Source organism: Myxococcales bacterium, from assembly GCA_016703425.1.
GTDB lineage: Bacteria > Myxococcota_A > Polyangia > Polyangiales > Polyangiaceae > JADJCA01.
Window position 1 is genome coordinate 1 of the sequence record JADJCA010000002.1, and the last position, 461,373, is coordinate 461,373.

Consider the following 461,373-nt stretch of genomic DNA (forward strand, 5'->3'; position numbering starts at 1 on the left):
CTCGGACAAACGACTGAAGCCGCTTCGTTCGCGCTGCTAGATCGAGAAGGCGCTGGCCCTCCTGAACTCGCCCGCCGACGTCGTGGAACATGCGTTCGAACTCAGCGACGAACATATCGAACGGCTCCTGGAGAGCCTCATCGAGCGCCCGTCGAAATTCCGTTACCGCGGCTTCGTGTCGGCGCAGACCTTCCGCGCCGCCCAAGTGGCGAGGCACCAAGGCCAGCTCACCCAACCGGACATTGTCGAACGACTGCTCGCGCTGGCGCAGTACCCCTTCGAGCTCGCCGACCAGGAGGCGCATGTCCGTCTCGTAGAGCGCCGTGTTCTCCTCGCACGTGGCGAGAACGTCTTCCTCGCTCGCAGCAACTTGCCGATAGGGGGAGGTTTGCGCGACCGTCGCGAATGCGCCCGGCTCCAGAGCAACAAACACGCTCCCGCCGTAGGCTTGATGCATCTGGTCGAAGCGCCCGCGGATCTCGCGCGCTTGATGGACGAGTGGCAAGAGCGCCACGAATAGGGCAACGTACGCGTCACGAATCTTCGCGCGAGACTCCTCGCCCGTCAGAAGCTCGCCGAGAATCTCTAGGTTCTTGTCGCGAATGCTCGACAAGGTGAGTCGGTTCGCTGCGGTCTCGGACGTGGTGTAGAGCTGCGCGTAGACCCGCTCGCTCGCCACGATGGTGAGGAAGGCCTCGAAGCTGGCGCGAGCGTAGTGGCCTTGTTTGGCGCCCTCGTGCATGTCGACGAAGCAGCGAAGCGCCATGTTCTCGCGCGCCTCCCGCTCCTCGCGCTCTAGCTGTGCGGCCCACTGCTGCTCCGCGACATGCAGCTGCTGGAGCTGAACGTCGAGCTGCTGATGCTGCATCTCCAGCTGTTGCCGCGCGACCTGCAGCTGATGCAATTGCGCATGCAGCTGCATCCGGGCGAGCTCGTTGGCTTGCGCCTGCATGGCGCGAAGTTGGTTGAGGATCTCGGTCTGCCGTCGCTGGGCTGCGAGGACTTGCTGTTGCGTCGCCTCGATGTGACGAATGGACGCCAGCGTCGCCCGCTGCACCTTGAGGCCTTCTGCAAAGCCTCTGTCCAGGCTGGTGAGCGCAGAGCCGATGCGCCCCATGTAGCGACTGATGTCGCCCATCGCCCCGGCCGCCGCCGCGCCGGAGGACGCGGCGCGCTTCTGCGCCCATGCGCCGCGCTCGGCAGCTTGAGCGAGCTGCTCCGTGGCTTGGGCCGTTCGTTGCATCGGACACCAGGCGGAGCCGTGCGGTTGTCCACAGTGGAAGCAGCGGTAGCTCATTGCTCCTCGCTCGCGCGGCCAGCGCCCGCGAGGACGCACCGACCATCATGCGCGCCGTCGCAGCAGTCCCGTCGCTCGGTTCGCCCATGGCGTCGACCGGCATTCGCATCGCCCCCCTCCCCTCGTCGGCTCCGCGCTCAGTCGCACGGAGATCGCGACGAGTCTCGCTCTCGAGCGTGCGGACTGCAACGACGGATTCCTCGGGTACCTCGCTGAGTGCCACTCGCGTAGGAGCGGGTGCGAGTTTTCTACTACCTAGGTAGTAGGAAAGGCTTTTCGCACCTGGGATCGCGAGGCGCGGGAGGCGGAACTTGCGACTGCTTCGACGACACCGGGCTAGCCTCGCTCGCGTCTGCGTTCGTCGGCCCTGCGCCGGACGAGGAAGACGAGGGGGGAACCGATGCGCGCACTTTCCGTGAAGCAGCCGTGGGCGGAGCTCATCGCGGCCGGCAAGAAGAAGATCGAATACCGCACGTGGTCCGTTGACCTCCGCGGCGAGGTACTCATCGTCGCAAGCAAGAGCCGCAACGACGACGAAGTGCGCGCGCGGCGGCTCGACCCGGCCGCGCTGCTCTACGGCAAGGCCATGTGCGTCGTCGACCTCGTGAAGGTGACCGGCGAGCCGGGCGACTACGAGTGGCACCTCAAGAACCCTCGTCGCGTCGCGCCGGTCGACGTTACGGGGTACGCCTCGCTCTACACGGTGCCCGACGAGCGCATCCGGTTCGTGAAGTCGAAGGGAGCGGCGGCGAAGGCCCGGGGCGGCGGTGCAAAGAAGAAGGCGGTCAAGAAGGCAGCTTCTCGTTAGCCGGTCGGACCTTCGATGCCCCTCACCGAGGACAACGTTACGCACTGCTTCACTGGTCCTACGCGAACCTCGCGATGGCCCACGCGGCGGTCACGCAAGGCGCGACGGCGTACTCAGCTGGGCACTACGCCATCCGCAGCAAGTTCAACGCGGGCCTGCGCAGCGGGTCGATCAACGTCCGTCCGCTCGCGGACGATGAGCGCCTCAAGCTCGTTCTGCCACAGGCTTGCGCCTATTGCGGCGCGGGCAAGCCGCTGGCCGCGGATCACATCGTGCCACGGCATCGCGGCGGCGAAGATGTTGGCGACAACCTCATCTGGGCATGCCGAAGCTGCAACAGCTCCAAGGCCACCACGGACCTGCTCGCTTGGTATGAACGCCGAGCCTGTTTCCGCCGCTGCTCTTGCTTCGCCGCTACCTGAAGCTCGCGCTCCAGCTCTGCGAGGCGCGCTCGCTCATGAATGTGCCCGTCGAGACTGTCGCTGCGCTCGATCCCAGGGCTTGAGATGGAGGTGTGGCGCGCGCCCAAGAAGTTCCCCCCGCCCGCGGCGCTCAAGATGTGGGTCGTTTGGTAGCGGTGAGCCCGGCGCACGCCGTCGCCGTCCGGCGCGATGCCGGCATGTTCGCTGCGAAGGCGCGCCCGCTCGCGAGCGTGCATCGGCACGACGCGCATGAACTCGGACCAGCCCTTTGCCTCGCTGCTGGGTCCGCGATCGCCGTTCCAGGGCAGCACGACGCCGTAGACGAGCAGCGGCACGCGTGGGCCTTCGATGAGCGCGGGCACGGCGCGGTTCGGATCTTCGACGGGCAGCGGCCGCGTGATGGGTAGCCGTGACCAGACCGTCGTCCAGCGGCCTCGCCCACCCCATGCCGGTTGGCCGTTTCTCGAGCACACGCCCGGGCCGGGGAGCAGGAAACGCGGCCGTGGAACACCTGGCCCTAAGCCTTGTGGGCGCAGGCCCTCATGGTCGAGACTTCCTTTCATGCCCGACCGAGAATTTCTCGCCAATCCCCGCGCGATTCGCAAGCCCTCCGCGAGGCGCTGGCGGAAGCGGGCTCGCTCGACATGGCGGTCGCATTCGTTGGGAAAGACTGGCAAGACATTCTTGGGGGCTTTCGCGGCCGCGTTCGCCTCGTCTGCTGGCTGTCGAGCACGAATACGAATCCGTATGCAGTCGAGGACATGCTCGCCCGCCGCTCATTCTCCGTCCGGCAACTGGATGCCATGCATGCGAAAGGTCTACCTAGCGCACAGCAACAGGAGCCGCAATCGTCGCTCCGCAAACCTGTCGACGAGCGCGCTGAGCGACGAAGAAGCAAGCGGTCAGTTCGAAACAGCGATGCGGTGAAGCGTCGAGCTACTTTCAAGGTGATCTCCGCGTGGTTCGAGGACCTCTGGCGAGACGCGCACCGATTGCGAGTCGAGATATCGCGACCGCCAAGTCCGCTGGCACGCGTCGCGCCAAGGTCGGGCAGTTCGCGGCGGAGGATTGTTGCAAAGCCCGTCGGCCTTTCACCTACCTGGCGTGCTTCATCCAAGATTCTCCGGATCGCGGGCCGTGTTCGCACCGAGGACCCACGAGCCATTCTCGTAAGGACCGCCTGGCATTCTTCTCTCAGCTCACACCATCACGTATGACCGGACACTCGAGGGCGTGATCGACGAGGTGGCCAAGTGGACCGGGCACCGAGGTGCCTTCCTGCCCGCGCTCAGAGTGCCGCTCAGGTCATCCGCAACACGTTCGAATACGCCTTTGACGAGAACGTTGACCTCGTAGAGCGACTGGAACAGTTGGCGCCTGGAGGCGCACACAAGCTGGACGGCTTCGGCGTTAATGCATGGACCCTTGTGCTCCACTGGCGCAACCCCCATGACTGCGTGCCCCTGAACGCACAAACGCTCGCGTTTCTCCGCGCGGCGAAGCTTGCGCCACTCGTTGGGCGCACGGTAAGCCCCGCCAGCTTCAGGCGATGGCGCTCGGTTGCGCGGGAGCTCCAATGGCGCCTGCGCCTACCTTCGCTTGCTCATGTCGATTTGTTGGTTTGGCGGTTCGCTAGCAACAGCTGAGGGCCGTCGGCCTGCTCATTCCCCGGCGCCATCGGCGGCGAGAGCCCGTTGCCACCGCGCGCCGGACTCGGCCCGGTCTTTCGAATGCGGCTACCCAGGCACCCAGGTCGTCTCGAGCTTCGACATGCGCGGGTTGCTCTCAGAGTCTCGCGTGCTCGTACAGTCCGCGGTCTCCGTTGCGGTCGACCGAGCGCGACGTGCCTTAGTCCGCCGTCGTCGACGCGACCGAGATGGCCACCTCGTTCCGATTCGCCGCCGCCCGACTTCACCAGGATTCCGGGCGATCCCAGCGCCTAGTCGCGGTCAACGGATTGCTTGTTGATGACGGCATTTGACTTGATGAGAACTTGTTCCATCTGATGCCGAAGAGCAGGGTCGGTAACCTCGATGTACGCCGCGACTGACAATAGGCGCCTTGAACCAGAACTTGTCCTCGTGATTGGCGACACGGGTCTTGATGTTCTGTGCCTTGCCTACGAGATCGGCCGGTCGCTCACATCGTAGAAGACGTAGACGCCCGGACATGTGGGCGATCCTGCTTTTCGTGGGGTCGAAGTCAGTAAGTGCGCCCAGCCCCTCGATGGCTTGTTCTTCCTTTGCCTCATCTCCGGACTTCGTCGGGACCTGCGTCTTCAGCGCCTTTTTCCAAACGCTTTCGCGTCCCTTCCCGCGGGTTAGAACTGCGTGACCAGACTCAAGATTGTAGATTTGCACGACAGACACCCTGGACGCCTCAGACAGCTCGATCGCCGAGAGGTCTGCCTTCTCGCAAGCACGCAGCCAAGTTCGAAGATCTGCGCGCTTGCTCAGGGCAGCCGAGTCATCGTCTCCGGTCGCCCCGGTTCGTGCGGGTTTGTAGAACTTCCCGAGGATCTTCTCGAGCTTCTTCAGATCCTCCGCGTCCGGCTGGCTTCGACCCTTCTCCCAGTTGCTGATCATCGGCTGGGACACCCCGACCTTCACCGCAATGTCTGCTTGATTGAGCCCTTGCGCCAGTCGGGCGCGTTTCAGCCTTGTCCCCAGCCGCATCGCCATATTCAGTCTCCCCTCGCAAGACACGCGCGACTGGTGACTGCGGACCGCCCGCAACCGCCACCGGCGACGAGTCGTCGCGAGCCTACTACGGCTCGGTCAGCTAGACTCGGAACTTCAGGGCGAGACCGGACGCCCCGGCCCCAATGCGTGCGCCCCCTGCCACGCACGCACCCGGCTTTATTGAGTTCGACAGCCCCGTCGTCGTCTGAGACGCTCGCCCGTTCGGTCGGTCGCGTTCTGGCGCGTCGGCCGCCGCTGTCCCTCCGACTCTGGCGGCGAATCCGCCAACCCCGTCAGATCCCGCGCCGCCCTGCGTCTTAGTCCCTCGTGCTCCATCCCTCTGCCCTCGATGCGCTTCACCGCTTCCTCGCGGACCCGAGCGGCCCCGCAGCGGCGGGCGCCGGCTCTTCTGGCGGTTCGCCCAGCGCGGCTCCCCTGCCCTCGCGCACCATCCTCGTCCCAACGGAGGCCCACGCGCACGCCCTACGACGCGTCATCAGCGCCTCGGCGCCGCGCGGCCTCATCGGTACCCGCTTCGCTCGGCCCGAGGCGCTCGCCCTTGAGCTCCTTCAGCGTGAAGGCGTCGACTTCACGCCCGGCGAAGAAGCGCACCGCGCCACGCGGCTCCTCGCGCTCTTTCACGAGCGGCGGCTCGGTCTCCGCTACTTCGAGGCGGCGCTCCTCGCCGATGTGCCCGGGTGGGACGTCGCGTTCGCGCGCACGCTCACCGAGCTCGAGGCCGCGGCCTTCACCCCCAACGCGCTCGAAGACCTCGCGGCGAGCCCCCTGCCCGCGGAGGCGCCTTCGCGCGCGGCCGATCGCTTGCACGATCTCGCGCTCATCTGGCGCGCGCTCGACGAACGGGCCGCTCGGTCCTTCACGCCGGCGCGGATGCTCGTGGAGGCCGCCGCGCTCAGCACGCGTGAGCCCGCGGCGTGGCCGGAGCTCGGCCCTACCCTCGCCTTCGTAACCGGGCACGAGACCGCCGCGCGCGCCCGCTTTCTTCGCGCCATCCCGCGCGTAACGCTCGCCCTCGTCCCGTCGCGTCCGCGCCGCCACGCGCACCACGAGCGCTTGGCGCTGCTCTTTCCCGAGCTCGCCGCCGCGGCGGCGACCAGCGCGCCCGCCTCCGGGGCGCCGTCGACACGCTCGACCGTCACCGAGCTCGAGCTCCTGTCGCAATTTCTCTTCGAGTCGCCCGACGTGCTCTCCGCCCCTTCGCGGCCGCGAAGCCGCGGCCCCGACGGCACCGTGCACTTCGAGCATCACGGCGGCGTGGCCGACGAGCTCGAGGCCGCCGCCCAGTGGGTGCACCGCGAGGTGCTCGAGCACAAGACCCCGCTCTCCGAGCTCGCCATCCTCGCGCCGCGCCTCGAGCCTTGGGCGGCGCTCGTCCGCGATCGCCTCGCCACCTTGCCGTGGCCGGACGACGCGGGCGGCGACGCCGCAGACGGGCCCCCTGTCGTCGTCCTCGGCGGCGTGCCCGTCGCGCGCACGAGCGCGGGCGCGCGCCTTCGCGCCCTGCTCGCGGCGCTCTCGCGGTTCCTCCCCATCGACGCGCTCTCGGCGCTCGTGCCCGCCCTCCGCGCCGAAGGCCTCGAGGGCCGTAGCCGCCTCGGACGAAGCCAAGCGATGAAGCTCATCGCCGGTCTCGGCACCGTCGGCGGCGCCGATGCCGCGCCGGAGGCCGCCCTCGAGTGGCTCCCTCGGATGCAGACTCAATCGGCCGCCCTCGAGCGTGAGCTCGCCACCGCGCGCGACGACGACGAAGATCGCGAATACGCGCTCCGCGACGCACGCACGCGCGCCCTGCACCTGCGCGCCATCACGCCGTCGATGACGGCGCTGCACGAGCTGGCCCGCGCGATCGTCGATAAACAGAGCCTCGTCGCGCTCTGGCCGCGCCTCGCCGAGTTCGTGCGCGAGCACCTCGTCTTGCCCGCGCCCCACGGCCCCATCCTCTTGGCGGCGCTCGAGGACGCGGCCACGAGCCTCCTCGCGACCGACGCCGGTCGCTCCGTCGGCGGGGCCACAGCGCTCGGCCTGCTCGGAGAAGCGCTCGAAGGCGCGCGCGCGCGCGCGAGCGCCGCGCGCTTCGGAGAGCCCGCCATCACCCTCACGACGGTGCGCCGCGCCGCGGGCCTCTCGTTTCGCGCGGTCCGCGTCGTGGGCCTCGTCGAGGGCGCGCTCCCTTCGCCGGGCCGCGAAGATCCCGTGCTGCCTGACGCCCTGCGCGCGTGGCTGCCCGGCGTGCCCCGCCTCGGCGAGCGCGCCCCCGCCGACCTCGCGAGCCTCGTCCACGTCCTCGAAGCGACCACCGAGCGCGTCACGCTCTCCGCCTCGTCCGTCGACGAAGAAGGCACGCACCGCGAGCTGTCGCCGGTCTTCACCGAGGCCGGCGTGGCCCTCGCGAGGCCGGGCCGCGATCGCCGCGCCCCGCCTGTGGAGGTGCCGGGCGTGCGCGCGCTCGCCGAGCGCTACTTCACGCCGAGCCGCGAGGACGCGGTCGCCTTCGACCTCCAGCATCCCCTGCGCGAGGCATCCTGGCAGGCTCTCGCCGCCAGCGTCGCGCGCCTGGCGCCAGCCCACTGGCAAGGGCCGACCGCCGTGGGCCTCGAGCGCCTGCTCGCGCTGCTCGACCCAACGCGCGCGCCCGACGCCCTCGATGGCGTGTTCCCCAAGCGCGGCGCGTTCCCCGTGCTCCCGGGCCTCTCGCCGGAGCGCCCCATCTCGCCGACGCGCCTCGGCCGCGTCCTCGGATGCCCCCAGGCGTTCTTCCTGTCGGACGTCTTGGGCTTCCGCGAGGCCGCCGAGCTCCCCGACGGCGACGCCATCGATTCGCTGGCCTACGGCTCGCTCTTCCACAAGCTCGCGGAGGACTTCTACCGCACCCACGGCGAGAGCTTCGTCGCAAAGAAGGGCACGCTCGAGGCGCACCTCGCGACCGCCGAGGCGCTCACCGACGCGCTCTTCACGGAGTTCGTGGACGGCTATCCGCTGGGGGGCGCGCTCGTGCGCGAGGCCGAGCGCGCACGCCTCCAGCGCGACGTGGCGGAGCTGCTCCAATACGATTGGGGCTCTGACGCCCGCGCCTTCGTGAGCGTGGAGCAAGCCTTCGGCAACGACGCGCCCGTGCGCCTCGAGACCTCCAAGGCGGAGCGCGCATTGTTCGTGCAAGGGCAGATCGATCGGCTCGATAGCGTGGGCACCAAGCTCTTCGTGCGCGATCTCAAGACCGGCAAGCCGAAGCTCCGGAGCTCCAAGGGCGCAGGCGACTTCGACCCGGCCGTCGATCTTCAGCTCGGCGTCTATGCGCTCGTCGCCGAGCAGCTCGCGCGCTCGTGGAAGGTCTCGGCGCGGGGCGGCGTCGAGAGCGCGTACGTCTACCCCAAAGGCAACCCTCAGAAGGAGCGGCGCTACAGCGCAGACGAGACCAAGGCGCTCATGACGCTCACGCGCCAGTGGCTCGAGGTGGCGCGCTCGCTCCTCGAAGCGAGGGCACTTCCCCGAACGCCCGACCCGGCCGGCTGCACCTATTGCGCGTTCGCGGTGTCGTGTCATCGAGAGCAGAGCGGCCGCTCGAGGGAGGTGCTCACGCTCGAGCCGCGCACGAAGCCCTACGCGCGCTTCGTTGGGGAGGAGGAGGCGTGATGAGCACCTCGGATCAAGCCGCCCGCGAGCTCGCCGTTCGCTCTCGCAAGAACCTCGTCATCGACGCCGGCGCCGGCACCGGAAAGACGACCACCCTCGTGGCGCGCCTCGTCGAGCGCATCGCGCCGGAGGACGACGGCCCCGCGCTCTCGCTGGACCGCATCGCGGCGATCACCTTCACCCGCCGCGCCGCCGGCGAGCTCAAGCTGCGCGTGCGCGAGTCGATTCTGCGAGCGCTCGGCACAACGTCGCTCAGCGCCACGCGAAGGGCGCGCCTCTTGGAGGCGCTCGGCAAGCTCGACTCCGCGCACCTCGGCACGATCCACTCGTTCGCGGATCGACTGCTGCGGCTCCGCCCCGCGGAAGCGAAGCTCAGCCCGAGCTACAACATCGCGGAAGACGCGGGCGCGCTCGTCCGCGAGGCCTACGAGCGGATGCTTCGCCTGGCGCAAGACGGACACCTGGGCAAGAGCCTGGCCGGCGCCGGTCACCCGACAGAGTTGGTGACACTCGCCGACCGCGCGACGGCGGCCTTCGCGGATGCGCTTCGGTGCGGCGTCCGCGCCCGCGAGCCCGACTACGACTTTGCCCCGCCGAGCCTCGAGGAGCTGTACGCGAGGCTGCTCGAGTGCCGCGATCGCGCGCTGCCCACGCTGCAGACGCTGCCCACGCCGCCCACCTTGGCCGAGCCCACCTTCGACCGCGCGCGGCTCGACGCTGCTGCACGACTCGCGAGAGCGTGCCTCACGCCGGTCGGGCCCGATGACGACGGCGCGCGCGTCTTGCTTCGCTTGGGCCGGAGCCTCGCGGCCATTGACCCTGAGCGCTCGTCGACGCTCCTCGACGTGCTCGACGCGGTGCGCCGCGTGGACGAGCTCGGGCCGAAGAAGAGCTTCGCTCGGGGGAGCTCCGGCGTCGCTGCGCTCAAGGCCCTCAAGGACAAGGGCCCCGCGAAGGATCGCCCCTCGCTCCTCGAGCAACTCGTCGCGCCCATCCACGAGTGGATGGCGAAGCGGCTCGTGAGCCTCTGGCCCGTCGCCGTGACGCTCTACGAGGAGACGAAGCGGCGAAACCAGGCGCTCGACGCCATCGATCTCCTGCTCAAGCTCCGCGATCTGTTGCGCGATGAGCTCACGGTCCGCGGCGAATACCAGAAGCTCTTCGACCACCTCTTCGTCGACGAGTTCCAGGACACCGATCCGCTCCAGGCCGAGGTCCTCCTTTATCTGTGCGAGCAGGGGCCGCGCGCCAAGAGTGTGGACGCCGTGGTGCTCACGCCGGGGAAGCTGACCATCGTGGGGGATCCCAAGCAGTCGATCTATCGCTTCCGGCGCGCCGACATCGGCATGTACGAGCGCGTGCGGAGCCAAATCATGGCCGGCGACCACGACGCCGTCGAGCTCCGCGCAAACTTCCGCAGCGAGCCGAGGCTCCTTCAGTGGCTGAACCACCGCATGGCCGCCGTGCTCGGTGAGCACAAGACCGAGACCTTCGACCCGGCGACGGGCCAAGCCTACTTTCGCGCGCTCGGGCCGGACGCAGCAAGGGCGAAGGCGACGACGTCGTGCACCTCTTGCCCCTCGAGGACCTCGCCGGACTCGCAGGACGGCGCCGACGCCGTCCGCGAGCTGGAGGCGGAGGCGCTGGCGGCCTACGTGCGCGGGCTCGTGGACAAGAGCGAGCTGACGGTCGTCGACGCCGACACGCGCGAGGCGAGGCCGGTGCGCACGAGCGACATCGCCGTCCTGGCGCGCGCGACGACGTCGCTGAAGATCCTGTTCGCGGCGTTCGACCGCGCCGACGTGCCCTATGCGCCAGCGGGCGGGCGACTCTTCTTGAGCGAGCCGGTGCACCAGCAGTTTCTTCTGGGGCTCCGCGCCGTCAGCGACACGGACGACGGCGGCGCGCTGGCGGCGCTGCTCCGGCCGCCGTTCTTCGCCATCGATCCGTGGGATCTTTGGCAGGCCAAGGCCAAGCAGCAGGCCCTCGAGGGCGTCGACCTCGAGGCCGCCGCGCGCGCCGAGGAAGCCGCCGCGTGGGTGATGGAGCTGCGACGGGAGCGTGGGAGGCGGAGCTTCGGCGACACGGCGCGTCGCCTGCTCGACGAGACGGGCTTCGCGCGGGCGGTCGCCCTGGGCCCGAACGGCGCGCAGCGCGTGCGCCACCTCCGGGAGCTCATCTTCGCCCTCGAGCGCGTGGGTGACGCGGAGAAGCTCGACTTCGACGGCGTCGTGATGCGCGCGCGCGAGTGGGTCGACGCGCCGGTCGGCTTGGATCCCGCGCCGCCGGTGGGCAGCGACGCAGTGCGCATCCTCACGGTGCATCAAGCGAAGGGCCTCGAGTTTCCCGTCGTCATCTTGTGGGACGCGGCGGGCGAGCTCGCGCGCGGCCCGCGCGGCAGCGCCTTCGAGCTCGAGGAGCCGTCGGGCGCGTGGAGCATGTCGCTGTCGCGGCTTCACTGGGACGAGCCGGCGGGGAGCGGTCTCAAGGCGCGCGCGGAGGAGATGGCGGCCCACGAGCGCCGGCGGCTGCTCTACGTGGCAGCGACGCGCGCCCGCGACTTGCTCGTGCTCCCCGTTCGCACAGGCGGGAAGTTCTCGGACGCGGACAAGTACGCGCACGCGCTCTTGGCGGCGCCAGCGCTCGCGGGCAAGGCGGCGAATGGCGTGCGGCTCCTCGAGCCGTACCGCGAGGGACGCGGCGCCGCGTGGTCGAAGCCTGCGGTCGCGATGAACCGTCCCCCGAAGCTCGCCAAGGGCGCAGCCGAGCGCGAGCGCGCCGCGTGGGAGGAGGCGCTTCGCGAGTCGATGCGACCGCGGCTCGAGCCGACGTCCGTGACGAGCGAAGCGCACCGAGCCGACGGCCACGCGCCAAAGGGCGAGTTGGCCGCGACAGGCGCCGACGCCGAGAGGGGTGGAGCTCACGCACGCGCCTCGCGAGGCCACGGCGCTCGGGGCGGAGGCGGGCGGGGTCGATGGAGCGGACGGCGGTGATTGCGGAGACGGGGGTGAGCCCGGCGCGCAAACGTGGGCGCGGGCGAAGAAGCAGGGCCGCCACGGCGCGGCGTTCGGATCGCTGGTGCATGCGGCCATTGGGCTGGTGTTGACGCGCGGCCTCGACGCGAAGGAGAGCGTTCGTCGCGTCGCGCGCGCGCTGGCGGTGGGCCCCGCGGTGCCGCTCGACGAAGCGGCGAAGGACGTGGAGCGAGCGTTCGCGGCGCTGCGCAGCGAAGGTGTCCTGCCGGGAGTGCGCGCGAACGGCGGGCCCGGCAGGCCGGCGGGGCCGACGTGGGGCCGGCGCGGTGCCGACGCCGGTGCCGGTGCCGATGGAACCGCGAGCGAGGGAGATGTCGCGCTCCGCCTCGAGTACCCGTTCGCCGAGGCGAGCGCCGATGGCGCAAAGCTGGTCGTGGGCTACGTGGATCTCGTGGCGAGCGGGGCGGACGGGGCGCTCACCGTCATCGACTTCAAGACCGATCGCGCGCCGACACGCAGCGCCCGCGAGGAGTACCCGGCGTACGTGAAGCAGGTCCGCCAGTACGCGGCGGTACTGGCGCGAGGCGGAGAGGGCCGCCCCGCGACGCGGGCGGGGTTGCTGTTTACGGAGACGGGGCGCGTGGAGTGGTGTGAGGAGGGTTGAGGAGCGTCACCCCTCCGCGAAGACCTCCGCAACCGTAGCTGCGGTGACGGCCTTGCGAATCCACCGTGTCAGCAACGCGTCGTCCGTGCACCCGGCGATCGTCTCTTGCTCCGCGGCCGAAACGGCGAGGCCGCGAGCGTCGAGGATCGCAAGCAGTGAAGCGACGCGGCCCTCCGCGCGGCCCTCCTCGCGGCCCTCCTCACGCCCTTTGGCCCGGTGCTTCTTGGCGAAATCGCTTTGAAACTCGTACTTGCGGATGTCCATCTGCTCCTCCAGTGCTGCCTTCGCCGCGCGCCCCAGTACTTCGTAGATGACGTCGGAATATAGCACCCCGGAGTCGCTCGCCAACGTCGCGACGGCCGCGAGCGCGGGCACGGCGAGCCGCATCGGGTCCGGTTCGCGGCCGTGCGCCAACACCGAGAGCACCGCCAACTCGGGGGCGCGTTTGGCCTCCTCCTCGTCGGTGACATAGGGAATCGCGCTCGGGCCGAGCACGAAGGGTGCAAACGTGAAGCTTGGCCCCCAACTCCACCGGCTTGGCGCACCACTTCGCCATCGCCTCCGTGGGCGCCACCACGAGCACGCAGACCGGACACTTCAGTCGCGCTCGCAACGTCGACGCGTAGACCGGCCACGAGTAGCGCTTCCCCACGTCGCGCTTGAACTGCACCTCCACAACGATGCCCAGCACGGGCCGCTCCGCCCGCTCGAGCACCACCACCAGATCCGCCCGGTATTGCGTCGGCGTGATCTGCGTCAGATCGGCCGAATCCGTCCGTAGGCGCGTGCCCGACGGCACGGCGACGCCCAGGAGTCGCAAGACCTCGGCCGCCAGCGGAGGGCGCGTCTGGAACAGCGAGACGAGCACCTCATGCCGACGGAACGAACTCATGCGAGGTCTATCGGCAGAGGCCCTCGATAAGTTGCGTCCCCTCCGCGCGTCCCCTCCCCGCGTGCCCCTTCCCAAGTCGGCCCCGCCTCGTGAACCATCCCGGTTTCGCTCATGGGTCAACGCTCCAGCACGGCCACCGTCGTCGCCATCGTCCAAGCGTTCCTCGAAGAGCGCAGCTGGAAGCAAGCCTCGCTCGCGCGCCGCATCGAGATCGCCGTGCCGGCGCTACGCAAGCGCCTCGAAGAGCTCCAGGCCTACGGGTTCCCGCTCGAGCGCGAGGAAGACCACCCGCACGTCTGGTGGAGCGTGCCCAAGAGCTGGTTCCCCGGCGCCGTCGTCTTCAAGGACGCGGAGGTCGGCGAGCTCTTGCGCCTCGCGCGGCTGCCCAAGAGTCGCTCGCGCGATCAGGTCCTCGAGTCGATCTTGCGGCAGCTGCCGGCGCGCGGCGACATGGCCGCGCTCGTCGGGACGGCCATCGTGCCACCTGACGCGAGCGGCCCGTCGGAGCGCTACCAGTCGGTCCTCGAGGACGCGGCCGCGCAGCGCATCGCCGTGCGCGTCCGCTACTTCAGCGCGGGGCGCGGCGCAGAGGGCGCCCGGCACCTCTCGGTGCACCGCGTCGTGATCGGGCCGCCGGCTCGCATCATCGCGACGTGCCACCGCTCCGGCACGCTCAAGTGGTTCCGCATCGACAACGTCTTTGAGGCTCGACTCGACGAGCACGAGCCCTTTCGCCCCGCGGCGCCGGCCGACGTCGCGACGTTTCACGACGCGAGCCTCGACGGCTTTCACCAAGACGGGCCCTGCCGAGGTCTTGTCGTTCTTCGTTCGCGATCCGGAGGCGCGCTGGGTCGCGCGCAATCTCTTGCCGGGCATGCGGCACGAAGAGACCGACGGCGGCATCCGCGTCACCGCCGAGACGACGGCCATCTTGCAAGTGGCCCGGTACCTCGCAGGGCTCGGCGAGGCCGCGCGACCTGAGAGCCCCAGGCTCGCCTCGTGCGTGCTCGCCCTCGCCGAGGGCACGCTTCGGAGCGCGCGCGCGCGCGCCAACGACTGACGAGGCGTCGGCCAGGCGCACGCGCTCGCGCAACCAGCCGCGCGCCCGCTCGAGCGCCTTGTCGACGCGCGCCCGCACGCGACGCTGGCTGGCCACGCAAGAGCGCTCCTCCGGTCCAAGCTCCGCCGCCACCAACTCGGCGATGGCTCGCCCCTCGAGGTAGACGGCCGACAGCGGCTCGCGGACGCGGCGCGGCGCCGCAGCCACGAGGGCCCGAACAGCGGCGAGCTGCTCATGCAGACGGCGCGCCTCTTCATCGCGAAGGAGGAGCGCCTCGGGATTTTCGACGCCGCCGCTACCCTGGCCCTCGCCTTCGCCTTCCTCGTCCAGCACCTCGAGGGGCACCGCGGCGCGGCCGCGTTGGCGGCGTAGCGCGTCGATGGCGCGGTGCTTCGCGGCGCGGCGCACGTAGGCCGCCTCGCGCCCGTCAGCCACGGCGCCGCCTTCGATACTGGCGACCAGCTCGAGGAGCACGTCGTGAGCCAGATCTTCGGCGGCCTCAAGCGGCAGGCGCATGCGCGCCAGGCTGTTGAGAGCGACGGCGCGCACGCCGCCAGCGTGTTCCGGGCGCTCTCACGCTCCGTCGTGGCGTTGCGAAGGGTACGTGCAGCAGCGGTCGTCGAGGCACCAAGCGACATGGAGTTCCCTTTCTGGGGTGACGCGTTGACGGCGAGAGCGGCTCGGCAAGATCGGGCCGGGGAGACAAGACCGGGGGAGACGGAGCCGCGAGGCGACGACACTATGGGGAGGCGCGACGCCGAAACGGCTCGCGCGATTAGGAGCCACTGGACGAATGGCCACCGCGAGGAGCTTGCCGCGCGCGCCGAAACTGGCGAGCCGTGTTGTCAGAAGAGAGACGAAGCACCGACATCGATGCAAGGAGCCCCGATGTCCAAACAACACACGATGATCTTCACAGCCCCCGCGAGCGCGAGCCCTGGCTGGCAGACCTTTCGGGTAAAAACAGGGTCGAGCACGTATCACGTCGCCTTCGGGCCCCTCGGCTCGCGGCGCGTCGCCGTCCTGCGCGGCGACTCGCACGGCAACGTCATCCACGAGATCGACGGCGATCCTCGCGTGGGCGAGGCGAGCCTCTTCGGCGTTTCGCCAGGAGAGTGGGTCGGCAAGCCGCTCCTCGTCGGCGGCGTGATCACCTCAGCGGTGGTCTCCGTGGCCACCGAAGACGATCCCGAGGTGCTCTCGCGCGTCCCGACGTGGCTCACCCTGCCAAGCACCTCGGCGCCCACGCCCGTGTTCGAGAGCGCGCCGCGGCTCATCGCGCAGCCCGTCGCGCAGCCCGTCGCGCCGCCCCTCGCTGGCGCCGAGCTCTACGTGTCGCTCGTCGAGGCAGCGGGGCGGCGCCTGCGCGCCGTCGCCGACGCCGACGACTTGGTCGAAGCGTTCGCGGCGAGGCCCGAGCTGAGAGAAGCGCTCCGGCGACGAGCTCGCCGCGTGTTTGCTCACGGTGAAGGGCATCGCTCGGCGCATGGGGTGAACGTCGAAGTCCCGGGGGAGAGCCATGTTGCCTAGTTCCACGAGACGCGCACTGTCGGATCGACGTTCCACGTGCTGATTCGCATGAGTTCGCGTGAGGGCGTACCCGCGGATCGCCCTCGGCGCCTTCTGTCTCTGGCTTCTGGCTTGGGCTTCTGGCCTCGACTTCTGCCCGCGTGACCGGTTGACTGCTAGGAAGCTGGTGGCCGCTGCAGCGTCCGCCCTTCTCCATGCCTCTCTCCTTCCTCCACATCGCCGCCTCCCCACCATGGCCGGCGGGCACGTTCGGAAGGCGCTCGGCGAGCTAGGGCGAGACGACGAGGTCGTGGACTTGCGGGATGGGCTGCAGGTCGGCCCTCTGGCCGACGTCGACCGCGGCGCGAAGCAACGCGACGCGTGGTGGCAGATGCTCAGCGCGGGCGTTCCCGCTTGGCAGACGTTCTCAGAGGAGACGTCGCTCGATGACTTCGGCGCTATGGGCGAGGCCCGCGCAGACCCGCGGCCCGTCGTCGTGTGGCACGGCCCGGACCCGGCCGAGCACTTGGTGATGCTCCGCACCTGCTTCCACTTTGCGAGCACACCCGAGGCGCGCGTTCGAGGTTCACATGGGCGGCGGCGGTCCGCGCCGTGCGCTGCCCTCGTTCTATCGCTCCGTCGCGCTCTCCGGCGGCGAGGTGATGGGAGCCTGGCAACACCGGCGTCGGATCCACGATGTTCATGCGCGCGCGGCGCTGGCAACGAATCGTCGCGCATCCCGGCTGCCCTACGTGACCTGCGCCAGGCCGCATCGTCCTTCTCGCTGTCGATGTGCACGATGCGAGGCCTCCGCGCGGCCTGCGTCGATTGGACCGGGAGTACGCGCGTCCTTGGGCTCGTGCTGGCTGACCTGCCCGTTGGCGATCTCTTTCTCATCTGGCGAGTCCGCCGACTGCTCGAGGCCGGCCTCCTCGAGGGGCGGGGCACGAACGAGAAGCTCGGCTTGCCCGGAGAGCTTCGCTCGGGGGGCTAGTCGGGGGATAGGACGACTCCAGCGGTCGACCTCGACCTTCACCCTTCCGCGAAGACCTCCGCAACCGTCGCTGCCGTTGCCGCCTTGCGAATCCAACGCGTGAGGAGCGCCGCGTCGGTGCAAGCGGCGACCGCTGCTTGCTCCGCCTCGGAAACGGAGAGACCGCGCGCCTCCAGAATCGCCAGCAGGGCCGCGACGCGCCCCTCCTCGCGCCCCTCCGCCCGGTGCTTCTTCGCGAACTCGCTTTTGAACTCGTACTTTCGGATGTCCATCAGCTTCTCCAGGGCAGCCTTCACCCTTCGGCGAAGACCTCGGCGACGGTAGCGGCCGTTGCCGCCTTGCGAATCCAACGCGTGAGGAGGGTTGCGTCGGTGCAAGCGGCGATCGCTTCTTGCTCCGCCTCGGAAACGGAGAGACCGCGCGCCTCCAGAATCGCCAGCAGGGCCCCGACGCGCGCCCCCCTCCTCCTGGCGGCCCTCCGCCCGGTGCTTCTTCGCGAACTCGCTCTTGAACTCGTAGTTCCGGATGTCCATCAGCTTCTCCAGGGCAGCCTTCGCGGCGGGGCTTAGCGCTTCTTCTATGACTTCGGAATATAGCATCGCAAAGTCGCTCGCCAACGTGGCGACCGCCTCCAGCGCGGGTGCCGCGATGCGCTCTGCGTTGGGCTCGTGGCCATGGGCCAAGACCGACAGCACCGCCAGCTCGGGCGCGCGCCTCGCCTGCACCTCGTCGGTGACATACGGAATCGCGCTTGGCCCTAAGACCACTGGCGCAAACGTGAAGTTCGGCCCCAGGTCGAGAGGCTGCCGGCACCACTTCGCCAAGGCCTCCGTGGGGACCACGACGAGCACGCAGACGGGGCACTCAAGGCGCGCCCGCAACGTCGCCGCGTAGACCGGCCACGAGTAACGCTTCCTCGAATCCCAATCGAGCTGCACCTCGACGACGACGCCTAGTACGGACGCGCCATTCTCGAGCACCACCACGAGATCGGCTCGGTAGGCCGTCGGCGCCAGCTCCGTCAGATCCGCGGAGTCGGTGCGCGCCGCTCGATGCGCGGGCACCTCCACACCGAGCACCCGCAGCAGCTCCGCCGCCAGCAGAGGGCGCGTCTGGAACAGCGAGAGCAGCACCTCGTGCTCGAAGGAGACCATGCAGGACTCTTCGGCCGGACCGCGGGAGAAGTTGCGTCGCCCATGACGAAGAAGACGGAGAGGCCGAGAGGAGGCTGAGCCTGAGCGAGAAGGCTGAGGCTGGAGCCAGAAGCGATCCCCTCGGGCGCTCGGAGTCCTTCGCCGCCCGGCCGCCACCACCGCACGCTCACCCGATCCCCGGGAGTTCCGGACCATCGAGAAAGTCTCACCGCTGGTGAGACAATTGCCGTGGACGCACCATCTCATCATCCTCAGCCAGGCAAAGCCGCCTGAGACCCGCGAGTTCTACGTGCTCGCGGCGGTCAAGGGGAGGTGGAAGAAGCGCGAACTCGAACGGCAGATCCAGTCCGGCGCAGTCTTACGGAGCGCGCCGCTGCCAAGAAAGTGTCGCCGGCGGTGACACAACTTCATCCGACCGCGATGGACGAGCTGAAGAACGGCGGCCTCCGAATGCCCGTCCTCGCTCGCCCTCCAGCGCGCGCTTTGCGCAACCTCGGGCGCTTCTACGCAGAGTTCTCGAAGCCTCGCGCAGCAGGGCGCCAAGGCACGGAGCCAATGACGACGAAGGTGGAGCTTTCCCCTCCCCCCACCTCGTTTTACCCTCGCTCTCCGTGCCCTCTCCGCGCGTGCCCTTCCTGAGCGACACCTCGAACGAGACCGCGGACGACGCGCCGCACATGCGCGAGGCGCCGCGGCCGGCGCCGGGGCTTCTCCTCGTGTGGTCCGTCGATGCGCCGCAGCATCGGCCCTCGCCCATCGGCGGCGGCACGGCGCCCTGTGAGATCGGGCGCTCGTCGGCCGCGCTCATCGAGTTTCCCAACGACCCGGCGATGTCGCGCCTCCACTGCGACGTGCAAGTCGAGGGCGACGCGCTCATCATTCGCGATCGCGGCGGGCGCAATGGCACGTACCTCAACGGCGCGCGCATCCACGGCACGGTGCGCACGCCCCTCGCAGAGCGCGGCGTCTTGCGCGCCGGGAGCTGCCTCGTTCTCATCGAGCCCGATCTGCATCGCGTCGGCTGGCAGTCGGGTCCCTTTCAGCCAAACCTCCGCTCGACGCTCCTCGAAGACGGCATCGTCATCGGTCCCGCCATGGCGCGCATTCGCGCCGAGGTCGCCGATGCCGCACGGCGCGGCTTCACGCTCTTCGTGCAAGCCGAGACGGGCGCGGGCAAAGAGATCATCGCCTCGCACTACGCCGCCGAGAGCGGGCGCCCGCACATCAAGCGCCGCAACTGCGCCAACTTCCGGGCGACCTCGCCGAGGCCGGGCTCTTCGGCGCCGTCCGCGGCGCTGTACACGGGCGCGCACCGCGATCGGGCCGGCGCCTTCGAGGAAGCCCACCGCGGCGTGCTCTTCCTAGACGAGCTCGCCGAGCTGCCGCTCGAGGTGCAACCGAAGCTCCTGCGCGTCCTCGAAGAGCGCACCATCCGGCCCGTCGGCGGCGACGAGAAGCCCATCGACGTGGCCCTCGTTTGCGCCACGCACGCCGATCTCGAGAAGGCCGGGAGGCAGGGGCGCTTCCGCGCCGATCTTTGGTACCGCCTCGCCCAACACCCGGTGACGTTGCCGCCGCTCCGCGAGCGACGCGAAGAGCTCCCGTACCTGGTGCACCTGTTCTTGGAAGAGTTCGAGGGCGAGCCGCCCGTGTCCGTCCGCTTCATGGAGGCGTGCCTGCGCGGCCCGTGGCGCGGCAACGTGCGCGAAGAGCGCCGTCGTGAAAGACGCGACGGCGAACGTGCGCGAGGGGTCCCCTCTCGCTCGAACCCACGGCCGCGCTCCTGAGGCGTACCGGCGAGCCGACGGGGAGCGCGCGTCAGCGCCGCCAGTGGGAGTTGCGGCAACGGAGCGCGGTGCGCGCTCGTCGGGTGCGCCCTCGGGTGCACCATCGGGTGCGCCCCCGCCGCGGCTCGCGCGTTCGTCGAAGCTTGAAGAGCGCCGCCGCGCGCTGAAGAGCGCGATGCTGACGTGCGACAACAACATCGCCGCCGCCGCGCGGGCGATTGGGATCCCCCGTCGAGCGGCGTACGGCTCAGCGCGGACGCTGGGAAGAGGGAGAAGAGGGTGGTCGCCGCGGCCTCAGCCGCGACCGCGACCCCGACCCCGACCCCGACTTCGACCCCGACCGACCCCGACCCTCGACCTCGACCTCGACCTCGAACATTACTGGACGGAGTCCACGCAGTGGACGGAGTCCAGTCATGTCGACGGGTCCGTAGGACCCAGTCCTCGACCTCGACCTCGACCTCGACCTCGACCTCGACCGACCTGGACCCGACCCGCCTCGACCCGACTCGCCTCGACCGCGCCGACGATCCTGCGGCCTTAACCGACGGACTTTCCGCCCGCTCGGCGGCGCGGTACGGTTCACCGGTGCACCACGTCCTTCCGTTCGTTCTGCCGTCGCGCTCTTCGCCTTCGTGGCCTGTGGCAGCGCCGACGACACGACGCGCACCGAGGACGCGAGCGACGCTGGCGCGACAGACCGAGGCGCGACCGACGCGACGTCGACGTCCTCTCCGGTGGAGTCCGATGCGGCGACAACGGATGGCGGACGCGACGCGGCGACCGCGAGCGATGCGACGACGCCGGACGGGACGCACCGCTCGACGGAGGCGCCGACGGAGGCGCCCTCGCGAGTGACGCAAGTGACGCGGGCGCCGCTGACGCAGCCGACGCTCCGCTCGAGCCGGCAACCACCGTGCGCTTCGTGGCCCTGGGCGATCAAGGCAAGGGCTGCGCGTCCGCGACCGACGGGCAGTGCAAGGTCGCCGCGGCCATGGAAGCCAAGTGCGCGGCGAGCGGCTGCGACTTCGGCGTCCTCCTCGGCGACAACATCTACCAAGCCGGCGCCCCCACGGCGAACGACCCCATCTTCCAGACCATCTTCGAGCAGCCGTACGCGAACCTGGCGTTTCCCTTCTACGTCGCCCTTGGCAACCACGATTGCGGGGGCGACGGCGCCGGCACCAACTTCGGGCGCTGCGAGAGCGAGATCGGCTACACGCAGCTCTCGCAGAAGTGGAAGCTGCCCGCCCGCCACTACCACCAGAAATTCGGCGGGCGCACGCTCGAGCTCTTCGTCGCCGACACGAACGCGTCGATGGTTGGCGCCGCCAGCTCGGTGCTCGTGGAGGACGCGCCGCTCTTCGAGGCGCAAGACAACGCGCAGCGCGCCGATCTCGCGAAGTGGATGGCGGCGTCGACGGCGGCGTGGAAAATCGCCATGGGGCACCACCCCAAGATCTCCAACGGTCCCCACGGCAACGCCGGCAAGTACGACTGCAAGGAGGTCCTTGGCTCGTGCGTCGCACCGCCCGCGCCCATCAACGGCAAGGGCGTCGAGCGCTTCTTGAACGACGTCGTCTGCGGCAAGGTCGACCTCTACCTCTCGGGCCACGATCACAGCCGGCAGTGGCCTCTCGACACCTGCAACGGCACCGAGCTCATCGTCTCCGGCGGCGGCGCCTCGACCGACTCGCTGCCGCGAAGCAACCCCATGCACTTCGCGAAGGCGACCCTCGGCTTTGTCTACGTCGTCGTGGAAGAGAAGACGCTCACCGCCGAGTTCATCGACGAGAGCGGCAACGTCGAGTTCTCGCGCACGCTCACGAAGCCCTGACGCGAGGGGCGCCGAGCCTCGGCATCACGTGGGCGATGCGACTCGCCGCGGGCGACGACCCCCTGTGGGCCTGGGGCACCAGAGGCCGATCCGGCAATGAGCTGCCGCAGCCGCGCGCGTGCGGTTCCCCTGCGCTTGCGGCGGCTGCACACGCACGGTCCATATCGGACCTCGGCGGGTCGGTCTGCGGCGGCTGGGCACGAAGATCGTGCCTCCCTCGGCCGGTCCTTCATTGGCGCGGCGGCTGCAAACGCCGTGGGTACGTGAGGAGGCACTCGTGAAGATCGACCGAAAGCTGCTGCCCGATTCGACTGCGCGTCGCCGCACCGAGAGCCTACGACCGCCCCAGGTCTTGCGTGGCCTCGGAAAGGCCCGGCGGCTCGCCATGCTTCTGGCCCCACGAGGCCGAGTTCTCTTCGCCCCGGTTGCGCTGCTCACGCTCCTCTTGGGATGCAGCTCCAATGACTCTTTCGACTCGAACCAAGGTGCAGTAGGCGCCGGCTCCGCGGAGGTTCCAGCACCGCGCCCGTTGCCGAGTCCGCAACCGTGCGTGCTCGGCGCGGTCCGCCAATGTGCCGTGCCCCACGCGGGTGTCGGGATCTGCGCGTCGGGCACCGAGACCTGCGTTCCCGCAACCGCAAGCGACTCAACGCGCACCGCGTGGGGCCAGTGCCTCGGCGCGACGGTTGCGCGCGCCGAGGTCTGTAACGGCCTCGATGACGACTGCGACGGCGAGGTCGACGAGGGCATCGAGTGTCGCCGCGACGGTGGCACCGACTAGATCTGACTAGATCTTGGCGCAGCCGTTGTGGCGGCATTCCAAGCGGGGCTCTGCGGAAGTCTTTGAGCCATCCGACTCATCTTTCCGGTCCGAGAAACGGGGAGAGCCAGAACCCTTGCGCCGAGGTCTTGGCTCACACGGGAACCATGTCGACACAACCTGTCCGAGCGCCTCCCGTAGCGAGACCTCGAGAGTCCGAGGAAGCGCAGACCCGCGACGCGAACAGCACGATGCTCACTGGCGCGGGCATCGGCGTCTTGGGCGCCGTATCGGCAATCATCGGCGGGGCCGTGTGCCCGCTCTGCGTGGTCGCGGCGCCCGCGCTCATTGGGATGGGTGCCTACCGCCGTTGGCGCGTGAGCACGACGCGCCGTCGGGAGACGAAGCCCCCTGCGTGACTCTCGGACGCGAGACGGACGCTGCGCCTCGCTCTTCAGCGCGTGCGGCCCGAGAAACCCGAGTTGAAGTAGCGGTTCAAGTCGGACACGGGAACCGGCTGGGGATGCTCTCGACCCCAGGGGTTGCTTAGCACCGCGTAGTCGCGACCGTCCGGGTGCCGAAGGACGCTTGCGACTTGGTAGGCGTGCCCGGGCACGAGCCCCGCGCCTTCGAACGCCTGCCGCGTGGCAGGATCCATCGCTTGGAGTTGGCGGTCGCTCATGGTGCCGAGCACCGCGGCTCCACCGTTTTGGTAGTCCGTGATGGCGGCGGTCGGATCGTTGTAACCCCGTGCGTCGGCCCCAAGGCGCTCCATCGCGTAGGCGGGGTTCCCGCCGGGTTGGCCAGGGTGGTAGAGGAGCGAGGTCGCGTTGTAGACGGCCTGGAGCTGCGGGTCCGACGTGGTGGCGCCAGCGAGGCCTGGCTCTTGGCTGCGATCGCCGCCCGTGCTGATGCGCCCGTCGTGCGTGTAGACGTGGTTCGGCTGACCGTCGGGATTCAGCGTCGTGACGCCCCAGATGCCGTCGCGACGCGTGGGTTGCGCGAGCCCGAGCACACCGTCGGGATCGCGCGCCGTCAGGGCGTTGATGCCAGCGACGTTGAAGCAGTCGCCGCGCGTGCCTTGGAACAGCTCGGGCGGGCTGGCGAGATCGCGGTAGTTCTGCGCAATGTCGGCTTGGTAGTTGAACCGATCGAGCTCGGAGAACGTGGACGGCGCCGGGGGCGTCCCGAGATCAGCGGCCGTCGGCGGAGCAAGCGGCGCATCGGGGAGCGGGAGCGCGCGGAGGGCCGCCTCTGGATCAACCGGAGCGGCGGTCGGGACGGCATCGGGTGCATCGGCGCGCGGCGGTACATCGTCGAACGCCTGCACGGGCGGGAACTCGGGACCCGCGGGCGCCGCGGCCGGCGCCCCCGTGTCGAGCGCAGGGTTGGCCCCGAACGCCCCAACGCCGGGATCCTGAGCGGCGTCTGGCGTTGCCTCAGGTGCGGTGTAGTTCGGAACTTCGTCGACGGGAGCGTTGTACGGCTCGACCGGCGCCGCCGGCGCCTCCGGCGCTTCCTGTGCGGGCTCCGGAGCGACGTCCATCACCGGCTCGCCGCCCCCGTCGCCACCACCACCGCCGTCGTCGTCGGCACCCCGCAAACGATGTCGAGATTGAGAGCCTGGAGCGAGCCGAACAGCATATCCACACTGGAGCACGCTGTGTGCCAGAGCGGAAACCTGCGTTCTCCCTGTATTTTCGAAGGGTGGCCAGGCTCGTGCGTCTCGGCAATGCGACGCATGGGCATGGCCAAGGCTCTGGGCTGATGTAGGCAGAGCGGTTCCGGTGCGCGGCACGGGAGGGCGCCGTGACGGCACGCGGACTAAGCCAACGGCGGAGCGAGGACGGGACCGAGGCTCTTTGGGGAATGCGCCGTCGCACCGAAGCTCGCTGAGGCCCGAACCGCCCACAGTCCTTCCCGATCGGCGATCTCGATCTGGGAGCGCGCGGCAGATGAACCCAAGATGAAGCGCCTTAAGGGACTTGGCGCGCCTCGTGCCTCTGCCCCGATCATGCTGCGCCATCGCGTCTTCGCCGGGACCGCCCCCCTCCTTCTCCTCGCGCTCGGTGCTTGCGCACCGGCCGCCGCCGAGGACGTCGACGACACCGAGGATGCGATCACCCACTCGGAGGCCGCGGCCCAACACGAGTTCTCGGCGCTGCTCTTCAAGGACGACCAGCGGTCAGTCACGAATGCGACCAGTGCGCTCGGCGTTGCGTCTTGGGCCGGCTACACGATCAGCGACAAGCGGTTCCTTGGCGTGGGCCTCTTCGCTAGCGACGCGGCTGGACAGGTACGTTACGCACTGCTGCTGAACGCCCGCCGCGCAGCCGACGGCAAAGCGGATGTCGCCGTGCTCGAAGTCGACAAGGCCGGGAACCGCAGCCCAAAGATCACCCCAGCCACGTACTCCGCGCTCCTCGGAGACCTCGAACACCTGCAGCGTTCTCTTCGGAGCGCTTCCGACGTCCCCCGAACGGCAGGGCAGCGTTGCGCGGCGGGGCTGACCGTTGCGGTGGCCGGTGCGCTCATCGCCGGCGGTGCCGCGGCCATCGCAGGTTGGGGTGCGGTGACCGGGTGGGCCGCGCTCGGGGCCGAGGGGAGCTCGGTTCTGGCCGTCTTCGAGGCCACCGGACTCGGAGCGAACGCCATCACGTTCGCGACCATCGCCGGCGGAGCGATCGTCGCGACCTATCAGGAGTCGAAGGAAGACATCGCGCAGTGCACGAAGTGAGCGTGGCTCCCGCGCGCTGGACGATCAACGCCCGCGCGCGCACAATGTCGGCGCGATGACCTCGAAACTGTCGACCCCCACGGCGCGCGCCCAGCTCGTCGCTGAGTTTGCGGCGCTCGGCGTGCGCCCCGGCGACGCCATCATGATGCACACGAGCATGCGCGCCATCGGCCCCGTCGAGGGCGGCGCCGCCGGGGTCATCGATGCGCTGTGCGCCGCCGTCGGTCCGACGGGCACGCTCTTGATGGTGCTCGGCGCGGACGAGGACGCGCCCTTCGATGCCCTCCGCACCCCTGTCGACACCAGCGACATGGGCATCCTCGCGGAGGTGTTCCGCACGTACCCGGGCGTCCTCGTCAACGACCATCCGGCAGACCGCTTCGCGGCCATCGGAGCCGACGCGCAGCACTTGCTCGAACCGGTGCCGCTTCACGACTACCACGGGCCCGGGTCGGTGCTTGACCGCCTCACGGCGCTTGGGGGTCGCGTGCTTCGTTTGGGAGCGAACCCGGACACCGTCACGCTGACGCACTATGCCGAGTACCTCGCCGATGTCCCCAACAAGGTGCGCGTCCGAAGGCGGTACGTTCGCGCCGACGTCGGCGAGCTCTGGATCGAGAGCCTTGATGACACAGACGGCATCGCGACGTGGGAGCACGGCGACTACTTCCCGCAGATCTTCTTGGACTACCGGGCCTCGGGCGGCGTTCGCGTCGGTCCCGTGGGTCGCTGCGAGGCGGAGCTGTTCGAAGCGCCCGCGTTCGTGGCCTTTGCGGTCGACTGGATGAATGCTCACCTGCCCCGCTGAATTCGCACGCGGTCCAGCGGCGTGCCTGCCTCGCAGCGGCAATCGTCTGTCAGCGGCGGCAAGCGATCGTCACGGGTTGGAACGGGGCTGCTTCGAACAGTTCGGCCCAAACACCGGCAAGTTGACCACTCTCACTTCGTAGGCCTCGGTGGCACCGCAGCTGCAACTGTCGCTCGCATGCTGAAGACGAAGCTCCGCACCACTCCAACGCGTCCTCTCCCGTCCCGCCTCGAAGAGTTGACGGAGGCCGAGGCGCTGGACGCGACCGGTGGCGACGACTTTGGCTTCGACTTCGGGTTCGACTTTGGCTCCGACACGTTTGGGTCAAGCGGGGGCTACGATCCCTTCGCGTCATTCGATCTGTTCGGTGCCGGCGGCGACCCATCGAACCTTGGTGGCTTCGACTTCGGCGCTGCAGGTACCGACTACGGCGCGTACGTCGAGGGGACCGGCTACGGCTATCCCGACGGCTACCAATACGTGAATCCCGTGGACTCCTTCGACACGGGCGGCACCTTGGACATGGGAACCATCGGCGTCGTCGTATCCCTCGACCCAGGGGGGAACGTGGTGACCTTCGACCCGAACGCTGGCGATGGCTGGACCTTGCCCACCAACGACGGGGCCGGCGCGGATGCGGCGTCGAGCGCCGAGGACGCGGGAGCCGCCGGAGCCTCGTCCCCGACGGACGCAGGCGGCACCTCGACCGAGACCGGCGCCGAAACCAACCCGGCCTCGACACCCACTGTCACAACTCATGACGATGGCAGCACCTCAAGCAGCGATGGCTCGTCGACGCCGAGCCCCATCGATACGGCAGTGATCGAGGATCCGGCAAACGAGGCCATTCGCGCGATGGTGCCGGAGAACGTGTATGGCGGCGATCAACACGGAGCGCCGATTGACGTCGACACGACCGGCGTCGTGACCGCTCAGATGTCGGAGGACGAGGCCGCAGCACAAGACCGGGACCTGCGGCTCAACTATCGCGACAGCGCGAGTCCCAACGAGATCTACCAAGGAAGCGGCCCCACGGGAGGCGCTGACACGGTATCGATCGGCAACTGTGCGACGGTCTCTGTCACCAACAGCATCCTCGCGCAACCGGGTGGTGCCGACTACATCGCGAGCCTCATGACCTCGAACGAGGACGGGTCGTACACGTTCCGGCTCGTAGGCGCCGACGGGCAACCCCAGAACGTGACGGTGTGGGCTGGGCACGATTCGTTTGCCTGGAGCCCCAACGGCCCCGCCGACCCGGCGGTGCTGTTCACCACGGCCATCGCCTACCAGCAAGGTCAGGTGCCGTCGATCGTGGAGAGCAACCCCGCGACGGTCGAGGAGGCGCTCGCGGGGCGCTGGCCCGACGCCATCATGACGGCCGCAGGGTTGGTCGACGTCAACCGAGCCGATGGCAACGCAGCGACGGGCGCTGTGCGCGTGCTCGACGGGGCGATCCCGTCGGCGCCCACGCTGGGCCCCCATGCGTATTCGGCCCTTGATCCATCCTCATCCCCAGCGAACGCAGTCAACCCTTGGGGCTACCAACACGGCCTCTCCGACGCGCCCGGCGGCGTGCGCCTGAGTTTCGGGGGCGAACTCCCCGCTGCGCCGGCTCCCCCGCCGGACGCGCCCACGGATCCGGTGGTGGACCCGTGGTCGGGTCTGTCCGGTGGCGGGGGCTGAGCCTCGGGTAGCCGCGACTTGGAGGTACGCGAACGGGGGGGGGGGCCGGGGCCGGGGGGGGCGGGGGGGGGCGGGGGGGCGCCGGGGGGGGGCGGGCCGGGGGGGGCGGGGGGGGGGGGCCGCGGGGGGGGGGCGCGGCGCGCGGCCCGGGCGGGGGGGGGGGGGGGGGGGGCGGGGGCGGGGGGGGGGGGGGGGGGGGGGGGGGGGGGGGGGGGGGGGCGGGGGGGGGGGAAAACGGGGGGGGGGGGGTGGGGGGGGGGGGGCGGGGGGAGAGGGGGGGGGGGAGGGTGGGGGGGCGGGGGGGGGGCGGGGGGGGGGGGGGGGGGGGGGAAGCGGGGAGGGGGGGGGCGGGGGGGGGGGGGGGTGGGTGGGGGGGGGGGGGCCGAGACTCGCGAGGAACCGCTCGACGGCAAAGCGGATGGTGAAGTGAGCCGCGTACCCCGTCTGCTTCAAACCGCGACACGTTGCGCGTCGCGCGCACGTAGTGGGAGTCGTCCACGTCGAGGGTCACCGTCACGGTCTTCTTGCGGGTCGGCAGCGATCGCCCATCGGCAAGACTATCCGCCCGCGCCGTGTGCCGCAGCGTTCACTTGCGACGCATGCCCACCACATCGCCGTTCGCGTTCACCCACGCGAGGCCTGCGTCATCGGCGACGAGCTGCGAGGGCGCCACCTGCCCCTGCGCGATCGTGACGACCGGACCGCCACCCTTCGCGACGCGCGCGATGGTTCCGTCCGCCGCGTTTGCCCAGTAGACGTAGCCAGAGTCGATGGCCACCGACGACGGACCGGACTGCCCGCTCGCGAGGACGAGCGGCGCACCGGCGCTCGCCCCCTTGTCGATCGCGAGCACGTTGCCGGAGTCGACGACCCAGTAGAGGCGGGAGGCGTCGAGCACGAGGCCGCGGACACCGACCTGCGCGCCCGCGACGACGTCGATGACGGACGGGGAGCCGGCCTTCGCCATCCTCGAGACCTGGCTGCCTTGGAGGAAGTACAGGCTCGACGCGTCGGCGACGGGGAACGTCACCACGCTCGGCTCAAGCTTGACGGCCGGTGCCGACAGATCGGTCGGGATGGAGGCGATGCCTGTCGAGGAGGCGAGGTAGAGCGTCGCGCCGTAGGCGACGCCAGAGGCCCACTTGCCGACACCGGACGACTCCGTCGAGACGACATTGAACGTCGCCCCCGTCTTGGCGGCCGTGCAGACGCTGTGCTCCCCGGTGATGCAGCTCCAGAAGACGCCACCCGGCGTCAGCACGAGGCCGATCCCGTCGTTCAACACCGCTCCCGCGTAGACCGTGAGCGCCGAGCCCTGCGTGCCAGCGGGCCTTCGGGTCGCGCGCGCAATGGCGGCGCTGGCCTTCGCGGTGTTCATCCAGACGACGTCGTCGGCGTCGAGAGCGAGCGACCTCGGAGAAAACTGTGCGGGTGCGAGCACGACGGGCAGCTCGAACAACGGAGCCTGCGGGGCAGCGTCCGTCGCCCCGTCGTCGGGCGAGCCGATCGGCCCGCCGTCGGCGTCCGCAATCGAGACAGCGTCATGGCCTGCCTCAGCGCCCACCGCGCTGCCCGCGTCGCTGGTCGCGCTCCCGCCCGAGAGGCCGGAGACGGACGTCGACAGAAAGCATCCACCGGATATCGCGAGCGTCACGAATGGGTGAAGCCTGAGGATCAGTCGTGAGAAGGCTTCCATCACGCGACCGCCGTAGTGTAGCGCGCGGCCGACCGGCGCACCAAGCGCCACGGCGAGGCGCATCACCACTCCGTCGTGCGAGTGTGGACGTGACGTGCGCATCCACGCCGGGCGGCTGCCATGGTCGCGAGCACCGCAGCGGTGTGCCTCGCCAGGCCGTCGCCCCGGCGCGTGAACATCGGACCTGACGCTCTCGTCGCCACCACAAGCGCGCTGGCGACGTGCGCGGCGCTTCGGCATCATGGCGGCCATGGCAAAAGCGACGAAGCAACGCCCCAAAGACGTGCCCGAATCCGCGGTCTGGTCCGAGAGCGACAACGAGTGGGTCTGCGCCACGCTCGACGCCAAAGGAAGAAAGCAGGGGCTCGTCCGCTACTTTCGTCCCGACGGAACGCTGTGCTGCGAGACCGAGCACGTCGATGGCACGCCGCACGGAGCGTTCACGCGCTACCACGAGACCGGCGAGGTCTCGCGCAAGGGGACCCTCGAGCGCGGGGCGCTGGTCGGGCTCGACACGGCTTACCCGGCCACCCAGGGCCTCACGACCGAGCTTTGCTTTCCGCAGCGAGCCGCGAAGAACGTCCATCGCTACGAACAGAACTGGGAGCGCGGCGTGCTCGTGCGCCGTCTGTTCCTCGATAGGAAGGGCCGCCCGATTTACCCCGACGGTGTCCCCTACCCGCCGCGGCCGAAGGGCGTGCCCGAAGCGGCGCTGCCGGAGAACGACACGTGGCAGTCGGGTGCCGTCGACGGCAAGGGCGTGAAGCTCGGTACGTGGATCACGTTCGACAAGGCCGGCGCGCTCCTCCACGAGGACGACTACGAAGGCGGGAGCGTGCTGCGCCGCACGCGCCCCGCAAAGCTCAAAGACCGTCGCGTCGCCTTCGAGCGGGGCCCTTGGCTCGGCGGCGATTGGTCGGGGCCCGTCGCGCTCCTCGACGCGAAGCGCAAGGTGCTCCGCACCGTCGACCCGACGGGCGCCGACGACGTCAAGGATCCGAAGCTCGCCGCCTGGGCCAAGCGCGTCCGCGCCGTCGACTGGAGCAAGCTCGCGAGCGCGTACGGTCCGGCGACGAGGGTCGGCATCCACCTGCTCACGCTGGGTTGCTCCGAAGCCGCCGCATCACGCGCCGATGCCTTGGACGAGCTGTGGAACCGCACATGCCATCAAGGCTCGATCTACACGGCGAGCGTGAGCGTGATCGTCCCGCTCGTCGAACTCTGCTGGCTCCGGCCCGATGCGATGCGCCAGCCGATCCTGGCTTTGGTGTTCGCCATCGCCTCCTTGCCGGCGCCGGCTTACGACGGCGCTCAGAAGCGCGCGAAGAAGCAGGCGAAGTCGAACGACGGCCCCGTCGAGCTCGCGTGCGTCAAGGCGCTCACGCTTGCTGCGAAACCCATCGTGGCCGGCTTCGATTCGCTCTCGGACGAGGAGGCGGCGACGGCGATTTCGTGCCTCGCCGGTTGTTTCGGTGACGCCAAGGTAGCCGCGCTCCTCAGAAAGCTCGCGAGCCCCAAGAACGAGAAGCTCGCGCTTCGCGGCGCCGCCATCGTGGCCCTGGGCAACCTGAGCGTCGCGTCCAAGGAGCTCGACGTCCCCGTGAAGGCCGCGCTCGACGACGACGATGTGGCGATCCGCGTCGCCGCCGTCATGGGGCGCGCCCTCGGTCACCATCGGCCCGGCAAGCGCGAGGTCGAGATCATCCTCGCGGCGCTGGGCGGCGGCGAGCCGGTGCGAAAGACCTTCGCCACCCTGCCCTTCGTCGAAGACACGCTCGAGGTCGAGCTCGCGCAGCTCATCGCCATCGCCAGCACCGCGTCCAAGAAGGCTCGCGGGCAGGTCATGGACGCTCTTCTCGCGGCGCTGCCCGCACATCAGCGCTTCCGAGCGGTGCCGATCGTGGAGGCCGGACTGCGCCTGCACTTCGATCACGAGGACGCGGTCGAACGACCGAGCCCTGAAGCCAAGGCGTTCGTTCGCGCCATCGTCGACAAGGACGATCTGTGGATGAGCGGAAAGAAGGAGGTCCGCCTCGTCGACCTGGCGACGGTGCTGGACGACGCGGGACTGCCGAGCGACCGCAAGGCGCTCGCGAAGTGGGCTGGGAAGAAGCCTTGAGGCACGGATGGGCCCTGTGCACGTCGTCAGCGGCGCGGCAGGGACGCGCGCCGCCGCTCCGCCGCCACCGCGACCTGCAGCAGCACCCCGACCTTCTTTCGAAGCGTGACGTTGTCGGCGTCGTCGGGCGGCCCGAGCTTCCCTTCCGCGAGCGCGTCGAGCAGCCGCTGCGCCTCCTTCACGGTGAAGGGGACGCCAACCATCTCGGTAGCCGTGATCCGAGCCATCGCCGCGAGGGTGGGCCCCGGCCTCGGGCACGTCAATCCCCAAGCGAAGAGGTCGTCGACTAGCTGCCCCGGTTTGGTTGTCGCGAGCACGATACGTGGCGCACGGACCTCACGGTCACAGTTCAATTCTCGCCGGCCTCGGCGCTCAGCGAGACGCGGCGCGAACCTCGTCGATGAGCCTGCGGAGGGCGAACGCCAAGCTCGACGAGTCGGACACGCCAACGCTTATCGAGACGTCAGGCATCTCGGCGGCCATGGAGCCGAGCGCGTCGTAGACGGCGCGCGGCGCCTCGGTCTCGATGGTGACGCTCACGCCCTGGCGCCAGGTCGGCCCCGCCTCGCACTTCAGCGTGAACGTTTGCCCACCAAGCGCGGCCCGAAGACGCGGTTCGAGCGACCGTTCGACGTCCGCCGCTTGGACGATCGCCGGGGGCGGCGCGCGCTTGCCCTTCGTGCGAGGCGGAGCGTCGCGCCAGAGCTGCGCGTGGACGCGCACCCTGGTCGCGAGGAGCGGATGAACGCTCGCGCCGCTCCGGTAGCCAAGCACCGCGAGGCGCTTCTTTCCGCCCTCGGCGATGACGGAGTTCTGGACGCGCGAGGCGCTCGCCTCGGCCGCGATGGTGCGGGCAAACTCCGCGGCTCCTGCGGCACGCTCCTCGGGCGTCTGCGCCCAAAACGCGAACGTCATCCGCGAGGTCTCGCTCAATCGGTCGCCCAGCCGCTGCGCTTCGCGCGTGAGCGTCGCCGCGTCGACAGGCGCAAAGAAGATCTCGAGTGCCAGCGCCGCACCGCGCGCGACAGCGCGAAGCTGCGCGACCGTTTCGGCCAACGTGTCACCGGCGGGGACGGCGCCCAAGACGAGCTCGCCGTGAGGTAGAGCGATCGCGGCATCGGACAGGGCGCCCTTCGCCGTTACCGCCGCAAGGAGGGCGTCGACGTCGTCGGGGCGCGCGCGGATCACGAAGAGCACCGTGGGCTTGTCGTGAAGGTGAATCCCGCCGCCGAGCACGTGCGCCCCACGCTTCCATGCGAGCGCGCGAAGCTCGGGAAACGCGTCGTCCGCGGCCGAGGTCGCCGCAAAGACCGAGCGACCGGCGACGAGCATCTCCCGCGGCGACTCCGCGTATTCGATGGCCGGCGTCGCGACGCGCTCCCGCGCGAAGAGCTCGCGCCACGCCGCCGAATACCCTTCGTCGGCGACGAAGCCAGGGAGCAACTCGGCGAGGTACTTCTCGGCGTCTTCCGCCGTCTCGAAGCGCGCCACCATGATGCACTCGCCGCTGTTGTTGCCCGAAAACGACTGCCAAACGCGCACGCTCGCGGCGCGCGGTCCGACGCCGCCATCCATTGGGGCGGCAACAGCGCGCGCGCACCCATCGCGCGCGGACGCCTGCGCGAGCGCATCCCGCTCTCGGCTCCAGACGCGCAGCACGTCGGCGGCGCTCTCGATGGGAAACGACGCGTCTTGAAACGAACAGCTCTGGACGCGGCGATCAGGCGTGATGGACACGAAATCGCGACCGGCACCACAATCTCCGCTGTCGTCGGCGCCCGCGAACAGCCTCGGCACCAGAACGCGAGAGCCAAGGCAGACCGAGAGCCGCACCGGGAGCGGACTGCCTTCGATGATTCGACCAAGCTGCGATTCGCCGGCGGAGGAGAGCCGCCGCGCCGGGCCGGCGCCCACGTACGACAAGAGCGAGACGTCATGCGCGCCAAGCGCCGCGAGCTCATCGAGCTTGCGAGGCAGCATCGCCAACGCGTCATCGTCGACGAGAACGTTGGCTCCCCAACGCGTGATGGCGCGCGAGTGGACGGCGCGCGCGAGGGTCACGCCGGCCGCGCGCCAGTCGACTTCGTCGTAGAGCGACAGGCGCACCATGCCGAGCGCTCCGCGGAGGGCCGCCCAATCGACGTCGCCAAGGAGCGTACCGTTGGTCGTGACGTGAAGCGCGAGCGGTGTCGTGTCGCGAAGCCGAACCAGAAGGTCCGTGAACCCTCGAAACGCGAAGGGCTCGCCCCCGCCAAAGGCGACCTCGAGGGTGCCGGCGGCGGAGAGCCCCGCGAGGACGTCGTGGGCCGAGTCCACCGACCACTCGCTGGGACGACCAACGTCTCGCGAACAAAACGTGCAGCGGAGGTTGCACCGGTTCGTGATCCCAAACATCACGACCCGCGGGGCTTGGCGGCGAAACGCGCGCGTGACCGTGCTCTCTACGCGAACGTGAGTCCCCGTCGCCGGCTGAAAGAACAGCGCGGCCCCATCGAGCGTGTGCTCGCGAAAGCGGTGTTGATGCACCGACGCAGCGTACTGTTTGCGCGATCGACGCCGAGGTGATCTTCACCGGGACGGATGAACGAGTCGGAACTCTTCACGCGAAGGCTCGCGCGATCCAGCCCCTGGATCGACGCCCGCCAGGCGAGACAGTGAGACAATTTTCGCGGGCCGGAGCGAAGCTTCCGCTATCGGTGAACGCCAGTTCTCCTCCGACTGTAGCGCTCCAACGCCGTGGAAGGAGCGGCCTCGCCGGGCGAGCGGCACGATGACTGCTAGAGGGGCGACCATGAGCAACCTCTCCCCGATTTCAGAAAGCGACTTGGCCATCACGGTAGGTGGCGAGGACGGCGGTTGCGGAGACGGCGCGTGCGGGATGGGGGACGGCGCCGCGGGGGACGGCGCCATGGGGGTCGTGGGTGACATCGGAAGCATCGGTCTCGACGCATCGTCGATCGATGGCTCGTCGATCGACTGCGGCTCCTGGGGCGACAGCGGAATCGGCGCCGGCGGCGCGCTCTAGGCGGGCAAGCGGTGAACGATCTGGCAAGCGCCGCGTCGCCTCCGAATGCGTTCGGGAAACGCCCCTGCCGCGGCGCGCCCCTCGACCTCGCGCCGGGCACCCAAAAACTGAAACGGGCTGAGCGCCGAAGCACTCAACCCGTCAGTCGTTCCGTCGCTATTTGTAGGCACGGTCGGGCTTGAACCGACGACCCCTACCGTGTCAAGGTAGTGCTCTACCACTGAGCTACGCGCCTAAATAAGAAGGAACGTCGGAGTACCCTTCGCCGAACGGCGTGTCAAGCGTCTGCTCCCAGGCCCCTCCTGGCGCGCGCCGTTAGGGCCGCCTCGCGGCGACGCCGTTCGCCTGGCGAGCCGCGTGCGATAGCCTTCTCCGTGCGCTCCCACGTTCGCGGGGCGAGCCACGGCGGAGATCCTTTTGCAATCGCGGTACGACGAAAAAGAAGCCTCTCGTGTTCGCATCGAGCTGACGTCTCGCGTGGGGGGCCGGCCCATCACCGAGACCCTCGCGGACCGGGTTCACACCTCGCGGCTCATCGGCGCCGACCCGGCCCTTGTCCTGCACGGCGGCGGCAACACCTCCGCGAAGGGCCACGAGGTCGACGGCTTCGGCGACCGCATCGCGGTCCTCTACATCAAAGGCTCTGGCTCCGATCTCGCCACGGTGGGCCCCGAGGGCTTGCCTACGGTACGCCTCGACCCCTTGCGAAAGCTCCGCGCCCTTGCCGTCCTCACCGATGAGCAGATGGTCGCTGAGCTACGCCTCGCCCTCCTCGACCCGAACGCGCCCACGCCGAGCATCGAGACCCTGCTCCACGCTTTTCTGCCGGGCACCTTCATCGATCACTCGCACGCCGACGCGGTCCTCACGCTCGTCGACCAGCCCAACGCCGAGGAGCTCTGCCGCTCGTTCTTCGGCCCTGGCCTCGTCTGGGTGCCCTACGTGAAGCCGGGCTTCGAGCTCGCGAAGCGAACCGCCGACGCCTTCGACGCGAAGCTCGCCGAAGGCGTGACGCCGACCGTGATCCTCCTCGAGAAACACGGCGTGTTCACCTTCGGTGACACGGCGAAGGCGAGCTACCTTGCGATGATCGACGCCGTCACGTGCGCCGAACGCGCCATCGCCGACAGCCGCCGCACCTCGGCGCTCACGGAGCCGCGCCCCGCGCCGGTGCAGCTCCACGATCTGCTCCCTCGCCTCCGCGGCGTCCTCGCGCGCGCCGCGCACGATCCCTCCGAACGAGGCCCCATCCTCACGGTCCGCGGCCCCGACTCGGTGCTCGCCTTCCTCGAGCGGCGCGACGCCAAGAAGCTCGTGGCCATCGGATGCGCCACGCCCGATCACGTCATCCGCACGAAACCTTGGCCGCTCTTCATCGAGAACCCGGACTACGCCGATCTCGACCGCCTGGCGGAGCGCGTGGCGGAAGAGGTACGCGGCTACGCGAAACGCTACGAAGCGTACGTCGACGAGATGTCGGCGAAGAGCGGCGTCGCCGTGAAGCGCCTCGATCCGTGGCCTCGCGTCATTCTTCTCCCGGGGGTTGGCATCGTCGCCGTAGGGCGCACGCTCCGCGACGCCGACGCGGTCGCCGACGTGTACGAACACACGGCCGCCATCATCGCCGACGCCGACGACATCGGCCGCTACGAGCCGGTGAGCCACGAACGGCTCTTCGAGCTCGAGTATTGGAGCCTCGAGCAGGCGAAGATCAAGAAGACGACGCGCGCTCCCCTCGACGGCTGCGTCGCGCTCGTCACCGGCGCCGCCGCCGGCATCGGTCGCGCCACCGCGTCGCGACTCCTCGATCTGGGCGCCCACGTGGGCCTCGTCGACATGGCGCCAGCGCCGCTCATGGTGGCCCACGACACGCTCGGCAAGGGTCGACGGTCTCACCTCTTGCCATTCGTGTGCGACGTCACGCGGCCGGAGAAGATCGACGCGGCGGTGCAAGCGTTGGTCGCCGCCTTCGGTGGCCTCGATCTCGTCGTCTCCAACGCCGGCAACGCACCCGAGGGCGCGCTCGACCAAGCCGATGGGGCGCGGGCGCTGGAGCGCTCGCTCACGACGAACCTCCTCTCGCACAACCACGTGGCGCGCGCGGCGGTGAGCGTCATGCGCGCGCAACAGACGGGCGGGTGCCTCCTCTACAACGCGAGCAAGGCGTCCTTTGCACCGGGCCCGAATTTCGGCCCGTACGCGGTGGCGAAGGCAGGCCTTGTGGCGCTGATGCGACAACATGCCATCGACCTCGGCGCCGAGGGCATTCGCGCCAACGCCGTCAACGCCGACCGCATTCGCACGGGGCTCTTCGGCGGCGGCGTCCTCGAGTCGCGCGCCGCGGCACGCGGTCTGTCGCCTGACGAGTATTTCAAGAACAACCTGCTGCACCGCGAAGTGACGTCTGACGACGTGGCCGATGCGTTCGCGTACCTCGCCAGCGCCCGCTCCACCACGGGCTGCGTCATCACCGTCGACGGCGGAAACCCCGCCGCGTTTCCGCGATGACGCTAGGGCCGAGTGGTCCGCGGCGTCGCACGGTCACGCGGACGACGCTTCGAGGAGCCGCACTTGCGTCGATGACCGCAGGCATCGCCGCCTGCCAGTGGTTGGTCTCGCTCTCCGGCGACCCCCTCGCATCCGTCCCCCTCGACGAAGCGGGCGCCGACGTTTCGGACGCGCCCGACGCGGCAACGCCCGACGCAGGCACTTTCTGCGGACGCGAAGTGGCCCCACGACCGCCCACGACACCGCAAGGGCCGAGCGCCTCTCAACACGTCGTGCTCCGACGCGTCAACCCGTTCCTCGATGCTGGCCGAGGCTTCGACCTCGACTGCGTGAACACGCAATGTGGCGCGCCAGCGGGAACGCCGGAGACCTCACTCTCCTGCGTTCCACGGGCCGGCGGGCAGTGCCAAGACGTGATCGATGACGTGGGCGGCATCGACAACCAGGTCGTTGCCCTCGGCGCGCGGCGGGCCGCGCGACTCGACCAGACCAGGTACCACGAGTTCGTCGACACCGGCCAAGCCGGCATCGTCATCGCGCTGCTCGGCTACTCCGGCGAGGCCGACGACTCCGACGTGAGCGTAGCCATCTTCCCAACCGGTGGCTCTCTCGAGAACAACCGCTGCGAGAACCTCGCCGACGCCAGCGTTGGTGCCCCGAGGGAGCCTCGCTTCAACGGTTGCGACGTCTATTGGGGTGATCCCGATCATGTGAACTCCTTTGGTCTGCCGATCAAGACGTCTCCCGGCTACGTCCGTGGCTATACCCTCGTTGTCCGCGGTCCGGTCCCCGGTTGGGCGTATTACGGCTCGCGCCCCGTCGCCGTGGAGGGGCAGATCCTCGAGGCCGTGCTCTCGCGCGTCGACGTGCCCGACGGCGGCGGCGCGCTGCGATTCACCATGCGAGGAACCTTCGCTGGGCGTGTTGCGCCGGACGAAATCCTACGGGTCTTCGGCGAGCAGAAGAACGCCGACGGCGGCGACAATCGCCCGCTCTGTTTGCAGTCGTCGTGGGACCTCATTCGCCAGGTCGTTTGCATGAATGTCGACCTTCCGGCCCTCGGGGCGAAGGCGACCGACCCGTGCAGCGCGCTGTCGTTCCAGTTCGACTTCGAGGGTGCGCCGATCCTCCTGAGCACGAACAGCACAGCGGCCAAGGTGAGCCCGTCACTCTGCTTGTTCGACGGCGGTGCGCTCGACGCATCGACCTTCACCTGCCCGTAAGTGCCCCCGCCAACGGCGAATCCGCCTCGCCGATACGGCCTCGAACGAGGCGAACCCACCCGACGAGCGTCGCGGCGGACGTGGGGGCCGTCTCCGCGTCTTCGAGCCGCAAGGTCTCGCCACTGGCCAGCTCCAGCGTGAGCCTCGCCGCGGCCCGTTGACCAACCGACCGCCATTCGACGGCGCAGTCTGTCAACTCGGTCCAGCTGATGCGCCGTCGCGCACGACGCCGCTGAAGCAGTAGGCCTTCGCCATCCACGGTAAGGCAAACGCGATTCGTTACCACGACGTGCACCGCGACGAGCAACGCCGCCGCCTTGAGCAACGCCGCCACCACGGCGGCGGCGCCCCAAGTCCCGCGGAGCACCACAACGAGCGCGAGCGGAAGAAAGCCAATTAGCATGACCACTCGGCGCGATCTCTTCCGCAACTCGAGAGAGGCGGCCACCATCCCCTTCGTTGGGATTGCGAGCGATGGCTTCGACTCTAGGACGGTCCGGAGTGCCTCACACCGCTCCGCGAGTCTCGTGAGCTCCGAGGCAGAGTGGCTTGCCACCGGTGCGGCCACCAGCATCGGTGCCTCCTTCTCTTCGGCGGCGTCGCGCAAATCGCGGAACGCTTGGCGCGCGCGCATCAACGCCGCGTGGTGCTCCGAGCGGACCATCGGGGCCAGTGTGACCCACGTTTCGCGTCGTGCCGCCTGCGGAAGGCCTCGTCGCGATTTACTTCTGCACGCCTGCGCCCGCCCTCAGAACCGCACAGTCACTTCCGCGCGCACGCCCGAGTAAGCCGGGAAAACCGCGTGTTGCAAATCGACGCCCGCTAGGTCTCACTCTCGCTCACCGATGCGCGCGCGAATGAGCCGAACCCACCCGACGAGCGTCGCGTCGGACGCGGGGGCCGACTCCGCGTAGTCCAGTCGCAAGGTCTCGCCATCGGTGAGCTGCAGCGTGAGGGTCGCGGAGGCAACTTGACCGAGAGTGCGCCATTCGATGCCGCAGTCTGTCAGTTCTTCGAAGCGCACACGCCGAAGCGATCGAGGTTGCTTCAGAAGTAGGCCTTCGCCATCCACCGTGATGCGAACCCCGCGCGTCGCGACGACGAACACCGCCACAAACATCGCCATGATCATGACGACGGCACCCCAAACCCCGCTGCGGAGCGCGACGCCGATGGTGAGCGGAAAACCGCATATCACGACCATGGGAGGTGGTCCCTTGCGTGAAAACTCGAGCGAGCGCCCCAGCAGGCCATCCTTCGGGACTGGGAGCGACGGCGTCGACTCGAGAAGCGTCCGGAGCGCCTCGCACCGCTCCGCGATCCTCGTGAGCTCCGTTGCAGACGCCGACTTCGTCGGGGCAGCCACCCGCATGGGGGTCACCTTCTCCTCCGCCGCGTCGCGCAACCCGCGAAAGGCGAGGCGCGCGCGGGCCAACGCGGCGTCGTGGTCGGACCGGTACATGCGGAATGAGTCTGCCACACGTCGATTCGTGCCGGTCCACCGCCCGTCCACTGCAGTGGCGCTCACCGCGAGCTTCCCTCGTCAACCGCCGCCCGAGCACATGCGTGGTCCCGCGGCGTTGGACAAACAGATGCCCGTCGGACTGCAGCCAAACACGCACTCGTCGGGCGATCGGCACGGCGCGCCGCCGGGCTTCTTCGCGACGCATGCCCACGCGCCATCGCAATAGGCGCCCTCGGCGCACTGCTGCGTGGGACACGATGCCCCGAGCAAAGGGAGCAGCGTGCAGGTCTCGGAGCCCGGGTGACAGTACATCCCGGAGCCGCAGCCACCGAAAACAAACACATCAGAGGCCCGACACGCGTCGCCGGGAGCGCCGCGTGACCGACATCGCTCCGTTAGAGGATCACAGTAGAGCCCCTCCGCCGAGCAGTCGCGGTAGTGGGCGCCCGGGTCGGCGGCCGCCTCGAAGGGCAAACACCGGTCGCTTGTCAGCGTCGCATCGAAGCGAACGCAGACACCTTCAAGGTCGGACCCTGACGACCTGCACCGCGCCCCCGGCGAGCACTCCGCGTCGGCGCGACAGGGGTCTCCGGCCGGTCGCATGCCCACGAGGACTCCGTCGCACGCGCGGTGGTCCAGCTTCGCCTCGCCCGTCCCACAGGTTGACCATGCCGACGCGAAGGCGTCGATGCATCGGCGCGCACGGCGAGCGTCGTAGCGGGCGCCGGGCAAAGCTAGGATCTCCGCGACTCGCGCCGAATTCGCCTGCGCCGCGGCGTGTTCGCATCGCTCGTGCAGCCCAGCGAGGCCGTTCGTACGGCAGCAGGGCGCGATGGCCGCACAGATGCGGTTGGCGAAGAGTTCCCCAAACGCCTCCGCAGGCACCAGCTCTTCGCTTCCGTCGGCGCCATCGGGAGCGATCGCACCTCCGCACGCCACAAGAACGAGTGCGGCGACCGCAAGAGCCCCGAGCAACCGCTTCATCGTTGCTTTGGACGTGCTGCAACCGGCACGCGCCAGGCGTCACGTCCGAATTTACGCTCAGAACGCAAATCGGTCGCCCAGCCCACCGAGGAGCAAGCCTACGCCCCCGCCTGCGCCCGCCCTCAGAACCGCACAGTCACTTCCGCGCGCATGCCCGAGTACGCCGGGAAGATGCGGCACACGCCGCTCACGCACTTGAGACCGCCGCGCTGTTGACCGCCGAAGAGCTTCACGTTGGAGTCGCCGGTGAAGCGATAGAGCAGGCCGCCGTTGAAATACGTCGTCGGTTGGCCCACGAGCGTCGTGTACTCGAAGCCCTGGGTGATGACCCACTTGGGCACGATCTTGAGCGCCGCGTAGTTCTCACCTTGGAACCAAGGCTCTTCGCCGCCGGCGACCGAGTCGACGTTCTGGTTCTCTTCGCGCCTGAGGCGATGTTTGCCCGTGATCTCGAAGGAGAAGGGCCCCGACAGGTGTTTGGTGAACGTGTAGTTGCCGTAGAACTCTCGGTAGAAGAGCTCGCCGGTGACGCGTTCGTCGTTGCGCGCCCCGAGCTGCGCGAAGAGGTGCGACTTGTCGTCGTCGAACTTGAGCTCGGCGCCGGCGAAGCCGTCGACGACGCGGTTGTGCGTGTTGTCGGCCACGGCCGCCGTCGTGACGGTGCGACCGCGGTCGTCGCAGCCGCCGCCGGGCACCTCGCTCTTGGTGAAGTAATACGCGCCCGAGCCGTAGACCAAGACGTCGTGCGTCACGCGCACGTCGCTGCGAAGCCGCCCGCCGTCGACGCACGCGTTCAGAAATCCGAACATCGCGTCTTGCGTGATGAGCTCGGTGGTCGGCGGCGCCGAATAGACCACGGTGCTGAAGGCCGAGGCGCGTGAGACGTTCACGCCCCCCGCGAGCGGGAAGAAGTTTCGGTAGCTCTTCATCTCGAGCAGGTTCGTCACGGGCCCGAGGTCGACGTTGAGCGCGCCGTAGAGTGCGTTGCCCTGGTTGTTCCGCTCGAGGGGAGCGTCGTCGCGGACGCGGCGTTGCACGGCACCTTCGACGTAGAGCTTCGTCGTGCCGCCCAACATGCGGGGAATCTCGAGCGACTGACTGGCGACGTCGACCTCGCTCGACTGGAGCACGGGGCCGTTGCCCGACGGCAAGGACGAGAGCCAAAGCGCTGTGTCGCTGGGCGCGCAGGAGCCAATGGGTGCGTCGAAGGTGTTGTCGTTGACGCGGCCTTGCGCGTCGTACGAATAAGGCGCGCAGCGCGTGAGCCTGACGGCGCGCGTGCCGAGCACGACGGGCAAGCCGCGGCCCGCTTCGATCTGCGCGCCGACGAGCCGGTCCGAGCCGAAGAGCGGCTGCGCACCGCGCGCATCGCCTTCGACGGGGCGAGGCAGAAACAACGCGCGCCCCGTCGCCTCGTCGACGCGCGACGGATTCGCGATGCCGGCGACGAGCGTCAGCGCGAAGGGGTCGGCCTGCCAAGCGACCTTCGCGCCGCGCACCGTGTTGTCGGCGCCCAGCTCGTCGATCTTCCGCATCGACAAGACGAGTCCGCGACCGAACTGCACATACGCGTCGCCGGCCGTGATCTCGAGCCCCGGCGCCTTGTACGTGACCCAAAGCTTCGCCGGGTAGATCGTGTTCGGAAACCGCGACGTGCCGTCGCGCCTGAGCCGCGTCGTCTCGGCGGCGCGGGCGTCTTCGCGATCGGCCGCCGTGGGCGCGTCGGCGCCAACGCTGTCGGGCAGCGGGCGATCTTCTGGCTTGAGCCAGTAGACCGACGAATCGAGGCGCGTGCCCAGCGTGAAGCGCTTGTACGAAAGGGCCGCGTTCAAGCGGTTGATGAACGCGCCGTAACCTTGGTCCTCAAACTTTTCGCTGTCGCGCGCGTCGAAGCGCTGCCCCACGATCGCCGTCTCGGTGACCTCGAGGCGAACGGGGGCGCCATCGGCCTTGGCGATATCGACGGCCCACGCCGGCTGGCTCACGGCCCCGACGATGACGGACGCGAGAGCGGTAGTGAATCCGAACCGGCGCATGTCGACCTCGTGCGCAGAACGCTGCGCAGGCCGGCGACCTTACTTGGCAGCGGCAGAGGCGTCGAGCAGTTCGCGCACGTGCTTTTCGAGCGTCACTTCGTCGCCCGAGTTGTACCCCTCGTGAACCCGCGAGAGCTGCCCCGACTTTGAGATGAGCACCGAGAGCGGCGCTGACTTCTTCGGGTTGTAGATGCTCGCGATGCTCGAGTCCTCGTCGAGCACGACGGGGAACGTCATGCCGTTGCGCTTCGCGAAGGAGGGAACCTCAGCGACCGTCTCGGGGCCGTCCATCGAGATGGCGAGCACGACGAAGCCCTTGTCCTTGTGCGCGTCGTAGATGCGCCGAAGGTGCGGCATCTCGGCCTTGCACGGCTCGCAATACGTCGACCAGAAATCGAGGAGCACGACCTTTTTGCCCAAGTAGTCGCTCAGGCGAACGGTCTTGCCGTCGATGTCGCGGCCCGTGAAGTCCTGCGCCGACGTCGTCTGTGTCGACGAAGGCGACGCCGGCCCCGTGCCCGAACCGCCCGCGCCACCGCATCCGATGACCGCGGCGAGAGCCAGCGCGCCGAGCGCCGCCGAGTAGGGCGCGCTCACTGGCCTTGCGCGGGGTTCTGGCTGGCCCACTTGACCCACTTGTTCACGTGGGCCTCGATGTCCTGGGGCGCGCCAACGCCTGCGTAGAGGATCTCCATGCTGCGGAGGTCGACGTCGGCGTTGAAGGGCACGGCGGCGGCATCGAAGAAGCCGCCGAAGTTCTTGAGCGCGGGATCGAGCGCGTGGGGGTAGTTGGCCTTGTGCTTCTTCACCCAGCCGTCGAGGTCGAGCTGCGTGGCGCCGGTGCCTTGGCCAGGGCCGTCAGCCAGAGCCGTGAAGAAGAGCACGCCCTTGGAGGCGAGGTCCGGGACCTTGGTGACGATCTCCTTCGTCTCCTCGTTGCACGGGCCGCACCACACCGACGACACGGTGATGTGGAGGATGCGGTAGGGCTCACCGGCTGCGTTCTTGTTGCGGAGCTCGGGATCGAAGAAGTCCGCGAGGGAGATCTGCTCCACGGTCGCCGAGCCCGGCGTAATGAGGGCGCCCGGCGTGGTCTTGTACCCGCGGAACTTGAAGTTCTTCATGATGTTGCCCGCGACGCTGCCGCTGCGAGCATTGGTGCCCAGGTTGGCCGTCGGGTACGCGACGCCGTAGGGGTTCTTGTCGCCGACCTCTTGGGTCGTGGTGCCGGTGCCGGCAGTGCCCTGTCCACTGGGAGCCGACGACTCCGAAGACGAGCAACCCACGGCTGAAACAATAAGTGCGGCGAGCGCGGCGCGAAGCATCATGGTGTTCCCTCGAGGAGGCGGAGGTTAGTCCCCGGCCCGGGGACGTCAAGCGTCCCAAACGGCCTGCTGATTTGTAGCACGCCGGCGTCGCCTTGGCCCGGGCCTCGAATCGAACGAGCACTATCAAAATGCAGCGAATTTTGGCCGGCCCCATCCGGACCGGAGCGGAGCGCGGGCGCCGCGCTCGCGTCTCGTCCGAGGCACAAGCGCCAGACCGGGCCAGCGGCCCCTCTTGTGGCTCACTTCTCATGTCGCGTGCCGAGAGAAGTGCTAGGGAAGCAGCCGCATCTCCTTATGAAGGGCTTCGCCATGGTCTCTGTTTTGCGTCCTCGGTCGTCTCGCTCGCTTCGCACGTTCGTCGGGGCGGCCCTCGCGCCGGCGGTCCGGCTGGCCATGGCGCTGGCCCTGCCGATCGTCGTGGCATGTTCGTCCGACAAGCCCGCCGATGGGCCCTGCCAGGACTCGCAATGCCTCGCCGGCAACAAGTGTGTCGACGACGGCACCAGCCTCGCCTGCCGCTTGACCTGCAAGACGCAGACGGAGTGCCCACCGAAGTTCCACTGCGTGGCGACGGCCAAAGGCGACGTCACCTATTGCACCGCAGACCAAGGCTACTCGGCGGGCATCACCCCAAAGCCAAAGGGCCAATGGGGCACGCACTGCGATCCGGTCCTCGACGAGAAGAAGAAGCCGCAACCGAGCGGTCTCGACGCCAACCCCGCCTGCGACTCGGAGCAGGGCTTCTGGTGCTACGGCGAGAACCCAACCGACGCCGCTGCATTCTGCACGCAATACGACTGCAAGAGCGACGCCGAGTGCACCGGCGGCTACTGGTGCGCGCCCATCAACCTCGAGCCCAGCATCCGTCGCGCGAACCGCTCGGTGAAAGAGACCACGACGGTGTGTTTGCCGCGTAGCTACTGCGCGCCGTGCAAGCACGACATCGACTGCCCGAGCCAAGACGGGAGCCCGCAGTATTGCGTCGCCGATGACAGCGGCACGAAGTTTTGCACGAGCGAGTGCCAGGGCGACGGCAACTGCCGCCTCGACGCGACCTGCGTAGAAGACGGCGGTCGCAACGTGTGCAAGCCGCGCGCGGGCACCTGCAAGGGCGACGGATCGTTCTGCTCACCGTGCTACGCCGACGGCGACTGCCAGGGTGACTCGGTGTGCCTCCTCGGCTCGTACTCTCGGGAGCGCTTCTGCGCTCCCAAGAGCGCGTCTCCATGCAAGGAGACGGCGAGCGGCGTCACCGCCGAGTGCCCCGCGTCGCCTAAGATCGACGGACTCGTGGGCGTCGGTTGCCAGACCACGAAAGACAACCCGGACGTCCCGAAGGACTACTGCCTCCCGTTCGTGCAATACGGCAAGGAAAAGGACAGCGCGGTGCCGGGCTGCTGGACCAAGAAGAAGTAGGGGGGCGCCTGGCGCAAGGCGGCTTGCGTGTCGCCTAGCCGGGGGCGGCGCCGGGTTCACGCAGCGAGGGCGTCGCACCTTGCGCCATCGAGAGGGCCGCTGCCGCCGCGGAGACCGCCGCCAGCGCTCGGAGCGGCGCGTCGAACGAGCCGTGCGACACGAGGAGCAGCGCGACGACCGCTGCGGGGGCGCTGTCACGGCCGCCGCGAAGGGCCGAGAGCGCCGCCGCGATCGTGAGCGGGAACGTCGCCGACAGGAGGAACGTCGCCGCCGCCGAGAGCGCGAAGGGCGCTGGCAGCCCCGATGCGTCGGCGAGCGCCGTATGCAACACGGCCTGCCAACGCTCAGCGTCGTGGTGCACACCAAGGGTGGCGCCCCAAGTGATGGCGAAGCCCAGCACGACGGCCGCGCTGGTGGTCACCTGCCCAAGGACGCCGCCTCGCGTCCCCAACCACACGACGACGGCAAGCTGCCCCAACGCCTCGAGCACGACGCCCGCCGTCGCGATGCCGCGGCTCGTCGCGTACAGGCCGCTCGACACTTGTTCGCCGGCGGCGACCGCGAGCTGCCACGCAAAGAGCCGCACGAGCGCCGCCAAGGCGAAGGCCGCGAACACGAGCCCCACTGCGCGCGTCGCGCGCTCGGAGAGCGCTCGCGTCGCCGCCACGAGCACGACGATGCTGGACACGAGCGCGATCACGATGACGGGCTGCGAAGGCAATCGCCTGACGAAGGCCGGCGCAACGAGCGCGATGGTGACCATGACGCCGGCGATGGTCACGCCGCGCAGCCCCCTCAGCGGGTGCTCGCGCCGGAGGAGCTGCGCCGAGGCCACGGCCGATAGCGACGCGAGCAAGAGCGCGAGGCCGTACGACGTCGTCGCAGCGACGACCTGCCACAAGACGACGGCGTGATCGCCGGCGTTGCCTCGAAGCCCTGGCGCGACGATGCGCGCGATGGGCAACGTGAGCGCAGCCCACACGGCCGAGGCGCGTAGAAAGAAAAGGGCCGGGTTGGACTCGCCGTCAGTCGTCATGAGCGCGGGCGTCGAAACATACCCGGTCGTTCGGCCGAGCACGCGAGCAATGTGACGTGCCGCTAGCCTCGCTTGAGCGCCCCACGTGCCGGCCGCGGCAAGCGGCCCTGCCGCGTGTCGAAGGGGCTCGCCGGGGGAAGCTCGCGCTCCTTGGTGGGCGGCACCGGACCGCGCGGCGGCGCCTGCTCCGGCGGCGGCGCGCCCGCCGGGACGTTGAGAATGAAGGGCCGCGCGTTCATCGTCGAGCACGCAAACACTTCGTCGCGATGGAACTCCCAGTGCAGGTACACGCGCCCATCGGGCGAGAGGATTGCGCTCGGCGCCGAGCCGAACGGCGACGCGCGTTGCACCGCGTCGAGGGCGGCGATGTCGAAGGCCGTCATGCCGCTCGTCTTGACGATCCCCATCTTCACGAGCTGACCTTCGCGTGAAAGGACGATCTCGAGCCGGGTGATGAGCTTGCCGTCGTTGAGCGGGTGCGTCTTGGGCAGCGCATCGAGCGAGCCGAGAAACGAATCGGCGAAGATGGGATGAATCCGGTTGTGGATCGAGTGGAGGTACGTGGCGAAGGGCGAGCGCGCGGCGTTGAGCGCTGTCTGGTTGCCGGCCTTCACCGACGACACGTAGTTCTCGATGGCGCTTCGCCAACGCTCAAAGCTCGAAGCGACCCACGAGCCGCGGTGCTCGCTCTTGCGCCGCTCGCCGTCCGCCACGCGCTCCTTGTGGAGCTGATCGTGACCGACTGTGGCGACGACGCCGTGATGGTTGAGGTTCAAGTTCACCTGCCCCGGCCCGGGCGTTCCACCGAGCCCGAGGATGGGCATCGGGCCTGTGGGGGCGCGATCGTTTTGGGCGGTGGCTTGGCCGTGGGCCGGCTGCGGCGAGAGCCCGCCGGAGGCGCCGGGCCGAATCGGATTGAAGGACCAGCCGCCCCTGTTCGCTTCGGCGACGGCATCGCTAGGAGCCACCGGGGCCGGCGCAGGCTGGGGCACGTCGCTCGCCGGCGCCGGTGAAGCGCGGCGATCGCCGCCGGAGGGCGCCGTCTTCTGCGTCGCCGTCGTGGGCGCGAGAGCGGCCATCGGGAGCTCCGTCTTCTCGACACGGAACTCGGTCCCCTTCTCGCCGGGCGCCTTGTCCTTCTCGCCGGGGCTCTCGTCGTTCTGCGCGATCTTGGTGCGATCGCTGTCGCCCATCTTCGGGTCCGAGCCGGCGCGGTTGCCGCCCGGCGTCGGGTCGGGATCGTCTTGATCGAGCGACGTCTGCGTGGCCGCCGTCTCCTCTTTGACCTTGTTCGCTTGGTCCGCGATGAAGTTCGCGTTGGGGTTGTCTTCTTGGTCCGCCTTGGACCGCTGCTTGACGGCGATGCGCTTGTCCTGAAGCGGCGGCGGTGGCGGCTGCGGCTTCGAGTCTTTCTCTTCGAGGATCTTGATGAGGCGCTTCTCTTCCTTCGCGACCTTCTTCTCCTCTTCCTTCTTCTTCTCGGCCTCGGCCTGCTCCTTCTTCTTCTTCTCGTCGAGGACGCGGATCGGATCGTCGGCGGGCTTCGACTCCTCGAGCGTCGGCGCGTCGATGCCCTCGATGACGAGCGTCTGCTCGCTGGCGCGGACGCGTTCGCGCACGACCGCGCCGAGGCGCTCCAAGGCCGAGCGGTCCACGTGAACTTTGCCCACGACGTCTCCACCGTCCGCAGCTCCCAGGTGAAGGAGGATCGCGGCGGGGAGCCAGAGCAGCAGGGGTACTTCGAAGCTGCGTCTCATCGGTAGGGTGCGGTTCGGAGCCGACTATGGAGACTAGGTCCGATGGGCTCCGTGTGCCAGCCCGGGGCGGCACGTCACGGGGGCGAAGCGAGATCCAGTTTTGTCCGTAGTTTCAGACGTCTGCGCCCCGTCCCCCACACCTTGGGACGCCGATAAGGCGCGGCCCGTGGTAGAAAGCCACCGATGGGAGGCGCGGCGGGGTTCGAAATCCGGTCTGCGGGGCCCGCCGACGAGGACGAGCTCTACGCGCTGGCTCGGCACCTCAACACGGTGAACTTGCCCAACGATCGTGACGAGATTCGTCACATCTTGGAGGTTTCCCAAAAGAGCTTCACCGGCGCCATCAAGGACGCCAAGCGCCGCGAATACGTCTTCGTCCTCGTCGACCACGAGACCAAGCGCATCGTCGGCACGTCGATGATCTTCGGACAGCTCGGTCGCCGCGACGCGCCGTACATCTACCTCGACGTCATCGACGAGGAGCGTTACTCGGCCACCCTCGACCGGCACTTCAAGCACACGACGCTCAGCATCGGTTACTCGTACAACGGTCCGACGGAAATCGGCGGCCTCGTCGTCGACCCCACGTTCCGCAAGGCGCGCCTCGGCCAGTCGATCTCGTACGTGCGGTTCTTGTTTATCCGCATGCATCGCGAGCTGTTTCGCGACGAGGTCCTCGCCGAGCTCTTGCCTCCCCTCGAACCCGACGGAACGTCGCACCTCTGGGATGCGCTGGGGCGACACTTCACGGACCTCACCTACGCCGAGGCAGACCGGCTCTCCAAGAAGAACAAGGAGTTCATCCGCAGCCTCTTCCCCGAGGGCACCATCTACGCGTCGCTCTTGCCGCGGACCGCCCAAGACGTCATTGGCAAAGTCGGCGCGCAAACCAAGGGCGTCGAGAAGATGCTCCGCCGCATCGGCTTCCGCTACGCCGAGCGTGTCGACCCCTTCGATGGCGGCCCGCACTTCACGGCCGCGACCGACGAGATCTCCCTCATCATGCGCACGCGCAAGGTCACGGTGGTGAGCGTCGTCGACGACGAACCGGTCGTCAAAGATCGCTCGCTCGTCGGCGTCGATAAGCCATCGGTGCCCTATTTTCGCGCGGTGCTCGCCGCCGTCTCGGAGAAGGACGGCGCGGCCACCGTCGACCGCGCGACGGCGGCGGAGCTGGGCATCGACGCGGGCGCCGAGGTTTGGCTCTTGCCGCTCGACTGACGTCGACAGAGGCTCGATCAGGAAGAAGCCATGCCCCCCTCGGCCCTCGTGCGCGAAGAAGTCGACATCCGGACCGTCGATGGCGAGCTGCTCCGCGCTACCGTCGTGTCGCCGGGCCAGCGTTCGCCGCGCGTCGTCGTGGTGCTGGCGCACGCGATGTTCGCGAGGCGGTCCGAGTTCGAGAAGCCTACGCCGGAGGAAGGCTGGCTCACGACGCTCGCCCTCCACGGGGCGCGCGCCATCGCCTTCGACTTTCGCGGCCACGGCGACAGCGGCAAGAGCGCGAGCAGCGGCGGCTTTTGGTCCTACGACGATCTCGTCACGCGAGACCTTCCCGCCGTTGTGGCTGCGGCTACGGCGCGAAGCGAAGGCGCCAAGGTCATCGTCGTGGGCCACTCGCTCGGCGGCCACGCGGCGCTCGCCGCCTGCGGCGCCGGGCACATGCGCGTCGACGGCCTGGTGCTCATCGCGGCGAACGTCTGGATGCCGCACCACGAGCGCTCGCTGGCCAGGCGCGTCGCCAAGCGCGCGGTCATGGAGTCCTTGCGCCTCTCGACGGCAAGGGTCGGGTATTTTCCCGCACGGACGCTCCGCCAAGGGAGCGACGACGAAGCGGCGCCCTTCATCCACGACCTGGTGCGCTTCTACGAGAGCGATCGCTGGACCAGCGGCGACGGACGGGTGGACTTCGAGGCGTCGCTGGCGACCATCGCCGCGCCGCTGCTCGCGGTGGCGAGCCAAGGCGATCGCATCGAGTGTCACCCCGAAAGCGCGCGAGCGTTTCTCTCCAACTTTGGTGGAAAGAGCGAGATGTTCATCGTCTCTGAGGGCGACGGAGGCGGCGCCGCTCCCTCGCACATGGGTCTCGTGACGAGCCCATCGGCGCGCCAAGTGCGCGACACGGTCGTGCGTTGGATCCTCGAGCGGTAACGCTCAGGCGCCGGAGAAGGCGCAGCTTTCTCCTTTTATTTCATAAACGTAGTGGCGCCTTGTCGAATTAGTCCTTGCGCAATCCCCTCAACGCGCCATATCCGGCGCTCATGGACTTTTCCGACGCAATCCGAATCCGGCCTGCCGCGTTCGTCTTCATCGCCTTGAGCTGCGGTGGCACCCGCGAGGGCAGCGCGCCGGCGGGCGGCGCAGGCGCGACCGGGGCGGCTCCTGGCGCCTTCCTCGATGGCGGCCAAAGTGGCACGGGCCCGTGTCCTGAGTGCGAGGTCACGACCTGCGCGCAGGCGGCCGCCGACAAGTCGACCATGGGGTGCGAGTTCTTGGCGGTGCCGCCCGACTCCTTGACCATCACGCGCGGGGCATGTTTTGCGGCCTTCCTCGTCAACACGGCCAACACCAACGTCGCCGTCGAGGTCGAATACGCCGGCCAGAAGCTTCAGAAGCCGGGCTTCATGGTCATGCCGAAGGGCCAAGGCGCTTCCCTCACCTACGAGCCGCTGCCGGCCTCGGGCCTGCCGCCGGGGCAGGTCGCGATGTTGTTCCTGAGTCGAAGCAACTCGACCGCCTGCCCTTCTGGCATCACACCGGCCATGTCGGTGCTGACGTCCGTTTCGCGGACCGGCAAAGGTGCCGCCTTCCGCATCAAGACAAGCGCGCCGGTCGTCGCCTACGACATCTATCCCTACGGTGGCGGGCCGAGCGCCATCACGAGCGCCACGTTGCTCCTGCCAACGGCCGCCTGGGACACGAACTACATCGCCGTCAGCGGCTACCAGAAGAGCGCCATCGTCGAGGAAGACGCTCCAACGCTGGCCATCGTGGCGGCGGAAGACGGAACCAACGTCACCATCAACCCCACGGTCGCCATCGTCGGTGGCGGCGGGGTCGACGCAGCGCCCAAGGGGGCGCCAAAGACGTATGCGCTGGCCCGTGGGCAGATATTGCAGTTTGCACAGGATCAAGAGCTGACCGGCAGCGCCATCTCTTCCGACAAGCCCATCGGGGTTTGGGGCGGGTCCATCTGCGCCACGATCAACGAGCAAGAAGGCAGCGCGTGCGACACGACGCATCAGCAGATTCCTCCCGTTCGCGCGATGGGCAACGAGTTCGCCGCCGTGCGCTATCGAAACCGCTTCGACGGCAAAGAAGAGTCGCCGCCGTGGCGTCTCGTCGGCGCCGTCGACGGGACGTCCCTCTCGTGGGAGCCGAGCGCACCACCGGGGGCGCCGACGACGCTCAAGCAGGGCCAAGTCGTCGAGTTTGCTTCGCCCGGCCCATGGGTCGTCCGCAGCCAAGATGCCGCACACCCGTTCTACCTCTCCGGCCACATGACCGGGTGGGGCGCCGTGTCGACGGCCGGCGACAACCGCGGCGATCCCGAGTTCGTGAACGTCGTGCCCACGGCGCAGTTCCTAAAGTCCTACGTCTTCTTCACCGATCCGACTTACCCCGAGACCAACCTCGTCGTCGTGCGCGCGAAAGAAGCCGACGGCTGGAAGGACGTGGCGCTCGACTGCGAGGGCCCCCTCAAGGGCTGGCAGCCGCTCGGTCCGAGCGGCAAGTACGAGTTCACGCGCGTCGATTTGATGCGAGGCAACTTCCAGAAACAAGGAAGCTGCGACAACGGCCGCCGACAGATGAAGAGCGAAGGCCCCTTCGGTCTAACCGTGTGGGGCTGGGGAAGCGCCGCTACCGGCGGCGCCTTCGGCGGCGGCCTCTTCAGCCAAGCGGTGAGTTACGCCTATCCCGCGGGCGGCAGCCTAAAGCCGATCAACGACGTCGTCGTTCCCGTCGCGGTCCCCAAGTAACGCCGAAACGCCCGGGGCCCGTCAGCAGCTTCCGTGGCCACTTGGCGCGAAGATCTTGCCGGGGTTGAGCAGGCCCTTCGGGTCGAAGACGCGCTTGATCTCACGCTGAAGGTCGATCAGCGCAGGGGTCTGCTCAAGGGGCAAGTAGTCGAGCTTCGTAACGCCGATGCCATGCTCACCGCTGATGGTGCCGCGCAACCGAACGACCTCTGTCATGAGGTCCAGCAGGGCGCCATCCACACGGACGCGCTCCTCGTCGTCGTTCCACAAGAAGTTCACGTGCAAGTTGCCGTCGCCGGCGTGACCGTAGGTGAGATGCATCACGCGATGCCGCTCACCGATCGCATCGGTCGCGCGGAGGAGCGCGCCGATCTGCGAGCGGGGAACGACCACGTCCTCGGAGAGCTTGTGGCGCGCGAGTTTCTTGGTCGCCGGTGAGAGCATGCGCCGCGCTTCCCAGAGTCGCTCTCGTTGCGCTTCGTCCTGCGCGACGAGCACATCGAGCGCAGCGGGGCCCTCGGAGAGCAATCCACCGACCTTTTCCAGCTCCCGCTCGACGCTCGCGGCGTCGCCGTCGAGTTCCACGAGCAACATGGCGTTGGCGCGCACGTCGACGGCGACCTTCTGCGCGCGCACGGCGCCGAGCGTGCGCGAATCCATGAGCTCCATGCAACGCGGCACCGCGCCGCTGGCGAGGACGCGGTTGACGGCGGCGGCGGCGGCGTGGACGTCGGCGTAGAGCGCCATGGCCGTGACGACGGCCTCCGGGGCTCGGCGCAGGCGGAGCGTGAGTTCGCTAAAGACTCCGAGCGTGCCCTCGCTGCCAACGAGGAGCGCCGTCACGTCGTAGCCGGCGACGCCCTTGATGGTTCGGCGGCCCGGCCGATGCACGTGCCCGCCCATCAAACACGCTTCGACGCCGAGGACGTATTCGCGCGTGACGCCATACTTGAAGGCCCGCGGTCCGCCAGCGTTGGCGGCCACGTTACCGCCGAGCATGCACCACTTGAGCGAATTGGGATCGGGCGGATAAAAGAGACCCTCGGCCTCGGCCGCCGCATGAAGGGCCGCCGTCATGACGCCCGGCTCAACGACGGCGACGAGATCGACGGGGTCGATCTCCTTGATGGTGTTCATGCCATGCGTCGCGAGTACGATGCCGCCGGCCACCGGCACGGCGCCGCCAACGCGGCTGCTGCCGCCGGCGCGAGGCGTGACGGGAACGTCGCACTCGGCGGCCACAGCGAGTGTGGTCGCGACGTCGCTCGCCCGGCTCGCGAAGACGACGATGTCCGGCGTGTGCGCTTCGACCTCGCTCTCGTCCGCGCCGTACGCGGCGCGACCGTCCCCCTCGGCCATCACCTTCGACTCGCCCAGGCGGCGACTCAACTCGAGGGCGGCGCGCTCCACGGAAGCGGGCGCCGGCATGCGGACCTTTGGTGCGGCGATGAGCACGGCATAAGCGTAGTCTCCGGCGCGATGAACATGAAGACTCGAATGATCCGCTCGGCGGTCCTCTGCGCTTCGCTGGCAGCCGCAGCCCTCACGACGTCGACGGCGAGGGCCCAACACCCCATGACGCTCGCTGGCGAGCGGGGTCAGCTCTCCGTCGACACGCTCGTAGGCTTGCGACTCTCGGGCTCGGGCGTCGCCTACGCGGGCCCCATCGGCTTTCTCACGAGCAGCGCGTCGGAAGACAGCGCCAACAACAACCAGACCCTCACGACGACGTCGTCGAGCCGAACGCTGTGGCTGGCGCCCTCGGCCGACTACTTCGTCATCGATCACCTCTCCGTCGGCGGCTTCATCGAGGTGGCCAACACGGCCACGAGCATCGAGACCAAAGGCGGCCCCGTCACGACGACCGTCGACCTGCCGTCAACGACCAGCTTCACGCTGATGCCGCGCGTCGGGTACCTGATCCCGATCGGCGAGCGCTTCGGCGTCTGGCCGCGCGGCGGCATCGGCTACTTCTCACGGCAAACGGTCTCCGCGAACGTAAACAACAACGCGAAGCAGACGTTCTCCGCCGTGGGCACGCAGATTCAGGTCCCGTTCCTCTTTCGCATCACCGAGACGTTCTATCTCCACGCGTCGCCCGATCTCATCTTCACCTTCGGCGGCTCGTCGTCGACGACGAACAACGCGAACACGACCGTCTCCTTCGACGCGCGAGCGTTTCAGTTCGGGCTCTTCTCGGGCCTCGGCGCGCTCATCGACCTTTAGGTGAGCGAGCCCCTCGCCGCGGCCCGTGGTAAACACGGTACGTGAGCGACTTCCGACGTTTCAACGGCACGCCCAACTACCTGACCAACGACGCCCTCGAGGCGGCCGTCAACTGCGCCCTCGTGCTCGAGCGGCCGCTGCTCGTGAAGGGCGAACCGGGGACGGGAAAGACGCTCTTGGCCGAGGCCGTCGCCGAGACCTTGGGGCTCCCCTTGATTCACTGGCCCGTGAAGTCGACGACGCGCGCCGACCACGGCCTCTACATCTACGACACGGTGCAGCGCCTCTACGACGCCCGCTTCGGTGAGGGCGACGTCAAAGACATCCGCCGGTACATCAAGCTCGGGCCCATGGGCCGCGCGTTCTCCAGCGCGCAGCGCGTCGTTCTTCTCATCGACGAAGTCGACAAGGCCGACATCGAGTTTCCCAACGACCTGCTCCACGAGCTTGATCGCATGCGCTTCGTCGTCGGCGAAACGGGCGACGAGGTTGTGGCCAAAGAGCGCCCCGTCGTCATCATTACGTCGAACAACGAGTAAGAGCTGCCCGACGCCTTCTTGCGCCGCTGCGTGTTTCACTTCATCGATTTCCCCGATCGCGACCTCATGCAGCGCATCGTTCGGGTACACCACCCGAAGATCGACAGCGAGATCGTCGACCAGGCGGTGGTCGCGTTCTACGAGCTTCGCGAGTTGCCGCGGCTGCGCAAGCGCCCCTCCACGAGCGAGCTCGTCGATTGGATCGCCGTCCTGCAACGCTCGAACGTTCACAAGGAGCGGCTCGTGAAGGAGCTCCCGTTCTTGGGCGTCCTGCTCAAGAAGGAGCAAGACGTCGAGCTCGTGAAGAGCTCGAAGAAGTGGAAGAGCTGACGCGCCTACCTAGAGGCGCGGAGGCGTTGACTTCGGGGGCGTGGACTTCGGCGGGCTCGACTTCGGCGCCACCGACGCAGGCACGGGCGTGATGGAGATCGGCGGCAACGAAATGGCAGGCGCCACCGGTGTGAGCGACGGCAACGGCGGCAGCGAAGCCCCGACGCGCGGCGGACTCGGTGAGCGTGTCGGTACCGAGCCGGGCACCGACGCAGCCCGGCTCGCCGGAGGGGTCGTGGGGTGTTGCGAGCGCGGTACCGGCACTTGGCTCGGCGTGGTGAGGGCCGCGAACATCGCCGGCTGCGAGAGCGGCCCCGCGCGCGACGGCCGACGCTCCGCCGGAAAGACGCGAGAGTAGAGCTCGAGCACAGCGTCGAGGAGGGCCGTGGCCTGTACCTCCGAAGGCGTCCGCCCCGCCAAGTTGAGGAGGCCGCGCTCGAAGGTGCCGAGCCTCGCGCGAAGCTCGCGGGACCGCGGCGACGACGGCATCGCGCCCAGGGCGTGCTTGATTTCGCGCAGCACGCGCTCCACGCGGACAATCTGAGCTTGCGGCGTCACGAGGGCATCATAACGGGCTCGACGCCCTCTGTGCACGTCCTCGCTGCAGCGGCTCGGACCGCACGTCAGCAAAACCCATCAGGGTAGCCCTATCGCGACCGCTCCACTATAGAAGCCTGCCTCCCATGACCAAGAGTGACGCCGCTGGTTCGCCTCTGTCACGCGTCAGCGACCGCGCGTTCTTCGCGTTCAACGCCGTCGTCTCGGCGGCCGCGCTCGCGCTCCTCGCTTACCTGTTGCTCATCCGCCGCGGCGCGGCTGGCCAGACTGACCTCTCCTTCATGCCGGCCGTCAACGCCACCATGAACGGCGTCGCGGCCACGTGCCTGACGCTCGGCTGGTTCGCCATCCGCGCGAAGAAGCCCCGCGTTCACAAGTTCTTGATGGTGTCAGCGTTCGCTGCATCGACGATCTTCCTCGTCGGGTACTTGGCCTACCACGCGGTGCACGGCGACACGCGCTATCAGGGGACCGGCGCGATCCGGACCGTCTATCTCGCGATCCTCGCGTCGCACGTGCTCTTGTCGATGGCCGTCGTGCCGCTGGTGCTGACGACCTTCTTCTTCGCCGCCAAAGGCGCCTTCGCGCGCCACAAGAAGGTCGCGAAAGTCACCCTGCCCATTTGGCTCTACGTGTCGGTGACGGGCGTCGTCGTGTTCTTCATGCTGCGCGGCAGCCCCACCGCAAGAGACGCCGCGGCGCCGCTTTCACCCTCACCTTCCGCCACCGCGACGGTCCGCTAGCCAAGCTACACAAAGCCAGAAACCGTCAGTGCGCGATGGGGAGGCGCTTCTTCCCGGTGCCGCCGCTGCGATCGATCTCGGGCCCTGCGTCGGCCACGTCGCCGCTCTGGGCGCGCGACTCGATGACGTCGACGAGCGCGTCGGCCACCCCCATGAAGGTGCGCGCGATGCTCGACGACGGCGCCGCCTGCACGACCGGCGTGCCCTTGTCGCCCCACTCGCGGACTTGCGACTCGATGGGCACCTGTCCCAAGAGCGGCGCCTCGGCGAAGGCCGCCACGGCTTCGCCGCCGCCCTTGCCGAAGAGCTCGTGCCTAACGCCGGCCGTGTCGATGAAGAAGCTCATGTTCTCCACGACGCCCAAAATGGGAATGTTGACCTTCTTGCACATCGACACGCTCTTGTAGACGTCGTCGGTGGCGACGTTCTGCGGCGTCGTGACGATGACGGCCCCGGTCACGGCGACGGCTTGCGAGATGGAGAGCGTCACGTCGCCGGTGCCGGGCGGCAGATCGAGCACCAGGAAATCGAGGCTGCCCCAGTTCATGTCCTTCAGGAACTGGTTGAGGGCGCCGTGGAGCATCGGACCGCGCCACACGATGGCCTGCTTCGGGTCGTCGACGAGGAAGCCGATGCTCATGAGCTTCACGCCGAAGCGCTCGAGCGGCTCGATGGTCTTGCCGTCGAGCGACACCGGGCGGCCTGACACGCCCAGCATCGTCGGGATCGACGGGCCGTAGATGTCGGCGTCGAGGAGGCCCACGCGATAGCCGGCCCGCGCCAAGGCGAGCGCAAGGTTCGTTGCCACCGTGCTCTTGCCGACGCCGCCCTTTGCCGCTCATGACCAGCACGACGTTGTGCACGTCCTTGACCGGATCGGTCGGCGCGACGACGCGCGACGGCGGCGTGTCGGCCCAGCGCACGTCGATGGCGCCGACGCCCTCGAGGCCGCTCAGCGCCTTGCGAATGGCGGCGCCCAACTCCGCGTGCGTGCCGCCCCCGAGCGCGGTGACGCTGACGTCGCTGCCGAGCACGTGCACGGCGCGGATGGCATCGGCCGGGACATGAGCCCCGAGCGTTTGGCGAACGAGTTCTTCGGTGATCGGCATGGCCGATGAGGTAGGCGCCCCCTCGAGCCGCGTCAATGTCGCGGACGCTTGAGCCGGCTAGGGCGACCTAAGACGGCGGACGGGCCCAAACCACGAGCTTCGGCTCGGTCATCTCGGCCATGGCAAACCGCACGCCCTCACGGCCGAGGCCTGAGTCGCGCATGCCCCCGTAGGGCATGTTGTCCACTCGAAAGGTCGGCACGTCGCCCACGATGAGCCCGCCGACGTGGAGCCGCTCGATGGCCGCGCTGATCCGCTCGAGCGAATCGGTAAAGATGCCGCATTGCAGACCGAAACGCGTCGCGTCGGCGAGGGCGAGCGCCTCATCCCAGGTGTCGTAGGTTTGGACCGTGAGCACGGGCCCGAAGACCTCGTCGTCGAGCACGTGAAGCCCGGCGCCGGCGCCCTTGGCGAAGCGAACGACGCTCGGCGCGAGGCGGTTTCCTTCGCGCCCGCCCGAGAGCAGGATCGTCGCGCCGTGCGTGGCGCGCGCCTCGTCGACCCACGCCGCCACGCGCACCGCGTTGGCTTCGTCGATCATCGGCCCCATCAGCGTCGCCGCGAGCATCGGATCGGCCGGCGCGAGGCGAGCCGCTCGGTCGACGAGCATGCCCACGAACCGCTCAGCGACGGCGCGATGGACGATGACCCGCTGCACCTTGATGCAAACCTGCCCCGCGTAGGCGAAGGCGCCGGTGGTGATGCGATCGGCGGCGTACTCAAGCGGCGCGTCTTCGTGGACGATGGCTGCCGCGTTGCCGCCGAGCTCGAGCGAGACGCGCTTCTTTCCGGCGATGGCGCGGAGGTGCCAGCCGGCGCGATCGCTCCCGGTGAACGACAAGACCCGGAAGCGGTCGTCTTTGACGAGGCGCTCCGCCACGGGGAGCTCGCACGGAACCACCTGGAGCGCGCCCTCGGGCGTTCCAACGTCGCGCCCTACGTCGCGAACCAACCGCACGAGCCTCAACACCGAGAGCAGGACTTACGACAACGGCTTGACCACGACCGTCGCGCCACACGCGAGCGCAGGCGCCACCTTGTGCGCCACGAGGTTGAGAGGAAAGTTGAAGGGCGTGATGGCGAGGACGGGGCCGCTCGGCACCCGATGAAATTGGCCCTGATACCCCGCCGACGCGGGCGTTACGTCGAGGGCCATCACCTCGCCGCGATCGCGCGAGACCTCTTCGCTCGCCAAGTCGAAGGTCGACGCGGCGCGCAGGACCTCGGCGCGCGCTTGCGTGATGGGCTTGCCGGCCTCGCGCGCGATGAGCTCGGCGAACGCTTTCTGCTCCGTCGTGAGGCGCTCGGCGATCTTGCGCAGGAGGTCGCGCCGAACGTAGCTCGGCAGGCGCCGCGTCAGTTCGAAGGTCTCTGCCGCATGAGCGACGGCCCGCTCCGCAACGGACTCGCCCGAAAGGGGCACCTCGGCGACGACCTTGCCCGACCAAGGCTCGCGGATGACGCCACGGGCCGCGCCGACGACGACTTCCCCACCGACGACCACTTCGAACGAGTCCATGGCCGAAGAGAAGCCCGGCCACCGAGACGACGCAAGGCCCCGGCCTGCGCGCCTTTGCACCCAAGGTTGGCTTGCGTTGGGTTGCCGGACACGTCGCCGCGGCAGCGGTGCGGCAGCGCGCTGCCATGAGCGGCAAGGGTAGGAGAAGAGCGGACGGGTAAATGCGGTGCGTCGAGGCAAGAAAGGCCGCGCGCCAAGGCAATGGCCCAGCGCGTGCCTGCCCTACCTCTCATGCAACGACCTCGCGCGTCTTGGTTTGCGTGCGCCGGGCTTCTCGCCGCCGTCGCCTGCGGCACGAGCAGCAACGAATCGTCGAACGGCGGCGCTTCAACGCTTGCCGACGGCGGCACCGATCCGCGAGGCGTCGCTTCCAACGGCGACGCCGCGGCGACCGGCGGCGGATGCGCCACCGCGGAGGCCGTCGCGGGGAAGCCTCCCGTCGACATCGTGGTGGCCGTCGACTCGTCGCCTTCGATGCAAGACGACGCACAAAACGTGCAAGCGAACCTTAACCGCCTGTCGGACACGCTCAAGAAGACGGGCCTCGACACGCGCGTCGTGCTCATCGCGCTCCATTACGAAGGGCCCGGCAACGCGACGAAGATGTGCGTGCCCCCGCCGCTGGGCGGCGCGACGTGCGGGGCCTCGAACCCTCCCCTGTTTCGCCACGTGGTCCAGACCATTGAATCGAACAACATGCTCCGCGTGATCTTGAGCAGCTACGACCACGCGCAGAGCCCTGGCGCGCCGTGGAACGATTTCTTGCGCCGCGACGCGCTCAAGGTCTTCGTGCCCGTCACCGACGACGACTCGACCCCCGGCACCAACGCCTGGGACGGCATCACCGCCAGCGAGTTCGACACATCCCTCCTCGGCAAGGGCGCCGGCAACTTCGGAACGGCCGCGAACCGGCGCTACGTGGTCTACCCCATCGTCGGCGCACCGACGTTCCCAAGCGAGGCGCCGAAGTGTGGCGACAACGCGATGAACACGGGTGCAGAATACATTGACCTAGCCAAGCGAACACAGGGCAAGTGGTTCAGCATCTGCCTCACGGACTTTGCCCCTGTCTTTGACGACGTGGCCGCCCGCGTCGCCGATCGGCTGGCCTGCGAGGTCGCGCTCCCGGCGGCGCCCGCGGGGCAGAACCTCGACCCGAGCCGCGTCAACGTGGCCCTGCTACCGAGCGCTGGCGGCCGGGAGGCGATTCCGCAGGACGCCAGCAAGCCCTGCGACGGCGGCGCCGACGGGTGGCAATACACCGCAGGCAACGCGTCGGTCGTTCTCTGCGGCAAGACCTGCGAGCGTGCACGCAGCGACCTCGGAGCGAGGATCACCGTCGAGCTGGGATGCACGACGAAGATTCGGTAGCGGCCAACGCGAGCGGGAGGACCGGCGCGAGCTTGACTCGTGGTAGCTTGCTGGCCCCATGCAGCCCCTCATTCAAGAGCTCGTCAGCAAGGCCGATCTGTCCCCCGAGCAGGCGGAAAAAGTCGCGGGGGTGATGCGCGACTTTCTTCTCGCACGGGTTCCGGAGGCGCTCCGCGGCACCGTGGAGAGCGCGCTCACGGGAGAACACATCGACGGGGCCCTCGATGCAGCGCGCTCGCTGCTTGGCGGGTTTCTCAAGTAGGGTTCCGTCTCATGTGACGCTGCGCGCCCCCAAGAGGGGCGCCGCGCTGCCCACCTACTTCGGGATGCCGCCCTTCACGGCGCAGCCGAAGAAGACCTCGACCTTCGTGCCCGGCGACTTCATCGCTTGATCGCAGCTCGCGGGGCACAAGAGGATGCGGGAGGGCGACGCGACGTTGTCGTAGTGCCAACCCTCGCCGGTGCAGGCCGCGTTGTAGGAGAGCGTCGCGCCGGCGCCCGTCTTGGGCGACTGACGGACGTTGACCTTCTGCGGGTCGATGGTTTGCCCGTTGGGCGGCAAGGGGATCTTGTAGTCGCACGTCATGGCCTGCGCCGCGATGCTGCCGAGGGCCGCCTTGAGATCCGAGGCGATCTTCGCGGGGTCCGTCGTCGAGACGAGGATCGCCGCGCCGGTGCCGCCAGCGGCGGCGATGGCGTTCAGGTTCTTGAGGTTGTCGCCCACGCCGACGACGTACGTCTTGACGCTGCCAGCGGCCGCCGCGGCGACCTTCGAGACCGACGCCACCGTGCTGCCGCATTGATTCGGCTCGCCATCCGTTACGAGGACGACGGCGGCGTTCTTCCCCGAGGCCTCCACCGACTTCGCGTAGGCGAGGGCGCCGGTGAGCGCGGGCAGCGTCGGCGTCGGCGCCTTGCTTTGGACCTTCACCCCGTTGATGGCCGACGCGAACTGTTGCGCGTTGGGGAGCTGGGTCATGGGAACCGCTGGGGCTTGGTACGCGTTGGCCGCGCACTCAGGCGAGTCGACGGCTCCCTGCGGAAAGAACTGGAGCGAGGCGCTGAGGCCCGTACTCGCCGCGTCGGTGAAGAACGATTTGAGGGCCGACGAGCTCTCCACCCACTTGTTCGCGTCAAGCATGCTGCCGGAGCGATCGAACATGAACACCAGCGACGCGGGCGAGCCTTCGCCGAGCGCCGACGACGTCGCACACGCGGACGACGGGTCGACGTCCGTGGGTGTGACGCTGCCGCCGCCGTTGGCGGCCGGATCGGCGAACGCCGCGGCGGGGCCGCCGTTGGTCGGGTCGACATCGGGCTCCACACTGCTCCCACAAGCGGCGAGCACCGAGGCGATGGAGGCAAACGCTAACGTGGACGTGCGGGGGGAGGGCATGGCGGGCACATACGCAAGCGATGGTCCAAGAGGCGCGGACGCGATGATCTCCTCCCGCCGCACGGTGGCCGAGCGCCAACGCGGCGTCACCACGACGGCTGCGGGAACGGAAAGGAGCGCCCTTGGTGCACTGACTCGCCTCGGATCGGAAGAGAGGCCTGGTGTTCACTTGATCCATCGGGGCAGCGCCGCGACATCGACGCTCGGGTAGGACGTGTGCGCGTCTTCGGCGCGCGACAGCCTGAATCCATCGCGCCCCGGCGCGGATGTAGGACGCGGCCCGATCCTCCGAAAATTCTGACAACTCCGACTGCCAACGGTCGCGGTCCACCGCTTGCTGAGTAGGAAGTCGGAGGCCGAGGACCATGCGAGAAGTGAACTTCGACGATTTGGATGGCGTGAGTGGTGGCGTCTCGCTCGGCGCGCTACCGGTCTCGCAGCAACAGCAAGAGCCCGCTGCGGGGTTTACCTTCGACCCCACGCAGCAGGGCCAGTTTCAGGGGCTCGGTCAGGGCATGTTCCCTGGCTTCGGCGGCATGGAGCACGGCGGCTTCCACGAAGGCCGCATGGCGATGCGCGAGTTCATCCACGATCCAACGTTCCAGGGCGCGCTTCAACAGTTCGAAGCGCAACACCCCGAGCTCGCGCAGGCGCTCGCGCCGCTCAACGAGGCCGGCCAGCAAGGCGGCGGCTTCCACCACCCGCTCGGCGCCGTGATGCACGACCCGAACGGACGCGCCGCGCTCAATCAGCTCCTTGGTGATCAAACGTTCCAGGCCGCCGTTCAGCAATACTCGGCGACGCACGCGGACATCGCGGGGCCGCTCCAGGGCGCCCTCGCACGCCTCGACGCGCGCCTCGACAACCCGAACTTCGGTCAAGGCTTCGGAGGGCATCACGGCTTTGGGCCTCCGGGCTTTGGGCCTCCGGGCTTTGGCCCCCCCGACTTCGGCCCGGGGGGCATGCCGCCGTTCGGTGGCGCGTTCGGAGCGCCGCAGGGTGGCCCGTCGTTCGGCTCGCCGCTTCAAGGGATCTTGGGCCAGAACGCGAGCCCGTTCGGCGGCGCGCCCGTCAACTACAGCGTGCAGGGCACACCCAACGGGTACAGCTACCAGTACACGTACGGGGCGCCCGCGGGGAGCCCGCTCGGCGCGGCGAGTCCGCTCGGTGGCGGCGCCGTCGCCGCGGGGACGTTGCCGACCTAAGAGGGACGCGCGTCGTCGCGTGCAGAGTGCACGCGGATGGTCGAAGGGGATTTGGCGAATCGAGGCGCTCGGCGACGGGCGCCTCGACGCGCTTTGTGGGGACGAGAGGAGAGGAGAGGAGAGGAGAGGAGAGGAGAGGAGAGAGAGAGGAGAGAGAGAGAAAAGGAAGAAGGCGAGGGACCAGCCCTCGCCTTCTTCGCAGTCGGTGCGAAGCGCGCCGCTCCGTTAGAAGCAGACGCGCCGCGCTCGGGTCGTCACTTGACGGCGCCGACGATCTTGACGGAGGCCTCGACCGAGGACGTCATGTCCTTGATCGCAGCGGCAGCCGCGGCGCCGGCGGCGACGAGGCAGGCGGTGCCCTTCACGTCGAGCTTGCCGGAGCCGGCGATGCTCGCGCCACCTTCGGCAACGACGCCGGTGGTGGACAAGAACGCCTGACCGCGCGCCTGAGCGACGACGATGAGCTTCGGCAGGTTGACCTTGAGGGTGTCGATGAGGGCGTTGATCTTCACGTTGCCCTGGGCGCTGGCGTTCGCGACGATCTTGAGCTCGGGCGGCGTGCACTCGGCCTTCGCGCTCGCGCTGGCGTTGCAGTTGCCTTCGCACTTCGCTTCGACCTTGCAGCCACCCTCGAGCTTGCCACCGGTGCAGGAGACGGGCTCGAAGTCAGCGTCGCACTTGCCGTCGCACTTCACGGAGGCGCCCGCTTGCGCCTTGCAGCTGCCGGAGCACTTGCCTTGGCAGGTGCCGCTGCACTTCACGCCCGGGGGCGTGACCGAGCAGGTGCCCTTGCAGGTTCCCTTGCAGGTACCGTCGGCCTGAGCGCCGCTGCCGTTGACGCCGGCCTTGGCTTCGCAGGTGCCTTCGCACTTGCCCTGGCAATCGACGCCGCCTTGCGCGGTGCAGGAGCCTTCGCAGTTGGCCTCGCAGGAGCCCTCGCACTTCACGGAGGCGCCAGCTTCCGCCGTGCAACCGCCCTTGCAGGAGATCTCGAGCGTGCCGCCCGTGCACTTCGGCGGAGTCGCCTTGATGTCGCACTTGGCGTCGCCGCTGCACTTCGCTTGGCAGTTCGCTTGCGCCGAGATCGACGCGCTGCACTGCGGCGGCGCAAACTCGATGCTGAGCGAGGCCTTGGCCGAGCCGGAGGCGCTGGCGGCGGCGTTGATGCTGGCGAGGGCCTGGTCACACCAGAACGACATGAGGGCCCCGCCCGTCTTGCCGTTGGCGCCCGGGTCGCTCGGGTTCGCACCGAGGTCGACGGCGATCGCCTGGCAGGCGTTGGTCACGTCGGTGACGGCGGCGGAGGCGGTGACGCTGAGGTCGCCGGCGGCCTGCGCGAACGCCTGGAACTGACCGTTGACGGCGACGTCGCCGGTGAACTTTGCGTCAAGCATCGCCTGACCGGGCTTGAAGTCGGTGCAGCAGAGATCACCGGCCGGGTTGGTGAGGTCGCTGCTACAGGCCGTGATGGCGGGGATGGCAACCGCCGCGCCGAGGATCGCGGCACGCTTGGCAAACGAAAAGTTCATTAGAAGTTCCTCCACAGTTGATGCGCCTCGGTGGGGGCGCCGGACGAGATAGCCAAACAAGAGAGAAGCCCAGCGACAATGGAATCGGCGACAAAGGCTCGGCTCCGTTGGACGCTAGGTTCACCCCTTCGATTCATCGTTCTTGTTTCGAACAAACCGAGGGGAGAGTCCCCCTTCAGGCGGCGCGAGACTACATGAAAGAACCGAGCCGCGAGCTATTTCTTGCGAAAGGCCCTCTGGGTCCGGCGCTTGGGCCGCGACCGCTACGACATCGGTGTCATGGCAACGCGGGGTTGCGTGGCTTTCCGGATACGCGGCACGCGCGGCGCGAGTGAGCGGCGCGCGGGGGCGCCGGGCTGCCGAACTCGATGGTGTGCATGCTAACCAATCGAGGCTCGCGCCCCCATCGCCCGCGGCGGTGCGCGGTGACCGCGGACAGGCGCGGCCGGGGGCGGCCGGCCCCGCGAGGACGACAATTAGCATGCGAACTAGTCGCCCGGCCCCCGCCTCCGCCCTCCCCCACCCCGGCCCCGGTGTCCCTGTCGCGCGGCCCAGCGTGAAAAGAGTCGTGCTAAGAAACGTGCATGCGCTTCACTTCGCTCCTTGTACTTGGATGCTTGGTGCTCGTCGCCTGCGGCGCTGACAACGACGAAGCGTCCACCACGGGCACCGCGCGACAGAGCCTCACCTTCGACGAGAGCTGCGCGAAGATGGCGGCCTGGAAGCGCTCGCCCGAGCTCAACTGCCAGACGTGCATCGCCGGCGCAAAACAAGGCTGCGAGTGCGCTCGCGAGAAGCCCTGGAACGGCAAGTGCGAAGCGGAAGCGAAGGCCCGCGCCGCCGAGACCGACTGCTCCAGTGAGCTGCTCAACTGCCTCGTGCTGTGCGTCTCCGACTGCACGTGCAAGGCGAAGTGCGTGGCCGGTCACGACGCGTGCGTGGCGAAAGAAGCGCCGCTGCAAAGCTGCCTCGCGGACATCTGCCAGAGCACCTGCGACTAGCGCCAGGCGCCTCTACGAGAGGACGGCGCGGATGGCGGCGAGCGCGGCCTGGATGCGCTCGAGGCTGACGGCGTAGCTGAGCCGCAAGTGTCCCGGCGCGCCAAAGGCCCCGCCGGGGACGCCGACGACGTGGGCCTCTTCGAGCAAGAGCATCGCGACGTCGGCGTCGGTCGTGAGCTTTCGGCCCTTCTTCTCGGTGCCAAGGAGACCGCGCACGTCGGCGAAGGCGTAGAACGCGCCTTCGGGCTTGCGGCAGCGAATGCCCGGAATGGCGTTCAAGCCGTCGACCATCGCGTCGCGACGCGCTTGGAACGACGCGCGAATCTGGGCGAGGGCGTCTTGCGGGCCCGTGAGCGCCGCGAGCGCCGCGTATTGTGCCACGGCCGTTGGGTTCGTGGTGCTCTGGCCTTGGACCATGTCGCACGCCTTCGCCACTTCCTTCGTGGCGACGAGCCAACCGATGCGCCAGCCGGTCATGGCGTAGCTCTTCGACACGCCATCGACGAGGATGAGGCGCTCGCGAAGCTCGGGCGCGAGCTTCAGCGCGGAGACGTGCTCGAAGCCGTCGTAGACGAGCTCGGAGTAGATCTCGTCGACGATGATCCAGCAATCGTGGGGCGCGAGCACGTCGAGGAGCGCCTTCATCTCGCTCGCCGAATACGCTGAGCCGCTCGGGTTCGAAGGCGTGCAGAACACGACGGCCTTGGTGCGCGGCGTCAGCGCCTTCGCGAGCGCCGCCGGCTCGATGCGGAAGCCCGTGCTCTCGTCGCTCGGCACGAAGACGGGCGTCGCGCCCATCATGCGAACCTGCTCCGGGTAGCTGACCCAATAGGGCTCGGGGATGATGACCTCGTCGCCGGCTTCGAAGAGCACGAGGGCGAGGTTCATGAGCGCGTGTTTCGCGCCCACGGTCACGACGATCTCTTCGGGCGCCGGCGCGTAGCCGCGCGTTCGCTCAATCTGCGCCGCGATGGCTTTCTTGAGGGGCGCGATGCCCGAGACGGCCGTGTACTTCGACGACTTGCCTTCGTCGATGGCGCGCTTCGCGGCCTCGAGGACGAAGGAGGGCGGCTCGAAGTCGGGCTCGCCGACGCCGAGGTTGTAAACGTCGACGCCGCGCGCGCGAAGATCCGCCGCGCGCGCATTCATCTGCAGCGTGACGCTCGGCGCGACGGCCTTCAGTCGATCAGCAAGCTTTCGTGCCATCCCCGCCCGTTGTACCAGGTTGGTGGAACCTTCGCAGGTTCCCTCGTGAGCTAACGCTCACGAGCCTCCCTCCGCGCCCTGGCAGACCAGGGGCTTCTGCTTCGGTCTGCGCCTCGCAGAAGCGGTCAGCTGCGAGGTTCGCTGGGCAAACGCTAACTCAGCTAGCTTCCTTCGGCTTGGGCGGCTCTTTGTCCTTGGCGTCGGCGGACTTCTTGTCGTCGCCGTCGCCCTCTTCTTTGAGGCCCTTTTTGAAGTTCTTGATGCCTTGCCCAAGGCCTTTGCCAATGTCGGCGATGCGCCCTGCGCCGAAGAGCAAGAGCGCAATCAGCGCGATGATAACGAGCTCTCCGGGGCCGATGTTTCCCATGGCGTTCTCCCTATGAAGTAGCAGTGGCCCTGATTCGTCGCAAGCCTACGACTAAGAGCGCCCCCAGGGCGAGCGCGGTGAGCGTCGCGACGGGCACCAAGCCGAGGAGCCAAGGGCGGTCCCCGACGCCCAGGCGATCAAGCCCTCGCAGCGCCCCAAAGCCCGCGAGGCCCGCAGTCCCAGCCAGCGAAATCGCCCACAACCGCCGATCTATCGCGAGGTTGAGGACCAGCCACGCCACGCCCCACGCGGCCACGAGCGTTGCTGCCGAAATCGACGCGGCCCGGCCCAAGGGCCCAATCGTCGCGGAAGCGACGAGCGGCGGGAGTCGTTTCAACTCGAGCTCGCCCACCTTGAGCGACGCACGGCCCATCTCAACGTTGGCGCCCGTGAGGCGAACGCTTCGGACATCAGGCGAGACGTAAAGGGACGTGGCCGTCGCGAGCGCTCCCTCCGGCCGCGGCAAAGGCATGTAGAGACGAGGCGGAACGCCCGGCGAACAGAGCCAGTGCGCCGACAAAAACGGAATGGGGATCGCGCGGGCGGCGAGCGCGCCCTCCGACTCACAGGCGGAACGACTCGCGACGACAAGATCCGCGAGGACACGGCCCGGGCGCTCGGCGTCGAGCGCCGCGGACCACGAGACGCCGAAGAGGACCGCAGCGATGGCGAGGCCTTGAAAACCGAGCTTTCCGGCCAGCTCCGCCGGCGAAGTCCCGAGCGTCTGGTAGGCGCGCGCCTCGCCCCGCTCGACGAGCGTCGCGAGCGCGAGGCTCCAGCCAACAGGCCACCCAAGGGCGATCGCGACCTCGAGCGCGAGAACCGCGACGGCCCGCGCGAAGAGCCACGCCGCGCTCGTGGGAATGTTGGGATCGATCAAGAGCGGGAGCGTGCGGACGGTGCCGCCAAGCAACGCCACCGTGGCGACCACCGCGACGGCGCCGAGAGCGGCGCGCGCGCTCCTTCGTTGGAACGTGTTGCTCATGACTGATCCGACGTTCCGTGCTTTCGGCATCGTTTCGCCTGGGGTTCGCGGTTCGTCTGGCCAGACGCTACCGGCTCCGCAGCGAATTGGGGGACAAAGGCGGCGTTCGCGCCCCCGCGAGACCCGACACGGGCGCCCAGTCCGGCGCGCTCGCGATTCTGAAAGGCGTCTCTCTATAGGATGGTGCCTTGTCCGAACGCCGTGATAGGTTCGCGCAACCTTCTTTCGTGCAGTCGAACCCTATGGAGAACGAGATGCGGCACGCACGACGCGAGTCCCGAATTTTTACCACTGCCCGCGCCACGCTGCCGCTGCTTGCGGCCTTCGCGGCCCTGACAGCGGCCTCCCCCGCCCACGCTGACGAGGTCTCGCCGACCGGCAAGGGCATCGTCGGCGGTGCGCTCCTCGGCGCTGAGATTGTGACGATCCCCATGGCCCTCGCGAACGTGCAGAGCGGCGTGGCCTACGGCGTCGGCGCCGGCCTCGGTGCCGCAGCCGGTGGCGTCGGCGGCTACTTCGTCGAGCAGAACGTCGACGACGGCCGCGTGCCCGTCTACATGCTCGCAGGCGGTCTCGCCCTCGTGATCCCGGCGGTGGTCATGGTGCTCAACGCCACGACCTACAAGCCCGTCGATGGCGTTCGCGAAGATCGCGCGCCGAGCGGTCCCCCGGCCGATCCGGGAACCGTCGGTGGCAGCGTCGTCATTGGCGCGCCGCCGGCAGGCAGCCCGCCGCCCGCGCCCGCAACGACCCCGGCCGCCCCGGCGACTCCGCCAGCCGCCGCACCGGCGACTCCGCCGACGTCGCTGCTCGATTGGTCGCGCCCGTCACTCCGGTTGGGCCTGCCCGTTCCGGAAGTGAAGCCCGTCTATTCGCTCGCGGAGCAAAAGCGCCTTGGCGTCGCCAGCGCCGGCACCGAGGTCCGGATGCCGCTCGTTCGCGTCGCGTTCTGAGAGCCAGCGCGCGCGACGCCACGCGAGAGCTTCGGCTCCGAAGGTGTGACCAATCGCGCGCGTGGGCCTCTTTCCCCCCTGGTTGGCCCTTGGTTTGGGCCAAGCTCTCCTGTTAGCCTCGAGCCTCACTTTGGGCACGTTGCAGCAAGGGCGTTCCCCGTATCGCGTCGTCAGCGGAGCTCCGGATCACGCGTGAATCAGCAGCAGCGAGTCTCTTCAGGAGGCAAACCCGTCGATCCGATGCTCGGTCGGGTCGTCGCAGGTCGGTACCGGCTCGAAGCACGAGCCGGCGAAGGTGGCATGGGCGTCGTCTATCGCGCCCGTCACGTGCTCATCGAGCGGGTCGTCGCGCTGAAGCTCATTCGGCCCGACCTGCGCGGTGAAACGCACCTTCGTGCGTGGATGCTCCGCGAGGCGCGCGCCGCCAACCGCGTCGACCACGCGCACATCATCGACATCCACGACATCGGCGAGACGGAAGAGGGCGAGCTCTACCTCGTCATGGAGTACCTCGTCGGCACGTCGCTCTCGACGGAGCTCGCGCGGGGGCCCATGCCGCTGGCGCGCAGCGTCGACATCCTCGAGCAGATGTGCGCGGCGCTCGGTCGCGCCCACGACCTCGGTGTCGTGCACCGCGACCTCAAGAGCGACAACATCCTCTTGTCGTCGCGCGGCGGTCGAAAAGACTTCGTGAAGATCCTCGACTTCGGACTCGCCCACTTGGCGATGGATCCGCGGCTCGCGCCCAAGGGCGCCGTCTTCGGAACGCCCGAGTACATGTCGCCGGAGCAAGCGCGCGGCGAAGAAGCAGGACCGCAAAGCGATCTCTACGCGCTCGGAGTCTTGTTCTTCGAGATGCTCACGGGGCAGCTCCCCTTCCGCTCGAACGATCGCGAGACGCTCCTCGAGCTGCAGCGCACCGGGCCCACGCCCAAGCCCCGCTCCATCAAGCCCGACGTGCTCCCGGCGGCGGAAGCGATCATCCTCAAGCTCCTCGACAAGGACAAGCGCAAGCGCCACCAAGACGCCCACCATCTCCATGAAGAGCTGAAGGGCCTGCAGCGCGCCATCCCGAGCACCGCGTGGGACGTGAACAGCGCGTCCGGCGAGGTCGCCGCCCCGCCGCCGCCGCCACCGCCCGAATCGCCCGGCGTGATCGAGTGGGCGAGCCGCGCCGCGCTCTTCTCGCGCATGGTGAGCCGGGCGTACCCGTCGGCCAACGCGCCGGCGGAGATCCAAGCCGCCGTCGCACAAGCGTGGGATCTCGCGTCGCGCGCCACGCGACTCGAAGGCGAAGTCGCGAGCCACACGCGCAAGCTCGAGTCGCTCGAACGACGCGGCCGCGCCCTCCGCGCCGAGATCGGCCGCAAGGTCGAGGAGCTCGCGCACGAAGAGTCGCGAGCGCTCCGCGAGGTCTCGACGGAGCAACACGAAGCCACGCGCCTCCGCGAGCTCGTGCAGCACGCGGAGCGCGCCGCGGCACAGGCCAAGAGCGCCGCCGATCAGGCCACAGCGCAGTCCGCGCCAGGGCCGGCGTTGCGAGCATCCTTCGAGCGCTCCGGTGCCGCGCAAGCGGTCCTCGAGCTGCGCAAGGAGCAGCTCCTCGAGCGCGAAGAAAAAGGCGGCGTGAAAGAAGCTCACGCACGCGATCTGCGTCGTCAGATCGACGAGCTGCGCGCGCAGCTCGCCCGCTATGCGGAGGCCCTCGAAGAGGATCTCTCGCAGGGTCGCGAGAAGGTGGCGACGCGAACGCGCGAAGGCCTCGGTTACGAGAAGGCCTTCAACGAGGCGTCGCTCTTGCTCCTCAACCACCTGAAGGGCAAGGCCGAGGTCCGCGATCTGCTCCAGGAGTTGATGGAGAACATGCACTCGCCGCCGCAGCAGACGCAGCGCACGGGCAACGAGAGCCGCGTCCCCGCCTGACGGCCGCGTAACGAGTGACGCCACCGAGGGCCGCAGCGATTCGGGCGGCGGCTCCGACGCGTCGTGCGCGAGGCGAGGCTTGGTACGGCCCCCGGCCTTTGCTACGGTGGGGCACCATGACCGAAGGCTCTCAAGACGCCCGCTTCCTCGAGCTCTTTCCCAACTGGCTGAAGTCGCTCGGTGAAGACGCGGCCATCCTCGCCGAGGTGCTGAAGAAGGACGTCCCCGAAGAGTCGCGCCGCTCGGTGGCCGGTGGCCTGAACTACATCTTCAAGTCGCTCGATCTCATCCCCGACGGCATCGACGATCTCGGCTTCATGGACGACGCCTTCGTGCTGCGCGTGGCCGCCGCGCTCGCCGTGTCGGCGCACCCCGAGTCCGACGAGGGGCGCCTCCAGCGCCTCGCGGAAGACGCCATGGTCGTTCAGGAGTTTCTCGGCGACGATTACCCGCGCCTCGAGAACTACGTGCAGAATCTCCGCAAAGGCGCGGCCCGCGGCCGCACCGTCGACGACATCGTCGGCGACGGCACCGTCCGCGACGGCTTCCTCCGCGAGGTGCAAGCGTGGTCCGAGGCCTTCGTGCCGCCCTCGTTCACGCGGGACCCAAAGACGCTCATCAAGCTGCGAGCGTTCTTGAGCGCGAAGCTCCCGTAGGTCGACAGCTACCGCGCGTTGCCCAGGAGCGCGGAGGCTTGAGCGACATCTTCCAACGAGCGCCTGGCCCGCTCCGACCGGGGCTTCCTGTGCAGGCACGCCTCGAGCACGTCGCGCGCCTCGTCGAGTCGTAGCTGCATGCGCAAGATGTGGCCGAGCTCTCGCTGCGCGCCGGACGGGTCGCCGGGCCGCCGCATGGCACCACGGAAACGACGCTCGGCCTCGTCCAAGCGACCGGACATCGCGTACGAGGTGCCCATTGCGGTATCGGCCCCGGACCTAGGGTCGACTTCAAGCTGTCGGCCGTACCAACTGATGGCCTCGTCGAAACGCCCCTGTGCGTCGCGTAGCGAGCCCCATGCGGCATAGCAGGACGCACGCGCCTTGCCCGAGTCGTCCACGCGAAGGAGCGAGGCTTCCGCTTCGCTGAAACGACGGATCGAGATCAGCATCTCCGCACGAAGGATCTTGGCCGGCTCCGAGTGGGGGTCTAGCGCATCGTAGCGATCCATGGCCACCAGTCCTGATGCGACTCGATCTGAGCGCCAGCCCTCGATGGCCGCTTTCCACGTGGCCTTCCGCGTCGTCGGACTCTGCCTTCGCGACGCCGCAAGCGCCTTTGACACGTCGGCCAAGGCCGACCGTGCTTCCGGATAGTCGGGGGTGAGTAAGAGGGCCCTCGCGAACGCCTCCCGCGCTTCCTCAAAGCGCGCCTCTGCCCGGAGTACGTAGCCGAGGTTCAAGAACGCCTCGTCCGGATCCCCGTCGCAGACCGTGGCTCTCTGGTGGCACGCCGCGGCCTCGGTGAAACGGCCAGCCAGTGCGTAGGCGCAGCCCATCATGATCCATCCGGAGGTCTCGGTCGGCCTCAAGTCCGTGGCACACCGGAGCCACTCGACCTCATCGAAGTGCCGCCGCTGTTCTCCGCGGAGAACAGCCCAGGAGCGATAGAGCACCCACTGCTGCTCCGCGGATAGGTCGTCCGTCGGCTCCGCCAGCAGGACCGCTTCCGACTCGGCGAACCGCCAGGCTTTCGAAAGAGCCCGAGCCCGGAGGAGCCGAGGAATCAGCGTCTTGTCGCCGCGGAGCAACCGCTCGCTGGCAACGAGTGCTGTGGCAATGCGACCGTCGTCGAGAGCATCGATGGTGACATCGAAGTCTTGAGAACGGGAAGGTTCGTCCGCGGTCATCATGTCGCTCGATGCCTGCCCGGCGCACTCTCGCCACCGAGAGCTACATCGTTCGCCCGACGGCGAGCCCCAGCAAGAACCCGAAGAAGAGCGCCGCCGAGACGAGGAGCGCCGCCATCCACGCGGGGACCACGCGACGCGAGCCACCGCCGTCGACGGTCACTTCGGCGATGCGATCGTGGAAGGTCACGGAGGGAGCGCTGGCGAGCGTGGAGCTCTTTCCGGCAGGCGCCGGGCCCACGGACGCGAGCAACGCCGGCGCACCGCTTAGGCCCGGGGGCGCCGCTGAAGCGCCGGGCGGCCTCAGCGAACCTTGATAGCCCGCCATGACGTGCGAGAGCGCGCCGAGCATTTCGTCCGCCGACTGGAAGCGAATGTTGCGATCCTTGGCGAGGGCCCGCGACACGAACGCCCCAAGCGACGCCAGCGACGGATCGATGCGCTCGAGCGGCTCTGGCTCGGTGGTGAGCACCGCCGTGAGCTTTGCGAACTCGTTGCTCGCGCCGAAGGCCTGACGGCCGGAGAGCATTTCGTAGAAGAGCGCGCCGCAGGCGAAGAGATCGGAGCGCGCGTCGACCTCCTTCGCGTTGCGGATTTGCTCCGGGCTCATGTACGCGGGCGTCCCGAGCAGCATCCCGGTCTGCGTGCGTGCGCCCATGCCGCCGGCGAGGTCCATGACCTTGGCGATGCCGAAATCGAGGATCTTCGCGCGCAGGCCCCCCGAGCCGCCGGGCGTCGTGTCACGCGCCAGGACGACGTTCTCGGGCTTGAGATCGCGGTGGACGATGCCCGCCGCGTGCGCCGCCGACAGGCCCGAGAGGACGCCGTGGAGCACGTTCGCCGCGTCGGGCACGGGGATCCGCGAGCCGCCCTTGAGGTACGCGGCGAGCGGCGCTCCGTCGAGGAACTCCATCACGAAAAACGGAGTCCCGTCTTCGGCCCGGCGAACATCGAAAACTTGAACGACGTTGGGATGGGCGAGGCGCTGACACGCCTTGGCCTCGTCGAGGAAGCGCTCGGTAACGGCCGCGTTGTTCACGAACTCGCGACGGAGGAGCTTTACGGCGCAGCGCGATTGGTTGTCGGTGTCCTGCGCTTCGTAGACGACGCCCATGCCACCTTCGCCGATGGGACGAAGCAGCCGGTAGCGCCGGACCAATACGGCGGAAGCGAGATCTTCCGTGTTCATGAGCCAATCGCTTGTGTACCACGCATGGGCCAAAGGGAGACATCTTGGGCGTGCGCGGTCCCCGGGCCCGAATGTAGCGCACACGCCTGGCGTTACCCGGCGCGGCGACGAGGCGAGGTCCGCGCCGCTCCCTCGACGCCTTCGAGCTGGAACTTGGGCTCCTCTGGGCACGCGGAGCCCCTCGTCCGGCTCACGGTGTCATGGGGAGCGGCGCACGCCGATGAATCAAGTAGTTGCAGTTTCCACCGAGCGTCACGACGCCGCGGTCCGACACGTGGACGCTGAGGGTATGAAACTCCCCCACGGCGGAGTGCGTCTCGATGAGTTCGAGCGACCAGTTCTTGCCCCCGTCGACGGACAGCAGAACGGCGTCCATCTTCGGGGCTGCCGCCACGACCCAACGACCGCGCACGGCGACCCTCCAAGACTGCCACCCATGAGGTACCGAAGCGGCAGCCCAGGTCTTCCCCTGATCCTCGGAGTGCATCAGCCGGTACTGGCTCGCACCACCGGAAGCGTTGTAGCGGTCGATGGCCCAAACCCTTCCGTCGTTGCCGCGGGCGAAGTCGTCGAGGTTCGCGACGGCGCGACCGCGCGCGAGTTCCGTGACGGCGATGCCGGGACACGAGACCCGGTAGACGGCGCCTAGCTCGCCTGAGCTGTGGCGAAAGGTCCGAACGAGGAAGCCATCATCGGTACCTACGACGCTCTCGATGACGAGCTCGCGCCCGTCCTTCGGACGCGGAATGGGGGCGGTTCGGAGAGCCCCTTCCCCGGGCGACCGCACGACGAGCTCATCGCCGCGGCGCACGGCGACGCACCCGTTGTCCGACGTCGCCATGGGCGCGGAGATTCCGGTGCCCAAGCTCGTTCGCGTCGCCGAGGCGCCCCCGAACTCAATCACCTCGCTGCCGCCGAAATCCACATAGACAGCATCGATGCCGCGATGAAGCGCCCGGACACCGCCCACCTCGGTCGGCCGCCCGCCAAGGGGGAACGTGGCGTTTGGCTCCGGCGCCGCGAGGCGGAAGACGCCCGCCCCGGTTCCGACCCAAAGGGCTCCGCCGGGCCCATCCGTCGCGCCCATCCACGAGGCGCAGAAGCCGCCGCCCGTGTCGATGAGCCAAGGGTGGCCGTCGTTGGGGTCGGGGCGTGCAGCCGCGCGCGAGGGCGACGACGTGCAAGCACCCGCCGCGTTGCAGGTCTTCACTTCCATCGTTTCGACGCATGCGTCGTCGTTCTGTGGGCAGACGCGGCACGCGGCGCCGGCCTTTTTTCCGGCGCATGGCGCGTACGTGTGGTCCACGCAACCAGCCGTGGCCATGACCGGGAGGGCGGCCGCAAGTACGGCGACCACCATGGCGCGCGTGAGGAGGTGCGCTCGACGCGTTGTGGCGACGGTGGCGGGGCTTGCCGGCGCCGTGGGGGGCGCGATTCGCTGCTGCTGCATGGTCGACCTCGAAGCCGTGGTGTTGGCTCAAAGGTGGCCGAGGCGCGGCGAGATTATGAAACGGGCCGATGGTGCTGGAAAAAGTCCACCTGGGATGGGGCCGCCGCGCGAAGGCCCTCGCATCGAAGGTCCGCGGCGAAGCGCCGACCTAACTCACAAGGCGGTGCATTCGAAGAGCTTCGGGAATTCGGTGCTCGGCAGGCAACGCTTGCCCAGGGCACACACGGAGCCCTTGGGATCGCAGAGCGTCGACGACGTCGCGTCGCAGCTCGACGCGCACTTCGTGAGGTTGAACGCGCCCTTTACATGCACAGCGCAACACAATACGTCCCCGAGCCCCGCGCCGGCGCAGTCGCGCTCACTCGTGCAGCCGAAGAAGTCACCGCTCTTGCACAGGTCTTTGGTGGAGCAGGCCCCGTTGGCGATGTCCGGGTCGCCGAAGGTCGTGGCGCAACACACCTCGCCGGGGGGCGTGCAAAAGGTCTTGCCGCACGTGAGCCCCGGGTAGGGCTCGGCCCCGTCGGCCCCGTCGACGACGCCCACGACCGCATCCGAAGACGCGCCGCCATCACGTGCCGCGGCGTCCACAGCGGCACGCTCGAGGAGCGTCTCGTCGACATCCACGAAACACGCCAGCAGGCCGAAGCCGAAGAGCCCTGCGCCGATGGTCCAAGAGGCCAGCCTCACGGCAGCGAGAATCTCCGCCGACGCCACCTGGGGTCAAGCGACGTCATGCGAGTTCTCGCCGTTCCCAGCGGGTTTTCGCGGCGTGCTAGCCTCGCAAGGATGCGGACGGCGACGGCCGATGTCCCTAACGCCGCGAACGCCACGGGGGCGGAGCCAACGACCGCGCTAAAGCCGGGGGCGCGCCTCGGGGCGTATGAGCTCCTGTCGCCGTTGGCCAGCGGCGGAATGGGACACGTCTGGTCGGCGCTACGACTCGGCGACTTTGGCTTCCGTCGCACCGTCGCCATCAAGGTGATGCGCGAGGAGCTCTCCGCCGACCCGGGCTTCCGCACCATGTTCCTCGACGAAGCTCGGCTAGCGTCTCGCATCTCGCACACCAACGTCGTGGAGGTCCTCGACCTCGGCGAGAGCGGCGGGGTTCTCTTCTTGGCCATGGCCCTCGTCGAGGGCGACTCCTTGGCGCACCTCATCGACGCCGCCGCCGCGCGTGGCACCGTTCGCGATGTCGCACACGAAGTGACAGCGCGCATCGGCGCCGATGTCCTTCGCGGGCTTCACGCGGCGCACTCGCTGCGGAGCGAAGCCGGCGAGCCCATCGAGTTCGTGCATCGGGACGTTTCGCCTCAGAACATCTTGGTGGGCCAGGACGGCGTGGCAAAGCTCACGGACTTCGGTGTGGCCAAGGCCGAGGGCGCCAAAGCGAGCCGTGATCTCAGCAACCGCAAGGGCAAGCTCGCGTACATGGCGCCGGAGCAATTCCGCTCCGAAGCCATCGACCGACGCGCCGATCTCTACGCGTTGGGCGTCGTCCTCTGGGAGCTTCTTGCCGGCGCACGGCTTCCGGAAGAGTTCCGTGGCGAGCGCGCCGGCCAGGGCGTCCCCCATCCGAGCATGGTTAACCCAAAGGCAAGTCGAGCCTTGGGCGACGTGATCATGCGCGCCGTCCGGGCGGACCCCGCCGATCGCTTCTCCAGCGCCGAGGAGATGGCGGACGCGCTCGAGGGCGCGGCCCACGCCGAGGGCATCGCGCTTTCGTCGAAGTCCGTGGCCGCCTGGGTAAACGGTCTCGCCAGTGAGCGAATCCTCCGGCGCCGGCACGATACGGAGGCGCAGCTCGCGCGAACGCAAGCGGGCACGGCGACGACGCTCCCGGGCGACGTCGAGCCCCGCGCCGGCAGCCCCAGGAAGGGCGCGGCCACGGCTCTTCTGGCCGCCGGGGCCGCGGCGCTCCTCTTGATAGGGCTTGGCGGGGTTGCGTGGCGTCGCGCCGCGACGAGCCGCGTCACGGAGACGGCGTCGGCGCCTTCGGCGATGGTCACCGAGGCCCCTCCGCCCGACGTCTCCATGGCCCAGACGCCGTCGTCTTCCGTGGCGCCCGCCGCGCCGCCGACGGCAAGCCATCCGCCAACTCCGACCGCTCCTCTGACCAGCGCGAGCGCGGCGCCGCGCGGGAAGACCAACGTGGCCCGCCCCCAAAGACCTTCGAAACCCAAACCCAAATACGGCAATCCCTACGAAGGAGCGCCGTGAGGGGAAGCCGCTCGCCCGCTGCGCTGCTAGTGCTTGCATTCTACACATGCATCGCCGCCCCCACCTTCGCTCAGACGCCAGGCGCGCGTGAGGCGGACTCGCGTGCCGCCGCAAGCGAGACCTTCCGTGAGGCACAGGCCGCCTTCGCGCGCCGCGACTTCGCGGCGGCGGCGGCCGCTTTCGAGCAAACGGCGCGCACGTTGCCACACGCCACGACGTGGCTCAACGCCGCGGAGGCCTGGGAAAAGCGCGGCGACTGGGTGCGCGCTGCAGAAGACTGCGATCGCGCCCTCGGTGTTCCTGACACGGCGCCGGAGATCCGCCGTGAGGCGGAGCGGCGTCTCGCCGTCGCGCTGCCACGGGTCGCAACGCTCGAGGTGCGGGGACCTCGCGGCTTCACCGCCCGAATCGACGGGAGCGCCGAAGAGGCGTTGCCCATCAAGCGACGCCTTCCTCCGGGCCCGCATCGCGTCGTCGTGACGGAGCTGCGCACGACCCGAGAGCAGACGCATCAAGTGCTCATCGACGCGGGCGCAACGCGGACCATCGAGGTGTCGCCGGAAGCCTCGCCGGCGGCGCCAAGACAAATCGAGACGACGACGCCGCCACCGCGAGAGGCGCGCTCGGTACCGACGGCGAGTTGGATCGCCTGGGGGGCCGGCGGCGCGTTGGCCGCGACGGCTGGCGTCTTGGGCGTGCAGACGCTCAATGCCAAGGCGGCCTACGAAGACGGCCCCACACAGAAGACGCTCGACACCTTCCGACGCGACCGACTGCTGACGAACACCTTTGCCGGGGGCGCTATCGTTGCGCTCGGCGTCGGCGTGGTCGTTTGGCTCGTGAGCGGCACCAACCGCTCGGACCGCGCAGGCCGTTTCGCGGCGGCACCTCTCGTAGGATTCGAGGAACCATGGCGACCGACGACGCGCTGACGGAAGCGGTACCCAAGGGGCAGGCGTCGGTGCGCGTTCGCGCCGCGACGTTGACGGTGCGGTCGGGCCCCGACGCGGGCCTTCGCGCGCGCGTCGAAGCGCCACGCTTCGTGGTGGGGAGCGGTGACGGCGCGGACCTGCGTCTCACCGACACGACGGTGTCACGAGAACACCTAACGCTCTTGTTCGACGCGGACCGCTTGATCGTGAGGGACAACGGCAGCCGCAACGGCACGGTGCTCGGCAGCTTGCGCGTGCATGAAGCAACGCTCACAGGCGACGCCACGCTCACCTTGGGCACGACGTCGTTGGCGATTCAACTCGACTCGGGCTTGAGCGATCTCGTGGTGGCCACGCGGGACCATTTCGGCGCCGCCTTGGGCGTGTCGACGGCGATGCGTCACGTCTTCGGCACCCTCGAGCGCGCCAGTGGAACCGACGTCACGATCCTCTTGGAGGGCGAGAGCGGCGTGGGAAAAGAAGTGCTCGCGCGCGGCGTCCACGACGAGTCTCCGCGCCAGGGCGGCCCCTTCATCGCCGTGGACTGCGGCGCCATTCCCGAGGGTCTCATCGAGAGCGAGCTGTTTGGTCACGCGAAGGGCGCCTTTACCGGGGCTCTTCAAGAGCGGATGGGACTCTTCGAGCAGGCCCACGGCGGCACGCTCTTCTTGGACGAGATTGGAGAGTTGCCGCTCGAGATGCAGCCGAAGCTGCTGCGCGTGCTCGAGCTTCGCACCGTCAGGCCCGTCGGTGGCCGCGACGAGAAGAAGATCGACGTCCGCGTGGTCGCGGCCACGAACCGTCACTTGGCCTCGGCCGTCGCCGACGGGACCTTCCGCAAGGATCTCTTCTATCGCTTGGCCGTTGCCCGCGTGGTCGTTCCGCCGCTCAGAGATCGCATCGACGACATCGAGCCCCTCGCGGCGATGCTCCTCCGTCGCGCCTTGGGGCGCGACGACGTAGAGCTCGCGCCGGACATCGCGGCGATGCTGCGGTCGCATCGCTGGCCCGGCAACGTGCGCGAGCTGAAAAATGTCATCGAGCGCCACGCGCTCCTCGGCGTTCGGGATCGCACGGCGCTCTTTGATGGCGACGGGCCGTTGAACCCGCTATCGGACGACGCCCTGTGGGCCATGCCGTTTCATGACGCGAAGCGTACGGTCCTCGAGGGGTTCGAGCGCACGTACCTGACCCGCGCCCTCGAGGCATCGGGCGGCGTCGTGGTGCGCGCCGTCGAGCAGACGGGCATCGCGCGACCGACATTTTACCGAATGCTCGAGCGGCTCGGGCTGCGGGCCAAAGATCCGACCGCGCCCTGAGCTCGCGGCGCGGTCCCAGCGCCAACGCTCCCCATCCGGCGATTCTCATGGGTACAGACGATTCTCACGCGTGAGACAGGGCTCTCATCGGCGAGACCCCATGCGACCAATTTAGGCCGCAATTTCAGGCACTTTTGTCGGCACGACTCTCGCTGCATCGGGTCTCGGAGGTGCCCTCATGGCTGACTCGATCTCGTTTGGAACCGACAAGCTCGCCCTCTTCGCGTTCTCGCTCTTCCTGTCGACGGGCGCGGCGGCGTGCGCCGCGCTCGGTGACGGCGCTGACGACGCCGACGGCGAGATGGCCGTCAGCCAGGACGAGGCCGAGCTGCGACGGCGAAGGCGCGACGCGGGTGCTGACGCACGGACCCCGCCAGGCGTGCGCGATGCCGGGGCCCCAGACGGATGCCGCGCCATCGCCCCCCACCGTCGACGCGTCGGTTCCGCCGCCGCCGCCGCCGCCGCCATCGGCCTCGCGGTGGATGCCAAAGCCTGGAACGTCGTGGCAATGGCAGCTCAGTGGGACGGGCAACCTCGACACCTCCTTGAACGTCGCCGCTTACGACATCGACCTCTTCGAGACGAGCCAGGCGACCATCGACACCTTGCACGCGGCGGGTCGCAAGGTGATCTGCTACTTCGACACGGCCTACGAGCCAGGTCGCCCCGACTCGGCAACGCTGGCGCCGTACCGACACAACGCGGTCAAAGGTTGGCCCGGTCAATATTGGCTCGATGTTCGTGAGCCGGTCGTCGTCAACGTGATGAAGTCGCGCATCGCGATGGCGGCGCAGCGCCACTGCGATGCCGTGGAGGCCGATGACGTCGACTCCCGCGACAACAATCCCGGCACCGGCATCACCGCCGGCGAGCAGCAGGCGTTCATCCGCACGCTGGCCGCGGAGGCCCACGCCCAGGGGATGTCGTTCGCGCTGAAGAACGACCTCGCGGACATCCCGGCGCTCTTGAACGATGTCGACTTCGCCATCAACGAGGAGTGTTTTGCTTACAACGAGTGCGATGCCCTCGTGCCGTTCATCCAAGCGGGCAAGGCCGTCTTGCAGGTCGAATACACGTCGGGCGCCCTCAGCTCGAAGAGCGGCCTCTGTGCGAGGGCCAACGCCATGAACTTCGACACACTCATCAAGCACCTGAACCTCGACGCGGCCCGATACGCCTGTCGGTAGAGCAAAAGGCAACCCGCCACGCCGTGCGCTACACTCCGCTGTCATGGCTGATCCGGCCCGCGCCGCCGCGACTTACGACGAGCTCCTCGCCCTGCCCCGTCATATCACCGGGCAGATCGTGTTCGGTGTGCTCCACGCGCACCCTCGGCCGGCCCCGAAACGTGCGCAGGCCGCGACGACACTCGGCGAAGAGCTCGGTCCTCCCTTCAAGCGAGGGCGCGGCGGCCCAGGCGGTTGGCTCATCCTGGACGAGCCAGAGCTTCACCTTGGCAATCACGTTATCGTGCCCGACCTCGCCGGCTGGCGACGGGAGCGCATGCCCGAGATGCCCGTCGATAAGGCCTACTTCACGCTGGCACCGGACTGGGTGTGCGAGGTCCTCTCGCCCAGCACGGCATCCCTCGACCGAGGCGACAAGCTCAAGGTCTACGCGTCCTTCGAAGTTCGCCACGTCTGGTTCGTCGATCCCGAGGCGCAGACGCTCGAGCTCCTCTTGCTCGATGGGAAGGGATACCGCGTGTTCGAGGTCTTCTCCGGTGAGGCGAAGATTCGCGCTGTGCCCTTCGACGCCATCGAGCTGGAGCTAGGGCTCCTCTGGGCGCGCTGAGTTCGTCGCGCTCACGCCTCACGCCTGCCGCCGAACTGCGGCCGTCGCGAGCGCCACCATAGCGGGCACAAAAGACGAACCCCGCGCTCGGCGAACCGGCGCGGGGTCTCTTCGCTTGATAGAGCTAAGCTCTAGGTCGCGGCGGTCTTCACGATCTCGGCGAAGGCCTTCGGGTCGAAGATCGCGAGGTCGCTCAAGACCTTGCGGTCGAGCCCGATGTTGGCCTTCTTGAGGCCGTGCATGAGGCGCGAGTAGCTCGTGCCGGCGGTGCGGGCGGCCGCGTTGATGCGGGTGATCCAAAGGCGGCGGAAGTCGCGTCGGCGACGGCGACGGTGGGCGTAGCCATAGACCCAGGACTTCATCACGACCTCTTTCGCGTAAGCGAAGAGGCGCGAGCGGGCGCTATGGAAGCCGGAGGCGTGCTTCAGGATGCGGTTGCGGCGGCGGCGAGCCTTAAATCCACGTTTTGCGCGGGGCATGGGAAACTCCTACGTCAGCCGTTAAGGAGGCGCTTGATGCGCTTCTCCATGGTTCCGTGAACCATGTCGTTGTTGCGGAGGCGACGAAGGCGCTTCCGGGACTTGTTGATGAGCATGTGGTTGCCACCCGCTTTGGGTCGGCGAACCCGCCCGCTTCCGGTGACCTTGAAGCGCTTCGCGGCGCTTTTGTTGGTCTTCATCTTCGGCATGACGTCTTCCTTTACCGCTCCGACAGGCCGGCAGACGCCGGTTTGAGCCTGCAAAAAGCGGGGCGCGACTTATGGCTGAGCGGGCCCGGGGTGTCAAGGGGAGGAGCAGCGCTCTCCATTTCCCTTCGTTTTGACCCAAGGTTCCGTCCTGGGACCGGCCGAGTTCCCGGCAACACGACGGCGCGTGGTCCGCGCTGGACGGACGGGCACCGCCCTCGCGCCGCGACCGTAGCCCGAAACGCAGCCGTCGGAAAAGCAACCCTTTGGTTGCGCTTCCACCCCGTCGGCGCTACTCCATACGCAACCAAGAGGTTGCCCATGGACGACGTCCCCGATCGCATCGAGAAAAGCATCTTCCTTCGCGCGCCGCCGTCGCGCGTTTGGCGCGCCGTCAGCGACGCGAGCGCCTTCGGCGCCTGGTTCGGCGTGGTCTTTGATGGCCCCTTCGTGGCGGGAGCGCCGATGCGCGGACGCATCGTCCCGACGACCGTCGACGCCGAGGTCGCGAAGCTCCAGGAGCCGCATGCGGGAAAGCCCTTCGACATCACCGTCGACCGCATCGAGCCAGAGCGGCTCTTCTCGTTTCGATGGCACCCCTTCGCCATCGACGCGGCCGTCGACTACTCAAGCGAGCCCACGACGCTCGTGACGTTCGAGCTCTCGCCGGAAGGGGGAGGTACGCGGCTCACGATCACCGAGACGGGCTTCCACGGCGTTCCGCTGGCGCGTCGCGCCGCGGCCTTCCACGCCAACGACGGCGGCTGGGCTCACCAGTCGAAGCTCATCGAGAAGTATCTCGCGCATGGCGTCTAGTGTTCGCCACAACAGCCGCGCATCAAGCGCGCAGCGGGCACCGCCAGGCGCGGTTGTACCGGTCTTCGCAGCGCTCGGCGACGAGACGCGCCTCCGCGTCGTGGCTCGCCTGACGGAAGAGGGCCCGCTTTCGATCGCCAAGCTGACGGAGGGCTCGCACCTCACGCGTCAGGCCATGACGAAACACCTGCGCGTGCTCTCCGCGGCGGGCCTGCTTCGAGGTCGACGCGAGGGCCGCGAGAACGTCTTCGAGTTCGAACCGCGAAGGCTCGCCGAGGCGCGCGGCTACCTCGCTCGCATCTCCGAACACTGGGACGCGACCCTCGAGCGGCTGCGGGCCTTCGTCGAAGACGAATAAGACCGCGCTCGCTGTTAACTCCTCTGGCTGATCAGATTGGGCGGGTCATGGTGCCGTCAATCGCAGCCCTGCTCGAGCCCGCCGCGCGTCTGAGCGGCTTTCTCCGAGCAGCAGAGGAGAGCTCATGTCGCGCGCGTTTCTGTTTGTGGTCGCCGCCTTTGGATTGTCGCTCAACACATGCAACTCGGACGAGCACACCGACGAAAGCGACACGGCCGAATCGAAACTGATGGACCTCGCCTTTTCCGACGTCGTCACATCGCTGGCATACGGCAACACGACGACGGTCGCCTCGGCCCCGACGCGACGTTATCGAGCGGTTCGCTTCGATGGCAACGTCGGCGACGCCGTCACGATCTGGGTGCGTTCTTCCAGGACGCCCGAGCGTGGCTCATCGGGCCGGACTTCAAGAAGACGCTCGCGTCCAACGACGACGCCGACGGCACAACGAAAGACGCGCGCATCTCCTTCACGCTCACCAAGACGGGCTCGCACGATCGCCTTCCGCGAGAAGCAGTCGGCCCCACCTCGTTCGAGATTTCACTCGCCGCCGCTTCGTCGCCGCCGCCGGTGCCCCCGGTACCGCCGAGCAGCAACGCCACCGACCCTTGCGTCAAGCACCCCTGGCCCATGGCGGGCGGATGCCGAGATCGGCAGGGGCGTTCCACCGCGACCGGTCCGACTTCGCCGAAGATCGCGTGGAAGGTCGAGTTGCTGAAACAGCTCCCGGTCGACCAGCTCGTGGTCGACGCTGCGGGGACGACCTATGCGACGCAGGAGTCTTTCTTGACCGCGATCGCCGCCGACGGCACGACCCGTTGGTGGCAGCTCGCCGGGGGTAGGCTTGTCGATATCGCCATCGGTGGGGACGACGCACTCTACGCCTACGAGCAAGGTCGGCGACCCACGGTGAGAGGCGCCGTCGTGGTTCATTCGTTCGTCCGGTTCGCGCCGAACAACGGCGCCCGAAGCGTCCTCTTCTCGGAGGAGGTAGGCTCCGACCGACTCCCTAGGAAGGTGACGCCGCTGGCAGATGGCTCGGTGCACTTCGGCGCCCCAGCGGAGCTCGAAGACGAAAGCGCGGTCGTCGGTGGCGTCGCGTCCGCGAAGCGCTACGCGCCGACCACGAAGGCGCTCTCGAACGCGACTGCGCTCTTCTCGCCGTCACGCCGCGCAGACGTGCCGGGCGGAGGCTGGCTGAAGTCCGATTCCAAGTACATCGCGCCAGGCAGCGGCGATCGGGACTTCTGGGTCGATCGCTACAGCGCCTCCGGCGCCCTCGTGTCCCACGCGGCGCCCTTGCAGCTTTGGGGCGTCGCGCCCGGCGGCACCGTGTGGGCCGTCACGCCCGACCCCTTCCACAACTGGGGATCGTTCGGGTGGCCAAGCGTGCTTCGGCAAGACGGAACATCAACCAAGGTCTCCACGGCACATGCACAGACCTCCCCTTTCGGCGTCGCCATCGGCGCCGACGATTCGGTCGTGTTCACCAGCACCGACACGTCGAAGCCCGCGAACCAACAGAGCTCCATTTCCAAGTACAGCAAGACCGGCACGCTCGTCTTCGAGGCCACGGTCCCCTTGGAGGGCGGCGCCATCGTCCTCGACGCTGCAAGCAACATCTACGGCGGCGGCGTGGCTTTCAGCGCATCGGGAGCGCCCCTGTGGACCTCATGGTCGACCGGGAGTTGGCTCCCCGCGCAAGATCTGATCGCGCTGGGCCCGAACCGCACACTGATGGCCACGTGGAGCCGTCCGAGCGCCTTGGGCATCGTCTACGCGCTCCGCGACACCCCTTGAGGCGTCGAGGCCGAAAGCCCGCGGAACCCCGACGGGCAGCGACGACCCAACGGCCGCCGAACCGCGTCGCGGTCTCTTTGCTCCGTTGTCACAGCGTCGACGCACGGGGCGACTAGCCTTGCAACATGGACAGCCATGGGTTTGACGAAACGTGGGCGAACGCGCCCGAGACCGATGCTCGCATCGGCGCCAGTGAGTTCTTGCGTGTCGTCGAGGAGCGCGCCACCGAGGAGGCGTTTGGCTCGGGCGAAGCTCGCCCCTCCGACGACCAAGGTTAAGAGAGGGGGCTGATCAGCGCTCTGACTCGGCGGGCCCCGAGTTTCGGCGGAGCCCCGACACGCGGACGTGTTGCTCGAGGTTGCGGAAGCGCTGGGCGAGCGCGCGAACGAGGGCGCCGCTCCAGCCTTCGAGCCCGAGCCCCTCGTTCATGGTCGCCTTGTCCAAGACGAGCACCACGACGCGGTCCATGGCCACGACGGAGGCGGCGCGCGGCTCTTCGAGGAGCAGCGCCATTTCGCCGAAGACCTCGCCGGGCTCCATCACGCTGAGCGTCTCTTCCTGACCGTCGACGGTGCGGTACGCACGGCACCGACCGTTGACGATCATGTACGCGGCGTCGCCGGGATCGCCTTCGCACATGATGACGGTGCCGGGCTCGAACAACTTGCGCGGCAAGTGGAGGCCGCCGAGCAAGAAGTCGTGGACGTCGCGCTGAAGCTCCGCGACGGTCTGGTAGCGCTCTTTCGGGTTGATGGCCGTCGCCTTCTGGATGATGGCGCGCATGCGTCGCGAGATGCCGACCTTCTGGGCGACGTCGTCGATGGGGCGAATTTCGCCCTTGAGCGCGCGCTCCAAGATGACGCGACCGTCGGGGTGATCGCCGTAGGGACGCTTGCCGCTCACCAGCTCGTAGAGCATCGCTCCGAGGCCGAAGATGTCGCAGCGCTCGTCCATGATGGTCGGGTCGCCCTTGGCCTGCTCGGGCGCCATGTAGTCCGGCGTGCCGACGGCGCCGGGCGCGTTCATCTGGGAGTTTTTGCCCGACGCCGGCTGCGTGCGCGTGAGCCGCGAGAGGCCCCAGTCCATCAGGTAGACCTGACCGAACTCGCCAACCATGAGGTTGGCGGGCTTCAAGTCGCGGTGGATGACCCCGCGGTGGTGCGCGTAGGCGACGGCGTCGCAGAGCCGGAGGAAGATCTCGAGACCCTTCGTCATGCGCTCCGGCGAGCCGACGGGATGTTTCTTGTACCAACCGTCGAGGCTGGACCCTTGCACGAGCTTCATCGTGAAGTAGGGCACGCCGTTGTCGACGGCGAGCTCGTGCACCGGGACGATGTTCGGATGCTCGAGTTGGCCTGCGATCTGCGCCTCGGCGATGAAGCCCTCGACGTGAAGCGCTCGCTGACGAGGCCCTTGTCGAGGCGCTTGAGCGCCACGTGACGGAGCAGGTTGCGATCCGTCGCAGGATGCACGTGTCCCATGCCGCCGCGGCCGAACTCCTTGTAGACGCGGAGGTGCGCCGGCGTGGGGATCTTCTCTTTCGCGCACTCGTCAGGGGTCACCTCGTGCGCCCCTCCGACGGGGATCGACTCAATGACGTAGACGGGCGGCAGCTCTTGGTCGCGGCTGGGATCGGCCATGGTTCGAGAGCGAGTCGTGCCATTTCCACGGCCCCGATGGAACAGGCACGGGCGGGCCCTGCGAAGGACCCCGGCAAGGGCCCCCCGCGTCAGGCCCACATCGGCACCCCTGGCCCCTGAAGGATCGCCAGTCCATCGCCGCCTTTGAGCGGCTGCCGCCACAACAGACGATGCTTGGTGGACGGTACGGACCGGCGCTGCCGACTTGATTTTTCCAGTATTTCCCCTGGCACTCGTGTTGCTCGCGGGCAGGCATGACTCGGCCTCCCTCGGCCCCCCTTCGGGTCCTGCTCCTCGCCGCATGGGGCGTGCTTCCGGCTGTCGGCTACGCGGCGCCCCCTTCCCCCGAGGCGCGGGCCCGACCCGAGGTGCGGGTCGAAGCGGAGATTCGCGGCGCGTTGAAGAAGGGCGACCTCGAGGCGGCGGCGGAGAAGGTTCAAAAGGCCCGCGACGCCGACCCCTCATCGGCGGCCCTCGCCCTCTTGGCGGCTCAAATCAAAACAAAGCAGGAAGAGCCCGCGGGCGCGATGCGCGCCTACCAGGACTACCTGAGGCTCGCCGGCGCGAGCGCGCCCACCAAAGAGCGCGCGGAAGCGGTGATGAAGATTCAAGACCTCTCCGTCGAGGTCGGCTCCATTGTGGTTCGCGCCAAAGCGAAGGGCGCGCGCGTGCTCGTCGACGGAACCTTCGTCGGCGTCACGCCGCTGCCCGAGCCGGTGCCCGTGATGCCCGGCAAGCACGTCCTCGCGCTCGAGGGCAGCAGCGCGAAGGCGACCGTCTCCGTGAAGGAAGAGCAATCGGTCACCGTCGAGCTCGAAGGTGCGGCGCCAGCGTCGGTCGCCACCGCCGGACCAGCAACCGCGCCCACGACCGCATCGTCGAAGAAGGGCGCCAAGGAAGCGCCCGCCAAAGAGCCTGCGAAGGAAGCGGCGAAGGAGACGCCGCAGGAGACGCCCCTCGACCGACGCCCCATCTGGAAGGAGCTGGACCCCTTCGCGCCGGAGAAGCCGGAGAAGGCTGAGGGACCGGCCGCCGCGGCCGCGGCGGCTCCCAAAGGAAGCGCCCGCGCCCGCCGGTGGCGGTGGCTCGCGAAAGCGTGTCGGCTTCGTGGCGGCCGGCGCGCTGGCCGTCGGCTCGGCGGCGACCGCCGTCTTGGCGTCGGCGGCGATCTCCGATTTCGAGTCCAAGAAGGACACGCTCGGCACGACACGCGACGAGCTCGAGAGCGCGCAAGGCAAGGCGACGCTCCTCGCGGGCGTGTCGGTGGCTCTCGGCGTGGGCGCCATCTCCGTCGTGACCATCACGCTCCTCTCGGGTCGCGGTGAGGCGAAGGCAGACGCAAGCCCGGGCACCAAGCCGGCGCCGACGCTCGGGCTCTTCATGGCGCCGTCGTTCGTGGGCGCGCGAGGGACGTTCCAATGAGCGCCCCCGCGACCCCGGCCGGGCGCGCGTTCTTGTTCGCGGCGGCGGGCCTCTTGGCAGCGTGCTCGGCGCTCTTCGAAGAGCCTGCACAGTGCAAGACCGACGAGGACTGCGGGAGGTTCGCCGGCACCGTCTGCAACACCTCGGGCATGTGCGAAGCGCCGGGGTTGGCGCGCGAAGGCTCGATCGCCCCGGCGGCGCCGGCCGGCAGCGGCGCGGCCGCACCGGCGGAAGGAACGACGCCCCCCGGCACCCCACCACCGGTCGTCGTCGAGACGTGCCCGGCGCTGGCGACGAGACCGGAAGTTGCGCTCGCGGGAGGCGCTGCGGCGACCGCCACGGACATCACCGCCGACGTCACGCTCGACTGCAACACGACGAGCCTCCTTCGCGGCACGGTGACGGTCCAAGCCGGTGCCACGTTGACGATCAAAGCCGGCACGGTGATCAAGGCGGAACAAGACGCGGCGCTCGTTATCGCGCAGGGCGCGAAGCTGGTGGTGACGGGCAACCGCGAGCAGGCGGTGATCTTCACGAGCGCGGCGGCAACGCCCGGCCCGGGACAGTGGAAAGGTGTCGCCGTCCTCGGCAAAGCGCCGCCGGCCGGAAACGTCAATGGAGTCGACTACGGCGGCGACGTCGAGGCCGACTCGTCGGGCTCACTTCAATACGTTCGCGTGGAATACGCGGCGCAGGGCCCTCTCGCTCCTTGGCGTCGGCAGCGGCACCTGGTGGACGGCGTCCAGGTGCGAAAGACCACCGATAACTGCTTCACCATCAACGGCGGCCGCGTCGACCTCAAGCACCTTGTCTGCCAATACCCGGCCGACGAGATGTTCGAGCTCAACGCCGGCTACCAAGGGCGAGCGCAGTTTCTCGTGGGACAGCGTACCCCCGACGCAAGGAGGCGGCCACCACGGGCTCCTCGTCGACAACGCGAAGCTCGTCGCGTCGAACGTCACCCTCTGCGGCGCCGATCAGGCGAATCAGGGCCGCGGGCTCATGTTGCGCAACAACGCCGCGCCGGCTCTCTCGAACGTGATCGTGCGCGGCTTTGCCGTGGGCATGGACGTCCGGGTGCCCAAGGCGCGCCCTTCGAGCTCAAGAGCTCCGTCTTCAACGGCAACACCGCGGACAACGTCGCCACCGACGAGAACTCGACCGATCCCCAGAGTCCGCTCTTCGACGACGATCAGGGCTTCAACGAACGGACGTTCTTCTCCGACGCGGCGCGCAAGAACGTCGAGACTGATCCGGGCTTCGCGTGCTTCTCCCCGACCGGTCCGAGCTTTGCGCCGCCCACGCAGCTCACCGGGGATGCGCCGCCCGCCGACGCGTTCTTCGAAGCGACGGCCGCCTACGCCGGCGCCGTGCGCGACGGGACTGGCGATTGGACGAAGGACGCGTGGCTGCGGTGGAGCGCTGACTAGCGCGCCTGAGCCGCTCCTGAGCTACGAGACGGCGCGGATGAAGTCGTCGCGCACGGCCGTGAGCGTCGCCTTGGCGCGGCTTCGCGCCGCGTCGATGGCCTCACCGGGACGGACCGTTTCGCAGACATCGAAGTAGAACTTGATCTTCGGCTTCGTGCCGCTGGGGCGCGCAATGACGCGACTTCCACCTTCGAGCTCGAAGGTGAGGACGTTGGAGGCCGGCAGCGTGAGGGGCGTCACGGTGCCAGAGCTCTGGTCGGTGCGCGTCTTCGCCTCGTAGTCGCGAAGCGCGGTCAACCCGAAGGGCCCGAGTCGCGAGGGTGCCTTCTTCCGCAGGCCGGTCATGATGGCCTTGATGGCCGCGGCGCCATCGGCGCCCTTCTTCGTGACGTTGACCTGCTCGCTCACAAACAGCCCGTATTCCCGGGCGAGCGCGTCGAGTTGGTCCAAAACGGAGCGCCCCTGTGCGCGAAGCTCGGCCACCATGTCGGCGAAGACCGTCGCCGCCGCGACACCGTCCTTGTCCCGCACGAGGGTACCGACCGTGTACCCAAGGGCTTCCTCAAAGCCGAAGACGAAGCGCGTTTGGTCCGACGCAGCGAGCGCGAGCGCCCGTGCAGCGATCCACTTGAAGCCCGTCAACGTCTCGTCGTAACGGGCGCCGAAGCGCGCCGCCATCACGGACAACATCGGCGTCGACACCACCGTCGTGATGACGAGCTGCGCGCCCATGGGAAGGCCCGCCGCCTTGGCCCGGGTGAGCAGGTGGTGCCCGAGCAGGACGCCCACCTGATTACCGGTAAGCTGCACGTATTCGCCATCTCCCCCACGCACCGCCACCGCGAGCCGGTCGGCGTCGGGGTCGTTGGCGAGGACGAGCTCGGCGCTCTCCTGTTTCGCGAGGGCGAGGGCCAGGTCCATGGCGCCTTTCTCCTCGGGGTTGGGGAACGCGACGGTCGGGAAGCGGCCATCCGGCGTCATCTGCTCCGCGACGGGGAAGACCCTCCCAAAGCCCGCTTCCGCGAGGGCCTTCGTGGTCAGCGCGCCGCCGACGCCGTGGAGCGGCGTGTAGACGATGGAGAAGTCCCGGGGGGACGTCCCGGGAGCGAGCTCACGAACCCTGTCGAGGTACGCGCGTTCGACGGCGCTGGGCACGTCGCGAACGAGGCCTAGACGGCGCGCCTCGCCGAGGTCCATCCGCGCGATGGCGTTCGGTGCGGGCGCCTTCTCGATGAGCGACTCGACCTCTTGATCGATGGGCGACACGATCTGGGACGCCGTGGGACCGTAGAGCTTGTAGCCGTTGTATTCGGGCGGGTTGTGGCTGGCCGTGACGACGACGGCGGCGGCGGCGCCGAGCTCGGCCGCGGCGAAGGCTACGAGCGGCGTCGGTTGGCAGGTGTCGAAGAGGTGCGCTCGGATGCCCATCGCCGCGAGCACCGCCGCTGTGTCTTCGGCAAAGGCGCGGCTCATGCGGCGCGCGTCGTGGCCCACGACGACGCCGTTCGCGAGCGCCTCCGGCGTCATGCGCGCCTTGAGCCACTGGCCGAGGCCGTAGGACGTCATGATGACCACGGCGCGGTTCATGCGATTCGGGCCGGCGCCGATGACGCCGCGAAGGCCTGCCGTGCCGAACTCGAGCCGCATGGCGAAGCGGTCGGCGAGCTCTGCCTCGTTGGCCTCCGCGATCAGCGCTTCGAGCTCGGCGCGGCTTTCAACGTCGGGATCGGCATCGGCCCACGCGCGAGCCTTGGCCAGGAGATCAGTGGGTAGTCTCATCGTCTGCCACCTTCGCTTTTCGCGGCGCCGATCGCAAGAACCCCCGCAAGCGGCGCTCGCGGTGTCGCGCGCCGTGCTTTTCGTGCCCGTGGCGGGCGTTCGAGCCCATAATCGCGGGCCGTGCTTCGCTACGCGCTCCGGCGAATACTCTGGGCCATCCCGGCGCTCATCGGGATCAGCCTGGTCGTGTTCCTTATCTCGACGCTCATTCCCGACGTCGGGCCAGGCACGCTCGCGGCGCGCATGGCGCTCCTCGCGAGCGATCCGGCGGCCTACGACGCGTTTACGGAGAACCGCCGAGCGCGCTCCGCGGACCTGCCGCGATTTTTGACGTCACGCCCGACGACGTCCGTTCGCGCGCCGACGCGGCCGTCAAGCACGTGATCGCCAAGGATGCGGAGGCGCCGCTCGCGGCCTACGAGCTCGGAAAGTTGGGCGGCGCGGCCTTCCCCTACATCTTGCCAAAGCTCGACAACCTGAGGCCCGACGAACGCGGGCTCGTCGCCGTGGCGCTCGCGCCGGCGGCAGAGAGGATGGGGCTCGGGGAGGCCGAGGTGCTCCGCGATCCGGCGCGCGCGGCGACCTTCTGGACCCGCTTCTGGGAGGAGCGGAGCCTCGACTTTCGCGAGCCCGCCGCGCGGCGCGTCGTCGATCGCTACCTTCGCGAGCCCACGCCCGCGCGCGAGCATGATCTCGTGGAGCTCGACACCTTCGTGGTGCCGCTGCTCGTGGCCGCGCTGCGCACGGCGACAACGACCGCGGAGCAGCGCCTTGTCGTCAATCAGCTCGCTCGCGCGGCGGGCCGTCCGAAGGCGCGCTTCCCCGACGAGGAGACTGCCCGCACGACCGCACGCGACATCGCGAACGAGTGGGAGAGCTTCTGGTTCGAGAGTCACACGTATTTCGAGCCGCTCGAGGGCGCGTCGCGCGTCGCCGCCACGATCACCGAGACGCGCTACGGCCGCTGGCTCGGCAAGACGCTGACGGGCCGCTTGGGCTTCAGCGTCCGTGACGGAAAGCCGATCCTCGAGAAGCTCATCACGCGCTCACCGATCACGGTGGGCCTCGCTGCGATGGCACTGGCGCTGGCGCTAGCGCTGGCCGTTCCCGTCGCGCTGGTGTCGGCCACGCAACGGGGACGCGCCATCGACCACGGCCTCGCCATCGGCCTCTTCGTTCTCTACTCGGCGCCGACCTTCTGGCTCGCGCAGCTCCTCTCGAACTTTGCCCCCAAGACCTCGGGAGAGCTCGTCTTGCCAGTGCTCGCGCTCGCCGCTCCCGTCACGGCGCTCACGGCCCGCTACCAGCGGGCCGCGCTCCTCGAGGTCTTGAGTCTCGAATACGTGCGAGCGGCGCGCGCGCGCGGCGCCGGGGGCCTTCGCCTGCTCTTCCTCCACGTGTTGCCCAACGCCATCGCGCCGACCTTGTCGCTGGCCGGCGTGCTCTTGCCCCAACTCTTCGGAGCGGCGTTCGTCGTTGAAGAAGTCTTCGGCCTCGAGGGACTCGGCTTCGAGTCGGTGCGCGCCGTCGAAGCGAGCGACCACGCGTGGCTCGTGGCCGTCACGATGCTCAGCGCGGTTATTTGCTCCGTGGGTCTCATCGCCAGCGATCTGGCGGCCGGCATCATCGATCCTCGCGTCCGTGAGCTGCTCCGCCGCCGCGGGAGGGCTGCATGACGACCGCCGGCACCCGCGAGCGCGTGTCGCTCCACGACGCGCGTCCGGCATACGTGCTGCCCGCGCGCGAGAGCTCGGTGCGGCGTGCCCTCGACCAGCTGCGCCGCAAGCCAGCGGCGTTCGCGGCGCTGGTGTTCCTCGCGTCGCTGATCTTCGTGTCGGTATTCGCCGAGCTCCTGGCGGCCGACCTGCCGCTCTTTGCTCGCATCGGCGGCAAGACCTTCGTCCTCCCCGCCGTCACGCGGCCGCCGGAGCTCGCGAACCAGAATTGCCAAACCCTCGAGCGGTCGCGGACGGCCGCCGACACGATGGTCTTCCCGCCGGTCCGCTACGGCGCGGAGACGCGGGCCGAAGGAGGAGCTGGCCATCTTCTCGGCACCGACGCCAAGGGACGCGACGTCTTCGCGCGGGCCGTCTACGCGACGCGCACGACGGTCACGTTGGCGCTCGCCTGCGCCCTCGCTTTCGTCTTCATCGGCACGCTCTTCGGCGCCGCCGCGGGCTTCTTTGGCGGCATCGTCGATGGCGTGCTCACACGGCTCATCGAGACGCTCACGGCCTTTCCGCCGCTGGTGCTCGTCTTGGCGATTCAGGCGATGTTGCCCAAGCCCACGCTGCTCACGATGCTCGCCGTCATCGGCCTTATCCGCTGGCCCGAGATCGCCCGCGTGGTCCGCGCCGAGATGCTCAGCGTCGTGTCGCGCGACTACGTCACGGCGGCCCGTGCCCTCGGCGCATCACCGCTCCGCATCCTGGCCTTGCACGTGGCCCCCAACGTCAAAGGGCCGGTGCTGGTCGCCGTGACGTTTGCCCTCGGGTCGGTGGTGCTCGTCGAGGCGTCGCTCTCGTTTTTGCACGTCGGCGTCCCCGAGGGCACGCCGTCGTGGGGCGCGATGCTCAGCGACGTGAGCCGCACCGGCGGCTCGCCGTGGCTCTTGATCCTTCCCGGCGTGCTCTTGTTCTCGTGCCTCGTGTCCATCAACGTGGTGGCGGAAGCGCTGCGCGACCTGCTCGATCCGAGGCTCGCCTCGGAAGCGCCGCAGAAGTGAGGGCGCGTCGCGTCGACGCGGTCAAATGCCGGCCGCGGCGTCGCAGCCCTCCGCGCAGCCGATACCCCACGCGCCAACAAACGCGATGAACACGAAAGGCAGCAGCGCGTTTCGCGCGAGCACGGGGGCGCGGTCGATGAGAATCGACAGGAGCGCTATGCCGCCGAGCAACATCCACAAGTGCCAGAGGGCGGCAAGGGGCGGCTCCTGCCGGAGGTGGCGGGCACTTGGCATGAGAACGTCTCGGAGCAAGGCCCAGACGAAGACGGGAAACACTGCGAGCGCTGCGGTGCAAACCGACTCCCGGACGCCGCGATCCTTGACCCTGCAGGCGTAGACGCCGCCCACGACCATGGCGGACGTGCTCGCCAGAAAGGCCCGCAGCTCCCAGCTCGGAATAAAACCACCGGCTCTCCTCCCTCGCCTCGCATCGCGGCCGTCGCGTGAAGCGAGGCCTGTGGCCGTAGGCAACGCCTGACGTCCAAACGGCATTCGGGTTCGAGTGAGGAATCCTCCCCGCCCTCGCCCCCTCCCCGCCCCGCCAGAGGCCGCCAGAGGTGGACACCCGGCAACCTGGTCCTTATGTTGCCAGCCCCATGATCATCGGTGGAAACGCAGGACGGCCTCCGGCGGGCGGCGGCGCGAGCAATTCGGACATCGTCAACGTCAGCGAGCGGGAATTCGAGAAAGAAGTCCTGCGCAGCCAGACGGCCGTTCTCATCGAGTTTTCGGCCGAATGGTGCCAGCCGTGCAAGGCCATCGCGCCGGAGGTCGAGGCCCTGGCCAAGGAGCTCCGCGGCAAGCTCAAGGTCGTGAAGGTCGACGTCGACAAGTCGCCGGTCATTGCTCAGCAGCTTCGCGTGCAATCGGTGCCCACGTTCATGGTCTTCGCGGAAGGCCGCATCGTGGACGCGCAGGTCGGTGCGCTGCGCAAGAAGCAGCTCAAAGACATGGTCGAGCCGTTCTTGCCGCGCGCGGAAGGCGCCATCAAGGCGCGCGAGCTCGCCGAGCTGCTGAAGGCCGGCGCCGTCGTCCCCGTGGATACGCGTGACGCGAGCGCGTACGGCCGCGCGCGCATTCCCGGCGCCAAACACCTGGACGGCACTGAGCTCGAGACCCGGCTGGCGGAGCTCTACATGATCGCGGACCGGCCGGTCCTCTATTGCCGCTCCGGCGACAAGACCAAGGAGCTTGCCGCGCGGCTGGCCGAGCAAGGCGTCCCCGTCGCGTTCGTCGAGGGCGGCTTTCTCGCGTGGGAGGCTGAGGGCCTGCCCATCGAGCGCCCCTGACGCCTCCGATTTGCGCACGCATCGGGCACGCGCGTTGCTGTCGCACGAGCCATGACGCTCCGATCGCTGTCGCAAGGCCTAGTTGCGCTCCTGCCCTTGTTCGCCCTCGCGTGCGGTGACTCTCCAGACGCTGCGAGCGCGGAGTCGCACGATCCTTTGTCGTTCAAGACCGCCGTCGAGCGCTCGCTAGCGGAGCCCATGGCCGTTCCCACCGGCACGCCCATCGGCCGGGAGCTCGACGCCGTGGCCGCCGAGAAGGTCGTCTCCATTTCGCCGAAACGCAGCGAGTCCCGCGATGGCGAGCGCGTTTGCACCACGCTCGACTACGTCGCGGCCGCTGGCCGGTGGCAGCGACTTCGATGCACGGCGCCCGCGGAGGTCGATCGCGTGGACGTCCTTAGGCTCTACCCGGCGGGGAGCCGGACCCCCACCCTCATTTACGCCGACGGCAACGGTGACGGGCGCGTGGACCGCTTCTCGGACGATGGCGAAGGCGCGAGCTTGGTCGCGCTCGAAGACGAAAACTACGACGGCCGCGTCGACCGCATGATTGAGTCGGTCGCCTCGCTTCCCGATTTTGCCTTCGACCGGTATCCCGGCTGCGAGGTCATCGGCGAGCTGGCCAACCGCATTCTCGAGGACCGAAATCGAGACGGCCGCTTCGAAACCGAATCGGTCACGGCCAAGGCCAGCACGCGCTCGTGGCTCCGCTGCTATTGAGCTCGAGCCGGACGGGCCGCGCGCTCCAAACCGTAGAAGAACGCCGCGATGACGAACCACACGCCAAGGTGTGTGGCCACGAGGGCGCCGTCGCCGAGGACCACGGCGCGAATCGCCGACGCGAACGTCGCGCGCGCCGCATCGGGCTCCGGCGGATCGATGACGAGCATCACAAAGGTGCTCAGCAGATCGGTGCCGAAGAGGACCAACCACGCGAACGCGCCGGCCCACAGGCTCGAGTCTGAGTCTCGACGTTCGTGTTCGTCGAACCGGTCCATCGCGCGATGGGTGAGCCGATGGCCAAGCGACACGAAGAGCCACGGCGAGAGGATCAGGAGCAGGAAGCCGGCCATCGCGACGCGCGGTGACTTATCGAGCCAATCGATGAGGCGAGGAACAACAGCTGCGGCGAGAACGCCGAACGCAAAGCGGCCTCCAAGCAGAAGGCCCGCGCTAAGGAGTGCGGCGGGCAGAAGGGATTTCGGTCGCTCCATGGCCCGCCGAGCATAGCGGACCGCGGCGCCTCGCGTTCTCTGCTCAGAAAGCGCCCCCCAGTGAAAAGCTCGCGGGCGAGGGCGCGGCCGTAGGGCCGCCGTCCAGGCTGGGCCGATGAAAGAGGTAGGGCACGAAGACGCCGATGGCAGCGCCCATCGCCGCACCAACGAGGACGTCGCTCAGGTAGTGCCGGTCGGCGGCGATGCGCAGCCCTCCCGTCAACGCCGCGAGCGGCAGGCCTGCGCCGAGCACCAGCGGTGCGAGCTTGGAGCCGTGCATAGCGAGAACCGTCGCGCTCGCACCCACGGAAGAAAAAGCTAGCGTCGTGTGCCCCGAATAAAACGAGAGGTTGTCGTCGACCTTCGCGAGCAGCGCGCGCTCGGCGGGACTCCGGAAGTGCGCATACGGCCGCTCCCGCGCGACGACGAACTTCGTGAGCTGATTGACCGCGAGCGAGAGCATGACCGCCTCCGAGACCACGAGGGCATCGGCGCCCACTCGCGCTTTGGAGGCCGTGTCGTCGGCGCGAGCGGCAGCGATGTTGGTCCCGAGCGCGGCCGCCGGCAGGGCTCCCGCCAAGACGGTGCTGAGCACGTGCGCCGTCTCTTGAGCCGAAGGCTTGAAGACGAGCGCGCGCCGAGCTTCGCGGTCGATGGCGTTCAACGTGTCTCGCTCACCGTCACGAGAGCAGAGCCGGCACGCGCCGGGGCCCAGGCGATCCTTCCCGAGCTCGGAGACGGCGACGGCGCCGGCCGCCGCCAGGGTGACCGTGAGATCGAGCCCGAGGTCGTACGTCAGCTCGCGATCCGCCGCGGCGGCCGGGCGCGGGCTCGCCACAACCAAGAGCACGGCAAGCCCGCCCCCCACCCAGAGGGCGCTGCACGGCTGGGCCGACCGCAACATGGCCGCATCGTAGCGCGGAGGACGATCGAGGCGACACGGGCGGCTCGTTTGCTCTACCCTTCGTCCTTCGCCAATGGTCACCGGCAAATCCAAGAGCACGAGCGATCCGCCGCGCGCCCCGCGGGCCACCGAAGGGCGCAAGGCGGCCCACGAAACGCCCGTCGATCGCGAGGCGGTGCTCGCTCACTTCCGCGAGGTCTTGATGGCGCACATGGCCAAGCAGGGCCTGCGCTCCACGGACCAGAGACGTGCCATCGTGGAAGCGTTCTTTCGTGCGCCCAACCACGTCTCCATCGAGGAGCTCTTGGCGCAGGTGCGGGCGGAACAACCGGGCGTCGGCTACGCCACCGTGTATCGCACCCTCAAGCTGCTCGCCGAGTGCGGCGTCGCGCACGAGCGCCAGTTCGGAGACGGCCTCACCCGCTACGAGCTCGCCGACGACTCAGCGCACCACGACCACCTCATTTGCGTCGAATGCGGCGACATCACGGAGTTCGAGGAGCCGAAGATCGAGGCCCTCCAAGAAGACATCGCGCGCCGCTATGGCTACGCGCTCCGCACCCACAAGCACGAGCTCTACGGCGTCTGCCCCAGCTGCCAGCAAAAGAAGTCCTGAAACGGCGACGCGGCTCGGCGGACGCGGGTCATCGCGCCGTTTCGACGGACACCGCGAGGACTCGCTTGTCGGTGACCACGTAGTCGCAGGCCACGTCGGTCGGCGTAGCGGGCACCTCCATCAGCAGTTGATACTCGAAGGCCACAACGACGGCGCTCGCCGGGGGCCGAAACCGCGGGAGCGTTCGATCGTAGTAGCCCGCGCCGTAGCCGAGGCGATGGCCCGTAGGCGCGACGGCAAGCGCGGGCACGACGACGAGGTCGAGCTCGTCGGCTTCCGGCGCGCTGACGGGGGGCTCGGAGAATCCGAACCCGGCCTCCTCCAACTCGTCGGGACTCGCAAAGCGAAACGTCATGACGCCGGTATCGGGATCGATGGCCGGATAGGCAATCTGAACACCGCGGCCGCGGAGGGTCGTGTCGAGGGGTCGGAGGTCGACCTCGTGCTTGTCTTCGATGGGCCAAAAGAGCGCGACGCGCTGCGCGTCCTTCACGACCTCGAGCGACGCGAGCCGTTCACGAATCTCTCGGGAACGCTCCTGGCACGCAGCGAGCGGCGCCGTCTTGCGCAGGCCACGCATGCGCTTTCTGAGCTCGGCCTTCACGCGCCGCGCAAGCTGCTCATCCGGTCCTTCGTTCATGATGAGAGCACCTTCGACTTCTCGGACCAGGTCATGACGATGAGCTCGGCGGCGTCGCCGCGCTTCATCGGATCGCGATTGATGTGTCTCCGCATCTGCACGGTGCGCATGGAGAGGCCGTCGTAGAGCCTGCGCGTCTCCTTCGTATCAGCGTTGGAGAGCAGCGCACGCACACCACGCGTTTTGAGGGCACGAAGCTCGGCCGACAAGCGCTGTTGTTCGGCGGGGCCAAACTTTTCGGCTGAGTAGGCGGTGAAGTCGGCGGTCTTGGACACGGGCACGTAGGGCGGGTCGAAGTAGACGAAGTCGCGGCGTGTTACGCCGGCCGTCGCCTCGGAAAAATCCGCGAGGAGAATCTCGACGCCCGCGAGAAGCTTCGACGCCTCACGCAGGTGCTCCGCATCCAAGATGGTGGGGTTCGTGTGGCGACCAAAGGGCACGTTGAACTGCCCCTTCGAGTTGACGCGCCAGAGCCCGTTGTAGCAAGTCCGGTTGAGGAACAAGAGCCGCGCCGCCCGGGCGGCGTCGCTCATCGCCTTGGGGTCTTGGGCGCGCGTCGCGTAGTAGAGCTCCCGATCGTAGCGATACGGCTGGAGCGCCTCGACGACGTCCTCGACGGAGTCGCGCACGGCGCGGTAACAGGTCACAAGCTCCGCGTTCCGGTCCGCGAGCCGTGCGTGCCGAAACTGACCGGCGCCGTCCTTGTCGCGGGTGCGTCGCGCGAGCTCGAAGAAGAGCGCGGCGCCACCGGCAAACGGCTCGACGTACGTGTCGATCGACTTCGGCACGTTCTTCAGAAGCTCGGGCAAGAGCCGCGACTTCCCGCCGGCCCACTTGACGATCGGCTTCACGGGCCGGGAGTACCCGGAAGCCGGGATCGCGGCAAGCTCGAGTGCAGCCTCTCAGCGAGCTACGCCCGCGTCGGTCGCCTCCGAAGCCTCGGCGAACGACGCACCAAGGAGGGTGGCCAGGTCCAAGGGCAGCGTCATCGCGCCGGCGTCCACCTTGCCGACAACGTCTCCCGGCGCGGCGTCGCCCTCGTGCGGCGGGGCGGCGAGCTCAAGGACGAAGTCGGAGGCTCCCGCATCGGTGCGCCACGAAACGACGTACGTGCAAGAAAACGCGGGGGCCTTGCCGGTGCCCGCGGGCAGCGATGCCGCGTGCCCGCGAGCCCGCTCGATGGCTTGCAAGAGCGCCATCACGCGCGCGCCATCGACGCGCGCACGGGCCTTGGGAGCTTCGAAGACGAAGCCCTGGTCGACGCGCACCATCGTCTCAACGAGGGTCCCGCAGCGAACCGCGACGCGCGTGACGGCCGCGGCGCGGTAACTCTCCGGCGCGAGCGCACTGACGCGCATGCCGGCCGGTGGCGCTGCGAGCGCCCGCCGCGCAGCCGCGGTGATGCGGAGCCAAGCGCCGTCGGAGAGGCGGTGAACGTACGACAAGCCGTCGTGGTCGACGACCATCACGGCCTCCTCCTCTTGATCGCTACCCGCTCGCACCATGGCAATTCGGTGCGCGGGAGTCGTGACCGCTGGCGGCGCAGCCACCAGTTCGCCGCTTGTTGCCAAGAGGCCCTTGATGAACGCCGCCGCGACGTCCGACTCGTCGGCGTCAAGCACACGGGACTCGGGGCGCCGTTCGCGGAAGCCGGCGCCGGCGCGCGCCAAGGACAGACCCGGTTCACCGCTCACCACCACCTCGGCGACCTCGTCGATGCGTAGCGAAAAGGCACGGGTGTCGCGTAGCGTCGCTTCAGCGGAGAAGACGAAGGCCTGCGCGATGACCTTCGGCACGCAGCCGATGATCCGGGCTCCGTCGCGGTCCGTCGATGCCACGACCTCGCGGTCGTCGTCGGGACACGCTCCTCCGAAGATGACGCGCGCCTCTTTGCCGTCGCGACCGCTCACCTCCAGTGACAACCAAGGCGCCGTCGGCCTCAGAGCTTCCGCCACGAAGCGCGAGGCACGCAGCTCCGGCACCGCCCGAAGCCAACCTTCGCTCAGCTCGCGGCCCACTCGCAACCCGCCCGCGCCGGACAAGCGAAACGCTCCGTCCCGGGTCCGCTCGACGGAAGCCGCGCTCGGTCCAACGATGCGCATCTTCACGATCTCGGTCGGCGGAACGGCGACGAGCGAGCGGTCGCGGTACACGTCAAACGAACGCATCAGTTCGAGCGCGAGCTCGGCCCGCACGACGACGGCGGCGCGACCGTCGAGCGCGAGGTACGCAGCACCCTCGGGGACCGGTGCGCGGGGTCCCAGAACGAACCTCTGTGGCGGAGCCCCTAAGAACGTCAACGTGCCCCGCGCCAGCGGCGCCCCCTTGGGGACGTCGTCTTTCAGCTCGCGCGCGACGGTCGCCATCTCGAGCGTCGCAAACAGTTGCTCGACGGCGGCGGCGTCCACGGCGGCCCGCTCGGGCGACGCCATCGAAAACCCGTCCTGCACGCGCTCGCGCGCCAGAACGAGCGTCGCGCCTCCGCGCTCCAACTCGAAGCGGAGGAGCTTCCCGCGATCCAACATCGGGAACGCTCGTAGCTCGGCGTCGCCACGCGGTCGCCAGCTGGAGCCCCGCCGCGCATCGAAGGCCGCAAACGCCGCGCTCGCCAGAAGGCCGGCGATGAAGAGCAGGGAGCCGATGTGTTGACGAAGCTTCACGCAGGCCCCCCTCGAGCCGCGCGGCCGCGGCGACGCGACCACGTGACAAGTGCGCCAAGGAACGCAAACGTCAGCGGGATGAGAAAGACGACGTAGCGGCGGACCTCGGCGATGGACTCAGAGGTCAAGCGGACGGCCGTCGTGACGGTGGGGCGCTCGGGGACATCAAGCACGAGGGGATTGGCCGTGAGCCACGCGATGGCGCCCTCGGCGAAGACGGCGGCTCCGTAAGCAAGCGGATCGCCTCCACCCTTGGAGGAGAGCACGCTGTGCGTGCCGACCACGACGAGGCGGGGTCCGTGATGCGCCGAGTTGGAGAGCTTGGCGCGCTCGCTCGCGGCGGCGATGAGGAGCGGGCCTGGCAAGTCCGTGGGACCTTGCACCGGGACGTCGTTCCACGCGGTCTCCTCGGTGAGGGCCGTGGGCGCGAACGCCCGATCGCTCGTCGTGAGCAGCGGCACGGGGGCGGCGGCACCCGGCTCGGTGGCGAAGCCCAAGGGCCTCACCAACTCCACCACGATCGGCGGCGGTGCGCTCTTCTCCGCGCCTTCATCGGCCAAGGGTGCCGTCACCGGATGAGCCCGTACGCCAGCCAAGAACCGTGTCCCGCGCGACTCGGGAAAGGCGAGCTTCGTCTCCCCTTCGACGACGAGCGCGCTCTCAAGCCGGAGGCCGAAGGGCGCGAGCACAACGTCGAGGCCGACCGTCGAGACGCCCGCCTTCGTTGCCGACGGCGAAATGGCGACGAGCGCGCTTCCGCCTTCAAGCAAGTAGGTACGAAGGCGCTCCGCTTCCGTCGTGGTGAAGGCGCGCCGCGGCGTGGCCACCACCACGGCGCTGCAGCCCCGGAACGGCTCGTGGGCCCCTGGCAAGGTCGTGTCGACGCGAGCCACTTCGTAGTTGTCGCGCCGGAGCACCTCGGCAAAGGCGCCCACGCCGCGCGCGCTCATGTCGTCGGCGCTTGGCTCGCCGTGCCCATCGGTGAAACACAGCCGCGTGCGCTCGCTGCGGAGCACCGACCGAATCGCTGCGGTAAGCGCGCGCTCTTCGCGAGGCCGCACGCGCCCCGCCGCCACCGAGTCAACCTCCATGAGGTCGCCTCGCTCAACGAAATGACGACGTTCGCCGCGCTCGACCACGAGCGCCACGTCATCCATCCCGTGGGCTGCGGCGCCGCCTTCAACGCTGCCGCCGTTCAGTCGAAAGCGCCGCCGCAGTTCCTCGAACTGAACGAGGTCTCGATCGGGGTCGACCACGTGCAGACGCACGAACTGGTTGTGACCACGGTACGTTTCGGCGGCGTTCCTTATGCTCTCGAAGAGCGGCTCGCCCTTGCCGAGGAGGATCCACAGCTCGACGGGCCCCGGCAACGTGCGCAGCGTCTCGAGGGTCGCCGGCGAGAGCGCGTGGCGCGTCGTCGTCGTGACGTCGAAGCGGCGGTAGTGACGCATCGCGAGCGCGTTCACGACAATGGTGAACGCGACGGCGGCCACCACGCCGGCGGCGGGCAGGAGCCGCAGTTTCGCGCTCACGACCACCTCGCGGCCTCAACGGAGCGAACAGCCCCGTAGAGCGAAACAAGGATGAGCGATGCCGCGAACACGACGCGGCGCGTGTCCACGATGCCGGCGGCAAAGTCGTTCATGGTGGCCCACGCGGACACGTGAACCGCCACGTCGTGGAGCGCCGTTCCATCCTTCGCGAAGGACTCGCCAACAAGCCCCACGAGAAAGAGGCCCAGCAGCACGAGGCCCGAGAGCGAGAGCGCCACCAGTTGGCTCGACGTGAGCGAGCTCATCAAGATTCCGACGGCGAGGTAGGTGGCGCCGACGAGGAGCGCCCCCGCGTAGGCCGATGCGGTAGCGCCGAAATCAATGGAACCGCTGCGTCCCAAGACGACGACGTAGAGCAACGTGGGGACCCACATGGCGGCGTAGGTCAAGAGGACGGCGAGGTACTTCGCGACGACGATCTCGGTCGTCGAGACGGGGCTCGTCACGAGCGCTTCGAGGGTGCCACGCGCGCGCTCCTCGGCGAAGGCGCGCATGGTGAGCGCCGGCACGAACAAGAAGAGCACCATGTAGAAGAAGACCGTGTTCCCGAAGAACGCCTGGAGAGGCGTTTGGTCGCTGAGGAGCCCGTTTTGCGCGAAGTGCTCGATGACGAGCTGAAAGTGGAGCCCCTGCGCGACGAGAAACACAACGAAGAGGACCCACGCCAGCGGCGTGACAAAGAACGAGAGCAGCTCTCGCTTGCAGATGGCGACGAGCCCGCGCACGGCCTACACGTCCCTCGAGGCTCGGGCGTCGACCGCGTCGGTCAGTTGGCCGAAGACCTCCTCGAGGCCACCTCCGGTGGCGCGAAGCTCGCGGAGCTGCGCCCCCGCCGACTGCACCCGCGCCGCGAGCTCTTCGGCGACGAGCCCCGCTTCGGCGCCTTCCCGAAGGACGCAGCGGAGCGCCACGAGCCCTTCGCCCGCGGCATTGATCTCGATGCGGGCCACGCCGGCGACGGCGCGCAAGTTCTCCGCGAGCGACGACGGACCACGCGCGAGGACCTCGACGGCCTCCGGCGAGGCCTTCGCGCGGATCGACGCCGTAGGGCCCTCCGCGAGGAGCTTTCCTTTTCCGATGACCACGACGCGATCGCACGTCGCCTCCACCTCGCTCAAGATGTGCGTCGACACGAGCACCGCGCGCTCCTTGCCGAGCGACCGGACCAAGGCGCGCATTTCGCGGATCTGGTTCGGGTCGAGGCCCGCCGTCGGCTCGTCGAGGATCAGGATCGGAGGTCGCGCGACGAGCGCGTCGGCCAGCCCCACGCGCTGGCGAGTTCCCTTCGAGAGCTCACCGACGAGGCGCTCCTTCACGTCGGCGGCCTTCACCAAGGCGAGCGCTTCTTCGACGAAGGCAGCGACGCTCTTCTTGGCCACGCCCTTAAGCTCCGCGCGGAAGCGGAGGTACTCCTCGACGCGCATCTCGGGGTAGAGCGGCACGCCCTCCGGCATGTAGCCGATGGCTCGCTTCGCGCCCCGCGGGTCGTCTTCGAGATCGACCCCCATGACGCGTACGTGGCCGCGCGTAGGGGCCAGGTATCCCGCGAGCATCCGGAGGGTGGTCGTCTTGCCGGCCCCGTTGGGTCCGAGGAACCCTACGACCTGCCGCTCCCGCACCTCAAAGGTGACGTCGTCGACGGCGGAGACGCGCCCGTAGCGCTTCTCCAGATGGCGAACCTCAAGAACGGGCTTCACACGCGGGCGCTCAGCTTCGGAGGCGCCAATTCCCGACGACAGTCTTGCCGACATCGTCGAAGGTCGGGTCGGTGACGATCAACTCGGGCCGGGCGTTCTTGCAATAGAGCACCGAGTTCTGACGAAAGACGCGACCGAAGGCCACAGCCTCATCGCGGTCCATACCGTGCACGAGCCACGACGGCTCGCGCCAGGTGCCCTCCGGTTCGTCGTCGTAGCCGACGCAGGCCTCCACGCGATAGCAGCCGAGGATGAGCAGATCGCGGAGCACGATGTGGCGCGCGTCGTTGACCTTGCGCGGCAAGAGCATCGAGCGCGGGTTGTACGCGGTGAGTACGGCAAACGAGCGACGCAAGAGATCGGGCAGCGTCATCGGATCGCTGACGACGTCGCCATCGAGGGATACGCGCAGGGGTCCGGCCTCCGTCGGGAGCTCGTAGACCGTAGCCAGATATTGGCGAAGCAGGGTCTGGTCCATGCGGCGTCGCTCATAGCACGGAACGTCAGGAGAACTCGAGTCGCGCGCCCGCGAGGCGGCCGGGCGAGCAAATTTCGACGAATGCGCTTTCGTCGTGTCGACGGAGCGATGGGGCGCGCCTCAGGCCTCGAAGCGATAGCCCACGCCGCGCACCGTTTGGAGATGCGCCGGAGCTTGCGGGTCGACTTCGAGCTTTGCGCGGAGCTGTTGCATGAAGTTGTCGACGGTACGCGGCGTGCCGTGATGGTTCGGGCCCCAGACCTCGCGGAGGATCGTCTCGCGCGACAGGACGCGCCCCTTCGCGCGAAGGAGGCAAAGGAGGATGTCGAACTCGGTGGCGGTCATCTCAACGACCTCGCCGGCGCGACGCACGACGCGCGCGGAGACGTCCACCGCGACGTCACCGAATCCGAACTGCTCGGCGCTCAGGGTGGCGCCGCCCCCTCGGCGTAGCGCGGCGCGGACGCGCGCGAGGAGCTCGGCCAGGCTGAAGGGCTTGGCCACGTAGTCCTCTGCGCCGAGCTCGAGGCCGGCGACCTTGTCCATCTCGCCGCTCTTCGCGCTCAGGATGATGATGGGCATCGTCCGCCCTTCGCGGCGGAGCGTGTCGAGCACCTCGAGGCCGTTCAATCGCGGCAGCATGACGTCGAGCACGATGAGATCAGGCGAGAGACGCCGCGCCACGTCGAGCGCCGCTTCGCCGTCCTCCGACACGATGACGCGGTAGCCCTCCTTCTCGAGGTTGATCTGAAGGCCGAGCGCGATGCTCGAGTCGTCCTCCACGACGAGAACCGTTCTTGCGGCGCCGTCGGGCGCACCGCGGAGCCTGGGCCGCGGACCCTCGCGCATGGGCCGGGTGTACGCGAAGCCCCTCGCGCGCGCAAACGTCAGAAATATTTCTGTGACCTGCGAGTTCACAGGAGCCCGCTCGAGGATGAAAAGCGATGCCTGCAGGTGGCAGGCGGGCGGCAGGTCGAACAGGCTCACGGCAATTCGATCAGCGTGCCCGGAACTCCCGTCGCTGCCCCGTGACACTTTCGGAGGAAGCGTCCAACTGCGGAGACATGCAGGTGATTTCGAGCACGCGTCGGAGACGTGAGGGAGGGGCCTTTTCCAGACAGAGTCCCACACATGAGAAACACGTTCTCGATGGCGGTGCTCTTCGCGCTCTCCGTTTCGCTCGTCGCGTGCAGCGGCGTGGGCGCGGAGGGTGAAGAGGAGCTGGGGGACGAGGCGGCGGCTCTGACGTCACGCCTCACGGCGGGAACACGAGCCGTCACGACGACGCGACTTCGCTTGCGCGAAGAGGCGTCGACGGACTCACGCATCATCCGGGTGCTCGACGCGGGCACCCAGGTCACGCTGGTCGATGGTCAGCCCGACTCGAGCTTCTACAAGGTGAAGCTCGCGAGCGGCCAACAGGGCTATTGCCACGGCGCGTACCTGACGCAAGCGGGCGGCGGGGCCACCGAGCCCGACGCCACGGACCCAGGCAGCGGCACCGGCACGGCCTTTCCGACGAGCGGCGACATCTTCCGCTCGCGAGGCACCGGCTACTATCCCGACGACTCGCCCATGGAAGGCGGCTTCGTGGACCGGCAAGGCGCGCGCCTTAGGACGCTCCAGGACTACCTCGCGGGGCGCGCCGAATACGTGTCCGTCGCCATGGACACGTCGGCGTTCCGTTACGGTCAGAAGCTCCGCATCAAGGAGTTTGAGACCCGCTACGGTCGCAACATCGAGTTCCGCGTGGTCGACACCGGGGGCGCGTTCCAGGGACGCGGTCGTTCCCGCATCGACATCTGCGTCAAGAACGCCAGCGCGTCGGTCGACGCGACGGTGAACAGCATGTTGACCATCGCCGTCGTTCGCTGATCGCTGTTCGCGCCGGTGCGCCTCACGGCGGGGGCAGCACCGAGCGGCGGCTCCCCTGGGGCAGCGGCGGAAGCACCACGATGAACTTGCTCCCGCTCCCCTTCTCACTCTCGACGATCACCTTGCCGCCGTGGGCGCGCACCGTGTGCTTCACGATGGCGAGGCCGAGACCGCTTCCTTGCTTGGTTCGTGAGAGCCGGTCGTCGATGCGATAGAACTTGTCGAAGATGCGGCGTTGCTCAGGGCGGGGAATGCCGTCGCCGTTGTCGGAGACCGCGAGCGCGACCTCGCCGCGAGCGTCGGCCGTCACCGAGAGGCGGACGCGGGGCGGGGCGCCACCGTACTTTTGCGCGTTCGACAGCAGGTTGACGATGACGTCGACGAAGGCCGCGCGGTCCACGAAGACCGGCGGGAGGTCCTTCGCGACCGAGCTCTCAAAGTCGATGTCTTGGTAGCGCAGCGGCGAAAACGCGAGGATTGCCTCGGCCACGACCTCGCCGATCTTCTCTTCACGCAGGTCGTAAAGCTTGCGCCCCGCCTCCATGCGTCCCCAATCGAGGAGCCGCTCGATGCGCTGCGAGAGACGGCTCGACTCCTGGAGGAGCATGCTGACGCACTTGTCGAGGGTGTCGGGGTCGTCGCGTGAGCGATCGATGGTCTCGGCGAAGAGGTGAATGGCCGTCAGCGGCGTTCGGAGCTCGTGACTGACCTTCGAGACGAAGTCCGCTTGCAGCTCGCTCAGATTGGCCTCGCGTCGCACGAAGACCAAGACGAGCACAACGCCGGTGCCGACGACGGCGACGAAGCTGACGACGAGGATGCCCATGACGAGGTTGATCCACGCCTTCGCGTCGCCCAGAAACATGAGGACGATGCCGAGCGAGAGCAGGAGCACCGTCGGGATGATGACGAGGTACACGAGCAGCTGGACGATGCGTCGGTAGCCGAGGCGCTGAAGGTTTGGCGACCGAGGCTTTTCCATCGACCGAGAGCTTACCCGCCGGCTCTTTCGGCGGGGAAAGGCGATTTGCCTGACGAGGCTTGCGGACCGGCGGCCGCCGTGGAATCGGACGGTGGTCTCCGGGCGTTCTTGGATCGCCCACCTCGCCATGACCACCCAGGTCCCCGCTTCCCTGCCCGCTACCGATGTCGACGGGGCCTCGAGCGGCCTCGCAGAAGCGCTCGCGCAGGTGGGGCGCGGCGAAGAGCTCTCGGAGGCGCTCGCGGAACGACTGCTCGCCTGGGTGGGCCGTCACGACTGGCAGCAGGCCGAGGGCCCCGGACCTTACGCGCGGCACGTGGTCTCTCTCGGCGACGCCGGCGAGGTGATGGTCGCCACCTGGCGCGTAGCGGCGCGCGCCCCCTGTGCTCCCCATGACCACGGCGACGCGTCGGGCGTGGTGCTCGTGGCCCGAGGCACGTTTCGCGAACGAACCTTCGTTCTCGACGCGACCGGGCTCACGCGGACGCGTGAGCGCGTCCTCGAAGAGGGCGCCGTTTTGTCGATCGGGCGCGGCGTGATCCACGACATGGCGTCGATCGGCGACGGCCCCGGCGTGACGCTTCACCTCTACGCGCCCAGCCCGGCGGCGACGCGCCTCTACGACGACGTCAAGAGGCGCACGCTTCTCGTGGGTCCTGGCAGCGGCGCGTGGCTGCCGGCCGACCAAGTGCTCGACGAGACGCCGTGGGCCGCGCCGAAGGCGACGGGTCGCGTGATTTGGATCGGCTACACCACGCTTTACCGAGACGGAGGACCCAAGTTCGCACGAGCAGCGCACACCCTCGGTCGCGAGTTGAGCGCAGACGCTCATGCGAAGGTCGTCGTGCAGGCGGTGGAGTCCAAAGCCGAGTTCGTCGCCGCCATGAGCGGCTTCCGAGAGCGCGGGGAAGCGCTCAGCGAGCTCCACTTCATCGGTCACTCGGGCCTCTACGGCCCGATGTTTCGCACCACGTCGATGCCGGAGCAGTTCAGCCCGCACGAGTGGGCAAACCTCGCGATCCCGTTCAGCCACGACGCAGCGGCGTATTTTCACTGTTGCCGCAGCGCGCGCTGGTTCGCGCCGTTCTTCGCGCGCACCTTCGGCGTGCGAGCCCACGGCTACCACCTCTACACGACGTTTTCGCGAAGGAAGGACCGGTTCCGTTGGGACCTCGCGTTCCTCCGCACGTCCAAGGACCGCGCCGCTCCGCTCTACGTGGTGGCGCTGCCGGGAAAGAAGTCCCACGGCCTGTTGGCGTCGCTCGCCAAGTATTCGCACCTCGCGCCGACGGAGAAGATGACGCGTTTCGACGCGGCGCCCGACGCTCCCGCCGAGGACCGCTCCTACGATGCCGTCGCCGACCTCTACGACGCCGCCTTCCAAGACATCGGCGTAAGGCGCGCCGAGGTCCGATGGATCGAGCGGCACCTGCCGGCGCGCGCGAGCCAAGGCGCGTCCTTGCCGCGTGTCCTCGAGCTCGGCGCCGGCAACGGGTCGCTCTTGGCGCGGCTCGCCCCGCGCATCGAGTCGGGCCTCGGCGTCGACGCTTCGGCGGGCATGGTGGAGCGTGCTCGGCGGCGCTTCGGGCGCCTCAAGAACGTTGCCTTCGAGCCGATCGCGGGCCCCTCGCTGCCTTGCGACGACCACTCGATCGACGTGGTCGTGTCGATGCTCTCGTGGCGTTACCTCGACTGGGATCCCATCATGGCGGAGATTAGGCGGGTCCTTTTGCCCGGTGGCCGCCTCTTGGTCGTCGACATGGTCGCGCTTCCGGTGCGCGCACGCGACGCCCCGCGCTTCCTAAAGACGAAGCTCGACCAGGCGCGTGTTCACGCGACGGACGCGCGATTTCGGCGCGATTTGCGGCGCCTCGTCACCCACCGCGACTGGGCCACGATGCTCAAGCACAACCCCATGCGCGCCGAACACGAGTACCGCTGGTATTTCGAGAGCCGCTTTCCCGGCCGCAAGCTCGAGCTATTGACCGTCGCCTTCGCCTCGCGCGTCGTCGCCTTCGACTCGGGTCCATTGGCACGCGACTTCGCGCTGCCCCAGAGCTACCCGTGAAGCTCGCCGTCCTCGATTGGGGCATCGGCGGCTTCGGTCTGGTGCGTGAGCTCCTCGTGCGCGAGCCGGCGATGCCGCTCGTCTATTTCTCCGACGCCGGCACCACGCCCTATGGCCTGCTCTCACGCGCGGCCCTGCGCGCGCGCCTCGGCGTCGTGGCGCGCTTTCTGCGCGACGTTGGGACGACCGACCTCGCCATCGCGTGCAACGCGGCGAGCAGCGTCCTGGGAGAAGAGCGTCTGGCACCGGATCTCGCCCTGTCCGACGTCGTCAGCTATGGCGTGGACCTCGTGCTGGCGAGCGGCGCGCGCGAGGTCGGGCTCGTCGGCGGACGCCGAACCATTCGCTCGGGAGCGCATCGGCGCGCCATCGAGGCGCGCGACGGGCGAGTGTCTCTCGCGTCGCGCGTCGCGCAGCCGCTCTCGGCCTTCGTCGAGCGCGGCGACCTCACGTCCGACGCGGTTCAGGACGCCGTATCTCGTGTCGTCGCGCCGCTCCGCCATGTCTCCGTGTTGCTCCTGGCGTGCACGCATTACCCGGCCATCGCGCCGCTCTTTCGCGAAGCGCTTCCGAAGGTCGCGCTGCTCGACCCGGCGCCCGCCATGGCCATGGCGCTCGTCTCGCGCAAGCGGCCGCGACGCGAGCTGGCGGACGCCGCCAACGTTGTCGCCCTGACGACCGGTGACCCGCGCGCCCTCGAGCGCGCTGCGCTGCGCGCCTTTCAAGTCGCGATCACGGGAGCGCGACGCGTCCCACCGGGCCTGGCGGCGAGCGCGCTTAGAGCCCCAGAGCGGCGCGCATGACCTCCACCGGTGCCGGCCTGCCGACGAAGCGTTCGAAGGCGAGCGCCGCTTGGAGCACGAGCATGCCGAGGCCGCTCTCGGCGACAAGTCCCTCCCGCGCGCGCGCGAGACGAAGGGCGTAAGCGAAGGGACGTAGACCAGATCGTAGGCGACGGCTCTTCGCGGCAAACGCTCCCACCGGACGGCGTTCGCCACGTCGTCGCCGGGCGCCGCGCCGAGCATGCCGGCGCTCGTGGCTTGGAGGACAACCTGAAAGTTGTCGGTGGAGCGCGCCTCGAGCGACTCGACGGTGACGGACGGCGAGAGCGCCAAGAGCGGCTGCGCCCGCGCGACGTCGCGCGCGCGAACGACGACGGTGCGTTCACCGCGACTCAAGAGCGCGATCACGGCGGCGCGCGCGGCGCCGCCGGCGCCGAGAACCAACGCGGGCGCGGCGGCGCTCGCGCCGAGGCGGTCCAACTCGCTCGCGAGGGCCGGCACGTCGGTGTTGTCGGCCACGACGACGCCTTGCTCGACGTAGAGCACGTTCGCCGCGCCGACGCGCAGCGCCTCTACGGTAGCGCGCCCGGCAAGCTCGAGCGCTCGAACCTTGAACGGCAAGGTCACGTTCATGCCCGCGAGCGAGCCGCCTTCGAGCTCGGCCACGAGACCTCGGAAGCCTGCGTCATCCACGAGCGCGGCGTCGTAGCGATGGGAGAGACCGAGGGCGTGGAACGCCGCGGCGAACATCGCGGGGCTTCGCGAATGACTCACGGGCTGACCCGCGACGACGAAGCGCTTCACGTCTCGCTCGCGCCAGAGCCGCCGGCGCCGCGGTCGCCGGAGCCGGGCTTGGTTGCGCTAACCGCGACGACATCGACGACGAGCCGCGCAGCCTGCGTGCGAATGAGGATGCGCTCGCCAGCTTTCACGTCGGTGGCAAGGCGAACGGCCCGTCCCTTGGACGTTTGAGCGATGGCGTAGCCGCGCGCGAGGACCTTGAGCGGGCTCAACCCATCGAGGCGGCCCGCGACCGTTTGGAGCGACGAAACGCGCCGCGCGAACGCCACGTCGAAGGCGGCACGGAGCCGTTCGGCGCCGCGCGCGAGACGCGTGCGTTCGGCCGCCAGGACCACGAGCGGATCACGGCGCTCGAGCCGCGACGCGAGACGCGCACGCTCCTCGCGACTGCGCACGAGGCGCCGCTCCGTGACCGTCGCGAGCCGCGCGCGACGGTCGTCGAGCCGCTGCTGATGCGCGGCCATCGCGAGGCGCGGATCCCCGAGGCGCGTGCGCGCGCGATGGAGCGACGCAGAGGCCGTCTCGACGCGGGCGCGAACGCTTCGAAAAAGGCGCTTTTGGAGCTGCTCGAGCATGGCGCGCTTCGCCGCTCGGTCGGGCACGACCAACTCGGCCGCCTGCGATGGTGTGGCCGCGCGCGCGTCGGCCACAAAATCGGCGAGGCTTACGTCGACCTCGTGGCCCACGGCGCTCACGACGGGAACGGGACAACGTGCGATGGCGCGGACGACGGCCTCGTCGCTAAAGGCAAGCAGGTCCTCCAGCGAGCCGCCGCCGCGGCCGATGATGATGACGTCGACCTCGGGGACCTTCTGCAACATTTGAAGGGCCCGCACGATGGAGGCGGGCGCCGTGGCGCCTTGCACCGTCGCTGGTGACAAGAGGATGCGCGCGCCGCCGCGGCGAAAGGCCACCTTGCAGATGTCGTGGATGACCGCGCCGGTGGCGCTCGTCACGACGCCGACGACGCGCGGATCGGCGGGGAGCTTTCGCTTCCTAGATGCGTCGAAGAGCCCCTCCGCCGTGAGCTTCTCCTTGAGCCGCTCGAGCGCCTCGAGGAGCGCACCCTTGCCGGCCGCTTCGACGCGATCGACGACGAACTGCAACCGTCCCCGCGGCGTCCACATCGTGGGCTTGCCGCGGAGCTTCACGCGCGAGCCGTCGACGAGCAGGCCGCGGGCGCGCGGCGTGAGGCTCGTTCGGTACATGACCATGTCGACGGAGGCGTCCTCGTCCTCGTCGCGCAGCGAAAAGTAGTGGTGGCCCTTTGGCGCGGGGCGCGCGCCGGTCACCTCACCGAAGACCCAGACGGGCATGGGCCAACCGGACTCCACGGCGCGCTTGAGGGCGCGCCCGAGGTCGCCGACGGAGAGCGCTGGATCCTTTTCGGCGGGCGCCGCCGCCTCGGGTCGCGCCGGTTCGTCGCCCAAGAGGAAGCGCGGCGGCGGCCTCGGCGGAAAGAGATCGTCGTCGTCCACGGGAGCTCCACGGTAGCGCAGTCCCACTCCCTTTTCGGGGAAAGCAGTGGTACGCGTCGAGGCGCGATGCACAAGCCGATCCGAAAAGTTCTCGTGGCCAACCGAGGCGAAATCGCCGTTCGCGTCATGCGAACGCTGCGCGAAATGGGCATCGCCTCGGTGGCGGTCTACTCGGAGGTCGACCGGGCCGCGCTCCACGTGCGGTCGGCCGACGAGGCCTTCCCCATCGGCCCCGCCGCCGCCTCCGAGAGCTACCTTCGCGTCGACAAGATCATCGACGTCGCCAAACGCGCTGGCGCCGACGCCATCCATCCCGGCTACGGGTTTCTCAGCGAGAACCCCGCGCTGCCAGAGGCCTGCGAGCGCGCCGGCATCGTCTTCATTGGTCCGCCGGCCAGCGCCATGCGCCAGATGGGCTCAAAGACCGCCGCGCGAACGCGCATGGAAGCGGCCGGCGTGCCCATCGTCCCCGGCGCCATGTGCGACACAACCGACGAGGCCATCGCCGCTGCGACGAAGATCGGCTTTCCCGTGATGCTCAAGGCCGCATCGGGTGGCGGCGGCAAGGGCATGCGCCTCGTGGAGAAGGCCGCCGACATGGCGACGGCGTGGGAGCGGGCTCGCTCAGAGGCCAAGAAGTTCTTCGGCGATGACACCGTCTACATCGAGAAGGCGATCATCAAGCCGCGGCACGTCGAGATCCAGGTACTCGGCGATCAACACGGCAAGGTGGTGCACCTCTTCGAGCGCGACTGCTCGATTCAGCGCCGCAACCAGAAGGTCGTGGAGGAGACGCCATCGCCGTCGCCCGTCGCGTCGCGCGACCTCATCGAGAAGATGGGTGCCATCGCCAAGAAGGGCGCCGAGGCCGTCGGCTACTTCTCCGCCGGGACCTTCGAGTTTCTCCTCGCCGAAGACGGCAGCTTCTACTTCCTCGAGATGAACACGCGGCTCCAGGTGGAGCACCCCGTCACGGAGCTCATCACCGGCACCGACCTCGTTCGCGAGATGATCCTCATCGCCGAGGGAGCACCGCTCTCTTTTTCCCAGGCTGATCTCGTCCCTCGCGGCGCCGCCATCGAGTGCCGCGTCTACGCGGAGGATCCTTCGAGCGGTTTTTTGCCCTCGCCGGGGACCATCGAGTCTTTGGTTGTGCCCGCCGGCCCCGGCGTCCGCGACGACGGCGGCGCCTACCCGGGCTGCACGATCTCGAGCTTCTACGATCCGCTCATCTCAAAGCTGAGCGTTTGGGCCCCCACGCGCGAGCGAGCCCTCGCGCGCATGCGGCGCGCGCTCTCCGAATACGTCGTCACTGGGATTCGAACGAACCTCTCCTTCCACGAGAAGCTCTTCTCGCATCCCGACTTCGTGCGCGGCGTCTACGACACCGGCTTCCTGGACCGCCACAAGGACGCGCTCCTCGGCTACCCGGCGGTGCCCGAAGAGTCGCGCGAGAGCGTGGCCGTGGCTGTTGCCATCGCAGCCTCGCGCCTCGAACGAGCGACCGGCGTCCGCGACGCGTCGCGCGGCGAAGAAGGCTCTCGCCTCTCGCCTTGGATCGCGCAACACCGGGCCGATCGGCTGCGCGGCTAACCAACCGGTCTAGCCAACCCGATCTAACCAACCCGGTCTAACCAACCCGATCGCTAAGCTAGGGCGGAGGCGCCGGCGCGTGGCGTCGCGTCTTCGGCACTTCGTCTTCATGGATGACGATGCGGGTGCCAGGACGCGCGTCGCCGGAGAAGACGCCGTGCCAACCTTCCGGGAGCGGCGGATCGCTCCAGAAGAAGAGAGCGCGCGCGTCGTCGGGCGCGAGGTTCACGCAACCATGGCTCCGAACGCCGCCAAAGTTGTTGTGCCAGAAGGCGCCGTGCAGCGCGAAACTTCCTTGGAAGTACATGACCCAAGGGACGTCCTCGATGGAGTAGGGCCCGTCGGCGGCGACGTCACCGTCCATGGTCGTCGTGACATGTTTCTCACGAATGCGAAACGTGCCGGTCGGCGTCGGGTGATCCTTCTCCTTGTCGACGGCGTTGCGCTTCCCCGATGAGATCAACGTCGCGAACACGGGCCGCGCGCCTTCAAAGGCCACGAGCGCTTGGCGCGTGAGGTCGACGTCGATCCACTTCTCCGCGGCAGCCAAATCGGCGGGAAGCGCCGCCTTCTTGGCGAGGCGGACGTCTGCCTCGCGCACAAAGAAGCCCTCGGTGGTGCCGAGCACGGTCACGCCGCTCAGCGTGACGCGCTCTCCCGTGAGAAGGACCGCTCGGCGCTTGGGCAACGCCTCGGCCCAGCCGAGCTTCTGCTTCGCGCGGTCGTAGACGATCTTCACGGCGACGCCGCTCGTGACGAAGGCCGCCCCGGGCTCGCCGAGCGCGGCAACCTTGGACGCGCTCGCTTCCGAGGCCGCGTCTTGAACGGCACCCTCGAGCATGGCATCGCCAAGGAGGGCGTCACCCGACGCGTCGAGAGCGCCAGCATCGAGGCTCGGCGGCGCGCCCACACCAGCCAACGAAGACGCATCGGGCAAGAGAGACCACACGCCGTGAAAGTCCGAGAGCTTCGGCTGCAGGGCGACCCGCTCAAAGGGCACCGCGAAGCCGTACGTCGTGCGCCACCACCGAGCGCCAGCCGCCTTGAAATCGCGATCGAGCGCGAGGAAGAAGCCTCGGACCATGCGACGCACGAGGACGCCTCGCCCCTTGAGCTCGCCGAGTCGCAGGTCGGCTTTGCCCGCGTCGGCGCGCAAGAACCACGGTGACGCGGACGCCGACGGCGCGGCGGCGGCGCGCGCTTCGGGCTTCGGCTTGGACTCGCTCGACTCTTCTTCCGACGAAGTCGTCGTCGTCGTCTCGCCTTCTTCGGCGGTCGGCTCCGGTGGCTTGGGCGCGAGCCACGGCTCGTACTTCTTCCGATCCTCAATCGAGAGCACACGACGATAGACCGGCGTGCCGTTGGTGAGATTGAAGCCGTATCGGTAGGGCAACCCGGCGTCGAGATCAGGCCCCTTCGGCGCGAGCTTCACGCGCGGGCTCTTGAGATCGGTCGTCACGGCTTTGCCGCAGACGAAGCCGCCCGACACGAGCTCGTACCACCCGTCGCTGCACTCCTCGTTGGGCATGACGCCGTCGAGCACGGCGGCGCGAGCGCCGTGCCTCAGGTAGCCCAAGCGCTCGGAGCCCGCGTCGCTCTCGGGCCACACCGGCTGGCTCAGGACCGAGACCACCATGTTCGCTGCGCCCACCACCGCGCCGTCGTAGGTGCCCGCGTCGAGGCGCGCGAATGCGAGGTCTCGCTCGACGCGCCGAGCATCCACAAAGGCGCCCGCTTCGAGCGCCGCATCCCCGAGAAACGTCGACGCAGGAAGCGTCGACGCCGCGTCAAAGCCGCCCTCGCGGGGCCGGTGACAAGCACCAAGCCCCACGAGCACGAGCGCCACGCCCATTGCTCCGGCGAGCCGAGCGGCGAGGCGTCCGGGGTTCAACCGCCGCCGGCAGCGTCCGTGGGTACGGCCGCGTCCACGCCAGCGTCGGCGGGAGGCGGAGGCGCCGCGGCGTCGGGTGCGCAAGTCGCCGCGCACCCTGAGTTGAGAGCGCAAAGGCCAAGAGACGTCGCTGCAGAGCCGGCGCTGAGGAGTCCGGCGCCGCAGGCGGTGAGCGCCTTGCCTTGACCGACGCACGCGAAGACGCCGATGACCGTCTCGCGGCAATCGCAGTCGGCCTGGCAGCCCTGCAGTTCCGAGGTGCAGTTGGTCTTGATGCAGCCCACACAGGCTCCAACGTTGACGCCGGAGTCCCCCGCTGCGGCGTCGGGAACTGTGAACTGCGTGATGTCGGCGTCGAGGCACTCAATGGGGGCCGCATCGGACTTGGCGTCGCCGGAGGCCTTGCCGTCGGTCGTCGCGTCACTGGAGGTCGGGGTCGCCGCCGCATCCTCCGTGTCGCCACATCCCGGGGCAGCCGTCACGATCCCGAGCAAGGACAAGGACATGGTCGAGGCGAAGGTCAGATAAAAACGTGCGCGCATGAAACCTCCAGAAGAGAAGCGCCCGGCCCCGGGTTCAACCGAACTCGTTGAACCGAAAGCGAGCGCACTCACCTTACCGGATGTCCAGCGGATGGGAAGTCGCGCGGCGCCGCTCGAAGCCCCTGCCGGGACCGGCGGGGGATGCTAGGGTTTTAAGTCCTCGCCAAACGGCGCCGAGCCAACGGGGCGCGTCCGTTCGAGTCGAAGGTTTTGGTCCCGATGAAGCCCTCCGAAAGCCTTCCCCCCGACGCGGACGCCCGGGCTCTTGGACCGGGGCTCTTGAGACCCGGGCTGTTGAGACCAGGGCTGTTGAGACCGGGGCTGCCGAACTCGGGGCACGGCGCCGCTTTTCGTTGGGCCAAGCGACCGACCTACCCAAAGACGATCGGCGGGGCCTTGCCATCGTGCTCGCCGTGCTCCTTGTTGCAGCGCTCGTCCTGCCGATCGTGACCTGGCAACGTGTGGCCTTGGCGCTCTTGTTGGGCGCCGGACTTCTGCGCGTGCTCTTGACGGCGCGACGTCGCGCCCCCGGCCTCGGCGAGGTCGTGGTCGACGACACGCGCATCGAACGTCGTGGCCGACGTGGACGCACGGTGCTCGCGATGTTTGCCGAACCCTTCGGCCTCGCGGTCTTTGCTGACCCTCGCCGCACCCGCGCGATCCTCGCCTTCACCTCGCCGGCGCAATCCCGATACCTGACGGCGCGGCTCGGCGAGGCAGAGCAGGGCGACGCGGATCGCGCCCTCTTGGCTCGGTCCGCCGCCGTGGCGGAGAGCGACGCGCTAGGCGCCCAGCTCGACGACTCAACCTTGGCCGCGCGGGATGCGGAGGCGCTCATCGCCTACGTTCAGGATCGCGCGCCCGACGCCGTGGGACGCATCGTGGTGTCGGGCGCCAACGGGGAGCCCGTCGTGCTCGATCGCCAGTCGCTCCGCGTCGGCCCACAGACCTTCGACCTCGCCGCTTCGCTCGACTGGAAGGCGTTCATGTTCCACGAGACCGTGGGCGCCATGGCGATGCTCTATCACGCGACCTGGGTGCGGCAGAACGACGCCGAGGTCGTGCTCGTCTCGCCGATGCCGCCGGAGGTCTCGTCGCTCTTCGCCGAGGGGCCCGACGAGGTGCGCTCGGTGGTGGAGCGGAGCAGCGAGATGCAGCGCGCCGTCGCGAAAGACCTCCGCGTGATGCAGGCCACCGCCGACACCCCGCCGCCCGTCGAAACGCGGGTCGCGGTCGAGCGCTTGTTCATGTTCCCGCTGCGTCGCGCGCTCGACACCGCACCGCGTGCGCGCGTCAGCATCCCGCCATTTCGCACGGGCACGCGAGAGCGAACGTCGGCGGGCCCGAAGCCAGCCTAGAGGCCCGTGAACGTGCCCATGCCCGTGGACCTGCGTGCGGTCGCTGAGCGCGCCTAGAGGTCGGCGAGTTCTTGCGCCAGACGCACCGCGTCGAAGGGCTTGTGAAAAACAGGGATACCGCTCTCGCGCGCGCGCACCATGGCGTCCGCCGCGAGGCCGCCCGAGGCCAAGGCAAAGCGCAACGCAGGAAGCCGCTGATGAAGGCGCTCGAAGAGCTCAAGGCCGGAGCCGTCGGGCAAGTGAAAATCGCACAAGACGAGCGCGACGCCGCCCCGTAGCACGCGCGCCTCCGCCTCCGAACACGAGGTGGCGATCTCCACCTCGAAACGCGGTTCAAGCGCCGCCGCGAGCGCGCGAGCGAGCGGCACCTCGTCGTCGACGATGAGCAGGAGGGATTTTGCCGTTGGCACGACGTCGCCCGGGCTCGGCGCCGCCGACTCGGTCCCGCTCGTCGCGTCCGCGGATGGATGGCTTCGAGCCCCCACGAAGGCAGCTCCCTCCACGCCGCGCGCCGCCTGACGCAGCTCGGTCAAGAGGTCCGCCATCTTGCGAACGCTGTCGCCGAGCTCCGACGCGTAGGTGCGCGCGACCTCCGTCTCCACGGTGCGAGCGAGCTGCGCCGTCGCGAGCGTGGCGTAGGCGAGAGGGTTGCCGATCTCATGAAGCACGCGCGCCGTGAGCCGCTCCACGGCCTGCGCCTCGCCGCGCGAGTCGGGCCGCGCGCTCGCCAGCTCGCCGATGCGAGCGGCGGCGGCCACGGCGTCGAGGGGAAGGTCGACGATGCGGCCCGGACCCGCAAAGTAGAGACGACCGGCGCGCGCGAGCTCGATGACGACGCGAAGTTGGCCCTCGCGCTCAGCCGCCCGCACCGACTTCAAACGCTCGATGGTGCCGGTGCCGAGGAACGTCGCGGGCGCGTCGCTGGCTTCGCCGGGCACGATCGCGTCACCCGCCGCGTCAAAGGCCGCGTGGAGCGCGAGGCCCGTCATGGACGCGATGGCGTCGGCCACGAGCCGCAGCTCCGCGCGCCGATCGTCGCTCACGGCGGCCAACTGCTCCGCCAGCAACGTCAGCCGTGGGAGGATCAAGACGCCTCGATGCGACCGCGGACCAGGGGCGCCGGCGGCGGCGCTTCGTCCCCCACGACGAAAGCGTCGCGGACACGTCCCTGGACGCGAAGCGCATCCTCCGGACGACGTACGTAGAGGCGCGCGAGCAGGTCGCCGCTGTTCACGCGGTCTCCAGGCCGGATCGGCACCGTGATGCCAACGGCCGCGTCGACGGCTTGATCGCTCCGCGTGCGTCCGGCCCCCAAGACGACCGCCGAGAGCCCGATTTCGAGCGCATCGACGGCCGTGACGACGCCGCTTCGTTGCGCCACCACGTCGTGCGTGGCGGTGGCGACGACGAGCCGCTCGGGCTCGGCGACAACGCGCGGATCGCCCCCCTGCGCTTCGATCATTCGTTCGAAGACGCGGGCCGCGCGCCCCTTGGCGATGGCGTCTTTGAGGTGAACGCGGGCGTCGCTTGTCGTCTTCGCCACGCCGCCCATGACAAGCATCTCGGCGCCGAGCACCATCGTGCATTCGACGAGATCGTCGGGGCCACGGCCGTGCAGAACGTCGATGGCCTCGCGCGTTTCGAGGGCGTTGCCGATGGCTTCACCAAGAGGGGCGTCCATGGACGTGAGCAGGGCCACCACGCGCTTGCCAGCGCGCGTGCCGACGCGGACGAGGGCATCGGCGAGCGCGCGAGCCCGCGCCTCGTCCTTCATGAAGGCGCCGCGCCCCACCTTGACGTCGAGCACGAGGCCGTCGATGCCTTCTGCGAGCTTCTTCGACAGGATCGACGCGACGATCAGCGGAATGCACTCAACGGTGGCTGTGACGTCGCGCAAGGCATAGATGCGCTTGTCAGCAGGCGCGATCTCCTTCGTCTGGCCGATCATGCACGTGCCAACATCACCGACGATGCGCGTGAAGGCCGCGACGTCGAGATCGGTCCGAAAACCGGGGATGGCCTCCAGCTTGTCGAGCGTTCCGCCGGTGTGACCGAGGCCGCGACCGCTGACCATCGGTACCGGAACGCCGCAAGCCGCCACAAGCGGCGCCAGGCAGATGGAGACCTTGTCTCCCACGCCACCGGTGGAGTGCTTGTCGACCTTGAACCCCGCGACGGAGGACAGGTCGAGCACGCGGCCCGAGTGGAGCATCGCCTCGGTGAGGGAGACCGTCTCCTCGTCGTCGAGGCCGCGGAAGTAGACGGCCATGAGCCAGGCGGCCATCTGGTAGTCGGCTAGCGTGCCGTCACCAAAGGCGGCGATGACATGAGCGATCTCGGCGGGCGAGTGCTTGAAGCCATCTCGTTTGCGGGCAATGAGCTCGACGAGCGAACGCTCCATGAGTCGGGAGAGGCTATCAGAAGCGCCGATCGAGAGTATCCTTCCGCGGTGCGACCGTCCTTGGCCACACCGGCTTGGCTCTTCCGCGTCGGCGTGATGGTCGTCTTGGCGACGGCGACCAGCGGAGCCCTGCTCGCGGCACCACCTGTATTCCTGCCGCGACCGCCCGCGGCAGCGAGACCCGACGCTCGCGCCGATGCGCACGCCGAGCCGGGGCCGCGCCCGTGCGGCACCGATGGCGGCGACGACTGTCCCCTCCAAGGATTCATGAAGCAGTCGGCGGCGCCGCCGTCGAAGGGCACCGACGCGGAGGCGCTCGCCGAAGCCTTCGACAAGATCGCGGCCTTGGCCCCCCACGTGAGCGCCTACCCCTATTGGGGATCCATCGCCAAGGACGGCGCGAACGTCGCGCGTCGAGGCCGCATCGATGCGGCCCGCGTCGCGTGCGTGTCGTGCCATGAGCAGTACCGCGCGCGCTTTCGGAAGGAGCTCCGCACGCTGGGCCTCGCCGAGCTCCCCGACGCCGGCGATCTGGAGGCGGGCAGCCCCGGCGCGAGCAAACCATGAAGCCCGCTCCGCCCTCCCGTGACACGCGTCCGCCGCCAACGCCGTCGCCGAGTCGTGCGCCGGGCGCGCTCGTGCCCGCGCGCGGCGCCCAGCTCCCGCTCGCGACGAACGCGGCGGCGACGAAGCGCGCTGGCGAGCGCGCCGGCGAGACGGCCCGACGACGAGGCCAGCGGCGTGGACGACCGAGCGGCTCCTTCACGCAACACCGAAGGCTCGACCGGCTGCGCGCGGTCTTGGAAGCCAACCCCCGCGGACTGCGCCTCGAAGAGCTCGCGGTGATGCTCCACGTGACGACGCGTTCGGTGCGGCGCTACTTGAAAGAGCTCAGCCGCCTGACGGAGCTCGAGTCCGTTCCCCTCGGCCCCGGCTCGCCGCACGAGTGGCGCATCAAGCCCAGCGAGCGCGGCCGCGCCGTCGCGTTGCGACGAACGCAAGCCTACGGCCTCCTCGCGACGCGAGGCCTCTTCGACGTGTTTCGCGGCTCGGCGCTCTTCGACGAGTTCGACATCGGCCTCGGCATGGTGGCGACGCTCGCGCAGAGGCCCACGCGAGGGCGCGCCGGCGGCGACATCCCCCTCGACCAGAAGCTCGAGGAGCGCTTCCTCTACGCGCCGTTTCCCGCTCGCTCCTACGCGGGCCGCGGCGAGCTCACCGACGAGCTGTTTCGCGCCGTCGCCGAGTGCCGCGAGACGCGATTGCGGCTCCTGGATCGCGCGGAGCCTGTCGATGTGGAGCCCTACGCGCTCGTGGCGCATCACGGCGACCTGACCTGCGTCGTGCGGGACGTCGCCTCGGGCCGCCTCGAGGTGCACGCGCTCGAGGCCATCGCCGAGGCCGTCTCCAACGAAAGGAAGCGCTTCGTCGTGCCCGCCGACTTCGATCTCAGGGCCTTCCTGCACGGCGCGTTTGGCGTTTCGGCGCCGGGCCTCGAGCACCGCATCATCGTAGAGTTCGACAAGGCGGCGGCGGCCGAGGTTCGCGCCCGCAAGTGGCACGCGTCCCAGAGGATCGCGACGGCGCCCGACGGGCGCGTGCGCCTTTCCCTTGTCTTGCCGGAGCTGGAGGCCGTGAAGCGCTGGATCCTGGGCTTCGGGCCGCGGGCGCGCGTCGTCGAACCGCCGGAGCTGGCGCGGGCCCTGGCGGCGGACCTGAAAGCAACGCTGGCGCGCTACGGGGCCTAGCGCCGTCTCCAGCGCGGCAGGGCCCGATTATTGTGCACTGCAACAATGCCGTGTGCTCGAACTTGAACGGCGCTCAAGGCCGTGGGAGAAGCAGGGCATGTCGACCGCGCTCCCGATCGTCCAACACGAGCCCATCGTCCCCAAGAAGCCGCCGGTCGACCCGTCGACGCTCAAGCATAGAGACCTCCTCCGGGGCCCATTCTGGCGGCGAATCCCAGCCTACGCCGAGGTCGACGAGAAGACCTTCCTCGATCACAACTGGCAGGCGAAGCACACGATCACCAACATTCCGAAGCTCCTGAAGGCGCTCGAAGGCCTCGTGCCCGAGACCTTCACGGAGGACGCGGCGGCGGGCTTCAAGCGCGCCCCCATGAGCGTGCGCGTGAGCCCGTACCTGATGTCGCTCATCGATTGGAGCGACCCCTACGCCGATCCGTTGCGGACGCAGTTCGTGCCCGTCGCGTCGCGTCTCTTGCCGGATCATCCGAAGCTCAACCTCGACTCGCTCCACGAGCAAGAAGACGCGCCGGTGCCGGGGCTCACGCACCGCTACGTCGACAAGGCGCTCTTTTTGCCGCTCGACACCTGCCCCGTCTATTGCCGCTTCTGCACGCGGAGCTACGCCATCGGGCTCGACACGGAGGAGGTCGAGAAGGTGCAGCTCAAGGTCAACGAAGACCGCTGGCGTCGCGCGTACCAATACATCGCGTCGCGGCCCGAGCTCGAGGACATCGTCATCTCCGGCGGCGACGCCTACCAGCTCCGCGCGCAACAAATCGAAGACATCGGGATGGCCCTGCTCGACATGCCGAACGTGCGCCGCATGCGGTTTGCCACGAAGGGCCCGGCCGTGATGCCGATGAAGATCCTCACCGACGCCCCGTGGGTCGACGCGCTCACGAAGGTCGTCGAGCGCGGCCGCAAGCTCCACAAGGAGGTCGTGCTGCACACGCACTTCAACAACCCCAACGAGATCACCGGCATCACAGAAGACGCCATGGGCGTCTTGATGGAGCGCGGCATCGTCGTTCGGAACCAGTCGGTGCTCCAGCGCCGCGTGAACGACTCGGTCGAGACGATGACGCTGCTCGTGAAGCGGCTCGGGCACGTGAACGTGCACCCGTACTACGTCTACGTGCACGACCTCGTGAAGGGCGTCGAAGACCTGAGGACCACGCTCGAGACGGGCCTTTACCTCGAGAAGCACGTGCGCGGCTCGACGGCCGGGTTTAACACGCCCACCTTCGTCGTCGATGCGCCCGGCGGCGGCGGCAAGCGCAACGCCCACTCCTACGAGTATTACGATCGCGAGACCGGCATCAGCGTCTTCACGGCGCCCTCGGTGAAGGCCGGGCAGTTCTTCCTCTACTTCGACCCGCTCGATCAGCTAAGCGAGACGATTCGCCGCCGCTGGGCCGATCCGGTGGAGCAAGAGCAGATGATCCAAGCGGCCATCGCCATGGCGCGCAAACACGTGCGCTAGAGCCCTCTGGCGAATCGGTTCGCGCTTGAGTTTCGGGCCGCCGGTGTCGCACCTTCACCTGCCTATTTGGGGGTTCGGGCGAGTCGGTGAAACCAGGAATCTTGTTCGCGCGTCCATGGTTCTTAGGCACGGGGCGGAGAACTTCCCCGCCCCGTCCTCCTTAGAACCATGAAACTTCAGGCTGCACTCTCCGGCTTCTCCTCTCCGGCGCCCCCCGCGGAGCCGGCGCGGCCCCGTCCTCAGTCGGGCGAATACCGAGCGGCGGCCCACGTCGCCGATCTCACGCTGCCGCTGACCTGGACGCGTGTATCGCTTCTGCCGGGCGCAGCGCCCGCGGCCGTCGATGGCGGCGCGCGACCCGTGACCGCGTATTGCGAGACGGTGATCCTGGAGGACGACGCGTTCGATGCGAGCGTGCACCTCGTCGACGGCGCCATCGGGTGGGTCGAGTCGAGCGCTCCGTTGCCGACGTTCCTGGAGCGCCTCGTGTATGGCGGCCTCGTGACGGCCGCCGAGATCGAGCTCGTTTCAACCTTGTGCCGCCTCGACGGCCTCAGCGTCTCCGACGCCCTCTTCCGCCTCGAGCTCGTATCGCGTACAGCGCTCAATGAGATCGTGCGCGAACACGTGAAGGAGCACGTGCGCGCGATCTTGGCCTACCGCAGCCGTGCGACCGGCAGCACAAGAGGAGCCACGCCGCGCGCCCAAGTGCGCACGACGACGACGCCGCTCGTGTTCGATCGCTCCCTCGTCGTTCCCGTCGCGTCGATCCTCGACCTCGCCGAGCGGCGCGCCTTCCGTGAGTTCGTCGGCGCCGGCGGTCCGTCGTTGCCAAGCAGCCACGACGATCTGCGCGTACCGCTCCGTCGCACGGCCCGCGTCGAGACGACGCGGGGCGCGCTCATGATGACGACGCTCGACATTTCCCTGGTGGGAGCGCGACTGCGGCCACCCTCGCTCTTGCCCGCCGGCGCCGAGCTCGTCGTCCACATTAACATCGCCGGCGAGACGCTCGAGCTGCCGGCACGCGTGGTCGACATCGAGAGCCCCGGCGGCGAGGCGCCCTTGCTCGTGGTGGCATGGCACGATCTGTCGGCGCAAGCGGAGGCTTCGCTCTCCCGGGTGCTCGGCGCGATTTATTAAACAGGCGCTTTCGGAGCGCTGAATTTGCCGTGAACGTGGCGGCGGCCACGAAAGGTGAACCGCGGGGCGTCCACGCAGCGCCCGGAGATAGCGCTTCTGCGCGGCATTTCTTGCCGAATCCGCGCGGCACGACACGTGCGTGAGAGGTCGTTCATGAATGACCTCGTCGAACTTTCCGCAAGCGACCTCGAAGTCACCACCGGTGGTCTCAACTGGGAAGGCAACCGCCTCTCCGACAACGTCGAAGACCGTCGCACGCCCATCGACACGACCGGCGAGTTTGCTCGCTACGACCGGGCCCTCGACGCGGAGATCGCGGACTACGGCTACGGGTTAAGCACGGACATCACCACGCCGGGACAGGTTCGGGCCTACGACGACATGATGGTCGCACTCGACAAGGCCAACGACGACTTCGTGTGCAGCAACCTCTTCGGCGCCGACTTTCCGCGCTACGACATCGACACGCCGGGTGAGTTCCAGCGCTGGGACAAGACCGACTCGCCAGGTGGATACGACGGCGCGCGCAACCAAGAGAGCGAGCCGGTCGCACCGGCCGACTTCAGCGTGTGGGGCGCCGACGCGAGTGACGTGCTCAATGACGGCGGCATGGAGCTCGGCGGCGGCAACTTCGCTGGCGAGACGTTTGCTGCCGAGAGCTTCGCTGGCGGTGGCGGCGGCTTCGGGGGCGGCGGCGGCGCCTCGCTCGAGACGTACGCGCAAACCGAGCAGTGTTAGCCGCCTGCTTTCGCACCTGATCCGGGCACGCGCGTCTGGAGCTTCTGAAAGTTCTCCTTGTCGCTGGCCTTCTCGTAAGCCTCGGCGAAGGTCACGCGCTTGTCGAGAACCAGGCGCTCGAGCGCCATGTCCATCGTTTGCATGCCCTGCGCTTGGCCCGCCTGCATCACGCTAGGAATCTGGAACGTCTTGCCCTCGCGAATCATCGCTGCGATGCCCGACGTGCCGAGCAAGATCTCCAGCGCCGCGACGCGGCTTTTGCCGTCAGCGGTCTTCACGAGCTGTTGGGCCACGATGCCGGCGAGGCTCTCGGCGAGCATGCCGCGCACCTGCGGCTGCTCGTCGGCGGCGAACACGTTGATGAAGCGATCGACGGTCGCCGGTGCGCTGTTCGTGTGAACGGTGGCGAAGACGAGGACGCCGAAGCTCGCGAGCTGAAGCGCGAGCTTCATGGTCTCGTTGCCCCGTAGCTCGCCGATGAGGATGACATCGGGATCCTCACGGCCGGCACTCCGAATGGCGCTCGGAAAGCTGTCGGCGTCGCGCCCGATCTCGCGGTGCGTCACCTGCGCCTTGAGCGGCTCGTGGACGAACTCCACGGGATCTTCGACGGTCAAGATGTGGCAGGGGCGCGTCTCGTTGATGTGGCGCAACATCGCGGCGAGCGTCGTCGACTTGCCGGAACCGGTGGGGCCCGTGACGAGGATCAAGCCGGCGCGGCGCTCCGCGAGCTTGCGAACGATCTCCGGGCAGCCCAGATCCTCGAGGGAGCGAATGCGCGTCGGGATCGTGCGGAACACGGCCGCGATGCCCGTCTCCTTGGTGAAGTAGTTGCAACGAAAGCGCGCCTTTTCCCCGAGCGCGTAGGCGAAGTCGAGGTCGTGCTCCGTCTCGAAGCGCTGCCGCTGGCCTGGTTCGAGGATCTCGAAGAGGAGCGACTCCATGTCATGCGCCGTGAGCCGCTCCGGGCGGAGCGGAACGAGATCGCCGCGGGCGCGGGCGAGCGGCGGATACCCCACCCCGAGGTGGAGATCGCTGGCGCCTTGCGCGAGGAGCAAGTCGAAGAGTGCGTCGATGCGAGCCAAGCGTTACCTCCCGAAGTCCGGCGACTCCGCGACGAAGCGTGCAGAATCCATAGAAATGCGACCGCCCTTGACCATGTCCATGAGCTGATCGTCGAGGCGAATGATGCCGAGCTGCTTGCCTCGCTGCTGCAAGCTCGGGATTTGAAACGTGCGGTTCTCGCGAATGAGCGCCCACAAAGGCACGTTGCCCGGGAGCATCTCCGTCGCAGCGACCATTCCGCCTTGCAGCGAGGGAATGAGGCGCTGACCGACGATGAGGCGCAGGCCGCCGGCGAGCGTCATGCGCACCTGCCCCTGGTCGGCGGGCGGGAACAGATCGATGAGGCGCTCGATAGTCTTGGCTGCGCTCGGCGTGTTCATGGTGCCGAGCACGAGGTGCCCCGTCTCGCTGGCCGTGAGGGCCATGCGCACCGTCTCGGTGTCGCGAAGCTCCCCCACGACGATGACGTCGGGGTCTTCGCGGAGCGACGCTTTGAGCGCCGTCTCAAAGGAGCGTGTATGCAAGCCGACTTGGCGCTGACTGATGAGCGCCTTCTTCGGCACGTGCACGTGCTCGATGGGATCTTCGATGGTGACGATGTGATGCGTCGACTCGCGGTTCAAGATGTCGACGAGCGCCGCCAGCGTGGTCGACTTCCCCGAGCCGGTGGGGCCCGTCAGCAGAATGAGGCCCTGATGGTGCTTGGTCGACTCGGCGATGGCGAGGGGAACGCCGAGCATCGACAGCTGGGGAATTTCCCTTGAAATGAGCCGAAAGCAGCCCTTGAGGCCGCTCCGTTGGCGCGCCACGTTGACCCGGAAGCGGCCGAGCTTCGGGTCCTCGAGTGCGAAGTCGCACGAGCCGGTGCGCTCGAGCGTCGCCACCAAAAGCGGCGGCACGATGGGCATGAGCATCGCGGAGACTTGCGCCGCCGAGAGGTAGCCGCTCTCGGCGGCGAGGGCACCGAGCATGCGGAAGGTCGCCAACCGATCGGCCACGATGTGCACGTCGGTCGCGTGCTTGCGCCGCGCCGCGGAGAGCAAGTCGAACAGCTCGCCTGGCAGGGCCACGCCAGCGGGCGGTCGCGCCGATGGAGCCCGCACCCCGAGGTCGACGGGCGCCGGGTCCGGCGCGATGGGAGAAGACACGAGGCGCCCACCTTCGAGGGACACAGCCACGTCGGCGATGCCGCCGAGCGCCGGCGGTGACGCTGACGCGCGCGAGCTTGCGCTTGCGACAGCCTCGCCGAGGCCGATGCTCGCGCCCGCGCCAATGTCTAGATCGAGCTCGAGCTCGAGCGCGCCGCCAAGCGTCGGCACCGGCGCGGCCGGCGGCGGCACGACGGAGGGCGCCGAGTGAGACGACGGGCCGACGGAGATGGCCTTCGGGGCAGCAGAGGCCGGGCCCGTCGCTGGCGACGCATCGAGCTCGAAGTCGAGCGGGCCTGGTTGACTCGCGCGTGGCTCCTCACGTTCGCGAAGCGTGAGGCGCGCTTGTACGCTCCCCCCGCGCCGCACAGCCATGATCGCGACGAGCCCCACGCCGGGCTGCCGATGGGTCCACGACGACGGCTTCTCGCTGAGCGCGCCGACGAAGGCTTCGCCACCGATGGTGGCAAGGGCGCGCACAAGCTCGGGCTCGTCGACGGCGGCCCTGTCGACAGGCACGTACGTGCCGCCCTCCTTTCGACAAGGAAGGCGACCGCTCGCGAGGGCAACCTCCGTCACGTTGGGGCGATGAAGCTCCCGGACCAAATCGACAATGGGCCTCACGTGCCTCCCAGTTAATGGAGTCCCCAGAATGGCACGGAGCCAAAGGTTGCGGCCAGCTCGCGTCAGTCGCCCGGCGGACGCGCCAAGCGCGGAGCCGGCGGTGCGCGGCCGCCCCGCTTCGTCGGACCGGTTATTGAAGTGTGAGACACCGACGCAATCGCAAAAACCTCCCGGCCCATGAACTCTTTGCGATGTGGGGAAGGCGGTGTCGTCGTCGGCACATGATGGAACCGTGGCGATTTCCTGGTCGACGGTACGACCATCTTTGAGGCATGACTCGTGCTCGCGACCGGGGGGGTTGCTGCGCCTTCTGGCGCGGGGAGAACACGAGCGAATGAAGAAGCTCCTCGTCGGGATCAGATGGGCCACGGTGGCGCTGCTCACAGCCGGGTGGTTTGCCGCGTGCGCCGACAACGGCCCTGGTGAGGGTGTCGTGAGCAGTGGAGACAGCCCCGCCCCGCGACCGACGGGCACCACGGAGCCCGGCCCGGGACCTGGGCCTGGGCCCGGCCCCGGCCCAAGCGGCGACGGCAGCGTCGTGTTGCTTCCCGACGGGGCGCCGGCTCCCACGCTCGACCGCGACCTGTCCACCCAGGGCCCCCCCGCGGAGCAGATCGATGGCGTGCTCTGCGCCAAAGACAACTCGGCCTACAACCTCATGGAGCTTGTCCCAAGCACCGCGCCCCTCGCGGTGCAAACGGCGTGGACACAAGCCAAAGCCATCACCGGAACCCACCCGGCGGCGGTCCTGCGCATCAGCGGCGCCGTGGCTGGAGCTCCCCCGACGGTGACGCTCGGAGGCGTCCACCTCGTGAGCCCTAGCGAGTACGAGTTCGACCCTGGCGCCGCTACGACCGCTCTGCTTCCCATCGACCTGACGGCTGGCGACCCGGGGCGCTTCGCCTACCAGGGCCCGGCCAATTTCGTCTTCGCGTTCTCGCGCAACTCGCTCAACGGCTTCCAACCCGACCACACCGTCATCGACGGCAAGGTCGACCAGAACTGCGACGTGTTCACGGGCAGCGTGACGCTCCGCATCCCGTCGGCCAATGCGGCGTCGCCCTTTGGGTCGACGACCGTGGGCGCGGCCTTTGGCGCTCCCAACCTCGACTTCGACGGAGACGGCAACATGGACGGCTGGACCTTCACCCTCACCGGCGTCGCCACGACGACGTCCATGAGGTTCGAGTGAAGACTGTGGTCTCGACACGCCTCGCCGCCCGAGGCCTGAGCGCGCTCATCCTCGCCTTGGGCCTGTCGGCCCTCGCCGCATGCTCCACCGACAAGCCGAATGGCGCCGAAGACACCACGGCCAGGCCGTCGGGAAGCACCGCGCAGAACTGCCAAAAGAACGACCCCGGCTGCGCGTGCGCCAACGAAGGCAAGCGCATCGCGTGCGGCAAGGTCACCAGCAAAGATCCGAGCGGCCGCGTGGTCTGTGGTCTCGGCGGTCAGGTCTGCAGCGGCGGCAAGTGGAGCGAGTGCGCCATCGACTCGTACGCGCCCGGTCACGACGGCATCGCCACGCAGGCCCTCGGCAGTCCTGGCGCTTGCAGCGACGCCTGCGATCTCTATTGCAAGGCGACGCAAGACGTCCCCGATCCGTCCGTCAATTTGCTCAACGGCGGCGGCCTCTCGCCCGACGGTGGCGGCTCAAGCGGGTCGAAGCTCGTGCTCGGCGACGCGGGCATCACGCTCCCGCAGACGAACCGCCTCCCGGATGGCGGTCCCACGCCCGAAGACCTCGCGATCCTCCTCGATGCCGGCGGCATTCCCGACACGGGCCCCGACGGCCCAGGCTTCATCTTCCACGAGCTGCTCCCCGGCGAGACGGCCCAAGATCCAGTGGCGCTGCCGCCCGGTGAAGTGCCCGGCGCCGACATCTACTTCCTCCTCGACGACACGAACTCGATGTCCGAGGAGACGACGAAACTCACGCAGGCCATCCAGGCGTCTCCCAGTTTGCTCGACGGCATCCGAAGCATCTTCAACAACCAAGCCAGCAAGGTGCAGTTCGGCTTTGGTCGCTTCGAGGAGTACAAGCAGAACCCCTACGTCCCGGGCTCGACGCCGGAGCTCCCGTTTCAGCACTTGCTCTCGATCACCGGTGACGACAAGGCGGCAGGTGCGGCCGCGCTCTGGGTGCAGACCGACGCGTACACGCCACCGATTTCGAACCGCCCCGGCGGTTCGAACCCTGAGTCGCTCAGCTCTGCGCTCTACATGATCGCCACCGGCGGCATGTCGGGAGCGAGCTACCAGGGGTTGTTCAAGGCCGTGCCGAGCACCTGCGATCCCACGAAGTGGTGGGTCTCCCCGCGCGATTGTTGGGGCGGCACACCCGTCCCGTCGGCCTCGTTCACCGCCGCCGGCGCAGCGATCCCCCTCGACTACCCGGTTGCACCGGCGATCACAGTCCCCTGCCCGGCCGTGGCAAACCCGCCCTCGGGGTACAGCCCCGGTTACCCGTGCTGGCGACCGAGCAAGACGCCGATCGTGATCGTGATGACCGACGCGCCCTCGCACAACGGGCCGAACGGTCACTACAGCTATGTGCACTCCACGGCGGCGCCGAACCCGTCGCTCCAAGGCGCGCTCATCTTTCCGAACGCCCAAGCGGCTCCGGCGGCGGTGGCCCCCAACGACGGCTCCACGTTCTCGGCCGCGGTGCCCCTCACGTTGCCGGCCTATGGGTCGGGCGCCATCTACTACGGCACCGTACCCTCGCGCGCCTCGAACTCGAGCGTCGGAAGTGGGTTGGCCTTCGACGAGGCGACGCTCACACCGCCCGGTGATCGAAAGCTCGTAGCCACCTTCCCGGGCGTCTACCCGGCGTATGCCACCGAGGGGTCGCGTCCCTATCACTCGACGCTCCGCGACTGCACGCTCAACCAGACGTACCAAACGTGCCTCGCCTACGCGAACATCGCCCCCAAGCCGCCGAACTATCGCTACGTCCCGGCCACGATCACGGATGTCGACACGGCGGAGGTCACGCGAAACTGGGTCAACGACACGCGCGCCAACTATTTGACCCTGCCCTACACCACGACGAACCTCGGAGCTCCGGTGGCTCCAGCCGCGACCTGCACGCAAACTAGCCCCAACGCCACGGGCTGCGCGGGTGCGTCATTCCCCGGCCTCGCCACCACCGTGACGGGCGCCTCCGCGTCGCTGCCCACGGCGCCCGCCGGCGTCAACGCCTTCGGCTCCGCGACGGTACCGACCATCGGTCAGCGCATCTACGCCTGCGTCGATCTCGTGTCCGATGGCCAGATCACCGTCTCGGCGCGGCTCCTCGCGAAGGTTGGCTCGGCCTCGGCGAACACGGGCGACTACACCCTCCGGTCGAATTCCATCACCAACACCACCACCACCAATTGCGTGACGCTCTACGCCACCGCGGCCAACCAGAACTTCTACTTCGCGGTCGAGCGTCAGGTGGGCGATCCCACGTTCCCGATCGTGCGCGTTCGCTACGGTATCCAGAGCCCCACGTGCGGCGGCACCCAGATTCAAAAGGCACCGTCCAACAACACGTCCGCGCCCCAGTGTTGCAACTGCGCCGCTGGGTACACGAAGGTGGGCAACTGCTGCAACGGTTCCCCGCCCGCGACGTGCCCCGCCGAGAGCTACCTTTCCGGCGGCGTGTGCTATCGCTTGGGCTGCTCGGATACGTCCTACGCCCTCTTCAACAACGGCTCGGCCACCGCTTCCCCCTACAACGCGAACCGGGGCGTGGCGCCCACTGCCACGACGGCGTGTGAGAAGTGTCCTGCGGCCGCTGTGGGCATGACCGCCGTCGGTCTCGCCTCGAACCCACCGCCGATCTCTTCCGTCGGCCACCATACGACGACGAACGCGTGCCGCTTCTGTCCGTCCACCGGAAACACGCAGTGGCACCAGGGCACGTCGACCTGCAACCAACCGTGCACCCCCGCAGCCGCGCCTGTACCGGCGGGGTACACGCAGAGCGATCTCTCCCGACACCTCTGCTACGTGCCGTGCGCGGCCGGGTTCTCGTCGTACTACGCGACCGCCGCGACGGGCGGTTGGCGCTGCTCGCAGACCGCCTGTCCCGCGAGCTATCAGGCCACCAACAACGCGCAATGTGCAGCCTCCGGCTACGGCGCCAACTGCTGTCGCGCCTACAGCTGCAACACGGCCGCCGGCGGTACGGGCGGCGGGTGCGCGTTTCCAGCGCCCCCGTCACCCGCTACCGTCCCCAACAGCGCCTACACGTGCTCGGGCGCCGATAGCACCTCGTCCTTCAACGGCTGCGTCCCGCAGTGCACGCCGGGAGCGGCGTGCAGCTACCTCGCCGCCGCGGGCTCGACGGCCTGCACGCAGGGCGCCGCCCCGGCCACCGCCACCACGCCCGCAGTGGCGGCCAACAACGCGCTGTGCCACGGCTACCCGGCTGGAACGGCGTGTGCGTCGGGGTTCACGAACACGACCGGTGGCGATGGCCGTCGGTGGGCGGAGATGATCTATCGCTTCACGGTGCCGGTGCGCGACAGCGCGAAGCCGAACACCGATCCAGCGAACCGCTACTTCTACCACTTCGCCCTCTTGAGGAATGCCCCCGGCACGGCGCTCACGAGCGATCCGAACGCGTTCCTCTACCTGAAGAGCGCCAACAACCTCTATGGCGCCGGAAACGTCGCCAGCGACGCCACCCCCCATGGCCCGGTGCTCGACTGCAACCGCGACGCAAACAAGTTCAACAAGATCGGCTCGAGCGTCGACGCCGACCGTTACGTTCGGTCCGAGATCAACTCCTACCTCTACCCGGGCGACTACTTCCTGATCGTCGACAAGCTCGGCGACTACGTCTCAGGGTCGGGCACACCGAACACTCCCGCGTACAACTACGTGCTCCAGGTCGGCACCTTCGACGACGACAACTACGCCGCCCCGAGCTTCAAGCAAACCGTGGCGGCGCTCAACGCGGCCGGCGTCAAGACCATCGGCGTTGACAGCTCAGGCGTCAGTTGCCAGCAGGCCAACACGGCCGCCATCTCGCAGTACCAGACCCGCGACTACCTCGAAGAGGTCGGTCGAGCGACGGGCTCGGTCAACGGCATCACGGGCAAGCCCTTCGTCGTCTCCATCCGGCGCGACGCCTCCGACTGCGATCCGCTCAGCGGCAGCACGAACGGGCTAAAGGACGCCGTCCAGCAAGCCGTCAGCGATCTGACCACCACGCTCCGCCAGGACATCACCATCCGCGCCGTCCCGGCGAACATGCCCATCGCGCCGCCGGTATTCGCGCCCCCGAGCGCTGCGACGGCGTTCATCCAAGACGTCGTGACGGTCGACAGCGTCGACGTTCAGAACAACTGCGGCTCGGTGTCAGCGCCGATCATCACGCCGATGGCCACGGAGCCGGCAGCGGCGGGGCTCCCCTATTCGAGCCAGAAGTTCCAGGTCTGCCTCCCGGGCACGGGGGTCACGTTCCAAGTCACCTTCGTGATGCCTGTCACGATCCCGCGCACGTCGGTGGATCAGTACTTCCGGTTCGACCTCGTCATCCTCCGAGGCCTCGGCGAAGTCTTCCGCATTCCGGTCGTCCTGAAGCTCCCGAAAATCCCTGAGGTCGGCAACTTCTTCCGCGACTACGACATGACCGGCGTTTGCCCCGGGGGCACCCTCATCGTGTGGGATCGGCTGGCTTGGGACACGGACGACCCGCTCGCGAGCGTGGTCATGCCTCAACCTACCGGCTCAAAGATCGACATCTCGGTCATCATGGGCACGAGCATGGCCGATCTCGTGACGAAGACCGGCAACGCCACCTACGAGAAGAGCATCGGCACGGCGCGGGCCTCACCCACACCGAACACCGAGGTGTCCTCATCGTTGCTGGGCCCGGCCATCAACTACCAGCGGGAGAACTTCCTCCGAGTTCACTTCCAGCTCCACCCGTCCCCACAAGGTGCGTATCCCAATAGCGCCATCTACGTCCCGACGCTCCGAAGCTGGCAGCTCTACATCTCCTGCCCCCCGACGGAATAACTAAGCTACATTGAAATCTGGGGCGCGTGCACAATGCACGTGGTCCATGACGGGAGGCCCGCGTGCGTTCGAGCAGTGTTGCGCGTCCGAATCGGTTGTTTGGTGCGGCCCTGGTGGTCACCCTTGGTACCGCGATCTTCGCGGGCTGCGGGAGCGACAACGCCGCGAAGTTCCTCGATGACGGAACGTCAGGAAACGCCGACGGCGGCGGCGCCGGCAACGGCGGTGACCAGGACGGAAGCGGCGGCAAGGGCGACGGCGCGAACGGCAACGGTGGCGACGGCTCCACCGGCAACGGCGGCGACGGCTCCACCGGCAACAGTGGCGACGGCTCCACCGGCAACGGTGGCGATGGCTCCACCGGCAACGGCGGCGACGGCTCCACTGGCAACGGCGGCGATGGCTCGGCGGGCAATGGCGACGGATCGAGCGACGGCGGCGCTTGCGTGCCGGTGCCACGTTCGAAGGCGTGCGCAGGCAGCTGCGGTCCCGCGCCCGACGGCTGCGGCGCAACGTACTTCTGCGGTGGCTGCCCGGTCGGCACGGTCTGCGACGCATTGACGCGAGCCTGCCGCGTTCCTCGCAAGACCTGCGAAGACCTCGGCGCCGACTGCGGCACCGTGCTCAACGACTGCGGCGAAGCGCAAGAGTGCGGCTCGTGCCCCGTCGGCCAAACGTGCAACCTCAACACGCGTCAGTGCCAGACGTGTCAACCGCTCGACTGCCTCGACCTTGGCGTCGGTTGCGGTGAGGTCGACAACGGCTGCGGGACGAAGATCAACTGCGGGGCGTGCGCGCCCGGTCAAGCGTGCGATGCGCTCACGCACTCGTGCAAGGCATGTGTCCCGCGCTCCTGCGCCACGGCGAAGGCCAGCGGCCTCGAATGCGGCATTGTTAGCGACAACTGCGGCGGGCTCATCGATCTCGCCACCTGCGGCGGCGTCTGCGCGGCGGGCAACGGCTGCGGCGCCGCGGGCGTGCCGAACAAGTGCGGGCCCCTCGAGACCGCACCCGAGTGCGCGCAAGCCGGGGTCCAGTGCGGCGAGGTGACCACGGCCTGCGGGAGCAAGGTCTTCTGCGGCACGTGCCCGACGGGTCAGCAGTGCAACGCCAACAACACGTGCGGCACGCCGTGCACGCCGAAGAGCTGCTCGCAGATCCTGGCCGGCCAGCCCGGCGGCACCGCATGCGGCGTCTTCGACGACGGCTGCGGTGGGCAAGCAACGTGCGCCAACTGCGCCGTGTCCCAGACCTGCAACGGCGGCGCCTGCTGCACGCCGAAGTCATGCGCGGCCGACTACCCGGGTCAGTGCGGCCAGTTCGACAACGGATGCGGCGGGCTCGTGCAGTGCAACTGCGGCCCGAACCTCTTCTGCGGCGGCGGCGGCACCGCCAACGTCTGCGGCTGCACCCCGAAGGACTGCGCGTTCTACAACGCGAACTGCGGCTCGTTCCCTGACGGCTGTGGCGGCACCCTCAAGTGCGGCAGCGGTGGCGGCATCGGCTGCTCCGCTGGTCAGGTCTGCAGCACCCTGAACAGCACGTGTTGCACCAAGAAGAGCTGCGCGGCGGACTACCCTGGCAAGTGCGGTCCCGTCTCTGACGGGTGCGGCGGACAGCTCAACTGCCCCGGCAACTGCAACTCCGGCGAGACGTGCAACCCCAACACCAACGCTTGCTGCGCGCCGAAGACCTGCGCCGACTACCCGGGCAAGTGCGGCGCGCAGTCGAACGGCTGCGGCGGCACCATCAACTGCGCCGGCAACTGCAACTCCGGCGAGACTTGCAACGCGTCCACCCAGAACACGTGCTGCGCGGCGAAGACGTGCGCCGACTACCCGGGCAAGTGCGGTCTCCAGTCGAACGGCTGCGGCGGCCTCATCCAGTGCAATGGCAACTGCGGCTCCGGCGAGACCTGCAACCCCAACAGTCTCTCCTGCTGCAACCCGACGACCTGCGCGCAGATCAGCACGCAGTTCGGAGGGACTGTGTGCGGCTCCTTCAGCAACCAGTGCGGCGGCGTCATCAACTGCGGCTGCAGCAACTCCACGGACACCTGCCGGCCGAAAGAGGGCGGCGGCTTCACCTGCTGCCAGAAGAAGGCTTGCAGCGACTTCCCCGGCAAGTGCGGCTCCGTGGCCGACGGTTGCGGCGGGATCCTCCAATGCGGCTGCACGGCGCCGAACTACTGCGGTGGCGGCGGCAAGGACGGTGAGTGCGGCTGCACCAAGCTCACCCCCAACCCGGGCACCTGCGGGAACAAGTGCGGCACCGTCTCCGACGGCTGCGGCGGCACGATGATCTGCCCCTGCTGAGGCGGCTCGTTAGCGCGACCATCTTCTACACTCCGAGTTCGAGAGGACGATGCGAACACTTCGCTGGGTTGGGATTGTGGCTTCCTTGGGTGCCGCGACGCTCGCCGCCTGCAGCGGCGACACCGCAGGCAACGACGACCCGGTCTCGCGCAAAAAGGACGCGGGGCCGGGCGACGGCGAGGTCAACGGAGACGTTCAGATCTCGCGGCCCGACGAGGATGCCGCGGTCAACGCTGACGGGCCGTCGAGCTGCGCGGCCACGTCGTCGAAAGCGAGCGTCTCCGACATCGACATGTACGTGATGCTCGACCGCTCGACGTCGATGACCACGCAGAACCGGTGGGCTGCCGTCGTGAACGCGGTGACCAACGTGGTCTACGACAAGCGGTTCTGGGGCATGGGCATGGGCGTGCAGTACTTCCCGCTCCAGGCCTTGTGCCGCGTCTCCGCCTACGCGGCGCCCGATGTCGCCATCGGCACGTTACCGGCGCCCGCGCCGGCCATCGCCAGCTCGCTCGGCAACAACGAGCCGTTCGGCGAGTCGCCGATGGTGCCAGCCCTGCTCGGCGCCGTGGAATACGCGACCCAATGGCAGAAGGACCACCCGCAACGCACCACGGTCATCGTGCTCGCGAGCGACGGCTTGCCCGACAACACGTGCCAGACCGTGGCCGACGGCGGGGTGGTTAACGACCTCGCGGGCATGATCAAGATCGCGCAAGAGGCCGCCAATGGCTCGCCGCCGGTCCGCACCTTCGTCATCGGCGTCGGCGATGAGCTGACGGGGCTGAACCAGATCGCGGCCGCCGGCGGGACTCAAGCGGCGGTCTTCGTCGACACGCAGGCAGGCGTCGAGGCCCAATTCATGGACGCCCTCAACAACGTCCGCAAGAAGGCCATCTCTTGCGACTACGTGATCCCGCCGCCCACGACCGGCAAGATCGACTACGGCAAGGTCAACGTGCAGTTCACGCCCAACAACGGCCAAGCGGCCGAGTCGTTGGTGTACGTGAAGAGCGTTCAGAACTGCGCCCTCGCGCCCAACGGCGGCGGTTGGTACTACGACGACGAAGCCAACGCGACGCGCGTGCTCCTCTGCCCCGACGCGTGCACCCGCGCGAAGGCCAGCGACAAGGGCCAGCTCGACGTGGCCTTCGGCTGCGCCACGCAAGCAGCGCCGACGATCCCTCCGCCGAAGTAGTCAGCCCGCGGTGAGCATCGCGTCAATGACGCCGCGCACCTTCTCCATCGTGAACGGCTTCATGAGGATCGGCTGGCGAACCTCCTCGATGAAGGCTCGCGACTTGCTGGTGACCGCTCCGGCGGTCACGAAGATGAAGCGCTTCGCGAGCTCCGGTTCGCGCCGCAAGACCGCCGCAAAGAGCGCGTCGCCGCCGGCGCCCGGCATCATGAGATCGCAGACAATGACGTCGTAGCCAGTGCGGCGAAGCTCACGCAACGCGGAGGGCGCACTCTCGACGCTGACGACGTCGTGCTCGACGAGCGCGCGTCGCAAGGACTGCCCAATGGCCGGCTCGTCATCAACAACGAGGACCCGCGCTCGGCGAGCCACGCCGGAGCTGGGCGGCGCCTCCTCCGGTGTGGCTTCACCGCCGCGCGGAACCAAGACACGAAACGTCGTCCCAAGACCGACCGTGCTCTCCACCTCGAGCTTGCCCCCGAGCGACGTCATGATGCCGTGACAGATGCTGAGGCCGAGGCCGGTGCCGCCCGAGGCGGCTTTGGTGGTGAAGAACGGCTCGAAGATCTGCGACAGAAGGTGCTCAGGGATCCCGGCGCCGTTGTCGGAGATCTCGGCTCCGACAAACTCGGAGCGCTCGAAGCTCCGCACCACGATGGTGCCGTTCTTGTCGCCAACCGCGTCGGCCGCGTTGTTGAGCAGGTTCACGAAGACCTGGACGAGTCGCCCTTCGTTGCCAAAGGCCGAGGGCAGCGGCCGAAGCTGCCTTACGAGACCGGCGCGATGCCGAGTGATGGCCGTGGACAAATCCATCGCCGTCTCCAGGACACCGTTGAGTGACAGGTGCCGACGCTTCTCATCGTCGGGTCGCGAAAATGTCTTGAGTGCGGCCACGATCCGCTCGACGCGGCGCGCACCCACCGACGCGTCGCTGAGCGCCTCGATGCACTCGCCGAGGGCGTCGCGACGACCGTGCTCGGCGAGCGTCGCCGTGGCGAATTCGAGGTTCGTGAGGACGTAACAGAGGGGGTTGTTGATCTCGTGAGCCACGCCGGCGGCGAGCGTCCCTAGAGCCGCCATGCGATCGGCGATCTGCACGCGACCCTCGAGCTTCCGCTTCTCGGTGACGTCGGTGTAGACGACGAGGCTGACGGCTTGCCCTTGAAACGACACGTCGTCGACGAGGTCCCGCTCGACGACGACAAACGGGCCACGGCGCGCCACCAAGTGGTACTCGCGCGCCGGCGCGCCCCAAAGCAAGTCGTCCACGGTGCACTCCGTCGCGACGAGCTCCACCATGCGCCGGCCTACGAGGTCGCTCGCCGCGTCGCAGGCGAGCAGTCGGACCGCCGTCGGGTTCGCGTAGACGATCGTGCCATCTCGCACGAGGAAGACCGCTTGCGGCAGCATCTCGATGATCCGCGAGAGCTCCGCCTCGGCGCGGCGCTTCTCGGCAAGGTCGTGTCGAAGGGTGCGGTTGCTCTCGAGCAGGTCGGCGGAGGTCAGCTCGAGCGAGCGCGTCATGGTGGCGCGGTCGAGATCGGCGGCGGCGTAGGACGCGTCCACGAGCTTGAGCAGCGCCGCCCATTCAGGCCGCAAGTTTTCCTTAGGATCGATGCCAGCACGCGAGAGCTGACGGGCGAGGAGTCTGTGCAACGGAACCTCCGGGGATGCGGGGTGAGCAGACGGGCCGCGACGCACGCGCGCGAGCCGCACCACAGTCCATAGGGCAACCCGACCGGTCAGTCGGGCGACCAGAAGCGATTTCGGAAATTTTTGTGGCAGCCTCCCCGCGCCTCTCACGCGCGGTGGCCGCTGGCCGCACACGGCTGGCCCGTCATGACGAGGTCCGCGTTGACCCTGGGTCAACGCGCACCCGCCCCTCGAGACTGGCCCCGCGACTGGCCCCGCGACTGGGCCCCCCGCGCCTGACCCCTCAGTCCTCCGCCGCGACGCCCTTCGCGTTGAGCCATTCGCGGAAGGCGTCCTTGTCGACGGCCTTCTCGAGCGCGTCCTCCCAGGACACGATCTCTTGCTCGACGAAGCGCTGCAGCGTCTCGTCCATTCCGATCATGCCGAGGCCCTTCCCTTGCGCGATGACGCCGGGGATCTGGTGCGTCTTGCCCTCGCGGATCATGGCCGAGAGGCCGCTCGTGCCGAAGAGGATCTCGATGGCGGCGATGCGGCCGCCGGCCTTCTTCGGCAGGAGCTGCTGCGCCACGACGGCCTTTAGCGTGGCCGAGAGCGTGTTGCGCACGCCCGGCTGACGCTCCGTGGGGAAGACGCCCACGAGGCGGTCGACGGTCTTGGCCGCCGAGTTGGTGTGGAGCGTGCCAAAGACCAAGATGCCCGTCTCGGCTGCCGTGAGCGCCATCGACACGGTCTCAAGGTCGCGCATCTCGCCGACGAGCACGATGTCGGGGTTCTCGCGCAGGGCCGCGCGCAAGGCCGCCGCGAAGGACTCCGCGTGGGCCCCGATCTCTCGCTGCGACACCAGCGCCGCCTTGTTCGCGTGAACGAACTCGATGGGATCTTCGATGGTGATGATGTGGCAGGGCCGCCGCTGGTTGATCTCGTTGATGATGGCCGCGAGGGACGTCGACTTTCCTGAACCCGTCGGCCCCGTCACGAGCACCAACCCCTGCTTGAACTCGACGATCTTCTCGATGGACTCAGGGAGATTCAGCTTCTTTAGCGTGACCAGCGACGCCGCGAGGTTTCGGAAGACGCCGCCCATGCCGCGCTCCTGACGGAAGAGATTCACGCGGAAGCGCGAGATGCCCGGCATCTCAAAGGCGAAGTCCACGTCGCCGGTCTCGACGTATTGCTTCCAGAGGTGCGGCGGCGTGATGGGCTCGACGAGCGTGCGGAAGTCGCCGTCGGTGAGGGCGCGATAGCGGATCGCGTCGAGCTTTCCGTTGACGCGGAACATCGGCGGACGGCCCACGGAGAGGTGCATGTCGCTGGAGTTCCAGTCGCGCATGAGACCGAAGAAGCGCGCGATGCGCGTGTCGACGTTCGTGGCCTTGGTGGTCATGCGCCACCTCCTTTCGGCTTCGTGCCGGGTGGGGCGGCGCCCTTGGCGGCGGGCGTCGCTGCCGGGGCCGCGGCCTTTGCCGCCGCTGCGCCCGCTGTCGCCGCCGCGGCAGCGGGCTTTGCGGCGGTCGCGGGCGCCGCTTGCGCTGCGGCCTTGGGGGCGGCGGCGCCAGCGGCTTGAACGCCAGCCCTCGGTGCGGCAGCGGGCGTCGCGTTGGCTTGCGCGGCCGCGGCCGAGAGATCGGCGCCGGAGGGGTTGGGCGACTCCTTCGTCGCGCCCGTTGTCGCCGCGTTGGGATCGGAGCCGGGCGCTTTCGGCGCCGCCTCGGCGCGAGCCTTCTTCTCGAAGGTGTCTTTCTTGTCGGCGAGCGCGTGGGCCGTCTCGAGCGAAAGGGTGCCAGCCGCGAGGAGCTCCTCGAGCGCGGCGTCGAGCGTGAGCATGCCTTGCTGACGACCGATCTGCATCGCGTTCGGAATCTGGAACGTCTTGCCTTCGCGAATCATCGCGCGCACGCCCGGCGTCACCTTGAGCACCTCGAAGATCGCCACGCGCGACTTGCCATCGGCGCGCGGCGCGAGCTGTTGCGAGATGATCAGCTTGAGGCTCCCAGCGAGTCCGATGCGCACCTGGTGCTGCTCGTCGGCAGGGAACGCCTCCACGAGTTTGTCGAGGGTGCCGACGGCGCCCGTCGTTTGCATCGTGCCGATGACAAGGTGGCCCGTCTCGGCAGCCAAGAGCGCGAGACGAATGGTCTCGGGGTCGCGGAGATCGCCGACGACGATGACATCGGGATCTTCGCGGAGCGCACCTCGCATGGCCGAGGCAAAGCTCTTCGAGTCGCGGCCGATCTCGCGCTGATTGACCAGCGCGCGCTTCGACGAGTGCAGGAACTCGATAGGGTCTTCGAGCGACAGCACGTGCGTTGAGCGCGTCTCGTTGAGCAGGTTGATGAGCGACGTCAGCGTCGTCGACTTGCCAGCGCCGGCGGGCCCCGTGACGAGCACGACGCCCTGGTGGTACGTGCTCAGCTCTTCGGCGGTCTTCGGGAGGCCTAGCTCCGAGAGCGTCGGCGCCATGTTCGGGATGACGCGGAAGGCGGCGCTCACGCCGCGCGCTTGTCGAAAGACGTTGGCGCGATAGCGGCCCACACCCGGGAGCGAGTAGCAGAAATCCACGTTGCCCACGCGCTCGAGGACCGGCTTTCTGACCGAGTCGAGCACCTCCTCGAGGAGAGCCGTGACGTGCGCAGCCGACAGGACGCTGGACTTGATGCGCGTCAAGACGCCGTTGAGGCGCACCACGGGAGGCTCGCCCGGCGTGATGTGGAGGTCCGACGCGCCAGCCTCGCGGGCGTAGGCCAAGAGCTTGTCGATGGGCCGCGTGAGCTGACTGCTGGAGACGGTGCCCATGGCGGCGCCGCCGCCCTTGACCTCGCGCACCGCCTCGACGGCGCGAAGGCGCACCTCCGGCGCGGCGTCGGTTTTTGCGACGTCTTCGAGGTACCCCACGATGCGCGGGTCGGTGAGGTTCTTGGCGGCGTTGACGGCAGCGCTGCGGACCTCTTGCGACGGGTCCTTCAGAAGCGAGAGGACCGTCGCGAAGGCGCTCTCGCCCCCGATAGCTCCGATGGCGTCGATGGCAGCCCACTTGCAGTCCGGATCGGGGAGCATCTTGTCGAGGTAAGGCAGCGAACGGGGATCTTTCACGCGCCCCAAGGTCTCGCAGGCCATGATGCGAACCCACCAATCGGCGTCCTGAAGCAGCTTCACGACGATGCCGACGGTGCGTGGGCCCTTGAAGTTCTCCACGAGGAGCAGGCACTGGACGCGGATGTCCGGGTCCTCGTTGCCCAAGAGGCGCATGCCTGCTTCGAGGACCGGATCGCCGAGCTCCGCGAGCGCCTTCATGACCCTTGTGTGCGGCTCACCGAGCACGCCTTTGCAGAACGTGAGGACCTCGAGGAGGAGCTCGCTCACCTGCCCCGTCGCGAAAAGCGCCTTGAGGAGCGCCCCCTGAACCTTCTCGTCGCTCGCCAAGAGGAGGCGCCCCAAGATCGCGGGGCGCATCTCTCGCGGCGCCGAGACGACGTATTTTTGGAGGTAATTGCCGGCGATCTTGCGAATCTCGGCGTCGTCATCGAGACCAAGCCGGTCGAGCAACACCTCGAAGACGTCGTTGCCCTCGAGCTTCGCGAGCGCCTCGACGGCCACACGCCGCACGCGCACTTCGCGGTCGGACGCTGCCTCGGTGACTTTTCCGCGGATGTCCTCGATGGCCCGGTTCTTCAAGAGCCGCTGCAGCGCGGCGAGGCGCGCCGGCGGCGGCCCCTCGACGAGCGCACGCTCGGCGTAGCTGTCGCTGATCTCGGCGGGGAGCGCCATGACGACCTCCCAGCACGCGCGCTTTCGCTCGGCTTGCGGCTCCTTGAGCAGTCGCTCCACGGGCTCGCGCAAGACCTCACTTTTGCCACGACCAAGCGTTCGCAAGGCGGCGCCGCGCGCGTCCGACTGGTCGACGGCCGTCGCGAGCAACGCCGCCCACGCGCCGGCGTCCGCTCGCGTGACGAACATCGTCGCCACGCGCTGTTCGATGGCGCTGTCATCGCCGGTCAAGAGCGGCATGAGCTCGACGGGCTTGACGCCCGTGTCCGAAGCAAGCGCCTCGAGGAGCTCGCGCTTCTCCGCGTCGTCCTTGAAAGACCGCTCCAGCAATCGTTGCAGCGGGGAAGCCTTGCGCCCGAGGGCGCCTTTCATCCAGTCGAGCATCTTGATCGGCAAGGATTTCACGGGCCTCGGGGTGGAGGAAAGCAACATCTCCCCGCGGCGAAGCAAACGTGGTCGCTCCGCTCACATTGGCCGCCTGAAGGAGGAGCGCGGCGCCGGCGCGTTGGGCCTACGAAGGAGGGATTTGGTAGAGTGAGATCTCTGAGCGCGAGCCCGCCCCAAGGGTGTGAGCCGCCGACAAAGTGAGGGCGATTGCTAAATCAGACCTTGGTGGCTCGTGTTCTTTCGTTGGCGTTTGTGTCCGGCGTCGCGGTAGCCGCGAGCCCGGGATGCGGTAGCTCCAGCTCAACCTTCGGCACGACCGCGGGCATCGGCGACGACGCCGGCGACGCGACGGTGGCGCCGCCCGACTTCCGCGACGGTGGACAATTGCCCGGCACCTGCGTGGACCTCGAGTACAACATCGTGTCTTGTGGCGCAGCACCGCCGACCACTGTATCGGGCACGGTCTTCGCGCCGAACGGAACCTTGCCGCTCTACAACGTCGTCGTCTACGTGCCCAACGCGCCCCTCGATCCGATCCCCGAAGGTCCGTCGTGCGATCGATGCGGCAACGTGTCCGGCTCGCCGGTGGTCTCAACGCTGACCGACACGAGCGGGAAGTTCGTGCTGAAAAACGTGCCGGTGGGCGCCAACATCCCGCTGGTCATCCAAGTCGGCAAGTGGCGAAGGCAGATCACGCTCCCGGCCGTGGAGAAGTGCGTGGACAATCCGCTCACCGACGCGAACCTCACGCGCCTCCCGAAGAACAAAGCCGAAGGGCACATCCCGAAGATCGCCGTGACCACTGGCGTCTGCGATCCGCTCGCGTGCCTCCTGCCGAAGCTCGGCCTCGACGCCGCTGAATACTCAGCCGTGGGGGGCGCGGGCCGCCTCAACCTCTTTCAAGGCGCCGGAGACACCTGCAACACCGACGCCGGTGTGACGTGCACGGGGAAGCCGGCGCCGGCCCCGACGGGAACGCAGCCAGCCACCAACCTATGGAAGGACGTCGACTCGCTCAAGAAGTACGACATGGTCGTGATGTCGTGCGAGTGCGACGAGCACAACGAGCAAAAACCCGACACCGCCAAGACCGCGCTCTACGACTACTTGAAGCTCGGCGGACGCGTCTTCGCGTCGCACTACCACTACACGTGGTTCCAAAATAGCCCCGTGGGCGCGCTGAAGAACGTCGCCGAGTGGGTCGGCCTGCCCTCGCCCGCCCAATACGGCGGCGCAGGCTTCGACGGCGTTCAGCCGCCCTTCGTGGTCGACCAGAGCTTCCCGAAGGGGCAAGCGCTCGCCCAGTGGCTCGTCAACGTCGACGCGTCAAAGACCCTCGGTGAGGTCCCCCTCAATCAGCCGAAGAGCGATGTGCTCGGGGTCAACGCGACCCTCGGCACGCGCTGGATTCACAACAAGTTCGTGTTGCCCGGCGGCGTCACCACGCCCGAGAGCACGAAGTACCTGAGCTTCAACGCGCCCGTTGGCGAGCCGGCCGACAAGCAGTGCGGCAAGGCCGTCTTCGGGGACATGCACATCGCCGAAGCCACGCTCGGCGGCTTCCCCGGCACCACGCTCCCCGACAACGGCTTCCCGGGCACGTGCCCGAAAGAGCTAACCGCCGCCGAGAAGGCCCTCGTATTTCTCTTCTTTGACCTCGCCTCGTGCGTCCAAGAAGAGAAGAAGCCGCCGTCCCCGCCTAAGTAGGCCAGCGCGCTGGGAAGCTCTCAGCTAAACGCACGCGCCGATTCGGGGGCCGGCTCCTCGAAGAGGCGGATGCGGTCGAAGCGGACCATCCAGATGGCGTCTTTGGGGGTGGCGACGGCGAGCCCACGGACGAACGTCGCCATCGCCGCCTCCACGTCGTCGAGGGTGGGAGGCGACGGCAAGACGATGACCACGATGCCGCCGTGCGTACGTGGGGCGAAGCGGACGGGGTTGGCGAAGTCGAAGTCGAGCGTCACGAGCACTCGATCGGCGGCGCCGGTGGCCTCGATGACCTTCGCGTCTCCCGCCCCTCGAAGCCCCTCCTCCGCGAGGAGCATCACATCGTGACCTGCGGCGCGGAGCACGCGGGCCGCACGCCGCCCGAGGTTTTCGTCGAGTGCGAACCTCACGACCCTACCCCTCTCGTCTCACCGCCGTCATCGAGCGGCAACTCGACGAAGCGAGCCATCTCAGCCGCGTACGCGACAGCGGCGCGCACGTCGTCCTCCGTCAGGTCGAACTCCTCGAGGACCTCCTCGATCTCGGCGCCCGTCGACAGGAGCTCCAACACCTGAGAGACCCAGACGCGGCGTCCACGAATGCACGGCCGCCCGAAACACACGCTCGGGTCGATGCTGATTCGGGCGAGCAGCTCCTCGCGTTCCATCGCGCCAGCGTAAACCCAGCGCATCGCCGGGTCGACCCCAACGAACGCATCGCTCTGCGGATCGCGGCGAAGCTCCTGGTGGCTAGCCGGCGGGGCCTCACGGAGGTGCGCGCAGGCGCCACAAGGCGTCACGAAGTTCCCGCGGGGCCGCTACACTTCCCGCGGGCCATGTCGGAGGAGCTCGAAGAGAGGCCGCTCACCGCGCGCGAGCGTTGGCAGCGGCGAGGCGTTTGGGTCGCCAAGCACAGCGTGATGCTCGCGTTCGTCTACGTCCTCATCGTGATCGCGGCGCGGTCGCTGCATCGGCGTGTCCTCTACCAGCCGCCGGAGGAACCCTCGCTGCTGGCGCTCGCGGAGGGCGCGACGATCCTCAAGGCTCAGGCGAGCGACGGTGTCGCCGTCCACGCAATTCGTTACGAAGCGCCGAACGCCGCGCGAACGCGGGCGCGGACGGTCGTCGTCTTTCATGGCAACGCCGAAACGGCAGAATCGAGCGGTGCACTGGCGCGCCTGCTGCTCAAGCGAGGCCTCTCCGTCGTGGTCCCCGAATACCGCGGCTATGGCCGCTCGCGGCCCGGCACGCCGACGGAGGACGGCCTCTACCGGGACGCCGAAGCGGTCCTCGACGCGCTCGTCAAAGAGGGCATCCCCCGCGAGCAAACCGTCCTTTGGGGGCAATCGCTCGGCGGCGGCGTCGCCGTGGAGATGGCCAAGCGGGGCCACGGCTCGCGGCTCGTCTTGGTCGCACCGTTCACGTCGACGGTGGAGCTCGCGTCGCGCATCATGCCTGTCTTGCCGGCGTCGCTTGTGATGCTCGATCGCTTCGACAACCTCGCCAAGGCTCCCCACGTCGAGGCCCCGGCGTTGATCGTTCACGGCGATCGCGACGACGTCATTCCGATGGAGCTCGGCGAGCGCCTGGCTCGGGCCTTTCCCAAGGGCCGCTTCGTGAAGATCGACGGGGGCCACCACAACGATCTCTACAAAAACGCGAGCGCCCTGACGGAGCTCTTGGGGCACGCGAGCGGAGGCTGAGCGCGGGCAAAGCCGGGCGGCAATTCGGCGAACCTCAGCCCCAGTGAGCGACGCGCGCCTGGTCTCTCAACCGACCAGCGGCGGGGCCCAGACCACCGACCAGCTCCCATCGAATCAACGCCTTGCGGCGGATCGCTCGTGCCCCAGGGTGCAGTATCCCGAGGGCTACGACCTGCGCAAATAGGGCGAAATGTAGGTTCTCGAGATGGACCACGGCGTGCACCAGCGGTCCCCATGACCTCTCGCCTGTCATGCCCGCCCCCCGCCTCTACGAAGAAAAGCCTCCTACGCGATAAGGGCGGCGCCACCGCTGTTGAGTACGCCCTCATGCTCGTCGCGATCCTCATCATCGTGGCCGGCGCGTTCAAGACGCTGGGCAACAAGGTCTCCGAGAAGGCCAACTCAGCGGCGTCGCAGCTCGAGTAGCCCCTTGAACGCGCGCCCCCGTCATCGACCTTGGCTCCACGCGGCGGCGACGACGCTCCGCGGGGCCGCGCTCGTCCTCGGCGGACTCGCCGCCGTGGGCTGCGATGACGGGCCACGCGTCGGCGAATACCCGATTCGCGTGGTGGTCCACGGCGACCCGGGCAAGGTCGTCTCGGGCGCGGCAGTTTTGCGCAATCAGAAGGAGCTTGGGGCTTCCGACCTAGCGGGCATCGCCAACGTGACGTTGCGCGGCAACGAGGGCGACTCCGTCGACGTCACCGTGCGCTGCCCCGCGGGCTACGAGTCGCCACGAAAGGCCCTCTCGGTGCGCCTCAAGAAGGGCAGCGAGTCGCAACGACTACCGGAGTATGCAGCCTCCTGCACGCCAGCGATTCGGCAGGTCGTTGTGGCCATTCGCGCCGAGTCCGGCGGCGGCATGCCGGTGACGTACCTGGGTCGCCCCGTAGGACGGACCGACGCGAGCGGCGTGGCGCACGTTCTCTTGCGCATGCACCCGGGCGATCAGTTCGAGCTGGGACTCGACACGTCGCAGTTTCCGAAGCATCGGCCGCAGAACCCGAAGGCCAGCTTCCTCGTCTCGTCGGTGGCCGACGAGGTGCAACGCTTCGACGTGCGCTTCGACGTGGAGCGCCCCAAGCCTGTGGCCCGCTTCGTCGCGGCCAGACCAACGAGGCTCTAGTACTAGGCGGATGCCGCCACAAACAAGCTGGATCGGGGAAGAGCGTCCGTGGACGCTCGGCGATCCATGTGGGGACGCGACGCAGAGACAATTCGCGGAGATGTGCGTGTGGGGGGAGAGGAAGTCGGAAACTTTCGATGGCACGCAACATGGACGGAAGGGCCTGTGGCTCACCCCTCGCAAGACCGGCTCGTTCGCGATGCCGGTGGGGCGGTGGCTGTAGAGTACACAATGATTCTGATCTTCGTTGCCCTACCGGTCGCAGCAGCCCTTGCTGCAGCCGGCGTCATCATGCTCGACGAGTATCGGCTCGCCCGGGACCTCATCCTGCTCCCGGTTCCTTGAGCGAGCCCGCGAGTGAAACCACTGCCGCCAGGGCCAACGAACCCGAAGCGACTCCTGAATCGAGAGGCGAAGCACATGAAAAAGGCGAAGCGAAGTTTGCTCCGAGATCGCGGGGGCGCGACAGCCGTCGAGTACGCGCTGATGCTCGTCGCTATCCTGATCATCGTGGCTGGCGCCTTCAAGACGTTGGGCAACAAGGTCTCCGAGAAGGCCAACAGCGCCGCGTCGCAGCTCGAGTAGCGGCGCGCTCGTACGGCGTCGGTGCGTGGGACGCGGAGCAGGCCGTCGCGCGTGATTCACAATCGCGCTCGGCGCCTTAGGCCGGCGATGCAATTCTTCTTCGCCTTCGCCTTCCTGCTCTGCGCCGCGGCGGCATTCACTGACGCGCGCAAAGGGGAAATCCCCAACGTACTGACGCTCGGCGCGCTGGCCGCCGCGCCGCTGCTGCACGCCGCGCGCGCGCTGATGCACGGCCGGAGCGCCGCCGACGCGGGCCTCTCGCTCGGCATGTCCTTGCTTGGCATCCTCGCCTGCGGCGTCGTTCCCTACTTGCTCTTCGTGAAGGGGGGCGCGCGTGGCGGCGACGTGAAGCTCTGCGCCGCCTTGGGCGCGATTCTGAAGCCGGTCATCGGCATCGAGGTCGTCTTCTACGGCTTTCTCGTGGCAGCGCTCGCCGCGCCAGTCCGCCTCGCTTACGAGGGCAAACTCCTCCGAACCCTGAAGAGCTCCTTGTTCTTGCTGCTCAACCCAATTCTTCCCAAAGAGCGCCGCGTGGCCCTCGACCCGGAGGCCATGACCTGGATTCGGATGGGGCCTGCGTTCTTCGTCGGCCTCCTCGTCACCATCGCGATGCACCTCGAGGAACTGCGGCAATGATCCCCGACGCGAACGCCCCCCCGCACCAAGCCGAGCTCTGCAAGGACGCCCGCGGCGCGGCGGCCGTCGAGTTCGTGCTGGTGATGGTCCCGGTGTTCCTTTGCTTCTTCTGCTTCCTCCAGGTCGGCAAGCTCTACATGGCGAACCTCGTCTTCCAGCACGCCGCCACGGTGGCGGCTCGCGCGGCGGCCGTCATCGTCGAGCCGTCACTCAATCCCGGAGAGAACGGCAGCGAAGACGACGTGAAGACCGTGGCCCGCCTCGCCCTCGGCGCTTGGCAGACGGCGATCCGCAACGTGGACGTGTCGGTCTCTAGCGCCGCCTCCACCAGCGATCCGAACGGGCTCGTGACGGCCAAGCTCACGGGCAAGTTTCACTGCGGCGTGGCCATGGCGGCGAGGCTGACGTGTGGCTCCGACAAGTCGATCAACCTCAAGGCCACGGCGCGGTTCCCGCTGCAAGGCGCGCGCTACCGCATGGGCTCGGGCACCAGCTCGCAGACGCCCGTCGGCGACCTCGCCGGCGCCCCGGCCAAGTCCGTCTGCGACCCCAACTCCCCCTTCGACGTGTGCAGCCGATGAGCGAAGTGGCGACGCAAAGCAAGGACCCCGAGCCGGCGCCGCTGGCCGCCGACCAACGCGGCGCTGTCGTGATTATCGGCGTCTTCGCCGCGCTCGCGCTCACCGGCTCGCTTTGGTTCATGATCGGCATCGGTGACGCCATCGCGTTCCGGGAGAACGTCCAAGAGGCGGTCGACGCCGCGTCGTTTTCGTCGGCCGTGGTGCACGCGCGAAGCATGAATTTCATCGCCGCCGTGAACCTCATCATGATCGGCGTGACGACCATCTACCTGATCCTCGCCATCATCTCCGACCTCTTCGGCGTCGCCCTCATCGCCTGCACCACGGAGGCCTTCGCCCCCTGTTCGGCGGGGACCTATGGCGCCGTGCCGAGCGCGCTCGAGACGGCCCGCGACACCACGCACGAGACGGCCGAGAACTACAAGAACGGCATCCTCCGGACGACCATCGAGACGGGCGACCGACTCCAGACGCTGGTCGCCCGAGGCGCGCCGTGGGCCGCCTCCTTCGCCGCGAATCGCGTCGGCAAGAAGTACGACAAGCAGTTCAACGCCTCGACGTTAGGCCTCTCGAACGCGCCCGCGATTAGCGGCATGGGAGGGAGCGAGGGCGGCGCGCAGGAGAACCAAGACAAGCGGCTCGGCCTGCCGGTCACGGCGAAGAAGGCCAAGGCCTTGTGCGAGCAGATCTTCGGCAGCGTGAAGCTCGGCAAACACGTCGAAAAGAACTCCGGCAACGACTTCTCGCGGGGCTTCGGCGCCGTCACCTCGGCCGTCGGGAAAGCCGCCGAAGAGGCCGGCACGGCGCGCTATTGCGGCGACGACTTCTGGGACAAAGACGGCCCCAAGGTCGTCGTCGAGAAGGCCCAAAACGGCAGCGACTACATGCAGGTCTACGGCTTCATCCTCGGCGCCAAGTTGAAGGACACGAACAAGTCTGAGAAGGCCGTCGGCGCTCTGGCCGCGACCAAGAGGCGCGTCACCGTGCGTGGCCCAAAGTCGATGATCTACCTGTCGCAAGCGGAGTTCTTCTTCGACTGCAACAGCACCTGGAAATCGTCGGCGTGCAACGAGAAGGACGGCGCCATGTACATGCCCGCGTGGAAGGTCCGCCTCCGAAGGATGCGCTCGCCGGTCGCCGGAGGCGCGCTCGCGGCGCAAGCGGTGTCGCTCCTCGCCACGGGCGCCGCGAGTCTTGCGGGGCAAGCGCTCGGCATACCTGAGCTCGACGAGGCCATCTCCGGCGTCACCGACATGGCCGACATGGGCGCGAGCCTCTCGAACCAGCTTCAGTCGTTCTTCACGGCGCCAGCCATCGAAGGGCAGTTGAAGGACATGGCGAAGGGTTACGCCAACGAATACGGCGCCGAGCTCACGGGTCAGGCCAAAGATCAGATCAAGGGCGCCATGCCCGACGACCTCAAGAACCTCCGTTTGCCAGGGTATTTTCACTAAAACCAAGCACCATCCCCATGCGCCCCCGAGACAACGCTAGAACGCGACGGATTGCGCGACGAAACGCGCGCAGCGAACGCGGCGCCGTCGCCGTCGAAGCGGCGCTCGTCTTGCCGCTGCTCGTGGTGTTTCTGGGCCTCAACGTCTTCTTTCACCGCGCCTACAAGGCCAAGATCGAAAATCGCGCGGAGGCGCGCGAGGCGGCCTTCGACGCGGCCTCCCACGGCTGCACCAAAGGCGAGACGGGCAGCGCCAAGAGCATGGAGACGGGCGCCGGCGGAACGTCGCTGGGCGACACAGCCTCGAAGAAAGGCGACGGAACGGGCAAGGCCCTCAGCTTCGATCACGGCACGGCGAGCGCGTCGAAGAGCAGCACCGTCCGTTGGCGCACCGCGTATGGCCCGTGGGAAAAGAAGCTCAAGGCCGCCGACTCGTACGTCTATTGCAACGAGCGGCCCATCGCCGGCGGCCTCAGCTCGTGGACCAAGTGGGGCATGAGCCAATGAGGCGTTGGCTTGGTCGCATGGCCGCGCTGATGCGGGCCGGAGTTGTCGTGGCGCTCATCGCCTTTGGACTCCTGGCCTTCGGCCTGCGAGCCGCGCGCGCCGACGCGGCACGAGCTGCGATGGCGCTCGGGCGCCAGGTCCTTCCGCTCCTCGCCCTCGAGACCGACAAGACCTCACTTCGCATCAATGGCCAGGACCTCTTCGTGTCGAGCGCCATCGTCGACGGCTCCGTCGAAGACGTGCTCGATCGCTTCGAGGCGCAGTGCGCGGCCGCCGGCAGCCCGCTCGCGGAGGCCTGGCGGAAGGTGGCGCACGATCGAAAGACCGAAGCAGCCGTGAGCCGGTTGCCGCGCCTCGACGTCGTCAGGCGGAGCGAGCGAGGCGAGGGTGTCGTCTTCTGCTTCGTTGGCGGGAGCACGGCCGGCGTCACCTTCGAGGCCGCGCTAGCGCGGTTCTCGAAGGAGCGCGATCTGGGCGCCCTAGGTCAGCTCCGCTACGCGTTCGCGAAACCCGCCGACGATGGCCGCGTGCGCGTCATGGCGACGTGGACGGAGGGGACCTTCAAGCTCGACGCCCAAACGGCCGGCGAAGCGGCCGGCAGCGATCCGTCGGCAGCGCCGCGACCACCTTCGTCAAGGCGGCTGCTCTCGGCCTCGCTGGTGGGAGCGCCTTATGGGATCTACGCCTACGGCACCGATGCGTCACCGGAGGCGGTGCTGCGCTTCTACGACCGCGCCATGAACGAAGCAAAGTGGGTCGCCGTGACGCCGCCCGAGCCCGCGCGCGGCCGCGCCGCCGAGCGCATCTACGTCAAAGATAACCTGCACGTCCTCGTGAGCGCGGGTCCCGACGGAAAGAGCCCCGGCGGGCCTCGAGACTCGCGCCCCACGACGCTCGTCTCGATCGGTGAGCTCGGAGCGCAAGGGGCGCAAAAATGAGCGAAAGGAGCTAACCTTTCCCGAGTTCGTCTTCCTCGACCTCCCTTGACCCCGGCTCCCTCGGAATAGCTGCCCACCATGAACCGGCGTGCCCTGCTCATCGCCCTCGTCGTCGCGGCTCTCGGGGGCCTCTTGCTCCTGCTCTACCAGCAACGCTTCGAGCGCGAAGCCTCCGGCGGCGAACGCATCAAGCTCTTGGTGGCGCTCAAACCCATCGAGCGAGGCAAGGCCCTCGCCGAGGACATGCTCGACACCCGCGACGTACCGCTCGCGTACGTGGAAGATCGGGCCATTCGGGCCGCCGACAAGTCAAAGATCCTGGGCCTGAAGCTCGGCGTGTCGCTTCAGCCGCAGCAGACTCTCATGTGGACCGACCTCGTCGGCTCCGCCGACGAGCGCCGCGACCCGGCAACGCTCATCCAGCCCGGCAACCGCGCCGTCACGATCCGCGCCGGGCGCGACGACACGAGCAGCACGGCGCTCATCAGGCCCGGCAACTACGTCGACGTGATCGCCGTTTTGCCGCAGCCGGGCCAAGCTGAGCAGAAGAGCGCCGCGGTGCTCCTCCAGCGCGTCCTCGTCGTCGCCGTCGGGAGCGAAACGTCGCCCGAGGGTTCGGAGGCGGCGCACGATCGCGCACGCAGCGAGCGCGAGTCGATGCTCACCGTGTCGGTCACGCTGTCAGAAGCGCAGTTGCTCGCGCTCGCCACGGAGAAGGGGCGCCTCATGGTGGCGCTCCGCAACCCGACGGATCAACCGCGCCCGCCGCAGCCCGACCTACCGTCGAGCACGCTCCTCAACGTCATCGAGCGAGAGCAGATCAAAGGCGTTCGCAGACCGACCGGTCCCACACGCCTCGAGGAGCAACGATGACGCGGCCGCTGCACTACGCCTTCCGTGGGCTCATGATCCTGGCGCTGCTAGCACCCGCCGTCGTCGCCGACGCGCAGCGTGGCGGCTCGAGCCGCGAAGAGCACGTCGAGGAGCTGGCGCTCGCCGTCGGAGACACGAAGACGATCTCCGCCGCCGGCGTGCGCAACTTCGCCGACCCCGTGGGCGGCATCATCGACGTCAAGACGACCGGCGACGGCACGCAGTTCGTCATCAGCGCGCGCAAGACCGGCACGACGACGCTCCTGCTCATCAAGAACGATGGCAGCAATCACACCTACGTCGTCAGCGTTTGGCCTCGAAACCCCGCGGCCGTCGAGCGCGATTTGACGGCCCTCGTCGACGGCATCGCGGGCGTCCGCGTGCGCCGCGTCGGCGGGCGCTTCTTCCTCGATGGGGGCGTCTCCACGGAGGCCGAGAAGAAGCGACTCGACGAGGTGGCGGCGAAGTTCCAGGGGCAAGTCGAGTCGCTCGTCACCGTCGGCGGCAACCTCCCCGACAAGCGAGTCCTGCTTCGTCTCGACTTCTTCTTCGTTCAATACGAGCGCACGTCGAGCTACGCCGTCGGCCTCGGCTGGCCGTCGAGCATCGGCGGCGCCGGCGTCGTGCAGAGCCGCCTCGACTTCGACCTCATCGCGAACACCACAACCACGGCGCAAGCGTCGGTCGTGAATCAACCGCTCCCCAAGCTCGACATCGGCTCCAAATACGGCTGGGCCAAGGTCCTCAAGCAGTCGACGGTCATCACGTCAAACGGCGTCGAGGCCACGTTCAACAGCGGCGGCGAACAAAACTTCGTGTCGACGTCGGGCCTTCAGGGCGCGCAAATCGTGAGGCTCCAGTTCGGCACGAACGTCACGGTCCTGCCGCGCTTCGAGGCGGTCACCAAAGAGGTCGAAATCAAGCTCGACGCCGACGTCTCCGATCTGGTGCCGTCGATCTCAGCGGCTTCGCTGCCGGGACGCACCACCACGCACTTGAACACGCTCGTGAACCTGAAGATCGGGCAGGCCCTCGTCTTGTCGGGCATCCGCACGAGGACGGAGCGAAAGGAATCGGAGGGCCTCCCGGGCCTCGCGGCCATTCCCATCATCGGCGTGCTCTTCGGCAGTCAGCGGAAGGCCTCGGAAGACGTCGAAGGCGCCGTCTTCATCATCCCCAGCGTCATCGAAACGGTGCCCAAGTCCGCCCTCGAGGTCATCAAGAACGCGCTCGGGACCTACGAAGACTTCTCGGGAAACATGGGGAGCGTGGACAGCTACAGCAAGTCGCCGCCATCGGCGAAGTGACATCGACGGAGAACGGAGAGACTGCAAGGGATCATGTCGGGGCTCGCGGCACAGGGAAGCGCTAAGGCCAACGTGCAGGTGCTCGTGCGCTCGGCCACGGCCGAACGCTTCGAGATGTTTCCCATCGGCTCGCAGGTCGTGGTGGGGCGTCACACGAGTTGTCAGCTCCGCCTCGAGAGCGACACCGTGTCGCGTCAACACGCGGTCCTTGAGCTCACGCCCGACGGGCTCCGCGTGGAGGACGTCTCGACCAACGGGACCATGGCCGGAGAGACGCTGCTACGGCGCGAGGCCGCCGTCGTGCCCTACGGCACCCCGATCTCGCTCGGTGAGTTCGTCCTCTTCGCGCGCATGACCGATCGCCCCGCCACCTCGGGGCAGGTGGTGCCCTCGGGCAATCCCGGCGGTATCTCCGGCGATGGCGGCCCTTGGGGCGGACCGAGCGCGACCACCAACATCGCTCCTATGGGAGGCGGCGGCGGCGGCGGCGGAGAGCGCCCGACGGCGCCACCGGTGCAGCCGCTCGGTGGGCCCCAACCGTTGGCGGCAGCGCCAGCGCAGTTTCCAAGCGGCTTTCCGCAACCGCCGACTCAAAACGCGTTCGTCGTGATGCCCGCCGGGAGCGGCGCTCCCGCGCCAGCGGCCGGCCCTTTGCCAGCGCCCCTGCCGGCGCCGCGACCGCCGACGGGAGCGGTCGTGACGATGCGCGAAGCGAACGCGCCGGTCTACGCGCCGCCGCCAGCGTACGTGGCGCCGCCGCAAGCCGCCGCCCGCGGTCCGGCGCCGGTGGCCCACGCCCCGCAACAGTCGTCGTCGGTACCCCTCCCGCCGGTGGGCGCTCCGCCGCGGACCGGCGCGCATCCCCTGCCGACGGGCAGCGCCGCCGTGATGCAGCGTCAGGCGTTGACGGGAGAAGCCCTCGAGCGGCGCAAGCGCGACGTCGAGCTTCGAAGGCGCATCCACAAAGTGCTCCTCGAGCACCTCGACCTCGCGACCATGGACCCGTCGAAGCTCGATGATCCGTCGATCAGGCCGCGCGTGCTAGGCGCCCTTCGCCGCATCGTCGGGAGCATCGATCCGAACGTCGCGCCGGATCTCGATCGCGACACGCTGATCGGCGAGCTGGCCGACGAGGCGCTCGGCCTGGGCCCCCTCGAACGATTCCTCTCCGACCCCGCCGTCTCGGAGATCATGGTCGTCGATCCAGAGACCATCTACATCGAGCGTGGCGGTCGGCTGGTGCTCAGCGACGCTCGCTTCACCGACGACGACCGCGTCCGCGCCGTCATCGAGCGCATCGTGACGCCCCTCGGAAGACGCATCGACGAATCGTCGCCCATCGTCGACGCGCGGCTGAAAGACGGGTCGCGCGTCAACGCCATCATCAAGCCGCTGGCGCTCCGCGGCTCGTGCATCACGATCCGAAAGTTCGCTCGTACGCCGCTCACGCTGGAGCGCCTCATCGAACTGGGCACGCTCACGCCGCCGGTGGCTCGCTTTCTCACCCGCAGCGTCATCGCCAAGAAGAACATCATCATCTCGGGCGGCACCGGCAGCGGCAAGACCACGCTCCTCAACGTGCTCTCGGGCGCCATTCCCTCGCACGAACGCATCGTAACCATCGAGGATGCGGCGGAGCTCCAGCTCAAGCAGCCGCATGTGGTGTCCCTCGAGACGCGGCCACCGAACCTTGAAGGGCGCGGCGAATACACGATCCGCGATCTCGTGAAGAACGCCCTCCGCATGCGACCGGACCGCATCGTCGTCGGCGAGTGCCGCGGTGGTGAGGCCCTCGACATGCTCCAAGCGATGAACACGGGCCACGACGGTTCGCTCACCACGACCCACGCGAACACGCCGCAGGAAGCCGCCTCGCGACTCGAGACGCTGGCCTTGATGAGCGGCCTCGACCTCCCGTCGCGGGCCATTCGCGAGCAGATCTCCGCGAGCATTCACCTCATCGTGCAGCAGTCGCGCCTCTCCGACGGCACGCGCAAGATCACCGCGGTGAGCGAGGTCATCGGTATGGACGACGAAGGCGCCGTCGAGCTGCGCCCGATCTTCGAGTTCGTCCGCACAGGTACGGGCCCGAACGGCCAGGTCGTCGGCGATTTCCGCGCGACCGGCTACCTTCCGTCATACCTCAGCGACTTCATCGTCATGGGGCTCGTCGCTCCCGGGGAGAGCTACCTGTGACGTCGCTCCTCGAGGCGCTCGAGCGCATCAATTTGCCCGCCCTCCGGGCGGCAGCCCTCGGCCTCATCGTCCTTGGCCTCTTCGCGATGACCTTCGCCATGCTCGCCGACACGAGCAGCCTCGCGTGGAAGTACTGGGGCCGGTACACGTCGGCCTTGGAGCGCAAGCTCCGCGCGCAGTTCATCTGGACGAAGGGCCGCGTCATCGCCTTGTGGCAAGTGGGAGCGCTCGTCGCGCTGGCGGCCGCCGGCGCCTTCGTCCCCGTCCCCCAACCCTACGCCATCGCGCTCGTCATCGCGGTAGGGCCATGGATCCACATCGAGCGGCAGCGCCGGGCACGGGTGGAGCTCATCGAGCGGCAGCTTGACGGGTTCATGCTCGCGCTGGCCAACGCACTAAAAACGACGCCGAGCATCGGTTCGGCGCTCGCGTCGACGATCCACATTTTGTCGGAGCCCACGCGGCAGGAGGTTGAGCTCGCCGTCAAAGAGATGAAGGTCGGCTCCACGCTCGACCAGGCGCTCATCCACATGGCCGCGCGCATTGGGAGTCGCCAGGTCGACGCCGCGCTGTCGGCCGTCCTCATCGGACGTCAGGTGGGCGGCAACTTGTCGCGTCTCTTGGAGCAAACGGCGGCCTCGCTGCGCGAGATGGGTCGCCTCGAGGGCGTGGTCCGCACGAAGACCGCCGAGGGCAAGATGCAGGTCGGATTTCTCGCCGTCTTGCCGCTCGCGCTCATCATCGCGCTGAACTTCATGTGGCCCGGCTTCTTCACGCCGCTGACCAAGTCGTTCACGGGCTACGCCATCGTTCTCGTGTGCGGTCTCCTGTGGATCTCCGCCATCTTCATCGCCCGCAAGATCCTGGACGTCGACATCTGATGCTCACCCCCGACCAAACGCTCGACCTCCTTCGCTACGGCTCCGTCTCGGTGCTCGTGTCGGCCATGGGCATCACGAGCTACCTACTCGCGGCGTCGCCGTCGCGCGGCGCCAGCGCCCTCGGCCTCCGCGGCATGCGGCGCCAGCGGGCCCTTCAGCGCGGCGGAACGTGGGCCACCGTGGAGCCCTTCGTCCGCTGGCTCGGCGTACGCGTCAGCGGCCTCGTCTCGGACCGGATGCGAAGCGCCATCGACGAGCAACTCGGCTTCGCCGGCGACCGCCTTGGCTTGGTCGCCGAGGAGTTCGTGGCCCTCACGATCCTCTCAACGGCCTTCGGCTCGGCGGCGGGCCTTGGGCTCTCGTATTGGCTCGAGCTGGGCCCCGTCGGGGTCATCTTTGGGCCCATGCTCGGAGCCGCGGCGCCTTGGCTTCACCTGAGCGGCCTCGCGACGGAGCGGCTCCGCGACATCTCGCGCGGCCTCCCGCAGACGACCGACCTCATGGCCATGGCCATGAGCGCGGGCCTGGATTTCCCCGGCGCCGTTCGGCAGGTCGTCGACAAGTCAAGCAACCCCGACGATCCCATCGTCGACGAGCTCACGGCGCTCCTCCGAACCTTGTCCATCGGCCGCACGCGAAAGGACGCGCTGCTCGAGCTGATGCGCCGCGTGCCGACGGAGGTCGTGAAGGAGTTTTGCTCGTCGATCGTTCAGGCGGAGGAGCGCGGCAACCCGGTGGCCGAGGTGCTCCAGATTCAAGCCTCGACCGCGCGCACGCGCCGCTCGGTGCGCGCGGAAGAGCTCGCCGCGCAGGCCGGCGTAAAGATCACGCTGCCGTTGATGATGGTCTTTGGATGCGTCCTCGGCCTCGTCTTGGGGCCCGCGCTCCTGAACATCGTCGAGGCCGGCCAATGACCGCGCTCTTGGTCCAGGTCCGCCACGAAAGCGGCCAGGTCGAACAGGTCGTCGTCGACGCCGACCGCATCCTCGTCGGCAGCGGGGCCCACTGCGACATCCGGCTCTCGACGGACCGCGCGGCCATCGAACACCTCACGTTCCAGGTGACCGCCGGCAGCGTCTACGTGCAAGCGCTCAGCTTCGAACCGGCGCCGACGGTCAACGGCGTGCCCTTCACGCAGGGCCCCGTGCCCAGCGGCACCGCCGTCCACATCGGCGACACGCAGCTCATCGTCTCGCTCACGGAAGCGGCGGCGACGCAGCAAAAGAAGACCCAGAGCACGAGCCCCATCTCCATCTTGGCCTTCATCGGCATTCTCTTCGGCGCGTACCTCACGTTTTTCACCGACGAGGCGCCCGTCAAAGAGAAGGCTCCCCGCGAGGCCCCCAACCTCTTCGCGGCGCCGGCCGCCACGTGCCCCCAGCAGGGGCCGCGCGAGCAGGTCCTGGCTCTTGCGCGGGAGCGCCTCGCCAGCGCCGACGCGCGACGGGAGCGACGCCCGTTCTACGTGCAAGAGGGGATCCTCGCGGTGCCGCTCTACGAACAGGCGGGGTCGTGTTTTCAGCTGGCCGCAGATTCGCGCGCCGCTGCCGACGCGGCAGCCTCTGCCGACGCGCTCAAGAAGGACATCGACCTCGACTACCGAACCCACCGGGTGCGCCTCGAGCATTTTCTCGGCGTCGCCGACTTCGTGGCCGCTCGGCGCGAGGTTCGAATCCTTCTCCAGTTCACAGAAGGCAAGCAAGACGACTACGTGGCATGGCTAAGCAACCTCGACCGCAAATTGAAGCGCAAGCTCGGGCGTCCGGCGACGTGAGCCGGCGCACGCGCACCTTCGCGACGGGCGCTCTGCTCGTCACCAGCGCTGGCCTCGTCGGCTGCGGCGCCTCCCGCGGCGAAGAGGCGCGCGCCAACGTGGAAGCCTTCGAGCACGATCAAAGGCCAGTGCGGCTCCTCGAGCTCGGCAAGGCCTTTGCGGCGCGCGGCGACCTCACTCGGGCGGAGCAATATTTTGCCGCCGCCCTGGAGGCCGGCGCCGACAGCCAGAAGGTGATCCCGCTCTTGCTCAAGGTTTGCGTGCGCGACGGTCGCTACCGGGCCGCGCTCGAACACGGCGAGGGCCACCTCAGGAAGCACCCCAAAGACTCCGCCACGCGCTTCGTCGTCGCCTCCATCCACGCGGGCATCGGCGAATCGGACCCGGCGCGGCGTCATTTGGAGCGGGTCATCGACGAACGGCCAGCGGAGGCAGAAGCGCATTGCCTTGGCCGTGCTCCTGCGCGAGTCTTTCAAGGACCCCGTGACCGCTGATCTCCATTTCCGCGAATACCTTCGTCTCGCGCCCCGCGGCGGCCACGCCGAAGAGGCGGAGGCGGGACTCCTTCGGAGCGTTCCATGAGCTCGGCGCAGATTCCCCGTGAAGTCTTCGAGGAGACGCTGTTGCAGTTCTTCGCGCCGGTGCGGCCGTTCCTTGACGATCCGACCGTCAGCGAGGTGATGATCAACGGCCCAAACCAAATCTTCATCGAACGCAAGGGTCGCATCGAGCTCACGACGGCTCGCTTCCCAAGCCGCGAGGCGCTCTTGGCGGCGCTCCGCAACCTGGCTCAGTTCGTCGGCAAACACGTCGACGACGCCCACCCGATCCTCGAAGCGCGCATGCCCGACGGCTCACGCGTAGAGGCGCTCATTCCGCCCGTCGCGCCCGACGGTCCGCACATCGCCATTCGTCGCTTCTTCAAGGAGACGCTCACCGTCGAACGACTCATCGGCTTCGGCGCGCTCACGGAGGAGGTCGCGAGCGCCCTGCACGCCATCGTGCACGCCAAGATCAACGTGCTCGTGGCGGGCGGCACCGGCAGCGGCAAGACGAGCATGCTCAACGCCCTCTCGTCGTTCATTCCCAACGGCGACCGCGTGGTGGTCATCGAAGACTCGCGGGAGCTTCAGCTCCAGCGCGAACACGTGGTCCAACTGGAGGCGCGCCCCGCCGATCCGCGCGGCCGTGGGGCCGTCTCCATCCGCGATCTCTTCCGGGCCACGCTCCGCATGCGCCCCGACCGCATCGTCGTTGGCGAAATTCGCTCCGGCGAGGCGCTCGACCTCGTGCAGGCGATGACCAGCGGCCACGGCGGCTGCATGTCGACGCTGCACGCCACCTACCCGCGCGACACGCTCACGCGGCTCGAGACCATGGCCCTCATGAGCGACATCGAGATGCCGCTCGTCGCCATGCGCATGCAAATCGGCTCCGCGGTCCAGTGCATTGTACAGGTTTCTCGTCTGCAGGATGGTTCGCGAAAGGTCACCCACGTGAGCGAGGTGCGCGGCTTCGACACGGCCACCGACAGCTACCGGCTCGCGAACATCTTCGAGCGCACCTACCTCGGCATCGGCCCCGGCGGGGAGGTCCAGAGCCAGCTCGCGGCGACGGGCGTCGTGCCGGAGTTCTTGTCGCAGCTTCACGAGCACGGCCTCGACTTGCCCGTCGGCGTCCACGAGGCGGCGAAACGGTTGGCTGCCTCGGGACGGGGGGCATGACGCGAGGCCTGCTCCTCGAAGTTCGCCTCGGCGTCGGTGCTCCGGCGTCGATCGCGCTGTTGCCGGGAACGATGCTCGATCCGACGAGCTTCGGCCGCACGGCCATGTGGCGCATCGCCGCCGAAGGCGTCCTCGACGTGCACGGCTACGTCTACTTTGATGGCGACAGCCTCTTCGTGCAGAGCGCCGACGCTCGATACCCGGTGATGGTGAATCGGCATCGCATCGGCTTGGCTTGGACCGAGGTGCGGGCCCCCAGCAGCATCCTCATTGGCCAGGCGCAGATCGACCTCATGGAGACCGACTCGTTGGCGCGCTCCGGCGCGCTCGTCGCCATCGGGGCGCCGAAGTCGGGGATGATGCCGGCGCTGCCGGCGGCGCCGGAGCCGCCGCGGGGCCCGTGGGACGCGTCGCAAGTCGCGAGCCTCGATGAGATCTCGGCGGGGCACGTCGAGGTGTCGGCTGCGCCGCGTCCAGCGGCTGGCGCGCCCTTCGCCCGCGGAGCGTTCGTGCCCGCGTCCGACGGCGAGTCCACGCGCTTCGCGCCGATCGGTGGCGGCTCACCGGTGGGCCCCGCCGCGGCACCGAGCGCGCCTCCGCCCCAGGCTCCGCCTTACAATCCCTCGCCGCCGACGGCGCCATCGTTCGCGCCGCCGGTGGCGGTGCCGCCGCCACCTCGGCCGAGCTCTCGGGGGATGCTCGATGGCGAGCCGTTGCCGCTCATCGGCACCCCTCGTGACCTCGTGTCGGCGCCGCGCGTGGCCATCCCTCCGGCGACGCCGGCGCCACCTCCGGCCCCCACGCTCTTCGAGCGAGCGAAAGCCGATTGGTACGCGACGAGTCTCCCGAAGCGCGTGCTCCTCGTGCTGTCACCCTTCGTGCTCTTGTCGTACTTCAAGCTGCTCTTCGATGACGACGGCTCGAAGACGCGCAAAGGCGACCCGGCGGCGCAAGAGTCGGCGGAGGTCGTGGCGTCGCCGCCGAAGCCCTCGGCACCGCTCGCCACGTTGCCGCCTGTTGGCACGTTTCCCGCGCCCCCCGCGACGACGACGGCGACACTGCAGACGGTCGCGCCCAGCGTCGCGCCGGTCCCCACGGCGCCAACGGCCGCGACCCCCGACCGCCGTGACAACGCCGACGCCGACACCGCCGCAACCGGTCGCGCTCCCGACGCCGGTCGCGCCGCAGGGGAAGACCCTCGAGCGCGTCGCAGCCGACGCCTATACGGAAGGCAACTTGCCCCTCGCGCTCCAGCTCTACGAGCGGCTCGCGCGGGAGAGGCCCGAAAACCCTGCCTTCGCGGAGGCCGCTCGCATCATCGCCGATCGGCTCGACGCAGGGCGTTAGCGCGAGCCACCAGCGGAGCGCGCGAAACCGTGGGCCGCCGCGGGCTCAGCGCGCTTGGACGCTGGCTCCATGAGCCGGCAGCGCACGGCTGCCTGCGGCGCCGAGATGCAAACACGCCCGCAGCACCGCGTCGCCCCACGGTGCACGCAGGAATTTCGCCCGAATTGCCCGCGTTTTGGACCTGGTGCGGCCGCTCGCCGCCTGGATCGCAAACGACGCTTTTTATGCCGCCTAGCGGCCACGGATTGCTCAAATCGGGTTCTCCTCAAGGGATCCAAGCTGGCCTCTTCCGTGCAGATTGAAGTTTTGTGCGCGCTGGAAGCTGTTCGGTCCTCCTCGCTCTGCCACTCTTGGCAGGAGTCGCCGCGACCGTCGGCTGCAGCCCGAGCGATGGCGGCGGCCCGACGACGTACCTCGGCGAGAACGCCGCGAGCGTGAATGAGGTGGATGGCGGACGCCCCGACGCCGCCGCCCCGCTGGCCCTCGCCGAGAAGCTCTACCGCGACATCGAGCCGCAGCTGGTCGCGAACTGCGGAGCCAAATGCCACGGCACCGGAGCGCTCGAAGGCGCCCCGCCGTGGATGAAGGCGCCGGCCTACGACACGATCCGCGGCTACCCGGGCATCGTGCTCGGCGACGTGTACTCGAGCAAGCTCCTGATCAAGCCGAACCACCTTGGCCTGAGCCTCCTCGACAAGTCGCTCGTCGATCTCCGCGAGAAGGTCGTCAAGTGGCTGACGGCCGAGGCGCAAGCGCTCGACGACTCAGCGTTGCCAACAACGGCGGCCTTCGCGGTCGGAGCCGGCCGAAACGACGTGGACCTCAGCGTCGCCAACAAGGCCGCGGCGGGTGCGCGGCTCCGCTTCGAAGCGGAAATCCACTCCGTCGAAGGCTCCAGCATTCTTCAACTCAAGAACGTCGAGATCGTCGGCGCCGCGGCGACCAAGCTCAAGGTCGTTCATCCGCTCTTTCTCATCGTCCCGGAGGAGAAGGACGCCCCGCTGAGGCGCGACCCGACCGATCAGTTCTCGACGGTCGATCAAACGCTCGCGCCCGCGGAGACGGCGCCGCTCGGGCCCGGCGCGGCCACCATCGTGAGCTTCCCGCCGAAGGCCCAACTGAAGGTTCGCTTCGAAAAGCTCGAGCCTCCCGCCGCGCTCGGTGCAGCACGCGCGTGCAAAGCCGCTGCCGCCTTCTCGCAGAACGCCGCCAAAGCCATCACCGACAACGGTTGCCTCGCGTGCCACGGCGGCGCCGACAAGTCCGCCGTCGGCGCCGTCGACATGTCGAAGCTCGGGACCGACGACGCGGCTGCATGCGCTCAGCTCCTCACGCGGGTCAACATGACGAACAAGAAGGACAGCCCGCTGATCCTCGCGCCGACGAGCGGGAACACCCGTAACCACGGCGGCGGCAAGAACATCCCGCCCACCTCGGACTTCGTCACGAAGATCCTGGCGTGGGCTGAGCTCGAGTGAGCCTTTCGACGGAGCATCCATGAAGAAACCCTCGGCTTGGTCTCTCGCGCTCTCGCTGCCTTTCGCCCTCGCTTGCCAGAGCGAACCGAAGGAGCTGCCCGCCTCGGAGTCGGCGCCGGCTCCGCAAGTCGACGCCGCAGCGCCCCCGGTCTCGGCGCAGGCCGCCCTCGAAGAGAAAGCCAAGAAGGAGCTCGACGCGCGCAAGCTCGACTACGGCGAGGCGCTTCGTTCGGCGGCGCTCAAGCTCGTGGGCGACCTTCCGACGTTGGCGGAGATCAAGGACGTCGAGGCGAACGGCAAGGCCAGCTACGAGAAGGCCATCGACGGCTACCTCGCGGACACGCGCTTCGCGACGCAGATGCTCCGCTTCTTCCGCGAGACCTTTCGCACCGGCGGCGACGGCAAGATGGACTTCGCGGCGCGCTTCGCGGCGATGCTGGTCGTCGAAGACAGGCCCTACACCGATCTCTTCACCGCGAAGAGCGGCACCTGCCCGACCTTCGACGCGGAAGCCGGCAAGTTCACCGCAGGCGATTGCGCGCAATCGGCGACGGCCGGCGTCCTGACCGACGCGGGCCTCATGACGCAATACTTCGGCAACATGGCGTTCCGCCGCGCTCGCTTCGTGCAAGAGACCTTCGCTTGCTCGAAGTTCCCCGCCGAGTTCAGCTCGGCGCCCATCGCGCTCGGCGGCGGCGCTTACACGAGCCCGTGGAAGATCGAGACCATCGCCGGCGGGCCCGGCTCGAAGATCGACTTCCGCGACACGGCGTCCGTCTTGTGCGCGAACTGCCACACGACGCTGAACCACCAAGCGCCGCTCTTCGCCACGTTCGACGAGCAAGGCGCGCTCACACCGTCGATTCAGGTGAAGGTCCCGGTGTCCGGAAACCCGACGGCGACGCTGACGGACTGGCTGGCGCCCGGCGAGAAGTACTATTGGCGCGCCGGCGGCGCACCGGTGGAAGACCTGACGGGGCTCGGTCAAAGAGATCGCCAAGGATCCCAACGTGTCGTTGTGCGCCACCAACCGCTTCTGGAACTACGCGCTATCGCGCGGCGACATCGTGGCGGAGCTCGCGACGATCCCTGACATCGTTACGAAAGGCCTCGCCGAGGCGTTTGCGAAGAACGGATTCAAGGTTCGTCCGCTCGTTCGCGCCGTGTTCACATCCGACGACTTCGTGAAGTTCTGAGAGGCGCCATGACAATCCGAAAGCTCTCACTGTCGTTCGCGCTACTCGCTTGGTCCTTCGCGAGCGGGTGCGCCCCAAGCCAACCCACCGATGCGCTCGGCGGCGGTCCTGTCGATCCCGGCTCGCCGAGCGCGCTCTACGAGCACCCGGGAACCGATCCCAAGTCGCAGACCGCCGTCGATCGCAAGGTCGAGGAGCAAGCCGTGGGCTCGCCAGAGGTCTACGCGCGGCTCCACGCCTGCGGCAAGATCCCGGTCCGGAGCCTCGGTAGGTTCCTCCTCTCGCGCGGCGTCTCGCCGTCTGGCGCCGCGTATCAGCTCTACGAGCAAGGCCGCATCGCCATGGGCTCGGCCAACTACGGGAGCCGGACACCGGAGACCATCATCGCGTCGACGGCCAACCTGACCAAGCAGTTCGACGTTTTGGTGACGGCGGCGCCGGAGATCTTGAAGAACGCGGGCGCGCCCACCGGCGCCTGCCCTGGCGTGGTGGTCCACGACGGAACGACCTTTACGAAAGACGGACTCGCGTGCCTCATGGGCAAGCCTGCCAAAGGTGAACACGTCTTCCTCGCGAACCAGGCGGTCAAAGACGGCGTCGCGCAAGGGCTCTCCGAAGACGACGCCAAAGCCATCGCCGTCGCGACCGTTCTCCAAGCGGCGCACACGTGCGAGTGAAGCGCGCGAAAAGCCAGAAGCCACGAAGGTCGTTTGCGAGCAACACGTACGAGCAAAGCTGAGGACACTATGGCCGACGATCGACTCAAACATTTGCGGGGCCCTTCGCGGCGGCAGTTCCTTCGCTGGTCGACGGCCGTCGGCGCGACGCTCGGACTCGAGCGCTCGCGCTTTCTTGATTGGCTGAGCGGCTCCGCCGGCGTGGCCATGGCCGACCAAGCAGCGTGCAGCTCGACGATGCGCTCGTTCCACATCGTCGCCGGCAACGGCGGCTTCGCCTGGTTCCAACTGCTCTGGCCTCACGTCGGGGTCGCGCAAGGCACCGGCGCGAATCTCGCGTTTCACGCACAAGGGCAAGCGGCGCCGGCGCTCGCCGACAAGCCGCTCGTCTACGCGCCCGAGTCTCCCTTCAAGACGCTGCCGTCGAACAAGCAGATCTCCTGCTTCATGGCCGGGGCGAACCTCGATAACGGGGCCCAGCACTCGCAGACGCCCGGCGCCTTCACGACGGAGATCAACGCGAACACCAACATGATCGCCTCCATCGCGGCGATCCAGACCGCGAACCCGACCTTGGTTCCGGTCATCGGCGTGACGCCGCTCTTCTACGGCACGGCGCCCGGCGCACCGCCGCTCGTCACCGTGGGGAGCGCCGCTGGCCTCGTCGATCTGTTCAACAGCTCGGCCTCGCAGGCGCTCCTCAAGAACCCCAAGGCAGCGGCCTTGAACGAGGCCTACTACAAGGCGTTCCTCGGTCTCAACGCCGCCGCCGGCAAGGTCACCCACGATTCGCGCTCTCGACAACGCCAAGACGGCCAACTCGCTCTTGGGGAAGAACCTCTCGGAGCGTCTTCGCCCCACGGATCAAGAGCGCGCCCTCTACGGCGTCGACGCGAGCACGCAGACGGCTCTCCTCGAGATCGCCGACAGCTTCATCGTGGGCGTGAAAGCGTTCTCGCTCGGCCTCACCTCGTGCCTAATCCTGCCGGCCTTCTTGGACGATCCGCACGCGGCCTTCGCCGACATGGCCGGGCTCGTCGCCAAGGTCAGCACGCTCGGCAAGATCTTCGACGGCCTCATCAAACACGCCGGGCAGATCCCCGATCCGTCGGGCTGCTCGCGCACGCTCGCCGACGGCATCGTCTTCACGGTCCACGGCGACACGCCCAAGGATCCGACCATTCGCGACGCTTGGCCCGACTCAACGCCGGGCAACGCCAACTGGATCTACGTCTACGGCAACGGCCTCACGAAGACCGGCTGGCACGGCGGCATCGACGCCGGCGGCAATGTGTCGGGCTTCGATCCGGAGACGGGCAACGCCGTCGCGGGTCAGGCGAGCACCGTCACCACGCGGGCCGCGGCTGCGGCTGCCGCGTACGCCGTGGCCAAGGGCGACATGCGCCGCGTCCAGGACTTCTACCGCGGCGGTCCCATCGGCGGCATCGTGAACCTGCCGATCTCGTAGCGGCAGTGCTCAGCGAAATTGCGGCGGGATGTAGTCGCAGTTGCCGACGTAACCGAGTTCCCCGAGGAGCTCGCCAACGGTGCGAGCGGAACCGAACGGTGACGGGTAGTCGGTCGACGGGAAGCCCGGACCGTCGATGCCGCCTTGCACGCTCGCGAGGGTGTCGAGGTCGAGGGTCTCAAGCTGGCTCGTCGTGGTCTTCATAGCGGGCTCCTTCGGGGTGCGGCGCTTCGTTGCACCGTGACCACACCTAGAGCAGCGACCGTGCCAGCCGCGAAGTGCGGGGAATTCGCGCAAATATGGGCCTGTACGCGTTTGGCGGCCGCCGCTTTGGGGCCAACTGGACCGGCGCGTACAAATCGAACCGCGGCGGCCAGCATCACGGCGACGAGCTCGCCAAGCTTGCCAACGTTCAAGGGAGCGTGACGTACTCGGTCTTCTTTTGCGGCCCTTCGGCCGTCACGTAGTCGACAACGAGGCTGTAGTCGCCCGGAGGAAGGTCCATGCCGGTGCCGGTGGGGTGAACGACATTGCCCGTTGCTCGACAGTCGGCCGCCTGAACCGCGCTCCTTACGGGAACCCACGCCCCATCCTTCGCCTTGCGCCATACACGGTACTGGCCCGTGGCTTGGTACGTGGTGCCGTCTTCCTTGGTGACCTTCACATGATCGACATCGAGTCGACCCATGGTGAGGTCGACGGCCTGGCCAGGCTGCACCTCGATCGGAATCACGACGTCGTTGGCGATCCATTCGTAGTGGCGAGCGCCTTCAGACGCGACAAAGGGGAACACGCGAATTGTGGTGTCCTGAGCAAGTGGAAAGCTCTTCCACTCGACGAGGCCTTCGCGCGGGCTGTTGGCTGCTTGGCCGAGCGTTTTGGCGCTGTGAAATTCCATCGGGTTCGCCGAACAATCCATCGGGATTCGCGACCTGGCGATGGACGATGAAGTTGCGGTTGTCGGTCCCGCAGCGGCGCCTCGCATCGGGCAGCTCGCGGATCGGAGCCTTGACGCGGATGGTCGCGCGTCGCTCGGGCGGCGTGATGTCGATCGTCTTGTTGCTACCCGGGGCGATCGCAAACAGTGTCTCTCCGAGGACCGGGACGTTCCAACCGATCCAATAGTCACCGGGCATGGTCACGACAGGGCTGCTGGCGCTCCTCCGAAGACCCGCGCGGGATCGCCGTAGCCCGGGTGCCACACGTCCATCCAGGGAGTGTTTCCCTGTTCGTTGACACCCGCGCGCCAAACCTGGGGTGCCGCCTGGGGTCCAAAGTCGACCGCTAGCGTTCCGGTTCCCGGCGGGGAGTATGGAGCCTCGAGCGATCCAAGCTCGTATTTCGTGGTCTGTCTTGCGACAACCTTGACGCCACACTCCTTCAGGTTGCGGAGCGGCGGGCTCGAGAGGACGAGACAGCCGGTGCCGGCGAGGAGGCGATTCGGCGCGCCGATCGTGATGAGCTTGTCGCGGTACGTCGCCGATACCTTCGACGGCACTTGCGACCAGCCGCTCGGCAGCGTCACCTCGAGGATGCCGAGGTTTTCTTCGTCCTCCGCCGAAATGCGCTTCTCAGCCGCATGGGTGCCGAGGTCCTCGGGCGGGCCGCCGGCGCAGGCGGTAGCGAGAGTAGCGTCAAGACAAGAAGTCCGTAGAGACGATCGGAGGGCATGGCAGCGTCCTTGGCGAAGGCGTTGTCGACTCCGTGTCTTCTACGGCGTGGTGCAGCAACGTTCGTCCCCGAAACCCGTAAAACGGGGACGAAAGGCGCAAAACGAGAACGCTGCCTGCTACTCCGTGCCCGCGTCCTTCGGCGGCGGCGGCAAGCCGTAGGGCGGCTGCGCGCCGCCCGAGTCGAAGGGCGAGATGCCGTAGGCGGCCTGCATGCCGCCGTCGTCCTTCGGCCCCGCGTCGGCCGGCGCGCCGTAGACCGCCTGCAGACCGCCGTCGTCTTTCACCGAGCCGTCCTGCTTCGTCGCACCGCCATCGCCGCCCTCGAGATCACCGGTGCCGCCGGCGCTGCACGCTGCCGCGAGCGTCGTCGCGAACGTAAAAAAGGCGTAGCGATCGAGGCGGCTTCGTGCGGCGGGCACGGCCCGCGCGGCGGCGTCGACGGGCACATCCGCGCTGCAAAAAGGACACGCGCCGGCGTCGCTCTGAATGTGCCGACGGCAACGCGTGCAAGGAACGAGTACGGACATGGCACCTCCTGCGGACATCAAGCTTGCCCGCTTTCGGAGACGGCGCCCAGGGCCGCGATTGGGCCTCACGCGTTTGGCACGACAAGGTGTGCCAAGGGCGCCCGCTCAGCAGCCGTTTTGGTAGTAGCTCGCGCACATCTCGGCGTCTTCCGGCGTCGCGCTGCCGTAGGTGCGGCAATACTCGTCGAGTTGCTCGCAGCTCGACGACGCGGGCGTGGCGACGCCGAGGATGCTGCAACCTCCGGCGACTTGATACGCGATGAGCATGTTCGTGCAGCGGCTCGCGTTCGTGCCGTAGCCGATGGCCAAACAGGTGGCTCGCTCGATCATGTCGGGGACGAGGGCGCAGCACTTCACCAGATCGCTGCACGCGTAGTTGGGTTGCGTCGGGGTGGGCTTGTGGCCAGCGTCGGACACGAAGGCGCCGGCGTCGATCGGTGCCGGTACCGTCGGAGGCGTCGTTGCGACGGGGAGTGCTGTCGTGGGCGGCGCGGCCGTTCCACTCTGCGAGGTGGCCGACGAGCTCTTGCAACCCCTTCGCTTTGGGGTTCTCTTCGTAGTCGGGAGCCTCGGTGGCTTGACCCGACGAACACGCGACAAGAACCAAGGGAAGAAACGCAAAAAGCGCGCGGAAGATCATGATGGGCCTGCGGGTGCACGCCTCGTGCCGCCGGCAACGTCGCGAATTGTCGTCGCGAATTGTCGACGTCGCGCCCTCGCGTGGTTCACCAATCGAGCAAAGGACGCTCAACATGAGAAACACCGCGCAATGCCCGTATCGCCGACCGCGTGCACCAATTCACCGACGCGCATTGCGCTTATGGCCCCACAGCGCCATAGTCGTCACCCGTGAGGGTCGTCGGGCGTGACGACTCGACGGCGATTCCATCCACCCCCGCGCTCAGACGGAGGGATCGATGGATCGCGCGTACCGCTGGAATACCGGCGTTCAAAAGATCGCCATGATCGGCAATCACCTGCCGCGACGCTGTGGCATCGCGACGTTCACGACCGACCTTGCCGACGCGTTGGCGAACGAGCTGGGCGGAAACGAGTGCGTCATCCTCGCCATGAACGACCCTGGCCATCGCTACGACTACCCGTCGCGCGTCGCCTTTGAGATCGGAGAGGGCGACGTCGCGTCCTACCGCCGCGCCGCCGACTTCATGAACGTCAACGGCATCGATGCCGTTTCGCTTCAACACGAGTACGGCATCTTTGGCGGAAAGGCAGGCGTCCTCTTGCTGGACCTCGTGCGCGAGCTCCGGATGCCGCTCATCACCACGCTGCACACGGTGCTGGCGACGCCCAACGCGGCGCAGCGCGCCGTCATGGATGAGCTTGCGACGCTGTCCGAGCGGATCGTGGTCATGAGCAGCAACGGCGCCGACCTCCTCCGTCGCGCTCACGGCGTCGACGCGGCGAAGATCGACGTCATCCCCACGGCATTCCCAGCGTCCCGGCCAGCAAAGGAGCAAGGAGACCCTCGGACTCGACGGCAACGACGTCATCTTGACCTTCGGCCTCCTGTCACCGGACAAGGGCATCGAGTTCGTGATCGATGCGCTTCCGGCGATCCTCGCCGTGCGTCCCAACGCGGTCTATGTCGTCCTCGGGGTCACCCACCCGCAGATCAAAGAGCGCGAAGGCGAAGCCTACCGCTTCATGCTCGAGAGCCGCGCCAAGCGGCTCGGTGTCGATGCGAACATCGTCTTTCACGATCGGTTCGTGAGCCACGACGAGCTCGTTCAGTTCCTGTCGGCGGCGGACATCTACGTCACGCCGTACTTGAACACGGAGCAGATCACGTCGGGCACGCTGGCGTACGCGCCGTCGGCTCGGCCAAGGCGGTCATCTCGACGCCTTATCGATACGCCACCGAGCTTCTGAAAGACGGTCGCGGCGTCCTCGTCCCGCCGCGAGACTCGAGCGCCATCGCTCGGGCCGCCATCGAGATCCTCTCGAACGACGCGCACCGCCGCTCGCTGGAACAGCAAGCCGGTGCCCTCGGGCGAACCATGACGTGGCCCGTCGTGGCCCGCGCCTACATCGAGAGCTTCGAGCGGGCGCGCACGGCCCACGGACACCGCCGCCGCGTCGCCTTTCGGGCGAAGACCCTGGCGAAGCGCACCGTGGACTTGCCCGAGGTGGACCTCGCCCACGTTCGGCACATGACCGACGACACAGGCATTCTCCAGCACGCGACCTTCAGCGTTCCGCGCCGCGCCGACGGCTATTGCCTCGACGACAACGCTCGCGCGCTGCTCCTGACGACGATGCTCGAAGACGCCGCCGTCGAACCGGCCCGCTCGGTGCGGGCCCTCGCTTCGCGCTACCTGGCCTTCGTCGCCCACGCCTTCAACGAGCAGACCGGGCGCTTTCGCAACTTCATGACCTACTCGCGCGAATGGGTCGACGAAGAGCCCTCGGAGGATTGCCACGGGCGCGCCTTGTGGGCCCTCGGCAGCGTGGTCGGTCGCTCGTCGGACCGCGCCATGCGCGGCCTCGCGCGTCAGCTCTGGCGCGCAGGTTTGCCGGCGGCAAAGACGCTCTCGAGCCCGCGCGCCTGGGCCTACGTCCTGCTCGGCATCGACGAGTACCAGCGCGCCTTCGAGGGCGAGAGCGAGGTCGACGCGATGATGGCCCACCTCAAGGAGCGCCTGCTGTCCGCGTTCCACGCGTCGAGCACGAGCACCTGGCCTTGGTTTGAAGCGAGCTTGACCTACTGCAACGCGCGGTTGCCGCACGCGCTCATCGTCGCGGGGGCCCGCATGCAGGACGAGGCGGCCGTCGCCACGGGGCTCCGCGCACTCGAGTGGTTGTGCTCGGTGCAAACGGTCGATGGCGTCTTCGCCCCATCGGGTCCAACGGATTCTGGGTCCGCGGTGAGAAGCGCGCCATGTTCGATCAGCAGCCGGTGGAAGTGGCGGCCACCATCTCCGCGTGCCTCGACACGCACCGGCTCACGAGCGACCGCGTTTGGGTCGCCCGGGCTCAACAGCAATTTCAGTGGTTCCTCGGGCAAAACCAGCTCGAGGCCCCGCTCTTCGATCCCGTCTCCGGCGGTTGCCGCGACGGGCTTCATGAGGACCGATTGAACGAAAACCAGGGTGCCGAGTCGACGTTGTCCTTCTTGCTGTCGCTCGTGGAGATGCACGCCGCGGCGCGCCTCGCGAGCGTACCCACGCGGCTTCATCGCCCGGCTTCGATGCCCGCCAACGCCGAGCAGGCCACTTCGTGACGGGGGCTCGCTCCTATCCGACGCTCTTCCGACGCACCGACACCAATCCGATATTGTCGGCCCGCGACTGGCCCTACCCGGCGCACACCGTCTTCAATCCCGGCGCGACGCGACTCAAAGACGGCACCACGCTGCTCTTGTGCCGCGTCGAGGATCGGCGCGGCCACTCGCACCTCTGTGCGGCGCGCTCGCAAAACGGCATCGACGGCTGGCAGATCGATCCGGAGCCGACGTTGTCGCCGAACCCCGACCTCTACCCCGAAGAGCTGTGGGGCATCGAAGACCCGCGCGTGACCTACGTCGAAGAGCTCGGAAAATACGCGGTGGCGTACACCGCCTTTAGCAAGGGTGGGCCTGGTGTCGCGCTGGCGCTGACGGAGGACTTCCACACGTTCGAGCGCTTCGGCCTCATCATGCAGCCCGACGACAAGGACGCGGCGCTCTTGCCTCGTCGCATCAACGGCAACTTTGCGCTGATCCATCGGCCGATGACCGATCTTGGCGCCCACATCTGGATTTCATTCTCGCCCGATCTCCACAACTGGGGCGGCCATAAGCTCGTGCTGATGGCCCGCGAAGGTGGCTGGTGGGACGCCAACAAGGTCGGCCTCTCGCCGCCGCTCATCGAGACGCCCCGCGGATGGCTGATGCTCTACCACGGGGTTCGCCAGACGGCGTCCGGCAGCCTCTACCGACTCGGCGCCGCGCTCTTCGCGCGGGACGAGCCCGATGTCCTCTTGGCCCGCGGGAACTCGTGGATCTTTGGCCCCGAAGCTCCCTACGAGCGCGGCGGTGATGTCCCCAACGTCGCGTTCCCTTGCGGCGTCACCGTGGGCCACGACGGCGACACCCTGCACATGTACTACGGCGCCGGGGACACGAGCATCGCGCACGCCACGGGGAGCATTCGCGAGATCCTCGCCTGGCTCGATGAGAACTCGGGCGGCTGAGCGTCGCCGCTGCTCACGACGTGAATGCGCTCATCGACGCGAACTTCCTTCAGTACGCGTTGGCGGCGCGTTGGCAGGCGCCCGGGTCGGTGATGCCCTGGACCCAGGTCTTCAGACAGTTGTAGCCGTCGTCACCGAAGGCGATGACGGGGCCGCCCTTGTGTTCAACGCCGCGCTCGCCGCCGCCGCAGCCGTGCGAGGAGAGCTTGTTGCAGGAGAGCGGCTTCGCCACGAGGAGCAAGTGGTGAAGGCACGGCGTCTCCGGCTCCCCTTTGAGCGAGCAGGTGTCCTCGGCGCGCGCCGCCACGACGCGGTTCATGACCTCCGGCTCTAGCCCCACGGCGGCGCGGTAGTTGGCCGCGACCTCCTCTTCGCTGGTGTCACCGGTCACGGGCCGCAGGCCGTTCTGATTCGGAAGCCGCAGGCCGCGCTGACCGTAGATGCGCAGCGGCCTGCCCGGTTGTCCGTGGCAATCGAGCGTGCCGCAGCGGCGCGTCAAGAACTCGCTGACGAAGTAGTCCTTGAACTGCGTGTAGCTCGGATTGAGCTCCGGCGCGCCGCCCGGCGTGAGCGGCTCCACGAGCCCGACCGCCGTCTTTCGGTCGGCGTCCGGCGGCGAGGCGCACGACACGAGCGCCGCGACGGCGCCTGCCGCGAAGGCGATGAGCGTCGTCGCTCCTCGCGGGCCTGGAGTCATTCGTTTGGTCATTTGAGGTACACCTGCCCCACCGACTGGAACGCCGTGTAGTGAACGAGCGGCCGCGCGTCGGCGGCAAAGCCCGCATCGGGCGGGTTGAAATGGCAACCGGCACACGACGGCTCGCGGCCCACGTGACTGAGCATCGGGCGGATGCCGACGTCCTGCCGATAGATGTGCACGAGGAGCGGGAACGCCGGGTCCCACTCGTTCTTGCGCACGAAGAAGTTGCCCGACGGCCCCGTCGTGGCCGTGAACGATGAGTTGTCGGCGGAGCGCATGAGGACGCTGACGTTCGCTGCGCCCTGCGGCGACCCGGCCGATTCGTAGATCGTGCCCCCGACGCTAAAGATGGAGGACGAGTTGCCGAACTCCGAGTGGCAGGTGACACACGGTTGGCCCGGGCGATGATCGGGGCCTGGCGTGCCGATCTCGGGCCCCAAGGCCGCGATGGCCTTGTCTTGCACCGGGTCGGTGCACGACACGAGCGGCACCGCGACGGGCAAGACGACACCGAGGGTGAAGAGGAGGGTGCGAGGTCGATTCATCTCAAAACTCGAAGTCCAGGGCGACGGCTCCGTAGACGGCAAAACGACTGCGAACGAACAGTGACCGGAAGTACTGCGAGTACATGGCGTCGCCGGTGAGGGTGATGCCGATTTGGTTCTCTGACTCCGGTGAGGTTAGCGCGACGCGGGCGCCGCCGCCGGCGGTGAGCGAAGCCATGGGCGAGAGCTCGCGGTCGGTCGTGCGGTAAGTCGGAAGAATCACCTGGCCATTTTGCGGCGAGATGAAGCCAGTGTACGCGAGCTCGTGAAATCCCGCGCCGGTCTGTGCGTGGAGCCGGCCATGGGGCCAAACGCGCAGCATGCGACCTAGGTCGACCATGTAGCGAAAGTCGGTGGTAGTCGCGCGCAAGAGCCAGCTATCCGAATAGAGGCGCTCTTCGATGCGCAGCGTCGCGCCGGCCGAGGGAAAACGCTTGGCGAGCCGGAACCCCAGCGCGTAGCGGTCTCGCTCCGTGGGCAACTGCTCGGTGGGTCGCATCGGCAACCGGTAGAGGTCCACGAGGTCAGCGCCGGCGCCGGAGGGCACCTTGGGCGCGATTTGATTCTGGAACGTCGGCACGTACCGATAGGGCTTCGATTGGTCGCCGCGCTCGGCGGCGAAGGTGGCCCCAACGAGCAGGACCGTCGTGGGGGACATGACGAACGTCATGCTCGCTTCGACCTCGTGGATCGCGAGCTTCTTGCTCCAGGCGTCGAAGGGGGTGTCGCTCCGACCGATGGTGTCGCTCGTGTGCGTGTAGCCGACGCGCGGGGTCGTGAGCTTGTCGTTGAGGTCGAGGGCGAGCGCGCCGCCGCCCGAGAGCGACAGGTAGTCGGGCTCGCTCGAGACGTTGCCGTAGGCCTGGGCGCCAAAGAGCCCCGGCTTGTAGCCGCCCGTCAAACCGACCACGTGCCGGCGCTCGCGATACCGCCGCGACGCCATCGACACGATGTCCGGCGACGCCGCCGTGACGAAGTCGAGCAGGTACGAGGCCCCCACGTTCCACCCTGCCGTAGGCGAGCTCACCGAGCCGCGGGCCGAAGGCGAGACCACCTGCACGTCGGTCGAGTCGGTGTAGAAAGCCGTGTCCGTACCCACGCGCACCACGAGGTTCTTCACGCGCTGCGGGAGACACTTTTCGACGTCCTCTTGGCTCTTGGCCTCCATCATGCAGCGGAGCTGACCCGCCGTGAGCACGCCTGGCGACGTCGCCTTCAGCGTGAGGCGCACCGTGACGACCTCGCCCTCTTTCGCGTCGAAGGTCTCCTCAAAGGAGAGCGGCAGGCCCATCGAGGCGCCCTCGGCGCGCACGCTGTGGCGCCCCGGGTCGATGGAGAACTTGCGCGTGAGGCTCGCGTTCGAAACGGGCCGCTCGTCGAACGTCACCTTGAGGTCGGAGACGCCAGCGGGGGGCACGAACGTCACCTTCGGCAACCGCTGAATGAGATCAATGACGCGATCGCGCGCCACCTTGATGAGCGCCTCGTCTCGTGCGCGCATGCCCTGTTGCAAAGCCTCTTGCGCGTCGCGTAGTGCGTCGAGGAGCTTGCCCGAGCGGGTCTCGCAGCCGGCCAGGTGAAGCCGCGTGCGAGGGTTCTCCTCCTTCTCGAGGGAAGCCTTGTTCTTCTTGATGCAGAGGTCCTGTTTCCCCTCCTTGGCCGCCGTCACAGCCTCGAGAGCGAGCTCGACGGCTTCGGCGTTTGAGAGCGACTGCCCTTGCGCGCGCGACGAGCGCGGCACGGCCATGAGCGCCAAGATGGCTAGCAGGCCCAGCGCCGCTCTTTTCGGAACGAAGGTCACGCGGAGGGATCGCTTAGAGAACCATCACGGGAGCACGGCCAAGGGAAGCGCCTGCACGTTGTCGGCAGGCGAGCCCGAGATGAAGGCGTTCAGTTGCACCCGCAGCCGCCACCGCCACCGCCAAGACCGCCCGAGGCCCCTTCGGACACGGCGCGGACGTGCGCGTCGAGCGCCGTCGAGACGTCTTCCGTGGTCATCGTCGGGTGGGCGAGCGTGCCGCGCTCGTAGGGCGCGACGGGCGCGCACGCGGAGGCGAGGAGAAGGAGGCCGAGCCCAAAGAGCGTAAGGGTCGAACGAGAGCGCGGCATGCCAGACTCCTTCCGCCGGCGACGAAGCAGGCGCTGAACTCGCGCGCGGCATGCGCGTGAGCCTGGGTGAGGATAACCGGCGCGCCTTCGCTTCGCCACTCCCTGAGTGGGGCACGCGCTGGATGGATCGGCGTCGATCCGGCCCCAACCCCACGACGCAGCGTCGGATTTTTGATGACCGTGGAGAGCGCCTCCCCGGATGCAAACGCCGGCGTTGCCGTCGGCGTCGGGCCCCGGGGCAAGGACGCGCTTTACCTCGGGCGACTCTCCTCCCAGAATAGGAGCATCCATGCGCGCTCTCTCCTCGTCGGTGCTCGCCGCCCTTTCCCTGGCAGCCGTCGCATCGCTCCTCGCCTGCACCGTGGAGACGACGAAATATTCGTCAGCGGAAGCGCTGAAGGGGAAGGCCGTTCCCGAGCCGCCGGGCCCTCTCACGGCGGGTGGTACGCCGGTCGGGGAGCGGACGTGCGCCCAACCGATCGCCGTCAACACGAACTGCGCTGTGAAGTGGGCCGACATCTACACGACGTACATCAAGGGCCAGTGGCGCTGCGCCGATAAGGTCTGTCACGGCACCGGCTCGCTGACGCAGCCGTCCATCTCCGACACCGATCCGGCGCTCGCGCGGCGCCAGCTCGCGGCGTACGTCCTAAAGGGTGACAAGGGCAAGGCGCCCGAGAAATTCTACATCGACCCTTGCTCGACGGAGCCCAACGTCTCGTCGATCATCTGCAACCTGCGCATCGACAACCAGGCCACCTGCGGCAACGGCATGCCCCTCTCGGGACTCAACAACGTGACGGTCACGGGGGTCACGGCAGCCGATGTCGACAAGATCAAGACGTGGCTCCAATGCGGAGCTCCGCCCTGAAGGCAGCGGCCCCGCGGGGACCTCTGCCGCGTTGACCCGCTCGGAACGCGGCCGAAGCGACGTCTCTGGCTGAGCTTGCTGGCTTGGGTGTCGCGAACTCCCCTCGACGCGGTAGGTTCGGGGCACTACCCTTCCGCGCTCAACGCATGGACGCCTTGATCACGCGGCTCGAGCGCCGTTTTGGAAAATACGCCATCACCGGCCTGCCCGTGATCATCGTGGCGGGCATGGCGCTGACGTTCGTCCTCGGCATGCTCCAGCCTGGCTACCTCAGCCTGCTCAAGCTCGATCCGCTCCGCGTCCTCGGCAAAGGTCACGCTCACTTCCCCGAGGTATGGCGCCTCGTCACGTACCTCTTCATCCCGCGCTCGCAGAGCCTCTTCTGGGGTTTCTTCGAGATTTGGTGGACGTGGATGGTCCTGTCGAACCTCGAGAACGCTTGGGGCGCCTTCAAGCTCAACGCGTATTACCTCATCGGCATGCTCTGCACGACGGCAGGCGCTCTCATCGTGGGAGGCGCCGTCGGCAACCTGTGGCTCAACCTGTCGGTGCTCTTGGCCTTCGCCACGGTGTTTCCGCAATACGAGATCTTGGTCTTCTTCGTCTTGCCGCTGCGCATGAAGTGGGTCGCGTTGATCGCTGCCGCTCCCATCGCGATCGAGTTCGCGACGGGCTCGTGGGGCGTGCGGGCAGCGATCCTCGCGGCGCTCAGCAACTACTTCCTCTTTTGCGGGGGTCTGCTGCTCGCCGCGCTTCGCGGCCGGAAGGTCGAGGTCGCGCAAGCGGCCCGTCGCGCCACCTACGAGTCCGAGAAGCGGGCTTCATCGCGCCCCGCCGCTATCCCGCGCACGTGCGCCATTTGCGGCGCCAGCGAAGCCGACGACGCCGACATCCGGGTCTGCTCGTGCGAAAAGTGCGGCGGAACGCCGCGCAACCTGTGCCTCGCGCACGCGCGCAATCACTGAGCCAGCGTCAGCACGACCTTGCCAAAGGTGTCGTTGGCTTCCGTCAAGCGGTGCGCCTCGGCCGCGTCGCAGAGCGGCATGGTAGCGCCCACGACGGGCCGAACGAGACCGCGCGCAAGGAGCGGCACGACGTGGGCCGCGAAGAGCTGACTTGCGACGATCTTCTCTTCGAGGGAGCGAGCCCGAAGCACAGTGCCCGTGAGCGAAATGCGCTTCCGAAGGACGAGGCCCAGATCCATGTCGACGCGCGCGCCACCCACGAGGCCCACGAGGACGATGCGTCCCTTGTGAGCCACGCACTCGAGATCCTCGGCGACGTAGCTGCCCCCCACGAGCTCGAGCACAAGGGCGACGCCCCGGCCCGCCGTACGCTCCCGAATCGCGTCCTTGTAGGCCGGGCCTTCCACCACGAGCGCGTCGGGAAGGCCCAGCTCGCTCCGCAGGCGCGCGGCCTTCGCAGCGGTACGCACGGTTCCGATGGGGCGAGCCCCTACGGCCCGCGCCAACTGAACCCCGGCCGTGCCGACGCCGCTGCCGGCGGCGGAGATCAAGACGTCCTCGCCGGCTGCGAGGCGACCCTGCGTCACGAGCGCGTCGAAGGCGGTGATGAAGGCCTCGGGAACGGCCGCGGCGTCGGCGAAGGAGAGCCCCGGCGGCATGGGCACTACCGTCCTCGACGGCACCACGACGAGCTCGGCGTACGTTCCGCCACCCGCAAGCCCGAAGACCTTGTCGCCGACTCGGACGTCATGGGCGCCGTCCCCGAGCGACTCGACCTCACCGGCGAATTCGAGGCCAGGAATGTCGCGGGGCGAATCCGGCGGCGCCGGATAGAGGCCGCGACGTTGGAGCAGGTCGGCCCGATTCACCGCGGTGGCGTGAACGCGGACGCGCACCTCCCCTTTGCCGGCCAGCGGCGCGTCGACGTCGCGGAGCTCCAGAACCTCGGGGCCGCCGGGGCGCGCCACCACGATCGCTTTCATGCGGTCACCTTCGCCGCGAGGGCTCGGCTCGGTCAAGCGACGCGGCCTCGGAAAGTGACGCCGGAAAGACGACGGCACGCCGTGCCACGCGACGCGCTACGCTGCTCGCTTCGAGAAGAGAGGTTTGCCGTGGCCAACGAATCGATTCGCATCACATCCATCATCCCCGCCGACCCGCCGACGCTCTTCGTCGCTTGGCTCGATGGCGCAGGCCACAGCGCCATGACAGGCTCGCCGGCGACGTCGGAGGCGCGGGTCGGGTCGGTCTTCACCGCCTGGGACGGATACATCTCGGGCAAGACCAAGCTCATCGAGCCGGGACGCCGCATTGTCCAAGCGTGGCGCACGACGGAATTTCCGAAGGGCGCAAAGGACTCGCTGCTCGAAATCGTTCTCGAGGCGGTGCCACAAGGAACGCGCGTGACGTTGGTGCACACCAACATTCCGGAAGGGCAAGGCTCGGACTACGAAGTCGGCTGGACCGAGTATTACCTGAAGCCGATGCAGAAATTCTTCAGTCAGGCCGTGAGGCAGAGCGTGGCGCCCCCGGCCGCTGCGGCCAAGATCGCAAAGAAGGCGACGCCGAGAGGCAAGGCGAAAGTGCGAGCGGCCGCCAAGACGTCGAAGAAGAAGTCATCGGTGAAGGCGAAGGCGCGCCCGGCGCCGAAGCTCGGAGCCGCGAAGAAGAAGGTGGCTCGCAAAGCCGCACCGACACCTCGCAGGCCTGCACCGAAGGGTTCCAAGAAGCGCGGTTGAGGCGATCGGCGAACTGGCGCCTACGTTTTGCTGCCTTAGCCGCGAGCGACGACGCCCTCGGCCAAGGCGCGCCGAACGGCCTCGTGGGTCAGCGCGTGGCCAGGGCTCAGCGCCACGACGCGCCCTAGCGGTGGGCCGCCGTGCAGCGCGAGATCGCCGATGAGGTCCAGCAGCTTGTGCCGCGCCGGCTCGTCGGCCGAAAACGGCCGGCCCGCGGCGAAGATCTCGTCGTCGCCGAGGACGACGACGCTCTCGGGATCGACCTTCGCGGTGAGGCCCTGCGCGAGCATCCAACCGATCTCGCGCGCCATGACGAAGGTGCGCGCCGGCGCGATGCGCTCCAAGAAGTCGCGACGCGTGCCGTCCCAACGGGCGACCCTCTCCACCCGCGGGTGAAAGGCGTCCAAGTGGACTTCGCACGCGCTCTCGTCGCTCGACGCGCGGCGCCACTCGTAGGTCGCCCGCCCAACGCTGACGACGCCATCGCGCACGACGCGAAGCTTTGGCGGCGAGGCCGGCAGCGCTAACGCCAAAAGCGCGCGGCCCCACGCGAGGGCGCCGCCATCGAGCAAGGGGAGTTCGTCGCCATCCACGTCGACCAAGAGGCCGTCGCGAATGCCGAGGGCGCCGAGCGCGGCGAAGAGGTGCTCGACGCAAGAGACAAACGGCGCGTCATCGCCGCAACGCCGCAGGACGGAGGTTCGGCCTTGTGCGCCAACGACGAGCTCCTGGAGCGCGACCTCGGTCCCGGCCACCGAGACGGCCAGCGGCCCTACGCGGCAGAGGAGTCGGACCGTGCGCGTGGCGCCGGTAAACAGGCCGACGCCTCGACACTCGGCAGCCGTATCCACGGCTTTTCGAATACCACGGTTTCCGCCCCTGCCGGCATCGCGAGCCAATCGCTCGGGGGGCGATCTTGCGCTGCCGCTCGGAGCCCAATTGCGGTAAAAATACGACCTCCAGGCGGAGATTGCTCCCGGCACGAGACGGCCGGGGAGCTGAGGAACAACCGATGGCGACAAAACGCGTGCAGCTCATCGTCCGAGGCCGAGTGACCGGGGTCTACTTCCGCGCGTCAGCGCAGCGCGAAGCGCGACGCCTCGGCATCACCGGGTGGGTGAAGAATCGCAACGATGGCTCCGTGGAGATCTTGGCGGAAGGCGAAGAGGACTCGATCAAGGAGATCGTGAGCTGGGCCCATCACGGCCCCGCGGCGGCGCGCGTCGACGGCGTCGACGTACGGTGGCGCAGTTACTCGGGCGAATTCGCCGACTTTCGCATCGAGCAGTAGCGCGGAAGCGCGGCCCCGCGGCGAGCGTTTACGATGGCGATGCGACACACCTGGCTCCTCGCCGGAGCGCTCACTCTCGCAGGGCTCATGGTCGGCCCACCGGCGGCAGCTAGCGCGGTCGACGGAGGCACCGCCGCAACCGCCGTGTCGCCCGCCCTGTCGGCGGCGTTCACGACCGGCGACGAGGCGGCGCGAGGCGGCGCGCTTCGCGAGCTCTTGCGCATCGGCTCAACGGAGGCCGTGCGCCTCGTCGTCTCGCGAGCGCCCGAGCAAACGCCCGCGCTGCGCCGCGCCATCGAAGAGGGACTCGGAAAGCTCGGCGAGCGCGCCGTACCGGCGCTGATCCTCGAGCGACGACTCGCGAGCGGCCCACCGGTGCGGCGCTTCGCGGCCACGCAGCTCGAAGCTATGGAGAAGTCGATGCCGGGCGAGGCGATCCAGGCCAAGAGCCCCGCCGTGCTCGGCGAGATCCTCCGCGCCTACGGGCTCGCGAAAGAGATGGACGCCTTGGGCGTCGTTCTATCGTTCGCCAACGCCGACCGTGAGGTCACGCGGGAAGCCGCCCGCCAGGCGCTCTACGACTACGGCAGCAACGCCACAGGAAAGCTCCGCGAAGCGTACGCAACCTTTCACAACCGTCCCGCGCCCGACGATTGGCCGCCGGACCGCATCAGTCGCGAGCTCTTTGCAGCCTTCGATCGCGATCGCCGACGCGAGATGTACGTCCTCCACGAAGAGGGCCTCGCGCACCTCGCGGCGGTCCAAACAAGCGCGACGCCTGACAACACGCGCCTCGCCAAGGCCGTCGACGCCTTCGACCGCATCCTCGCGCGAACGCCGGACTTCGAACGCCGGCGCGAAATGGTGCCGGCCTACGTACTCTTCGCCAAGTCCATCGAGGAGGCGGAGGCCGAGCGCGCCATGCTGCTCTACCAGAAGGCGAAGCAGCTGGACCCAGCGTCGCCACGCGCTCCCCAGATCGACAGCGCGCTGCTCTCGCTCGAAGCTCGCGCCCTTCGCAAGCGAGGCGTCACCGACGAGGACGCGCTTCGAAGGGCCATCGCGCTCGACCCGGCCAACACGATGGCGCACGCCGAGCTCCAGCAGATCGCCGATCGACGCGGCGAGCGAGCCTCCAAGCTCGCGCACTTCGGGTGGGCCGGCGCGGCCATTTGCGCGGGCCTCGCGCTCCTCCTGGGGCTCGTCGTCGCGCTCCGACGACGCTTCGCCTAAAGCCGCCTACCGACGCGGCGGCGCGAGCGAGCCTCCAGTCCACAACGTCCCGAGGCGAACGCGGGCCGCCGTCGTGACGGGGTTAAGGGCCGCGCGGACGAGATCCCCAGCGAGCGGGTGGGTCAGCACCGCGGCGAGCGCTCGCGGCCCCGCGGCGTCCATCTCGCGACGGAGCCCCGCGTTGGAAGCCTTGAGACTGTCGAGCGTCGCGAGAAGATCCCCCGTCACCACGAAGGCCGCGCGAAGCTCTGCCTGCGCCACGGTGCGCAGCAAGAGCTCGCCGCAGCTCGCCGCAAGCGGTGGAACACGCCCCGCAAGATCGACGAGCGCCTTCTTCTGCCGCCGCCCCACGAGGCGCGTGAGCCGTTGCGAGAACTCGCCGAGGAGCGCCTCGTCGATGCCGCGCACCGCCGCCATCGATCCCGGGGCGGCCCGCTCCGCCGTGGCCACGAGCAGCGCCGACAGCTCGTCCGCGAGGAGCTCGTCGACGTAGGGTACGGCCAAGGCCATGCGCACCATCGCGCGCGCGAGCGAGGCGACTTGCTCGGGCTCAGGCTTCGCAGCGAGCGCCGGTGGCACGCCGAGCCACAACTCGCCATCGATGGCGAGCACCCGCACGGAGGTGAGGCGCTCCGTTGAGACAACGGGCGGTGCGTCGAGGCCAAAGAGGCGCGCGAGCCACTGGGCGATCACCGGTAGCGCGTGGCTCGCCGGGAGCTTCTTCTTGGCGTTGATCTCGAGCGCCGCTGCGTCGCTTCGCACGAGCTTGGCCTCGAGGCCCGCAAGGGCGCCCGCCAGCGCCAGGAGTTCGCGCCCCTCCTCGGGAATGGCCACGCCCAAGATCCGTTCGCCTTCGCCTGGCGCGAGGACCACGCCGCGCCGTCGGGCGCGGAGTTCGACGTGGGCACCGTCGTCGAGCGCGCCGGCCACGGCGCGGAGCTCGCGCGCCACCACCGACTCGTCACGGCGACCGGCCCGGGCCAGCGCCGCCTCAAAGGAGGCGAGGAGCGCGCCTGGTTCGCGCAGCGACAAGAGCGGCGCCGCGTCCGGCGACATCATCGCGAATAGGGTCTTCGCCGCCTCTTCACCGTTGCCAAGGCCGACGAGGCCGCGGCCGAGCGCCGCGCGCGCCTCCGGCATCGACGGCTCGAGCGCGAGGGCACGCTTGAGGTGGGCGACGCCTTCCACGGCCTTACCCATGTCAACCTCGAGTGCGCCGAGGGCAGCCCACGCCGGGGCGTTGGGACGACCGAGCTGCTCGCCGCGCGCGACGAGCGCGGACAAGAGCCTCGCCTCGGCGCCCCGATCGTGCGCGGCCAAGTCGATGACGCGCGCCAATCGCGCCGCCGTCGGCGACACCGCCGTGGCTTCGATCATGTCTCGCTCGGCGCCAGCGCCGTCGCCAGACGCGGCGCGCCGTTCCGCGAGCTCCACGAGCGCCGACGCCTTTTCCTCTTCCGTAGGCGCCGCCTCGGCGAGGCGCGACAGGAGCGGCATGAGGTCCGCCGCGTTCGGGTTCGCCTCTTTGCGCAACGCGACCAAGTCTCGCAGCGCGGGAGCCGACAGCGGATCCATGTCCACGATGGTCGAGAGCGCGCGCTCCACCTCGCCCACCGCGCCCGCTTGCCGATGGATCGCCGCGAGGTCAAAGAGGGCCTTCATTCGCACCGGCGAGTCGCGACCGTCGGCGGCGAGCTTCTCCAGGACGCTCGTCGCATCGGCGCGAGCGCCGGTGGCCATCAAGAGATCCGCCAGGAGCCGCAGCGCCACGCCGTCATCGGGCTTCGATTGGACTACGCGACGAAGCGCGTCGATGGCCGTAAGGCGCGTGGTCGGCTCCTTGCCGAGCGCTTGCGCGAGCGCGGTCCCCGCCGCGGCGATGGCGTCGTGAGTGCGCGCGCGCGCGAGCACATCGGAGAGAATCGGCTCGAGACGTCCGGCTTCCCCGGCCTCGGAGCGCGCGGAGACGAGCGCCAGGATCGCCTGCACCGAGTCGGGCTCGGTGAGGAGCGACCGCTCGAGGAGCTCCGCCGCTTGAGCGAGCCGCTCGCTGCGGCCGCCGGGAGCATCCTTCGAAGCGAGCAAGAGCGCGGCGCGCCGGAGGAACCCCGCCGCGCGCGCCGTCCCATGGGATTGCTCCGCGAGGGCGACCGCGCCCTCGACGGCGGCGCGCACGTCCTCCACCGTTTCGCCGATCCACGCCGTCGCAGCCGCGGCCGCCGCCGAGGAGCGATCTTGCCGCAGCGCCAAGCGAACCTCCTTGAGCGCTTCCTTCTGACCAACGGCGCTCATGGCGCCACAGAAGAGCGAGAGACCAAGCTCGAGGAGCGACGCAAACCTGCGATGTTCATCCTTGGTCGATGCCAGGTCGCGCAGCGCGAGCGCCATCGGACCTCGGGCCCCAAGGTCTCCGTTGCGGAGCGCCGCGCCGGAGCGCTCCACGACCGCGTCAAGCGCCGCCCGGTCGTCGGGTGCGAGCGCCAGGACCAGCTCGAGGGTGCCCCGGATGTCGTGACCGACCAGCCAATCGGCGAGGCGTATTTGCTCCCAGAGCGCGCCCAGACGAGCGCTCTTGACCGAGAACGTCTCGGCCTGCGCCGACAGGACGCGCCTTAGCAGCCCCGGTTCGCCGTAACGCTCCGCAAGCACCTCAACGGTGCGAAGAGCCCACGGCGCCGGCGGGGCGAGTTCGATGAGCCGAGCCGAGAGGTCCAACGCGACTTCGCGCGCCATGTCTCGGTCTGCAAAACATTCATCGAGCGAGTGGGCGGGAAGCGCGTCGGGGTTCGTGAAGCGGCGCAGCGGCTCGGCGTCACCGTCTCGGGCGAGCCGCAGCGCGAGACGCCGCTGCCGCTCCACGAGCCAAGTCTCGCTGGGATTCTCGTCGGCCAGGCGATGGAGCGCGCCAAGCGCCGACGCGTCGCTGCTGGAACCGAACTCGGCGCGGCCCGCCGCCTTCCAAAGGACGCGCGCGCGAAGCTCACCATCGACGCCGTCGGCCAAGGCGAGGAGCCCTCGCTCCGCCTCTCGCGGGTCTTCGAGCTCGTCGAGAAGAACGACGAGCATGGCCAGGGCGCGCGACTCCTTCGCGTCGACGACGAGCGCCTGCCTCACGCACTCAATGGCCTGCGACCGCTGACCGAGTCGCGTGCGGAGCAGCTCGGCGAGGGCGAGCAGGCGGTCGACGCGCTCGCCGTCATCGGTGGCGAGCTCGATGAGTCGCCGGTGTTCGTCGGCGGCGAGGTGCCAGGTCTCGCTTCGTTCGAGGAGGCGGGCTCGCAGCGCGTGCGCATCGGGCCCCGACGACGACGACGCGAGGATCGCGTCGACGAGCTGAAGGGCACGGGTCGGGTCGCGCTCCTTGAGGAGCTCGGCGGCACGGAGCCGAAGCGCGTTCGCGTCGCCCACGTCGGCGGCGACGCCCGCTTGCTCTAGGAGTGACTCGGCGGCGCGGCCCGCGTCGCCAAGTCGGCGCGCGCAGCGCTCCACGCCGATCAACGCCACCATGCGACGCGGCGTCAGCGCGAGGATCGACTGGTATGTCGAGAGGGCCGCCGCCACGTCACCGGCGATCTCCTCGAAGAGCGTCGCGACGGACGTAAGGTGAGCCACACGTCGCTCGACGTCCGTCACGTTCTCCGCCGCATGGCGGTGCAACGCGACGCGGGCACGAACCTCGTCGAGCGTCGACTCGGGGCGCGTGCGCCGCGATAGGCGATCGAGGGCATCCAGCGCCTCGAGGCAATCGGCGCTGGCGGAGAGCGCCGTACGATAAAACTCAGCGGCTCGGTCCAGCTGCCCTTTGGTCTCGGCGAGCCGCGCCGCCATGAGAGCGCTCGCCGTTCGCTGTCCACCGTCCATGCTGGTCGCCGCGTCGTGTGCGTGAAGCTCGAGGAGACGCTCCACGTCGCCCTTCTTCTCTAGGAGCCGCGCGAGGGCCGCCGAGACGGTCACGTCGCCGGGCGCTCCGCGGCGAGCCTCCGAGAGCGAAAGAACGGCGCGGTCCACGTCCCCGAGCGACTCCTCCAGCGCAGCCAGGAGACGAAGCTCGACGCTGCGCTCGGCGGGATCTTTGATCAACGTGAGCCGCTCTCGACGTGCGCCGAGCGCTTCCACGAAATGCCCAAGCGACTCTTCGACCAACACCACTTCGTCGAGCACGATGCGCTTCTGCAAGGGTGACGTCACGGAGCGCTTCCTGGCACGCTCGAGGAGCTGCGCCGCGCGGGCTGGCTCGCGGAGCACGTGCCGCGCCGTCCCGGCGGCAAAGAGCTCCAAGGCGGCGGCGCGGTCGGGCGACCGCTCAAGCTCCGCCTCAGCGGCCAAGAGCTCGACGAGCAGCGCGCCGTCATGATGCTCCGTCGCCATATCGGTCGCGGCTCGACGGACCGGTCCAAGGCCACCATCGAGGGTGAGGGCACGGGCCATCGCGGCCCGCGCGTCGTCGGGACGCGCAAGATCGCGATCGAAGACGCGCGCGCGTTCCACCAGGAGCCACGCAGCGAGGCGGGGCTCGGGAGCGTACGCGTCGGCCATTCGAGCGAGGTGGTCGGCGAGGTGCGCCCTTGCTCCGGGAAGGTGTCGAAGCGCCGTCTCAAGCCCCTTGAGCGAAGCCGCGTGGCCCGGATGGATCTCGAGCGCGCGCTCGAAGCTGGCGCGTGCGCCGGCCCAGTCCTCCTTGGCCGAGAGCAGGCGACCTCGCTCGCCGAGGAGATCGGCCTTGGAGCGAGCCTCGTCGGTCCGTTCGAGCTCAGCGTCGAGCAGCCGCACGAGCGTCGCGATGGCGGAGAGAGCAGCGTCGCCTCCCCTCCCCCGCGCCGCCCGCGCCGCGAGCCGGCGTGAAAATGCGAAGGCGGCAGCGCTGGGGTTGGCCTTCGCCGACGCCGCCGCGAGCTCCTCCGCACGGGCGCCATCGCCGAGCGCATCGTCGACGATGGCTCGCTCCAAGAGGAGGCGCGCGCGCGCGGGCTCATCGCTCGGCTTGAGCGCCTGGGCCCGTTCCGCGAGCGCCTCATCGACGGCGGAGCGCAAGTTCGACGGCGGCGTCTTCGACAGCGTGGTGAGTCGCGTGCTCTCGCGGTCCGGGGGGACGCCGCCCGTCACGTCGCGCTCCGAAGGCTCGTCGACAGCCACCGCCATCCACGTCATCTTCTTGCCCGACTCGTCCCACGCGCGAACGATGGAGCCTCCCGCCAGCGCGGCGCTGCGCGAGGCCGGCGGCGAGAGCTCGTCGGCCAAGCGCTCCCATGGTCGGGCGGCGGCCGCAGGAAATAGCTCGCTGACGAGGGCGCCGACGACCGGCGCCGAGACGCCGCGCCCGATGGCCTTTACGGCGGCATCAAGCTCCGCGGCGAACACCTTGGCGGTCTTCGTGCGGTCTTCGGGGGCCCGCGCGAGCGCGCGGAGGAGCGCCTCGGCCAACGCGTCCGGGTAGCCGGGCACCTTGCTGCGCGGGTCGGGCACCTCGGCGCGCGCCACGCGGCGGACCGTCTCGACGTCGTCGTCGGCGCGGAAGAGACGGTCTCCCACGGAGACCTCCCAGAGCGTGACGGCGAGTGAGAAGACGTCGGAACGTCGATCGGACGGGGCTCCGGCTACCTGCTCTGGCGCGAGGTACGCGAGCTTGCCCTTGAGGATGCCGTGGGACGTCGACGCGATGCGGTCGCGGGCCTTGGCCAGGCCAAAGTCGATGAGCTTCGGGTCGCCATCGTTGGTCAAGAACACGTTGCTGGGCGTCACATCGCGGTGAACGATCTCGCGACTGGCCCCGCTCTCGTCGCGGAGCTCGTGGACGTAGTCGAGCGCCTCCGCGATGCGCGCGCCGACCCACGCGACGACCTCGAAGGGCATGGCACCGCCGCGCCTCAAAGCCTCGTCGACGACCTCGAGGAGCGTGCGCCCGCGCAGGAGTTCCATCGCCAAGAAATAGTGACCACGGTCGTGCCCGAGCCCGTGGATGGTCGCGATGTGCGCGTGCGCGAAGCGCGACGCGATGCGCGCCTCATCGAGGAACATGGCCACGAATTCCGTAGCCCCCTCGGCGCTCGCGCCGCGGCCCACGCAGAGCTCGGGCCGGAGGATCTTGAGCGCGACGAGCTTGTCGGGGTGCTCCCGAAGGCGCGCCAAGTACACCGTCGCCATGCCCCCCTGGGCGATGGGCGCGAGGACCTCGTAGGCATCCAATTCGGGCAGCGCTTCGGTGCCAGCCATGGACCGTGAAGCGTACACGCAAACGGGCAGCCTCCGCCGGCCGGCAGGCGGTCGTGGGGCGCTGGCGTCCGCTACGCGCGGAAAAGCGAGTCCGGTCGCGAATACGCGGCCAAAAAAGAAACGGGCGGAGCGCCGAAGCGCGCCGCCCGCATGTCTCAGACGGGCTTGGGCCCCTCGGGCTCAAGCCTCGGCTTTGGCAGCCGCCTCAGCCGGCCCGTCGACGAACTCGATGATCGCGAGGGGCGCGTTGTCGCCGCGGCGAAGGCCGATCTTGATGATCCGCGTGTAGCCGCCGGGGCGCTTGGCGAAACGCTTCGCGAGGTCGAGGAACACTTTCTCAACGATGTCGACGCGCTTGGGCGCGCCGCCCACCTCTGTGCGCGTCACGAAGCGCGGGAGGTACGCGCCGACGAGCCGCTGCGCGTGAAGCCGGCGAGCCTTGTCTTCGGCCGACAGCTTGTCTTGGGGCGTGTAAGCGGCCTCGCCGATGCGCTTGGCCTTGGTGATGAGCCGATCGGCGACGCGACGCAGCTCCTTGGCCTTCGCGTCGGTCGTCTCGATGCGCTCGTGGAGGATGAGGTTGGCCGCGAGGTTGCGGAACATCGCGCGGCGGCTGGAGGTGTTGCGGTCGAACTTTCGACCAATGTTCTTGTGACGCATGTCGCTTGCCTACTTCTTCACTCGGTTCTGCTTCTTTTTCGAGAACCGGCTCGCCACGAGGAGTGCCGGTGAAAGTCGGTCTTGGGTCGACTCCATACCCTCGCCGCGTAGCGTACGCGGCTAGCCGACGAGGAAGGGCAGCGCAACTCGCGGCCCTTCCCCGACGGGCAGTGACTAGTTCTGGTTCTGCTGCGCCTTCCAGCGCTCGACCATGAGAGGCCAGTTGTCGATCTTCATGCCGAGCGACAGGCCGTAGCCGGCGAGGATCTCTTTGATCTCCTTCAGCGACTTGCGGCCGAAGTTCTTCGTCTTGAGCATCTCCTGCTCGGTGCGCTGAACCAGCTCGCCGATGAGGGTGATGTTGGCGTTCTGGAGGCAGTTCGCCGAACGGACCGACAGCTCGAGCTCGTCAACGGACTTGAAGAGGTTCTCGTTGAGCGGCTCGTCGTCGGCCGCCGAGGCCTGGTACGACGCTTCGTCGGTCTCTTCGAAGTTGATGAAGATCGTGAGCTGCTCCTTGAGGATCTTCGCCGCGTAGGCGACCGCATCCTGGGGCTTCACGGCGCCGTTGGTCCAAACTTCGAACGTGAGCTTGTCGAAGTCCGTCTGCTGACCGACGCGGGCGTTGGTCACCGTGTAGTTGACCTTGCGAACGGGCGCGTAGAGCGCGTCGATGGGGATGGTCCCGATGGACATCGTCGCCGTCTTGTTGCGCTCGGCGGGGACGTAGCCGCGGCCCACGTTGATGGTGAGCTCCATCTGGATGGGGCCCTTCTTATCGAGCGTCGCGATGAGGTGATCGGGGTTGAGCACCTGAAGGCCGTCGACGAGCTGGATGTCGCGCGCGTAGACGGGCCCGGGGCCTTCCTTCTCGAGGCGGACCGTGTACGTCTTCGCGGACGCCGCCTTGAGGACGACCTCCTTGAGGTTGAGGATGATGTCGGTCACGTCTTCGACGACGTCGTTGACGGCCGTGAACTCGTGGAGCGCGCCCTCGATGCGAACGGCCGTGATGGCCGCGCCCTGGAGCGACGAGAGCAAAACGCGACGAAGCGAGTTGCCGAGGGTGATGCCGTAGCCGCGCTCGAGCGGCTCGCAGGTGAACTTGCCGTAGAACTCCGTGAGGGTCTCGGGCTCGACGTGCATCCCGCGCGGACGAATGAGGTCGCGCCAGTTACGAGTGACGATGTTCGTGTTCATGCTCTCGGTCCTTGTTTGAGTTCACGCGGCGAGCCCAGTCGTATTTCGAACCCGCTCGAAGGTCCGACCCGTCGCCTGCCCGTGCGAATCAGAGAAAGAAGAATTGTGCGCGGAGTACGTAGCCGAGGCGCGCTGCAGAGCAGCACGCCTCTCCTGCGCGCCGCGTTGTCAGCGTGAGTAGTACTCGACAACGAGCTGCTCGCGCATCGGCGGCTCGTTGAGCTCGTCGCGCACCGGGACGCCCTTGAAGACGCCGACGAAGTTCGCCTTGTCGAGCTCGACCCAGCTCATCATCGGGCGCTTCTCGACCTGAGCGAGCGAAGCGTTGATGCCGGCGATGGCGCGGCTCTGCTGACGGATCTCGATCTTGTCGCCGGCGTTCAGTTGAACGCTCGGGATGTTGACGCGCTTGCCGTTGACGAGCACGTGGTTGTGCTTGACGACCTGGCGGGCCTCGGCGCGCGTCGACGCGAAGCCGAGGCGGTGGACGACGTTGTCGAGGCGCGACTCGAGGATCTGAATCATGGCCTCGCCGGTGCGGCCCTTACGACGCGTGCCCTCGAAGTAGTACTTCTGGAACTGACGCTCGAGGATGCCGTAGATGCGGCGCATCTTCTGCTTCTCACGGAGACGGATGGCGTACTCCGAAAGCTTGATGCGGGCCTGGCCATGCTGGCCCGGCGGGTACGCGCGGCGCGTGTACGAACACTTCTCGGAGTAGCAGCGCTCACCCTTGAGGAAGAGCTTCATGCCTTCGCGGCGGCAAAGCTTGCACACCGGGCCAATGTAACGAGCCATCTGATTCGATCCTTCTCTCGATAGCCTCCCGGGGGAGGCCAAGAAAACCGGTTTACACGGCCAGAGCCGCTTCGTTCCCGGCGTGCTCCCATGATGGGAGCGGGGCGCCGGGTTCTACTCTTGTCGCTGGAAATGGCAAGAGTTACCGGCCCTAGCGCTCCCGCCGGTGGCAAGGCGGCGGCGCTCCAGAAAGCAAAAGGCCCCGCCGAGGCGAGGCCATTTACCTTTCTTTTCCTACAGTTACATCCGCTTGGTCAGCCGTTCGGGTGGCTCGGCAGCGGGGCGCGCTTCGGGTTCAAAACCAGCGAGTCTTCGAGGAGCGCCTCGATATCGTCGAACGTCGGACGGGAGGCCCGCTTGGCCGCCTGGACCATGCGGCGCGTGAGCGGCAACACCGGCTCGGCGCGGTCGCGCGCGTGCAGGATGCGCCGACTGAGGACGCCGGCGAGGAGCTGTTGGGTGAAGCTCCAGAGGATCGGCGGCAAGGCGACGATGGGCGACGCCGGGAAACACAACGCGGCGACGACGAGCGCCGTCGAGGTGCTCCGCATGCCCGTGCCGAAGACGAGGGCGATGGTCTCCTCGTTGGAGAGGCCGCGAAGCCGCGCTGCCGTGTAGCCGATGGCGAAGGCGAGGACGTTGACGAGGACCGTCAGCGGGAGCGCGATCGCGAGGAGGTGGTCGTGACTGGTGAGGTGCGGACGGAGCGCAGCCGTCGTGTCGCCGATAAACGCGAGCAGCACCATGATGCTGAGAATGGAGAGGACCGGTTCGAGGGCCGTCGCGACGCGCGGCAACAGCGAGCGGATGGAGGTGCCCACAAGAAGCGGGACGGCGAACGCGAACACCACCTGGAACCGAACTTTCGCGAGGAGCGGTGCTGACATGGCCTCGAGACCGGAGGCACCGGCGAGCCGACCTAGCATCGGCGGCACAAGGGCTACGGCAACGAGGCTCGTGATGGCGATGGTGCTGAGCGCGACGGGAACGCTACCAAGGCTCGAGCGCGTCCAGACGGCCGAGGTCGTCGCGACGGGAACGATCATCAAGAGGACGAGCCCGATGCAGATGGCGCGGAGGTCGGCTCCGCCAAGGCTCATGGTGGCGAACGCGATGCCGAGCGTGACGGCGGGCACGGCGACGTAAACCGTGACGAGGTTCGCGACGCCGGCCTTGGAGCGAAAGACGCGAACGAAATCCGCCGGGGTGCAGCGGATGGCAGCGGCGAGGATGATGACCGACAGCGCGAGGCTCGGCGCATCGTAGGTCCAGCCGGTCCCGGGCACGTGGAACGTCGCCCCGCGCGCAAACACCTTGGCGGCCAGTTGCGGCCACGAGAATGCCGAGATCATCGTCAAGACGAGGAGCAGGAGCGAATGCTCCCGAACCCAGCGATCGCCGCGACGAAGGATGCCGGCCGGCTCGGCTCTGTCGGCGCGGCTCTGGGGCGCGACGGAGAAAGCCTTGGGAGCCGTGTCGTTCTCGTTGGCGTGCATCAAATGCGAAACCTCTCTCCTCCCCCGGACCACAATTCCCGGACCACGATCCCGGTGTGCGAGCGCGTGAGTGCCACGTGGCAACGCCTCGCTGGATCCAACGAAGCAGGATCGGCACCAAACCAGGGATGTGCGCGTCCATGCGCAGTGCAGCACCTGCGCCAAGAAACCTTCGCGTGCGCTCTCGCGGGGCGCTTCAGCCGGTTTTGAGACGTGGCACCACGGTGAGGCGGCGCCACCAACGGTGCGCGCCGCCGCGACCCCGCGCCACAGCGAGCCTGATGCGTGAAGGACTCAGCGCTCGGATCGCAGGCGGCTCAGCGGCAATGCGCGCCCTGCTCCTACATCGATCCGCGCACGGCGGGGGCCGCGAACCGCTCTCCCATTGGACGCCCCATCGCCATGACCGATGGCGGCGCGCCCATCGCCGCGGCGCTGCCGTGAGGTCAGGGTCGATCCCAATACGGCTCGGGGCAGCCCGCGAAGCCGGGCAAGCTTACGGGCTCCGCCATCGAGTGCTCGCAGGTCACCACCGAATAGGCCTGGAGCGCCGTCTGGCAGGTGGCCGCATCGTCCGCCATGAAGATCCGCGCGCACGCGGTGAACTCTGCATCGCACGCGGTAACCTTGGCGCAGCAGCGTCCCAACGCTCGACACACCTCCGGGCCGATGGCCGCCGATGCGTCGGGACCGGGCGTTGCTGAGGGCCCCGCATCGCCTAAGGCGGGGCTGGGAATGAGGGGGGTCGCCACGCCTGCGTCGGTGCCGCTCGTGGCGGTTGGGGTCCCCGACGACGCGGGTGACGTGCCCTCGGTGTAGAGCTCGTTCTGGGAGGCCGCGGGCGGCTCCGCGACCTTCATCTTCGGAGGCGGAAGCTCCCCCGGCGCATCACCACAAGCCACGAGCACGAAGGCGAGAAGGACAAGAGGAGCCGAGGCATTCATGCTCTTTCGGACTCCACCTTTTGTGCCAGCGCGCCCTCGTACGGTTTAGACCTGCAGGCTCGGCGGTCACCCTCGAACGGCGTGTGGGACCGACCTCAAAAACGCCGGTTCGGCAGAAGGCAGGACGCGGCGGCTGCCGCTGGTTCCTGGGGGCCACAAGGCCGCTCGCCTCTGCAACGTGGCCAGGTACAAAAAGGAAACGGCCCGGCGCTTGTGCGACCGGGCCTCCTTCTGGCGCAGACTCTTGGCGCCGACTGGCGGAATCGGAGCTCCGCGTCAGACGCGACGGCGCTTCGGCGGACGGCAACCGTTGTGCGGCACCGGCGTCACGTCGCGAATGAGCGTCACCTTGAAGCCGGCCGTTTGGAGCGCGCGGAGAGCGCTCTCGCGCCCCGCGCCGGGGCCCTTCACGAAGACGGCGACGGAGCGCATGCCGTGCTCCATCGCACGGCGGGCAGCCTCTTCGGCCGCGAGCTGCGCCGCGAAGGGCGTGCTCTTGCGCGAGCCCTTGAAGCCGCGCGAACCGGCGCTCGACCACGAAACGGCGTTGCCGTTGATGTCCGTGATGGTGACCACGGTGTTGTTGAAGGTCGATTGAATGTGCGCGATTCCTGTCGCGACGTTCTTCTTGACCTTCTTCTTGGTGCCCTTGGCCTTGGGCGCGGTGGAGTTGGTGGCCGTTTTCGCAGTCGACATGTCGTGCTTCTCCGAAACCTAGTCAGACGAAAATCAGTGGCTCAGGCCGTGGGCTTCCGGCGCGAGAGGACACCCTTGCGCGGGCCCTTGCGGGTGCGCGAGTTGGTGTGGGTGCGCTGGCCGTGGACCGGGAGGCCCTTCCTGTGGCGGAGGCCGCGGTAGCAGCCGATGTCCATCAGGCGCTTGATGTTGGTCTGGACCTCGCGACGGAGATCGCCCTCGACGACGTAGTCCGTCTCGAGGAGATCGCGGATGCGCTTGATCTCAGACTCCGTCAGCTCCTCGGTCTTCTTCGTGGGAGCGATGCCCGCCTTGCCGCAGATCTCTTTGGCGAGCTTCTGCCCGATGCCATAGAGGTAGGGCAGCGAGTAGGCGATGTGCTTGTGCTTGGGAAGGTCGACGCCAGCAATACGAGCCATGGTGTTCCTCTGATGATCCTAGATGTCAGCCCTGGCGCTGCTTGTGCCGCGGGTTTTCACAGATGATGCGGACGACGCCCTTGCGGCGGACGACCTTGCACTTGTCACAAACTTTTTTGATGCTCGGACGAACCTTCATGATGTCTCTCGTTGCTGAACCCGATGCTCGGGTGGCTCACTTGTGGCGGTAGGTGATACGGCCGCGACTCGGATCGTAGGGGCTGACTTCAACGGTCACGCGGTCGCCGGGGAGAATGCGGATGTAGTACTGCCGCATGCGTCCGCTAATGGTGGCGAGAACGACGAGCCCGTTGTCGCATTTGACGCGGAACATGGCATTCGGCAGCGCCTCCTGCACAGCCCCGTCAAACTCGAGCTTGTCGCCTTTCGGCTCTTTTCGTTCCCGTCGTTCGCTCATCCAACACCTTTCGCCCACCGAAGCAGGCGGTCCCCCCCCGCAATGCTCATCCTTCGCTCAAGCCCGTCGCCGAAAGCACCCGACCGGTGACTTCTTCGACGCTACCCACTCCGTGAATTCGCTTAAGAAGGCCGGATCGTTGCGCATAAAACGGCAAGAGATCAGCGGTCATCTTCGAATACGTCGCGAGCCTCGTCCGGACGACCTCTTCGCGGTCGTCCGCCCGATGCTCAAGGTCGGCATCGGGAGGAGGCGGGCTATACTTCAAGTGGTAAATCTGTCCAGTCCGTTTGTCGGTACGGCGCAGCGTCGCGCGCTCGACCAGGAGGTCGTCAGGCACCTCGATGGCGACGACGTGATCGAGCGAAATACCTCGTGATGCCAGCATCTTGTCGAGGGCTTCGGCCTGCGGAACGGTGCGCGGAAAGCCGTCGAGGAGAAAGCCGGCCTTGCAGTCGTCGGCCAAGGTGCGCTCCTCGATGAGGCCGATGACGACCTCGTCGGGTACCAAGGCCCCGGCGGCCATCTTTTGGACGAGGTCTTGCGGGAGTTTCCCTGTGGCCTTCGCCTCGCGGAGCATGTCGCCCGTCGATAGCTGCGGGATACCCGCCAGCTTGCACAGAATCTTCGCCTGCGTGCCTTTGCCGGCGCCGGGCGGACCTACCAGGATGATTCTCATCCGATGTCCCTCCGGCCGCGCACGCGGCTGGCCTTGGCGCCCGCCCCCGAGAGCCCCTCGTAGTTGCGCGTGATGAGGTGCGCCTCAATCTGGCGAACGGTGTCGAGAGCAACACCGACGACGATCATGATCGACGTGCCGCCCCACTGGAAGGGCACCTTGAACGCTTGGCTCACGATCGTCGGGATCACACAGACGGCGGCCACGTAGAGGGAGCCCCCGAACGTGATTCGCGTGAGCACGAAGTCGATGTATTCGGCGGTCTGCTTGCCCTGGCGAATGCTGGGGATGAACGCCTGCTGCTTCTTGAGGTTCTCGGCAACGTCCACGGCTTGGAACGTGACGGCGGTGTAGAAGTAGCAAAAGAAGATGATGAGGCCGACGTAGAAGGTGTTGAACACCCAGTCGCCACGCGAGAGCGCATCCTGAAGGATCGTCATCCCGGGAATCTTGAAGCTCGCCAGCTGCGCGGGGAACATTAGCAGCGAGGAGGCGAAGATCGGCGGGATGGTCCCGGCCGTGTTCACCTTGAGGGGCAAGTGAGCCGTCTGTCCGCCGTAGACACGGCGGCCAACATTTCGGCGCGCGTAGTAGATGGGAATGCGCCGCTGCCCCTGCTCAAAAAAGACGATGACCGCCACCGTCGCGAGGATGATCGCGACAAACGCCGTCAGGTTGAGGGGCTGGATGTTGCCCTTGTTCGTCTGAAAGTAGTTGACCATCCCAGACGGGATGCCCTCGACGATGCCGGCGAAGATGATGAGCGAGATACCGTTGCCGATGCCCCGCTCCGTGATCTGCTCACCGAGCCACATCAAGAGGACGGTGCCGGTGGTCACGCTGAGCATCGTCATGAGGCGGAAGCCCCAGCCGGGATGCAACACGACGTCGCCGACGTTGCCCATGTCGGACAGGTCCCCGTGGCTGACGGCCTCGAGGTTCATGGCGATGAAGAACAGGCTCTGCACCATGGCCAAGCCGACGGTGCCGTAGCGCGTGTACTGGTTGATCTTCCGCGTGCCGCTCTCGCCCTCCTTGCGGAGCTCCTCGAGCGGCTTGAAGACCATCGCGAGCAGCTGCATCACGATGCTTGCGCTGATGTACGGCATGATGCCGAGCGCGAAGATCGAGAGGTTACCGAGGGCGCCGCCGCTGAACATGTTGAAGAGCCCGAGGAGCCCTCCTCCCTTGCTCACGACGGCTTGCATGACGTTCCGGTCGACGCCGGGAATCGTCACGAAGACCCCGACCCGGTAGGCCGCGAGCAGCGCCAAGGTGAACACGACCCGCTTGCGCAGCTCGGGCACCTTGCCGATGTTCGCGAAACCGGAGAGGCCGCTCATCGCAATCTCAGGACTCGCTGGCGCTGACGAAGAGCACCTTGCCGCCAGCCTTTTGGATCTTCTCCGCGGCAGCCTTCGAGAACGCGTGCGCCGTGACCGTGACAGCCTTGGTAAGCTCGCCCTGGCCAAGAATCTTGATGCGCTCGCAGGGGCCCTTGATGAGGCCGCGGTCACGCAGCGCCGTCTCGTCGACCTTCGCGCCAGCCGCGAAGGACTCGAGCTGGCCGACGTTGATCTCGGCGAGCTTCACGGGGAACGGCACCTTGAAGCCGCGCTTCGGCAAGCGTCGCGCGAGGGGCGTCTGGCCGCCTTCGAATTCGCGGCGAACGCCGTTGCGGGCGTATTGGCCCTTCTGGCCGCGGCCAGCGGTTTTGCCGAGGCCGGAACCGACACCGCGACCCTTACGGGTCTTGGGGCGCGTCGCACCGGCGGGCTTCTGGAGTTTTGACAGCGTGTCGGCCATGACTCAGACCTCTTCCACCTTCACGAGGTGAATCACCTTTTTGATCGCGCCTCGGAACGAAGGCGTGTTCTTGACGACGACCTGCGAGCCGATGCCCCGGAGGCCGAGGCCTCGCAGGGTGATGCGCATCGATTCGGAGCGACCGATGTGGCTCTTCTCTTGGGTAACGCGAAGCTCGGCCTTCATGATCAGCTACCTCCCGCGACGGCCGCGAGGTTGGTCGTGGACTTTCGGTCCGACGCCGTGAGGTCCTCGACCTGCTTGCCGCGCCGGCTCGCCACTTGCTCGAGGCTGCGGAGCGACTTGAGCGCCTTGATGGTCGCGCGGACAACGTTGTGCGGGTTCGACGTGCCGAGGCACTTGGAGAGGATGTCGTGGATGCCCGCGCTCTCGACGACGGCGCGGACAGCGCCACCGGCGATAACGCCGGTACCGGCGCTGGCGGGGCGGAGGAAGACCTTGCCGGCGCCGAAGTGACCGAGGACCTCGTGCGGAACGGTGGTTCCGTTCAGCGGGACGCGGAAGATGTTCTTGCGCGCTTGGTCGTTGCCCTTGCGAATGGCTTCGGGAACTTCGTTCGCCTTGCCGAGCCCAACGCCCACGTGCCCCGACTCATCGCCCACGACGACAAGCGCCGAGAACGAGAAGCGACGGCCGCCTTTGACGACCTTCGCGACGCGGTTGATGTGGATGATCCGCTCCTTGAGCTTTTCTTCGTCGACCTGTACGAACGCCATGATTGAGATTCCTTAGAGCGCCTCTGCGCCACCTTGCGTCCGAGCCGGGGCAACCGGCCTGGGCGCGCAGGCATTCCGTCAATTAGAACTTGAGACCTGCCTCGCGAGCCCCTTCGGCGAGGGCGCGAACGCGGCCGTGGTACATGTACCCGTTGCGGTCGAAGACAACCTTGTCGATGCCCTTCGCGAGCAGGAGCTTCGCGATGGCGGCGCCGACCTGCTTGGCGGCCTCGGCCTTGGCGACTTCAGAAGCGCCTGCCTTGAGGTCCTTCGTAAGAGTGCACGCGTGGGCCACCGTAGAACGGGCCACGTCGTCGACAACCTGGGCGTAGATGTGTTTGGCGCTGCGGAAGACCGTGAGGCGCGGACGTTCGTTCGTCCCCTCGATCTTGCGACGGATGCGGAGCTTACGCCGCTCGCGACCAACGATTCGCATTCCCATCGCTCATTCTCCTCACTTGCTGCCTTTGGCCGCTTTACCGGCCTTCTCGCGAACCTTTTCGCCCTGGAAGCGAACACCCTTGCCACCGTACGGCTCGGGGGGACGGAACCCGCGGATCTTGGCGCACGTCGCACCAAGGACTTCCTTGTCGGGACCGGAGATGTTGATGATGGTGCCCTTGGAGTCGCTAGGGATTTCCATCTTGATGCCCGCCGGCAACGTGAAGGTGACCGGGTGCGAGAAGCCGAGCGACAGGTTCAGGACCTGCCCCTTGAGCTCTGCGCGGTAACCGGTGCCAACGAGTTGCAGCGTCTTCGCATAGCCGACGCCTGCGCCTTGGATCATCGAGCCGATGAGCGCGCGAGCGAGACCCTGGAAGCGAGCGCCGTCGCGGCCGCCGATGGTCGGCTGAACCGAAACCTTAGTGGCCTCGACCTTCACGTCGACGTTCGGAGGGAGCTTGCGAGAGAGCTGGCCCTTGGGGCCCTTGATGTCGATGACGCCGTCCTTGAGAGAGACGGTGACGCCCTTCAAGATCTCGACGGGGCGCTTGCCGACGCGAGACTGGCGCAGATCAGCGATGGGAGTCGTCATGGCGTTCACCAAACCTCGCAGAGGAGCTCGCCGCCGACCTTCTGGCGACGCGCGTCCTTGTCGGTCATGACCCCGTGGCTCGTGCTCAGGATCGACACGCCGAGACCCGAGCGGACGCGCGGGATTCGGTCGTGACGAACGTAGACACGGCGGCCCGGCGTGGACACGCGACGAACGCCATCAAAGGCGCTCGACTTGTCGCGGCCGTAGCGGAGGACGATGGTCAGCGTGCGCGGTCCCTCGCCCTCGCTCACGCGGACGTCGTCCACGTAGCCCTCGGACTTGAGAACACGACCCACTTGCTCCTTGAGCTTCGAGTGGGGCATCTCCACGCGGTCGTGGCGCGCGAGCGCGCCGTTGCGAATGCGGGTCAAAAGGTCTGAAATGGGATCGGTCATCATGGCGTCACCAGCTTGCCTTGATCACGCCGAGAATCTCTCCTCGGAGCGCGAACACGCGGAGGCAGATGCGGCAAAGCTCGAACTTGCGGTAGTAGCCGCGGCCACGTCCACAGACCTTGCATCGGCTGCGGGCGCGGACCGCGAACTTCGGCGCGCGGTTCAACTTGGCGAATTGACAGGCACGTGCCATTTCGTTTCGTCCTTACTGAAGTCTCTTCGTTGGGCCTAAGGGAGTGCGTTCTTGCGTGCGTCACGCGTGTCGGAACGGCATTCCCAAGTGCTGGAGGAGCGCTCGCCCCTCTTCGTCGTTCTTTGCGGTCGTCACGAAGCTGATGTTGAGCCCCTTGATGACGTCGATTCGGTCGTAGTTGATCTCAGGGAAGATGATCTGCTCGCGAAGACCGAGGGTGTAGTTGCCCTGGCCGTCGAAGGCCTTGCGCGAGACGCCGCGGAAGTCACGCGTGCGCGGGAGCGCGAGCGTGATGAGGCGGTCGGCGAACTCCCACATGCGGGCGCTGCGGAGCGTGACCATCGCACCGATGGGGATGCCCGCGCGCAACTTGAAGCTCGCGATGGCCTTTCGGGCGCGCGTCACGACCGGCTTCTGGCCGGTGATGGCGCGGAGCTCTTCGACGGCCGCGTCGATGATCTTCGGGTTCGCCACGGCAGCGCCGAGTCCCATGTTGACGACGATCTTCTCAAGCCGCGGCACCTGCATCGGGTTCTTGAACCCGAACTGCTTGGTGAGCGCCGGAACGATCTCCTTGTGATACTTCGTAAAAAAGCGCGGCGTGACCGCTTCTGCGGTCGACGTCACGGCCGCGTGGGTCGCGCCCTCGCCGCCGTCCTTCTGCTTTTTTTCTTTCTTCGCAGCCGCCATGACTTGAGTTCCTTCTCGTCCGTCGCGTCTCAGGCGCGCGCAGGCGCCGGGATGTGCTCGCCGCTCTTGGCGACGCGGATCTTGTTGCCCTTCTCGTCTTTGCCCATGCGGACGCGAGTGCCCTTGCCGGTCTTCGGATCGACGAGCATGACCTTGCTGGCGAACATCGGCGCTTCGCGCTCGATGATGCCGCCCTGCTGAACGCGAGCGTTGGGGCGCGTGTGCCGCTTGACGAGGTTGAGCCCGCCAACGACCACCTTGCCGTCTTCTGCGAGGACGCGCGTCACGACGCCGGTCTTGCCCTTGTCTTCACCGCTGATGACGACGACGGTGTCGCCCTTACGAATGCGCGCAAGCATCACAGCACCTCCGGTGCGAGCGAGATGATCTTCATGAACTTCTTGCCGCGGAGCTCGCGAGCGACCGGCCCAAAGATGCGGGTGCCGATGGGCTCGAGCTGGGCGTTGATAAGGACGGCGCTGTTCTCGTCGAAACGGATGAAGCTGCCGTCGGGGCGCGACTGCTGGTGGACGGTGCGCACGACGACGGCCTTGGCCGTGTCGCCCTTCTTCACCTTGGTGCCGGCGACGGCTTCCTTGATGGCGACGACGATGACGTCTCCGAGCTCGGCGTACCGACGCCGCGAGCCGCCCAGCACTTTGACGCACTGAACGCGCTTCGCGCCGCTGTTGTCGGCGACCTCGAGCATGCTTCGCATTTGAATCATGACTGCGTCACTCCTCGATGAACTTCTTGACGAGCTTGGTGACGACGAAGCGCTTGTCTTTCGAGATCGGGCTGTGCTCCTGGATCTCGACCAAGTCGCCAACCTTGTACTGGTTGGTCTCGTCGTGGGCCTTGTAGCGCTTGCGGCTGCGAACGTACTTGCCGTAGAGGGCGTCGCGACCGGCCGAGACGACCTCGACGACGACCGTCTTCTTCATCTTGGCTTTGATCACGCGACCGGACATCGTGCGGCGGAAGCCGTGCGCGCTGGAGGCCGTGTTCGTTTGGGCTGCTGCTGTCATGTGCCGCTCACTTCTTCGCCGCGGCCTGAGCCCGCGACTTCTCGTTCTGGAGGGTCAGGACGCGGGCGATATCCCGACGCGTCTTCGAAATCGCGCTCGTGTCATCGAGCCGATTGGTGAAGTTCTTGAGGCGATTCTGGAAGAAGTCCTTGCGAAGGCTCTTCTCCAGATCCTTCAGGTCTTCCAGGGTGCGCTCGTTCAAATCCTTGGCCTTCACGGGAATCCTCCTCGGCTCTCAGCCGACCGCGCTGCGGGCTAGAAACCGGTAACCGACCGGCAGCTTGTGACCTGCGAGGCGGAACGCCTCACGGGCCGTCTTCTCGTCGACGCCCAAGATCTCGTACATGATGCGGCCCGGTTGCATGACGCACTCCCAGGCCTCGACGCCGCCTTTGCCTCCACCCATTCGAACTTCGAGGGGCTTCTTGGTGACGGGACGGTCGGGGAAAACTCGGATGAAGAGCTTGCCGGCGCGCTTCACGTGGCGCGTGATGGCCATACGGGCCGCCTCGATCTGACGAGACGAGATGCGGCCGGGCTCCACGCACTGCATCGCGAAGTCGCCGAAGGCGAGATCGGAGCCGCGACGTGCGATACCGCGGTTGTTGCCCTTCTGGACCTTGCGGAACTTGGTTCGCTTGGGGGAAAGCATGGGAGGGTCCTCGAATCAGTCTGAATGCCGCGTCTGCCTCAGGCGGCGTCGAGCGGCGAGCGGCGGTTCCTGCGTTGCAGGACCTCGCCCTTGAAGATCCAGCATTTGACGCCGATGATTCCGTACTTGGTACGGGCCTCGGCGGTGCCGAACTCGATGTCGGCGCGAAGCGTGTGGAGCGGCACGCGCCCCTCACGGTAGGTTTCGACGCGGCTCATTTCGCTGCCACCGAGGCGGCCCGAGCAGCGGATGCGGATGCCCTTGGCGCCGAACTTCATCGACGTCGAGACGGCCTTCTTCATGGCGCGGCGGAAAGCGACGCGGCGCTCGAGCTGCTGCGCAACCGACTCGGCCACGAGCTGCGCGGCCGTCTCGGCCTTGCGGATCTCGCGGACGTCCGGCGGGAGCACTTCGCTCTCGGTGAAGGACTGGAGGCCGGGGAAGAGCGGCTCGCCCTTGGCGGCCGTCTTCAGGTTGCCGACCTTGAGCACTTCGATGCTCTTGCCGCCCTTGCCGATGACCATGCCGGGCTTGGCCGCGTAGATGATGACGCGAGCCGTGTTGGCCGCGCGCTCGACCTCGACGCTGGCGATGCCGGCGTGCATGAGGAAGTCCTTCACGGCCCGCTTGATGCGGATGTCCTCATGGAGCCACTTGGCGTACGACTTGTCCTCGAACCACTTCGAGTTCCAGGTCTTGATGACGCCAAGGCGGAAGCCGTGGGGATGAACTTTCTGACCCATGTGATCGGACTCTTTCCTGAGGTTCCTGAAAAGTGTCTCTCAGCGTTCGCCGAGGATGACGGTGATGTGGCTCATGCCCTTTTGGACGCGCGTGGCGCGACCCATGGCGCGGGGGCGCCAGCGGCGCATGAACTTGTTGGGCGCCTTGTCGACAAAGGCCGTCTCCACGAAGAGCGCGTCGAGGTCGACGCCAGGGCTCTGCGTGCGGGCATTGGCGACCGCGCTCTCGATGATCTTCTTGAGCACCGGCGCACCCGACTTGCGGGTGAACTCGAGGAGCTGGAGCGCCTCGCCGGCCTGGCGGCCGCGGACGAGGTTGACGACGACTCGGGCCTTGCGCGGGCTGAGGTGCGCGAAGCGTGCGATCGCTTTGGAGACCATGGGATCGAACCTCTGAGAGAAGGCGGAGGCGGGAGGACCCCGATGCGGCTCTGCCATTGAGCCGACCTGGGTTTCCGGTCAAGGGTTGCGCCGTTTGAGGTGCGCAAACTCGTGGCCGGGGTGTCGAGGCTTCGTCGTACCCGCTCGCGCTCTTTCGAACTCGAGTTCCCCGCGAGGCCGAAACCAAGCGGGCAGGCCGTTACGACAGCCGAGATCCCTTTTCGGATTCTCTCTTGGCAGAGGCCAAGGGAGCTGGGCCGGAAAGGGAGGCGTACTTTACGCACACACGGCCTCTTGGCAAGGACAAAGAGTGCGGTCGGCCAGGAGATTTCGCGGCCGAGGCCCTTCGCAGGCCGGTGTTGTCCTTTAAGGAGACCGGGAACGCCCGGCGGCGCGCGCCCTGCGGCGGCGGCGCCAGGTGTGCGAGCAGGCGGCGCAGGGGCGGATGCGGACCGGGGCGGGTGCAGCCGGGCTTTCCATTGTTGATGCGCTCGATCTCTACTCTGCGGGGTTATGCGCAAGGGGTGGGGATGGGCGATCGCGGCAGGGGCGGTATTGGCGGGCGCGAGCCCTTCGTGTGCTTCGAAGAAGAGCGGGCTCATGCTCGCCGTCACGACGGACATGAAGGCGCCGAAAGACGTCAACGCGGTCGGCGTCACGATCAGCACGAACAACGTCGTCAAGTACAGCACCGTTGGTAGGGTCACCCCCGACGGCGACATCCTCTTGCCGGCGACGCTCGCCATCGCCGAGCCGGACGATCCCAATGCGACGCTTCGCATTCGCGTCGTGGCCTTCCAAGAGCAGAAGGCGCGCGTCCTTCGCGATGTGCGGACTTCCATCCCACCGGGCGGGAAGGTCTCGCTCCTTCGCATTCCCCTCTCCTTCATCAACGAGGGCTCGGTCACCGCGCAGCTCTCCGCCGACGCGCTGCCCGCCAAGAAGAATGGGACCTCGACGGGCGGACAGACGGGAGCCGGAAACTCGGATCCGGCGCAGGTGCTGCTCTTCGCTCCGAATTGTCCCAACCCCGAGCACACGTGGGTCAACGGCGACTGCGTCGATCCGTTCGTCGACTTCAACTCGCTCCCCGAGTTCCGTGAAGACCTCGTTGGCGCCGGCGACAAGAAGGACAAGTGTTTCGACGTGGCGAAGTGTTTTGCCACCGCGACATCCATCGAGGCGCCCGCTGTGGGCGAAGCTCCTTTGTGCGGGACGACCACGTGCAGCGCCGGACAGACGTGCGTCGAGGGCCGCTGCCTGAACAGCGCGCCCGCCACGCCCAGCGGCGAGGACGGGGCGCCCGTCGACGCCGGGCGAGCGGGCGGCAACCTCTGGCCGCAAGACCTCTTGCCGCGCACTGTCACGCTCGATCGCGCGTCGTGCTCCGTCAAGCTCACCACCGAGAGCCCGGCGCAGCTCAACCTCGCCCTCGTCACGCCCGACACGGGCGAGTGCATTCGGCCCGGTGAGTGCTTCGTGCCGCTCGACAGCGGCGACGGCGGATGGAAGGCCGAAGGCGGGCAGATCAAGCTCCCGAGCTTCGTGTGCCGTTTGCTGGGCGATCAGAAGAAGGGTCTGCGGCTCTACGCGTCGCAAGGCTGCGCCGCGAAGACGGAGGCCAACCCTGTTTGCGTCGACGCCGTCGGCAGCGCCGCGTCAGGGCCCGACGCTACCGTTGAACGGCCGGCCGACGGCGGCTTGCGCAACGATGCGGGCTCCGTTGCGGGCGGTGCCTTGCTCGTACCAGAAGACCGGCCCTCTGGCCTTGCGTTCTCCGATCCGAGCACCCTCGTTATGGCCGGAGCGAGCCGTACGGTGTACGTGGCGGTAGCGACGGCCGCGCCCACCGTCTCGGATTTCCCCAGCGTCCCAGCCTTCACCGCAACGGCGCCATGGGTTGACCGCGTGAACGGCGGGGTCGTCATCACGGACGGGACGACGACGGGCTACGCGAGACGTGGCGGAGGCGCAACCGCGACGCTCGGCACATCAGGGCCAACGCTGTTCGCCGCCGTCGACTTCGACGCCTCGCTGTACTTCGGGACCTCCTCGGGCCTAGGCAAGGGGACCTCGCAGCCGTTGGGCGCGGCGTCGATGTTCAACCAGAAATTCGACGGCGGCGCGCCCACGCCGCTCTCGCCCGGCCCGGCGATCTCAGCCCTCATCCCAGGCTCCCTCCCAGGCACGCTCGTCTTTGGCACGACGACAGGACAGGTCCGGCTCTGCCAGCTCGTCGCGGGGAATGTGGTGTGCGGTGTCGTCAACAGCGTTGGTTCGGGACGCGTCGACGGCTTCGCGACATGGGCCGGCGCAGGAGCAAGCGTCTACGCCATCGTTGGGGACCAAGTGTACCTCGGCACCGCCACGGGCCCCGATGGCACAATATCCGTGACGCGCTTGACAACGGACACGTCGCCAAAGGCTTCAGGGCTCAACCTCGTGCAGTACTTCCGACGTGGCCTCGCGGCCTCAGAGAGTTGCGTGTACTACGCAAACGACACGGGCCTCTCCTACATCACCCACGGCGGCGCCAAGAGCGGAACGGTCGCGACGGCGCCCGCCGGCGGGCATGTGCTCGCCGTGGCGTTGGGAAGCGCGCCCGGGACCGACGGGAGCCAGCCGGCCGTGTATTACACCGTGTACGCGCCGCTCAGCTCGGGTGGCGGGCTCTACTGGATGCCGGCCCCCGCAGATTGTTCGGGTGGAATCGGCCACGGCGAGTGCCTTCCCGCAGGCTCCGCGTGCGGCGGAACCGGCGACCCTCCGTGCTGCAACGGGGTGTGCACCGGCGGCACGTGTGGGCCGTGAGAAAGCTGGCGTCGCGCTTGAAGGGCGCTCGCCATGCGCCTTACTCTGAGGCTCCATGAGAAAGAGCGGCCTGGGGTGGGTGCTAGCGGCCGGCGGCCTCCTCGCAATGGCGAGTCCGGCGTGCGCGTCAAAGAAGAGCGGGCTCATGCTCGCCGTCACGACGGACATGAAGGCGCCGAAAGACGTGAACGCCGTCGGCGTCACCATCAGCACCAACAACGTCGTCAAATACAGCACCATCGGGCGCGTCACCCCCGACGGCGACATCCTCCTGCCAGCGACGCTCGCCATCGCGGAGCCGGATGATCCGAACGCGACGGTTCGCATTCGCGTGGTCGCCTTTCAAGAGCAGAAGGCGCGTGTCCTTCGCGACGTGCGAACGTCGATCCCGCCGGGCGGGCTCGTCTCGCTGCTCCGCATTCCCCTCACCTTCGTCAACGACGGGTCAGTGACGGCGCAGATCTCCGCCGACGCGTTGCCCGCGAAGAAGAACGGCTCCAGCACGGCGGGCCAGACCGGGGCCGGCAACTCCGATCCGGCGCAGGTCATGCTCTTCACGCCGAACTGCCCGAACCCCGAGCACACGTGGATCAACGGCGAGTGCGCCGACGCGTTCGTCGACTTCAACACGCTCCCTCCGTTCCGCGAGGAGCTCGTGGGCGCTGGCGACAAGAAGGACAAGTGTTTCGACGTCGCTCAGTGCTTCGCGACAGCGACGCCCGTCGGGGAAGGAGGGGCCGTCACTGAGCCGCCGGCTACTCCCGCGGGAGCCGTCGACGCGGGCCCGGGTTCCGATGGCCCCCCCGGCGGCAGCCGGCCCCAGGACGTTCGACCGGCGAACATCACCCTCGACCGTGCTTCGTGCTCCGTGAAGCTCACCACGGAGAACGCCGCGCAGATCAACCTGGCGCTCGTGACGCCCGACACCGGCGAGTGCATCCGGCCGCGCGAGTGTTTCGTTCCGCTCGACAGCGGCGAAGGCGGCTGGAAGGCCGAGGGCGGCCAAATCAAGCTTCCGGCGTTCGTGTGCCGCCTGCTCAAGCAGCAGACCATCAAGCTCTACGCGTCGCAGTCCTGCCGCTCGAAGACCGAGAGCAACCCCGTTTGCGCCGAGCTCGTCGGCGGCCCCGCGTCGCCCGAAGACGACGGCGGCCCGGCAACGCCACGCGACGCCGACGTGGTGACCCCGCAGGGCGATCTCGTGGTCGCCATCGACTACCCCACAAGCGTCGTGGCCACACAAGGAGGCACGCTGGTGGCCGCCGGCGCGAACAAGATCGTGGGCGTGATGCCAGGCTCGCCGACGGTTCAACCGCTCAGCGGCGTCACGGCCAGCGCCGGCGCGTGGTGGTTCGATCGTGCACCGCTCGGTGAGGTCTACCTCTCGAACGAGGGTGCGCAGGCGTATCACCTGATGGGGACGGCCTTTCAATCGATCAGCGTCGCCAACGTGCGCGCCGCAACGCGGGTCGACGCCTTCGAGTACTTCGCGACGGCGCAGGGCCTCTTCCGTACTGGGGGCGTCGAGCCAGTCTTGATGCAGGCTGGCGACATGACGACCGTCGCCGGGCTTGACCTGCTGGTGATCGCGGGCGACCGCTTCGGTCACGTCGGCGTCTGCGACATGAAGGCCAGCGCGTGCGGCTCGCCGGTGCTCCTCAGCGATGGCGCTCGCATCGACGGGGTCGCGTCGTCGCCCGGCGGGCCCTCGGCCTACCTCTTGACGAGCAAGGGCCTCTACCGCACCGGCATCGCCTTGGGACCGAGCCCACAAATCTCGGGCGCCGTGAACGTGACCGCGGGAAAGCCCGACACCAACGGCGTCACCAACGACGCCACGGGCTACCTACGCCGCGGCGTGGCCTCGGACGGCGTATGTGTCTATTACACGAGTGATGCGGGCCTCATGTGGCGACGCCACGACGGCTCAACGGAGGGCGTACTCGTCGTGCAGACGACCGATCCGCTCCTCGGCATCGCGCTCGCGCCTCGGCCCTCTGCCGGTGGCGGCCAGGCCGTCTACTACGCGCTCCACGCCGCGGAAGCCCAAGGCGGCGGCATTCACTGGGCACCGGTACCGTCTCAATGCGTAGGCGGCAGCATCCCGGGCCCCTTCGACGCGGGCGGCGGCAAGGGCGATGCGTCGGGTTCCATTTTCGACGCGGGCCTCGACGCAGACGCGGAAGCTGGCACGGACGCGAGCCCTCCGCCGCCGGCGGATGCGGGGGCCCCAACTTGCATCGGCAAGCCTTGCGCCGCCCCGATTGACTGCCCTTGCTCGGGCAAGTGCGTCTCGCCGGACGGCGGTGCCAGCAACAAGGTGTGTGCCCCGTGAGCGGCGTCCCCGTCACCGGCGCCCTCTTGGCGGGCAAGTACCGCATCGAGCAGATCCTCGGCGTCGGCGGCTTCGGCGCCGTCGTCGCGGCGCACCACCTGCAGCTCGATCAGAAGGTCGCCATCAAGTACCTGCTGCCGGAGGCGCTCGCGAACGCCGAGATCGTCGAGCGCTTCGCGCGGGAGGCGCGCGCAGCCGCCAAGATTCGCGGCGAGCACGTGGTGCGGGTCATCGACGTCGGCAACTTCGAGGACGGCGCCCCCTACATGGTCATGGAGTACCTCGAGGGGCACGACCTCGCGAAGGAGCTCGAGCGCCGCGGACCGCTGCAAGTCGAGGACGCCGTTCGCTACGTGCTCGAGGCCTGCGAGGCGCTCGCGCAGGCGCACGCGGCGAAGATCGTCCACCGCGATCTCAAACCCTCGAACTTGTTCCTCGCCATTCAGCCCGACAAGCGCTCCATCGTGAAGGTCCTCGACTTCGGCATCTCGAAGGTTGAGTCGAGCTCCAACGAGGGCGCCCTCACGAAGACGTCGGGCATGATGGGCACGGCCTATTACATGTCGCCGGAGCAAATGACGGCGCCCAAAGACGTCGACCATCGCTCCGACATCTGGGCGCTCGGCGTCATTCTCTACGAGCTGCTCACCGGAGGCCCGCCCTTTCCGGGCATGACGATCCCGGAAGTCGTCGCCGGCATTCTCCGGAATCAAAGGGAGCCGCTGCGCTCAAAGCGCCCGGACGTGCCGGAGCGCCTCGCGACGGCCATCGAAAAGTGCATGATGTCGTCGCCGGCGGACCGTCACGCGAGCGTCGCTGCGCTGTCGCATGCGATCGCGCCCTTCGCGCATGCGCGCGACCGGCAAAGCGTCGAGAGCGTCGCGCGCGTGCTTGGCGAGACATTTCAGATCCCGAGTTCGGGCACGCCGCAGACGCCGCCGGTCGACGCGACCCTACAGTCGTCGGACCTCTCGGCCCGCCCGCGACCGCCCGGGAGTCCAGCGAGCTCCGTCACCGCACACAACATCTCGACCCGCACGTCCGAAGCGCCTCCGGTCCCACCGAAGCGCAATTCGGCGATCGTGGCGGCGGTGGTGGCCATCTCGTGCGCCATCGGTGCCGCAGCCGTGGTCGTCGTGCGACGAGGCGCGGCGCCGACGCCCGTCGCCGCGATGGCTCCGCCCGCCACAACGACCGCGACCGTGGCGTCGCCGCCGGAGGCGCCAGCGGCCATCAAGGCGCTCGAGGCCCTGCCCGTCGCGGCGCCCGCCGCAGAGCCCCCCCGAGAAGTGCCGAAGGCCGACGAGCCTCGCACCCGAGGTCGCGTGCGACCTGCAACATCCGCCGCGACTCCCGCAACGCCGAAGCCCGCCGCCGCTGCGCCGTCGGCGCCCCTCGCGGCTCCCGCCGTACCGGTCTCCGCAGCACCCGCACCAGCCGCTCCGACCCAACCGAAGAACCCGCTCCAGATGGGGATCAAGTGAGAACAAGAACCCGCTTCGTTTGCCTCGCATCCCTCGCGTTCTGCCTCGCCGCAACAACCGACGCGACGATCGCGTCGGCCCAGGGCAAGCCCAAGACGCCGAAGGTGGCGGAGCCGCCCCCTCCTCCTGCGCCTCCTCCAGCGCCACCTCCGCCGCCGGCGCCGCCTGCCATTCCCGGACTCGCAGAGACGCTGACCGGTGACGCCAAGAGCGAATACGAGTCGGCCAAAGTGCTCTTCGCCGACGGCGATCACGCGGGTGCCCTCGTGAAATTCAAGACCGCCTACGACAAATCGAAGGACGCTCGGCTGCTCTGGAACATGGCGGCCTGCGAGAAGAACCTGCGCCACTACGCCAAGACGCTGAAGCTCGTGCGCCAATACCTCGCCGATGGCCTCGAGAAGCTCTCGAACGAAGACATGGGCGAGGCGCGCGAGCTCATCAAGGTCATCGAGCCCTTCACCGCGAAGCTCCGCATCAACGTGACGGAGCCCGAAGCGGAGATCTACCTCGACGAGGAGCTCCTGGGTCGCTCGCCGCTCGAGCCGCTCGTCATCGACATGGGGCCGCGGCGCGTCCGCGTGAAGAAGAACGACTTTGAAGAGTTCCTCCGCGACGTTCCCGTCGCCGGCGGCTCAGACGTCACGCTCGACGCGGCGCTGACGCGCATCGTGCATGAAGCGCGCGTCTCGATTCGCGCCGACGAGGGCGCGCGGATCGAGATCGACGGCAAGTTCGTCGGCGCGGGCACGTGGAGCGGCGTCTTGCCGAGCGGCGGCCACTCGGTGCGCGTCACGAAAGAGAAGATGCAGCCGTACGCCCAGGAGGTCTTCCTGCGCGACAAGGACTCCCGCGAGCTCTCGATCACGCTCGTCGCCGAACCCAGCCGAGGCCTGCCGGCTTGGGCGTGGATCACGGGCGGCGTCCTCGTGGCCGGAGGCCTCGGCGTCGCAGGTGTCGTGCTCTTCAAGCCGAAGGACAGCTACGAAGGGCCTAAGGGCAACCTGGGCGAAGGCGTCGCGCAAGCGAGTCGCCCCTTCACGTTCCGCTGAGTCCCCTGTTTCGAGCGCTCCCTGAGGCGCTCTACGGCGGGAGCCCCATGTCGGCGCGCGCGCGGTGCATCTCGGCGGTGAGCTTGCCGTCGATGCCGCGCACCGCGAAGCGCTCCGTGGGCGTCGGCGTGCGCGTCGTGCCTGCCGGCTCCATCACGAAGACCCACATGAGCGTCTGCTTGCCCTCGCGCGGCACCACGTCAACCCTTCGCACGATGGCAAGGCCCGCGTCGCGCGCCGCGTTGTCGCCTCGCTCGGCGTCACCGCGAGCGCCCGCGCACGTCACGAAGACCCCGCCGGTGGCGAGCAAGCGAGCAGCGACCTTGGCGTAGTCCTCGATGCCGCCGCGCGTCTCGAAGCAGCACGGACCGCGCTGCGGTTTGTCGGAGACGATGCCATGGCCAAGCGGGATGTACGGCGGCGTCCCGGTGATCAAGTCGAAGGGACCTTCGTTGGCGAGCGCGCCTTCTTCGTCGCGAAAGTCACCGAGCTTGGCGCGGCATCGCCCGTCGGCGCCGTTCCACGCGAGCGACCGCTCCGCGAGGCCGTGGCTCCGAGCTTGCGCTTCGACGCCGAGGCCTCGCGCGTTGGGGAGTCCCCAGGCAACCATCATCAGCACCGAGCCGATGCCGCACCCCAGGTCCAGGAAGCGCGCGACGCCCCCGTGACGACGCGCCTCGTCGAGCGCGACCCACGCCGTCACGAAGTCGTCGAGGCTCCATCGGTGACCGTCCTGGAGCTGGAAGATGCGCCAGTCGCCGGTGAGGTACGAGAGGTGCTCGTCGGCGGCGGGCACCAAGCCGGGCCGCCCATCGGCGCCGCGAGGTCGAGGACCAGGCGCGACCCAACCGACCGGACGACGGGCGAGCGCCTTCGCTTCGTGCGGGTCCGTGGAGCTCGAATTCATCGAGAAACGACGCTCGCACGCGGACGAATCTCCGTGAAGTGCGAACTGGCGGCCGAGCCCCCACGGGCCGCGTTTTGAGCACGAGAGCGCGGCGCGAGGCCGGTATACTCGGGGCCTCGCGCGTGCGGATCCGAGGGAAATTCAACCTGGTGCTCGTGGTCGTCTTCGCCCTCGGCTTCGCCGTGAGCGGGGCGGTGTCGCATCGCCTCCTCCACAAGAATGCGCGCGAAGAGGTCTTGCGGAGCGCCGCCGTGATGATGGAAGCGGCGCTCTCGATGCGCGCGTACACCGTCAGCCACGTAAGGGGCAAGCTGCGCAAAGACGAGAGCGAGTTTCTCCCGGAAGCGGTTCCTGCGTTTTCTGCGACGGAGATCATGAACAAGCTCCGCGTGAAGTACCCCGACTATTCGTACAAGGAAGCCGCCATCAACCCGACGAATCCGCGCAATCGCGCCGTCGAGTGGGAGGCCGATCTCATCGGCGCGTTTCGCCAGGGCGCGACGGAGCTGACCGGCACGCGCGAAGCCGCGACGGGGCAAGTGCTCTACCTCGCGCGACCGTTTCGGATCGCGGACCCCGCGTGCTTGACGTGCCACACGACGCCAGAGACCGCGCCGCCGGCGATGGTCAAGCTCTACGGGTCCGCCGGCGGTTTTGGCTGGAAGCTCGACGAGGTCATCGGCGCGCAGATCGTGACCGTGCCCATGGACCTTCCCATTCGGAACGCCGACCGAGCCTTCGTGACGTTCATGGCCTCGTTGGGGAGCATCTTCGTCGTGCTCTTCGCCGTGCTCAACCTCATGCTCTCGGCGCTCATCGTGAAGCCCATCACGATCATGGCAGCGATGGCCGATAAGGTCTCGACGGGCGAAGGCGGTATGCCGGAGTTCGCGGAGCACGGCAGCGACGAGGTTCACGCGTTGGGGCGCTCCTTCAACCGCATGCGCCGCAGCCTTGAAAAGGCGCTCAAGCTCATCGACGCGGATTCCTAGTCGCCATGCTGAGCGCCCTCGATCGATCCCTCTCCAAAGGCACGATGCTCTCCGAGTATCGCATCGAGGGCACGCTCGGCGTCGGCGCCTTCGGCGTCACCTACCTGGCGACCGATACGAACCTGAACCTGAAGGTCGCCATCAAGGAGTACCTGCCGGCGGGCACCGCGGTGCGCTCCGCCGACGCGGGCGTGAACCCCCGCTCCGAGATGGCAAGCGAGCCCTTCTATTGGGGGCTCGGTCGGTTCCTCGACGAGTCGCGCGCGCTCGCGACATTTCGTCACCCGAACATCGTGCGCGTCATGCGCTTCTTCGAGGCCAACCAGACGGCGTACATGGTGATGGAGTTCGTCGAGGGGGCGGACCTCTACTCGTGGGCCAAGGGCCGCCGCCCCTTCGACGAGGCCCTGGTGCGCCGCGTGATCTTGCCGCTCCTCGACGGGCTCGAGGTGGTGCACGAGGCCAGCTACCTGCACCGCGACATCAAGCCGTCGAACATCTTCGTGCGCAAAGACGGCTCCCCCGTGCTCATCGACTTCGGTGCGGCGCGCATGGTGAGGCCCGATCCGAGCTGCGAGCTCACGGCCATCGTCTCGCCCGGCTACGCACCGCTCGAGCAGTACCAAACGACTGGCCTCCAAGGTCCCTACAGCGATCTCTACGCCCTCGGCGGCGTCATGTATTGGCTCGTCACCGGCGACAAACCGCTCGACGCGCCGGGCCGCGTGCTCGAGGTGATGCCGTCCGCCGTCGAGCGCGGCGATCGCGAGCGCTTCTCCGTCGCGTTTCTTCGCCTCGTCGACTGGGCGCTTGCTCCGGAAAAGCACCGACGCCCGCAGACGGTCGCCGAGCTTCGTAGCGCCCTTCGCGGAGCTTCGTCCTCGACGGCCACCGAGCGCGTTGGCGGAGCGCCCTTCCCGTCGAGTCACGAGTTTCCCGCCGCGGCACCGACGAAGGACCCCGACCGCGTGCCCACGTCGCGGAGCGGCGTCCGCCTCGACGAAGGCGCCCGCGGCCGCCTCGAGGCTGATCTCGCGAAACACGTCGGCCCCATCGCGTCGCTGCTGCTCAAGAACGCCGCGAAGGTCGCCACCACGCCCGCCGCCATCGTGGGCCTCGCGGCCAAGGAGATCAAAGACGACCTCGCGCGCGCCGACTTTCTGCGGCGGCACCAGCACACCGCCACGGCCGAGCCAGTCAAGTCGCTGAGCAAGGACGAGGCCCCGCGCGCCACCTTCGACGCGGCGGCGCTTCAGCGCGTCGAGGCGGAGCTCGCGCGCGTCATCGGTCCCGTGGCGAAGCTCATCGTCAAGCGCGCCGCCGCGACGACTGCGTCGCTCCAAGAGCTGTGTCACAAGGTCGCCGGTGAGATCGACGACGAACGCGCGCGCGCACGCTTCTTGGAAAAGGTGAGCAAGGGCCCGTAAGCGACGTGCTCAGCCGGCGCGTCGCACGAGTCGGCCTTCACCGACCACCTTCAAGCGCACGCCGGTCTCGTGACGTTCGTCGTCGTCGAAGGTGATCGCGGGCGTCAACGAGTTCACCAGGAACGTGACCCAATCGGACGTGATGCTGATGGCGCCATCGGTCCGCACGACGAGGAGGCGGCCACCCTCCGTCCGCGCCACGAGCTGGCCACCGTGCACGTCGACGTTCGCCGCAAAGCAGGCCTCGCCCTCGAGGCCGAGCGACTGCACGCAGCCCCACAGTCGGAGGGCCGCGTCGGCGGCGGCGTCGCCTTTGGGGCCGATCTGTCCGAGAAGGTTTCCCTCGCCGTCGAGGAGTGCACATCCCAACACGTGTCGAACGAGCTCGAGACGATCGCGCAGGTCCATCCCAATTCATGACGCGGCCCGACGGGGGACGGTCGCATTGGCAGAGAATGAGACGCCGTCGTGACCAAGGCTCGGCGCCGGGCATCCCGAACCCACCCCTTCCGTCGTACGGCCGTGGTATGGCGCCGGGGTGAAACGGGCGGGAATTTTGGGCTTGCTGCTCGCCTCGGTCGCCAGCGCGTGCTCTTCCGCCGAGGCGCCCGTGACGCTTGTGTGTGAGGGCGCAGCCGATCCGCAAGCCTGCCTAACCGACCACTACCTGCGCGGAGCGAGCCGGGGCGCCACGCCATGTGCGCCGCCACCTTCCACCATTGATGGAAAACGTCGCCTCGTGCTGCACACGGCGAAGGACGTAAGCGACGACGAGCTCGGAGCGGAGACGCGTCCCCTCGCTCGCTACTTCGAGCCCTACAAGCTCACCTTCGTGGTCGGCGAGCGACCCACGGCCGTAGCCTTCGACTACGCGCTTGCCGGCGAGGATGCAGAGGTCGAGCGACGCGCCAAGGAGCGCGGCGTGGCCCTCTCCGACGACGCCGCGATGCAGGCCATCGCCGGCGAGGTGATGGGAGAGAACCTTCGAGGCTTCTTGACCGCCCAACCTCCCGCGAGCGACGTCGTGCACGTGGTTGTGCTCTCGAAGATCGCCTCGCCCAGCATCGCGAAGGCGATCGCCGGCACGCTGGTGGGCTTGGGTCTGTCGCCGGCTCTCTTGCGCGCCGTCGCGGCAAACGATCCCAGCAAGGACCTTTTCACGCTGCTCAAGCTCCCGAGCGAGTTTCCCGCCACGTTGTTCATCGGCCACGACGACGTGACGCGCTTCGGGAGTCTCGTCGGACCGGTCGTCGTCGCACATGAGATGGGCCACGCGCTGGGGCTGGAGCATACGGCCGACACGGCCAACCTCATGTACCCCACGGTGAACGCGGCCCCCGTCTGCGTGCCCAGTCTCTCGGCGGCGCAAGTCAGTCAGCTGAAGGCGCTCGCGCTGTCGACGCCGCGCGCCCTCGAGGGCGTGGACGCGCTCATCGAAGCCACGACGGCGCTCGCTCGAGCCGCGCGGAACGCGCCGAAGCCTCGCTGAACGACGTGCCTGAGCGCGAACACGTCGACGCGGCTAGCGAGTCCGGGGCAATCGCCGTAGAACAGGGCCACGCGCCGAGCGTGTGGTGTCGCGGACCACGTCGCAAGACGCTACCGAGGGGGAAAGATGCCGGTGTATGACGACAAGTTGGTCCTTGCTCCAGGCGATCGCTTCCGCGGACTGCTCATTCACAGCGTCCTGGGCCAAGGCGCCATGGGCACGGCGTACCTGGCCAGCCACCCCGTGTTGCGAACACCGCTCGTCGTAAAGATCTTCTCGCAGCGCGAAGACGGCGACGTCTTTCAAGAGGCTCACCTCGCCGCTCGCGTGCGCTCTCCCCATGTCGTCGGCGTGCTAGACGCGGGCTACGAGGGCGGTTCGCCCTTCGTCGTGCAGCAATACGTCGACGGGATCGACCTCGCCGAGCTCTTGTCCAAGCTCATGCTCGCCGAAATGCCGATGCCGTTCGACCTCGTCGTTCGTGCGGCCATCGACATCGCCGCGGGGCTCCACGCCCTTCACCAAGCCGGCGTCGTTCACCAAGACGTGAAGCCGGAGAACCTCTTTCTGCGTGGATCGGGCGACGCGCTCGTCGGCGATCTCGGCATCGCCGTCGACGCGAAGGCGCGCGCGTCCGGCGTCGTCGCCGGCACACCGCTCTTCATGGCGCCGGAGCAATGGCTCGGCCTCCCACTGGACCGCCGCACTGACGAGTACGCGCTCGGCGGAACGCTCCACGCGTTGCTCGCAGGGTCGATGCCGTTCTTCGCCGAGAGCCTCGAGGGGATGCGACGCGCGCACCTCGAACGGGCCTACGAAGCGCCGGTGGCGAGAGACCCACGGGAGGCCTATTTTTTCGCCGTCGTCGCGCGCATGTTGAGCAAAGACAGAGACGATCGCTATCCCACGCTCGCCGCCGTGGCCGATGCGCTCAGGCCGCTAGCTCGTCCGCCCTCGGCGCCGACCGGTTTCGCGCGGGGGGCCGACGCGAACGGCTCCTCGTTGACCGCAGAGCTCGGTCCGCTCACCCTCAAGCTCGCGCGCGGCGATCTCGCGGACGCCGAGAGCGATGTCCTCGTGAACGCGGCCAACTGGCAGCTCACGATGAACGTCGGAGTGGCGCACGCGCTCAGCGGCCGCGCCGGTCCCAGCCTCCAGGACGAAGCGCGAGCGAAGGCTCCCGCGCGCATGGGCGACATCGTGTGGACGGGCGCCGGGCGCCTCAAGGCCAACCATGTGGCCCATGCGGTCAGCGCCCTCGCCGGCGCCGTATGCATTCAGCGCTGCGTTCTCCGCGCGTTGCTCGACGCGGAAGCGCGAGGCGCCACCTCGCTGGCGATGCCGTCGCTCGGCACCGGCGTTGGAGAAGTGCCCATGTCTCTCGGCGCCGAGCTCGCGCTTCAGGCCATCACGACCTTCGCGTCACTGGGACCGAGGCGCCTCCGGAGCGTCTCGGTCGTGCTCCACACGGAGACTGCGTTCGACGCATGGGCCGACACCCTGCGGGGCGTTGCGCCAACGCCTTAGCGACGCGACGTCCTCACTTCCGGCGACGACGGATCAGCAGGTACACGAGGCCCGTGAGACCGAGCCACGCGCCGCTGCTCTTGGCGCCGGCGGTGTCACAGGCGCAGCCTGCTTCCTCGCCGGTGTCATAGACCGCCACGCCGTTGTCGATGGTCGTCGCGTCGCCGCTCGGGCGCGCCGCGTCCACGATGGTCTCGGCGCCGGCGTCCCGCGCCGCGTCGACGCGCGAGGCATCGGCCGACGCGGCATCGGGAGGACCGGTCGACGAGTCGGTCGCGCCGTCGGATGCCGCGTCGACGATGCCCGAATCGATGACGCCGCCGTCGGGCGGCTCTCCAATGCAAGCGCCCGAGCTGCAAATGCCCGAAGGGCATGCCGTGCCGTCAGGCTTGCGTGGCGACGAGCACGCGCCCGTGCTCGTGTCGCAGGTGCCGTTGTCGTGACAGGAGTCGGTGGAAGCGCAGGAGATCGGTGACGCCCCGTGCAGGCGCCGCCTTGGCACGAGTCGATCTGAGTGCACGCGTTGCCGTCGTTGCAGTCCGTGCCGTTCGGAAGGGCGACGCTCGAGCAGCTTCCGTTCACGGTGTTGCAGGCACCGTATTGGCACTGGTTGGCGGCAGGACAAACCTTCGGGTTGTCTCCGAAGCAGAAGCCGCCCTGACACGTATCGGTCAGCGTGCATGCGTTGCCGTCATTGCACGCGGTTCCGTTGGCCTTCTCGGGATTGGTGCATCCGCCCGTCGATGGGTTGCATGTGCCCGCCGTGTGGCAAAAATTCACCGCCGTGCAGACGACGGGGTTCGCTCCGGTGCACACGCCGCCCTGACAGGTGTCCGTCTTGGTGCAGGCGTTACCGTCGGTGCAGGAGGTGCCGTTCGCCCTTGCGGGATTCGAGCACACGCCCGAGAGCGTGTTGCACGTGCCCGTGTCGTGACACTGATCTTGCGGCGTGCACACAACGGGGTTCGACCCGGTACAGGTGCCGCCCTGGCAAGTGTCCGTCTGCGTGCACGCGTTGCTGTCGTTGCACGCGGTGTCGTTGGGCTTCGGTGTGTTCGAGCATAGGCCCGTCGCAGGCGCGCAAACGCGCGGCTGATGGCATTGATCCGCCGCCGGGCACACGATGGGGTTCGACCCCGTGCACGTCCCCGCCTGGCACGTGTCGGTCTGCGTGCACGCGTTCCCGTCGTTGCACGTGGTGTCGTCGGGCTTCGGTGTGTTCGAACAGAGGCCCGTCGCAGGCGCGCAAACGCGCGGCTGATGGCATTGATCCGCCGCCGGGCACACGACGGGGTTCGACCCCGTGCACGTCCCCGCCTGACAAGAGTCCGTCTGCGTGCACGCGTTGCCGTCGTTGCACGCGGTGTCGTTGGGCTTCGGTGTATTCGAGCAGAGGCCCGTCGCGGGCGCGCAGACGCGCGGCTCATGGCATTGATCCGCCGCCGGGCACACGACGGGGTTCGACCCCGTGCACGTCCCCGCCTGGCACGTGTCGCTTTGCGTGCAGGCGTTCCCGTCGTTGCACGACGTGCCGTTGGCCTTCGCCGGGTTCGAGCACAAGCCTGTCGCCGGGTTGCATGTCCCCAGGTTGTGGCACTGATCGGGCGCCGCGCAGACGACGGGGTTTGCCCCCGTGCACGTGCCCGCCTGACAAGAGTCCGTCTGGGTGCACTCGTTGGCATCGTCGCAGCCCGTTCCGTTAGCGGTCGCCACGCACCCGGCGCTGCAACAGGTCGTGGCCGTCGCGCCCGGATCGCACTGCTCGCCAACGTCCACGACTCCATCGCCACACACGCCCTGCGGAAGCGGAGCGGGCGGCACGACCTCGTCAGCAAGGAGGCGTTCCGTTCGAGTCGCGCACGCGACCGTCAAGATGAGAACGACCGCGAGGAAGACGCGGCCGAGGAAGCTAGGCATGTTCGGTGATCATCGAATTTTCCGAGGGACGATGCCACTGGAGACCGCAAGTAGCGGCGAGCAAAGCACACACCGGCCGACACGGGGTCGGACGTCTCAAAGCTCAGCCCCGGTCGGAAGCCGGTCGCCTCGGGTTTCAACCCCGACGCCGAACAACAGCAAGACGAGGCCAGCGAGCGGAACGAGAGCCAAAAATCCCATCACGTGAAGCACCGACGCCCCGCCGCGAGCCACCCACGCCACCACGAGCGGACCGAGGACGGTGAGGTAACGCCCCGCGTTGAGGCAGAAGCCGGCGCCGGTGCCTCGGAGGTGCGGAGGAAACAGCTCGGGGAGGTAAAACTGGAACGCCGCAAACACGCCGTAGGCCGAGACAGAGACCAACCCCACGAGCAGGATTCGCGTGGAAGGTGCCCAAGCGGGCACGAACGTGACCAGTAGCGCGACGACGCTGAACGCGAAATACGCGAAGAAGAGCGGGCGCCGACCGAAGCGCTCCGCGAGCGGCGCGGCGAGCAACGAGCCGATGAGGCCGCCGATGTTGAACGACATCATGGCGCGCGTGACGAAGGCTGCGCGGTGTTGGGCGAGCTCCTTCGCCGTTGCGTGCGGCATCGCTTCGTCGGCAAGGAAGGTGGCGATCATCGGAAGGAACGCGCTCGAGACCCAGAAGGTGAGCAGCGCCACGGTGGCGACCATGAGACCGCCAACGGTGCGGCGGCGGAGCTCGGGCGAAAAGAGGGCACCGATGTGGCCGCGGGCGGGAGCCTCCACACGCGCGAACGACTCCGGCTCACGCAGCTTTCGCCTTAGGAGGAGCGCGACGAAGGCGGGAAGCGCGCCGCAAGCCATCACGACGCGCCACGAGAGCGACGGGTCGCGCGCGACGGCTTCGATCTCGCGCGTGAAGACGTGGCTGATGAAGATGGCGAGGAACACGCCGGCCGGCGCTGAGGTGAAGAGCACCGCGCCCAGATCGACGCGTCGACTCTCGGGAACCGTCTCTGCGACGAGGGTGGCGCCGGCGGCCCATTCGCCTCCGATGCCGAGCGCCGTGAGCAAGCGCAGCGCCGCAAAGACCCAGAGGTTCGGCGCAAAGGCCGACGCCAGCGTCCCGAGCGAGAAGAGCAGCATCGTGAGGACCACGGTGCGGGTCCGGCCGATGCGGTCGGAGAGGCGACCAAAGAGGATGCCGCCCGTCGCCCAACCGAAGAGCATCACCGCGGTGAGGACGCCGGTCCAGTAGCCGATCGCGGCGCGGGCGCTTGGCGCCTGGGGCGAAATGTGGAGCAGGTTCGGGATGGCGAGCGGCGAGACGAAGTTGAAGAGCATCGAGTCCATGAGGTCGAAGCCGAGCCCAAGCCAAGCCGCGAACACGACGAAACGTTGGTACCGAGTGAGCGGCTCGCGCGACGCCATGGGGGCCAACATACCGGGACCACGGGAAAAATCGCGATGCAACGAACCGAGCCAAGATCCGACGCGTCGCTCCGTCTAACGCTCGTGCGTTACCGCTCGCTCGGGGTCGTCGCCTTTAGCTTGTGCCTCGTCAGCGCGGCCGCGGCCGATGCTCCAACGCCGTCGGCGGCGGCGCCGCCAACGCCTGCCGCAGCGGCGCAGCCCGCGAGCGCGGCCGTCGCCAATCCTGTCGTCGGTCGCATGGCCAACCTCGACCCGAACGACGATCTCATCGTGGCGCCGCCGGCCCCCGTCGATGGCTGCGAGGCGAAGCTCAAGGCCGCGGGCATCAAGACGATCGCTGCGAAGCTCCCGGTTCATGAGGCCGGCAAGAAGCGGAAGATCATGTGCGGCGCCGAACAAGTCGTCACCTACCTCGGCAGCCCCGCGCAGATCGCCTACGAGCCTCCGCCGCTCGTGACCTGCGCCGCGGCGCTCGCGCTCGGCAAGCTCGACGAGATCGTCGTCGCCGAGTCGCAACGGATCTACGGCAAGCCCGTCGTTCGCATTCGTCAGATCGGCACGTACGCGTGCCGCGAGATGGCGAACTACCCGGGGTGGGTCAGCGAGCACAGCTACGCGAACGCCATCGACCTCGAAGCGTTCGTGCTGAAGGATGGGCGGGAGGTGACGGTGCTGCGGGACTTCGACGCCAAGAACGAGGCGCCGAAGAAGAAGGGCGGCCAGCTACTCCTGGGCATCGCCCGGAGGACCTACGACGAGGACCTCTTCTCCGTGGTGCTCACGCCGCACTTCGACGCGCTTCATCGCAATCACTTTCATCTCGACCTGGCCCGATACCGAACCGACGGGACGAGACCGCGAAGCTAGAGCACCCTTCGCTTGGGCGACGGAGAGCAGGATCAGCGGCGCGCGCGGCGGCGACCGGCGAAGGCGAAGATGCCCGTGCTCGCGGCGGCGAAGGCCAGCGCAAGTGGGCCGAAGATGCCAAGGCGAACGAACGCCGCCTGACGAGCCGCGGCGAGGCCAAGCTCGCGGGCCTCCGACGTGAGGGACGTGTTGGCTGCCCAACGCTCGGTCAACGTGGCGAGGCCGTACGCGTGCACAGCGCACGCAATGAGGCAGAGGAGCGCGGTGAACGCCAAGAGGCCCACGGCCGCGAGGGTCCCGGCGTCCACGCCCGACGAGGGGGCGCGCTTGGGGGCTTCGGGTCCGGCCCCGGGAGCCTTGTAGGAGATGGCCGGCGCGAAGGCTGGGACCGGCCGCATGGGCGCTGTCCGAACAATGGGCGAGGGCCCGGGCATCGGCAGCGAATAGGGAGGAACCGGCGCAGCGTAGACGTGGGGCGTCGACATCATCGACCTTCTGTACGGCGAGGGGGCCCAGAGCCTTCCCGCTCTCCTCCCCGTGAACGTGCCCCACAAACGGAAAAAGGCCCCTCGCGGGGCCTTCGTCCTGGGAGCGAACGAGTCGCTCACCTTGGCGGTGTCACTTCTTGGGCGGCGGGGGCTTGCTGGCGCCAGCGGGGCCCTTGCCCTTCTTGTCGCCGGCGTGGCCGTGGAAGGTCCGCGTGGGAGCGAACTCACCCAGCTTGTGACCGACCATCTGCTCGGTCACGAACACCGGAACGAACTTGCGTCCGTTGTGCACCATGAACGTGAGACCAACAGCGTCCGGCGTGATGGTGCTGCGCCGTGACCAGGTCTTGATCATCTTCTTGGACTGCGCGGCCGCGGCGGAGGCGATCTTCTCGGCGAGATGACCGTCGACGAACGGGCCTTTCTTTACTGAACGAGGCATAGGTGACTCCTCTTAGCCCTTCTGTCCGCGGCGCTTGACGATCATGCCGTCGGTCCGCTTGTTGTTGCGGGTCTTCTTGCCCTTGGAGAGCTGGCCCCACGGCGAGCATGGGTGCCGGCCGCCGGAGCTGCGCCCTTCGCCACCACCCATCGGGTGATCGACGGGGTTCATGGTGACGCCGCGGTTGTGAGGACGGCGACCGAGCCAGCGGGTGCGGCCGGCCTTGCCGAGCGTGATGTTCGCGTGCTCGATGTTGCCGACTTGACCGATGGTCGCGTGGCAGTCGAGGTGCACGAGGCGGACCTCCGTGGAGGGCAGACGCACCTGCGCGTAGTCGCCGTCTTTCGCCATGAGGACGGCGCCAACGCCGGCCGAGCGAACGAGCTGCGCGCCGCGCCCCTTCTTGAGCTCGACGTTGTGAATCGTCGTGCCAAGGGGGATGTGGCGGAGCGACATCGAGTTGCCGGGCTTGATGTCGGCGTTACGGCTCGAGATGACCGTGTCGCCGACGTTCATGCCTTCCGGCGCGATGATGTAGCTCTTGTCGCCGTCGGCGTAGTGCAGGAGCGCGATGCGCGCCGTGCGGTTCGGGTCGTACTCGACCGTCGCGACCTTGGCGGGGATGCCAATCTTGTCGCGCTTGAAGTCGATGATCCGGTAGCGCTGCTTGTGGCCACCGCCGCGGAAACGCGACGTGATGCGGCCGTGGTTGTTGCGACCGCCCGAGTTGCTCTGGTGCTCCAGGAGCTTCTTCGGGGGCTTGGCGCCCTTCGTGATCTCCTTGAAGTCGGAGACGGTGTAGTAGCGCCGCGCGGGAGATGTCGGCTTAAAGGATTTGGTACCCATGATTTTGCCTGCTCTCCGTCAGCTCGCGCTGCCGGCGCTGTCGTCAAAGAAGTCGATGTTCTGACCGTCGGCCAGCTTGACCATCGCCTTCTTCCAGTTCTGCATCTTGGCGACAGTCCGCCCCATGCGACGGTCTTTGCCGCGCATGACGAGCGTGTGCACGCCGGTGACCTTCACGCCGAAGAGAGCCTCCACGGCCTGACGAATCTGAATCTTGTTCGCCGTGCGGGCGACTTCGAAGACGACCGTGTTGTGCTGACGAAGGAGGCTTGCCTTCTCCGTGAGCACGATGGGACGCCGAATGATTTGCTCGGGGCTCATTTCGCGCCTCCCTTGGCCTTGGCAGCGGCGGCGGGCGCCGCCTTCTTGAGGAGTCGGGCCTCGAGCGCCTTGGCCGCGTCCTGCGAGAGGACGAGGTGATCGTGGCGCAGGAGGTCGTAGACGTTGACGCCTTCCGGCGGCAAGAACTGGTGGTCCTTCGAGTTGCGGATCGACATCCGCAGCTTGTCGTTGGACGCGGCGTCCACGACGAGGGCCTTCGAGGCCGCGCCAGAGGCGCGCGCCTTGGTGACGCCGAGCTTGTCGAGCGCGCCCAAGAGACCCTTGGTCTTGATCTCGGGAAGCTCGATGCGGTCGACGACGACGAGGCGGCCTTCCTTCAAGAAGAGGCTGAGGGCGCTCGTGAGCGCCTTCTGCCGCATCTTGGCCGGGGGCCGGTAGCTCCAGTCGCGCGGGCGCGGCGGGTGCGCCTGGCCACCGCCGACGAACGTCGGAGCTCGCTTGGAGCCGTGACGTGCGCTGCCGGTGCCCTTCTGCTTGTAGAGCTTCTTGGTGCTGCCGCTGACGGCAGAGCGTTCTTTCGCGGCTGCGGTGCCTTGGCGCCGCGATGCGAGTTGGGCCTTCACGATCTCGTAGAAGAGTCCTTCGTTCACTTCCGTGGCGAAGACCTCATCGGCGAGGTTGAGCGTGCCGACCTTCTCGCGCTTCAGGTTGAAGACGTCGATGGTTGCCATGATTCAGCTCTCCCTCAGCTCTTGATCTCGACGTCGACGCCCGCTGAAAGATCCAGCTTCATGAGGGCGTCGAGTGTCTGCTGCGTCGGGTCCAGAATGTCGAGGAGACGCTTGTGCGTCCGGATCTCGAACTGCTCCCGAGACTTCTTATCCACGTGGGGTCCGCGAAGGACGGTGTAGCGCGAGATGTGCGTGGGGAGCGGGATCGGCCCTGCCACGCGCGCGCCGGTGCGCTTCGCGGTGTCAACGATGTCACTCGCTGACTTGTCGAGAAGCTGGTGATCGAACGCCTTGAGGCGAATACGAATCTTGGTCGACATTAGGTTTCTCGCCTTACTCGAGGATCTTGGTGACGATGCCAGCGCCGACGGTCTTGCCGCCTTCGCGGATGGCGAAGCGCATCTGCTCTTCGAGACCGACGGGCGTGATGAGCTCGATGCTCATGGTCACGTTGTCGCCCGGCATGACCATCTTCACGCCTTCGGGGAGCATGCACGTGCCCGTCACGTCCGTTGTCCGCATGTAGAACTGCGGGCGGTAGTTCGTGAAGAACGGCGTGTGACGGCCGCCCTCTTCCTTCTTCAGGACGTAGACCTCGCCCTCGAACTTCTTGTGCGGCGTCACGGAGCCCGGCTTGCAGAGAATCTGCCCGCGCTCCACGTCGTTCTTTTCGATGCCGCGAAGGAGAACGCCGACGTTGTCGCCCGCTTGCCCGGAGTCGAGCAGCTTGCGGAACATCTCCACGCCCGTCACCGTCGTCTTCCGCGTGTCGCGGAAACCGATGATCTCAACTTCGTCGCCCGTCTTGATCACGCCGCGCTCGATGCGGCCCGTCACGACCGTGCCGCGGCCCTTGATCGAGAACACGTCTTCGATCGCCATCAAGAACGGCTTGTCGATGTCACGCGCCGGCTCGGGGATCTCGCTGTCGAGAGCCGCGATCAGCTCGCCGATCGACTTCTCCCACTTCTCTTCGCCCTGCAGCGCCGGGTACGCCGCCACGCGGACGATCTTTCGCGTCGTCGCCCTTGAACTTGTACTTCGACAGGAGCTCGCGAACTTCCATCTCGACCAGGTCGAGCATTTCCGGGTCTTCCACCGCGTCGCACTTGTTCAGCGCAACGACGATGTGGTTCAAGCCGACCTGACGGGCCAGAAGAACGTGCTCGCGCGTCTGCGGCATGACCGAGTCGAGCGCGCTCACCACGAGGATCGCGCCGTCCATCTGCGCAGCGCCCGTGATCATGTTCTTGATGTAGTCCGCGTGGCCGGGGCAGTCGACGTGCGCGTAGTGGCGCTTCTCGCTCTCGTACTCCACGTGCGACGCCGCGATCGTCACCGTCTTCGTCGCGTCACGGACCGTCCCGCCCTTCGCGATGTCCTGGTAGCTGATGACCTTCGCGAGGTTCTTCTTCGACTGGACCTTCACCAAGGACGCCGTCAGCGTCGTCTTGCCGTGGTCGATGTGACCAATCGTTCCGACGTTTACGTGCGGCTTGGTGCGGTTGAATTTCTCTTTCGCCATGACGGTCTCTCCAGGGTGTTCGCTTGCCCCTCGCGGGGTCGTCGGCCTCGATGGAGGCCATTGTTGTCATTCCAGGGAGCTGCTGTCCTGCCAGCCCCAAACCTTCGGGTTAGGCCCGACCAAATTCACCTGCTCGTTCCCTTGATCTTTGCCACGACCTCTTCTTGCACGGCCGAGGGGACGGGCGCGTAGTGGGAGAAGTGGAGCGAGGATGTAGCGCGTCCCTGCGTCATCGAGCGAAGGACGGTCACGTAACCGAACATCGTCGCGAGGGGAACCTCCGAGTCGACGACTTGCGCGTTGCCGCGCTGGCTCATGCCGAGGATCTTGCCGCGGCGCGAGTTGATGTCGCCGATGACGTCGCCCATGAACTGCTCGGGGACGACGACTTCGTTCTTCATGACGGGCTCAAGCAGGTGTAGCGCTGCGCGCTTGGCGCCCTCTTGGAAGCAGAGCGATGCGGCGATTTCGAAGGCCTGCGCGCTCGAGTCGACGTCGTGGTAGCTGCCGTCGTAGAGGCGGCACTTCATGTCGACGAGCGGGAAGCCGGCAAGGACACCGCGGTCCATGGCTTCTTTGACGCCCTTCTCGACGGCCGGGATGAACTCCTTGGGGATCGTGCCGCCCACCACGTCGTTGATGAAGACGTAGCCGGTGCCGCGCTCGCCGGGCTCGATCTCCATCAGCACGTGGCCGAACTGGCCCCGACCGCCGGACTGCTTGGCGTACTTGTACTCGCAGGCGACCTTCTTGCCGATGGCTTCGCGGTACGCGACCTCGGGCTTGCCGACGTTCGACTCGACTTTGAACTCGCGCTTGAGGCGGTCGACGATGATCTCGAGGTGCAGCTCGCCCATGCCGCTGATGATCGTCTGGCCGCTCTCCTGATCGGTGTGCATCCGGAACGACGGGTCTTCAGCGGCGAGCTTCATGAGGCCGATGCCCAGCTTCTCGACGTCGGCCTGGGTCTTGGGCTCGATGGCGATGGAGATGACGGGCTCGGGGAAGACCATCTTCTCGAGGAGCACGGGGTGCTTCTCGTCGCAGAGGGTGTCGCCGGTGCGCGTGTCTTTGAGGCCAACAGCCGCGTAGATGTTGCCCGAGTCGGCTTCCGTGAGCTCCTCACGCTTGTTGGCGTGCATGCGAAGGATGCGACCGATGCGCTCGCGCTTTCCGCGCGTCGAGTTCGACACCATCGTGCCGCTCTGGATCTTGCCCGAGTAGACACGGAAGAACGTGAGATTGCCGTGCGGATCGTTGATGATCTTGAAGGCGTAGGCGGCGAAGGGCGCGTCGTCGTCGGCCTTGCGGCTGATGGGCGGGGCGTCGAGCTTGTCGGGGTTCAGGCCTTGAACCGGCGGGATGTCGAGCGGCGACGGCAGGTAGTTGATGACCGCGTCCAAGAGCATCTGGACGCCCTTGTTCTTGAAGGCCGAGCCGCAGAGCACGGGGAAGAACTTGAAGGACGTGCAGCCCTTGCGGAGCGCCGCGACGATCTCGGGCTCGCCGATCTGATCGAGCTTGCCGTCCAAGAACTTCGACATGATCTGGTCGTCCATGTCGGCGCAGGCTTCGATCATGTGCTCGCGGGCCTTTTGGCACTTGGCCAGGAGGTCCGCGGGGATCGCTTCGACGCTGTACTTCTGGCCCTTCGACTCTTCGTCGAAGACGATGGCGCGCATCGTGATGAGGTCGACAACACCGCGGTGCTGATCCTCTTCGCCGATGGGCCACTGGATGGGCACGGGCACGACGCCGAGGCGATCGCGGATCGAGTTGACGTTCATCTCGAAGTCGGCGCCGACCTTGTCCATCTTGTTGACGAACACGATGCGCGGGACGCGGAACTTGTCGGCCTGACGCCAGACGGTCTCGGTCTGCGGCTCGACGCCGTTGCCGCCGTCGAGGACCGCGACGGCACCGTCGAGGACGCGGAGCGAGCGCTCGACTTCGATGGTGAAGTCGACGTGGCCCGGCGTGTCGATGATGTTGATGCGGTGACGGACGCCCTTGTGGGGACCTTCGTTGGGAGCCCAGAAGCAGTTGGTCGCGGCCGACGTGATGGTGATGCCGCGCTCTTGCTCCTGAACCATGTAGTCCATGGTCGCGGCGCCCTCGTGGACCTCACCGATCTTGTAGTTGACCCCCGTGTAATAAAGGATGCGCTCGGTCGTCGTCGTCTTGCCCGCATCAATGTGGGCCATGATTCCGATGTTGCGCGTCTTTTCGAGGGGATATTCGCGAGCCACGGGTCGTCCTGAGGGGTCTTCGGAGGGTCGTCTTTCGGGGGGTCGTCGGAGCTTTGGGGAGCGTTGGGATCGAAGCTTGGGCGCTGAATGCACGAAACCCTCCCCGGCCCGGCTCCCCGCGATGTGGGGAGCGCTATGTTCCGGAGAGGGTGTCGGGGTACGGCCTTAGGTTGTTGCTCTCGCGAGGAGAGCGGTGCTCGTTTAGAGCGGCGGCGGCGTAACCCGATCCTTATGTCGAGAAGTTCATTCGGCGATGCGTGTCCTTGCGAGTGAGTGACGGGTGGCGAGGGCGCTAGTCAGCGTGGCTAGCGCGCCTCACATCACCAACGGTAGTGAGCGAACGCCTTGTTGGCGTCGGCCATCTTGTGCGTGTCGTCGCGCTTCTTGACGGCGTTGCCGCGGCCGTTGGCCGCGTCGATGAGCTCGCCAGCGAGGCGCTCGCGCATCGTCTTCTCGCCGCGATCGCGGGAGTAGGTGACGAGCCAGCGCATGCCGAGGGCAACGCGGCGCTCGGGGCGCACTTCGACCGGCACCTGGTAGGTGGCACCGCCGACGCGGCGGCTCTTGACCTCGAGCTTCGGCTTGACGTTGTCCAAGGCCTTGCGGAAGACCTCGATGGCGTCCTCCTTGAAGCGCTCGGTGATGATGTCGAAGGCGCCGTAGAGAATGCTCTCTGCAGTGGCCTTCTTGCCGCTCAGCATGATCGTGTTGGTGAACTTGCTGACGAGCTTGTCCTTGTACTTGGGGTCCGGGATGATCCGGCGCTTGGGTACTTCGCGTCTGCGCGACATGGCTTGCTCCTAAATCCTTCAGGCCTTGGGCCGCTTGACGCCGTACTTGGAACGGCTTCGGTTGCGGTTGACCTTGTTGGTCGACGAGGGGCCGATGGCGCCAGAGGCGTCGAGCGTCCCGCGGATGACGTGATAGCGAACGCCCGGGAGATCCTTGACGCGGCCACCGCGGATAAGGACGACCGAGTGCTCCTGGAGGTTGTGCCCTTCGCCCGGGATATAGGAGGTGACCTCCATCCCGTTGGTGAGGCGAACGCGGCAAACCTTGCGGAGTGCGGAGTTCGGCTTCTTCGGCGTGGTCGTGTAAACACGAACACAAACGCCGCGCTTTTGCGGGCAGCTCTTGAGCGCCGGCGAGGCGGTCTTCCAGCGGGTGGCCTCGCGGCCCTTGTTGATCAGCTGATTGATGGTGGGCATTCGAAGGGAAACTCGGAGGGTTTCGAACAGTTAGGGAGCGGAAGACGCTCCTCTCCCGGAAGCGGGGGAGCGCACTCTACTCGCGGGGGGTGGACTGTCAAGCGTCGCGGGGGGTGTCGATTCGAGGAAAAGTGCCCGCGGCGGAGGCGAGGCAGGCGCGTTAGGCTACTCGGGTGGAATCGCACGAGTTCGACGAGGAGGAGTTCTTCGGCGCCATTGAGCGCAGCGGCGCCCGCGCGCTGCTCATCGGACGGCGAGCCCTTATCGCGATTGGTCTGCCCTTGGTCACCTTCGACTACGACTATTGGGTCCACATCGACGACATCGAGCGATTCAACGCCGCGTTGGAAGCGCTGGAGCACTACCCGTCGGTGCCCCCGGAGGAGGCTCGCAAGCGAGGTCGATATTCCATCGAAAATGGCGAACACATCGACGTGATGGTGGCGCGGTCGAAGGGTACGGGCGACGCCGCGCTCACCTTCGACGAGGCCTGGGCGTCTCGCGAGAAGGTGGTCTTCACGGAACGAGTCTCGATCGCGGTCCCGCGCGCCGAGGATCTGGTTCGGACGAAACGGTGGGCGTCCCGGAACAAGGACTTGGCGGACATCCAGATGATCGAAGCCGTGCTGCTCCAAAAGAAACGTGGTGGCGCGCTATGAAGAGGCCGCAACTTGAGCCCTGGGTCGCCGCCATCTATGACGCGCCGCTTGAGCCGGAGGAGTTCGAAAGGCGCCTTGCCAAGTGCAGAGAGGAGCTCGAAGGAGAGGAGCTCGAAAACATCCTCTCGCTCACGGACTGGTTCCAGCGCAGGTATCCCACCGCAAAGGCACGACTCAGCTACGCGCGTAGGAACGCGAAGCAATGGGCGTCGCAGATGACCAATCGACCAGTGCCTCGTTGACCCGGGCGGCCCACCATCCGTAGGCTTCGCGGCGCCGCGATGCTCCTCCCGTTCGGACAAGCCGATGAATGGATCGAGAAGATCCTCGGCATTCCGCGCGCGGCGACGGAACGGCTCGCCCTCACACTCTTCGTCTTCGTCGTCTACATCGCGCTCCGCGGCCTCACGCGGCGCATCGTCTCGAAGACCGTCGATGATCCGGCCTCGCGCTTTTCGCTCACGAAGGCGCTGACCTACGGCTACGCGTTCGTCGCGTTCCTGGTCATCATTCGCATTTGGTTCGAGAGCATCACGGGCCTCGCGACGTACCTCGGTCTCTTGTCGGCGGGCATCGCCATCGCGCTCCAAGATCCGCTCGCAAACCTCGCCGGCTGGGTCTTCATTCTGCTTCGCACACCGTTTCGTATCGGCGATCGCATCGAGATCGGTCCGCACGTGGGCGACGTCGTCGACATCCGGCCGTTTCGGTTCGTGCTCCTCGAGGTCGGCAAGTGGGTGCACGCCGAGCAGAGCACGGGCCGCGCGATTCACGTGCCCAACGGCTGGGTCTTCAAGCAGTCGGTGTCGAACTACGAGGAGGCCTTTGGCTTCATCTGGAACGAGATGGAGGTGGTCGTCACCTTCGAGAGCGACTGGCGCGCCGCGAAGGCCAAGCTCGAAGCGATCCTCGCGAAGAACACCGAAGGCGTCTCGCAAGACGACCTCGACAAGATCGCCCAGAAGGCGGACGAGTACCACATACGCGTGGGCAAGGTGACGCCGGTGGTCTGGACCACGGTGGTCGACCACGGCGTGAAGCTCTCGCTCCGTTACATGTGCAAGCCGCGCGATCGACGGCGGTCGACGAGCACGATCTGGGAAGCGATCTTGGACGCGTTCCAAGACGACGCGCGGATCGAGTTCGCGTACCCGACGACGCGCCGCTACGACGGGCGCTTCGAAGGGAAGTCCGCCGGTGGCGGCTCGGAAAAAGCCGCTCCGGAGAAGGCCACATAGACATACCCGGTACAAAGTGCCGGAAGCGGCAACAGATTGCCGCGTGCTCGGGCAGATCGTGCGAGAAATCGGGGCCGTTCCTGCAGCCCCCGCCGGGTATCGATTCTGCAATAGTTCACTGGCCGAGCACGAAGGTCGTCGCTCGCTGCTATTCTCGGTAACTCGCCCATGGGTCAACTGGCGCTTGCAGCGCGGGAAAGCGACACGGTCGGCTGCCATATCGGCGGCGGCGGCAGCGGAAGCGGGAGTCGCTTCCTGTCGAGCGCCCTTAAGTGGGCCGCCATTGGCGCCCTCGCCGCCGGTGCCGTTGTCGGCGCGATCATCGCTGCCCCCGTGATCCTTGCCGCCGCGGGCGCATCCGCGGCCGTGGTGGCGGCTGCAGGAACGGTCGCGGCCGTTGGTGGCGGCACGGCGGGCCTCTCGCTCGCCGTCATTGGTGGGGCGTTGAGCGGGGCCTCTGGAGGCATCAAGGTTCAGCGGGAAGCGGAAGCGAAGCCGTCTTCAGGTGGCGGTGGCGGCGGCTGCGGAAACATCACGTCCGGCTCGCACAACGTCAACATCGAGAACAAGCCTGCGGCGCGGGCACAACAGGACACGAACATCCATCCCCCATCATCTCCGAAGCTCGCGGAGGGCAGCGCTTACGTTTACGTGAACGGCAAGCCGCTGGCGCGCATCGACGACAAGTCGTGTTGTGGCGGCAAGATCATTTCGGCTTGTTCTAGGACGTACATCGGCGGGCCTCCAACCAATGGCGGTGGCGCCGACGCGAGCCCGATAGCCGGAGCGAGCTTCAGTTGGTCCAACATGGACAGCTGGAACTGGGAAGGCATCGAGACGGGCTTGGGCGTGGCCGGCCTGGCTATGGGCGTCGGCATGGCTGGCGTCGCGGTCCGCGGCGTTGCGATAGCGCAGGGCGGGTTCAAGGCCCTGGTGACGACGAGCGCGGGTCGCGTCGCGGCCGGAAAGCTCACCGCCGGAATCGGTGCGGGTGTTGGCGGCGGCATGGCGATGTCTGCGGCCGGCGAGCACATTGGCGGCACCATCGGTGGGGCCGGCGCGGGCGCGGTGGCTGGAGCGCTCACGGCCGAAGCATTGGCTAACGCCATGCCTTTCGGTGCGGCAGGAAAGCTGATCAAGGCGCCGAAGGTTCGGCTCTCCCGCGAACGCAGCGGAAGCATACGCAGGTCGCGGGTCGATGGAGATCGGAGCGCAGCGTCGGCCTGACTTAGCGGAGCGGGCGCAACACCAGGCCGATCGTCACCGCGCGATGGAAGAGGGCTTCAAGGAGACCGGCAAGCGCCCCACGCCAAAGGAACTCGACGCTCGCGCAGAGCGCGCCGAGGCAAAAGCAAAGGCTGCCAGCGCGGGTGGCGCCGAGCCGGCGGGCTGCTCGAGCTGCAACGGGTCGAAGGGCCAGAAGAACGCGCCGAAGGCTGCTGCGGCCGCTCCCGGTGCGCCCAAAGCGAGCCAAGGCGCGAGCCCTGAAAACCCCGACGGCTGGAAGAAGTACGTTGTTCGGCGGAAGGGGTTCGACCCGAAGGGCGACGGCGGGAAGCTCTACGGCACGCGCGCGGATCAAGCCGTCCGAGCTGAGCTTGCTGACGCCCGCCCGAAGAGCCTGAAGGAGCGAATGGACAGCTTGGCGGCGAAACGCCGCGAAATGGCCCGGGAACTCGGCGAAGAGAACCCTGACTCTTTCGGCAAGACTCGGGACGACATTCATCCCACTGCGGGAAAGAAGTTCACGCAGACGACGCTTGCCGACATGCACGGAAAGTCAGAGCGGTACGGCGAGCTGTCCGACCGAATCGCGCAGACCGACCCGAGCTTTCGCGGATACGACGTCACCGCTCGCATTGGCGATCAGGACGTCGCGCTCAGTTCAGTCAACCGCTACTTCATCGTTCATACACCCGCCGAGAACGTGCCGGCGGTGATGAATCACGTGGACCCGCTCTTCCGAGACATCGAGGCGGGCAAGTACCGTGGGCCGGAACTCGTCGAAAAGGTCGGTGAGGTGCATTGGTGGATGGCGCAGGCAATGCCCTACGATCGCGGCAGCGCCGGTGTCACCGACATGGCGACGAAGTACCTGTTCATGAAGAACGGTGTGGAGCCGCCGCCCTACAAGCCTGGCGTTAGCCCGGACCTCGATGCGATCATCGCGAAGGATCCGGAGAGCTTCGCGAAGGGGTATCGCGACCTCTTTGAGCCGCGCGGAGGCCAAGCGGCGCCACCGGCCGCGAAGCCTGCTGAGCCTAAGTTCGACCCAGAAGCCACGCTCCCGCCGGGCACGTTGGCTCCGACGGCGGCAAGGGACGGCATGGTGCCGCAGCAATCCCAGCAGCAACAATCCGCCCACCAACCCAGCCAAGCGCAGCGCGACCTTCAGGCGCAGCAGATGGCGGAGCAACGCGCGCGACAAGACGCGCTGCGACAAGGCGATGGTCCACAGCAGCAGCAACAGCAGCAACAGCAGCAGGCGGGACCGAGGCCGCTGGAAGACGCGGCGCTGCCCGAGACGGGTGCGCAGATTCCTCGACGCTTCGATCGATTCGAAGCGAACGCCGGCGAACTTGCTCCTGAAAACTTGGCAGAACCAACCCACGCGTCAACGAGGACCAACTGGCGGAACGGGGCAGCACGGCGGCTGCGGAACCTCGACGACGCGGGCAAGGTGGCGGGACGGGAACGATCCGATCGTCGCCTCTCGAGCCTACGCAGAAGGCGACAGTATGCTGGGCCCGGGTCCACGACTGATCGTCAGGGCAGGTCATCACCGCGTTCACGAGATCAACCGCCGCGTCCAAGCCGGCCTCATGCCCGCTGACACGCCCGTTCAAATGCAGGTGGCGACGGGAGAGAAACCGATCGTCGCGTCAAGTCAGCTCTGCACGACCTGCGGCGACGCGGGGGCGGCGCCGAGTGCGTCCGGGCAAGCGGCGGCGGCTGCAAGTGGCAAGCTCCGAGCTCAGGCTCCGGCCGACCCGTTGCCTTTCCCGGTCATCGATGCACCACCCCCGGCGGCACCCCGACCTGCGGCGGACCTGCCGACAATCGTCCCCTCAATGCTCGATGCACCGGTCATCCCAGCGGCGCCGCCTCCGCCGCCCCCCCGCCCGGCCTTTCCGCCTCCGCCGAAGCCCGAAGGTGACAGGCAGCACATTTCGGTCGGGCAACTGGAGAAGTGGAAGGGCGTCAAGGCCGCGCACCCGGAGCGGTATGGGAAGGCCGATGCCCTCTACCCGGGCGACCAGACGCAAGGCACATGTAGCCTAATGGTCTGCGGCCAGCTGATCGAAGCGCAGACCGGTACGCGGCTCACCGAGGCGGACCTCATGGGGCGCGGCGTAGAAGCGGGAGTGTGGACGCCTGAGCAGGGCATGAGCAGCCTCGGCGCGAAGCAGATTCTTCACGACGCAGGGGTTGCGGCGGTTGATATTCCGCACGACCCACCCGCGCCGGGGCGCTATGTGAACTGGGATCCGATGGACCCTTCATCACTGGGGCCGATTAGCCATCGGCAAGGGGTAGTGCAGGCGATTGATGAGGGCTACGGCGTGTTGAGTTCGCACGACGCGAAAAAACTGTACAACGACCCACGTGCGGGCGGGGGCCACGCGATCATGCCCGTCGACGTCGTTCGCGATGCGGCCGGCAACGTCACTCACGTCGTGGTCAACGACACGAGTGGCGCGCTTGGTTCTACCGTTCCCATCCGCGCGGACCTGTACTTCGACAGCCTCAGTGGCGCAATTCGAACGGAGACGCCAATCTGGGGCCCATGAACAGTCGCGTCGCGCATTCGTTGGTGATGAGGAACCCCGAGTTCCGGCAGGCGTACCCGATGGAGGCGGCGCTATCAGAATCGATCCCGACGCGGGCCGGCTGGTCGATGCTTGTCTTCTCGGTCCTTATGGCCAACGGCGAGCGCGTTGTCCGCGTGCCCTATGCCGTGGCAAGCGTTGATGGCGCATCAGCCGCGGTTACCCTTGAGCGCCGCGATGCGACCCAACTCGGCCTCGGTGTGCCCAAGGGCGCGATCCTCCAAACTGAGGAGTCCTACGTGGCGCGCTTTGCGTCAGTTGACGCGCAAGAGGCAGCACGCGAGCGGTACTTCATGGCCGCCGATCGCGCGCGCGAAGCGTGGCTCGCTGGGCTCCAAGACGAAGAGGCGCGAAAGGAGTACAGGTCGGCGCTGGGCGGAACCCTAATCGCGGCGATGGAACCGGGTCTGCGCGCACTCTCGCCGGAGTTCTTCGTTTGGCTGGACGGCGCGCGGAACTGACGCCGTCGGGTGGTCCAGGAACGTCTCCCGGCAGAGCTTCGCTGGCCTCGCTCGCTACGTACTGCGAGCCTCGCAGCACGCGCATGGAATCCGCTCGTCCTTCCAGAGACCTCGCGTACGCCGAGGCGACGGTAGGCCTCGAGCTTGTCGATGCCGCCGCTCGTCCAGAGGACTTCGATGACGAGGTCGGGCGTGTCGCGCTTCTTGGTCGCTGCCAATCGGGTAACACTCGACGGAAGGCTGAAGGCGGTGACTCACGCGCTCTTGCGGCGCCGTTCGTCCACTACCCCCTGCTGGGCGTGCCACAGGTTCACCGCCATCTGGGCGTTCAGCCAAAACTCGGGTGTGGTCTTCAGCACCTTCGCCAAGAGGCGCGCCGTCTTGGCGGTGACGCAGCGGCGACCGTTGACGATCCCGTTCACGAGCTGGATGTCCACGCTCATCTTCTTCGCGAGCGCGAGCTGCGTCAGCTTCATCGGCTGGAGCCATTCCTCCAAGAGGACCTCACCGGGGCTCGTGGGTGCTCGATGGGTCGGCAATCTCATGGTCTTCTCGCCTCGGTGATCAGATGGCGGACCGAAGGCGAGCCGGAGCCCCACGAGCCGACCGGTGCTAGCCTTTCCCCTATGACCGCGAAGACGACGCCCGTGGACCCCGTGGAAGCGGCCTTCTTGAATGCGCCGATTGGCGATCCGCTCACCGACGAGGAGCGCCGGCTGTTGGCTGAGGCGCGGGAGAGCGTGGCCCGTGGTGAGCGCACATACTCGTCGGCCGAGATCAAGGAATTGATCCAAGAGATGCGTCGCAAGCAAGAAGGCGCATGAGTCGCGCAGTCGAGTGGACCTCGCCAGCAGCGCGCGACCTTGCGGCGCTCCCTGACTGGCGGCTCGCAGCCCTGGTGGACGCCGCCGTTGACCGCCACGCCACAGAGGGCATCGGCTTCGTGCTTCACGTGCGCGTAGAAGACGGCCCCGACGAGTTCCGCCTCTTGATCCCCCAGGTCCGCACCTACGTGCTCATTCGCCGCACGCCGACCACCCTCACCGTGGAGCGCGTCATCTACCGCCCGTAGGCACGCATCGGGACCTACTTGCCCATCGAGTCCCGGGAGAGCTTCGCTGGCATCGCTCGCCTCGCATTCCGACCCACGAAGCACGCGCACGTAGCGCGCTCGTCCGACCTCGCGCACTCCGAAACGCCGGTAGGCCTCGAGCTTGTAGTCAGTGGTGAAGCTTCGGCGCCTCTTTGAGCGTGCACGAACCGGCGCCCGACACGACTCGGTCACTCGTCGAAACCCCGCTGGCGGCGCAACGCATCGAGGCGGTTGAACGACCAGCGGTATTCGCCGTCGCGGGCTGACCCGGCCTCGAGGCTCACGCGGTAGTATGCGATCGCGTCGGCGGCGCGGCCTTCGTAGTCGGCCTTGTGCGCCATATAGAAGGCAGCCTCGCACGCCCGCTTCTCGTCGACGATGAACGGCTCGACGTCTTCGTCGCGGCCGAGGCCCATCAAGGCGCGCCCCATGGCCGCGTAGGGGCTCGGCTTTGCCCTCGTGAAGTAGGCGATGACCTCGCCATAGTGTGGGTTCTCCTTGCCGCCATGCTGCACCACCGTCGCAGCACGCATCAGCCAGTCGAAGGCGCTGTGATTGTCGTCGCCGGCGGCCGGTGGAACGAGGGTCCACAGCACGGCGGGGGCGTTGTGTCCGAAGGCGAACATCGAGAGCGGCGGCCGCATCGGCGGCGGCACGACCTTGTCGAGCCACGCGAGCGCCGCCGGCTCGCCCTCTCCGTCGCGCTTCGCTTCGAAGGCATCCATGTGAATCTCGAGCTGTACCAATCCCGGCGGCCGGAAGAGCGTCGTGAGGCTAAACGCGAGATCGGGCCGCTTCGCGCGCCGCAACTCGGCCACGAACGCCATGCCGCTGATGGGATCGGAGAGTGTGCCCAGCGCCGCGATGGTGCGATCGATCTCGGCGGCCGGCCCTTTCACCAGCACCGGCACCATCTCATGCGCAATCTTCCACCGCGTGTCGACGTAGCTCACGCGGTGCGCCTGCATCGCCGCGACGGCGCCTCGCGGATCGCCTGTTAGGAACTTGATAAGGGCCAACGCCGAGCCGCTCTTGCTGCCGGGGTAGCGTGACACGAGCCACTTGGCTCGCTCCACGGCCTGGGCCGGCGCGCCCGTCTCGACGTCGATGCGCGCCGCCGTTAGCACCGCGTCGAATTGGCCGCTGGCGGCGGCGGCTTGCGCGGCAATCTTGGCCTCGGCGAGCTCGCCTTCGGCGCGGAACGATTCAGCGACAACTCGGCGCGCACGCGCCGCGCGGAGCGAGCCATCGTCGTGCTCGTTCATCCACGGGAAGAGCAGCGCGCGGCCCTCCGCCGGCCTGCCCACGGCGAGCAGCGCTTCGGCGAGCGACGTGCGGAGCCCGATGCTGCGCGGGAGCTCGGAGACGAGCGGCTCGACGCTCGCGAGCAGCACCGGATCGTTCGGCGTGCGCCGAAGCGCCGCGGCCAGCACCCGGGCGCGCCGCGGCGCCGAGAAGCGCGCATCGGCCATGGTGCGGCGTACCTCGTCGACATCGCGCGATCGCGCCAGTTTCCAAGCGTCGATCTCGGGGGCGGCGAAGGGCGCGACGCTGAGCGACGAGGCGAGCAGCCGATCGGACTCGGCGAGGTCCATGGCCGAATACGCGGCAGTCGCGCCGCTCCGTCGGTGGCTCGGCCGTGAGTCGAGCGTGGCCGCCAAGAGGCGTGCGGCGCGAGGAACATCGCCGCTGCCCCAATCGGCGCGGCTCGAAATCTCCGCGAAGATCTTCGCGCGCGCCGGTTGACCCAGCGCTGGGAACGCTGCCGCGCCTTGCACCACGGGGCCACCGAGCCCCTTTTCCAGGACGTGCACGCGCAGACTTAACCAATCGCGCAGATCGCGCGAGCTCGGTGCGGAGCCCGGCTTGAGCGCGTCGAAGCGCGCCCGGGCTTCCTTCTCGTCGCTCCGCAGATCGAGCTCGCGTCCGAGCACGTCGTCGATGCGGCTGAAGAAGTGGGCGCGGTAATACGCGTCGATGGCGCCGACGGGCACGAGGGGCCCGGGGGCCACGAGCTTCGCGGCGAGGGCATCGAACTTCGCGAGCTCTTCGCCGGGCTTTACGCCGATTGCCTTGCGCGCTGCGGCGAGGGCGGCTGCGGCGCGAACGCCGGGGAGAGCGGGATCGCGCGCGAGATCGACGAGAGGTCTGAGCGCGGCCTGCGCTGCGCCTGCGCCGACCGCTTCTCCGAGGTGCGCCAAGGCGACGAGCGGCCCGAGCTCCATGAGCTGCCCGTCCTCGAGCCCCGCGCCGTCGAGGCGCGCCCCGAGCGGAGGAAGCCGCAGGATGTCGGCGCCAGGAAAGGCGAGGCGCGCCAGGCCGGCCGGCGTCTCGGCGCCGCGCGCTTCGCCCACGCGGCGTAGCCAGAGGAGTCGTGTGATGGCGTCGGCGCCGCGCGCCGCTTGGCGCAGCGAAACGTCGTCGATGGCGAGGAACGCGCCGAAGCCGTCGCCCTTGGGGAGCGCGGCGGCGTACCCGGCAGCGGCCTTCGTGTACCCGAGCGCAGCCGCGACGAGCATCCGATCGGTGTCGCCGATGCCCGCGCTGGCGATGTCGGCGACGACGTGCAGTGCGATGGCTTGTGCGAAGAGCCCGTCGGCGACGCCCACTCGGTCGTCGACTTGAAACGCGAGCGACGCGAGCGCATGCGCCGTGCTCGCGAGGTTTGCGCGCGACTTTTCGCCGCGGCCCCACGCCGCTTGCGCTTGCGCGAGCGCCCTGTGCGCCGCGTCGTCGTAGAGGGGCCGAGCGTCGGCGCGCGAAGGCGCCGGCGACGCGTCGAGGCCAAGGGTCGCGAGCGGCATGGTGCGCGCGAAGGCCATGAGCTTCTGTGCGAGCTCCGGATAATCGGGCAGGTCGGCGAGCCCGGTCCACACCTCCGGCCCGGGTGGCGGCGCGCCCAAGAGGCGCGCGATCTCCGCCGCGGCCATCACGAAGCGCCGGTCGACGCGGAGCCGATACGCGGCGGCGATGGCCTGACGCCGCGCGCGCGGCGAAAAGGGCAGCGCCTTCGTCGCATCGGCCGGCACCACCACCGTCGCAGGCGGAGAGTCCTTCTTCTTGTCGTTCTTGTGCGCGAGCTCGCGAAGCTGGTCGCACCCCGAAACGCCGAGGGCGAGCGCGACGCCCAAGAGGAGGCTGGTGGCACGAAGAAGGGGCATGCGGGCTCCGGGTGGACGGGGCAGTCGTGCGACGCGCGACGACGCTGAGCGGACACGACGAAGCGCCGGCGCTCAAGCGTGGAGGACGCGGGCAGGCGCGATTGGGGGGATAAGGTGCGAGCGAGTTCGCGTCTGGATTTGCATACTGCACGCGAGTACGCGTTCGGTTGGGCGCCCCGCTCGGGTGCGCGCACCAAGCCGCGCTCGCGGTGGAGACTTTCGTGTGGCCTCGCGTCTGAGCTTGTGTACCGGGCGCCAACGATCGCAGCGTCGAAGCGGCGGATCAGGCTGCGTCGGAGCGCTTGTTCAAGAAGGCCGTGGCTCCGGCGACGCCCCAGATCACTTCGATGACGAGCTCGGGCGTGTCACGCCTTTGATCGCTCACCGCCGCGCGCGAAGCTTCTCCAAAAACTCCGCGTCGAGCAGATCTTGGGGTCGGCCCGCAGCCCGCTTGTTGGCGACAAGGTGGTCGAACGAGATGACGCGGAGTCGCAAGCCGTCGAGCTCCGTGACCACCGCGTCCGCAAACAGCGCCTTCGAGTCGACACCGTCGATCGTCCGCAGCAGGTCGATCCGCAGCGGCGGTTGCCCGAGAAAGACAACGTCGGACTCCTTCATGACCGCAGCAGCGGCGACAACGTTCGCCGGCGCACCGAACCGCGCCAGCGCTGTCGCCGCGCGCGCTAGGTTCACGGGGCTGCCCTCGAGGACGAGGTCGATGTCATTCGTCGCGCGTGGACGGCCGTGAAACGCTACGGCGTAACCGCCCACCAGGAGCCACTCAACCGCGTCTCGGTCGAACTCCTCCAACAGCTCTTTGAAGTCGCGGGGCAGGTCCACTTTCGCCGGCCATGCTACGCATCTCTTCGATGAGTTGGGTCACGCCTTGGATGCGCTCGCGTGGCGTGGCCGCTGCCCAAAAGGCCAGGTCCATTTCGTCGGCCTCCTCGAACGAGTGAGCCACGCCACCCGTCCAGGTTGCGCGCCTCTGGTCAGCTCGATTGGCTGCGGCTCGATCGGCAGGCGAGGACACGTGAAACAGTCTAGCAGAGCGCCGCCGTTGCGCAGCCGGGGCAGAGCGGGCCTTGCGCCCGCTAGCCGGATTGCTCTCGCGTGGTGCGCCGCTTCGGTGAGCGACGCATCGATATCCTCACGCAGATCGAAGGCATCTCCTTCTCGGAAGCGTGGCCGCAACGCATTCAAGCGTCGTTCGGCGATGCCGTTCGCTGCTCGGTGATCAGCCTCGCGGACCTCATCGTCAACAAGCGCGCCGCCGGTCGACCTCAAGCTCTCGCTGACGTGTCTGTGCTCGAACGCAATCAGCAAGCCGGCGCGGCGCTCGACGCTTGGTACACCGAGTGGGCGGATCGTCCGCGCCGTCGTCTCTAGACGCGATCGCATCGCCCTCCGCATCGCGATGCGACGCAAAGCCGATCGAGGCCAGAGCACCGAGACGGAAGACAGGTGGGCACTGCCCCGACGCCGCGGACGACGGTCCCCGTCGTGTCAACCGCCTCAAACAAGCCCGCCAAGGCGCCGGCGCGCCCCCCAACCCGTTTGCGTGACTTCGTGCGCGGGGCCCCGACGTATTGGGCCGGCGGAACGTCTCATGAGCGAGCTCGCAGGTCTCGTAAACCACTCGAGAGACGCCCGGGCCCAGCTTCGTGCTGAAGGTCGCCGGCAAGTGACCGAAGGAGGCCGCCTTTTGGGCTTCCAGTGGCAGCGCAGCGACGAAGCGTCTGAGACGCGCGTCTCGTGAGACGAACTCCCAACCTCGATACGCCCGTAACCCAGCGAAAGGTCGACCGACCAACCGTCGGCAACGGCGTACGAAGCCCAAAGCCGACGCGTGAAGGTCCCGCGCTCGTCCACGTGAGCGCGCGCCTGGTCCCGCGCGCCTCCCGCCACGCTTACCAGAGCTCCGCGGTGCGTTATCGCGGCCCCGCGCCCGCTTACCGACCGTGCGCGCTGCCTTACCCGGGGCCAGAGCCCGAAACCCAATCGTACGAAATGCTTGGACGGGCACATCGTGCTCACCGGGTACGCCCCGTGTCGACGAATGTCGACACTCGGCGCGGCAAGTCGTCGACGCGCGACATGCGCGACCGTTGCGACCCTCATGGAGATTTCTCCGCGGAGCGCGGCAGGCGGGACATTTCGCGCCGTTGGCTGCACCGCGAGCACCCCTTACGAGTCGCGACAGGTCGCCGCCGAGCCGACCCACCCGCGGCACATCGCGTGCGACGTCGGCGTCATGACAGGCACACCTGTTCAACTCGTCCCTCCGCCCCTTCGCTTCGTTGGAACGCAGGCAAGCACAGTGGCGGCCGTCGCTACCCGGCCCCAGCCCGCAATCGTCGCAGATACCCGCCTCGCCGACACGCTGAGGCGCGCCGCCCGAATGGGCGACCCCACGGGCGCGCACAGCCGCGCGGGGCTCGGCATGGTGCTCGGGGGACTCCTCGGACTAGGGATCGGCCTCGTCGGCGTCGCACTCGCGGGAGCGGCGATCGGCGCTATCGTCCTCTCGGGCGGCGCTGCTCTGCCCATCGTCGTGGGCGCGGGTTTTGGCTTGGCAGCCGCGGGCGTCGGCTTCTTCGCTGCCATCGCAGGCGGCGTCTCCGCGGGAGGCAAGGCCGGCCAGACCTTCAAGGGGGGCTCGTGCGGGAAGATCACCACTGGCTCCGGAGCCAAGGGAGACGGAAATCCGGTCTTCATCGAGCACCGCCGCGCCGCACGCGCGCAGATCGATGAGCTCGATCACGGCTCCAACGCTCTCATCGAGTCGGGGTCATCCACCGTCTTCATCAACGGCAAACCCGCCGCGCGCGAAGGCGAGAAGGGTGGATGCGGCGGCCTCATGCTTGAGCGCTGTGCACAGCGCACATTCATCGGCGGCGAGTCCACGTCTGCCGGCGGTGCCTACGGGAGCAGCATCATCGCCGCCGCTGACGAGGTCGGCGCCCTCTTGGGCAAGGTAGCGCTAGGCCTGGGCGTGGCAGCGGTGGTGGGCCCCTTCCTGTTGGGCGGCAGCGTTCTCGCGCTCGCGGGAGGCGGAGCCGTCCTCGGCGCGGGTCTGCTACTCGGCGAGAAGGCCACCGAGCTGGGTGCACAAGCCGGGAAGTGGCTCGACTCGCAAGGAGAGAGAACGGAAGGCCGATGGGAGAACATCCTCGGCTTCGTCGGCGGCTCATCGGTGAGCTTCTTCAATCCGATGAAGGCCGGTGCCGTGGTTGGGCGGAAGGCGCCGGTCTCGGCGCTGTTCGTGCCGAGCAAGGCTGAGGTTGCATTCGGGGCGAAGTACCTCACGACCGGCGTCGCCACGGAGTCAGGCCCGAAGCGGTCGTTCATTCGTGATCTGCGCGGGCGGCGCGCGACGGGAGAGCCGCGGGCCGCGGAGGCACGCGACACAGGTCCAACGTTGCCGGCTCAGCGCGACGCGGAACCGGGCGCCGGTGAACCGCGCCCTCAGGCGCCGCTCGAGGACGCCGCGCTTTCGCTAAGGGGAAGTGTGGCGCGCGCACGGGAGAGGGCGGCGGAGGCTCGACCGCGCGCCGGCGAAGGTACCGGCGAAGGTGAAGGTGCTGGTGCCACGGGCTCCGCGAAGCCACGAAGCGAGCGCTACGAGACGCTCGACGGAAAGGTGAAGCGCGACGAACCGATGACGTTCGCGGAGCGCCAAGAATGGACGCGCTTGCGCCTCGCCGACATGCGTCTGGCGAGGGAGCAGCGAACCACGCCTGGGGACGCGACGATCTCGGACCCAGGGTGCTCCACTTGCGCGAAGAGCCGAAGGTCGACCAACTCGCCGGAGGCGGCGAGAACGCTCAGCCCCGCACTCCAAGAGAAAATCGATGGACTTGCGAAGCGTGGTGACCACACCGCGCTGCCTCGCGGCACCAATAAGAATGGCCTGCTTGCCTATCTTGCAAAGAAGCCGGTGGAGTACGGGGTCTTCCGCAGCAAGGAGACTGGGCAGCTTTACGTAGTTCGAGGCGATGAGTCGATCGTGGCTCCCGTTGGTTCCGCAGACCGGCTCATCTTTCACAACCATCCGAGCGGTGCGAAGCACCTATCTGGCGTCGGGAAAGATCCGATGAGCGGTGACGTCGGGTACATCCAAGACCGCAATCCCAACCAGAAGTCCTCCATTATTGGCACGCCGGATGGCCACACCCATCGCAATGCGGTTCCGCGTGTCGAGGAGCAGTACCCTCGACGGAATCCAGACGGCAGCGTCGATTGGAACTACAAGGCTGACATTCCGGGTCGCACGATCGGCGGCACGGGGCATGAGGCGTCTCAGCCCTTCACACCCGGTCAGCTCCGAGACGGTATCGCTGCCCTTCCGAATGGCGGCTCCCCTAGCCAGCTTCGCGATGGAATCCGCGACCTGCAGCCACCGCGACGAGTGGCGCTAGACCCCGCGGGGCAACGGCCCCGTGGCGACCAAGCCTTCGACTTCTCGGCTAGACGCCAACCGATTGAGTGGCGGGAGGTAGGGCCCAGAGAGCGCGCCGAAAGCGCAGGCGCCACCGGCGAGCCACCGCTCGATCGCCTCCACGCCGACGACACGACGACGTCATCTCAGAGCTACGCCTACTGGCAGAACCAGCCCACCCGCGACATCGTCGAATCGCTCAAGCCGGGCCGACCGGACTCGCTGAAGGTCGACGATGCGGGCAAGGTCTGGGACGGGAACACGCGGGTCAAGGTTCTCGAAGAGCGCGGTTACGATGTCGACAGCCTGCCGCGCGAGCGTCACGCGCGGACAGATCTCGACGGTAACCGGGTCGGGGTGAGCCCGGCCCGCCGCGCCGCCGAGGACTTGTTCGCGCCGCGACCCGCCGATGGCGCGCCCGAGACCGGCGGCGGACAAAGGTCCGCGTGCACCACCTGCGCCGCCCCGCCACCGGCTGCCGCAGCCACCGTGGCAGCGGCAGCAAAAGGCTTCCGTACCACGCCACCGCGATCGCTCCCGAGCGCGAACGAGCTGTACGACTTCGCCAGGCAGGGCCGCCCGATTGACCCGAGCGTCGCGACCACACGCGAGGGACGAGCGCAGCTACGCCGTTTGTGGCTCCAGCGTGCAAGCCTTCAACACGCAGAGGAGCAGGCCGAGCGCCGCGCTCGCGCGGACGGTTGGACGCCGGAGGCACACCCACGGCGAGCCATCGATCTGAGCGTGGCGGGCCCCGCGAGAACCTTGGGTCCCGATGCGCGCGACGGCGCAGGCGCGTATCGGCTCCCTGATGGCTGGACTGAGTTATGGGTGCACGGCACCCCGACCGGTTTCGCCGGCGAGGTGCCAGGAGTTCCTGGCGCCTATACGCCCAGAACGGTGACCGAGGTGGCCGACGCCGTTCGGATGCAGGGCGGCAGCGGCCCGGTTCTCCTGGTGGCCTGCGAAGCGGGCAAGCTCACAACCGCTGGCCCCAACGCGGCTCAACAACTCGCGAACGAGCTGGGACGCCCGGTGGTCGCCATGAGCCACGTCGTGGCAGGCATGCCAGGTGGAGGCTACGCGCCGGCTGGAATCCAAACGACTGTTCCGACGGGCCTTGCGGCGATTCCCCAGGTCGACGGCATCCCATACACGAGCGGCGCCGTCCAAGGTCGGTGGCGAACGTTCGTACCGAACCCCGTTGATCTTGTGCTGCCCCTTGGCGGACCGTGAGCCTCCGCGTGCACTCCCCTCGTCGCTCTCGCGTACCATTCGGGCCCCAATGCCCCTCTCCCCTCCCCTCGGCGAGCCCCCGGAGCGCGTGCGCGAGCTCCTCGCTCCGCTTCGTCACGAATTCTCCGTGGCATTGCATACTGCAGGCAACGCCTTCGCCGTCGGCGCCGTCATTCGCGTGGCGCACAACTTTCTCGCGCGGGAAGTCCTGCTCCTCGGCGACGAGCCCTTCTACGAGAAGGCCTCCATGGGCATGGAGAAGTACGAGACGATCCACACGCTCACCGACGAAGCCGCGCTCCGCGCACACGTGGCCGGTCGGCCCGTGTGGGCCATCGAGAAGGACTTCGCGCGGCGAAGCCTCTACGACGTCACCGAGTTTCCGAAGGACGTCGTCTTCCTCTTCGGCAGCGAACGCTTCGGCCTCACGCGCGAGACCTGCGACGCGTGCGACGACGTCATCGGCATTCCCATCTACGGCGTAAACCAGTCGCTACCGCTCGCCGTGGCCTCGGGCATCGTCATGAACGCGTGGGCCGAGCGCCACGCCCGCGCGGCACGGCCGCGCTAAGTGCGTCCGCGCCTCGACCGGCCCAGTGGTGCGCTGCTAGGCTTTCCCGATGGGTGAGGCCGCTCGGAAGACCGCAACCTACGAGGATCTCCTCTCGATCCCTCCGCATCATGTGGGGGAGATCTTGCTGGGCACCTTGTGGTCACACCCGCGTCCGCGCTCGATTCACGCGAGCGCGACGGGCGCGCTCCACGCCGAGCTGGCCCCACGGTTTCGCTTCGGTCGTGGCGGTCCCGGCGGGTGGATGATTCTCGAGGCGCCTGAGCTTCATCTCGCCGCCGACGTCTTGGTCCCGGATCTTGCCGCTTGGCGACGCACGCGCATGCCCGAGATGCCCGACACTCCCCACTTCGAGCTCGCCCCCGATTGGGTGTGCGAGGTGCTTTCGCCGAGCACGGCCAAGGTCGACCGCACCGACAAGATGACCATCGACGCGCGAGAAGGCGTGACGCACGTTTGGCATGTCGATCCCGCCGCACTGACGCTGGAGATCTTCCGCCTCGAGGGTCCGCACTACGTGCGGCTCGGTGCGTACCGAGACGCAGCTCGCGTACAGGCCGAGCCCTTCGACACCTTTGAACTCGAGCTCGAGTTTCTCTGGGCGCGTTAGGTCGTGCGTGCTCGCGCCTTCTCGCTGATGTCATTCGCTCTCGCCGCGGCGACGCTCACCTGCGTCGAGACGCGCCCCTTGCCTCCTTGCGATCCATCGTCGGCGCTCACGGTCCCGCCGCGCGATCCCTCCGCGGCCGTCGTCGTCGCCGCCGGTGACATCGCCGATTGCCCCGCGGGCCACCAAGACGAGACCGCCGCGCTCGTGGAGCGCATCGCGCCGGACGCTGTGCTCACGCTCGGCGACACTGTGTATCCAAACGGCTCGCTCGACGACTTCCTCGATTGCTACGGCCCGTCGTGGGGCCGCTTTCGGTCGATCACGCGCCCCGCCGTCGGCAACCACGACTACCACGCGGCGCACGCGGGGCCGTTCTACGCCTACTTCTGCGGCGCGGCGGGGCCACCCTTTCGCGGCTACACGAGCTTCGACATCGGCACCTGGCACGTCGTCGTCTTGAACAGCAACTGCGGGCCCGACATCGATCTGCCCGAAGGCACGAGCGACGAGTTCGGAGGCTGCGGCGCTGACTCGCCCCAAGCGAAGTGGCTTCGTGACGATCTGCGCGCCCACCCGAATCGCTGCACGTTGGCGATGATGCATCACCCGCGCTTCACCTCGAGTCGCTACGGCAACCACCCTTTCGTGCAGGACCTTTGGTCGGTCCTCTACGAAGGCGGCGTCGACGTGGCGCTGGGCGGTCACGCGCACCTCTACGAGCGACTCGCGCCCATGACGCCCGACGGCACCATCGACGACGCGCGCGGCGTTCGCTCCTTCGTTGTTGGAACCGGAGGACGGTACCTCGTCCCCTTTGGCAACACGGTGGCGGGGAGCGAGCGACGCGACAACGAGAGCTTTGGCGTCCTGCGGCTCGTGCTTCGGCCTGACGCCGCGGACTACTCCTTCGTGGCTGTCGAGGGTCGCGTCATCGACGAAGGGAGCTTCGCTTGTCACTGAAGGGGCGACTCACCCTGGTCGGCACGCTTGCGGTCTTGCTCGCGACGCCTCGCGCGGCGCTCGCGGACGAGATCGCGCCGCAGGCGAGGCGCGTCGCCTTCACGTTCGATTCGCGCATCGGATACGGCGCCACCTTCACAACAGGCCAACCGTTCCTCGGCGCCGGCACCGGCCTAGCCGTTGGTATGACGCTGCCGTCGCGGTTTCACTTCGAGCTCGGCGCGCTCGCTCACCTCGGCAGCGCGAAGGCAGCGGTGGGCCCCGGCGCCACGTTCCACGCGCGGTATGCGTCGTTCTTGGGTCTCGCGGGCGCCGGCTACGACTGGTCACTCGCGCGCGCGCTTGTCCTCCGTCCGTCGCTCGTGGCGGGAGGGATTCTGATCGCGGGCAGCACCCAAGTCGGCACCGAGAGAGAGCGCGACGTACGCCCGCTCTTTCTTGTGGGCCCCTCCTTGGCGTGCCTCGTTCGCTTCGGTCGCTTTCACGCTGGCGCCGACGCGACCGCGTTCTTCGTCCCCGCACGCGTCGCCGCGCCCGTGGCAACGACATACGCGCTCTTCGGTTTCGAGCAATGACGATGGCAACGCGCACCTGCCCGGCCGCAACGTGAGGGCGTTTTCGGGAGCGAGGGTACAGTGACAGCATAGTATTGCAGTGGCAGCCGTCGTACCCTGCCAGTTCAAGTTGAACCGGCCAGGAGAGTTCGTCATGCGATGGTCCCGATTGCCCTTGTGCGTTGCAGTGCTCACCGCCGCCGCCGCTGCGAGCGCCTTGCCGGGCTGCAGCAGCGACGAGGCGGCAACGCCTAGCGGTCTGCGCTGCGGACCAGGCACGGGTGAAGTGGCCGGCGAGTGCGTCGCTGGCGCGATCGGTGAGGACGGCGGAGCCGGGGCCGACGGTGGAACGACATCAGGAGATGGCGGTGCGCTCAAGTGCGGCGCGGGAACGCTCGAGGTCAACGGCGAGTGCGTCGTCGCGTCCACGGCTCCGGTCACGGCACCCGCGGGGCCGACCCTCGCCGCAGGAATGCAGACGGTCTGCGCCGTCACGGCCTCGGGCGGCGTCAAGTGCTGGGGCGAAGGTGACAACGGTCAGCTCGGAGACGGCCTGCAACGTCAATCGGGTACGGTCGTGGTTGCCTCGACGGCAGAGGCCGACGGCGGGGTCGGCGCTCCGCTGAGCAACGTCAAGGCCGTCGCCGCGGGCAGCGACAACGCGTGCGCGCTCACCCAAGCGGGTGCGGTCTATTGTTGGGGCGGGAGTTCGGGGCTCGGACTTGGCGCCTACGACGACGCTTACACGGCGCGACTCATTCCTTCGCTGGCCTCGCGCGTCTCACGACTCGCCATGGGTTCCGGTCACGCCTGCGTCATCGTTGACGGCACCGTCAAGTGCTGGGGCGACAACTCTTCCGGCGAGGCCGCGCAGCCACCGAGCCAGGACGGAACCTACGTTCCCTTCGACGTCGCCGGGCTCCCCGGTCCCGCAGTGGAGTTGTCACTTGGCCAACGGCACACGTGCGCGACCCTGCAAAGCGGCAAGGTCTTCTGTTGGGGCGACAACGAGGACGGCAAGCTCGGCGACGGTACGACCGCGCAATCGAACAGCCCGAAGGAACCGGTGCTGGTCAACGTCACCGGCGCGGTCGGTAAGGTCATCGCCACCTATGACAGCACCTTCGTCCTTGGTGGCGCGGGCGCGGTCTTCGCGACGGGAACGAACAACTACGGTGAGCTCGGTCTCGGCAACGACGACGGCGTCTTTCTTCCATCGGCGGCGCCACTTTTCGCCGGCGCAACCAGCGTCGCAAGTGGTCGGTACTTTTCCTGCGCCCTCTTCGGCGGCACGGTGAAGTGCGTCGGTCGGAACCAAGCAGGTCAGCTCGGCGACGGCACCAAGACCGACAAGATGTCCGCCCTCGCCGACGCGCAGGGCCTCACCGACGCGACCGAAATCGTTGCCGGCGACGACTTCGCATGCGCCAAGCGCTCCTCCGGGGAGATTCGCTGCTGGGGCTCCAACGACACGGGTCAGCTCGGCATCGGCCTCAGCCGCACGCAGGCAACGCCCTTCCCGCTCAGCGCTTCTTACGCGCACATGGCAGCGGGCAACAACGTCGGTTGCGGCATCACATCGGCGGGTGCGCTTCGATGTGCGGGCCTTGACAGCGGCGGGCTCGGGACCGGTACGGCGACCTACGTGACGCTGCCCGCGCCCGCGACCGTGTCGGGTCTGTCGACCGGGGTGACCGGCGTCACGGTGGGGCAAGACTTCACGTGCGCGCTCCACGCGGGTGCGGCCAAGTGTTGGGGCCAGAACTCCCAGGGTCAGCTTGGGATCGGTGGCAGCGCGGCTTCGCTCTCACCCACACAGGTCACGGGGCTCGATGCGAACGTGACGGACATCGCAGCGGGACGCCAAGCGTTCGCCTGTGCGGTCCAAAGCGGCGCTGCCAAGTGTTGGGGCCAGAACTCCTACGGCCAACTCGGCAATGGCTCGAACGCAGCGAGCTCAACGCAGGTCCAGGTAACCGGACTCGACTCGGGCGTCACGCGAGTTTGCACATCGTCGCAGTTTGCGTGCGCGGTGCAGGGCGGCGCCGTGAAGTGCTGGGGCCAGAACTACAACGGCGTACTGGCGACCAAGAACACGTCGAACACGCCATTCGCGATTGCTGCCCTCGACAGCGGGGTGACACACCTCGCCTGCGGCAACGACTTCGCGTGCGTGATTCAGGCGGGAGCGGTGAAGTGTTGGGGGGCTAACGGCTACGGCCAACTGGGCGACGGCGGCACCGCGTCGACGCCGACGCCGGCGACCGTCTCCGGACTGGCAAGCGGAGCGACCCTGCTCGCAGCCGGCGACTACCACGCCTGCGCCTACGACGGCACCTCGCTCCGCTGCTGGGGATACAACCAACAGGGCGCGATTGGTGTGCCGGGCCCCAACAGGTCATCACCGGTGGTGGTGCCCGGCGTCTCGGGCCTGATCGCGCTGAGCGCTGGCCGAGCGAGCACGATGGCGTCAAGCGGGACCGCCACGTGGGCGTGGGGCGACAATCGCTACCAGCAGCTCCACACGCAGGTGCCGGCTCAGTCGCTCGTGCCGGTGGCTGTCGTGGGCTTCTGACACGGAGCTGGCCCTCGTAAACCTACGAGGGCCGCCGCGGCCTAGCCTCGAACCTCGTTTCGCGCGAGCTGAAAGAGGACGTTCGCCGCTCGTCGCGCGTCCTCGTAGCGCGCGAGATCCGCGACGCCGATCACACCGCGGGGCCGATCGTCGTCATCGCACACGATGACGTAGTGACTCCCCGATTCGATCATCTTCGCTTCGGCCTCAACGACGTCGTCGCCCAAGCGGCAGCGCACCGCGCCCCGGGCGATCCGCGACAGGTGCACCTCGTTGGGCGCGCCACCGGCGAGAATCTCGTGAACGAGGTCGCGCTCGGTCACGACGCCGGCCAACCGCCCGCTGTCGTCCACGACGGGAATGATGCCGACGCGGCCATCCCGCATGAGACGGGCAGCTCTCACGGCCGTGTCAGTGCGCATGGCCGTAACGACCGGGTGCTGCATGAAATGCTCGCAATGCATGGCGACCTCCGCGGCGCTCGGAGCAAGGATGATGCCCGCGTCGCGGCCCGCAATTTTGAGGTTACCCGAGGGCTAACCGCAGAAATCGCTTCGCCCCGGCGCCAGAGTTGCGCGCCTCATGAACGCCGCTTGGGCATGGCCATGAGGTCGTCGTGGACGTTTCGCACCGAGTCCGGCACCGTCGCGTCGTGGCTGCCTCCAATCCTGTCGCGGGCACGCAGCCAGCGCTCGCCATCGACTGTGGTGTCGCGCGCTGTCGTCGGGCGGCGCGCCTCGAAGCGTTCGCACACCGTCGTAGGCTCCGATGACGGGACGGCTCTGGAGATGCCGTGCTTACGCGAGCGCGCTTGCGCCGCCGCGGCCTCCAGCGCACTGGCCGCCCCAAGCCGACGCGGCGGCGGAGGCGATTCCGTCTCCGATACCGCCAAGACGCGCGGCGACGACGCCAGCGGAAGGCGCGCGACATTCGAGGGCCGGCGGCGCGGTCGTGGTGGCGTGGGAGGCACGGGCGCCATGGCTCGTCGCGAACGGGGACGCGAGCTAAGGGCGACCGTGGCAGCCAACGCCACGTCGCTGTCCATGGCGTCGGCGACCGACATCAAGTCGCCCGCGAGCACGCGCTCCTGCGCCACCTCGAGTCGTTCGAGCATGAAGAGCGCGACCGCGGCGGCCACGAGAAACGCTCGCCACTCGAGCCACGAAGGCGGCGCCCCTAGGCCCACGATCAAGAGGAGCGGAAACCCGAGAGCCCGGGCCGCGGCGAGCGCCACCCGCAGGCGGCGACGCGAAGAGCGAGGCGGAATGCGAGGCGGCGGCGTTGCCGCGCGACGTGAGCTTCGGTCAAAGCGCCAGCGGTCGGACCAGGCTCCAGGAATCATCGTGGGTCCATCGGCGCCGGCCGCCCGCGAGTTGCGTAGCGGCGGTGCGAATCCGCTATTTTTCCCGAGCGCCCAACGCACGTTCAGTGGCTGAGAGCTCGAGGACGTAGCCCCGCGAGCAGCGCCTTCCGCGAATCTGCGTGTCGTCGCGCACGAACCCTTTTCGTTCGTAGAAGCGAATCGCGTCGAGCATCTCGTGGGTCGTGTCGAGGACGAGTCGGCGCGCTCCTCGCGCCTTCGCAAAACCGAGCGCCTCGCCGTAGAGTCGAGACCCAAGCCCGGTGCCGCGTGCGCTGCCGTGCAAGTACATCTTGCGCAATTCGAACGTCGACGGCGTGTCGGCCAGCGGCGCCACACCCGCGGTCCCAACGATTCGGCCGCCTAGCTCTGCGACCCAGAACGCGCCACCGATCGCAGCGTATGAATCCGGCAATCCGCGAACGGCCTCGTCGGTCTCGCTGCCGGCGCCGAAGGAGAGACCGAACTCGTTGAGTATGAGCGTGATGAGCTCCATAACCGTGGGCACGTCTTCGTAAGTCACTGTTCGTACGTGCGTTACCATGGCGAGCATCCTAGACGACCAGTGGCGAGTGCCGCGACGGTCGGCGCGTCGTTCGTCCACGAACGAGACTCCGCGTGGCGCCCTTTGGGCGTCGCCGCGCGGAGCCGATTCGTCAACCGATGCGGCTATGCGATGTGCCCCCGCGGAAGACGAACTCACAATCCGGCGAGGCGCTTTCTGATCTCGGCCTCCTGCGCCGGATCCACCAGGAGCGCTGACTCGCTCAGCGCGACGAGAGGGTTCCCGCTCACGGGCGGCGCCGACGGCGGACGCGTCGCCCGTGCGATTTGCGCGCGCAGCTCGGCCGCGGCGCGCTCGGCCGGATCGTCGACCCGCGAGAGCGCATCGGCGACGCACTTCTGTGCGTGGGCCCGAGCCGACGGGATCGCGACCTCGACCTCCACGAGGGGGCGCGCCGCCAGCACGTTCGCCAGCACGTCGCAGTCCACGTCCGCGGCAGGCCGAATGGCGGCGAGCGAATCTGCAACGACTCGATCGCCGAAGGTCGCCGCCCTCACGCCAAGGATGCCCGCACCGGCGGCCGGGAGTGCCGTCGCGCAGGAGAGGAGCAGCATCCAGTTTCGGCGGTGACGCCGATTGACCATCACCGCCGCCAACAGCCCGACGACGCACGCGGGCGCGGCGATGGCCGCACCGAGGAGCGCGGGAGCGCGCGCGAGCTCGGCACCTTGCGCGATGGTCTCTTGGATGATGGAGAAGCTCTCGAGCACGCTGTCATAGGGAAAGCGCGACAGGTAGGCCCGCCGTGCCATGAGCCCGAGGCCCGCGCTGGCCGCCATGACGAGGGTCGCGAAGGCGACGGGGAGCGCAGCGAGGACAGCACCGACGAGTGGGCGCTTAGCGCGAACCGCAAAGAAGAGCGAGCTGCTTGAAAGGAGGAGAGAGACGCCGAAGAGGGCGAGGTGTTCCAGGTTCATGCCCAATTCATCGGCCGGGGCGTGAGGCAAGTTGTGTCTCTCTCCTGCCTTTTTGGAGGCCGACGCGCCCTTTCAGCCTTGAACCGGGCTCGGCGAGGCCGAGCCTCGGGCGTCGCGAGCCTCAAGCGCGGCGCGCTCCTTGGCGACGTGGGCGGCGGGCGCGCTCTCCATCAGCCACGCCACGAACTTCACGCCCAGGCCGTAGGCCACGTCTTTCGCGAGCGATGGGCCTCCGCCGCGACGAACCAGCTCCTTGACGAGCGCGTCGCCGCGACCGTCGGGGGCGACGTGCCTGACCGTACCGTAGGCCTCGAAGGCGGCGCGCATCCCCGCGTCGCACCGCGCCCGAAGGACGGGCACCACGGCGGCGTCGGGGCCTTGCAGCGCGACGATCATGCGCCCCGCCGCCTCTCCCGAATCGTAACGCCCCGCGAGGTGCACACTTCGGAACCCGTCGGGCATTTGGAAGACCGACGCGAGGGCGATGTTCACCGCATCGTTGCCGGACGCGTTTCGTTGAACTTCCGCCTTGTCGGCGGCGTCCGCGATGTAGTGCTTGAACATGTGAAGCGTGCTGAAGACAGCCGCGCCGCCGACCGCGAGCCCGCCGCCGATCATGGCCGCTGTGCGCGTGCCCATGTGCTCTGCGCCGTGGAGGATGAGGTGGCTCACGCCTTCCTCAGCAACCTTCGTCCCGAGAGCCTTGAGCCCTTCGACCGCGGCACCATCCTTGAGCGCCTGCCTCTCCGCGCGGAACGACGGCAAATAGGCGCTTGAGCGCAGCGTATCGCCCTCTTTCGATATCCGAACTTCGTGGGCGACCTTGTCAACGAGCTCTTCGGTCGTCTGCGCAGCGTGTGGGTTGGACTTTTGAGTGGCGGCCACGTTCATGAGAAACCTCCGTGGTCTCTCATCGGCATCGCTGCAGCGAAAGTTGCGTGGCGCCGGTCGATCCGCAGTCGAGAGTAGGCGTTGCGCTTCGCGCTCGGCGGCGCAGGTGCCAAGAAAAACGGGGAGCCTCCTTTCGGAAGCTCCCCGCTCGTTACCCCGAAGGGTTTGGCGTCACTCTTCGTTGACGGCCATCGACTCGGGCGCCCGCGGCATCGGCGGGGGCTCGCGCTCCGGCACGTAGCCGGCGTCGTGGCCTTCGACGACGACGTTCATCATCTTGTAGGCGGGGAGCCCCGTCCCGGCGGGGATGAGACGACCCATGATGACGTTTTCCTTGAGGCCGCGGAGGAAGTCGACCTTGCCGCTGATGGCGGCTTCGGTGAGCACCTTCGTGGTCTCTTGGAAGCTCGAGGCCGAGATGAACGACTCGGTGGAGAGCGACGCCTTGGTGATGCCGAGGAGGAGCGCTTCGGCGTGAGCCGCTTTGCCGCCCTTGTCGAGAACCCTCTGGTTCTCGCGCTCGTAGACGTGCTTCTCGACCTGCTCATCGATGAGGAAGTTCGTGTCGCCGACGTCGGTGATGCGGACGCGCCGCAACATCTGACGAACGATGACCTCGATGTGCTTGTCGTTGATGGCAACACCCTGGAGCCGGTAGACCTGCTGGATCTCGTTGACGAGCCAGGCCGAGAGCTCCTCGCCACCCTTCACGCGAAGGATGTCGTGGGGGTTCGCCGGGCCGTCTTGCAGGGGCTCGCCGGCGCGCACGCGATCGCCCGGCTGCACCTGGATGTGCTTGCCCTTCGGGATCAGGTACTCGTGCGTGTCGTCGGTCATGAGCGCGCCGTTGCGATCGAACGGCGTGATGATGACCTTGCGCTTGCCCTTGGTGTCCTTGCCGAAGGAGATCTCTCCGTCGACTTCCGCGATGATCGCGTGGTCCTTGGGCTTGCGGGCTTCGAAGAGCTCGGCCACGCGCGGGAGGCCGCCCGTGATGTCCTGCGTCTTCGTGGTTTCGCGCGGCATCTTGGAGATGACGTCGCCGGCTTCGACCACGTCACCATCCTGGACGACGATGTTGGCGCCGACGGGGAGGAGGTAGCGGGCGTCGAGGACACCGCCGGAGAGCTTGAGCGTCTCGCCGGTCTCGGGGTGCTTGACGGTGACGCGCGGGCGGAGGTCCGCGGCGCGCGACTCGATGACGACCTTTCGCGAAAGGCCCGTCACTTCGTCGAGCTTCTCGACCATGGTGACGCCTTCGACGATGTCGCCGAACTTGATGATGCCCGAGACCTCGGTGAGGATCGGAACCGCGAACGCGTCCCACTCGGCGAGGAGCTGGCCGGCCTTGACCTTCTCGCCTTCGGCCACCTTGAGGACGGCGCCGTAGACGAGGCGGTGGTGCTCACGCTCACGACCGGTGTCGTCGACGATGACGACCTCGCCGTGGCGGTTCATGACGACGACGAGGCCGTCACGCTTCTTGGCGAGGTTGGCGCCGCGGACGCGGACGAAACCTTCGCTGCGCGCTTCGAGCGAGCTTTGCTCGATCTTGCCGCGGGCCGCCGCTCCACCGATGTGGAACGTACGCATCGTGAGCTGGGTACCCGGCTCGCCGATGGACTGGGAAGCGATGATGCCGACGGCCTCACCGATGTTGACCTTGTAGCCACGGGCCAGGTCGCGGCCGTAGCACTTGGCGCAGATGCCGCGCCGGGTCTGGCAGGTGAGCACCGAGCGGATTTGCACTTCCTCGATGCCGGCGTCGACGACCGCGCGAACGCGCTCCTCGTCGAGCTCCGTCGTGGCCGGGACGATGACCTCGCCGGTCACCGGATCGACGACGTCTTCGAGGACCACGCGACCGAGGATGCGATCCTCGAGCGGCTGGATGACCTCGCCGGCGTCTTCGAGCTTGGTGACGCGGATACCGACCATGGTGCCGCAGTCGAACTCGGTGACGACGGCGTCTTGGGCGACGTCGACGAGGCGGCGCGTGAGATAGCCGGAGTTGGCCGTCTTGAGCGCCGTGTCGGCGAGACCCTTACGGGCGCCGTGCGTCGAGATGAAGTACTGGAGCACCGTGAGGCCTTCGCGGAAGTTCGCGGTGATCGGCGTCTCGATGATTTCGCCAGAGGGCTTGGCCATGAGGCCACGCATGGCGGCGAGCTGGCGGATCTGCTGGGTCGAGCCTCGGGCGCCCGAGTCGGCCATGATGTAGATCGGGTTGAAGCTCGGTTCGATGAGCTCCTTGCCCGTATCCGGATCGGTGAGCTTCTCTTTGCCGATGACCTGCATCATCTCCTGCGTGACCTTGTCGGCAACGCCGGCCCAGATGTCGACGATCTTGTTGTAGCGCTCGCCGTCGGTGATGAGACCTTCTTGGTACTGATCGATGACCTTCTGGACTTCGGTCTGCGCCTCGTCGAGGAGGGTCTTCTTCGCATCCGGGATCACCATGTGGTCCATGCAGATGGACGCGCCGCTGCGCGTCGCGAAGTCGAAGCCCAGCGAGCGGAGGCGGTCGGCCAGAAGGACCGTCGCCTTGTTCTGGTGCTTGCGGTAGCAAGCGTCGATGAGGGCCGAGAGAGCCTTCTTGTCGAGCGTCTTGTTGACGAGGTCGAAGGAGAGCCCCTCGGGGAGGATCTCCGAGATCAGGCAGCGACCGACCGTCGTGGCGACGACCTTCCGCTCCTTCGTCTCCGGGTCGACGATGCGCACGCGGATGCCGCTGTGGATCGTGACCTCCTCATTGTCGTAGGCCATGCGGACCTCTTCCGGCGACGAGTAGACGCCCTGAAGATGCCCTTCGACGTGGCCCTTCTTGTCAGCCTTGAGGGTCCCTTCGCGGAAGTAGCCGCGTGAGAACTTCTTCTCGCGCGTCGCGTAGTAGAGCCCGAGGACGATGTCCTGCGTCGGGTTGATGATGGGCTTGCCGTTCGCCGGCGAGAGGATGTTGTTCGTGCTCATCATGAGCACGCGCGCTTCCATCTGAGCTTCGACGGAGAGCGGCACGTGAACGGCCATCTGGTCGCCGTCGAAGTCGGCGTTGAAGGCCGCGCAGACGAGCGGGTGGAGCTGGATGGCCTTGCCCTCGATGAGGACCGGCTCGAAGGCCTGGATGCCGAGGCGGTGGAGCGTCGGCGCGCGGTTCAGGAGAACCGGGTGCTCTTTGACGACCTCCTCGAGGATCTCGAAGACCTCGGGGCGCTCCTTCTCGACCATCTTCTTGGCAGACTTGATGGTGTTGACGTGGCCGCGCTCTTCGAGCTTGTTGTAGATGAACGGCTTGAAGAGCTCGACGGCCATCTTGATGGGGAGGCCGCACTGGTGCAGACGAAGCGCCGGGCCGACGACGATGACCGAACGGCCCGAGTAGTCGACGCGCTTGCCGAGGAGGTTCTGACGGAAGCGGCCCTGCTTGCCCTTGAGCATGTCGCTGAGGGACTTCAAGGGACGCTTGTTGGGGCCCGTGATGGTCTTGCCGCGACGGCCGTTGTCGAAGAGGGCGTCGACGGCCTCTTGGAGCATGCGGCGCTCGTTGCGGATGATGATCTCGGGCGCGTTGAGCTCGAGGAGGCGCTTCAACCGGTTGTTGCGGTTGATGACGCGACGGTAGAGGTCGTTCAGATCGCTGGTGGCGAAACGGCCGCCGTCGAGGGGAACGAGGGGGCGGAGATCCGGCGGAAGCACCGGAATCACCGTCAGCATCATCCACTCAGGGCGGTTGCCGCTCTCGCGGAACGACTCGCAAACCTTAAGGCGCTTGACGCACTTCTTACGCTTGGCCTCGCTGGTGGCCGTGCGCATCTCCTGACGGAGCTCTTCCGACATCTTGTGGATGTCGCAGGCCTTCAGCATCTCGAGGACGGCTTCGCCGCCCATGCCGGCGGAGAACTTGTCGTCACCGTATTCTTCGAGGAGCTGCGCGTAGCGATCCTCGGAGAGGAGCTCACCCTTCGAGAGGGGCGTCTCCTTCGGGTCGATGACCACGTACGCTTCGCAGTAGAGGACCTTCTCGAGATCCTTCAGCGTGATGTCGAGGATCGCGCCGATGCGGCTCGGGAGCGACTTCAGGAACCAGATGTGCGCGACCGGCGTGGCCAGGTTGATGTGGCCGAGGCGCTCGCGACGAACCTTGCTCTGGATGACCTCGACGCCGCACTTCTCGCAGACGATGCCGCGGTGCTTCATGCGCTTGTACTTGCCGCAGTTGCACTCGTAGTCCTTTACCGGGCCAAAGATCTTGGCGCAGAAGAGGCCGTCGCGCTCGGGCTTGAACGTGCGGTAGTTGATGGTCTCGGGCTTCTTGACCTCACCGTGCGACCACTCGCGGATCTTTTCAGGGCTCGCGAGCGAAATGCGAATCGCGCTGAACGAGAGCGGATCCTTGGGCTTCTCGAAGAAGCTGAAAATGTCGCGCATCGGGGTGACCTTTCTGTCGAACTACTAAGAGGAAACTTTTCTAGGGGGTGGAGAAGGACCGAGCGGGGGCAGCGAGCGAGCCAGTCGGCTCACCCGTCGCCCCGCACGCTCGTCACTCCTCGGCGGCCTGGTCGGAGCCCCGTCCGGCGACGGCGCCCTCGAGGAGCTCGACGTTCAAGCAAAGCGCCTGAAGCTCCTTGATGAGGACGTTGAAGCTCTCGGGAAGACCGGGCTCGAGCGTCTGCTCGCCCTTGACGATGGCTTCGTACATGCGGGTTCGACCCTGCACGTCGTCGCTCTTGACGGTGAGGAACTCCTGGAGCGCGTAGGCCGTGCCGTACGCTTCCATGGCCCAGACTTCCATCTCTCCGAGACGCTGACCGCCGAACTGCGCCTTGCCACCCAGCGGCTGCTGCGTGACGAGCGAGTAGGGTCCGATGGACCGCGCGTGGATCTTGTCGTCGACCAAGTGGTGCAACTTGAGGACGTACATGACGCCCACGGTCACGTCTTGATCGAAGGCCTCACCGGTGCGGCCGTCGAAGAGCACCGTCTGGCCGCTCGTCGGAAGGCCGGCGAGTGCCAAGGACTGCTTGATGCTCGACTCGGGCGCGCCGTCGAAGACGGGGCTTCCGTAGTGGATGCCCTTGGTGAGCTTGCGCGCGAGGGCGCGAACTTCGTCTTCGGGGAGCTTCGTGAGCCACTTGTGGAGGTCTTCGTCACCGTCGTAGATGCGAAGGATGTGCTCCTTGATCTCCTTGGTGCCGAACTTCTGGTCGAGCATGTACTGGAGCTGAGCTCCGAGCACGCGCGCGCCCCAGCCGAGGTGCGTCTCCAAGATCTGCCCGACGTTCATACGGCTGGGCACGCCCAGCGGATTGAGAACGACGTCGACGGGCGTGCCGTCTTGCAGGTAGGGCATGTCCTCTTCCGCAAGAATGCGGCTGACGACACCCTTGTTGCCGTGGCGTCCGGCCATCTTGTCGCCGACCTGAAGCTTGCGCTTGATGGCGATGTAGACCTTCACCATCTTGATGACGCCCGGCGGGAGCTCATCGCCCTTCGACAAGCGATCGATCTTGTCGCGGAAGTACTCGTCGCGAGCTTGGATCATCCCTTCGAGCTGGCGGAGCTTGTCAGAAAGCTCATCCATCGCGTCGACGGGCATCTCGCCCCAGTACTTGAACGGCACTTCGTCGAGCATGGCCTCGTCGAGCGTGGCGCCCTTCTGGAGGAGGACCTTGCCCTTGTCGTCGACGAGCTTGCCCGTCGTCGTGTGACCGACCATCTTCTTCTTCATCGAGCGGAAGAAGGCGTCGCGGAGGATCTTGGTCTCCTCGTCGTGCATCTTCTCAAGACGGATGCGCTCCGAGTCTTCGATCTCCTTCGAACGCTCGTCCTTCTCGGTGCCCTTGCGGGAGAAGATGCGCGCGTTGATGACGATGCCCTGAACGCCCGGCGGGACGCGCAGCGACGTGTCGCGGACGTCGCCGGCCTTCTCGCCGAAGATGGCGCGGAGCAGCTTCTCTTCCGGAGCGAGCTGCGTCTCGCCCTTCGGCGTGATCTTGCCGACGAGGATGTCGCCGGGGTTCACCTCAGCGCCGATGCGGACGATGCCGCTCGTGTCGAGGTCCTTGCGGGCCTCGTCACCGACGTTGGGGATGTCGCCCGTGATCTCTTCCTTGCCGAGCTTCGTGTCGCGGGCGACGCACTCGAACTCCTCGATGTGAATCGAGGTGAACACGTCTTCCTTGGCGATGCGCTCGGAGATGAGGATCGAGTCTTCGAAGTTGTAGCCCTGCCACGGCATGAACGCGACGAGCACGTTCTGGCCGAGCGCGAGCTCGCCCATGTCGCACGCGGGACCGTCGGCGAGGACCTCGCCAGCCTTCACCCGTTCGCCGGCGCGAACGATCGGCTTCTGGTTGTAGGCCGTGGATTGGTTCGAGCGCTGGTACTTCGAGAGCGGATAGATGTCCGGGATCTCGAGTTTGTCGCCCTCGGGACGGACGACGATGCGAGCCGCGTCGACGCTCTCGATGAAGCCATCGCGGCGAGCGATGACGCAGACGCCCGAGTCACGCGCCAGCTTGCCCTCGACGCCCGTGCCCACGAAGGGCGCGTGCGTGCGGACGAGCGGGACGGCCTGACGCTGCATGTTGGCGCCCATGAGGGCGCGGTTGGCGTCGTCGTGCTCGAGGAACGGAACGAGCGCGGCGGCGACGGACACCATCTGGTTCGGCGCCACGTCGATGAGCGCGATCATGTCAGGCGTCACCATGTGGAAGTCGCCGTTCAAACGGGCCGAGACGAGGCTCTCGCGGAACTTGCCCTTCTCGTCCATCGGCGCCGAGGCCTGGGCGATGTACTTGCCCTCCTCTTCGAGAGCCGAGAACCAGGACACTTCGTCGGTCACGCGGCCATCGAGCACCTTGCGGTACGGCGTCTCGACGAAGCCGTACTCGTTGACGCGGGCGAAGGTCGAGAGCGACGCGATGAGGCCGATGTTCGGACCTTCAGGGGTCTCGATGGGGCAGATGCGGCCGTAGTGCGTCGGGTGAACGTCGCGGACTTCGAAGCCGGCGCGCTCACGGGTGAGACCGCCAGGCCCGAGCGCCGAGAGACGACGCTTGTGCGTGACCTCGGAGAGCGGGTTCGTCTGGTCCATGAACTGCGACAGCTGGGAGCTGCCGAAGTATTCCTTCACCACGGCGGAGACGGGCTTCGCGTTGATGAGGTCGTGCGGCATGAGGGTCTCAATTTCTTGAGACATGCTCATGCGCTCTTTGATGGCGCGCTCCATGCGAACCAGACCGATGCGGTACTGGTTCTCCATGAGCTCGCCGACGGCGCGAACACGACGGTTGCCGAGGTGGTCGATGTCGTCGACGGAGCCGCGGCCGTTCTTCAGCTCGATCAGGTGACGAACGGTCTCGAGGATGTCCTGCGGCGTGAGCACCGAGGTGTCGAGCGGCGGGCGCTGCTCCTCGGGGAGGTCGCGGTAGAACTTGTAGTTCAGCTTGAGGCGGCCGACCTTCGAGAGGTCGTAGCGCTCCGGGTTGAAGAAGAGGTCGTGGAAGAGCTTCTTCGCGGTCTCGAGCGTCGGGGGATCGCCCGGGCGCAGGCGACGGTAGATCTCGAGGATCGCGTCTTCCGTGGTCTTCACCTTCTCCGCGAGGAGCGTGTCACGAAGGTACGAGCCGACGTTGAGGCCGTCGATGAACAGAATGCGGAACGAGTCGATGCCCGCCTCGCGAAGCTTCTCGAGCTTCGGCTCCGTCACCTCTTCGTTGACCTCGAGGAGAACCTCGCCGGTCTCCGGGTCGACGACGTCGTGCGCCGCGACCTTCGAAACGAGCTCCTCCGCGTCCACCGGCATGCGGTCGATCTTGGCTTCCTTGAGCTTCTTGATCGCGGCCTTGGTGAACTTGGTGTTCTTCTTGACGATGATCTCGCTGCCGACCTTGACGTCGCGCGTGGCGCGTTGGCCCGCGAGCAAGTCGTATTCGACGCTCTTGCCGAACTTGCCACCCTTCTCGATGAACACCGTTTCGGTGTTGTAGAAGTAGTTGAGCAGGTCTTGCGTCGAGTAGCCGAGCGCACGAAGCAGGTTCGTGGCGTGCATCTTTCGGCGACGGTCGATGCGGACGTAGATGATGTCCTTCGGGTCGAACTCGAAGTCGAGCCACGAGCCGCGGTACGGAATGACGCGCGCGCTGTAGAGGACCTTGCCGCTCGAGTGCGTCTTGCCCTTGTCGTGGTCGAAGAAGACGCCCGGGCTGCGGTGCAGCTGGCTGACGACGACGCGTTCCGTTCCGTTGATGATGAACGTTCCTGTGTCCGTCATCAGCGGGATTTCGCCGAAGTAGACCTCTTGCTCCTTGAGGTCCATGACGAAGCGCTCACCGTTGTCGCCCGTCTTGTAGATGTGAAGCTGCGTCGTCACCTTGATGGGCGCGGCGTAGGTCATGCCGCGAGCGCGGCACTCTTCGACGTCGTACTTGGGCTTCTCGAGGTTGTACCCGCAGAAGACAAGCTCGCTCATCCCGTTGAAGTCCTTGATCGGGAAGACGCTTCGGAAGACGGCTTGCAAGCCGATCTCCTGGCGCTCCTCCGACGGGATCGTCGCTTGGAGGAACTTGTCATACGACGTCTTTTGGATGTCGATGAGGTTCGGGACCTCGATGACCCGGCGGACGCCGCCGAGAGTCTTACGGATACGGAAGTTCGATTGGATGACGTTCGCCATCGCAGCTCCTCGAGAAGGCACTCGACAACGGCTCGAGTGCACCCTCTTTCATGGTGACAACGGACACATAAGCGGCCCCGCGCCGGTGAGCACTAAGGGCAAAAGAGAAGCGCAGGAAGGGACGAACGCGGCGGGATCTCTCCCGTCGCGCCGTCCCAACCGGGCGCTAAGCAAAACGAAAATTCGTCACGCTTACTTGAGCTCGACCTTCGCGCCGGCTTCTTCGAGCTTCTTCTTGAAGTCCTCGGCTTCGGCCTTGGAGACGCCTTCCTTGAGGGTCTTGGGGGCGCCTTCGACGAGGTCCTTGGCTTCCTTGAGGCCAAGGCCCGTGATCTCGCGAACGACCTTGATGACGTTGATCTTGTTCGCGCCGGACTCCTTGAGCTCGACGGTGAACTCGGTCTTCTCCTCGGCCGGCGCAGCGGCCGCGCCACCGCCAGCAGCCGGACCGGCCGCAACGGCAACGGGAGCGGCTTTGACGCCCCACTTGTCTTCGAGGGTCTTGATCATCTCAGCGAGCTGGATGACGGGCATGTTGGAGAGGAAGTCGACAACCTGCTCCTTGGTGAGATCGGCCATTTTGAATTCTCCGTATTCGAATCGAAAGATGAGTAATTTTTGAGGCCCGCGAGCGGACCGGAACCATTTGTCGGGAGAGCCCGACGAGTGACGTCAGCCCTTCCGCTCCTTCGCCGCCAATGCGTAGACGAAGTTCTGCGTGGGAGCTTGGAGGAGTGCCACGAGCTGCTGCATGGGCGCCTGGAAGGTCGCGAGCAGCGTTGCCCGAAGCTCGTCTTTGCCGGGCATCGTAGCGAGCTGCTCCTCAACGGCTTTGCCGGTGAGGATCGTGCCGTCGACGACGCCTGCTTTGACTTGGAGCTTCTCGCCGGCAGCTTCCTTTTTGAAGGCCTTGACGACCTTCGCGGCAGCGGACGGATCTTCGTAGCTCCAGGCGATGCCCGTCATGCCGGTGAGCGTCGACTTCAGGCCATCGCTGAACGATTCGCCTTTGAGCGCCTGCTTGACGAGAGTGTTCTTCGCCACCTTGTACTCGACGCCAGCCTTGCGGAACTCGGCGCGGAGTTTGGTTGCGTTCTCCACGGTCATGCCCTGGTAGTTCAGGAACACGGTGGAAGTGGCCTTGGAAAAGCGTGCCTTGATCGTCTCGATCTCGGCGTTCTTCGCCTTCCGCTGAGCGTTGAGCCTCGCGGTTTCCATATCAGGCCTCCTCGGTGGTGCTCATGTACTGAGCCGTATCGATCTTGACGCCGGGCCCCATGGTCGAGGACATCGAGATGCTTCGGAGGTAGGTGCCTTTCGCCGTCGAGGGCTTCGCACGAACGAGCGCGTGAATGAGCGCGTTGGCGTTCTCTGCGAGTGCCTTCTCCGAGAAGGAGCGCTTGCCGACGCGGGCGTGAACGATACCGGCCTTCTCGACTCGGTATTCGATCTTGCCGCCCTTCGCTTCGCGAACGGCGGATCCCACGTCGAACGTCACGGTTCCGACCTTCGGGTTCGGCATGAGCCCTCGGGGACCGAGCACGCGACCGAGCTTACCGACGGCTCCCATCATGTCGGGAGTTGCGATGACGCGGTCGAAGTCGAGGAACCCCTCGGAGACCTTCTGAACCATGTCGTCGCTGCCGGCGAAATCGGCGCCGGCCTCGCGGGCCTCGCGCTCTTTGTCACCCTTGGCGAATACGAGCACGCGAACGGCTTGACCCGTTCCGTGCGGCAGAACGATCGCGCCTCGGACCATTTGGTCCGCGTGCTTGGGATTGACTCCCAGTCGCACGGCGACGTCGACCGTCTCATCGAATTTCGCGAAGCTGGTCTGCTTGACCAGTGCCGCCGCCTCTTCCACCGAGTACTTCTTTGCTCGGTCGAGGAGGCCGTCGGCCTTCGCGCGATTCTTGGATACCTTCGGCATTTTCCTCCTTTCGATCCCGGAGCTCGCTCTTTCGAGTCCACTCCGGTGACCTCCCACCGGAACCGGCACCCGTGCCGCGAAGCACGGAGTCGGGCGGTGGTGGCTGTCTCGACGCGGGGAACCATTTCCACGCGCTGAGAAAGTTGTTTCTTACGTGATGTCGATCCCCATCGAGCGGGCCGTTCCGGCGAAGGAACGCATGGCCGCCTCGACCGAGGTCGTGTTCATGTCTTGGATCTTCTGCTTGGCGAGCTCTTCGAGCTGCTTCTTCGTCACCGAGCCGACCTTCGTCTTGTTGGGCTCCTTCGAACCCGCACCGGGCTTCTTCGACGTCGGCAGGCCTGCCGCCTTCTTCAAGAGCACGCTCGCCGGCGGCGTCTTCAAGATGAACGAGAAGGAGCGGTCCGAGTAGACCGTGATGACGACGGGGATGATCATGTCGCCGCCGGCCGTCTTCGCGTTGAACTCCTTGCAGAACTGCATGATGTTCACGCCGTGCGAGCCGAGCGCCGGACCGACCGGCGGAGCCGGGTTGGCCTTCCCCGCGGGGAGCTGAAGCTTGATGTAACCAGTGACCTTCTTCATCGTTCTCTCAGCCTTCTCAGATGCTCCTACGAGGAGTTTCGGGGGACCGGCTTCTCGCAAGAGCCGCGCCGGTCGCGGGACCGAAGTTCGTAGTCAGCGCAGTGAGGACCGCAAGGGCCTCGGTCGAAAAAAGTAGCGAATCTCGTTGGGACGCCCATCCTGGGGGCCGAAGACTGCTCGGCCGTCCAGCGGAACGAAAGGTTTAGGAGGCTCGTTTCTCCACTTGGGCGAACTCGAGCTCGACGGGGGTAGCGCGGCCGAAGATGGAGACCTTCACCCGAAGCTTCTGCTTGTCGGGCTTCACTTCTTCGACGGTCCCCGAGAAGTTCGCGAAGGCGCCGTCGATGACGCGGATTTCGTCGCCCACTTCGAAGTGGACTCGCGGCTTCGGCTTAACCGCACCCTCGACAATGCTCTTGCGGAGGTCGTCGATCTGCGGCGGGGCGACTTCCTGCGGCTTCTGGTTTCCGATGAAGCCGGTGACCTTGGGGGTGTCCTTGACGACGTGCCAGGCTTCTTCGCCCATCTCCATCTCGACGAAGATGTAGCCGGGGAAACTGGTCTTCTGACGCACCCTGGGCTTCTGACCAGACCGGTTCTCTTGCACCGTCTCCGTCGGAATGAGGATCTCGCCGAAGCGCTCCTCCATGTTGTGCTCCTTGATGCGTTGCTGGAGCGCCTCACGGACTTTGTTCTCAAAGCCCGAATAGGTTTGGATGACGTACCACTTCTTGCTCATGGCGAAATGCTCAGATTCCATAGACGAAGTTGGTGATGAAACTCCAGAAGCGGTCCATCAGCGCGAAGAAGACAGTGGCGACGGCGGTGGTGACGATGACGACGGTGGTCGAGTTGGTAACTTCCTGCTTGGTCGGCCAGGTGACCTTCGAGAGTTCCTGCGCGACTTCCTCCGCCAGCTGGCGGGCTCGGGTCCGACGCCAGTAGTAGACCGCGGCCGCGGCGCCAACCCCCGCCGACAAAATGATCAGAATGTCGTCGCGGGGCTCACCGACCTGGGGCTTGAGCGTGGCGAGCTTCAGCCAGACTCCGTGAATGAGCTTCGTCATGAGGAAGGCGACGATGATCGCGCCACCGAAGTACGCGGCGTACACGAACCGCCGCTCGCCGAGCTGCGCCGGAGCAACGGACTCGTCGCCTTCCGCGGCGACGGGCGCGTCGTCGGCCTTACCCACCTTGGCAAGCGCAGCGGACTCCGTGGCGACGCTTTCGTCGGCCTCGGCGGACTCCTCACGCTCTTTTTCGTCGGTCGTCATCGTTTTCTCGGGTCACTGCGTCTGCAGGGGCTGGGGGATTCGAACCCACGACCTGCGGATTTGGAATCCGCTGCTCTACCAGCTGAGCTAAACCCCTAGGCGGTCTCGTTTCATCCCCGGCGATTGCGCGCTCACTTCGTTTCCTTGTGAGCCGTGTGTTTGTCGCAGCGGGCACAGTACTTCTTGAGCTCGATTCTTCCCTTTTGATCGGGCTTTCTTGTCGTTCGGTAGTTGCGAGCCTCGCAGACCGAACAGACGAGAACGACTTGGACGCGGCTGCTCATGGTGTCTCCGCCGCGCCGAGCCTTGATCCGCTGCATCTCCCAACGGGAAGACGCAGCGGATCCCGGGGCGCGTCACTACTCGAGGATCTTGGTGACGATGCCAGCGCCGACGGTCTTGCCGCCTTCGCGGATGGCGAAGCGCATCTGCTCTTCGAGACCGACGGGCGTGATGAGCTCGATGCTCATGGTCACGTTGTCGCCCGGCATGACCATCTTCACGCCTTCGGGGAGCATGCAGGTGCCCGTCACGTCCGTCGTGCGCATGTAGAACTGCGGACGGTAGTTCGTGAAGAACGGCGTGTGACGGCCGCCCTCTTCCTTCTTCAGGACGTAGACCTCGCCCTCGAACTTCTTGTGCGGCGTCACAGAGCCGGGCTTGCAGAGAATCTGCCCGCGCTCCACGTCGTTCTTTTCGATGCCGCGGAGGAGAACACCGACGTTGTCGCCAGCTTGCCCGGAATCAAGCAGCTTCCGGAACATCTCAACGCCCGTCACCGTCGTCTTCCGCGTGTCGCGGAATCCGATGATCTCGACTTCGTCGCCCGTCTTGATCACGCCGCGCTCGATGCGGCCCGTCACGACCGTGCCGCGACCCTTGATCGAGAACACGTCTTCGATCGCCATCAAGAACGGCTTGTCGATGTCGCGCGCCGGCTCGGGGATCTCGCTGTCGAGAGCCGCGATCAGCTCGCCGATCGACTTCTCCCACTTCTCTTCGCCCTGCAGCGCCGGGTACGCCGCCACGCGAACGATCTTCGCGTCGTCGCCCTTGAACTTGTACTTCGACAGAAGCTCGCGAACTTCCATCTCGACCAAGTCGAGCATTTCCGCGTCTTCCACCGCGTCGCACTTGTCGAGCGCAACGACGATGTGGTTCAAACCAACCTGTCGAGCCAGAAGAACGTGCTCGCGCGTCTGCGGCATGACCGAGTCAAGCGCGCTCACCACGAGGATCGCGCCGTCCATCTGCGCCGCGCCCGTGATCATGTTCTTGATGTAGTCGGCGTGGCCGGGGCAGTCGACGTGCGCGTAGTGACGCTTCTCGCTCTCGTACTCCACGTGCGACGCCGCGATCGTCACCGTCTTCGTCGCGTCACGGACCGTCCCGCCCTTCGCGATGTCCTGGTAGCTGATGACCTTCGCGAGGTTCTTCTTCGACTGGACCTTCACCAAGGACGCCGTCAGCGTCGTCTTGCCGTGGTCGATGTGACCAATCGTTCCGACGTTTACGTGCGGCTTGGTGCGGTTGAATTTCTCTTTCGCCATGACGGTCTCTCCTGAAAGCGGCCTTGCGATAAATCGGTGAAGTGGAGCCCACCACGGGGCTTGAACCCGTGACCTCCTCCTTACCAAGGAGGTGCTCTACCACTGAGCTAGGTGGGCAGTGACTTGAGTTAAGGAAGAGCGACGGCTCCGAAGCGAATGAAGAAAGTAAGAAGCGGTTGGAAGAGTCAGGAAGCTAGGTGAAGCGACGTCTAGAGCGAGCGGGAGACGGGATTCGAACCCGCGACGTTCAGCTTGGAAGGCTGACGCTCTACCAACTGAGCTACTCCCGCGATTCGGCCCGCCGGGCTTTCCCGGCGAGTCCAGACACCCCGCAGTGTGTTTGGGGTGGTGGAGGGTGATGGATTCGAACCATCGAAGGCAATGCCGGCAGATTTACAGTCTGCTCCCTTTGGCCACTCGGGCAACCCTCCGAAATACATGACAAAAATTACTCTAACAAAGCGAGCTGACGAGGGGACTTGAACCCCTAACCGCCGGTTTACAAAACCGGTGCTCTACCGATTGAGCTACGTCAGCAGGGGCCCTTCGGCGGTCCTCGTCGAAAGGGCGCGCAGGCTAGCCCAAAGAGCGAGCCCTCGCAAGCAAGAGAGAAGCCAGAGGACTTCTCGCCCGCGTGAGGGCGGTAACCCGTGGAGTGACGGGAGTCAAGCAAGGCCCTGATTTTCCGAAGCTCTCGGTAGGCGGTGCGCGTCGAGAGCCGCCGGGCGGAGGTGTGGGAAGACTCTAGCGACGGCTCGCTTTCTGCTCAGCCGCCCGCTCCGCCTTCTCGCGCATCAGCTCGAGGGCCCGGCGCACCGTCGGCTCGTCGTACGGCAACGCGGCGAGAAATGCGCGCTCTTCGGCCAGCGCCGCTTCGATCTCCCCTTTCAGACCACGCGCTCGCTCCAACCAACTCGCGAAATTCGGCCCCGTCGCTGTCGTCGTCGTCGTTGCTGCTGCCGCTGCCGGCGTGACCATCGCGAGCGTGCGCTCCATCATGTCGTGGGCCTTCTCGAGGAGCACGCGATACCGAACGTGCATGATCGCGAAGAAGAGCTGCTCGTCCTCCTCGCTCTTCGCCTTGGCGGGTGGCGGGATCTTCGCGATGGCGCGGTGCAGGGAGCGGTACATCTCGCCGACCCGATAGCCGCCGAAGGCGATGAAGAACGGGTCGGTCGCGCGCATCGCGTCGGCGTAGGCGCGCTGCGCCTCCATGAGCCCTTCGCAGCGCGCCTCCATCTTCGGAAGGAAGTCTCGAAGGTCACGCGAGGATGTGCGCGCCCCGTCGCCAGCAACGAGCTCGATGCGTTCGGAGCGCACACGTCGGACCTCGGCTTGGGCCAGGCGAAGCATCGCCGCGGACGACGGCAGCCGCCCGGCCCCGCCTACGCGGAGCGACTCCATGAGGTCGAGGCCCTGCTGAACATCACGACCCGCGGGGCCGTCGTCACCTTGTTCCACACGCGCCAACGCGCGGGCAGCAAGCGCAGCCATGCGCTCGAAATCACTGGCCCCCGTCTCCGTCGCGAGGACGCGATCGGCCACCGCGCCAAGGCCCTTCCAGTCTTCGCTGTACGCGAGCAGCGAGAACAGACGCGCGGTCGCTTGGCGCGCCGCCGCGACAGCGCCAAACGATCGCTCCAGCTCCAGGTACGTCTGGATGGCCTCGGCGCGCTGCCCCAATCCTTCTTGCGCGACCGCTAGGCCGAGACGAACTTGCGGCTCATGCTCGCGCGCTTCGAGGCTGCCGGAGCGCCACGCCTCTAAGACCGTCGCGTAGCTCGCATGCGCCTCAGCAAAGCGGCTCGCGCGGAGAGCCTCGTCGCCACGCGCGATCAACTCAGGGGCGGTGCCGGCGGCACCGGTCCCAATGATTTGCTCCGACACGCGCTCCACGTTTGGCGTCGCCGGCGTGGGCGACGCCTCGCGAGCCGCGCCGCAGGCCGCTAGGAAGAGCCAGGGTAGGGTTCGGAGCGGTGACCCCATCGAGACGTTAGTGTAGCGGGCCCGCGACCTTGTTCCGAAAATCGGCCTCCGCCGCGATGCCGCAGCCGAAATCAGGCGCCGCCGAGACGGAATCGAGGCGAGCCGGCAGAAGGCCGCGCCCTAGCTTCGGCCGCGTCGGGGCCGGCTCGGGTGGCGTGCGGGAACAATCCGCACGCGCCGATCGTAGAGCAGCCATGACCGCGGCCAAGGAGGCATTCATGCAAACACTCGTGCAGGGCAGCTACGAGAGCCACCGACTGGAGCTAACGTTTCGTGCCATCGACGCGCGCATCAAGAAGCTCGACCGGCGCGGCGCTCTCATGAGCCCGGCGGAGCGCACCCTCGCGACGAACCTCAAGCGAGCTCGCCTCGCGGTGCTCGACCGGATGAGCGCGATGACGACGCGCCGCTGACGGACTACTTCTTCTTGGGCTTCTTCGCCGAGAGCTCGGCTTCCTGAAGCGAGAGCGACGCGATGCCGCTCTGGTAGACCTCAGTGTTGAGGGTACCGAGGGCCTCGTCGAGGCGAGACTTCCAGTCGTTCGGCAGAGCGCCGCGATGCTCGTTCTCGAGGGCTCGCGCCAGCGCGAGGTAGTGCCGGGCCTCCGCGCGAAAGCCGATGCGGAAGTTGCTCATGCCGCGAAGGTACGCGTACCGAACGCGCTCTTCCGCCGTCAACAGACCCAGGTTCGGATCGACGGCCCTCGTGAGCGCGAGCGCCAGTTCGTGGTTGTTGGCGTCGTAGGCCGACTGCGCTCGGACGAGCTCGTCGCGATAGGTCGTGCAACCGACGAGCAGGGGAATCCCGACAAGCCCAAACCACCGCGCGAGACGCATGCGGCGAAGCTAACACAGCGCTCAACGCGAGAGGCAGCCTCTCGCCGCGGTCAGGGCCGACGACCTAGCCGTGCACGAGGGAAAGCGTCACACCAAGGGCCGTCAGCACCGTCGAGCCGAAGACGAAGCTGCCCCGCCTGCGCACGCAACTGACTTCGTGACGATCGACGATGGGCTCGGTGCCGTCTTCGGTTTGACGGACCCCCCAAGCGGCCGACAGGCCGCAGACGCCGGTCAGGCCAGTGGCGATGCCGTGGAGGCCAACCAAGATCGGCAGGAAGACCGCGTAACGAATGGCCGAGGTGACGCCCAGCGAACGGAGCAACACCGCCGTCGCGAGGGCCACGCCAAAAGCCACGACGCCAAAGCGAATCTGGCGATTGCGAATCGCGGTCGTGAGATTCTTGGCGACGGTGGCGGCGACCTGCATGGTTTGAGGATTCTAGGCCCCGAAGCCGCCGCCGGCCAGCCACTGTGGCGATTTGGGCTGCGATTGGGCTCGCGGCCAGGCCGATGGCCCTTGTCAGCTCTCTCGTCCGTTGCAGAAGTAGCGTTCTAGCCTGTCGACCTCTCGTTCATGACCGCTTCCATCCGGCGCCTTCTACGGCTTCGAAAGGACGAACAACGTTCGGCCTTGTCGGCATTCGTGGTGCTTTTCCACATGATCGCGGGTCACACGATCCTCGAGACGGCCCGCGACGCGCTCTTCCTGGAGCGAATGCCGCCCAGTCGGCTGACGACAATGTATGTCGCACTCGCCGGCCTGACGCTGGTGACCTCGTCTCAGATCACGCGTTTTGCACGAAATTTCGGCGCACGAAACGCCCTCATCGCCACGCTCGTCGTGGGGGCGTGGGCGGCGACGATCCTCCATTTCCAGGCCCAAAGCGCCTGGCGGGTGACGGCGCTTTACCTCTTTACCGGGGTTCTCGCGGGGATCCTCGTCGCCCAGTTCTGGCTCGTCATGGGCCGGATGTTCACGGTGACCCAAGGGCGACGCGTGTTCGGCCCGGTGGCGGCCGGCGGCGTCTTGGGCGCCGCCTTTGGCTCTTCGCTCGCAACGGGCCTCTTGATGCTCATGCCCGTCGACAAGCTGTTGCTCGCCGGCGCCGGGGCGTTCGTGTTCGCGGCGCTCCTCTTGACGATCCTCCCCGAAGACCGCGAGGAATCGCTGCCCGGGACGAACGAGGGCGCTCCGACGCCGACGTTGGCAACGGCAACACCGGCTGAGAAACGTTTCGTGTGGCGCGTCGTCGCCTTCGTGGTTTTGGCCACGAGCACCTCGCTCGCCGCCGACTACCTGTTCAAGTCGACGGCGGCGGCGCTCGTGCCCAAGGCGGAGCTCGGCGCCTTTTTCGCCCGAAGCTACGCGGCGTTGAACATCCTCGCGCTCGTCGTCCAGTTGCTGTTCGCAAGCCGCCTCCTCGCGCGGCTCGGCGTGACCGGCGCCGTCGTCTTGACGCCGGTGTTGCTCGTTCTGGCGAGCAGCGGCGCCACGATCGTTGGCGCGGGCATCGGCACGGCGCTCGCCATGAAGGGTGTTGACGGCAGCCTCAAGCACTCGCTTCATCGCGTCGCGACGGAGCTGCTCTACCTTCCGCTGCCACCCCACGTTCGCGACCGAGCGCACGTGCTCATCGACACGGTGATCAGTCGACTGGCCCAAGCGGGCGCCGCCGCCATCGTCTTCGCGCTCGTCGCGCTCAACGTCGCTTCGCCCACGGTGATCGCCGTCTTGGGTCTTGGCTTCGCGCTCGCGTGGACGGTTTCCGCGCGACTCTTGCGGCGCCCCTACCTCGACCTTTTTCGCGACGCCATCGCGCGCGGCACCTTCGATGATGCCGCTACGGAGGTCGACCTCGACGTAGCCTCCATCGAGCGGGTCATTGACGCGCTCTCGAGCCGCGACGCGCCCCAAGCCGTCGCCGCGCTGGGGCTCCTCAACCAGAAGGGCCGTGCACGTCTGGTCCCGACGCTCATCCTCTACCATGAGTCGGCGGAGGTGCTGCGCGCCGCGTTGCCCGTGGTGGCCCAAAACCCAAACGTCGACGCCTGGGCGCCGCTCGCAGAACGGCTCGTCGCCCACGCTGACGAAGGTGTCAGGATCGAAGCGGTGCGGGCGTTGGCCCGCGCTGGACGTCACGACGTCGTCGAGCGCACGACGCGGGATGCAAGCCTCGTGGTCCGAACGTTTGCGCTCCACGCCATGGTCAGCCACGAGGCGACGGCGCCGGCCGACCACCCACGGATCCGCGAGCTCCTCGACGACGAGACGCCGACCGGTGACGAGGCTCGGCGCACGCTGCTGCGCGCCGTCGCGGAAGGTGACTCGGAGCGCTGGACCACCGTTGTGCTCTCGATGATCGCGCGCAGCAAGGTTGAACACGGCGCCTTGCCCGTCGAGTTCGTCCGGGCGGCGGCGGCCCTTCGCGACGGCCGGTTCATTGGGTTTCTCATCGCGAGGCTGGGGACCCGCGACGGGCGAGCGTTGGTGCGCGAAGCCCTCGCGAGCCTGAACGAGCCGGCCCTCGACGCACTCGAGGAGGCCTTGTGGGAGCGCGACACGGACCGCAATGTTCGCTTGCATATCCCGCGCACGATGTCGCGGTTCAAGAGTCCTCGCGTCCAAGCGATGTTGCTCCGGATCCTGGAGGAATCGACCGACGGTCACGTGCGCTACAAGGCGCTGCGCGGCCTGGGCCGTCACACCAGCGACGAGCAGCGCCTCCGCGTCGATCGGGTCCGGATCGTCGTGCTCATGCGGAAGAACCTCCTCGAACACTTCCGACTGCTAGGCCTTTTGTTCGCTCTCCGAGCTCGCCTTGGCGCCGCGCCACGGCTCGATGAGGCGGCCGCCGCAAGCCTGACTTTGCTGATCGAGCTCATCGACTCGAAGGTTCAGCAGGCCCTCGAGCGCGCGTTTCGTCTCCTGCAAATCGCGCATCCCCGAGAGCGCATCGACCGCGCGTATTCAGCGCTGACCTCCCTCGACCGACGCGTCCGCGCGAGCGCCGTTGAGTTCATCGACGCTTTGACGCTGCGGCGCGGGGAGGAGGAAATACGCGACCTCTTGCGTCGCGCCATCGACGACCCGACGCAGTCGGTGCTCGCGCAGAGTTCGGTGACCGGCATCGCGTTCCCCACCGGCTACCAGGAGGCCGTGAGCCTCCTGCTCGCCGACCCCGATGAGACGCTCGCGATGCTCGCCACGCACCATGCGTCGCTCATGGGTTCACCGTTCCGAGATGCCGTCGCGGCGACGCTCAAGACGAGGCCCACGCTCGAAGAGGCCGTCTCTCGCCTCTTCGGTTGGCCGGGAGTCCCCAATGCGGTCTGAAACGATCTCCCGTGAGTCGAGTGCGTCAGCGCTGCAGGTCGGCCGCGAGCTCTTCCTCCGCGCATTTCTTGGCGGCGTCAGCGGAGCGAACGCGGGAGCCTCGGCGCGACGCCTCGCCAGTCGCGTGTCGGACCTGTGGTTGCCCGAAGGCAAGTCCCTCTACGAGATAGGGGACCCGTCGGAGGACCACTACTTCGTCGTGAGCGGAGAGATCGAAATTCGAGGTGCCGCCGGCGAATCGCGCCGTTTCGGAGAGCGGTCCATCGTCGGACTCCTCGACGTTTCCCAGGAGCGACCGCGGTCGCGCCGAGCCGTCGCAACGGCGGCAAGCCACCTCTTACGATTGTCCGCGCAGGACTGGTACGACACGCTCGAGGACGACTTCGAATTTGCCTTGGGGGCGATCCACGGCATCGGCAGAGGCGTCTTCACCTCCCACCTCGCTCACAGCGGTCGCTTCTTCAACACGCTGGCCACGACGACCAAGCCCCGCAAGGGCGCTCTCTCTTTCGTCGAGCGCACCCTTCTCCTCCGCGCCGCGCCGCCGTTTCGAAAGGCGTCGGTGCAGGCGGCGGTCGAGGTGGCGGGCATCGCGCGCCTCGTCACCCGTGCGGCCGGCGAGGCGCTCTTTAGCGCCGGCGACGCGAAGCGATCGTACTACGTCGTCGCCGACGGTACCGTCGCGCTCGTCGACGAAGGCCGCACGATCGCCGAGTTTCATCCCGGCGCCGTCCTCGGTGGCCTTGGCGCCCTCGCGGCCGAGCCGTGGCCTGTGATGGCGCGGGCCGTCAACGCCGCGACGGTGGTGGCCGTCGAGCTCGAGGATCTCTTCGATGTGATGGAAGAGCACTTTGACTTGGTGCGCGGCGCACTTTCGGAGCTCGCGCGGGAACGCGAGCAGCTCGCGACAGCCGGCGACGAGCCCCCTCGTCCGTCACCTTAACTTCCTTCACAACGCCGAACGCGCGCGAGACTCAGCGTCCCCGGCTCGGAGGCGACGGCGGCCCGCCGCCGCGATGCTGAGCGCGAGGACGACAGGAACCGCTCCCGCCGACGGCGTTGGGCCGCCAGGCACAACACAGCCGCAGCGGGGCGCGGGAGCTGGCGGAGCCACCGGGGCCGGCGCACTCGGCGCGTCCTTCGGCGCCGCTGGGGCATCGCAGTCCCAGCTGCCGCCCTTGGAGAACCCGCATCGGTCAAGCACGGAGCCGTCGACGCGACGCGCGACGATGCTGACGCGCTGCCCTTCGAGCGTCGCCTCCAAGTGGTGGTAGGCCGACTCGACGGCACGCACGCCCGCGTGACGTTTGCGAATGGGATAGAGCGGCGCGCCCCCGCCACCGGTGACGAGGTACTTGAGCCCCTTGGCCTCACCACGCTCGTAGATGTGGTCGTGGCCGCTGAAGATGAGATCAACCTTGTGCTCGCGCAAGAGGTCGACGACGCCAGACTGGAAGAGGCGTGGATTCTGCCCGTGCGGGCCGGCAGAAAACGGCCCGTGGTGGAGCACGACGAATCGAAACGCGACCCCCGGCTCGGCCGCCGCGCGAGCCAGCTCGGCGGTGAGCCACGTGCGCTCCGCGGTCGAGACGAAGGTATCCATCGCGTTCAAGAAGAGAAAGCGGGCCGCTCCCCACCGGACGCTCCGGAAAAAGCGGCGCCGATCCTGCGGCGACTCGCTGGGTAAGGACCCATCGCCGAAGTAGCGAAGGAAGGCCTCCCCCGAGGGTTGAACCAGCTCGTGGTTGCCCACGGCACCGAAGAGGCAACGCGCCTTGAGAACGGAGCGCTCGATCTCGAAGAACCGTTGCCACTCGATCTCGTTGTTGCCGTCTTCGACGAAGTCCCCCGTGTGGACCAGGAAGTCGCCCGGAGCCTTGGCTACGGCACGAGCCACAGCCTCGTGCGCCGCGTCATCGCTCCGGTTGTCGCCGTAGACCACAAACGAGACCGGCCTCCCGTCGGTCGCGGCGGGCGCCGTCGAGAATGTCCCCGCATCAAGCTCGTCGCGGCCGCGCAGAACGCGAAAGCGATACGACGTGCTCGGCGTCAAACCGCCGAGCCGGAAGGTCTGGAACGCCTCCACACGGCCCGTGGAAGCTCCCGGCGGGAGCACGAGGTTGCCACGGAGCTTGTCGCCGCTGGGCGACAAGACCTCCACATCGACGGCAGCGACGGGATCGACCTCCAACCGTATTGACGCCGAATCAGGAGTAATATCCTGCAGGTATGGCCCCTTGCGGAGCGGCCCCGCGGCGAGCGCCTCGGAGGAGGAAAACGCGAAGGGAGAGCCCAGCGCCGCGGCCAGAAAAAAGAGTCGTCGGTGAGCCTTGGACCCGCCCGTTTTTGCGCTAGTAGAAAGGCGCGGTTGATTGACCATCTGGGTGCCCAAGATTAGCTTTTTCGCGCCCCCTGGAGGCCTTGTCGTATGTCGGTTGTGTCGCCAGCGGAAGCGATGTCGGAAGAGACCAGTGCACCGCTTTCGGGGCGAAGAGCATCCATGACCGTTGACGCGAGCCACCCTTCATCGCCGCCGCCGAGCCAACCGTCGGGACCGCCGAGCCACGTCGCGCCATCGGAGCGCGCCACCAAGGCTCCTTTGCCGGCCACGCTGCTCTCGGACGCCGAGCAGCCCGATGGCCTTCCGCGCCTCTTCGGCAAGTACACGCTCCTTCGCAAGCTCGCCTCCGGCGGGATGGCCGAGCTCTTCCTAGCGCTGCAGAAGAGCGTCGCCGGCTTCGAGAAGCTGGTCGTCATCAAACGCATTCTGCCGGAGATGAACCAAGACCGCGCGTTCATCGACATGCTCCTGCACGAGGCGCGCATCGCCGCGACGCTCTCGCACCCGAACATCGTCCAGATCTTCGACGTCGGTCAGGTCGACGGAACCTACTTCATCGCCATGGAGCACATCCATGGCGAGGACATTCGCTCGCTCGTGCGCCAAATGAAGGCGGCCGGCTACCGGGAGTTTCCGTTGGAGCACGCCATCGGCATCGCGCTCGGGATGTGCGCCGGCTTGGCCTATGCACACGAGAAGCGCGACCTCGACGGCTCGCCCTTGAACATCGTGCACCGAGACATCTCGCCGCAGAACGTGGTCATTACGTTCTCTGGCGATGTGAAGGTCGTCGACTTCGGGATCGCCAAGAGCGATGCCACGACGACGGAGACGCAGAGCGGCCGCCTCAAAGGCAAGGTGCCGTACATGTCCCCAGAGCAAGCCCGCGGCGAGCGATTGGACGCGCGCAGCGACATCTTCGCCGCCGGAGTCATCCTGTTCGAACTGACGACCGGCAAGCGCCTCTTCAAGGGGCAGAGCGAATACGAGACGCTCAAGCTGATCTGCGATCGCGAATACCCCCTCCCCTCTTCGGTGAAGCCAGGCTACCCGGCGGAGCTTGAGCGCATCGTGATGAGGGCTCTCGGCAAGTCGCGCGACGATCGCTTTCAATCGGCCCGCGAGATGCAGGCGGCGCTTGAGGAGTTCGTCCGTCACGAACGTATCCGCGTCAGCACCATCGCGCTTCAGCACTTCATGCAGGAGCTCTTCGCCGAGAAGCTCACGGCTCAAAAAGAGGCGCTCCTTCAGGGTAAGCAGCTCGCCGACGTCATCGAGGCGCGGCTCCCCGTTGTGAGCGAGCCGCGGCTGGAAGCCGACGCGTCGCGGTCCTCCCAGGCGCTCGCGATGACGAGCACGCCCGACGTGCGGACGCTCACCGAAGTGCGCCGCTGGAGCAAGCGGCGACAGCGCGCTGGCGTTGTGGCCGCGGCCATCGCCTTGACCGGCGTGGTCATCGGAACGGCCGTCGCGCTTCACGCGCCGCCGGCGCCGCGCGCAATGCCGGGCGTCACGACGGCGACGCTGGCCGCAGCGCCGAAGGGCACCATCGACGTCACGAGCACGCCCGCGGGCGCCGCGATTTGGATCAACGGTGACCTAAGGCCCGAGGTCACACCGGCCCGGATCACCGAGCTGCCGTTTGATCGCAACCTCGACGTCAAAGTGACCAAAGACGGCTTCGAGGCAGAGCGTCGGGTCGTGACGCTTTCGGCCACCGACCCGAGCGGGAAGTTCGACGCGCCACTAAAGAGCGGCTCCGTCACGCTCGAAGTCGTGGTGACCCCCCCCGGCCTTTCGCCCACCATCACCGTCGACGGCAAGCGCGCCACGGGCCCCATGGAAGGGCTCACCTCGGGAACGCAACACAAGGTCGTTGTTGGAGCGCCGGGCTACGCGGACCAGACGCTGACGTTCATGGGCGCCGCCCAGGAGCACAAGCGCCTGGAGGTTACGCTTCACAAGGAGCGCGCGCCGGCACGTGGCGCGACCAACGCGGTGCGCACCGACGGCAACCTCGTCGCGCCGGTGAACGGGGTGGGCAAGTTGAATGTCGCCGCGGCCGGAGGTTGGTGCAACGTCGCCGTCGACGGGGTCGCTCGCGGCGCAACACCGATCGCGGGCCTCGAGGTGTCGGCCGGGCCCCACAAGATTTCCTGCACGCCGCCCGAAGGCAAAGTGGTCTCGGCCACGGTGACCGTGGCGGCCAACGACGTCACGCGGCATCGCTTCACGCTGACGCCTTGAGCCGCGACCGTTCGGCGATGCCCGCTCCGTGACGAAGAAGACTTCCCAGCGGACGCTCATCGTCCCTTGCTACAACGAAGCGTTGCGGCTCGACACGGGCGCCTGGACCGCTGTGGCAAAGGCGGGGCTGCTGCGGTTGATCTTCGTGGATGACGGTTCGTCGGACGCGACGTTCGAGGTCCTGGGAGCGATCGAACGGAGTGCACCGGAGGCCGTGCGCGTGGTGCGCCTCCCGAAGAACGTCGGCAAGGGCGAGGCCGTTCGCGTGGGCCTCACCGCCGCCATGAACGCGGGCGATGAGCTCGTCGGCTACGCCGACGCCGACCTCGCGACGCCGCCGGAGGAAGTGCTGCGACTCTTCGAAGCGCTCGCCGAAGCGCCGCACTTGGTCGCCGTCATCGGTTCCCGCATCAACTACCTCGGCACGAACATTCGACGGCGGCCGTCTCGCCACTACCTCGGGCGTGTCTTCGCGACGGCCGCGGCCACGGCCCTCGGCCGCGAGATCTACGACACGCAGTGCGGAGCCAAGGTCTTCCGCACCGGTCCGTTGCTCGCCGCCGCGCTCTCTCTACCGTTCGTCTCGCGATGGGCGTTCGATGTCGAGCTCCTCGGTCGCATCTTCGACGGTTCCCCAACGCGAGCGACGGTCGCCGAACTCCCGCTGCGCACGTGGACGCACGTCGGCGGGTCCAAGCTTCATCCCATCGCAATGGTCAAGGCTACGACCGATCTCGTGCGCATCGCACTGCGACGCCGCATCAAGCGCTAGCCGCTCAGTCTAGCTCCGACGCACGCGCAAGCGATGGACGGGGAGGCCATCGGCGATGGCCCGATGCTCGCGAGGGCTTCGGGCTCCGTAGGGATTTTCGGCGAGGCGAAGCGAGCCGGGCGCGTCGCCGTCTGGAGTCACACCGCGAAGGTCGCGGAGGAGCGCCTCGTATTGGTCCGCGCGCTCCTCCACGTCGGTCTGGATGAAGAGCTCGCCGCCCGGCGCCAGCAAGCGCGTCACCTGCGTGAGGAACACGTCGCCCATCACGAGTCGCTTCTCGTGACGCTTCTTCCACCACGGATCGGGGAAGTGCATGAACACGCGTCTTGCGATGCCATCGGGATGCATCCGAACGAGGGCCGCTTTGGCATCCTCGGCGAAGACACGCGCCCGCGACGCAAGGCCGGCACGAGCGAGACGACCGTCGACAATGGTGGCCCACTTGCGCCTTACTTCGAGGCCGACGAGGCCGGCTTCGGGCTCAGCGGCGGCGCGTTCAAAGAGAAAGCCGCCACGGCCGGGCCCAATCTCGAGCTCAAGAAACGCTCCCGACACGAGCGTGCGCGGATCGATTCGCTCGCCTTCCGGCAACCGCGGAGCATCCGCGTAGGGGCGAACCTTCGGATTTGCGGGCTCCACGACGCCACCGGTAGCACAGGCCGGGGCCGCCGTGACGTTGTTGTAGACTCCGCCGGCGCGGCTCACGCGATGTCGTGCGCCTTCAAGGATCCCCCGTGGCTATCGAAGTGCGTAGCGACCGCGTGACGAAGGCCCGGCTGATGCTGCCACTCGTCGTTGGCGCGGTCGTCGTCGCGATGCTCGTCAAGGTGGTGAGCGGCGTGTGGGGCGCCGCGGGGCGCGTGGCGCCGGCGCTCGACGACGCCTACATCCATTTTCAATACGCGCGGGCCTTCGCCGAGGGCCACCCCTTTCGGTACCAGGCTGGCGAACCCATCTCCACGGGTGCCACGAGCCTCCTCTGGCCGTTGGTCCTCGCGCCCTTTCACGCGCTTGGGTTGCGCGGGACGCTTCTAACCATTCCGGCGTGGGGACTGGCCTTCGCCTCCTGGGGAGCGCTCGCCTACGACGCCGCCAGGCTCGCGCGGCCGCTAACGAGTCGGGTGGGCGCCGCCACAACGGCGCTGCTCGTGCTGTTTTTTGGCGGACACCTGTGGTGCGCGGCGAGCGGGATGGAGGTCATCCCCTTCGCGTGGCTCTGCGCTCGCACGGTGCGCGTCGCGAGCGAGCGCGCTGAGGGCCACACCGGAGGGCGTCAGACCCTTGAGCTGGTTTTCCTCGCAAACTTGGTGGCCCTTGCTCGCCCCGAAGGCGCGATCTTCACGCTCGCGGCAGCGGCGGCGCTGCTCGTGTGGGCCGACTCGGGGGGCGCGCGGTCGGCAGCCGTTGCGAGGCTCGCGCCGGCGCTCGCGACGCTTGCCGCGCCGGCACTCGCGCTGCTGGTCCTCTTCCGAGCGACGGGGACCGTCGCCTCGAACACCACGGCCAAGCTAGTTTTTTCCAGCCCGTACCTCCATGGGGCGACGCTTCGTCACGCCATCGGCGAGAACCTGAAGATCTTCTTCGGAACGCTCCTCGAGGGCGAGACGTGGGCGCAGGAGTTCGTGCCGGCCGGGGGCGCCTTCGTGGCGCTCGTGGGCACAGGTGCCCTCGTGCACCTCGCGGTGCGAAGGCACCTCATCGCGCGCGGGGGCTTCATCCTCCTTCTCGCAGCCGCGATGCTCGTCCCGTGCTTCTACACGACGTTCCTGTGGAATCGCCTCCGTTACCTCTGGCCCTTCGCAACGGGGTGGCTCATCGCCCTCGCCTGCTTGGCCCACGTGGCCGGGACGTGGCTCGGTCGCTTTGGCGGACTGGGCGCTCGCGCCAGCGAAGCGTTGGTGGGCGGAGCGCTCATCGGCCTCTTCGCCGCAAAACTTCCGTGGGTCCTTGATGACATCGCGACGTCGGCGCGGGGCATTGACCAGCAGCAGGGCGCGGCTGGGCGCTGGGCGAAAGCCGAGCTACCGCCAGGAGCGCGGATCGGAGTCAACGACGCCGGCGCCATCGCCTACTTGAGCGAGCGCAAGACCTTCGACGTGGTCGGCCTCACGACGAGCGGAGAGTCGCGGTACTGGCTGGCTGGACCGGCGTCGCGTTTTGAGCACTACGAGAAGATGCCGCCCGATCGGCTCCCGACGCACTTCATCGTCTACCCCGAGTGGTTCGCGCTCGATGCGCTGCTCGGCCCCAGGCTCCGCGACTTCACGGTGCTGGGCGCCACGATCCTCGGAGGCCGGACGAAGCGCGCTGCGCCCGCCGACTGGTCGCTGTTGCAGAGCGGAGAGCTGCCCTGGAGCACGGAGGTTGGCGCCGTGGTCGACACGCTCGACGTGGCCGACCTCGAGAGCGAGGCGGGCCACCGCTACGAACTTCTAGGCGCGCGCGAAGGAGAGCAGGTCTTTCGCGCCGGCCTCTCGCCGGTAGGGCAGCGCATCGCCGACGGGGGCCGCGGCTCACGCCAACGGGAGCGCTTCGTCGTGGGACTGGCGCCGGGACTTGCTCATCGTGTCATCGCGCGCGTCGAGGCGCCTTTGGGTGCGACGCTGCGACTTTCCGTCGGCGCTCACGCGAGCGAGCACGTCGTTCGCGAGAGCGCTTGGACCGAGTGCGCCTTCACAGTGCCGCCGCAACCTGCCAGGAGCGTCGCCATCGAGATGGCGAGCGACGCCCCGCAACGTTCTTCCACTACTGGTTCGCCGTGGGCGAGTAGCGGCTACTTGGTGAACTCGGCTTCGAAGGTCGAGCTAGTTTGGTAGTAGACGAAGGTGTTGGCGCCGGTAACCGTGAACTCACCAGATTCGCTGGCTCCGCACGTCGACGTGATGGTGATGTCCTTGCCCGAGACGGTGTAGGTCCCGCTCAGCTTCTTCCCGGTGCCGCTGAAATCGTCTTTAAGGGTGTCGATCTTGTTGCCGGCGATGCGAACGACGGCGCGGAGCGTGTACTTGGTGGACCCGGAGCTGTACGCCGTGAAGGCCGTCGAATAGTAGGTTCCGTCGAGGAGCGTGCCGCCCGTTGGCGTCGGCTTGCCCGCGTCGACATAGTTGACCGTGAGCTCGGGGTGCGACCCGCTAAAGTCCAAGTCGTTGCAACCTGCATCGACTGGAGTGGTCGTGTCGGGCGTCGACGTGTCGGGGATCACGGCGACATCAGGGATCGTGTTGTCGGTTATCGCGGCGTCGTCGACGGAGGCGTCGTCGATCGTGGTGCCGGTGTCCTTGCCGGCGTCCTTCTTGGTGGTCGTGCCCGTGTCGTCCGCGACGGCGCCGTCGTCGGTCGACGAGGTCGCCGTGTCCTTCTTGCGATCGGTGGAGGCGTCGGCGGCGGGCTCGGTCGTCTCGGAGCCATTGGGCGCCGCGCTTTCGGCGCAGGCGGCGAAGGTACCTAGCGTGATGAGAAGGAAGAGACGACGACGACTGCGCATGCGGGAGCCTCCAGGGAGGCCTTTCTAGCACGGCTCGCTGCGGCCGTTCGTCTCACCAGTCTCACGCCGCGGAAGGAAGGCGGATTGGCCTCGGAGCGGACTTTTTCACTCCGACGGCGTAAACGACAGCGGGTACGTGACCCGGACCGTGCCCCCTTCGGGTGCTGGGAATGAGAGCGAATAGAAGGCCTGGACGACGCACTTCTTGACGGAGTCGTCGGGCAGGTCGCTTCCACCGTCGCCCGCGAGGGAGACGGCGCCGTCGCGACCGATGACGAATCGCACCGCGACGCGGCCGCCGAGTGAGGGGTTGGTGCGGAGCCCGCCCTCGTAGCAATTGCGGAAGCGGCCGTGGCTCATCCGGACAATGCGCTGGATGACCTCAGGCGCCAAACGGCCCCCTTCGACCTCCGTCTTTGCGACGCGCATGATGGGGCCCTTGGGTTGGTGGACACCGCGAAGCGCTCCGCTGCTTCGCCCCATCCCGTCGCAGGGCGGTGCGAGGCAGGTGCCGCCGGCCATGCGCGCGTCGAGGGAACGGCCCAGGCCGCCGATGTCGTTGATGCCGATGCCGAGGTTGTGTCCACCGCCGCCTTCGTCGGTGCCCTGGACGCCGAGGCCAAAGCCGAAGGCGTCGCCGAGCTCCTGGGACCACAAGTTGCCCTTGTGGTCGCGGTCGTCCATGCCGTTCTGGACCGTGCCCCAGGGAACCGTCGGCGCATTGGACGCCGTGGCCATCGTGGGCATCGTCCCCAAGAGCGCGATCATGCCGAAGTCTTTCGCCATCGCGAGCTCCTCGCGGCGCGCGAGCGTCACCTCGTTCGGTTTCGCGTTGCCCTTCGCCGCATAGTGCCCTTGCGTGCGAGCATCGGGCTTGCCCATGGCGCCCTCCGCATTTGCGCACGTCCGCCGCCGGACGATGCGCCTTGGTTAGCCGGCGACGGCTCCGTCATCGCTTCTTCGACCCGGTCTTGCTCGCGAACCGCCGCGGCGTCGAGCATCGCCTTCATCGCGTACATGCGATCGCGGTCGAGGGCCTCGCTGTCGTCTTGGCCCAGGGCCGGCATGAAGAACGCAAGCGTCGCGACGACCGATGCGTGAACCAAGAACGAGACCCCGATGGTCGCGAGGGCGCCCTCCTTCACACGGTCCGCCAGCGAAAGCGGTGCCGCCTTACCCGCGGGCACAACGCGCAGCTGCACCGAGAACGCGCCGGCGAGGAGCTCAGCGCGGTGCTCGGCGCGCAGCTCAAAGGGAGCCGGCTCCCGCACGGAGCCATCGAGGCTCATGGCCGTCGCTGCTCCCGGCAGCACATGCACACCGCCCTCGCCATGTTCGACTCGAATCGGCTCGGCGAGGCCCGCGACGAGCACGTCGCAGTCATCCGACTCTCCGAGCGTCAACGTCTCGCCACGCTCGAGGTGTCGCACCGCGAGGACGCCTTCGCCCCAATACACGGTGGCCTCGACGACCATCGCGTCGGCGCGCTCCGTCTCCGCGTTGAAGGCTTCGGACGACTGGGCGATCGAGCTCGTGAACATGACCAGATCTCTCCTTCCGCATGCGCCCGAGGGACGCTTGCGTTGCTTGGGGGCCTGCGCTGCGCGGAGCCCGTTTGGTCGGAGGTACGGGCGACCGCGCCGTCGCCTACGCTCCGTTCCCAAGGAGAGACACGGGTCCTGACAGAAGGTTTCCGAAAAAATCGTGCCGAAAGCCCGCCCGTCGGCGAAAACTCAGTGAATAAACGCGCGAATTGCCCTTAATCGGGCTCCGTTTCGCGCTGGAGACGGACCAGCTCGCGCTTGGCGCGCCGGAGCTGCTCTTTGCGATCCCAAAAGTGCATCGAGCTCAGGTACAGGCCCGACAGGTACAGGGACACGGCGACGAACGCCGCACCTAGCGCAGCGAGCGGATGGACGAAGTAGAGAGGCAACGCCAACGCAACGCCCCACAAGAAGAGACGGACCCGCCTACGGTCGCGCTCGTGCTCGTGAACGAGCCCTTCGAGGCGCGTGACCTCGGCTTCGTAGCGTCCCCGAAGATCAGCTTGGTTGGTCGGCGAACTGGTCAAGGCGGCGCGATGATAGTCGCGCAGACAAAAGACGACGAGCGCCCCTTTTGCGAGGGCGCTCGTCGGTCGGCATCTCAGCCGCGCTCGCGTGTCACTTCTTCTCGGCGGGCTTCGCTTCCGGCTTCTTCGCTTCGGGCTTCTTGGTGTCCGCCGGCTTTGCTTCCGGCTTCTTCGCGTCGGCCGGCTTCGCTTCCGGCTTCTTCGCGTCACCGGGCTTGGCTTCAGGCTTCTTTGCTTCGCCGGGCTTCGCGTCCGTCTTGGCCGCGGTGGGCGCCTTCACCCAGCCGAGCTGCATGGCCATCTCCATGCTGTTCATGTAGTCCCAGCCCTTGGCGACCTTGCCGTCCTTGATCTGGACGATGGCGATGCCGTGAGCATTGACCGGCTTGTTGGTCGCCGGCTTGCCCATGAGCGCGCCCTTGTGGGTGCCCGACATCGTGTACTCGACGATCGCCATGTCGCCGACGCCCATGCTGGCGGTCGGCGTGAACTTCGCGTCGGGGAACGCCTTCGACATCATCTGGTAGGCCTTCTTCGCGTCGGCCTTGCCCTTGTGCGACTCGGGCGCGGCCATGTCGCTCCACTCGATGTCGTCGCTCACGGTGGCGAGGAAGTCGGCTTCCTTCTTACCCGCGAAGCCATTCATCATGGTCTTCCAGGCTTCGACGTTCTTGTCCTCTTCCGGCGTGCCCTTCGCAGCCCAGCTGTCCATGTTGGCCGCGAGCGTCGGCACCGGACGGGCTTTGCCCTTGCCGGTGAGCTGCGTCATGATCGTGCTCGTGTCGACGTAGTGGTTGTTGCGCTTGACGGTGCCGTCGGGGTTGAACCACACGAGGCTCACGCCCATGGCGCCTGCCGGCTTCTCGGTCGCCTTCATGCCCATGAACTCGGCGCTGTGCGTGCCGGTCCAGCCCCACTCGAAGGCTGCCATGTCACCCTTCGACCAGGAGCGCGAGAAGCCGAACTTCATATCCTTGAAGCCGTCGAACCAGCCCTGGATCTGCTTTTCGATCTCCGCGCGGCCCTTCATCTCGCCGACGCCGACCATGTTCCAAACACCGTCTTCGGCGAAGGTGGCCGCGAACTTCTTCGCGTCCTTGGTGGCCATGGCCTCCATCGTGGCCTTGCCGGTCGCGGCCTGAAGCTCCGCCATCGTCGGCTTCGGAGCCGGCGCTGGCGTCGCGACCGTCTGGGTGGGAGCAGGCGTCGCGGGCGACGCGACGGGCGGCGGCGCGGGCGGCGTGGCCGGCGGCGGAGCGGCTTCGTCACCGCCACAACCAGTGAGCGCAGAAAGCATGAGCCCGAGAACAAGCCCGACGTGTCCGATTCGCATCTTCATCCTCCAAAAGCGTCCCCGGGCCCGAGCGCGCGTTCACTGGGTGAGCCCGACAGTGGTGGGCCCATGAAGGGCGCCTTATTGAACGTGCGCCGGGAGGGTCGACGGCTTCTCGGCTTCCGTCAAGGGGGAGCGTGACCTCGGCTGACGATGTGCGAAGCGTTTTTCCTTGGTGCCGCTGCCCATGGGGGGAGGTAGACACTGGAGCCGAGGATCGCCTTTGCGTAAGCGCCCGCTTGGTAAGACAGGACTTTTCGCCTCGGAATTGAGCCTCGGCACCTGGGGCCTCGGGGGCGACGCCTACGGTCCCGTTGAACGGGCAGACGCCGAGGCCATTGTCGACCGCGCCCTCGAGATGGGGGTTTCGTTGTTCGATACGGCCGATGCCTACGGCGCCGGGCGCGTGGAGCGCCTGCTCGGACAGAAGCTCGCCAAGCGGGACGACGTGGTCATCGTGACGCGAGGCGGGACCGATCGAACCACAGACCCGGCGCGCAAGCGTTTCGACCGGCGGTTTCTGGAGGGCGCCGTGGAGCGCTCACGCAAGCGCTTGGATCGCGATCGCCTCGACATCTACCTTCTACATCACCCGAGCGTTGACGCGCTGCAGGCGGGCGAGGCGATCGACACGCTCCGCGAACTGGTGACGCGGGGTCGCATCGCCCACTTTGGCGTCTCCGCGTCCGACGCCGAAGTTGGGCGGAGCGCGCTCGACCAAGGCGTCGCGCTCTTGTCGCTCCCGTACAATCTCCTTTTGGCGACCGAGCTCCATCGCCTCAGCGGCGACCTCATGGTGACCGGCGCCGGCGTCCTGGCCCACTCGGTGCTCGCCTATGGCGCCCTCGCGGGAAGCTGGGCGAAGGACCGCGAGTTTCCTGACGGCGACCATCGGCGGGACCGCTGGACGCGCTCCGAGCTGGCCCGCCGTGTCGAACAGGTCGAGGGCATGCAGTTCTTGGTACAAGGCGACGTGACCACCATGCGCGGGGCCGCCGTGCGCTTCGCGCTGGCGAACCATCAGATCTCAACGGTGCTGCTCGGTCCGCGCAGCGTGACGCAGCTCGAACAGTTGGTGCGCGAGACCGGCGGCGGCCCCGTCTACCTGCCCGACGAAGCGCTCCGGAGCCTGCCGCAACGCCTGCGGAAGCTGGGAGTCGACCTTTGAAGGGCGGCCCGTGGGAGTCGACCCTGATGGGCGTCGTCGAGCTCGTCGCGCGCGCGGGGGCCGTCGTACGCGACAGGTACGCCCGGAGGGATCTGGCGGTCGAATACAAGGGGCCAAACGATCCTGTCACCGAGGCGGACCGCGCGGCCAACGAGCTCTTGTGTGAGGGCCTCGCGAAGCTCCTGCCGGGTGCTCAAGTCATCGCGGAAGAGACGGCCTCCGAGGTCGATGATCCCTCGAGGGCCGACCTTACGTTCTTCGTCGATCCGCTCGACGGGACCCGCGACTTCGTAGAGCGAACGGGCGAATTCTCCGTCATGGTCGGCCTCGTGGAAGGTGAAAAAGGCGGTCCTCGGCGTGGTGGGCGACCCCATCCGGGAGCGCACCTTTGCTGCGGCGGAGGGCGTCCGGCGCGTTCGTCTTGCCGGAGCTCGCTTGGGGCGCACGCAGGGCCATCCATGTGAGTGAGCGCCGCGAGCGCCGCGGAGCGACGCTCCTCGTCTCCCGAAGCCGTCCTTCGCCTCGACTGGCTCGCATCGGCGCCTCGCTTGAAATGACGAGCCTCCCCGTCGGCAGCGCTGGCGTCAAAGGCGCGCGCGTCGCTTGCGGCGAAGCCGAGGCGTTCGTGCACCTGGGCACGTGCGGTTACCTCTGGGACATCGCCGCCATCGACGCGCTGGCGCAAAGCGCCGGTGGCCGTGTGACGAACGAACACGGCGCGCCCATCGCGTACCGCCAGCGGGAGCTGCGTCGTGACGACGGTGTGGTGCTAAGCAACGGCCATGTCCACGACGCGTTGCTCGCGGCCATCGGGTGCGACCCATGAACGTGCCCGAAGAAGCCGACGTCGTGGTCATCGGCGCGGGCATCATGGGCCTCGCCATCGCGTACAACTTGGCGCGGCTCGGCGCCGAGAACGTGCTCGTGGTGGACCGCTCGTACCTCTGCGGCGGCGCGAGCGGCCGCAACGGCGGCGGGATCCGCGCCCAGTGGTCGAGCGAGACAAACGTTCGGCTGATGCAAGAGAGCATCCGGATGTGCCGCGACTTTGCGAGCACCATGAAGATCAACGTCTGGTTCCGGCAGGGCGGCTACCTCTTCATCACACGCACAAAGGAGCGGAGCGCGGGCCTCGAAGCGAGCGTGAAGCTGCAAAACGAGTGCGGCCTCCCGACGCGCATGCTGACGCCGGCAGAAGCGCGGAAGGTCGTTCCCGAGCTCGACGTGAACGGGATTGAAGCCGCCAGCTACAACCCCGACGACGGCGTGGTGTTCCCGTGGCCCTTTGTCTGGGGCTTTGCAAAGGGCGCGGAGAAGCTCGGCGTCCGCGTCTCGACCTTCACTGAGGTCTTGGGCTTTGAGACCAAAGGCAGCGCCATCGAGGCGGTGGTCGTCGGCCCCGTGGGCAAGCCGGGCGGGCGACGGAGCGGGGCCCCCTCGGTCCGGGTCCGTACTCGCAAGGTTGTCAACGCCGCAGGCGCTTGGTCGCCGGCCATCGGCGCCATGCTCGGCGTGTCACTACCAAACGTGCCGCATCGTCACGAGATTTGCTCCACCGAGCCGCTCAAGCCTTGGCTCAAGCCCCTCGTCGCGGACCTGACCGATGGGCTCTACTTCAGCCAATCGACGCGCGGCGAGATCGTCGGTGGCGTGGGTCAAAGTCGCGTTCCGCACGGGCACAACCAGGAGAGCTCGCACGCCTTCTTGGGCCGCTACGCCAGCGCGCTGACGCGCACTTGCCCGGTCCTTGGGCCCGTGAAGGTCCTCCGGCAGTGGGCCGGCCTCTACGATCTAACACCGGACCAAAACCCCATCGTTGGCCCTGTGGATGAGGTGGAGCACTTTTACCAGGCCTCCGGTTTCATGGGTCACGGCTTCATGATGGCGCCGATCATGGGCAAAGTGCTCGCGGAGGCCATCATGACCCCGAAACCGTCGGAGCTCCTCGAACGCTGGAGTCTCAGCCGTTTCCGCACCGGCAAGCTCTTGTCGGAGGCGATGATCATCGGGTAGCGTCCCGTCACGGTTTTTTGGCTGCGCTTGGGGGGTCACGTGGCAACCCTAGCGGGGCCGCAGCCGGTTGCTCCGAGGCACATGGGTCGACGCGCGCAGAGGCACATCGATCCACGCGGCGGAGCCGAGGGAGAATGCTCATGAAGATCGCGTCCGGTATCGTTCGGTTTCACGTGTGGCAGGCGCTGCTCTTCGGAGCCCCCGTCGTGGGCCCGGTCGTGCTGGCGGGGACCTTCGGCGCCGCGCTCACGGCGTGCGCCGATGAGAACGATCCGGCGACGTGGGCCAAGCGCCTCGAAGACCCGGCGCAACGTTCCACCGCGGCCAAGCGCATGGCGCAGTTCTTTCAGGACTCGCTCACGAAGAACAACAACAACCGCGAAGCGCCCGAAGTGAAGAAGGTGCTCGACGCCGTCGTCGAGCCACTCACGAAGGTGTACGTGGCCGGCGGCCTCGACGAGAAGACGCGCAAGGATCTCATGAAGGGCCTCGCCGACATGGGCGACCCGCGCGCGTCGGCGGCATTCGCCAAGGCCTTCACGGACTACGAGCCCGGCAAGAACGACGAGGACGTGAAGTTCTCGGCGCAAGCGGTTCAGCGGATGGTCTCAGGAAAGAAGACCCCCGATCAGACGCTCGTGGACGCCCTCTGGACCTGCTTTTCGAAGTTCCAGATGTCCAAGGCCAAGTCCATCAACTTGGTCACCGACCTTCACGACGCCATCCTCGAGGTGAAGAGCCCCAGCTACGGCCCCAAGGCCGTCGAGAAGCTCGCAGCCCCAGTGCAAGACAGCGTCGACTCGCAGAAGGACCAGATTCACTTCTGGCAGAAGATCTCCATCCGCGTCATCAAGGAGCTGAAGTTCGCTCCCGCCGCCAAGCCCCTGGTGAAGGTGCTCCTCGATCCTCGGAAGGCCGAGCTTCGTGGCACGGTCCAAGCGGCACTGATGGTCATGCCGAAGGAAGCGGAAGACGCGCTCCTCGCGGCGCTCAAGGGTACCGACGCCGAGCTGGCGAAGCTCACCGCGGAAGTGCCCGACAAGGTTGGCGTCGCCATTCTTGCCGACACGCTCTCGTGGATCTCGCGCTCGGCTGGCAAAGACGCGCTCCTTGCCGCCCTCGATCAGGCCGACAGCGACACGAACCGCGTCGTCATCGCGCAGAGCCTCACGCGTTTCCCACCGGATCAGCGCACCAAGGACGCGCTCCTCAAGACCTATACAAAGATCCCGGCCGGCACGAGGCTCAAGACGCCCGGCGATCCCCTCGCGCGCCCGGTGCTCGTGCAGGTCGCCGCCGCGTTTTACGATCCGGCGATGACCGAATGGGCCCTTAAGGAGGTCGCCGCGTCCAAGGGTGACGAAGGCGCCTCGATGATCGCCTTCGGCCTCGAGGCGGCGGTGAAGCTCATGACCAAAGACCAGCTGACGAAGGTCGGCGAGGTGGTCAGCAAGTCGTGGAGCGCCAAGGAGCAGGAGATCTACAAGGCCGCCGCGACCATCGTGACCGCCTGCGACAAGGACGCCGCCTGTTACGTCAAGAAGCTCGGCGAGCCCATCGCTTCGGGCGACGGCGTCGGCATGTGGCGCGCCGTCAAGGCCGCGCGCATGGCAGCGATGTTCGGGAAGGACGACACGAAGCAAGCGCTCCTCGCCAGCGTCGACAAGGTGAAGGAAGCCGGTGCGCGGCTCGCCGTCGTCGAGGCCATCGACTACCTCTGCCCCAAGGGTGACGCCCAAGCGGCCGCCGCCCTCGACAAGATCGTCGCGGCCGACGTCGCCAGCGGAAACAAGAATCTCATCGCCGGTGACGACGCCGTCGTGAAGGTCGCCAATCGCCTCCGCGCCCGTGCGCTGTGAGGTCATGACGCACGCGGCGCGGGTGCTCAAGAGCGGAGCATTTGGCGCGGGCGCCGGACCGGGGACAAGGTGTCAGCGATGATCCTTGTCGCCGTGATCCGTGGGCAGAAGAACGGGCAAACCGTCGAGCCCACCGGCTCAGCCCTCCACATTGGTCGAGCCGAGGGCAACGATCTCTTGCTCTCCGACGAGATTGTGAGCGCCGATCATGCGCGCATCTTCCGCGATGGCGAGCGCTGGCTCGTCTCCGACTTGCGCTCCACGAACGGCACCTTCCTTCTCCGCGCTGGACTCAAGAGCGCCGTGGAGCCGGAACAAAAAGTGGAGCTCGAAAACGGCGACGTGCTCGAGCTCGGCAGCGGCGCCGACTCGGTCGCGTTGGCTATCACGTTGCCCGAGGTGGCCGACGCCACGCGCGTCGTTGTGCTGCGGAAGATCGAGGAGATCGACGCAGGCGTCGACAAGTTCAGCGCGCAGCTCCGCGCGCTCTACGACGCGCAGACGAAAGTCGGGGCCGCCTCCGACCTCTCCGAGGTCGTCGTCTCGGTCGCCGACGCCGTGTTTCAGCTCGTCCCCCGCGCCACGCACGTCACTGTGGTGTTGCGCGATGAAGACAGCGACGAGGCGCGGGCGCCGAGCGCCTTCGTGCCCGTCATGACGCGGGTCCGTGGCGCATCGCAGCCGTCGGGCCCGATCCCCATTTCTCGAAGCGTCTTCCGCAAGGTCGTGACCGAGCGCGCCGCGGTCTTGGCCGCCGACGCTCCCCTCGAAGTCGCGGAGACGGAGTCGCTGCTCGGCGCGCAGATTCGCTCGACCTTGGGCGTGCCCCTTTGGAAGGGCGAAGAGATCCTCGGCGTGCTGCAGGTGGACAACCGCGAGAGCAAGGGGATGCTCACCAACGCGGACCTCGAGCTGCTCGGCGTCTTGGCGCACAACGCTTCTTTGGCCGTGGCCAACGCCCGCCTCGTGCAACGCCTGAGGGCCGCCGAGGAGAGGGCGCGTCGCGAAAACCAGTTCCTAAAGGGGCGCGAGGAAACGCGACGGACCGGCGGTCGCGGGGGCCAGCAAGAGATCATCGGCACGAGCGGCGCCATGCGCACGCTCCTGGAGCAGTTGACCAAGGTGGTCGACACGCGCGTGACGGTCCTCATCGAAGGCGAGACGGGCACCGGCAAAGAGCTGATCTCCGCCGCGGTGCACTACCGATCGAAGCGCCGAGACAAGCTCTTTGTGTCGCAGAACTGCGCCGCGATGCCCGAGACGCTCCTCGAGAGCGAGCTGTTCGGTCACAAGAAGGGCTCGTTCACGGGCGCCCACGAGGACAAGAAGGGACTCTTCGAGCTCGCTGATGGTGGCACGCTCTTCCTCGACGAGGTGACGGAGATGCCCGTCTCGCTCCAGTCGAAGCTGCTGCGCGCGCTACAAGAGGGCGAGATTCGCCCCATCGGCGCGACGCAGGAGAAGAAGGTCGACGTCCGCATCGTGGCGGCCACGAATCGCACGATGGAGAAGGAGGTCGCCGAAGGCCGCTTCCGCGAGGACCTCTACTACCGCCTCAAGGTGTTCCCCCTTCGCGTTCCCCCGCTCCGCGAGCGGCGCGAAGACATCCCGGTGTTGGCGGCTCACTTCTTGAAGCGCTTCACGGCCGAGTTGGGCAAGCCGGTCGCGGGCTTCTCGCAGCAGGCGCAGGAGCTCCTGCAGAGCTACGACTGGCCTGGCAACGTCCGCGAGCTGCAGAACGAGGTCCAGCGGCTCGTCATTCAGGTCCACGCCAGCGCGTTCATCACGCCCGAGCTCCTGTCGCCGCGTGTGCGCCAGGTCGAAGGGATGCTCGACAAGGTGCGCCCAACGAAGGGGACCTTGAAGGAGATGATGGATCAGGTGGAGCGGTTCCTCTTGGTGGAGTCCCTAAGGGATCACAAGGGCAACAAGACGGCGTCCGCCAAGACGCTAGGCATCACCCGCGAAGGGCTCCACAAGAAGCTGCGCCAGTTTGGTATGTGATGCGTTGGCCGGCGCTCCTCCTGCTCGGCACGCTTGCCTGCGGCTCGGCGCGCCCTGCGGGCATGGTTGCGCCCGTGCCGAAGACGCTGCGCGTGGACGTGGAAATCGGGGGACGCGCGGCGGCGCCTATTGATGCGCGCATCCTGGACGCAACGCCGCCGGACTTCGCGAGCGACGGTCACCGCGCGTGGCGGCTCGCGACGCTGCTCGGCGTCGTGGCCTCGCGTGACGACGCGGTGGTCGAAGCCACGGGAGAAGGCGGCTACACGGCCGTCTTTCGCAAACCCAAGACCGGCGCCACCGAGGTTCCCGTTCTCGCCATCACGCGGCGCGGCGAAGTTGCCGTCGCGCTCGTGCGCCCCGACGAGCCATTCCCTGCGTACCACGGCCAAGGTGGGGCTCGCGAGCGCCCCGGGGATCCGCTCCCAAGACTTCAGCAGGTGAGCAAGCTGCGCGTGACGTTCGCCGCCGCCGAGGGCCGTCCGTCCTCAAGCGAGCCGGCGATCGAAGTGCGCGTCGTCGGCGGCGCCGCGGCCTTCTGGTCCGTGTCTGCGCTCGATCGAGTCCCGCGCCTTCAGGCCGCCGCTGTTGGCGCCGACCGCGACGCGTGGTCGCTCCGCGACTTGGCCCACGTGCTCGTGGGACCGGGCTCGCGCATCGTCGCGGTCATTGGTGACGGGCAACGAAAGGCGATTTCCGCGGAAGAGTGGCAGGACGCTTCGAGACAGCCGCTCGTTCGTATCGGAAGCGGTGGACGCAAGTTCAAGTTCCGCTGGATCGAACGGGATGGGAAGCTGGGAGAGGCCGAGCTCAAGGACGTGCAGGCGGTGGAGGCTGAACGTCGCTAGCGCCTCCGACGAATCCGTCGCCCTGCGGCGCGAGCTGATGGCCGCGGGAGCGGGCTGCGCGCTCCAGCCACTTTCCAAAGGGCACGCGAACGGGCCCACACGCCGTCGGCGACAGCCGCAACGTTCCCACAGACGCGGCCGCGCTCTCGAAGAAGAAGAAGTCGGGTGCCGGCGCCAGATGTTGCGACTCGAACTGTGCGTCGGGTCCAGCGGCCGCGAAGAACAGCTGTTCGGGTCCGAACCAACCGTCTCGAAACTGCGATTGCCGCGAGGCGAGCGTTGGCGCCTCCCAGATCTGGAGCAGGCCGCCAAAAAGCGTGGCTCCTGCGTACCGCGCGTAAAAGCTTCGAAACGGCTCCGGCAGCCCGCGACCGAGCCTCACCTCGAGCGGGGCGACGTCGGCCGGCGAAAGCGAAATCCGATCGGTCACGCTCACGTCGAGGCGGACGACTTGCTCCTCCCAGCTCAGCGGCGGAAGCGCGAGGGTGCGCGATAGCCGTGCGACGGCAGGGGCCGCCGGAGCGCCACGGCGACCGTCGAGCGCCAGCGGCAGGAGCTCGAGCAGAGGCTCCGACGCGAAGGCTCGCTCGAGGAGTCGAGGGTGCGGCACAACGAGCCGCGCACTGTTCACGGGCGGCGCATCGGTCCAGAGCATGTCGAGATCGAGGGTGCGCGGTCCCCAACGCTCGCGGCGAACGCGACCGAGCTTCGCTTCGATGCCAAGAAGAAGGTCAAGGAGGACGTGTAGATCTTCGTTCCAACAGACGAGCGTCGCGGCGTTCAGGAACGGGCCCTGAGGGGGCCCACCGACCGGTGCGGTTTCGAAGACGTGGCTGACGGCGAGCACGTCGACCGAAAGAGCGAGGTCCCGCACGGCCGCCTCGAGCGTCGCGAAGCGATCACCAACGTTTGACCCCAGACCGATGACGACGCGAGCCACCAGACGGCGGCTTAGGGCGTGCGCCCCCGGAAGGCGAGCGGATTCGAGAGGGCGCCCGTGAACCCGCCGTTCGGCTGCCCGTCTTGAACGAAGAAGAAGTAGGCGGGGTCGCGCACGCCGCCGATGCTCGCATCGATGGTGATGGTGCCGCCCGGCGGCGCGTCGAAAAGGACGCCGACGATGTTGCTGCCGGTCTGCGACCTCGCGAGGATTCGCCCGCCGGAGAACGCGACGGAGTCGCTGGCAAGGACGCCTGACGTCTTCGGGCTGAGGATTCCGGTTCCGGAAATCTGGACCGAGAAGTCGCAGGCAGCGCCGGTCTGCGCCGTGTCGCAAGTCCACCAGACGTTCCATTTCCCGCCCGCTGCGTACTCCACGAAGATTCCCACGCCCTGGCCCGCTTCGGCCTTCAGCGTTCGGCCGGTGTCGATCTCGACAACGAGAGGCGCCGATGGCGCGGGCGCCGCACTCGATGATCCCGAGCCCGAGGGCGACGGCGACGGTGAGGAAGGCGACGTGCGTGGCGTCGTCGGCGCCGGATCCGGCTCGACCCAACACGCGGCGCCGAGAATGAGCACGAGGAGCGTAAGAGAACGGAGAAGCATGGGTGCCTCCTAGGGACGAAACGTGAAGCGGCGCTCGAGGGTTAGTGTCGCCGAACCGCGCGATTGGCGGGAGCGGCCGGTGGCGGCGTGGACGGACGAGGCGCCGGGGCCGGCGCTCGCACCGCAGGAGCCGGCGAGAACGAAGGCGCTCGCGCGGCCGGTGCGGGAGAGAACGTTGGCGCGCTTGGACGATAGGCTGGCGCCGGTGACGAGGGACGATACGAAGGAGCCGGAGAGAAACTTGGGGAGCTAGGACGTGCCATCGGTGCCGGGCTCGGCGCGGGCCGATACGAGGGCGACGCGGTGGAGAACGACGGCGAGCTGGGGCGGAACGTTGGGCTGGCGGGCGCGAAGGTCGGCGACGTTGAACGCGAAAACGTCGGCGACGCAGGCGCTGGAGTGCTCAAGGTGCGAGCTGCGCCGTACGACGGAGCGGGCGCCCGCGACGACGACGACGACGACTGGAACCGAGCGCTCGGGGCGGTACGCCAGGGATCGCTCGATGGCTCAGACGAGGGCGCCCAGGGGCGCCGCGTCTCGACACGCCATGGGTCGGACGCGGCAGCCGCAGACGCCGCCGGCGCACGGACCGAGGTCGAAGAATAGGCGGGCGTCGGTGCGGCGAAGCCGCGCGGCGCGCGAATGCGCTCGGCGCCCTGGTAGCCCCCTGCCGCCTCTCCCGCGGGGCCACGATACGCGTCGCGCTCTTGCGCCGCATACCGTGGCGTCTTGCCGTCGGCGAATTCTCCGCTCGACGCCGGAGGACGGAAGCCGACGCGCACGGCATCGGCGGGTGACGCGAAGGCACGCGCCCGATCGACGCCCGCCCCCGATGGCCGGACGATGGCCGTGTCTTGGTAGCCGAGGAGGCGCGGGCCGGGGCCGACGCCGGGGGAAGCCGGCGTGCGAGCGGGATTCACCTCGGGCGACGCGGGAATACGCGGCCCTCCCTCGACGCTGGGTTTCGCGGGGATGTAAGGCGGCGTCGAGGACGCGATCGCTCCCGCGCTAGGGCCATGGCTGACGTGCGCACCGACGCTGGGGTGGAACACCTGATTATGTGGACAATACACGTAATAGGGTGCGCCGTAGAAATGGACGCCGACGGCTGAGCCGCCGTACCAGTAGTAGCTTGGCGCGAGCGGCGCCCAGCCCACGTAGGCGGGTCCATAGGCCCAACTGACCCACGCGCCGGCGTAGCGTCGACCTGGGATCCAGCCCCAGCCGCGGGAAGGCACCATGACCCACCGACCGTAGTGGAACGGGAGCCAGCCCCACTCGTAGTCCGATACCCAAACCCACTCGCCGTCGTAGGCCCAGCGACCGCCGCTGGCGTAGGGCACGAAGTCGGCACCGACGACGGCTCGTGACGGGTACCAAACGGTGCCGTAGGTGCCGTTTTCCTCCCAGCTACCGTATTTGTCGAGGACCGGCTGCGCCTCAACGACGGCGCTCGGGTCGGTGTCTTCGTACCAGTCGGTTTGGACGCCAATGGCGACGTCTTCAGGAGGCGCCGGCGGGTGGGCCTCGAGGCTCGCGGAGCCTTCGACCTGTGACTCCTCGTCGACAGGCGTGCGTGGCGTAAAGTTATCAGCCGTCGCCCCGCAAGCCGTGAGGGTTGAGACCGCGAGGGATGACACGAGCGTCAGGGTCGCCGCCCTTAGGCCGCGTTGGCGAGCGCCGAATGCTTCTCGTTTTGCCCGGCCCATGGTCTTCACCGCTCCCTTCACGCCGACGTCAGACGTGCGCTTCATGATGCGCATGCAATCGCCGATCCGCTAGCCGCGACTGCAAGATTCTCGGTCAAGGCGTACCAGCGCAGCCGTATCCGACAATTCGTCACGCAGGTTTATTCCCCGTGCCTTGTTGGCGGAGTGACCGAGAGGGCCGACGCCAAAAGGCGGCCCCCGAAAGAGACGTGGCCTTCGGCGCCCCCTGGTATCCTGGCGGTCCCTCGTTCGCGCCCGGGCCACGCGGCTCGCGCAAACGGGCCAATCGGAAAGGACACGGACGATGGCGGAAGCACGGGCTTCGATGATTCAGAAGGTCGCTGCGATGCAGGACCTCAAGCTCTACCAAGAGCTCAACTGGGAGGGTTCCTTCGAGGACTACCTCGCCATCGTCCGCGACAAGCCGCAGGTCACGCGAAACGCGTTCCAGCGCGTCTACGACATGATCATCAGCTACGGCACCGAGGAATACATCGACAACAAGAAGAAGCTTGTTCGATACAACTTCTTCAAGGACGAGCAGGCGCGGGGCAACAACGCCATCTTCGGCCTCGACATCCCGCTGATGCGCCTCGTGCACGTGCTCCGTGCGGCGTCGGAAGGATACGGCCCCGAGAAGCGCGTGATCTTGCTCCACGGGCCCGTTGGCTCGTCGAAGAGCACCATCGCAAGGCTCTTGAAGCAAGGCGCGGAGCAATATTCGCGCACGCAGGAAGGTGCACTTTACACCTTCGACTGGATCAACCTCGCGGGCACGGGCCTCACCGGCTCCGAGAACTCGGATCGCTTCCCGAGCCCGATGCACGAAGAGCCGATTCGCCTCATCCCGATGGAATGGCGGGCCCGCGCCATCGAGGAGCTCGCCCTCTCGAACGACAAGTTCAAGGTCAAGGTCGAAGGCGACCTCGACCCCGCGAGCCGCTTCATCTTCAAGCACCTCATGGCGAAGTACAAAGGTGACTGGAGCAAGGTCATGGAGAACCACGTGCGCGTTCGGCGCCTCGTGCTCTCCGAGAAGGACCGCATCGGCATCGGCACGTTTCAGCCCAAGGACGAGAAGAACCAGGACTCGACGGAGCTCACCGGCGACATCAACTACCGGAAGATCGCCGAGTACGGCTCCGACTCGGATCCGCGAGCGTTCAACTTCGACGGCGAGTTCAACATCGCCAACCGCGGCATCGTCGAGTTCGTCGAGATGCTCAAGCTCGACGTGGCGTTCCTCTACGACCTGCTCGGCGCATCGCAGGAGCACCGCATCAAGCCGAAGAAGTTCGCCCAGACGGACATCGACGAGGTCATCATCGGCCACACCAACGAGGCCGAATACAAGAAGCTCCTGAACAACGAGTTCATGGAAGCCTTGCGCGACCGGACCATCAAGATCGACATCCCGTACATCACCAAGATCTCCGAAGAGATCAAGATCTACGAAAAGGACTTCAACCAGCAGAAGATCAAGGGGCGGCACGTGGCGCCTCACACGCTGGAAGTCGCGGCCATGTGGGCCGTCATGACGCGGCTCGAAGATCCGAAGAAGCACAACTTGTCGCTGCTTCAGAAGATGAAGCTCTACGACGGGAAGGTGCTCCCGGGGTACACCCAGGACACCGTGAAGGAGCTCCGTAAGGAGACCAAGCGCGAGGGCATGGAAGGCATCTCGCCGCGCTACGTGCAGGACAAGATCTCCAACGCGCTCGTCAACGAGATGGGCGAGGGGACCATCAACCCCTTCATGGTCCTAAACGAGCTCGAGAAGGGGCTTCGCCACCACTCGCTCATCACCAACGACGAGCAGCGAAAGCGCTTCGGCGAGATCATCAGCTTGGTGAAGCGTGAGTACGAGGACATCGTGAAGAACGAAGTCCAGCGTGCCATCAGCGCCGACGAAGACGCCATCGGCAAGCTGTGCGGCAACTACATCGACAACATCAAGGCCTTCGCCCTCAAGGAGAAGGTCAAGAACCGCTACACGGGCCAGGACGAAGAGCCCGACGAGCGCTTGATGCGGTCCATCGAAGAGAAGATCGACATCCCGGAGAACCGCAAGGACGACTTCCGGCGCGAGATCATGAACCACATCGGGGCGCTGAGCCTCGAGGGCAAGCGCTTCGAGTGGGGCACCAACGACCGCTTGCGGCGTGCCCTTGAGCTCAAGCTCTTCGAAGACCAGAAGGACTCGATCAAGCTGAAGACGCTCGTCTCCGCGGTCGTCGACAAGGACACGCAAGAGAAGATCGACATCATCAAGTCGAGGCTCATCAAGAACTTTGGCTACAACGAAGTGAGCGCCACGGACGTGCTCAACTACGTGGCGTCGATCTTCGCGCGCGGCGACGCGAAAGACTGAACGACGCGGGGCCAATGTCCCCGTTCGTGAGGCCTGGTCCCACCGAATTCCCCCGGAAACGGGACTGACCAGACCGCGTGAGATAGCCTCTCGAAGGCGAGATTCGTCTCGCTCCTTCGGGAGGCTTTTTCGTGCGAAGTGCTTTGCGGCTTCTGGCTTTGGCAGGTTTGGCAACAGCGGCCGGTGCGGCCGCGTGCAGCGTCGACACCGAGGGCACCGGTGATCCGGCACCGACCGGCGGCGACGACGCAGGCGGCGACGTGACCACGGGTGGACCGGACGGGGCCGTCACGGATGACGGCGGCGGTGGCGACACAGCGCTGCCGCCGGTCGACGCGGGCCCCGATACGGCGACGACGAACTGCAAGGCGGCGAACTGCGCGCTGAGCATCGCGGCGGGCCCGGCGCACACGTGCGCGATTCTCGGCGACCGGACGGTGAAGTGTTGGGGCGATAACATTCACGGAGAGCTGGGGAGCGGGACCCAAGACGGCGGAAATGTGTCACCACAGATGAACGCGACGCCGATGTTGGTGTCGGGGATTGCAGGCGCCACCAGCATCTCGCTGGGCGGCACACTCGGAATTAAGGCGTTCAGCTGCGCTCTCGTCGGTGGAGGAAGCGTTCGCTGTTGGGGTGCCAATGACCTTGGACAACTCGGGGCGAAGACCGATGCAGCAGTGTCCGTGGATGCGGTGACGGTCGGGGCGGATGCCGCTGCCACGCAGATCGACGTCGGGCTACGGCATGGCTGCATGGTGGACTCAGCGGGTGCGCTCCGGTGCTGGGGCCTCAACTTTTTTGGGGAGCGCGGCAATCCCGAGCTCTCCGCCTGGCCCTCCCGACCGACGCGGGTTGGCCTCGATCTCCGCCGGGCACGGAACAACCTGCGCGCGAGCGACGGACGGCAATCTGATCTGCATGGGTGCCAACGCCAACGGAGAGGGTCGGCCGAGGAAGCGACGCTGGAACCGTTGGACCAGGCTTCGGTCGACGCAGGTGGCCTGGTCGAAGATATCTCCGCGAGCGTGACCTTCACGTGCGCGACCCTCACGGGAAACGTCACATCATGCTGGGGAAGTACGGGAAACTCGCGCCTCGGTCGAGGAGCAGCCGCGGGTGCGACGGCCCAACCCGGGAGCCCCCTTTTTTCGCCCGGCTTCGATCCTACGCGAGTCGCGACCGGCGGCGCTCACGCGTGCGCGATCATGACGGACCGAGGGGTCAGTTGTTGGGGATCGAACACTCGAGGTCAAGCGGGCGACTTCTCGGGCAAAGACCCGGTGACGACGCCGTCCGGCGTCGGGGGCCTCGGCAAGGTGGTCCAGCTCGCGCTCGGCGGCGGACACTCCTGCGCCCTCACGGAGGACGGCGACGTCTATTGCTGGGGCGTCAACAACCGCGGGCAGCTCGCGTTGCCGAGCCCTGATGGCAGCGTCGACAACGCCTCGCATCCCGACCCAGTCAAAGTGCCGCTTTAGGCTCGAAGCCGCGCCCGCGCGGAGTCAGCAACACCGAGGCGGTCGCGGCGCCACACCGTGGTACTTTGGAAGCTCCCCATGAGTCTCAAGAAGAAGCTCCTCTCCGAAAGCATGAAGCTCATCAGCGACCCGCGGGTCACCAAGCTCATGCAAGACGAACGCGTCATGAAGGCCCTCATGGCGGCCATGAGCATGCCCGGCAAGATGCAGACGTTCACCCACGAGCAGGTCGAGAAGCTCGCCAAGGCGATGGCCCTCGCCACCGAAGACGAGGTCAAAGACCTTCGTCGAACGGTGCGTCGCTTGGAAGAAGAGATGTCGAAGATGCGTCGCGACAAGGGCAACTGATCGGCGCCGACTTCGCGCCGCGCGGCGCCTACTTGAGGACGAAGTTGTTGAGGGCGGCCACGACGACCCCCATGATGCTCTCGCCGGCGATGAGCCCGGAGGCGACGGCGATGGTGTAGCGGTCCGACGCGCGCTTGCTGATCTTCTCGATGGCCCACGCGAGGAGCGCGCCGAGGAACATGGCGAGCGGGTTGTAGAACGGCAGAAGCAACCCGAGGCCGACGCCCGACGCCGACGGCAGCCACTTCTTCACCTTCGGGAAGAGCGCCTCGATGAGCGCCATCGTCACGCCGACCGCCAGGCCGATGCCGATGCACGTCCGCGCCATCGGGTGGAGGTTCTGGATGCCGTACTTGAACACCTCGGCGACGGCGCGCCACTGCTGCGCGCCGGGCGCGGCGAACTTCGGATCGCGCCCCCCCTCCCCGACGAGCGCGCTGGCCTCGGGCACCAGAATGTAGAAGCCCAAGACGCTCGCGAGCGTGCCGGTGAAGATGCCGCAAAATTGCGCGAGGAATTGCCGACGCGGGTTCGCGCCCAAGAGGTAGCCGCTCTTGAGATCGTTCAGGAGGTCGGCGCTCGACAGCGCCGCGCCCGACGTGATCCCTGCCGTCATGAGGTTCGCCGTCGTGCTCTGCGGGATGAGCACGCCGTAGGTGAGCTGCATGATCTTGCCCATGGCGCCGCTCGGTGTGATGTCGGTCTCACCAGTGGCGCGGCACGCGACGAGCGCCAGCACGAACGTCATGAGCACAGCGAGGACGCCGTAATACGGTGGGATCTCGAAGTAGCGCCACGCGAGCACGACGATGCCCGCGCCAGCGACCCCGGTGCCGATGGGAAACCATGACATCGGAGCTTCCACGGCGGCGACGCGCGCGCCAGCGTCGTCCGTGGCGCCGCCGCCGCCGAGACCTTTGAAGGCCCGTGCGATGGTGCGCCACTGGAAGGCGAACGACACGAGCGCGGACGACACCAGGAGCGGCGCCCCGAGCCAGATGCCGATCTCTTTCCACGCCGACGCCGGCTTGCTCGCCGCGGCGACCACAGCGCCGGCAGAGTTGGTCCACGTGCTCGCGAGCGCGATGGGTGTGACCCAGAAGGCGAGGATCAACGCGCCGAGCATCATGCTCAGCGTGACCCTGAGGCCGATGATCGCGCCGGCCGCGACCAAGACGCCGCTGTGGTCGAGCTTGATGCCAAAGTCGCTCATCTTGTAGGCCTTGCCACCGACCGTGAGGCCCGGCAGAAAGTCGAAGATCTTGCTGAACTCAGGCATGAGCCCTTCGCGGACAACCTTGCCGGCGGCCGTCGTGATCTTCACGAGGCCAAGGTCCTTGAGGAGCGGGATCGCGAGGCCGAAGACGCCGGCAATGAGCAGCGCCCTGCCCTTCTCGAGCGCCTCGGTGCCCTTGCTGTAGAGGCTCTGCAATGTCACCGCCGCGGCGACGCCGGAGGGAAACTTGAGCCGCTCCTGGTTGATCATGTTTCGCTTCATCGGGATCGCGAGGAAGACGCCGAGCGTCGCGAGGAGCAGAACCCATGCGCCAAGAACCCACGCGGGCAAGTGCGTGCCCGTCGGGTTGTCCTTGGTGACCGACAGGATCAAGAGCGCGGGAATGGCCGTCGCCAACGTGTTGCCCGTCGCGTAACCGGCCGCCGACGCCGTCGACTGCATGCAGTTGGTCTCGAGAATCGACATCGGGCCTTTGACGACGCCGGCCTTCTGAAGCGTGTTCCAAATGGAGAACGAGAGGATGCACGCCGTGATGGCTACGCCCAGGTGCCAGCCGGTCTTGAGACCGATGTACACGTTCGTGAACGCGAGCAAGAATCCCAGCCCGGTCCCCATGGCCACGGCGCGCACCGTCAGTTGCGGCGCGTCGTCACCGCGGTACGCGCGCTCGTACCAGGTCTTCTCGTCGAAGGTGAGGACCTCTTCCGGAGGAATCTCGAGGGGCTTGTTCCGGTCGAGGTCTTCGGGGGACGGTGCCGGTTGAAAGAGCGCCATGGGGCTGCTGTACAGCGTATTCCGCGACGACACGACGCCGAAATCGGGTCGGCCTTGGTCAGCGGCTTGGTCGCAGCGCGGCCCCTACGCAGCCGTTCGCGTCCGGTCCGTGAGCCAACGCGTGACGATGCTCCACACGCCCCGCGACGCCTCACGACCGACGAGCAGATCGATGTGCCCCGCCTCCACGGTGCGGTAGGTCTTGTCCGGGGAGCGACTCCGCTCGAAGCCCGGCTTGACGCTCTCCGGCGGAGCGAGATCGTCGTGTTTGCCCGCGAGCACGAGGAGCGGCAGGTCGAGCGCCTCGAAGCGGTCTGCCCGATCGGTCGCCCGGCCCCCAAAGCGACGCTCGTTGGCCCACTCGAGCATCTCCACGAGCTCACCCACGATGGCGCGGTCGAAGGCCAGCGAGAGGTGTTCGGCCAAGACCTCCGGCTCGAGCGCCCCCGGGTGCCATCCACGTACGATCGGATAGAGCGCTGTCTCCGCGACGGGGCGCAACGTCCGCAGCACCGAACCGAGGCTCGACACGGCGAGCGGCATGCGATGCGGGCGCATCCGCACCACCGAAAGACCGCGCACAAGGAGCGCGAGCGCCTGGAGCGACTTGGAGCCGCGCGTGAAATGGTAGGGCGAGCCGATCGACACAAGGCCCGCGAGGGCTCCCGTGAGATCCGGCGCGCCGGCGTAGCCGACGAGGCCCCCCAGCGAATGCCCGACGTAGAAGATGCGTTGGCCACCGCCGGAGGCTCGCTGAACCTCCTCGACGGCGCGCGGGAGGTCCTCCGCGATGTAGTCGTCGAGGCTCGTCGCGCGCGCCTTGGAGAGCTGCCTCGAGCGCCCATGCCCTCGCAGATCGAGGTTGTAGACATCGAAGCCCGCCACGGCGAGGGCGTTCGCAAAGCTGCGTGACGGCAAGTGCCACGCGTATCGGTTTTGCGCGAACCCGTGGACCAAGAGGACGGGTCCGAGGGTGCCGCCGGCGCGGTGAGGGTCGGCCGAGCGCTTGCGGACGATGGAGAGGGGAGCGCGACCGCTCGTGACGAGGAGCTCCTTCACGAAGGCCGCTCGCCGACCGGTGTCGACGGTCTGCTCGACCACGCGCCCGTGGAGGATCACGAAAGCTTCCGCTCCACGGCGGACAGTGTAGCATGCTTGACGACGCGTCGCGTTGCGGCTCAAGTGGGCGCGCGCACACGCCCGGGAGAGTCATGACGCACCGAACGCTCTTTTGCGGGGCCGCCATCTTGGCCACCCTTTCCTTGTCGAACGCCGCGCTTGCTCAGAAGAAGCCCAAGCCCAAGGCGCCGAAGACGGAGGAGAAGGCTCCCGAGCCGGTGACGGAAGCGCCCTCGGCGGACAAAGCCGAGGAGCCGAAGGCCGACGCCGAGGGGGCCGACAAGGGCGACAAGGACAAGGCGAAGAACGTCGAGCCGCCGGCAGAAGAGTGGGACGACACCGACGTCACGGAGAAGCCGGGCAAGACCTACTACTTCGTGGGGCTACGCTACCGCGGCACCATCGTCCCCAAATTCATCCTCAACATGTTCGTGGATGAAGGCGCGACCTTCTACTCGAACACCGTCGGCGTCGAGGCGGACATCCGCAAGGACGGCTTCTCGATCATCCCAGCCCTTCAATACGTCGAGTACGGGACAGACGACATCCTCTTCAAGGAGAAGGGCAAACCTGATCTCTCCAACAACTGGTCGGTGGTGAACTCCGGCTTGAAGGGCATGTACCTCACGGCCGACCTCTTGTGGTCCACCAAGGTCCACAAGAACTGGGACTTCGAATACGGCGCCGGCTTCGGTCTCGGCGTGCTCTTCGGCAACCTTCAAAACAACTGGGTCTACTTGGACCCGAATGGCCCGCTTTCGCGCGAAGACGGCGTTCGCTACTCGAAGTGCCCCAGCGAGTTCCAGAACGACCTGCCTGCGCGCACGGGCCAAGCGACCTGCTCAAAGCCCGCGCACTCGAACGCCAACGAGGCCAAGGTCGGCAACTACGAAGAGAAGTTCTGGACCGGCGGCGGTTCGGTGCCGAACGTGTTCATCCACCTGGCGATTCCGCAATTGGGTGTCCGTTTCAAGCCGCGCAAGGATGTGCAAGCGCGCTTCGGCCTCGGGTTTTCGCTGACAGGATTCTGGTTCGGCCTCAGCGCGAACTACGGCCTTGAGACAGCGCTCGACAAGGGCAAGGGCGGAAGCGCGGCGGCGAACTCCGAGTCAACCCAAGGGCCTCGCCTCGTGACCGGGCAATCGCTCTCGCCGTTCCACTTCTGACGAAACCGAGCCCCCCTTGGCTCAGCGTCCCCAGAAAGGCCACGAGGCCGCGCTACCCGCTCGCTACGAGCCGCTCGCGCTCCTCGGCCGTGGTGGTGGCGGTGAGGTCTGGTCGGTCCGCGACCGGATTCTCGATCAGGAGCTGGCGCTCAAGCTCCTCTCCGCCGACGCCGGTGAGGATGAACTCATGGCGCTGGTGCGCGAGGCCACGGCGCTCTCGGGCCTGGAGGGGCTCGGCGTGCCGCGGGTTGTCGCCTTCGGCACCCTCGCTGGGACGAAGCGCCGCTACCTCGCGCGTGAGCTGGCGAAGGGCCGCAGCCTCGACCACATCTTTGACGATGCCGACGCGCCGCCGGCCGTGTCGCTGGGCGCGATCGCGGAGGCCGCCGAGAAGCTTACCCCGCTCCATCGCGCGGGCCTGCTGCATGGCGATCTGAAGCCCGCCAACATCGTGGTCGATGACGACGGCCGCGCGACGCTCGTCGACCTCGGGCTCGCAGCGCCGTGGCGCGAAGGTGGGACGCGCGCTCGCGGTCTCACGCCTCGCTACGCCGCACCGGAGCTCCTGGCGGGCGCTCCGTTGACCGTCCGCGCCGAGGTCTACGCGCTCGGCGCGACGCTCGACCAATTCCTACGAGCGCGGGGCGACCGCATTCCCGAGGCGATGCGCGACGCGCTTGTGGCCGTCGCCACACGAGCCACGGACGATGAACCCCAGGCGCGCTACCCGAGCGTTGATGAGCTCGCGAGCGCCCTGCGCCACGCCGCACAGCAGCCGGCCGTGAAGACCGATGCGAACGAGGTCGATGTCTGGCCCGTCGTGGGCGCGGAGGGCGAGGCGGCGCGCCTGCGCAACGTCGTCGAGTCGCTGCAAGACGGCGACGTGCTCTTGCTCGACGGGCCAACGGGGTCGGGCCGCACGACGCTCTTGCGGCGCTTGGCGTGGACCCTTGGCGTCGAAGGGTTGTCGGTGGCTCCCCTCGAAGCCCCGACCCATGGTGCGCTCTCGCTCGACCTGGTCGAGCTCGAGTTGGGCGCCTTCCCCCGCATGGCTGGCGGCATCGTCCTCGTCGACGACCCCCTTGTCCTTACGGAGCCCGTTGTCGAACGACTGCGCGCCGCGGTCACCGATGGCGCGCGCGTCGTCGCCGCCGGCGACGATGCGTTCGCGAAGCGCCTGACGGAGCGTGCGCCCGTGCTCTTTCACGTTTCGGGCCTCGGCAGCGACGTCGCCAAGGATCTCGTTCAGCGCGTCGCGCCATCGCTGGCCGTGGCCGTGCAGAATCACCTCATCCGGCGAGCCGGCGGGCGCCCAGGACGCCTCCGCGCGATGCTGCGTGCGATGGCGAATCGGCCCGTCGTCTCCATCGAAGACGTCGACGCGCTCCTCACCGGCTCCGGTGGATCGCTGGCGCCGCCCGCCAGCGCCGAGGAGGCGATGACGCAAGCGGAGCGTGCCCTCGACGTGGGGCACCTCGACGAGGCCGATCGCCTCTTGGCCGATGTGCGCGGCGCTTCGCTGCGCGCCAGGCGAGCCGTGGCCGAGGCGCGCCTGGCGCTGGGGCGAGGCGATGCTCGCGGAGCGATGGCCCATCTAGGCGGCGTCGCCGATGAGGTCGAGGGCACCGAACAGGCTCGCAGCTTCCGTGTTGCGCAGGCCCGCGCGCACCTCCGGCTCGGTGAAAACGCGGAGGCGGCGGAGCTTGCGCGTCGTGTCGTCGAGTCGAGCGGCGACGACGCACTGGCCATCGAAGCGTTGTGCATCCAAGGCATCGCGCTGGCGTATTCGGGCAAGGACGACGAGGGGGCGGCACTGCTCCAGCGTGCGTGCGCGCTCGCGGAGCCCCGTGACGAGCGCCGCCTGGCAGCCTTGGCGCACGGCAACTTGGCGATTCTGCACCAGCGGGCCGGCAACAACGCCGAAGCGCGTGCCGCCTACGAGAGGTCGCTCAAGGCCGCGGAGGCTGCGCGTGACGCGGCCACCATCGCGCTCACGCGGCTGAACCTCGCGGCGCTTGCGCGCGGCGAGGGGGACTTGGCGAGCGCCCTCTCGCACCTCGAGGCGTCGGTGGATATGGCCCGCCGCGCCGGAGCAACGCTCGCGCTCCGTGGCGCGCTGCTCAGCCTCGCGAACCTCGATCTCTACCTCGGAAGGTATGCCCGCGCGCGCGGGTCCATCGCGTCGCTTGCGAGCGAGCGAGCGAGCTTGCCACCGGTAAGCCAGGCGACGCTTCTGGGTCTCGAAGCGGAGCTCGCGGCGCGCTCCGGCGACGCCGACGGCGCCGCCGCGCTCTACGATCGCTCCGCGAAAGCCTGGACCGAGCAGGGGCGGCCCCACGACGCCGCGGAAGCCAAGCTCGAGCGCTTGCTCTTGCGCGCGCGGGGCGGAGCGGCGCTGGGAGCGCTGACGGCCGAGCTCGATGAGCTGGAGCGCTCCCTCGAGCCGCGCGGCTTCGGTGAACACGAAGCGCTCGCGCAGATCGTCCGCGGTGTCTTGGCGGTGCAAAGGCAGGACGACGCCCGCGCGCGCGCTGCCTTCGACCGCGCCGAGCTCGAGTCTCGTCGGAGCGGCCGCCGCGAGTGGGAGTGGCTCGCCCTCGACGCGCGCGCCCGTCACGCCGCAGCGCTCGGCAGCTTCGCAACGTCCAAGCGCGACGTCGACGGAGCGCTCGCGATCCTTGAAGAGACCGCCGCGAAGCTCCCGCGCGATCTGCGGGAAGTCTTCTGGAACGACCCTCGAAGACGCGCGCTACGCGAGGCCATCGTGGCGACGCAGTTGCCACGGAGCCTGACCACCATCGAGTCGCCGGGCAACAGCCGGTCGCACCGCGTCATGCGCGACGAGTCAGCGACGAGCCTCTTTGCCGGCGGCGTGCTCGCAGAAGATCGGCTGGCGCGAATTCTCGAGGTCAACCGGGAGCTCGCCGGCGAGCTCGACGTGCGACGGCTTTTGTCGCGCGTCACCGAACACGCCATCGCGATCGTCGGCGCCGAGCGCGGCTTCGTCGTGTTGGCGAACGAGCGCGGTGACCTCGAAACGCGCAGCGCTCGCGATCGAAGCGGTGACCTCACCACCGATCCGCACGGAGACTTCTCACGTTCTGTCGCGGCGCAGGTGGTCAAGAGCGGAGAGCCGGTGGTGATCACGCGCGCTGGTGAAGACGCGAGGCTCGCCGAGGCCGTCAGCGTCCATCGCCTCCACATTCAGTCGATCGCCTGCGTGCCCATTCGGGGCTTCCGACGCAGCGACGAGGGCGAGACGGGGCAGTCGACGACGATCGCTGAGCGGACCATCGGGGCGCTGTATTTGGAGACGAGGCAGCGGCCGGGCCTTCGCTTCCAGGCGGAGCTTCCGACGCTCTTGGCCTTCGCCGATCAAGCCGCCATCGCCATCGAGAACGCGCGCCTCCTCGACGAGAACCGCAGTCGCGCCGAGGAGCTAGCCGGCATCAACGAGGAGCTCTTGGCGGCCAAAGAGAAGCTGGCCGCGGTCCTCGGTCGCCGCACCGAGCAACTCGCTGAAGCGAGGCGAGATCTTCGCGAGGTCCGCGCTCAGATCGGACGGCACTTCGGCTACGCGGGGCTCGTGGGCACGAGCGGGGCCATGAGGAAGGTGTACGCGCTCATGGAGCGGGTTCGCGACGCCGAGGTGCCAGTGCTCATCACCGGCGAGAGCGGCACCGGCAAGGAGGTCATCGCGAAAGCCATCCACGCGACGGGGCCGCGGGCGAAGGCCGGATTCTTCGGAGTCAACTGCGGCGCGATTCCCGAGAACCTCCTCGAGAGCGAGCTCTTTGGCCAGGTGCGCGGCGCCTTCACCGGTGCCGACCGCGACCGCAAGGGTCTGTTCCGCGAGGCGCATGGGGGCACACTCTTGCTCGACGAGATCGGCGAGCTGCCCCTCAAGATGCAAGCGGGACTCCTGCGCGTTCTCCAGGAGCGCTGCGTTCGGCCCGTGGGAGGCGCCGAGGAGGAGCCCGTCGACGTCCGCGTCTTGGCCGCCACGAACCGCGACCTCTCCAAGATGGTCGAAGAGGGGACCTTCCGAGAGGACCTCTTTTACCGGCTCCACGTCGTGGAGCTCTTGATTCCACCGCTACGCGACCGCCTCGAGGACATTCCGTCGCTCATCGATCACTTCTTGGCCATCTTCTCCACGCGCTACCGGCGCGACAAGAAGCAAGTCGGTCGCGAAGCGCTACGTCGACTCATGAGCTACGAGTGGCCCGGCAACGTCCGGCAACTCGAGCACGTGCTCCTAAACGCGTGGCTCATGTCAGAGACCAACGAGATCGAACCCCAGGACTTCGAGCTTCCGAGCGTCTCGCGGAGCCTTCGTCCGGCGGCTCCGTCGTCGACGCCGATCGCGAGCAAGGAGGACTGGAAGAGCTCGGAGAAAGGTCGCATCTTGGCGGCGCTCCAGGCCTGCGACTGGAACCGTGTCCAAGCCGCTCGCATGCTTGGCCTGCCGCGCCGCACGTTCTACAGACGACTCAAGGAGTACGGCATCGTATGAAGACCTCTCGCGCGCCCCTCGTTCTGATGGGGCTCTCGCTCTTGGCCGCCGCAGCCGGCTGTTCGCGCGACTCGAAGGGCACGCCGAACGCGGTCGCCGCCGAGGGCGACCTCACGCCGGGCGGGGCGGCTCCGGACTTCACGGCGAAGGCCCACGACGGCACGGAGCTTCACCTGGCGGCGCTCAAGGGCAAGCCCGTGGTCCTCTATTTTTACCCGAAAGACGAGACTCCCGGCTGCACCAAGCAGGCGTGCGCCCTAAGGGACGCGTGGGCCGATCTCGAAAAGACTGGCGTCGTTCTCGTGGGCGTCTCGGGCGACTCCGACGAGTCCCACAAGGCATTTGCGGCGCACCACAAGCTGCCGTTTCGGCTCATCAGCGATCCCGACGGCAAGTTGGCGGCACAATTCAAGGTGCCCTTCCGGGCCGGCTTCGCGTCGCGGCAAACGATCGTCATCGACAAGGAAGGCCGCATCAAGAAGGTCTATCGCTCCGTTGATGTGACCACCCACGCGAAGGATGTCCTGGGAGACCTCTCGTCGTGAAGGCGACGCCGCCCGGCGGGTCGCCCGACGCCCTTGCCGCCCGCGTCGACGGGACGTTGCTTCCGCCAGACGAGGCGCGAGAGCTATGGGCCCGCTTCAGCGCCCATATGGAAGCGAACAAGGGCGACCTCTTAGGCTTCGCGGCAGCGGAAGGCTTCGCGAGCATTCGGCCGGGGCTGGAGGGCGGCCGGCCGGTGCTCCTCGCCTCGCGTAGCAAGGCCCAGGAGCCCTACCGAAACGTCTCGAAGGAGAAGTAGGAAAAGGCCGACGCGAGGAGCCCCGCGAGGTCGAGCCCTGGCATGCCGAGGGGCTGAGCCCTAAGGCCATGGACAGGCGACATGCGCAGTGGTACTGGCACCGCCAGGATTGGGAGGGGTCTCCCCGGCTTGTTCCGTTGTTTCGCGCACTTCGGTGACTGAACATCGGCGCCCGTCGGGTGGACCGACTGCAAGCGAGAGCAACCCGACTTCTCACGCGCGGGCTTTGAGGCTGCATGGCATTGGTAAGCGAAGGTTTGGCTTCTGGCGTGGCGGAGATCGCCACGCTCCTGGGCGGTGCCGTAGACGTCGACTTCGACCTCTCGGTCTTCATTCAGATCGGCTTGTTCTTGCTGCTTCTCGTGATCGTGAAGCCCATGCTGATCGATCCGATGCTCAAGCTCTTCGAGGAGCGCGAGCGACGCATCGAGGGCGCCAAGCTCGACGCCCGGAAGATGGACGAAGAATCGGCGGGAGCGCTCTCGAAGTTCGAGAGCGAAATGGCCAAGGTTCGCTCCTCGGCCAACGCAGAGCGGGACAAGGTTCGCGGTGAGGCGCTGAAGGCGGAGTCCGAGCTTTTGAGCAAGGTCCGGGAGAAGTCCGCGGCGAAGCTTGACGCGGGCCGCAAGACCACCGCCGAAGAAGTGAAGAAGGCGCGTCAGGGCCTCGAGGCCGAAGCGCGTGAGCTGGGCCGCCTCCTGGCGAGCCGCGCCCTCGGTCGTGAGGTGCACGAATGAAGCGCATCGCTTGGAGCGTCTCCCTGGCGGCGGCGCTTTCGCTTGGGACTGCAGCCGCCTGGGCCGGCCCTGAGGTCGACGTGGCCCCGGCCCATGGCGCGGCGGCGCCGGGAGGGCATGGAGGCGGACACGCCAAGGGCGGAGACGCGCACGGCGGCGGCCACCACGAGCTGGCCCCCATCAACTGGTTCGACATCTCGAACAAGAAGCAGCCACCGTACCTCGCGCTCGTCGTCAACTTCGCTCTCTTGGCGTACCTCTACTATCGCTTCGGCAAGACGCCGGTGGCCGAAGGCCTGAAGAAGCGACGCGAACAGGTCGCCAAGCAGATCGAGGAGGCGGCCCGCATCAAGAGCGAGGCGGAGGGGCGCGCGAAGAAATACCAGGCGCAGCTCGATCGCCTCGACGAAGAGGCGGCGGAGGCGCGCGAGGCCATTCGCACCACGGGCGAGGCCGACAAAGCGCGGGTCCTTCGCGAGGCTGACGAGAAGGCGGCGCGCATGGAGCGCGACGCCGAGCAGCTCGTCGACGCCGAAATGAAGCAGGCCAAGCGCGCCCTCTACGAGGAGTGCGTCGAGGCGGCCGTGCACCGCGCCGAGGAGCTCCTCCGCTCGAAGCTGACCATCGACGACCAAGAGCGCCTCGCCGAGGAGTTCATCGCGCAGCTCGCCGCTCAAGGTGCCACGCCGGCGCGCGGCGCTGCAACGGCCGCCGCTGCGCCCATGCAAAAGCGAGGTGAACCGTGATCGACTCCAACGTTGCACGTCGCTACGCCCGAGCCGTCCTTGAGCTCGGCACCGAGGCAGGAACACTCGACGCGATGGTTCGCGAACTCGGCGACGTCGCCAAGGCCTACGCCGGCTCCGAAGAGATGCGCCAAGCCTTCGAGAACCCGCTCGTGGCCATCGACGCGAAACACGGCATCCTGAACGAAGTGGGAAACAAGGTCGGCGCGTCGGCGGTGACCCTCAACCTGCTCCGCATGCTGTGCGACCGGCGCCGCATGCCTGCGCTGCCGCGCATCGCCCAGCTCCTCGAGGAGATGGCCGACGCGAAGCGCGGCGTCGTTCACGCCGAGGTGACCACTGCTGTTCGCCTTAGCGAAGGCTTCTATGACCGCCTCCGCGTTCAGCTCGAGCGCATGACGGGGCAGAAGATCGTCCTCGACCGCCGCGTCGACCCGACGCTCGTGGGCGGCGTGTCGACCCGCATCGGTGACCGCGTCATCGACGGCTCGATCCGCTCGAACCTTCAAGAATTGCGAAACACGCTCCTGGCGGCCGAAGTCTCGCGCACCAACGGTGCCGGGACCAACACCGCCTCCGCCTGACCGGTCCTCCGCCAACAAGGAAACGAGAATGCAGCTCCGCGCCGAAGAGATCTCTCAGATCATCAAGAGTCAGATCAAAAACTACGAGAAGGCCGCTCTCACGACCGAGACGGGCACCGTTCTCGCCGTCGGTGACGGTATCGCGCGCGTCTACGGCCTCGAAGGCGCCATGAGCGGCGAGCTCCTCGAGTTCCCCGGCAACCTCATGGGCATCGTGCTCAACCTCGAGAGCGACAACGTCGGTTCCGCGCTCTTCGGCGAGTCGACGCACATCAAAGAGGGCATGAGCGTCAAGCGAACGGGCCGCATCATGGACGTCCCCGTCGGCGAAGCTCTCGTCGGCCGCGTCGTCAACGCCCTCGGCCAGCCGATCGACGGCAAGGGCCCCATCGAGTCGCCGCACCGACGCCGCGTCGAGATCAAGGCCCCCGGTATCTTGGCGCGCCAGCCGGTCAAGGAGCCGCTGCAGACGGGCATCAAGGCCATCGACGCGATGGTTCCCATCGGCCGTGGGCAGCGCGAGCTCATCATCGGCGACCGCCAGACGGGCAAGACCGCCGTCGCGCTCGACGCGATCATCAATCAGAAGGGCCAGGGCGTTCACTGCTTCTACGTCGCCGTCGGCCAGAAGCAGTCGACGGTCGCTGCCGTCGTCGACAAGCTCGCGCAGCACGGCGCCATGGAGTACACGACGATCATCGTCGCCGGCGCCAGCGAGTCCGCGCCGATGCAGTTCATCGCGCCGTATTGCGGCGTCACCATGGCCGAGTATTTCCGCGACACGGGCCGCCACGCGCTGGTCATCTACGATGACCTCTCGAAGCAAGCCGTCGCGTACCGCCAGCTCTCGCTGCTCCTGCGTCGTCCGCCGGGCCGAGAAGCGTACCCGGGCGACGTCTTCTACATCCACTCGCGCCTCCTCGAGCGAGCCGCAAAGATGGCCGACATCTTGTACCTCGTGAAGAAGGGGACGCAGGTCCCCGCCGGCAGCAAGACCTTCAAGGGTGTCGATGGCAAGGCTCACGTCGGTGAGCAAGGACACGAGTCGTCGAAGGCCGCTCTCGAAGAGTGGAACAAGAAGGGCGACGGCGAGTACGAGCTCGTGAAGGATCCGCACTCGGGCGGCTCGCTCACGGCGTTGCCGATCATCGAGACGCAAGGCGGAGACGTCTCGGCCTACATCCCCACGAACGTCATCTCCATCACCGACGGTCAGATCTTCTTGGAGAGCGACCTCTTCTACTCGGGCGTTCGCCCCGCCATCAACGTCGGCATCTCCGTCAGTCGCGTCGGCGGCAGCGCGCAGATCAAGGGCATGAAGGCCGTGGCCGGCACGCTCAAGCTCGACCTCGCGCAATACCGCGAGAAGGCCGCCTTCTCGCAGTTCGCGAGCGACCTCGACAAGGTGACCCGCGACATGCTCGAGCGAGGCCAGCGGCTCGTCGAGATCTTGAAGCAGGGCCAATACGTGCCGCTCGCCGTCGAGAAGCAGATCGTCATCATCTACGCGGGCACCAAGGGTTACCTCGATACGCTCCCCGTCGCGAAGCTCGCCGCCTACGAGCGGGACCTCTACGCCTTCATCGAGAGCAAGCACTCGGAGATCTTCGAGACGCTTCGCAAGAAGAAGCAGCTGGACAAGGACTCGGAGGAGTCGCTCAAGAAGGCCCTCGAATCGTTCGGCAAGGCGTTCGGCGAAGGCAAGAACTGAGGAAACGCCATGCCTTCTCTGAAGACCATCCGCAAGCGGATCACGAGCGTCAAGTCGACGAAGAAGATCACTGGCGCCATGAAGATGGTCGCCGGTGCGCGATTGAACCGCGCCCAACAGCGGATCACGGCGCTTCGACCCTACGCCGTGAAGACGCAGGAAGTCCTTGGCCATGTGGCCTCGACGTTGCGCGCCGACGCGAAGGCCGAGGCGGAGCGCGAGGGGCCCGGCCACGAAGAGGACTTGCTTCATCCGCTGCTCACGCCGCGGACGGAGAACAAGGTCCTCTTTCTCGTGCTCACGAGCGACCGCGGCCTCTGCGGCGCCTTCAACACGAACATCATGAAGGCCGTGGCTCGCGAGTGGTCGGAGCGACGTGAGAAGGGCCTCGAGGTCTCCTTCGCGACCATCGGTCGAAAGGGCCGCGAGTACCTCACCCGCCGCGACGCCAACATCGCGCAGAACTTCCTTCGCATCTACGAAGGCGTGGACCTCGAGAAGGCTCGTACCGTATCGAGCTGGCTCGTCGATCAATACGAGAAGAACGAGTTCGACGCCGTCTACATCGTCTACAACGAGTTCAAGAGCGCCATCACGCAGAAGCTCACCTTCGAGCGCTTGCTGCCGGTGCCGACCGATGCGCAGGCAGAGGGCGACGCGCAGCCGGCCGATTTCCTCTTCGAGCCCAACGGCAAGGCGGTCCTTGAGCGCCTCGTGCCGATGTACGTCGAGATCTCCGTATACCGGGCGCTCCTCGAGAGCCAGGCGAGCGAGTTCGGCGCGCGCATGACGGCGATGGACGCGGCGACGCGAAACGCGAGCGACATGATCGGTCGCCTCACGCTCGTCTACAACCGCGCACGCCAAGCGGCGATCACGAAGGAGCTCATGGAGATCATCGGCGGCGCCGAAGCCCTCAAGGACTGAGGCGCACGACGAACTTCAAAGCGAAACGGCGGCTCTCCTCGCGGAAGCCGCCGTTACCTTTTTGGCGCGCCCAGCCGCTTCAGCAACGTGCCCATGTCTTCCGCACGCTGCGGCAGGATCACGACAGCGAGGCCCGTCGCCTTTTCCCCGTCGGGCCCTAGCTCGAGGCTCCCGTCGGTCCGGAAGTGAACGCGCGCGCGCACGCCAAGGACGACCGGCGCAGCGCCGCCCTGCTCGGGTGCCGCGATCGATTCGTCCAGCCACGGGTTGCTTCGGCGCACCGCTGACGGATCGACGGAAGGCACCGGGACGACAGGCGCCGGAAGCTCGGGCTCCTTGGGTTCGTCGTGTCGAATGCGGAGCGGCAGCGGCGCGCGAGAGGCGCCAGCAGCCACTGCCGGCGGGCGCACGCTGGGCGCGACCGAAGCTTTGTGCGCCGCGTGACTAGCCCCATTGGAGGAGGCCGCGGGTGCGTGCGCTGCCGGCGGCTTTGACAACGCGCGCGCAGGGAGCGGCGGAGGCGTGGCGCTGACGCGCGTGGCGACCCCGGTGGCGGCGGCCGGCGCAGCGGCCGGCGCGGCGGCAGTCACGGCGACGGGCGGCGGACGCGGCGACATGGACGCGCCGGGTGAAGGACGCGGCGGCAGGCTGGGCGTCACCTGCGGCGGCTTCGGCGAGGGCTTCGGCGCGGCCAGCGAATTCGCCGGTGTTGGAGCCGCCGGGACCGCCGACACTACCGCTGTTACCGCTGTCGGAGGCGGCGCCGCGGCGGCCGTATCGTGCCGCGGGCTGTCGACGTCCACTTCGTCGGCGGGCACGAGGAGGCCCAAGCCTGGGTTCGTCTCCGCGGGAGGCGGAATGACAGAGTTCTTCTTCGCTTCCGCTGCCGCTACCGGCGGCGAAACGGAGAGAACCAAAGGCGGCGTCATCGTGGCGGCCGGGGGTGACGCGGGAGGAGGCGCGGGCACGAGCGCGGGGGCGACGCTCCGTTGCTCCTGAACGCGGGCCTTTAGCTCCGCCGCGACGCTCGCGAGCTCGAGGCCGCGGCGCTCGAGCTCAAGCTCAATGGCGGTTTGGGCGGCCCGCTGCACGAAGCTCACAGCGGCGTCGTGATCACCGCGATTCCATGTGACGCGCGCGATGGAGAGCAGGTCGGCCACGTCTTCGTGTTCGCCAGGCGCGTCGACGGGAATGGTGCTCTCGCTCGACATGAAGCCTGAGGATAGCCGATCTGGCCGCGTGGCTCCCACTTCGCGGTCGGGTGATGAGCTTCTGTGGCGCTAGATTTTTGCCGTGTCGCCGCGCCCTTTCAGCGCATCGACGACGGCACGGACATCTTGCGCGCGTTCGCGCGGCATCACGAGCAGCGCGTCATCGGTGTCGACCACCACCAGATCGTTTACGCCAACCAAGGCGATGACCTTTCCGTGGTGCGACGACATGGTGCGGATGAGGTTCCCCTTCGCGTCCACCAGGATGGCGCCCTCGGGCGCGGCGTTGCCGTGCTCGTCGCGACGCGACAGCTCCCACGCACTCTCCCAGCTGCCCACGTCGTTCCAGCCGAAGTCGCCGCGAACGACGGCGACGCGAGGCGCCCGCTCCATGACGCCGTGGTCGATGGAGACGGCGGGAAATCCGGGAAATAGCCGCGCCAGCTCTTCCGCTTCGGCGCCTCGAAGGGCCGCCGCGTCGAGTTTGCGCAACCCGTCGGCGAGGGGCGGGAGGTTTTCCGCGATGACCGACAACATGTCCTTCGCGCGGAAGAAGAACATCCCCGCGTTCCACAAGAATTGCCCGCTCGCGAGGTACTGCTCGGCGCGGGCGCGGTCCGGCTTCTCGACGAATCGCTTGGCGACGACGACGTCATCGGCGACACGGTCCGTCGACGCTTCAATGTAGCCGTAGCCGGTTTCCGGTCGCGTGGGGACGATGCCGATGGTGGTCAAGTAGCCGGCGCGAGCCCCGGCGAGGGCGCGTTCGACGGTCGCGCGAAACGCACCTTCGTCGGTGATCGTTTGGTCGCTCGGCAGGACGGCGATGAGCGCGTCGGGGTCAGAGCGCGCGATAACGGCCGTGGCCCAGCCGATGCAGGGCGCGGTGTTACGCGGCACCGGCTCGGCGAGAAGTTGCTGCCGCGGCACCAAAGGAACGGCGTCGGCTGTGGCATCAAGGAGGTGCGCGCCCGTCGCGATGAAGACGTGGCTCGGCTCGATCAGCGGCGACAGGCGCCGGACCGTGGCCGCCAAGAGCGGTTCGTTGGGGTCGGAGCCGAGGGGAAGCAGTTGCTTGGGCCTGTGAACGCGAGAGGCGGGCCAGAAGCGGGTGCCGGCCCCGCCAGCCATGATGACGGCGTAGACTTTGGACATCGGTCCCTGAAGGTACCACGCACGCTTCGCCAGAATTTCGCCTCGTTCGCGGCACGGGGCTATACCGATCACTCCTCATGAGATCGGGCGTCACCGTCTCTTCATCAGCGCGCTTGCCGCTCCTCTTGCGACTCCTTGCTCTCGTGCTCGCCGCGGCGGTATTTCCCGCCTGCGAGCCCCTCGCGCCACTGTCGCTCTTGACGTTGCGCGAGGTCTCGCCTGGCGAGGTCGAGGTCGGCGAGCGCATCGAGTTGCGGGGGGTCGGCTTCCCTCAGGGAAAGACCGCACAGGTCACGTTCGAGGGGACCCTTCATCGCGCCGGCATGGCGCCCCAGAAGGGCTTCTCGGTTCGTGCCCCGGGTGTGGTGACCGCGGAGGGCATGATCGAGGTTCACTACGATCGACACCTCGAGGCGCTCTTCTGCGGGCCCGAGGGAAGGGCGGCTCACACGACCTTCCGTGGCGACGTGACGGTGGCCTTCGCGGCCAAGACCCAAGGCGCGCCCCCGGCCGCCGCGTCGCTCGCCAACGTCGTGTTGGATCTCCGGCCTCCGCCAGGCGAGCCCGCCCGCGTCGAACGGGCGCGGGCCGATGGCGCCGCGGTGCTTCGCGCCATCGGGGTCTCCGTGGCCGCGCCCCAGGGTGCCCAACGAGGGTTGACCGTTGCCGAAGTAGGAGATGGCTCAGCCGCCGCTCTTGCAGGGCTGAGCGTTGGCGACGTCTTGTCGAGCTTCGATGGGCTCGTCGTCAAGGGCCCAGCCGACCTGGCTCCGCCGCGCGGAGCCCAAAGGGCGAGGCTCGGTGTTCGGAGGAGCACCGAAGCCAACGAGATCTTCCTCGACGTCGCGTTGCACGGCTTTCGGGCGCAGGTATCGCCTGGCGCCGTCTTGATGATGGTTTGCCTCGCGGCGGCGTCGGGCCTTTGGCTCGTCGCCTCGCCGTCGCCTCTCCTTCTGTTCGTCGTGCGCCGCTGGCGCGCGCGCCGCCTCGCGACGCGCCCACATCATCGCCTCGCGGCGATTCTCGCCGTGCCGCTCACCGTCGCCGTCCCCATCCTGTTGCGCGCGCTCTGGGGCACGGAGCCGGAGCTCTGGATCGCCGCCGTAAGCACGCTCGCCGCGTCCGTCATGGTGCACGGACTCCTCGGTGACGGCGGCGTTCGCGCAGCGCTGAGCCGCGTCCTCCTGACGACGCTCACGCTCCTTCCTGCGACCACGGTCATCTTGGCGAAGGCCGTTTCGACAGGGGCGACGCGCCTCTCCGAGGCGAGCCATGTTCAGGGCGGTGTGCCGTGGACCTTCGCCGCAACGAGCAGCGTCTCAGCCTTCTTCATGTTCGCCGCGGGCGTCCTCTCGCTGGCCCTCGCCGACGACACGGCCGCCGGCTACGGCCGTTCCGCACGCGTTCGCCACATGGTCTCCGACGCAACGACCGCCGTCATGGCGAGCCTGCTCGTGGTCACCATGCTTGGGGGGACCGAATCTCCCTTCGAAGCCGCAGCCGGTCGCGAGCTCATCGGAGCCGCCGTGTTCCTCGCAAAGGCGGGCGCGCTCACCGGGGCGCTCCTCTTCATCCGCACCGCGCTTCCGGAGGTCTCTCGCCGTACGAGGTTCGTCGTCGCGACGGGGTCGCTCTTGGGCGCGGCCGCAGCGACCTGGCTCGAACCCTTGGAGCTGCGCCTCGCTCCGCCCGACGGCAGCGTCATCCCCTTGCTCCTCACCGCGCTCCTTGGCATTGGCGTCGCGCGCGCCGCCGTTGTCGCGTGGCGCATGCGCAAGGACCCCGGTCAGCAGCCGCGGCTCGACCCCTTCGCGTAGCCGGACGGCGCGGGACGCAGACGGTTGGCGGTTCTCCGCCTCCTCAGTGAAGGTCTTCTCCCAACGAACTTCCTCGGCGAACCTTGATGTCGTCGAGGCGACCGCCGAGCCGCACCGCCAACGCAACGGCCACGACGGACAGCGCAAAAGTCACGTAGAGGGGCCATTCGAAGGTGAATTGAAGCGGCAAGAGCCGACTCTTGGGCGGCCGGAGCAAGAGCACCAGGGTCGTGACGGCGGGAACCGCGCTCAAGAAGCCCGCGGCGACGCGCGCGGTCCGCAATTGCCAGATGGTGCGCCGACTGAGCACCGTGGGGATGAGGACGACCCACGCGGCGAGCGCCATCCAGACCCAAACGAGGCGTCGCGCGAGGTCGAAGCCGCTCAGGTCCACTGTGTCGGGCAACGTCACGTGGATCCACGGCATGAAGAAGAGCGGCATTCCCAGGGCGCCTAAGACGCCCAAGGCTCCGCGACCGCGCCCCAAGTAGAGGCGTGGCAGGACCTCGTTCTCTGGCGCCACCGGGATCTCCTCGGCGAGCACGTCGTGGGACGGGCCCAGCTTCTCCAGCGGAGAAAGTTCCACGCCGCAAACGGGGCACGCGGTCTCCTCCCCCTCCTGGAAGAGCTCTCGGCAAAAAGGACAAGCGATGAGACCCAAAGAGACCCCTGGCGCGACGCGTGCGACACGCGCGCTGCGTGCGTAAGAGTAGCCCATCCCATGATCGACAGGCAGAACACCCCAGAGTTCCCGTACGCTCCGGTCATGGTCCGCCCTGCCCGCCTCACGGACGACGATGTCGCCGAATGGTTGTCGACCCGCACCGCTTGGGCGCGCACCGGCGGAGCACTCGTTCGAACCGTCTCGTTCGCGGATTTTGCCGCCGCGTTGGCCTTCACGGTGCAGGTGGGCTGCCGCGCCGAAAAACGCGACCACCACCCCGACGTAGCGCTCTCTTACGGCAAGGCGCGAGTCCTCTGGACGACCCACGACGCGGGAGGAATCACCGCGCTGGACCTCGAGCTTGCGGCAGCCTGCGACGGGATCTATGACGCAGGCCAGCCGAGGGAATCGTAAACGACCCACTCGGTCGGCTCGCAACAAGGACGAGAGTCGTGGGTGAGGAAGACTTCACGAAGGCGCGCGAGGCGCTAGCGGAAACGCTGAGAGGCATCGTCGGCGAAGTGGCCCTTCCACGTTTCGCCGAGGCGCTGACGCACCCGAGCTACTCCAACGAGACGGGGGCGCCCGACAACCAGCGGCTGGAGTTCTTGGGCGACTCCGTGTTGGGCCTCTGCGTAAGCGAGATGCTCCTTGAAGCGCACCCGACCGCCGACGAGGGAACGTTGACGCGCATGCGAGCCGCCCTCGTCAACGCCGACGCGCTCGCTCGCTGGGGCCGCAGCGTCAGCCTCGGTGACGCGCTCGCGCTGGGTCGCGGCGCGCGCGCCAGCGGTGACCGCGACCAAACCAACGTCATCGCCGACGCGGTGGAAGCCCTCGTCGCGGCGTTCTACGAAGCCGCAGGCCACGACGCCGCGAGACGCCTCGTGGCGGAGGTCATCCGCGAGCCGCTCGCCGACGCCGCCCGTCTCATGGGACGGGACCCGAAGAGCGCGCTCCAAGAGCGAGTGCAAGCGTACGGGCTTCCGGCGCCGGTCTACCGCGTGCAGGGTTCGAGCGGGCCGAAACACGAGCCGACCTTTCAGGTCGAGGCGATGGTCGGCGATCGCCTCATCGCGCAAGGCGAGGGTCGCTCGAAGCGCATCGCCGAGCGCGCCGCGGCGGAGGCGGCGCTGGAGCTCGACGACGCGGAGCTCCGGACGCGCCTTCCGAGGCCCTCCCGCCTCCCGCCCGCTTGATGGCGGCGCCCGCTACTTCGCGAGCGGCAGGGACTTCGGGCTGTCGAGGAAAGACGGCAGGTCGGTCGCGCGGACAAGCTCGGCGTCGAGCGGCCCCACGCGCGCCTTCTTCAAGTCCGAAACGAGCGCCTTGGTCGCCTGATCGGACGCGCGCCGTGCGAGCGCGTGGCGAATCTGCGGCTCCACCTCTGAGAGCGGCTTCCGAAGAGCTTTCACGGTTCCACGACGCCACACGACGGAGAAGTGAGCGCCATCGGCCACCGGTGACGGCACGAGCTCGCCATCCTTGACCGACTTTGCGGCAGAAACGACCGTCGGCTCCACGCGCAAGCCGGCCTCGTTGGAGATTCCGTCGTCGCTCAAGAAGCCAACGTTGCCGCCGCGGAGGTTCGTCGCCTTGTCGAGGCTCTTGTCGCGCGCGAGGGCCGAGAAGCCGGAGACGGTGAGATCCTTCTTGGCGGCCTCGAGCACCGACTGCGCCTCGGCCCGGGTCGCCAAGACGATGCGCCAAACGAGCACTCGCTCCGAGGCTTCGTATTGTTCGCGATGCTCATCGTAATAGCGCTTCACGTCGGCCGCGGCGACGCGCTCTGGGGTGGCCGACGCAGCGCGAACGGCCCGCAACGTGGCATTGGCTCGCGTGCGTTCCACGAGGGCCTCGGTCCGCGGGCCCTTGCCGTGAGACCCCGCCTCACCGGCGGCGGTCAGCAGCATCTCGGGAATGACCACCGTCTCGAGAAACTTCTTCTTGGCGGCGAGCGGCGTGGCGCCGAACTCGAGCAGTTGAAAGCGGGGCACGGCGCTCAGCCGATCCTCGAGCTCGCCAACGGAGAGCGTCTTCGCGCCGACACGAGCGACGACGGCGGCGCGGCGGGTCGCCTCTTCTTGGACGGAGGCATCGGCTCGCCCGGTGCGTGCGTGAAAGAGCAGCGTCACCACCGAGACGGCGCGTAGCACCGCTGCGAGCCTGCCAGGCGTGCCTAGCCACCGCGCCATCATGCGCGCCGGGCCCGACTGCGCACGCCGCCGCCATCGAGGACGCCAGCGTCGCGGAGCACGTCGTCGCCGATCCCAACGAAGCGATATGCTTCGGGCCGAAAGCCGTACGCCTTGTGGAGACGACTAACGACGTCGGTGACGAGCTCCGGCGCCACGCCGAGCTTGCGGACCTTGGCCACCTTCCGGATGGCGCCCACGGTCTCACCGAGCTCGAGCAGCTCCTGGACACGCGTCAAGACGTCAAGCGGCTTGAGCTCGCGGCTGCCACGACCCTTGCCGGTCTCGAGCTCGGTGAGCAAGCGTTGCCGACGCTTCTCCGTGCGACCGTCGAGTGCACTGGCGCTGCGGCCACCCAGGATGTCGTTAAACATCCTCGCGGCTCGGCGCTTCTCGATGGCTTCCGGGCTCCCACGACGATTGGGAGGAGACTTCACAGCTCGCGTCTTGGCCTTCGCCATGGCCCTCGGTCGTAGCCGAGGCGCCGGTCCGTCGCAACAGGAGTGCACATTCACGTGTTTGAGCCGGCGCGCAGGTCACTCTTGCGAGAAAGCCATGAGCATCGCCAGCGCAAGCACGATGAGCCAAAGCGGCCACGTGCGTCTCAGAAACCCGGCGACGTCGGACAGAAGGCCCCTCACCTCGCCGGCCAGGAGCGCGTGGCGGCCGTGGAGGCGCGCCGCCTCTTCGTCGATCTCGCGCCGCTCTTCCTCGTCCGTCTCGTCGTGTCCACGCAGCGTCGCCACGAGGTGCTCAATTTCGTGGTCGAGGGTCTCCGCGAGCTCCGATTCCCAGTCAAAGGGGCCCTCGTCTTGCCAGATGGCGCGGAACGTTCGGTAGTAGACGGCGACTTCGTGCGAGCGCGACGGCGAAGCACCGTCGCCCGGCGTGGCCGGCAGGTAGGAGCCAAGAAGCGGCACGCCACCGTCATCGACGGCTGCGACGCCCCCCTCCACGACGAACATGATCTCGTCTTGGAGCGCCTTCGGAAGTGTCTCTTCGAAGAGCGCCTTGGCCCGTGCATCGAACGTCTCGAAGTCGACGAACGGCGCCTCCTCGCTCCCACCGCTCCCGATGTGCGAGGCCGCATCGCCCAGCGCGAACTCGCGGTCGAAGGGCGCGTCCACGTCGTTGCGGGCGCCGCACGCCGAGCAGCGTGCCACCCCCCCCAGACGCAAGGGGTAGTGGAGCGAGAGGAAGAGCTCACTCACTGCGTAGACGGCTTCGTCGCTGGCGCCGCGCAGCGCGGCCGCGATCCGCGCTGGATCTCGCTCGGCGCCGAGCGCCAAAAGCCCCATGGCGGTCACCGCGTCGGCGCTGATTTGAAATGAAAGCGAGCCCTCGCCCAGCGCGCGCCAAAGCGGCATCGCTTCGCTCACCGTGCGATCGACGAAGACAGCCTCACGGGCGACGGCGCCGCTTGCCAGCGCGATCTCGGGAATCGAGGAGACCTCATCGGGTGCGAGCCGTGCATCGAGCTCCTCGTCGTTGAGCGCCCCTTCGAGGAAGGGACCGAGGGGCATGCTCTTGCAGGGTGACACCTCGATGCTGGCGCCGCAGTTCAGGCAGCCGATGGTCACGACCTCTTCGTCGAGCGCCCCCTCGTGCGTAAGAATGGCGCGAAGCGCGTGAAAGTCGACGAGCGAAAGGCCCTGGACGTCGTGGCCTTGCCCGTCGAGCGTGACGCTCTCTCGCATAACCCAGAGGGCCTCGGCAAAGAGCGCTGGCCCCGCGCCCGGCGGCGCGGGCGCGACCTCCGGGCGTGGCTTCTTGGCGAGCTGGAGCAGGGCGGTTCGCCCCGTCGGCAGCCACACCTTCATGGCTTCTTGCGCTCCGCCGGCGCCGGCTCGATGCGCAGGCCGCGCACGATGGCGCCGTGAATCGCGTAGACAACCGGGGTCAAACAAATGGCCACGACCAGCTTGATGCCGTATTCGCGCCCAATCTTGCGGAAGATCCAGTCCCACCGCTCCATCGGCGCCATGCGTCCTAAGAACGACGACGGATCGCGCGCGCCGGTCCACGACCAGAACACGACGTTGATGGTGATCGTGTCGACGAGCTGACTCAGGACCGTGGAGCCCGTGGCGCGAAGCCACAAGTGCCTCGACTCGGTGAGCGCCTTCCAGAACTGAAACACCTGGATGTCGAGGAGCTGCCCGATCATGTAGGCGATCATCGACGCCACGAAGAGCTGCGCGCTCCCGCCAAAGATCTTCTCGAACTCGCCTTGCGTGAAATACGTCGAGACGTCGGGCCGGAGCCACGTCGAGAGCTGCAGGACGAACCAGGCCAAGAGCGCCATGAAAAAGCCGAGGAACGTAAGAAAACGAGCGCCCCGTCGGCCGTAGAAGTCGTTGACGACGTCCGTCAGAAGAAACGTCACGGGAAAGGGCAAGATGCCGACGGAGATGGGACCCAGCGGCGTCGCGATGGTCTTGCCGCCGATGATGTCTCCCAAGAGGAGGCACGATACGAAGACGGCGCCCAAGTAGACGAAGAGCTTCGCGCGCGCGTCCATGGCGGCGAAGGGCGGCGTGCCGGAGGGTTCGCTCATGGTGAGTTCTGCGCTTGGATCTTCTGCGGCGAGCGTGGTCGAGCGGTGAGCGACGTTCAGGAGAGTCAGGAGAGAGGGGCTTCCGACGGCGCGTCGCCGCCGTCGTGACGGGGAGACTCGGGCCCGCGAACCGGCAAGATGAGCCGGAACGTAGCGCCACTCCCGGGCTCGCCAACGTATGCGAGCTCGCCACCGTGTTCCACCGCGATGCGCTGAGCGATGGCCAGGCCGAGACCGGTTCCTTGCACCTTGGTCGTGGCGTAGGGCTCGAAGAGGCGCGGCGTCAATTCAACCGCCACGCCTGGTCCCGTGTCGCGCACGCTGATGGCGACGCGCGTGTCGCCCTCGAGCTCGACGTCGACGAAGACCTTCGGCGTACGGAGGCCACGCACCGCTTCAACGGCGTTCTGGACGAGGTTCGTGAGCACCTGGACGATCTGGTCCGCGTCGCAGACGACGCGAGGCAGCCCCGCCTCGGCGCGGATCTCGATGCGAGTCTCACCGGCCACGGCCCGTTGGAGGCCGACCACGCGCTCGCAGAGCTCGAGGAGGTTCTCCTCGCGGACCTTCGGCGCCGGGAGGCGCGCGAACTTCGTGAACTCGGTGACGATGTTCGAGATGCGGTGCACCTCGTCGAGCACGGTCCGCGTGGCTTCGTCGAAGTACTCGTCGAAACGCGGATCATTGCGCGCCCGAAGGCGCCTGAGCGTCTCCACCGCGGCGCGGATCGGCGCGAGGGGATTCTTGACCTCGTGGGCGACGCGGCGTGCCACCTCGCGCCACGCGGCGATGCGCGAGGCAGCAGCGAGGCGCCGACGCGTCCCCTCCAGATCGCGGAGCATTCGGTTGAACGCGTCGGCCACGTCGCGGACTTCGCGTGACCCCCGCAGCTCGAGCGGCTTGGCGTCCCCCTCGGCAACCTTGCCTGCTTGCTCTGCCAGCGCCGAAAGCGGCCGACTGAGGCTCCGCGCGAGCAGGATGCCAAGGAGCAGCGCTGCGCCCGCCGACGCCAGCGACGCGTAGAGGACCGTGCGGTCGGTGCGCTCGAGGGTCTCGACGAGCGCGCTCTTCGATTTGGTCACGGAGAGTTCGAGCGACGCGCCGCTCGGGTCGGTGATGGCGCAACGGGCTCGCTCTTCTTGCCGCGACGAGAGGTAGATCGCCCCCTGGTGCGGCACGATGTCGACGCCGGCGGTGGCGCCCAGCCGGCCGAGCAACGCCGTCGCGTCGCGTACGCCCACGAGGGCCACCGTTCTACGGCCCTCGTCCTTCCGACAGCGCGCGACGAGTCCCGTCATGGTGCGCGTGCCACGAAGAAAATTTCCCGGCGCACCGGCTACGAGGAGCCGAACCTCATCGGCGGGAATGTTGAGGAGCGGCTTCGGGTCGGCGCCGAGCACCTCGCCGCCGCCGGTCACGAGCACGAGGCCGTCGAGGCCGAACGCCTCGCGGAGCGTCGGCACGCCCGTGGCGAGGGCTAGCCGCCGCTCGTCGAGTTGCCCTGCTTCGATGGAGACGAGAACACGGTCGACCAGGTCACCCTTCGCGCACGAGCTCGCGATGAGGCGGCGGTCGCTCTCCGCCTGGCGCTTGACCTCGTCGGCTACGCGGGTGCACGCGGAGCGAACCTCGCGCTGAAATCGCGTCGTCTCTTCGATGATGCGCGACTCGCGCAAGAGAAGGCCCAAACCCGCCGTCGACAGCGCCGCGAGCAGGCCGAAGGCCAAGACGAGGCGAAGCGCGAGCCCCGACGCGGAGCGACGCCGCGCGGCCTTCGCGGCGAGCGTCGTCGAGAGCGGCGACGGCGCGTCGTCGGGGCGCGGCGAGCTCAGAGGCCCTTCCTTCCGCGCGTGGCGGCACCCAGATCCCAGCCATTCTCCGACGCGGGAAGGGTCAACTCGGCAATACGTGCACCTTGCACACGCAATTCGCCGACCACGCCGAGACGCATGGTCCGCGCGAGGATCCGCGCCGAGGGCTCGGTGACGCGGGGTGGGCGGACGACGCCGCTTGACGGCTCGGCGACGGTCGCCAGCGACGTCCAGGTGGCCTGCGGCCCGCGCGCGACGACGCGCGCGGTATCGAGCGCGAGCAGATGATCGCGTCGATGACGACGGAGCGCGAACTCTCGAGCCGGAAGCGGAACTGCCGAGAGCTCGTGGCTCGGCCGTGAGAGGAGCGCCGCGACAGTTCGAGCGACCTCGATGAGGTAGGCCGAATCGTCGGGGACGATGACCTCACCGGTGGGCCCTGACCAGCCCTCTTCTTTTTCCCGGCGCCACGGGGCCCCGAGTCCCAGGAACGTAAGTTTTTGCGGCGGGAGGCCATCGAGCAACCGCTGCGTCACGCCGGGCGCATCAAAGGTGCCAGCCAGCGTGCCCGTGGCGAGCACGATCCATCCGGCGGCGCCGGCGTCAAAGAGCTTCGAGTGGGGGCGCGGCGCGTGGAGGCCCGCTCCCAGCCAGCCGACGTCGTCGGCGCCCGCCTCGAAGGCGCGAAGGGACGCGGCGAGGTCCGGCGCGCCGCGCAAGACGATCTCGTCGAGAAACGCGGGACCGCGGGCGGCCTTGGGGTTGCGCACGAAGGAGAGCCCGTCGGCCCGAGGGACGACGAAGAATGGCCCCGTGCCGTCCGGATGCTCGGCCTCGAAGGCGACCGGAACAACGCTCGTCAGCGGCGACGCGAGCAGCTCCATGAGCCGCGGTGGGTCCTTCAACGCGAACCTCACGGCGTCGTTTCCGTAGCGCTCGAAGGCCCCCAACTCGGCGAGCCAATGCCTCGCGCCCGTCCGTTTTGCGCGGGACAGCGAGTGGACGACGTCACGCGCGTCGATGGGTCGCCCGGTGCCAGTTTGGAGACCGCGGCGAAGGGAGACGACGAGCCCGTCGCCCTCGGCCGTCGGCTCGCCTTCGGCGAGCGCCGGGACGAAAGCGGCGCCTTCGCGCGCGTAGAGCGCATCGAACACGCAGTCGGAGAAGATCGCGGAGAAGGGATCGTCGATCCGATGCGGGTCGAGTGACCGAATGGCGAAGGGGATGCGAAGCGCGATCCTGCCGCCGAGCGGCGAACGGCCCTTCGCGAAGGCGCTCCTTGAGAGGCCCCAGGTCGCCAGCGCGGCGGCCAACACGCCGCGCCGCGACAGCCGCGCTCGTGCGTCACCGAACAAGCCAGAGCTCCGCGCCGACGACGGCGACGAGCCCCGGGGCCGCGTTGGCCTCCGGTGGGCACGCCGCCAGCGCACGCACGGGCGTGGGCGTGGGAATTCGACGCCGCAGCCGTGGCTCCGCACCACGCGTCAACGTGTAGAGGGTGATGCCGTCCTCGCTCCCCTGCGCGTCGGCCGACACGGCTAGCTCGGGCGCTCCGTCTAGATCGAAGTCGAAGAGCGCGAGCTCGGCGCCGGCGTCGATGCTGCGCGCCTCAGTCTCGGCGCCCGAAAACCGCACGCGCGCCTTACCCGATGGCTCACGGGCCGCAAGCACCACCGACTCGGCACCGTCGCGCGCGATCACGACGGCGGCAACGATCGCGTCGAATCGCGGCGTGGGCAGCGCGAGCTTCGCCTGCGTCGCCGCGAGCGTTGAGCATGCGACGGCGCCCTCGAGACCTCCTTGCGCCGGCGCGACGATGCTGCACGCCTCGACGCCACCCGTGGAGTGGATGGGAAGCGCGCGTAGGCGAGAGGCCACGTTGAGCTCCGAGTCGAGCGCGACGCCACCGCGGTCCGAGATGCCAACGAGCAGCCGATCGTCGATGAACGCGGCCGTCGCGATGGGCTCACGAAGCGGTACCGGCGCGCGCGGGAGCAGCGCCGCCCAAGGGACCGCGTGGTCGACGCGAAAGCGTCCGCGCTCAAGGCGCCCCAAGATGACACGGTTCTTCGTCACGAGCGCCAACTCGAGGCCGCCGTCGCCGGTGACGTCACCGCAAGCTGCCGCGAGCACATCCGAGTCGTCGAGCTTCGCCTTTGAGATGGCGGCCTGCTCGAGCAGGATGGCTGGCAGGTAAGACCGAAGCTCGGCGTCGATGGCCGCCTGCGCGAAGGTGTGATTTTTTGGCGCGACGCTCGGCGCGCGAATGCGGTCCCAGCCGTTCTTCGGCACCGCGTAGAGATCTGCCGACACGGAGAGTCGCCCCTTCTCGATGACCGGCGCGAGGAAGAGCAGCGAAGAGGTGTCCTTGAGCTGGGCGCGCGCCTGCGCAAGGGTCATGGCGCGAGGGGCGGGCCGCGCCCCCTTCTCAAGGCGCCCCGCCACGAGGGCGGCGAGGCGAGAGGCAAGCTCGTCGCTTCGCGCGCCAGGGACGTCGCTTACGAGCGGGGCCGTAGCGACCAACGTGCCGGCGGGGGCGTCCTTGAGGCCCTCGGCCACCTCACGAACGATGGACGCGAGACCCGAGGCGGCGACGGCCCGTGTGGAGCCGAGCGCGATGGCGAGCCCAAGAAGCGTCGTCCGCGCGCGCGCGATCCAAGGGCCTCTTCTGCCCGGGAAAAGGCCAGACGATTGCATCAGTTCGACTTGGGAACCGTATCACCGAGCGCCTCGTGCCGCGCGTCTTCGCCGATGCCCGCATCGGCGCCGGCGGCCTCCGAGGGCGTCGCGACGTCTTTCGGCTCCGTTCCCTCAAGGAAGAGCTCGTCGATGACGTCAACGTCGCCGTCATAGGGCAGGAGCCCGGTACGCTTGTCGATGGAGACTTGAACGATGCCCCCGGGCCGCGCGAACTCAGTCTTGGCCTTGCCTTCAACGGCGCTCTTCATGAAGGAGACCCAGGCGGGAAGCGCCGTACCGCCCCCCGTCTCGCCGCGGCCGAGCAGGTTGCCGTCGTCGAAGCCAATCCAAACGACGGACGCGACGTCAGGCGAATACCCGGCGAACCATGTGTCCTTCGAGCCGTTGCTGGTGCCCGTCTTTCCCGCCACGGGCCTGCCCAGCTCCTTGGCCTTTTGACCCGTGCCCCGCTCGACAACGCTCGTGAGGAGGCTCGTCGTCAAGAAGGCCTCGGGCTCCGAGAGGACGCGACGCGCCGGCGGAACGCTGGGCAGCGCGACGGGCGCACCGTCAGGACCTTGGATCGAGAGGACCACTTGCGGCTCGGCGTAGAGGCCGCCGGCAGCGAGCGTCGCGTAGGCGCCTGCCAGCTCCATGGGACTGACCTCGTAGCTGCCGAGCGCGAGCGAGAGATCGGGCTTCATCGTGGACTCGATGCCCATGGCGCGCGCCAGCTCCACGACCCCCGCGGGGCCCACGTCTTCGATGACGCGCACCGCCGCGACGTTGACGGAGTTCGCCAGAACCTCGCGCAGCCGCAGCGGCTCGCTGTCCTTCCACCCTTCGTAGTTCGCGGGACGATAGCCGCCGGCGAAGGTTGCCGGCGTGACGTCGAGCAGCGACGCGGGAGTGAAGCGGCGCGTGCGCAACGCTTGGGCGTAGACGATCGGCTTGAAGGTCGAACCGGGCTGACGCTTGGCCTGCGTCGCGCGATCAAGGCCACCGCTCTGCGCCTCGTAGCTTCCCACCAGCGCCACGATCTGCCGCGTCCGAACGTCGAGGGCTACGAGGGCTCCTTCGGGCCCGAGCTCCAGCCGCAGCGGGATCTTGGAGCGTGCGAGGGCGCTCGTGCCCGCGTCGGCGACGCCTCCGTCGATGGTCGTCGTCGGCGCGGCAGCGGCGAGCGGAGCGTCGGGGGCGCCTAGAGCCGTCACGCGCACGAAGCTGCCGATGGGAGCAAACGCACTGGGGCTCAACTTCTGCGGGTTGTAGCGCTCGTGATCGCGCAGGAGCGCTACACCGGTGACGGCTCCAAGCCGCACCTCGATCGTGCCCTTGACATCATCCACGCCGGTCACCGTGCCGACGTACGTCTTGTTCTTCTCGGGCAGGCCGTCGGCCAAGAGTTCGCGCGACGCCGTGGGCTTTGCGACGCGCCCCTTCTTGTCGGGGGTGGGCTCTTTGAGAGGCCCAACGACCCCCTTTCGCTTGTCGTACGCCACGAGGCCTTCGCGGAGCGCCTTGCGAGCCGCCGCCTGGAGCTTCGGATCGATGGTCGTCTTGATGACGAAGCCTCCACGCTTCGAGCGCTCCGGTTCAACCTTGGCGAGCATGCGGCGCGCGAGCTCGACGGCCTCCGGCGCGAGCTCGCTTTGGGGAGCCTCACTCGCCGCGAGGTGCACGGGCTCCGCCATCGCCTCAAGGTATGCGGCCTCGGGCAGGAAGCCCTTCTCACGCATTTGCCCCAAGACGAAGGCGCGACGCGTGAGCGAGCGACGAAGGTCGCGGCGCGGGCTGAAGAGCTCGGGCCCCGCAGGAAGTCCAGCAAGGAGGGCCGCCTCGGCGATGGAGATCTCGCGAGCCGCCTTGCCGAAGAGGTGCCGCGCCGCCTCTTCGACGCCGTAGCGCCCGTGACCAAAATAGATGTGGTTCAGGTAGAGCTCGAGGATCTCGTCCTTCGTGAGCTCTTGCTCGATGCGGCGCGAGAGCAACGCCTCGCGAAGCTTGCGCTCGTAGGTCTTCTCGGAGTCGAGGATCAGGTTCTTGACGACCTGCTGCGTGATCGTCGAGCCGCCTTGGCGCTTGCGGCCGGCCTTCAGGTTCACGATGAAGGCGCGCGCGATGCCGAAGTAGTTGAGTCCCTCGTGCTCGTAGAAGCTCGCGTCCTCGGCTGCGAGGACCGCCAGCTTGACGTGGGCCGGCAGGCTCTTGATGGGAACGACGGTGCGCCGCTCGGTGAAGAGCTCCGCCAAGAGCGTGCCGTCGCGCGCGAGGACGCGTGTCACTTGCGCCGGGTGGTACGTGCTCTTGAGGTCGATGGCAGCCGGCAGCGTGGCCTCGATGCGGCGGACGTAGGCGAAGGCCACGGCGAGCGCGACGAGGGCGAGCACGACGCCGAGCAGCGTGAGTCGTCCGGTCCAAACGAGGAGGCCGCGCCAGAAGCCGCGCCGTGCGCCGCGAGCGCCACGCTGACGGGGAGCGCCGCCGCTCGGTTTCTCGGCGACCGCCTCGGCGCCCGCTGACTCGGATTCAGCAAATGGAGCGGCGCGCCTCACGTTCTTGGGAAGAACGCTGGACTCGGGAGCCCGCTTCCGTCCGGGGCCGGGCTTTTCTGGGGGAGCGAGCGGCTCGGACACGGCCCAAGGCGTAGCCGAGAACCTCAGGAAACGGCAAACCCGGTGACAGCTGTACAGCGTCGCCGTGATTTTCAAGGGAATTTCCCGCGAAGCGGACGCCCGTCGGCTGGACTTGCTCGATCCCGGTGCTACCCCGCTCTGCCGGCGCACCGCTTCGAAGGGCGCGCCGACGGGAACCCACGATGAACGCTCGAAAGCTCGCTCTCTTCATGATTCTCGCCGCCGGTTGCAGCGCTGGCGCTGCGTCGGGTACGGGTACGTCGGCCGAGGCGCCCCAGGATGCGGGCGGCACCACGACGAAGAAGGACGCGGGCGGCGGCACTCTCATCGAGGACCAGGACGCAGGCACGACGCCGCGCAAGGACGGCGGCGTTGCCGACACCGGTACGGAGGAGGACGCAACGACAAGCGTGAGCGACGCGGCGCCTGTTGGCCGGGACGCCGCGAAGCCCGTCGACGCGGCCCCCGTGGTCGATGCGGCGAACGACACGGGTGTCGCCGGAAACGACGCAGCCGCTGACGCGCAAGTCGACGCGGGGCCCGTCTGCAGCATCGACGATGCCACCTGGGTGAGAAACACAGGCGCCGTTACGGTCAACGAGTACGACATCGTCGCGAAGGGAAAGATCTGGGCCGTCAGCGCCGCAGGGGTGCTCCTGGGGTCGGTCTCGCTCAATCCGGCGGCGGGCCCATGTGCCGGCCAAGTCGGCACGTGCCGCCTCGAGGCCACCACGTGGCGCGAGGACCTCGGCGAATACCACATCGCCCAGAGCGGAACGCTCTGGCGCCTCGATATCGACGGCAACATCCTCGGCTCGCTCTCCCTCCAGACGTTCACGGGCCTCGTCGGCGCCGGCGGCCCTTGCGAAGGCAAGGCGGCTACGGCGTGCACCTTCGAGGCGGGCGCCTACCGCTCGGACCTCGGCCAATACCACCTCATCGCCGACGGGAAGATTTGGGCGGTCAACGGCACGTCGCCGTACGCGCTCGTGGGCTCCCAGTCGCTCACGAGCCTCACGGCCGTCGCCAACGGCCCCTGCGCGGGCCAGGCGGGCACGTGCCACGTCGATGCCTTCACGTACCGGCCCGACACCGACGAGGTTCACGTCGTCGCGAAGGGCAACCTCTACATCATGAACGACACCGGCTCGATCCTGAAGAGCACGACCTCGCTCCTGTCCATCCCGGGCATGGCCCAGGGCCCCTGCAAGTAGCGAGCGTTCAGAACTCGCCGCTCGCGTCCTTGGCGCAGGCCTGACACTCAGGCCGCGACGGGTCCTGATCGCACACCGAAGGACAGAAGCCGTTGCGACGGAAGACGAGCGGTTTCCCTTCGTCGCTGACCTCGTCGCAACGGACGCTCTCGCCGATGACGCTCATCTCTGCGTAGCCGCCGCTCGCTTGGAACTTGGTGGCACACACCGAGTCGGTCGTCGCCCAGTGCGGAAGGTCGGGCAATGCCTGGGTCACGTTCGCGGCCTTGTAGTCGGTATCGACACACGACTTCGCGACGACGCAATCGTTCGGAGAAGGCGCGTTCACGTCGCCGGCCTTGATCGCGTAGCAGAGCTTGAAGTGCCCGGCGCAGTCGGCGCTGAGGCGATCCTTCGACCAGGTGCCGCCCGTCGGCGCCTTCGGCATTTGCCCCGGAGAGAGTGACGAGAGGCTCGCAGGGCAGTTGCCGGCTTCCGTCGACACGGCGGCGAACTTGCCGGGCCCGATCTCGACGAAACACGGGACCACGTTGTCGATGTCCCAGCGGCCCTTGGAGAAACAGGCGCACGCGTCTTTGCCGCTCTTTGCGCCGGCTCTTGGCTTCACTGCGCCCTTGCATGCACCCCACACTTTGCCGATCTCGCCGTCCGCCTCGCAGCGCGTGACGCCGTCTTTGCAGACGCCGAGGCCCCGCTGCTTGCGAAGCCCCGGCCAGCACGGAGCTTCTTCGCCGAGCGTCGTGCAGGGGCATCCTTCCTTGTTCTTGTCGGAGGGGCATTCCGGGGTGCCGCCGGGAACCTGATCTTTGGGCGCCTTGCCCGGGCCACACCAGGCGGGCGGCGGGTCGGTCTCCCAGAAGTCGTCGGCACCGAACTCCTCGGGCGCGTCGTCGGGACGGGAAATTGTCGGCGAGCCACCATCGGGCGAGCCACTGACGAACGCCCGCGTCGTTCCGTCGCCGCAGGCTACGACCAGGAGAAGGCACGCTACGCCGGACAGTGGCACCAAGCGCCGAGCGGAAAAGCGAGGTTGCATGCTTCATGGAGCCCGACGTGGGGCTCATGTCGCACGGTTTTGTGCGGCATCGACGCGATGGGCCCGCGGCGCTACGTTGCACCTCGTGCGCCCTGTCGCTCTTGGAGCAGCCCTTTCGCTGTCCGCGTGGCTCGTAGCGGGGCCGCTTCGCGCGGGCGACGTGTCCGACACGGATCGACAGATCGCCCAGTCGCTCTTCGACGAAGGCCGGATTCTCCTGGAGGCGGACCGTCCGCGCGAGGCGTGCCCCAAGTTTGCCGAGAGCCAGCGTCTCGATCCCGGCGGCGGCACACTCCTCAACCTCGCGCTCTGCCTTGAGCTCAGCGGCAAGACCGGCTCGGCCTGGGCCCGCTATCAGGAGGCGCGGGCCATCGCCGCGCGCGACGGACGAAAGGACCGCGAGGAGTTCGCCCGCGAGCACCTCGCTCTCTTGGGTCCCAAGCTCCGGCGCGTCGTCGTCATCGTCCCCGCCGAGGTGGCGGCGCTAGGACCGTCGGTGACGCTCGATGACTCACGGCTCGGCACAGAAACCTGGGGGACCCCGCTGACGGTTGACCCAGGGCAGCACCGCATCAGCGCGCGAGCGCCGGGCCAAGCCCCCTGGGAAGCCGTCGTGGAGGTCCCGGAGGAGGGGCGTACGCTTCGCGTGGAGGTGGGCCGCGCGCCGAGCGACGGTGCGCCCCAAAACGAAAGGTCAGCGGCGACGACGACTGCGTTTTGGCTCACGCTGGGGGCGGGTAGCGCAGCGCTGTTGGCCGGCGGCATCTTGGGAGTCGTGGCCCTTGGCTCGTCGCGCGAGGCCGACGACGGCTGCGCGCCCACCCGTTCGTTTTGCAACTCCGACGCGCAGGCGAGCGCCGCGCGGGCGCGCACCGAAGCGTGGGCGAGCACGGGCTTCGTGGCAGCCGGCGCCTTGGGCGTGGGCGTCGCGTTTCTTTTCTTGCGGCCCGCGCCGGCAAGAGCGCCAAAGGCTCGCCTCGAAGGCTTCGCGACGGACCGAGGCGGCGGCCTGCGTGGGTTCTTCTGACGGCGAAGGCCCGCGCGCGTCTGCCTAACGCTAGCCCGAGCCTTCGAGGCGGCGACGAATGGTCGCGTCGAGTTGGCTTTGCACCATGCGCAAGACACTCTCGCACTCCTCGTTCGACACGCGGGCCGCCGCCGCAAAATAGCTGCGCGTTCGCATGAGGAGCGTCTCGCGCGCCGAGGCCAGCCAACGCGCCGCCGTCGCTCGGTGAACTTGATAGAGGCGGCCGAGGTCGTCAATCGACAACTCGTCGACGACGTGTTGACGAAGCAGGTTCTTCTCCCGATCACTCAACGAATCGAGGGCGCGCTGAAAGGCCACCTTGAAGGCGTCGCGGTAGAGAGCCTTCATGTAAAAGAGCTCCGGGTCCCCCTCGGCCGTTCGCTCCACGAGGAGCTCCGGCTCCGGCACCTCGCGCTTCTCGCGACGAAGCAGCTTGAGGGCGCTTCGCGTCGCGCTCACGCGGAGCCAGCCGATGAGATCGCCCTGGCCCGCGTATTCGGCGATGCGCGGCGGCGCCACCTCATCGCCCGTGAAGAGCAGACGCCGGAGCCCCTGAAGGACGTCGTCGATCTGCGCATCGGTGAGGCGCATGCGGCGCAGCGACTCCGAGAGCGTGGGCCCCACCTTCGCGTCCAGCGCGGCGACGGCGGCCCCGTTTCCCTGCGCGCAGGCGCACGCGATGAAGAGGTCCGCGGCGCGGACACGTGAGAGATCCGTCGCCGTGCCGATGCGTGCCGCGACGTACGCCACGAACGATTCGGGAGCGACGTCGATGCCGGGCCACGCAGCTCCGGCGCCATCGAGCAGCGCTGTCAGCTCGCGCAGAAGGCGACCTTCCTCCGCCGCCGACGCGAACGGTCCTTCCGAGCCAACCGCAAGGCCCGCCAAAAAGGCTGCCACCAACGCTTGTTCCTTCACGCCCGCTCATCTAGCACAGAGAGGCTGATGCGCTGCCCCTCGGAAGCCGAAGTCCTTGCCTTCGTGGACGGCTCCCTCTCGGGGCCGGACCGGGCCGAGCTGGAGCGGCACATCGCCGACTGCGAGGACTGCCGCATCCTCGTCTCGGCGCTCGCCAAGCAGGAGAGCGGAACGGGCTTCGCGCAAACGTCACCGGCCGACGACGTAGCCGACGTCGTCAACGCGGACGTGGCCAACGCCACCGGGCCGGTGCGCCGCGGCGACGTGCTGGCGGAGAAGTACGTCGTGGAGCGCGTGCTCGGTGTGGGCGGCATGGGGGTGGTCGTCGCGGCGCACCACCGCGACCTGGCCCAGCGCGTCGCGCTCAAATTCCTCTTGCCGGCCGCCTTCGAGGCGCCGGGTTCACGGGCGAGGTTTCTCAGGGAGGCGCGCGCCGCCGCGAGCATCAAGAGCGAACACGTCGCCCGCGTGATGGACGTGGGCACGCTCGAGAGCGGCGTGCCGTACCTCGTCATGAAATACCTTGAGGGGCGCGACCTCGGCACGGTCTTGCGAAAAGACGGCCCCCTCGCGCCCGCCTTGGCGGTCGACTACGTCCTGCAAGCGTCCGAGGCCATCGCCGAGGCTCACGCGCTCGGCATCGTGCATCGCGATCTGAAGCCCGCGAACCTGTTCCGCACCGAGCGAGCCGACGGGACAGCGCTCATCAAGGTGCTCGACTTCGGGATCTCGAAAGCGGAAGGCGGCTCGCAAGACACGCTGACGACGGCGTCAAGCGTCATGGGCTCGCCGCGCTACATGTCACCGGAGCAGCTTCGAAGCTCTCACGACGTCGATGCGCGCACGGACATTTGGGCGCTTGGCGTCATCTTGTATGAGCTTGTGACCGGCGAGCCTCCTTGGAAGGGCGGGTCGATGCTGGAGATCTGCACGGCCATTGCCACCGAGGAGACACCTCCGCTTCGTGCAAAACGCAAAGATGCGCCGCGCGCGCTGGAGCTCGCCGTTGAGGGCGCGCTCCAGAAAGACCTGGCGGCGCGGACCGCCGACATCGCCGAGTTGGCAGCGATGCTGCGACCGGTGGCGAGCGCGGCCGGTGTGTCCGCCATCGAACGCATCGTGCGCCTCATGGAACAGAGCGGACGCCAGCGGCCGGTCGCGCTCAAGGGCACGGAGAGCCCGCCAAGAAGGGGCGCCGAGCGGTGGGCCTTGGTGGCAGGCGTATTGCTCGCTGTCGGCGGCGCGTTCGCCGTGTGGTCGACCCGACCGACCTCGACCTCGACCTCGACCCCGAACATGACTGGACGGAGTCCCGAAGGGACGGAGGAAAGGCATGTCGACGGGTCCGTTAGGACCCTAGTCGACCTCGACCTCGACCTCGAACATGACTGGACGGAGTCCCGAAGGGACGGAGGAAAGGCATGTCGACGGGTCCGTTAGGACCCTAGTCACCTCGCCCCCGACCCCGCCCCCGACCCCGACCCGCAGCGGCTCCGTGGCCGCGCGGCCTGCGGCGTCCAAGGTGGCGGAAGCGGCCTCCCACAAGGCCCCGCCGGTTGACCCCGCCGACGCGGGGCCAGCGCCGCCGGTGGGCTCGCCGCTTCGGGACCGCAAGTAGCGCGCGCGATGCCCCTCCTACTTCGCCAGGGGGCCCCCCATTTGCTCGTCGTAGTAGACGGAGCCGCGGCGCTTGTACCGACGCACTGTGCCGCAGACCTCGACTTCGTAGCGACCGACGCGTGACTCCTCGTCGGCGCGCCGAACGAAGACCTGCGCTTCGGGACACACGTGGTCGGCCGAGGCCGTCGCCACGAGTCGCGACGGTGACGGGAGCGGCGACGAGAGCGCTGCTTGGCCCCAAGAGCGGGGCGCCTCTGGCGCAGCCAAGCCGACGCAGCCGGCCGAGAGCAGCGCCGCCATCGCGAGTACGTGTGGGCGGGCGTGGTTGGCGCGCAAGGAGCCGTTCACGCCTTATGGAGCCCGGGCGCGCCCCCTCGTCGCACACGTTTTGAACCGGCACTCGAAAACCGGCGCTCTACTCGTCGGTCGAGCAAACGCGGTCGCGGCCGCCAACTTTCGCCCGATAGAGTCGCGCGTCGGCCAAGGCCACCAGCTCGCTCTCGCCGCCGCGCTCGCTCACTTCGGACAACATGGCCACGCCCACGCTGACCGTCACCGAGACGATCTTGCCCTCGACGGGCACTCGCCGGCCCTTGGCGGCGAGGCGAATGCGCTCCGCGAGTCGGACGGCGCCCAGAGCTCCCGTGGCGCGCAAGAGCACGACGAACTCCTCACCGCCGTAGCGAGCCACCACATCCTCGACGCGCACAGTTTGGTGCACGAGGTCGGCGACGCTCTTCAAGACCGCATCGCCGGCAGGATGACCGTGGAGATCGTTGACGGACTTAAAGCCGTCGATGTCGAGCATCAAGACCGCGAGCTCTGACTTGTGGCGCCGTGCGTATGCGGTCTCGGAGAGGAGGCGGTCGGTGAGGTACGCGCGGTTGAAGGCGCCGGTGAGCGCGTCACGGGTCGAGGACTCAAAGAGTCGCCGTTGGAGCGCCTCTTCCGTGCCATCCACGAGCGTGTAGCGCAAGACCAGGTTGGGCCCGAGCTGGATGCGAGCGCCGGGGCGCAGGATCGACTTGGCGACGCGCTTGCCCCCGACGAACGAGCCGTTCGTCGAGCCGAGGTCCTCGAGCAAGTATCCGCCATCGACCGAGGAGAGGCGCGCGTGGCGACGGCTCACGGCTTGATCATCCACGGACAGGTCAACGTCCCCGCCGCGCCCAATCAGGCATTCGCCGTTCAGAGTGTGAACCTGGCCCGCTTGGATTCCCGTGAGCACCGTGAGCGTCGCGCGCTCATCGCCGCCGGAGGGGCTGGCCGCCACCACGCGCCGCTCCGTCTCGCGCGCCTCTTCGACGGTCGACGAGCGGAAAGAGATGGGGGTCGCCTCGAGATCCTGCGCGACGAGCTCGTCGGTCGCAGGCATCGTGGGGACCGTCCCGTGCCGCGAGGTCACGAACTCGGCGCGAGCAGTCGGCGGAACGCGGTCGCTGTCCCCCATCGGATTCCGCAGAATGCGCCTCTTTGCGGCTTACGGCAATCGGGCTCGCGTCGAGCCTGATTGTTACGGCAAGACTGGATCGGCGTCGCGCGCGCGACGCCTCACGCTGCCGATGACCGCGGCCCAATCGCCGCGAGCATGCGCCCAACCTCCGCACCGCGCCGGTACGAAAAAAAGCGCTGCGCATCGCACCGTGTGCAGCCTTCGATTCGCTCGACCTCCGCCACACCGACCGCCCGAAGCTCGCGAAGGACGCCCCCCCGCAGGTCCACCAGGGCCTTTTCCGGGTCACCGGGGACGCTGAGCCGCACGCCCGCGCGCTTCTCGATCTGCAAGGCCACGTCGAGGCCCACTTCGAAACAACAAGGGCCGATGGCCGGGCCCACGGCCGCGATGAGCCGCTCGGCGCCGCGTGCTCGAAGCGCCGCGACGGCGGCTTCGACAACCCCTGCGACGTACCCCCTCCAGCCGGCATGAATGGCAGCGCGCATCCCCTTCACGGGATCCGCCACCAGGATGGGGACGCAGTCGGCCGTCCGCACACCGATGGCGGCCCGTCCCGTCGCGACCAGCGCGTCGGCCTCCGGCATGGCGGAGGGTGGCGGGAGGTCCGCGTCGACGACGACGCACCCATGCACCTGGCGCGTCTGTCGCAAGGATGCGGCGTCGAGGCCGGCGCTCTTTGCGAAGGCGTCGAGGGTCGCCGCGTACCCTACCGCCGTGAGCGAGAGGTCGTGCTCACGGGTCGAAAAACCATGAGGAAACCCGGCTTCCGTGAGGAGCGAACTCTTGAGCGGCGGCATGCTCCTCTCGTACGCGCGGCCGGCCGATGGGGCAACTCCGCGGACCGGTTGCGGCGCCGCGGGATCGGCAACCGCACCGAGCGAGAACGGGATATAAACGGGAGCCGCGGATGAGTGCCGGCCCCTCCCGATCCCAGGATCCCTTCATCGGGCGCGAGATCCTGAACGGACAGTTCAAGATCCTCCAGAAGATCGGCAGTGGGGGAATGGGTGCGGTCTACAAGGCCTCCCAGCCGGAAATGAACCGGATGGTGGCGGTGAAGATCCTCCACCCAAAGCTCACCAATCGCCAAGACCTGGCGTCGCGCTTCCGCCGTGAAGCGCGCGCCATGAGTCACCTCTCGCACCCGAACACGGCGCGGGTGTTCCTCTACGGCGAGCTCGAGGACGGCTCGCTCTACATCGTGATGGAATACCTCGAGGGCAAGAACCTCAATCAGACGGTACGCGCCGAAGGTCCGCTCAGCATGGACCGCGCACTTCCGATCTTGATCCAGACCTGCGGGGCCCTCGAAGAGGCTCACCGAGCTGGCATCATCCATCGGGATCTAAAGCCCGAAAACATCTTCTTGTGTCAACAGGGCGGCCTACGCGATTTCGCCAAGGTGCTGGACTTCGGCCTCGCGAAGGTCACGGAGCGGGAGATGCGCCCCGGCTCGGTCATTCTCACGCAGGAGGGCATGGTCTTCGGGACACCGGAGTTCATGAGCCCCGAGCAGGCGCAAGGCAAGACGCTCACGCCGGCCAGTGACATCTACTCGCTCGCCGTCATTCTCTTCGAGGTCCTCACGGGCAAGCTCCCGTTCGACGCGAAGACGGCGATGGACTTCTTGCAACTCCACGTCATGGGCACGCCGATCGCGCTGAGCCAACGAGTGCCGGGACGCACGTTCCCGCCGCTCCTGGACCAGATCATGGCGCGCGCGCTGGCGAAGAAACCCGAGGAGCGTTTCGCCTCCGCGGCCGAGTTCGGAGAAGCGCTCTCGGCGGTCCGCGACGGGCGCGAGACGCCGGTGATGCTGCCGCCGGGCGCGAGCACTCCGCCGCCGCCGGATGCAGGGCGGCCCGTCGCCCCCATCGCGAAAGAGTCGCGTCGCGAGACCGGTCACCCCAGGGCCGGCGCCCGACCGAACTCCACGTTGAAGCTCGCCCTCATCGGCGTCGCGTGCCTCGTCGTAGGAGCCGTCGCCGCCGTCATCATCATGAAGCTCGCGGGCGGCTGAGCCGAGCGATGCGTCGTATTTCCGGGCGCTCCCGCGCGGCCGCTCACGCGCCGTCGCGAACCAGCTTGATGTTGTAGACGCCCTTGCCGGTGGCGATCGTGGTCTCGGCGTCGCCCTCGTGAAACAGGCGCACGTCCGCCACGCCGACGCGGTTGCCCGAGCGGACCACGTGGGCTTCCGCCACGAGCGTCTCGCCGCGGCCAGGCCTCAAGTAGTCGACGCGCAGATCGATGGTCGACACGCGCCCACGAACCGGGTCTGGAAGCTTCGTCCAAACGGCGGTTCCGCCGGCGACGTCGGCCATCGTCGAAATGACGCCCCCGTGGAGTGCCCGCCGGAGCGGGTCGCCGATGAACTCGTCACGAAACGGGAGCCGAAAGCGGACGAAGCCGGGCCGCGATTCGTCGAGCTTCATGCCCAAGAAACGATTGAAGGGCACGTAGAGCTCCATGAGCTCGCGAATCGTCGCATCCATCGGAACCCCACGACTTCGCGGCTCACGCTGCGCAAGCCCACGCCTTCACGCCCACGACCCTAGGACGCGCGGCGCCGCGAACTGCGCCGCCGGGGACGAGCCCGCGGCGGCGTTGATCGCGGCGCGACGCGCGGCTCACTTCTTCTTCTTCTTCGCGCCCTTCTTGCCGGACTTCTTGGCGCTGGCGGCGCCGCCCTTCTTCTCGCGGCAGAAGACGAAGAGGATGACCTCCTCATCGTGGTCGTCCTCGGGGCTCTCGTCGCGCGTCATGCCGACGAGCTGCCAGCCGTCGCCACCTCGCTTGTTGAGCTCCTTGACGATGCCCGCCGTCGAAGCGCCATGTCCCCACGCGACCGAATAAACGTCGTACTCGAATGCCATTGAATCCTCCGCAAAGGACTGGGGAGGATACTCGAAGGCCGAGGCCGCCCGCGGGGTGAAATCAACGACGGCGAAGTGAGAACGCCTTGAAAATTTTTCCGTTCAGCGCGACAAAAATGCGGCCATGACGACCGAGACGACGACACACAAGTTCCAAGCGGAAGTGAGCCAGGTCCTCAAGCTGGTCATCCACTCGCTCTACACGAGCAAAGAGATCTTCCTGCGAGAGCTCCTGTCGAACGCATCCGACGCGCTGGACAAGCTGCGCTTTCGCGCCGTGACAGAGCCGGACATCTTGGGGTCCGACGCCACGCTCGAGATCCGCATTCGCTACGACAAGGAGAAGAAGACGCTCTCCATCGACGATACGGGCATCGGCATGACGGAGGCGGAGCTCACGCAGAACCTCGGCACCGTCGCCCACTCAGGCTCGCGCTCGCTCATCGAGAAGCTGAAAGAGGCCGCCGCGACCGGTGAAGGCAAACGTGCCGACCTCCAACTCATCGGGCAATTCGGCGTGGGCTTCTACAGCGCCTACCTCGTGGCTGACCGCGTCGAGGTAATCACGCGGAGCGCCGCTCGCGGCGAGGGCGCGTTTCGCTGGACGTCGGACGGCCAAGACACCTTCACCATCGAGCCGGCGCAGCGCGCCGAACGCGGCACCGAGCTCATCCTTCACCTGAAGGACGAACACGCTCATTTCTTGGACGACTACGAGCTGGCAAACCTCGTCAAGCGCTACTCGGACTACGTGGCGCACCCGATCCGGCTCGAAGAACACGACGGCGACGAGCGCACGATGCGGCAGGTCAACCGCGCCAACGCCCTGTGGCAGCGCCCCAAGGCCGAGATCACCGAGGAGCAATACAGCGAGCTCTACCGCCACCTGACGCACGACACCGACGCCCCGCTCGCCCACACGCACTTCCGCGTGGAGGGCTCGCAGGAGTTTGTCGGCCTCGTCTACGTGCCTCGCCGCGCCCCCTTCGACATCTTCGACGTGCAGAAGCGTCGGGGCCTCCGCCTCTTCGTCAAGCGCGTCTTCATCTTGGAAGACTGCGACGAGGTGTTGCCGCCGTGGCTGCGGTTCTTGCGCGGCGTCGTCGACTCCGACGACCTGCCGCTCAACGTCTCGCGTGAGCTGCTGCAGGACTCGTCGATCTTGCGCTCCATCAAGAAGCAGGTGACCAAGAAGGCGCTCGACCTCTTGGGCGAGCTGTCGACGGACAAGCCGGACGACTACCTCGCCTTCTGGCGCGCCTTTGGGACGGTCCTCAAGGAAGGTCTCGCGCTCGATCGTGAAGCGAAAGATCGCATCGCGCCCTTGTGCCGCTTCGAGAGCTCACGAGGCGGTCTTGTCTCACTCGACGACTACGTGGGCCGGATGCCCGAGAAACAAGAGGCCATCTACTACGTCTTCGGCGAGTCGCTCCGGGCCGTCGCCGGTTCGCCCCATGCGGAAGCGATCCGCGCCCGCGGCTTTGAGCTCCTCTATTTGACCGACCCGGTCGACGAGTTCGCCACCGACGGCCTCGGCGAATACAAGGGCAAGAAGCTCGTGAGCGCCATGCGCGCCGAGTTGCCGCTCGAGAAGACCGACGAGGAGAAGCGCGAGGCCGAGCGGCTGAAGGAAGGCCTCAAAGGTTTGTTCGAGCGCGTGAAGAAGACGCTCGGCGACAAAGTGAAGGACGTTCGCGTCTCCGAGCGGCTCACCGACTCGCCGTCGTGCCTCGTGCTCGACGCGCAGGCAACGCCAGCCTTCATGGAGCGACTCATGAAGGATCGAGGCCACGCCGTCTCGCACAAGACGCGCATCTTGGAAGTGAACGCGACGCACCCGCTGGTTCGCGCGCTCGGGGCCTTGGTCGATAAGGGTGCCGCCGAGGCCGAGGTCGACGAGTGGATCGAGTTGCTCTACGAGCAGGCGGTGCTGACGGAGGGCGGAGCGCTCGACGACCCGAATCGCTTCGCGAAGCGGGTGGCGACGCTCCTGACGGCGGCCGCGGAAGCGCGCGTCGCCAGCGCGTCCTAAGGATCGCTAGTGTCCTGAGTCAGAAGTTCGCTCGCCGAATCTCGCGCCCCCTCGTCGAGCGAGGGGCGCGAATTCGTCGGCCAAAGTCACAGGTGTACTCGGTTCCTGTCCTTGTTCGACGTGTGGTGAATCTCTGATTCACCACACTAGCGCGCGACTTCGGCGGCGCGGATTTCGGCGAGGCTCTCGCCCTCCGTGCCGCCGTACCTCGTTCCGAGCCACGCCTCGAGGATTTCCGTCGCGACGGGGTCCGACAAGAGGCGGAGACTCAAGGTCAAGACGTTCGCGTCGTTCCATTTGCGCGCGCCCGCAGCGGTGGCCGCGTCGACGCAGAGGGCGGCGCGAATGCCGGGGACCTTGTTGGCGGCCATCGTGACGCCGGTGCCGGTCCAGCACATGACAATGCCTTGGTCCGCGTCCCCCTTCGCGACGGCGCGTGCAACGTCGAGCGCGACCTCCCCCCAGGTCTTCACGGTGACGGCGATGACCTCGTGGCCACGGGCCCGCAACTCGCTCACCACATGCTCGACGATGGGACGGGCGTCATCGCTGCCAACGCTGAAGCGCATGGCGGCGGATCATGAGGAGCTTGGGGACGCACGTCAACGGCCGATCTCGCCGCGCGCGCCCCGTGGCTCTATAGAGGCGCTGTGGCGCTCGTCGAGGTACGGAGGACCCATAGGCCGCTGACGGTCCTCGCGCTCATGTTGTCGATGACCATGGCGGCGATGGAAATGACCGTCGTGTCGACGGCGATGCCGACCATCGTGGCCGAGCTGGGGGGTCTCTCGCTCTACGCGTGGGTCACGACGGCGTACCTGCTCACCTCGACGGTGACCGTGCCGCTCTACGGCAAGATCGCGGATCTGCGCGGCCGCAAGCCCGTACTCCTCTTCGGGATCACGGTCTTCTTGCTCGGGAGCGTGGCGTGCGCGCTTGCGCGAACGATGCCGCTCTTGATCGCGGCTCGCGCGTTTCAGGGGCTCGGCGCAGGGGCCATGCAACCGATGGCGCTCACGCTCATCGGCGACCTCTTCGATCTCAAAGAGCGAGGGCGAATCCAACCGCTCTTCGGGGCCGTCTGGGCGCTGGCAGCGCTCTTGGGCCCGCTCGTAGGCGGCGTGCTCGTGGAGCGCGGCTCGTGGCCCGACGTGTTCTGGATCAACGTGCCCTTCGGCTTGGCTGCCATCGTCGTGCTTGGAAGGGCTCTCCACGAAGACGTGGAGGTGCGCAAGGCCAAGCTCGACGTGCTCGGCGCGGCGCTCCTCTCGGGCGGCGTCGTGGCGCTGCTCGTAGGTACCGAAGGGCACTGGCGCGCGCCTCTCTTCGCCCTCGCGGCGGCGCTGCTCGCGTTGTTCGTCGCCGTCGAACGTCGCGCCCTAGACCCGCTCGTCCCGCTTTCGCTCTTCGGCGGTCGCGTGCTCGCGACGACGAGCGTGCTGTCCGCCCTCTTGGGCGGCGTCACCATGGGCGTCGGCACCTACGTGCCGCTCTTCGTGCAAGCGACGCTGCACGGAAGCCCGACGGCGGCCGGCGCGGCGGCCACGCCGCTGCTCGGCGCATGGACCGTCGCCGCCTTCGCGGCAGGCGTCTTGGTCCCGCGCTTCGGCTTTCGCCCCATCATCTGGAGCGGCGCTGCGCTGACGGCGGTGGCGTCCATCGCGTTGGCCATCGCGACAGGCACCGCGGGAGACGTCGGGCCAACATCTTGGTGGACGCTCGCCGCGACGACGGCCCTCGTGGGCGTCGGCATGGGCGCGGCGAACACGGCGCTCCTTTTGGTCGTGCAGTCGGCGGTTCCTTGGAGTCAACGCGGCGTGGCGACCGCTGGGACGATGTTTGCGCGCACGATAGGCGCGACGGTCGCGGTGGGTACGATGGGCGCCCTCCTGGCGTCGACGGTTCGGAGCGAGGCGCATGTGCCGCCGGAGGTACTCCGCGAGGCGTTGCTCGGGCGAGGGCGAAGCGCGCCCGGCCTCGAACTCGCGCTTTCGCACGGCATTTTTCAGGCATTTGTCGTGGTCGCGCTCCTTGGTGTCGCCGGCCTGCTCGCCGCCCTCCTGTTGCCAAGAATCCCGTTGGCAGCGGAACGCGACGCCCGCGGGCGCGCCGCGGCCGGAACGACTGTCTCGGAGGCCGATGTGGGCGGGCGCGGGTAACGCGGCACATCGTCCTCACGTTCTTCTGATCCGCTTTCTGGACGTGCGTGCTGGTGGTTGATTCGATCCCCCTCATCTGCTGTGATGTAGCGTGGAGGACCGTTCATGCCCCGCTTAGTTTGGTCAGCTGTCGTCGTGTGCGCCGTGGGCTCGATCGCGGTCGCTTGTGGCTCGAACAACTCGGCCTTCGAAAATCCTCCCGGCGACCTCGATGGCGGCGGACAGCCGGAGGGCTCGATCGGCTTCACCGGCAACACCGACGCGAGCACGAACAGCGGCGAGTGCCGCCCCAAGACGTGCCAAGACCAAGGCATTGAGTGCGGTCCGGCGGGCGACGGCTGCGGCGGAATCATCCAGGACTGCGGACAGTGTGGCGCAGGACTCCGCTGCGGTGGCCCCAACGCGCTGTCCAAGTGCGTCGCACCAACGCTCGGAGATGGCGGCGTCTGCACGCCGAAGACGTGCGCGGACCTCGGCGTCGAGTGCGGCCCGGCCGGCGACGGCTGCGGCGGCATCCTTCAATGCGGCTCGTGCCTCACTGGCTTTCAGTGCGGTGCCGACAACGCCTATTCGAAGTGCGTCTCCACGGCCCCAACGGGCGCTGACGGCGGCGCGTGCGTGCCCATCGCAGCCTCGACGCTGACGACTCAAGGGATCTGCGGCCAGCAGAGCGATGGCTGCGGCGGCGTCATCACTGGCGTCACGTGCGTATCGCCGCAGTTCTGCGGCGGCGGCGGCCCTAGCAAGTGCGGCTACCCGGCCGGCAGTGGTGGCGACGGCGGGACGTGCGCCCCGAAGACCTGCGCCAATCTCCTGGCCTCGTCGGGCATCAACTGCGGCGTGCACCCCGACGGCTGCGGCGGCATGACGCCGAACTGCGGCACCTGTTCGAACGGCCAAGCCTGCGGAGGCGGAGGCGTCGCGAGCCAGTGCGGCGGCGGCGGCGTCGTCGGCGGGGATGGCGGCGCTTGCGTGCCGCTCACGAGCTGCGCCCAAGCCAGCAAGAACTGCGGCACCATCGCCAACGGCTGCGGCGGCACGTTGACCTGCACAGGCGCCGATGGCGGAGCAGCATCTTGTCCTTCTGGACAGACGTGCGGCGGCGGAGGCACCGCCAACGTCTGCGGCGCGCCGGCGTGCACGCCGTTCACCAAGACGGCGGTTTGCACGAACGCGGGCAAGGATTGCGGCTTCGTGTCCGACGGCTGCGGCGGCGTCATCGACTGCGGCGCTACCTGCGCAACGGGCATCTGCGGCGGCGGCGGCGTTCCGAACAAGTGCGGCGGCGGCGTGGTCCTCGGCGCCGACGGCGGTACGTGCACTCCGCAAGGATGTGGGACCAAGAACTGCGGCCAGGTGGCCAACGGCTGCGGTGGCCTGACGACGAGCTGCGGCACCTGCACCCTTCCGGGCCAAAGCTGCGGTGGCGGCGGAACGCCCAACGTTTGCGGCGGGGCGGGGGCCTGCGTTGCGCGGACCGCCGCCGACTGCACCACGCTGGGACTAAACTGCGGCTTCATCGCCGATGGCTGCGGCGGCGTCGTCCAGTGCGGCGCCACCTGCGCCAGCGGTGGCATCTGCGGCGGCAGCGGAACGGCGAACGTGTGCAGCGGCACCCCCGGCTCGTGCCCGCCTGCCGCGACCAACTACTGCAATCAGCAGGTGAACTGCGGCGCGCAACCGACGACGAAGGTCACCGGTCGCGTCTATGCCCCCAACGGCACGCTCCCGATCTACGACGCGCTCGTCTGGGTCCCGAAGACCACGGCCGCTCTGCCGACGATCACCACGGGAGCGACCTGCGACACGTGCTCCGTATCAGTGCCGGCCCTCGTGAGCGCTCGCACCGACTACAAGGGCGACTTCACGCTCGACAACGTGCCCGCGGGCAACAACATCCCGATCGTCATTCAGGTGGGCAAGTGGCGTCGCTCGACGACGCTCAACGTCACCCAGTGCACGACGAACTCCATGGCTTGCGACACGGCTACCGCCAACGGCAGGACCGCGTGCAAGACGCGCCTTCCGCGCACGCAGGGAGAGGGCGGTGTTGCAGCCAACAACATTCCAAAGATTGCCGTCACGAGCGGCGGCGCTGACACGCTTCAGTGCCTCCTCCGCAAGATCGGCGTCGCGGACAGCGAGTTCACACATCCGACCGGAACCGGCCGCATCAACCTCTTTGCCGGCTCCGGCGGGACGAGCCGCTACAGCGATAACTTCAACGGCTACACCGGCACCAATGGCGGCTACACAGGCGCTAACCGCATTTGGCCGGGCCAAACGGACGAGCTCTTCGACGACGTCAACAAGATGAGGGGCTACGACGCCATCGTGTTGAGCTGCGAAGGCAACGACGACAACGCGCAGGGGTACTCACCGTCGTATGCGCCTTACCGCGGCAACATGGAAGCCTACGCCAATGGGGGCGGCCGCGTCTTTGCGTCCCACTGGCAACACTCGTGGCTGCACAAGAGCAACTTGGCAGCGTGGCAAACCGCGGCCACGTGGAACCACGAAGAAGATCTCAAAGAGCCGCAGGACGCGACCATCAACATGTCCTTCACCAAAGGTGACGCCTTGGCGCGGTGGCTCAACAACGCTGGCAGCCCATCGCCGCTCGGCACCATCTCGATCGACGACGCCCAGCACACGATCGACGCCGTCAATTCCTCGGTGGCAACGTCGTGGATCAGCATCCCGAGCCCCATCGAAGAAGACGACGACTCGACTTCAGCGTCGATTCAGTACTTCACCATGAACACGCCGACGACGGCGGCGCCGGCGGCGCAGTGTGGCCGCATCGTCGTGAGTGATCTCCACCTCTCGCCGAACGCGTCGGACGACCCGCCCGATGGGGTCGATGACGTCGACGGCAGCTTCCCGACAGGGTCGTGTCGGAACACCCAATTCCCGGACCAGCAGAAGCTCCTCGCGTTCATGCTCTTCGACCTCACGTCGTGCGTTCAGCCCGACCTGCCGCCGAGCTGCACGCCGAAGACATGCCAGCAGCAAGGCATCGAGTGCGGCGCCGCAGGTAACGGGTGCGGCGGCCAGATCGCTGGCGGCTGCGGCACCTGCCAGGTGCCCGGCCAGATCTGCGGCTACGGCGGCCAGGCCAACAAGTGTGGCGGCCCCTCCTGCACGCCCATTACGACTTGCCCTGCGGGGCTCAACTGCGGCGACATTCCCAACGGCTGCGGTGGGCTGCTCAGCTGCGGCACTTGCACAGTACCGGGGCAAACCTGCGGCGGCGGGGGCCAAGCCAACAAGTGCGGCGCGCCCACCTGCAGCACGAAGACCTGCGCCCAACTTGGCGTACAGTGCGGCCAAGCGGGCAACGGCTGCGGCGGCACGCAGACGTGCGCCACCTGCACCCCCGGCGTAGCCACCTGCGGCGGCGGCGGCGTGAACGGCCAATGCGGCACGCCGGCTTGCACCCCGAAGACGTGCGCGCAGCTCGGCAACCCCTGCGGCACCTTGCCCAACGGCTGCGGCGGCACCGTCACGTGCAGCAGCTGCCAGAACGGCCAGGTCTGCGGCGGCGGCGGGGCTCCGAACCTCTGCGGTTCGGCGAGCTGCTCACCGAAGTCCTGCGCTCAGGTCGGCGCCCAGTGCGGCCAGGCGTCTGACACCTGCGGCGGCCTCACGACCGACTGCGGCACCTGCCAAACCGGTCAGGTCTGCCAGAACAACCAGTGCATCACGCCGAGCTGCACGCCGACGACCTGCCAGGCGGCGGGCGTCGCGTGTGGTCCGCTCGCCGACGGCTGCGGCGGCCTCATCGCGAGTTGCGGCTCTTGCCCGACGGGCCAGACCTGCGGCGGTGGCGGGGTGCCTGGGCAATGCGGCGGACCGACGTGCACGGCCCGCACGTGTGCACAACAAGGAGCGGTCTGCGGCCAAGTCGCCGACGGCTGCGGCGGACTCACGCCGAACTGCGGCTCCTGCCCCGGCACGCAGACGTGCAACAACGGTGTCTGCACGGACACCTGCACGCCCCGCACGTGCGCACAAGCCAACGCGAACTGCGGCAGTGTGGCCGACGGTTGCGGCGGCCTCCTCGACTGCGGCCCGTGCGTGACCGGCACCTGCGGCGGCGGCGGCGTCGCCAACCAGTGCGGCGGCGGCGGCGGCATCCACTGACGAAAGAAGCGGTGGACTAGCCGAAAAGACGAAGGGCGCGCTGGAAACGGCGCGCCCTTCGGCGTTTCGAGGTGGCGACACGCCGCACGAACAAACGCGACAGCAAGCCCCTGCCGCGCCTGCGCCTGCGCCTGCGCCTCAGCGCGGGCTCAATCCGCGAACGAAGAGTACTTGTTAGCCACGACCGCGCAGCTCGGCGGATCGGACGAGTCGAGCGACGACGTGCTCACGCCGCCGCCATCGGTCTGAATGTTCTGACAGAACGAGTCCATGACCGACTCGGCGGAGCGCGCGCGCGCCACCGTGTCTTCGACGCAGCGATTGAGCTCCGCGACAGTGACGGCGCAGTTGGCGGAGTTTCGATCTTTGCACGAGCCCGGATCGAGGGCGGGCTTGGACGCCGCAGCGGGACGGCCAAGGCATGCCTGGTATGCCGAGGAGCACTTGGACCGCAGCTCGGCCTCCGTCGTCGCGCCTTGGAGCGCCTTCGTCGCTTCCCTTAGGCAGTCGGTCTTGTGCCGAAGGTTCGCGAGAGCCGGGTTCATGTAGTTCGCCACGTCGACGCAATATTGCGTGGCGTCGTTGGCAGGCAGCGCCGACACTTGCTTGTCGGGCGGTGCCGAGGTTGTGAGCCCGCCGCCGCCCACACCGCCCGAGCCGCCGCTCCCGCAAGCGAGCATGAGCACCGCCGCTGCGGTGCTCGAGATAGACATCAGCAGAACGAGTCGCCTCATGGGTCCTCCCGGGCGGCCACGCCGCCCCGCGCATGCTACGCCATCGGACCTGCGGGCGTATTTTTCGGCTCCTTCGGCGACCGATCGCTCTACCCTCTCGCCATGGAAACCCTCGTCGTCGACAACCCCTTCACCGGTGAGCCTGCCTGCACGTTGCCCCTCGCCGACGAGACCACCGTCGGTGTGGTTCTCGACACCGCACGCGTCGCGGCGCGCGAATGGGCCACCTCGAAGGTCTCCGACCGCAAAGCGCTCGCCGAACGAGCCGTCGCCGCGATGGTGGCGGCGACCGACGACATCGCGCGCGACATCAGCCGCATGATGGGCAAGCCCTTCAGCCAGGCCCAAGGCGAGGTGCGCGGCATGGCCGAGCGCGCGCGGCACATGATCGCCATCGCCGAGGACGCTTTGGCCGACGTGGTCTTGCCCGCAAAGGAAGGCTTCGATCGCCGCATCGCCAAGGCGCCCTTGGGGGTCATCCTCGACTTGTCCGCGTGGAACTATCCGCTCTTGACGGTTGTCAACGTCGTCATCCCCGCGGTGCTCGCTGGCAACGCGGTCATCGTGAAGCACTCGCCGCGCTCGCCGCTCGTGGGGCACGCCTTCGCGACGGCCTTCACAACGGCCGGCGCCCCAAAGGGGCTCGTTCAGGCCCTCGATTGTTCGCATCCCATGAGCGAGAAGATCGTCGGCGACGCCCGCGTCGACCATGCGGTGTTCACGGGCTCGGTCTTCGGTGGGCACCGCATCGCGCAGGCGGCCGCCGCGCGCTTCATGCACGTCGGCTACGAGCTGGGCGGCAACGATCCGGCCTACGTCGCCCCCGACGCCAACTTCGACTTCGCCGTCGAGAACATCGTCGACGGTGCCATCTACAACGCGGGCCAGAGCTGCTGCGCCGTAGAGCGCGTTTACGTGCACCGTTCCCTCTACGCGCGCTTCCTTGAAGCCGCCGATACGCTCGTGCGCGCCTACGTGATGGGCGATCCGATGGACGCGAAGACGAACCTCGGCCCCATCGCCCAACCGAATCATCCGGCAGAATTGGCGTCTTTCGTCGAGAACGCAACCAAGAGCGGGGCGCGCCTCGTGCGCGGTGGCCACGCCACCAAGGTCGACGGTCGGGGCCGCTTCTTCGAGGCGACGCTACTCGCCGACGTGCCTCAAACGGCGGACCTCATGCAGCGCGAGTCCTTCGGCCCCATCTTGCCGATCTCGCCCGTCGACTCCGACGAAGAGGCGCTGGCCAAGATGAACGACTCGCGCCTCGGCCTCACGGCCAGCGTCTGGACGAAAGACAAGGAGCGCGCGGAGCGCTTCGGCCGCGCGCTCGAGTGCGGCACCGTCTACATGAACCGCTGCGACGCCCTTGATCCCGCGTTGCCGTGGGTCGGCTGGAAAGACTCGGGCCGTGGTCACAGCCTCAGCGCCTTTGGCTTCGACGCGCTCACCAAGCTCAAGGCGCTGCACTTCCGCCTGTAACGGGCGAGCCAGCCCCTATCTCGTCAGACCGGCCGCGACACCGAGGGCAAGAGCTTCGCCCCTTCACCTTTGGTGAGGACCAAGGCCGTCGCGCCGTCACGTTCGCGGCTCGACGCGTCGTGCACGACCGCGACGACGGTCCGCCCGCGCAGCAAGTCGAGGTTGGCGAGCGTCGTTCGCATGATGCCGTCCATATGCGCGAAGGCTTCGTCGAGGAGCAGGATCGGAGCCGGCGACGCGACGGCGGCGGTGAAGAGCACGAGCTGCCGCTGGCCGCTCGACACGTTCGAGCCGCCGGCCGACACGACGGTCTCGAAGCCCATGGGCCACGTCTTCACGAGGGCCGCGAGGCCCGTCGCTTGCGCCGCCATCGCGATGCGCTCGATGGGCGCGCCGCCCGAGAGCATTCGCAGGTTCTCCATGATCGACATGGGCATCAGCGCCGCGTGTTGCGGCAGGTACGCCACGAGGTGGCGCGCCCGAGCTGCCTCGGTACCGAAGACCAGGACGTCTCCGCGCTCCGGCGACAGGAGGCCCGAGAGGAGGCGCAAAAGCGTGCTCTTCCCTGCGCCAGAAGGCCACTCGAGGACGACCGTCGCGCCGCGCGGCACGACCACATCGAGCCCCTTCAGGATCCAGGGCGCGGTCGGATCGTAGCGGAACCAGACATTGCGCAGCACGAGCGCGTCGTGTCCCTCGGGAGAGGCCGACGTGGCTTGGATCGTGTCGAGCTGCTCGCTCGCGTCGCCAAAGCCCGCGTCGATCCGCTCGACTTGCGCACGAAGGGCGTAGAGGATCATCGGCATTCGCGAGAGCGCCTGGGCGCTCGCAAAGAACGACGCCGATGCCTGGACGCCGCTCATGAGGTCGCCGAAACGCGCCTCGCCATCGAGGACGCGAAGCGCGACGAAGAAGAGAATGGCGCCGTAGACAAGCCGGTCAATGAGCATCGAGACGATGCCGTGAATGGACGCCTCCTGTTGCTCCTTCACGGCGAGCCCTTGCAGGGTCACGAGCCGATTGAGGTAGCGAACCATCATCCGCTCCTCGGCGGCCTCCGTCTTGATGGTCTCGATGCCGGCGATGGTCTCGTAGAGCGCCTGCTGCTGACGACGACTCGCATCGAGCGTCGCCTGACGGAGACTGAACGCGCGCTTACCGGCAAACCAGCCAACCCCCAACAGAAGGACGGCGCCGATGACCGTGGCGACTCCGCTCTTTGCATCGAGCCAGAAGACGAAGCCGAGGTACCCGAGAGCGGTTACGCCGTCGAGCAGCGAGGTGGCGATGGACACCATCGACTGGCTGCTGACTTGCCCCAGGCGCACGAGCTCGAGGATCTGCCCCACCTCCATCTTGTCGAGCTTGGCGAAGGGGAGACCCAAGAGGTGCCGGACGACCTCCTCGGCGCCGCGCTCGCCGAGCTTCGTCTCGATGTACATGATGGCGCGGCGACGGATCCAGCCGGCCCACGAGCTGTGCACGTAGAGGAAGAAGGTGCCGACGGCCACGGCCGCGAGCTTCGAGCCGGCGCGTTCGGGAATCGCGTCGTTCAGCGCGACCCGCGAGAGCATGGGCGTCGCGAGGCCAAAGGCCAGCGCAACAATGGCCATCACGACGACGAGCGCGATGGCTCGGATGCCGCCGGTCTCGCCCTTGAGCGCGTTGGTGATGCGTCCCACCAAAGACCGATCGGGCTTGGACTTGGGGCGAACGGCGATGGCGCGGCCGCGGAGGGAGGCTCGCTTCGAGCCCCCGAGGCGAACCACCTCGCCGCTCACAAGCTCCACCTTGACGGCCGATGGCTCGACGGCCACGACGACCGCCGGGGGACCGTCGTCGAGCCATACGAGCGACGACGGGGGCAAGAACGCGACGTCTTCCGGTCGGTAGCGAATAAGCCGCGCGTCGAGTCCTGCGCGCCTCAGACCGCGAATGATCCCTGAGAGCGAGAGCTCGCCGCAGATGTCGCTCAAGGCGCGCGGACTCATGGTGATGGAGTGGAGCGCCAAGACCTTGCACAGCTGGACGACGATGGCTTCCTCGCTCATGCGTCGCCTCCTTGCGCCATGAGGTCCGCGTAGGTGCCGGGCACCTTGGCGAGCGAGAGCGCCGTCCCCTCCTGGACAATCTTGCCCTTGTCGAGCACGAGGATGCGCTCTGCGAGGCGCAACGCCGAAGGGCGATGGGCCACCAAGAGCATCGTGCACTCGAGCACGTCGAGGTACGAGTGAACGCGCGACTCGAGCTCGCGGTCGAGGGCGCTGGAGGCCTCGTCGAGGAGGAGGACGTCGGGCTCCTTCACGAGAGCGCGGGCCAAGAGCAGACGTTGCCGCTGGCCACCGGAGAGCTGCCGCGCCCCTCCGCGGAGCATCGTTTGGTACCCGCTCGGCAGAGCGCGCACAACGTCGTCGATGCACGCGGCATCGGCGGCGCGGCGCACCTGATCGACGTCGGCCTGGGCGGCGCCGAGGGCCACGTTCTCGAGGACCGGCTCGTCGAAGAAGGTGCCGCCAGCGAGCACGGTGCCGATGCGGCGCCGCAGCGCCGCGGGCTCGTAGTCGGCCACGGGCCGACCGTCGACGAGCACGCGACCCTCGGTAGGCAAGAGGACGCCGAGCACGAGCTTCAGGATGGTGCTCTTGCCGCTACCAGACCGACCGACGATGGCCAGGCGCTCCCGGGGGCGCACCTCGAAGGAGACCTTGTCCAAGATGACAGGGCTCTTGGGACCGTAACGAAACGACACGTTCTCGAATTGGATGGAGCCGATGAGCTGTTCTGGCGCGAACGTGCCGTGTCGCTGCGGCGCCGTATCGAGGACGTCGTCGACGCGGTCGAGCTTCGACGGCAGGCGCCCGAGCTCGAGGATCATGTTGACGAAGCCCTGGCTCGGGCGACGAAGCAGCGCCTCGACGGCCACGAAGCTCGAGAGCACGCCCACGGTCATTTCGTCGGCCATGACCGCCTTGCCGCCGAACCACAGGACCAGCGCGAGCCCGAGGCCGTCGAGCACCGAAATGATCTGCTGCGGCGCTTCCGACGCCTGGCGGCCGCGAATCGATGCGTTCAACTCCTCCGACTGCGCGCCGGCCCACCTTGCGAAGAGAAGTGGCGCGGCACCGAAGGCCTTGTGACTCTCAGGATCCGAGAAGGCCGACACGAGGGCGCTTTGCGTGCGACCGCCCGCGATTTGTGCCGCCGTCGCGTGGAGGCGCAGCGCCGGCTGAAACGACAACATCACGATGATGCGCGCCGCCACGAGCGCGAGGACCATCAGCCCGAGCTTGGGGGCGTACGCGATGAGGAGCGCGCCGTACGCGAAGATGAGCACGAAGTCGAAGCCACCGAGCATGATGGCCGTCGCCGACTCACGCACACGAAGGAGCACCTGCATGCGGCTCGAGAGCTCGCCGACGCTGCGTTGCGAGAAGAAGCTCGACGGGAGCGTGACGAGGTGGCGTAAGAAGTCGACGGCCAGCTCGAGGTCGGCGCGGGCCCCGAGGCCCGCCAGGATGCGCTCTCGGGAGAGCGAGAGCAGCGCTCGCAAGAGGAGCGTGAGGGCAAACACGACGGCCATGGGCATCAGCCATCGGTCTTGCTTGGGGCGAATGATGAAATCGATGATGACCTGCGTGAGCGCCGGTTGGACGAGGCCCACGACCTCGAGCACGAGGGCCGAGATGAGCATCATCCGCGCTGGCTTGAGCGCGGCGCGGATGGCGGCGCCGTATTTGCCGAGGCTGCGCCCCGACTTCTCGCGCTTCTTGAACTCGGGGCCCGGCTTCGGGCACATGACGACGCCGGTGAAGGCGCGCGAGAGCTCTTCGGTTGTGACGCGGCGCCTTCCCACGGCCGGATCGACGAGATCGGCGCCCTTCGAGTCGAACCGCTCGAGCACGAGGAAGTGATTGAGCTCCCAGTGCAAGATGGCCGGCTTGCCGACCTCCGCGAGCGCCGGGACGTCGCCCTTGAAGGCCTTCGTCTCGAGACCGTAGACCTTGCCGGCCTTGACGATGTCGAGGGCGCTCGTGCCGTCGCGGGAGACGCCGCACGCTTCCCGTAGCTCGGCCAAGGGTACGTGGCAGTTGTAGTGTGCGAGCACCATGCCCAAGCTCGCGGCGCCACACTCGGTGGCCTCCATCTGAGCAATGAACGGGACGCGGCGCTTGAACAAGGTCGTCACGCGAAGAAGCGGCGGAGCGGCTCGAAGAGGACCGTGATGATGCGGCGCTTCCGGAGCGCAAAGCGGGCGGTGACGAGGCTGCCGGGGCGCAGCAGTTGCTCGAGACGCGAGAGGCTCTCGCTGGCTTCGAGCGTCAACTCGACACGGAACACGGGCTCGCCGAGCTTCGCGTCACCGAGCGCTTCGCCGATCTCCGTAGGCGACGCGAGGTCCGACGCGATGCGCGTCACCTTGCCGCGCAACGTGCCGAACTCGCCAGAGGGAAGCTGATCGACCTCGATGCGGCCCTCCGCGCCCTCGAGGAGGAATGCGCGATCGCGCTCGGGCACGAAGACGACCACCTGCCTTGGAGCGTCGGTGGGCACCAATTTGCTCACGGCCGTCCCGACGGACACCGCGTCGCCGACCTTCACGAGGAGCGCTTCGAGGCGGCCGCCGCGGGGCGCGCGGACCTCCGTTTGCGTGACCTGCACGGCGAGCGCCTCGCGACGATCCTTCGCCTGCTTCACGTCGGCCGCGAGGCGCAGGTCCTCGGCGTCGAGGTCAGCCGCGAGGCTCGCGATCTGGAGCTTCGTGGCCGTGTACTCCTCTTGAAGGCGCAACGTCTCGCGTTCAGCCGATGAGACCTCGTCGGCGACGTCGCCGCCCTGCATCTGCGACGTGAGCCCTTCGGCGACCAACTTGCCGACGCGCGCTTGCTTCTCGCGCAGCCGCGCGACGGTGCGCTGCTGGTTCCCTGCTCGAGCCCCCAGGAGGCCGGCGCGTTGCTCCAGGAGCTTGATGCGCTCCTTGTGGACCTTCGAGCGGCGGTCCTTCGCCTCTTGAAGCTTCTGCTCCGCTAGCTCGATCTGCTTCTCCGATTCGACGAGCTGCTGCCGCGTCTGCGCCGAGTCGATGCGAGCAAGGAGACTGCCCTGGGTGACGATGTCACCGGACTTCGCCGCGACCTCGAGGACGACGCCGCTGGCCTGCGCCGGCACGCTCTGCACGCCGCCGGCGACGCGCAAGATGCCTCGGGCAAAGCCCGTCTGCTCGACGTCGAAGAGGAAGGCCATGATGACAGCCGTGATGACGAGGCTCGTAGACATCCAGAAGACGGCGCGGCTCCACGGCGGCGCGACGCGCAGCACCTCCGCGTCACGGACAGCGGCGAGGTTCGCCTCAAGCGACTCGCGTCGGAAGAGCGCGTGCCCCTTCACGAGCGCCGCCGCCGCGCCCGCCTGCGCGGGCACCATCGCTTGCGCGCCTTGTGGCCCGGGCGGCGCCTGAGACGGGCGGCCAGCGCCGGGAGGCTGAGCCATGAGGGGGGCCCTCGCCCCCGCGGCGGGAGGCACGGAAACGGTCGTCTTGCCGAAATCGGCAACGGGTGCCGGCCGCGCCGGGGGCGCCTTGGGCTCAAGGGCCGCGACGATGGTTCGCTCGGATGCGGCGGGAACGGGAACGGCGCGCTGGGCGGCGGGCGGCGCGGCTGCCTGAGCGACGACCGTGCGGTCCTCGTCGCCGTCGGCGCCCTGTGGATCTGAGGAGTCGTCTCCGTGGCTCATTCGCTGCTCTGGCCTCGAAGCAGCAATCATACCGACGTCCAGGCTTCTCACGAAGTTCCTTCCCGTCCTTCGAGACCCCCCTGGACCTCCACGACGACGGCTCCACGGGAGCGGGCCAAATGTCGGCAACGGGACGGGGCGCGACTATCGTGGCGCCGTGCGCCTCTTGCCGCCGCTGCTCGTGCTAGGCGCGACCGTGTCCTTGATCCTCGCGCGGCCGCGAGTGGGTCGGCTCGGTCGCCTGCACCCTACCCTCGCGGCCTTGGCGGGAGCCGCGAGTCTCGGCGCCATGGGCATCCTGTCGGCCGCCGACGTGGCGTCGACCGTGGCGGGCGTCGCGAGGCCGCTCCTGACGGTAGCGGCCATCATGGCAACGACCGGAGCCGCCCACGCCATGGGCATCTTCGATCGGTTGGCGCGGATCATCGAGCTTCGCACGCGCGGCCCCGTCGAGCGGGCCTTCGCGATGGTGTTTCTTATCGCCGCCGCGATGGCGACGGTGTTCAACAACGACGCGGCGATCCTCATCCTGACGCCCATCGTCGTACCGCTCATCGCGAGGCTGTACCCAAAGCGGCCATACCTGGTGGAACCGTTCGCCCTCGCCATCTTCGTCGCCGCCGGCGTCGCGCCGCTGTCGACCTCAAACCCGATGAACCTGGTCGTCGCGGAGCGGGCCGGCATCTCGTTCCACGGCTACGCCTTGCGCATGATTCCGGTCGCGCTCGTGTCGTCGTACGTCTCGTATCGAATGTTGCGTTGGGCTTACCGACGCGAGCTCGACGACAAGGTCCCCGCCGGTGGACCGGAGCAAGGCTCCTTGGCTCCGATGGAGGAGGAGCCACTCGTGGCGCTGCTCATCGTCCTGGCGGTGCTCGTGGCCTATCCCGTCGTGTCGCTTCTTGGGGGGCCCGTGTGGGTCGTCGCCCTCACGGGCGCCGTGCTCACCGGCTTCGTCGGACTCCGCCACGGCAGCGTGAGCGCGCGAGCCTGGTTTGGCGGCGTGGCTTGGGAGGTCCTGCTCTTCATGGTCGCGCTCCTCTGCGTGGCGACGGGCCTCAAGAACGCGGGCCTCCTGGACGCGATCGCTGCACTCTACAAACTCGGCGGCGAACACATCTTTGGGCAAGTCGCCGTGGTGGGCGCTCTCTCCGCCGTGGGCTCCGCGCTCTTGAACAATCATCCCATGGCCGCCCTCAACGCCCTCGCCGTGGAGCGACTCGCCGGCGACCCGACCTATCGCGTCCTCGCCGCGCTCGTGGGCGGCGACCTAGGACCGCGGCTCTTGCCCATGGGCTCGCTCGCTGGGCTCCTGTGGCTTGATCTTCTTCGGCGCATGGGCGCCGCGATCCCGACGCGAAGGTTCTTGCGCATGGGTTTGGTCACCACGCCGGCAGCCCTCGCGGTGGGGCTCCTTGTGCTTTGGGCCGAGTCGCTTCTGTTCCCATGAGGTTGGCACGTCGGTTAGCCTCCGATGCGCATGCGTCGCAATCTGCTCCTTGGTCTCGCGCTCGTTGCCCACCTCGCGGCCTGCCCGCAGACAGAGGTGACGCCTCTCGTCGACGACGACTTCGATGGCGGTCTGCCTGACGGAGCCACGAAGCCCGACGCGAGCCAGCCCGCCGAAGCCGGGGGTGCCGTGGACGCGGGACGCGACGCTGCAGCCACGCCCGACGCGACCGTGGATGCCGCCGTGGACTTGGACGCAGGCGTCGACGCGCCCGCGGATGGCTCCGTGGACCTGGACGCGGCCGTCGACGCGGGCGCGGACGGCTCCGTGGACCTGGATGCGGCCGTCGACGCGGGCGCGAGCGACGCAGCGCTCATCGATGACAGCGCAGCATCGGCGGACGCAGCGCCTGGGACCCTGACGACCTCGGCAACCGCAGCCACGCAGCTCGACCTCATCGGCCCCGGTGACATCGCGCTCACTCCGAATGGGCAGAACGACGGGACCATCTCGGCCCACGCGGTCGGCCCTATCACCGGGTTCATTCTCGTCACGACGAACGCTGCGGGCACGCCGGCCGGCGGCCAGCAGTGGGACACGATCACGGGGAGCGAGACGCTGCCGAACATTGGGAGCGGCTTCAACGGCGCGGGCTCAGCGACGTGGATCCTGGGCGTCTTCGAAGGGACGACGATGCTCAATGACGTCAACGGCAACGTCTCGCTGACCGCCGGAGCGCACTCGCTGACGCTGGTCGCGGCGCCGAGCGGGTACTTCACCGCGGGGCAGTACTTTCGACTGTACGCGCGAGGGCCCGGAGGCGCGTGGACCGGCGGGCCCGTGTTCCTGTGGCCGTGACTCCCTCAGCCGCCGTCGGACGCTGCCGCGACGACCGCGCCGGCGTCGGGCCCCGAGTCCGCGCCTGCGTCGCGCGGCTCGATGACCGGAACGGCAAGCAGATGGAGCCCTCGGCGCTCGTCGTCGTCGACGCCACCGTCGGCGAGCTTGGGCGCCGGATCACCCAGCATCAAGAGCACGTAGTTCGACGCCTGCGCGTAGTAGTTCTGAGGCAGATCGCGAGGCGAGGAGAGCTTCTGAACGCGAGCGAGCGATTGCTCCACCGAGAGGAGCGTTCCCGCGTCAGCGCCGCCGCCGTAGGCCACGCGAAACCCGGTCGTCGCATACTCCGCCGTTGCGTCGGGCGCATAGGCGAGCCGCTCCGGCGCCGCCGGCTGTCCGAACAGCGGCGGGTCGGTGGCCACCACCTTCATGGCTCCGCCAAGCTTGCCGAAGGACACGGTGAGCGTCTTGCCTTGCCGGGCCGTTTCGAGGGCCTGCGACAAGTGCACAACCTGCACAGGAAGCTCGTCGCTCGCGCGCGCGGTCCCCTGAAGCACCGTGTCTGAAATCGTTAACGTCGACTCGCCGCTGTAGGCAGCACCACACTCCGCCGCCGTGTACGTGCGCACCGCCGTCGACTTCGGGCACCCGTGGACCACGAGGAGATGAACGCCCTGGGACAACGGCGCATCGAGACTGCCGAGCAAGATCGCGTCGTCGCTGCGCGTTGGGCTCTTCAAGAGTTTGCCGCAAGTCCACTCCTCGCTGCCCGTCCCTCCGAAGGCCGCGTAGAGAGGGCGAATGAGCGCCTCTTCGAAGAGAAAGACGCGACCGGGAGCGGTTTCACGTGGTGGCAGGCGCACCGCGCTGCCGACTTCGACGCCCACGACGTTGGCCTCGGGCATGACGGTCGCGTCGGGCTGCGGGAGCGCGTCGGGTTCGTTTTCGAAGCAGAGTCGAAAAGACGGAAATGTTGCCGCGTGTACAAGAATCACGCCGCGCTCCGTCGGCCCCAGCGCGGTCGCGGTACCCTCGAGCGGCGCGTTCGTCTCTGGGCGTGCCCCCCCGTCGCCGCCGGCCACGCGAGGGGGTGAGCCGGCGTCGCCAGCGGTGCCCTTCGCCAGGTCGGAGCACGCGCACATGAGCGCCATGACGATGCCGACGGTCACGCGGGGGAACGTGTGCATGACGGCCAGGGTAGCATCGGGCGCGCCACCGTTCGTCGAGGCAAAGGCGCGAGATCCCGAGGCGCTGGCCGGGCAAGTGTGCCAGGCCCTGATCGTGGTGTCGCGATGCGAGCCGCCAACTCGCGAGAATCCAAAGAGCTTGCCCAGGCTTTCCTAGTCCCGCATCCTTCTTGCGTGCCTGAGGCCCACGCCGACATGATGGTCAACCCCAATGTGCGCCTCGCCGCGCCGCTTGGAGAGGGCGGCATGGGCAGCGTGTGGGTCGCCGACCACCTGGCGCTCAGAACTCGCGTCGTCGTCAAGTTCATCTCCGCCTCGCTCAAGGACGATCCCGAGGCGCGACAGCGCTTCTCTCGGGAAGCAGCGGCCGCGGCGCAGGTCAAGAGCCCTCATGTCGTGCAGACCTTCGATCACGGGATCACCGACGAGGGCATCCCGTACATCGTCATGGAGCTGCTCGAAGGGCGAGACCTCGGCGCGCTCATCAAGGAACGCGGACGGCTGGAGCCGACCTTTGTGGCCGAGCTCCTGACGCAGCTCGCGCGAGGCCTCGACCGGGCTCATGAGCGCGGCATCGTGCACCGCGACATCAAGCCAGAGAACGTCTTCATCTGCGATCAAGGACGGGGCGAGATCTTCGTCAAGTTGCTCGATTTTGGCATCGCCAAGGGTGTGGATGTCCAACGACTCGACGGGAGCACCAAGACCGGCTCGGTCATGGGTTCGCCCTTCTACATGAGCCCCGAACAGATCATGAGCACGCGCGACGTGGACCACCGGAGCGATCTCTGGTCCGTCGGCGTGCTCGTCTACGAGGCGCTTACGGCCTCGAAGCCCTTCGACGCGGAGACGATGGGGAGTCTCGCCGTCAAGATCCACACGGAGCCGCTGCCAATGCCCCGCGCGCTCGTTCCTGAACTGCCGGCGAAGGTCGACGCGTGGTTCACCCGTGCCTGCGCACGGAAGCCCGAGCATCGGTTCGCCTCGACGCAAGAGATGGCCTCGGCGTTCTCGTCGGCCATCGCCTCCGGCTCACTCGCGAGCAGCGGGGCGACGGCGCTCGACCAAACATTGCCGGCGCTTCCCGCGGGAGCGATCTCCGTCGCGCCGTCGCCTACGCGCAGGCCGACACGAACGAACCGCATCGCGCTGGCCGGCCTCGTCCTGGCCGTGGGACTTGGCGTCGGGTTTGTTGGACTTCGTCTCGCGTCTAGAAGCTCCACGCCGGCAGGAGTGCAGCCGCGGCCCGAAGGGTTGGCGGAAGCTCCGACCGACCCCGTGAAGGTCGTCGTCACCGCCAAAGAGAGCGCGAGTTCACCGGCGACCCTCGCACCGAACTCTAGCGACCCTTCGGTGAAGCCCACCGCGGCACCAAGCCCGCCGCCGCTCCCCGCGGCATCACCGTCGCCGCCGAGGCGGGTGACCAAGACGGAAGGCAAGCCGACGGGGCCCATCGCTCCGCCGGCGTCCCCTGCGCCAAAGGCCTCAGGTCATGACATTTTCTAAACGCGCTCGGCTCACGCTGGGCATCGCGGTCCTCTTGGCGCCCTCGCGTGCAGCGGCAGAAGCCTCCGCGTCCGACATCGAGTCGGCGAGGCAGCTCTACAACCAAGCGATGGACCTCCGTGCCCGAGGGGACCAGAGGGGCGCCCTCGAGAAGTTCAAAGCGGCCCACGCCTTGGGCAACACGCCCATCACGGGCCTGGAACTGTGCAAAGCGCACGCATCCGTCGCCGAGCCGCTTGAAGCGCGACAAGCGTGCCTTTCTGTGGGGCGCATTCAACCGACCTCGAACGAAACGCAGCGCTCCCGTGACGCACGAGCGGAGGCCGCCCGCCTCGCGGAGCAGCAGCGGGCACGTCTCGCGACGATTCGTATCGTGCTCTCCGGTGTCCCCGCCGGCGCCGCCGCCTCGGTGTTCGTCGACGGAGCCCCCGTGCCTCCGGCGGCCTTGGCTGAGCCTAGAGTCCTCAATCCCGGACGACACGACCTCTCGGCGCGCGTAGGCACGGGCCCCGAATCGAAGACGGCCTTCGACGCGGCCGAGGGCGAAACCAAGGAGATCACGCTCATCGTCGAGCCGCCGCCAGCGGCGCCGGTGCCCGCCACCGCGCCGCTCCCAGTGCCAGCGGGCAGCATGCCACCGGAGGAGCCAAGCCGACGGACCTCGCCCCTACTGGTGGCGGGGCTCGTGGTCGCTGGGATCGGCGTGGGCATCGGCAGCGCAACGGGCCTCCTAGCCATGAAGGCGAAGAGCGATCTCGACCTCCGCTGCCCGAGCGGTGCGTGCGGCAAGAGTGAACACGGCGCTCTCGATGACGGGCGAGCGCTTGCCGACGTCAGCACCGCCAGCTTCGTCGTCGGTGGTCTTGGGCTAGGGCTCGCCGCCTATGGGCTTCTCTTTCCGCCGCGCGGGGCCGCTCGCCGAAGCGCCGCGTACGGCTTCTCGGCAAGCCCGGCCATCGGCCCAACTTCCGCGGGGGTTCATGGAACGTTCTGAGCGTCTGCGCCGACGACGGCAAGGCGGGTGGCGACGCGCGACACTGGCGCTGGCCTTCGTCGCCACGCTGCCGCTTGGATGCCGAGGGATCGTCGGCCTCGACGACTTCCGTAAGGTCGAGTGTCCAGGGGCAGTCTGCGCCGAGCCATTCGACGGGTCGGTGCCTTCAGAAGACGCGTCCGTCGACGCCTCCCTAGACGCCCGGGTCGATGCGCCCCCCGGCGCCGCGCCCGTCTCGTGGGCGCGCTGGAAGATGCCCAACTACGGCGACAGCGGCTTGCCGAACCCACCGAGCTTGAGTCCGGTGACGGGCGGTGTCGTCGACGCGGTCACAGGACTAGTTTGGCAGCAAGCGCCCCTCGATCCGCTGTCCCAACCGAACGCCGAGAGCACCTGCCGCGCGCAGCCTGGCGGACCTTGGCGACTTCCGAAGCGCATCGAGCTGATCTCACTGCTCGACTACGGCCCGGCCGCGGATGGAGGTCGCCGCAAGGTGTTCATCGATAGCGTCGCGTTTCCGAACGTAAAGAACGTTCGCGTCTGGTCGAGTTCGGAGGTGCGTCCCTTCACGGGCGGGAGCGAGCAGGCCTATTGGGTCGTCAACTTCGAAACGGGCGCCGCGGAAACGCTTCCACAAAGCTCGGAGGCACGCGCGCTGTGCGTGAAAGACAAGTGATGCGTCACCACCGAAGGGCTTGGCGTTGGGTAAGCGCAGCGTTCGGCGCCTTGATCACGTTGCCTGCGTTCGCCGATGCGCCGAAGGATCAGTACGAGCTCTTTGACCGCGAGGCGCGCACCATCAAGGACACGTTCACGCGTCTCGAGTGGGAGCGACGACTGTCCTCCATACCTCTGGGCCACAGCATCTCTGAGAGTCGATGCAACGCCTTCTTCGCCGGTGGACGCTTGCCGACGGTGAAGGAGCTCCTGACGATCCTCGACGAAGAGCCCCACCAGGAATATGAGTCGGGTGCGGTCGTGCCCAAGATGCTCGACGCCCTCGCCTTCCCTGACGCGCCTATTGGCAAGCCCTACTGGACGAGCACCCCAGCCGACGCCAGCAGCATGTGGGGCGTGAACTTCAGCACGGGAGAAATGGTGAAGGTCCTGGCGATCGACACCGCGCTGTCCCGCTGCGTGAGGTAGGGCGCCGACGATCCACGACGGCAATGGCGCGGCACGGCACACTCTTGCCCCTCCCGCGCGGCCGATCGACCAAGGCTCCGCAGCGCTCACGACGGCACTAGCCTTGCTTCGGAGACACACCATGCGTCATCACACGGCCCTGCAGCGAATCATTCGTCAGATCACCTTGGCCAGCCTTGCGGGGGCTCCGCTGGCCGTCGCGTGTGGCGGGACAACGGGCGCCGACGGCGCTGGACCGACCGGCGGCGATAGCGGTGCGAGCGTTGACGGCGGTGGTGACGGCGCGGTTAGGACGGATGCCGCCACCGACGGTGGCATCAACCCCCAGGGCTTCGACAAGACCGTGTGCAACGGCCCCAACTACGAGAGCGTCTCCGGACTCACCCCCGCGGCGCCGCTCGACTACGTCGAGCTTCGTCAGGCGTGGGTCAACGTTGGAAGCGACGCCGGTTCGCCCCCCACGACGGTCGGAAAGGACGGCGTGGCCTGCGCATCCGCGACGAACAAGTCGAAGTGCGCCGCCGACCTCGCGGCCCTCCCCTCCAGCGAGGGATGGGTGAGGCCATCGGACGGCAACGCGCCGCAGGCGGTCCGCTACCTCGTGTTCACCCGTGGCGACAGCGTGGGTCTCGTCAAGACGCTCGACGAGCTCGCCACGTTCCTCGCTCCTGTCGATACGGCCAAGGACGCGGCGCTCCTGGTCAGCGAGCGAGGCTATTCGTTCGTCTGCCCTTCAGAGAACGCCAAGCAGACGCCGTCCGGCGTGGAGCTCATCGCGCGCTCCGGCGGCACGTGCGGCGCAGGCGCTCATCTCGACGAGCATCGCATCGTTGTCTCCGCGACGGGCGTCGTGACCGTGGCCGAGAGCAAGCTGATCGCCAACGGCGACCCGGGCTGCGCCATTGGTCGAAGGCCCGCCGGGCTCTTGTCGCCTTCCGAGCCCTGCGCCGACGACGAATGCGAGGCAGGCGCGTTCTTCGCCGCCGCGGCGCGCCTTGAGGCAGCTTCGATTCCCGCGTTCGAGCAGCTCGCCCGTGACCTCGCGTGGCACGACGCCCCCTCGGACCTCATCGAGGAGGCCCTTCGCGCCCGCGCCGACGAGGTTCGCCATGCTCGCGCGACGCGAGAGCTCGCCCGGGGCTTTGGGGCGTCTGTGGAGGCCCCCGTCGTCGTCATCGGCGCGCCTCGCTCGCTCCTCGCTATGGCGCTGGAAAACGCGGTGGAAGGATGCGTGCGTGAGACGTTCGGAGCCCTTGTGGCTTCCCTGCAGGCAGAGCGCGCCCGAGACGCCGACGTCCGCGAGACACTCTCGCGCATCGCCGAAGACGAGACGCGGCACGCGGCGCTGTCTTGGGACGTCGCGCGCTGGCTTGAATCGCAGCTCGATGCGGACGATCTGCTCGCGGTGGCCGCGGCTCGCGAGGCGGCCAAACGCGAGCTCTTCGAGTCCTTTGCGACCGAGGCACCAGAAACCGTCCAACACGTCGCAGGCATGCCTGGGCGCGCTCTCTCCGAGCGCGCGTTCGAGCAGCTCTTCGCCGCACTGGCCGCGTAGTCGCGCTAACGCGCCGTCCAAAGAAAAAGGCGACCACTCGCGTGGCCGCCTTCTTCACGCTCATTGAGCGTTCACTATCGAGCGGTGTCGCGCGAGGAGCTCAGGCCTTCCAGGCGGCGCAGGTCTCGGTGACAAAGGCCTCAAAGGTGCGGAGCGGGTGCCCCACGATCTCTTCGCAGGCCTTCACCTCGGCGTCGGTCGCCTTGAGGCCCGACTTCTGGAAGTGCGCGTACATCACGCCGAAGTCGAAGACCATCCATGAGGGGAGCATCGACGACATGGCTTTGCCCCACTGGTCGAGATCGTTGCCCGCGTAGGCGATCTTCTTGCCGAGACCGGTCGACCACATCTCCGCGCACGAAGCGCCGTTGATGGGCTTGGGCCCGCAGAGAACGTACGCCTTGTTCTCGAAGTTGGTCTTCGTGAGCGCGTTGACGGCGGCATCGGCGATGTCGCGCGCGTCGACGCGGTGGCAGCCCACGTCGCCGATGGGTTGGGGATAAACGCTCATCTGCATGACGGCGTCCTTCACCCAGTAGTCGTTCTGGAAGAAGTTGTTGGGCTGAAGGATCGTCCACTTCATGCCCGAGTTCTTGATGGCAAGCTCGATGGCCGCCTTGGAACCGAAGTGCGGGATGTGCGGCGCGACGCTCGCGTGCTGCACGCCCATGTAAACGAACTTCTTCACGCCCGCGGCTTGGGCGAGGCAAACACCCGCGAGGCCCTCCTGGCATTCGGTCATGGCAACGGGGTTCAGCATGAACACCGCATCGCAACCTTCGAAACAGGCTTTCGCCGTCATGGGGTCGGTGAGATCGCCGGTCATGATCTCGACGTTGCCCGGCATCGTGCCCTTCGCCTTGTCGGCGTTGCGGGTCATGACGCGAACGTTGACGCCTTTGGCGACAAGGCCCTGGACCACTTTGCTGCCAACGTTTCCGGTCGCTCCAATCACGAGTGTCTTCATGTGTGCCTCCGCGAATTGCGAGGTACGTACATGTGGCCGCGGGCGACGCGCTACAAGGGTGCAGGCTGCGATTTTCGCCGGCGGGAAATGCCGCTGCGCGTCAACCAGCCCCGCTCACGTTCGCCTACCTCGCCGCTGAAGACGACCGGATCCAGCGGTGTGTCGCGATCAGGCGGCACGCCGCGCGAAACCGCGTGGGGTGGGCCGCGAGGCGGCGACGGGGCGTCGCCGTGCGCTCCGGGGACAAGCGGCCGAAACTTGGAGCAAAGACGCGACGCGCGTCGCGCCCCGCACGCCGTCTTTGGCCCGGGCGTCTTGTGACCAGGGCCCCCGCGGACAGCTCGCGAGCGATGGCGCTCTTCCTGCGTAGTGGGGGACGACCGCGACACCTCGCCACGAAGTTTTTCAGTGGCAGGGGAAATCCCAAAGGAACGATGAAGACCCCCTCCGCGCCTCGCCCGTCCCGCTCCCCCTCGCGCTCCGGCGCCTTCGCGCGCGTCATCGACGGCGGGCTCCGCGTCGCGCGCCGCGTCGACCGCTTCGCGCGCGCGAACGTGCTGTGGCTCCTCGTTGGCGTGGTGCTCGTCGCGTTCTTGATGCCCGACGTCGCGGCGCGACTGCTCGCGCGGCGACACCTCTTTAGCGTGCCCTTGACCTCACTCCACTACGAGCCGCGCACGCTCGCGCTTGCGATCATCGTCCTCTCGGCGAGCTTGCGTTACCGGCCGCGAGATCTCGCCCGCGTGTTTCGCTCGAACGGAGGCTTCGCGAATCTCCTGAGCGTCTACGTAGTCGTGCCCGCGATGACCGTCGCCATCGCCATTGCGCTCATCGCAACGCGGAGCCCCGAGCTTCGCGCCGTCGCCACAGGCCTCGTCTTGTGCGTTCTCATGCCAGTAGCCATGACGTCCGCCGTTTGGACGCGAGCGAGCCGCGGCAGCGTCACACTCGCGCTCGGCACGCTCGCGCTCACGAGCGCCTTGGCGGTCTTCCTCATTCCCATCGCGCTCGGTCGCATCCCCGGCGCGCACCTTCGCGCCGTCGACTCCGCGTCGGGAATAAGGGCGCAGGTCGTCGTGGCCTTTGCACTGCCACTCGTCTTGGGCATGGCGCTGCGCGCCGCGGTCCCGGGCCTCGCCAAGCGTCTCGAGACACCGCTCTCGCTGTTGAGCGTCCTGTCGCTGCTCCTCTCGGTGGCCGACTGCACGGGCGCCCTCAAGCCGCACCTTCGCATGCCGCTCCACCTCATCGTCGCCGCCGGTGTCGTGACCGTCAGCGCGAACGCGTTGGCCTTCGGTGTCGGCTACCTCGTGGCGCGCCTCCGAGGTCTGGGGGAGCGCGAGACCATCTCGGTCGTCTTTGCGAGCGGCATGAGGAGCACGCCGGCGGCGATGGTGGTGGGGATCCTGGCGTTCCCCGACGCACCGCTCGTCGCGCTCGCGCCGATCTTGTGGAGCGTCTCGCAACAACTGCTGGCGGGCATCGTGACGCGACAAATGCTCCTGGCTCGCGAGTCCGTGGATGAGACGGCCCCCATGGCGGTGCGGCAGCGCGCTTGGCCGCCGCCGCGCCGCGCCGAGCAAGACGCCCTCGTCGACGCGAGCCGGAGCGAAACCGCCGTCGAGCTCGAAGAGAGTCTGGTGATGCCGCTCGTGCGCCGCTTCAACGACACGCTCGATGAGAGCGGCGACGGAGGCATCGCCGACCTCCTGGCCGATACCCTCGTTCAGTCGCCGCGTGCGAAGCTCACCCATCTCTCCGCCGTCATTCGCCGACGCGAGCTGCTCTGACTCCCGCGTGCGCAAGTGGCGCACGCACCGCGACCGCCGCTCGGGGGTCTGGATCGGCGGGTCTCGGTAAATCGGTAGCGCTCCCCATTTTCGCGTAAAACACCCGACAAATCAGCCGCGGGCGACGGCACGGCGCCTGCAGCGTCGCGGGCATGAACTCGCTCTCGCGCTTCAAGGCCCTCCCGTTCCTTGCTCTGGCCCTCGCCGTGACCGGCTGCGCTGCCGAAGCGCCGGGCGACGACACCACCGGGTCCTCGGAAGGCGCCGTGGTGGTCAAGTCGAACAAGTTCGACCTCAAACAATACGCGCTCGTCACGGGCGTTGTTGCGATGGGCCCCGACGCGCGGAAGCTATACGAGGACATCAAGGCCAACGGCGGAAAGGACCTCGGCAACTTCAGCGTGCTGGCGGGCCTCAGGGGCGCCGACTTAGGGATCAACGGCGACGACGCCGACGAGAGCTTCGGCATCGTCTGCCAAGCCAAGGAAGGAGACTCCACCTTCCGCGCGGACACTTGTTCGATGACCGGTGTGGTGAAGGCGCGCGGCCAGAAGAAGCGCGGGGCGAGCGGCATCGCCGTGTCGCTCTCGGGTCGGCTCGCCGCGGCCGTCGCGCGGTCGCTTCCGCCCACGAGCCCCGCAGGCCTTGTGGGGTCAACGAGCACCGGCTCCGGCAACGTGTCGTGCACGACGACGTCAGGTCACACGCCCGACGGCCCGCCGGCGACCTGCACGGTGCCCGTCATGGGCGCGATGTTCACGTTCCACCAGGCCGTGAACGATGAGGAGAACAAGATGAAGGTCGAAGACGCGGAGGCGATCATCGACGCCTTCTACTGAGCGCGCGCGATACGTCGTATCGTCGTCGCGATGGCCTCGCGCAAGCGGCACCCAAGAGAGGCGGACGAGCTCGTGCGGCTCTTTTGCGCCCGCGCCGAAGATGCGCGCGGCGAAGCGGCGATCACGTCCACGGAGCGCGCTGCCGTCGTGCGCATCGTCGACCTGTTGGGCCGAAACCGCGTCGCCGTTCTCTTGGCGGCGGGCCGCGCGGCAACGGAATCGGCGCACGAGATCGAGGCCGACCTTCGAGCCCTCGCGACCTTCGACGAAAACGAGCCGCGCGGGCGCGACGCCGTGGCGGCGGCCGAGACGGCGCGGCACCACGGCGACCTCCGGAAGGCGGCGCGCCTCGCGACGAGCGCGCTCGCTGCGTCTGCTGGCGATCTCTCGGCCAAGGCGCGGGCCTACGCGACGCTCGGCGCGATTCATCGCGCGCGCGGCGACCTCGACGCAGCGCACGAGGCGCGGACGCTCGCGCTCGCGAGCAGGAGGGCGCTCGGCGACCGGAAGGGTCTCGCCGTGGCGTTGGGCGAGCTCGGCACGGCGCTCGCGAGCCTCGGGCGGTTGCAAGAGGCGCGGTCCTCGCACGAAGCGGCCCTCGCGCTTCACCGCGAGCTGGGGCAAAGGCGCGAAGAGGGCGTCGAGCTGTCGTACCTCGGCGCGTCGCTCCATCGCGCGGGCCGATTTGAGGAGGCGAAGCGCGCGCACGAGATGGCCCTCGCCGCGCACGTGGAGACCAAGAACGAACGACTCGAGGGGGCCGAGCGTATGCACCTCGCGTACGTCTGCCACGAGCTCGGCGAGCTCGACGAGGCGCGCAGTCGTTACCGCGACGCGTTGGCGATCTTGCGCCGCGTCGGCGATCGCGCGCTCGTGGGCGTGCTCCTCGGCTACCTCGGGGCCCTCGAGGTCGAGGCGAGACGGCCTGAAGAAGCGGGCGCCCTGCTCGCGCAAGCGCGCGTGCTGCACCGCGAGGTCAAGAGCCCGCGCCACGACGCCATCACACGCCTTCATCTGGCCGAGCACCATCTGGCCTTGGGCGAGCCGAAGGCAGCGGCCTCGGAGCTCGAACGAGTTCTCGCGCGCGATGTGTTGGAGCCCGAGCATCGCGCGTGGGCCGAAGCGCTGGTCGGGCGCCCGCCTACGCTGACGGCGGACTTCGAGGACCAGAAGACCCGAGAGGCCATCAACCTCTTGACCGCAGCGAGGTCGTTCGACGCGAGTTCGGGCGCCAAGGTTCTTGCCAGGCGCGCGCTTGCCAACCTCCGAGCCAGCGGTCCGATCGTCGGCCGACGCGTTCGGTTCGCCGCAGCTCGCCTGGCCGAGGCCTTGACCGAGGACGCGACTCCGTTGGCCATCGCCGCCGACGCTGGACACTTCATCGTCGCGGGAAGGCGCACCGAGCTTGGGCGCCGACACACGCTGAAGCTCGTCTTGAGGCGACTCGTCGAGGCGCGGCTCCGAGCACCGGGCGAGCCGGTGCCGTGGGGAGAGCTCTTGCGGGCTGGGTGGCCCGACGAACGCATCCTCTACGAGGCGGGCTTCATCCGCGTGCGCAACGCCATGGCCCAGCTCCGTCGCGCCGGCCTCGAGCCGCTGCTAACGGCGCGCGGAGGGTATTTGCTCGATCCGTCGGTGCCGCTTGTGGTGGAGGAGACTTGAGCGCGTCCCTGCTTTAACCAAGTTTCACGTGCCGCCGGCGGCCCGGCGAGCCACGGTGCGGCCCATGTCGACGCTCCGCCCGCGCCCGTTCAGCCCCCTCTCGTCGCTCGTTGCGTTCTTGCTCGTGGCGTGCGGGGCGAGCCAGCCCGACGGCGCCCCTCCGGAGGCGACCGCAGCGAACCGGCCCGACGAGCCGGCGGCCGCTGCGGCCGAAACGCCGGCGCCGCCTACCACCGCCATCGCACCGCCAGCGGCCGCGCGAGGCTGCGTCGCGACGAGCCCTCGCGCCACAGCCGTCCAGGTGGCCGTCTTCCCCGACGACGGTGAAGCGCCCTACGCCGACGTCATCGCGTCGGCGACGCACTCGCTGCGCGTCTTCGGCTACATCATGGGCAACGGCGCCGTCCTCGACGGCCTCATCGAACGCGCCCGCGCCGGCGTCTCGGTGCGCGTGATTCTCGACGGCGAGACGCAGCGCGACGTAAACGACAAGTACAAGCCGCGCCTCGAAGAGGCCGGCGCAGAGGTCGTCTACAGCGACCCGGCGTTCCGATACATGCACGCGAAGACCATCGTCGCGGACGAAGCGCGCGCCCTCGTCTCGACGGGCAACTACGCGCGTTCGTTCATGCTCAAAGAGCGCAACTTCGCCGCCGACCTTCGAGATCCCGATGACGTCGCCGACCTAATTCACCTCTTCGACGCCGACTTCCAGAAGGCCTCGCCGACGCTCACGTGCACGAGGCTCGTGGTCTCGCCCATCAACTCGCGCGCTCGCATCGTGGACCTCGTCAAGAGCGCCACGAGGGAGGTGCGCATCGAGTCGATGCAGCTCGCCGATCGCGAACTGCGGGACGCACTCATCGAGCGAAAACGAGCGGGCGTCGCCGTGTCGGCCATCGTGGCCGACCCGACGTGGATCGACGCCAACGCGAGCGCTGCCGCGCTGCTCGGAAAGGAGGGCATCGAGGTGCGCTACGTGCTCGCGCCGCACGTCCACGTGAAGGCCATCCTTATCGACGGAGCTTGGGCCTACCTGGGCTCGGAGAACCTTAGCGCCACCTCCCTCGACAAGAACCGCGAGATCGGCGTCTTCGTCTCCGACACCGCCGCCCTCAAGCGGATGAACGACACGTTTCAAGCGGACTGGGTCAAGTCGACGGCGTTCTAGCTCATCGTCGGGAGCAGAGCGCTCGCGCGGCGACGCTAGGCGCTCGCCGGCTTCGTGAGCGCGTCCTCGATCATCGCCGTTGCCACCGCGACCCCGTCTTCCCGCGAGATACGCGCACCGAGCCGCTTGGCCGCCGTCTGCATCGCCGCATCGGACAGCATACGGTCGACGCGGGAGCGAAGCGCCTTCGACGTGAGCTTCTTGTAATGGAGCGACGGCGGCGCGACGCCGTGCTTCTCCATGCGCTTGCCCCACGCCGGCTGATCGCCGAGATGCCACACGATCGACTGAGGCACGCCCGCGCGAAGGCACGCGGCCGTCGTGCCGGCGCCGCCGTGATGAACGACGCAGGCGGCCTTGGGAAAGAGCCAGCTGTGCGGCACGAACTTTACGACGCGCACGTGGGGCAACGGTGCCGCTCCTCCTAGGCCAGCCCAACCCGAGAGGACGATGACGTTGCGGTCGAGGGTACGAACGGCTTCGATGACCGTCTCCGTTACGGCACGGGCGTCGAAGCCCATCATGGAACCGAAGCCAACGATGACCGGCGGCGCGCCGCCGGCGATGAAGCTCTCGAGCTCGGCGTCGTCAAAGTCTGGCTCGTCGAGGAAGAAGTAGCCGGTGATGCGGCTCGCGGCGGGCCAGGCGGGGTCCAAGTCGATGACCTCCGGGCTAACGGCGATGAGGTCGAGCCAAGTCGACGACGCGGCTGCGAGGAGCACGTCGCGCCACGGCGGCAGTCCGGCCTCACGGACGATGGCGTTGAGCTGCTCGTCGGATGCCCGCCTTATGGCGGCGGCCGCGGCCTTCCACATGAGCCCATTCAGGAAGGGCCCGAGGTTCGCGCCGGTTGGCGAATAGCCGCGTGCCGCGTGAACCGGTGCAAGCTGCACGCTTACGTGGCGCACCTTCTTGGCGCGCGCGGCGGCCGCGGCGGCAACCAAGATCGGCGGGTAGATGACCACATCGCTCTCGGCCGCGAGCTCCATCAGGCGGGGCAGCGCAAGGCGCTCCGGCTCGGCGATCGAGTCCATGACGATCTTGATGTGCTCGAGGGGGCTCGAGTGGGACAGGATTTTCCGAAATGTCGTCTCCAGTACGGCGGCGTCCCAAGGGGGGCCTACGGCTTCGAAGGGAATGCCGTAGCGAGCTGCTCCCGGCGCGTAGTGATCCGCGGCGGCGAAGCGGACGTCGTGCCCTCGCGCAGCAAGCCCCTTGGCTAGCGCGAAGAACGGACGAATGTCCCCGTCGGATCCGGCGGTGGCGATAAGGGCGCGCACCGGGAGCAGCCTACCAGGGAGCGCGCCTGAAGAGCCCGCTCGTCAGGGCAGGTCGAGCGTCGCGGTGTACACGTAGTCGCTGTCGGCTGGGATCGGGCCGATCTGCTCGACGCCCCACGGGTTCATCGGCACGAGGACCGTCTCGCCCGTTGAAGGATCAACCAGCGTGCCACCGATCGCGTACGCGTGACCATCCTCGCCGTACACTTGGGCGGCCACGGCGTCAGCGGGGACGGCATCACCCGCGAAGGCGTAGTTGAGGCCGATCTGCGCGAGCGCCAGGCCCGCGTTGCCGCCCGCTGCGTCAGGATTGACGCCCGTCAGGGGGTCAGCGCTGTTCGTGTAGACGATGGCCTTCTCGATGGCCTGCAGGTGCTCGGGCCCTGACCCGAAGACTTCGCCGTTGTTGAGCGCGACGCCCACAGTCACGGGGCCATCGGGCCCTTGCAGCGTCACGTTGTAGACGCCGTCACCGAGCGGCGTGACCATGCCCTGCAAGTGCGCCTGCCCCTCGGGCGTCTGCGCGACCGCGTTGATGGCGGCGACGGCGTAACAGTCGCCGATGTCGCCCTGAATGAGCTCAGGGCTGCTCGCCGCGTCTCGGAAGTTCTGGATCAAGTCGACCTGTTGATCGAATTGCTGCTGGGGAGTGAGCTCTTGCACAACGACCCCCGTCGTGTCGACGTCGGCCTCCGTGGGCCAAGTGTCGCGACCAGCTGGCGACATCTCGCCAATGGCGTCGTCAATCGAGGGTGGACCGACAAGGGCAGCCGCGTCGTCGAAGCCGAAGCCGCAATCGCCGCCCGTTCCGCCGCCGTACTCGAAGGAGTCGATGTTCTCGTCTCCTCCCGTCACGTAGGCGAGGAGTGCTTCGTCAGCGATTTCGATGAAGTTGTGGTGCATGGCCTTCGATCCTTCCGTGTTGGTTTCGCTCTGAGCGTTGCTGCGTCGGCGGGGGTCACTCGGTGGCGGGCAACGGCAACGGCGGATCGATGACGATAGGCGGACGGTTCCAAGGAGCGGGAACCGGTGGGATCGGGCGAGGGCACCGCGGGATGTGGGCGCCGCCGACGACGTCTTCGAGGTTTGCGGGTTCCAGGGGGACGAGCTTCTGTGTGTTCATGCGATCTCCTCCGCGACACCGCGCCGCGTACTCGCTCCCCCTCGCATGGCACATGCCGACCGCGCGGTGCCAAACCGTCGCGCGCGTTCGTCCACCCGGCTCGGGGCCAGGGCAGCCAAATATCAGCCCCGTCGAGCCGGCCGGCTCGCGGGTGAACGCGCCCACGTTCAGGGACGCATGAACGGCTCCGCGTCCCTGACAACCTTTGCCGCTCTGGGCGCTTTCGGTGTCTGCGTGCGGCAAGGCGGCGGCGCGCCGCCTCTCACCGAACCTGACGTGCGGATCATGGCGCGCGCCGTCGGTCACCTGCCGCATCGCATGAATTGCCACACCAAGCGGACGGCGCGACCGGGCACACCGTTTGCGTCGCGCGGCCGCATGCAACTTCCTTCCTTGCGCACCTTCGTTCTGCCGCTCATCGCCTTCGCTACGGCCTGCGGGAGCACTGACCCGCAAGATCTCGATCGCGGGCCCGGCAGCGGCTCCTCTTCAGGGACGGCCCCGGCCCCGAGCGGCTCGAGCACCACGCCAGCGCCGCGGACCTCCACCAGTCCGGGTCCGGCGAATCCCAAGCCCGGCGCGTCGTCGACCCCGACGCCCTCACCATCCGCGACGCCGTCAACCTCACCGGGCGCCGCCCTTTGCTCGCCGGGAGGCGCATGCAACGGTCTGCGCTCCTGCCACGACGACACGTACGTAGTACCGGGCAACGGGACCTGCGTGCTGGATTGCGAGTGCAGGGCCAACACGGGCACGCTCGAGTGCGTGCTCTACAACTGCAACTAGACGCGCTCGCCGCAGGGGCGCCGGAATGCTTCCGACGCACCATTGGTCCATCGGCAGGGTTCGCCCTGCCATAGAGTCGCCGACGCGAGTCGAAAGACGCCGCGTGCGTAGACGTTAGCGCCCGCGACATTGTCCTGCCTGAGGCGAGCGGCGATCCGCGTTGCTCGCCTTTGCCCGGCCAATCGCGCTGTCGTGGACTCGCGACGACAGGCACTGTGCGCAAGTCGCGCACCATGGGCACTGCTTCTGCAGCGTGGGGCCCATGGGCCGCACACGCGTTTGTGAATCGTTGGTGGAGAGAGTTCAAGCACGAGAGTCGACCTCTCCTTCTCGCCGCCTCTTCCTCCCGCACCGTCTCGGCCTGCTCGCGCTCATCGTCTCGTGCGTGCCGCTCGCGGTGGGCTGCGACGGCGACGAGCAACGCGCCAACGAAGCCGCGCTCAGCTCGACAGTGCTCGTTCCGGGGACGACCACCGGCCAGCTCGAGGTCACGCCCGCGGGCTCGGTCTCGTACGCGATGCCCGTCACGCTGGCGCCTGGGATCTCCGGCCAGGTGCCGTCGCTGTCGATTCAGTACTCGAGCCACGGCGCCAACGGGATTCTCGGTCAGGGCTTCTCGCTGTCGGGCCTCTCGGTCATCGCGCCGTGCCCGCGCACGGTGGCGGAGGACGGCGTGGGCGCCGACGTCACCTTTACGAGCAGCGATCGGTTGTGCCTCGACGGGCAGCGGCTCGTAGGCGTCAACGGCCGGTACAACGTGGACGGCGCCGAATACCGCACGGCGCGCGAGTCGTTCTCGCGCATTCGGCAGGTCGGCGAGAGCTTCATCGTCGAGACGATGAGCGGGCAGAAGCTCGAGTACGGCACGACGTCGGACGCGCGCATCGCGGTCGTAGGCGTCGCGGGACCGTTGAAGATGCGCGGCTGGGCACTCTCGCGCTCGAGCGATCGCTTCGGCAACGCGATCAAGTACAGCTACGCGCAAGACTTGGCCAACGGCGACTACTGGCCGACGACGATCGAGTACACGGAGAACCTCGCGGCGGGCATCGCGCCGACGTCGAAGGTGGAGTTTCGCTACCGACCGCGAGAAGACGCCACGGCCGCGTACGTGGCTGGCGCGACGGTGACGACGACGCAGCTTCTTCAATCGATCGCGTCGTTTGAGGGGGGCACAGAGTTTCATAGCGTCAACTTCGAATACGGCGCGACGGGCCAACGCGGCCGCGCGCGCCTCGTGTCGGCACAAGAGTGCGCAGCGGAGCGAAGCGGCCCGAACGCAGGTCAGACGACGTGCTTGCCGCCGACGCGCTTCGAGTGGACGGAGCAGCACTCGCTGTGGGCGATGCCGCTCGAGACGGCGCCGAACGCCACGGGCCTCTTGAGCACGGCCATCAGCGGCGACTTCAACGGCGACGGCCTCAGCGACTTGGCGCAGCTCCAAGGGGGGCACGGTCTCGGTCAACCTTGGTGTGGCTGACGGGCGGCGATTTCTCGGGTGGACGTCGTGGGGCGCGGGCTTCTTCGGCGAGCTGGTCGGCGGCGATTGGAACGGCGACGGCAAGACCGACTTGCTCGATGTGCGCAGCGACGGCTCGGCGTACGCGTGGACCTCGAGCGGCGCGGGCTTCACGACGTCGCTCTTCGCGGGCGGCATCAGCGACACCAAGCGGCTTCGCGTGGCGGACTTCAACGGCGACGGCCGGAGCGATCTCTTCCGCCTGACACCGAGCGGCCAAGCGCTATTTCACCTCTCCGAAGGCGGGACGACGCGCGGCCCGTTTCTCGGCCCCTACGGGCTGGTGCTCGACAACCTGCGCCTAGGCGATCCTGGATGGCGACGGGCGCGCGGACTTGCTGCACGTGAAGGGCGGTCAGTTTTGGGTGCACCGCGCCTTCAACGAGGTGTCCGTGGACGTGCTCGATCGCTTCGATGGCGAGCCGATGCCGGGGCGACCACGCGCGAGGCCGCCGACGCCGCCGCCGGCGTTTACGACGGAGCTGTGGGGCACCGACGACGAAGCCGGCGCAGGCGCGGTGCGCATGGGCGACGTCAACGGCGACGGCAAGGCCGATCTGGTGCTCATCACGGGGAGCGGCACGGCGAAGGTGCACCTTGGCACGGGGCGGTCGTTTCTTGCGAAGGGCTCTTGGGGTGGCGGGTACAACGCGACGGCGCAGCTCGCTGACTTGGACAGCGACGGCAAGAGCGATCTCTTTCAATACGACGCGACGGGGACGCGGCTGGACGTCTCGCTCTCGAACGGCAGGAGCGGCTTCGACGCTTTCGTCAAGCTCACGGACCGGAGCAAGGCGCCGACGCGGTACGCGACGACGCGCGTGTATCCGCGCACGCAAAACCCGTGGGGCTATCCGGTGCACACGACGGGCGGGGCGGCGCAGTTTTGCGCGGGGCTCGGCTCGATGACGGCGGCGGCGACGCACAAGCAACAGCTCTTGAGCTACTGCGACAGCAATCAGCCTTGGTGCCGCGTGTACACGAGCGGCGCCGTGGATTGCAGCGAGAGCAGCCGCTGCGTCGTCTGGTCGGATCCGGGCGGCACCGGTGGCGCATCGCTGCGTCCCTTGGACGGCGATGGTGCTGGCGGGCCCAGCGATCCAGGTCCCTCCGATCCGTATGGCGGGCCACCGGGCGCCGAGTGGGAGACCGTGGCGTCGCGGGATACGGGGTATTGGGACGCGTCGGCGCGGCACTTCGATCCGGCCGGCGACGTCATCGATTCGGTCGATTGCCAAACGGCGGACACGTCGGAGCAGCAGGCCATCGACCGTTTCAGCATCCAGCTGGCGGATCTCGATGGCGACGGAGCGACGGATCTTCTGCAGCGTGGCGATGGCGGGACGTTGCTGTTTGCCAAGAACCGCGTGCAGCCTCACTTCGACGTGGTGCGCGCCATCACGAGCGGCCTCGGGGCGCGCACGGAGATCGACTACGCGTCGCTTCCCGCATCGCCTGGTGTGTACGCGCCGCTCGACGAGGCGCTCACGTACCCGACGGTGGCGGCGAACGGCGCGATGTACCTGGTGCGCGAGGTGCGCGGCTCGGACGGCGCGCGGAGCACCTACCGATACGAGGGGGCGCGCGCGCGGCTCGATGGCCGCGGCTTCTTGGGCTTTCGCCGCGTCACGATGCGCGACGAGGTCAACCGCATCGAGCTGATGCAGCAATTCCGCGTGGACCCGCCCTTTGAGGGGCGCGTCGAGTACTCGGAGCGACGCTGGAGCGCGCCCGATGGCCGCGTCATTCTCATTGGGCGAAGCCGAAACGACGTCGCGTTTCATCCCGGCTACCCGAAGCCGGGCATCGGAGGCTTCGTCGACGCGGTCGTGCAGACGGGCGCGGTGGAGGAGAGCTTTGACCTCTCGGGCGGCACGTTGCCGAGCATCACGACGGTGAGCTCGGGGCACCAAAACGGTAGCCCGAGCACGATGGTGTTGACGACGGCGCTCGGCGCCGAGGCGCTCCGCAAGACCACGTCGGTCACCTTCCAGAGCAACGAGGCGACGTGGGTTTTGAACTCCATCGTCAGGAGCACCACCACCAGCGAGTGGACCGGCGCTCTGCCCATCGTGCACACGGCGGCGACGACGTACTTGCCCAACGGCCTCGTCGAAAACGACACCGTCGAGCCCGGCAACGCGGCCTTCGAGGTCACGACGCACTACGACTACGACGCGCTCGGCCACGTGGTCCGAAAGACCGTCTCGGCCGCCGACGGCACGCCGCCGCGCACCGTGAGCATGCAATACGGCGAGCCGCGCTTCATGACGGCGAGCGTGAACCAGCTCGGTCACGCGACCGGCGGGGCGTACGACGCGCGCTTCGGCAAGGTGACGCGCGCCGTCGACGTCAACGGCCTCGTCAGCGAAGACGAATACGACGCCTTTGGCCGAAAGCGCCGGGGCAAGCTCCCGAGCGGCGTCGAGACCACGACGGAGCTTCGCTTCTGCGACGCGTCGTGCCCGCCCTTCGCGGTCATGTGGGGCGAATCGAAGACCACCGGCGGCGCGACGCAGCGCGCGTACATGGACAACCTCGGCCGCGAGGTCACGACCGAAGTCGAGGGGTGGGACGGCAAGTGGGTGCGCTCCGAGAAGCGCTACGACGCGGCGGGCCGCGTGCGGGCGCAATCGACACCGGCGTACATTGGCGAGCCGGTCTATTGGAGCGAGACCGAATACGACGCGCTGGGGCGCGTGATTCGCGCGACGGCAGCCGATGGCGGTGTCTCGAGCGCTCGATACGACGGTCTGCTCACGGTCTCCACCGACGCGCTTGGTCGCACCGCGCGCTCCGTCAAGAACGCCGCCGGTTGGGTTGCGCGCAACGTCGACGCGGTCGGCAGCGCCATCACGTTTACGTACGACGCCGAGGGCCACGCGGTGGTCGTCACCGATCCGCGGGACGTCCGGCACACGACGACTTTCGACATGCGCGGTCGGCGCATCAAAGAGACGAGCCCCGACTTGGGCGCCGTGACGCTGACGCACAACGCCTTTGGCGAGCTTGTGAAGCAGGTCGTGGACGCGACGGGCGCGGCGACGCACTTCGAGTACGACGAATTGGGGCGCGTGAAGAAGCGCATCGAGCCCGAGGGCACGACGCTCTACACGTACGACGTCGGTGTGGGCGCCAAGGGCCTACTTGTCTCCGAACAGCTCATCGCCACCGGGGCGGGCGCGCTCGCGAGCTCGCGCACGACGACCTTCGATGACAAGAGCCGGCCCGTGGCGACGACCCTCGTCACGCCTGCGAAGTCGTTTACGACCACGAGCACCTACGACGCGCTCTCGCGGCCCGAGACGGTGACGTCGCCGAGCGGGCTCGTGCTCGCGTACGGCTACGACGCGCGCGGCGTGCAGACCTCCATCAAGAACGCCAAGACGGGCGCCCTTTATTGGACCGCCTTGGACGTCACCGCCGATGGGCAAGTGAAGGTTGAGCGCGCGGGCAACGGCCTCGTGACGACGAGGCACATCGATCCGAAGACGGGCCGCGTGCTCGGCATCACGACCCCGAACAAGGAGGGCAGCACCTCGTGCGTGCCGGCGGCGTGCACCATGGACATGGCGTCGTACGACACCTCGACGCAGAAAGACGCCACCGGCTGCACCTTCAACAAGGACAACGGTCGCTCCGAACGCGTCCCCAGCGGATGCAACAGCCCCACGGTCCAGAGCTACTTCACGGGCTACGATCTCGTCGGCAACGTCACCGCGCGCCGCGACTTGGTCACGGGCCTCGACGAGACCTTCACCTACGACGAGCTCAACCGCATGAGGGCCGCGACGCTCGCGGCCAACGGCACCGCCCTCGAGAAGGCCAACCAGGGCAAGATCGTCTCGTACCACTACGACACCGTCGGTCGCCTCGCCTTCCGCTCCGACCTCGGGCAGTTTTTCTACGACGGGGCGCAGCCGCACGCCGTGACGCGCGTCGTCGGGGACGTCAACGCGACCTTCACCTACGACGCGAGCGGCAACATGCGGACCGGCCACGGCCGCACCCTCTCATGGACAAGCTTCAACAAGCCCGTCCGCGTCGAGTCCGCGACCAAAGGCACCTTCAGCCAGTGGTCCTACGGGCCCAGTCACGAGCGACTCCGCCACGAGCAATCGAACGGCAAGGTGACGACGCACGTCTCCGCCGCGTACGAAGAGGTCCAGAAAGGTGCAGACCTCGATCAGATCCACCGCATCAGCGCGGGACACGGTCTTGTCGCGGAGGTGACCCTCGTCGGGCAAGCCGCCGCGAACGAGCGCACCGTCTACTTCGGCACCGACCACCTGGGCTCCGTCACCGTCGTTACCAACGAAGCCGGCGACGTCGTGCAGCGCCTCGGCTTCGACGCCTTCGGCAAGCGTCGCTTCGCCAGCGGCGGCGACGACGTAAGCGGCATCCTCAAGAGCGATCTCACCCAGCGCGGCTTCACCGGCCACGAGATGCTCGACGACCTCGGCCTCGTCCACATGAACGCCAGGCTCTACGATCCGCTCTTCGGCGTCTTCCTCTCGCCCGACTCGGTCACGCAGTTTGCCGGCTCCACGCAAGGCTGGAACCGCTACTCCTACGTCGGGCAGAATCCCCTCTCCTTCGTCGACCCCAGCGGCCACAAGAAGTGGGGGACCATCTTCCGCGTCGTCGTCGCCATCGTCGCGGTCGTCGCGATCGTGGCCACGTGTGGCGGAGCGGCCGGGGTCTTCGCAGCATGGGGCAGTGCGGTCTCCACCGCCGTTGGGTTCATCTCAGCGGCAGTGGCTCAAGCGGCTATCACGGCTGCGGTCACAACCTTCGTGTTTACCGCGATAGTCAGCGGCAGCTTACGCGTTGCCGCCAAGGCCGCGCTCATCGCGGGCGTATGCGCGGGCTTGGGAGCGGCCGCCGGAGGGAATACGCTCGGTGGCGCGCTCGAAGGCACGAGTCGCGCCGCTTTGCAGGGCGGTGACATGAAGCAGGGCTTCGTCACCGGCGTCATGCCTCTCGCGAGTCTCTACTACGCGTACAGGGGCGGCGGCACCGACGGCATCGCCATGGCGCTCGGGCAGAAGTTCGTTGAGGAGTTTGCGACGGGGTTGTTTCCAGCGAAAGCTGACGACTACCAGGTCGCATTCAACGAATACGGCAACGCCGCCGACGGTGTTGTATCGGACGTTCCGCGCGCCGGAATCGCCCCAAGCAAGGGTCCAGGCATTGGCGCCAAGCTTTGGACGGCGGCGAACTTCGGCCTCGGCGTCATCTTCTACCCCTACTCCCTAGCCGAAGGGATCTACGGATTCTTCAGCGGCAAAGACTTCGCCGGCGACGACATGCCCAAGTGGGCAGCGGTGGCGGCCGCCGTGCCGCTCGTCGGGAAGTTCGCGCGCAGCGGAGAGCGTCTCATCGTCGACTCCGCAGACATCGGACGCAAGCTCGAATACTTTTTGGGGCGAGCGACCGGAAGTGCACACAACGTCGAACGATCAACCGGGATGCTGCGCCAGCTCGAAAGCATAGGCCTCCACGACACTCCAGCGACTCGCGAGTACCTGGCAAACCACTTCGCGGCAGTCGCCACGGACCCGACGACCATCTCCATGGTTCAGCAGAATGGGCGGATTCTGCGAGAGTCGCTGCTGACGGGACCGAACGGCGGACTGAAGGTCGAGAGCGTCTGGGACGGCACCAAACTCATCACCGCAAGGTTCTTCGGAGGCACGCTGACGGCCCCGGCCCGGAAAGGGGGGGGGGGGGGGGGGGGGGGGGGCGCCCGCCCCCCCCCCGCCGGGGGGGGGCGGGGGGGGGGGGGGGGGGGGGGGGGGGCCGGGGGGGGCCCGGGCGCCCGCGGCCCCCCCCCCCCCCGGGGGGGGGGGGCCTCCTCCTCCGGGGGGGGGGAGCCGGAAGTCAGTCGACTCGCGAACGGCATCGTTCTGATCGGACACGACTCCTCGCTCACTTGGGTCGATCCCGCTGCGGGATGCACGTTGGCATCCCGACAACTTGTTGGCGCCTTCTTCGGATTCCGTGGGCTTCCAGAGCAACGGGATGCGTTGGTCGTTCACGAACTCGGACTTCTTCGGGTTGATGGAGCCGGGCACACGAAGTGGTGTCTCGACACCGACATCGTCGAAGACGCGCGTGTCGAGTCCGATCGGATCATTCTCAAGCTGATGGCTCAGGAAGAACCAATCGTGGTGGAACCGAACAGCGGGTCAGTCCTCCACGAACGATGACGGCCCTCGTTCGGGGATTGAGGGTCACTCGGCGAGCCCCCTTCGCCTCTGGACTCGCCGGCTGGCGACGCGAGCGCATGCCCGTCTTGCCCGGCCCGGGGGGGCGGGGGGGCGGGGGCCCCGCCGGGGGGCGGGGCGGGGGGCGGGCCACCTCCCCTACCGGCGCACGCCCTCTTCGATCGCGAACACGTAGTCGTGATCGTAGGTGCGCACGAAGAGCGCTCCATCCTTCTCGATCAACGCCGACGGCCCGCTCGCCACGGGCACGCGGCTGGTGACGGCGCCCGTCGCTCGTTCCAGCACGAACATGAAGTCAGGCTCCGCGGTGAAGCCGTAGCCCGCGAAGATGTGCGAGCCGTGGAGCACAAAGTTGCTGGCGTTCGCGACGAGCGGCTGACTGCGCCACAAGAGCTCCCCGGTCTTCACGTCCACCGCTGAGAGGAAGGCGTTCTTGCCGCCCGACGACGCGGCGTAGGTTCGGTGACCGTTCTGCACATAGAGGACGTCGTCTTTGACGATGGCGTAGTTGACGCTTGCGCCCACGAACATATCGGCGCCCTTCTGAACGTTCGGAGACGACTGCCACGCTTTGAAGTCGAAGAGGGCGCGGAGCGAAAGATCGCGCCCCAGCACCGCCACCACATGACCGTCGGAGAAGTCGCGTCCGAAGACGAGGACGAAGTGGTCTCCATGGTCGAGCGCGCTCACGAGCAAGAGCGCCCCGAAGCGCGTGGGCATGCCCGCCGGCAGATCGCCACCCTCTCGCATGAAGGGGTTGGGCACCTGCAACGAAGGCAACTTGAAGTTCCCCTTGGTCAGCCAAGCCTCGTCGTCGGTGATGCCGTTTTTCGACTCGCGCCGCTTGACGAGCCGTGGCGCCGGCAGGGGCAAGACGGACACCGGCCTCACGACCGTGTGCACCATGGGCGCGGCGCCAACGCGCGTCGGCGTGACGTTCGCGAGACTGCGAGTGGCGCTTCGTTGAGAGTCCGCGAGGAGCTTCTTCGCCGTCTCGTAGAGCGCCGTCGTCGCGGCGTTGCCCGGATTCCGCGAGAGAATCGCCGCAAACGCCCGCTCCGCGTCTTGAAACCGGCCCGCGTCGAGATGCGCAACGCCGGCGACCCGAAGCTCCGCGTCGGCGGCGCTGAGCGAATTGGAAGGGCCCTGACTATTGGGCCCCGACGGCGAAGCCGGCGGAGCGGGGGGGACACTCGCGGCGACCGGCGTCACCGCTACCGCCACGGGGACTTGGACCGGTGCACTCTGCACCGGTGGCGGCGACGCCCCGCAGGCGACGAGTGCTAGTGCGAGGGAGTTCGCGACGGCGAAGCGCGTGGAGACCATGGCTCAGGGTAGCGCGGCCGGGTCGCGTGGTGAGCTAGCTGGCTCGCGGAGCGCAGCGGCCCCTTCACCGCGGGGCTCACTCAACTGCCGCGCAGGGCCGGTGCCCCTTCTGCAGCGGCGCGAAAATTCACCGTCAATTTCGAACCGGGCCGCTTGGCGCAAACCGACAAACCGGGTGATGATCCCTCGATGCGCATGCGCAACGTGGCTCGAAAGACGCTTGCCATCGCATGGCTCGCACCACTGGCCTGCTTCGACCTCGGTACGCTCCAGACGGACCCCGATGCCGGGCCGACCGGGAGCGACGCCTCGAGCGACGTGTCACCAGCGCCTCCCGACGCGACGCCAGAGAGCGCGCCCCTGGACAGCGCTTCACCGGTCGATGCCGGGCCGTCCTGGAGGCTCTACTCAAACATCGACACCGCGGCCCATCGAACGGCGTGGACCGATGTCGATCTCGCGAGCGTGTGGACGGGCGCCAACGCGCCGCCGCCACGAGGCATCGTCGCGGCGACGAAGCTCACGAACTTCGACCGGTTGCTCGTCTGGGCCGACGACGGGCGCTTCTACGTCCAGGAAGCAGGCGTGTGGAAGGCCCCCCAAGAGACCGCGACCGTGTTCCCCACGCTCCTGGGGCGCGCGTTCCGCGGCGCGTACCATCAGCCCAACAAGCCGACGCCCGGCGTGGAGGAGATCGTCTTGGTCGACAACCCCGCGGCGTTCCTCTTCTCGTACAGCGCGGCCGACGTCGTCAGCTATCGAAGCCAGGTAACGCTCGCGGACGAAGCGGGCCCCTTCGGCGCGCCCAAAGGCACCAAGAAGCTCCGCTGGGTGACGCGCTCTTGGAACCCGCTAAACGCCGATGCGTCGACGTACCTCGCCGAGTACTCGATGTACGAAGGCGACGACAACGTCTACTTCTTCGACGCAACGGCGCTCCCGACGAACAAGTGGCTCTTCTCGGCGGCGCCGCTCTTTTCGGGGAAGACGAACGTGCCGCCGAAGGACAGCATCGCGGTCGGCTGGCGCGACGACTCGCCCTTTTCGCCGGTCAACTACTTCATCGTGAAGCCGAACTAGTACGTCGAACCTGTCGACTTCAGAGTGTCAGGGTATAGGCGCAGCGCTCTAGCAGGCGCAACCAACGGGACTAATTCGCGGCCGACTTCGACGTCACTCGGCGCCTCTGTTACCCCTGCGCCGTGAAAAAGCCTCGCGCCCGACGGTTCCTTTGGCTTGGCTATGCGCTCGCGGCATGCGCGTCCGAAGCGCCCCCGAGCGAGACGGGCCCTGCCACCAATGGCCGCGACGCCGCGACCAACAACCCCAGCGACGCCGGTGCCGCTTCGTCGAGCGTTGACGCGACGAGCGCCACACCAGTCGTTGAGGGAGGCGTCGACGCCTCCGCGGGGTCCCTCCTACCGGTCTCCTATACGCGCCCCGACGTCGGCACGCCTCTTACGGCGGCCGAGCTCGCCGCCGCCACCGACGAGCTCGTCGCAATCCTCAACGACACGAACGCCTACGCATTCCTCGAAGAGAGGCTCCACGGCTGGCCCGAGACGCATCCGCAGGGCGGCTTCTGGTGGGGCAGCTGGTGGTCCGGAATCACCGTCACGAAATCCGGCGGCACCGTCACGTACAAGCACTCGAACGACGGGGCCGACAACAACGGCCTTCGAACGGCGCCCTACCTCGAGGGCATGTGTTACGCGCACGCGCTCTCGGGCGACGCGAGGACAGCTCACCTCGTTCGAAAGATGGTTCGGGGCTTCTCCGCGTGGATCCTTTCCATGGTCAAGGACGCGGCCGACACGAACCCACCGCTCCTCAACCGGACGTTTTACACAGCGAGCTACGAGTCGAACGACAGCGGAAAGAAGCTGTTCGTCGACACGAGCCTCAACCGCCCGGGCATCGATGCGGAGACGTCCTATTACGTGCATCTTCCCAGCAACCCGACCTTTGGCGACATCTGGATCAAGAACCGCCGCTCGAAAGACGACATCGGGCACATGCTCCGCGCGTTGACTCAGCTCGACGCTTGTTCGGCGCAGCTCGACGCAGCCGCGAAGGCCGACATTGCCCAAGCGAAGACCCTCTATGAAGGCTGGGCAAAGGAGGTTGACGCCCGCGGATTCGTCATCCCGACGCTCGAGCCGTCGCTCGCCCTCGTGTCGCCATCGGTAGGGTTGGCGCGGTACGAGATGAACTTCGACCTCGAGTGCCCCAACGGCCTCGCCGTGCGCTTGTTCCACGCGGGAGTGTCGGGCGGCATCGACTGCAAGAGCGGCATCTCCGCCGCCGAAAGGGTGGGCCTGCCACTGCTCAAGAACGACGCGCGGCAGATCCTAAGATCGCATCAGTCGGCGGCCGTTGCGCTCTCGTGGCGCAAGAACCAGCTCGCCCCTGGCCTCGCGCTCCTCGCGGGCCTCGGAGAGCGCGTCGACATCGACTACGGCTACGCGACGTCGGCCGCACCTCCGAACGGCTTCGACAAGAACGACGTCGCGGGCTTCTTCGCCTACGCCGCCGCGGTCGGCGTGCCGCTCACTTCGCGCGAGGTGCGGTGGCTCCACGAGCGACTTCATCAGGCCTACGCCGGCATGCGAGCCCCCGCGAGCGCAACCACGTTCAAGCTGTGGGATCCGTCAGTCCCCGACGGTCTCTACTCTTACGATCCGCCCAACCCGGGCCTCTACTACGCGGACCTGGGCCTCTTGATGGGAACGTGCGCGGCGCCGCATCGGAACCCGACGGCACGGCCGCTGCTCGATTGCGCGAGGCTCGTGCAGGCCCTCAAGGCGTTGTGACGGACTGCCCTTGAGACCTTTCAGGCGCTGACGATCCGGATGATGTCGACGGGGACGTCGCCCTTAGAGAGAGAGAGAGGGCGTTCACGCGGCGAAGGTGTCGGCGCTCAGATGAACCACCAGCCCTTGTCGTGGTCCTTCTTCGTAGACTCGCCGTCAATCCCATCAAACTTGATGGCCGGCGCGCCGCCTTGAACCTCATCGAGGCACTCCTCGGCGAGCTCAAGGAGTTGTTCGGTCTTGTCTTGGTTCGAGTTCATGGTCGGCTCCGTTGTTTCGTGGACGAAGCCTGTAGAGCAGGCTGCGTGCCAGCCCCCGCGCCAACGGATGGGCCTGACTTTCAGCGGCGTTTCGTGCGCGCGCGCACCCTCCGCGCGGACGCGCGCGAGAGGGCCCCCCCGCGCGGGCCGCTCCGCAAGTTCGCCGTCAACCCCGAGGGGCCATCAGCGGGCGCACGCGCCCGTGGTAGCGGCGGCGCCCGTCACGTAGGTGTTGCCGGTGATGCTGGCAGCGCTGGGCGCGCTGACGCTCGCGCTGCCGGTGGCTGGCGAGGAGTGACACACGAGGTTGTTGCGAACGATCGCCCCGGTGTCGACGTCGTCGCCCGGGCCGGTGGCGATGGCCGGGACGAGCACGCCAACTTGGTAGCGCGCTTGGGTGTTGTAGATCTTGTTTCCCTCGATGAGCGCGCCCGGCGCTGCCGACATGCACACGGCGCAGACGCCGAGGTTGACGATGGTGTTGTTCCGAATGACCGCGTTTCGCAGCCACTCGGCCGACGCGTAGCCGGCGGTCACGCTGATGCCAAAACACCCGTCATCCGATGCGCTCTGCTCGATGAGATTGTCTACGATGGTCACGCGATCGTGCTGGCCGTGGACCGTGAGGTTGCCGCCGTCGCAGCGGCCCGTCGCCACGTTGACCGAGTTACGCCGGAAGGCGTTGGCGCGCACGGTGAGGCCCGTCGAGTGTCCGCCGAGGTAGATGCCATGCTCAAAGCCTCCGCCGCTGGGGTTGTTGTCTTCGATGCGGCATCCCTCGATGAGAAGCTCGTTCGAATCGCCCAAGAATCCATGTTCCCGGTTGTGGTGCAAAAACGAATTTCTCACGGTGAGCGCCTGGTTGAATCCAGCGCCTGACTGCTGCGAGTGAATGCCGATGTCGAAGCCCGTGATCTCGACGCCGTCGAAGACGACGCCACGCGTGCCACCTTGAACGAAGGCGCCCCACTGCGCGGTCCCCATGCCGTCGAGCTTGAGGTTGCGGAACACGTAGCCGCCGTCGACGACGGTGTCGCCATACTGGCCAAACGACACCGCCGTGCCGGTGCCGGTGGCTAGCCTCGGGAGCGGTCCTTGGCCGTAGTCCGCAAAGGTGAGCGGTGCCGCGAGGGTCACGTTCCGGTTGTCGAGCGCAATGCGGAAGTCTGACCATGCGCCGCCTCGCGCGAAGACGAGCGTGGCGCCGGCCGGCAGGGCGTCGAGGTCGATGCCCGCCAACGTACGCTTGGGAGCCGCGAGGGTGCCCGGGTGGGCGTTGTTGCCGGGCACGCAGCCCGCCGCAGCGCCCGCCGCACAATCCCGAAAGTAGACCGCGTTGGCGGGAGGCGAGGTCGAACCGCCTCCGCCGTCGAACGTACCGCCGCCCGGAGGCGCTGCATCAGGCACACCGACGCCGCTGTCGACGGGGCCCCCGTCACGCGCGCCGCCGTCACGCACGCCGCCATCGGCAGGTCCGGCCTCGAGTGAAGCGTCGGCCACGCCGCCCGAGTCCGAAGAGGGCGCGCCTCCATCGAGCAAGGTGCCAGCTCCCACCGCAACAACCACCGAGGCTGCGCTCGAGACACCGGAGTCGATGAGCGTCGCTTCGACGTCGACGATCGTCTCGCCTCGTCCGACCGCCGTGATGACGCCATCGGTCGCGGCGGCGGCCACGCGCGCGTCACGACTTCGGTACGTCACGATGTAGAGGCTGGAAGGATCGCTCCCCGTAACGGTCGCGTTGAGCTCGACGGATTCGCCGACGACCATCTGAAGGCGACCCTGGCCCACGGTGACCTTGAACTGCGCCGTCGCGACCCGTGCCTCGTCGGCCGGTTCCGCGCCGTCGAAGGAACAACCTGCCGCGATCGACAAGGCCATGAGCGCGGCTTTGCACAGGGACAACACGTGACGACGACTTGCCATGAGGGCCTCCACTTGGGTTGGTGGAGGCCGTCACGCAGGATTCGGTCCAGCGCCGTCAAACCGGCGTCTTTTTCTTTTATATACAGACAGTTACGCGTCGCTGTCGGCACCGTTGCCCATGGGGGTTTTGGACCTCGTCGCGGGGTCGTCCTCCCCCGATTTCCGCACCGTGCCGCGCGGGCGCGCGCGGTACGCGGAGCCCAAAGGCATACGCGGCACTGGCGAGGCGCCTCGGGACCGCACCGGTCGTGACGAGGCTTATGCGCTCGCCGCCGCTCGCATCAAGACGCTACTTGGTCCCGCACCTCTTGTTCGCTTCCGCGACCTTGGCCTCGGAGCCGAGCTTCGCGACGTAGTAGTTGCGAACCTGCTCGGCGGAAATCTTCGCGTCCTTCCACGACGCGCACGGCGCAGCGCAGTCGCCTTTGCCGTCGACGCAGCTCGCGAGCGCGCGGGCGCGCGTCTCGTAGCAAGCCATGTCGTTCTCCGGCTTCCCGGTCTCGCAAAGCGCTCGGCAGGCGTCGTTGTCGCCTTCCTCGTAGCAGGCCTTCGCCTTGTCTTTGCAGGCCCCGAGCAGCAGCGCCGAGGCCACCGTCACCGTCATCACTCCGTTGCGCATCGTGTCCTCCGCCGGGAGGGATCTATATCACCGCCCGCGCGGCTTTCGGCGCAAGTGGACGGTCCCTCGCCGCTATCTTCGCGCGTCGTCGCCCTCGCCCAACGTGCAAGTTGCCACGAGCCTGTCGACATCGAAGACGTGAAGCTGATGCTCGTAGACCGACGCGAGGCGCTGGCCACCTGGGTCGAAGCCTGGATAAGGCCACGGCGTCGCTCCGCGAAGGAGCGGGCCGCCGGACCGATTGCATAGCCCACGCGGCACTCGACGCGGCGGGTCGTCGCGGTCGCGGCGCGCGAGCCAACAGCTGGTCTCTCGTGCGGTCCCGTCGTAGCGCTCTTCGAGCCGGTGCGTCGACGATGGCACGCTCTCCGAGCGTAGCGCGTGATGCTCGACGCGTTCCATGACGCCGCTCCCAATGTGAAGCAACAATCGGTCGTTGGTGTATGCCGACGTCAGCCAAACACGATCCTCGTCGAGTTCGTCGACCTCGAGGGCGCAATGCGTGCAGTTGGCGCCGCGCTGTATGCGCAACTCGAAGGTGCGGACGACGCCGTTCTTGACCGTGTCCCACACGTGGACCCGGCCGCGCTTTCCCTCGAGCACCACGACCCGCATCGTCTTCGGGGCGAGAACGGCGAGCGTCTTGCCCGCATGGGTCGTTCTGCCCAAGGTCTTGCCGCTCGTCAGTTCGATCAGCTCGACGCTCGACCCGTGCCCCACGACGAGCCGATCGCCCGTCACGTGGGCGAGGTCAGGCCGGTTCCACGCGTGCACGTCAAGCGTCCGCTGCCACGCGGGACGCTCCACGAGGTGGCGCCCCGTCGCCGCATCGAAGACGGTAAGGCCGACGCTCGCCCCGCGCGCGAGCAGGTAGCGACCGTCGTCCGAAAATTCGAGCTCCTCGAAGCCTTTGAGGCTCGCGAAGCTCGCCACGTGTCTTCCCGTCTTGCCGTCGTAGAGGCTCGCCACAGGTCGTTACGCTGGACGCATCCGTAAACGCCGCGCAGCCGCCGAACGCGACGCGAGAGCCGTCCTTCGAGATGGCGCTCGCCCCGTGACGCGCCGCGTGTTCGACCGGTCCGACGGGCTTGAGGGCGGAGGCGTCCCAAAGCGTGAGCCTGCCGTCGTCCGCTTCAACCACGAAACGATTGGCGCCGTTTCGCGCGTGGAGCGTCGAAACGTCGACCCTTGCAACGGCCGACGCGCCACACGTGGATGCACGGTCCGACGCCGGGTCGAGCCGAACGAGCATGTGTCCCGACGCCGCTACGAGCTTGCCATCGGTGGTCCAGAACGCCCATTCGAACTTTTCGTTGGCGCCAGGCGCGGGCGCCGCTGCCGTGGCGCTCGTCGGCGCGGCCGCGGGCGCCGCTCGAGTCGCGCCCACGGGGGGCCGCGCGGGCGCGGGACCGCTGCACGCCATCAGACCCAAGAGACCTAGACGGAACGCTGGCTTCACGGCGATGAGGCCACCCGTCACTGCGCAGGCGAGATGTACCGCAGCTCCACCCACTGCTGGTGCCCGTTGCCAAACTGCACAAGCAAATGCGCAGGCGCCATTTGCACGACCGTCGCCGGGTAGCTCTGCCCATCGGACCAAAGGACCCTCACGAGGGATCCCGGGTGCAGGCCCGGCGCTTCGGCGTGCGTGGCCGCCCGCGGTGAAACAGCAGCGCCGGCGCTCGAGGGGTCGCGAGCCGGCGGGCGCGGGATCGGCACCGACGGCAGGGGCGCCTTGGCTACGCGCTCGTCAGCCACAGCCCCACTTTGCATCGTGCGGTCCAACCGCACCGGGTCGTCGTCGCTGGCGCGACGGTCGTCGACCGCCACCAGCGGCGTCGTGGAGCCCAACACGCGCTGCCGCACGGGGACACCTTCTCGGTTCGCAGCTTCGATCATCGCGCTCAAGCGCTGAAGCTCCTCGGGACTCGCCGGCGCCGTGTGCGTGAAAGGATCGGCCACCGTGTGCGGCGCCTCCTCTTCCTCGTTGCTCTGGGCCACCGCGCTGGGGACTGGCACGTCCTTGACCGTCGGCTCGTCGACGACCGAGGCGAAGAGGGCTTCGACCTTCTGGCCACAAAAGGGGCAGAAGCGAGCGTCCTCTACGATCTCGGCGGAGCAACTGCGGCAGCGCTGCACAGAGGGAATGTATCGGCTTCGCTGCCGGGGCGCGACCGTCGTGTCGCTCGACGCCGAGCCCTACCGTTTTCGTAGCACCTGCAGCTCTGCGTCGAAGCCGCCCATGTCGACGAGGGCGACGATCTCGAGGTCGAGCCCGTGACGGCGGGCCGCCACGCGCGTGCGCTCCGCCTGAGGTGAGAGCCACACGAGGCGGCCACCGGGCGATAGGACCGTCGCCGCCCGCGCGACGAACCGTTCGAGCAGCTCCCCGATGTCGCCTTGCCGATGAACACGCCGCCCCATGGGAGGGTTCGTGACGATGAGCGTCGGGGCCTCGGGGGGGGTGAAAGACAGCGCATCCGTGCGCGCCAACGACGCCTCGACGCCTGCGCTCGCGAGGTTCGCGCGCGCCGCATCAAGAGCCGCCTCGTCGAGGTCGGTTCCGAGGAGCGCTCGATAGGGCCCGAGGCGCGCGCGCTCGATGAGCTCGAGGCCGGAGCCCACGAACGGATCCCACACGACGTCGTCGCCCAAGGCGCCCGCGACGCGCGCGAGCGCTGCCGCGATGGTCGGATGGGACGCCGCCGGCACATCGCGCACGCGGTAGCGAAAGCGCGGATCCGGCAGGCCGCGCGGTGAGAGCGAGAACCGGACCAGAGAGCGGCGCTCTGACACCATCAGCTCCCAAAGGCTCTCCGTCGGGTCGTTGACGAGCCGTGAGCCACGCGAGCGAAGGGCGAGGGCGCGCTCGGCGAGCTTCCAGGTGAGCGCGCGCCGGTGCGCGCCGCCGGACCAAGACACGCGAAACCGAATCGGTCCCTCCGTGAGCTCCTCGAGCAGCGGCTCGGCGGCCTCGAGGCCGCGGAGCACCACGTCGGCGAGGTCATCGCCTGGCGCGACTGGCATGTCGGGCAAGCGCAACATGACGCGCTCGGCCACGCGAAAGCGCCGCAGCGACGCGAGGGGCCCGCGCAGCGTTGCGGAGACGAAGCCCGGCCCCTCGACCTTCCCCTCCCACTCGGGCGGAACCTCCAAGAGGAGAATCTTCTGAAGACCGCGGCGACACATGAGCTCAAGGGGGATGGGCGTGGCGAGCGTCACGTCGCCGCGAATGCGTCCCTCTTCGGAGCGGCGGTCTGCCCGGTCGAGCATCACGCGCGCGCGCGCGGTGACGCGACGAAGCTCCGCGTCGCCCGAGGCCACGGCGCCGTCGGGGAGTGCGGCGGCGAGGAGCGAGGCGGCCGCTTGTCCGCCGACCTTGCCCAGCGCCTCCACGATGACCTTCTGCTCCACGGGAGTCCCGGCGCGCGTGAGCGCTTGTGTGAGCCATGCCTCGTAGCGGCCGCGTTCGTCGGCGGGCGCCCGGAGGCCGAGCTTCCCGAGCGCGGTGGCGGAAGCGCGACGCACGCGTTCCGCGTCGTTGGCGAGCGCGCCTTCGAGGAAGCTCGCGGCTTCGGCGGTCGGCTCCGCCGCTCGGCCGAGGGCTCGGGCCACGTGAATGAGCGCGCGCTCCGAGAGACGCGCGGCGTGCGGCAGGACGGCGCTTCCCAACGCCTGTCCCATGCGCGAGAGCGCGCGTTCGGCGAGCTCGCCTTCTTGCTCATCGTCGAGCAAGGCGAGGAGCGGCGCGACGTGGCGTGCGCCCGGCGAAAATCCTGGATCCCGAAGGCTCGCGGCGAGCTTCTTCGCGTCATCGGACGGATCGCGCGCGGGGCTCACGGTCCGGTCACCGGAGCGCCTCGTCGAGCGTGCGTTGCAGCTCAATGAGGTCCACGAGATCTTCGACGTAGTCGAGCTTGGTCATATCGATGCGAACGATGGGCGACAGATCGTAGCTGTCGAACCAGCGCCCGTAGAGGCGATGGAGTCGCCTCAGGTAGTCGTCGGGGATCTCGTTTTCCATCGCGCGGCCGCGCCTCGCGATGCGCTTCTTGGTCGCACCGAGCGAGCACGTCAGCGCCACGAGCACGTCCGGCGGCTTGAGGGCGCGGCGAATGCCGTCGTAGAGGCGCTGGTAGACCTCGTAGTCGCGCTTATCCATCATCTTCGTGACGAAGAGGTTCTTGGCGAAGATCTCCGCGTCTTCGTAGATGGTTCGGTCAATGACGGCGGGCCGACCTCGCTTCTCGAGCGACTGATGCAGCTCGAGCTTGTGCGCGAGAAAGAACGCCTGCGAGTGAAACGCGTAACGCTTCATGTCGCGGTAGAAGTCTTCCAGGTACGGATTGGCCTCGTTGGGCTCGTAGAAAGGCTCAAGCCCGTAGCGCTTCACGAGCCACGCCACGAGCGACGTCTTGCCCGCCCCGATGGTCCCGGCCACGGCGACGTAACGCTTCACAACCGAGGCTCCTCGTCTCTCCCGGTGGTCCCCGTCCCCGTCCCCGTCGCGGTCGCGGTCGGGGTCGCGGTCGCGGTCGTGGTCGTGGTCGCGGTCGCGGTCGCGGTCGTCGTCGTGCTCTTCTTCCTCCGCTTCGCAGCGGACACGCCCATCCCAGCCTTCGCGACCGCCATCGCCTTGCCGAACGACGGGCTCGCCTCGAACGCCGTCAGCGCGCGGCCGAGCGCCGCGATGCCTTCGAGGTTGGGGAAATAGGGCGGCGGTGGCGCGCTCCGAAACGCCGCACGCACCACGGTCTTCTCGGGATGGTCGAACAACATCGCGTTGTGGACGACGCCCGTTCCCGACTGAATGTCCTCTGGCGTATGCCCCGGGAACGCGCCCCACGTCGCGCCCGCCAGCGCGAAGATGACTCCCGGCCACGCATTGACGCCAACGCCACCGTAACGAAGCTCCGCGATGGCGCGCTCGACTGCGGCTCCGTGCTCATCTGCCACCGACGGATGCACGATGAGGCTCGCCGAGAGCGTGCCCCACAAGCGCTCGTTGGCGAACGGCACGGCCTTCGCGAGGTAGGCCTCCGCGTCGCCCGCGCCGCTCAACTCCACGACGGCGAGGGCCCCACAGAAGGCTTCCTTCCGAAAGAACCACTCGTCGGCCGTGGCCCGATCGCCGTCGATCGACAGCAGCGTCCAAGGCAACGTGCCCGGAGGCGCTTCGCAGACGGCCTCCGCCGACGGGTAGTGCGTGAGAATGTCCGCGCGCCGCGCCGCGGCGCCGGGGATGAACGATGGCCTGGGCGCGATGGCGGCGAGCTCTTCGCGAAGGAGGCGCAAGAACGTGTCCTTCTGGAGCCACTCGCGCCCCACGATGAGCACCTGCGCCGCGTCGCAGTTGAAGCCGCCGTTGTGCGTGAGCATCCCGGCGACGTGGCGCGCTTGGTAGGCGAGGTCGCGAAGCGCGTAGGGGCCCGGGACCAAGAGAACCGGCGTCACGCACCCGAGCTCCGCCGTGAAGGGCCGCTCGTTCTGGCGGAGTCCCTGCGCCTTCTTGCGCTCGCGCTCTTCATGGGCGCCACCAAAGACGATGGCCTCGTAGGTCGCGTCGGAGCCGGTCACGTGAAGCGTATCGACGAGCGGATGATTGGCGAGCAGGGCGCCGACGTCAGCCCCACCGTAGACCACGGCGAAGACGCCTTCGTCGACGAGTGGGCGGAAGGCCGTCTCGAAGAGCGGGCCTAGGTTCGCGGCCACGGGATTCACCTTGAGTACCGTGACGTGCCCCTCCACGAACAACTTGTAAAGCGCATCCATCGGCGCGATGGCGGTGATGTTGCTCGCGCCAAGGACGAGCGCCGTTCGGCCTTCCGGCGGCGTGGCGGTGAGTGCGGTGCCCTGCGTCGTGGGCTTCCCAGGCTCCAGCCAGATGTCGGCCGTCGTGCCGGCGAGCAGCAGCCGATGCGACAAGTCGAGGGGAAATACGCGCGCGATGTTGCGGCCTTGAGCGTTCGTTCGGACCTTGACGCTTCGTCGACCTCCAGCCGCAAGAGAGTCCATGAGCAGGCGGATGTTCTGCACAAAGGGCATGGGCCCCGAGAGCCACTCGTCGCCGGCCCTGGGCTCATGCGGGTCGAGTCCCTTGCCGCGCGCGGCTTCTTCGACCCAGCGCTCGGCGACCGTGAGTGCTCCCTCGAGGACGCGCTCCAAGAGCTCTCGCCGTCGCGCGAGCGGGGTCTTGCCCCAGTCGGCGCGCTTCGCGGCGAGCCGCTTCAAGATCGCTTCGAGATCGTCCGGATGGGTCGACGGCGGCGTGGGCGGCGTGAGGGAGGAATCCAAGGCCGACATCTTATCCTGTGACGCGGGCGTGGGCGTCGCGACGAGGCTCCTCGAAGGGCCGGGCGCGGCGGCGCATCTCGTTGGTTGAGCGGCGCCGGCCGCGGCGTGATAAAAGTCCTGTCGATGAGCGAGAAAGAAGCGCTCTCGGCCTTTCGGTCGGTGCCGCGCACGGGCGTCATCTACGTCACCGCCGAGGCACAAAAGCGAGGCTTTTCGTCGAGCGCCGCCGATTGGTGCAACCTCGGCCAAGGGCAGCCCGAGACCGGTGACCTCGAAGGCGCGCCGCCGCGCACGACGGAGGTCAGCATTCGGCTCGACGATCAGGAGTACGCGCCTGTGGCGGGCCTGATGGAGCTACGCGAGAGCGTCGCGTCGCTCTACAACCAGCTCTTTCGTCGCGGCATGCCGTCGCAATACTCGGCCGAAAACGTGTGCATCTCCGGCGGCGGACGCGCCGCGCTGACGCGCGCCGCCGCGAGCCTCGGAGCGATCAACCTCGGCCACTTTTTGCCCGACTACACGGCCTACGAAGAGTTGCTCGACATCTTCAAGGCCTTCACGCCCATCCCCATCTTGCTCGAAGGCGACCGGGGGTACTCCTTCAGCGTCGACGACCTCCGCCACGAAATCCTCGGCCGCGGCCTCTCAGCGCTCTTGCTCTCCAACCCCTGCAACCCCACGGGCAAGCTGGTCGGCGGTGACGAGCTAGCGCGATGGGTGGAGACCTCACGGGACCTCGAGTGTGCACTCCTCTTGGACGAGTTCTATTCGCACTACGTCTATCGAGGCCGGCCCGGCGCGCTCCCCATCGAGAGCGCCGCCCGTTACGTCGAGAACGTCGACAAAGATCCCGTCGTCATCTTCGACGGCCTCACGAAGAACTGGCGTTACCCGGGCTGGCGCGTCACCTGGGCCGTAGGCCCGAAACACGTGGCCGAGACGCTGGCGAGCGCCGGCTCGTTCCTCGACGGCGGCGGCTCGAAGCCGCTTCAACGCGCGGCCATTCCACTCCTGTCTTTGGACCACGTCACCAAGGAGACGTTGGCCATCCAGGCGACGTTCCGCGCGAAGCGCGACCGGATGCACTCGCGGCTCGAGCGCCTCGGCGTGCGCTTCGATGGCGTCCCGCAGGGAACGTTCTACCTCTGGGGCGACGTGAGCGCCCTCCCTGCGGGGCTCTCCGACGGCATGTCGCTCTTCCGCGCCGCGCTCGACGAGAAGGTCATCGTCGTGCCCGGTGAGTTCTTCGACGTGAACCCCGGCAAGCGGCGAGCGGGACGCCCCTCGCGCTTTCGCCACTACGTGCGCTTCTCCTTCGGTCCGTCGGCCGACGTCCTCGACCGAGCGCTCGATCGCCTCGAACGCCTCGTCGGACGCGCCGGCTGAGTTCGACTCAACGACCTCGCGTGCTGAGCGGCATGCTCGGAGGAACCCCCTCCGACGCAAGCTCGGCTTCGTCGACCGACGAATTGCGACCAGCACCCAACTCGTAGCTCGTGATGCGCTTGAGAATGGCCTCGTAGGGGACGTTCTGCTGAGCGCACACTTGACCTGGCCCCATGGCGCTGAAGGCCTTCCAGAAGCGCGCGCGGTACCCGCGCTTCCAGGCGAGCCAGAGGGCGCGATCGTCGGACCCCTGAGCGGCCGCCTTGATGTGGTCGAGTAGCGCTTGCGCTTCTGTAAGGTCGCTCATGGCCTCATGCCTTCTGTTCGATCGCTGGCCGAAACGATTTATAGTGCAAGATGCGGACGCGGGAGCGCAAGCGCGTTCAACCCGAGGGTTGAAATCGAAACCGGCGCGGTCGCGACGTGGTCACGCTCGACACCAGTCGAAGGCTTTCGGGTATGTAAGCGTGCTCGCAAGGCCGACATGCCCCAACCCCAGACGGTCCCATGAACGTCATCTTTTTCCGTGGATTCACGCGGCTCCTGGCCCTCGTGCCGCCGTCGGTCCGTGTCTTCGTCATGTTGGGCGTCGTGCTCCTTTATGGAACGCTCGGCTTCGTTCAGTTCGAGCGTACCGGGCGCCCTGAGCTCGGGTACGCCGACGCCGCCTGGTGGAGCATCGTCACCATCTCCACTGTCGGGTATGGCGACATCGCCCCGCTGACGTTGGCGGGGCGCTTCTTGGTGGGCGTGCCCCTCATGCTTTCCGGCATCGGGCTCTTGGGCTACGTGCTTTCCCTCGTCACCACGAGACTCGTCGAATCGAAAAACAAGGAGCTCCGCGGCATGGCGAGCCATCTCTTCAGCGGCCACGTGGTCATCGCGAACTTTCCCAGCCTGGGCAAAGTCATGCGCGTCATTGACGAGCTCAAGGCGAGTGGAGCCTTCGAGGACGGCACCCGTATCCTGCTCATCGACGAGGACCTAACCGAGCTGCCATCCGAGCTCGCAAAGCGGGGGGTGTCATTTGTCAAAGGAAACCCCGCGCGCGACGCGACCTTGGCGAGGGCGAGCATCGAGAGCGCCGATGAGGCGATCATCTTGATGAAACGTCCCGGCGATCCGCACTCCGACGATCACAACCTCGCCGTCACGCTCGCCATCGAGGGGCGGACTCCCAGAGTTCGCACGGTCGTTGAGTGCGTCGACCCCGAGTCGGAGGAGCTCCTGAAGAAGGCTGGCGCCGACAGCATCGTCTGCATGGCCCGCTTCGAATCGCACTTCATCACCACCGAGACGGTGAATCCGGGCACGCAGGAGGTCGTGGACGATCTCTTGAGCCACCTTCGGGGCGACGGGCAGCAGATTCACTTCACGAAATGGGACCGCGCCAACGACACCTTCGGTGGTGCCGCGCGGCGCTTCGTAGCGGAAGGCCACCTTGCCATCGGCGTCCGCCGCGACAAGCAGGTGCGCCTCAACGTGACCGAAGCGTTCGCCGTGAACAAAGGCGACGACGTCATCAGCATCGGGCCCAAGCACATCAAGAGCCTCTCATGAACAGCACCCCCAAGAGCCAAGTGGCCATCGTCAGCGCAAAAGAGGCCATGGCCGTCGACACCGATCTGCCGCTCTTGCGGAGCGCGCTCGACGCCCGCGGCATAACGCACGCCACCTACGCGTGGGACGACAAGGCGGCGCCGTGGGATACCTTTGACCTCGTGGTGGTGCGCTCGGCGTGGGACTACGTTCCGCGCCGCGACGAATTTGTGGCGTGGGCCCGCGCCGTGCGCGCCCCCCTGGCCAACGACGCCGGCATGCTCGCGTGGAACACCGACAAGCGGTACCTGCGCGTGCTCGAGAAGAAGGGCGTCGCCATCGTCCCGACGACTTGGGTGGAGGGCGGAGTCGACGGCGGCGCGGCGCCCACGTTCCCGTCGACGGGCGAGTTCGTCGTGAAGCCGGCCATCTCGGCGGGCGCCCGCGACACGGCCCGCTACGAGGCCAAACAGACGGGCGAGGCGACGGCACACGTGCGCCGCATCACCGACGCCGGAAACACGGCCATGATTCAGCCTTACGTCGCGTCGGTCGATGAGCGCGGCGAGACGGGGCTCATCTTCTTTGGCGGCCGCGCAAGCCACGCCATCGAGAAGGGCGCGATCCTCCGCGGCAAGCGCACCGAAGTGGCGGGCCTCTTCGCCGAAGAGCGCATCGTGACGCGAAGTCCGAGCGACGCCGAGCGCGCCTTCGCGGAGAAGGTCCTGGCGGCCATTCCCTTCCAGACACCGCTCTACGCCCGCGTCGACATGGTGGAAGACGAGCAGGGCGCGCTGCGCCTCTTGGAGCTCGAGCTCACGGAGCCTTCAGTGTTTCTCGACGTGGACCCGAAGGCGGCGGCGCGCTTTGCTGAAGCCATCGCCGAGCGGCTCGAGGACTGAGCGAGCGACGCCTGATGCAGGTCATCGCACTGCCCCTCGGCGGCACGCTCCAATACAACGCTGATTTTCTCGCAAGGTCCGAAGCCGACGCGCTCTTTGAGACGCTGCTCGCCGAGCTGCCGCTCGTGCAAGAAGACGTCGTCCTCTTCGGTCGGCGCATTCCGCAACCGCGACTGTCGCTGTGGATGGGGGACCCGGGCGCCACGTACCGCTACAGCGGCGTCACGCGAGAGCCGCGGCCGTGGCACGGACCTGTTCGTGCGCTCGCCGAACGCGCGTCGGCGGTGGCGGGCGTCCCGTTCAACAGCGTGCTCTGCAACCTGTACCGGGGCGGACGAGACTCGATGGGATTCCACGCCGACGACGAGCCCGAGCTCGGCAGCGAGCCCGTCATCGCGTCGCTGTCGCTGGGCGCGGCGCGCACGTTCGTGCTTCGCCCGAAGCACAAGCGAGATCGGGCTGCCGGTGGTCACAAGTTGCGGCTCGGTCACGGAAGCCTTTTGCTGATGAGCAGCGCGGTCCAACGCCACTGGAACCACGGGATCCCGAAAGAGCAGGCCGACGGCCCGCGTCTGAACATGACGTTCCGCCGCATCGAGCGCTGAGCGATGCACAGGTGACGTCTCCTTGCGCGCGCGTGCGCTACGCTCGGCCCGTGACGCCTCGGACGATCCTCCACGTCGACATGGACGCCTTCTACGCGTCCGTCGAGGAGCTCGACAACCCGAGCCTCAAGGGCAAGCCGGTCATTGTGGGCGGCGCCGAGCGACGCGGCGTGGTGCTGGCCGCGTCTTACGCGGTCCGCCGTTTTGGCGTGCATTCGGCCATGCCCATGGCCGAAGCCATGCGCCTCGCGCCGCGCGCTCTCGTGGTCTCGCCGCGCCATCAGCGATACGCCGAAATAAGCGCGCAGGTCTTCGCCGTCTTCGAGCGCTACACGCCGCTCGTCGAGGGCCTCTCCATCGACGAGGCGTTCCTCGACGTCACGGCGAGCCGAAGCCTCTTCGGCGACGGAGAGACCATCGCCCGAACCATGAAGGCCGAGATCGCCCGCGAGGTCGGCCTTACGGCCTCGGCCGGCGTGGCCCCCTCGAAGTTCGTGGCCAAGATCGCCAGCGATCTCGAGAAGCCCAACGGCCTCGTCGTCGTGCCTCCCGAGCGGGTCACGAGCTTCCTCGCGCCCTTGCCCATCGAGCGCATGTGGGGTGTTGGCCCGAAGAGCGCCCCGCGCTTCCACGCGGCAGGCCTTCACACCTTCGCCGATCTCGCCGCGGCCTCCCCGGAACTGTTGGAGCGAACCTTCGGGCCCCACGGTGCCGACCTCCAGGCGCTAGCGCGCGGCGACGACGTCCGCGACGTGGTCCCCGATCGCTCCGCCAAGTCCATCGGAGCCGAGGAGACCTACGACGAAGACCTGGCGACCTGGGACGACATCGACCGGTCGCTCTTGGCCCACGCCGCGCGCATCGCCACGCGCCTCGTGCGCGCCGAGCTGGCCACACGCGTCGTGACCGTGAAGCTCAAGTACTCGGACTTCACGGTGCGGACGCGTCGGGTGACCCTCGCAGAGGCCATCTCCGACACGGTCACGCTCTACGACGCCGCGCGCCGCATCGTGCGAGACCTCCCGCTCCGTCCCGTGAGGCTCACGGGGATTTCCACGGCCGACTTCGTGCCCCGCGGCACGCGTCTCACGCTCTTTCCCGACGAATCGCTGGCGCGGCGCAGCAAGGTCGAAGACGTCGTGCAACGCGTCCGAGGCAAGTTCGAGGACGACGACACGGCCGAGTCGGGAACCCGCGCCGACGCCCCGCGAGGCCGCTTCGAGCGCCTCGGAGAAGCCAAAGGCGCGCTGCTCCTGCCCGCGTCGCTCCTCGAAACCCGCAAGCGACGGCGGTAGCGAGTCGAGCAGTCTATCCCCGAAGCTTCACGCCCTCCGCAACCCACTTCGCGCTGACCGCGTCGGCGAATTTCTGGCAGGTCTCGTTCATGGCCACGTTCGTGGTGGCCTCGCCGCCGTGGAAGCCCACGGCGAAGGTCACCGAACGCCGCGTCTTGTCCTCGAAGACGTCGGTCACGTCGAAGGAGGCCACCATGGGCGGAGCCAGCCCCCTCATCACCGAAACGATGGCGTCGGCGGTGATGCCGCGGGGAACGTCGAAACAAAGATCGCGGCGGGCCGGCATGAGCACCGGCGGCTCGGTGTACTTCTTGGGCGCTGCCCCCACGAGCTTGCGCCACTCGATCTCGAGGTACGCCGGCCGTGCGTGCTTGATGCGAAAGCCGCGCAGCACCGCCGGATGCGGCTCACCGAGAATGCCGACGATGGCATCGCCGACCAGGATCGACGCGCGCCGCTGCGGGTGAAAGAGCCGGTCTAGTCGGTGCGGAACGCTCGCGTCGAGGCGAAGGTCGACGCGCGTCGCGAGGCGGAGTTCGTCGAGGACGCCGCGCAGGAAGAAGAAGTCGAGCGGCGCGTGGCCGTCGACGCTCCGCCACGACCCCGGCGCCGCGCCGGCGGCGACGAGCCAGAAGAGCTCGGTCTCGCGCGAGAAGCCGTTCTCAGCGTTCGGATCGAGGTGAAAGGTGCGAGTCCACTCGAAGGCGCGCACGTCCGAGAGACGAACGTCGAGGTTGACGCCAACGGTCTCGAGCGCATGAACGAGAGCGTTGTTCTTGAGCAGCGTGTAGTCGCGGTCGAGCGCGTTGATCGTCTCGACATGCGACAAGAGCGGGTCGCCTTCCGGAAGCTCGAGCTTGGTGAGCGAGCTTCGGCCGTAGAAGCCGCTGGTGAAGATCTCGTGAAAGCCGTAGCCCACGATGACATCGTCGACGGATCGGCGCAGCGCCTCCGCTGCCGACGGGCTCGCGCCACGCACGGCAACGGGAACGCTCACCTTGAGCGCGCCGTAGCCCACCGACTTGGCGAGTTCTTCGTGCACGTCGGCGATCTCTTCCACATCCCAGCGGCGATGCGGAGGCACCGTCACGAGCAGCTCATCGCCCGAGCCGGCGCACGAGAAGCCGTGCCGACCGAGCCGCTCGATCATCTCAACCCGCGACAGCTCGGCGCCGATGAAGTGATTCGTGGAGGCCACGCCGAGCGTCAAGACGCGCCCCGGCTCGGAGAACGTCGCCGCCATCTCGAGGGCTTCCGGTGCCGCGACGATGCCCGCCGCCACCAGGATCTCGATGGCTCGCGTCGCACCCACGGCGGGGAGCGTCGGGTCACCACCCCGCATGAATCGCGCCGCTGCGTCCGTGGCCACGTTGAGGGCTCGGCTGGCCTTGCGAACGAGGACCGGGTCGAACGTCGCCGCTTCGAGGAGCACCGCCTGACTCGCGGCCGTCATGGCCGAGTCTTCGCACCCGATGACGCCGGCGATGGCCAGGATCTTCTCCTGGTCCGCGATGACGAGCGTCCCTTCGGGGACCGGCGTCGGCTCTTTGGTGGCGAGCAACCAAGCCATCTCGCCGGCGCGGGAGAAGCGCACGGACACGTCGCCGACGACCTTGGCGGCGTCGAAGGCATGGAGAGGCTGGCCCAGCTCGAGGTTGACGAAGTTCGTGACGTCGACGATGGGCAGCTCGGAGCCGAGCTCCGCCGCCTGCACCACGGCCGAGACCTCCGCCGGCAACTTGCCGGTGCCGCTCTTGACCGTGAGCGGCGTCAACGAATAGGCGAGGCACGCGGCTCCGCCGGCCGTCACGCGGGCCCGCCCGCTAGTCACTTGTGGCAACGACTTGGGCGAGGGCAGCCTCAACGCTCCGCCGGTGCGCGCGTGCACTTCGCGAGCGATGCCGCCGTAGGCGTAGTGGTCGCCCCGATTGGCGAGCAACTCAACGGTGAAGACCACACCGAGAGCCGGATCGGTCAGCGCGCGCTTGACCTCGATGCCGACGTCGTCGAGCAAGCTGCGAACGGCGCGCGGCTCGTCGGGCAAGTCGACGAGCCGACGAAGGTGCGAAAGAACAACTTTCATAGGCCACCTCGGCGCACGGCGGCGAAGACGCGCAGGTCTTGCTCGTAGAGTCGCTTGATGTGCTCGACACCGCTCGCTTGGGAGGCGATGCGGCTGATGCCGAGGCCAAAGGCGATGCCGCCGACCTCTGACGGATCGTAGTTGAACTCGCGGAGCACCTCCGGGTGCACCATGCCGGCCCCCAAGACGGTGAGCCAGCCAGCGTCGTGGCACGCGGCACAACCGGCGCCGTCGCAGGCCGTGCACGCGAGGTCCATGCCGAGCGAGGGCTCGGTATAGGGGTAATACTTGGGCTTGAAGCGAAACTTGGCAGCACCGCCGTAGACGCGCCGAGCGATCTCGGAGAGCAGGCCCATCAGGTGGGGAAACACGAGGCCGCGGTCGACCCAGAGGCCTTCGAACTGGTGAAACATCGCGAGGTGCGTCGCGTCGACGGCCTCGTTGCGATAGGCGCGGCCCGGCGACGCGATGCGCACGGGAAGCGGCGGATGTCCCTTGAGGACGCGCGCCTGGACCGTCGTCGTGTGGGTTCGGAGCACGCGCCCACCGGGGAGCCAGAAGGTGTCCTGCATGTCGCGAGCCGGGTGGTGCTCGTCGATGTTGAGCGCATCGAAGTTGAAGTACGCCTCCTCGATCTCGGGCCCTTCTGCCAGCTCGAAGCCAAACTCGCGCGTGACCTCGAGGCACTTCTCGACGACCTCGGTGAGCGGATGCCGCGAGCCGCGCGGCGGCACCGTTCCCGGCAGCGTGCCATCCAGCCACTCGGCGGGGCTCATGAGCTCCGCGTTGGCGAGCTCCTCTTCGGCCTTCGCGATGGCCGCCTCCACCTCCGCTTGCAGCTGATTGAGCCGCGTCGCGCGCGCCGCGCGCTGGTCCGCGGGCAGCGCGCCCAGTTGACGGAGCTCCTGCCGCAAGGGGCTCTTCTTGCCGAGGTGCAAGACGCGCAGGTTAAGGAGCTCCTCGCGTGTCACGCCGGCGGCGAGCGAGCGGCGCAGCTCTCCGAGGATCGATTCGCCGCTGTTTTCTGGCTGGTCGGTCATGTTTTTGGGGCCACGAGACTACCAGCGAACGCGGCGCTCGGTCGAGGTCGCTGGCAATGGTGACGCTCGCGGCGGCGCGAGACGCTACGCTTCCCGCGTGCCCGACAACAAAGGCATCCTGCGCCAGCTCCGCTCTCCGCTCGTCTTCGTGGTCGTGCTCGCCGGTCTGTGGGCGCTGCAGAGCCGCGTCCTCCGAGAAGAGCCACGGGCCCGCATCGTGCCGTACAGCGAGCTATTGGCGCTGGCCCAAGGCGGAAAGGTCGCCGAAGCGGAGTTCCGAAGCGAGCGCATCCTCGCCACGCTGAAGAGCGAGGCGCCGGGCGGAAAAACCGAACTTGTGACCGTCGAGCGTCTGCCAAACATCGAAGATCCGACGCTCCTCGCTGCGCTCCGCGCGAGCGGCACGAGACTCACGGGCAAGGCCGAGAGTCAGAGCAACTTCTGGCCCATCCTCTTGTCCGCGCTGCCGCTCTTGCTCCTTCCGCTCTTGTTCCTCGGCGGTGGCATCCTGGGTCGAGGCCGGCGGGGCGGTCCGCTCACTTTCGGCAAGAGCAACGCAAAGCTCTACGACTTGGGCCCCGAGAACCGCATCACCTTCTCCGATGTTGCCGGCATCGACGAGGCGAAGGCCGAACTCGTCGAGGTCGTAAGCTTTCTCAAAGAGCCGGCCAAGTACCGCAAGGTCGGGGCGCGAATTCCAAAAGGCGTCTTGCTGGTAGGACCGCCGGGCACAGGCAAGACACTGCTTGCCAAGGCCGTGGCTGGCGAGTCAGGCGTGCCGTTCTTCGCCATGAGTGGCTCCGAGTTCGTGGAGATGTTTGTCGGCGTTGGCGCCTCACGCGTACGCGACATGTTTCTTCAGGCGAAGGGCCGCGCCCCTTGCATCATCTTCATCGACGAGCTCGATGCCGTCGGAAAGACGCGAGCGGGCGCTGCCGGATTTGCGTCAAACGAAGAGCGTGAGCAGACGTTGAATCAGCTCCTCGTCGAGATGGATGGCTTCGACTCCGGCGCTGGGCTCGTCATCATGGCGGCGACCAACCGTCCCGAGATTCTGGACAAGGCGTTGCTGCGTGCGGGTCGCTTCGATCGACAGGTGATTGTGGGTAGGCCCGACGTGCGCGGACGAGAGGCGATCTTGAGGGTGCACGTGAAGCAGATCGTGATGGGCCCCGATGTTGATCTCCCCGTCATGGCGCAGCGAACGCCTGGCATGGTGGGAGCCGATCTCGCCAACGTCGTCAATGAAGCGGCGCTCGCCTCCGTGCGGCGCGACGGCGAACAGGTCACCATGCGGGACTTCGAGGAGGCCGTGGACCGAATCCAGCTCGGCCTCAAACGTGAAGGTCGCGTGATGACGCGCGAGGAGAAGCGGCGCGTCGCCATTCACGAGACGGGACACGCGGTCGCGGCGCTGTCCGTCGAACACTCCGATCCGGTGCACCGCGTCACCATCATTCCTCGCTCCATCGGCGCTCTCGGTGCCACGCTGCAGCTCCCCACTGAGGAGCGCTACCTCATGACGGAGCACGAGCTGCACGACCGCATCTGTGTGTTGCTGGCAGGCCGCGCGGGAGAAGATGTGGTCTTCGGCGAAGTGTCGACGGGGGCGGAAGACGACCTCGAACGCGCGACAGAGCTCGCGAGACTCATGGTGACGCGGTTCGGGATGAGCAGTGCCCTGGGCCCCGTCAGCTCGGGCCGCGCGGCGGGCCGCGGCAGCGGCGGGTTCTTCGACATGGAAGGGGGACGAGAGATCAGCGCCGAGACGGCACGCACCGTTGACCTCGAGATCAAATCGCTGATCGACACCGAGTACGCGCGCGCGAAGGCACTGCTCTCTGCCAAGCGACACACGATCGACCGCGTCTCGGCGGCCTTGCTCGAAAAGGAGACGCTCGATCGCGCCGAGCTGGCCGCCCTCGTGGGCCCTTCGTAGCGGGCGCCGCCCGGGACGTGGCTGCATCGAAACAGCGCCTCCGTCGCCGGCGCGCTACCGCTCGATCATGTCGCGCCGGTGCTCGTAGGGGTCGATGGTCTCGCCGCGCACCTCGTCGCGACTCCCACCCACGGCGAAGTGGTAGAGCACCTGCTGCTCACGGCCCGTAAGGCCGACGGCTTCGTGCACGAAGTCATCGAGGAAGCAGCCGAGTCCGGTCCCGCGCAGGCCAGCAGCCTCCGCCTCGAGGTAGAGCACCTGCCCAATGGCGCCCGCCTCCCAGTGGAGCGAGCGGTAGGTCGGCGCACCCTCTTCGCGAAGGAGCGACTCGAAGCGCCCCAGCATGGACGCCACGAACGTGGCGTCGGAAGCGACCGCCTGATGGCACGACGATGAGCGCGCAAGGGCGCGCGTATCGCCGCGCTCCAGGAGAAAGAGCGGCAGCTTCTGCGGCGACTCGACGCTCTTCCAGAGAAAGGGGCGGTCGAAGGACGTTCGCAGCTGCGCGAGGCGCGACGCGTCGCGCGCGAGCAGGTACGTCCCCGGCGCTAGGTCGCGAACGCGATGCACGAAGAGCAGGAGGTGGAGGGCCGGCGCACGCCCCAACGCGTCAAAGACCGGGTGCCCGCCCGTGGGCAACGTCCGCGCGAGCATGCGGAAGAAGGTCTCCTTGGAGACGCGCGTTCGCGGGTTCATTTGCGTCGCGCTCCTTCGACCACGAATGGCCACGCGAGCCAGCGCCGGGCGAATGTCGGCCGACGCCTTGCGCCACGAGAGCGCGAGCTCATCGTTGGCAACGCGGAGCAGCTCGTAGGCGGGCCGCGACATACGCGCGAGCTTGAAGGTGAGCTTTCCACGCCCTCGGATGGTCCGCGTCAGCGCCAGCGGCAGCTCGTCGTCGAAGGTCTTCGTCTTGTCGTTGTCGAGGAGCGTGGCCGACGAAGGCGGCGGCGGCGGGATGGTCGTTTCAACGGCGGAGCGGCGCGTCGCGTGGGCCACCACGTCGAGGATCGGCCAATCGTGATGGGCTGCGCTGAGCACGTTCGGCGTTCCGCGCCACGTCGCCTTTCGTGCGCGCTCGACGAACGCTGGCGTGAGCGACGAGAGCCCGACGGATGACGCCGGATAGAGCGGCTCGTTCGCTTGAACGGCAAAGCTCGGCGACACCGCCAAGAGCAGCACCGGTTGCTCGGCCTCGGGCCCACGCTGAGAATGAACGCCGACGAGAACGGCGAGATCGTCGTCGGTGAGGCCCGCTACGCGACGCGTTCCCCAGCCGAGCGACGCCGCCGAGAGCGCGATGGCGGCGGCCGCGTGACCGGCGTCGTGTTGGCAGAAGCGAAACGCGCGTTCGCCAAAGCGCCACGCCTCGCGCCACACGATCGACGTAAGCCCCACGAGCAGCGTGTCGGTCGGCAAAGGAATCGCGAGCTCCTCCCAGTCGTCGGGCGAAAGATCGCGACGCACCTCGAGGGCGTGAAGAAGCGGGCTGTAGTGATAAACGGCGGGCCGGGGCCCAACGCCGGAGATGGGCGGGATGACGAAATAGGCTTCCGTCGGGTGGAGGTTCCCGTTGGACGGGTTCACTCGAACGGACCAGCGGCTCTTGCCGTCCTTGCGCCAGGCCGCCAGCGCGAGGCTGTCGTAGAGGAAGCGCGCGAGGCTCTCCTCGTCGAGCTTCTCCGGCGGGATCGCGCCGGGAAGGAAGAGCTCGTCGTAGGCGGGGCCGATGATGCCGCCGCGCTCCGCCGCCAGGCGCGCCGTCTCGGCGACGGGGACCTCGCTGAGGAGCACGTTCGGCGCCCCGTCGTAGACGCGGAAGGGGCTCGGCTGCGTGTCCCAGTCGACGAACTCGCGCGCGCGAGCGTAGGCGCCCGGTCGATGTTTCGACCGCTCGTGGTACGCGAGGGCGACTTGAACGCGCGACTGGGAAGGCTCAACCACCAAGCAGCTCCAACGGCTCAGCCGGCTCGCTCGCGATAGTAGTCGACGGTGACGTATTTTTTGGCGGCGAACCCGAGGAAGATGCCAGCGAAAGAAATGAGCGCTGCGTAGAAGAGGAACGACGCCGCGCCGCTGAAGACGTTGAGCTTGGCCACGACGGCAACGACCAGGTTGCCGATGGCCACCGTGAGGTTCCAGAAGCTCATGACCGTGCTCTTCATCGACGGCGGCGCTTGGGAATACGCGAACTCGAGCCCTGTCACCGACACGAGAACCTCCGCCATGGTCAGGGCGAGGTAGGGCGCGAGCTGCCAGAGCACTGTGGGCTTCGCGCCCCCGGCAATCCAAAGCTCGAGGCCCGCGACCATGACGAACGAGGCCGCCGCGAAGAACATGCCGATGGTCATGCGGCGAAGCGGCGTCAGCGTGTAGCCGAAGCGCTCGGCGGCGGGGTACACAACCGCCGCCGTGAACGGAACGAGCATCATGACCAGGAGCGGATTGATGAACTGAAGCTGCGACGGCGCGAAGCGAAAGCCCAAGACGTCGAGGTCCATCCGTTTGGCCTGTAGGACCCACGCGGAGGCCTTCTGGTCGAAGAGCATCCAGAAGAAGGGAATGGCGGCGAAGATCTTGAGCACGCGAAAGACCGCGCGCGTGCCCGCTACTGCGTCGGGAGGATGCTCGGCGAGCGCCGCGTCGAGCAGCGGCTCGCCCGTCGGCCGCCGGGAGCGGTGTTTCAGCGCCGAGCGAATGACGCGCAAGAACGAGTGCGGGTTTCGGCCTTGCGGCGGCGAGTGGACGTAGTGACCGCGGCCGAGCCAGAAGATCAGCGTCGCCAGCGCCATGAAGACGCCAGGGATGCCGAAGGCGACCTTGGGGCCGTACCTTTCGAGCGTCTTGGGGATGAGGAGCGACGCGAAGAACGAGCCAAAATTGATGGACCAATAGAAGATCGCGAAGACCGTCTTGGCGAGCGACTTGTTCTCGCTCGTGAACTGATCGCCGACGAAGGCCGACACGCACGGCTTGATGCCGCCGGAGCCGAGGGCAATGAGGAACAGTCCGACGAAGAAGCCGGTCTTGTCGCTCTCGAAGAGCGCGAGGCACCCGTGGCCGGCGCAATAGACGATCGAGAGCCAGAGGATCGTCCGGTACTTGCCGAGGAAGCGATCGGCGAGGGCGCCGCCCAAGAGCGGGAAGTAATAAACGCCGACGACGAAGAGGTGGAAGATCGACTTCGCCTGCGCCTCCCGCTCGCTCTGCGCCGTGGCCCGCGAGAGCAGGTAGTCCACGAGGAAGACCGTGAGGATGTTCCGCATGCCGTAGAAGCTGAAACGCTCCGCGGCCTCGTTGCCGATGATGAACTTGATTTGGGGCGGCAGCGCCTTCATGTCCCAAGGTCATCGCACGCCCGCGACGAGAGGGGAAGGACGTGAAGCCATGCGCCGTGGCCGAGACGACTGGCGCCGGCCCAGGCGGGCCCGCCTGGCCGGCTGGCTTTCGCCCCCCGGCGGGGGCCTTCTCCCCCCCGCACCCAGCCCCGAGCCCCCGGCGGCCCCCCCAGGGCCCCGCCGGCCCCCCGCGCGCCCGCCCCCCGCGCCCCCCGCCCGCGGCCCCCCCCCCCCCCCCCCCCCCCGCCGGGCCCGCGGGCGGGCGCGCCGCCGGCCCCGCCGCCCCCCCCCCCCCCCCCCCCCCCCCCCCCCCCGCGCGGCCGCCCCGCCCGCACGGCCCGCGGCGGCCCCCCCCCCCCCCGCGCGGGGCCCGCCGCCGCCCGCCCCCCCCCCCCCCCCCCCAGAGCCCCCCCCCCCCCCCCCCCCCCCCCCCCCGCCCCCCCCCCCCCCCCCCCCCCCCCCCCCGCCCCGCGGCCCCCCCCCCCCCCCCCCCCCCCGCGCGAACCCCGAGGCCCGACCCGGCCACCGGCGCGGGCCGACGGGCAAGGCGCGCGATGCCTCTGACGCCTAGGCGGCAGCGCGCCGCAGTTCGGCGAGAAACGGCTCTACCAGCGGGATGACCCGCTCGGGCACCTCGAGCTGCGGGACGTGCCCCACGTCGCCCCAATGATGGAACTGGAAGGCTCGATTCAGGAGGCACATCTGCCGGATGGACCGCCCCCGGACGAGCCGGTCCTTGTCGCCCGCGAAGACCAGCGCCGGCGCGCGAATCGCACGAACCTTCTCGCCGAAGCTGAGGCGGTTGACGAGGACCCACGAGAGCGAGCGCAGCGCGTCGGAGAAGGCGGTGCCGACCCAGGGCTTGTCGATTCGCGCGCGAGCCTCCTCGATGTGCGCGACGAGCACGTCGTGCGGGATCCGGCGCCGCTCGTGGGTCATGAAGGCCATCATCTCGCGGACGAGACGCTCGGGTCCCACGCGGATGGCACGGCCGCGAACGCTCTCGGGACCGAAGTGCGGCAGCATCGCGGCGCCCATGGTGAAGAACGCACGGACGTCGAAGGGTTCGAAGTACGCGTGCGGCACCGCTGGCGCGAACAAGAGGAGGCTCGCGACTTTGGCGGGGTGCTGGGCCGCGAAGAGCAGCGAGAGCGTTCCGCCGAGGGAGTTGCCGCCGAGGGTAACGGGGCCCGGTGCGAGGGCCTCGAGGAACCGCTCGAGCGTGGCGCCGAGCCCCGCCATCGTGGTGCCGGCGGGTAAGGGCGCTGTGCCACCGAAACCGGGCAAGTCGGGCACGAGGACCCGCCCATGGCGCGTCAGCGCTGGCGCGAGGCGCATCCAGTTGAGGTGCAACCCACCGAGTCCGTGCAGAAGGACGATGGGTGGCCCCTCGCCGCCGTAGTCTGCGTAGCGAAGACGAACACCCACGTCGAGACTGCGAAGCTGCACGATCGATGACGATAGCGGAGTCGGGCCGCAGTCCAAACGCCCATCGCGCGTCGGTCCGAGCACGGAGCCGTCCTCTGGATCGCTACGGCAAGGCTCCGAGGCTCGCCTTGTGCGCCCCGTCGGCCCAATACAGGCTGCGGCCGGTCCCGGCTTCGCACGCAACGTCGTTGACCGAGCGCCAGCCCGGCTTCCAGTACCAAACGTTGGCAGCGAACGCCGACGTGAGGTGCTTCAGGTCCGCCGCCTGAGCGAGAATCTCGGCCTCGGAGCGCGCCGCTGCCTCGATGATGAGCTCCCCGAAGAGGCCGCTGAGTCGTTCGTGTTGGTAGCTCGCGAACCACGGGCTATCGCCGATGGTGAGCTTCGGACTCGGAGGAGGCGTTTCCGCCACGTCGCCGCCGGTGCTGGAGGTCCACTCGAGCACATCGACCGGCGCAACGGAAGGCAGCGCCGTGTAGAACGTGTAGGTCTTCGAGGCGTTCGCGTTCCGCACGACACGAAGCGCCTGCGTGCGCCAGACGCCATAGACAACGTCCTTCGACGTGCCGAGCCCCGCGCGAGTGTCAAAGTAGTCGCCACCGGAGGGAGCGGCGATCTCCCAACGTTGAACCGTCCCCGTGTTGTTCCCCGCCTTCGGGTACGGATGACCGCCCACGTATTGCGCGCCGGGCGTGAAGCCACCGTCGCCTTGGGCCCACCACAGCGTGACGTAGTAGCCCGTCTGCGCGCGTTGATGGATGCGCCACAGGTACGTGACGCCGGCGTTGCCGGGCCCGGCGAAGGGTAGGCCGTGGAGATGAGGATCGTCGTACTGGAGCGCCACGAACGGTGCCGATTGGTCGGCGCCGGTGACGTTGCTCGGAAAGTCGAGGGCGAAGCGCGAGCCGGGACCGGCGTCGGTCGTGACGACGCCGCCGTCTTTCGCCGGGGCGTCGGTGCCAGCGTCGTTCGCGGGTGGCTGGCTGTCATTCGCCGCGGCGCCGTCACCGGCCAGAAGCCCGCCGTCATCACCGCGGGCCGCGCCCCCGTCGATCGATGCCCCCACACCCGCATCGCGGAGCTCAGTGCTCGTTCCAACGGCCGCCGTGTCGGTGCACGCGCCTGCGAGGAGCAACCATGGGAGCCTCGTGGTCAAGCGCATGGGGGCATCCTAGCGCCCACGTCGGGCCGTGCGCCTCTGTCGTCGCGAGGCCGCACTCGAGCCCGTCCCTTGTGGCGGAAAGACCACGGCCCGAAATGTTGCTCGGCGCGTCGATCCAGACCGCGTCGCTGACGAGGTTCATCTCGCGTTGAAAAACGCCGGCGATCGCGCCCGACGTCGCTCGGCACAGCCGGTGCTTCGTGGTGCGCCATGACAAGGCTCTTCGCTTTCCTGCTTGTTCCCTGCATCGCCGGCTGTGGGGGCTCATGGCTTGCCGAGCAAGACGAGTCGCCGATGGTCGACGAGGCGACCTTGGCGGCTCGCCTCTCGCCCGGCGTCTACGACAGCGTCACGGGGCCCCCGACGAGCCTTCGCATCAGGTCCCGCGCGGGAGGGCTCACGTTGTCGGGCGCCCTTGGTCACGCCGCTGGAACGAAACACGTCGTCGATGTGCCACTCTCGCCCGGCGACGCCAGGTCGACGGTGACCGTTGCGGCGGGGCTGAGCCTCACGCTGCAGCGAGCCAAAGACGGCCTCCTCGTCCACGGCGCCATCGAGCGTCCCCCCTCGATTGGCGGCGACGAGCGCCTCGACGCGCGACTCGAGCAGCGGCCCGTCGGGGCGCTCGTTGGTCGTTTCGCGTCGGCGGAGGCCGAAGTCGTGGTCAACGCCTCGAACGACGAGGGCGCGACCGTTTCCCTCAAGGTGGGCGGCCAAGTGGTCGTCCCCTCGCAGACCGTTCCCTGGGCCGATGGCACGACCGACGAGGTGACGCCCCCGCGCCGCAGCGTCCCGTGCCCGGTGACGCTCCGCATCGATCGTCAGCGCGGCGAGGTTCTCGTGCTGGCCGAGCTCTGTACGTTTGGCGACCTCCGACTTGCCAGAGCTCGCTAAGCGCGTCTGCGAGTTTCGCGAACGGTCCAACGCGAGCGCCGCCACGCAACGCCCTCGCGAACGACCTACCGCATCGCGTTGTCCAAGATGCGCTGGATGAGCGCCTCGTAACTCAGTCCCGCTTCCGCCGCCGACATCGCGAAGTCGTCGGTCTTCGCCAGCGACGGGTTCGGGTTCACTTCGATGACGACCACGTCGCCGTTGGCCGTGAGGCGGACGTCGAGGCGCGCGAGGCCTCGGATCTTCAAGACTCGATACGCCATGCGCGCCGTCTTCGCGAGCTTCTCGGGAACGCCCGCGGGGAGCGCCGCCGCGGCGCCGTTCTTGATGCCCCACTTCTTTCGGTAGGCGTCGTTCCACTTGGCCTTGCTCGTCGTAAAGCGCGGCCTCCCGTCGTGGTCAACGCCGTCGTCGACGCCGAAGAAGATCTCGCGTGGTGGTAGGGCGAGGACGCGCGGGTTTCCGAGGACGCCGACCGTGAGCTCTCGCCCCTCGATGTACTCCTCGATGAGCGCGTCGCGTTCGAGGCTGTCGTGAATGAACCGCGCGCGCGCCAGCGCCTCGACCTCGTTGCGCGCGTAAGACGCCTTGCTGATGCCGTCACTCGACTCTTCGCCGAGCGGCTTCACGAAGGCCGGAAAGCGAAAGCGACGGAGCTTCTTTAGCGGTCGCGAACGCGTCGAGACGACGAAGCCGGCCACGCGAATCCGATGAAACGCCAGGACCTTCTTGGCGAGCGCCTTGTCCTTGCACAAGAGGAGCGCCTCGGGGCTCGCCCCCGTGTAGCGGAGCTTCATGAGGTCGAGGAGCGCCGGCACGTTCGGCTCGTGGGCGCGGTCCAGGAAGAACGTTTCGCAGAGGTTGAAGACGACGTCGGGCGCGAATTTCGTCAACCGCTCGAACATGAGACCCACGTCGTCGTAGACCGGGAGCTGCTCCACCTCGTGGCCCAAGGCGCGGAGCGCCGTGATGACGTCGGCCTCGGTGGCCTTCGCCTCCTCCTTGCGAAGCTCCTTCATCGAGAAGGTCTCGTCGGGCTCGAGCTGCCGGTGAATGTCGAAGAGGACGACGACTCGCATGACTAGTGCACCGCCGTTGAGATGAGCGCTAGCTCCGCCTTACGCGGTGCAGAAGCGAATTCGCGGAGCCGAATTCGCCGTTTGGGCGAAGCCCAAGAGAATCGTCTAGTGCACCGGCGCCTCGCGCAGCGAGACGCCCGCCTTCGGACGTTGATGGAACATCGACGGCTGTGCACTAGACGCTCCGCTTAAACTTGCCCGTGTGAAGGTAGTTGGTGACAAGCGTGGCGAGGTACGCGCCGATCTCAAGAAGGAGCGCGCCTTCGTCGGCGCGGGTGCCAAGGTTGAGCGTCGCGGTTCGTGCGATGAGCTTCGCGGCCAGGCCGTCGACGGTGTACTTGGATTCGCCGGTCCACGTGACCGTCGACGAGACGATGGACCTTCGGTAGCGACGCATGAACCGAGCCGCCGGCTCGTCGCCTGGAGTGATCTCGCCGAAGATCTTCCGAAGGTCGGCGTCGTAGAAGTCCGGGTAGTCGGCCTGCCAGACCTTTCGCTTCGCCGCGTAATGGCGAGCGAGGGTCTTCTTCAAACGCGACACCCGTGAGATGAGGCGCCCACCTTTGACCTTGGGCGGCGTCTTCGCGGCGTAGCGCATCAGCGAGTCGATGTACTCGAGCTTCTCGAGGGCGCGCCAGCCGGCGTATTGCTTGCGCCACTCCTCCGGAGGGAGCGCGAGCCAGGTGGCGAAGGTCTCGGCGAAGTCCTCGTCGGGGTGAGCTTGCGCATACCAATTGGGCAGATGGCGAACGAAGGCCTTGCTGTGGGGCCGCGGCCGGTACGTCTCCGGGTGGTAGTCCACGCGCGGATCGCCGAAGGTCGCGCGCCAGGCGGGCCGCGTCGAGAAACGGTACGCGTGATCGATGGCGTGACCGCACTCGTGGAACATGAGCTTGTCGCACCACTCGGGCGTGCCGCCTTCGACCTCCATCATCTGGCGCATCTCGAGCTGCTTGAGCCGCGGATGGGCGAGGTAAAACGGAATCGCGATGGCCGGCACGCCGGTCGGCGAGAGCCACTCATCGGCGAGGTAGAAGGCCGGCTTCATGGAGAGCCCGCGGGACGCGAGCGCCGCCAGCAGCTTGTCGACGCGAGGCTCGAGCTCGCTGCCTTCGATGCGAACGTTGAGGTCGCAGAGCCGAACGGCGAGGAGCTCTTCGTCGGAGAGCGATTCCCAGGGCTGGCTCACGCGCCAATGGTAGAGGCGCCCGGTCGCGCTTGCGACAAATCCGCGCTCCCAGTCCCTCTCGTTCTCCCTCTCCCGCTCACCGCGAGCTCCTGGCGGAGCGCGTCAGCGTACGGTTTGCACGACGCAGAAGAGGCGCACGAACACTTCGAGCGGAAGCTCGAGGGCGCCGCCCCGTCGGCGAGGCGGCCCCATCGCCTCCTCGCCCCAAGGGTTTCTCACGGTCACGAAGCGACGGCCTCGAACGCTTCTGCAGCCAAGCACCGTGTACGCGTGGTTGGGCACGAGCCCCGTTCGGACGTAGCGACGCGGTTGGCCCGTCCAAGTCCCCGCGCAAACGGGCCGGCGCTCTGCGAAGGCGCGCGAGAGCTCCGAGAAGACGCGGTCGTCTTCGCCGGGACGGGCGCCATCGACGAAGAAGCGGTGCGGCGACCGACCCAGCAGGTCGGCGAGCACCAGATCGGCGCAGCCGCCGTCACCGAGGCTCTTGTAGCTGCCCTTTCGACTCGCAAAGGCCTTCTCGAGCAGCGGCCACCACAAGGCGCGCGGCGTGGGCGTGCGCGGTGAGCCTGGAGGCAACGACGCCGCGCCGTACAACAAGTCGCCGGAAGGCCGCACGAAGAGCTGAGCGTCGAGCACGATGTCTTCGGCGCGTCGGGACCCGCGGCGAAAGAGGCGAACGCGGTACGAGGAGCGCGCGGCGTCGCGAGCGACGATGGCGCGAGCCAAGACGGCGGGCTGGACGTGAGCCACGGCCGCGGCGGCGCTCGCCACGTGACAGTTCGAGAGCTCGCTCTGAAACACATCAGCGGCGCGCGGGCGCCCCACGAACAGGGGCCCGGCGAGCACGCGCCGCTCGGGGACGGCGCCGAGGCGCTGAAGCCGCGCGCACGGCTTCACGGCGCCGCGTGGCAACGGCGCCGCGCTTGGGACGCTAAGCTCGCCCACGTGACGAGACCGCCCCGCGATGACGGCGACGGAGAGCGTCTCGCCGGCGCGCGCGCCGATGAGCGGCCGACCCGGGAGGCTGCCCTTCTCGTTCGTCACGAGGTCGAGCGTCTCGCCGGTGGTGGAGTTTAGAAAGCGAAGACGCACGCCGGGCGCCGCGAGGGGACGGCTCGCGCTGAGGTTGACGACGGCGACGCGAGCCTCGTCGTACGGCACGAGACCGATGCGAAAGAGCGCTACGCGAGGCGGCCTCGGAGCGCGCCCCGTGGCCCGCGCGTCGAAGAGCACGGACTCGGTAGGGCCGCGCTTCGCGCGCGCTCGGACGCGAACCACATCGCCTTCGCGCATGGCGAAACTGCCGGCGAATCGGCCTCGGTGGTCGGCGCGCGCGATGCGCGTCGGGTCCTCGGCGCCCATCGGCTCGGCGGCGCTGCGCGACAGGTTCACGGCCTCGATGTCGGCGCCCGGCGCCGCGCGGCCGCGAATCATCTGCCCGGCTTGCGAGCCAACGACGACGAGCGCCACCGCCTTCCCGGACGGCTTCCCGGACGGCATACGGGCCAGTATAGAGGCCCCGCGCTTCTCGGGAGTCAGGCTTCTTGAAAGCCCACGCTTCTTGAAAGTAGGACGACGGAGCACCCACATGCCCCGTGCGTGAATGCTCCGTCGGTCCTGACTGAGCTTGAGCACGAACGGCGCCAACGCTTCGCGACGCCCCAGCCTGGCGCCTCCCAGGACGCACGCCGCGATTCGCCGCGCTTTCGGCTGCAACGCTGAGGATGTCCGACACGAGCGCAGAGGAGCGAGGGCACCATGCGTGGATCGCGTGCGATCGGTGGCTCGAACCTCGAGCGCGCGAACAGCAAAAAAAAAGAGCGGGGGCGCTTTCGCACCGCCGCTCGTTGGTCTTGGAATTGGGACGACGGAGCACCCACGTGCCCCGTTCGTGAATGCTCCGTCGGTCCCGAGGACACTTGAGCACGAACGACGCCAGTTGCGGGATCCGACCTCAGCAAATTCTTACCGTCGCCGCCCCGACCGTGCGCCGTGGCATCTCGCACGATTCATCGGCGTTTTGCGCCAGAACGCGCGCGCGTGTCCGACACTAGCGCAGAGCCGTCGATAGCCCACGGATGGATCGGACGCGGACCTGTCGTCGCTGCGGCGAGACACGGCGTGCGGGCGCGGGTTCGGGGCGGCTAGGCGGCGACGGAGATGATCGCGAACTTCTCCACGTCGACGAGGCCCCGGTCGGTGAGCTTGAGAGAAGGGATGACGGGGAGGCTCAGGAAGGCGAGTTGGAGGAACGGCTCGGCGAGGACGCAACCGGCGGCCTTGCTGGCGGCGCGCAATTCGAGGAGCGCGCGCTCGATCTCGCGAGGGTCTTGCCGCGACATGAGACCAAAGGCCGGGAGCGGGAGGAGAGCCGACACGGCACCGCCTTTGACGACGACGAACCCGCCGCCGGCCTCCACGAGCGCGGCGAGCGCCACGCGCATGTCGCGAGGAGTCTTGCCGCAGACGATGAGGTTGTGGCTGTCGTGGCCGACGCTCGACGCGATGGCGCCGTCGAAGGTCTCGCCGAAGCCGAAGGCGTAGCCGTTGGCCGGCGGGACGCCGTGGCCGTGGCGCTCGAGGACCGTGAGGCGCGCGACGCCCGGCGCGTCGTGGTTCATCACGTGGTGATCGGTGAGGATGCGACCGCCGCGAACGCCGATGACGTGCACGCGCCCCGCGGGGCCAATGAGATCACTCTCCGCGGGGACCACGGCGCGCATGGTCCCCTCCCCTGTCTTGTCGGCGAGCGAGGGGAAAGCGAGCTCGCTCGCCGGCACCCCGCGACGAAACACTTGATGAACGGCGCAGCTCGCCACGTCGTCCAAGACCACGAGGTCGGCGTCGAAGCCCGGCGCGACGGCGCCCAGATGACGCAGGCCGTAGTGACGCGCGACGCTGAGCGAAGCTGCGCGGTAGGCGACCTCGGCGCGAACGCCGCGGGCGATGGCGCCGCGGATCAGGTAGTCGAGGTGCCCCTCGGTCGCGATGTCGAGCGGGTTGCGGTCGTCGGTGCAGAAGCCCATGGCGATCGACGTCTCGAGCGTGAGGAGCGGCGAGAGCGCGTGAAGATCTTTGGCGACGCTGCCCTCACGAATCCAAACGGAGATCCCGTTGGTCAGCTTCTCGCGCGCCTCTTCGAGCTCCGAGCTCTCGTGGCAGCTTCGGATGCCGGCGGCGGCGTACGCCGACAGCTCGCGTCCGCGGAGCAGCGGACAGTGGCCGTCGATGGGCGTGCCCTCGAAGGCGTCGAGCTTGGCCAAGACCTCGGGGTCGCCGTGAATGACGCCGGGGACGTTCATCACCTCCGCGAGGCCGAGCGCGTGGCGGCGCGCACGAAGCGGCGAGAGGGCAGCGGCCGAGAGGACGCCGGCGCCATTTGTCTCCATGTGCGTCGCCGGGACGCACGAGCTGATCATGACGCGAAGATCGAGCGAGTCGCGCATGCGCTCGGCGGCATCGAGGAACGTCTCGATGCCCCGCACGCCGACGACGTTGGCGACCTCGTGGGGATCGCAGATCGCGGTCGTCGTCCCCTTCGGGACGACGACGCGCGCAAAGTTCTCCGGCACCAAGAGCGAGCTCTCGACGTGCACGTGGGCGTCGATGAAGCCGGGCACCACGGCGCGACCGCCAAGATCGACGGTGCGCGTGGCCGCGAGGGGCACGTCGCCACGCGGACCGATGCCGACGACGGCGCCGTCGGCGATGGCCACGTCGCATTCACGCCACGTGAGGGTGAACACGTCGAGCGCGCGAGCGTTCGTGAGGAGGACGTCCGAGGGCTCTTTCCCCATGGCGGCGGCGACGCGGCGTGAGCGGTTGGGCGGGTTGTGCATGGCCGCGTGAGCGTAGCCGATGGGCGGGCTACCCGGAAAGTAAGCCCCACGAAGAGTCGCCGACGACCGGTGCGCGAGCCTGCGTCGACCTTGTCGTTAGGCACGCCCGCGCCAGCGGGGCGTTCGGGGGAATCCCGGGCCGGTGGGGCCTTACCCGGGTGCCGAGCTGGGCCCCGAGGCCGGTGGCGCCGCTGCTCGGCTGCACCGGCATCCCCATCGAGGCCATCAGCTCCTCGTTGCTCATCCCGCCGCCACCGGTGGCGGGAGCAACGGGGAGTCGGTCGGCCAATGGCTGACTACGCGCTGCAAGCCCATCGAGGGGGAGGTTGTTCAGCGCGCCCGATCCGTTCAGCAGGAAGTCCGCCGCGCGGCCGTGCCTCGTCTCATCGAGGATCGTCCCGTTCGCACCGTTCCCGAAGGCCGCACCACCACCGCTCGTGTTGAGCGCGTCGAGCGCCGTCGTTTCGCGGGCACCGAAGCCGCCCCCTTCGTTCCTTGAGAAGGACGCCGGCATCTCGTTCAACGAGTTCAGTCCATCGCCGCGCTCCTCATTCATGAAGTTGGAGCCGCCCTGGGGCGCGAAGCGCTCGAGGTTGCCGGCGGGCCCGAAGAAGTTTGCGCTGTCCAGACGGCTTGCCGGGAGGTCGTTGGCGACGTTGCGGAAGGACGGCGCGGAGCCCTGCCCGTTCGGCGTGCCACGCCAGCCGTTGGGCTCATTGACGAGTGCGTTGAGCAGCCCTGACGCGGCGCTCGACGTGGTGTCTACCGGCGTGAACCGAGAGCCCGTGAAAGCGGCGCCGCCAAGCCAAGCGCCGTTGCCCTCGAGGGTGGCGACGCCTTCGTCGTGAAGGCGTTGCACCTCCGCGGGCCACACCCCGGCGTGCACCGTGCGCCCTCCGGCAACAGCCCCGAGCTCTTCCAAAGACAGCTTTCGATTCATGATGACCTCCTGGGCGCAGGTAGAGCAACGACTGGGCCGCGCCCCGCCGCCGAAGCTGGCTGCCGAACGCCAGCGGCAATCCCGCCAAGGTCGCGAAACAGCCGTGAGCGGAGAGAGACTCGGCGAGCGGGGCCGCGATCGAACGGCTCGCGCCGCGCGATCGGCTCGATCGCGGGAAGGGAGAAAGCCCTGAGGCCCTGCGCTACCATCGGGCTCGATGACGGCGGCAGCGCGAACGCGCGAGGAGGTTGTGGCGGGGCGTTACGTCCTCGTCGCGCCCATCGCTTCCGGCGGCATGGCTAGGGTCCACTTGGGCCGAATGTTGGGCCCCGCGGGTTTCACGAAGATCGTCGCCATCAAGCGGCTGCGTCCACATCTTGCAGCCGAACCCGAGTTCGTCACCATGTTGCTCGACGAAGCTCGCCTCGCAGCACGCGTTCGCCACGCCAACGTCGTGTCCACGCTCGACGTGGTCCGCGAAGACGGCACCGTGTCGATCGTGATGGAGCACGTACTCGGCGCGAGCCTGCTCGAGCTCGTGAAGCTCGCCAAGGGCCCGCCGCCGCGCGATGTGGCGGCCGCCGTGATGGTCGCCGTGCTTGAGGGCCTTCACGCAGCCCACGAGGCGCGCGACGACGACGGCGCACGGCTCGCTCTCGTGCATCGCGACGTGTCACCGCACAACGTCATCGTCGGCGCCGACGGGACGGTGCGCGTCGTCGATTTCGGCATCGCGAAGGCCGCCGCGCGCGACGCGTCGACGCGCACGGGACAAGTCAAGGGCAAGCTCGGCTACATGTCCCCAGAACAAGTGCGGGGGCTCGCCGTCGACGCGCGAACGGACGTCTACGCGGCCGCCGTGGTCTTCTGGGAGCTCTTGACGGGACGTCGGCTCGTGCCGCCGGCCGATCCGCGTGTCTCGATGAAGCGCGTCGTGGAGGACGAGGCACCGCCGCCGAGCCGCTTCGCCGTGGGGCTCGACGCCAGCGTCGACGCCGTGGTCTTGCGCGGCCTTGCGAAGTCGGTGGAGCAGCGCTTCGCCTCGGCGCGCGAATTCGCGGACGCGATCGAGGCGGTCCTTCCGCCGGCGTCGCCGCGGGCCGTCGCGCGGTGGGTCGAGGAGCTCGCCGGCGCCGTCGTAAGGGAGCGCGCATCGGCCGTCGCCGCGGCGGCCGACGGCCCAACGGAGACGACCACGCTCGCGCGACCCGCGGCGACGGGCGCGGAGGCAACGGACACGGCGAGCGACGCGTCGACGATCACGACGAAGATGGCGGCCCCCGACGCGGCGCCGCCCGAGCCCGCCACGGAGCGCCGCCGCGAAGTCGCGAGTGCCGCCGCCACGGGTGACGCAGGTGTGGCGGCTCGCGCGTCGCACCACGTTTACGCGCGTACGCGGCATCGAACCCCGCTCCTCCTTCTCGGAAGCACGCTCGCGCTCTTGGCCGCCCTCGCGGCTTTCGCTTGGCGGCGGGACTTGGTGGTCGTCACTCCGGCCGTCGCCACCGAGGCGGCTCCGCCGGGCGTGCCCGCGCTTTCCCCGACGCCCGAGTCACCGCCCATGCTGACCACCCAGACCACGCCTTCCAACGTGGCCCTCGCCGGCGACGCGCCGACTCCGACGACTGCGACGACGGCGAAGCGGGCTCCGCCCAAGGCTCCACGGAGCGGAGCGCCGCCGGCCGGCAGCTGCAGTCCGCCCTGGGTCATCGGTGCCGACGGCATTCGAGTGCTGCGACCGGGGTGCCGCTGATGTGGCGACTGCTTGCAGGGTGCACGCTCCTGCTGTGGCCTCGCGTCGCGTTGGCCGACGACGCCTGCGCCTCAGCTTATGAGGGAGCGCAGCGTGCCCGCCGTGACGGAGCGCTGAAGCGGGCGATGGTCGAACTGGCGACCTGCACGCGGGAGTGCTCCGCGATGGTGCGGCCCGATTGCGTCAGGTGGCTCGGCGAAGTGGAGGCCGTGATGCCATCGGTCCTCGTCATCGCCAAAGACACGGCGGGCCTTGAGGTCGACATCGCTTCGCTGCGCATCGATGGCGTCGAAACGAGGCGCTACGCGCAAGCCGTCGAGCTCGATCCGGGCGCTCACGAGATCGTCGTGGAGAGCGCTCGGGGAGAGGGGAGGCGCAGCGTCCTTCTGCGTGAAGGCGAACAGCGTCGAGTCGTCGTCGTCGAGCTTTCACGCCCCACCGGGCAGGCCACGGGTACGGTCACGGCGACCTCACCGGCGCAGCCCCCCGCGCGCCGCGTCTCGGCGCCCGTGATCGCGCTCGGGGCCTTGGGCGTCGCCGGTCTCGGGGTCTTTGGCGTCGTCGCCGCCACGGGGGAAGCCCGCTACGCGAGACTCGAGACCTGTCGCCCGCATTGCGCTCACGACGACGTGCAGGCGCTGCGCGCGACCTACGTCGCGGGCGACATCGGTCTCGCGGTGGGGCTCGTCGCGCTAGGGGCCGCAGCGCTCGTGCACGTCTTCGAACCACAGGCCGGGACCTCGCCATGATCCGCGCTGGGTGGCCCCGATGCCTCTTGCTCCTCGTGCCGGGCGCGGCCGCTTGCAGCCTCGCTCGCCCCTTGGACGGCTTCGATGACCCGAGACCCGCGTCGATCGACGACGCGGCCGCCGTCACCGACGCACCGTCGACGCCAACCGACGCCGAGCCTTGGGACGCTTCACCCATCGACGCGACCCCGTCCGATGCCGAGCTCGACGCCGTCGCACCCAACGCGGCCCCCATCCCCGACGACGGCGCCATCACGCGCCCGGTCGTTGGACGCACCTCTCAGCTCGTCTTCCCCAACGGATGTTCGCTCGCGGAGGTCGTGATGTGGGGAGCCGGCGGCGCTTCGACGGCCTCGGGGCTAGGCGGCGGCGGCGGCGCGGCGATGGGCGAGCTGGCGCTCGCGCCCGGCGAAGTGTTTCGTGTCCAGCCCGGCACCGCAGGAACGAGGGACGGCGGCGGATATCCGAACGGCGGGGCGCCGGGCAACGGTGCCGGAGGAGGCGGAGGCCTGTCGATGATCACCAGCCTCACGCTGGCGCGATGGCTCGTTGCCGGGGGGGGTGGAGGCGCGTGCGGCCAAGATCCGGCCACGTCCACGTCCGGCGCCAGTGGCGGCGACGCGGGCAGAGCAGCAACACGGCCGGCTTCGGCGGCGGCTTTGGCGGCGGCGTCCCCGACGCGAGCGGACAGGGCGGCGTCTATGCGAGCGCGCCATCGCCGGGCGGCGACGGCGCTTCTTCTCGCGGGGGAAGCGGCGCCTCGTTCGATGGGGGACTCGGTGGGGGTGGCGGCGGAAGCGGATTCGTTGGCGGGGGCGGCGGGGGCGGCGGCGTTGCCAACTGCGGCGCCGGCGGCGGCGGAAGCGGATTCGTCGACCGGACGCGAGTTGACGGAGGGACGTTCGCCGGTGCCTTCAACACGCCGGCCCTGACGACGCATGCGCTATACATGGATGCGGGAATGCCGGGACGCCCCGACGTCGACGGCCGCGTCCTCATTTGGTGCAAGAAGCGCTGAAACCTAGCGCTCGGCCGTCCTCCGCTCGGCTGCCGCTCAGCCCTCGTTCTGGAAGCGCTTGGCTTTCAGGAGTTGGAAGTACCGACGAGCCACGCCGGCTTTGCGCGCCGCATGGACGACGCTGCCGCCGGTCGCATCGAGGGCGCGCCTCAGGTAGGCGCGCTCAAAGAAGGCCACGACCTCTTCGCGCGCGAGCACGAGCGGTAGCTCGCGCGCCAAGATGGCTTGAAGCCAGTCTCCCGCGGGGGCCCCGGCACCGTCTTCCTCGAACGAGACCTGAGCGAGGTCGCCCAGCGCCAAGTGTCGAGCCACCACGTTGTGCAACTCGCGCACGTTGCCCGGCCACGGCTGCTTCTCCCACGCGGCCAAGAGTGCCGCCGGCAGAGAGCCCGGCTCGGCTCCGAGCTCGACGGCGAACTGACGCGCCAGGAGCGCCACGTCGCCCTCCCTCCTTCTAAGCGGAGGTAGCTCGACGCGCGCGACGGCGAGGCGATGAAAGAGATCGTCGCGAAAGCGCCCTTCCTCCACCGCGAGGTCGAGATCGCGGCGCGTCGCGGCGATCACTCGCACGTCGACCTTGAGGAGGCGTTCACTCCCAACGCGCCGCAGCTCGCCCTTTTGGATCGCGCGAAGTAGCTTGGGCTGCATCGAGAGCTCGAGATCACCGATTTCGTCGATGAGCAAGGTCCCGCCGTGGGCTTGTTCAAAGACGCCCCGCCGCGCAGCGACGGCGCCGGTGAACGCACCGCGTTCGTGCCCGAAGAGCTCTGATTCGAGCAGCGACGGCGGCACCGCCGTGCAGTCGAAGACAACGAATGGCCCGTCGGCGCGGCGACTCGCTTGATGAATCGACTCGGCGAGCACTTCCTTGCCGGTCCCCGTCTCGCCCTCGATGATGAGCGGCACATCGGAGGAGGCGATCCGCTCGAGCAGCGGGTAGAGCCGCTGCATGGCGCGGCTCTGGCCGAGGGTTTGCCCGAAGCGCGACGCGCTCGAAAGGGGCGCGCTCTTTTGCGAGCTTCGCTCCACGAGGAGCGTGGTCTCCCCGAGACGCAAGCGTTCACCGCCGGTTGCGACAGCGGAGCGGAGCCGGGTCGCGCCAAGCCACGTCCCGTTCGTCGAGCCGGCGTCTTCGACGAGCAGACCGTCGCCCTCGACGACCAGCGAGATGTGCCGACGGGAGACGCGCCGATCGGAGAGGCGGAGCGCGCACGCGGGGCTCGTGCCGACGAGCAGCGGCGGCAGGTCGGGAGCGACGTCGGCGTTGGCGCCGCGATCGGGTCCCTCGACGACGCGCAAGGCGAAGCGATGCTCACCCGCGCCCTCTTCCGCTCGCACATGAAGCGTCGAGCTCTCGTCGTCGGTGGAGCCGAGCGGCGGGTAGCGGTCGTCGTCGGAGGGCATGGGGCGAGTGTGTCGGGCCACCAGAGGCCTGGCAAGAATGGCGCTCCCGCCCGGGGACTTCTTCGCCGACCGCCAAAAAACGCCTTGTTAAGCGGGGCTGTTGCGCTTGCGCGCGCCCGATCTTGTGCCACACGGGAGCACATGCCCCTACGCCAATGGCCCGCGCTGCTCCTTCTCACCGTCGCCGCCTGTGGAGGGAGCGACCTTTCCTCGACCACCACGAACGGGAACGCCGACACCGAGGTCGAAGAGGCGCTTCGAACGGGTCCGCGCTACACGCTTGAGAGCCCCGAGATCTTCGGAGACTACGCGTCCGACGACGGATGCGCGGGGGGCTTTGACGTTTGCTACAGCGTGAAGGTTCGCCGCTCCGGCGACAAGGTCGAGGTCGTGCTCGGCGACGAGTCGTTTGGCGCGGTGGTCGCGCCCGCGTGGATGAGCCGCGGCTCCGTGCTGTTCTCGGTCGACGGCCTCGAGGGCGACTGCGACGATCCGGGCTGCGGCAACCTCCAGAAGATCTCGGGCGTCATCTACCCGGTCAAGAAGGGCACGAAGTGGGTGCCTCAGGTGAAGGCCTCCATCGTGGCCGACTTTCCCTTCCCGGACGAACAAGAGGCGCCGTCCGGCGAGGTGAAGTCCGTCGTGCGTTACAAGAAGAAGTAGGGCGCAGAGCCGCGCCCCTAAGCGAGCGCCGCGCCTTCACGCGGCTCGACGGCCTCGGTGAGAACATCGAAGAAGTCGCCCGCGCTCATGACGTCGAACTCGCCGAAGTAACCGTAGAGATCGCAGAAAACCTGGCCCGCGAAGGGACCGTTGCAGACAAGGAAAGCTTCCACTTCGTCGTCTTCGCGCACCCCGAGGAGCAAGGTCCCTTGCCGGTACGCCACGTCGTGCTTGGTCGGGTCGAAACGGCGACGGCCCTTCACCTCCGTCGTGTTCTCAGCGGACAGTGGGCATGGAGCTTTCATCGTGGCCACTGCCTCGGCATCGGGAAGGTCGAGTCGGGAGTAGTGGAGGAGCGGCTCGCCGATGGGCCCCACGGAAAGCATCAGCTCGCGCAGGCAAGCCGGCAGTTGGACCTCGTGGGTGGCTTCGAAGGTGGCGACCTCTTCCGCTGTGTAGGCCTTGACCTCGTGTTCGAGCTCCTCGTCGGCGCAGCGTTCAACGATCGCCTTGCGGAGCTTCTTGACGGCTTTGGTGTAGCTCGGGGACGTCATGGGAGGGGAAGATAGTCGGCGGGCTATCGCTAGCGAGCGCAAGCGGCGCACCATCCTGCTTTGACCGCCGTCGGGTCTCGGCCCGCCATGAACTTCCCGTCCTCGAGTCGGACTACCGCATCCCCGTCATGTACTGCTCACGGAGCATCGTGGTGCCGGGCCGCAGCTTGGTGGCGCTCACGCCGCCGACGTAGTCGCGGTACGCGTAGCCCACCGTCGCCGTCCTGAGCACCGCCTCTGCGAGGTAGGCCGCTTCTAAGCGACCGCCGGACTTGTGGGGTGCGCCGAGGCTCTTCTCGAGCGACGCTGCGACCGCCGCGCCGCGCGCCGCAGCCACGTCCTCGGAGACGCTCTCGTGGTAGGCCGTCACGCTCACGAGCGTCATCGCTTTCGGCTCGAACGCGAAGAGCACCTCGCTCAGGTCGGGCCCTTCGATGGCTGGCGTGAGGGCCGATGCCTTGACCCGCGTGCAGCGGAACAACGCGCCGCCGCGCTCCTCGGCGCAGGCGACGGACTGTTTCTGTGCCCACGCGCGAACGTCCTCGGGTCGCGTCTTGTCGAGCTCGAAACCCAGCGCGGGCCGCGCGGGCGCCAGCTCGGTGCCCAGCATCTGCCTAGCCCCCTCGAGGCGCGACGCTTCGACCTGCTCGCCGGTGACCTGACCGCCCACGGGACACTTCGCCGCATAGAACGGGGCGAGCAAGCGTCGACCGCTTGCACTGTGCACCAAAAGCATGAAGGCCACGAAGGCGACGGTGATCGCCCCCGCAGCCTTCGCCACGGTCTTGGCCTTCGAGGAGAAGACCTTCGCTCCAGTGGTCTCGGTAGCGGCTGCCATGAGTGGGTACTACCTCTGGTTGCCGCCCGAGGCCAGGGCCTCTCAGCCGCCGTCGGTGGCCGCGTCGGAAGGCGCGGCGGCGTCGGAGCCGGCATCGCTGCCGCTGTCGACCTTGATGCCCGAATCGAAGGGGCCACCCGCATCCTCGCGGGCCGGATCAACGATGAGCGGGCGGTTCGCGGTGAGGAAGCCGCTGAGTGCCGCGAGGCCGTCGGCCGGAACGCCGGCGGCGGTCGCCGTGGCTGCGGCGATGGTGGCAAACTTGTCGAAGGTGAGGCCTCCGATGTGGAGGTCCTTGTGGGCGGTGCCCATGTCACGGCACTGGAAGCCGCCCGACACCGCGGTGGGGTACGTGAAGCCGGGGCCGCCGAGGGCGGTGCCCACTTGCTTCACGAAGCACTCCTTGATCTGCGTGACGCTCGGGTGGCCCGCGGCCGGCGCTCCGTTGAAGACGAAGTACGACGCGATCTCCGGGTCCGCGACTTCGGCCGCGACGAGCGCGTCGATGAGCTTCACGAGGCCCGGCTCGCCGCCGAGGCGCGTGAAGAGCGGGACCGGCGCGTCGGTCGCGGCGTCGCTCGCGGTGGTCGCGTCGCTCCCCGCGTCGGACGTGGCCGGTGCCTTGGTCGCGTCGATGGTCTCATCGCAGCCCGCGAGGGCGAGAACAGGAATGGCAACCGCAACGGACAAGATGGCGCGGAAAGTGACTCTCATTGGCGTCTCCCTACGTGGATTCAAAGCGGCCCTCGTGCTCCCATGGCGAGACCACAGGCCAAAAACCGGTGCGGCAGTGATAAATGAAAAGGAAAGGGCGTGTCCAGAAACTCTGTGGATGGGCGGGCGGGCCGAGGCGCTGCGTGGCCGCCAAGCCGGCCTGCGCAAGCCCGGGACCCCCATCTTTTCCACGACTTTTCCACAGCCGGTCGAAAGAAGCGTGCTGCACTCGTCCGACACTGCCTCACCTCTCCTTATGTGCTAACGCACCTCTCGATGTCGTTCGCACGCGCCCTTGTCGCCGCCGCCCTTCCCCTCCTCGCTCCCATCCTCACGGTCGCGTGCAGCGCGAAATCGGAGTCCACCGCGGCGCCCGTCGCCACCGCCGACGCCGGCACGACGACGCCGAAGAGCGCCGATGAGGTGCCCGCCGTCCGCCTCGCCGCGGACATCACGGCGTGCCCCGACGCCTACCAGTCGAAGGCTCCGAAGAGCGGCGTGAACCGCGGTTTCTCCGTCGCCGGCCAGAGCCGAGAGTTCGTGCTCCTCCTGCCGCCCGAGTCCTTTACAGGTCCTCGCCCGGTGCTCGTCGGCTTCAACGGCACCGGCGAGACCGGCCCCATCTTCCAAGTGCGTGCACAGCTCAAGGAGTTCGCCGACGCCGGCTTCATCGTGCTGGTGCCCTCGAGCGCCGCGAACGGCACCGTCTGGCCCGTCTGGGACGGCATGCGGACCGAGAAGGACATGGACGCGCCGAACAAAGACCTCGAGCTGTTCGACACGCTCCTCGCCTGCAACGCCGCCCACTTCGAGATCGACAAGAACCGCATCTACATCGCGGGCCACTCGGCCGGCGGCATCTTCACGAACTACGTTGCGCAACGACGCTCGAACGTCATCGCGGGCGCGATCCCGGCGTCGGGGATGTTCTCGAGCACGAGCCCGACGCCCGCCAAGGACCTCGAGAAGATGCTCGTCATCGTCACGTGGGGAGGCGACAACGACAAGTACAGCGGCAGCGTCGGCGGCATGACGGTTCCTGAAGCGAACTTCGTGTCCGAGGCTTCGCTCGCGACCAAGTTCTACGCCGCGCAGAAGAACGTCGGCCAGAGCAACTGCCGCGGCAAAAACCTGAACCACGTGTGGCTGCCCATCAACGACTGGTTCATCAAGGTCCTCCTCGCGCACCCGAAGGGCTTTCCGGGCTCCGAGGGCCTCGAGCTGCCGCCCGTCGAGAACAACCCGAAGATCACCTGCACCACCGACGTCTTCGATTACAAGGCGCAAGACGTGACCTGCGGAGCGAGCAAGACCGCGGGGTGCCAAGAGTCGTGTCAGCTCTTCGCCGATTGCGCCGTGGAAAACGGGACCGTCTACGGGGCCATGAAGCCGCAACTCGCCGAGCTCGGACTCACGGCCACGAGCTGCGGCGACTGCATCACGCAGTGCGAGGCGAAGGCCGACACGACGGTGATGTCGTGCATCAAGGCGGAGTCGGCTTCGGCTCAGTGCGGGCCCGGCATCAACGGCGCGCAGCCGCTCATGGACGCCATCAACAAGTGTTGTGACGGAAAACGGACGAGCTCGCCCTACTGCAAGACAGTGTGCGACTCGATCGCAAAGAACAGCATCGCGATCACCTACTTCACGGCGTGCCAGTGACAGCGAGACTCGCAAAAGAGCTGGGCGGCGCTGGGCCCATCGAGCCGGTGCCCTGGGTGACCTGCTGAGCGCGGCGCGCGCGCGCCTTCTTCGGCTGGCGTCCGGCCAGAGTAGGACACGCCCAGAGAGGCGCTCACCTTCTTGGGGGCGGCCGCGGCTGAGTCGACGGTCCTGTGTGTTAGTTTGATCCGGCTAGGCCTTCCTCCTCCCCGCGAACGCGGGGTTGGACCCGGGCTCGCGTCGCCATGGCAACCCTCTACGCGGAAACCATGGACATGGTCGAAGGAGGGTCGGCCAGGTCCTGCGTGACAAGTGGCAAGTCGAGTCGCTCATCGGAGTGGGCGGCATGGCGGCCGTGTATGCGGCCACGCATCGCAACGGCAACCGGGTCGCCCTCAAGGTCCTTCATCAGCAGCTCTCCGTGGACGCCAACATCCGGAGCCGCTTCACGCGCGAAGGGTACGTCGCGAACATGATCAACCACCCGGGCATCGTCCGGGTGCTCGACGACGACCAGACCGACGAAGGCTCCGTCTTCCTCGTCATGGATCTCTTGGAGGGCGAGACCGCCGACGCCCGCGCGCAGAGACTTGGCGGCCGCCTCCCCGCTCGAGGACGTCCTCCTGGTCGCCGATGGCCTCCTCGACGTGATGGGCGCGGCCCACGACGCGGGCATCGTCCATCGAGACATCAAGCCCGAGAACATCTTCATCACGGTCGATCGCGAAGTGAAGGTGCTCGACTTCGGCATCGCGCGCTTGCGCGACGGTTTCACGAGCGCCGTCAAGACGTCGGCCATGATGGGAACCCCCGCGTTCATGCCGCCGGAGCAAGCGCTCGGCCGCATGGAGGAGGTCGATGCGCTCTCCGATGTGTGGGCCGTCGGCGCGACGATGTTCAACCTCATCTCGGGCCAACTCGTCCACGAGGCGGAGACTCCCAACGAGCTCCTGATCCTCGCAGCGACGGCCCCGGCGCGCTCGCTCAGTGAAGTGGCTCGCGACGTCCCTCTGGCGCTCGTCGAAGTGGTCGATCGCGCGCTGGCGGTAGAAAAGGCGAAGCGCTGGTCTGGCGCGCGGGCCATGCAGCACGCGCTCCGTCAGGTCGCGACCGAGGTGTTGCGCGCGCCATTGCCCCCGCCAGTGAGTCTGCGTGTCAAGACGGCCCCCCGCGCCTTCAAGCCTTTTACGCCGAAGGCGTTCAAGCCCGTGTCGTCGCCCTACGACGACACGCTGGCGGAGGGCGAGCTGCCGCCCGTGAGCGAGCGCGCGCTGAGCCCCGCCGGCCCCCCTGTTCGCGGCGGTTCGCCCGCGGCGATGGATGTGCCGCTCTTGCCGGTCCACGAAGAGCCCTCCACGTTCGATGGCGCGGCCGCTCCCACCGCGCACGGCAGCGGTCGACGCGTCCTGACGCTCGCCGCCGTGGCCTCACTCGTGGTCCTCGTCGGCGGCGCCATCGGCGTGGGTCTGGCGATGCGAAGCGTCAAGGCGCCGGTGCCGGCAGCGACGGCCACCCCTGTCGTCGTCCCCAGCCCCGAGCCCGCGGCGGCGGCTCGGGCCGAACCCGCAGCGGCCCCGACGCCGACCGAGGAAATCGCTGCCGAGGTGCCGAGCGGCGAACCGGCGGGAGAGCGAAAGGCGCCCCCCGCCGGTCGCGCTCAACAAAAGAAGTCGTGGCTGGATCGCCGAAAGTGAGGATGATGGCGTCCCATGGCATCGACCCGACGGCGATCGACGCTCGCGACCCTGCTCGCCGCCCTCGCCCTCGCGTGGCCCCTTAGCGCCGAGGCCTCCGAGGCCGACCGCCTCTTCCAGTTGGGCCGCCGGGCCAGCGAGATGGGGAAGTTCGCCACCGCCTGCTCGCTCTTTCGCGAGAGCCATCGCCTCGAGCCGGCCGTCGGCACGCTGCTCAATTTAGGCGACTGCGAAGACCAGCAAAACCACATCGCCGCGGCGCTCGAATACTACAAGGACGCGCTGTCGCGCCTCAGCGTGACCGACGATCGCCTCGGCAATTTGCGGGAGCGCATCGAAGGCGTCGAGCGCCGCTCCGGCACCCTCGAGCTCGTCCTCGGCGACGGCGCCCCCTTGGAAACGCAGATCGCGGTCGACGGCGAAGCGATCCCGCCGGCGAAGCGCAAGAAGCTCCTCTTGCCCGCCGGCGGGCACCTCGTGCAGGTCACCGCCGTCGGGTATCGCGGCTCGCGGCAGCAAGTCGACATCGTGGCCGGCAGCGCGAAGCGACTCATCGTTTGGCCCGGGCCGCAGCTCGAGGCCACCGAGCTCGCGCTGCTGACGAACCCTTCGAACGAAGAGGTGCCACCGGAGACGCGCCGCGAGAGCCGCGCCCAAACGCTGCGCGTCGCTGGCTTCGCGCTGATGGGCGCCGGAGCCGCGAGCCTCTGGGTAGGCTCCTTGACCGGCCTCTTCGCCATCGACCGAGAGTCGCTCCGCAAAGAGAACTGCGACGCGACGAACCAGTGCAACCAGGTCGGCTTCGACGCAGCGCGGTCTGGGAGCACGTTCGCGACGGTCGCAACCTACACGCTCGCAGCGGGAGCTCTGGCGACAGCCGGCGGGTTGGTGCTCGTGCTCACGAATCGAACGAAGGCGCCCGACAAGGTCGAGGAGCGGCGGGAGGCCCGAGCCCCCCGCAATCCGCTCGCTCGAAGCGCCCTCGTCGCGTTACCCTCTCGCTCCGGTGCAACGGTGACGTTCGAGCACTCCTTCTAGCTAGTGATGCCCGGAGCGCCACGGGCATCGACCTCCACGATGCGTCGGCAGATTCAACTCGTCTTGGGCCTCGTCGCCGCGAGCGGCTGCGCGCAGCTCATCGGGGCGGGCTTCGACGACGCGACGCTCGCCGCCGATGCGGGCGTCGACGCGCAAGCCGACAACTCGGTGGAGCGCGACACCGGCGCTTCGCCGCCCGACGGCGCAGTCAGCGACGTCAGCGACGCGGAGCCGCCTTTCGACGCGCGCGCGCAAGGCGACATTCTCTTCTGGGTCGCCGCCGACTTCGGCGTAGACGCCGGCCCGCCCGACGTGGCCAGTCCGCCCGTGAGCTCGTGGCTCGACCAATCGGGCAAGCTGCACGATTTGTCGCAGGGCGCGCCGGCGAGGCAGCCGACGTTCGTCGCCGACGCGCAAGCAGGCTTGCCGGTCGTCCGCTTCGAGCGACAACGCGGGACCTGCCTGACGGCGCCCTTCGGGGGTTTTACGGGACAGGGCGGCCTCACGTTGTTCGTGGTGGCGCGCGGCACGCCTTCGTCGGCGGTGCGCTTCCAGGGCCTCCAGCCTGGCTTCGTAGCCTACCCTTGGGAGCGCGGCGACGCGGGCACCAGCGAGGCGGGCGCCGATCTCTTCTTCGCCGTGGGGACGCCGGGCGAGAGCCGCCGGGTTCGGGCGCCCTTTGGAGCCGAGCTCTCGGTCGGAACGGCGCGCCTCGAGGTGGCCAAGCTCGGCGGCATGCAAGCCTACAAGAACGGCGTGCTCATCGAGCAGACCTCGTTCTTTGAGGATGCGATGCCGTTCGTCGACGGGCTCAGCGTCGGTTGCCTCAGCACACTCACGGACTTGGCCGACGGTGAGATCGCCGAGATCCTCGTCTACGGCTCGGCGTTGCCGCCAGACGCGCGCGCCCGCGTGGAAAGCTACCTGAAGCACAAGTGGGCGATCCCGTAAATCGCTGAAGGCCAACGTCGCCAAGAACGTGCTCCCCAAAAGCCAAGGCACGTTGCTACTCTGGCAGGCCCGCGAAGGGTCAGAGAACCGTGGATCCCCACGGCGCTCCGGTTCAGCGGAAGGACTCCCCGGGCCATGGCCGAAACGTCGCGACAGCGCGCACCGCTCCCGCAACCAATCCTCGAGGCCTTGGACACAAGGCTCGAAGGCGAGAAGCTCGTCCTTGAGGCCTTCCTCAAGGCCGCCGCTCGCTTGCCTGTCGAAGAGGAGGCGTGGGACAAACTCCACGCCGCGTCGAAGCGCGACGGGCGCAACGCGGAGCTCGCCTTCGCGTACGAGTCCTTTCGCGAAGACAAGCGCCTCCGCGCCTTGCCGCCACCTTCGCAGGCCGACTTCCTCCTTCACGGAGCGATCTTCTTCGGTGAGATCTTCGGCGACGACCAAGGCGCGGCGACCTTCTTGGAGCGCGCGCTGGTCGTCGTTCCTGGCCATCCGGAGGCCTTCGAGAAGCTCGAAGCGTTGCTGCTCGATCGTGGCGATTTGCGCGCCCTCGCGGAGCGCTACGTCGAGCTGGGCCAACACCGGCCGAGCCGCGCCGAACAGGCGCAAGCGTACCGTCGCGCCGTGGAGATCCTCGCCAGCGTCGCCAGCGGCGACGATCGGCTCGTCGAGGTCTTGCAGTTCTTGTTGCGCGTCGAGCCACACGACGAGGCGGCCCGCTTCCAGCTCGCCGCGGCGCTCTCCCAGCGAGGCCGTCCGAAGGACGTCGTCCGGGTCCTTGAGCAAGGCCTGACGGTGACCGAGCCGGCGCCCTCGCCGGAAGCGGCGACGCGCATGCGCCTGGCGCTCGTCGAGCTCTACGCGGACGAGCTTCGCGAGGTTGAGCGGGCAACGCCCCACGTCGAGGCGCTCTTGGCCCTCGATCCGGCGAACGCCAAAGGGCGCGCCGTCGCCGAGCAGCTCCTCGAGTCGAAGGGCGTCGCCGCACGCGCCGCCGCGGCGCTCGCAGCGGCTCACGCGCTGGCTGGCGCGCCGGAAGACGTGGCGCGCTACTTGAGCGTCGAGCTCGAACACACGCGGGGCACCAAGCGCCGCGAAGTCTTGCTCAAGCTCGGCGTGTTGCGGCAAGACCGGCTCGGCGACGCAGCCGGTGCCTACGAGGTCCTCGAGCAGGCGCTGGTCCTCGACCCGACCGACGACGAGACGCGGCAACGCTACGTAGCGCTCGCGATGTTGCTCGGACGTCAGCTCGACGCCGTCAAGACGCTCGGCAAAGTGGCAACGACGGCCAAAGACGCCCCCGTTCGCGCGCGGCTCTCGGCGGACACTGGCGAGCTCTTGCTGAGCGGCGGCGACAAGAAGCGCGCGAAGACCGTGTTTTCGAGCGTGCTCGCCATGCCCGAGGCCCCCGACGACGCGGTCTTGCGCGCCGCTCACGCGCTCCATCCTCTGCTGGAAGAGGACGGTGACGCGGAAGCGCTCGCGGAGATCTTGGAGCGCGTGGTGACGCTCGAGCCGGACCCGGAGAAGGCGCGCGCCGCCAACGAGCGCGTCGCTGAGGTGGCGACGGGCCTCGGCGATCGCGAGCGCGCGACGGCCGCGTGGAAGCGGCTCCTGCCGACGACCTCCCGGGCGCGCGCCCTCGAGAACCTTGAAGCCATCTACCGCGAGGCCCAGTCGGAGGGGGACCTCGCGTTCATCCTCGAAGAGCGAGCGAAGGATGCGCCCGACGACGAGGCGCGCACGTTGCTGATGTCGGCGGCAGAAGCGAGCACGCGCGTCGATCCCGCGCGGGCCGTTTCCGCGTTCCAAGCCTTGCTCGCGCGCTTTGGCACGGACCGCGAGGTCAACGCAAAGCTCTTGCCCTTGCTCGAAGCGCAAAACCGGTTCCTCGAACTGGCGGTGTTGCTCGAAGACGACGCGACGCTGGCGCCCGCGAACGAGCGCGGAGCCATCCTCGCGCGAGCCGGCCTCGTGCGGCTCGCGCGCCTCCGTGAGATCCCGCAGGCGATCTCGCTCTTGAGCCAAGCGCTCAAATACGATCGGAGCGCGTCAGCGGCGCAAACGGCCCTCGAGAAGCTCCTCTCGAGCGGAGACCATCGGCTGGCGGCCGCCGTGGCCCTCGAACCGTTCTACCGCGCCGTCGAGTCGCAAGCGGGCTTGCTGCGGGTCCTCGAGCTCAAGGCAAAGGAGGCCACCTCGGCCGACGACCGGCTCGCCGCGTTGGACGAGGCGGTGCGTGTCGCGCAATCCGACGAGGAGCTCGCCGTCCGGGCCCTGGACTTCGCCGGGCTCGGCCTCGCGGAGGCGGCGCTCAGCGGAGCGCCCTTCGAGTCGTGGATCGATCGCGTCATTTCGCTCAGCCGCGAGGGCGACGCCCAAAGGCGCGCCGCGATCTTCGTGCGTGCTCTCGGCGACGGAGCCGTCGAAGGTTCGGCGCGGCTCCTTCTCGCGAGGCACACTGGCGACGCCTTGGCCGCCGTCGGCGACGTGCAAAGCGCCCTCGCCGCCTACCGACGCGCCTTGGCCTTCGACCCGTCGTCGCGCGATCTCGTCAGCCGCGTCGACGCGTTGCTCCGCGACCAAGGCAACCCGCGCGAGCGCGTGGCGCTGTACACGGCAGCCCTCGAGCGCGAAACGAACCCCGAAGAGCGGCGCCCTCTCTACCACCAGATCGGCAAGACCCTTCGCCACGAGCTGCACGACCTCGAAGAAGCGGCGGAGGCGTACCGGCAGGTGCTCGCCATTGACGCCGACGATCGAGACGCTCACGCGGCGCTCGTCGAGATCTATACGGAGGTGAGCGCCTTCGGCGATCTCATCGAACTCTTGGAGAAGCGGCTCGCGCGTTCGATCGGCACCGACGCGACCAAGCTGCGCGCCGAGCTCGCCGAGCTCTGCGCCGGACAGGGCGACGGCGAGCGGGCGTCGACGCACGCGGCCCAGCTCCTCGAAGGTCAAGACACGGGAACCGCTGAGCTCGACGTGGTCGAACGCGCGGCCAACCTCATCGAGGACTGGGATCTCTTGGGCGAGGCGCTGGAACGGCGGGCCCATTTGGCGGGCGACCCGAAGGACGCGATCGCTGCGTTGGAGCGGCTGGGATTGCTCCGAAAACAACGCCAAGACGATGACGACGAGGCCGTCTCCGCCTACCGGCGAGCGGCTCGGCTCGCGGAAGAGTCCGGTGACGGCGAGGTCGCTCGGCGCCTCTACGAGCGCATCCGCAAGCTCCGTCCGAAGGACATCGACGCGACGAGCCGTCTGGTGGAGCTCTTGGACAAGGCGCAGATGTGGACCGCGTTGCCGGAGCTCATCGGCGTCCTCGCCGCCGCCGCCGAGACCGCCGAGGTGCGAGCCGATCTCCTCGTGAGGCTCGCCGCGGTCCTCGCCGATCACTTGGGCGACCCCTCGCGGGGCGCCGAGGCTGCAGCCGCCGCGCTGCGCGCCACACCGACCAGTCGCCGCGCCCTCGACACCTTCGAGCGGTTGTCGATCCTCGCCAACCAGTCGGGGTCTTTCGGCCGCGTCATCGATGAGCTCATGGACGCCGCGAAGGCGGCGTCTTTTGGCACGGAGATGACGCTCGCCAGGGCGCGCGTGTTCGCGCGAGACCCGAAGCTCCACGATGAGGCCTCCGAGGCCTACCGAGAGATCCTCACGCGGTCCGACCTCACAGAGGAGCAAAGGACCGAAGCGCGGAGCGGCTTCGATCGCTTGCTCGAGACGGCCGAGCTCACCGTGAGTCGCCGCGCCGACGCGCGTTGGCTCTTGCGCTACCAGGCAGAGCACAGCGACGGCGCAGAACGCGTCGAAGCGCTGCTCGCGTGGGCGCGAGCCGAGGAGTCGACCGTCGGCGACGTCGAGAGCGCGCTCGCCGTCTACCGGCAGGTGCTCGAAGCGGACCCCGACCGCACCGAGGCGGCCATGGCCGTCACGCGCCTCACGCTCGCGACGGGCGACGTCGAGGGGGCCATCGCGTCACTCTTCGCCCAGCGAGAACGCGCCGAGGGCGCGGCGCGGCGCGGCGTCGACATCGAGATCGCCACCATCCTCGTAGACCGCGGGGAGCGGCTCGGCGAGGCGCTCGGCTGCCTCGAGGCGCTGCTCGCCGACGCCCCCGACGACATCGACGCGGTCACGCTCGTCACGCGGCTCTTGCGCGTGAAGGACGTGGCCACGCGCGCCCTCGAGCTCCTCGAGAACGCACGCACGCGCGCCACCGACGCGCCGGCGAAGCAGAAGATCTTGATGGCCCTGCTCGAGGGGTCGAAAGAGGGCGCGACGGCCGCCGTGCGTCGCACTTGGCACGAGGAGCTCGCGGGCATCTTGCGCGCAACGGGGAAGCGCGAGGCCGCGCTCTCGAGCCTCATGCGCGCCGTGGAGGAAGAGCCTTCCGACCCGAAGTTGTGGGACGCATGCGAAGAGCTCGCGCGAGAGCTGAAAGAGCCCGGCGGCGTCGCCGCCGTGTACATGCGCATCCTTGGCACGGCGGAGAGCGACCGTGGCCCAAGCGATCGCTGCTCGCCAGCCGAGTTGATGGAGATCGCCGAACGCGCTGTGGCGTTCCATGAAGAGTGGTTCGACGACCCGGCGCCCGTCGTGGCGATCTTGAGCCGAGTCCTCGAGGTCGACCCGGAGACGACGTGGGCCTTCGACCGCCTCAAGCTGCTCTACGACTCCCGCGAGCAGTGGGACGACCTCTTCGCGCTCTACGATCAAGCCATCGCCACGACGACCACGAAGGAGCGAAAGATCGAGCTCCTCGACGAGGCCGCGCAGACGGCGAAGGACTTTGCGAACCATTCGTCGCGCGCCATCGACTACCTGGAGCAGCTCCACGAGCTGAAGCCCACGGCCCGCGTGGCCTCGGCGTTGGAGCGCCTCTACGAGCGGCACGGACGCCATCAAGAGCTCATCGATTTGCTCGTGAGCCAGCTCCCGACGCTGGCACCACGGGAAGGTCGCGAAGCTCGCATTCGCGTTGCCAACCTCGCCATCGGGGCCCTCTCGAGCCCCGGCGACGCTCTCGCCATCCTCGAGGAAGTCCTCGCTCCCGATCCCAAGGACAGCCCCTCCTTGGCCAGCCTCGGCGACGTGTCTTCAAAGGACCGCGTGCGTGTCGTCGAGCTCTTGGAGCGCGTCATCGAGACGGCTCAACGGACCGCCGAGACGCGTCCCTCGATGCTGCCGCCGCCGCCGGTCACCGAGCCGCCGCCCGGCGCGGAGCCGCGCGTCGCGTCGGCGCCATCGATTCCACCCCCGCGGGCTCGCATCAAGCGGGTCCCCGTTCGTCAACGAGCGGCGGCCATCCTGCGCGCCCACTACGTGGAGACCGGCGACGACGCACGCCTCGCCGGCGTCCTCGAGGTCGAGCTCGAAGTCGTCAAGAGCGTGAAGGAGCGCATCCGTCGGCACGCCCACCTGGCGTCGCTTTACCTGCGCCTCTCGCGCCCCGAAGCCGCCCTCGAACATTTCGTCGCGCTCGTCATGCTCGAGCCCGACGTGCGAGAGCACCGCGACGAGCTGTCGCGACTCGCCGAAGAGGTCGGGCGTTTTGACCGCCTCGCCGAAGTCCTCGCCGCGGCCGCCGACGACTGCACGGAGGAAGGCCTCCGCGTCGAGCTGCTGATGCAAGCGGGCCTCGTCCACGAAGAGCGCCTCGGGGACACGACGCGAACCATCGAACTCTACATGCGCATCCTGGCCATCAAGGGCGCTGGACGTGAGGCGGAGCACCTGGCGGCGCGGCGCGTCGAGCCGCTGCTCCGCGCCATCGGCCGGACGGCGGAGCGCCTCGATGTGCTTGAACGTGTGGCCGCCCTTTCCGAGGACGACACCGAGTGCGCCTGGGCCCTCGCCGAGGCGGCGCTCCTGGCGGAGTCGCTCGGCGACGCAGACCGGTCGGCGCGAGCATGGGAGAAGCGCCTCGAGAAGGCGCCCGCCGACGCCCTTGCGCTCGACGGACTGGTCGCCCTGTTCGAGCGCCAAGAGCGTTGGTCGGACCTCGCCGACGCGCTGCGACGACGCGCGTCGGTTGGCGACGACGCGGCGTTGCAGCGAGCCGACCGCGTCCGCCTCGCGCGCCTCAGGAGCGATCGGCTAGACGACGCCGAGGCCGCTATCGAGGAGTGGCGGGCTATCGAGCAGGACTTCGGCCCGAGCGACGACAGCACCCACGCACTCGTCCGCCTCTTGCGAGCGACGGCGCAGTGGGAGCGTCTCTCGGCGCTGCTCGACGTGGCCGCCGAACGCGCGACGACGCCGCAGCTGCGAGCGACGATGTTGCGCGAGCTCGGTGACGTCAAGCGCAGCGAGCTCCAAGACGCAGCGGCGGCCATTCGCGCCTACGAAGCCGCACTCTTGGCGAACCCGACCGAGGCGCTCGCCACCAAAGGGCTCGTCGCCCTCGCCGACGTCGAGGAGCATCGGCCCGAAGCTCTCCGCGTCTTGCTCGCGGCTTATGCGTGGGCCGACGATTGGCAAGCAACGCTCAAGCTCACCGAGCATCGCCTCGAGGCGGCGCAGGACGACGCGCGGCGCGTCATGATCCTCGTCGAGAGCGCGCAGATCGCCGAGCAGCGGGCGCGCGACCTCACCCTCGCCATCGAACACGTGCGCCGCGCCTTCGCGCTCGCGCCCGCCGATCGAGAGCTTGAGGCGCAGCTGTTCCGACTCACGGAGCGGACCGATTCGTGGCGCGAGTACGCCGAGGTGCACCGACGCGCCATCGACGCCACCGGCGGAGACGAAGCTCGAGACCCGGTCTTGTCGGCGCGGCTGCGCCTCAGGCTCGGCGAAGCGCTCGAGAAACACCTCGATGATTCACGGGGGGCCCTCGCCGCCTATTTGAAGGCCGCGGCCGAGGCGCCCGACAACATCGACGCCTGCCTCGCGGCCGTGCGGCTCGGGGGCGCCAGCCATCGCTACGACGCGGTGGCGCGGGTGGTGCTCCAGCACGCGGCCGCCACGGGAGCCATCGCCGAGTCGCTCCTCGCCACGCTTGAAAGCGTGGCGACGTCACCGGCCGCGTGGGACGGCATGACCAGCGCCTTTGGCGCCGCCCTCGCCGAACCAACGACCCTCTCGCCGGCGATCCTGCGGGACTTCGAGTCGCGCGTCGGCGCTTGGCATCGCGACCGGCGCGGCGATCCCGACGCCGCCGAGGCGGCCTTCGCGCGGGCGCTCTCGCACGACGCCATGAACGCTGAGCTGCTCTCGTCGCTGGCGTCGATCCAGCGCCGCGCGAAGGGTCGACCGCTCGTGGAGAGCCTCCTTCGGCTCTCGCAGGCCACCGGCGGAGATCTCGAGCTCTTGCGCGAGGCCGCCGAGATCGCCACGAGCGCCATCGCCGACCGCGCTCTCGCCAAGTCGATCCTCGAGCGCTTGGCCAAGCTGGCCATCGAGCGCTGGGAGCTCGACGCTCCGACCGACACCGTCATCGACGGCACGATCCCTGGCTCCGAGTACCTCAAGTGGGCTCTCGAAGAGCTGATCCGAATTCACAACGAGGAAGGCGACCCCGAAAAGATCGTCGAGCTCCTCGTCGACATGGCCAAGTTGCCCTTTGAGCGCGATCTCCGCCGCTCGATGCGGCACCGCGCGGCCCGTGTCGCCGTCGAGCGTATCGGCGACGTAGACCGCGCCATCAAGCTCTACGAACAGCTCTACGGCGAAGACACAAGCGACATGGACGCCGAACGCTCGCTCGTCGAGCTCTTGACGTCGAGCGACCGTAAGGAGGAGCTCCTCCTCTTGAGGCGACGACAAGTGGCCCTCGCCGCTGGCACCGAGGCCCGCCTCGAGCTGCGGCTCCTGGCGGCGCGCCTCGAGCTCCTCTTGGCGCGCGTCGACGACGCGACGGCGACGTTGCACGAGAACCTGAAGGAAGATCCGAGGCACGGCGAGACCGTGGCGGAGCTCGTTGGGATCCTCGAGAGCACCGCGCGCAGCGAAGAGCTCGCGTCACTGCTCGCAGAACAAGCGGCCCTGGCAGAAGCCGAGAGCGACGCCGAATCGGCGCGACTCCTTTGGTCGCAAGCGGCGCGCGTGGCCGAGGAGCGACTCGGCGACCTCGACGCCGCGATTCGCTACCACAGCCGGGTCGTCGCGCTCTTCCCGGAGGCGACGTCTTTGGAGGCGCTGGCTCGCCTCTCGTCGTCGCGCGGCGACCATGCCGCGGAGGCGGAGCACCTGGCCCAGCTCCTCGAGTGCACGTTGCCGAGCGAACAGACGCCGGTGATCCTCCGGTTGGGCCACGCCTTGGAGCGCGCCGGCCGCGCCGCCGCCGCCCGCGACGTGCTTGAACGCGCGGTCCTGAGCGATCCTTCGAGGCACGAGGTTAGGGCCCGCCTCGCGGTGGTTTACCGAGAGGCCAACGAGCCGCTCCTGCTCGCCCGACTGCTACGAGACGGCGCGGCGCACGCGGCGACGAAGGAGGCGAAGCAGTCGCTCCTTCACGAGGCGGCCACGCTCTTCCGTGGGGCGTGCCATCAGCCGGAGGAGGCGATCCCGCTCCTCACGGAGGCAGCCTCGCTAGAGCCCGAGGATCGGGCCCTCCGCCTCTCGCTCGCCGACACGCTCGGTGAAGCGGGGCGCGCCATCGAGGCGCGGACGCTGCTGCGCGGCATCGTCGAGGAGTTCGGCGGACGGCGACCGAAGGAGCGCGCCCCGGTGCACCTGCACCTGGCTCGGCTCGATCTCGTGACCGGCGATCGGGAGCACGCGCTGGCGGAGCTCGAGGCGGCCAACCGCATCGATCCTGCGAACCCGGAGATCCTCTTGGCCCTCGCCGAGCTTGCGCGCGACGACGGCGAGCTCGAGCGTGCAGAGCGCTCGTACCGCGCGCTGCTCGCGGTCGTCCGGCGAGATACGCCAGGCAAGGGCGTCGTGATCACCAAGAGCGAGGTGCTCCTCGAGCTGAGCGAAATCGCGCGACGGCAAGGCGAAGCGGAGCGCTCAGCGGAGATCCTCGAGTCGGCCCTCGAGGCCGGCAGCGCGAGCGCCTCCGAATCGACGCGCCTCGAGCTCGCGCTCCGCGCGCGAGCGATGACCGAAGTCCTGGCGCGCGCCATTGAAGCGCGGCTCCTTCGCGTCGACGATGGGGAGGCGCGGGCGCGAGCTCTCTTCGAGCTCGCCGACGCGCTGGCCACGCTCGGGCGACACGACGAGGCCTACGGGGCAGCCCTGCGTGGCCTTGAGCTCGATCCGTCGTCGGACGCGTCGCACGCGGCGCTGTTGCTCCTGGCCCGCAAGACCGGTGGGGTCACGAAGTACGTGGAGATGCTCTCGCGCCTCGCGAAGAGCGCCGAGGACGCGGGCGACGCGGCACGCGCCCATGATCTCCTCGTTCGCCTCGCGGTCATCGCCGAAGACGATCGACGCGATCTCGACGAGGCGACGTCACTGCTAGAGCGGGCTCGCGCGCTGCGCGAGTCGACGACGGTGCTGCAAGCCCTCGAGCGCGTCTACAAGCGGCGCGGCGATCGCGAGCCGCGCGAGAACGTGGTCTTGCGGTGGCTCGAGCTTGAGCGCGCAGAAGACCCGACCAGTTCGCGCGTCGCCGACGTGCTGGTCCGCTTGGCGGAGCTCAGGTTCGCCGCGGAGGAGACGTCCGCCGACGCGTGCGCGCTGGCGGAAGAGGCGACACGCATCGACCCCGAACCCACGCGGCTCCTGGCGGTCGCGGCCCTCTTGGCGCAAGCGTCGGAGGCGCACGCCGCGAACGAGCCGATCCTCGCGGCCCTCGAAGACGTGGCCCGTCGTTCCAAGAACGAGGGCGTCCTGCTCGATGCGCTACAGCGAAAGGTCCGGTCCGCCGGCGGTGACGAGGCGCTCCGCGAGGCGGTGACGCTCGCCGAGCGGCTCGGCGAGGCCGACGTGGCGACGGGCCTCCTTCAGAGCTACGTGCGGTCGGTCCGGAAAGAGGGTGGTGACAAGCCGCACGCCGCCTGGGCCCTCGTCTCCTTGGCGCTCGACGTCGAACGGCGCGGCGACCTGTCCGGTGCCTTGTCCTTGCGTCTCGAAGCGGCGCAGCACTCGAGCGACGCCGACGGTCGACGGCTGCGCTTTGACGTGGCCAAGCGTGCCGAAGCGGAGCTCGCGAACCTCGCCCTGGCGGCGGAGGTCTACCGCGCGCTCTACGACGCCGACACGACGGACCGCGCCGCCTGGGGGCCGCTCCTCGACCTGCTACGCCGCACCGGCGCCGACGTCGACCGCGGCGAACTCTTGGCACAAGTCGTCCCGCAGCTCGACGACGTCACCGAACGCTGCGCGCTACGGCTCGAGCGCGCCGCGCTCCTCTTCCGCGCCGACCCGAGGAGCGATGAGGGCGTCGCCGAGCTCTTCCTGGTGCTCGACGACGATCCCGAGAGCGCCGAGGCGGCGCGCCTCCTGTCGGACCTCTTGCGGAGTCAGGGCCGCGGCAAAGAGCTGGCAGAACTCCTCACGCGGCAGCTCGACGGCGCCAAGGACAAGGAGAACGGGCCTCGCGTCGCCGAGCTGTCGCTCGAGCTTGCGAGCCTCGTCGAAGGGAGCGACGCCGATCGTGCAGCCGAGCTGCTGAGGGGCGGTCTCGAATGGCAGCCGGAGAATCCGCACCTCTTGCGTCGGCTCTTGTCGCTCCTCGAATTTGGTGGCGACGCGGCGGAGCGCAGCGACCTCATGGAGCGACTCCTTAGGGGAGAGACGGGGCGCGCCGCCGAGGAGCTCGCCCTCAAGCTCGTCGCGCTACGCGAAGAGGCCTGGGACGAAGGCGGCGTCGAGCGCGCCGCCGCGCTCGGGTACAAGGGGTATCCCGCGAGCCAAGTCTTGCGAGCTCGACTCGTCGCCTACTACGCGGAGAAGCAGGAGCACGCCAAGCTCGCCGACCTCTACGTTCTCGACGCCAGCTCTCGTGGCGACGCGACGGAACGGGTCGACCTCTTGAAGGCCGCGGCGAGCCTCTTTCTCGATTCGCTCGCGCAGCCGGAGCGCGCAGCGCAGCTGCTGAAGGAGGTTCGCGGTCTGGCTCCCGGCGACGAGGACGTCTTCGCCAACTATGTGGCCGCGCTTACGGCGAGCGGCAACTATCAGAGCGCGGCCGCCGAGGTCACGGCGGCCGCGGCGCACCTGCCGGAGCACGATCCGCGACGCGCCGCGCTCTTTGCAAAGCGCGCGTCGCTGCGCGCGCTCTTGGGCGATCACGGCGGGGCGCTCTACGACATCGAGCGGGCCTACGCCACCGACCCGGCCACGCACCTTGACCCGCTGTGCGCGCAGCTCGATCGCCTCGCCGAAGAGGCGCGCGGCGAGAACGACACGGCGAAGGCCACGACGCTCTCGCTCCGCGTTGTCTCGCTCTTCGCGAAGGCCGATCGCGAAGCGGAGGCGCGAGCGCGCCTCACGACGCTCCTCGCGGCACAGCCAGGCAACAAGGACGCGCTCCGCGCCCTCGCCGAACTCGAGGAGCGCGGCGCTCGCTGGCCCGAGGCCACGACGGCTTACCTTGAGCTCGCCGCCGCGGAGGAGTCACCGGAGAGCATGGCGAACTTCGCCATCCGCGCCGCCACTGCCGCCGAGAACGCCGGCGACGCGGCGAAGGCGAGGCCCGCCGTCGAACGAGCCTTCGCTGCGAATCCGACGAGCGAGCCGCTGATGGATCGGCTTCGTGCGATCTACCAGGCGGCGGGGGCCATCACGGAGCTTGCGGGTCTCGGCTTCGCCAAGGCGCAGGCCGCGCTGAACCCCGAGGACCGCTTCCGCGAGCTCGTGCGCGCCGCCGATCTGCTCCTCCAGAACGGCATCGACCTCGAGGTCGCCGGCCGCGCGCTCCACGAAGCCCACGGCTTGAAGCCCAACGACGTGGAGTGCGCCGCGCTGCTCTCCGATGCCTACGCTGCGCTCGGCGAGCGCGAGCACGCGATGACGGTCATTCACGCGACGCTGGCGCTCCACAAGGGGCGCCGAGCGCGCGAGCTCTCGCTCCTCCACCACCGCGTGGCCCGCCTCGAGCAGGAGGGCGGCAACGCGCGAGGGGCCATGATGTGGCTCTCCAGCGCCCTCGACCTCGACGGGCAGAATGGCCTCGCTGCCGCCGAGCTCGCGCACGTTTCACTCGAGCTCGGTGACCTCGACTTGGCCACCAAGGCGCTGCGCGCGGTGACCATGCTCAAGACGCCGGGGCCCCTTCCCCGGGCGCTCGCGTACCAAAGGCTCGGCGAGATCGCGCACCATCAGGGCGACACCCGCAAGGCCGTGTTGCTCCTCAAGCGTGCCGTCGACGACGACCCGACGCTCGATTCGGCGAAGCAACTCTTGAGCGACCTTCAGGCGCACTGACGCGCAGAGAGACGCGCCCTGCGCCTCAATCGAGAGGGCGCGTCGCGAGCCCGTCTTTGACGAGCACCTGCACGCCCACGTCGAGGAGCGGACGCATCTCGCGCCGAGCGACGCTCTCGTCGTCAAAGACGACCGACACGCGGGCCGCGTGGCGCCCATCGGGCAACGTTTCGCTGCCGGTGACGAGGCTCTGCAAGAGGACGATCTCCGCCGCGTCGATGCTGGCGCCCTCGTCGAGCTGCACCGTGTAGATGGCGGCGGGGCCCGGCTCCTCCGTCCGCGTGAAGCGGAGCGCCGGGCGCGCGGGCCGTTCGAGGGCGACGCCCAGCGGCGGCGGAATGGGCGGGACCCAAAGCGTGCGACGAGGACGAGCGATGCGAGCGAGCGCCGCGTTCGAGGCGAGGAGCCTGCGACGACGACGCTTCGGATCGGGCTCGAGTGCGCGGCTCACGAGGAGTCGGCCATCGTGCTCTTCCCATGAATCGAAGGCCTCGACGTAGAGCGCAACGTCGCCGTACTCACGGATGACGCTGCCCTCGTCGACGGACGAAATGAAGGCGTCACCGGCGAGCGGGGGCTTCGGGCCCGGCAACGTCGGACCGCCCTTCTCCGCGAAGCGAGCGCCGAGGAGGCGCCCTCCCTCGAGCTCCTCGCGGCTCCACGAGAGGACGCGCTCGGCGACCTCGACGGTGCCGCCGAAGCTGCGGCCGTCGACCTCGAGGACGAGCCACACGGCCGGCGGCGAGGTGTCATCGGGCGGCGTCGCGAGCTCGACCAGCAAGCGTTGACTGCCGCCACCGGGATCGGATTCGTCGCCGTCGGGCCACGCCGGATCGAGCTCGCTCGCCTCGCGCGTGGCGAGCACCAGCTCCAGGCGGTTCGCGGAAGCGAGCTCGGGCACGGGGATCGCCGACGGGCGAGAGCGTCCGTCGTCGCCGGCGGCAGCGACGACGCGATAGAAGCGACTCGCGACGGGCGCCGCGAAGAGGCGACCGAGCTGGGCGACGACGCGGATCGCTGCGTCTTCAAGCCCCGCCGACAAGATGAGCGCCTTCCACTCGAAACGCATGAGGCGGGACGATATCGCACGCGAGGCGGAGACAGAACCGCCGACGCCGCTATTTTCGAAGGTACGTGCCGACGCGGGCCAGGTGCACGCGCACGGTCACGCGCGCCGTTCCCACGGTGAGGGACGCCGTTGTCAGGGTTCCTAGCGCCACGTTGCCGCTGGCGGGCATATCGGCCATGACCGACGCTGGAGCGGTGAAGTTGTTCTTGCCGGTCACGATGCAGAGCGCCGACACGCTGCCGTCAGTCGCTGCGAACTCGACGCCGATCGATTCGGTCGGGGCGGTGCCGTTCCACACGTAGGGACCATCGCCCAGGCCTTGCGAGGTCGCGTCTACACCGAGGTCGCGGCCGGCTTGGACGTTCAGGGAGAAGGTCCCAACCTGGGCCCCGGCGGCGGTGACCTTGATCTTCGAGTTTTCGTCAAAGTAGGGCGCGCCCTGCGAGAGCGTCGGCACCGACGGCGCGTAAGTGGCGTTGGCGGCAGGACTGAGCGTCGACGACGGCGTTGTGCCGGTGATCTGAACGACGCCCGCGCTTCGAGCCCCAGCGGTGGCCGGATCGGAGAGACCGGCCGCACACTTCACGATCACACAGGCACCGTCGACGCGGCGGGTGCACCCGGGCGGCGCGTAATCGGAGAGACCGAACTGCGCTGTCACGCGCCCCGAGGCGCTCGCGCCCTCAGACCCTCCGGCGACAGACGCGAGATAACTCGACAGCGTGATGGTTCCGACGAGCGGCGAAGTTAAGGCGCTATCGCCGCCGGCGGCGTCGCTCGGGGGCGCCGGGGAGACGGCACTCGGGAACGCGTCTTCGTCATCGACACCGCCGTCGCGCACGGACGCGAGCGAGCTCGCGTCAGGTGGCGCCCCCTGAAAGGGCTCGATGCCTGCGAGCAAGCCGCACGACAGCGACGACGAGGCGAGCCCCAACGCGAGGACGAGACGAGACGTAGCGACCCCCCACGCGATGCGCATCGTTACTTGCAGTCCGCCAGACTCACCGGCGCGTCCCAGGACCAGCCAGGCGCGGTGATGCGCGGGTAGGCCATGACAAAGTGGTAGCACATCTCGTCGCTCGTCTTCTCGCCGAAGAAAACCGGCGTATCGCCCGCATTGGTCCAGGCGCAGTAGGTGTGGACCTTGTCGCCACCCTTGAGCGAGGCGGAGACGTCGTTCCATGCTTGAGCGCCGAAGTTGAACGCGGTCACTTCATCGATCGGCGTCGGCACGCCCGCGCGCTCACGCACCGAGCCGATGGACCGGCCGAGCGTGTGCATATGCGGCATCGAGCGAAAGACCGTCAACTCGGGGACGTTCGCGGGAATGTCGAGCGTGCAGTCAACGCGGTGGCTCGCGCGCGGCGGCAACTGAAACGTCGTCGAACCGAAGGCGATGACGTCGGCGTCGTTGGGGCGCAGCTCGTCGGTGGTGCAAAGCTCGATCGACGACTGGTCGCTTTGATCGGCGAGCTTCTTGAGGTTCGAGTAGTGCATCTGGACGACGAGGTGCACCGTGCCTTCGAGCGGCAAGCCGGCTTCCTTTGGGAGCTCGAAAGGCCCGCCGCCCGGCGCCCAGCCGTAGATCATGCGTTGCCCGACGGCGCCGCCGCCGCCGCACACGTGCGGCGTTCCGCTCTCCGCGTACGGCGAGAGGTAAACGATGGCGTGGTGCGTGATGACGGCGTTGTCAATCTTGGGCGTGAAGGCCGTGACGTGGCGCTTCTTCGGGAGCGCTAGGTCGACGCCGTAACAGACGTACTGATCCGGCACCGTCTCCGGCATCACGTAAGGCGCCGCCGCCTTGAGCGTCAGGTTCGGGCACCCCGGTGGAAGGTTCGTGATGGGGGGTGCTTCCCGGTCCTTCGTGCCCGCCTCCGTCAGCGGCGCGGGGCAGGCCGCGCTCGACGCTCTTGCGCCACCCGCGATCCAGCCATCGAGAACCGCGAGGTCGCTCGCGCCGAGCGGCTTCTTTGGGGGTGGCGGCATGCGCGCGTTCGCGTCGTGCGTGCGCGCCAAGACCCGCTCGTAGACCCGCTCGGCGGGCTTCGTGACCGACTTCCGATGAAAGTCGCTCGCCGCAAGCAGCGACATCGGCGCACCGTAGAGCGGCGTCGTGCCGTGGCACCCCCAGCACGCGTCTCGGACGATGCGCTCCACCTCGCAGGGCAGCCCGCCCCCCTCTACGGTCGGCGCTTCGTCGGTCAGGCCGTTGCAAGCGGCGAACGGAGTCATGACCAAGGCGAGCACGAGGCCGCTCCGAAGCGAGCGCGAAAGCATGGGCGAAGCATGTCACGAATCGGGCGCCGCGGCCCGCGTCGGCGGGAAGTTCGCTAGCGAAGCGTCGCGACCCTAGACTGCTGCCGCCATGAGCGACTCAAAGCAGGCAACGGCGCGGACCAGGCGGCGCATGGCCGGCCGCGACATTCACGAGGCTCATCGCGTCTCCACGCCGCTCGAGCTGCTCTTCGATCTCACGTTCGTCGTCGCCATCGCGGCGGCGGCGGCCCAGCTCCATCACTCGGTCGGCGCGCATCACCTGGCGCAGGGCATGCTCGGCTACGTGTCGACCTTCTTCGCTGTCTGGTGGGCGTGGATGAACTTCACGTGGTTCGCCAGCGCCTACGACACCGACGACTCCACCTACCGACTCTGCACCATCGTGCAAATGATCGGTGTCCTCATTCTCGCCGCGGGCGTCGCGAGGGCCGCGCAGGGCGACTTCGGCATGGTCACCATCGGCTACGTGGTCATGCGGAGCGGGCTCGTGGCCTTGTGGTGGCGCGCGGCGCGCGAGCACCCCGAACGGCGACAGACCTGCATGCGCTACGTCGTCGGCATCTTGTCGGTGCAGACGCTGTGGGTGGCGCGGCTCGCGCTGCCACCGACCTTGGGGTACCCGTCGTTCTTCGCCCTCGTGGTGGCGGAGCTGGCGGTCCCCATGTGGGCTGCGAAGTCGGGGCACACGCCTTGGCACGCCCACCACATCGCGGAGCGTTATGGCCTCTTCACGATCATCGTGCTGGGCGAGTGCGTGCTCGGCGCCACGACCGCCATCGGCAACATCATCGATGCGCAGGGCTGGTCGTGGAACGTCGCCTGGGTGGGCGGCGGCGCCACGTCGCTGGTGCTCGCGCTTTGGTGGGTCTACTTCCTCGTCCCCTCGGGCGAGTCGCTCCACCATCACCGAGAGCGCGCCTTCCGCTGGGGCTACGGTCACTTCACGGTCTTCGCGTCACTGGCAGCGCTCGGCGCGTTCCTGGGCGTCGTAGCCGATCAACTGAAGGCTGCGAACGTCGGCCCGAAGGCGGACCCGCACGCCGTCTCGCCGACCTTGGCCATCGCGCTCGTGGCCGGTGCCGTCGCCGTGTACCTCACCTCTGTGGCCTCCATGAGCGCGCGCGTGACGGGCGCGGGGAAACATCCGTTCGCCTGGGTCTGGCTTGCTGCGCTGCTCGTGCTCTTCGGCGTCGTGGGCGCCGTGGCCGCCGGCTTGCCGCTCGCGTGGGCCCTTCCGCTCGTGACGCTCGCGCCGGCGGTTCCCATCGCGGCCATCGAGCGAAGGCGCGCCGCGCAGCACGCTTCGCCGGCGCCCACCCCTTGACGGGAAAGGCGGCGGCGGAATGGCGACGGCGCGGAGCTTTCGTGATAGCCCGATCCGATGATGAAGACGACCGCGCGCGCCTTTGGACTGGGGCACCTGGCGTTCTCTTTGGCTCTCATCCCGACGGCCCTTGCGTGCGGCGCCTCTCCCGTTGACTCGCGGTTTCCTCCGCGCCCCGAGGGCTGCACCGTCGAGGTCTTTCACGAAATCGCGCCCACGAAGCAGACCGAGAACATCGGCCCCGTCCGTGCATCCTGCACCGAGCTCGTCTCCAAGGACGATTGCCTGCGGACACTGCAAGATCAGGTCTGCAAGCTCGGCGGTGACGTCGTTTGGGGTGTGGAGCCGGAGCCGGTCATCAAGAACGGCCGAAAGACCCTGTCGGGGCGCGCGGCGAAGGCGCGCTGAGCATGACCAAGGCCTTTCTCGGCACGGGACTCTTAGGGAGCGCCTTCGTTGAGGCGTGGCGTCGTCGAGGCGTTCCCGTGGCCGTTTGGAACCGCACGCGCTCTCGCGCCGACGCGCTGGCAGCGCTCGGCGCGTCGGTTCACGACTCGCCGGCCGACGCCGCGCGTGGCGCCACCCACGTCCACATCTGCGTGAGCGACGATGCCGCCGTCGACGCGATCCTCGACGCCATCGTGCCGGTGCTCCAGGAGGAGAACGGGGGCAGCGAGGCCGCCTTCGTCGTGGATCACACCACGACGTCACCCGAGGGCGCGCTAGCCCGCTACGAACGCGCGCGGCGAGAGGGGTTCCGCTTCGTTCACGCGCCGGTCTTCATGTCTCCGGCGGCGGCTCGCGAGCAGAAGGGCATGATGCTCATCTCGGGTCCGCGCGACGAGTCGCTCGAGGTCGAGCTCGCGGCGATGACCGGCGAGCTCTTGCACTTGGGGCCGCGGGAAGATCTTGCGGCCTGCGGCAAGCTCTTCGTCAACGCGCTCATCTTGAGCCTCGCCGGCGGCGTCGCCGATGTGCTCGCCATGGCGCGAAGCCTCGGCGTGGCGGGCGAGGAGGCCGTCACCCTCTTGTCGAAGTTTGACCCGTCGGCAGCCATCAAGCTCCGTGGAGTGCGTATGGCCAAGGGCGACTTTGCCGCGTCGTTCGAGCTCGCCATGGCCCGAAAGGACTTGCGCCTGATGCTGGACGCCGCCGATCCGCTGCCGCTCTCGGTGCTGCGCGGGCTCGCGCAGCGCATGGACACCCTGGTGGCGCGAGGCCACGGTCGCGCCGACGTCGGCGTCCTGGCCGTCGACGCCATCGCTCCCGCGAGCAGCGGAAGCCAAGCGGCATCGGGCGTCATTGAGCGCCTCCACGGCACGCATCACCGCATCAACCAGCGCATCGCCGACCTCGAGCGGGCCCTTGGCGCGGGCGAGGGCAACGCCGACGCCAGCGGGGCCCTGGCCGACGCCATCGCGTTCTCCGAACGCGGGATCGCGAGACACGAGGACGACGAAGAGCTTTCGCTCTTTCCGCGCGCCAACGAGATCGCCGCGGCGGCGCCCATCATGGCCCGGCTCGTAGGAGAACACGCCGGGCAGCGTGCGCTTTGGAAGAAGCTACGTGACGCAGAGACAGGCCCTCTCCGCCTGGCCTTCGTCCATGAGCTCGCGCGCAGCTACCGAGAGCACGCGCGCATCGAAGAGGAAGAGCTCTTCCCGCTCCTGGTCGACGCGCTGCCCGACTCCGCGTTTCGGGCCATCGACGACGAAATGGAGCGCGGGGGGCGGCGTGGCGGTGGCGGTGGCGGTGGCGGTGGCGGTGGCGGTGGCGGAAGAAGCTAGCGTCTTTACCGGATGCACTTCGTGATGGCTTCCGCCGTCTCGGCCTCCCGAACGCAGCCCATCATCGAGTCGGTCACGCGCCGGCCCACGCAGTCCTTCAGCTCGTCTTTCAGCGACGCTCGGAGCTCTTCCTGCTTCTTGGCGATGAGGCCGGGCTCGACGAGCTTCATGGCGCGCATCTGCACTTCGACGTTGCGGTCCACGATGAGCTTGCAGTCGGCCTCCGTCGCTGGCCTCCCGCAAGCCGCGGCGAGCGTAACGAGGGCGACAAGGGAGAGAACGTACGACAAGGGGCGCATCACCTTTTCTCCATAGCGAAGTACCGCGCCTTTTGGCCCGACAAAACCGGGACTGCTACACTTTTCTGCCGTGGAGAGAGGTCGTCCCGCAGCCGCTCGGAGTTCCCCCCGGAGCGCGAGCCCGGAGGAGTGCCTGCAGAAGGCCATGATGGCGACGTCTCCCGTGAGCCGCGCACGCTACGCGCGCAAGGGCCTCGCGTCCAACTCGCCTCTCGATCCGACGACGCACGCGATGCTGCTTCGCCAGCTCTACCTTGCGCACTTCGAGCACGGCCGCTTCCGCAAGGCGCACGAGATCGCGCTCCAGGCTCTCGAGCTCGACGTGCTCGCCGACGTGATCCACCAAGACGCCGCGCGTGCGGCGCTCGCCGACGGAGACCTCGAGGAAGCGGTCGTTCACCTGCGAACGGCCGCTCGCCGCTGCCCCGCGTCGCGGCGGCCCTTTCATTTGTGGACGCTCGGGGGCACGCTCTTTTTGGCAGAGCGCTACGCAGAGGCCATCGCCGCGCTTACCCGCGCGGCGCGCTGGGGAACACGCGACAAGCCGCTCTACCGCGCTCACCTCGCGCTCGCTCAGATCGCGAGCGGCGCGCGGGTCGACGAGGACGACGTGCAATCCGCCATCGACGATCTGGCTGAAGCGCCGTGCGGGCAAGGCTACGGCCGGTTCGTGCTGGGACACTTGGCCTACGCCGCCGCCGAGTGGGAGGCCGCGAAGAAGTACCTCGACGCCTTCGTGAAGCGCACCGAGTCGGGTCGCGAGGCCACGCGGGTGGCGCTCGCCGGCGAGCTCCGAATGGCGCGGGCGACGCTGGCCAAGATGCGCGCGAACTAAATGACCGAGTGCTTTGCGCACAACGCCCTACGATTCAGCTAATGGAGCGGCCGCGATCCAGAGCCCCCACGTTGCGGCCTTTCGCCCTCAAGCTCCGCGAGCAGCCCTCACGCCGCACCAGGATTTGGCGGGGTGCGACGCGCGGTCCTTGGCCGGCGCGTCCGTTGCAGCGAAGATACGGGGCCGCGGGGCCCGCCTCGTAAGAGTTCGGCGCGGCGGTAAGCCCTCTTGCCCGAGGCCCTTGTCGCGGCCCTGCCCGCAGCCCCAGAAACCGGAGTCTCGCGAATGAAGACGGCACCCAATCGATCGACGCCTTGGCGCTGCTTCCACCAAGGGACGGCGCGGGTGCACCGCGCCACTGCGCTCTTGCTGGCCGCGCTCGTCGTCGGGCTTCTCTTCGTGCCGTCGCTCGCTTGGGCGCAGGAGGTGGCGGGCTCCGACACCGGCGGCTTCGCGCGTCAAGCCGCCAAAGGCGGCGCCTTCGCCCTCGGCGCTTCGTTCTTGGCGGGGGTCGCCGCGAGCCTCACGCCGTGCGTGTTCCCCATGGTGCCGATCACGGTGGCCATCTTCGGCGCCACCGACGCGAAGTCGCGCGGGCGCGGAGCGGCCCTCTCGGCGACCTTCGTACTCGGCATCGCCTTCTTGTTCACGCCGATGGGCATGGCGTTCGCCGTCTCGGGCAAGCTCCTCGGGAGCACGCTCGCCAACCCCTTCGTGGTCACCGGCATCGCCGTGCTGTTCTTGTCGCTCGCCGCCTCGATGTTCGGGGCCTTCGAGATGACGCTGCCCGCAGGCCTCAACAACCGCCTCTCGACGGTCGGTGGCATCGGCTTCCGCGGCGCCTTCATTCTCGGCCTCGTGATGGGTCTCATCGCGGCCCCTTGCACCGGCCCGTTCTTGACGGGCATGGTGCTTTGGCTGGCGACCACGAAGGACATGGTGCTCGGCGCCGGCGCGATGTTCCTGTTTGCCGTGGGCCTAGGGCTCCCCTTCTTCATCGCGGGCTCGTTCTCGGTCAGCTTGCCCAAGGGCGGCGCCTGGATGCTCGGCATCAAGTGGGCGAGCGGCGTCGTCTTGGCGTACATGGCCCTCGCGTACCTGCGCGACGGCTTCCCACTGGTGCGCAAGGTCGTTCAGCCGACGATGCCGTTTCTCACGGTCGCGGTGATCATCATGGCTGTCGGCCTCGTCTTGGGGAGCGTGCACATCGCCGCCGAGCGGCGCCGCTCGCCCATCGCGCACCTCTCGAAGCCGATGAAGCTCGCGTCGATTGTGCCGGCCATCATCGGCATGTTCCTCACCATCTCGTGGGTCAACATGCCAAAAGCCACCGCCGGTGGCGAGGACTCGGCGGCACCGGCCATCGCGTGGCAGAGCGCGGAAGCCGCGGCCCTCGAGCAGGCGAAGCGCGAGAAGAAGCCGCTGCTCGTCGACTTCGGGGCGACCTGGTGCAAGGCCTGCGAGGAGCTCGACCACCTCACGTGGCCCGACAGCCGCGTGCGCTCCGAGGCCGCGCGCTTCGTGAGCGTGAAGGTCGACGCCACCAACGAAGACGATCCGGAGATCAAGCGCCTCTCGGAGAAGTACAAGGTCGTGGGCCTGCCGACGGTCGTGGTGGTCGATTCGAGTGGCGCCGAGAAGGTGCGCTTCACCGAGTTCGTCGCCGCGGACAAGATGGCCGCCGCCATCAAGAGCGTGAAGTAGGGTCGCCAGCACCGCCGAAGCCAGCACTCGGCATGCGGCCCCAGCCGCAGCTACTCTCGCGAATACAGGCTCGACGGTGACGGGACCGATGAGACGGTCCGTGGGGCCTTCAAGACCGGTCGACGGTCCGGTGGCCTGGGCGCGCCCCGCTCGGGTGCTCGTGCAGACGCACTGGCCGTGAGAGTCGGCTGAGTCGCGCTCGGGGCCGTCGCGACCCCCGGTGACGAAAGCGCGGGAGTAACGAAGCCGACTGCGACGTCGCCTGGGGTCGTGTTGGCGTCGACGATGGGCGCCGCGCCGTTGGGTGCGCTGGGCGACGGGGCGAACCTCGTCGCCGCGAACGCCGCGAGCATCGCCGTGCTCACGATGCCGGCCCCAAGGCCGATGAGGACGCGGCGCCGCTGCTGCGCGAGCGGGGGCATGTTCGCCAACGAGCTCGACGTCGGCACTAGAACGGAGC

The 461,373-nt window shown here is 68.0% G+C and carries 396 protein-coding genes, 6 tRNA genes and 5 pseudogenes (1 of these 407 only partly in view); 194 read left to right on the forward strand and 213 right to left on the reverse strand.

The genetic code is table 11. The annotated features are described in order from the left end of the window. On the reverse strand, positions 1–1,243 hold a 1,243-nt coding region (locus tag IPG50_06250; protein ID MBK6691793.1), incomplete at its 3' end, for a hypothetical protein. Positions 1,244–1,697: 454 nt separating this feature from the next. On the opposite strand from IPG50_06250, the gene IPG50_06255 reads away from it, so the two are divergent. Together IPG50_06255 and IPG50_06260 are read left to right on the forward strand one after the other, a co-directional pair. Continuing rightward, positions 1,698–2,105 (forward strand): ASCH domain-containing protein, encoded by a 408-nt coding sequence (locus IPG50_06255; protein ID MBK6691794.1) that lies wholly within the window; start codon positions 1,698–1,700, stop codon positions 2,103–2,105. A 74-nt stretch (positions 2,106–2,179) separates the two neighbouring features. Then, positions 2,180–2,527 carry an HNH endonuclease gene (locus tag IPG50_06260; protein ID MBK6691795.1) on the forward strand — a complete coding sequence of 116 codons (348 nt, stop codon included), beginning with the start codon at positions 2,180–2,182 and terminating at the stop codon, positions 2,525–2,527. A gap of 1,949 nt (positions 2,528–4,476) precedes the next feature. On the opposite strand, the gene IPG50_06265 is transcribed toward IPG50_06260, so the two are convergent. Then, positions 4,477–5,208 carry a helix-turn-helix transcriptional regulator gene (locus IPG50_06265; GenBank protein ID MBK6691796.1) on the reverse strand — a complete coding sequence of 244 codons (732 nt, stop codon included), beginning with the start codon at positions 5,206–5,208 and terminating at the stop codon, positions 4,477–4,479. 327 nt (positions 5,209–5,535) lie between these two features. On the opposite strand from IPG50_06265, the gene IPG50_06270 reads away from it, so the two are divergent. The 3 genes from IPG50_06270 to IPG50_06280 all read left to right on the forward strand — a co-directional run bounded on the left by IPG50_06270 (position 5,536) and on the right by IPG50_06280 (position 12,498). Then, complete coding sequence (locus tag IPG50_06270; protein ID MBK6691797.1) at positions 5,536–8,859, forward strand: PD-(D/E)XK nuclease family protein; 3,324 nt, start codon at positions 5,536–5,538, stop codon at positions 8,857–8,859. Further along, a complete protein-coding gene (locus IPG50_06275) occupies positions 8,859–11,852 on the forward strand; it encodes a UvrD-helicase domain-containing protein (GenBank protein ID MBK6691798.1) in 2,994 nt (997 codons plus the stop codon). Before IPG50_06270 ends, IPG50_06275 begins: the two co-directional genes overlap by 1 nt. Before the next feature lie 85 nt (positions 11,853–11,937). Then, complete coding sequence (locus IPG50_06280; protein MBK6691799.1) at positions 11,938–12,498, forward strand: PD-(D/E)XK nuclease family protein; 561 nt, start codon at positions 11,938–11,940, stop codon at positions 12,496–12,498. A gap of 6 nt (positions 12,499–12,504) precedes the next feature. Here IPG50_06280 and IPG50_06285 read toward each other — a convergent pair whose 3' ends face one another. From IPG50_06285 to IPG50_06295, 3 genes are all read right to left on the reverse strand, one after another. Then, on the reverse strand, positions 12,505–12,993 hold the full coding sequence (locus IPG50_06285) for a hypothetical protein (protein MBK6691800.1): 489 nt from the start codon (positions 12,991–12,993) through the stop codon (positions 12,505–12,507). A 622-nt stretch (positions 12,994–13,615) separates the two neighbouring features. Beyond that, on the reverse strand, positions 13,616–14,050 hold the full coding sequence (locus tag IPG50_06290; GenBank protein MBK6691801.1) for a hypothetical protein: 435 nt from the start codon (positions 14,048–14,050) through the stop codon (positions 13,616–13,618). Positions 14,051–14,063: 13 nt separating this feature from the next. Further along, on the reverse strand, positions 14,064–14,999 hold the full coding sequence (locus tag IPG50_06295; protein MBK6691802.1) for a sigma-70 family RNA polymerase sigma factor: 936 nt from the start codon (positions 14,997–14,999) through the stop codon (positions 14,064–14,066). Positions 15,000–15,338: 339 nt separating this feature from the next. On the opposite strand from IPG50_06295, the gene IPG50_06300 reads away from it, so the two are divergent. Then, positions 15,339–15,980, forward strand: coding sequence for a hypothetical protein (locus tag IPG50_06300; GenBank protein ID MBK6691803.1), 642 nt, complete (start codon positions 15,339–15,341; stop codon positions 15,978–15,980). A gap of 232 nt (positions 15,981–16,212) precedes the next feature. Further along, positions 16,213–16,953 carry a DUF1835 domain-containing protein gene (locus tag IPG50_06305; protein ID MBK6691804.1) on the forward strand — a complete coding sequence of 247 codons (741 nt, stop codon included), beginning with the start codon at positions 16,213–16,215 and terminating at the stop codon, positions 16,951–16,953. Positions 16,954–16,991: 38 nt separating this feature from the next. On the opposite strand, the gene IPG50_06310 is transcribed toward IPG50_06305, so the two are convergent. After that, on the reverse strand, positions 16,992–18,107 hold the full coding sequence (locus tag IPG50_06310; GenBank protein ID MBK6691805.1) for a hypothetical protein: 1,116 nt from the start codon (positions 18,105–18,107) through the stop codon (positions 16,992–16,994). A gap of 193 nt (positions 18,108–18,300) precedes the next feature. Between IPG50_06310 and IPG50_06315 the strand changes: the two genes are divergently transcribed. From IPG50_06315 to IPG50_06330, 4 genes are all read left to right on the forward strand, one after another. Next, positions 18,301–18,507 (forward strand): hypothetical protein, encoded by a 207-nt coding sequence (locus tag IPG50_06315; protein ID MBK6691806.1) that lies wholly within the window; start codon positions 18,301–18,303, stop codon positions 18,505–18,507. A gap of 211 nt (positions 18,508–18,718) precedes the next feature. Continuing rightward, a complete protein-coding gene (locus IPG50_06320; GenBank protein MBK6691807.1) occupies positions 18,719–19,894 on the forward strand; it encodes a sigma 54-interacting transcriptional regulator in 1,176 nt (391 codons plus the stop codon). Positions 19,895–20,810: 916 nt separating this feature from the next. Next, on the forward strand, positions 20,811–21,731 hold the full coding sequence (locus IPG50_06325) for a metallophosphoesterase (GenBank protein MBK6691808.1): 921 nt from the start codon (positions 20,811–20,813) through the stop codon (positions 21,729–21,731). A 277-nt stretch (positions 21,732–22,008) separates the two neighbouring features. Next, the gene (locus tag IPG50_06330; protein ID MBK6691809.1) at positions 22,009–22,512 is read left to right on the forward strand and encodes a putative metal-binding motif-containing protein; all 504 of its coding nucleotides are present in this window, start codon (positions 22,009–22,011) and stop codon (positions 22,510–22,512) included. Between the two features lie 433 nt (positions 22,513–22,945). On the opposite strand, the gene IPG50_06335 is transcribed toward IPG50_06330, so the two are convergent. After that, positions 22,946–24,094, reverse strand: coding sequence for a hypothetical protein (locus tag IPG50_06335; GenBank protein MBK6691810.1), 1,149 nt, complete (start codon positions 24,092–24,094; stop codon positions 22,946–22,948). Positions 24,095–24,505: 411 nt separating this feature from the next. On the opposite strand from IPG50_06335, the gene IPG50_06340 reads away from it, so the two are divergent. From IPG50_06340 to IPG50_06350, 3 genes are all read left to right on the forward strand, one after another. Then, positions 24,506–25,228, forward strand: coding sequence for a hypothetical protein (locus IPG50_06340; GenBank protein MBK6691811.1), 723 nt, complete (start codon positions 24,506–24,508; stop codon positions 25,226–25,228). 55 nt (positions 25,229–25,283) lie between these two features. Next, positions 25,284–26,036 (forward strand): AAC(3) family N-acetyltransferase, encoded by a 753-nt coding sequence (locus IPG50_06345; protein MBK6691812.1) that lies wholly within the window; start codon positions 25,284–25,286, stop codon positions 26,034–26,036. 177 nt (positions 26,037–26,213) lie between these two features. Continuing rightward, complete coding sequence (locus IPG50_06350; GenBank protein ID MBK6691813.1) at positions 26,214–27,722, forward strand: hypothetical protein; 1,509 nt, start codon at positions 26,214–26,216, stop codon at positions 27,720–27,722. Between the two features lie 586 nt (positions 27,723–28,308). Here IPG50_06350 and IPG50_06355 read toward each other — a convergent pair. Further along, positions 28,309–29,481 carry a hypothetical protein gene (locus IPG50_06355; protein ID MBK6691814.1) on the reverse strand — a complete coding sequence of 391 codons (1,173 nt, stop codon included), beginning with the start codon at positions 29,479–29,481 and terminating at the stop codon, positions 28,309–28,311. Positions 29,482–29,668: 187 nt separating this feature from the next. Here IPG50_06355 and IPG50_06360 point away from each other — a divergent pair, with 187 nt between their 5' ends. Next, on the forward strand, positions 29,669–31,537 hold the full coding sequence (locus IPG50_06360; protein ID MBK6691815.1) for a hypothetical protein: 1,869 nt from the start codon (positions 29,669–29,671) through the stop codon (positions 31,535–31,537). A gap of 26 nt (positions 31,538–31,563) precedes the next feature. Here IPG50_06360 and IPG50_06365 read toward each other — a convergent pair whose 3' ends face one another. Continuing rightward, a complete protein-coding gene (locus IPG50_06365; protein MBK6691816.1) occupies positions 31,564–31,764 on the reverse strand; it encodes a hypothetical protein in 201 nt (66 codons plus the stop codon). 145 nt (positions 31,765–31,909) lie between these two features. Beyond that, entirely contained in the window at positions 31,910–34,063 is a 2,154-nt protein-coding gene (locus IPG50_06370; GenBank protein ID MBK6691817.1) for a radical SAM protein, read from the reverse strand. A 265-nt stretch (positions 34,064–34,328) separates the two neighbouring features. On the opposite strand from IPG50_06370, the gene IPG50_06375 reads away from it, so the two are divergent. Then, positions 34,329–34,562 (forward strand): hypothetical protein, encoded by a 234-nt coding sequence (locus tag IPG50_06375; protein ID MBK6691818.1) that lies wholly within the window; start codon positions 34,329–34,331, stop codon positions 34,560–34,562. A 163-nt stretch (positions 34,563–34,725) separates the two neighbouring features. Here the strand turns inward: IPG50_06375 and IPG50_06380 are convergent. After that, positions 34,726–34,797, reverse strand: a tRNA-Val gene (locus IPG50_06380). A 182-nt stretch (positions 34,798–34,979) separates the two neighbouring features. Here IPG50_06380 and IPG50_06385 point away from each other — a divergent pair. Both IPG50_06385 and IPG50_06390 read left to right on the forward strand, forming a co-directional pair. Continuing rightward, a complete protein-coding gene (locus tag IPG50_06385; protein MBK6691819.1) occupies positions 34,980–37,070 on the forward strand; it encodes a bifunctional aldolase/short-chain dehydrogenase in 2,091 nt (696 codons plus the stop codon). Between the two features lie 71 nt (positions 37,071–37,141). After that, positions 37,142–38,293 carry a hypothetical protein gene (locus IPG50_06390; GenBank protein ID MBK6691820.1) on the forward strand — a complete coding sequence of 384 codons (1,152 nt, stop codon included), beginning with the start codon at positions 37,142–37,144 and terminating at the stop codon, positions 38,291–38,293. On the opposite strand, the gene IPG50_06395 is transcribed toward IPG50_06390, so the two are convergent. The 6 genes from IPG50_06395 to IPG50_06420 all read right to left on the reverse strand — a co-directional run bounded on the left by IPG50_06395 (position 38,280) and on the right by IPG50_06420 (position 44,106). Beyond that, positions 38,280–38,696, reverse strand: a complete 417-nt coding sequence (locus IPG50_06395; protein ID MBK6691821.1) for a hypothetical protein — start codon at positions 38,694–38,696, stop codon at positions 38,280–38,282. The genes IPG50_06390 and IPG50_06395 overlap by 14 nt on opposite strands. A 426-nt stretch (positions 38,697–39,122) precedes the next feature. Next, a complete protein-coding gene (locus IPG50_06400) occupies positions 39,123–39,755 on the reverse strand; it encodes a hypothetical protein (protein ID MBK6691822.1) in 633 nt (210 codons plus the stop codon). 81 nt (positions 39,756–39,836) lie between these two features. Further along, the gene (locus tag IPG50_06405; GenBank protein ID MBK6691823.1) at positions 39,837–40,742 is read right to left on the reverse strand and encodes a hypothetical protein; all 906 of its coding nucleotides are present in this window, start codon (positions 40,740–40,742) and stop codon (positions 39,837–39,839) included. A gap of 122 nt (positions 40,743–40,864) precedes the next feature. After that, positions 40,865–42,778: a hypothetical protein gene (locus IPG50_06410; GenBank protein MBK6691824.1), complete on the reverse strand. Its 1,914-nt coding sequence runs from the start codon at positions 42,776–42,778 to the stop codon at positions 40,865–40,867. Positions 42,779–42,817: 39 nt separating this feature from the next. Then, positions 42,818–43,375, reverse strand: a complete 558-nt coding sequence (locus IPG50_06415; GenBank protein MBK6691825.1) for a TlpA family protein disulfide reductase — start codon at positions 43,373–43,375, stop codon at positions 42,818–42,820. Next, positions 43,372–44,106 (reverse strand): hypothetical protein, encoded by a 735-nt coding sequence (locus IPG50_06420; protein ID MBK6691826.1) that lies wholly within the window; start codon positions 44,104–44,106, stop codon positions 43,372–43,374. The genes IPG50_06415 and IPG50_06420 overlap by 4 nt, the downstream gene beginning before the upstream one ends. A gap of 309 nt (positions 44,107–44,415) precedes the next feature. On the opposite strand from IPG50_06420, the gene IPG50_06425 reads away from it, so the two are divergent. Then, positions 44,416–45,522: a hypothetical protein gene (locus tag IPG50_06425; GenBank protein ID MBK6691827.1), complete on the forward strand. Its 1,107-nt coding sequence runs from the start codon at positions 44,416–44,418 to the stop codon at positions 45,520–45,522. 34 nt (positions 45,523–45,556) lie between these two features. On the opposite strand, the gene IPG50_06430 is transcribed toward IPG50_06425, so the two are convergent. After that, the gene (locus IPG50_06430) at positions 45,557–46,558 is read right to left on the reverse strand and encodes a hypothetical protein (protein MBK6691828.1); all 1,002 of its coding nucleotides are present in this window, start codon (positions 46,556–46,558) and stop codon (positions 45,557–45,559) included. Between the two features lie 62 nt (positions 46,559–46,620). Then, positions 46,621–48,315: a TonB family protein gene (locus tag IPG50_06435; protein MBK6691829.1), complete on the reverse strand. Its 1,695-nt coding sequence runs from the start codon at positions 48,313–48,315 to the stop codon at positions 46,621–46,623. Between the two features lie 183 nt (positions 48,316–48,498). On the opposite strand from IPG50_06435, the gene IPG50_06440 reads away from it, so the two are divergent. The 3 genes from IPG50_06440 (at position 48,499) to IPG50_06450 (ending at position 52,295) form a co-directional block, all read left to right on the forward strand. Further along, positions 48,499–49,536, forward strand: a complete 1,038-nt coding sequence (locus tag IPG50_06440) for an arginine N-succinyltransferase (protein ID MBK6691830.1) — start codon at positions 48,499–48,501, stop codon at positions 49,534–49,536. Between the two features lie 30 nt (positions 49,537–49,566). Next, entirely contained in the window at positions 49,567–50,466 is a 900-nt protein-coding gene (locus tag IPG50_06445) for an alpha/beta fold hydrolase (protein ID MBK6691831.1), read from the forward strand. Positions 50,467–50,540: 74 nt separating this feature from the next. Continuing rightward, positions 50,541–52,295 carry an IgGFc-binding protein gene (locus IPG50_06450; GenBank protein ID MBK6691832.1) on the forward strand — a complete coding sequence of 585 codons (1,755 nt, stop codon included), beginning with the start codon at positions 50,541–50,543 and terminating at the stop codon, positions 52,293–52,295. A gap of 21 nt (positions 52,296–52,316) precedes the next feature. Here the strand turns inward: IPG50_06450 and IPG50_06455 are convergent, their stop codons facing one another. Next, positions 52,317–53,723 carry an FAD-binding protein gene (locus IPG50_06455; protein MBK6691833.1) on the reverse strand — a complete coding sequence of 469 codons (1,407 nt, stop codon included), beginning with the start codon at positions 53,721–53,723 and terminating at the stop codon, positions 52,317–52,319. A gap of 51 nt (positions 53,724–53,774) precedes the next feature. On the opposite strand from IPG50_06455, the gene IPG50_06460 reads away from it, so the two are divergent. Further along, entirely contained in the window at positions 53,775–54,521 is a 747-nt protein-coding gene (locus IPG50_06460; protein MBK6691834.1) for a hypothetical protein, read from the forward strand. A gap of 41 nt (positions 54,522–54,562) precedes the next feature. Then, positions 54,563–55,390 (forward strand): annotated as a pseudogene (locus IPG50_06465) (MoxR family ATPase). A 9-nt stretch (positions 55,391–55,399) separates the two neighbouring features. Here the strand turns inward: IPG50_06465 and IPG50_06470 are convergent. Continuing rightward, positions 55,400–55,948, reverse strand: coding sequence for a hypothetical protein (locus IPG50_06470; GenBank protein MBK6691835.1), 549 nt, complete (start codon positions 55,946–55,948; stop codon positions 55,400–55,402). A gap of 125 nt (positions 55,949–56,073) precedes the next feature. On the opposite strand from IPG50_06470, the gene IPG50_06475 reads away from it, so the two are divergent. Beyond that, positions 56,074–56,691 carry a DUF420 domain-containing protein gene (locus IPG50_06475; GenBank protein MBK6691836.1) on the forward strand — a complete coding sequence of 206 codons (618 nt, stop codon included), beginning with the start codon at positions 56,074–56,076 and terminating at the stop codon, positions 56,689–56,691. A 25-nt stretch (positions 56,692–56,716) separates the two neighbouring features. Here the strand turns inward: IPG50_06475 and IPG50_06480 are convergent. The 3 genes and pseudogenes from IPG50_06480 to IPG50_06490 form a co-directional block, all read right to left on the reverse strand. Next, positions 56,717–57,800: pseudogene (locus IPG50_06480) on the reverse strand (Mrp/NBP35 family ATP-binding protein). Between the two features lie 67 nt (positions 57,801–57,867). Beyond that, positions 57,868–58,770, reverse strand: coding sequence for an aldehyde dehydrogenase family protein (locus IPG50_06485; protein ID MBK6691837.1), 903 nt, complete (start codon positions 58,768–58,770; stop codon positions 57,868–57,870). A gap of 12 nt (positions 58,771–58,782) precedes the next feature. Continuing rightward, a complete protein-coding gene (locus IPG50_06490; GenBank protein MBK6691838.1) occupies positions 58,783–59,319 on the reverse strand; it encodes an aldehyde dehydrogenase family protein in 537 nt (178 codons plus the stop codon). Between the two features lie 231 nt (positions 59,320–59,550). On the opposite strand from IPG50_06490, the gene IPG50_06495 reads away from it, so the two are divergent. Together IPG50_06495 and IPG50_06500 are read left to right on the forward strand one after the other, a co-directional pair. After that, the gene (locus tag IPG50_06495) at positions 59,551–60,690 is read left to right on the forward strand and encodes a hypothetical protein (protein MBK6691839.1); all 1,140 of its coding nucleotides are present in this window, start codon (positions 59,551–59,553) and stop codon (positions 60,688–60,690) included. A gap of 58 nt (positions 60,691–60,748) precedes the next feature. Continuing rightward, positions 60,749–60,952 carry a hypothetical protein gene (locus tag IPG50_06500; GenBank protein MBK6691840.1) on the forward strand — a complete coding sequence of 68 codons (204 nt, stop codon included), beginning with the start codon at positions 60,749–60,751 and terminating at the stop codon, positions 60,950–60,952. A gap of 54 nt (positions 60,953–61,006) precedes the next feature. Here IPG50_06500 and IPG50_06505 read toward each other — a convergent pair whose 3' ends face one another. Next, on the reverse strand, positions 61,007–62,086 hold the full coding sequence (locus IPG50_06505) for a VWA domain-containing protein (protein MBK6691841.1): 1,080 nt from the start codon (positions 62,084–62,086) through the stop codon (positions 61,007–61,009). A 365-nt stretch (positions 62,087–62,451) separates the two neighbouring features. On the opposite strand from IPG50_06505, the gene IPG50_06510 reads away from it, so the two are divergent. Next, a complete protein-coding gene (locus tag IPG50_06510) occupies positions 62,452–63,291 on the forward strand; it encodes a hypothetical protein (protein MBK6691842.1) in 840 nt (279 codons plus the stop codon). 254 nt (positions 63,292–63,545) lie between these two features. Here the strand turns inward: IPG50_06510 and IPG50_06515 are convergent, their stop codons facing one another. Continuing rightward, positions 63,546–64,820, reverse strand: a complete 1,275-nt coding sequence (locus IPG50_06515; protein ID MBK6691843.1) for a hypothetical protein — start codon at positions 64,818–64,820, stop codon at positions 63,546–63,548. A gap of 584 nt (positions 64,821–65,404) precedes the next feature. Here IPG50_06515 and IPG50_06520 point away from each other — a divergent pair. Then, positions 65,405–65,821, forward strand: a complete 417-nt coding sequence (locus IPG50_06520; GenBank protein MBK6691844.1) for a hypothetical protein — start codon at positions 65,405–65,407, stop codon at positions 65,819–65,821. Positions 65,822–65,833: 12 nt separating this feature from the next. Here the strand turns inward: IPG50_06520 and IPG50_06525 are convergent, their stop codons facing one another. From IPG50_06525 to IPG50_06535, 3 genes are all read right to left on the reverse strand, one after another. Further along, entirely contained in the window at positions 65,834–67,027 is a 1,194-nt protein-coding gene (locus IPG50_06525) for a pyridoxal phosphate-dependent aminotransferase (GenBank protein MBK6691845.1), read from the reverse strand. A 157-nt stretch (positions 67,028–67,184) separates the two neighbouring features. Continuing rightward, positions 67,185–67,394, reverse strand: a complete 210-nt coding sequence (locus tag IPG50_06530) for a twin-arginine translocase TatA/TatE family subunit (protein MBK6691846.1) — start codon at positions 67,392–67,394, stop codon at positions 67,185–67,187. Between the two features lie 10 nt (positions 67,395–67,404). Beyond that, positions 67,405–68,379, reverse strand: a complete 975-nt coding sequence (locus IPG50_06535) for a hypothetical protein (GenBank protein MBK6691847.1) — start codon at positions 68,377–68,379, stop codon at positions 67,405–67,407. 254 nt (positions 68,380–68,633) lie between these two features. Between IPG50_06535 and IPG50_06540 the strand changes: the two genes are divergently transcribed. The 3 genes from IPG50_06540 (at position 68,634) to IPG50_06550 (ending at position 71,911) form a co-directional block, all read left to right on the forward strand. Continuing rightward, entirely contained in the window at positions 68,634–69,332 is a 699-nt protein-coding gene (locus tag IPG50_06540; GenBank protein ID MBK6691848.1) for a hypothetical protein, read from the forward strand. A 192-nt stretch (positions 69,333–69,524) separates the two neighbouring features. Further along, positions 69,525–71,255, forward strand: a complete 1,731-nt coding sequence (locus IPG50_06545; protein ID MBK6691849.1) for a protein kinase — start codon at positions 69,525–69,527, stop codon at positions 71,253–71,255. Positions 71,256–71,371: 116 nt separating this feature from the next. Further along, positions 71,372–71,911: a DUF1232 domain-containing protein gene (locus IPG50_06550; GenBank protein ID MBK6691850.1), complete on the forward strand. Its 540-nt coding sequence runs from the start codon at positions 71,372–71,374 to the stop codon at positions 71,909–71,911. Positions 71,912–71,919: 8 nt separating this feature from the next. On the opposite strand, the gene IPG50_06555 is transcribed toward IPG50_06550, so the two are convergent. The 4 genes from IPG50_06555 to IPG50_06570 all read right to left on the reverse strand — a co-directional run bounded on the left by IPG50_06555 (position 71,920) and on the right by IPG50_06570 (position 76,427). Beyond that, positions 71,920–73,104: a tetratricopeptide repeat protein gene (locus IPG50_06555; protein MBK6691851.1), complete on the reverse strand. Its 1,185-nt coding sequence runs from the start codon at positions 73,102–73,104 to the stop codon at positions 71,920–71,922. Between the two features lie 40 nt (positions 73,105–73,144). Next, positions 73,145–74,290: a serine/threonine protein kinase gene (locus tag IPG50_06560; protein MBK6691852.1), complete on the reverse strand. Its 1,146-nt coding sequence runs from the start codon at positions 74,288–74,290 to the stop codon at positions 73,145–73,147. Between the two features lie 190 nt (positions 74,291–74,480). After that, positions 74,481–75,740 carry an exo-alpha-sialidase gene (locus IPG50_06565; protein MBK6691853.1) on the reverse strand — a complete coding sequence of 420 codons (1,260 nt, stop codon included), beginning with the start codon at positions 75,738–75,740 and terminating at the stop codon, positions 74,481–74,483. 153 nt (positions 75,741–75,893) lie between these two features. Beyond that, positions 75,894–76,427, reverse strand: coding sequence for a hypothetical protein (locus tag IPG50_06570; GenBank protein ID MBK6691854.1), 534 nt, complete (start codon positions 76,425–76,427; stop codon positions 75,894–75,896). Positions 76,428–76,526: 99 nt separating this feature from the next. On the opposite strand from IPG50_06570, the gene IPG50_06575 reads away from it, so the two are divergent. The 5 genes from IPG50_06575 to IPG50_06595 all read left to right on the forward strand — a co-directional run bounded on the left by IPG50_06575 (position 76,527) and on the right by IPG50_06595 (position 82,002). Next, complete coding sequence (locus tag IPG50_06575; GenBank protein ID MBK6691855.1) at positions 76,527–77,957, forward strand: protein kinase; 1,431 nt, start codon at positions 76,527–76,529, stop codon at positions 77,955–77,957. After that, positions 77,954–78,889: a hypothetical protein gene (locus tag IPG50_06580; protein ID MBK6691856.1), complete on the forward strand. Its 936-nt coding sequence runs from the start codon at positions 77,954–77,956 to the stop codon at positions 78,887–78,889. Before IPG50_06575 ends, IPG50_06580 begins: the two co-directional genes overlap by 4 nt. After that, positions 78,868–80,208 (forward strand): sigma 54-dependent Fis family transcriptional regulator, encoded by a 1,341-nt coding sequence (locus tag IPG50_06585; protein ID MBK6691857.1) that lies wholly within the window; start codon positions 78,868–78,870, stop codon positions 80,206–80,208. The genes IPG50_06580 and IPG50_06585 overlap by 22 nt, the downstream gene beginning before the upstream one ends. Positions 80,209–80,594: 386 nt before the next feature. Then, entirely contained in the window at positions 80,595–81,395 is an 801-nt protein-coding gene (locus IPG50_06590) for an endo alpha-1,4 polygalactosaminidase (protein MBK6691858.1), read from the forward strand. A gap of 43 nt (positions 81,396–81,438) precedes the next feature. Next, the gene (locus IPG50_06595) at positions 81,439–82,002 is read left to right on the forward strand and encodes a Uma2 family endonuclease (GenBank protein MBK6691859.1); all 564 of its coding nucleotides are present in this window, start codon (positions 81,439–81,441) and stop codon (positions 82,000–82,002) included. A gap of 131 nt (positions 82,003–82,133) precedes the next feature. Here IPG50_06595 and rplT read toward each other — a convergent pair whose 3' ends face one another. Then, entirely contained in the window at positions 82,134–82,481 is a 348-nt protein-coding gene (gene rplT / locus IPG50_06600; GenBank protein MBK6691860.1) for a 50S ribosomal protein L20, read from the reverse strand. Positions 82,482–82,495: 14 nt separating this feature from the next. Next, positions 82,496–82,690 (reverse strand): 50S ribosomal protein L35, encoded by a 195-nt coding sequence (gene rpmI, locus IPG50_06605; GenBank protein ID MBK6691861.1) that lies wholly within the window; start codon positions 82,688–82,690, stop codon positions 82,496–82,498. Between the two features lie 318 nt (positions 82,691–83,008). Here rpmI and IPG50_06610 point away from each other — a divergent pair, with 318 nt between their 5' ends. The 4 genes from IPG50_06610 to IPG50_06625 all read left to right on the forward strand — a co-directional run bounded on the left by IPG50_06610 (position 83,009) and on the right by IPG50_06625 (position 85,939). Then, the gene (locus IPG50_06610) at positions 83,009–83,503 is read left to right on the forward strand and encodes an SRPBCC family protein (protein ID MBK6691862.1); all 495 of its coding nucleotides are present in this window, start codon (positions 83,009–83,011) and stop codon (positions 83,501–83,503) included. Next, complete coding sequence (locus IPG50_06615; protein MBK6691863.1) at positions 83,493–83,861, forward strand: helix-turn-helix transcriptional regulator; 369 nt, start codon at positions 83,493–83,495, stop codon at positions 83,859–83,861. The genes IPG50_06610 and IPG50_06615 overlap by 11 nt, the downstream gene beginning before the upstream one ends. Positions 83,862–84,038: 177 nt before the next feature. Then, positions 84,039–85,661 (forward strand): hypothetical protein, encoded by a 1,623-nt coding sequence (locus IPG50_06620; GenBank protein ID MBK6691864.1) that lies wholly within the window; start codon positions 84,039–84,041, stop codon positions 85,659–85,661. 125 nt (positions 85,662–85,786) lie between these two features. Beyond that, positions 85,787–85,939, forward strand: coding sequence for a hypothetical protein (locus IPG50_06625; protein ID MBK6691865.1), 153 nt, complete (start codon positions 85,787–85,789; stop codon positions 85,937–85,939). A gap of 13 nt (positions 85,940–85,952) precedes the next feature. Here the strand turns inward: IPG50_06625 and IPG50_06630 are convergent, their stop codons facing one another. Then, positions 85,953–87,209, reverse strand: a complete 1,257-nt coding sequence (locus tag IPG50_06630) for a cyclic nucleotide-binding domain-containing protein (GenBank protein ID MBK6691866.1) — start codon at positions 87,207–87,209, stop codon at positions 85,953–85,955. 346 nt (positions 87,210–87,555) lie between these two features. Here IPG50_06630 and IPG50_06635 point away from each other — a divergent pair, with 346 nt between their 5' ends. Both IPG50_06635 and IPG50_06640 read left to right on the forward strand, forming a co-directional pair. Further along, the gene (locus tag IPG50_06635; protein ID MBK6691867.1) at positions 87,556–88,626 is read left to right on the forward strand and encodes a PEGA domain-containing protein; all 1,071 of its coding nucleotides are present in this window, start codon (positions 87,556–87,558) and stop codon (positions 88,624–88,626) included. Positions 88,627–88,719: 93 nt separating this feature from the next. Further along, positions 88,720–90,153, forward strand: coding sequence for a hypothetical protein (locus IPG50_06640; GenBank protein MBK6691868.1), 1,434 nt, complete (start codon positions 88,720–88,722; stop codon positions 90,151–90,153). A gap of 21 nt (positions 90,154–90,174) precedes the next feature. Here the strand turns inward: IPG50_06640 and IPG50_06645 are convergent, their stop codons facing one another. Beyond that, positions 90,175–91,932: a phospho-sugar mutase gene (locus IPG50_06645; protein MBK6691869.1), complete on the reverse strand. Its 1,758-nt coding sequence runs from the start codon at positions 91,930–91,932 to the stop codon at positions 90,175–90,177. Positions 91,933–92,052: 120 nt separating this feature from the next. Here IPG50_06645 and IPG50_06650 point away from each other — a divergent pair, with 120 nt between their 5' ends. From IPG50_06650 to IPG50_06660, 3 genes are read left to right on the forward strand one after another with little or no spacing between them, the layout of a single operon-like run. After that, complete coding sequence (locus IPG50_06650; protein MBK6691870.1) at positions 92,053–92,316, forward strand: hypothetical protein; 264 nt, start codon at positions 92,053–92,055, stop codon at positions 92,314–92,316. Continuing rightward, the gene (locus tag IPG50_06655; protein MBK6691871.1) at positions 92,313–93,608 is read left to right on the forward strand and encodes an ABC transporter permease; all 1,296 of its coding nucleotides are present in this window, start codon (positions 92,313–92,315) and stop codon (positions 93,606–93,608) included. Before IPG50_06650 ends, IPG50_06655 begins: the two co-directional genes overlap by 4 nt. Next, positions 93,605–94,657, forward strand: a complete 1,053-nt coding sequence (locus IPG50_06660; GenBank protein MBK6691872.1) for an ABC transporter permease — start codon at positions 93,605–93,607, stop codon at positions 94,655–94,657. The genes IPG50_06655 and IPG50_06660 overlap by 4 nt, the downstream gene beginning before the upstream one ends. Positions 94,658–94,678: 21 nt before the next feature. Here IPG50_06660 and IPG50_06665 read toward each other — a convergent pair whose 3' ends face one another. After that, entirely contained in the window at positions 94,679–95,011 is a 333-nt protein-coding gene (locus IPG50_06665) for a hypothetical protein (protein ID MBK6691873.1), read from the reverse strand. Positions 95,012–95,253: 242 nt separating this feature from the next. Between IPG50_06665 and trxA the strand changes: the two genes are divergently transcribed. Further along, entirely contained in the window at positions 95,254–95,946 is a 693-nt protein-coding gene (trxA, locus tag IPG50_06670) for a thioredoxin (GenBank protein MBK6691874.1), read from the forward strand. 51 nt (positions 95,947–95,997) lie between these two features. Beyond that, on the forward strand, positions 95,998–96,666 hold the full coding sequence (locus IPG50_06675; GenBank protein MBK6691875.1) for a hypothetical protein: 669 nt from the start codon (positions 95,998–96,000) through the stop codon (positions 96,664–96,666). Here the strand turns inward: IPG50_06675 and IPG50_06680 are convergent. Together IPG50_06680 and IPG50_06685 are read right to left on the reverse strand one after the other, a co-directional pair. Then, positions 96,660–97,160 carry a hypothetical protein gene (locus IPG50_06680; protein MBK6691876.1) on the reverse strand — a complete coding sequence of 167 codons (501 nt, stop codon included), beginning with the start codon at positions 97,158–97,160 and terminating at the stop codon, positions 96,660–96,662. The two genes, IPG50_06675 and IPG50_06680, sit on opposite strands and share 7 nt — an antisense overlap. Positions 97,161–97,203: 43 nt before the next feature. Continuing rightward, positions 97,204–98,064 carry a phosphatase PAP2 family protein gene (locus tag IPG50_06685; GenBank protein MBK6691877.1) on the reverse strand — a complete coding sequence of 287 codons (861 nt, stop codon included), beginning with the start codon at positions 98,062–98,064 and terminating at the stop codon, positions 97,204–97,206. Positions 98,065–98,137: 73 nt separating this feature from the next. On the opposite strand from IPG50_06685, the gene IPG50_06690 reads away from it, so the two are divergent. Then, the gene (locus tag IPG50_06690) at positions 98,138–98,680 is read left to right on the forward strand and encodes a transcriptional repressor (protein ID MBK6691878.1); all 543 of its coding nucleotides are present in this window, start codon (positions 98,138–98,140) and stop codon (positions 98,678–98,680) included. Positions 98,681–98,708: 28 nt separating this feature from the next. On the opposite strand, the gene IPG50_06695 is transcribed toward IPG50_06690, so the two are convergent. From IPG50_06695 to IPG50_06730, 8 genes are all read right to left on the reverse strand, one after another. Next, positions 98,709–99,320 (reverse strand): 5-formyltetrahydrofolate cyclo-ligase, encoded by a 612-nt coding sequence (locus tag IPG50_06695; protein MBK6691879.1) that lies wholly within the window; start codon positions 99,318–99,320, stop codon positions 98,709–98,711. Continuing rightward, entirely contained in the window at positions 99,317–100,171 is an 855-nt protein-coding gene (locus IPG50_06700) for a DNA adenine methylase (GenBank protein MBK6691880.1), read from the reverse strand. Before IPG50_06700 ends, IPG50_06695 begins: the two co-directional genes overlap by 4 nt. A gap of 51 nt (positions 100,172–100,222) precedes the next feature. Continuing rightward, positions 100,223–101,980, reverse strand: coding sequence for a hypothetical protein (locus tag IPG50_06705; protein MBK6691881.1), 1,758 nt, complete (start codon positions 101,978–101,980; stop codon positions 100,223–100,225). Beyond that, on the reverse strand, positions 101,977–103,512 hold the full coding sequence (locus tag IPG50_06710; GenBank protein ID MBK6691882.1) for a GldG family protein: 1,536 nt from the start codon (positions 103,510–103,512) through the stop codon (positions 101,977–101,979). Before IPG50_06710 ends, IPG50_06705 begins: the two co-directional genes overlap by 4 nt. After that, a complete protein-coding gene (locus tag IPG50_06715) occupies positions 103,509–104,258 on the reverse strand; it encodes an ABC transporter permease (GenBank protein ID MBK6691883.1) in 750 nt (249 codons plus the stop codon). The genes IPG50_06710 and IPG50_06715 overlap by 4 nt, the downstream gene beginning before the upstream one ends. A gap of 3 nt (positions 104,259–104,261) precedes the next feature. Then, the gene (locus IPG50_06720; GenBank protein ID MBK6691884.1) at positions 104,262–105,230 is read right to left on the reverse strand and encodes an ABC transporter ATP-binding protein; all 969 of its coding nucleotides are present in this window, start codon (positions 105,228–105,230) and stop codon (positions 104,262–104,264) included. Between the two features lie 10 nt (positions 105,231–105,240). Further along, positions 105,241–105,708 (reverse strand): DUF3293 domain-containing protein, encoded by a 468-nt coding sequence (locus tag IPG50_06725; protein ID MBK6691885.1) that lies wholly within the window; start codon positions 105,706–105,708, stop codon positions 105,241–105,243. Positions 105,709–105,828: 120 nt separating this feature from the next. Continuing rightward, positions 105,829–106,557 (reverse strand): response regulator transcription factor, encoded by a 729-nt coding sequence (locus tag IPG50_06730; GenBank protein ID MBK6691886.1) that lies wholly within the window; start codon positions 106,555–106,557, stop codon positions 105,829–105,831. Between the two features lie 282 nt (positions 106,558–106,839). Between IPG50_06730 and IPG50_06735 the strand changes: the two genes are divergently transcribed. Then, the gene (locus IPG50_06735) at positions 106,840–107,583 is read left to right on the forward strand and encodes an SH3 domain-containing protein (protein ID MBK6691887.1); all 744 of its coding nucleotides are present in this window, start codon (positions 106,840–106,842) and stop codon (positions 107,581–107,583) included. 22 nt (positions 107,584–107,605) lie between these two features. On the opposite strand, the gene IPG50_06740 is transcribed toward IPG50_06735, so the two are convergent. After that, positions 107,606–108,565, reverse strand: coding sequence for a two-component sensor histidine kinase (locus IPG50_06740; protein MBK6691888.1), 960 nt, complete (start codon positions 108,563–108,565; stop codon positions 107,606–107,608). Between the two features lie 127 nt (positions 108,566–108,692). Between IPG50_06740 and IPG50_06745 the strand changes: the two genes are divergently transcribed. Further along, complete coding sequence (locus IPG50_06745) at positions 108,693–110,633, forward strand: methyltransferase domain-containing protein (protein MBK6691889.1); 1,941 nt, start codon at positions 108,693–108,695, stop codon at positions 110,631–110,633. Then, a complete protein-coding gene (locus IPG50_06750; protein ID MBK6691890.1) occupies positions 110,630–111,436 on the forward strand; it encodes an aspartate/glutamate racemase family protein in 807 nt (268 codons plus the stop codon). The genes IPG50_06745 and IPG50_06750 overlap by 4 nt, the downstream gene beginning before the upstream one ends. Here the strand turns inward: IPG50_06750 and IPG50_06755 are convergent. Next, positions 111,411–111,614 (reverse strand): hypothetical protein, encoded by a 204-nt coding sequence (locus tag IPG50_06755; GenBank protein ID MBK6691891.1) that lies wholly within the window; start codon positions 111,612–111,614, stop codon positions 111,411–111,413. The two genes, IPG50_06750 and IPG50_06755, sit on opposite strands and share 26 nt — an antisense overlap. Positions 111,615–111,698: 84 nt before the next feature. On the opposite strand from IPG50_06755, the gene IPG50_06760 reads away from it, so the two are divergent. Next, the gene (locus IPG50_06760) at positions 111,699–111,956 is read left to right on the forward strand and encodes a hypothetical protein (protein ID MBK6691892.1); all 258 of its coding nucleotides are present in this window, start codon (positions 111,699–111,701) and stop codon (positions 111,954–111,956) included. Here IPG50_06760 and IPG50_06765 read toward each other — a convergent pair. Together IPG50_06765 and xseA are read right to left on the reverse strand one after the other, a co-directional pair. Then, a pseudogene (locus IPG50_06765) lies at positions 111,956–112,165 on the reverse strand (shikimate dehydrogenase). The gene IPG50_06760 and the pseudogene IPG50_06765 sit on opposite strands and share 1 nt — an antisense overlap. A 50-nt stretch (positions 112,166–112,215) precedes the next feature. Beyond that, positions 112,216–113,694 carry an exodeoxyribonuclease VII large subunit gene (gene xseA, locus IPG50_06770; GenBank protein ID MBK6691893.1) on the reverse strand — a complete coding sequence of 493 codons (1,479 nt, stop codon included), beginning with the start codon at positions 113,692–113,694 and terminating at the stop codon, positions 112,216–112,218. 66 nt (positions 113,695–113,760) lie between these two features. On the opposite strand from xseA, the gene IPG50_06775 reads away from it, so the two are divergent. Beyond that, on the forward strand, positions 113,761–115,287 hold the full coding sequence (locus tag IPG50_06775; protein MBK6691894.1) for an acetyl-CoA carboxylase biotin carboxylase subunit: 1,527 nt from the start codon (positions 113,761–113,763) through the stop codon (positions 115,285–115,287). Positions 115,288–115,345: 58 nt separating this feature from the next. Here IPG50_06775 and IPG50_06780 read toward each other — a convergent pair whose 3' ends face one another. Both IPG50_06780 and IPG50_06785 read right to left on the reverse strand, forming a co-directional pair. Next, entirely contained in the window at positions 115,346–117,139 is a 1,794-nt protein-coding gene (locus IPG50_06780) for a L,D-transpeptidase (GenBank protein ID MBK6691895.1), read from the reverse strand. Between the two features lie 35 nt (positions 117,140–117,174). Beyond that, complete coding sequence (locus tag IPG50_06785; protein ID MBK6691896.1) at positions 117,175–117,720, reverse strand: hypothetical protein; 546 nt, start codon at positions 117,718–117,720, stop codon at positions 117,175–117,177. 413 nt (positions 117,721–118,133) lie between these two features. Here IPG50_06785 and IPG50_06790 point away from each other — a divergent pair, with 413 nt between their 5' ends. Beyond that, on the forward strand, positions 118,134–119,078 hold the full coding sequence (locus IPG50_06790; GenBank protein ID MBK6691897.1) for a hypothetical protein: 945 nt from the start codon (positions 118,134–118,136) through the stop codon (positions 119,076–119,078). 53 nt (positions 119,079–119,131) lie between these two features. Here IPG50_06790 and IPG50_06795 read toward each other — a convergent pair whose 3' ends face one another. Both IPG50_06795 and IPG50_06800 read right to left on the reverse strand, forming a co-directional pair. Continuing rightward, positions 119,132–120,166 (reverse strand): hybrid sensor histidine kinase/response regulator, encoded by a 1,035-nt coding sequence (locus tag IPG50_06795; GenBank protein MBK6691898.1) that lies wholly within the window; start codon positions 120,164–120,166, stop codon positions 119,132–119,134. Then, the gene (locus IPG50_06800) at positions 120,163–121,479 is read right to left on the reverse strand and encodes a thymidine phosphorylase (protein ID MBK6691899.1); all 1,317 of its coding nucleotides are present in this window, start codon (positions 121,477–121,479) and stop codon (positions 120,163–120,165) included. Before IPG50_06800 ends, IPG50_06795 begins: the two co-directional genes overlap by 4 nt. Before the next feature lie 48 nt (positions 121,480–121,527). Between IPG50_06800 and IPG50_06805 the strand changes: the two genes are divergently transcribed. From IPG50_06805 to IPG50_06825, 5 genes are all read left to right on the forward strand, one after another. Then, complete coding sequence (locus IPG50_06805; GenBank protein MBK6691900.1) at positions 121,528–122,046, forward strand: hypothetical protein; 519 nt, start codon at positions 121,528–121,530, stop codon at positions 122,044–122,046. Beyond that, positions 122,043–123,227 carry a WYL domain-containing protein gene (locus tag IPG50_06810; GenBank protein MBK6691901.1) on the forward strand — a complete coding sequence of 395 codons (1,185 nt, stop codon included), beginning with the start codon at positions 122,043–122,045 and terminating at the stop codon, positions 123,225–123,227. The genes IPG50_06805 and IPG50_06810 overlap by 4 nt, the downstream gene beginning before the upstream one ends. Before the next feature lie 97 nt (positions 123,228–123,324). Next, positions 123,325–124,710 carry a KamA family radical SAM protein gene (locus IPG50_06815; protein ID MBK6691902.1) on the forward strand — a complete coding sequence of 462 codons (1,386 nt, stop codon included), beginning with the start codon at positions 123,325–123,327 and terminating at the stop codon, positions 124,708–124,710. Between the two features lie 168 nt (positions 124,711–124,878). Further along, positions 124,879–125,853, forward strand: coding sequence for a PilZ domain-containing protein (locus tag IPG50_06820; GenBank protein MBK6691903.1), 975 nt, complete (start codon positions 124,879–124,881; stop codon positions 125,851–125,853). A 153-nt stretch (positions 125,854–126,006) separates the two neighbouring features. Beyond that, entirely contained in the window at positions 126,007–126,591 is a 585-nt protein-coding gene (locus tag IPG50_06825; GenBank protein ID MBK6691904.1) for a hypothetical protein, read from the forward strand. Here the strand turns inward: IPG50_06825 and IPG50_06830 are convergent. Continuing rightward, entirely contained in the window at positions 126,588–127,676 is a 1,089-nt protein-coding gene (locus IPG50_06830) for a type IV pilus twitching motility protein PilT (GenBank protein MBK6691905.1), read from the reverse strand. The two genes, IPG50_06825 and IPG50_06830, sit on opposite strands and share 4 nt — an antisense overlap. A 3-nt stretch (positions 127,677–127,679) precedes the next feature. Next, positions 127,680–129,179 carry a PilT/PilU family type 4a pilus ATPase gene (locus IPG50_06835; GenBank protein ID MBK6691906.1) on the reverse strand — a complete coding sequence of 500 codons (1,500 nt, stop codon included), beginning with the start codon at positions 129,177–129,179 and terminating at the stop codon, positions 127,680–127,682. A 583-nt stretch (positions 129,180–129,762) separates the two neighbouring features. Between IPG50_06835 and IPG50_06840 the strand changes: the two genes are divergently transcribed. The 4 genes from IPG50_06840 to IPG50_06855 all read left to right on the forward strand — a co-directional run bounded on the left by IPG50_06840 (position 129,763) and on the right by IPG50_06855 (position 138,962). Beyond that, positions 129,763–130,620, forward strand: a complete 858-nt coding sequence (locus tag IPG50_06840) for a hypothetical protein (protein ID MBK6691907.1) — start codon at positions 129,763–129,765, stop codon at positions 130,618–130,620. Then, on the forward strand, positions 130,617–135,446 hold the full coding sequence (locus IPG50_06845; GenBank protein ID MBK6691908.1) for a hypothetical protein: 4,830 nt from the start codon (positions 130,617–130,619) through the stop codon (positions 135,444–135,446). Before IPG50_06840 ends, IPG50_06845 begins: the two co-directional genes overlap by 4 nt. Positions 135,447–135,508: 62 nt before the next feature. Next, positions 135,509–137,761 carry a hypothetical protein gene (locus tag IPG50_06850; protein ID MBK6691909.1) on the forward strand — a complete coding sequence of 751 codons (2,253 nt, stop codon included), beginning with the start codon at positions 135,509–135,511 and terminating at the stop codon, positions 137,759–137,761. A gap of 49 nt (positions 137,762–137,810) precedes the next feature. Continuing rightward, positions 137,811–138,962: a hypothetical protein gene (locus IPG50_06855; protein ID MBK6691910.1), complete on the forward strand. Its 1,152-nt coding sequence runs from the start codon at positions 137,811–137,813 to the stop codon at positions 138,960–138,962. On the opposite strand, the gene IPG50_06860 is transcribed toward IPG50_06855, so the two are convergent. The 3 genes from IPG50_06860 to IPG50_06870 all read right to left on the reverse strand — a co-directional run bounded on the left by IPG50_06860 (position 138,963) and on the right by IPG50_06870 (position 144,785). Continuing rightward, a complete protein-coding gene (locus tag IPG50_06860) occupies positions 138,963–140,618 on the reverse strand; it encodes a response regulator (protein ID MBK6691911.1) in 1,656 nt (551 codons plus the stop codon). Between the two features lie 280 nt (positions 140,619–140,898). Next, positions 140,899–141,945, reverse strand: a complete 1,047-nt coding sequence (locus IPG50_06865) for a PilT/PilU family type 4a pilus ATPase (GenBank protein ID MBK6691912.1) — start codon at positions 141,943–141,945, stop codon at positions 140,899–140,901. A 50-nt stretch (positions 141,946–141,995) separates the two neighbouring features. Further along, positions 141,996–144,785, reverse strand: a complete 2,790-nt coding sequence (locus tag IPG50_06870) for a PilT/PilU family type 4a pilus ATPase (protein ID MBK6691913.1) — start codon at positions 144,783–144,785, stop codon at positions 141,996–141,998. 207 nt (positions 144,786–144,992) lie between these two features. Between IPG50_06870 and IPG50_06875 the strand changes: the two genes are divergently transcribed. After that, positions 144,993–146,474: a carboxypeptidase regulatory-like domain-containing protein gene (locus IPG50_06875; protein MBK6691914.1), complete on the forward strand. Its 1,482-nt coding sequence runs from the start codon at positions 144,993–144,995 to the stop codon at positions 146,472–146,474. A gap of 20 nt (positions 146,475–146,494) precedes the next feature. Here the strand turns inward: IPG50_06875 and IPG50_06880 are convergent, their stop codons facing one another. Together IPG50_06880 and IPG50_06885 are read right to left on the reverse strand one after the other, a co-directional pair. Then, positions 146,495–146,884: a DUF5615 family PIN-like protein gene (locus IPG50_06880; protein MBK6691915.1), complete on the reverse strand. Its 390-nt coding sequence runs from the start codon at positions 146,882–146,884 to the stop codon at positions 146,495–146,497. Beyond that, positions 146,881–147,141, reverse strand: a complete 261-nt coding sequence (locus tag IPG50_06885) for a DUF433 domain-containing protein (protein MBK6691916.1) — start codon at positions 147,139–147,141, stop codon at positions 146,881–146,883. The genes IPG50_06880 and IPG50_06885 overlap by 4 nt, the downstream gene beginning before the upstream one ends. A 168-nt stretch (positions 147,142–147,309) precedes the next feature. Here IPG50_06885 and IPG50_06890 point away from each other — a divergent pair, with 168 nt between their 5' ends. The 21 genes from IPG50_06890 to IPG50_06990 all read left to right on the forward strand — a co-directional run bounded on the left by IPG50_06890 (position 147,310) and on the right by IPG50_06990 (position 167,455). Further along, positions 147,310–148,176, forward strand: coding sequence for an alpha/beta fold hydrolase (locus IPG50_06890; GenBank protein ID MBK6691917.1), 867 nt, complete (start codon positions 147,310–147,312; stop codon positions 148,174–148,176). A gap of 234 nt (positions 148,177–148,410) precedes the next feature. Next, on the forward strand, positions 148,411–148,602 hold the full coding sequence (locus IPG50_06895) for a Flp family type IVb pilin (GenBank protein MBK6691918.1): 192 nt from the start codon (positions 148,411–148,413) through the stop codon (positions 148,600–148,602). 4 nt (positions 148,603–148,606) lie between these two features. After that, complete coding sequence (locus tag IPG50_06900) at positions 148,607–149,302, forward strand: hypothetical protein (protein MBK6691919.1); 696 nt, start codon at positions 148,607–148,609, stop codon at positions 149,300–149,302. A gap of 420 nt (positions 149,303–149,722) precedes the next feature. Next, positions 149,723–149,887, forward strand: coding sequence for a Flp family type IVb pilin (locus tag IPG50_06905; protein MBK6691920.1), 165 nt, complete (start codon positions 149,723–149,725; stop codon positions 149,885–149,887). A gap of 87 nt (positions 149,888–149,974) precedes the next feature. Further along, on the forward strand, positions 149,975–150,523 hold the full coding sequence (locus IPG50_06910; protein MBK6691921.1) for a prepilin peptidase: 549 nt from the start codon (positions 149,975–149,977) through the stop codon (positions 150,521–150,523). Further along, positions 150,520–151,104: a pilus assembly protein gene (locus IPG50_06915; GenBank protein MBK6691922.1), complete on the forward strand. Its 585-nt coding sequence runs from the start codon at positions 150,520–150,522 to the stop codon at positions 151,102–151,104. The genes IPG50_06910 and IPG50_06915 overlap by 4 nt, the downstream gene beginning before the upstream one ends. Beyond that, positions 151,101–152,558 (forward strand): hypothetical protein, encoded by a 1,458-nt coding sequence (locus IPG50_06920; protein ID MBK6691923.1) that lies wholly within the window; start codon positions 151,101–151,103, stop codon positions 152,556–152,558. Before IPG50_06915 ends, IPG50_06920 begins: the two co-directional genes overlap by 4 nt. Positions 152,559–152,575: 17 nt before the next feature. Next, positions 152,576–153,064, forward strand: a complete 489-nt coding sequence (locus IPG50_06925; GenBank protein ID MBK6691924.1) for a pilus assembly protein — start codon at positions 152,576–152,578, stop codon at positions 153,062–153,064. After that, the gene (locus tag IPG50_06930) at positions 153,061–154,002 is read left to right on the forward strand and encodes a hypothetical protein (GenBank protein ID MBK6691925.1); all 942 of its coding nucleotides are present in this window, start codon (positions 153,061–153,063) and stop codon (positions 154,000–154,002) included. Before IPG50_06925 ends, IPG50_06930 begins: the two co-directional genes overlap by 4 nt. Positions 154,003–154,080: 78 nt before the next feature. Next, on the forward strand, positions 154,081–154,875 hold the full coding sequence (gene cpaB, locus IPG50_06935; GenBank protein ID MBK6691926.1) for a Flp pilus assembly protein CpaB: 795 nt from the start codon (positions 154,081–154,083) through the stop codon (positions 154,873–154,875). Next, positions 154,872–156,182, forward strand: a complete 1,311-nt coding sequence (locus tag IPG50_06940; GenBank protein MBK6691927.1) for a hypothetical protein — start codon at positions 154,872–154,874, stop codon at positions 156,180–156,182. Before cpaB ends, IPG50_06940 begins: the two co-directional genes overlap by 4 nt. Before the next feature lie 33 nt (positions 156,183–156,215). Continuing rightward, positions 156,216–158,378, forward strand: coding sequence for a Flp pilus assembly complex ATPase component TadA (gene tadA / locus IPG50_06945; GenBank protein MBK6691928.1), 2,163 nt, complete (start codon positions 156,216–156,218; stop codon positions 158,376–158,378). Further along, positions 158,375–159,259: a type II secretion system F family protein gene (locus IPG50_06950; GenBank protein MBK6691929.1), complete on the forward strand. Its 885-nt coding sequence runs from the start codon at positions 158,375–158,377 to the stop codon at positions 159,257–159,259. Before tadA ends, IPG50_06950 begins: the two co-directional genes overlap by 4 nt. Next, the gene (locus IPG50_06955) at positions 159,259–160,173 is read left to right on the forward strand and encodes a type II secretion system F family protein (protein MBK6691930.1); all 915 of its coding nucleotides are present in this window, start codon (positions 159,259–159,261) and stop codon (positions 160,171–160,173) included. Before IPG50_06950 ends, IPG50_06955 begins: the two co-directional genes overlap by 1 nt. Further along, entirely contained in the window at positions 160,170–161,033 is an 864-nt protein-coding gene (locus IPG50_06960) for a hypothetical protein (GenBank protein MBK6691931.1), read from the forward strand. The genes IPG50_06955 and IPG50_06960 overlap by 4 nt, the downstream gene beginning before the upstream one ends. Beyond that, positions 161,030–161,527 (forward strand): hypothetical protein, encoded by a 498-nt coding sequence (locus tag IPG50_06965; protein MBK6691932.1) that lies wholly within the window; start codon positions 161,030–161,032, stop codon positions 161,525–161,527. The genes IPG50_06960 and IPG50_06965 overlap by 4 nt, the downstream gene beginning before the upstream one ends. A gap of 84 nt (positions 161,528–161,611) precedes the next feature. Beyond that, on the forward strand, positions 161,612–162,757 hold the full coding sequence (locus tag IPG50_06970; protein MBK6691933.1) for a CpaF family protein: 1,146 nt from the start codon (positions 161,612–161,614) through the stop codon (positions 162,755–162,757). Then, positions 162,754–164,406 carry a hypothetical protein gene (locus tag IPG50_06975; GenBank protein MBK6691934.1) on the forward strand — a complete coding sequence of 551 codons (1,653 nt, stop codon included), beginning with the start codon at positions 162,754–162,756 and terminating at the stop codon, positions 164,404–164,406. The genes IPG50_06970 and IPG50_06975 overlap by 4 nt, the downstream gene beginning before the upstream one ends. A 48-nt stretch (positions 164,407–164,454) precedes the next feature. Next, complete coding sequence (locus tag IPG50_06980) at positions 164,455–165,582, forward strand: hypothetical protein (GenBank protein MBK6691935.1); 1,128 nt, start codon at positions 164,455–164,457, stop codon at positions 165,580–165,582. A gap of 19 nt (positions 165,583–165,601) precedes the next feature. Next, a complete protein-coding gene (locus IPG50_06985; protein ID MBK6691936.1) occupies positions 165,602–166,675 on the forward strand; it encodes a hypothetical protein in 1,074 nt (357 codons plus the stop codon). A 111-nt stretch (positions 166,676–166,786) separates the two neighbouring features. Continuing rightward, positions 166,787–167,455, forward strand: a complete 669-nt coding sequence (locus IPG50_06990; protein ID MBK6691937.1) for a hypothetical protein — start codon at positions 166,787–166,789, stop codon at positions 167,453–167,455. A 389-nt stretch (positions 167,456–167,844) separates the two neighbouring features. Here the strand turns inward: IPG50_06990 and IPG50_06995 are convergent, their stop codons facing one another. After that, a complete protein-coding gene (locus IPG50_06995) occupies positions 167,845–168,042 on the reverse strand; it encodes a hypothetical protein (GenBank protein MBK6691938.1) in 198 nt (65 codons plus the stop codon). A 239-nt stretch (positions 168,043–168,281) separates the two neighbouring features. On the opposite strand from IPG50_06995, the gene IPG50_07000 reads away from it, so the two are divergent. After that, positions 168,282–168,923 (forward strand): hypothetical protein, encoded by a 642-nt coding sequence (locus IPG50_07000; protein MBK6691939.1) that lies wholly within the window; start codon positions 168,282–168,284, stop codon positions 168,921–168,923. Positions 168,924–168,932: 9 nt separating this feature from the next. Here the strand turns inward: IPG50_07000 and IPG50_07005 are convergent, their stop codons facing one another. From IPG50_07005 to IPG50_07025, 5 genes are all read right to left on the reverse strand, one after another. Continuing rightward, positions 168,933–169,127: a hypothetical protein gene (locus IPG50_07005; protein ID MBK6691940.1), complete on the reverse strand. Its 195-nt coding sequence runs from the start codon at positions 169,125–169,127 to the stop codon at positions 168,933–168,935. A 208-nt stretch (positions 169,128–169,335) separates the two neighbouring features. After that, a complete protein-coding gene (locus tag IPG50_07010; protein ID MBK6691941.1) occupies positions 169,336–169,821 on the reverse strand; it encodes a hypothetical protein in 486 nt (161 codons plus the stop codon). A 240-nt stretch (positions 169,822–170,061) separates the two neighbouring features. Beyond that, positions 170,062–170,448 carry a hypothetical protein gene (locus tag IPG50_07015; GenBank protein ID MBK6691942.1) on the reverse strand — a complete coding sequence of 129 codons (387 nt, stop codon included), beginning with the start codon at positions 170,446–170,448 and terminating at the stop codon, positions 170,062–170,064. A 264-nt stretch (positions 170,449–170,712) separates the two neighbouring features. After that, entirely contained in the window at positions 170,713–171,123 is a 411-nt protein-coding gene (locus IPG50_07020) for a hypothetical protein (GenBank protein MBK6691943.1), read from the reverse strand. A gap of 105 nt (positions 171,124–171,228) precedes the next feature. Continuing rightward, a complete protein-coding gene (locus IPG50_07025) occupies positions 171,229–171,540 on the reverse strand; it encodes a hypothetical protein (protein MBK6691944.1) in 312 nt (103 codons plus the stop codon). Positions 171,541–172,040: 500 nt separating this feature from the next. Between IPG50_07025 and IPG50_07030 the strand changes: the two are divergent. Both IPG50_07030 and IPG50_07035 read left to right on the forward strand, forming a co-directional pair. Then, positions 172,041–174,364, forward strand: a pseudogene (locus IPG50_07030) (glycosyltransferase family 4 protein). Further along, the gene (locus tag IPG50_07035; GenBank protein MBK6691945.1) at positions 174,361–175,314 is read left to right on the forward strand and encodes a glycosidase; all 954 of its coding nucleotides are present in this window, start codon (positions 174,361–174,363) and stop codon (positions 175,312–175,314) included. Before IPG50_07030 ends, IPG50_07035 begins: the two are co-directional and overlap by 4 nt. Positions 175,315–175,363: 49 nt before the next feature. Here IPG50_07035 and IPG50_07040 read toward each other — a convergent pair whose 3' ends face one another. From IPG50_07040 to IPG50_07055, 4 genes are all read right to left on the reverse strand, one after another. Continuing rightward, the gene (locus tag IPG50_07040) at positions 175,364–176,011 is read right to left on the reverse strand and encodes a hypothetical protein (protein MBK6691946.1); all 648 of its coding nucleotides are present in this window, start codon (positions 176,009–176,011) and stop codon (positions 175,364–175,366) included. 8 nt (positions 176,012–176,019) lie between these two features. Beyond that, positions 176,020–176,559, reverse strand: a complete 540-nt coding sequence (locus tag IPG50_07045) for a hypothetical protein (protein ID MBK6691947.1) — start codon at positions 176,557–176,559, stop codon at positions 176,020–176,022. Between the two features lies 1 nt (position 176,560). Beyond that, entirely contained in the window at positions 176,561–178,360 is a 1,800-nt protein-coding gene (locus IPG50_07050) for a DUF3570 domain-containing protein (protein ID MBK6691948.1), read from the reverse strand. Positions 178,361–178,449: 89 nt separating this feature from the next. After that, positions 178,450–178,668: a DUF4266 domain-containing protein gene (locus tag IPG50_07055; GenBank protein MBK6691949.1), complete on the reverse strand. Its 219-nt coding sequence runs from the start codon at positions 178,666–178,668 to the stop codon at positions 178,450–178,452. A 289-nt stretch (positions 178,669–178,957) separates the two neighbouring features. On the opposite strand from IPG50_07055, the gene IPG50_07060 reads away from it, so the two are divergent. Both IPG50_07060 and IPG50_07065 read left to right on the forward strand, forming a co-directional pair. After that, on the forward strand, positions 178,958–179,539 hold the full coding sequence (locus IPG50_07060) for a hypothetical protein (GenBank protein MBK6691950.1): 582 nt from the start codon (positions 178,958–178,960) through the stop codon (positions 179,537–179,539). Between the two features lie 146 nt (positions 179,540–179,685). Beyond that, complete coding sequence (locus IPG50_07065) at positions 179,686–180,504, forward strand: hypothetical protein (GenBank protein ID MBK6691951.1); 819 nt, start codon at positions 179,686–179,688, stop codon at positions 180,502–180,504. Here the strand turns inward: IPG50_07065 and IPG50_07070 are convergent. Further along, entirely contained in the window at positions 180,498–181,487 is a 990-nt protein-coding gene (locus tag IPG50_07070) for an NAD(P)H-quinone oxidoreductase (protein MBK6691952.1), read from the reverse strand. The genes IPG50_07065 and IPG50_07070 overlap by 7 nt on opposite strands. Before the next feature lie 129 nt (positions 181,488–181,616). On the opposite strand from IPG50_07070, the gene IPG50_07075 reads away from it, so the two are divergent. Further along, positions 181,617–182,243 (forward strand): SRPBCC domain-containing protein, encoded by a 627-nt coding sequence (locus tag IPG50_07075; GenBank protein ID MBK6691953.1) that lies wholly within the window; start codon positions 181,617–181,619, stop codon positions 182,241–182,243. Positions 182,244–182,278: 35 nt separating this feature from the next. On the opposite strand, the gene IPG50_07080 is transcribed toward IPG50_07075, so the two are convergent. Next, complete coding sequence (locus IPG50_07080; protein ID MBK6691954.1) at positions 182,279–183,094, reverse strand: UDP-3-O-acyl-N-acetylglucosamine deacetylase; 816 nt, start codon at positions 183,092–183,094, stop codon at positions 182,279–182,281. A 161-nt stretch (positions 183,095–183,255) separates the two neighbouring features. Here IPG50_07080 and IPG50_07085 point away from each other — a divergent pair, with 161 nt between their 5' ends. Together IPG50_07085 and IPG50_07090 are read left to right on the forward strand one after the other, a co-directional pair. Further along, positions 183,256–183,534, forward strand: a complete 279-nt coding sequence (locus tag IPG50_07085) for an acylphosphatase (GenBank protein ID MBK6691955.1) — start codon at positions 183,256–183,258, stop codon at positions 183,532–183,534. A gap of 39 nt (positions 183,535–183,573) precedes the next feature. Continuing rightward, positions 183,574–184,767: a HEAT repeat domain-containing protein gene (locus tag IPG50_07090; GenBank protein MBK6691956.1), complete on the forward strand. Its 1,194-nt coding sequence runs from the start codon at positions 183,574–183,576 to the stop codon at positions 184,765–184,767. Positions 184,768–184,773: 6 nt separating this feature from the next. On the opposite strand, the gene IPG50_07095 is transcribed toward IPG50_07090, so the two are convergent. The 5 genes from IPG50_07095 to IPG50_07115 all read right to left on the reverse strand — a co-directional run bounded on the left by IPG50_07095 (position 184,774) and on the right by IPG50_07115 (position 195,131). Next, complete coding sequence (locus IPG50_07095; GenBank protein MBK6691957.1) at positions 184,774–190,977, reverse strand: protein kinase; 6,204 nt, start codon at positions 190,975–190,977, stop codon at positions 184,774–184,776. A gap of 180 nt (positions 190,978–191,157) precedes the next feature. After that, the gene (gene rplQ, locus IPG50_07100) at positions 191,158–191,637 is read right to left on the reverse strand and encodes a 50S ribosomal protein L17 (GenBank protein MBK6691958.1); all 480 of its coding nucleotides are present in this window, start codon (positions 191,635–191,637) and stop codon (positions 191,158–191,160) included. 174 nt (positions 191,638–191,811) lie between these two features. Then, positions 191,812–192,837, reverse strand: a complete 1,026-nt coding sequence (locus tag IPG50_07105; GenBank protein ID MBK6691959.1) for a DNA-directed RNA polymerase subunit alpha — start codon at positions 192,835–192,837, stop codon at positions 191,812–191,814. A gap of 168 nt (positions 192,838–193,005) precedes the next feature. Continuing rightward, positions 193,006–193,635, reverse strand: coding sequence for a 30S ribosomal protein S4 (gene rpsD, locus IPG50_07110; GenBank protein ID MBK6691960.1), 630 nt, complete (start codon positions 193,633–193,635; stop codon positions 193,006–193,008). 254 nt (positions 193,636–193,889) lie between these two features. Next, a complete protein-coding gene (locus IPG50_07115; protein ID MBK6691961.1) occupies positions 193,890–195,131 on the reverse strand; it encodes a bile acid:sodium symporter in 1,242 nt (413 codons plus the stop codon). Positions 195,132–195,416: 285 nt separating this feature from the next. On the opposite strand from IPG50_07115, the gene IPG50_07120 reads away from it, so the two are divergent. Continuing rightward, on the forward strand, positions 195,417–195,575 hold the full coding sequence (locus tag IPG50_07120) for a hypothetical protein (GenBank protein ID MBK6691962.1): 159 nt from the start codon (positions 195,417–195,419) through the stop codon (positions 195,573–195,575). Positions 195,576–195,577: 2 nt separating this feature from the next. Here IPG50_07120 and IPG50_07125 read toward each other — a convergent pair whose 3' ends face one another. From IPG50_07125 to rplV, 22 genes are all read right to left on the reverse strand, one after another. Next, a complete protein-coding gene (locus IPG50_07125; GenBank protein MBK6691963.1) occupies positions 195,578–196,075 on the reverse strand; it encodes a hypothetical protein in 498 nt (165 codons plus the stop codon). Positions 196,076–196,351: 276 nt separating this feature from the next. Then, positions 196,352–196,771, reverse strand: a complete 420-nt coding sequence (gene rpsK / locus IPG50_07130; GenBank protein MBK6691964.1) for a 30S ribosomal protein S11 — start codon at positions 196,769–196,771, stop codon at positions 196,352–196,354. Positions 196,772–196,812: 41 nt separating this feature from the next. After that, on the reverse strand, positions 196,813–197,190 hold the full coding sequence (gene rpsM / locus IPG50_07135; GenBank protein ID MBK6691965.1) for a 30S ribosomal protein S13: 378 nt from the start codon (positions 197,188–197,190) through the stop codon (positions 196,813–196,815). Between the two features lie 25 nt (positions 197,191–197,215). Then, on the reverse strand, positions 197,216–197,329 hold the full coding sequence (gene rpmJ, locus IPG50_07140; protein MBK6691966.1) for a 50S ribosomal protein L36: 114 nt from the start codon (positions 197,327–197,329) through the stop codon (positions 197,216–197,218). Between the two features lie 36 nt (positions 197,330–197,365). Continuing rightward, entirely contained in the window at positions 197,366–197,608 is a 243-nt protein-coding gene (infA, locus tag IPG50_07145) for a translation initiation factor IF-1 (GenBank protein ID MBK6691967.1), read from the reverse strand. A 46-nt stretch (positions 197,609–197,654) separates the two neighbouring features. Next, on the reverse strand, positions 197,655–198,287 hold the full coding sequence (locus tag IPG50_07150; GenBank protein ID MBK6691968.1) for an adenylate kinase: 633 nt from the start codon (positions 198,285–198,287) through the stop codon (positions 197,655–197,657). Continuing rightward, positions 198,284–199,630, reverse strand: coding sequence for a preprotein translocase subunit SecY (gene secY / locus IPG50_07155; GenBank protein MBK6691969.1), 1,347 nt, complete (start codon positions 199,628–199,630; stop codon positions 198,284–198,286). Before secY ends, IPG50_07150 begins: the two co-directional genes overlap by 4 nt. 7 nt (positions 199,631–199,637) lie before the next feature. Next, a complete protein-coding gene (gene rplO, locus IPG50_07160; protein ID MBK6691970.1) occupies positions 199,638–200,093 on the reverse strand; it encodes a 50S ribosomal protein L15 in 456 nt (151 codons plus the stop codon). Between the two features lie 3 nt (positions 200,094–200,096). Further along, positions 200,097–200,279: a 50S ribosomal protein L30 gene (gene rpmD / locus IPG50_07165; GenBank protein MBK6691971.1), complete on the reverse strand. Its 183-nt coding sequence runs from the start codon at positions 200,277–200,279 to the stop codon at positions 200,097–200,099. Between the two features lie 2 nt (positions 200,280–200,281). Then, on the reverse strand, positions 200,282–200,830 hold the full coding sequence (gene rpsE, locus IPG50_07170) for a 30S ribosomal protein S5 (protein ID MBK6691972.1): 549 nt from the start codon (positions 200,828–200,830) through the stop codon (positions 200,282–200,284). Positions 200,831–200,912: 82 nt separating this feature from the next. Further along, positions 200,913–201,272, reverse strand: coding sequence for a 50S ribosomal protein L18 (locus IPG50_07175; protein ID MBK6691973.1), 360 nt, complete (start codon positions 201,270–201,272; stop codon positions 200,913–200,915). 12 nt (positions 201,273–201,284) lie between these two features. Then, positions 201,285–201,866, reverse strand: a complete 582-nt coding sequence (gene rplF / locus IPG50_07180) for a 50S ribosomal protein L6 (protein MBK6691974.1) — start codon at positions 201,864–201,866, stop codon at positions 201,285–201,287. Between the two features lie 5 nt (positions 201,867–201,871). Further along, positions 201,872–202,267 carry a 30S ribosomal protein S8 gene (rpsH, locus tag IPG50_07185; GenBank protein MBK6691975.1) on the reverse strand — a complete coding sequence of 132 codons (396 nt, stop codon included), beginning with the start codon at positions 202,265–202,267 and terminating at the stop codon, positions 201,872–201,874. A gap of 4 nt (positions 202,268–202,271) precedes the next feature. Next, positions 202,272–202,457, reverse strand: coding sequence for a type Z 30S ribosomal protein S14 (locus tag IPG50_07190; protein MBK6691976.1), 186 nt, complete (start codon positions 202,455–202,457; stop codon positions 202,272–202,274). Positions 202,458–202,517: 60 nt separating this feature from the next. Beyond that, entirely contained in the window at positions 202,518–203,147 is a 630-nt protein-coding gene (rplE, locus tag IPG50_07195; protein MBK6691977.1) for a 50S ribosomal protein L5, read from the reverse strand. 29 nt (positions 203,148–203,176) lie between these two features. Beyond that, positions 203,177–203,506, reverse strand: coding sequence for a 50S ribosomal protein L24 (rplX, locus tag IPG50_07200; GenBank protein MBK6691978.1), 330 nt, complete (start codon positions 203,504–203,506; stop codon positions 203,177–203,179). Then, positions 203,506–203,874 carry a 50S ribosomal protein L14 gene (rplN, locus tag IPG50_07205; GenBank protein ID MBK6691979.1) on the reverse strand — a complete coding sequence of 123 codons (369 nt, stop codon included), beginning with the start codon at positions 203,872–203,874 and terminating at the stop codon, positions 203,506–203,508. The genes rplX and rplN overlap by 1 nt, the downstream gene beginning before the upstream one ends. Positions 203,875–203,881: 7 nt before the next feature. Next, positions 203,882–204,175: a 30S ribosomal protein S17 gene (gene rpsQ, locus IPG50_07210; GenBank protein ID MBK6691980.1), complete on the reverse strand. Its 294-nt coding sequence runs from the start codon at positions 204,173–204,175 to the stop codon at positions 203,882–203,884. Positions 204,176–204,182: 7 nt separating this feature from the next. Then, complete coding sequence (rpmC, locus tag IPG50_07215) at positions 204,183–204,392, reverse strand: 50S ribosomal protein L29 (protein ID MBK6691981.1); 210 nt, start codon at positions 204,390–204,392, stop codon at positions 204,183–204,185. Positions 204,393–204,410: 18 nt separating this feature from the next. Further along, positions 204,411–204,827, reverse strand: coding sequence for a 50S ribosomal protein L16 (rplP, locus tag IPG50_07220; GenBank protein ID MBK6691982.1), 417 nt, complete (start codon positions 204,825–204,827; stop codon positions 204,411–204,413). A 38-nt stretch (positions 204,828–204,865) separates the two neighbouring features. Then, the gene (gene rpsC / locus IPG50_07225; GenBank protein ID MBK6691983.1) at positions 204,866–205,570 is read right to left on the reverse strand and encodes a 30S ribosomal protein S3; all 705 of its coding nucleotides are present in this window, start codon (positions 205,568–205,570) and stop codon (positions 204,866–204,868) included. A 39-nt stretch (positions 205,571–205,609) separates the two neighbouring features. After that, positions 205,610–205,951 (reverse strand): 50S ribosomal protein L22, encoded by a 342-nt coding sequence (rplV, locus tag IPG50_07230; GenBank protein MBK6691984.1) that lies wholly within the window; start codon positions 205,949–205,951, stop codon positions 205,610–205,612. Between the two features lie 600 nt (positions 205,952–206,551). On the opposite strand from rplV, the gene IPG50_07235 reads away from it, so the two are divergent. The 4 genes from IPG50_07235 to IPG50_07250 are packed head-to-tail and all read left to right on the forward strand — an operon-like array spanning position 206,552 to position 213,633. Then, the gene (locus tag IPG50_07235) at positions 206,552–208,762 is read left to right on the forward strand and encodes a hypothetical protein (GenBank protein ID MBK6691985.1); all 2,211 of its coding nucleotides are present in this window, start codon (positions 206,552–206,554) and stop codon (positions 208,760–208,762) included. 55 nt (positions 208,763–208,817) lie between these two features. Then, complete coding sequence (locus IPG50_07240; protein MBK6691986.1) at positions 208,818–211,097, forward strand: hypothetical protein; 2,280 nt, start codon at positions 208,818–208,820, stop codon at positions 211,095–211,097. Further along, positions 211,094–212,581, forward strand: coding sequence for a protein kinase (locus IPG50_07245; GenBank protein ID MBK6691987.1), 1,488 nt, complete (start codon positions 211,094–211,096; stop codon positions 212,579–212,581). The genes IPG50_07240 and IPG50_07245 overlap by 4 nt, the downstream gene beginning before the upstream one ends. Further along, positions 212,578–213,633: a PEGA domain-containing protein gene (locus IPG50_07250; protein ID MBK6691988.1), complete on the forward strand. Its 1,056-nt coding sequence runs from the start codon at positions 212,578–212,580 to the stop codon at positions 213,631–213,633. The genes IPG50_07245 and IPG50_07250 overlap by 4 nt, the downstream gene beginning before the upstream one ends. Before the next feature lie 31 nt (positions 213,634–213,664). On the opposite strand, the gene IPG50_07255 is transcribed toward IPG50_07250, so the two are convergent. Then, a complete protein-coding gene (locus IPG50_07255; GenBank protein ID MBK6691989.1) occupies positions 213,665–214,540 on the reverse strand; it encodes an SAM-dependent methyltransferase in 876 nt (291 codons plus the stop codon). Positions 214,541–214,662: 122 nt separating this feature from the next. On the opposite strand from IPG50_07255, the gene IPG50_07260 reads away from it, so the two are divergent. Both IPG50_07260 and IPG50_07265 read left to right on the forward strand, forming a co-directional pair. Further along, positions 214,663–215,532: a DUF3365 domain-containing protein gene (locus tag IPG50_07260; GenBank protein MBK6691990.1), complete on the forward strand. Its 870-nt coding sequence runs from the start codon at positions 214,663–214,665 to the stop codon at positions 215,530–215,532. A gap of 5 nt (positions 215,533–215,537) precedes the next feature. Then, positions 215,538–216,959: a protein kinase gene (locus IPG50_07265; GenBank protein MBK6691991.1), complete on the forward strand. Its 1,422-nt coding sequence runs from the start codon at positions 215,538–215,540 to the stop codon at positions 216,957–216,959. A gap of 9 nt (positions 216,960–216,968) precedes the next feature. Here IPG50_07265 and IPG50_07270 read toward each other — a convergent pair whose 3' ends face one another. Then, positions 216,969–217,367, reverse strand: coding sequence for a hypothetical protein (locus tag IPG50_07270; protein ID MBK6691992.1), 399 nt, complete (start codon positions 217,365–217,367; stop codon positions 216,969–216,971). Positions 217,368–217,427: 60 nt separating this feature from the next. Here IPG50_07270 and IPG50_07275 point away from each other — a divergent pair, with 60 nt between their 5' ends. From IPG50_07275 to IPG50_07285, 3 genes are all read left to right on the forward strand, one after another. Beyond that, entirely contained in the window at positions 217,428–217,586 is a 159-nt protein-coding gene (locus tag IPG50_07275; GenBank protein MBK6691993.1) for a hypothetical protein, read from the forward strand. Next, positions 217,570–218,448 carry a matrixin family metalloprotease gene (locus IPG50_07280; GenBank protein MBK6691994.1) on the forward strand — a complete coding sequence of 293 codons (879 nt, stop codon included), beginning with the start codon at positions 217,570–217,572 and terminating at the stop codon, positions 218,446–218,448. The genes IPG50_07275 and IPG50_07280 overlap by 17 nt, the downstream gene beginning before the upstream one ends. A gap of 126 nt (positions 218,449–218,574) precedes the next feature. Beyond that, positions 218,575–219,975: a serine/threonine-protein kinase gene (locus tag IPG50_07285; GenBank protein MBK6691995.1), complete on the forward strand. Its 1,401-nt coding sequence runs from the start codon at positions 218,575–218,577 to the stop codon at positions 219,973–219,975. A 13-nt stretch (positions 219,976–219,988) separates the two neighbouring features. Here IPG50_07285 and IPG50_07290 read toward each other — a convergent pair whose 3' ends face one another. Together IPG50_07290 and IPG50_07295 are read right to left on the reverse strand one after the other, a co-directional pair. Next, positions 219,989–220,477, reverse strand: a complete 489-nt coding sequence (locus IPG50_07290; GenBank protein ID MBK6691996.1) for an MYXO-CTERM sorting domain-containing protein — start codon at positions 220,475–220,477, stop codon at positions 219,989–219,991. Between the two features lie 1,511 nt (positions 220,478–221,988). After that, complete coding sequence (locus IPG50_07295; protein ID MBK6691997.1) at positions 221,989–223,311, reverse strand: MFS transporter; 1,323 nt, start codon at positions 223,309–223,311, stop codon at positions 221,989–221,991. A 36-nt stretch (positions 223,312–223,347) separates the two neighbouring features. Between IPG50_07295 and IPG50_07300 the strand changes: the two genes are divergently transcribed. Continuing rightward, entirely contained in the window at positions 223,348–224,181 is an 834-nt protein-coding gene (locus tag IPG50_07300; GenBank protein MBK6691998.1) for an extensin family protein, read from the forward strand. Between the two features lie 32 nt (positions 224,182–224,213). On the opposite strand, the gene IPG50_07305 is transcribed toward IPG50_07300, so the two are convergent. The 10 genes and pseudogenes from IPG50_07305 to IPG50_07350 form a co-directional block, all read right to left on the reverse strand. Then, positions 224,214–224,669, reverse strand: a complete 456-nt coding sequence (locus IPG50_07305; protein ID MBK6691999.1) for a hypothetical protein — start codon at positions 224,667–224,669, stop codon at positions 224,214–224,216. 130 nt (positions 224,670–224,799) lie between these two features. Further along, positions 224,800–225,111 (reverse strand): 30S ribosomal protein S19, encoded by a 312-nt coding sequence (gene rpsS, locus IPG50_07310; GenBank protein ID MBK6692000.1) that lies wholly within the window; start codon positions 225,109–225,111, stop codon positions 224,800–224,802. A gap of 12 nt (positions 225,112–225,123) precedes the next feature. Continuing rightward, positions 225,124–225,957, reverse strand: a complete 834-nt coding sequence (gene rplB, locus IPG50_07315; protein ID MBK6692001.1) for a 50S ribosomal protein L2 — start codon at positions 225,955–225,957, stop codon at positions 225,124–225,126. Between the two features lie 18 nt (positions 225,958–225,975). Further along, positions 225,976–226,278: a 50S ribosomal protein L23 gene (gene rplW / locus IPG50_07320; protein MBK6692002.1), complete on the reverse strand. Its 303-nt coding sequence runs from the start codon at positions 226,276–226,278 to the stop codon at positions 225,976–225,978. Then, a complete protein-coding gene (gene rplD / locus IPG50_07325) occupies positions 226,275–226,970 on the reverse strand; it encodes a 50S ribosomal protein L4 (GenBank protein ID MBK6692003.1) in 696 nt (231 codons plus the stop codon). The genes rplW and rplD overlap by 4 nt, the downstream gene beginning before the upstream one ends. A 14-nt stretch (positions 226,971–226,984) precedes the next feature. Continuing rightward, positions 226,985–227,290, reverse strand: a complete 306-nt coding sequence (rpsJ, locus tag IPG50_07330) for a 30S ribosomal protein S10 (protein MBK6692004.1) — start codon at positions 227,288–227,290, stop codon at positions 226,985–226,987. 13 nt (positions 227,291–227,303) lie between these two features. Further along, positions 227,304–228,495, reverse strand: a pseudogene (gene tuf, locus IPG50_07335) (elongation factor Tu). 125 nt (positions 228,496–228,620) lie between these two features. Continuing rightward, positions 228,621–230,744 (reverse strand): elongation factor G, encoded by a 2,124-nt coding sequence (gene fusA / locus IPG50_07340; protein MBK6692005.1) that lies wholly within the window; start codon positions 230,742–230,744, stop codon positions 228,621–228,623. A gap of 320 nt (positions 230,745–231,064) precedes the next feature. Then, positions 231,065–231,535 (reverse strand): 30S ribosomal protein S7, encoded by a 471-nt coding sequence (gene rpsG, locus IPG50_07345; protein ID MBK6692006.1) that lies wholly within the window; start codon positions 231,533–231,535, stop codon positions 231,065–231,067. A gap of 18 nt (positions 231,536–231,553) precedes the next feature. Then, the gene (locus tag IPG50_07350; GenBank protein ID MBK6692007.1) at positions 231,554–231,952 is read right to left on the reverse strand and encodes a 30S ribosomal protein S12; all 399 of its coding nucleotides are present in this window, start codon (positions 231,950–231,952) and stop codon (positions 231,554–231,556) included. A 173-nt stretch (positions 231,953–232,125) separates the two neighbouring features. Here IPG50_07350 and IPG50_07355 point away from each other — a divergent pair, with 173 nt between their 5' ends. The 7 genes from IPG50_07355 (at position 232,126) to IPG50_07385 (ending at position 238,140) form a co-directional block, all read left to right on the forward strand. Beyond that, positions 232,126–232,611 (forward strand): hypothetical protein, encoded by a 486-nt coding sequence (locus IPG50_07355; protein ID MBK6692008.1) that lies wholly within the window; start codon positions 232,126–232,128, stop codon positions 232,609–232,611. Then, positions 232,608–232,853 (forward strand): hypothetical protein, encoded by a 246-nt coding sequence (locus tag IPG50_07360; protein ID MBK6692009.1) that lies wholly within the window; start codon positions 232,608–232,610, stop codon positions 232,851–232,853. Before IPG50_07355 ends, IPG50_07360 begins: the two co-directional genes overlap by 4 nt. A 39-nt stretch (positions 232,854–232,892) precedes the next feature. Then, a complete protein-coding gene (locus IPG50_07365) occupies positions 232,893–233,849 on the forward strand; it encodes a mechanosensitive ion channel family protein (protein ID MBK6692010.1) in 957 nt (318 codons plus the stop codon). A gap of 168 nt (positions 233,850–234,017) precedes the next feature. Further along, positions 234,018–235,076, forward strand: a complete 1,059-nt coding sequence (locus IPG50_07370) for a PAAR domain-containing protein (protein MBK6692011.1) — start codon at positions 234,018–234,020, stop codon at positions 235,074–235,076. 415 nt (positions 235,077–235,491) lie between these two features. Continuing rightward, on the forward strand, positions 235,492–236,682 hold the full coding sequence (locus tag IPG50_07375) for a hypothetical protein (protein ID MBK6692012.1): 1,191 nt from the start codon (positions 235,492–235,494) through the stop codon (positions 236,680–236,682). Between the two features lie 238 nt (positions 236,683–236,920). Next, entirely contained in the window at positions 236,921–237,640 is a 720-nt protein-coding gene (locus tag IPG50_07380; protein MBK6692013.1) for a hypothetical protein, read from the forward strand. Beyond that, positions 237,637–238,140 carry a hypothetical protein gene (locus IPG50_07385; protein MBK6692014.1) on the forward strand — a complete coding sequence of 168 codons (504 nt, stop codon included), beginning with the start codon at positions 237,637–237,639 and terminating at the stop codon, positions 238,138–238,140. Before IPG50_07380 ends, IPG50_07385 begins: the two co-directional genes overlap by 4 nt. Positions 238,141–238,394: 254 nt before the next feature. On the opposite strand, the gene IPG50_07390 is transcribed toward IPG50_07385, so the two are convergent. Next, positions 238,395–238,685, reverse strand: coding sequence for a HigA family addiction module antidote protein (locus IPG50_07390; protein ID MBK6692015.1), 291 nt, complete (start codon positions 238,683–238,685; stop codon positions 238,395–238,397). Between the two features lie 81 nt (positions 238,686–238,766). Between IPG50_07390 and IPG50_07395 the strand changes: the two genes are divergently transcribed. After that, positions 238,767–238,964: a hypothetical protein gene (locus tag IPG50_07395; protein ID MBK6692016.1), complete on the forward strand. Its 198-nt coding sequence runs from the start codon at positions 238,767–238,769 to the stop codon at positions 238,962–238,964. Further along, positions 238,961–239,212, forward strand: a complete 252-nt coding sequence (locus tag IPG50_07400; protein ID MBK6692017.1) for a hypothetical protein — start codon at positions 238,961–238,963, stop codon at positions 239,210–239,212. The genes IPG50_07395 and IPG50_07400 overlap by 4 nt, the downstream gene beginning before the upstream one ends. 209 nt (positions 239,213–239,421) lie before the next feature. On the opposite strand, the gene IPG50_07405 is transcribed toward IPG50_07400, so the two are convergent. Beyond that, positions 239,422–242,394: a hypothetical protein gene (locus IPG50_07405; protein MBK6692018.1), complete on the reverse strand. Its 2,973-nt coding sequence runs from the start codon at positions 242,392–242,394 to the stop codon at positions 239,422–239,424. A gap of 381 nt (positions 242,395–242,775) precedes the next feature. Then, on the reverse strand, positions 242,776–243,204 hold the full coding sequence (locus tag IPG50_07410) for a hypothetical protein (GenBank protein MBK6692019.1): 429 nt from the start codon (positions 243,202–243,204) through the stop codon (positions 242,776–242,778). A gap of 306 nt (positions 243,205–243,510) precedes the next feature. Between IPG50_07410 and IPG50_07415 the strand changes: the two genes are divergently transcribed. The 7 genes from IPG50_07415 (at position 243,511) to IPG50_07445 (ending at position 253,341) form a co-directional block, all read left to right on the forward strand. Next, positions 243,511–243,783 carry a hypothetical protein gene (locus IPG50_07415; GenBank protein MBK6692020.1) on the forward strand — a complete coding sequence of 91 codons (273 nt, stop codon included), beginning with the start codon at positions 243,511–243,513 and terminating at the stop codon, positions 243,781–243,783. Positions 243,784–244,795: 1,012 nt separating this feature from the next. Next, a complete protein-coding gene (locus tag IPG50_07420; protein MBK6692021.1) occupies positions 244,796–248,071 on the forward strand; it encodes a PAAR domain-containing protein in 3,276 nt (1,091 codons plus the stop codon). 49 nt (positions 248,072–248,120) lie between these two features. Beyond that, positions 248,121–248,642: a TrmH family RNA methyltransferase gene (locus tag IPG50_07425; protein ID MBK6692022.1), complete on the forward strand. Its 522-nt coding sequence runs from the start codon at positions 248,121–248,123 to the stop codon at positions 248,640–248,642. A gap of 49 nt (positions 248,643–248,691) precedes the next feature. Then, positions 248,692–249,252, forward strand: coding sequence for a Uma2 family endonuclease (locus IPG50_07430; GenBank protein ID MBK6692023.1), 561 nt, complete (start codon positions 248,692–248,694; stop codon positions 249,250–249,252). A gap of 27 nt (positions 249,253–249,279) precedes the next feature. Continuing rightward, positions 249,280–250,212, forward strand: coding sequence for a metallophosphoesterase (locus IPG50_07435; GenBank protein MBK6692024.1), 933 nt, complete (start codon positions 249,280–249,282; stop codon positions 250,210–250,212). Beyond that, positions 250,203–250,787, forward strand: coding sequence for a hypothetical protein (locus IPG50_07440; protein ID MBK6692025.1), 585 nt, complete (start codon positions 250,203–250,205; stop codon positions 250,785–250,787). The genes IPG50_07435 and IPG50_07440 overlap by 10 nt, the downstream gene beginning before the upstream one ends. Before the next feature lie 133 nt (positions 250,788–250,920). Next, positions 250,921–253,341, forward strand: a complete 2,421-nt coding sequence (locus tag IPG50_07445; GenBank protein MBK6692026.1) for an RCC1 repeat-containing protein — start codon at positions 250,921–250,923, stop codon at positions 253,339–253,341. Positions 253,342–253,382: 41 nt separating this feature from the next. On the opposite strand, the gene IPG50_07450 is transcribed toward IPG50_07445, so the two are convergent. The 21 genes from IPG50_07450 to IPG50_07550 all read right to left on the reverse strand — a co-directional run bounded on the left by IPG50_07450 (position 253,383) and on the right by IPG50_07550 (position 273,073). Continuing rightward, a complete protein-coding gene (locus IPG50_07450) occupies positions 253,383–253,787 on the reverse strand; it encodes a CBS domain-containing protein (GenBank protein ID MBK6692027.1) in 405 nt (134 codons plus the stop codon). 134 nt (positions 253,788–253,921) lie between these two features. Beyond that, the gene (locus IPG50_07455; GenBank protein MBK6692028.1) at positions 253,922–254,683 is read right to left on the reverse strand and encodes a hypothetical protein; all 762 of its coding nucleotides are present in this window, start codon (positions 254,681–254,683) and stop codon (positions 253,922–253,924) included. Between the two features lie 55 nt (positions 254,684–254,738). After that, positions 254,739–255,245: a GNAT family N-acetyltransferase gene (locus IPG50_07460; GenBank protein ID MBK6692029.1), complete on the reverse strand. Its 507-nt coding sequence runs from the start codon at positions 255,243–255,245 to the stop codon at positions 254,739–254,741. 155 nt (positions 255,246–255,400) lie between these two features. Beyond that, on the reverse strand, positions 255,401–256,183 hold the full coding sequence (locus IPG50_07465; GenBank protein MBK6692030.1) for a hypothetical protein: 783 nt from the start codon (positions 256,181–256,183) through the stop codon (positions 255,401–255,403). A gap of 72 nt (positions 256,184–256,255) precedes the next feature. Continuing rightward, a complete protein-coding gene (locus IPG50_07470) occupies positions 256,256–257,074 on the reverse strand; it encodes a hypothetical protein (protein ID MBK6692031.1) in 819 nt (272 codons plus the stop codon). 171 nt (positions 257,075–257,245) lie between these two features. Further along, positions 257,246–261,499, reverse strand: coding sequence for a DNA-directed RNA polymerase subunit beta' (gene rpoC, locus IPG50_07475; GenBank protein MBK6692032.1), 4,254 nt, complete (start codon positions 261,497–261,499; stop codon positions 257,246–257,248). Between the two features lie 112 nt (positions 261,500–261,611). Beyond that, positions 261,612–265,748 (reverse strand): DNA-directed RNA polymerase subunit beta, encoded by a 4,137-nt coding sequence (gene rpoB, locus IPG50_07480; protein MBK6692033.1) that lies wholly within the window; start codon positions 265,746–265,748, stop codon positions 261,612–261,614. Between the two features lie 192 nt (positions 265,749–265,940). Next, positions 265,941–266,327 (reverse strand): 50S ribosomal protein L7/L12, encoded by a 387-nt coding sequence (rplL, locus tag IPG50_07485; GenBank protein ID MBK6692034.1) that lies wholly within the window; start codon positions 266,325–266,327, stop codon positions 265,941–265,943. Between the two features lie 93 nt (positions 266,328–266,420). After that, a complete protein-coding gene (locus IPG50_07490; protein MBK6692035.1) occupies positions 266,421–266,966 on the reverse strand; it encodes a 50S ribosomal protein L10 in 546 nt (181 codons plus the stop codon). 1 nt (position 266,967) lies between these two features. Then, the gene (locus tag IPG50_07495; protein MBK6692036.1) at positions 266,968–267,678 is read right to left on the reverse strand and encodes a 50S ribosomal protein L1; all 711 of its coding nucleotides are present in this window, start codon (positions 267,676–267,678) and stop codon (positions 266,968–266,970) included. A 150-nt stretch (positions 267,679–267,828) separates the two neighbouring features. Then, a complete protein-coding gene (gene rplK, locus IPG50_07500; protein MBK6692037.1) occupies positions 267,829–268,263 on the reverse strand; it encodes a 50S ribosomal protein L11 in 435 nt (144 codons plus the stop codon). Between the two features lie 202 nt (positions 268,264–268,465). Further along, positions 268,466–269,002, reverse strand: a complete 537-nt coding sequence (gene nusG, locus IPG50_07505; protein MBK6692038.1) for a transcription termination/antitermination protein NusG — start codon at positions 269,000–269,002, stop codon at positions 268,466–268,468. 10 nt (positions 269,003–269,012) lie between these two features. Continuing rightward, positions 269,013–269,330 (reverse strand): preprotein translocase subunit SecE, encoded by a 318-nt coding sequence (gene secE, locus IPG50_07510; protein ID MBK6692039.1) that lies wholly within the window; start codon positions 269,328–269,330, stop codon positions 269,013–269,015. A 231-nt stretch (positions 269,331–269,561) separates the two neighbouring features. Continuing rightward, positions 269,562–269,634: transfer RNA gene (locus IPG50_07515), tRNA-Trp, on the reverse strand. A 34-nt stretch (positions 269,635–269,668) separates the two neighbouring features. After that, on the reverse strand, positions 269,669–269,821 hold the full coding sequence (gene rpmG, locus IPG50_07520; protein ID MBK6692040.1) for a 50S ribosomal protein L33: 153 nt from the start codon (positions 269,819–269,821) through the stop codon (positions 269,669–269,671). 75 nt (positions 269,822–269,896) lie between these two features. Beyond that, on the reverse strand, positions 269,897–271,087 hold the full coding sequence (gene tuf, locus IPG50_07525; protein MBK6692041.1) for an elongation factor Tu: 1,191 nt from the start codon (positions 271,085–271,087) through the stop codon (positions 269,897–269,899). Between the two features lie 42 nt (positions 271,088–271,129). Further along, positions 271,130–271,204 (reverse strand) — tRNA-Thr (locus IPG50_07530). Positions 271,205–271,304: 100 nt separating this feature from the next. Continuing rightward, positions 271,305–271,377, reverse strand: a tRNA-Gly gene (locus tag IPG50_07535). Positions 271,378–271,433: 56 nt separating this feature from the next. After that, positions 271,434–271,518, reverse strand: a tRNA-Tyr gene (locus IPG50_07540). Positions 271,519–271,551: 33 nt separating this feature from the next. Beyond that, a tRNA-Thr gene (locus IPG50_07545) sits at positions 271,552–271,624 on the reverse strand. Between the two features lie 207 nt (positions 271,625–271,831). Further along, complete coding sequence (locus IPG50_07550) at positions 271,832–273,073, reverse strand: hypothetical protein (GenBank protein MBK6692042.1); 1,242 nt, start codon at positions 273,071–273,073, stop codon at positions 271,832–271,834. Positions 273,074–273,291: 218 nt separating this feature from the next. On the opposite strand from IPG50_07550, the gene IPG50_07555 reads away from it, so the two are divergent. Next, complete coding sequence (locus tag IPG50_07555; protein ID MBK6692043.1) at positions 273,292–273,486, forward strand: hypothetical protein; 195 nt, start codon at positions 273,292–273,294, stop codon at positions 273,484–273,486. A gap of 4 nt (positions 273,487–273,490) precedes the next feature. On the opposite strand, the gene IPG50_07560 is transcribed toward IPG50_07555, so the two are convergent. Together IPG50_07560 and IPG50_07565 are read right to left on the reverse strand one after the other, a co-directional pair. Beyond that, positions 273,491–273,910 (reverse strand): hypothetical protein, encoded by a 420-nt coding sequence (locus IPG50_07560; GenBank protein ID MBK6692044.1) that lies wholly within the window; start codon positions 273,908–273,910, stop codon positions 273,491–273,493. 64 nt (positions 273,911–273,974) lie between these two features. Continuing rightward, the gene (locus IPG50_07565; protein MBK6692045.1) at positions 273,975–274,340 is read right to left on the reverse strand and encodes a hypothetical protein; all 366 of its coding nucleotides are present in this window, start codon (positions 274,338–274,340) and stop codon (positions 273,975–273,977) included. A gap of 147 nt (positions 274,341–274,487) precedes the next feature. Between IPG50_07565 and IPG50_07570 the strand changes: the two genes are divergently transcribed. Both IPG50_07570 and IPG50_07575 read left to right on the forward strand, forming a co-directional pair. Then, positions 274,488–277,247, forward strand: a complete 2,760-nt coding sequence (locus IPG50_07570) for a HEAT repeat domain-containing protein (protein MBK6692046.1) — start codon at positions 274,488–274,490, stop codon at positions 277,245–277,247. Further along, positions 277,237–278,190, forward strand: a complete 954-nt coding sequence (locus IPG50_07575; protein ID MBK6692047.1) for a cyclic nucleotide-binding domain-containing protein — start codon at positions 277,237–277,239, stop codon at positions 278,188–278,190. The genes IPG50_07570 and IPG50_07575 overlap by 11 nt, the downstream gene beginning before the upstream one ends. 6 nt (positions 278,191–278,196) lie before the next feature. Here the strand turns inward: IPG50_07575 and IPG50_07580 are convergent, their stop codons facing one another. Further along, complete coding sequence (locus tag IPG50_07580) at positions 278,197–279,627, reverse strand: metallophosphoesterase (GenBank protein ID MBK6692048.1); 1,431 nt, start codon at positions 279,625–279,627, stop codon at positions 278,197–278,199. A gap of 120 nt (positions 279,628–279,747) precedes the next feature. Here IPG50_07580 and IPG50_07585 point away from each other — a divergent pair, with 120 nt between their 5' ends. Together IPG50_07585 and IPG50_07590 are read left to right on the forward strand one after the other, a co-directional pair. Then, entirely contained in the window at positions 279,748–281,835 is a 2,088-nt protein-coding gene (locus tag IPG50_07585) for a serine/threonine protein kinase (protein MBK6692049.1), read from the forward strand. Positions 281,836–281,863: 28 nt separating this feature from the next. Further along, positions 281,864–282,607, forward strand: coding sequence for a glycosyltransferase (locus IPG50_07590; GenBank protein ID MBK6692050.1), 744 nt, complete (start codon positions 281,864–281,866; stop codon positions 282,605–282,607). 9 nt (positions 282,608–282,616) lie between these two features. Here the strand turns inward: IPG50_07590 and IPG50_07595 are convergent, their stop codons facing one another. Further along, entirely contained in the window at positions 282,617–283,246 is a 630-nt protein-coding gene (locus IPG50_07595) for a tRNA (guanine-N7)-methyltransferase (protein MBK6692051.1), read from the reverse strand. 95 nt (positions 283,247–283,341) lie between these two features. Here IPG50_07595 and IPG50_07600 point away from each other — a divergent pair, with 95 nt between their 5' ends. Then, positions 283,342–285,423 (forward strand): hypothetical protein, encoded by a 2,082-nt coding sequence (locus tag IPG50_07600; protein MBK6692052.1) that lies wholly within the window; start codon positions 283,342–283,344, stop codon positions 285,421–285,423. Here the strand turns inward: IPG50_07600 and IPG50_07605 are convergent. From IPG50_07605 to IPG50_07625, 5 genes are all read right to left on the reverse strand, one after another. Continuing rightward, on the reverse strand, positions 285,381–286,091 hold the full coding sequence (locus tag IPG50_07605; GenBank protein MBK6692053.1) for a hypothetical protein: 711 nt from the start codon (positions 286,089–286,091) through the stop codon (positions 285,381–285,383). The genes IPG50_07600 and IPG50_07605 overlap by 43 nt on opposite strands. A 105-nt stretch (positions 286,092–286,196) precedes the next feature. Further along, on the reverse strand, positions 286,197–286,973 hold the full coding sequence (locus IPG50_07610) for an AgmX/PglI C-terminal domain-containing protein (GenBank protein MBK6692054.1): 777 nt from the start codon (positions 286,971–286,973) through the stop codon (positions 286,197–286,199). Next, positions 286,904–287,632: a hypothetical protein gene (locus IPG50_07615; GenBank protein ID MBK6692055.1), complete on the reverse strand. Its 729-nt coding sequence runs from the start codon at positions 287,630–287,632 to the stop codon at positions 286,904–286,906. Before IPG50_07615 ends, IPG50_07610 begins: the two co-directional genes overlap by 70 nt. A 218-nt stretch (positions 287,633–287,850) precedes the next feature. Next, on the reverse strand, positions 287,851–288,162 hold the full coding sequence (locus tag IPG50_07620; GenBank protein ID MBK6692056.1) for a hypothetical protein: 312 nt from the start codon (positions 288,160–288,162) through the stop codon (positions 287,851–287,853). 91 nt (positions 288,163–288,253) lie between these two features. After that, positions 288,254–289,495, reverse strand: coding sequence for an ester cyclase (locus tag IPG50_07625; protein ID MBK6692057.1), 1,242 nt, complete (start codon positions 289,493–289,495; stop codon positions 288,254–288,256). Between the two features lie 223 nt (positions 289,496–289,718). On the opposite strand from IPG50_07625, the gene IPG50_07630 reads away from it, so the two are divergent. The 7 genes from IPG50_07630 to IPG50_07660 all read left to right on the forward strand — a co-directional run bounded on the left by IPG50_07630 (position 289,719) and on the right by IPG50_07660 (position 297,387). Further along, a complete protein-coding gene (locus IPG50_07630) occupies positions 289,719–290,663 on the forward strand; it encodes an aldo/keto reductase (GenBank protein MBK6692058.1) in 945 nt (314 codons plus the stop codon). Continuing rightward, entirely contained in the window at positions 290,660–291,127 is a 468-nt protein-coding gene (locus tag IPG50_07635; protein ID MBK6692059.1) for a hypothetical protein, read from the forward strand. The genes IPG50_07630 and IPG50_07635 overlap by 4 nt, the downstream gene beginning before the upstream one ends. Further along, positions 291,124–291,489 (forward strand): hypothetical protein, encoded by a 366-nt coding sequence (locus tag IPG50_07640; GenBank protein ID MBK6692060.1) that lies wholly within the window; start codon positions 291,124–291,126, stop codon positions 291,487–291,489. The genes IPG50_07635 and IPG50_07640 overlap by 4 nt, the downstream gene beginning before the upstream one ends. Before the next feature lie 2 nt (positions 291,490–291,491). Then, positions 291,492–292,676, forward strand: coding sequence for an FAD-binding oxidoreductase (locus IPG50_07645; protein MBK6692061.1), 1,185 nt, complete (start codon positions 291,492–291,494; stop codon positions 292,674–292,676). 140 nt (positions 292,677–292,816) lie between these two features. After that, positions 292,817–294,535, forward strand: coding sequence for a hypothetical protein (locus tag IPG50_07650; protein MBK6692062.1), 1,719 nt, complete (start codon positions 292,817–292,819; stop codon positions 294,533–294,535). Between the two features lie 78 nt (positions 294,536–294,613). Then, positions 294,614–296,539: a sigma 54-interacting transcriptional regulator gene (locus IPG50_07655; protein ID MBK6692063.1), complete on the forward strand. Its 1,926-nt coding sequence runs from the start codon at positions 294,614–294,616 to the stop codon at positions 296,537–296,539. Next, positions 296,536–297,387, forward strand: coding sequence for a hypothetical protein (locus IPG50_07660; protein ID MBK6692064.1), 852 nt, complete (start codon positions 296,536–296,538; stop codon positions 297,385–297,387). Before IPG50_07655 ends, IPG50_07660 begins: the two co-directional genes overlap by 4 nt. Here the strand turns inward: IPG50_07660 and folK are convergent. From folK to IPG50_07675, 3 genes are read right to left on the reverse strand one after another with little or no spacing between them, the layout of a single operon-like run. Continuing rightward, positions 297,350–298,327 carry a 2-amino-4-hydroxy-6-hydroxymethyldihydropteridine diphosphokinase gene (gene folK, locus IPG50_07665; protein MBK6692065.1) on the reverse strand — a complete coding sequence of 326 codons (978 nt, stop codon included), beginning with the start codon at positions 298,325–298,327 and terminating at the stop codon, positions 297,350–297,352. The genes IPG50_07660 and folK overlap by 38 nt on opposite strands. A gap of 11 nt (positions 298,328–298,338) precedes the next feature. Beyond that, the gene (locus IPG50_07670) at positions 298,339–298,932 is read right to left on the reverse strand and encodes a hypothetical protein (protein ID MBK6692066.1); all 594 of its coding nucleotides are present in this window, start codon (positions 298,930–298,932) and stop codon (positions 298,339–298,341) included. Between the two features lie 41 nt (positions 298,933–298,973). Then, positions 298,974–300,686 (reverse strand): hypothetical protein, encoded by a 1,713-nt coding sequence (locus IPG50_07675; GenBank protein ID MBK6692067.1) that lies wholly within the window; start codon positions 300,684–300,686, stop codon positions 298,974–298,976. Between the two features lie 259 nt (positions 300,687–300,945). On the opposite strand from IPG50_07675, the gene IPG50_07680 reads away from it, so the two are divergent. The 3 genes from IPG50_07680 (at position 300,946) to IPG50_07690 (ending at position 304,841) form a co-directional block, all read left to right on the forward strand. After that, positions 300,946–303,012, forward strand: coding sequence for a serine protein kinase (locus tag IPG50_07680; protein MBK6692068.1), 2,067 nt, complete (start codon positions 300,946–300,948; stop codon positions 303,010–303,012). 158 nt (positions 303,013–303,170) lie between these two features. Then, on the forward strand, positions 303,171–304,493 hold the full coding sequence (locus IPG50_07685; protein ID MBK6692069.1) for a hypothetical protein: 1,323 nt from the start codon (positions 303,171–303,173) through the stop codon (positions 304,491–304,493). Positions 304,494–304,571: 78 nt separating this feature from the next. Beyond that, the gene (locus IPG50_07690; protein ID MBK6692070.1) at positions 304,572–304,841 is read left to right on the forward strand and encodes a hypothetical protein; all 270 of its coding nucleotides are present in this window, start codon (positions 304,572–304,574) and stop codon (positions 304,839–304,841) included. Positions 304,842–304,869: 28 nt separating this feature from the next. Here the strand turns inward: IPG50_07690 and IPG50_07695 are convergent, their stop codons facing one another. Next, positions 304,870–306,852, reverse strand: a complete 1,983-nt coding sequence (locus IPG50_07695) for an OPT/YSL family transporter (protein MBK6692071.1) — start codon at positions 306,850–306,852, stop codon at positions 304,870–304,872. Positions 306,853–306,936: 84 nt separating this feature from the next. Continuing rightward, entirely contained in the window at positions 306,937–307,971 is a 1,035-nt protein-coding gene (locus IPG50_07700; GenBank protein ID MBK6692072.1) for an alpha/beta fold hydrolase, read from the reverse strand. A gap of 92 nt (positions 307,972–308,063) precedes the next feature. On the opposite strand from IPG50_07700, the gene IPG50_07705 reads away from it, so the two are divergent. From IPG50_07705 to atpG, 9 genes are all read left to right on the forward strand, one after another. Next, positions 308,064–309,137, forward strand: a complete 1,074-nt coding sequence (locus IPG50_07705) for a hypothetical protein (GenBank protein MBK6692073.1) — start codon at positions 308,064–308,066, stop codon at positions 309,135–309,137. Between the two features lie 16 nt (positions 309,138–309,153). Beyond that, the gene (locus IPG50_07710) at positions 309,154–313,653 is read left to right on the forward strand and encodes a sigma 54-interacting transcriptional regulator (protein MBK6692074.1); all 4,500 of its coding nucleotides are present in this window, start codon (positions 309,154–309,156) and stop codon (positions 313,651–313,653) included. A gap of 26 nt (positions 313,654–313,679) precedes the next feature. Further along, positions 313,680–314,198 (forward strand): peroxiredoxin, encoded by a 519-nt coding sequence (locus IPG50_07715; GenBank protein MBK6692075.1) that lies wholly within the window; start codon positions 313,680–313,682, stop codon positions 314,196–314,198. Continuing rightward, a complete protein-coding gene (locus IPG50_07720) occupies positions 314,195–314,455 on the forward strand; it encodes a hypothetical protein (GenBank protein ID MBK6692076.1) in 261 nt (86 codons plus the stop codon). Before IPG50_07715 ends, IPG50_07720 begins: the two co-directional genes overlap by 4 nt. A 236-nt stretch (positions 314,456–314,691) precedes the next feature. Continuing rightward, positions 314,692–315,192 (forward strand): ATP synthase F0 subunit B, encoded by a 501-nt coding sequence (locus tag IPG50_07725; protein ID MBK6692077.1) that lies wholly within the window; start codon positions 314,692–314,694, stop codon positions 315,190–315,192. Continuing rightward, positions 315,189–315,938 (forward strand): ATP synthase F0 subunit B, encoded by a 750-nt coding sequence (locus IPG50_07730; protein ID MBK6692078.1) that lies wholly within the window; start codon positions 315,189–315,191, stop codon positions 315,936–315,938. The genes IPG50_07725 and IPG50_07730 overlap by 4 nt, the downstream gene beginning before the upstream one ends. Then, complete coding sequence (gene atpH, locus IPG50_07735) at positions 315,935–316,522, forward strand: ATP synthase F1 subunit delta (protein ID MBK6692079.1); 588 nt, start codon at positions 315,935–315,937, stop codon at positions 316,520–316,522. Before IPG50_07730 ends, atpH begins: the two co-directional genes overlap by 4 nt. A 28-nt stretch (positions 316,523–316,550) precedes the next feature. Next, positions 316,551–318,233 carry a F0F1 ATP synthase subunit alpha gene (locus tag IPG50_07740; protein MBK6692080.1) on the forward strand — a complete coding sequence of 561 codons (1,683 nt, stop codon included), beginning with the start codon at positions 316,551–316,553 and terminating at the stop codon, positions 318,231–318,233. 9 nt (positions 318,234–318,242) lie between these two features. Continuing rightward, complete coding sequence (gene atpG, locus IPG50_07745) at positions 318,243–319,160, forward strand: ATP synthase F1 subunit gamma (GenBank protein MBK6692081.1); 918 nt, start codon at positions 318,243–318,245, stop codon at positions 319,158–319,160. A 53-nt stretch (positions 319,161–319,213) separates the two neighbouring features. Here atpG and IPG50_07750 read toward each other — a convergent pair whose 3' ends face one another. Together IPG50_07750 and IPG50_07755 are read right to left on the reverse strand one after the other, a co-directional pair. After that, on the reverse strand, positions 319,214–320,371 hold the full coding sequence (locus tag IPG50_07750; GenBank protein ID MBK6692082.1) for a hypothetical protein: 1,158 nt from the start codon (positions 320,369–320,371) through the stop codon (positions 319,214–319,216). A gap of 69 nt (positions 320,372–320,440) precedes the next feature. Then, the gene (locus IPG50_07755; protein ID MBK6692083.1) at positions 320,441–321,526 is read right to left on the reverse strand and encodes a mannose-1-phosphate guanylyltransferase; all 1,086 of its coding nucleotides are present in this window, start codon (positions 321,524–321,526) and stop codon (positions 320,441–320,443) included. Positions 321,527–321,603: 77 nt separating this feature from the next. On the opposite strand from IPG50_07755, the gene IPG50_07760 reads away from it, so the two are divergent. Next, complete coding sequence (locus tag IPG50_07760) at positions 321,604–323,343, forward strand: hypothetical protein (GenBank protein ID MBK6692084.1); 1,740 nt, start codon at positions 321,604–321,606, stop codon at positions 323,341–323,343. A 43-nt stretch (positions 323,344–323,386) separates the two neighbouring features. Here the strand turns inward: IPG50_07760 and IPG50_07765 are convergent, their stop codons facing one another. Then, positions 323,387–323,995: a hypothetical protein gene (locus tag IPG50_07765; GenBank protein MBK6692085.1), complete on the reverse strand. Its 609-nt coding sequence runs from the start codon at positions 323,993–323,995 to the stop codon at positions 323,387–323,389. A gap of 114 nt (positions 323,996–324,109) precedes the next feature. Between IPG50_07765 and IPG50_07770 the strand changes: the two genes are divergently transcribed. Together IPG50_07770 and rnc are read left to right on the forward strand one after the other, a co-directional pair. Further along, positions 324,110–324,421, forward strand: a complete 312-nt coding sequence (locus IPG50_07770) for a 4a-hydroxytetrahydrobiopterin dehydratase (GenBank protein ID MBK6692086.1) — start codon at positions 324,110–324,112, stop codon at positions 324,419–324,421. A 38-nt stretch (positions 324,422–324,459) separates the two neighbouring features. Next, a complete protein-coding gene (gene rnc / locus IPG50_07775; GenBank protein ID MBK6692087.1) occupies positions 324,460–325,206 on the forward strand; it encodes a ribonuclease III in 747 nt (248 codons plus the stop codon). Between the two features lie 12 nt (positions 325,207–325,218). Here the strand turns inward: rnc and IPG50_07780 are convergent, their stop codons facing one another. The 8 genes from IPG50_07780 to IPG50_07815 all read right to left on the reverse strand — a co-directional run bounded on the left by IPG50_07780 (position 325,219) and on the right by IPG50_07815 (position 335,885). Next, positions 325,219–326,163: a peptidyl-prolyl cis-trans isomerase gene (locus IPG50_07780; GenBank protein ID MBK6692088.1), complete on the reverse strand. Its 945-nt coding sequence runs from the start codon at positions 326,161–326,163 to the stop codon at positions 325,219–325,221. A 38-nt stretch (positions 326,164–326,201) separates the two neighbouring features. Beyond that, positions 326,202–326,663: a hypothetical protein gene (locus IPG50_07785; GenBank protein MBK6692089.1), complete on the reverse strand. Its 462-nt coding sequence runs from the start codon at positions 326,661–326,663 to the stop codon at positions 326,202–326,204. Between the two features lie 75 nt (positions 326,664–326,738). Continuing rightward, positions 326,739–328,022, reverse strand: a complete 1,284-nt coding sequence (locus IPG50_07790; protein MBK6692090.1) for a hypothetical protein — start codon at positions 328,020–328,022, stop codon at positions 326,739–326,741. Continuing rightward, on the reverse strand, positions 328,019–328,759 hold the full coding sequence (locus IPG50_07795) for a queuosine precursor transporter (GenBank protein MBK6692091.1): 741 nt from the start codon (positions 328,757–328,759) through the stop codon (positions 328,019–328,021). The genes IPG50_07790 and IPG50_07795 overlap by 4 nt, the downstream gene beginning before the upstream one ends. A 65-nt stretch (positions 328,760–328,824) precedes the next feature. Continuing rightward, positions 328,825–330,486 carry a HAMP domain-containing protein gene (locus IPG50_07800; protein ID MBK6692092.1) on the reverse strand — a complete coding sequence of 554 codons (1,662 nt, stop codon included), beginning with the start codon at positions 330,484–330,486 and terminating at the stop codon, positions 328,825–328,827. 101 nt (positions 330,487–330,587) lie between these two features. Then, a complete protein-coding gene (locus IPG50_07805; GenBank protein MBK6692093.1) occupies positions 330,588–331,925 on the reverse strand; it encodes a hypothetical protein in 1,338 nt (445 codons plus the stop codon). Continuing rightward, a complete protein-coding gene (locus IPG50_07810; GenBank protein MBK6692094.1) occupies positions 331,915–333,267 on the reverse strand; it encodes a hypothetical protein in 1,353 nt (450 codons plus the stop codon). Before IPG50_07810 ends, IPG50_07805 begins: the two co-directional genes overlap by 11 nt. Further along, positions 333,267–335,885: a PBP1A family penicillin-binding protein gene (locus IPG50_07815; protein ID MBK6692095.1), complete on the reverse strand. Its 2,619-nt coding sequence runs from the start codon at positions 335,883–335,885 to the stop codon at positions 333,267–333,269. The genes IPG50_07810 and IPG50_07815 overlap by 1 nt, the downstream gene beginning before the upstream one ends. Positions 335,886–336,067: 182 nt before the next feature. Between IPG50_07815 and IPG50_07820 the strand changes: the two genes are divergently transcribed. Next, entirely contained in the window at positions 336,068–337,099 is a 1,032-nt protein-coding gene (locus IPG50_07820; GenBank protein ID MBK6692096.1) for a hypothetical protein, read from the forward strand. Between the two features lie 7 nt (positions 337,100–337,106). On the opposite strand, the gene IPG50_07825 is transcribed toward IPG50_07820, so the two are convergent. Continuing rightward, a complete protein-coding gene (locus IPG50_07825; protein MBK6692097.1) occupies positions 337,107–338,108 on the reverse strand; it encodes a hypothetical protein in 1,002 nt (333 codons plus the stop codon). A gap of 112 nt (positions 338,109–338,220) precedes the next feature. Here IPG50_07825 and IPG50_07830 point away from each other — a divergent pair, with 112 nt between their 5' ends. Beyond that, positions 338,221–339,162 (forward strand): hypothetical protein, encoded by a 942-nt coding sequence (locus IPG50_07830; protein ID MBK6692098.1) that lies wholly within the window; start codon positions 338,221–338,223, stop codon positions 339,160–339,162. 30 nt (positions 339,163–339,192) lie between these two features. On the opposite strand, the gene IPG50_07835 is transcribed toward IPG50_07830, so the two are convergent. Then, a complete protein-coding gene (locus tag IPG50_07835; protein ID MBK6692099.1) occupies positions 339,193–340,080 on the reverse strand; it encodes an RNA polymerase subunit sigma-70 in 888 nt (295 codons plus the stop codon). 27 nt (positions 340,081–340,107) lie between these two features. On the opposite strand from IPG50_07835, the gene IPG50_07840 reads away from it, so the two are divergent. Beyond that, complete coding sequence (locus tag IPG50_07840; GenBank protein MBK6692100.1) at positions 340,108–341,520, forward strand: protein kinase; 1,413 nt, start codon at positions 340,108–340,110, stop codon at positions 341,518–341,520. Positions 341,521–341,715: 195 nt separating this feature from the next. Here the strand turns inward: IPG50_07840 and IPG50_07845 are convergent, their stop codons facing one another. The 3 genes from IPG50_07845 to IPG50_07855 form a co-directional block, all read right to left on the reverse strand. Continuing rightward, a complete protein-coding gene (locus tag IPG50_07845; protein MBK6692101.1) occupies positions 341,716–342,036 on the reverse strand; it encodes a hypothetical protein in 321 nt (106 codons plus the stop codon). A gap of 79 nt (positions 342,037–342,115) precedes the next feature. Beyond that, positions 342,116–343,075, reverse strand: a complete 960-nt coding sequence (locus tag IPG50_07850) for a diguanylate cyclase (GenBank protein MBK6692102.1) — start codon at positions 343,073–343,075, stop codon at positions 342,116–342,118. A 176-nt stretch (positions 343,076–343,251) separates the two neighbouring features. Next, a complete protein-coding gene (locus IPG50_07855) occupies positions 343,252–343,953 on the reverse strand; it encodes a polyphenol oxidase family protein (protein ID MBK6692103.1) in 702 nt (233 codons plus the stop codon). 110 nt (positions 343,954–344,063) lie between these two features. On the opposite strand from IPG50_07855, the gene IPG50_07860 reads away from it, so the two are divergent. Further along, positions 344,064–345,176, forward strand: coding sequence for a serine/threonine protein kinase (locus IPG50_07860; protein MBK6692104.1), 1,113 nt, complete (start codon positions 344,064–344,066; stop codon positions 345,174–345,176). Between the two features lie 43 nt (positions 345,177–345,219). Here IPG50_07860 and IPG50_07865 read toward each other — a convergent pair whose 3' ends face one another. Then, positions 345,220–345,651, reverse strand: a complete 432-nt coding sequence (locus IPG50_07865; protein MBK6692105.1) for a thioesterase family protein — start codon at positions 345,649–345,651, stop codon at positions 345,220–345,222. A gap of 135 nt (positions 345,652–345,786) precedes the next feature. Next, positions 345,787–346,032, reverse strand: a complete 246-nt coding sequence (locus IPG50_07870) for a hypothetical protein (GenBank protein ID MBK6692106.1) — start codon at positions 346,030–346,032, stop codon at positions 345,787–345,789. Between the two features lie 124 nt (positions 346,033–346,156). Between IPG50_07870 and htpG the strand changes: the two genes are divergently transcribed. Further along, positions 346,157–348,064: a molecular chaperone HtpG gene (htpG, locus tag IPG50_07875; protein MBK6692107.1), complete on the forward strand. Its 1,908-nt coding sequence runs from the start codon at positions 346,157–346,159 to the stop codon at positions 348,062–348,064. 146 nt (positions 348,065–348,210) lie between these two features. Here htpG and IPG50_07880 read toward each other — a convergent pair whose 3' ends face one another. Continuing rightward, positions 348,211–348,633, reverse strand: a complete 423-nt coding sequence (locus IPG50_07880; GenBank protein ID MBK6692108.1) for an RpiB/LacA/LacB family sugar-phosphate isomerase — start codon at positions 348,631–348,633, stop codon at positions 348,211–348,213. A gap of 135 nt (positions 348,634–348,768) precedes the next feature. Here IPG50_07880 and IPG50_07885 point away from each other — a divergent pair, with 135 nt between their 5' ends. Together IPG50_07885 and IPG50_07890 are read left to right on the forward strand one after the other, a co-directional pair. Next, positions 348,769–350,223, forward strand: coding sequence for an MFS transporter (locus tag IPG50_07885; GenBank protein MBK6692109.1), 1,455 nt, complete (start codon positions 348,769–348,771; stop codon positions 350,221–350,223). A 105-nt stretch (positions 350,224–350,328) separates the two neighbouring features. Beyond that, positions 350,329–354,369, forward strand: coding sequence for a hypothetical protein (locus tag IPG50_07890; protein ID MBK6692110.1), 4,041 nt, complete (start codon positions 350,329–350,331; stop codon positions 354,367–354,369). A gap of 149 nt (positions 354,370–354,518) precedes the next feature. On the opposite strand, the gene IPG50_07895 is transcribed toward IPG50_07890, so the two are convergent. Continuing rightward, positions 354,519–355,103: a hypothetical protein gene (locus IPG50_07895; GenBank protein MBK6692111.1), complete on the reverse strand. Its 585-nt coding sequence runs from the start codon at positions 355,101–355,103 to the stop codon at positions 354,519–354,521. Between the two features lie 102 nt (positions 355,104–355,205). Here IPG50_07895 and IPG50_07900 point away from each other — a divergent pair, with 102 nt between their 5' ends. After that, complete coding sequence (locus IPG50_07900) at positions 355,206–356,585, forward strand: aldehyde dehydrogenase family protein (protein ID MBK6692112.1); 1,380 nt, start codon at positions 355,206–355,208, stop codon at positions 356,583–356,585. Positions 356,586–356,608: 23 nt separating this feature from the next. On the opposite strand, the gene IPG50_07905 is transcribed toward IPG50_07900, so the two are convergent. Genes IPG50_07905 through IPG50_07915 form a run of 3 tightly spaced genes read right to left on the reverse strand, consistent with a single transcriptional unit; the run spans position 356,609 to position 362,315 of the window. Further along, positions 356,609–358,636 carry an ATP-binding cassette domain-containing protein gene (locus IPG50_07905; GenBank protein MBK6692113.1) on the reverse strand — a complete coding sequence of 676 codons (2,028 nt, stop codon included), beginning with the start codon at positions 358,634–358,636 and terminating at the stop codon, positions 356,609–356,611. Then, the gene (locus IPG50_07910; protein MBK6692114.1) at positions 358,633–360,771 is read right to left on the reverse strand and encodes a peptidase domain-containing ABC transporter; all 2,139 of its coding nucleotides are present in this window, start codon (positions 360,769–360,771) and stop codon (positions 358,633–358,635) included. Before IPG50_07910 ends, IPG50_07905 begins: the two co-directional genes overlap by 4 nt. Further along, positions 360,768–362,315 carry an HlyD family efflux transporter periplasmic adaptor subunit gene (locus tag IPG50_07915; GenBank protein ID MBK6692115.1) on the reverse strand — a complete coding sequence of 516 codons (1,548 nt, stop codon included), beginning with the start codon at positions 362,313–362,315 and terminating at the stop codon, positions 360,768–360,770. The genes IPG50_07910 and IPG50_07915 overlap by 4 nt, the downstream gene beginning before the upstream one ends. A gap of 157 nt (positions 362,316–362,472) precedes the next feature. Here IPG50_07915 and IPG50_07920 point away from each other — a divergent pair, with 157 nt between their 5' ends. After that, positions 362,473–363,765 (forward strand): hypothetical protein, encoded by a 1,293-nt coding sequence (locus tag IPG50_07920; GenBank protein MBK6692116.1) that lies wholly within the window; start codon positions 362,473–362,475, stop codon positions 363,763–363,765. A 30-nt stretch (positions 363,766–363,795) separates the two neighbouring features. Continuing rightward, complete coding sequence (locus tag IPG50_07925; protein MBK6692117.1) at positions 363,796–364,623, forward strand: hypothetical protein; 828 nt, start codon at positions 363,796–363,798, stop codon at positions 364,621–364,623. A 5-nt stretch (positions 364,624–364,628) separates the two neighbouring features. Here the strand turns inward: IPG50_07925 and IPG50_07930 are convergent, their stop codons facing one another. After that, positions 364,629–365,792 (reverse strand): hypothetical protein, encoded by a 1,164-nt coding sequence (locus tag IPG50_07930; GenBank protein MBK6692118.1) that lies wholly within the window; start codon positions 365,790–365,792, stop codon positions 364,629–364,631. A gap of 174 nt (positions 365,793–365,966) precedes the next feature. On the opposite strand from IPG50_07930, the gene IPG50_07935 reads away from it, so the two are divergent. The 5 genes from IPG50_07935 to IPG50_07955 all read left to right on the forward strand — a co-directional run bounded on the left by IPG50_07935 (position 365,967) and on the right by IPG50_07955 (position 370,993). Next, on the forward strand, positions 365,967–367,298 hold the full coding sequence (locus tag IPG50_07935; GenBank protein ID MBK6692119.1) for a serine/threonine protein kinase: 1,332 nt from the start codon (positions 365,967–365,969) through the stop codon (positions 367,296–367,298). Next, positions 367,285–368,292 (forward strand): hypothetical protein, encoded by a 1,008-nt coding sequence (locus tag IPG50_07940; protein MBK6692120.1) that lies wholly within the window; start codon positions 367,285–367,287, stop codon positions 368,290–368,292. The genes IPG50_07935 and IPG50_07940 overlap by 14 nt, the downstream gene beginning before the upstream one ends. Beyond that, positions 368,279–368,968, forward strand: a complete 690-nt coding sequence (locus tag IPG50_07945) for a DUF1566 domain-containing protein (protein ID MBK6692121.1) — start codon at positions 368,279–368,281, stop codon at positions 368,966–368,968. The genes IPG50_07940 and IPG50_07945 overlap by 14 nt, the downstream gene beginning before the upstream one ends. 50 nt (positions 368,969–369,018) lie before the next feature. After that, positions 369,019–369,438: a DUF1566 domain-containing protein gene (locus tag IPG50_07950; protein ID MBK6692122.1), complete on the forward strand. Its 420-nt coding sequence runs from the start codon at positions 369,019–369,021 to the stop codon at positions 369,436–369,438. A gap of 121 nt (positions 369,439–369,559) precedes the next feature. Further along, positions 369,560–370,993 carry a ferritin-like domain-containing protein gene (locus tag IPG50_07955; protein MBK6692123.1) on the forward strand — a complete coding sequence of 478 codons (1,434 nt, stop codon included), beginning with the start codon at positions 369,560–369,562 and terminating at the stop codon, positions 370,991–370,993. A 100-nt stretch (positions 370,994–371,093) separates the two neighbouring features. On the opposite strand, the gene IPG50_07960 is transcribed toward IPG50_07955, so the two are convergent. After that, on the reverse strand, positions 371,094–371,960 hold the full coding sequence (locus IPG50_07960) for an NmrA family NAD(P)-binding protein (protein MBK6692124.1): 867 nt from the start codon (positions 371,958–371,960) through the stop codon (positions 371,094–371,096). A 434-nt stretch (positions 371,961–372,394) separates the two neighbouring features. Here IPG50_07960 and IPG50_07965 point away from each other — a divergent pair, with 434 nt between their 5' ends. The 4 genes from IPG50_07965 (at position 372,395) to IPG50_07980 (ending at position 377,422) form a co-directional block, all read left to right on the forward strand. Then, positions 372,395–373,750 (forward strand): bile acid:sodium symporter, encoded by a 1,356-nt coding sequence (locus tag IPG50_07965; GenBank protein MBK6692125.1) that lies wholly within the window; start codon positions 372,395–372,397, stop codon positions 373,748–373,750. A gap of 152 nt (positions 373,751–373,902) precedes the next feature. Further along, positions 373,903–374,589 (forward strand): hypothetical protein, encoded by a 687-nt coding sequence (locus IPG50_07970; protein MBK6692126.1) that lies wholly within the window; start codon positions 373,903–373,905, stop codon positions 374,587–374,589. A 30-nt stretch (positions 374,590–374,619) separates the two neighbouring features. Then, the gene (locus IPG50_07975; protein ID MBK6692127.1) at positions 374,620–376,251 is read left to right on the forward strand and encodes a tetratricopeptide repeat protein; all 1,632 of its coding nucleotides are present in this window, start codon (positions 374,620–374,622) and stop codon (positions 376,249–376,251) included. A 64-nt stretch (positions 376,252–376,315) separates the two neighbouring features. Further along, positions 376,316–377,422, forward strand: coding sequence for a phosphatidylserine/phosphatidylglycerophosphate/cardiolipin synthase family protein (locus tag IPG50_07980; protein ID MBK6692128.1), 1,107 nt, complete (start codon positions 376,316–376,318; stop codon positions 377,420–377,422). 35 nt (positions 377,423–377,457) lie between these two features. Here IPG50_07980 and IPG50_07985 read toward each other — a convergent pair whose 3' ends face one another. From IPG50_07985 to IPG50_07995, 3 genes are read right to left on the reverse strand one after another with little or no spacing between them, the layout of a single operon-like run. Beyond that, complete coding sequence (locus tag IPG50_07985; GenBank protein ID MBK6692129.1) at positions 377,458–378,702, reverse strand: glycosyltransferase family 1 protein; 1,245 nt, start codon at positions 378,700–378,702, stop codon at positions 377,458–377,460. A 42-nt stretch (positions 378,703–378,744) separates the two neighbouring features. Then, positions 378,745–379,605: a hypothetical protein gene (locus tag IPG50_07990; protein ID MBK6692130.1), complete on the reverse strand. Its 861-nt coding sequence runs from the start codon at positions 379,603–379,605 to the stop codon at positions 378,745–378,747. A gap of 55 nt (positions 379,606–379,660) precedes the next feature. After that, positions 379,661–379,825 carry a hypothetical protein gene (locus tag IPG50_07995; GenBank protein MBK6692131.1) on the reverse strand — a complete coding sequence of 55 codons (165 nt, stop codon included), beginning with the start codon at positions 379,823–379,825 and terminating at the stop codon, positions 379,661–379,663. Between the two features lie 177 nt (positions 379,826–380,002). On the opposite strand from IPG50_07995, the gene IPG50_08000 reads away from it, so the two are divergent. From IPG50_08000 to IPG50_08010, 3 genes are all read left to right on the forward strand, one after another. Further along, on the forward strand, positions 380,003–380,611 hold the full coding sequence (locus IPG50_08000) for a hypothetical protein (protein ID MBK6692132.1): 609 nt from the start codon (positions 380,003–380,005) through the stop codon (positions 380,609–380,611). A 292-nt stretch (positions 380,612–380,903) separates the two neighbouring features. Next, positions 380,904–382,091: a hypothetical protein gene (locus IPG50_08005; GenBank protein MBK6692133.1), complete on the forward strand. Its 1,188-nt coding sequence runs from the start codon at positions 380,904–380,906 to the stop codon at positions 382,089–382,091. Between the two features lie 563 nt (positions 382,092–382,654). Continuing rightward, complete coding sequence (locus tag IPG50_08010) at positions 382,655–388,342, forward strand: VCBS repeat-containing protein (protein ID MBK6692134.1); 5,688 nt, start codon at positions 382,655–382,657, stop codon at positions 388,340–388,342. A 156-nt stretch (positions 388,343–388,498) separates the two neighbouring features. On the opposite strand, the gene IPG50_08015 is transcribed toward IPG50_08010, so the two are convergent. Beyond that, positions 388,499–389,686 carry a hypothetical protein gene (locus tag IPG50_08015; GenBank protein MBK6692135.1) on the reverse strand — a complete coding sequence of 396 codons (1,188 nt, stop codon included), beginning with the start codon at positions 389,684–389,686 and terminating at the stop codon, positions 388,499–388,501. A gap of 189 nt (positions 389,687–389,875) precedes the next feature. Between IPG50_08015 and IPG50_08020 the strand changes: the two genes are divergently transcribed. Next, complete coding sequence (locus tag IPG50_08020; GenBank protein MBK6692136.1) at positions 389,876–390,766, forward strand: hypothetical protein; 891 nt, start codon at positions 389,876–389,878, stop codon at positions 390,764–390,766. Between the two features lie 122 nt (positions 390,767–390,888). Beyond that, complete coding sequence (locus tag IPG50_08025; GenBank protein ID MBK6692137.1) at positions 390,889–392,499, forward strand: hypothetical protein; 1,611 nt, start codon at positions 390,889–390,891, stop codon at positions 392,497–392,499. A 107-nt stretch (positions 392,500–392,606) separates the two neighbouring features. On the opposite strand, the gene IPG50_08030 is transcribed toward IPG50_08025, so the two are convergent. From IPG50_08030 to IPG50_08065, 8 genes are all read right to left on the reverse strand, one after another. Then, entirely contained in the window at positions 392,607–392,759 is a 153-nt protein-coding gene (locus tag IPG50_08030; GenBank protein MBK6692138.1) for a hypothetical protein, read from the reverse strand. Positions 392,760–392,942: 183 nt separating this feature from the next. Continuing rightward, complete coding sequence (locus IPG50_08035) at positions 392,943–394,685, reverse strand: right-handed parallel beta-helix repeat-containing protein (protein ID MBK6692139.1); 1,743 nt, start codon at positions 394,683–394,685, stop codon at positions 392,943–392,945. Positions 394,686–394,974: 289 nt separating this feature from the next. Beyond that, positions 394,975–395,304, reverse strand: a complete 330-nt coding sequence (locus IPG50_08040; protein MBK6692140.1) for a hypothetical protein — start codon at positions 395,302–395,304, stop codon at positions 394,975–394,977. A gap of 72 nt (positions 395,305–395,376) precedes the next feature. Beyond that, positions 395,377–396,273 carry a hypothetical protein gene (locus IPG50_08045; GenBank protein ID MBK6692141.1) on the reverse strand — a complete coding sequence of 299 codons (897 nt, stop codon included), beginning with the start codon at positions 396,271–396,273 and terminating at the stop codon, positions 395,377–395,379. Between the two features lie 507 nt (positions 396,274–396,780). Next, positions 396,781–397,443: a zinc-ribbon domain-containing protein gene (locus IPG50_08050; GenBank protein MBK6692142.1), complete on the reverse strand. Its 663-nt coding sequence runs from the start codon at positions 397,441–397,443 to the stop codon at positions 396,781–396,783. A gap of 60 nt (positions 397,444–397,503) precedes the next feature. Beyond that, a complete protein-coding gene (locus tag IPG50_08055; protein MBK6692143.1) occupies positions 397,504–399,144 on the reverse strand; it encodes a methyltransferase in 1,641 nt (546 codons plus the stop codon). Between the two features lie 7 nt (positions 399,145–399,151). Next, complete coding sequence (locus IPG50_08060) at positions 399,152–399,763, reverse strand: deoxynucleoside kinase (protein ID MBK6692144.1); 612 nt, start codon at positions 399,761–399,763, stop codon at positions 399,152–399,154. Further along, entirely contained in the window at positions 399,760–401,598 is a 1,839-nt protein-coding gene (locus tag IPG50_08065; protein ID MBK6692145.1) for an aldehyde dehydrogenase family protein, read from the reverse strand. The genes IPG50_08060 and IPG50_08065 overlap by 4 nt, the downstream gene beginning before the upstream one ends. 123 nt (positions 401,599–401,721) lie before the next feature. On the opposite strand from IPG50_08065, the gene IPG50_08070 reads away from it, so the two are divergent. After that, on the forward strand, positions 401,722–402,984 hold the full coding sequence (locus tag IPG50_08070; protein ID MBK6692146.1) for a pyridoxal phosphate-dependent aminotransferase: 1,263 nt from the start codon (positions 401,722–401,724) through the stop codon (positions 402,982–402,984). A gap of 7 nt (positions 402,985–402,991) precedes the next feature. Here the strand turns inward: IPG50_08070 and IPG50_08075 are convergent, their stop codons facing one another. After that, complete coding sequence (locus IPG50_08075; protein ID MBK6692147.1) at positions 402,992–403,291, reverse strand: hypothetical protein; 300 nt, start codon at positions 403,289–403,291, stop codon at positions 402,992–402,994. Between the two features lie 200 nt (positions 403,292–403,491). Between IPG50_08075 and IPG50_08080 the strand changes: the two genes are divergently transcribed. The 4 genes from IPG50_08080 (at position 403,492) to dinB (ending at position 407,325) form a co-directional block, all read left to right on the forward strand. Continuing rightward, positions 403,492–404,544, forward strand: a complete 1,053-nt coding sequence (locus IPG50_08080; GenBank protein MBK6692148.1) for a potassium channel protein — start codon at positions 403,492–403,494, stop codon at positions 404,542–404,544. Beyond that, positions 404,541–405,425, forward strand: coding sequence for a hypothetical protein (locus IPG50_08085; protein MBK6692149.1), 885 nt, complete (start codon positions 404,541–404,543; stop codon positions 405,423–405,425). The genes IPG50_08080 and IPG50_08085 overlap by 4 nt, the downstream gene beginning before the upstream one ends. A 14-nt stretch (positions 405,426–405,439) precedes the next feature. Further along, positions 405,440–406,030, forward strand: coding sequence for an alpha-ketoglutarate-dependent dioxygenase AlkB (locus IPG50_08090; protein ID MBK6692150.1), 591 nt, complete (start codon positions 405,440–405,442; stop codon positions 406,028–406,030). Positions 406,031–406,110: 80 nt separating this feature from the next. Next, entirely contained in the window at positions 406,111–407,325 is a 1,215-nt protein-coding gene (gene dinB, locus IPG50_08095; protein MBK6692151.1) for a DNA polymerase IV, read from the forward strand. A 13-nt stretch (positions 407,326–407,338) separates the two neighbouring features. Here the strand turns inward: dinB and IPG50_08100 are convergent, their stop codons facing one another. Both IPG50_08100 and pheS read right to left on the reverse strand, forming a co-directional pair. Beyond that, positions 407,339–409,408 (reverse strand): phenylalanine--tRNA ligase subunit beta, encoded by a 2,070-nt coding sequence (locus IPG50_08100; GenBank protein MBK6692152.1) that lies wholly within the window; start codon positions 409,406–409,408, stop codon positions 407,339–407,341. After that, the gene (pheS, locus tag IPG50_08105) at positions 409,405–410,448 is read right to left on the reverse strand and encodes a phenylalanine--tRNA ligase subunit alpha (GenBank protein ID MBK6692153.1); all 1,044 of its coding nucleotides are present in this window, start codon (positions 410,446–410,448) and stop codon (positions 409,405–409,407) included. Before pheS ends, IPG50_08100 begins: the two co-directional genes overlap by 4 nt. A 97-nt stretch (positions 410,449–410,545) precedes the next feature. Here pheS and ftsH point away from each other — a divergent pair, with 97 nt between their 5' ends. Continuing rightward, the gene (gene ftsH, locus IPG50_08110; protein ID MBK6692154.1) at positions 410,546–412,387 is read left to right on the forward strand and encodes an ATP-dependent zinc metalloprotease FtsH; all 1,842 of its coding nucleotides are present in this window, start codon (positions 410,546–410,548) and stop codon (positions 412,385–412,387) included. A 54-nt stretch (positions 412,388–412,441) separates the two neighbouring features. Here ftsH and IPG50_08115 read toward each other — a convergent pair whose 3' ends face one another. The 4 genes from IPG50_08115 to IPG50_08130 form a co-directional block, all read right to left on the reverse strand. Next, positions 412,442–414,331, reverse strand: coding sequence for a SagB/ThcOx family dehydrogenase (locus IPG50_08115; protein MBK6692155.1), 1,890 nt, complete (start codon positions 414,329–414,331; stop codon positions 412,442–412,444). Positions 414,332–414,348: 17 nt separating this feature from the next. Beyond that, positions 414,349–415,725, reverse strand: coding sequence for a POT family MFS transporter (locus IPG50_08120; GenBank protein MBK6692156.1), 1,377 nt, complete (start codon positions 415,723–415,725; stop codon positions 414,349–414,351). 567 nt (positions 415,726–416,292) lie between these two features. Beyond that, the gene (locus IPG50_08125; protein ID MBK6692157.1) at positions 416,293–417,174 is read right to left on the reverse strand and encodes an alpha/beta hydrolase; all 882 of its coding nucleotides are present in this window, start codon (positions 417,172–417,174) and stop codon (positions 416,293–416,295) included. A gap of 82 nt (positions 417,175–417,256) precedes the next feature. After that, positions 417,257–418,315, reverse strand: coding sequence for a hypothetical protein (locus IPG50_08130; GenBank protein MBK6692158.1), 1,059 nt, complete (start codon positions 418,313–418,315; stop codon positions 417,257–417,259). Between the two features lie 210 nt (positions 418,316–418,525). Here IPG50_08130 and IPG50_08135 point away from each other — a divergent pair, with 210 nt between their 5' ends. After that, positions 418,526–419,209, forward strand: coding sequence for a hypothetical protein (locus IPG50_08135; GenBank protein ID MBK6692159.1), 684 nt, complete (start codon positions 418,526–418,528; stop codon positions 419,207–419,209). A gap of 65 nt (positions 419,210–419,274) precedes the next feature. Here IPG50_08135 and IPG50_08140 read toward each other — a convergent pair whose 3' ends face one another. From IPG50_08140 to IPG50_08160, 5 genes are all read right to left on the reverse strand, one after another. After that, positions 419,275–420,288, reverse strand: coding sequence for an ATP-grasp domain-containing protein (locus tag IPG50_08140; protein ID MBK6692160.1), 1,014 nt, complete (start codon positions 420,286–420,288; stop codon positions 419,275–419,277). A 175-nt stretch (positions 420,289–420,463) separates the two neighbouring features. Beyond that, positions 420,464–421,477 carry a putative zinc-binding metallopeptidase gene (locus IPG50_08145; protein ID MBK6692161.1) on the reverse strand — a complete coding sequence of 338 codons (1,014 nt, stop codon included), beginning with the start codon at positions 421,475–421,477 and terminating at the stop codon, positions 420,464–420,466. 102 nt (positions 421,478–421,579) lie between these two features. Beyond that, the gene (locus IPG50_08150) at positions 421,580–422,977 is read right to left on the reverse strand and encodes a hypothetical protein (protein ID MBK6692162.1); all 1,398 of its coding nucleotides are present in this window, start codon (positions 422,975–422,977) and stop codon (positions 421,580–421,582) included. 644 nt (positions 422,978–423,621) lie between these two features. After that, entirely contained in the window at positions 423,622–425,316 is a 1,695-nt protein-coding gene (gene ade / locus IPG50_08155; GenBank protein MBK6692163.1) for an adenine deaminase, read from the reverse strand. A 28-nt stretch (positions 425,317–425,344) separates the two neighbouring features. Next, complete coding sequence (locus tag IPG50_08160) at positions 425,345–426,256, reverse strand: hypothetical protein (GenBank protein MBK6692164.1); 912 nt, start codon at positions 426,254–426,256, stop codon at positions 425,345–425,347. A 217-nt stretch (positions 426,257–426,473) separates the two neighbouring features. Between IPG50_08160 and IPG50_08165 the strand changes: the two genes are divergently transcribed. The 3 genes from IPG50_08165 to IPG50_08175 are packed head-to-tail and all read left to right on the forward strand — an operon-like array spanning position 426,474 to position 429,690. After that, positions 426,474–428,009 (forward strand): serine/threonine protein kinase, encoded by a 1,536-nt coding sequence (locus tag IPG50_08165; GenBank protein MBK6692165.1) that lies wholly within the window; start codon positions 426,474–426,476, stop codon positions 428,007–428,009. Beyond that, positions 428,009–428,758 (forward strand): hypothetical protein, encoded by a 750-nt coding sequence (locus tag IPG50_08170; protein ID MBK6692166.1) that lies wholly within the window; start codon positions 428,009–428,011, stop codon positions 428,756–428,758. The genes IPG50_08165 and IPG50_08170 overlap by 1 nt, the downstream gene beginning before the upstream one ends. Continuing rightward, positions 428,755–429,690 (forward strand): hypothetical protein, encoded by a 936-nt coding sequence (locus IPG50_08175; protein MBK6692167.1) that lies wholly within the window; start codon positions 428,755–428,757, stop codon positions 429,688–429,690. The genes IPG50_08170 and IPG50_08175 overlap by 4 nt, the downstream gene beginning before the upstream one ends. 122 nt (positions 429,691–429,812) lie before the next feature. Here the strand turns inward: IPG50_08175 and IPG50_08180 are convergent, their stop codons facing one another. Continuing rightward, positions 429,813–431,180, reverse strand: coding sequence for a sigma-54-dependent Fis family transcriptional regulator (locus IPG50_08180; protein MBK6692168.1), 1,368 nt, complete (start codon positions 431,178–431,180; stop codon positions 429,813–429,815). Positions 431,181–431,321: 141 nt separating this feature from the next. On the opposite strand from IPG50_08180, the gene IPG50_08185 reads away from it, so the two are divergent. Continuing rightward, a complete protein-coding gene (locus tag IPG50_08185) occupies positions 431,322–431,843 on the forward strand; it encodes a hypothetical protein (protein ID MBK6692169.1) in 522 nt (173 codons plus the stop codon). Between the two features lie 17 nt (positions 431,844–431,860). Here the strand turns inward: IPG50_08185 and IPG50_08190 are convergent, their stop codons facing one another. From IPG50_08190 to IPG50_08200, 3 genes are all read right to left on the reverse strand, one after another. After that, entirely contained in the window at positions 431,861–432,397 is a 537-nt protein-coding gene (locus IPG50_08190; GenBank protein ID MBK6692170.1) for a hypothetical protein, read from the reverse strand. A 112-nt stretch (positions 432,398–432,509) separates the two neighbouring features. Further along, positions 432,510–433,235, reverse strand: coding sequence for a hypothetical protein (locus IPG50_08195; protein ID MBK6692171.1), 726 nt, complete (start codon positions 433,233–433,235; stop codon positions 432,510–432,512). Positions 433,236–433,277: 42 nt separating this feature from the next. Further along, the gene (locus tag IPG50_08200) at positions 433,278–433,949 is read right to left on the reverse strand and encodes a hypothetical protein (protein ID MBK6692172.1); all 672 of its coding nucleotides are present in this window, start codon (positions 433,947–433,949) and stop codon (positions 433,278–433,280) included. Between the two features lie 276 nt (positions 433,950–434,225). On the opposite strand from IPG50_08200, the gene IPG50_08205 reads away from it, so the two are divergent. Then, complete coding sequence (locus IPG50_08205; GenBank protein MBK6692173.1) at positions 434,226–435,611, forward strand: prolyl oligopeptidase family serine peptidase; 1,386 nt, start codon at positions 434,226–434,228, stop codon at positions 435,609–435,611. 408 nt (positions 435,612–436,019) lie between these two features. Here the strand turns inward: IPG50_08205 and IPG50_08210 are convergent, their stop codons facing one another. Next, positions 436,020–436,157, reverse strand: coding sequence for a hypothetical protein (locus IPG50_08210; protein MBK6692174.1), 138 nt, complete (start codon positions 436,155–436,157; stop codon positions 436,020–436,022). 104 nt (positions 436,158–436,261) lie between these two features. Between IPG50_08210 and IPG50_08215 the strand changes: the two genes are divergently transcribed. From IPG50_08215 to IPG50_08230, 4 genes are all read left to right on the forward strand, one after another. Then, positions 436,262–437,305 carry a protein kinase gene (locus IPG50_08215; GenBank protein MBK6692175.1) on the forward strand — a complete coding sequence of 348 codons (1,044 nt, stop codon included), beginning with the start codon at positions 436,262–436,264 and terminating at the stop codon, positions 437,303–437,305. 15 nt (positions 437,306–437,320) lie between these two features. Then, positions 437,321–438,343 (forward strand): hypothetical protein, encoded by a 1,023-nt coding sequence (locus tag IPG50_08220; protein ID MBK6692176.1) that lies wholly within the window; start codon positions 437,321–437,323, stop codon positions 438,341–438,343. A gap of 39 nt (positions 438,344–438,382) precedes the next feature. Next, positions 438,383–439,294, forward strand: coding sequence for a hypothetical protein (locus IPG50_08225; protein MBK6692177.1), 912 nt, complete (start codon positions 438,383–438,385; stop codon positions 439,292–439,294). Between the two features lie 189 nt (positions 439,295–439,483). Next, positions 439,484–451,615, forward strand: a complete 12,132-nt coding sequence (locus IPG50_08230; GenBank protein ID MBK6692178.1) for a hypothetical protein — start codon at positions 439,484–439,486, stop codon at positions 451,613–451,615. Between the two features lie 25 nt (positions 451,616–451,640). Here the strand turns inward: IPG50_08230 and IPG50_08235 are convergent, their stop codons facing one another. Genes IPG50_08235 through IPG50_08245 form a run of 3 tightly spaced genes read right to left on the reverse strand, consistent with a single transcriptional unit; the run spans position 451,641 to position 454,964 of the window. Further along, a complete protein-coding gene (locus tag IPG50_08235) occupies positions 451,641–452,684 on the reverse strand; it encodes a hypothetical protein (GenBank protein ID MBK6692179.1) in 1,044 nt (347 codons plus the stop codon). A gap of 49 nt (positions 452,685–452,733) precedes the next feature. Continuing rightward, positions 452,734–453,663 (reverse strand): hypothetical protein, encoded by a 930-nt coding sequence (locus tag IPG50_08240; GenBank protein MBK6692180.1) that lies wholly within the window; start codon positions 453,661–453,663, stop codon positions 452,734–452,736. Positions 453,664–453,665: 2 nt separating this feature from the next. Then, a complete protein-coding gene (locus tag IPG50_08245) occupies positions 453,666–454,964 on the reverse strand; it encodes a peptidylglycine alpha-amidating monooxygenase (GenBank protein ID MBK6692181.1) in 1,299 nt (432 codons plus the stop codon). 88 nt (positions 454,965–455,052) lie between these two features. Between IPG50_08245 and IPG50_08250 the strand changes: the two genes are divergently transcribed. Genes IPG50_08250 through IPG50_08260 form a run of 3 tightly spaced genes read left to right on the forward strand, consistent with a single transcriptional unit; the run spans position 455,053 to position 458,075 of the window. Then, the gene (locus IPG50_08250) at positions 455,053–456,288 is read left to right on the forward strand and encodes a low temperature requirement protein A (protein ID MBK6692182.1); all 1,236 of its coding nucleotides are present in this window, start codon (positions 455,053–455,055) and stop codon (positions 456,286–456,288) included. 57 nt (positions 456,289–456,345) lie between these two features. Continuing rightward, on the forward strand, positions 456,346–456,696 hold the full coding sequence (locus IPG50_08255; protein ID MBK6692183.1) for a hypothetical protein: 351 nt from the start codon (positions 456,346–456,348) through the stop codon (positions 456,694–456,696). Between the two features lie 2 nt (positions 456,697–456,698). Then, positions 456,699–458,075: a hemerythrin domain-containing protein gene (locus IPG50_08260; protein ID MBK6692184.1), complete on the forward strand. Its 1,377-nt coding sequence runs from the start codon at positions 456,699–456,701 to the stop codon at positions 458,073–458,075. A 5-nt stretch (positions 458,076–458,080) separates the two neighbouring features. Here the strand turns inward: IPG50_08260 and IPG50_08265 are convergent, their stop codons facing one another. Further along, positions 458,081–458,374 (reverse strand): hypothetical protein, encoded by a 294-nt coding sequence (locus IPG50_08265; GenBank protein MBK6692185.1) that lies wholly within the window; start codon positions 458,372–458,374, stop codon positions 458,081–458,083. Positions 458,375–458,522: 148 nt separating this feature from the next. Between IPG50_08265 and IPG50_08270 the strand changes: the two genes are divergently transcribed. Together IPG50_08270 and IPG50_08275 are read left to right on the forward strand one after the other, a co-directional pair. Beyond that, positions 458,523–459,209 carry a tetratricopeptide repeat protein gene (locus IPG50_08270; protein MBK6692186.1) on the forward strand — a complete coding sequence of 229 codons (687 nt, stop codon included), beginning with the start codon at positions 458,523–458,525 and terminating at the stop codon, positions 459,207–459,209. A gap of 285 nt (positions 459,210–459,494) precedes the next feature. Continuing rightward, the gene (locus IPG50_08275) at positions 459,495–460,913 is read left to right on the forward strand and encodes a thioredoxin family protein (protein MBK6692187.1); all 1,419 of its coding nucleotides are present in this window, start codon (positions 459,495–459,497) and stop codon (positions 460,911–460,913) included. Between the two features lie 50 nt (positions 460,914–460,963). On the opposite strand, the gene IPG50_08280 is transcribed toward IPG50_08275, so the two are convergent. Continuing rightward, positions 460,964–461,373, reverse strand: the end of a protein-coding gene (locus tag IPG50_08280; GenBank protein MBK6692188.1) for a protein kinase. It continues 1,057 nt past the right edge of the window; only the last 410 of its 1,467 coding nucleotides appear in the window; the start codon falls outside the window, past its right edge — the gene reads right to left on this strand; the stop codon is at positions 460,964–460,966.

Bases quoted from the DNA above. Each gene is read 5' to 3' on its own strand.
- IPG50_08190 (MBK6692170.1), bottom strand. From the start codon at position 432,397: ATGACGTCCCCGAGCTACACCAAAGCCGTCAAGAAGCTCCGCAAGGCG.
- IPG50_06410 (MBK6691824.1), bottom strand. From the start codon at position 42,778: ATGCGCCGGTTCGGATTCACTACCGCTCTCGCGTCCGTCATCGTCGGG.
- IPG50_07450 (MBK6692027.1), bottom strand. From the start codon at position 253,787: ATGCAGCACCCGGTCGTTACGGCCATGCGCACTGACACGGCCGTGAGA.
- atpG (MBK6692081.1), top strand. From the start codon at position 318,243: ATGCCTTCTCTGAAGACCATCCGCAAGCGGATCACGAGCGTCAAGTCG.
- IPG50_07125 (MBK6691963.1), bottom strand. From the start codon at position 196,075: ATGAATGCCTCGGCTCCTCTTGTCCTTCTCGCCTTCGTGCTCGTGGCT.
- IPG50_06490 (MBK6691838.1), bottom strand. From the start codon at position 59,319: ATGGACTCGTTCGAAGTGGTCGTCGGTGGGGAAGTCGTCGTCGGCGCG.
- IPG50_06735 (MBK6691887.1), top strand. From the start codon at position 106,840: ATGAGAAACACGTTCTCGATGGCGGTGCTCTTCGCGCTCTCCGTTTCG.
- IPG50_06820 (MBK6691903.1), top strand. From the start codon at position 124,879: ATGAAACTTCAGGCTGCACTCTCCGGCTTCTCCTCTCCGGCGCCCCCC.
- IPG50_07605 (MBK6692053.1), bottom strand. From the start codon at position 286,091: ATGCGCAGTCGTCGTCGTCTCTTCCTTCTCATCACGCTAGGTACCTTC.
- IPG50_08150 (MBK6692162.1), bottom strand. From the start codon at position 422,977: ATGCCGTCCGGGAAGCCGTCCGGGAAGGCGGTGGCGCTCGTCGTCGTT.
- IPG50_07395 (MBK6692016.1), top strand. From the start codon at position 238,767: ATGACCGCGAAGACGACGCCCGTGGACCCCGTGGAAGCGGCCTTCTTG.
- IPG50_08180 (MBK6692168.1), bottom strand. From the start codon at position 431,180: ATGCCCTCCGACGACGACCGCTACCCGCCGCTCGGCTCCACCGACGAC.
- IPG50_06995 (MBK6691938.1), bottom strand. From the start codon at position 168,042: ATGACCGGAACCAAGGTCGGGTTCGCGGTCTGGATCGCCGCGATGGAG.
- IPG50_06260 (MBK6691795.1), top strand. From the start codon at position 2,180: ATGGCCCACGCGGCGGTCACGCAAGGCGCGACGGCGTACTCAGCTGGG.
- IPG50_07870 (MBK6692106.1), bottom strand. From the start codon at position 346,032: ATGGCATTCGAGTACGACGTTTATTCGGTCGCGTGGGGACATGGCGCT.
- IPG50_07115 (MBK6691961.1), bottom strand. From the start codon at position 195,131: ATGCACGCCAACGAGAACGACACGGCTCCCAAGGCTTTCTCCGTCGCG.
- IPG50_07705 (MBK6692073.1), top strand. From the start codon at position 308,064: ATGACGCACCGAACGCTCTTTTGCGGGGCCGCCATCTTGGCCACCCTT.
- IPG50_06500 (MBK6691840.1), top strand. From the start codon at position 60,749: ATGCAGCCCCTCATTCAAGAGCTCGTCAGCAAGGCCGATCTGTCCCCC.
- IPG50_07105 (MBK6691959.1), bottom strand. From the start codon at position 192,837: ATGAACACGAACATCGTCACTCGTAACTGGCGCGACCTCATTCGTCCG.
- nusG (MBK6692038.1), bottom strand. From the start codon at position 269,002: ATGAGCAAGAAGTGGTACGTCATCCAAACCTATTCGGGCTTTGAGAAC.
- IPG50_07850 (MBK6692102.1), bottom strand. From the start codon at position 343,075: ATGCCTGCGACCGACGAGCTCGTCGCGCAGGATCTCGAGGCGACCCCC.
- IPG50_06680 (MBK6691876.1), bottom strand. From the start codon at position 97,160: ATGGAGCGACCGAAATCCCTTCTGCCCGCCGCACTCCTTAGCGCGGGC.
- IPG50_07020 (MBK6691943.1), bottom strand. From the start codon at position 171,123: ATGTCCGTACTCGTTCCTTGCACGCGTTGCCGTCGGCACATTCAGAGC.
- IPG50_06685 (MBK6691877.1), bottom strand. From the start codon at position 98,064: ATGTTGCGGTCGGCCCAGCCGTGCAGCGCCCTCTGGGTGGGGGGCGGG.
- IPG50_07425 (MBK6692022.1), top strand. From the start codon at position 248,121: ATGCCCCTCTCCCCTCCCCTCGGCGAGCCCCCGGAGCGCGTGCGCGAG.
- IPG50_07945 (MBK6692121.1), top strand. From the start codon at position 368,279: ATGGAACGTTCTGAGCGTCTGCGCCGACGACGGCAAGGCGGGTGGCGA.
- IPG50_06405 (MBK6691823.1), bottom strand. From the start codon at position 40,742: ATGAAGCGGTTGCTCGGGGCTCTTGCGGTCGCCGCACTCGTTCTTGTG.
- IPG50_07090 (MBK6691956.1), top strand. From the start codon at position 183,574: ATGCGACACACCTGGCTCCTCGCCGGAGCGCTCACTCTCGCAGGGCTC.
- IPG50_07695 (MBK6692071.1), bottom strand. From the start codon at position 306,852: ATGGCGCTCTTTCAACCGGCACCGTCCCCCGAAGACCTCGACCGGAAC.
- IPG50_06840 (MBK6691907.1), top strand. From the start codon at position 129,763: ATGAAGAAGCTCCTCGTCGGGATCAGATGGGCCACGGTGGCGCTGCTC.
- IPG50_07840 (MBK6692100.1), top strand. From the start codon at position 340,108: ATGCGCTGCCCCTCGGAAGCCGAAGTCCTTGCCTTCGTGGACGGCTCC.
- rpsC (MBK6691983.1), bottom strand. From the start codon at position 205,570: ATGGGTCAGAAAGTTCATCCCCACGGCTTCCGCCTTGGCGTCATCAAG.
- IPG50_08195 (MBK6692171.1), bottom strand. From the start codon at position 433,235: ATGGCAGCCGCTACCGAGACCACTGGAGCGAAGGTCTTCTCCTCGAAG.
- IPG50_07085 (MBK6691955.1), top strand. From the start codon at position 183,256: ATGGCGACAAAACGCGTGCAGCTCATCGTCCGAGGCCGAGTGACCGGG.
- IPG50_07570 (MBK6692046.1), top strand. From the start codon at position 274,488: ATGACCGCTTCCATCCGGCGCCTTCTACGGCTTCGAAAGGACGAACAA.
- IPG50_06390 (MBK6691820.1), top strand. From the start codon at position 37,142: ATGACCGCAGGCATCGCCGCCTGCCAGTGGTTGGTCTCGCTCTCCGGC.
- IPG50_07675 (MBK6692067.1), bottom strand. From the start codon at position 300,686: ATGAAGCGCACGTCTGACGTCGGCGTGAAGGGAGCGGTGAAGACCATG.
- IPG50_06625 (MBK6691865.1), top strand. From the start codon at position 85,787: ATGGACAGCCATGGGTTTGACGAAACGTGGGCGAACGCGCCCGAGACC.
- IPG50_06695 (MBK6691879.1), bottom strand. From the start codon at position 99,320: ATGAACGAAGGACCGGATGAGCAGCTTGCGCGGCGCGTGAAGGCCGAG.
- IPG50_07680 (MBK6692068.1), top strand. From the start codon at position 300,946: ATGGCGGAAGCACGGGCTTCGATGATTCAGAAGGTCGCTGCGATGCAG.
- rpsK (MBK6691964.1), bottom strand. From the start codon at position 196,771: ATGTCGACTGCGAAAACGGCCACCAACTCCACCGCGCCCAAGGCCAAG.
- IPG50_07930 (MBK6692118.1), bottom strand. From the start codon at position 365,792: ATGCACACGTTCCCCCGCGTGACCGTCGGCATCGTCATGGCGCTCATG.
- rplX (MBK6691978.1), bottom strand. From the start codon at position 203,506: ATGCTTGCGCGCATTCGTAAGGGCGACACCGTCGTCGTCATCAGCGGT.
- IPG50_06535 (MBK6691847.1), bottom strand. From the start codon at position 68,379: ATGAGCAACACGTTCCAACGAAGGAGCGCGCGCGCCGCTCTCGGCGCC.
- IPG50_07055 (MBK6691949.1), bottom strand. From the start codon at position 178,668: ATGCCGCGCTCTCGTTCGACCCTTACGCTCTTTGGGCTCGGCCTCCTT.
- IPG50_07010 (MBK6691941.1), bottom strand. From the start codon at position 169,821: ATGGAATTTCACAGCGCCAAAACGCTCGGCCAAGCAGCCAACAGCCCG.
- IPG50_06440 (MBK6691830.1), top strand. From the start codon at position 48,499: ATGGGAGGCGCGGCGGGGTTCGAAATCCGGTCTGCGGGGCCCGCCGAC.
- IPG50_07385 (MBK6692014.1), top strand. From the start codon at position 237,637: ATGAACAGTCGCGTCGCGCATTCGTTGGTGATGAGGAACCCCGAGTTC.
- IPG50_08090 (MBK6692150.1), top strand. From the start codon at position 405,440: ATGCAGGTCATCGCACTGCCCCTCGGCGGCACGCTCCAATACAACGCT.
- IPG50_07860 (MBK6692104.1), top strand. From the start codon at position 344,064: ATGAGTGCCGGCCCCTCCCGATCCCAGGATCCCTTCATCGGGCGCGAG.
- IPG50_07435 (MBK6692024.1), top strand. From the start codon at position 249,280: ATGTCATTCGCTCTCGCCGCGGCGACGCTCACCTGCGTCGAGACGCGC.
- IPG50_08260 (MBK6692184.1), top strand. From the start codon at position 456,699: ATGACCAAGGCCTTTCTCGGCACGGGACTCTTAGGGAGCGCCTTCGTT.
- IPG50_08255 (MBK6692183.1), top strand. From the start codon at position 456,346: ATGATGAAGACGACCGCGCGCGCCTTTGGACTGGGGCACCTGGCGTTC.
- IPG50_08220 (MBK6692176.1), top strand. From the start codon at position 437,321: ATGGCATCGACCCGACGGCGATCGACGCTCGCGACCCTGCTCGCCGCC.
- IPG50_07095 (MBK6691957.1), bottom strand. From the start codon at position 190,977: ATGGCTGGCACCGAAGCGCTGCCCGAATTGGATGCCTACGAGGTCCTC.
- IPG50_08225 (MBK6692177.1), top strand. From the start codon at position 438,383: ATGCGTCGGCAGATTCAACTCGTCTTGGGCCTCGTCGCCGCGAGCGGC.
- IPG50_07980 (MBK6692128.1), top strand. From the start codon at position 376,316: ATGTCGACGCTCCGCCCGCGCCCGTTCAGCCCCCTCTCGTCGCTCGTT.
- IPG50_07550 (MBK6692042.1), bottom strand. From the start codon at position 273,073: ATGGGGTCACCGCTCCGAACCCTACCCTGGCTCTTCCTAGCGGCCTGC.
- IPG50_07465 (MBK6692030.1), bottom strand. From the start codon at position 256,183: ATGAACCTGGAACACCTCGCCCTCTTCGGCGTCTCTCTCCTCCTTTCA.
- IPG50_07240 (MBK6691986.1), top strand. From the start codon at position 208,818: ATGAGAAAGAGCGGCCTGGGGTGGGTGCTAGCGGCCGGCGGCCTCCTC.
- IPG50_08040 (MBK6692140.1), bottom strand. From the start codon at position 395,304: ATGCGCAACGGAGTGATGACGGTGACGGTGGCCTCGGCGCTGCTGCTC.
- IPG50_06430 (MBK6691828.1), bottom strand. From the start codon at position 46,558: ATGACGACTGACGGCGAGTCCAACCCGGCCCTTTTCTTTCTACGCGCC.
- rpmD (MBK6691971.1), bottom strand. From the start codon at position 200,279: ATGAAGGCCGAGCTTCGCGTTACCCAAGAGAAGAGCCACATCGGTCGC.
- IPG50_07575 (MBK6692047.1), top strand. From the start codon at position 277,237: ATGCGGTCTGAAACGATCTCCCGTGAGTCGAGTGCGTCAGCGCTGCAG.
- infA (MBK6691967.1), bottom strand. From the start codon at position 197,608: ATGAGCGAACGACGGGAACGAAAAGAGCCGAAAGGCGACAAGCTCGAG.
- IPG50_07265 (MBK6691991.1), top strand. From the start codon at position 215,538: ATGCTGAGCGCCCTCGATCGATCCCTCTCCAAAGGCACGATGCTCTCC.
- IPG50_06640 (MBK6691868.1), top strand. From the start codon at position 88,720: ATGAGCGCCCCCGCGACCCCGGCCGGGCGCGCGTTCTTGTTCGCGGCG.
- IPG50_06365 (MBK6691816.1), bottom strand. From the start codon at position 31,764: ATGGCTCGGATCACGGCTACCGAGATGGTTGGCGTCCCCTTCACCGTG.
- IPG50_06420 (MBK6691826.1), bottom strand. From the start codon at position 44,106: ATGATGCTTCGCGCCGCGCTCGCCGCACTTATTGTTTCAGCCGTGGGT.
- IPG50_07740 (MBK6692080.1), top strand. From the start codon at position 316,551: ATGCAGCTCCGCGCCGAAGAGATCTCTCAGATCATCAAGAGTCAGATC.
- IPG50_07970 (MBK6692126.1), top strand. From the start codon at position 373,903: ATGAACTCGCTCTCGCGCTTCAAGGCCCTCCCGTTCCTTGCTCTGGCC.
- IPG50_07295 (MBK6691997.1), bottom strand. From the start codon at position 223,311: ATGGCGTCGCGCGAGCCGCTCACTCGGTACCAACGTTTCGTCGTGTTC.
- IPG50_06865 (MBK6691912.1), bottom strand. From the start codon at position 141,945: ATGCGCGACTGGAACTCCAGCGACATGCACCTCTCCGTGGGCCGTCCG.
- rplT (MBK6691860.1), bottom strand. From the start codon at position 82,481: ATGCCCCGCGCAAAACGTGGATTTAAGGCTCGCCGCCGCCGCAACCGC.
- IPG50_07760 (MBK6692084.1), top strand. From the start codon at position 321,604: ATGAGATCGGGCGTCACCGTCTCTTCATCAGCGCGCTTGCCGCTCCTC.
- IPG50_07060 (MBK6691950.1), top strand. From the start codon at position 178,958: ATGCGCGCTCTCTCCTCGTCGGTGCTCGCCGCCCTTTCCCTGGCAGCC.
- IPG50_06815 (MBK6691902.1), top strand. From the start codon at position 123,325: ATGTCGACCGCGCTCCCGATCGTCCAACACGAGCCCATCGTCCCCAAG.
- IPG50_06265 (MBK6691796.1), bottom strand. From the start codon at position 5,208: ATGGCGATGCGGCTGGGGACAAGGCTGAAACGCGCCCGACTGGCGCAA.
- IPG50_06835 (MBK6691906.1), bottom strand. From the start codon at position 129,179: ATGGCTGTGCGGCGCGGGGGGAGCGTACAAGCGCGCCTCACGCTTCGC.
- IPG50_08140 (MBK6692160.1), bottom strand. From the start codon at position 420,288: ATGCGAGTCGTCGTCCTCTTCGACATTCACCGGCAGCTCGAGCCCGAC.
- IPG50_07350 (MBK6692007.1), bottom strand. From the start codon at position 231,952: ATGCCCACCATCAATCAGCTGATCAACAAGGGCCGCGAGGCCACCCGC.
- IPG50_07565 (MBK6692045.1), bottom strand. From the start codon at position 274,340: ATGCAGGTCGCCGCCACCGTCGCCAAGAATCTCACGACCGCGATTCGC.
- IPG50_06445 (MBK6691831.1), top strand. From the start codon at position 49,567: ATGCCCCCCTCGGCCCTCGTGCGCGAAGAAGTCGACATCCGGACCGTC.
- IPG50_07420 (MBK6692021.1), top strand. From the start codon at position 244,796: ATGGGCGACCCCACGGGCGCGCACAGCCGCGCGGGGCTCGGCATGGTG.
- IPG50_08100 (MBK6692152.1), bottom strand. From the start codon at position 409,408: ATGAAAGTTGTTCTTTCGCACCTTCGTCGGCTCGTCGACTTGCCCGAC.
- IPG50_06515 (MBK6691843.1), bottom strand. From the start codon at position 64,820: ATGAACTTTTCGTTTGCCAAGCGTGCCGCGATCCTCGGCGCGGCGGTT.
- IPG50_08210 (MBK6692174.1), bottom strand. From the start codon at position 436,157: ATGACGAGGAAGACGGAGCCTTCGTCGGTCTGGTCGTCGTCGAGCACC.
- IPG50_08130 (MBK6692158.1), bottom strand. From the start codon at position 418,315: ATGCGCTTGACCACGAGGCTCCCATGGTTGCTCCTCGCAGGCGCGTGC.
- IPG50_08240 (MBK6692180.1), bottom strand. From the start codon at position 453,663: ATGCGCATCGCGTGGGGGGTCGCTACGTCTCGTCTCGTCCTCGCGTTG.
- IPG50_08015 (MBK6692135.1), bottom strand. From the start codon at position 389,686: ATGGTCTCCACGCGCTTCGCCGTCGCGAACTCCCTCGCACTAGCACTC.
- IPG50_07905 (MBK6692113.1), bottom strand. From the start codon at position 358,636: ATGAGCGAGGAAGCCATCGTCGTCCAGCTGTGCAAGGTCTTGGCGCTC.
- IPG50_08080 (MBK6692148.1), top strand. From the start codon at position 403,492: ATGAACGTCATCTTTTTCCGTGGATTCACGCGGCTCCTGGCCCTCGTG.
- IPG50_06990 (MBK6691937.1), top strand. From the start codon at position 166,787: ATGACAATCCGAAAGCTCTCACTGTCGTTCGCGCTACTCGCTTGGTCC.
- IPG50_06425 (MBK6691827.1), top strand. From the start codon at position 44,416: ATGGTCTCTGTTTTGCGTCCTCGGTCGTCTCGCTCGCTTCGCACGTTC.
- IPG50_06940 (MBK6691927.1), top strand. From the start codon at position 154,872: ATGACGCGGCCGCTGCACTACGCCTTCCGTGGGCTCATGATCCTGGCG.
- rpsS (MBK6692000.1), bottom strand. From the start codon at position 225,111: ATGCCTCGTTCAGTAAAGAAAGGCCCGTTCGTCGACGGTCATCTCGCC.
- rplN (MBK6691979.1), bottom strand. From the start codon at position 203,874: ATGATTCAAATGCGAAGCATGCTCGAGGTCGCCGACAACAGCGGCGCG.
- IPG50_07400 (MBK6692017.1), top strand. From the start codon at position 238,961: ATGAGTCGCGCAGTCGAGTGGACCTCGCCAGCAGCGCGCGACCTTGCG.
- IPG50_06800 (MBK6691899.1), bottom strand. From the start codon at position 121,479: ATGGAGCGTTCGCTCGTCGAGCTCATTGCCCGCAAACGAGATGGCTTC.
- cpaB (MBK6691926.1), top strand. From the start codon at position 154,081: ATGAACCGGCGTGCCCTGCTCATCGCCCTCGTCGTCGCGGCTCTCGGG.
- IPG50_06395 (MBK6691821.1), bottom strand. From the start codon at position 38,696: ATGCTAATTGGCTTTCTTCCGCTCGCGCTCGTTGTGGTGCTCCGCGGG.
- IPG50_06300 (MBK6691803.1), top strand. From the start codon at position 15,339: ATGTCCAAACAACACACGATGATCTTCACAGCCCCCGCGAGCGCGAGC.
- IPG50_07790 (MBK6692090.1), bottom strand. From the start codon at position 328,022: ATGAAGGTGTGGCTGCCGACGGGGCGAACCGCCCTGCTCCAGCTCGCC.
- IPG50_06585 (MBK6691857.1), top strand. From the start codon at position 78,868: ATGGCGACCGACGACGCGCTGACGGAAGCGGTACCCAAGGGGCAGGCG.
- IPG50_08010 (MBK6692134.1), top strand. From the start codon at position 382,655: ATGGGCGACGTCAACGGCGACGGCAAGGCCGATCTGGTGCTCATCACG.
- IPG50_07880 (MBK6692108.1), bottom strand. From the start codon at position 348,633: ATGCGCTTCAGCGTTGGCAGCGATGACGCCCGTCCCATCGTCGAGCAT.
- IPG50_08000 (MBK6692132.1), top strand. From the start codon at position 380,003: ATGAACGGCTCCGCGTCCCTGACAACCTTTGCCGCTCTGGGCGCTTTC.
- IPG50_07610 (MBK6692054.1), bottom strand. From the start codon at position 286,973: ATGGGCAAGCCCGATGCTCGCACGCAAGGGCACTATGCGGCGAAGGGC.
- IPG50_06495 (MBK6691839.1), top strand. From the start codon at position 59,551: ATGCAACGACCTCGCGCGTCTTGGTTTGCGTGCGCCGGGCTTCTCGCC.
- IPG50_07300 (MBK6691998.1), top strand. From the start codon at position 223,348: ATGCAACGAACCGAGCCAAGATCCGACGCGTCGCTCCGTCTAACGCTC.
- IPG50_08075 (MBK6692147.1), bottom strand. From the start codon at position 403,291: ATGAGCGACCTTACAGAAGCGCAAGCGCTACTCGACCACATCAAGGCG.
- IPG50_06610 (MBK6691862.1), top strand. From the start codon at position 83,009: ATGGACGACGTCCCCGATCGCATCGAGAAAAGCATCTTCCTTCGCGCG.
- rpsE (MBK6691972.1), bottom strand. From the start codon at position 200,830: ATGGCGTTCGTACAGGTCGACGAAGAAAAGCTCAAGGAGCGGATCATC.
- IPG50_07960 (MBK6692124.1), bottom strand. From the start codon at position 371,960: ATGAAGACACTCGTGATTGGAGCGACCGGAAACGTTGGCAGCAAAGTG.
- rpsH (MBK6691975.1), bottom strand. From the start codon at position 202,267: ATGATGACCGATCCCATTTCAGACCTTTTGACCCGCATTCGCAACGGC.
- IPG50_06590 (MBK6691858.1), top strand. From the start codon at position 80,595: ATGCCGGGGCCCCAGACGGATGCCGCGCCATCGCCCCCCACCGTCGAC.
- IPG50_07785 (MBK6692089.1), bottom strand. From the start codon at position 326,663: ATGGCGAAGGCCAAGACGCGAGCTGTGAAGTCTCCTCCCAATCGTCGT.
- rpoC (MBK6692032.1), bottom strand. From the start codon at position 261,499: ATGCGCGACATTTTCAGCTTCTTCGAGAAGCCCAAGGATCCGCTCTCG.
- IPG50_07650 (MBK6692062.1), top strand. From the start codon at position 292,817: ATGAAGATCGCGTCCGGTATCGTTCGGTTTCACGTGTGGCAGGCGCTG.
- IPG50_06360 (MBK6691815.1), top strand. From the start codon at position 29,669: ATGGCAAAAGCGACGAAGCAACGCCCCAAAGACGTGCCCGAATCCGCG.
- rpsQ (MBK6691980.1), bottom strand. From the start codon at position 204,175: ATGACAGCAGCAGCCCAAACGAACACGGCCTCCAGCGCGCACGGCTTC.
- IPG50_07725 (MBK6692077.1), top strand. From the start codon at position 314,692: ATGGCATTGGTAAGCGAAGGTTTGGCTTCTGGCGTGGCGGAGATCGCC.
- IPG50_07965 (MBK6692125.1), top strand. From the start codon at position 372,395: ATGAAGACCCCCTCCGCGCCTCGCCCGTCCCGCTCCCCCTCGCGCTCC.
- IPG50_06550 (MBK6691850.1), top strand. From the start codon at position 71,372: ATGACCGAAGGCTCTCAAGACGCCCGCTTCCTCGAGCTCTTTCCCAAC.
- ade (MBK6692163.1), bottom strand. From the start codon at position 425,316: ATGCACAACCCGCCCAACCGCTCACGCCGCGTCGCCGCCGCCATGGGG.
- IPG50_08160 (MBK6692164.1), bottom strand. From the start codon at position 426,256: ATGAATCGAAAGCTGTCTTTGGAAGAGCTCGGGGCTGTTGCCGGAGGG.
- IPG50_06615 (MBK6691863.1), top strand. From the start codon at position 83,493: ATGGCGTCTAGTGTTCGCCACAACAGCCGCGCATCAAGCGCGCAGCGG.
- rplD (MBK6692003.1), bottom strand. From the start codon at position 226,970: ATGGCAACCATCGACGTCTTCAACCTGAAGCGCGAGAAGGTCGGCACG.
- IPG50_06855 (MBK6691910.1), top strand. From the start codon at position 137,811: ATGCGAACACTTCGCTGGGTTGGGATTGTGGCTTCCTTGGGTGCCGCG.
- rplP (MBK6691982.1), bottom strand. From the start codon at position 204,827: ATGCTTTCCCCCAAGCGAACCAAGTTCCGCAAGGTCCAGAAGGGCAAC.
- IPG50_06530 (MBK6691846.1), bottom strand. From the start codon at position 67,394: ATGGGAAACATCGGCCCCGGAGAGCTCGTTATCATCGCGCTGATTGCG.
- tadA (MBK6691928.1), top strand. From the start codon at position 156,216: ATGTCGGGGCTCGCGGCACAGGGAAGCGCTAAGGCCAACGTGCAGGTG.
- IPG50_07820 (MBK6692096.1), top strand. From the start codon at position 336,068: ATGAACGCTCGAAAGCTCGCTCTCTTCATGATTCTCGCCGCCGGTTGC.
- rpoB (MBK6692033.1), bottom strand. From the start codon at position 265,748: ATGGCGAACGTCATCCAATCGAACTTCCGTATCCGTAAGACTCTCGGC.
- IPG50_07925 (MBK6692117.1), top strand. From the start codon at position 363,796: ATGCGTCGCAATCTGCTCCTTGGTCTCGCGCTCGTTGCCCACCTCGCG.
- IPG50_07555 (MBK6692043.1), top strand. From the start codon at position 273,292: ATGCAAACACTCGTGCAGGGCAGCTACGAGAGCCACCGACTGGAGCTA.
- IPG50_07430 (MBK6692023.1), top strand. From the start codon at position 248,692: ATGGGTGAGGCCGCTCGGAAGACCGCAACCTACGAGGATCTCCTCTCG.
- IPG50_08135 (MBK6692159.1), top strand. From the start codon at position 418,526: ATGACAAGGCTCTTCGCTTTCCTGCTTGTTCCCTGCATCGCCGGCTGT.
- IPG50_06915 (MBK6691922.1), top strand. From the start codon at position 150,520: ATGATCCCCGACGCGAACGCCCCCCCGCACCAAGCCGAGCTCTGCAAG.
- IPG50_07810 (MBK6692094.1), bottom strand. From the start codon at position 333,267: ATGCAATCGTCTGGCCTTTTCCCGGGCAGAAGAGGCCCTTGGATCGCG.
- IPG50_07560 (MBK6692044.1), bottom strand. From the start codon at position 273,910: ATGCGTCTCGCGCGGTGGTTTGGGCTTGTCGGGATTCCCCTGCTCGTC.
- IPG50_06340 (MBK6691811.1), top strand. From the start codon at position 24,506: ATGCTGCGCCATCGCGTCTTCGCCGGGACCGCCCCCCTCCTTCTCCTC.
- IPG50_06955 (MBK6691930.1), top strand. From the start codon at position 159,259: ATGCTCACCCCCGACCAAACGCTCGACCTCCTTCGCTACGGCTCCGTC.
- IPG50_07005 (MBK6691940.1), bottom strand. From the start codon at position 169,127: ATGAAGACCACGACGAGCCAGCTTGAGACCCTCGACCTCGACACCCTC.
- pheS (MBK6692153.1), bottom strand. From the start codon at position 410,448: ATGACCGACCAGCCAGAAAACAGCGGCGAATCGATCCTCGGAGAGCTG.
- IPG50_07750 (MBK6692082.1), bottom strand. From the start codon at position 320,371: ATGTCGAGCGAGAGCACCATTCCCGTCGACGCGCCTGGCGAACACGAA.
- rpsM (MBK6691965.1), bottom strand. From the start codon at position 197,190: ATGGCTCGTATTGCTGGCGTCGACCTTCCCAAGCACAAGCACATCGCC.
- rplV (MBK6691984.1), bottom strand. From the start codon at position 205,951: ATGGTCTCCAAAGCGATCGCACGCTTCGCGCACCTCAGCCCGCGCAAG.
- IPG50_07690 (MBK6692070.1), top strand. From the start codon at position 304,572: ATGAGTCTCAAGAAGAAGCTCCTCTCCGAAAGCATGAAGCTCATCAGC.
- IPG50_06345 (MBK6691812.1), top strand. From the start codon at position 25,284: ATGACCTCGAAACTGTCGACCCCCACGGCGCGCGCCCAGCTCGTCGCT.
- IPG50_06925 (MBK6691924.1), top strand. From the start codon at position 152,576: ATGCGCCCCCGAGACAACGCTAGAACGCGACGGATTGCGCGACGAAAC.
- IPG50_07585 (MBK6692049.1), top strand. From the start codon at position 279,748: ATGACCGTTGACGCGAGCCACCCTTCATCGCCGCCGCCGAGCCAACCG.
- htpG (MBK6692107.1), top strand. From the start codon at position 346,157: ATGACGACCGAGACGACGACACACAAGTTCCAAGCGGAAGTGAGCCAG.
- IPG50_07900 (MBK6692112.1), top strand. From the start codon at position 355,206: ATGGAAACCCTCGTCGTCGACAACCCCTTCACCGGTGAGCCTGCCTGC.
- IPG50_06275 (MBK6691798.1), top strand. From the start codon at position 8,859: ATGAGCACCTCGGATCAAGCCGCCCGCGAGCTCGCCGTTCGCTCTCGC.
- IPG50_06775 (MBK6691894.1), top strand. From the start codon at position 113,761: ATGCACAAGCCGATCCGAAAAGTTCTCGTGGCCAACCGAGGCGAAATC.
- IPG50_07915 (MBK6692115.1), bottom strand. From the start codon at position 362,315: ATGAGCCACGGAGACGACTCCTCAGATCCACAGGGCGCCGACGGCGAC.
- dinB (MBK6692151.1), top strand. From the start codon at position 406,111: ATGGACGCCTTCTACGCGTCCGTCGAGGAGCTCGACAACCCGAGCCTC.
- IPG50_06455 (MBK6691833.1), bottom strand. From the start codon at position 53,723: ATGCCGGCGCCCGCTTCCGTGGAGCGCGCCGCCCTCGAGTTGAGTCGC.
- rplQ (MBK6691958.1), bottom strand. From the start codon at position 191,637: ATGCGTCACAAGAACATTGGTCGAAAGTTCGACCGCAACACCTCCAGC.
- IPG50_07365 (MBK6692010.1), top strand. From the start codon at position 232,893: ATGCTCCTCCCGTTCGGACAAGCCGATGAATGGATCGAGAAGATCCTC.
- IPG50_07495 (MBK6692036.1), bottom strand. From the start codon at position 267,678: ATGCCGAAGGTATCCAAGAATCGCGCGAAGGCCGACGGCCTCCTCGAC.
- IPG50_07770 (MBK6692086.1), top strand. From the start codon at position 324,110: ATGGTCCGCCCTGCCCGCCTCACGGACGACGATGTCGCCGAATGGTTG.
- IPG50_06565 (MBK6691853.1), bottom strand. From the start codon at position 75,740: ATGCAGCAGCAGCGAATCGCGCCCCCCACGGCGCCGGCAAGCCCCGCC.
- tuf (MBK6692041.1), bottom strand. From the start codon at position 271,087: ATGGCGAAAGAGAAATTCAACCGCACCAAGCCGCACGTAAACGTCGGA.
- IPG50_07445 (MBK6692026.1), top strand. From the start codon at position 250,921: ATGCGATGGTCCCGATTGCCCTTGTGCGTTGCAGTGCTCACCGCCGCC.
- IPG50_08185 (MBK6692169.1), top strand. From the start codon at position 431,322: ATGCCCCTACGCCAATGGCCCGCGCTGCTCCTTCTCACCGTCGCCGCC.
- rpsD (MBK6691960.1), bottom strand. From the start codon at position 193,635: ATGGCTCGTTACATTGGCCCGGTGTGCAAGCTTTGCCGCCGCGAAGGC.
- IPG50_08020 (MBK6692136.1), top strand. From the start codon at position 389,876: ATGCGCATGCGCAACGTGGCTCGAAAGACGCTTGCCATCGCATGGCTC.
- IPG50_07455 (MBK6692028.1), bottom strand. From the start codon at position 254,683: ATGATTCCTGGAGCCTGGTCCGACCGCTGGCGCTTTGACCGAAGCTCA.
- IPG50_07755 (MBK6692083.1), bottom strand. From the start codon at position 321,526: ATGTCCAAAGTCTACGCCGTCATCATGGCTGGCGGGGCCGGCACCCGC.
- IPG50_07045 (MBK6691947.1), bottom strand. From the start codon at position 176,559: ATGAATCGACCTCGCACCCTCCTCTTCACCCTCGGTGTCGTCTTGCCC.
- rpmG (MBK6692040.1), bottom strand. From the start codon at position 269,821: ATGAGCAGCCGCGTCCAAGTCGTTCTCGTCTGTTCGGTCTGCGAGGCT.
- IPG50_06635 (MBK6691867.1), top strand. From the start codon at position 87,556: ATGACTCGGCCTCCCTCGGCCCCCCTTCGGGTCCTGCTCCTCGCCGCA.
- IPG50_08165 (MBK6692165.1), top strand. From the start codon at position 426,474: ATGACGGCGGCAGCGCGAACGCGCGAGGAGGTTGTGGCGGGGCGTTAC.
- secE (MBK6692039.1), bottom strand. From the start codon at position 269,330: ATGACGAAGCTCATTCACGGAGTCTGGCTGAAGCTCGCCACGCTCAAG.
- IPG50_06505 (MBK6691841.1), bottom strand. From the start codon at position 62,086: ATGCCCTCCCCCCGCACGTCCACGTTAGCGTTTGCCTCCATCGCCTCG.
- IPG50_07580 (MBK6692048.1), bottom strand. From the start codon at position 279,627: ATGGTCAATCAACCGCGCCTTTCTACTAGCGCAAAAACGGGCGGGTCC.
- IPG50_07490 (MBK6692035.1), bottom strand. From the start codon at position 266,966: ATGGAAACCGCGAGGCTCAACGCTCAGCGGAAGGCGAAGAACGCCGAG.
- IPG50_06350 (MBK6691813.1), top strand. From the start codon at position 26,214: ATGCTGAAGACGAAGCTCCGCACCACTCCAACGCGTCCTCTCCCGTCC.
- IPG50_07190 (MBK6691976.1), bottom strand. From the start codon at position 202,457: ATGGCACGTGCCTGTCAATTCGCCAAGTTGAACCGCGCGCCGAAGTTC.
- IPG50_06810 (MBK6691901.1), top strand. From the start codon at position 122,043: ATGAAGCCCGCTCCGCCCTCCCGTGACACGCGTCCGCCGCCAACGCCG.
- IPG50_06355 (MBK6691814.1), bottom strand. From the start codon at position 29,481: ATGCGCCTCGCCGTGGCGCTTGGTGCGCCGGTCGGCCGCGCGCTACAC.
- IPG50_06595 (MBK6691859.1), top strand. From the start codon at position 81,439: ATGGCTGATCCGGCCCGCGCCGCCGCGACTTACGACGAGCTCCTCGCC.
- IPG50_07305 (MBK6691999.1), bottom strand. From the start codon at position 224,669: ATGATGTCGACGCCCCACGTCTACGCTGCGCCGGTTCCTCCCTATTCG.
- IPG50_07890 (MBK6692110.1), top strand. From the start codon at position 350,329: ATGCCCCGCTTAGTTTGGTCAGCTGTCGTCGTGTGCGCCGTGGGCTCG.
- IPG50_07730 (MBK6692078.1), top strand. From the start codon at position 315,189: ATGAAGCGCATCGCTTGGAGCGTCTCCCTGGCGGCGGCGCTTTCGCTT.
- rpsG (MBK6692006.1), bottom strand. From the start codon at position 231,535: ATGTCGCGCAGACGCGAAGTACCCAAGCGCCGGATCATCCCGGACCCC.
- IPG50_07390 (MBK6692015.1), bottom strand. From the start codon at position 238,685: ATGAGATTGCCGACCCATCGAGCACCCACGAGCCCCGGTGAGGTCCTC.
- IPG50_08205 (MBK6692173.1), top strand. From the start codon at position 434,226: ATGTCGTTCGCACGCGCCCTTGTCGCCGCCGCCCTTCCCCTCCTCGCT.
- IPG50_06910 (MBK6691921.1), top strand. From the start codon at position 149,975: ATGCAATTCTTCTTCGCCTTCGCCTTCCTGCTCTGCGCCGCGGCGGCA.
- IPG50_06985 (MBK6691936.1), top strand. From the start codon at position 165,602: ATGAAGAAACCCTCGGCTTGGTCTCTCGCGCTCTCGCTGCCTTTCGCC.
- IPG50_06905 (MBK6691920.1), top strand. From the start codon at position 149,723: ATGAAAAAGGCGAAGCGAAGTTTGCTCCGAGATCGCGGGGGCGCGACA.
- IPG50_07885 (MBK6692109.1), top strand. From the start codon at position 348,769: ATGTTGTCGATGACCATGGCGGCGATGGAAATGACCGTCGTGTCGACG.
- IPG50_06740 (MBK6691888.1), bottom strand. From the start codon at position 108,565: ATGGAAAAGCCTCGGTCGCCAAACCTTCAGCGCCTCGGCTACCGACGC.
- IPG50_07255 (MBK6691989.1), bottom strand. From the start codon at position 214,540: ATGAATTCGAGCTCCACGGACCCGCACGAAGCGAAGGCGCTCGCCCGT.
- IPG50_06305 (MBK6691804.1), top strand. From the start codon at position 16,213: ATGGCCGGCGGGCACGTTCGGAAGGCGCTCGGCGAGCTAGGGCGAGAC.
- secY (MBK6691969.1), bottom strand. From the start codon at position 199,630: ATGAGCGGCCTCTCCGGTTTCGCGAACATCGGCAAGGTGCCCGAGCTG.
- rpmJ (MBK6691966.1), bottom strand. From the start codon at position 197,329: ATGAAGGTTCGTCCGAGCATCAAAAAAGTTTGTGACAAGTGCAAGGTC.
- IPG50_07040 (MBK6691946.1), bottom strand. From the start codon at position 176,011: ATGACTCCAGGCCCGCGAGGAGCGACGACGCTCATCGCCTTCGCGGCA.
- IPG50_06575 (MBK6691855.1), top strand. From the start codon at position 76,527: ATGCGGACGGCGACGGCCGATGTCCCTAACGCCGCGAACGCCACGGGG.
- IPG50_07975 (MBK6692127.1), top strand. From the start codon at position 374,620: ATGGCCTCGCGCAAGCGGCACCCAAGAGAGGCGGACGAGCTCGTGCGG.
- IPG50_07940 (MBK6692120.1), top strand. From the start codon at position 367,285: ATGACATTTTCTAAACGCGCTCGGCTCACGCTGGGCATCGCGGTCCTC.
- IPG50_08175 (MBK6692167.1), top strand. From the start codon at position 428,755: ATGATCCGCGCTGGGTGGCCCCGATGCCTCTTGCTCCTCGTGCCGGGC.
- IPG50_06660 (MBK6691872.1), top strand. From the start codon at position 93,605: ATGACGACCGCCGGCACCCGCGAGCGCGTGTCGCTCCACGACGCGCGT.
- IPG50_08215 (MBK6692175.1), top strand. From the start codon at position 436,262: ATGGGCGCGGCCCACGACGCGGGCATCGTCCATCGAGACATCAAGCCC.
- IPG50_06960 (MBK6691931.1), top strand. From the start codon at position 160,170: ATGACCGCGCTCTTGGTCCAGGTCCGCCACGAAAGCGGCCAGGTCGAA.
- IPG50_06975 (MBK6691934.1), top strand. From the start codon at position 162,754: ATGACGCGAGGCCTGCTCCTCGAAGTTCGCCTCGGCGTCGGTGCTCCG.
- rplO (MBK6691970.1), bottom strand. From the start codon at position 200,093: ATGGCCGACACGCTGTCAAAACTCCAGAAGCCCGCCGGTGCGACGCGC.
- IPG50_06555 (MBK6691851.1), bottom strand. From the start codon at position 73,104: ATGATGACCGCGGACGAACCTTCCCGTTCTCAAGACTTCGATGTCACC.
- rplW (MBK6692002.1), bottom strand. From the start codon at position 226,278: ATGAGCCCCGAGCAAATCATTCGGCGTCCCATCGTGCTCACGGAGAAG.
- IPG50_08270 (MBK6692186.1), top strand. From the start codon at position 458,523: ATGGCGACGTCTCCCGTGAGCCGCGCACGCTACGCGCGCAAGGGCCTC.
- IPG50_07370 (MBK6692011.1), top strand. From the start codon at position 234,018: ATGGGTCAACTGGCGCTTGCAGCGCGGGAAAGCGACACGGTCGGCTGC.
- IPG50_07615 (MBK6692055.1), bottom strand. From the start codon at position 287,632: ATGTTCACGAGCTCGATCGCCCAGTCGTCCGAAGCCTTCAACGCGGAG.
- IPG50_07405 (MBK6692018.1), bottom strand. From the start codon at position 242,394: ATGCCCCTTCTTCGTGCCACCAGCCTCCTCTTGGGCGTCGCGCTCGCC.
- IPG50_07065 (MBK6691951.1), top strand. From the start codon at position 179,686: ATGGACGCCTTGATCACGCGGCTCGAGCGCCGTTTTGGAAAATACGCC.
- IPG50_06890 (MBK6691917.1), top strand. From the start codon at position 147,310: ATGTCGGAGGAGCTCGAAGAGAGGCCGCTCACCGCGCGCGAGCGTTGG.
- IPG50_07795 (MBK6692091.1), bottom strand. From the start codon at position 328,759: ATGAGCGAACCCTCCGGCACGCCGCCCTTCGCCGCCATGGACGCGCGC.
- IPG50_07360 (MBK6692009.1), top strand. From the start codon at position 232,608: ATGAAGAGGCCGCAACTTGAGCCCTGGGTCGCCGCCATCTATGACGCG.
- IPG50_08275 (MBK6692187.1), top strand. From the start codon at position 459,495: ATGAAGACGGCACCCAATCGATCGACGCCTTGGCGCTGCTTCCACCAA.
- IPG50_06675 (MBK6691875.1), top strand. From the start codon at position 95,998: ATGACGCTCCGATCGCTGTCGCAAGGCCTAGTTGCGCTCCTGCCCTTG.
- IPG50_07865 (MBK6692105.1), bottom strand. From the start codon at position 345,651: ATGGATGCGACGATTCGCGAGCTCATGGAGCTCTACGTGCCCTTCAAT.
- IPG50_07715 (MBK6692075.1), top strand. From the start codon at position 313,680: ATGGGGCTCTCGCTCTTGGCCGCCGCAGCCGGCTGTTCGCGCGACTCG.
- IPG50_06725 (MBK6691885.1), bottom strand. From the start codon at position 105,708: ATGGACCAGACCCTGCTTCGCCAATATCTGGCTACGGTCTACGAGCTC.
- IPG50_07285 (MBK6691995.1), top strand. From the start codon at position 218,575: ATGCCGGTGTATGACGACAAGTTGGTCCTTGCTCCAGGCGATCGCTTC.
- IPG50_07070 (MBK6691952.1), bottom strand. From the start codon at position 181,487: ATGAAAGCGATCGTGGTGGCGCGCCCCGGCGGCCCCGAGGTTCTGGAG.
- trxA (MBK6691874.1), top strand. From the start codon at position 95,254: ATGATCATCGGTGGAAACGCAGGACGGCCTCCGGCGGGCGGCGGCGCG.
- IPG50_07670 (MBK6692066.1), bottom strand. From the start codon at position 298,932: ATGCTTCTCCGTTCTCTTACGCTCCTCGTGCTCATTCTCGGCGCCGCG.
- IPG50_07995 (MBK6692131.1), bottom strand. From the start codon at position 379,825: ATGAACACACAGAAGCTCGTCCCCCTGGAACCCGCAAACCTCGAAGAC.
- rplK (MBK6692037.1), bottom strand. From the start codon at position 268,263: ATGAAGAAGGTCACTGGTTACATCAAGCTTCAGCTCCCCGCGGGGAAG.
- IPG50_06475 (MBK6691836.1), top strand. From the start codon at position 56,074: ATGACCAAGAGTGACGCCGCTGGTTCGCCTCTGTCACGCGTCAGCGAC.
- IPG50_07150 (MBK6691968.1), bottom strand. From the start codon at position 198,287: ATGAGAATCATCCTGGTAGGTCCGCCCGGCGCCGGCAAAGGCACGCAG.
- IPG50_08070 (MBK6692146.1), top strand. From the start codon at position 401,722: ATGAGCGAGAAAGAAGCGCTCTCGGCCTTTCGGTCGGTGCCGCGCACG.
- IPG50_06645 (MBK6691869.1), bottom strand. From the start codon at position 91,932: ATGAGACTACCCACTGATCTCCTGGCCAAGGCTCGCGCGTGGGCCGAT.
- IPG50_06435 (MBK6691829.1), bottom strand. From the start codon at position 48,315: ATGAGACGCAGCTTCGAAGTACCCCTGCTGCTCTGGCTCCCCGCCGCG.
- IPG50_07655 (MBK6692063.1), top strand. From the start codon at position 294,614: ATGATCCTTGTCGCCGTGATCCGTGGGCAGAAGAACGGGCAAACCGTC.
- IPG50_06885 (MBK6691916.1), bottom strand. From the start codon at position 147,141: ATGGAACGCGAGGAGCTGCTCGCCCGAATCAGCATCGACCCGAGCGTG.
- IPG50_06460 (MBK6691834.1), top strand. From the start codon at position 53,775: ATGAACATGAAGACTCGAATGATCCGCTCGGCGGTCCTCTGCGCTTCG.
- rplB (MBK6692001.1), bottom strand. From the start codon at position 225,957: ATGGGTACCAAATCCTTTAAGCCGACATCTCCCGCGCGGCGCTACTAC.
- IPG50_06375 (MBK6691818.1), top strand. From the start codon at position 34,329: ATGAGCAACCTCTCCCCGATTTCAGAAAGCGACTTGGCCATCACGGTA.
- IPG50_06310 (MBK6691805.1), bottom strand. From the start codon at position 18,107: ATGGTCTCCTTCGAGCACGAGGTGCTGCTCTCGCTGTTCCAGACGCGC.
- IPG50_06780 (MBK6691895.1), bottom strand. From the start codon at position 117,139: ATGGGCGTGGCGCTCGTGCTCGTGGGGCTTGGTGCTTGTCACCGGCCC.
- rpmI (MBK6691861.1), bottom strand. From the start codon at position 82,690: ATGCCGAAGATGAAGACCAACAAAAGCGCCGCGAAGCGCTTCAAGGTC.
- IPG50_06970 (MBK6691933.1), top strand. From the start codon at position 161,612: ATGAGCTCGGCGCAGATTCCCCGTGAAGTCTTCGAGGAGACGCTGTTG.
- IPG50_06745 (MBK6691889.1), top strand. From the start codon at position 108,693: ATGACCACCCAGGTCCCCGCTTCCCTGCCCGCTACCGATGTCGACGGG.
- IPG50_07270 (MBK6691992.1), bottom strand. From the start codon at position 217,367: ATGGACCTGCGCGATCGTCTCGAGCTCGTTCGACACGTGTTGGGATGT.
- IPG50_06540 (MBK6691848.1), top strand. From the start codon at position 68,634: ATGCGGCACGCACGACGCGAGTCCCGAATTTTTACCACTGCCCGCGCC.
- IPG50_08085 (MBK6692149.1), top strand. From the start codon at position 404,541: ATGAACAGCACCCCCAAGAGCCAAGTGGCCATCGTCAGCGCAAAAGAG.
- IPG50_06690 (MBK6691878.1), top strand. From the start codon at position 98,138: ATGGTCACCGGCAAATCCAAGAGCACGAGCGATCCGCCGCGCGCCCCG.
- rpsJ (MBK6692004.1), bottom strand. From the start codon at position 227,290: ATGTCGACCAAGATTCGTATTCGCCTCAAGGCGTTCGATCACCAGCTT.
- rplE (MBK6691977.1), bottom strand. From the start codon at position 203,147: ATGGCGGCTGCGAAGAAAGAAAAAAAGCAGAAGGACGGCGGCGAGGGC.
- IPG50_06255 (MBK6691794.1), top strand. From the start codon at position 1,698: ATGCGCGCACTTTCCGTGAAGCAGCCGTGGGCGGAGCTCATCGCGGCC.
- IPG50_07235 (MBK6691985.1), top strand. From the start codon at position 206,552: ATGCTCGCCGTCACGACGGACATGAAGGCGCCGAAAGACGTCAACGCG.
- IPG50_06825 (MBK6691904.1), top strand. From the start codon at position 126,007: ATGAATGACCTCGTCGAACTTTCCGCAAGCGACCTCGAAGTCACCACC.
- IPG50_06895 (MBK6691918.1), top strand. From the start codon at position 148,411: ATGACCTCTCGCCTGTCATGCCCGCCCCCCGCCTCTACGAAGAAAAGC.
- IPG50_08250 (MBK6692182.1), top strand. From the start codon at position 455,053: ATGAGCGACTCAAAGCAGGCAACGGCGCGGACCAGGCGGCGCATGGCC.
- IPG50_06920 (MBK6691923.1), top strand. From the start codon at position 151,101: ATGAGCGAAGTGGCGACGCAAAGCAAGGACCCCGAGCCGGCGCCGCTG.
- IPG50_08170 (MBK6692166.1), top strand. From the start codon at position 428,009: ATGTGGCGACTGCTTGCAGGGTGCACGCTCCTGCTGTGGCCTCGCGTC.
- IPG50_07895 (MBK6692111.1), bottom strand. From the start codon at position 355,103: ATGAGGCGACTCGTTCTGCTGATGTCTATCTCGAGCACCGCAGCGGCG.
- IPG50_07175 (MBK6691973.1), bottom strand. From the start codon at position 201,272: ATGGGAATGCGAATCGTTGGTCGCGAGCGGCGTAAGCTCCGCATCCGT.
- IPG50_07955 (MBK6692123.1), top strand. From the start codon at position 369,560: ATGCGTCATCACACGGCCCTGCAGCGAATCATTCGTCAGATCACCTTG.
- IPG50_07990 (MBK6692130.1), bottom strand. From the start codon at position 379,605: ATGCACCACAACTTCATCGAAATCGCTGACGAAGCACTCCTCGCCTAC.
- IPG50_06730 (MBK6691886.1), bottom strand. From the start codon at position 106,557: ATGCGCGAGGGTCCGCGGCCCAGGCTCCGCGGTGCGCCCGACGGCGCC.
- IPG50_08030 (MBK6692138.1), bottom strand. From the start codon at position 392,759: ATGAACTCGAACCAAGACAAGACCGAACAACTCCTTGAGCTCGCCGAG.
- IPG50_06665 (MBK6691873.1), bottom strand. From the start codon at position 95,011: ATGGTCGTGGGCGGCGTCTACGCCTGCAGGGTCAAGGATCGCGGCGTC.
- IPG50_07855 (MBK6692103.1), bottom strand. From the start codon at position 343,953: ATGCCGCCGCTCAAGAGTTCGCTCCTCACGGAAGCCGGGTTTCCTCAT.
- IPG50_06785 (MBK6691896.1), bottom strand. From the start codon at position 117,720: ATGCGCGCACGTTTTTATCTGACCTTCGCCTCGACCATGTCCTTGTCC.
- IPG50_06560 (MBK6691852.1), bottom strand. From the start codon at position 74,290: ATGAACACGGAAGATCTCGCTTCCGCCGTATTGGTCCGGCGCTACCGG.
- IPG50_06620 (MBK6691864.1), top strand. From the start codon at position 84,039: ATGCAACTCGGACGAGCACACCGACGAAAGCGACACGGCCGAATCGAA.
- IPG50_07380 (MBK6692013.1), top strand. From the start codon at position 236,921: ATGCTCGATGCACCGGTCATCCCAGCGGCGCCGCCTCCGCCGCCCCCC.
- IPG50_08200 (MBK6692172.1), bottom strand. From the start codon at position 433,949: ATGAGAGTCACTTTCCGCGCCATCTTGTCCGTTGCGGTTGCCATTCCT.
- IPG50_08035 (MBK6692139.1), bottom strand. From the start codon at position 394,685: ATGGCAAGTCGTCGTCACGTGTTGTCCCTGTGCAAAGCCGCGCTCATG.
- IPG50_07470 (MBK6692031.1), bottom strand. From the start codon at position 257,074: ATGAACGTGGCCGCCACTCAAAAGTCCAACCCACACGCTGCGCAGACG.
- IPG50_08245 (MBK6692181.1), bottom strand. From the start codon at position 454,964: ATGCTTTCGCGCTCGCTTCGGAGCGGCCTCGTGCTCGCCTTGGTCATG.
- IPG50_08265 (MBK6692185.1), bottom strand. From the start codon at position 458,374: ATGCGCCCCTTGTCGTACGTTCTCTCCCTTGTCGCCCTCGTTACGCTC.
- IPG50_06510 (MBK6691842.1), top strand. From the start codon at position 62,452: ATGCGAGAAGTGAACTTCGACGATTTGGATGGCGTGAGTGGTGGCGTC.
- rplL (MBK6692034.1), bottom strand. From the start codon at position 266,327: ATGGCCGATCTCACCAAGGAGCAGGTTGTCGACTTCCTCTCCAACATG.
- IPG50_08235 (MBK6692179.1), bottom strand. From the start codon at position 452,684: ATGCGTTTCGAGTGGAAGGCGCTCATCTTGTCGGCGGGGCTTGAAGAC.
- IPG50_06525 (MBK6691845.1), bottom strand. From the start codon at position 67,027: ATGGCACGAAAGCTTGCTGATCGACTGAAGGCCGTCGCGCCGAGCGTC.
- rplF (MBK6691974.1), bottom strand. From the start codon at position 201,866: ATGACGACTCCCATCGCTGATCTGCGCCAGTCTCGCGTCGGCAAGCGC.
- IPG50_07460 (MBK6692029.1), bottom strand. From the start codon at position 255,245: ATGGTAACGCACGTACGAACAGTGACTTACGAAGACGTGCCCACGGTT.
- IPG50_06930 (MBK6691925.1), top strand. From the start codon at position 153,061: ATGAGGCGTTGGCTTGGTCGCATGGCCGCGCTGATGCGGGCCGGAGTT.
- IPG50_06400 (MBK6691822.1), bottom strand. From the start codon at position 39,755: ATGTACCGGTCCGACCACGACGCCGCGTTGGCCCGCGCGCGCCTCGCC.
- IPG50_06520 (MBK6691844.1), top strand. From the start codon at position 65,405: ATGCGCTTCACTTCGCTCCTTGTACTTGGATGCTTGGTGCTCGTCGCC.
- IPG50_08120 (MBK6692156.1), bottom strand. From the start codon at position 415,725: ATGAAGGCGCTGCCGCCCCAAATCAAGTTCATCATCGGCAACGAGGCC.
- IPG50_07625 (MBK6692057.1), bottom strand. From the start codon at position 289,495: ATGCGAATCGGACACGTCGGGCTTGTTCTCGGGCTCATGCTTTCTGCG.